General features: G+C 60.1%; 407 protein-coding genes, 6 tRNA genes, 1 other RNA gene, 3 riboswitches and 1 other annotated feature (1 of these 418 only partly in view). Of the genes, 201 read left to right on the forward strand and 213 right to left on the reverse strand.

Going from position 1 to position 418,147, the window contains the following annotated elements; translation table 11 throughout:
* The 3 genes from FAA97_RS07540 to FAA97_RS07550 all read right to left on the reverse strand — a co-directional run.
* Nucleotides 1–1,007 carry the beginning of a 3-hydroxyacyl-CoA dehydrogenase NAD-binding domain-containing protein gene (locus FAA97_RS07540; RefSeq protein WP_136597926.1) on the reverse strand. The gene continues 1,207 nt to the left of window position 1, outside the view, so 1,007 of the gene's 2,214 nt are visible here — the first part of the coding sequence; the start codon lies at nucleotides 1,005–1,007; its stop codon lies beyond the left edge, outside the window.
* 178 nt (nucleotides 1,008–1,185) lie between these two features.
* Complete coding sequence (locus tag FAA97_RS07545; RefSeq protein ID WP_136597927.1) at nucleotides 1,186–2,394, reverse strand: acetyl-CoA C-acetyltransferase; 1,209 nt, start codon at nucleotides 2,392–2,394, stop codon at nucleotides 1,186–1,188.
* Between the two features lie 196 nt (nucleotides 2,395–2,590).
* A complete protein-coding gene (locus FAA97_RS07550; protein ID WP_136597928.1) occupies nucleotides 2,591–4,384 on the reverse strand; it encodes an acyl-CoA dehydrogenase C-terminal domain-containing protein in 1,794 nt (597 codons plus the stop codon).
* A gap of 388 nt (nucleotides 4,385–4,772) precedes the next feature.
* Here FAA97_RS07550 and FAA97_RS07555 point away from each other — a divergent pair, with 388 nt between their 5' ends.
* The 3 genes from FAA97_RS07555 (at nucleotide 4,773) to FAA97_RS07565 (ending at nucleotide 10,605) form a co-directional block, all read left to right on the forward strand.
* Nucleotides 4,773–8,675, forward strand: coding sequence for a peptidoglycan-binding protein (locus tag FAA97_RS07555; RefSeq protein ID WP_136597929.1), 3,903 nt, complete (start codon nucleotides 4,773–4,775; stop codon nucleotides 8,673–8,675).
* Between the two features lie 204 nt (nucleotides 8,676–8,879).
* Entirely contained in the window at nucleotides 8,880–9,797 is a 918-nt protein-coding gene (locus tag FAA97_RS07560; RefSeq protein ID WP_136597930.1) for a sulfite exporter TauE/SafE family protein, read from the forward strand.
* Nucleotide 9,798: 1 nt separating this feature from the next.
* Entirely contained in the window at nucleotides 9,799–10,605 is an 807-nt protein-coding gene (locus tag FAA97_RS07565) for a TIGR02186 family protein (RefSeq protein ID WP_246041365.1), read from the forward strand.
* A 4-nt stretch (nucleotides 10,606–10,609) separates the two neighbouring features.
* Here FAA97_RS07565 and FAA97_RS07570 read toward each other — a convergent pair whose 3' ends face one another.
* Entirely contained in the window at nucleotides 10,610–11,113 is a 504-nt protein-coding gene (locus FAA97_RS07570; protein WP_136597931.1) for a winged helix-turn-helix transcriptional regulator, read from the reverse strand.
* A 91-nt stretch (nucleotides 11,114–11,204) separates the two neighbouring features.
* Between FAA97_RS07570 and FAA97_RS07575 the strand changes: the two genes are divergently transcribed.
* Nucleotides 11,205–11,756, forward strand: coding sequence for a dihydrofolate reductase family protein (locus tag FAA97_RS07575; RefSeq protein WP_136597932.1), 552 nt, complete (start codon nucleotides 11,205–11,207; stop codon nucleotides 11,754–11,756).
* An 8-nt stretch (nucleotides 11,757–11,764) separates the two neighbouring features.
* Here FAA97_RS07575 and pdeM read toward each other — a convergent pair whose 3' ends face one another.
* Together pdeM and FAA97_RS07585 are read right to left on the reverse strand one after the other, a co-directional pair.
* Entirely contained in the window at nucleotides 11,765–12,448 is a 684-nt protein-coding gene (gene pdeM, locus FAA97_RS07580; protein WP_246041389.1) for a ligase-associated DNA damage response endonuclease PdeM, read from the reverse strand.
* Nucleotides 12,449–12,536: 88 nt separating this feature from the next.
* Complete coding sequence (locus FAA97_RS07585; RefSeq protein ID WP_136597934.1) at nucleotides 12,537–15,044, reverse strand: ligase-associated DNA damage response DEXH box helicase; 2,508 nt, start codon at nucleotides 15,042–15,044, stop codon at nucleotides 12,537–12,539.
* Between the two features lie 116 nt (nucleotides 15,045–15,160).
* Between FAA97_RS07585 and FAA97_RS07590 the strand changes: the two genes are divergently transcribed.
* Entirely contained in the window at nucleotides 15,161–15,421 is a 261-nt protein-coding gene (locus FAA97_RS07590; protein WP_136597935.1) for a type II toxin-antitoxin system prevent-host-death family antitoxin, read from the forward strand.
* Nucleotides 15,418–15,870 (forward strand): growth inhibitor PemK, encoded by a 453-nt coding sequence (locus FAA97_RS07595; protein ID WP_136597936.1) that lies wholly within the window; start codon nucleotides 15,418–15,420, stop codon nucleotides 15,868–15,870. The genes FAA97_RS07590 and FAA97_RS07595 overlap by 4 nt, the downstream gene beginning before the upstream one ends.
* Before the next feature lie 3 nt (nucleotides 15,871–15,873).
* Here FAA97_RS07595 and FAA97_RS07600 read toward each other — a convergent pair whose 3' ends face one another.
* Nucleotides 15,874–16,512, reverse strand: coding sequence for a YitT family protein (locus FAA97_RS07600; protein WP_136597937.1), 639 nt, complete (start codon nucleotides 16,510–16,512; stop codon nucleotides 15,874–15,876).
* 112 nt (nucleotides 16,513–16,624) lie between these two features.
* Nucleotides 16,625–17,563 carry a class I SAM-dependent methyltransferase gene (locus tag FAA97_RS07605; protein ID WP_136597938.1) on the reverse strand — a complete coding sequence of 313 codons (939 nt, stop codon included), beginning with the start codon at nucleotides 17,561–17,563 and terminating at the stop codon, nucleotides 16,625–16,627.
* Nucleotides 17,564–17,716: 153 nt separating this feature from the next.
* Between FAA97_RS07605 and FAA97_RS07610 the strand changes: the two genes are divergently transcribed.
* Genes FAA97_RS07610 through FAA97_RS07620 form a run of 3 tightly spaced genes read left to right on the forward strand, consistent with a single transcriptional unit; the run spans nucleotide 17,717 to nucleotide 19,869 of the window.
* Nucleotides 17,717–17,983: a DUF6460 domain-containing protein gene (locus FAA97_RS07610; protein WP_136597939.1), complete on the forward strand. Its 267-nt coding sequence runs from the start codon at nucleotides 17,717–17,719 to the stop codon at nucleotides 17,981–17,983.
* A 2-nt stretch (nucleotides 17,984–17,985) separates the two neighbouring features.
* Nucleotides 17,986–18,483, forward strand: coding sequence for a CAP domain-containing protein (locus FAA97_RS07615; RefSeq protein ID WP_136597940.1), 498 nt, complete (start codon nucleotides 17,986–17,988; stop codon nucleotides 18,481–18,483).
* 36 nt (nucleotides 18,484–18,519) lie between these two features.
* The gene (locus FAA97_RS07620) at nucleotides 18,520–19,869 is read left to right on the forward strand and encodes an MATE family efflux transporter (protein ID WP_136597941.1); all 1,350 of its coding nucleotides are present in this window, start codon (nucleotides 18,520–18,522) and stop codon (nucleotides 19,867–19,869) included.
* Here the strand turns inward: FAA97_RS07620 and FAA97_RS07625 are convergent.
* Together FAA97_RS07625 and FAA97_RS07630 are read right to left on the reverse strand one after the other, a co-directional pair.
* The gene (locus FAA97_RS07625; protein WP_136597942.1) at nucleotides 19,845–20,933 is read right to left on the reverse strand and encodes a quinone-dependent dihydroorotate dehydrogenase; all 1,089 of its coding nucleotides are present in this window, start codon (nucleotides 20,931–20,933) and stop codon (nucleotides 19,845–19,847) included. The two genes, FAA97_RS07620 and FAA97_RS07625, sit on opposite strands and share 25 nt — an antisense overlap.
* Entirely contained in the window at nucleotides 20,933–21,358 is a 426-nt protein-coding gene (locus FAA97_RS07630) for a DUF952 domain-containing protein (protein ID WP_425467408.1), read from the reverse strand. The genes FAA97_RS07625 and FAA97_RS07630 overlap by 1 nt, the downstream gene beginning before the upstream one ends.
* A 42-nt stretch (nucleotides 21,359–21,400) precedes the next feature.
* On the opposite strand from FAA97_RS07630, the gene FAA97_RS07635 reads away from it, so the two are divergent.
* The 5 genes from FAA97_RS07635 (at nucleotide 21,401) to FAA97_RS07655 (ending at nucleotide 24,613) form a co-directional block, all read left to right on the forward strand.
* Nucleotides 21,401–21,814, forward strand: coding sequence for a hypothetical protein (locus FAA97_RS07635; protein ID WP_136598311.1), 414 nt, complete (start codon nucleotides 21,401–21,403; stop codon nucleotides 21,812–21,814).
* 127 nt (nucleotides 21,815–21,941) lie between these two features.
* On the forward strand, nucleotides 21,942–22,589 hold the full coding sequence (locus FAA97_RS07640) for a response regulator (RefSeq protein ID WP_136597944.1): 648 nt from the start codon (nucleotides 21,942–21,944) through the stop codon (nucleotides 22,587–22,589).
* 127 nt (nucleotides 22,590–22,716) lie between these two features.
* A complete protein-coding gene (locus FAA97_RS07645; protein WP_136598312.1) occupies nucleotides 22,717–23,388 on the forward strand; it encodes a S24 family peptidase in 672 nt (223 codons plus the stop codon).
* 12 nt (nucleotides 23,389–23,400) lie between these two features.
* Nucleotides 23,401–24,117, forward strand: a complete 717-nt coding sequence (locus FAA97_RS07650) for a thermonuclease family protein (RefSeq protein WP_136597945.1) — start codon at nucleotides 23,401–23,403, stop codon at nucleotides 24,115–24,117.
* An 82-nt stretch (nucleotides 24,118–24,199) separates the two neighbouring features.
* On the forward strand, nucleotides 24,200–24,613 hold the full coding sequence (locus FAA97_RS07655) for a tellurite resistance TerB family protein (RefSeq protein ID WP_136597946.1): 414 nt from the start codon (nucleotides 24,200–24,202) through the stop codon (nucleotides 24,611–24,613).
* Between the two features lie 9 nt (nucleotides 24,614–24,622).
* Here FAA97_RS07655 and FAA97_RS07660 read toward each other — a convergent pair whose 3' ends face one another.
* A complete protein-coding gene (locus FAA97_RS07660; protein ID WP_136597947.1) occupies nucleotides 24,623–25,480 on the reverse strand; it encodes a transporter substrate-binding domain-containing protein in 858 nt (285 codons plus the stop codon).
* Between the two features lie 97 nt (nucleotides 25,481–25,577).
* Between FAA97_RS07660 and FAA97_RS07665 the strand changes: the two genes are divergently transcribed.
* Complete coding sequence (locus tag FAA97_RS07665) at nucleotides 25,578–27,533, forward strand: glycosyltransferase family 2 protein (RefSeq protein WP_136597948.1); 1,956 nt, start codon at nucleotides 25,578–25,580, stop codon at nucleotides 27,531–27,533.
* 32 nt (nucleotides 27,534–27,565) lie between these two features.
* On the opposite strand, the gene FAA97_RS07670 is transcribed toward FAA97_RS07665, so the two are convergent.
* A tRNA-Gly gene (locus FAA97_RS07670) sits at nucleotides 27,566–27,639 on the reverse strand.
* A gap of 85 nt (nucleotides 27,640–27,724) precedes the next feature.
* Nucleotides 27,725–28,822: a 2'-deoxycytidine 5'-triphosphate deaminase gene (locus FAA97_RS07675; RefSeq protein ID WP_136597949.1), complete on the reverse strand. Its 1,098-nt coding sequence runs from the start codon at nucleotides 28,820–28,822 to the stop codon at nucleotides 27,725–27,727.
* Between the two features lie 75 nt (nucleotides 28,823–28,897).
* A riboswitch (SAM riboswitch) is annotated at nucleotides 28,898–28,976 on the forward strand.
* A 45-nt stretch (nucleotides 28,977–29,021) separates the two neighbouring features.
* Here FAA97_RS07675 and FAA97_RS07680 point away from each other — a divergent pair.
* The 3 genes from FAA97_RS07680 to FAA97_RS07690 all read left to right on the forward strand — a co-directional run bounded on the left by FAA97_RS07680 (nucleotide 29,022) and on the right by FAA97_RS07690 (nucleotide 31,821).
* Entirely contained in the window at nucleotides 29,022–30,200 is a 1,179-nt protein-coding gene (locus FAA97_RS07680; RefSeq protein ID WP_136597950.1) for an O-succinylhomoserine sulfhydrylase, read from the forward strand.
* Nucleotides 30,201–30,390: 190 nt separating this feature from the next.
* The gene (apaG, locus tag FAA97_RS07685) at nucleotides 30,391–30,783 is read left to right on the forward strand and encodes a Co2+/Mg2+ efflux protein ApaG (RefSeq protein WP_136597951.1); all 393 of its coding nucleotides are present in this window, start codon (nucleotides 30,391–30,393) and stop codon (nucleotides 30,781–30,783) included.
* 96 nt (nucleotides 30,784–30,879) lie between these two features.
* Nucleotides 30,880–31,821: an MYG1 family protein gene (locus FAA97_RS07690; protein WP_136597952.1), complete on the forward strand. Its 942-nt coding sequence runs from the start codon at nucleotides 30,880–30,882 to the stop codon at nucleotides 31,819–31,821.
* A 61-nt stretch (nucleotides 31,822–31,882) separates the two neighbouring features.
* On the opposite strand, the gene FAA97_RS07695 is transcribed toward FAA97_RS07690, so the two are convergent.
* The 4 genes from FAA97_RS07695 to FAA97_RS07710 form a co-directional block, all read right to left on the reverse strand.
* Nucleotides 31,883–33,349 carry a SulP family inorganic anion transporter gene (locus tag FAA97_RS07695; RefSeq protein WP_136597953.1) on the reverse strand — a complete coding sequence of 489 codons (1,467 nt, stop codon included), beginning with the start codon at nucleotides 33,347–33,349 and terminating at the stop codon, nucleotides 31,883–31,885.
* A gap of 69 nt (nucleotides 33,350–33,418) precedes the next feature.
* Nucleotides 33,419–33,474 (reverse strand) — a sequence feature (sul1 is cis-regulatory element that is thought to sense ions involved in sulfur or methionine metabolism; They are found in Alphaproteobacteria).
* 183 nt (nucleotides 33,475–33,657) lie between these two features.
* Nucleotides 33,658–34,647 (reverse strand): Hsp33 family molecular chaperone, encoded by a 990-nt coding sequence (locus FAA97_RS07700; protein ID WP_136597954.1) that lies wholly within the window; start codon nucleotides 34,645–34,647, stop codon nucleotides 33,658–33,660.
* 113 nt (nucleotides 34,648–34,760) lie between these two features.
* Nucleotides 34,761–35,678 (reverse strand): ornithine carbamoyltransferase, encoded by a 918-nt coding sequence (argF, locus tag FAA97_RS07705; protein WP_136597955.1) that lies wholly within the window; start codon nucleotides 35,676–35,678, stop codon nucleotides 34,761–34,763.
* A gap of 33 nt (nucleotides 35,679–35,711) precedes the next feature.
* On the reverse strand, nucleotides 35,712–36,908 hold the full coding sequence (locus FAA97_RS07710; protein ID WP_136597956.1) for an aspartate aminotransferase family protein: 1,197 nt from the start codon (nucleotides 36,906–36,908) through the stop codon (nucleotides 35,712–35,714).
* 413 nt (nucleotides 36,909–37,321) lie between these two features.
* On the opposite strand from FAA97_RS07710, the gene FAA97_RS07715 reads away from it, so the two are divergent.
* A complete protein-coding gene (locus tag FAA97_RS07715) occupies nucleotides 37,322–37,870 on the forward strand; it encodes a GcrA family cell cycle regulator (protein WP_136597957.1) in 549 nt (182 codons plus the stop codon).
* Nucleotides 37,871–37,990: 120 nt separating this feature from the next.
* Here FAA97_RS07715 and phoB read toward each other — a convergent pair whose 3' ends face one another.
* The 7 genes from phoB to phoR all read right to left on the reverse strand — a co-directional run bounded on the left by phoB (nucleotide 37,991) and on the right by phoR (nucleotide 45,614).
* Nucleotides 37,991–38,674, reverse strand: a complete 684-nt coding sequence (phoB, locus tag FAA97_RS07720; protein WP_136597958.1) for a phosphate regulon transcriptional regulator PhoB — start codon at nucleotides 38,672–38,674, stop codon at nucleotides 37,991–37,993.
* A 27-nt stretch (nucleotides 38,675–38,701) separates the two neighbouring features.
* A complete protein-coding gene (gene phoU / locus FAA97_RS07725) occupies nucleotides 38,702–39,415 on the reverse strand; it encodes a phosphate signaling complex protein PhoU (protein ID WP_136597959.1) in 714 nt (237 codons plus the stop codon).
* A gap of 46 nt (nucleotides 39,416–39,461) precedes the next feature.
* On the reverse strand, nucleotides 39,462–40,247 hold the full coding sequence (gene pstB, locus FAA97_RS07730; RefSeq protein WP_246041390.1) for a phosphate ABC transporter ATP-binding protein PstB: 786 nt from the start codon (nucleotides 40,245–40,247) through the stop codon (nucleotides 39,462–39,464).
* Nucleotides 40,248–40,282: 35 nt separating this feature from the next.
* Entirely contained in the window at nucleotides 40,283–41,605 is a 1,323-nt protein-coding gene (gene pstA, locus FAA97_RS07735; RefSeq protein WP_246041391.1) for a phosphate ABC transporter permease PstA, read from the reverse strand.
* A gap of 26 nt (nucleotides 41,606–41,631) precedes the next feature.
* On the reverse strand, nucleotides 41,632–43,092 hold the full coding sequence (gene pstC, locus FAA97_RS07740) for a phosphate ABC transporter permease subunit PstC (RefSeq protein ID WP_136597962.1): 1,461 nt from the start codon (nucleotides 43,090–43,092) through the stop codon (nucleotides 41,632–41,634).
* A gap of 68 nt (nucleotides 43,093–43,160) precedes the next feature.
* The gene (locus FAA97_RS07745; RefSeq protein ID WP_136597963.1) at nucleotides 43,161–44,201 is read right to left on the reverse strand and encodes a substrate-binding domain-containing protein; all 1,041 of its coding nucleotides are present in this window, start codon (nucleotides 44,199–44,201) and stop codon (nucleotides 43,161–43,163) included.
* A gap of 189 nt (nucleotides 44,202–44,390) precedes the next feature.
* Entirely contained in the window at nucleotides 44,391–45,614 is a 1,224-nt protein-coding gene (phoR, locus tag FAA97_RS07750) for a phosphate regulon sensor histidine kinase PhoR (protein ID WP_136598313.1), read from the reverse strand.
* Nucleotides 45,615–45,845: 231 nt separating this feature from the next.
* On the opposite strand from phoR, the gene ppk2 reads away from it, so the two are divergent.
* On the forward strand, nucleotides 45,846–46,727 hold the full coding sequence (gene ppk2 / locus FAA97_RS07755; RefSeq protein WP_136597964.1) for a polyphosphate kinase 2: 882 nt from the start codon (nucleotides 45,846–45,848) through the stop codon (nucleotides 46,725–46,727).
* Nucleotides 46,728–46,770: 43 nt separating this feature from the next.
* Here the strand turns inward: ppk2 and FAA97_RS07760 are convergent, their stop codons facing one another.
* Nucleotides 46,771–47,973 (reverse strand): hypothetical protein, encoded by a 1,203-nt coding sequence (locus FAA97_RS07760; RefSeq protein ID WP_136597965.1) that lies wholly within the window; start codon nucleotides 47,971–47,973, stop codon nucleotides 46,771–46,773.
* A 239-nt stretch (nucleotides 47,974–48,212) separates the two neighbouring features.
* On the opposite strand from FAA97_RS07760, the gene FAA97_RS07765 reads away from it, so the two are divergent.
* The 3 genes from FAA97_RS07765 (at nucleotide 48,213) to FAA97_RS07775 (ending at nucleotide 50,478) form a co-directional block, all read left to right on the forward strand.
* On the forward strand, nucleotides 48,213–49,172 hold the full coding sequence (locus tag FAA97_RS07765) for an NAD(P)H-dependent flavin oxidoreductase (protein ID WP_136597966.1): 960 nt from the start codon (nucleotides 48,213–48,215) through the stop codon (nucleotides 49,170–49,172).
* Between the two features lie 46 nt (nucleotides 49,173–49,218).
* Nucleotides 49,219–50,280, forward strand: coding sequence for a DUF1176 domain-containing protein (locus FAA97_RS07770; RefSeq protein WP_136597967.1), 1,062 nt, complete (start codon nucleotides 49,219–49,221; stop codon nucleotides 50,278–50,280).
* Nucleotides 50,281–50,402: 122 nt separating this feature from the next.
* Nucleotides 50,403–50,478: transfer RNA gene (locus FAA97_RS07775), tRNA-Thr, on the forward strand.
* A gap of 223 nt (nucleotides 50,479–50,701) precedes the next feature.
* Here the strand turns inward: FAA97_RS07775 and FAA97_RS07780 are convergent.
* Entirely contained in the window at nucleotides 50,702–51,094 is a 393-nt protein-coding gene (locus tag FAA97_RS07780) for a PRC-barrel domain-containing protein (RefSeq protein ID WP_136597968.1), read from the reverse strand.
* A 220-nt stretch (nucleotides 51,095–51,314) separates the two neighbouring features.
* Between FAA97_RS07780 and FAA97_RS07785 the strand changes: the two genes are divergently transcribed.
* Nucleotides 51,315–53,021, forward strand: a complete 1,707-nt coding sequence (locus FAA97_RS07785) for a long-chain fatty acid--CoA ligase (protein ID WP_136597969.1) — start codon at nucleotides 51,315–51,317, stop codon at nucleotides 53,019–53,021.
* A gap of 102 nt (nucleotides 53,022–53,123) precedes the next feature.
* Entirely contained in the window at nucleotides 53,124–54,752 is a 1,629-nt protein-coding gene (gene pgi / locus FAA97_RS07790) for a glucose-6-phosphate isomerase (protein ID WP_136597970.1), read from the forward strand.
* Nucleotides 54,753–54,872: 120 nt separating this feature from the next.
* On the opposite strand, the gene FAA97_RS07795 is transcribed toward pgi, so the two are convergent.
* From FAA97_RS07795 to FAA97_RS07810, 4 genes are all read right to left on the reverse strand, one after another.
* Nucleotides 54,873–55,427 carry a hypothetical protein gene (locus FAA97_RS07795; protein WP_136597971.1) on the reverse strand — a complete coding sequence of 185 codons (555 nt, stop codon included), beginning with the start codon at nucleotides 55,425–55,427 and terminating at the stop codon, nucleotides 54,873–54,875.
* A 197-nt stretch (nucleotides 55,428–55,624) separates the two neighbouring features.
* On the reverse strand, nucleotides 55,625–56,011 hold the full coding sequence (locus tag FAA97_RS07800) for a hypothetical protein (RefSeq protein ID WP_136597972.1): 387 nt from the start codon (nucleotides 56,009–56,011) through the stop codon (nucleotides 55,625–55,627).
* Between the two features lie 185 nt (nucleotides 56,012–56,196).
* Complete coding sequence (locus FAA97_RS07805; protein WP_136597973.1) at nucleotides 56,197–57,123, reverse strand: carbohydrate kinase family protein; 927 nt, start codon at nucleotides 57,121–57,123, stop codon at nucleotides 56,197–56,199.
* Nucleotides 57,124–57,199: 76 nt separating this feature from the next.
* A complete protein-coding gene (locus tag FAA97_RS07810; protein ID WP_136597974.1) occupies nucleotides 57,200–57,892 on the reverse strand; it encodes an orotate phosphoribosyltransferase in 693 nt (230 codons plus the stop codon).
* A 129-nt stretch (nucleotides 57,893–58,021) separates the two neighbouring features.
* On the opposite strand from FAA97_RS07810, the gene FAA97_RS07815 reads away from it, so the two are divergent.
* The gene (locus FAA97_RS07815) at nucleotides 58,022–58,177 is read left to right on the forward strand and encodes a DUF3096 domain-containing protein (RefSeq protein WP_136597975.1); all 156 of its coding nucleotides are present in this window, start codon (nucleotides 58,022–58,024) and stop codon (nucleotides 58,175–58,177) included.
* 62 nt (nucleotides 58,178–58,239) lie between these two features.
* Here FAA97_RS07815 and pyrC read toward each other — a convergent pair whose 3' ends face one another.
* From pyrC to FAA97_RS07860, 9 genes are all read right to left on the reverse strand, one after another.
* Nucleotides 58,240–59,277, reverse strand: coding sequence for a dihydroorotase (pyrC, locus tag FAA97_RS07820; protein ID WP_136597976.1), 1,038 nt, complete (start codon nucleotides 59,275–59,277; stop codon nucleotides 58,240–58,242).
* Between the two features lie 66 nt (nucleotides 59,278–59,343).
* Nucleotides 59,344–60,429 carry a response regulator gene (locus FAA97_RS07825; protein WP_136597977.1) on the reverse strand — a complete coding sequence of 362 codons (1,086 nt, stop codon included), beginning with the start codon at nucleotides 60,427–60,429 and terminating at the stop codon, nucleotides 59,344–59,346.
* Nucleotides 60,430–60,445: 16 nt separating this feature from the next.
* Nucleotides 60,446–62,674: an ATP-binding protein gene (locus tag FAA97_RS07830; RefSeq protein WP_136597978.1), complete on the reverse strand. Its 2,229-nt coding sequence runs from the start codon at nucleotides 62,672–62,674 to the stop codon at nucleotides 60,446–60,448.
* 29 nt (nucleotides 62,675–62,703) lie between these two features.
* Nucleotides 62,704–63,222, reverse strand: a complete 519-nt coding sequence (locus FAA97_RS07835) for a putative pterin-binding protein (protein ID WP_206109982.1) — start codon at nucleotides 63,220–63,222, stop codon at nucleotides 62,704–62,706.
* A 14-nt stretch (nucleotides 63,223–63,236) separates the two neighbouring features.
* Nucleotides 63,237–63,623 carry a response regulator gene (locus FAA97_RS07840; protein ID WP_136597979.1) on the reverse strand — a complete coding sequence of 129 codons (387 nt, stop codon included), beginning with the start codon at nucleotides 63,621–63,623 and terminating at the stop codon, nucleotides 63,237–63,239.
* 190 nt (nucleotides 63,624–63,813) lie between these two features.
* The gene (locus tag FAA97_RS07845; protein WP_136597980.1) at nucleotides 63,814–64,437 is read right to left on the reverse strand and encodes a nucleoside triphosphate hydrolase; all 624 of its coding nucleotides are present in this window, start codon (nucleotides 64,435–64,437) and stop codon (nucleotides 63,814–63,816) included.
* Nucleotides 64,434–65,216, reverse strand: a complete 783-nt coding sequence (locus FAA97_RS07850; protein WP_136597981.1) for an ATP-binding cassette domain-containing protein — start codon at nucleotides 65,214–65,216, stop codon at nucleotides 64,434–64,436. Before FAA97_RS07850 ends, FAA97_RS07845 begins: the two co-directional genes overlap by 4 nt.
* Nucleotides 65,216–66,298 carry an ABC transporter permease gene (locus FAA97_RS07855; protein WP_136597982.1) on the reverse strand — a complete coding sequence of 361 codons (1,083 nt, stop codon included), beginning with the start codon at nucleotides 66,296–66,298 and terminating at the stop codon, nucleotides 65,216–65,218. The genes FAA97_RS07850 and FAA97_RS07855 overlap by 1 nt, the downstream gene beginning before the upstream one ends.
* A 136-nt stretch (nucleotides 66,299–66,434) precedes the next feature.
* Nucleotides 66,435–67,460, reverse strand: coding sequence for a sugar ABC transporter substrate-binding protein (locus tag FAA97_RS07860; protein WP_136597983.1), 1,026 nt, complete (start codon nucleotides 67,458–67,460; stop codon nucleotides 66,435–66,437).
* A gap of 228 nt (nucleotides 67,461–67,688) precedes the next feature.
* Here FAA97_RS07860 and FAA97_RS07865 point away from each other — a divergent pair, with 228 nt between their 5' ends.
* Nucleotides 67,689–68,933: an ROK family transcriptional regulator gene (locus FAA97_RS07865; RefSeq protein ID WP_136597984.1), complete on the forward strand. Its 1,245-nt coding sequence runs from the start codon at nucleotides 67,689–67,691 to the stop codon at nucleotides 68,931–68,933.
* Nucleotides 68,917–69,351 (forward strand): RbsD/FucU family protein, encoded by a 435-nt coding sequence (locus FAA97_RS07870; RefSeq protein ID WP_136597985.1) that lies wholly within the window; start codon nucleotides 68,917–68,919, stop codon nucleotides 69,349–69,351. The genes FAA97_RS07865 and FAA97_RS07870 overlap by 17 nt, the downstream gene beginning before the upstream one ends.
* Nucleotides 69,352–69,374: 23 nt before the next feature.
* On the opposite strand, the gene FAA97_RS07875 is transcribed toward FAA97_RS07870, so the two are convergent.
* From FAA97_RS07875 to FAA97_RS07890, 4 genes are all read right to left on the reverse strand, one after another.
* Nucleotides 69,375–70,079 carry a Crp/Fnr family transcriptional regulator gene (locus tag FAA97_RS07875; protein WP_246041367.1) on the reverse strand — a complete coding sequence of 235 codons (705 nt, stop codon included), beginning with the start codon at nucleotides 70,077–70,079 and terminating at the stop codon, nucleotides 69,375–69,377.
* A gap of 196 nt (nucleotides 70,080–70,275) precedes the next feature.
* Entirely contained in the window at nucleotides 70,276–71,316 is a 1,041-nt protein-coding gene (locus tag FAA97_RS07880; protein ID WP_136597987.1) for a proline racemase family protein, read from the reverse strand.
* Between the two features lie 329 nt (nucleotides 71,317–71,645).
* Nucleotides 71,646–71,722 (reverse strand) — tRNA-Arg (locus tag FAA97_RS07885).
* Nucleotides 71,723–71,838: 116 nt separating this feature from the next.
* Nucleotides 71,839–73,323 carry a sensor histidine kinase gene (locus FAA97_RS07890; RefSeq protein WP_136597988.1) on the reverse strand — a complete coding sequence of 495 codons (1,485 nt, stop codon included), beginning with the start codon at nucleotides 73,321–73,323 and terminating at the stop codon, nucleotides 71,839–71,841.
* A gap of 382 nt (nucleotides 73,324–73,705) precedes the next feature.
* Here FAA97_RS07890 and rpmH point away from each other — a divergent pair, with 382 nt between their 5' ends.
* From rpmH to yihA, 5 genes are read left to right on the forward strand one after another with little or no spacing between them, the layout of a single operon-like run.
* Nucleotides 73,706–73,843, forward strand: a complete 138-nt coding sequence (gene rpmH / locus FAA97_RS07895; protein WP_136597989.1) for a 50S ribosomal protein L34 — start codon at nucleotides 73,706–73,708, stop codon at nucleotides 73,841–73,843.
* A 31-nt stretch (nucleotides 73,844–73,874) separates the two neighbouring features.
* On the forward strand, nucleotides 73,875–74,264 hold the full coding sequence (gene rnpA, locus FAA97_RS07900) for a ribonuclease P protein component (RefSeq protein ID WP_136598315.1): 390 nt from the start codon (nucleotides 73,875–73,877) through the stop codon (nucleotides 74,262–74,264).
* Nucleotides 74,264–76,054 carry a membrane protein insertase YidC gene (gene yidC / locus FAA97_RS07905; protein WP_136597990.1) on the forward strand — a complete coding sequence of 597 codons (1,791 nt, stop codon included), beginning with the start codon at nucleotides 74,264–74,266 and terminating at the stop codon, nucleotides 76,052–76,054. The genes rnpA and yidC overlap by 1 nt, the downstream gene beginning before the upstream one ends.
* A 54-nt stretch (nucleotides 76,055–76,108) precedes the next feature.
* Nucleotides 76,109–77,023 (forward strand): DMT family transporter, encoded by a 915-nt coding sequence (locus FAA97_RS07910; protein ID WP_136597991.1) that lies wholly within the window; start codon nucleotides 76,109–76,111, stop codon nucleotides 77,021–77,023.
* A 49-nt stretch (nucleotides 77,024–77,072) separates the two neighbouring features.
* Complete coding sequence (gene yihA, locus FAA97_RS07915) at nucleotides 77,073–77,732, forward strand: ribosome biogenesis GTP-binding protein YihA/YsxC (RefSeq protein ID WP_136597992.1); 660 nt, start codon at nucleotides 77,073–77,075, stop codon at nucleotides 77,730–77,732.
* 133 nt (nucleotides 77,733–77,865) lie between these two features.
* Here yihA and FAA97_RS07920 read toward each other — a convergent pair whose 3' ends face one another.
* The 3 genes from FAA97_RS07920 to FAA97_RS07930 all read right to left on the reverse strand — a co-directional run bounded on the left by FAA97_RS07920 (nucleotide 77,866) and on the right by FAA97_RS07930 (nucleotide 79,856).
* Nucleotides 77,866–78,423 (reverse strand): fasciclin domain-containing protein, encoded by a 558-nt coding sequence (locus FAA97_RS07920; protein ID WP_136597993.1) that lies wholly within the window; start codon nucleotides 78,421–78,423, stop codon nucleotides 77,866–77,868.
* Between the two features lie 184 nt (nucleotides 78,424–78,607).
* Nucleotides 78,608–79,324, reverse strand: coding sequence for an anti-sigma factor (locus FAA97_RS07925; RefSeq protein WP_136597994.1), 717 nt, complete (start codon nucleotides 79,322–79,324; stop codon nucleotides 78,608–78,610).
* Nucleotides 79,311–79,856 carry a sigma-70 family RNA polymerase sigma factor gene (locus FAA97_RS07930; RefSeq protein WP_136597995.1) on the reverse strand — a complete coding sequence of 182 codons (546 nt, stop codon included), beginning with the start codon at nucleotides 79,854–79,856 and terminating at the stop codon, nucleotides 79,311–79,313. Before FAA97_RS07930 ends, FAA97_RS07925 begins: the two co-directional genes overlap by 14 nt.
* A 159-nt stretch (nucleotides 79,857–80,015) precedes the next feature.
* On the opposite strand from FAA97_RS07930, the gene argB reads away from it, so the two are divergent.
* A complete protein-coding gene (gene argB, locus FAA97_RS07935) occupies nucleotides 80,016–80,903 on the forward strand; it encodes an acetylglutamate kinase (RefSeq protein WP_136597996.1) in 888 nt (295 codons plus the stop codon).
* A 24-nt stretch (nucleotides 80,904–80,927) separates the two neighbouring features.
* Here the strand turns inward: argB and FAA97_RS07940 are convergent, their stop codons facing one another.
* Nucleotides 80,928–82,448 (reverse strand): MFS transporter, encoded by a 1,521-nt coding sequence (locus tag FAA97_RS07940; protein ID WP_246041368.1) that lies wholly within the window; start codon nucleotides 82,446–82,448, stop codon nucleotides 80,928–80,930.
* 97 nt (nucleotides 82,449–82,545) lie between these two features.
* The gene (locus FAA97_RS07945; RefSeq protein ID WP_136597997.1) at nucleotides 82,546–83,460 is read right to left on the reverse strand and encodes an EamA family transporter; all 915 of its coding nucleotides are present in this window, start codon (nucleotides 83,458–83,460) and stop codon (nucleotides 82,546–82,548) included.
* 314 nt (nucleotides 83,461–83,774) lie between these two features.
* Between FAA97_RS07945 and FAA97_RS07950 the strand changes: the two genes are divergently transcribed.
* Both FAA97_RS07950 and FAA97_RS07955 read left to right on the forward strand, forming a co-directional pair.
* Complete coding sequence (locus FAA97_RS07950; RefSeq protein ID WP_136597998.1) at nucleotides 83,775–84,494, forward strand: pyrimidine 5'-nucleotidase; 720 nt, start codon at nucleotides 83,775–83,777, stop codon at nucleotides 84,492–84,494.
* Between the two features lie 111 nt (nucleotides 84,495–84,605).
* Nucleotides 84,606–85,295, forward strand: coding sequence for an EF-hand domain-containing protein (locus FAA97_RS07955; RefSeq protein WP_136597999.1), 690 nt, complete (start codon nucleotides 84,606–84,608; stop codon nucleotides 85,293–85,295).
* Between the two features lie 42 nt (nucleotides 85,296–85,337).
* Here the strand turns inward: FAA97_RS07955 and FAA97_RS07960 are convergent, their stop codons facing one another.
* Nucleotides 85,338–86,216: an LOG family protein gene (locus FAA97_RS07960; RefSeq protein WP_136598000.1), complete on the reverse strand. Its 879-nt coding sequence runs from the start codon at nucleotides 86,214–86,216 to the stop codon at nucleotides 85,338–85,340.
* A gap of 137 nt (nucleotides 86,217–86,353) precedes the next feature.
* On the opposite strand from FAA97_RS07960, the gene dapD reads away from it, so the two are divergent.
* The 3 genes from dapD (at nucleotide 86,354) to FAA97_RS07975 (ending at nucleotide 89,288) form a co-directional block, all read left to right on the forward strand.
* Entirely contained in the window at nucleotides 86,354–87,217 is an 864-nt protein-coding gene (dapD, locus tag FAA97_RS07965; RefSeq protein ID WP_136598001.1) for a 2,3,4,5-tetrahydropyridine-2,6-dicarboxylate N-succinyltransferase, read from the forward strand.
* A 294-nt stretch (nucleotides 87,218–87,511) separates the two neighbouring features.
* Nucleotides 87,512–88,708: a succinyl-diaminopimelate desuccinylase gene (dapE, locus tag FAA97_RS07970; protein ID WP_136598002.1), complete on the forward strand. Its 1,197-nt coding sequence runs from the start codon at nucleotides 87,512–87,514 to the stop codon at nucleotides 88,706–88,708.
* Complete coding sequence (locus FAA97_RS07975; RefSeq protein ID WP_136598003.1) at nucleotides 88,692–89,288, forward strand: hypothetical protein; 597 nt, start codon at nucleotides 88,692–88,694, stop codon at nucleotides 89,286–89,288. Before dapE ends, FAA97_RS07975 begins: the two co-directional genes overlap by 17 nt.
* 39 nt (nucleotides 89,289–89,327) lie before the next feature.
* On the opposite strand, the gene truA is transcribed toward FAA97_RS07975, so the two are convergent.
* The 4 genes from truA to FAA97_RS07995 all read right to left on the reverse strand — a co-directional run bounded on the left by truA (nucleotide 89,328) and on the right by FAA97_RS07995 (nucleotide 93,202).
* A complete protein-coding gene (gene truA / locus FAA97_RS07980) occupies nucleotides 89,328–90,095 on the reverse strand; it encodes a tRNA pseudouridine(38-40) synthase TruA (RefSeq protein ID WP_136598004.1) in 768 nt (255 codons plus the stop codon).
* Nucleotides 90,095–91,039, reverse strand: a complete 945-nt coding sequence (gene fmt, locus FAA97_RS07985; RefSeq protein ID WP_136598005.1) for a methionyl-tRNA formyltransferase — start codon at nucleotides 91,037–91,039, stop codon at nucleotides 90,095–90,097. Before fmt ends, truA begins: the two co-directional genes overlap by 1 nt.
* Nucleotides 91,040–91,108: 69 nt before the next feature.
* Complete coding sequence (def, locus tag FAA97_RS07990; protein WP_136598006.1) at nucleotides 91,109–91,621, reverse strand: peptide deformylase; 513 nt, start codon at nucleotides 91,619–91,621, stop codon at nucleotides 91,109–91,111.
* 69 nt (nucleotides 91,622–91,690) lie between these two features.
* Entirely contained in the window at nucleotides 91,691–93,202 is a 1,512-nt protein-coding gene (locus FAA97_RS07995) for a globin-coupled sensor protein (protein ID WP_136598007.1), read from the reverse strand.
* A 180-nt stretch (nucleotides 93,203–93,382) separates the two neighbouring features.
* Between FAA97_RS07995 and FAA97_RS08000 the strand changes: the two genes are divergently transcribed.
* Together FAA97_RS08000 and FAA97_RS08005 are read left to right on the forward strand one after the other, a co-directional pair.
* Nucleotides 93,383–94,591 carry a DNA recombination protein RmuC gene (locus tag FAA97_RS08000; protein WP_136598008.1) on the forward strand — a complete coding sequence of 403 codons (1,209 nt, stop codon included), beginning with the start codon at nucleotides 93,383–93,385 and terminating at the stop codon, nucleotides 94,589–94,591.
* Nucleotides 94,592–94,665: 74 nt separating this feature from the next.
* The gene (locus FAA97_RS08005) at nucleotides 94,666–95,565 is read left to right on the forward strand and encodes a ribokinase (RefSeq protein ID WP_136598009.1); all 900 of its coding nucleotides are present in this window, start codon (nucleotides 94,666–94,668) and stop codon (nucleotides 95,563–95,565) included.
* A gap of 166 nt (nucleotides 95,566–95,731) precedes the next feature.
* Here FAA97_RS08005 and FAA97_RS08010 read toward each other — a convergent pair whose 3' ends face one another.
* Nucleotides 95,732–96,676: a nucleoside hydrolase gene (locus FAA97_RS08010; protein ID WP_136598010.1), complete on the reverse strand. Its 945-nt coding sequence runs from the start codon at nucleotides 96,674–96,676 to the stop codon at nucleotides 95,732–95,734.
* 198 nt (nucleotides 96,677–96,874) lie between these two features.
* On the opposite strand from FAA97_RS08010, the gene FAA97_RS08015 reads away from it, so the two are divergent.
* Nucleotides 96,875–97,132 (forward strand): BQ00720 family protein, encoded by a 258-nt coding sequence (locus FAA97_RS08015; RefSeq protein ID WP_136598011.1) that lies wholly within the window; start codon nucleotides 96,875–96,877, stop codon nucleotides 97,130–97,132.
* Between the two features lie 67 nt (nucleotides 97,133–97,199).
* Here FAA97_RS08015 and trmB read toward each other — a convergent pair whose 3' ends face one another.
* The 15 genes from trmB to trpS all read right to left on the reverse strand — a co-directional run bounded on the left by trmB (nucleotide 97,200) and on the right by trpS (nucleotide 110,704).
* Nucleotides 97,200–97,901, reverse strand: a complete 702-nt coding sequence (gene trmB / locus FAA97_RS08020; RefSeq protein ID WP_136598012.1) for a tRNA (guanosine(46)-N7)-methyltransferase TrmB — start codon at nucleotides 97,899–97,901, stop codon at nucleotides 97,200–97,202.
* A gap of 5 nt (nucleotides 97,902–97,906) precedes the next feature.
* Nucleotides 97,907–99,145, reverse strand: a complete 1,239-nt coding sequence (gene metK, locus FAA97_RS08025) for a methionine adenosyltransferase (RefSeq protein ID WP_136598013.1) — start codon at nucleotides 99,143–99,145, stop codon at nucleotides 97,907–97,909.
* A gap of 162 nt (nucleotides 99,146–99,307) precedes the next feature.
* Complete coding sequence (locus FAA97_RS08030) at nucleotides 99,308–99,727, reverse strand: helix-turn-helix domain-containing protein (protein WP_136598014.1); 420 nt, start codon at nucleotides 99,725–99,727, stop codon at nucleotides 99,308–99,310.
* A gap of 145 nt (nucleotides 99,728–99,872) precedes the next feature.
* Nucleotides 99,873–101,468 (reverse strand): apolipoprotein N-acyltransferase, encoded by a 1,596-nt coding sequence (gene lnt, locus FAA97_RS08035; RefSeq protein WP_136598015.1) that lies wholly within the window; start codon nucleotides 101,466–101,468, stop codon nucleotides 99,873–99,875.
* A 68-nt stretch (nucleotides 101,469–101,536) separates the two neighbouring features.
* Complete coding sequence (locus FAA97_RS08040; RefSeq protein ID WP_246041369.1) at nucleotides 101,537–102,877, reverse strand: transporter associated domain-containing protein; 1,341 nt, start codon at nucleotides 102,875–102,877, stop codon at nucleotides 101,537–101,539.
* Between the two features lie 12 nt (nucleotides 102,878–102,889).
* On the reverse strand, nucleotides 102,890–103,396 hold the full coding sequence (ybeY, locus tag FAA97_RS08045) for an rRNA maturation RNase YbeY (protein ID WP_136598016.1): 507 nt from the start codon (nucleotides 103,394–103,396) through the stop codon (nucleotides 102,890–102,892).
* Nucleotides 103,397–103,413: 17 nt separating this feature from the next.
* Nucleotides 103,414–104,469: a PhoH family protein gene (locus FAA97_RS08050; protein WP_136598017.1), complete on the reverse strand. Its 1,056-nt coding sequence runs from the start codon at nucleotides 104,467–104,469 to the stop codon at nucleotides 103,414–103,416.
* 36 nt (nucleotides 104,470–104,505) lie between these two features.
* Nucleotides 104,506–105,900, reverse strand: coding sequence for a tRNA (N6-isopentenyl adenosine(37)-C2)-methylthiotransferase MiaB (miaB, locus tag FAA97_RS08055; protein WP_136598018.1), 1,395 nt, complete (start codon nucleotides 105,898–105,900; stop codon nucleotides 104,506–104,508).
* 57 nt (nucleotides 105,901–105,957) lie between these two features.
* Entirely contained in the window at nucleotides 105,958–106,755 is a 798-nt protein-coding gene (olsA, locus tag FAA97_RS08060; protein ID WP_168800956.1) for a lyso-ornithine lipid O-acyltransferase, read from the reverse strand.
* A 30-nt stretch (nucleotides 106,756–106,785) separates the two neighbouring features.
* Complete coding sequence (locus FAA97_RS08065) at nucleotides 106,786–107,214, reverse strand: Fur family transcriptional regulator (protein WP_136598019.1); 429 nt, start codon at nucleotides 107,212–107,214, stop codon at nucleotides 106,786–106,788.
* Between the two features lie 44 nt (nucleotides 107,215–107,258).
* Nucleotides 107,259–107,756, reverse strand: a complete 498-nt coding sequence (locus FAA97_RS08070) for a GNAT family N-acetyltransferase (protein WP_136598020.1) — start codon at nucleotides 107,754–107,756, stop codon at nucleotides 107,259–107,261.
* Nucleotide 107,757: 1 nt separating this feature from the next.
* A complete protein-coding gene (tsaB, locus tag FAA97_RS08075) occupies nucleotides 107,758–108,405 on the reverse strand; it encodes a tRNA (adenosine(37)-N6)-threonylcarbamoyltransferase complex dimerization subunit type 1 TsaB (RefSeq protein ID WP_136598021.1) in 648 nt (215 codons plus the stop codon).
* An 18-nt stretch (nucleotides 108,406–108,423) separates the two neighbouring features.
* Nucleotides 108,424–108,987 (reverse strand): NifU family protein, encoded by a 564-nt coding sequence (locus tag FAA97_RS08080; protein WP_136598022.1) that lies wholly within the window; start codon nucleotides 108,985–108,987, stop codon nucleotides 108,424–108,426.
* An 85-nt stretch (nucleotides 108,988–109,072) separates the two neighbouring features.
* Nucleotides 109,073–109,567 (reverse strand): universal stress protein, encoded by a 495-nt coding sequence (locus FAA97_RS08085; RefSeq protein ID WP_136598023.1) that lies wholly within the window; start codon nucleotides 109,565–109,567, stop codon nucleotides 109,073–109,075.
* 72 nt (nucleotides 109,568–109,639) lie between these two features.
* Nucleotides 109,640–110,704 carry a tryptophan--tRNA ligase gene (gene trpS, locus FAA97_RS08090; RefSeq protein WP_136598024.1) on the reverse strand — a complete coding sequence of 355 codons (1,065 nt, stop codon included), beginning with the start codon at nucleotides 110,702–110,704 and terminating at the stop codon, nucleotides 109,640–109,642.
* A gap of 380 nt (nucleotides 110,705–111,084) precedes the next feature.
* On the opposite strand from trpS, the gene FAA97_RS08095 reads away from it, so the two are divergent.
* Nucleotides 111,085–111,507 (forward strand): YcbK family protein, encoded by a 423-nt coding sequence (locus tag FAA97_RS08095; protein WP_136598025.1) that lies wholly within the window; start codon nucleotides 111,085–111,087, stop codon nucleotides 111,505–111,507.
* Here the strand turns inward: FAA97_RS08095 and murJ are convergent.
* From murJ to mutS, 3 genes are all read right to left on the reverse strand, one after another.
* Complete coding sequence (gene murJ, locus FAA97_RS08100) at nucleotides 111,498–113,072, reverse strand: murein biosynthesis integral membrane protein MurJ (RefSeq protein WP_136598026.1); 1,575 nt, start codon at nucleotides 113,070–113,072, stop codon at nucleotides 111,498–111,500. The genes FAA97_RS08095 and murJ overlap by 10 nt on opposite strands.
* Nucleotides 113,073–113,075: 3 nt before the next feature.
* The gene (locus tag FAA97_RS08105; RefSeq protein WP_136598027.1) at nucleotides 113,076–115,898 is read right to left on the reverse strand and encodes a [protein-PII] uridylyltransferase; all 2,823 of its coding nucleotides are present in this window, start codon (nucleotides 115,896–115,898) and stop codon (nucleotides 113,076–113,078) included.
* 88 nt (nucleotides 115,899–115,986) lie between these two features.
* Nucleotides 115,987–118,638 carry a DNA mismatch repair protein MutS gene (gene mutS / locus FAA97_RS08110; protein WP_246041393.1) on the reverse strand — a complete coding sequence of 884 codons (2,652 nt, stop codon included), beginning with the start codon at nucleotides 118,636–118,638 and terminating at the stop codon, nucleotides 115,987–115,989.
* A 197-nt stretch (nucleotides 118,639–118,835) separates the two neighbouring features.
* Here mutS and FAA97_RS08115 point away from each other — a divergent pair, with 197 nt between their 5' ends.
* On the forward strand, nucleotides 118,836–121,118 hold the full coding sequence (locus FAA97_RS08115) for an NADP-dependent malic enzyme (RefSeq protein WP_136598029.1): 2,283 nt from the start codon (nucleotides 118,836–118,838) through the stop codon (nucleotides 121,116–121,118).
* 52 nt (nucleotides 121,119–121,170) lie between these two features.
* On the opposite strand, the gene FAA97_RS08120 is transcribed toward FAA97_RS08115, so the two are convergent.
* The 7 genes from FAA97_RS08120 to FAA97_RS08155 all read right to left on the reverse strand — a co-directional run bounded on the left by FAA97_RS08120 (nucleotide 121,171) and on the right by FAA97_RS08155 (nucleotide 126,755).
* On the reverse strand, nucleotides 121,171–122,088 hold the full coding sequence (locus tag FAA97_RS08120; protein ID WP_136598030.1) for a LysR substrate-binding domain-containing protein: 918 nt from the start codon (nucleotides 122,086–122,088) through the stop codon (nucleotides 121,171–121,173).
* A gap of 416 nt (nucleotides 122,089–122,504) precedes the next feature.
* Nucleotides 122,505–123,386 (reverse strand): l-ornithine N(alpha)-acyltransferase, encoded by an 882-nt coding sequence (olsB, locus tag FAA97_RS08130; protein ID WP_136598032.1) that lies wholly within the window; start codon nucleotides 123,384–123,386, stop codon nucleotides 122,505–122,507.
* A gap of 75 nt (nucleotides 123,387–123,461) precedes the next feature.
* The gene (gene lspA / locus FAA97_RS08135; protein ID WP_136598033.1) at nucleotides 123,462–123,953 is read right to left on the reverse strand and encodes a signal peptidase II; all 492 of its coding nucleotides are present in this window, start codon (nucleotides 123,951–123,953) and stop codon (nucleotides 123,462–123,464) included.
* 3 nt (nucleotides 123,954–123,956) lie between these two features.
* Nucleotides 123,957–124,817, reverse strand: coding sequence for a TrmH family RNA methyltransferase (locus FAA97_RS08140; protein ID WP_136598034.1), 861 nt, complete (start codon nucleotides 124,815–124,817; stop codon nucleotides 123,957–123,959).
* Nucleotides 124,814–125,968 carry an RsmD family RNA methyltransferase gene (locus FAA97_RS08145; RefSeq protein WP_136598035.1) on the reverse strand — a complete coding sequence of 385 codons (1,155 nt, stop codon included), beginning with the start codon at nucleotides 125,966–125,968 and terminating at the stop codon, nucleotides 124,814–124,816. Before FAA97_RS08145 ends, FAA97_RS08140 begins: the two co-directional genes overlap by 4 nt.
* Before the next feature lie 54 nt (nucleotides 125,969–126,022).
* Nucleotides 126,023–126,367, reverse strand: coding sequence for a LapA family protein (locus FAA97_RS08150; RefSeq protein WP_136598036.1), 345 nt, complete (start codon nucleotides 126,365–126,367; stop codon nucleotides 126,023–126,025).
* A gap of 88 nt (nucleotides 126,368–126,455) precedes the next feature.
* A complete protein-coding gene (locus tag FAA97_RS08155) occupies nucleotides 126,456–126,755 on the reverse strand; it encodes an integration host factor subunit beta (protein WP_136598037.1) in 300 nt (99 codons plus the stop codon).
* Nucleotides 126,756–127,053: 298 nt separating this feature from the next.
* On the opposite strand from FAA97_RS08155, the gene lptC reads away from it, so the two are divergent.
* From lptC to ptsN, 6 genes are all read left to right on the forward strand, one after another.
* Nucleotides 127,054–127,737: an LPS export ABC transporter periplasmic protein LptC gene (gene lptC, locus FAA97_RS08160; protein WP_136598318.1), complete on the forward strand. Its 684-nt coding sequence runs from the start codon at nucleotides 127,054–127,056 to the stop codon at nucleotides 127,735–127,737.
* Complete coding sequence (locus FAA97_RS08165; RefSeq protein ID WP_136598038.1) at nucleotides 127,734–128,288, forward strand: LptA/OstA family protein; 555 nt, start codon at nucleotides 127,734–127,736, stop codon at nucleotides 128,286–128,288. The genes lptC and FAA97_RS08165 overlap by 4 nt, the downstream gene beginning before the upstream one ends.
* Nucleotides 128,289–128,303: 15 nt before the next feature.
* On the forward strand, nucleotides 128,304–129,101 hold the full coding sequence (lptB, locus tag FAA97_RS08170; RefSeq protein WP_136598039.1) for an LPS export ABC transporter ATP-binding protein: 798 nt from the start codon (nucleotides 128,304–128,306) through the stop codon (nucleotides 129,099–129,101).
* Nucleotides 129,102–129,232: 131 nt separating this feature from the next.
* Complete coding sequence (gene rpoN / locus FAA97_RS08175) at nucleotides 129,233–130,795, forward strand: RNA polymerase factor sigma-54 (RefSeq protein WP_136598040.1); 1,563 nt, start codon at nucleotides 129,233–129,235, stop codon at nucleotides 130,793–130,795.
* 221 nt (nucleotides 130,796–131,016) lie between these two features.
* Nucleotides 131,017–131,589, forward strand: a complete 573-nt coding sequence (hpf, locus tag FAA97_RS08180; RefSeq protein ID WP_136598041.1) for a ribosome hibernation-promoting factor, HPF/YfiA family — start codon at nucleotides 131,017–131,019, stop codon at nucleotides 131,587–131,589.
* A gap of 71 nt (nucleotides 131,590–131,660) precedes the next feature.
* Nucleotides 131,661–132,125, forward strand: a complete 465-nt coding sequence (gene ptsN / locus FAA97_RS08185) for a PTS IIA-like nitrogen regulatory protein PtsN (protein WP_136598042.1) — start codon at nucleotides 131,661–131,663, stop codon at nucleotides 132,123–132,125.
* 83 nt (nucleotides 132,126–132,208) lie between these two features.
* Here ptsN and grpE read toward each other — a convergent pair whose 3' ends face one another.
* Both grpE and hrcA read right to left on the reverse strand, forming a co-directional pair.
* Nucleotides 132,209–132,841 carry a nucleotide exchange factor GrpE gene (gene grpE / locus FAA97_RS08190; protein ID WP_136598043.1) on the reverse strand — a complete coding sequence of 211 codons (633 nt, stop codon included), beginning with the start codon at nucleotides 132,839–132,841 and terminating at the stop codon, nucleotides 132,209–132,211.
* Nucleotides 132,842–132,949: 108 nt separating this feature from the next.
* Nucleotides 132,950–134,038 carry a heat-inducible transcriptional repressor HrcA gene (hrcA, locus tag FAA97_RS08195; protein ID WP_136598319.1) on the reverse strand — a complete coding sequence of 363 codons (1,089 nt, stop codon included), beginning with the start codon at nucleotides 134,036–134,038 and terminating at the stop codon, nucleotides 132,950–132,952.
* Between the two features lie 165 nt (nucleotides 134,039–134,203).
* On the opposite strand from hrcA, the gene rph reads away from it, so the two are divergent.
* Genes rph through hemW form a run of 3 tightly spaced genes read left to right on the forward strand, consistent with a single transcriptional unit; the run spans nucleotide 134,204 to nucleotide 136,772 of the window.
* Entirely contained in the window at nucleotides 134,204–134,920 is a 717-nt protein-coding gene (gene rph, locus FAA97_RS08200; RefSeq protein WP_136598044.1) for a ribonuclease PH, read from the forward strand.
* Nucleotides 134,921–134,942: 22 nt separating this feature from the next.
* The gene (rdgB, locus tag FAA97_RS08205) at nucleotides 134,943–135,587 is read left to right on the forward strand and encodes an RdgB/HAM1 family non-canonical purine NTP pyrophosphatase (RefSeq protein WP_136598045.1); all 645 of its coding nucleotides are present in this window, start codon (nucleotides 134,943–134,945) and stop codon (nucleotides 135,585–135,587) included.
* A gap of 6 nt (nucleotides 135,588–135,593) precedes the next feature.
* Nucleotides 135,594–136,772 (forward strand): radical SAM family heme chaperone HemW, encoded by a 1,179-nt coding sequence (gene hemW, locus FAA97_RS08210; RefSeq protein WP_136598046.1) that lies wholly within the window; start codon nucleotides 135,594–135,596, stop codon nucleotides 136,770–136,772.
* Between the two features lie 161 nt (nucleotides 136,773–136,933).
* Here hemW and dnaA read toward each other — a convergent pair whose 3' ends face one another.
* The 4 genes from dnaA to mutM all read right to left on the reverse strand — a co-directional run bounded on the left by dnaA (nucleotide 136,934) and on the right by mutM (nucleotide 141,412).
* Nucleotides 136,934–138,484 carry a chromosomal replication initiator protein DnaA gene (dnaA, locus tag FAA97_RS08215; RefSeq protein WP_136598047.1) on the reverse strand — a complete coding sequence of 517 codons (1,551 nt, stop codon included), beginning with the start codon at nucleotides 138,482–138,484 and terminating at the stop codon, nucleotides 136,934–136,936.
* A 785-nt stretch (nucleotides 138,485–139,269) separates the two neighbouring features.
* Nucleotides 139,270–139,536, reverse strand: coding sequence for a 30S ribosomal protein S20 (gene rpsT, locus FAA97_RS08220; protein ID WP_136598048.1), 267 nt, complete (start codon nucleotides 139,534–139,536; stop codon nucleotides 139,270–139,272).
* A 191-nt stretch (nucleotides 139,537–139,727) separates the two neighbouring features.
* The gene (locus FAA97_RS08225; protein WP_136598049.1) at nucleotides 139,728–140,501 is read right to left on the reverse strand and encodes an enoyl-CoA hydratase; all 774 of its coding nucleotides are present in this window, start codon (nucleotides 140,499–140,501) and stop codon (nucleotides 139,728–139,730) included.
* A 23-nt stretch (nucleotides 140,502–140,524) separates the two neighbouring features.
* Nucleotides 140,525–141,412: a bifunctional DNA-formamidopyrimidine glycosylase/DNA-(apurinic or apyrimidinic site) lyase gene (gene mutM / locus FAA97_RS08230; protein WP_136598050.1), complete on the reverse strand. Its 888-nt coding sequence runs from the start codon at nucleotides 141,410–141,412 to the stop codon at nucleotides 140,525–140,527.
* A 136-nt stretch (nucleotides 141,413–141,548) separates the two neighbouring features.
* Between mutM and ubiE the strand changes: the two genes are divergently transcribed.
* From ubiE to FAA97_RS08265, 7 genes are all read left to right on the forward strand, one after another.
* The gene (gene ubiE / locus FAA97_RS08235) at nucleotides 141,549–142,325 is read left to right on the forward strand and encodes a bifunctional demethylmenaquinone methyltransferase/2-methoxy-6-polyprenyl-1,4-benzoquinol methylase UbiE (RefSeq protein ID WP_136598051.1); all 777 of its coding nucleotides are present in this window, start codon (nucleotides 141,549–141,551) and stop codon (nucleotides 142,323–142,325) included.
* Nucleotides 142,326–142,330: 5 nt separating this feature from the next.
* Nucleotides 142,331–143,905, forward strand: coding sequence for a 2-polyprenylphenol 6-hydroxylase (gene ubiB, locus FAA97_RS08240; RefSeq protein ID WP_136598052.1), 1,575 nt, complete (start codon nucleotides 142,331–142,333; stop codon nucleotides 143,903–143,905).
* Nucleotides 143,906–143,986: 81 nt separating this feature from the next.
* Complete coding sequence (locus FAA97_RS08245) at nucleotides 143,987–145,480, forward strand: sensor histidine kinase (protein WP_136598053.1); 1,494 nt, start codon at nucleotides 143,987–143,989, stop codon at nucleotides 145,478–145,480.
* Nucleotides 145,477–145,914 carry a response regulator gene (locus tag FAA97_RS08250; RefSeq protein WP_136598054.1) on the forward strand — a complete coding sequence of 146 codons (438 nt, stop codon included), beginning with the start codon at nucleotides 145,477–145,479 and terminating at the stop codon, nucleotides 145,912–145,914. Before FAA97_RS08245 ends, FAA97_RS08250 begins: the two co-directional genes overlap by 4 nt.
* Nucleotides 145,865–146,968, forward strand: coding sequence for a histidine kinase dimerization/phosphoacceptor domain -containing protein (locus FAA97_RS08255; RefSeq protein WP_136598055.1), 1,104 nt, complete (start codon nucleotides 145,865–145,867; stop codon nucleotides 146,966–146,968). The genes FAA97_RS08250 and FAA97_RS08255 overlap by 50 nt, the downstream gene beginning before the upstream one ends.
* A 95-nt stretch (nucleotides 146,969–147,063) precedes the next feature.
* On the forward strand, nucleotides 147,064–148,278 hold the full coding sequence (gene coaBC, locus FAA97_RS08260; protein WP_136598056.1) for a bifunctional phosphopantothenoylcysteine decarboxylase/phosphopantothenate--cysteine ligase CoaBC: 1,215 nt from the start codon (nucleotides 147,064–147,066) through the stop codon (nucleotides 148,276–148,278).
* Nucleotides 148,275–148,625: an MmcQ/YjbR family DNA-binding protein gene (locus FAA97_RS08265; protein WP_136598057.1), complete on the forward strand. Its 351-nt coding sequence runs from the start codon at nucleotides 148,275–148,277 to the stop codon at nucleotides 148,623–148,625. Before coaBC ends, FAA97_RS08265 begins: the two co-directional genes overlap by 4 nt.
* Before the next feature lie 18 nt (nucleotides 148,626–148,643).
* Here FAA97_RS08265 and FAA97_RS08270 read toward each other — a convergent pair whose 3' ends face one another.
* A complete protein-coding gene (locus tag FAA97_RS08270; RefSeq protein ID WP_136598058.1) occupies nucleotides 148,644–149,468 on the reverse strand; it encodes a class II glutamine amidotransferase in 825 nt (274 codons plus the stop codon).
* 240 nt (nucleotides 149,469–149,708) lie between these two features.
* Here FAA97_RS08270 and FAA97_RS08275 point away from each other — a divergent pair, with 240 nt between their 5' ends.
* Together FAA97_RS08275 and FAA97_RS08280 are read left to right on the forward strand one after the other, a co-directional pair.
* Nucleotides 149,709–150,620, forward strand: a complete 912-nt coding sequence (locus tag FAA97_RS08275) for a pirin family protein (RefSeq protein WP_136598059.1) — start codon at nucleotides 149,709–149,711, stop codon at nucleotides 150,618–150,620.
* 70 nt (nucleotides 150,621–150,690) lie between these two features.
* The gene (locus FAA97_RS08280; RefSeq protein WP_136598060.1) at nucleotides 150,691–151,089 is read left to right on the forward strand and encodes a GFA family protein; all 399 of its coding nucleotides are present in this window, start codon (nucleotides 150,691–150,693) and stop codon (nucleotides 151,087–151,089) included.
* On the opposite strand, the gene thiD is transcribed toward FAA97_RS08280, so the two are convergent.
* Nucleotides 151,086–151,904, reverse strand: a complete 819-nt coding sequence (gene thiD, locus FAA97_RS08285; RefSeq protein ID WP_136598061.1) for a bifunctional hydroxymethylpyrimidine kinase/phosphomethylpyrimidine kinase — start codon at nucleotides 151,902–151,904, stop codon at nucleotides 151,086–151,088. The genes FAA97_RS08280 and thiD overlap by 4 nt on opposite strands.
* 57 nt (nucleotides 151,905–151,961) lie before the next feature.
* Nucleotides 151,962–152,058: riboswitch (TPP riboswitch) on the reverse strand.
* A 112-nt stretch (nucleotides 152,059–152,170) separates the two neighbouring features.
* Between thiD and FAA97_RS08290 the strand changes: the two genes are divergently transcribed.
* Nucleotides 152,171–152,845: an HAD family hydrolase gene (locus FAA97_RS08290; protein WP_246041371.1), complete on the forward strand. Its 675-nt coding sequence runs from the start codon at nucleotides 152,171–152,173 to the stop codon at nucleotides 152,843–152,845.
* 83 nt (nucleotides 152,846–152,928) lie between these two features.
* Here the strand turns inward: FAA97_RS08290 and FAA97_RS08295 are convergent, their stop codons facing one another.
* Entirely contained in the window at nucleotides 152,929–154,512 is a 1,584-nt protein-coding gene (locus FAA97_RS08295; protein WP_136598062.1) for a peptide chain release factor 3, read from the reverse strand.
* 86 nt (nucleotides 154,513–154,598) lie between these two features.
* On the opposite strand from FAA97_RS08295, the gene dut reads away from it, so the two are divergent.
* Nucleotides 154,599–155,075, forward strand: coding sequence for a dUTP diphosphatase (gene dut / locus FAA97_RS08300; RefSeq protein WP_136598063.1), 477 nt, complete (start codon nucleotides 154,599–154,601; stop codon nucleotides 155,073–155,075).
* A 10-nt stretch (nucleotides 155,076–155,085) separates the two neighbouring features.
* On the opposite strand, the gene FAA97_RS08305 is transcribed toward dut, so the two are convergent.
* Nucleotides 155,086–155,670, reverse strand: coding sequence for a LysE family translocator (locus FAA97_RS08305; protein ID WP_425467415.1), 585 nt, complete (start codon nucleotides 155,668–155,670; stop codon nucleotides 155,086–155,088).
* Between the two features lie 254 nt (nucleotides 155,671–155,924).
* Here FAA97_RS08305 and FAA97_RS08310 point away from each other — a divergent pair, with 254 nt between their 5' ends.
* The 3 genes from FAA97_RS08310 to FAA97_RS08320 all read left to right on the forward strand — a co-directional run bounded on the left by FAA97_RS08310 (nucleotide 155,925) and on the right by FAA97_RS08320 (nucleotide 158,814).
* Entirely contained in the window at nucleotides 155,925–156,542 is a 618-nt protein-coding gene (locus tag FAA97_RS08310; protein WP_136598065.1) for a LysE family translocator, read from the forward strand.
* Nucleotides 156,543–156,707: 165 nt separating this feature from the next.
* Nucleotides 156,708–157,676, forward strand: coding sequence for a cysteine synthase A (gene cysK, locus FAA97_RS08315; RefSeq protein ID WP_136598066.1), 969 nt, complete (start codon nucleotides 156,708–156,710; stop codon nucleotides 157,674–157,676).
* Nucleotides 157,677–157,779: 103 nt separating this feature from the next.
* Nucleotides 157,780–158,814 (forward strand): sensor histidine kinase, encoded by a 1,035-nt coding sequence (locus FAA97_RS08320; RefSeq protein ID WP_136598067.1) that lies wholly within the window; start codon nucleotides 157,780–157,782, stop codon nucleotides 158,812–158,814.
* A 41-nt stretch (nucleotides 158,815–158,855) separates the two neighbouring features.
* Here FAA97_RS08320 and FAA97_RS08325 read toward each other — a convergent pair whose 3' ends face one another.
* The 9 genes from FAA97_RS08325 to rsmI all read right to left on the reverse strand — a co-directional run bounded on the left by FAA97_RS08325 (nucleotide 158,856) and on the right by rsmI (nucleotide 167,898).
* Nucleotides 158,856–160,385 carry a YifB family Mg chelatase-like AAA ATPase gene (locus FAA97_RS08325; protein WP_136598068.1) on the reverse strand — a complete coding sequence of 510 codons (1,530 nt, stop codon included), beginning with the start codon at nucleotides 160,383–160,385 and terminating at the stop codon, nucleotides 158,856–158,858.
* Between the two features lie 176 nt (nucleotides 160,386–160,561).
* Nucleotides 160,562–161,512 (reverse strand): glutathione synthase, encoded by a 951-nt coding sequence (gene gshB, locus FAA97_RS08330; RefSeq protein ID WP_136598069.1) that lies wholly within the window; start codon nucleotides 161,510–161,512, stop codon nucleotides 160,562–160,564.
* 95 nt (nucleotides 161,513–161,607) lie between these two features.
* Complete coding sequence (locus tag FAA97_RS08335; RefSeq protein WP_136598070.1) at nucleotides 161,608–162,099, reverse strand: cupin domain-containing protein; 492 nt, start codon at nucleotides 162,097–162,099, stop codon at nucleotides 161,608–161,610.
* 97 nt (nucleotides 162,100–162,196) lie between these two features.
* On the reverse strand, nucleotides 162,197–163,312 hold the full coding sequence (locus FAA97_RS08340; RefSeq protein WP_136598071.1) for an ABC transporter ATP-binding protein: 1,116 nt from the start codon (nucleotides 163,310–163,312) through the stop codon (nucleotides 162,197–162,199).
* Nucleotides 163,313–163,324: 12 nt separating this feature from the next.
* Complete coding sequence (gene ugpE, locus FAA97_RS08345) at nucleotides 163,325–164,167, reverse strand: sn-glycerol-3-phosphate ABC transporter permease UgpE (RefSeq protein WP_136598072.1); 843 nt, start codon at nucleotides 164,165–164,167, stop codon at nucleotides 163,325–163,327.
* A gap of 10 nt (nucleotides 164,168–164,177) precedes the next feature.
* On the reverse strand, nucleotides 164,178–165,059 hold the full coding sequence (locus FAA97_RS08350; protein WP_136598073.1) for an ABC transporter permease subunit: 882 nt from the start codon (nucleotides 165,057–165,059) through the stop codon (nucleotides 164,178–164,180).
* 66 nt (nucleotides 165,060–165,125) lie between these two features.
* Nucleotides 165,126–166,424, reverse strand: coding sequence for an extracellular solute-binding protein (locus FAA97_RS08355; protein WP_136598074.1), 1,299 nt, complete (start codon nucleotides 166,422–166,424; stop codon nucleotides 165,126–165,128).
* Nucleotides 166,425–166,558: 134 nt separating this feature from the next.
* Nucleotides 166,559–166,927, reverse strand: coding sequence for a YraN family protein (locus FAA97_RS08360; protein WP_136598075.1), 369 nt, complete (start codon nucleotides 166,925–166,927; stop codon nucleotides 166,559–166,561).
* Nucleotides 166,924–167,898: a 16S rRNA (cytidine(1402)-2'-O)-methyltransferase gene (gene rsmI, locus FAA97_RS08365; protein ID WP_425467409.1), complete on the reverse strand. Its 975-nt coding sequence runs from the start codon at nucleotides 167,896–167,898 to the stop codon at nucleotides 166,924–166,926. The genes FAA97_RS08360 and rsmI overlap by 4 nt, the downstream gene beginning before the upstream one ends.
* A gap of 159 nt (nucleotides 167,899–168,057) precedes the next feature.
* On the opposite strand from rsmI, the gene dnaN reads away from it, so the two are divergent.
* From dnaN to FAA97_RS21060, 6 genes are all read left to right on the forward strand, one after another.
* Nucleotides 168,058–169,176: a DNA polymerase III subunit beta gene (gene dnaN, locus FAA97_RS08370; protein ID WP_136598076.1), complete on the forward strand. Its 1,119-nt coding sequence runs from the start codon at nucleotides 168,058–168,060 to the stop codon at nucleotides 169,174–169,176.
* Nucleotides 169,177–169,290: 114 nt separating this feature from the next.
* A complete protein-coding gene (pmtA, locus tag FAA97_RS08375) occupies nucleotides 169,291–169,878 on the forward strand; it encodes a phospholipid N-methyltransferase PmtA (RefSeq protein ID WP_136598077.1) in 588 nt (195 codons plus the stop codon).
* 145 nt (nucleotides 169,879–170,023) lie between these two features.
* On the forward strand, nucleotides 170,024–170,728 hold the full coding sequence (gene pyrF / locus FAA97_RS08380; protein ID WP_136598078.1) for an orotidine-5'-phosphate decarboxylase: 705 nt from the start codon (nucleotides 170,024–170,026) through the stop codon (nucleotides 170,726–170,728).
* Nucleotides 170,729–170,752: 24 nt separating this feature from the next.
* Entirely contained in the window at nucleotides 170,753–171,040 is a 288-nt protein-coding gene (locus FAA97_RS08385) for a DUF1330 domain-containing protein (protein ID WP_136598079.1), read from the forward strand.
* A 135-nt stretch (nucleotides 171,041–171,175) separates the two neighbouring features.
* Nucleotides 171,176–172,156 carry a complex I NDUFA9 subunit family protein gene (locus tag FAA97_RS08390; protein ID WP_136598080.1) on the forward strand — a complete coding sequence of 327 codons (981 nt, stop codon included), beginning with the start codon at nucleotides 171,176–171,178 and terminating at the stop codon, nucleotides 172,154–172,156.
* Nucleotides 172,157–172,367: 211 nt separating this feature from the next.
* On the forward strand, nucleotides 172,368–172,526 hold the full coding sequence (locus FAA97_RS21060) for a hypothetical protein (RefSeq protein ID WP_168800957.1): 159 nt from the start codon (nucleotides 172,368–172,370) through the stop codon (nucleotides 172,524–172,526).
* A gap of 65 nt (nucleotides 172,527–172,591) precedes the next feature.
* Here FAA97_RS21060 and FAA97_RS08395 read toward each other — a convergent pair whose 3' ends face one another.
* A complete protein-coding gene (locus FAA97_RS08395; protein ID WP_136598081.1) occupies nucleotides 172,592–173,398 on the reverse strand; it encodes an undecaprenyl-diphosphate phosphatase in 807 nt (268 codons plus the stop codon).
* A gap of 145 nt (nucleotides 173,399–173,543) precedes the next feature.
* Here FAA97_RS08395 and FAA97_RS08400 point away from each other — a divergent pair, with 145 nt between their 5' ends.
* The 13 genes from FAA97_RS08400 (at nucleotide 173,544) to guaA (ending at nucleotide 186,837) form a co-directional block, all read left to right on the forward strand.
* The gene (locus tag FAA97_RS08400) at nucleotides 173,544–174,236 is read left to right on the forward strand and encodes a glutathione S-transferase family protein (protein WP_136598082.1); all 693 of its coding nucleotides are present in this window, start codon (nucleotides 173,544–173,546) and stop codon (nucleotides 174,234–174,236) included.
* A 10-nt stretch (nucleotides 174,237–174,246) separates the two neighbouring features.
* Complete coding sequence (gene queG / locus FAA97_RS08405) at nucleotides 174,247–175,401, forward strand: tRNA epoxyqueuosine(34) reductase QueG (protein ID WP_136598083.1); 1,155 nt, start codon at nucleotides 174,247–174,249, stop codon at nucleotides 175,399–175,401.
* 2 nt (nucleotides 175,402–175,403) lie between these two features.
* A complete protein-coding gene (locus FAA97_RS08410) occupies nucleotides 175,404–176,288 on the forward strand; it encodes an SDR family oxidoreductase (RefSeq protein ID WP_136598322.1) in 885 nt (294 codons plus the stop codon).
* A gap of 360 nt (nucleotides 176,289–176,648) precedes the next feature.
* Entirely contained in the window at nucleotides 176,649–177,011 is a 363-nt protein-coding gene (locus FAA97_RS08415) for a septal ring lytic transglycosylase RlpA family protein (protein WP_136598084.1), read from the forward strand.
* A 102-nt stretch (nucleotides 177,012–177,113) separates the two neighbouring features.
* Nucleotides 177,114–178,400 carry an RsmB/NOP family class I SAM-dependent RNA methyltransferase gene (locus tag FAA97_RS08420; RefSeq protein ID WP_136598085.1) on the forward strand — a complete coding sequence of 429 codons (1,287 nt, stop codon included), beginning with the start codon at nucleotides 177,114–177,116 and terminating at the stop codon, nucleotides 178,398–178,400.
* Nucleotides 178,401–178,516: 116 nt separating this feature from the next.
* Complete coding sequence (locus tag FAA97_RS08425; RefSeq protein WP_136598086.1) at nucleotides 178,517–179,797, forward strand: imelysin family protein; 1,281 nt, start codon at nucleotides 178,517–178,519, stop codon at nucleotides 179,795–179,797.
* Between the two features lie 45 nt (nucleotides 179,798–179,842).
* Entirely contained in the window at nucleotides 179,843–181,369 is a 1,527-nt protein-coding gene (locus tag FAA97_RS08430; protein ID WP_136598087.1) for a di-heme oxidoreductase family protein, read from the forward strand.
* Nucleotides 181,369–182,475 (forward strand): imelysin family protein, encoded by a 1,107-nt coding sequence (locus tag FAA97_RS08435; RefSeq protein WP_136598088.1) that lies wholly within the window; start codon nucleotides 181,369–181,371, stop codon nucleotides 182,473–182,475. The genes FAA97_RS08430 and FAA97_RS08435 overlap by 1 nt, the downstream gene beginning before the upstream one ends.
* A gap of 1 nt (nucleotide 182,476) precedes the next feature.
* Nucleotides 182,477–183,553: a DUF1513 domain-containing protein gene (locus FAA97_RS08440; RefSeq protein WP_136598089.1), complete on the forward strand. Its 1,077-nt coding sequence runs from the start codon at nucleotides 182,477–182,479 to the stop codon at nucleotides 183,551–183,553.
* Nucleotides 183,554–183,591: 38 nt separating this feature from the next.
* The gene (locus tag FAA97_RS08445) at nucleotides 183,592–184,044 is read left to right on the forward strand and encodes a TspO/MBR family protein (protein WP_425467410.1); all 453 of its coding nucleotides are present in this window, start codon (nucleotides 183,592–183,594) and stop codon (nucleotides 184,042–184,044) included.
* A 69-nt stretch (nucleotides 184,045–184,113) separates the two neighbouring features.
* Nucleotides 184,114–184,563, forward strand: coding sequence for a PaaI family thioesterase (locus FAA97_RS08450; RefSeq protein WP_136598091.1), 450 nt, complete (start codon nucleotides 184,114–184,116; stop codon nucleotides 184,561–184,563).
* A complete protein-coding gene (locus FAA97_RS08455; protein ID WP_136598092.1) occupies nucleotides 184,560–185,198 on the forward strand; it encodes a 5'-methylthioadenosine/S-adenosylhomocysteine nucleosidase in 639 nt (212 codons plus the stop codon). The genes FAA97_RS08450 and FAA97_RS08455 overlap by 4 nt, the downstream gene beginning before the upstream one ends.
* A gap of 76 nt (nucleotides 185,199–185,274) precedes the next feature.
* A complete protein-coding gene (guaA, locus tag FAA97_RS08460; protein ID WP_136598093.1) occupies nucleotides 185,275–186,837 on the forward strand; it encodes a glutamine-hydrolyzing GMP synthase in 1,563 nt (520 codons plus the stop codon).
* A gap of 72 nt (nucleotides 186,838–186,909) precedes the next feature.
* Here the strand turns inward: guaA and FAA97_RS08465 are convergent, their stop codons facing one another.
* Nucleotides 186,910–187,467, reverse strand: coding sequence for a methylated-DNA--[protein]-cysteine S-methyltransferase (locus tag FAA97_RS08465; protein ID WP_136598094.1), 558 nt, complete (start codon nucleotides 187,465–187,467; stop codon nucleotides 186,910–186,912).
* Between the two features lie 205 nt (nucleotides 187,468–187,672).
* Between FAA97_RS08465 and FAA97_RS08470 the strand changes: the two genes are divergently transcribed.
* The 3 genes from FAA97_RS08470 to FAA97_RS08480 all read left to right on the forward strand — a co-directional run bounded on the left by FAA97_RS08470 (nucleotide 187,673) and on the right by FAA97_RS08480 (nucleotide 189,824).
* Nucleotides 187,673–188,023 (forward strand): ArsC family reductase, encoded by a 351-nt coding sequence (locus FAA97_RS08470; protein WP_136598323.1) that lies wholly within the window; start codon nucleotides 187,673–187,675, stop codon nucleotides 188,021–188,023.
* Between the two features lie 3 nt (nucleotides 188,024–188,026).
* A complete protein-coding gene (ybaK, locus tag FAA97_RS08475) occupies nucleotides 188,027–188,500 on the forward strand; it encodes a Cys-tRNA(Pro) deacylase (RefSeq protein WP_136598095.1) in 474 nt (157 codons plus the stop codon).
* A 73-nt stretch (nucleotides 188,501–188,573) separates the two neighbouring features.
* Nucleotides 188,574–189,824, forward strand: a complete 1,251-nt coding sequence (locus FAA97_RS08480; RefSeq protein ID WP_136598096.1) for an aminopeptidase — start codon at nucleotides 188,574–188,576, stop codon at nucleotides 189,822–189,824.
* 13 nt (nucleotides 189,825–189,837) lie between these two features.
* On the opposite strand, the gene FAA97_RS08485 is transcribed toward FAA97_RS08480, so the two are convergent.
* The 7 genes from FAA97_RS08485 to FAA97_RS08515 form a co-directional block, all read right to left on the reverse strand.
* The gene (locus tag FAA97_RS08485) at nucleotides 189,838–190,956 is read right to left on the reverse strand and encodes an endonuclease/exonuclease/phosphatase family protein (protein WP_136598097.1); all 1,119 of its coding nucleotides are present in this window, start codon (nucleotides 190,954–190,956) and stop codon (nucleotides 189,838–189,840) included.
* A 121-nt stretch (nucleotides 190,957–191,077) separates the two neighbouring features.
* Nucleotides 191,078–191,413, reverse strand: coding sequence for a hypothetical protein (locus tag FAA97_RS08490; RefSeq protein ID WP_136598098.1), 336 nt, complete (start codon nucleotides 191,411–191,413; stop codon nucleotides 191,078–191,080).
* Nucleotides 191,414–191,544: 131 nt separating this feature from the next.
* Nucleotides 191,545–191,925, reverse strand: coding sequence for a DUF6481 family protein (locus tag FAA97_RS08495; protein ID WP_136598099.1), 381 nt, complete (start codon nucleotides 191,923–191,925; stop codon nucleotides 191,545–191,547).
* 25 nt (nucleotides 191,926–191,950) lie between these two features.
* On the reverse strand, nucleotides 191,951–192,175 hold the full coding sequence (locus FAA97_RS08500; protein WP_136598100.1) for a hypothetical protein: 225 nt from the start codon (nucleotides 192,173–192,175) through the stop codon (nucleotides 191,951–191,953).
* A gap of 123 nt (nucleotides 192,176–192,298) precedes the next feature.
* Nucleotides 192,299–192,508, reverse strand: coding sequence for a cold-shock protein (locus FAA97_RS08505; RefSeq protein WP_006726525.1), 210 nt, complete (start codon nucleotides 192,506–192,508; stop codon nucleotides 192,299–192,301).
* 385 nt (nucleotides 192,509–192,893) lie between these two features.
* Nucleotides 192,894–194,498 (reverse strand): exodeoxyribonuclease VII large subunit, encoded by a 1,605-nt coding sequence (gene xseA, locus FAA97_RS08510; protein ID WP_136598101.1) that lies wholly within the window; start codon nucleotides 194,496–194,498, stop codon nucleotides 192,894–192,896.
* Nucleotides 194,499–194,569: 71 nt separating this feature from the next.
* Complete coding sequence (locus tag FAA97_RS08515; protein WP_136598102.1) at nucleotides 194,570–196,402, reverse strand: hypothetical protein; 1,833 nt, start codon at nucleotides 196,400–196,402, stop codon at nucleotides 194,570–194,572.
* A gap of 154 nt (nucleotides 196,403–196,556) precedes the next feature.
* Between FAA97_RS08515 and FAA97_RS08520 the strand changes: the two genes are divergently transcribed.
* Nucleotides 196,557–197,579 carry a glycosyltransferase gene (locus tag FAA97_RS08520; protein ID WP_246041372.1) on the forward strand — a complete coding sequence of 341 codons (1,023 nt, stop codon included), beginning with the start codon at nucleotides 196,557–196,559 and terminating at the stop codon, nucleotides 197,577–197,579.
* Nucleotides 197,576–197,950: a GtrA family protein gene (locus FAA97_RS08525; RefSeq protein WP_136598103.1), complete on the forward strand. Its 375-nt coding sequence runs from the start codon at nucleotides 197,576–197,578 to the stop codon at nucleotides 197,948–197,950. The genes FAA97_RS08520 and FAA97_RS08525 overlap by 4 nt, the downstream gene beginning before the upstream one ends.
* Nucleotides 197,951–197,964: 14 nt before the next feature.
* Here the strand turns inward: FAA97_RS08525 and FAA97_RS08530 are convergent, their stop codons facing one another.
* Nucleotides 197,965–198,951: a Gfo/Idh/MocA family protein gene (locus FAA97_RS08530; protein WP_136598104.1), complete on the reverse strand. Its 987-nt coding sequence runs from the start codon at nucleotides 198,949–198,951 to the stop codon at nucleotides 197,965–197,967.
* 184 nt (nucleotides 198,952–199,135) lie between these two features.
* Between FAA97_RS08530 and FAA97_RS08535 the strand changes: the two genes are divergently transcribed.
* Both FAA97_RS08535 and FAA97_RS08540 read left to right on the forward strand, forming a co-directional pair.
* Nucleotides 199,136–200,086 carry an aldo/keto reductase gene (locus FAA97_RS08535; protein WP_136598105.1) on the forward strand — a complete coding sequence of 317 codons (951 nt, stop codon included), beginning with the start codon at nucleotides 199,136–199,138 and terminating at the stop codon, nucleotides 200,084–200,086.
* Between the two features lie 2 nt (nucleotides 200,087–200,088).
* Nucleotides 200,089–201,084, forward strand: a complete 996-nt coding sequence (locus FAA97_RS08540) for an aldo/keto reductase (RefSeq protein ID WP_136598106.1) — start codon at nucleotides 200,089–200,091, stop codon at nucleotides 201,082–201,084.
* Nucleotides 201,085–201,089: 5 nt separating this feature from the next.
* Here FAA97_RS08540 and FAA97_RS08545 read toward each other — a convergent pair whose 3' ends face one another.
* A complete protein-coding gene (locus FAA97_RS08545; RefSeq protein ID WP_136598107.1) occupies nucleotides 201,090–201,953 on the reverse strand; it encodes a DMT family transporter in 864 nt (287 codons plus the stop codon).
* Between the two features lie 109 nt (nucleotides 201,954–202,062).
* Here FAA97_RS08545 and FAA97_RS08550 point away from each other — a divergent pair, with 109 nt between their 5' ends.
* The 5 genes from FAA97_RS08550 (at nucleotide 202,063) to FAA97_RS08570 (ending at nucleotide 207,891) form a co-directional block, all read left to right on the forward strand.
* Nucleotides 202,063–203,484: an aminotransferase-like domain-containing protein gene (locus FAA97_RS08550; protein ID WP_246041373.1), complete on the forward strand. Its 1,422-nt coding sequence runs from the start codon at nucleotides 202,063–202,065 to the stop codon at nucleotides 203,482–203,484.
* A 105-nt stretch (nucleotides 203,485–203,589) separates the two neighbouring features.
* The gene (locus tag FAA97_RS08555) at nucleotides 203,590–204,609 is read left to right on the forward strand and encodes an ABC transporter substrate-binding protein (protein ID WP_136598108.1); all 1,020 of its coding nucleotides are present in this window, start codon (nucleotides 203,590–203,592) and stop codon (nucleotides 204,607–204,609) included.
* Nucleotides 204,610–204,632: 23 nt separating this feature from the next.
* Entirely contained in the window at nucleotides 204,633–205,643 is a 1,011-nt protein-coding gene (locus FAA97_RS08560; protein ID WP_246041374.1) for a FecCD family ABC transporter permease, read from the forward strand.
* Nucleotides 205,640–206,425, forward strand: coding sequence for an ABC transporter ATP-binding protein (locus FAA97_RS08565; RefSeq protein WP_136598110.1), 786 nt, complete (start codon nucleotides 205,640–205,642; stop codon nucleotides 206,423–206,425). The genes FAA97_RS08560 and FAA97_RS08565 overlap by 4 nt, the downstream gene beginning before the upstream one ends.
* 227 nt (nucleotides 206,426–206,652) lie before the next feature.
* Nucleotides 206,653–207,891, forward strand: coding sequence for a hypothetical protein (locus FAA97_RS08570; protein WP_136598111.1), 1,239 nt, complete (start codon nucleotides 206,653–206,655; stop codon nucleotides 207,889–207,891).
* Nucleotides 207,892–207,993: 102 nt separating this feature from the next.
* On the opposite strand, the gene pheT is transcribed toward FAA97_RS08570, so the two are convergent.
* The 10 genes from pheT to infC all read right to left on the reverse strand — a co-directional run bounded on the left by pheT (nucleotide 207,994) and on the right by infC (nucleotide 217,168).
* Nucleotides 207,994–210,417, reverse strand: a complete 2,424-nt coding sequence (gene pheT, locus FAA97_RS08575; RefSeq protein WP_136598112.1) for a phenylalanine--tRNA ligase subunit beta — start codon at nucleotides 210,415–210,417, stop codon at nucleotides 207,994–207,996.
* Between the two features lie 13 nt (nucleotides 210,418–210,430).
* A complete protein-coding gene (pheS, locus tag FAA97_RS08580; protein WP_136598113.1) occupies nucleotides 210,431–211,516 on the reverse strand; it encodes a phenylalanine--tRNA ligase subunit alpha in 1,086 nt (361 codons plus the stop codon).
* The gene (locus FAA97_RS08585; protein WP_136598114.1) at nucleotides 211,509–212,384 is read right to left on the reverse strand and encodes a BUD32 family EKC/KEOPS complex subunit; all 876 of its coding nucleotides are present in this window, start codon (nucleotides 212,382–212,384) and stop codon (nucleotides 211,509–211,511) included. The genes pheS and FAA97_RS08585 overlap by 8 nt, the downstream gene beginning before the upstream one ends.
* A gap of 95 nt (nucleotides 212,385–212,479) precedes the next feature.
* Nucleotides 212,480–212,884 carry a 50S ribosomal protein L20 gene (gene rplT / locus FAA97_RS08590; protein ID WP_136598115.1) on the reverse strand — a complete coding sequence of 135 codons (405 nt, stop codon included), beginning with the start codon at nucleotides 212,882–212,884 and terminating at the stop codon, nucleotides 212,480–212,482.
* Nucleotides 212,885–212,921: 37 nt separating this feature from the next.
* Nucleotides 212,922–213,125 (reverse strand): 50S ribosomal protein L35, encoded by a 204-nt coding sequence (gene rpmI, locus FAA97_RS08595; protein ID WP_136598116.1) that lies wholly within the window; start codon nucleotides 213,123–213,125, stop codon nucleotides 212,922–212,924.
* A 158-nt stretch (nucleotides 213,126–213,283) separates the two neighbouring features.
* Nucleotides 213,284–214,606 (reverse strand): sensor histidine kinase, encoded by a 1,323-nt coding sequence (locus FAA97_RS08600; RefSeq protein ID WP_136598117.1) that lies wholly within the window; start codon nucleotides 214,604–214,606, stop codon nucleotides 213,284–213,286.
* Nucleotides 214,603–215,268 carry a response regulator transcription factor gene (locus FAA97_RS08605; protein ID WP_136598118.1) on the reverse strand — a complete coding sequence of 222 codons (666 nt, stop codon included), beginning with the start codon at nucleotides 215,266–215,268 and terminating at the stop codon, nucleotides 214,603–214,605. The genes FAA97_RS08600 and FAA97_RS08605 overlap by 4 nt, the downstream gene beginning before the upstream one ends.
* Before the next feature lie 3 nt (nucleotides 215,269–215,271).
* On the reverse strand, nucleotides 215,272–215,751 hold the full coding sequence (locus tag FAA97_RS21175; RefSeq protein WP_206109984.1) for a PepSY domain-containing protein: 480 nt from the start codon (nucleotides 215,749–215,751) through the stop codon (nucleotides 215,272–215,274).
* Nucleotides 215,752–215,900: 149 nt separating this feature from the next.
* Complete coding sequence (locus FAA97_RS08615) at nucleotides 215,901–216,443, reverse strand: hypothetical protein (protein ID WP_136598119.1); 543 nt, start codon at nucleotides 216,441–216,443, stop codon at nucleotides 215,901–215,903.
* A 188-nt stretch (nucleotides 216,444–216,631) separates the two neighbouring features.
* Nucleotides 216,632–217,168, reverse strand: a complete 537-nt coding sequence (gene infC, locus FAA97_RS08620) for a translation initiation factor IF-3 (RefSeq protein ID WP_136598325.1) — start codon at nucleotides 217,166–217,168, stop codon at nucleotides 216,632–216,634.
* Nucleotides 217,169–217,349: 181 nt separating this feature from the next.
* Here infC and FAA97_RS08625 point away from each other — a divergent pair, with 181 nt between their 5' ends.
* Together FAA97_RS08625 and FAA97_RS08630 are read left to right on the forward strand one after the other, a co-directional pair.
* Nucleotides 217,350–218,141, forward strand: a complete 792-nt coding sequence (locus FAA97_RS08625) for an alpha/beta hydrolase (protein WP_136598120.1) — start codon at nucleotides 217,350–217,352, stop codon at nucleotides 218,139–218,141.
* 144 nt (nucleotides 218,142–218,285) lie between these two features.
* Nucleotides 218,286–218,903 carry a transglutaminase-like cysteine peptidase gene (locus FAA97_RS08630; RefSeq protein WP_136598121.1) on the forward strand — a complete coding sequence of 206 codons (618 nt, stop codon included), beginning with the start codon at nucleotides 218,286–218,288 and terminating at the stop codon, nucleotides 218,901–218,903.
* Between the two features lie 49 nt (nucleotides 218,904–218,952).
* On the opposite strand, the gene FAA97_RS08635 is transcribed toward FAA97_RS08630, so the two are convergent.
* Together FAA97_RS08635 and mbfA are read right to left on the reverse strand one after the other, a co-directional pair.
* Nucleotides 218,953–220,200: an MFS transporter gene (locus FAA97_RS08635; RefSeq protein WP_136598122.1), complete on the reverse strand. Its 1,248-nt coding sequence runs from the start codon at nucleotides 220,198–220,200 to the stop codon at nucleotides 218,953–218,955.
* An 87-nt stretch (nucleotides 220,201–220,287) separates the two neighbouring features.
* A complete protein-coding gene (gene mbfA, locus FAA97_RS08640; RefSeq protein WP_136598123.1) occupies nucleotides 220,288–221,268 on the reverse strand; it encodes an iron exporter MbfA in 981 nt (326 codons plus the stop codon).
* A 126-nt stretch (nucleotides 221,269–221,394) separates the two neighbouring features.
* On the opposite strand from mbfA, the gene FAA97_RS08645 reads away from it, so the two are divergent.
* On the forward strand, nucleotides 221,395–221,856 hold the full coding sequence (locus FAA97_RS08645; protein WP_136598124.1) for a group III truncated hemoglobin: 462 nt from the start codon (nucleotides 221,395–221,397) through the stop codon (nucleotides 221,854–221,856).
* A 169-nt stretch (nucleotides 221,857–222,025) separates the two neighbouring features.
* The gene (locus FAA97_RS08650) at nucleotides 222,026–223,123 is read left to right on the forward strand and encodes a TRAP transporter substrate-binding protein (protein WP_136598125.1); all 1,098 of its coding nucleotides are present in this window, start codon (nucleotides 222,026–222,028) and stop codon (nucleotides 223,121–223,123) included.
* Between the two features lie 75 nt (nucleotides 223,124–223,198).
* Here FAA97_RS08650 and FAA97_RS08655 read toward each other — a convergent pair whose 3' ends face one another.
* The 3 genes from FAA97_RS08655 to FAA97_RS08665 form a co-directional block, all read right to left on the reverse strand.
* Complete coding sequence (locus FAA97_RS08655) at nucleotides 223,199–224,227, reverse strand: histone deacetylase family protein (RefSeq protein WP_136598126.1); 1,029 nt, start codon at nucleotides 224,225–224,227, stop codon at nucleotides 223,199–223,201.
* Nucleotides 224,228–224,473: 246 nt separating this feature from the next.
* Complete coding sequence (locus FAA97_RS08660; protein WP_136598127.1) at nucleotides 224,474–225,013, reverse strand: GNAT family N-acetyltransferase; 540 nt, start codon at nucleotides 225,011–225,013, stop codon at nucleotides 224,474–224,476.
* Between the two features lie 3 nt (nucleotides 225,014–225,016).
* On the reverse strand, nucleotides 225,017–225,589 hold the full coding sequence (locus FAA97_RS08665) for a helix-turn-helix domain-containing protein (RefSeq protein WP_136598128.1): 573 nt from the start codon (nucleotides 225,587–225,589) through the stop codon (nucleotides 225,017–225,019).
* Nucleotides 225,590–225,699: 110 nt separating this feature from the next.
* Here FAA97_RS08665 and FAA97_RS08670 point away from each other — a divergent pair, with 110 nt between their 5' ends.
* A complete protein-coding gene (locus FAA97_RS08670; protein ID WP_168800958.1) occupies nucleotides 225,700–226,443 on the forward strand; it encodes an MOSC domain-containing protein in 744 nt (247 codons plus the stop codon).
* Here FAA97_RS08670 and FAA97_RS08675 read toward each other — a convergent pair.
* Nucleotides 226,428–228,119 (reverse strand): FAD/NAD(P)-binding protein, encoded by a 1,692-nt coding sequence (locus tag FAA97_RS08675; RefSeq protein WP_136598130.1) that lies wholly within the window; start codon nucleotides 228,117–228,119, stop codon nucleotides 226,428–226,430. The genes FAA97_RS08670 and FAA97_RS08675 overlap by 16 nt on opposite strands.
* Before the next feature lie 154 nt (nucleotides 228,120–228,273).
* On the opposite strand from FAA97_RS08675, the gene FAA97_RS08680 reads away from it, so the two are divergent.
* Nucleotides 228,274–228,504, forward strand: a complete 231-nt coding sequence (locus FAA97_RS08680) for a DUF2171 domain-containing protein (protein WP_136598131.1) — start codon at nucleotides 228,274–228,276, stop codon at nucleotides 228,502–228,504.
* 70 nt (nucleotides 228,505–228,574) lie between these two features.
* On the opposite strand, the gene FAA97_RS08685 is transcribed toward FAA97_RS08680, so the two are convergent.
* On the reverse strand, nucleotides 228,575–228,985 hold the full coding sequence (locus tag FAA97_RS08685; protein ID WP_136598132.1) for a ketosteroid isomerase-related protein: 411 nt from the start codon (nucleotides 228,983–228,985) through the stop codon (nucleotides 228,575–228,577).
* Nucleotides 228,986–229,066: 81 nt separating this feature from the next.
* Between FAA97_RS08685 and FAA97_RS08690 the strand changes: the two genes are divergently transcribed.
* The 3 genes from FAA97_RS08690 to lepA all read left to right on the forward strand — a co-directional run bounded on the left by FAA97_RS08690 (nucleotide 229,067) and on the right by lepA (nucleotide 232,431).
* Nucleotides 229,067–229,660 (forward strand): GNAT family N-acetyltransferase, encoded by a 594-nt coding sequence (locus FAA97_RS08690; protein ID WP_136598133.1) that lies wholly within the window; start codon nucleotides 229,067–229,069, stop codon nucleotides 229,658–229,660.
* Nucleotides 229,657–230,532, forward strand: coding sequence for a carbon-nitrogen hydrolase family protein (locus FAA97_RS08695; RefSeq protein WP_136598134.1), 876 nt, complete (start codon nucleotides 229,657–229,659; stop codon nucleotides 230,530–230,532). The genes FAA97_RS08690 and FAA97_RS08695 overlap by 4 nt, the downstream gene beginning before the upstream one ends.
* A 75-nt stretch (nucleotides 230,533–230,607) precedes the next feature.
* Complete coding sequence (gene lepA / locus FAA97_RS08700; protein ID WP_136598135.1) at nucleotides 230,608–232,431, forward strand: translation elongation factor 4; 1,824 nt, start codon at nucleotides 230,608–230,610, stop codon at nucleotides 232,429–232,431.
* 40 nt (nucleotides 232,432–232,471) lie between these two features.
* On the opposite strand, the gene FAA97_RS08705 is transcribed toward lepA, so the two are convergent.
* Nucleotides 232,472–233,284, reverse strand: coding sequence for an NAD(P)H-binding protein (locus tag FAA97_RS08705; RefSeq protein WP_136598136.1), 813 nt, complete (start codon nucleotides 233,282–233,284; stop codon nucleotides 232,472–232,474).
* A 71-nt stretch (nucleotides 233,285–233,355) separates the two neighbouring features.
* On the opposite strand from FAA97_RS08705, the gene FAA97_RS08710 reads away from it, so the two are divergent.
* The gene (locus FAA97_RS08710; RefSeq protein ID WP_206109986.1) at nucleotides 233,356–233,703 is read left to right on the forward strand and encodes a winged helix-turn-helix transcriptional regulator; all 348 of its coding nucleotides are present in this window, start codon (nucleotides 233,356–233,358) and stop codon (nucleotides 233,701–233,703) included.
* A 27-nt stretch (nucleotides 233,704–233,730) separates the two neighbouring features.
* Here the strand turns inward: FAA97_RS08710 and FAA97_RS08715 are convergent, their stop codons facing one another.
* A complete protein-coding gene (locus FAA97_RS08715; protein WP_136598137.1) occupies nucleotides 233,731–234,087 on the reverse strand; it encodes a winged helix-turn-helix transcriptional regulator in 357 nt (118 codons plus the stop codon).
* Nucleotides 234,088–234,185: 98 nt separating this feature from the next.
* Here FAA97_RS08715 and FAA97_RS08720 point away from each other — a divergent pair, with 98 nt between their 5' ends.
* Both FAA97_RS08720 and FAA97_RS21435 read left to right on the forward strand, forming a co-directional pair.
* A complete protein-coding gene (locus FAA97_RS08720) occupies nucleotides 234,186–234,491 on the forward strand; it encodes a putative quinol monooxygenase (RefSeq protein ID WP_136598138.1) in 306 nt (101 codons plus the stop codon).
* A gap of 229 nt (nucleotides 234,492–234,720) precedes the next feature.
* Nucleotides 234,721–235,095 (forward strand): YegP family protein, encoded by a 375-nt coding sequence (locus tag FAA97_RS21435; RefSeq protein WP_136598139.1) that lies wholly within the window; start codon nucleotides 234,721–234,723, stop codon nucleotides 235,093–235,095.
* Between the two features lie 50 nt (nucleotides 235,096–235,145).
* On the opposite strand, the gene ngg is transcribed toward FAA97_RS21435, so the two are convergent.
* The 6 genes from ngg to FAA97_RS08755 form a co-directional block, all read right to left on the reverse strand.
* A complete protein-coding gene (gene ngg, locus FAA97_RS08730; RefSeq protein WP_168800959.1) occupies nucleotides 235,146–236,942 on the reverse strand; it encodes an N-acetylglutaminylglutamine synthetase in 1,797 nt (598 codons plus the stop codon).
* Nucleotide 236,943: 1 nt separating this feature from the next.
* On the reverse strand, nucleotides 236,944–238,716 hold the full coding sequence (locus FAA97_RS08735; RefSeq protein ID WP_136598327.1) for an N-acetylglutaminylglutamine amidotransferase: 1,773 nt from the start codon (nucleotides 238,714–238,716) through the stop codon (nucleotides 236,944–236,946).
* 188 nt (nucleotides 238,717–238,904) lie between these two features.
* Entirely contained in the window at nucleotides 238,905–240,317 is a 1,413-nt protein-coding gene (locus tag FAA97_RS08740; protein WP_136598140.1) for a PepSY-associated TM helix domain-containing protein, read from the reverse strand.
* A 36-nt stretch (nucleotides 240,318–240,353) separates the two neighbouring features.
* The gene (locus FAA97_RS08745) at nucleotides 240,354–241,037 is read right to left on the reverse strand and encodes a helix-turn-helix domain-containing protein (RefSeq protein WP_168800960.1); all 684 of its coding nucleotides are present in this window, start codon (nucleotides 241,035–241,037) and stop codon (nucleotides 240,354–240,356) included.
* A gap of 91 nt (nucleotides 241,038–241,128) precedes the next feature.
* A complete protein-coding gene (locus FAA97_RS08750; RefSeq protein WP_246041375.1) occupies nucleotides 241,129–241,500 on the reverse strand; it encodes a hypothetical protein in 372 nt (123 codons plus the stop codon).
* A 118-nt stretch (nucleotides 241,501–241,618) separates the two neighbouring features.
* Nucleotides 241,619–242,524 carry a LysR substrate-binding domain-containing protein gene (locus tag FAA97_RS08755; RefSeq protein ID WP_136598143.1) on the reverse strand — a complete coding sequence of 302 codons (906 nt, stop codon included), beginning with the start codon at nucleotides 242,522–242,524 and terminating at the stop codon, nucleotides 241,619–241,621.
* Between the two features lie 131 nt (nucleotides 242,525–242,655).
* On the opposite strand from FAA97_RS08755, the gene FAA97_RS08760 reads away from it, so the two are divergent.
* Together FAA97_RS08760 and FAA97_RS08765 are read left to right on the forward strand one after the other, a co-directional pair.
* Nucleotides 242,656–243,909, forward strand: a complete 1,254-nt coding sequence (locus FAA97_RS08760) for an aromatic ring-hydroxylating oxygenase subunit alpha (RefSeq protein ID WP_136598144.1) — start codon at nucleotides 242,656–242,658, stop codon at nucleotides 243,907–243,909.
* A complete protein-coding gene (locus FAA97_RS08765) occupies nucleotides 243,899–244,978 on the forward strand; it encodes an FAD-binding oxidoreductase (protein ID WP_136598145.1) in 1,080 nt (359 codons plus the stop codon). The genes FAA97_RS08760 and FAA97_RS08765 overlap by 11 nt, the downstream gene beginning before the upstream one ends.
* A 73-nt stretch (nucleotides 244,979–245,051) precedes the next feature.
* Here the strand turns inward: FAA97_RS08765 and FAA97_RS08770 are convergent, their stop codons facing one another.
* Nucleotides 245,052–247,088: an NADH:flavin oxidoreductase gene (locus FAA97_RS08770; protein WP_136598146.1), complete on the reverse strand. Its 2,037-nt coding sequence runs from the start codon at nucleotides 247,086–247,088 to the stop codon at nucleotides 245,052–245,054.
* A gap of 132 nt (nucleotides 247,089–247,220) precedes the next feature.
* Here FAA97_RS08770 and FAA97_RS08775 point away from each other — a divergent pair, with 132 nt between their 5' ends.
* On the forward strand, nucleotides 247,221–247,844 hold the full coding sequence (locus FAA97_RS08775) for a TetR/AcrR family transcriptional regulator (protein WP_136598147.1): 624 nt from the start codon (nucleotides 247,221–247,223) through the stop codon (nucleotides 247,842–247,844).
* Between the two features lie 69 nt (nucleotides 247,845–247,913).
* Here FAA97_RS08775 and FAA97_RS08780 read toward each other — a convergent pair.
* Nucleotides 247,914–248,003: transfer RNA gene (locus tag FAA97_RS08780), tRNA-Ser, on the reverse strand.
* 177 nt (nucleotides 248,004–248,180) lie between these two features.
* Here FAA97_RS08780 and FAA97_RS08785 point away from each other — a divergent pair.
* The 10 genes from FAA97_RS08785 (at nucleotide 248,181) to deoA (ending at nucleotide 257,511) form a co-directional block, all read left to right on the forward strand.
* Entirely contained in the window at nucleotides 248,181–248,501 is a 321-nt protein-coding gene (locus FAA97_RS08785) for a hypothetical protein (protein ID WP_136598148.1), read from the forward strand.
* Between the two features lie 137 nt (nucleotides 248,502–248,638).
* Entirely contained in the window at nucleotides 248,639–249,298 is a 660-nt protein-coding gene (msrA, locus tag FAA97_RS08790) for a peptide-methionine (S)-S-oxide reductase MsrA (RefSeq protein ID WP_136598149.1), read from the forward strand.
* A 256-nt stretch (nucleotides 249,299–249,554) separates the two neighbouring features.
* On the forward strand, nucleotides 249,555–250,547 hold the full coding sequence (locus FAA97_RS08795) for a BMP family lipoprotein (RefSeq protein ID WP_136598150.1): 993 nt from the start codon (nucleotides 249,555–249,557) through the stop codon (nucleotides 250,545–250,547).
* A 67-nt stretch (nucleotides 250,548–250,614) separates the two neighbouring features.
* A complete protein-coding gene (locus tag FAA97_RS08800; protein ID WP_136598151.1) occupies nucleotides 250,615–252,135 on the forward strand; it encodes an ABC transporter ATP-binding protein in 1,521 nt (506 codons plus the stop codon).
* A 7-nt stretch (nucleotides 252,136–252,142) separates the two neighbouring features.
* Nucleotides 252,143–253,246, forward strand: coding sequence for an ABC transporter permease (locus tag FAA97_RS08805; RefSeq protein WP_136598152.1), 1,104 nt, complete (start codon nucleotides 252,143–252,145; stop codon nucleotides 253,244–253,246).
* 10 nt (nucleotides 253,247–253,256) lie between these two features.
* Complete coding sequence (locus FAA97_RS08810; protein WP_136598153.1) at nucleotides 253,257–254,228, forward strand: ABC transporter permease; 972 nt, start codon at nucleotides 253,257–253,259, stop codon at nucleotides 254,226–254,228.
* 3 nt (nucleotides 254,229–254,231) lie between these two features.
* On the forward strand, nucleotides 254,232–254,624 hold the full coding sequence (locus FAA97_RS08815) for a cytidine deaminase (protein WP_136598154.1): 393 nt from the start codon (nucleotides 254,232–254,234) through the stop codon (nucleotides 254,622–254,624).
* On the forward strand, nucleotides 254,621–255,427 hold the full coding sequence (locus FAA97_RS08820) for a purine-nucleoside phosphorylase (RefSeq protein ID WP_136598155.1): 807 nt from the start codon (nucleotides 254,621–254,623) through the stop codon (nucleotides 255,425–255,427). Before FAA97_RS08815 ends, FAA97_RS08820 begins: the two co-directional genes overlap by 4 nt.
* Nucleotides 255,420–256,190, forward strand: a complete 771-nt coding sequence (gene deoC / locus FAA97_RS08825; protein ID WP_136598156.1) for a deoxyribose-phosphate aldolase — start codon at nucleotides 255,420–255,422, stop codon at nucleotides 256,188–256,190. Before FAA97_RS08820 ends, deoC begins: the two co-directional genes overlap by 8 nt.
* A 4-nt stretch (nucleotides 256,191–256,194) precedes the next feature.
* Nucleotides 256,195–257,511 (forward strand): thymidine phosphorylase, encoded by a 1,317-nt coding sequence (gene deoA, locus FAA97_RS08830; RefSeq protein WP_136598157.1) that lies wholly within the window; start codon nucleotides 256,195–256,197, stop codon nucleotides 257,509–257,511.
* Nucleotides 257,512–257,518: 7 nt separating this feature from the next.
* Here deoA and FAA97_RS08835 read toward each other — a convergent pair whose 3' ends face one another.
* The 7 genes from FAA97_RS08835 to FAA97_RS08865 all read right to left on the reverse strand — a co-directional run bounded on the left by FAA97_RS08835 (nucleotide 257,519) and on the right by FAA97_RS08865 (nucleotide 262,884).
* Nucleotides 257,519–258,034 (reverse strand): TIGR02281 family clan AA aspartic protease, encoded by a 516-nt coding sequence (locus tag FAA97_RS08835; protein WP_136598158.1) that lies wholly within the window; start codon nucleotides 258,032–258,034, stop codon nucleotides 257,519–257,521.
* A gap of 126 nt (nucleotides 258,035–258,160) precedes the next feature.
* A complete protein-coding gene (gene upp / locus FAA97_RS08840) occupies nucleotides 258,161–258,790 on the reverse strand; it encodes a uracil phosphoribosyltransferase (RefSeq protein WP_136598159.1) in 630 nt (209 codons plus the stop codon).
* Between the two features lie 106 nt (nucleotides 258,791–258,896).
* Nucleotides 258,897–259,865 carry an adenosine deaminase gene (locus FAA97_RS08845; RefSeq protein ID WP_136598160.1) on the reverse strand — a complete coding sequence of 323 codons (969 nt, stop codon included), beginning with the start codon at nucleotides 259,863–259,865 and terminating at the stop codon, nucleotides 258,897–258,899.
* The gene (locus FAA97_RS08850; protein WP_136598161.1) at nucleotides 259,862–261,082 is read right to left on the reverse strand and encodes a phosphopentomutase; all 1,221 of its coding nucleotides are present in this window, start codon (nucleotides 261,080–261,082) and stop codon (nucleotides 259,862–259,864) included. Before FAA97_RS08850 ends, FAA97_RS08845 begins: the two co-directional genes overlap by 4 nt.
* An 82-nt stretch (nucleotides 261,083–261,164) precedes the next feature.
* Nucleotides 261,165–261,785, reverse strand: coding sequence for a TadE/TadG family type IV pilus assembly protein (locus FAA97_RS08855; RefSeq protein WP_246041376.1), 621 nt, complete (start codon nucleotides 261,783–261,785; stop codon nucleotides 261,165–261,167).
* Nucleotides 261,785–262,417, reverse strand: a complete 633-nt coding sequence (locus tag FAA97_RS08860; RefSeq protein ID WP_136598162.1) for a TadE/TadG family type IV pilus assembly protein — start codon at nucleotides 262,415–262,417, stop codon at nucleotides 261,785–261,787. Before FAA97_RS08860 ends, FAA97_RS08855 begins: the two co-directional genes overlap by 1 nt.
* A gap of 110 nt (nucleotides 262,418–262,527) precedes the next feature.
* A complete protein-coding gene (locus FAA97_RS08865; protein ID WP_246041396.1) occupies nucleotides 262,528–262,884 on the reverse strand; it encodes a pilus assembly protein N-terminal domain-containing protein in 357 nt (118 codons plus the stop codon).
* A 537-nt stretch (nucleotides 262,885–263,421) separates the two neighbouring features.
* Between FAA97_RS08865 and FAA97_RS08870 the strand changes: the two genes are divergently transcribed.
* The 9 genes from FAA97_RS08870 to FAA97_RS08910 all read left to right on the forward strand — a co-directional run bounded on the left by FAA97_RS08870 (nucleotide 263,422) and on the right by FAA97_RS08910 (nucleotide 272,353).
* Complete coding sequence (locus FAA97_RS08870; protein WP_136598164.1) at nucleotides 263,422–263,601, forward strand: Flp family type IVb pilin; 180 nt, start codon at nucleotides 263,422–263,424, stop codon at nucleotides 263,599–263,601.
* Nucleotides 263,602–263,744: 143 nt separating this feature from the next.
* A complete protein-coding gene (locus tag FAA97_RS08875) occupies nucleotides 263,745–264,257 on the forward strand; it encodes an A24 family peptidase (RefSeq protein WP_136598165.1) in 513 nt (170 codons plus the stop codon).
* 113 nt (nucleotides 264,258–264,370) lie between these two features.
* Nucleotides 264,371–265,183, forward strand: a complete 813-nt coding sequence (cpaB, locus tag FAA97_RS08880) for a Flp pilus assembly protein CpaB (protein WP_136598166.1) — start codon at nucleotides 264,371–264,373, stop codon at nucleotides 265,181–265,183.
* A 14-nt stretch (nucleotides 265,184–265,197) separates the two neighbouring features.
* The gene (locus tag FAA97_RS08885) at nucleotides 265,198–266,763 is read left to right on the forward strand and encodes a type II and III secretion system protein family protein (protein WP_136598167.1); all 1,566 of its coding nucleotides are present in this window, start codon (nucleotides 265,198–265,200) and stop codon (nucleotides 266,761–266,763) included.
* A 13-nt stretch (nucleotides 266,764–266,776) separates the two neighbouring features.
* Complete coding sequence (locus FAA97_RS08890; protein WP_136598168.1) at nucleotides 266,777–267,502, forward strand: CpaD family pilus assembly protein; 726 nt, start codon at nucleotides 266,777–266,779, stop codon at nucleotides 267,500–267,502.
* 31 nt (nucleotides 267,503–267,533) lie between these two features.
* A complete protein-coding gene (locus FAA97_RS08895) occupies nucleotides 267,534–268,823 on the forward strand; it encodes a CpaE/TadZ family protein (RefSeq protein ID WP_136598169.1) in 1,290 nt (429 codons plus the stop codon).
* A gap of 25 nt (nucleotides 268,824–268,848) precedes the next feature.
* A complete protein-coding gene (locus tag FAA97_RS08900; protein ID WP_136598170.1) occupies nucleotides 268,849–270,339 on the forward strand; it encodes a TadA family conjugal transfer-associated ATPase in 1,491 nt (496 codons plus the stop codon).
* 4 nt (nucleotides 270,340–270,343) lie between these two features.
* Nucleotides 270,344–271,357 (forward strand): type II secretion system F family protein, encoded by a 1,014-nt coding sequence (locus tag FAA97_RS08905; RefSeq protein ID WP_136598171.1) that lies wholly within the window; start codon nucleotides 270,344–270,346, stop codon nucleotides 271,355–271,357.
* 9 nt (nucleotides 271,358–271,366) lie between these two features.
* Complete coding sequence (locus tag FAA97_RS08910) at nucleotides 271,367–272,353, forward strand: type II secretion system F family protein (RefSeq protein ID WP_136598172.1); 987 nt, start codon at nucleotides 271,367–271,369, stop codon at nucleotides 272,351–272,353.
* Between the two features lie 27 nt (nucleotides 272,354–272,380).
* Here the strand turns inward: FAA97_RS08910 and FAA97_RS21065 are convergent, their stop codons facing one another.
* The 9 genes from FAA97_RS21065 to FAA97_RS08950 form a co-directional block, all read right to left on the reverse strand.
* Nucleotides 272,381–272,542 carry a hypothetical protein gene (locus FAA97_RS21065; RefSeq protein ID WP_168800947.1) on the reverse strand — a complete coding sequence of 54 codons (162 nt, stop codon included), beginning with the start codon at nucleotides 272,540–272,542 and terminating at the stop codon, nucleotides 272,381–272,383.
* A 73-nt stretch (nucleotides 272,543–272,615) separates the two neighbouring features.
* Nucleotides 272,616–273,077, reverse strand: a complete 462-nt coding sequence (locus FAA97_RS08915) for an SRPBCC family protein (protein WP_136598173.1) — start codon at nucleotides 273,075–273,077, stop codon at nucleotides 272,616–272,618.
* Nucleotides 273,078–273,174: 97 nt separating this feature from the next.
* Nucleotides 273,175–274,479, reverse strand: a complete 1,305-nt coding sequence (gene pncB, locus FAA97_RS08920) for a nicotinate phosphoribosyltransferase (RefSeq protein WP_136598174.1) — start codon at nucleotides 274,477–274,479, stop codon at nucleotides 273,175–273,177.
* A 115-nt stretch (nucleotides 274,480–274,594) separates the two neighbouring features.
* A complete protein-coding gene (locus FAA97_RS08925) occupies nucleotides 274,595–274,870 on the reverse strand; it encodes a hypothetical protein (protein WP_136598175.1) in 276 nt (91 codons plus the stop codon).
* 87 nt (nucleotides 274,871–274,957) lie between these two features.
* Nucleotides 274,958–275,920 carry a 2-hydroxyacid dehydrogenase gene (locus FAA97_RS08930; RefSeq protein WP_136598329.1) on the reverse strand — a complete coding sequence of 321 codons (963 nt, stop codon included), beginning with the start codon at nucleotides 275,918–275,920 and terminating at the stop codon, nucleotides 274,958–274,960.
* A 13-nt stretch (nucleotides 275,921–275,933) separates the two neighbouring features.
* Nucleotides 275,934–277,565, reverse strand: a complete 1,632-nt coding sequence (locus FAA97_RS08935) for an ABC transporter ATP-binding protein (RefSeq protein ID WP_136598176.1) — start codon at nucleotides 277,563–277,565, stop codon at nucleotides 275,934–275,936.
* A complete protein-coding gene (locus FAA97_RS08940; protein WP_136598177.1) occupies nucleotides 277,562–278,701 on the reverse strand; it encodes an ABC transporter permease in 1,140 nt (379 codons plus the stop codon). The genes FAA97_RS08935 and FAA97_RS08940 overlap by 4 nt, the downstream gene beginning before the upstream one ends.
* Complete coding sequence (locus FAA97_RS08945) at nucleotides 278,701–279,795, reverse strand: microcin C ABC transporter permease YejB (protein WP_136598178.1); 1,095 nt, start codon at nucleotides 279,793–279,795, stop codon at nucleotides 278,701–278,703. The genes FAA97_RS08940 and FAA97_RS08945 overlap by 1 nt, the downstream gene beginning before the upstream one ends.
* A gap of 143 nt (nucleotides 279,796–279,938) precedes the next feature.
* The gene (locus FAA97_RS08950; RefSeq protein ID WP_136598179.1) at nucleotides 279,939–281,777 is read right to left on the reverse strand and encodes an extracellular solute-binding protein; all 1,839 of its coding nucleotides are present in this window, start codon (nucleotides 281,775–281,777) and stop codon (nucleotides 279,939–279,941) included.
* A 203-nt stretch (nucleotides 281,778–281,980) separates the two neighbouring features.
* Between FAA97_RS08950 and mepA the strand changes: the two genes are divergently transcribed.
* The 6 genes from mepA (at nucleotide 281,981) to FAA97_RS08980 (ending at nucleotide 287,938) form a co-directional block, all read left to right on the forward strand.
* The gene (gene mepA, locus FAA97_RS08955; protein ID WP_425467411.1) at nucleotides 281,981–283,018 is read left to right on the forward strand and encodes a penicillin-insensitive murein endopeptidase; all 1,038 of its coding nucleotides are present in this window, start codon (nucleotides 281,981–281,983) and stop codon (nucleotides 283,016–283,018) included.
* Nucleotides 283,019–283,107: 89 nt separating this feature from the next.
* Nucleotides 283,108–283,488 carry a methylglyoxal synthase gene (locus FAA97_RS08960; RefSeq protein ID WP_136598180.1) on the forward strand — a complete coding sequence of 127 codons (381 nt, stop codon included), beginning with the start codon at nucleotides 283,108–283,110 and terminating at the stop codon, nucleotides 283,486–283,488.
* A gap of 26 nt (nucleotides 283,489–283,514) precedes the next feature.
* Nucleotides 283,515–284,555, forward strand: a complete 1,041-nt coding sequence (locus FAA97_RS08965; protein ID WP_136598181.1) for a glucokinase — start codon at nucleotides 283,515–283,517, stop codon at nucleotides 284,553–284,555.
* Nucleotides 284,556–284,590: 35 nt separating this feature from the next.
* Entirely contained in the window at nucleotides 284,591–286,444 is a 1,854-nt protein-coding gene (locus FAA97_RS08970; RefSeq protein WP_136598182.1) for an ABC transporter ATP-binding protein, read from the forward strand.
* A gap of 12 nt (nucleotides 286,445–286,456) precedes the next feature.
* Entirely contained in the window at nucleotides 286,457–287,281 is an 825-nt protein-coding gene (dapB, locus tag FAA97_RS08975; RefSeq protein WP_136598183.1) for a 4-hydroxy-tetrahydrodipicolinate reductase, read from the forward strand.
* 21 nt (nucleotides 287,282–287,302) lie between these two features.
* Nucleotides 287,303–287,938 (forward strand): 2,3-bisphosphoglycerate-dependent phosphoglycerate mutase, encoded by a 636-nt coding sequence (locus FAA97_RS08980; protein WP_069042601.1) that lies wholly within the window; start codon nucleotides 287,303–287,305, stop codon nucleotides 287,936–287,938.
* Between the two features lie 70 nt (nucleotides 287,939–288,008).
* Here the strand turns inward: FAA97_RS08980 and pcaD are convergent, their stop codons facing one another.
* Together pcaD and polA are read right to left on the reverse strand one after the other, a co-directional pair.
* Nucleotides 288,009–288,803, reverse strand: coding sequence for a 3-oxoadipate enol-lactonase (gene pcaD / locus FAA97_RS08985; RefSeq protein WP_136598184.1), 795 nt, complete (start codon nucleotides 288,801–288,803; stop codon nucleotides 288,009–288,011).
* A 63-nt stretch (nucleotides 288,804–288,866) separates the two neighbouring features.
* A complete protein-coding gene (gene polA / locus FAA97_RS08990; protein WP_136598185.1) occupies nucleotides 288,867–291,842 on the reverse strand; it encodes a DNA polymerase I in 2,976 nt (991 codons plus the stop codon).
* A gap of 416 nt (nucleotides 291,843–292,258) precedes the next feature.
* Here polA and FAA97_RS08995 point away from each other — a divergent pair, with 416 nt between their 5' ends.
* The 7 genes from FAA97_RS08995 (at nucleotide 292,259) to dnaJ (ending at nucleotide 301,215) form a co-directional block, all read left to right on the forward strand.
* Nucleotides 292,259–292,720 (forward strand): MarR family winged helix-turn-helix transcriptional regulator, encoded by a 462-nt coding sequence (locus FAA97_RS08995; protein WP_136598331.1) that lies wholly within the window; start codon nucleotides 292,259–292,261, stop codon nucleotides 292,718–292,720.
* A gap of 72 nt (nucleotides 292,721–292,792) precedes the next feature.
* A complete protein-coding gene (locus FAA97_RS09000) occupies nucleotides 292,793–294,181 on the forward strand; it encodes a dipeptidase (protein WP_136598186.1) in 1,389 nt (462 codons plus the stop codon).
* 322 nt (nucleotides 294,182–294,503) lie between these two features.
* A complete protein-coding gene (locus FAA97_RS09005; protein WP_136598187.1) occupies nucleotides 294,504–294,962 on the forward strand; it encodes a YbaK/EbsC family protein in 459 nt (152 codons plus the stop codon).
* 339 nt (nucleotides 294,963–295,301) lie between these two features.
* A complete protein-coding gene (locus tag FAA97_RS09010; RefSeq protein WP_425467412.1) occupies nucleotides 295,302–297,413 on the forward strand; it encodes a transglycosylase domain-containing protein in 2,112 nt (703 codons plus the stop codon).
* 274 nt (nucleotides 297,414–297,687) lie between these two features.
* Nucleotides 297,688–299,601, forward strand: coding sequence for a molecular chaperone DnaK (dnaK, locus tag FAA97_RS09015; protein ID WP_136598189.1), 1,914 nt, complete (start codon nucleotides 297,688–297,690; stop codon nucleotides 299,599–299,601).
* Nucleotides 299,601–300,071, forward strand: coding sequence for a hypothetical protein (locus FAA97_RS09020; protein WP_136598190.1), 471 nt, complete (start codon nucleotides 299,601–299,603; stop codon nucleotides 300,069–300,071). Before dnaK ends, FAA97_RS09020 begins: the two co-directional genes overlap by 1 nt.
* Before the next feature lie 4 nt (nucleotides 300,072–300,075).
* A complete protein-coding gene (gene dnaJ, locus FAA97_RS09025; RefSeq protein ID WP_136598191.1) occupies nucleotides 300,076–301,215 on the forward strand; it encodes a molecular chaperone DnaJ in 1,140 nt (379 codons plus the stop codon).
* Between the two features lie 87 nt (nucleotides 301,216–301,302).
* On the opposite strand, the gene FAA97_RS09030 is transcribed toward dnaJ, so the two are convergent.
* Both FAA97_RS09030 and FAA97_RS09035 read right to left on the reverse strand, forming a co-directional pair.
* Nucleotides 301,303–301,512 carry a SlyX family protein gene (locus FAA97_RS09030; protein WP_136598192.1) on the reverse strand — a complete coding sequence of 70 codons (210 nt, stop codon included), beginning with the start codon at nucleotides 301,510–301,512 and terminating at the stop codon, nucleotides 301,303–301,305.
* A gap of 77 nt (nucleotides 301,513–301,589) precedes the next feature.
* Nucleotides 301,590–301,874 (reverse strand): hypothetical protein, encoded by a 285-nt coding sequence (locus FAA97_RS09035; RefSeq protein ID WP_246041378.1) that lies wholly within the window; start codon nucleotides 301,872–301,874, stop codon nucleotides 301,590–301,592.
* Between the two features lie 143 nt (nucleotides 301,875–302,017).
* Between FAA97_RS09035 and recF the strand changes: the two genes are divergently transcribed.
* Genes recF through FAA97_RS09050 form a run of 3 tightly spaced genes read left to right on the forward strand, consistent with a single transcriptional unit; the run spans nucleotide 302,018 to nucleotide 304,429 of the window.
* Nucleotides 302,018–303,145, forward strand: coding sequence for a DNA replication/repair protein RecF (recF, locus tag FAA97_RS09040; protein WP_136598193.1), 1,128 nt, complete (start codon nucleotides 302,018–302,020; stop codon nucleotides 303,143–303,145).
* 28 nt (nucleotides 303,146–303,173) lie between these two features.
* A complete protein-coding gene (locus FAA97_RS09045; protein WP_136598194.1) occupies nucleotides 303,174–303,941 on the forward strand; it encodes a molybdopterin-synthase adenylyltransferase MoeB in 768 nt (255 codons plus the stop codon).
* Nucleotides 303,938–304,429 (forward strand): GNAT family N-acetyltransferase, encoded by a 492-nt coding sequence (locus FAA97_RS09050; protein ID WP_136598195.1) that lies wholly within the window; start codon nucleotides 303,938–303,940, stop codon nucleotides 304,427–304,429. Before FAA97_RS09045 ends, FAA97_RS09050 begins: the two co-directional genes overlap by 4 nt.
* On the opposite strand, the gene FAA97_RS09055 is transcribed toward FAA97_RS09050, so the two are convergent.
* The gene (locus tag FAA97_RS09055; protein WP_136598196.1) at nucleotides 304,426–305,430 is read right to left on the reverse strand and encodes a 2-hydroxyacid dehydrogenase; all 1,005 of its coding nucleotides are present in this window, start codon (nucleotides 305,428–305,430) and stop codon (nucleotides 304,426–304,428) included. The genes FAA97_RS09050 and FAA97_RS09055 overlap by 4 nt on opposite strands.
* Before the next feature lie 192 nt (nucleotides 305,431–305,622).
* Between FAA97_RS09055 and FAA97_RS09060 the strand changes: the two genes are divergently transcribed.
* Nucleotides 305,623–306,165: an SH3 domain-containing protein gene (locus FAA97_RS09060; RefSeq protein ID WP_136598197.1), complete on the forward strand. Its 543-nt coding sequence runs from the start codon at nucleotides 305,623–305,625 to the stop codon at nucleotides 306,163–306,165.
* Here the strand turns inward: FAA97_RS09060 and FAA97_RS09065 are convergent.
* Nucleotides 306,158–307,150 (reverse strand): adenosine kinase, encoded by a 993-nt coding sequence (locus tag FAA97_RS09065; protein WP_136598198.1) that lies wholly within the window; start codon nucleotides 307,148–307,150, stop codon nucleotides 306,158–306,160. The two genes, FAA97_RS09060 and FAA97_RS09065, sit on opposite strands and share 8 nt — an antisense overlap.
* Before the next feature lie 314 nt (nucleotides 307,151–307,464).
* Here FAA97_RS09065 and FAA97_RS09070 point away from each other — a divergent pair, with 314 nt between their 5' ends.
* Nucleotides 307,465–308,409 carry an AEC family transporter gene (locus tag FAA97_RS09070; protein ID WP_136598199.1) on the forward strand — a complete coding sequence of 315 codons (945 nt, stop codon included), beginning with the start codon at nucleotides 307,465–307,467 and terminating at the stop codon, nucleotides 308,407–308,409.
* Between the two features lie 64 nt (nucleotides 308,410–308,473).
* On the opposite strand, the gene FAA97_RS09075 is transcribed toward FAA97_RS09070, so the two are convergent.
* Entirely contained in the window at nucleotides 308,474–309,232 is a 759-nt protein-coding gene (locus FAA97_RS09075) for a c-type cytochrome (protein ID WP_136598200.1), read from the reverse strand.
* A 155-nt stretch (nucleotides 309,233–309,387) separates the two neighbouring features.
* On the opposite strand from FAA97_RS09075, the gene FAA97_RS09080 reads away from it, so the two are divergent.
* Nucleotides 309,388–310,143 (forward strand): 3-deoxy-manno-octulosonate cytidylyltransferase, encoded by a 756-nt coding sequence (locus tag FAA97_RS09080; RefSeq protein ID WP_136598201.1) that lies wholly within the window; start codon nucleotides 309,388–309,390, stop codon nucleotides 310,141–310,143.
* A 10-nt stretch (nucleotides 310,144–310,153) separates the two neighbouring features.
* On the forward strand, nucleotides 310,154–311,005 hold the full coding sequence (locus FAA97_RS09085) for a prephenate dehydratase (protein WP_136598202.1): 852 nt from the start codon (nucleotides 310,154–310,156) through the stop codon (nucleotides 311,003–311,005).
* Between the two features lie 21 nt (nucleotides 311,006–311,026).
* On the opposite strand, the gene nudC is transcribed toward FAA97_RS09085, so the two are convergent.
* Together nudC and FAA97_RS09095 are read right to left on the reverse strand one after the other, a co-directional pair.
* Nucleotides 311,027–311,986 carry an NAD(+) diphosphatase gene (gene nudC, locus FAA97_RS09090; protein WP_136598203.1) on the reverse strand — a complete coding sequence of 320 codons (960 nt, stop codon included), beginning with the start codon at nucleotides 311,984–311,986 and terminating at the stop codon, nucleotides 311,027–311,029.
* On the reverse strand, nucleotides 311,983–312,390 hold the full coding sequence (locus tag FAA97_RS09095; protein WP_136598204.1) for an HIT family protein: 408 nt from the start codon (nucleotides 312,388–312,390) through the stop codon (nucleotides 311,983–311,985). The genes nudC and FAA97_RS09095 overlap by 4 nt, the downstream gene beginning before the upstream one ends.
* Before the next feature lie 93 nt (nucleotides 312,391–312,483).
* Between FAA97_RS09095 and ffs the strand changes: the two genes are divergently transcribed.
* The 3 genes from ffs (at nucleotide 312,484) to FAA97_RS09110 (ending at nucleotide 314,907) form a co-directional block, all read left to right on the forward strand.
* An RNA gene (gene ffs / locus FAA97_RS09100) (signal recognition particle sRNA small type) lies at nucleotides 312,484–312,580 on the forward strand.
* 80 nt (nucleotides 312,581–312,660) lie between these two features.
* Nucleotides 312,661–314,538: a DNA polymerase III subunit gamma/tau gene (locus FAA97_RS09105; RefSeq protein ID WP_136598205.1), complete on the forward strand. Its 1,878-nt coding sequence runs from the start codon at nucleotides 312,661–312,663 to the stop codon at nucleotides 314,536–314,538.
* Nucleotides 314,539–314,583: 45 nt separating this feature from the next.
* Nucleotides 314,584–314,907, forward strand: a complete 324-nt coding sequence (locus FAA97_RS09110; RefSeq protein ID WP_136598206.1) for a YbaB/EbfC family nucleoid-associated protein — start codon at nucleotides 314,584–314,586, stop codon at nucleotides 314,905–314,907.
* A 20-nt stretch (nucleotides 314,908–314,927) separates the two neighbouring features.
* Here FAA97_RS09110 and FAA97_RS09115 read toward each other — a convergent pair whose 3' ends face one another.
* Both FAA97_RS09115 and FAA97_RS09120 read right to left on the reverse strand, forming a co-directional pair.
* The gene (locus tag FAA97_RS09115; RefSeq protein ID WP_136598207.1) at nucleotides 314,928–315,818 is read right to left on the reverse strand and encodes an alpha/beta hydrolase family protein; all 891 of its coding nucleotides are present in this window, start codon (nucleotides 315,816–315,818) and stop codon (nucleotides 314,928–314,930) included.
* A gap of 78 nt (nucleotides 315,819–315,896) precedes the next feature.
* Complete coding sequence (locus tag FAA97_RS09120; RefSeq protein ID WP_136598208.1) at nucleotides 315,897–316,517, reverse strand: MOSC domain-containing protein; 621 nt, start codon at nucleotides 316,515–316,517, stop codon at nucleotides 315,897–315,899.
* Between the two features lie 56 nt (nucleotides 316,518–316,573).
* Between FAA97_RS09120 and recR the strand changes: the two genes are divergently transcribed.
* Nucleotides 316,574–317,179: a recombination mediator RecR gene (gene recR, locus FAA97_RS09125; RefSeq protein WP_136598209.1), complete on the forward strand. Its 606-nt coding sequence runs from the start codon at nucleotides 316,574–316,576 to the stop codon at nucleotides 317,177–317,179.
* A gap of 69 nt (nucleotides 317,180–317,248) precedes the next feature.
* Nucleotides 317,249–318,460 carry a lytic murein transglycosylase gene (locus FAA97_RS09130; protein WP_246041399.1) on the forward strand — a complete coding sequence of 404 codons (1,212 nt, stop codon included), beginning with the start codon at nucleotides 317,249–317,251 and terminating at the stop codon, nucleotides 318,458–318,460.
* Nucleotides 318,461–318,465: 5 nt separating this feature from the next.
* Here FAA97_RS09130 and FAA97_RS09135 read toward each other — a convergent pair whose 3' ends face one another.
* Entirely contained in the window at nucleotides 318,466–320,094 is a 1,629-nt protein-coding gene (locus tag FAA97_RS09135; RefSeq protein ID WP_136598211.1) for an MFS transporter, read from the reverse strand.
* Nucleotides 320,095–320,345: 251 nt separating this feature from the next.
* Here FAA97_RS09135 and rimP point away from each other — a divergent pair, with 251 nt between their 5' ends.
* The 11 genes from rimP (at nucleotide 320,346) to FAA97_RS09190 (ending at nucleotide 333,055) form a co-directional block, all read left to right on the forward strand.
* Nucleotides 320,346–320,942 (forward strand): ribosome maturation factor RimP, encoded by a 597-nt coding sequence (gene rimP / locus FAA97_RS09140; RefSeq protein ID WP_246041400.1) that lies wholly within the window; start codon nucleotides 320,346–320,348, stop codon nucleotides 320,940–320,942.
* 58 nt (nucleotides 320,943–321,000) lie between these two features.
* On the forward strand, nucleotides 321,001–322,608 hold the full coding sequence (nusA, locus tag FAA97_RS09145; RefSeq protein WP_136598212.1) for a transcription termination factor NusA: 1,608 nt from the start codon (nucleotides 321,001–321,003) through the stop codon (nucleotides 322,606–322,608).
* A complete protein-coding gene (locus tag FAA97_RS09150; protein WP_136598213.1) occupies nucleotides 322,608–323,291 on the forward strand; it encodes an RNA-binding protein in 684 nt (227 codons plus the stop codon). The genes nusA and FAA97_RS09150 overlap by 1 nt, the downstream gene beginning before the upstream one ends.
* A 101-nt stretch (nucleotides 323,292–323,392) precedes the next feature.
* Nucleotides 323,393–326,056 carry a translation initiation factor IF-2 gene (gene infB, locus FAA97_RS09155; RefSeq protein ID WP_136598214.1) on the forward strand — a complete coding sequence of 888 codons (2,664 nt, stop codon included), beginning with the start codon at nucleotides 323,393–323,395 and terminating at the stop codon, nucleotides 326,054–326,056.
* A 158-nt stretch (nucleotides 326,057–326,214) separates the two neighbouring features.
* Nucleotides 326,215–326,619 carry a 30S ribosome-binding factor RbfA gene (rbfA, locus tag FAA97_RS09160; RefSeq protein ID WP_136598215.1) on the forward strand — a complete coding sequence of 135 codons (405 nt, stop codon included), beginning with the start codon at nucleotides 326,215–326,217 and terminating at the stop codon, nucleotides 326,617–326,619.
* A 12-nt stretch (nucleotides 326,620–326,631) separates the two neighbouring features.
* Nucleotides 326,632–327,561, forward strand: a complete 930-nt coding sequence (gene truB / locus FAA97_RS09165; protein WP_136598216.1) for a tRNA pseudouridine(55) synthase TruB — start codon at nucleotides 326,632–326,634, stop codon at nucleotides 327,559–327,561.
* 150 nt (nucleotides 327,562–327,711) lie between these two features.
* Nucleotides 327,712–327,981, forward strand: a complete 270-nt coding sequence (rpsO, locus tag FAA97_RS09170; protein ID WP_136598217.1) for a 30S ribosomal protein S15 — start codon at nucleotides 327,712–327,714, stop codon at nucleotides 327,979–327,981.
* 292 nt (nucleotides 327,982–328,273) lie between these two features.
* Nucleotides 328,274–330,415, forward strand: coding sequence for a polyribonucleotide nucleotidyltransferase (gene pnp / locus FAA97_RS09175; protein ID WP_136598218.1), 2,142 nt, complete (start codon nucleotides 328,274–328,276; stop codon nucleotides 330,413–330,415).
* A gap of 74 nt (nucleotides 330,416–330,489) precedes the next feature.
* The gene (locus FAA97_RS09180; RefSeq protein WP_136598219.1) at nucleotides 330,490–331,506 is read left to right on the forward strand and encodes a class I SAM-dependent methyltransferase; all 1,017 of its coding nucleotides are present in this window, start codon (nucleotides 330,490–330,492) and stop codon (nucleotides 331,504–331,506) included.
* Between the two features lie 104 nt (nucleotides 331,507–331,610).
* Nucleotides 331,611–332,642 carry an AraC family transcriptional regulator gene (locus tag FAA97_RS09185; protein WP_136598220.1) on the forward strand — a complete coding sequence of 344 codons (1,032 nt, stop codon included), beginning with the start codon at nucleotides 331,611–331,613 and terminating at the stop codon, nucleotides 332,640–332,642.
* Between the two features lie 149 nt (nucleotides 332,643–332,791).
* Nucleotides 332,792–333,055 (forward strand): LuxR C-terminal-related transcriptional regulator, encoded by a 264-nt coding sequence (locus tag FAA97_RS09190; RefSeq protein WP_136598221.1) that lies wholly within the window; start codon nucleotides 332,792–332,794, stop codon nucleotides 333,053–333,055.
* Between the two features lie 118 nt (nucleotides 333,056–333,173).
* Here the strand turns inward: FAA97_RS09190 and fabB are convergent, their stop codons facing one another.
* Nucleotides 333,174–334,397, reverse strand: coding sequence for a beta-ketoacyl-ACP synthase I (fabB, locus tag FAA97_RS09195; RefSeq protein ID WP_136598222.1), 1,224 nt, complete (start codon nucleotides 334,395–334,397; stop codon nucleotides 333,174–333,176).
* A 45-nt stretch (nucleotides 334,398–334,442) separates the two neighbouring features.
* Nucleotides 334,443–334,958 carry a 3-hydroxyacyl-[acyl-carrier-protein] dehydratase FabA gene (fabA, locus tag FAA97_RS09200; RefSeq protein ID WP_136598223.1) on the reverse strand — a complete coding sequence of 172 codons (516 nt, stop codon included), beginning with the start codon at nucleotides 334,956–334,958 and terminating at the stop codon, nucleotides 334,443–334,445.
* 298 nt (nucleotides 334,959–335,256) lie between these two features.
* On the opposite strand from fabA, the gene irrA reads away from it, so the two are divergent.
* A complete protein-coding gene (gene irrA / locus FAA97_RS09205; protein ID WP_136598224.1) occupies nucleotides 335,257–335,679 on the forward strand; it encodes an iron response transcriptional regulator IrrA in 423 nt (140 codons plus the stop codon).
* A gap of 3 nt (nucleotides 335,680–335,682) precedes the next feature.
* Here the strand turns inward: irrA and FAA97_RS09210 are convergent, their stop codons facing one another.
* Nucleotides 335,683–336,318 (reverse strand): trimeric intracellular cation channel family protein, encoded by a 636-nt coding sequence (locus FAA97_RS09210; protein WP_136598225.1) that lies wholly within the window; start codon nucleotides 336,316–336,318, stop codon nucleotides 335,683–335,685.
* Nucleotides 336,319–336,433: 115 nt separating this feature from the next.
* On the opposite strand from FAA97_RS09210, the gene FAA97_RS09215 reads away from it, so the two are divergent.
* Nucleotides 336,434–336,898: a hypothetical protein gene (locus FAA97_RS09215; protein WP_136598334.1), complete on the forward strand. Its 465-nt coding sequence runs from the start codon at nucleotides 336,434–336,436 to the stop codon at nucleotides 336,896–336,898.
* Nucleotides 336,899–336,901: 3 nt separating this feature from the next.
* Here the strand turns inward: FAA97_RS09215 and FAA97_RS09220 are convergent, their stop codons facing one another.
* The gene (locus FAA97_RS09220; protein WP_136598226.1) at nucleotides 336,902–337,693 is read right to left on the reverse strand and encodes a YdcF family protein; all 792 of its coding nucleotides are present in this window, start codon (nucleotides 337,691–337,693) and stop codon (nucleotides 336,902–336,904) included.
* A gap of 127 nt (nucleotides 337,694–337,820) precedes the next feature.
* Between FAA97_RS09220 and FAA97_RS09225 the strand changes: the two genes are divergently transcribed.
* A complete protein-coding gene (locus FAA97_RS09225; protein ID WP_136598227.1) occupies nucleotides 337,821–338,027 on the forward strand; it encodes a hypothetical protein in 207 nt (68 codons plus the stop codon).
* Between the two features lie 63 nt (nucleotides 338,028–338,090).
* Here FAA97_RS09225 and FAA97_RS09230 read toward each other — a convergent pair.
* Together FAA97_RS09230 and FAA97_RS09235 are read right to left on the reverse strand one after the other, a co-directional pair.
* A tRNA-Ala gene (locus tag FAA97_RS09230) sits at nucleotides 338,091–338,166 on the reverse strand.
* Nucleotides 338,167–338,319: 153 nt separating this feature from the next.
* On the reverse strand, nucleotides 338,320–338,706 hold the full coding sequence (locus tag FAA97_RS09235) for a TIGR02300 family protein (protein WP_136598228.1): 387 nt from the start codon (nucleotides 338,704–338,706) through the stop codon (nucleotides 338,320–338,322).
* A gap of 222 nt (nucleotides 338,707–338,928) precedes the next feature.
* Here FAA97_RS09235 and cmk point away from each other — a divergent pair, with 222 nt between their 5' ends.
* A complete protein-coding gene (gene cmk / locus FAA97_RS09240) occupies nucleotides 338,929–339,561 on the forward strand; it encodes a (d)CMP kinase (RefSeq protein ID WP_136598229.1) in 633 nt (210 codons plus the stop codon).
* Nucleotides 339,562–339,700: 139 nt separating this feature from the next.
* Nucleotides 339,701–341,404: a 30S ribosomal protein S1 gene (gene rpsA / locus FAA97_RS09245; protein WP_136598230.1), complete on the forward strand. Its 1,704-nt coding sequence runs from the start codon at nucleotides 339,701–339,703 to the stop codon at nucleotides 341,402–341,404.
* An 84-nt stretch (nucleotides 341,405–341,488) separates the two neighbouring features.
* Here rpsA and FAA97_RS09250 read toward each other — a convergent pair whose 3' ends face one another.
* Nucleotides 341,489–343,045 carry a hypothetical protein gene (locus FAA97_RS09250; RefSeq protein WP_136598231.1) on the reverse strand — a complete coding sequence of 519 codons (1,557 nt, stop codon included), beginning with the start codon at nucleotides 343,043–343,045 and terminating at the stop codon, nucleotides 341,489–341,491.
* 378 nt (nucleotides 343,046–343,423) lie between these two features.
* Here FAA97_RS09250 and FAA97_RS09255 point away from each other — a divergent pair, with 378 nt between their 5' ends.
* Nucleotides 343,424–344,821: a nicotinate phosphoribosyltransferase gene (locus FAA97_RS09255; RefSeq protein WP_136598232.1), complete on the forward strand. Its 1,398-nt coding sequence runs from the start codon at nucleotides 343,424–343,426 to the stop codon at nucleotides 344,819–344,821.
* Between the two features lie 2 nt (nucleotides 344,822–344,823).
* On the opposite strand, the gene FAA97_RS09260 is transcribed toward FAA97_RS09255, so the two are convergent.
* The 3 genes from FAA97_RS09260 to FAA97_RS09270 all read right to left on the reverse strand — a co-directional run bounded on the left by FAA97_RS09260 (nucleotide 344,824) and on the right by FAA97_RS09270 (nucleotide 346,930).
* Complete coding sequence (locus FAA97_RS09260; protein ID WP_136598233.1) at nucleotides 344,824–345,087, reverse strand: hypothetical protein; 264 nt, start codon at nucleotides 345,085–345,087, stop codon at nucleotides 344,824–344,826.
* 195 nt (nucleotides 345,088–345,282) lie between these two features.
* A complete protein-coding gene (locus FAA97_RS09265) occupies nucleotides 345,283–346,236 on the reverse strand; it encodes a hypothetical protein (RefSeq protein ID WP_136598234.1) in 954 nt (317 codons plus the stop codon).
* Nucleotides 346,237–346,303: 67 nt separating this feature from the next.
* Complete coding sequence (locus FAA97_RS09270) at nucleotides 346,304–346,930, reverse strand: ribonuclease D (RefSeq protein WP_136598235.1); 627 nt, start codon at nucleotides 346,928–346,930, stop codon at nucleotides 346,304–346,306.
* 553 nt (nucleotides 346,931–347,483) lie between these two features.
* On the opposite strand from FAA97_RS09270, the gene FAA97_RS09280 reads away from it, so the two are divergent.
* A complete protein-coding gene (locus tag FAA97_RS09280; RefSeq protein ID WP_136598237.1) occupies nucleotides 347,484–348,905 on the forward strand; it encodes a phosphomannomutase in 1,422 nt (473 codons plus the stop codon).
* A 51-nt stretch (nucleotides 348,906–348,956) separates the two neighbouring features.
* Nucleotides 348,957–349,700 carry an SDR family NAD(P)-dependent oxidoreductase gene (locus tag FAA97_RS09285; protein ID WP_136598238.1) on the forward strand — a complete coding sequence of 248 codons (744 nt, stop codon included), beginning with the start codon at nucleotides 348,957–348,959 and terminating at the stop codon, nucleotides 349,698–349,700.
* Nucleotides 349,701–349,710: 10 nt separating this feature from the next.
* On the opposite strand, the gene FAA97_RS09290 is transcribed toward FAA97_RS09285, so the two are convergent.
* Genes FAA97_RS09290 through FAA97_RS09300 form a run of 3 tightly spaced genes read right to left on the reverse strand, consistent with a single transcriptional unit; the run spans nucleotide 349,711 to nucleotide 353,062 of the window.
* Nucleotides 349,711–350,925 (reverse strand): SAM-dependent methyltransferase, encoded by a 1,215-nt coding sequence (locus FAA97_RS09290; protein ID WP_136598239.1) that lies wholly within the window; start codon nucleotides 350,923–350,925, stop codon nucleotides 349,711–349,713.
* Nucleotides 350,922–351,713, reverse strand: a complete 792-nt coding sequence (locus tag FAA97_RS09295; RefSeq protein WP_136598240.1) for a DUF1365 domain-containing protein — start codon at nucleotides 351,711–351,713, stop codon at nucleotides 350,922–350,924. The genes FAA97_RS09290 and FAA97_RS09295 overlap by 4 nt, the downstream gene beginning before the upstream one ends.
* Nucleotides 351,710–353,062 (reverse strand): NAD(P)/FAD-dependent oxidoreductase, encoded by a 1,353-nt coding sequence (locus FAA97_RS09300; protein ID WP_136598241.1) that lies wholly within the window; start codon nucleotides 353,060–353,062, stop codon nucleotides 351,710–351,712. The genes FAA97_RS09295 and FAA97_RS09300 overlap by 4 nt, the downstream gene beginning before the upstream one ends.
* A gap of 232 nt (nucleotides 353,063–353,294) precedes the next feature.
* Here FAA97_RS09300 and FAA97_RS09305 point away from each other — a divergent pair, with 232 nt between their 5' ends.
* Genes FAA97_RS09305 through FAA97_RS09325 form a run of 5 tightly spaced genes read left to right on the forward strand, consistent with a single transcriptional unit; the run spans nucleotide 353,295 to nucleotide 357,653 of the window.
* Nucleotides 353,295–353,867, forward strand: a complete 573-nt coding sequence (locus tag FAA97_RS09305) for a sigma-70 family RNA polymerase sigma factor (protein WP_246041379.1) — start codon at nucleotides 353,295–353,297, stop codon at nucleotides 353,865–353,867.
* A complete protein-coding gene (locus tag FAA97_RS09310) occupies nucleotides 353,864–354,544 on the forward strand; it encodes a ChrR family anti-sigma-E factor (RefSeq protein ID WP_136598243.1) in 681 nt (226 codons plus the stop codon). The genes FAA97_RS09305 and FAA97_RS09310 overlap by 4 nt, the downstream gene beginning before the upstream one ends.
* 33 nt (nucleotides 354,545–354,577) lie before the next feature.
* A complete protein-coding gene (locus FAA97_RS09315) occupies nucleotides 354,578–354,979 on the forward strand; it encodes a DUF2177 family protein (RefSeq protein WP_136598244.1) in 402 nt (133 codons plus the stop codon).
* A gap of 39 nt (nucleotides 354,980–355,018) precedes the next feature.
* Nucleotides 355,019–356,032 carry a ligase-associated DNA damage response exonuclease gene (locus FAA97_RS09320; RefSeq protein ID WP_136598245.1) on the forward strand — a complete coding sequence of 338 codons (1,014 nt, stop codon included), beginning with the start codon at nucleotides 355,019–355,021 and terminating at the stop codon, nucleotides 356,030–356,032.
* Nucleotide 356,033: 1 nt separating this feature from the next.
* Nucleotides 356,034–357,653, forward strand: a complete 1,620-nt coding sequence (locus FAA97_RS09325) for a cisplatin damage response ATP-dependent DNA ligase (RefSeq protein ID WP_136598246.1) — start codon at nucleotides 356,034–356,036, stop codon at nucleotides 357,651–357,653.
* A gap of 64 nt (nucleotides 357,654–357,717) precedes the next feature.
* On the opposite strand, the gene glpK is transcribed toward FAA97_RS09325, so the two are convergent.
* From glpK to FAA97_RS09400, 15 genes are all read right to left on the reverse strand, one after another.
* Nucleotides 357,718–359,211, reverse strand: coding sequence for a glycerol kinase GlpK (glpK, locus tag FAA97_RS09330; protein ID WP_136598247.1), 1,494 nt, complete (start codon nucleotides 359,209–359,211; stop codon nucleotides 357,718–357,720).
* 80 nt (nucleotides 359,212–359,291) lie between these two features.
* Nucleotides 359,292–361,013: an ABC transporter substrate-binding protein gene (locus FAA97_RS09335; protein ID WP_136598248.1), complete on the reverse strand. Its 1,722-nt coding sequence runs from the start codon at nucleotides 361,011–361,013 to the stop codon at nucleotides 359,292–359,294.
* Nucleotides 361,014–361,096: 83 nt separating this feature from the next.
* The gene (locus FAA97_RS09340; RefSeq protein WP_136598249.1) at nucleotides 361,097–361,378 is read right to left on the reverse strand and encodes a DUF2160 domain-containing protein; all 282 of its coding nucleotides are present in this window, start codon (nucleotides 361,376–361,378) and stop codon (nucleotides 361,097–361,099) included.
* A gap of 10 nt (nucleotides 361,379–361,388) precedes the next feature.
* Nucleotides 361,389–362,207 (reverse strand): carbohydrate ABC transporter permease, encoded by an 819-nt coding sequence (locus tag FAA97_RS09345; protein WP_136598250.1) that lies wholly within the window; start codon nucleotides 362,205–362,207, stop codon nucleotides 361,389–361,391.
* An 11-nt stretch (nucleotides 362,208–362,218) separates the two neighbouring features.
* Nucleotides 362,219–363,088, reverse strand: a complete 870-nt coding sequence (locus tag FAA97_RS09350) for a carbohydrate ABC transporter permease (RefSeq protein WP_136598251.1) — start codon at nucleotides 363,086–363,088, stop codon at nucleotides 362,219–362,221.
* Between the two features lie 3 nt (nucleotides 363,089–363,091).
* Complete coding sequence (locus FAA97_RS09355) at nucleotides 363,092–364,162, reverse strand: ABC transporter ATP-binding protein (RefSeq protein WP_136598252.1); 1,071 nt, start codon at nucleotides 364,160–364,162, stop codon at nucleotides 363,092–363,094.
* Nucleotides 364,163–364,173: 11 nt separating this feature from the next.
* Nucleotides 364,174–365,253 carry an ABC transporter ATP-binding protein gene (locus FAA97_RS09360; protein ID WP_136598253.1) on the reverse strand — a complete coding sequence of 360 codons (1,080 nt, stop codon included), beginning with the start codon at nucleotides 365,251–365,253 and terminating at the stop codon, nucleotides 364,174–364,176.
* 47 nt (nucleotides 365,254–365,300) lie between these two features.
* A complete protein-coding gene (glpD, locus tag FAA97_RS09365; protein WP_136598254.1) occupies nucleotides 365,301–366,812 on the reverse strand; it encodes a glycerol-3-phosphate dehydrogenase in 1,512 nt (503 codons plus the stop codon).
* A gap of 91 nt (nucleotides 366,813–366,903) precedes the next feature.
* Nucleotides 366,904–367,692: a DeoR/GlpR family DNA-binding transcription regulator gene (locus FAA97_RS09370; RefSeq protein ID WP_136598255.1), complete on the reverse strand. Its 789-nt coding sequence runs from the start codon at nucleotides 367,690–367,692 to the stop codon at nucleotides 366,904–366,906.
* Between the two features lie 62 nt (nucleotides 367,693–367,754).
* A complete protein-coding gene (locus FAA97_RS09375; RefSeq protein ID WP_136598256.1) occupies nucleotides 367,755–368,765 on the reverse strand; it encodes a FecCD family ABC transporter permease in 1,011 nt (336 codons plus the stop codon).
* 35 nt (nucleotides 368,766–368,800) lie between these two features.
* Nucleotides 368,801–369,754, reverse strand: a complete 954-nt coding sequence (locus FAA97_RS09380) for an ABC transporter substrate-binding protein (RefSeq protein ID WP_136598335.1) — start codon at nucleotides 369,752–369,754, stop codon at nucleotides 368,801–368,803.
* A gap of 27 nt (nucleotides 369,755–369,781) precedes the next feature.
* Nucleotides 369,782–370,567 (reverse strand): ABC transporter ATP-binding protein, encoded by a 786-nt coding sequence (locus FAA97_RS09385; RefSeq protein ID WP_136598257.1) that lies wholly within the window; start codon nucleotides 370,565–370,567, stop codon nucleotides 369,782–369,784.
* Complete coding sequence (locus FAA97_RS09390) at nucleotides 370,564–370,971, reverse strand: DUF1636 family protein (RefSeq protein WP_136598258.1); 408 nt, start codon at nucleotides 370,969–370,971, stop codon at nucleotides 370,564–370,566. Before FAA97_RS09390 ends, FAA97_RS09385 begins: the two co-directional genes overlap by 4 nt.
* Nucleotides 370,972–371,074: 103 nt before the next feature.
* Nucleotides 371,075–371,303, reverse strand: a riboswitch (cobalamin riboswitch).
* A gap of 113 nt (nucleotides 371,304–371,416) precedes the next feature.
* Nucleotides 371,417–372,964: a CRTAC1 family protein gene (locus tag FAA97_RS09395; protein WP_246041380.1), complete on the reverse strand. Its 1,548-nt coding sequence runs from the start codon at nucleotides 372,962–372,964 to the stop codon at nucleotides 371,417–371,419.
* 68 nt (nucleotides 372,965–373,032) lie between these two features.
* Nucleotides 373,033–374,295 (reverse strand): vanadium-dependent haloperoxidase, encoded by a 1,263-nt coding sequence (locus FAA97_RS09400; protein WP_136598259.1) that lies wholly within the window; start codon nucleotides 374,293–374,295, stop codon nucleotides 373,033–373,035.
* 308 nt (nucleotides 374,296–374,603) lie between these two features.
* On the opposite strand from FAA97_RS09400, the gene FAA97_RS09405 reads away from it, so the two are divergent.
* A complete protein-coding gene (locus tag FAA97_RS09405; protein ID WP_136598260.1) occupies nucleotides 374,604–374,906 on the forward strand; it encodes an Rdx family protein in 303 nt (100 codons plus the stop codon).
* A 42-nt stretch (nucleotides 374,907–374,948) separates the two neighbouring features.
* On the opposite strand, the gene FAA97_RS09410 is transcribed toward FAA97_RS09405, so the two are convergent.
* Nucleotides 374,949–375,398, reverse strand: coding sequence for a BA14K family protein (locus FAA97_RS09410; protein WP_246041381.1), 450 nt, complete (start codon nucleotides 375,396–375,398; stop codon nucleotides 374,949–374,951).
* 205 nt (nucleotides 375,399–375,603) lie between these two features.
* Here FAA97_RS09410 and FAA97_RS09415 point away from each other — a divergent pair.
* Nucleotides 375,604–375,690: transfer RNA gene (locus FAA97_RS09415), tRNA-Leu, on the forward strand.
* Between the two features lie 144 nt (nucleotides 375,691–375,834).
* Nucleotides 375,835–376,047 (forward strand): hypothetical protein, encoded by a 213-nt coding sequence (locus FAA97_RS09420; RefSeq protein WP_136598261.1) that lies wholly within the window; start codon nucleotides 375,835–375,837, stop codon nucleotides 376,045–376,047.
* Nucleotides 376,048–376,079: 32 nt separating this feature from the next.
* On the opposite strand, the gene FAA97_RS09425 is transcribed toward FAA97_RS09420, so the two are convergent.
* The 4 genes from FAA97_RS09425 to FAA97_RS09440 all read right to left on the reverse strand — a co-directional run bounded on the left by FAA97_RS09425 (nucleotide 376,080) and on the right by FAA97_RS09440 (nucleotide 379,243).
* On the reverse strand, nucleotides 376,080–376,472 hold the full coding sequence (locus tag FAA97_RS09425; protein WP_206109988.1) for a hypothetical protein: 393 nt from the start codon (nucleotides 376,470–376,472) through the stop codon (nucleotides 376,080–376,082).
* A 69-nt stretch (nucleotides 376,473–376,541) separates the two neighbouring features.
* The gene (locus FAA97_RS09430) at nucleotides 376,542–377,396 is read right to left on the reverse strand and encodes a C40 family peptidase (RefSeq protein ID WP_136598262.1); all 855 of its coding nucleotides are present in this window, start codon (nucleotides 377,394–377,396) and stop codon (nucleotides 376,542–376,544) included.
* Nucleotides 377,397–377,408: 12 nt separating this feature from the next.
* Nucleotides 377,409–377,756, reverse strand: coding sequence for a MarR family winged helix-turn-helix transcriptional regulator (locus tag FAA97_RS09435; protein WP_136598263.1), 348 nt, complete (start codon nucleotides 377,754–377,756; stop codon nucleotides 377,409–377,411).
* 101 nt (nucleotides 377,757–377,857) lie between these two features.
* Entirely contained in the window at nucleotides 377,858–379,243 is a 1,386-nt protein-coding gene (locus tag FAA97_RS09440; protein ID WP_136598264.1) for a leucyl aminopeptidase family protein, read from the reverse strand.
* Between the two features lie 188 nt (nucleotides 379,244–379,431).
* Between FAA97_RS09440 and FAA97_RS09445 the strand changes: the two genes are divergently transcribed.
* Complete coding sequence (locus FAA97_RS09445; protein WP_246041382.1) at nucleotides 379,432–380,196, forward strand: tetratricopeptide repeat protein; 765 nt, start codon at nucleotides 379,432–379,434, stop codon at nucleotides 380,194–380,196.
* A gap of 24 nt (nucleotides 380,197–380,220) precedes the next feature.
* Here FAA97_RS09445 and FAA97_RS09450 read toward each other — a convergent pair whose 3' ends face one another.
* Both FAA97_RS09450 and FAA97_RS09455 read right to left on the reverse strand, forming a co-directional pair.
* On the reverse strand, nucleotides 380,221–380,808 hold the full coding sequence (locus FAA97_RS09450; RefSeq protein WP_136598266.1) for an IMPACT family protein: 588 nt from the start codon (nucleotides 380,806–380,808) through the stop codon (nucleotides 380,221–380,223).
* 1 nt (nucleotide 380,809) lies between these two features.
* Nucleotides 380,810–381,274 (reverse strand): hypothetical protein, encoded by a 465-nt coding sequence (locus FAA97_RS09455; protein WP_136598267.1) that lies wholly within the window; start codon nucleotides 381,272–381,274, stop codon nucleotides 380,810–380,812.
* Between the two features lie 250 nt (nucleotides 381,275–381,524).
* Here FAA97_RS09455 and FAA97_RS09460 point away from each other — a divergent pair, with 250 nt between their 5' ends.
* A complete protein-coding gene (locus FAA97_RS09460) occupies nucleotides 381,525–384,719 on the forward strand; it encodes a DNA translocase FtsK (RefSeq protein ID WP_136598268.1) in 3,195 nt (1,064 codons plus the stop codon).
* 83 nt (nucleotides 384,720–384,802) lie between these two features.
* Here FAA97_RS09460 and FAA97_RS09465 read toward each other — a convergent pair whose 3' ends face one another.
* The 8 genes from FAA97_RS09465 to FAA97_RS09500 all read right to left on the reverse strand — a co-directional run bounded on the left by FAA97_RS09465 (nucleotide 384,803) and on the right by FAA97_RS09500 (nucleotide 394,372).
* On the reverse strand, nucleotides 384,803–385,804 hold the full coding sequence (locus FAA97_RS09465; RefSeq protein ID WP_136598269.1) for a GlxA family transcriptional regulator: 1,002 nt from the start codon (nucleotides 385,802–385,804) through the stop codon (nucleotides 384,803–384,805).
* Nucleotides 385,805–386,006: 202 nt separating this feature from the next.
* Entirely contained in the window at nucleotides 386,007–386,402 is a 396-nt protein-coding gene (locus tag FAA97_RS09470; RefSeq protein WP_136598270.1) for a RidA family protein, read from the reverse strand.
* A gap of 36 nt (nucleotides 386,403–386,438) precedes the next feature.
* Complete coding sequence (locus FAA97_RS09475; protein ID WP_136598271.1) at nucleotides 386,439–388,244, reverse strand: ABC transporter ATP-binding protein; 1,806 nt, start codon at nucleotides 388,242–388,244, stop codon at nucleotides 386,439–386,441.
* A 2-nt stretch (nucleotides 388,245–388,246) separates the two neighbouring features.
* Nucleotides 388,247–389,110 (reverse strand): ABC transporter permease, encoded by an 864-nt coding sequence (locus FAA97_RS09480; RefSeq protein ID WP_136598272.1) that lies wholly within the window; start codon nucleotides 389,108–389,110, stop codon nucleotides 388,247–388,249.
* A complete protein-coding gene (locus FAA97_RS09485; RefSeq protein ID WP_425467413.1) occupies nucleotides 389,107–390,057 on the reverse strand; it encodes an ABC transporter permease in 951 nt (316 codons plus the stop codon). Before FAA97_RS09485 ends, FAA97_RS09480 begins: the two co-directional genes overlap by 4 nt.
* 17 nt (nucleotides 390,058–390,074) lie before the next feature.
* Nucleotides 390,075–391,592, reverse strand: coding sequence for an ABC transporter substrate-binding protein (locus tag FAA97_RS09490; RefSeq protein ID WP_136598273.1), 1,518 nt, complete (start codon nucleotides 391,590–391,592; stop codon nucleotides 390,075–390,077).
* A 64-nt stretch (nucleotides 391,593–391,656) separates the two neighbouring features.
* Entirely contained in the window at nucleotides 391,657–393,138 is a 1,482-nt protein-coding gene (locus FAA97_RS09495; RefSeq protein ID WP_136598274.1) for a M81 family metallopeptidase, read from the reverse strand.
* Nucleotides 393,139–393,673: 535 nt separating this feature from the next.
* Nucleotides 393,674–394,372, reverse strand: a complete 699-nt coding sequence (locus tag FAA97_RS09500; protein WP_136598275.1) for a FadR/GntR family transcriptional regulator — start codon at nucleotides 394,370–394,372, stop codon at nucleotides 393,674–393,676.
* Between the two features lie 154 nt (nucleotides 394,373–394,526).
* On the opposite strand from FAA97_RS09500, the gene FAA97_RS09505 reads away from it, so the two are divergent.
* The 5 genes from FAA97_RS09505 (at nucleotide 394,527) to hydA (ending at nucleotide 399,540) form a co-directional block, all read left to right on the forward strand.
* Nucleotides 394,527–395,321, forward strand: coding sequence for an ABC transporter substrate-binding protein (locus FAA97_RS09505; RefSeq protein ID WP_136598276.1), 795 nt, complete (start codon nucleotides 394,527–394,529; stop codon nucleotides 395,319–395,321).
* Nucleotides 395,322–395,383: 62 nt separating this feature from the next.
* The gene (locus tag FAA97_RS09510) at nucleotides 395,384–396,055 is read left to right on the forward strand and encodes an amino acid ABC transporter permease (protein ID WP_136598277.1); all 672 of its coding nucleotides are present in this window, start codon (nucleotides 395,384–395,386) and stop codon (nucleotides 396,053–396,055) included.
* Nucleotides 396,055–396,804 carry an amino acid ABC transporter ATP-binding protein gene (locus tag FAA97_RS09515; protein ID WP_136598278.1) on the forward strand — a complete coding sequence of 250 codons (750 nt, stop codon included), beginning with the start codon at nucleotides 396,055–396,057 and terminating at the stop codon, nucleotides 396,802–396,804. The genes FAA97_RS09510 and FAA97_RS09515 overlap by 1 nt, the downstream gene beginning before the upstream one ends.
* Nucleotides 396,805–396,833: 29 nt before the next feature.
* Nucleotides 396,834–398,102 (forward strand): cysteine desulfurase-like protein, encoded by a 1,269-nt coding sequence (locus FAA97_RS09520; RefSeq protein ID WP_136598279.1) that lies wholly within the window; start codon nucleotides 396,834–396,836, stop codon nucleotides 398,100–398,102.
* A gap of 28 nt (nucleotides 398,103–398,130) precedes the next feature.
* Nucleotides 398,131–399,540: a dihydropyrimidinase gene (hydA, locus tag FAA97_RS09525; RefSeq protein ID WP_136598280.1), complete on the forward strand. Its 1,410-nt coding sequence runs from the start codon at nucleotides 398,131–398,133 to the stop codon at nucleotides 399,538–399,540.
* 71 nt (nucleotides 399,541–399,611) lie between these two features.
* Here the strand turns inward: hydA and FAA97_RS09530 are convergent, their stop codons facing one another.
* The 5 genes from FAA97_RS09530 to FAA97_RS09550 form a co-directional block, all read right to left on the reverse strand.
* Nucleotides 399,612–401,078, reverse strand: a complete 1,467-nt coding sequence (locus tag FAA97_RS09530) for an alanine/glycine:cation symporter family protein (RefSeq protein ID WP_136598281.1) — start codon at nucleotides 401,076–401,078, stop codon at nucleotides 399,612–399,614.
* Nucleotides 401,079–401,319: 241 nt separating this feature from the next.
* Nucleotides 401,320–402,207: a 3-hydroxyisobutyrate dehydrogenase gene (gene mmsB, locus FAA97_RS09535; RefSeq protein ID WP_136598282.1), complete on the reverse strand. Its 888-nt coding sequence runs from the start codon at nucleotides 402,205–402,207 to the stop codon at nucleotides 401,320–401,322.
* Between the two features lie 42 nt (nucleotides 402,208–402,249).
* Nucleotides 402,250–403,389: an acyl-CoA dehydrogenase family protein gene (locus FAA97_RS09540; RefSeq protein ID WP_136598283.1), complete on the reverse strand. Its 1,140-nt coding sequence runs from the start codon at nucleotides 403,387–403,389 to the stop codon at nucleotides 402,250–402,252.
* 14 nt (nucleotides 403,390–403,403) lie between these two features.
* The gene (locus tag FAA97_RS09545) at nucleotides 403,404–404,591 is read right to left on the reverse strand and encodes an acetyl-CoA C-acyltransferase (RefSeq protein WP_136598284.1); all 1,188 of its coding nucleotides are present in this window, start codon (nucleotides 404,589–404,591) and stop codon (nucleotides 403,404–403,406) included.
* Between the two features lie 20 nt (nucleotides 404,592–404,611).
* Nucleotides 404,612–405,379, reverse strand: a complete 768-nt coding sequence (locus FAA97_RS09550; protein ID WP_136598285.1) for an SDR family NAD(P)-dependent oxidoreductase — start codon at nucleotides 405,377–405,379, stop codon at nucleotides 404,612–404,614.
* Between the two features lie 137 nt (nucleotides 405,380–405,516).
* Between FAA97_RS09550 and FAA97_RS09555 the strand changes: the two genes are divergently transcribed.
* From FAA97_RS09555 to FAA97_RS09600, 10 genes are all read left to right on the forward strand, one after another.
* The gene (locus FAA97_RS09555; RefSeq protein WP_136598286.1) at nucleotides 405,517–406,527 is read left to right on the forward strand and encodes an AraC family transcriptional regulator; all 1,011 of its coding nucleotides are present in this window, start codon (nucleotides 405,517–405,519) and stop codon (nucleotides 406,525–406,527) included.
* 138 nt (nucleotides 406,528–406,665) lie between these two features.
* Entirely contained in the window at nucleotides 406,666–407,898 is a 1,233-nt protein-coding gene (locus FAA97_RS09560; RefSeq protein ID WP_136598287.1) for a 3-methyl-2-oxobutanoate dehydrogenase (2-methylpropanoyl-transferring) subunit alpha, read from the forward strand.
* Between the two features lies 1 nt (nucleotide 407,899).
* Nucleotides 407,900–408,913, forward strand: coding sequence for an alpha-ketoacid dehydrogenase subunit beta (locus FAA97_RS09565; protein ID WP_136598288.1), 1,014 nt, complete (start codon nucleotides 407,900–407,902; stop codon nucleotides 408,911–408,913).
* Nucleotides 408,914–408,916: 3 nt separating this feature from the next.
* The gene (locus FAA97_RS09570; RefSeq protein WP_136598289.1) at nucleotides 408,917–410,185 is read left to right on the forward strand and encodes a dihydrolipoamide acetyltransferase family protein; all 1,269 of its coding nucleotides are present in this window, start codon (nucleotides 408,917–408,919) and stop codon (nucleotides 410,183–410,185) included.
* A gap of 3 nt (nucleotides 410,186–410,188) precedes the next feature.
* Nucleotides 410,189–411,583 (forward strand): dihydrolipoyl dehydrogenase, encoded by a 1,395-nt coding sequence (lpdA, locus tag FAA97_RS09575; RefSeq protein WP_136598290.1) that lies wholly within the window; start codon nucleotides 410,189–410,191, stop codon nucleotides 411,581–411,583.
* A 45-nt stretch (nucleotides 411,584–411,628) separates the two neighbouring features.
* Nucleotides 411,629–412,792, forward strand: coding sequence for an isovaleryl-CoA dehydrogenase (locus tag FAA97_RS09580; protein ID WP_136598291.1), 1,164 nt, complete (start codon nucleotides 411,629–411,631; stop codon nucleotides 412,790–412,792).
* Nucleotides 412,792–414,387 carry a carboxyl transferase domain-containing protein gene (locus tag FAA97_RS09585; protein WP_136598292.1) on the forward strand — a complete coding sequence of 532 codons (1,596 nt, stop codon included), beginning with the start codon at nucleotides 412,792–412,794 and terminating at the stop codon, nucleotides 414,385–414,387. The genes FAA97_RS09580 and FAA97_RS09585 overlap by 1 nt, the downstream gene beginning before the upstream one ends.
* Before the next feature lie 7 nt (nucleotides 414,388–414,394).
* Nucleotides 414,395–416,251: an acetyl/propionyl/methylcrotonyl-CoA carboxylase subunit alpha gene (locus tag FAA97_RS09590; RefSeq protein ID WP_136598293.1), complete on the forward strand. Its 1,857-nt coding sequence runs from the start codon at nucleotides 414,395–414,397 to the stop codon at nucleotides 416,249–416,251.
* The gene (locus FAA97_RS09595; RefSeq protein ID WP_136598294.1) at nucleotides 416,251–416,703 is read left to right on the forward strand and encodes a MaoC family dehydratase; all 453 of its coding nucleotides are present in this window, start codon (nucleotides 416,251–416,253) and stop codon (nucleotides 416,701–416,703) included. Before FAA97_RS09590 ends, FAA97_RS09595 begins: the two co-directional genes overlap by 1 nt.
* Nucleotides 416,700–417,539, forward strand: a complete 840-nt coding sequence (locus FAA97_RS09600; RefSeq protein WP_136598295.1) for an HpcH/HpaI aldolase/citrate lyase family protein — start codon at nucleotides 416,700–416,702, stop codon at nucleotides 417,537–417,539. Before FAA97_RS09595 ends, FAA97_RS09600 begins: the two co-directional genes overlap by 4 nt.
* Before the next feature lie 276 nt (nucleotides 417,540–417,815).
* Here FAA97_RS09600 and FAA97_RS09605 read toward each other — a convergent pair.
* Nucleotides 417,816–418,147: transposase (locus FAA97_RS09605; protein ID WP_136598296.1), on the reverse strand; the 332-nt coding region annotated here is incomplete at its 5' end.

A 418,147-nucleotide genomic window follows, 5' to 3' on the forward strand; every position in this document is an offset into this window, starting at 1 on the left:
AAGCCGGCGCCGACGACGCCGATCTTCTTGAACTCGCTCTTTGCAACACCGGCCGGGCGGCGGGCGCCCTTGCCGAGTTCCTGCATCGAGACGAAGAGCGAGCGGATCATCGAGAAGGCCTCGGTGGTCTGCAGGATCTGGGTGAAATAGCGCTGCTCGATCTTCAGGCCCGTCTCGAACGGCACCTGCAGGCCTTCATAGACGGACTTCAGGATGGCGAGTGCGGCCGGATAGTTTCCGGCGGTTTCGCGGCGCAGGATGGCGGAGGCGGCCGGCCAGAGCTGGGCAGCAGCCGGCGTCCAGATGCCGCCGCCCGGGACCTTGAAGCCCTTCTCGTCCCAGGGGGCGACCGGCTTCAGACCGTCCTTGATCATTTGCTTGGCCGCATTGATCAACTCGCCCGGCTCGACGACCTGATGCACGAGGTTCATCGCCTTGGCACGGGCGGCCGTCAGGCTCGAGCCGGTGGTCATCATCTGCAGGGCGTCCTGCGCATTGGCGAGGCGGGCCACACGCTGGGTGCCGCCGGCGCCGGGGAAGATGCCGACCTTGACCTCGGGCAGCGCGATCTTGACCGACTTGGCATTGGAAGCAACACGGCCGTGGCAGGCGAGCGACAGCTCGAAGGCGCCGCCCATGCAGGTGCCGTTGATCGCCGAGACCCAGGGCTTGCCATTGGTCTCGATCTTGCGCCACAGCCAGGTCATGCGGCCGACGGCCTCGAAGATCTTCTGCATGGCGCCTTCCGGATCGCTGGCGCGCTCCGACGCGATGGTCTCGAACATGCCCTTGATCATGGTGAGATCCGCACCGCCGGAGAAGGTCGACTTGCCGGAAGTGAAGACAACGCCCTTGACGCCGTCATCGGAGACGGTCTGGTCGATGATCCTTTCGATCTCGTCCATGACCTCGACAGTAAAGACGTTCATCGACTTTTCCGGCATGTCCCAGGTGACGAGTGCGATGCCGTCCGCGTCGGTCTCGATGGTGAAGTTCTTGTAGGTCATGATGGGATTCCTCTTCCCTGAAATTCGATGTTGTGCAGGACAGCCCCCCTCACCCGGCCTCCGCTTCGCTCGGCCACCCTCTCCCCGAGGGGAGAGGAGGATTGGCCAGCGCTGCGGCGACATCTCTTCTCCCCAGCGGGGAGAAGGTGCCGGCAGGCGGATGAGGGGGGCTACCCCATCAAACGCGTTCGATCACTGTCGCGGTGCCCATGCCCGCGCCGATGCAGAGGGTGACCAGCGCGGTGTTCAGATCGCGTCGCTCCAGCTCGTCGAGCACCGTGCCGAGGATCATCGCGCCGGTGGCACCGAGCGGGTGGCCCATGGCGATTGCGCCGCCGGCGACGTTCATCTTGGCGTGGTCGATGTCGAAATGCTGCATGAAGCGCAGGACGACGGCGGCGAAGGCCTCGTTCAGTTCGAAGAGGTCGAAATCGGAGATCTTCATGCCGGTGCGGGCGAGAAGCTTTTCGGTGACGTCGACCGGGCCAGTCAGCATCAGGGCCGGATCGGAACCAATATTGGTGAAGGCGCGGATGCGGGCGCGGGGCTTCAGGCCCATGGCCTGACCGCCGGCCTTCGAGCCAACGAGAACGGCGGCTGCACCGTCGACGATGCCAGAAGAGTTGCCGGCATGGTGGACATAGGTGATGCGCTCGATTTCCGGATGCGCCTGGATGGCGACGGCTTCGAACCCGCCCATTTCGCCCGGCATCTGGAAGGAGGCCTGCAGGCTTGCCAGCGACTGCATGTCGGTGCCCGGGCGCATATGCTCGTCGCGGTCGAGAATGGTCAGGCCGTTGACGTCTTTTACCGGAATGACAGACTTGGCGAAGTTGCCGGCGGCCCAGGAGGCGGCGGCGCGCTTCTGGCTTTCGACGGCATAGGCGTCGACGTCGTCACGGGTGAATCCATATTTCGTGGCGATCAGGTCGGCCGAGACGCCCTGCGGCATGAAATAGCCGGGGAAGTTGACCGAGGGGTCCATGTACCAGGCGCCACCCGACATGCCCATGCCAACGCGGGACATGCTTTCGACGCCACCGGCAATGACGATGTCGTCGGAACCGGCCACGACCTTGCCGGCGGCGAGGTTGATGGCATCGAGACCCGAGGCGCAGAAGCGCGAGATCTGCATGCCCGGCGCCTTGAAATCATAACCGGCTTCGAAGGCGGCGGCCTTGGGGATCACGGCACCGGCTTCCATGACCGGATCGACGCAGCCGAAGATGATGTCGTCGACCTTGGCCGTGTCGAGGCCGTTGCGGTCGCGCAGCGCTTCCAGCGTGCGTGCAGCCAGACGCGGCGTCGGCACTTCGTGCAGCGAACCGTCCTTCTTGCCGCGACCGCGGGGGGTGCGCACGTGGTCGTAAATAAAGGCTTCCGTCATGTTTCTCTCCCTTGGGCGCCTGGGCGCCTGAATTTCAATGTCCTCCGCCTGCCATTCTTTCGGCAAGACGGGGCCGCATCCTCGGGTCAACCCTCCCCCTTGTGGGGAGGGTCGGAGCGCAGCGACGGGGAGGGGTAACCCCGGAACAAGGCCCCTCCCCAACCTTCCCCACAAGGGGGAAGAGCAGGTCGCGCGATCAAAACGCCTCGGCGGCCATTTCCATCAGGCTGTCGGCACCGGTTTCGATGCGGGCCTTGCGGAGTGATGTCTCCGGCATGACCTTTTCCATGTAGAAGCGGCCGGTCAACAGCTTGTTCTTGTAATAATCGGCGTCGCCGGAGCCGGCGGCGAGGTTTTCATTGGCGGCCTTGGCCATCTTGGCCCACATGTAGCCGAGCACGACGAGGCCGAAGAGGTGCATGTAATCGGTGGAGCCGGCGCCGGCATTGTCGGGCTTGGCCATGGCGTTCTGCATGAACCACATGGTGGACGCCTGCAGGTCGTTCAAGCCCTTCTTCAGGCTCTTGGTAAAGCCGGCCATCGCCTCGTCGTTGCGGTTTTCCTCGCAGAAATCACCGATTTCCTTGAACAGCGCCATGACGGCCCGGCCGCCATTGAGACCGAGCTTGCGGCCAACGAGATCGAGCGCCTGAATGCCGTTGGCGCCTTCGTAGATCATGGCGATACGGGCATCGCGGACATACTGGGACATGCCCCATTCCTCGATATAGCCGTGGCCGCCATAGACCTGCTGGGCCATGACCGCATGGTCGAAGCCCTTGTCGGTCAGCACGCCCTTGAGGATGGGGGTCATCAGGCCGAGAATGTCATCGGCGGCCTGACGCTCGGCAGCATCCGTCGAGCGATGGGCGATGTCCGACTTCAGCGCCGTCCAGAGCGTGAAGGCGCGACCAGCCTCGTTGAAGGACTTGATCGTGAGCAGCGCACGACGGATGTCGGGATGCACGATGATCGGATCGGCCTTCTTTTCCGGCGCCTTGACGCCAGACAGTGACCGGCCCTGGATGCGCTCGCGGGCATAATTGGCGGCGTTCTGATAGGCGATCTCGGAGATCGACAGGCCCTGCAGGCCAACGCCGAGGCGGGCTTCGTTCATCATGACGAACATGGCGGCAAGGCCCTTGTTCTCAGCCCCGATCAGGTAGCCGGTCGCCTCGTCATAGTTCATGACGCAGGTGGCGTTGCCGTGGATGCCCATCTTGTGCTCGATCGCACCGCAGGAAACCGTGTTGCGATCGCCGACCGAGCCATCATCGCCGACCATGAACTTCGGCACGATGAAGAGCGAAATGCCCTTGGTGCCTTCAGGCGCGCCCTCGATGCGGGCGAGCACCAGATGGATGATGTTATCCGACATGTCGTGTTCGCCGGCCGAGATGAAGATCTTCTGGCCGGAGATCTTGTAGGAACCATCACCATTCGGCACGGCCTTGGTGCGCAGCAGACCGAGATCGGTTCCGCAATGCGGCTCGGTGAGGTTCATGGTGCCGGTCCAGATGCCCTCGACCATCTTCGGCAGATATTTCTGCTTCTGCTCATCCGAGCCGTGGACGAGGATCGCGGCAATGGCCCCCTGGGTCAGGCCCGGATACATCATCAACGCCATATTGGCCGACGACATGTATTCGCCGACGGCAGAGTGCAGCGTGTAAGGCAGCCCCTGCCCGCCGAACTCGGCCGGAACGGCGAGACCCAGCCAGCCGCCCTGACAATAGGCATCATAGGCCTGCTTGAAGCCCTTCGGCGTTGTGACGGAACCATCGTCCGCGCGCTTGCAGCCTTCCTGATCGCCCGAAAGATTCAAGGGAAAGAGTTCTTCTTCCGCAAGCCGGGCGGCCTCACCGACAATCGCCTCGACCATGTCAGGCGTCGCATCCTCGAAGCCGGGAAGGTTGTTGTAACGCTCGAGGCCGAGAACATCGTTCAGGATGAAAAGCGTGTCGTTTACGGGAGCCTTGTAGACGGGCATCGGGCATCTTCCTCCAAAGACAAAATTCCGAGCGGATCAGATCAGGCCCGCTTATACAAAATATTGACGTGCGCGTAAACGTCAAAGTTCTGACTGCTTGCGATTTTTGCGTCCGGCGCGGCGCGCAAGGCGGAAACGCGGCGCCTCAGGCCGACCGAACCGTCGTCTTGATGCCTCAACGGCCCAAATGAAGAATTCCTCCCTGCGCTTAACTGCTTCTTTACCATGTTTCCTGAAAAGTTGACCTGACAGCCGGGTCTCCGCAATCGATTCCGACCGATGCGCCACACCTCCTAAGGGGTGGCAAAACAGAGGTTGGACTGATGGGAGACCCAGCACCCCTTACCGCGGCATCGGCGATTGCCGACAGCATCGAAGCGAGCAGAACATGAACGGATCTCGATCCCCCTCCCAGCGCCCCGGCGGCCCATCCTCGCTGGATGCCTTGAGCCGCACGATCGAAGGGCTGGAAGCGCGCATCGGCGACCTGATGGAGCAGAGCGGACGCCGCCGGCCGGACGAGCCGCCACGCGGCGAAAGCCCGTTCCGGCCTGATCCGCTCCGCGAAATCCGCGAACGCCAGCGCGCCCTTGAGGAGAGCCGTCTGCGCGCCGCAGAGGGTGCAGGTGCCATACGCCAGCCGGATGCCGCTCTCCAGCCGCGGGCGCCTCTGCGCGAGCCAGCGCCGGCCCTCAGGGAACCCTATGCGCGCGACCCGCAGCCAGGATTCGACAATCGCCCTGCCCTGCGTCCGGCGGAGCGCCAGGCGACGGACTTTGCACATGCCCTGCTTGGCCTGCGCCAGGATTTGAAGAAGGACTTTGCCGACAGCCTGAACCGGGAAGTTGTTGGCCTGCGCGAAGAGATGCGCTCGATCCGCGCGCTTGCCGAGGCAACTCGCCCGGGAGACGACCTGCGTGCCGACATTGAGCGGCTGGCGGATAGCATCCACCATCTCGACAGCGCAAGGAGCCCGGAGACCGAAGGGCTTCGGGAAGACTTCAATCAGCTTCGGTCTCTGATGGATGGCCTTGCCCGCGAGGACTCCGTGCAGCGGATGGAACGTCGCTGGAGCGATGTCGAAGTTAGGCTCGACCAGTTTGACCCTGAGGCCATCCGGGAGGAAATCCTGCGGCTTGCCGACAGGCTGGATGCGATGAAGGTGCAGCTTGGTGGCCTTGCCGACCGCAACGCCATCACCGTCCTCGAGGACAAGCTGATCTCCGTTGCGGCCGCGCTGGAGCAGATCAGCGCGCAGATCGACCCCAATGAACGGCTGGTGATGGAGCAGTTCGCCGGCCTCGACCTGAGGCTGGACGAAATCAGCCGCGCGATTGCCGCAAGCCGCAACAATGCCGCGAACGACCCGGCGAGCTTCCAGCGCCTGGAAGAACGCCTGGCATCGATGGCAACCCAGATCGACGATTTCACCACGCGGCCCGCCGCAGACGATCACGCCTCTCGCGAACTCGCCGAACGCCTGGAGATCCTTTCGCAGCGGATTGAACAGCTTTCGGCAGAACAGAGCGTGCTGCGTGTCGAGGAACGCATCGACCAGCTTTCCGCCTATCTGGAGCAGCATCACCAGCCGCAGGAACTGCCAGACCTGACCGGTTATCTTGCCGATATCTCACGCAAGATCGACGCGATGGATTATGGCTCGACCCATGACCTGCTCACCGACCGGCTTGAGGCGCTTACCCTCAGGATCGAGGAGATGGAACGGCCGGTTGCCACGCAGGCTGTCGATGACAGCGCGCTGCGCAGCCTGGAAGGCCGCCTCACCGCCGTGGTCGATCGCCTGGAGGAAAGCCAGGGCAATCAATCCGGCTTTGAAACTGCGAGCCTTCGCGGCCTTGAAGAACAGATCGCCCATCTCTCCACGCTGATCAGCCAGCCGATGGCGGCGCAGCCTGATGTGGCCGATCGCATCTCGGCGCTTGAAGACTACGTCGCGACCAGCGACGAATACATTATCGAAGCGGCGCGCCAGGCGGCGGAAACCGTCATGGCGAATTTCGCCCAGTATAGCGGCGCGACCGGCGGGGCGAGCGCGACAGACATCGGCGTTCTGACCGCGCTTGCCGATCACCTGAAGCAACTTGAAGAGTATTCGCGCCATTCGGAAGAACGGACGCACCGCACCTTCGAGGCGCTGCACGACACGCTGGTGCAGATTGCGGGTCGCCTGGACGAACTGCATGAGGGCGCGCGCCATGATGGGCCGCAGGTGGACGACGTGAGCCAGCCGGAACCGCGGCGCTGGGCCGACGAGGAAGCGGCCTATACCGTCCCTCCGACCCGCGACCACGCTGCCGAAGCTCGGCACAACGATCCTGCACCATCCGTGGCATGGGAACAGCCGGCTGCACGATACGAGGTTGCCGAGCCCGTTTCGACCGCACCCGACAGCATTCCGGCCCCGGCGCCTGAACCGGCTTATGCCTACCATCAGGAAGAAGAGGCGCAGCCTACAGCAAAGCTGGACCATGGAGCGACGATCCCTGAGGTTGTCGTTTCGACTGGTGAGCGCGAAACGGCGAGCGCCAAGCCCAGCCTGCTTGCCGGCCTTGGTCGAAAGATCATGCCGGGTCGCAAGGAGCCTGCCGCTCCCGATGCAGCCGACGCGCCCTCCACAAGTCCCGAAGGCCGCCAGGTCATCTCGCCTGCGCCGTCGATCGACCCGGTCGAGGTTCTGCGACCGGACGATACCAATGAATTGCTCGAACCCGGCTCCGGCGCGCCGGATGTCCGCAAGATCCTGGAGCGGGTTCGCGCCAGCCAGCAGCAGGCCGCAAGACAGGCAGCAACGACCGAGACGCGCGACGACCGTGCAGACTATATCGCCGCGGCGCGTCGGGCCGCCCAGGCGGCTGCGATGGAAATGAACCGGGCGCAGAAGACGGCAGCAAGCGGCGACGATGCCGCAGCCTCCGGCGCCGGCGAAGCTGGCAAGACCTCGCTACTTGGCCGCTATCGTCGACCGATCCTCATTGCCGTGGGCGCAGTCCTGCTGGCGGCGATGGCCATGCCGCTCGTCAACACCTTCCTGCAGCCGGCAAATGTCATCGCGATCGACGCGCCGACCCAGGACGCTCCAGAAGGCGCACCCGATGAGACGAGTGCGCTTGATGCCCCGGCAATCGGCGCCGCCGTTGCGGGCGATGCCATCGCGGCCGGCGACGCGGGCAATGTCGCTGCGGCAGACGCTGAAACGGCGACAGCACCTTTCGGAAGACCGGTTGAAACGCAGCCCGAACCGCTTGTTGCAAGCGCCATGGCGGGAGGCGATAGCGCAGCCCCCGTCGAAGGCACGAACATGGAGGCGGCTTCATCCACGCCTGTCACCGATGCGCCGTCTGACGCGCAGGCAGCTTCGGCGGAGATCGCAAACGCCGCATCCGCTGCGCAACCCGTTGCAGACAGCGCGATATCCATCGAGGTGCCAGCGGCCATTACGCCGGCATCGCTGGTGGAGGCTGCAAAACGCGGCGATGCCGTGGCTCTGTTCGAGATCGGCGCGCGCTTTACCGACGGTCGCGGCGTGCCGAGCGATTTTGCTGAAGCCGCCAAGTGGTATCGCCTGTCTGCCGATCGCGGCTTTGCGCTGGCGCAGTATCGTCTGGCCAATTTCCTCGAAAAGGGCACCGGCCTTCCAGCCGATCCTGCCGAAGCCAAACGCTATTATGAACTGGCCGCGAGTGCGGGCAATGCCAGCGCGATGCACAATCTTGCCGTCATGCACGCCTCCGGGCGCGATGGCACGCCGGATTATGGCAAGGCCGTGGAATGGTTCACCCAGGCCGCCGAGCACGGGGTGTCCGACAGTCAGTTCAACCTGGCGATCCTGCTGGCCCGCGGCAATGGCGCCGGCCAGGATCTTGCCGGCTCCTACAAGTGGTTTGCGATTGCGGCCAAGGGCGGCGATGCCGATGCTGCGGAAAAGCGCGACGAGGTGGGCAAGGCCCTGCAACCCGCCGACCTGGAGCGCGCAAAGGCCGAGGTCGATGCGTGGAAAGCTAGGGAACCCGACCTGGACTCCAATACAGCCAACATGCCTGATGAATGGGCGGGCAAGGGCTTGAAGACCTCAAGCGTCGACATGAAGAAGGCCGTGACCAACATCCAGGCCATTCTCAACAAGAACGGCTTCGATGCCGGCAAGCCGGATGGCGTGATGGGCGAAAAGACCGTGACCGCGATCAAGGCCTTCCAGGCGTCAAAGGGTCTCGCCCCGACCGGACAGGTGGACGACAAGCTGGTCAGCGCACTTTTGACGAACAACAAGTGAGCTTCGTCACAGAAGGCACAAAATCGCAGCTTATGGCTAGGGTGTCGGTTGACACTCCAAGCCCTGGGGGCGCAAGAATGTAATCGGCTGGGGCCAAGGACTATCAAGCACTTGGGCCAAATCTGAGATAATTCCAAACGAGCCGTTGCCGGCTCGATGTCCACCGTGCCGCAAGGTGCGGTCTGCTGCATTTGGGGCCTGAAAGTGACGATCTATTTGCCGATCGCCGAGTTGTCGGTCAACGTGTTCATCATCCTCGGCATGGGCGCGGCTGTCGGCTTTCTCTCGGGCATGTTCGGCGTCGGCGGCGGGTTTCTCATCACGCCGCTTCTGATCTTCTACAACATTCCGCCTGTCGTTGCCGTTGCCACCGGCGCAAACCAGGTCGTGGCCTCCTCCGTTTCCGGCGCGATCAGCCATTTCAGGCGCGGCACGCTCGACATGAAGCTGGGCTTCATGCTGCTCATCGGGGGTCTGGTGGGCGCGACGATCGGCGTCTGGATCTTCTCATGGCTGCGGCGGATGGGTCAGCTGGACCTGATCATCTCGCTGCTCTACGTCGTTTTTCTCGGCACGGTCGGCGCGCTGATGCTGATCGAGAGCCTCAGGGCGCTGCGCCGCGCCTCGCGCAACGAGAGCGTGCCGCTGAAACGGCCGGGCCAGCACAACTGGGTGCACCGGCTGCCGTTCAAGATGCGTTTCAAGAAGTCGAAGATCTACCTGAGCGTCATCCCGATCCTGGCTCTCGGCTTTGCCATCGGCATCCTGACTTCGGTGATGGGTGTCGGCGGCGGCTTCATCATGGTGCCGGCGATGATCTATCTTTTGCGCATCCCGACCAACGTGGTTGTCGGAACATCGCTGTTCCAGATCATCTTCACCACGGCCTACACGACCATTGTGCAGGCTTCGACCAACTATTCCGTCGACATCGTGCTTGCCTTCATCCTGATGGTCGCCGGCGTCATCGGGGCGCAATACGGTGTGCGGGTCGGGCAGAAGCTGCGCGGCGAGCAATTGCGAGCACTGCTTGGTCTCCTGGTTCTTGCCGTCGGCGTGCGTCTTGCGATCCAGCTCGTGGTGACGCCGGCAGACATCTACTCGATCGCGATCGGAGGCTGAGATGAAGATCGGCCTGCCGTTGCTTGTCATGATCGTTGCGCTTCTCGGCGCTGCCCCCGGCGTGCGGGCGCAAAATCCGCTGGAGTTGCAGATTGTCGGCGGCGAGACGCTGGATATCGGCACCTCGACCAGCGAAATCGCGATTACCTCCGATTTCACCGGCGCGGATCTGACGATCTTCGGTGCGCTTTCCAATGTCGATCAGCTGCTTCTGGCCATCGGCCAATACGATGTGGTGGTGACGCTGGAGGGCCCGCGCGACTGGACGACGGTGCGGCGCAAGGAGCGGCTGTTCGGCATCTGGGTCAACCGCGCCTCGATGACCTTCGAGCAGATGCCGATTTCCTATTCGCTGGCGAGCACGCGGCCGGTGGAGCAGATCGCGGCCGATCAGCAATTGACGTCGCTCGGCGTCGGCATCGATCACCTGGCGCTGACGCCAACCGGTTTCATCAGCACGGCAGCCAATCTCTCCGAGTTCCGCGAGGCCTTCCGGCGGCTCAAACAATCCGACGGGCTCTACCAGCGGGATACGGGCGGCGTGCGTTTCGTCTCGTCGAGCCTGTTCAAGGCGACACTGCGCTTGCCGGCCAACATTCCAGACGGCGTGCACACGGTGAAAGCCTATCTGTTCAAGTCCGGCCAGTTCGTGACCGAGAAGGAACAGCCGCTTCGCGTGATCAAAACCGGCCTTGAGGAAATGATCACGCAGGCCGCGCATGAGCGCCCGATCTTTTACGGCCTGTTTGCCGTGGCGCTTGCGCTTCTGACGGGCTGGGCGGCGAGCCTGATCTTCCGCAAGGACTGACGGGTCAGCGCGCGGGGTCGAGCCTTGCCTTGACGTCAAGATAGGCTTGCGTGAGTTCGGCCAACACATCGCGGGCGCCGGGCTTGCGCGGCTCTCCCAGATGCATGACCCGCAGCTCCTGCATGAAGGCTGCCCAGAGGTCGGGACCGGCCTCCTCCAGGATCTGGGCCCGGATCGCCAGATCCTCGCTGACCGGCATGTGCTTGCGCCCCCAAGCCGCCATCATGGCCAGCATCGGTACAAGCTCGATTGCCTCCGCCGTCAGGCTGTAGATGCCCTTCTGCTTGTGCGCGGGATCATCGGCCCGCGTCAGAAGGCCGTTCGCAGTCAGACGTTTCAACCTGTCAGCTAGAATGTTGGAGGCAATGCCCTCTTCGGAATTCTGCAGCAATTCGCGAAAATGTCGGCGATTGCCGAACATCACGTCGCGGATGACGATGAGGCTCCAGCGATCTCCCAGCACTTCCAGTGTCAGATTGATCGGGCAACCCGAGCGTTGCGTGGTCATGATGCGCACTCCAAAACTGATTGCGTCTTGCCACCAGATCCGCTAGGGATCAACTGATTTCAATATGCAACCGGTTTATGAGGGGAACAAGATGCGCAAGTTGATCGGCTGGAACCTGATGTCGCTGGACGGGTATTTCGAGGGGGAAACGCCTTGGGACCTCGCCTTTCACATGGCGGCGTGGGGAGAGGATATGCGGAACTATGCCCTCTCGCTGGGCGAGGAGACCGACTTCATCGTCTTCGGTCGCAAGACCTATGAGGGTATGGCTGCCTATTGGCCCGAGGCGACAGAAGAACCTGAGATCAAGGCCTACATGAATACCAAGCCCAAGGGCGTGGCAAGCCGCACTCTCTCCGAAGCGACCTGGAACAACACGCGCATCCTGAAGGATGCCGTATCCGAACTTACGGCGATGAAAGCGCAGGAGGGCAAGGCCATCTTCATTTTCGGCAGCGCCGAACTGCAGCAGGAGATGCTGGAAGCAGGGTTGATGGACGAGCTGCGAGTATGCGTGGCGCCCGTGCTGCTCGGCCGGGGAAATCCGCTGTTCAAGCCCGGCTCCGAAAAGCCCCTCAGCCTGATTGAGGCCCGCCCCGTCGACACGGGTGCCGTGATACTACGCTACAGCGTGGGCCGTTGAATTGAGACTCAGGCGAGCAGGTTGCCGTAGCGGACGGAGTAGATCCGGTCTCGCCCCAAGAGATGGGCGATCAGGTCGGTGCGGGCGAAGAGGCCGGTGAACGCCTTGTGGCGCAAATCCAGCCCACCTGTGGTGACACCGAAGGACGGCATGACCATGCGGCTGCCATCGGTTGCGAAACACGGCCGTCGCACGGACTTTTCCCGGCGACGGACGGTGGCCGCGGGATGCAGGTGACCGGCGACCTCGCCTCGGCCATGCGCGAGTGACGGCTCGTGCCGGAAGGTCAGCCCCGCAAGCGTGAACTCGTCGAGCGAGATGCCGGGCAGATCGCATATGCCGTCGGGATCGTGGTTGCCGTTGATCCAGATGATGTCGCGGCCAACGGCCAGGCTTCGGATCATCTCACGAAAGGCCTGTGGCATGAGGGCCGAGCCGACGCGATCGTGGAAATTATCGCCGAGGCTAATGATGGTTCGCGGCTGGTAGCGCGCGAGAACGGACTGCAGAAGCGTGAGCGTGGCGAGCGTGTCGTAAGGCGGCAGAAGCTGGCCCCGTCGCGCGAAGGCGGCGCCCTTTTCCAGATGCAGATCCGACACGACGAGCGTATCGTGATCTGGGAGATACAGGGCACCGGTCAGATCGCAGACAGCCGCGACGCCCGAGAGGGCGATCTCGGTCGTGCAGTCCATCGTTTCGATCGGCGTCAGGCGCCGTGCCGTCAAACCCGTCATCATTCCGGTCCCGCGAATTGGCCGCTTCTTATCCGCATCAAGCCGTTTACGCCATGGCTTCGGCGATAAGATCGTCCGCTGCCATGGAAAGCACATGCTCCTGCGCCTCGCCGGCCACCGGCTCCTTGCCGATTTCGAGAAGGACCGGAACGGCAAGCGGCGAAATATGGGTCAGCCGCTTGTGCAGGATATGCCCCCTGATTCGTGCCAGCATATCGGCAAGCCGGGCGATGTCCAAAAGTCCCTGCGCGGCATCCTGCCGCGTGGCCTGCAGCAGGATATGATCCGGTTCGTGGCTGCGCAGCACGTCGTAGATGAGATCGGAAGAGACCGTGACCTGACGACCGGATTTTTCCTTGCCCGGATGGCGCTGCTCGATCAGCCCGGCAATGACGGCGCAGTTGCGGAAGGTGCGCTTCAGCATGAAGCTCTCGTCGAGCCAGCTTTCGAGATCGTCTCCGAGCATATCCTGGTCGAAAAGCTCGGCAAGGCTTAAAGCCCCGCGCGCGATCAGCGAGCCCATGTCCTCAAGTCCCCAGATGGCAAGCGCGTAATCCGTTGCGACGAAGCCGAGCGGCTTCGCACGCATACGCTCGAGGCGGCGGGTGAGCAGCATGCCGAGTGTCTGATGCGCGAGCCGCCCTTCGAAGGCATAGACCACCATGTAGAAGCGTTCGCCGCGGGGAAAGGTCTCGATCAGGAGATCGCCGCGCTTTGGCAAGACCGACTTTTCCTCTTGCAGGGACAGCCAGTCGCGCACCTGATCCGGCAGGTTGGCACGGCGATGGGGATCATCGAGCATGGCGCGCACCTGATCGGCGAGATAGGTGGACAGCGGAAACTTGCCGCCGGCATAGGCCGGGATCTTCGGATCCATCGAAAAGGCGTTGGAGACCAGGCACTCATTGTCGCGGATGCCCTCGAAGCGCAGGACCTTGCCGGCAAAAAGGAAGGTATCGCCCTGGGTCAGCTGCTCGAAGAAATATTCCTCGACCTTGCCCAGCGTCATGCCGCCGCGCCCGATGGAACCGAGGTGGTTGCGTTTGACCATTCGCACATTGAGCATCGGCATCTCGACGATGGTGCCGAGGTTCAGCCGGTACTGCTGCGCCACCTGCGGATTGGACACGCGCCAGAGACCATCGGCCCGGCGGCGGATACGGGCGTATCGCTCGTAGGTCTTCAGCGCATAGCCGCCCGTTGCGACGAAATCGACGATGCGGGAAAAGGTCTCGCGCGGCAAAGCGGCGTAAGGAAGCGCGGTGCGAACCTCGCGGTAGAGGGCATCTTCGTCAAAGGCATCGGCACAGGCCATGCCGAGCACGTGCTGGGCGAGGACGTCGAGCGAGCCTTCGCCCACCGGCGGCGTATCCTGCGCGCCGATATAATTGGCGTCGAGGGCTGCCTGGCATTCCATGACCTCGAAGCGATTGGCCGGAACGAGGATGGCGCGCGAAGGCTCGTCCATGCGGTGATTGGCGCGGCCGATGCGCTGGGCGAGCCGGCTTGCCCCCTTGGGCGCCCCGACATGGATGACGAGATCGACATCGCCCCAGTCGATGCCAAGATCGAGCGTCGAGGTTGCGACGACGGCGCGCAGACGATTTTCCGCCATCGCCGCCTCGACCTTGCGGCGCTGGGACACGTCGAGCGAGCCATGGTGGAGCGCAATGGGCAGGTTGTCGTCATTGACCGTCCAAAGCTCCTGGAACAGCATTTCGGCCTGGGAGCGTGTGTTGACGAAGAGAAGCGTCGTCTGGAAGTCCTTCAGCACCCGATAGATTTCCGGAATGGCATGGACGGCGCGGTGGCCCGACCAGGGAATGCGATCCTCTGTCTGCAGGATGGTGATATGCGGACGTGCCCCGCCATCGACCGTGATGACGCCCGCGGCGTTTTCGCCCTCTTGCCGCTGTTCGACCAGCCAACGTCGAAGATCCATCGGCTCGGCGACGGTGGCGGAGAGGCCGATGGTCTTCAATCCCGGCGCAAGGTCGCGAAGCCGTGCGAGACCGAGCGACATAAGGTGACCGCGCTTGGAGGTGACCAGCGAGTGCAACTCGTCGAACACGACATAGCGCAGATCCCCAAAGAACCTTTTGGCATCGGCATGGGATATGAGGAGCGCCAGCTGTTCCGGCGTCGTCAAAAGAATGTCGGGCGGATGGGTCTTCTGTCTCTGCCGCTTGGAGGCCGGCGTGTCGCCGGTACGATTTTCGATCGAGATGGGCAGGCCCATTTCCGTGACCGGCTTCATCAGATTGCGCTCGATATCGACGGCAAGCGCCTTCAAGGGCGAAATGTAGAGCGTGTGGATGCCGGTGAAGGCTTCGCCAGGCTTCTTGCGCCCGCGCGCGGTCAGTTCCGTGAGAGACGGCAGAAAGCCGGCCAGGGTCTTGCCGGCGCCGGTCGGCGCGATCAGCAGCAGACTTTCGCCCGATCTCGACCTTGCCAGCAGTTCCAGCTGGTGATCGCGCGGCGCCCAGCCCTTTTCGCCGAACCAGCGAAGGAAGGGGGCAGGCAGGAGGGCAAGGGCGGAATCATCTGAGCTCACCGGCTGAAGGTAGTGACTGGGCAGAGAAAGAGAAGAGGGTAGCGGCTGCCTTGCAGCAGATTGAAGAGATCAGGCAAAGCTGCTATGTTCCGTAAGTTACGGAAAAGGATCAGCCCATGGTGCGCGTGCCCGCATCCGAGTTTCAGAAGAATTTTGGCGAATGGCACGAACGGATCTACCAAGGTCCTGTCGAGATCACGCGCTATGGCAGGCCGACCGCCTATCTCGTCTCGGCGGAGATGTTTCAGCAGCTGTGGGAACGGTTCAGGGTCAGCCTTCCGGTCGAAGCCCTCGGCATCGACGAGATCGACGCCGTGCTGAAGTCGGAGGTGGCGACGGATGAACCGTATGATCTCGACGACCTCCCCAACGGATGAAGATCCCGGCCGAACCACCCATCGGCCATGTTGTGGCCTACGAATATCTGTGGTCGAGCAAAGCCGGGCGACGTCAGGACGGAGAGAAGACCTATCCGACAGCACTCCTGCTGGCGAAGAAGGATGAGTTCGGCTCAACCATCGTCTATGCGCTGGGCATTTCGCACATGAAGCCGCAGGCTGGCCGACGTGCGCTGCAGGTCCCCGAGAAACTCTGCCGTCATATCGGTCTGGATGATCGCCCGCAGTGGATCTATACCGACGAACTCAATCTCTTCGTATGGCCCAGACCGGATTTGCGCCCCGCCCAGTGGATCTCGCGGAAGCGCCTGGTAGAGGATACATGCGTGCTCGGCGCTCTGCCTCGCGACTGGTTCGATCTGGTCAAGCAGCACTTCGCTGAAAGCTACCGATTGCGCCAGCTCGCCCCGACGAAACGCACGGAGTGAAAGCTATCTCAGCGCGATATAGCGGTCCGAGCGGTGGTTGATGGTGAGGAAGAGGTTCAGGACAACGGCGCCGACGATGGAGTAGAGCACCACCGAGGGGCTGACGACGGCGAAGGCGAGTGCCATGATGCAAAGATCGAAGGCAAGCTGCACAAGGCCTGCGCGGACGCCGAAGCGATCCTGGACATAGACCGCGAGGATGCCGAGACCGCCGAGGCTGGCGCGGTGGCGGTAGAGCGCGAGAAGGCCGAAGCCCAGGAGAAGCCCGCCAAGGATCGCCGCCCAGATCGGCGCGATGCTCTGGATCACGAGAAAGCGGCTCTCGATTTCGACCAGGAAGGATGTCAGGCCGACGGCAAGGAATGTCTTCAGCGTGAAATCCACGCCGACGCGCCGCAGGGACAGGATGTAGAAGGGCAGATTGAGCACGAAGAACAGGAGACCGAAGCTCCAGCCGCTCCAATAATGCAGGACAAAGGCAAGGCCCGCCATGCCGCCGGTGAGCAGCCCGACCTGAGCGAGGAAATAGAGACCGAGTGCGGCAATCAGGCTGCCGGCCACGAGGCCCTGCAGGTCTTCCGCAGGCGTATGGCGGGCGGGGTTGGAATTCCAGATGCCCAACATGCTCGTCAGATGCGCCATGACACGTCTCCAGAATGGCTTTTCGATGAGAAAATACCGTAAGAGCACTGGAAAACAAGGGTGATAGGTCAGCAAACCTGACCTATGCTGCAAATCGCAAGAAAGCTGCGTCTCAGGGGTTGTGCGTCGCAACAAACAGGATGCCCTGGAGCGGTTTTCCGCCATCCTTGCGAATGGTGGTTCTGTGCAGGGTGAGCAGACTGAAGCCATGTTCGGCCAGGCGGGCGCCAACATGGCTTTCGGTGTGCGCATAGCGCAGGCTTGGCAGCAGGTCGAAGCCCTCCCCTTCGCCTGCATCTTCAACCGAAAAGGCAAAGAGACCGGCGGGGCTTGCGAGGCGGGCAGCCAGCGCGAAGGCCGGGCCGAGATCGCCGAGATACATCAGCACATCGGCGGCGGAGACGAGATCGGCGCGATGGGGCGAGAGCTCGCCCTCGAACAGGCCGGACTGGCTTGCCTCGAGCGAGAGATCGGCCCGTGCGAGCAGATCGTACAAATCCTTTTCGGCGGCTTTGGCCAGCATGTTGGCCGAGAGGTCGAAGCCTTCGAGGCGCGTGACGCGGGTGCGGATTTCCGCTCCGAACAGGCCTGTGCCGCAGCCGAGATCGACCGCGAGCGCAAAATGCCTGTCGTCATGCGCGACAATCAGTTCGGCCAGCTTTTGCGGCACCGAATAATCGAGGCGCTCGACGAGTGACTTGTCGAACCGGTCGGCATAATCGTCGAAAAGGGCTTCGACGTAGGCAATTGGCGGGGCCTCGGGCACGTCTGCGGCGCCGAGCAGGGCCAGTTTCAGGGTCACGCCGAACATATCGATCGCTTCTGGATCCGTGATGCGACCCAGGGCTTCGATCGCCTTTTCCGGCCTCCCGGCTTTCACGGCATAATCGGCAAGCTGAACGAGGCCGGCCGGCCAGCTGGGTGCCAGCTCCAGCGCCTGCTCCATCAATTCGACGGCTGCCTCATGTTCGCCATTCTCGGCAAGCATGCGGGCATAATCGGCACGGCGATCAGCGATGACATCGCCGGAGGAGAAATGGGTGGGGTGCATCGGTCCGTATCCCTGGCGCCTTCCAGCATGGGAGGGCGCGCGGTCTTGACCGATCGGTGAAAAAAACTCAAGTCCTATTCGTTGGACGGACCGGCATGGCTTGCGGCGGGATAAGCTGCAACCCATATCCGCGGCTGGAACAGGAGACACAAGATGGCTGATGGCATGAATCGATTTCTCGGCGACACGCCGGGCAGGACGCTGGTCAAATTGATCGTCGTGTCGCTGATCGTCGGCTTCGTGATGTCGATTTTCGGGCTTGCACCGATGGATCTCGTTTACGCCATCCGCAGGTTCGTGCTCGATCTCTGGCACACCGGCTTCAACGCGCTGGGCGATATCGGGCAATATCTGTTGATCGGCGCGACCGTGGTCATTCCGGTCTTCATCATCCTGCGCCTCTTTGCCTCGCGGAACTGACGATGAACCCAGCAGCAATCAACCGGCGCCACCTACTTCTGGCAGGCGCCGGCCTGACGGTTTCCGTGCTTGCCAGCTGCCGAACCTCTGATGTGCTGAACCCGGGCGACGGGCAATCCCGCATCGAGACGGCAAAATCGCTTGAGATGGTCAATGCGCTTCGTGCCGACAAAGGCCTGTCGCGGCTGTCGCGCAATGCTAGGGCAGAAGTCGCAGCGGTTGCGCAGGCCAAGCGCATGGCGCGCGCCGGCGAAATGTCTCACCTCATCGGCTTTCGCGACAGCTTTCTGGAGCGCATGAAGGGGCATGACGTGCCTTTGCCGGCGGCGGAAAACATTGCGGCCGGTCAGGACAGCGTGGAGCGCGCCGTGCAGGCCTGGATTGATTCCAAACGCCATCTCGACAATATGCTCGGTTCCTTCAACGGGCTTGGTGTTGCCGTTGCCTGGGATAGCGCTTCCGCCAACCGCCCCTATTGGGCCATGGTGCTTTCCGCCTGAGTGATTCTCCCGCTCCGGCCCGACGCCGGAGTTTTTATGGACAGAGCATCGCCGACCGCCCCTGCCCGAGCAATCGAGGTCAGCCACTGCAGCGTTCTTGCCATCGCCGTGCCGATGACGCTCGGTTTCGTTACGACGCCGCTGCTCGGGCTGACGGATACCGCGGTGGTCGGCCGCAGCGGTGCAGCGGCGGACCTGGCGGGACTTGCCATTGCGGCGGCGCTGTTCGACCTGATGTTCGCCAGTCTCAACTTCCTGCGCGCCTCGACGACGGCGCTGGTCGCCCAGGCGCAGGGGCGCGGCGAAGCGGAAGAGCTGTTCGGCGTGTTCTGGCGTTCGATCGCACTTGCATTGGGTTTCGGCCTCCTCATCCTCCTCCTCTCGCCTGTCATTGTGGGCTTTGGCCCTGAGCTCATGGGGGCGGAGGGCGGCGTGGAAACGGCAGCGGTGACCTATATCGGCATCCGCATCCTTGCAGCGCCCGTAACGCTTGCGAATTTTACCCTGCTCGGCTTTGTGCTCGGGCGGGGCTTCGGTCGCGTTGGGCTTGGGCTGCAACTTCTCCTCAACGGCACCAATATCGTGATGTCGATCCTGCTCGGCATCACCTTCGGTTTCGGCATCGCGGGCGTTGCTTGGGGCACCGTGATCGGCGAGACCGTGGCGATGCTGGCCGGCTTTGCCTTCCTCTTCCGCCGATACGGCGACGAAGCGAAACCGAAGCTCCACCTGCTCAGCGACGGAGCGAAGCTTCGGGCGCTCCTGCGCCTCAACCGGGATATCCTGATACGCACCTTCTCGCTGATCACGGCCTTTACCGTGATGACGCGGATCGGCTCCGGTTTCGGGGCGGTGACGCTGGCGGCCAATGCCGTTTTGATGAACTTCTTCATGATCGCCAGCTTCTATCTCGACGGCATGGCGACGGCGGCCGAGCAGATCAGCGGCGAGACCATCGGCGCGCGGCAGCGGAGCGCGTTTGAGCGTGCGGTCAAGCTCACCGGGCTCTGGTCCTTCGGCTTGGCGGTCTTCAGCGTGATCTTCTTCCTCACCCTCGGCCCATCGATCATCGCCTTCATCACCACGGCAGGCGATGTGCGCGAACTCGCCGAAATCTACCTGCCCTATGCGGCACTGACGGCGCTCACCGGGGCGCTGGCCTTCCAGATGGACGGTGTCTTCATCGGCTCCACCTGGTCCACCGACATGCGCAACATGATGCTGGTTGCGCTTGCCGGCTACCTTGCGACGGTTGCGATCCTGGTGCCGGCCTTCGGCAATCACGGTTTGTGGATCGCGCTCAACGTCTTTCTCGCCCTGCGCGGGCTGCTCCTGCTTTGGCGACTGAAGCCGAAGACCGATCAGACCTTTACCGACAGCCAGTGATCAAGGCGGGTGTCGCGCAGATCGCGGATGGTATCGACCTTTTCGCGATCGAGCAGCTGCGACAGCCCCTTGACGATGCGGCCCGGCAGAGCCGGCCCCTCGTAGACCATGCAGGAATAAAGCTGCACGAGATCGGCACCGGCGCGGATCTTTTCGAGCGCCGTTTCCGCCGAGGACACGCCGCCGACGCCGATGATCGGCAGGGCCGGGCCGACGCGCTTGCGCATGCGGGCAAGGACAGCGGTCGATTTCTCAAACAGCGGGGCACCGGAGAGACCGCCCGCCTCACCAGCGATGCTTGTCTCGATCAGACCTTCGCGCGACAGCGTGGTGTTCGACACAATGAGGCCGTCGAGCGGATGGGCAGCTATGACCTCGGCGATATCGTCCATGCCCTCCTCGGTGAGATCGGGCGCGATCTTCAGGAAGACCGGCAGGCGACGGCCGGCGCGGATCGCCTCCTCGTCGCGCGCGGCAAGGACTGCTGCAAGCAGAACCTCAAGGCTTTCCTTGGCCTGCAGATCACGCAGGCCCGGCGTGTTGGGCGACGAGATGTTGGCGGTGAAATAGGTGGCGACGGGATAGAACTTGCGGATGCCTTCGACATAGTCGGCAACGCGATCCAGCGCATCCTTGTTGGCGCCGATGTTGACGCCGACGATGCCGGGACGGGTGCTGCGCGCCGCAAGCCGGGCAAGCGCTGCCTCGTGTCCCTCATTGTTGAAGCCGAGGCGGTTGATGACACCGCGATCGCGCTCAAGACGGAAGACGCGGGGCTTGGGATTGCCGGCCTGCGCCTTCGGCGTCAGCGTGCCCACTTCGGCAAAGCCGAAGCCGAGCGACAGGAGCGCGTCCGGCACCTCGGCGTTCTTGTCATAACCAGCGGCCATGCCGAGCGGATTGGCAAAGCGGATGCCGGCAACCGTCTGGGCGAGACGCGGATCGGCCGCGGGCGCGCATTGCGGAACAAGCCCGGTCTTCAGGGCTGCGATCGACAATCCATGCGCCGTTTCCGCATCGAAGAGGAACAGGCCGCGGCGACCGAGGGAGAAGAGATCGAGCATCAGTTGACGTCCTTGGCAAAGAGATCGGGAAACACATGCAGCCCATCCGGGCCGACCGGCAGGGGCCGCTCCCAGAGAACCGCATCAAGGGGCAGATCGGCGAAGAGATGGGGGAAGAGATCGCCGCCGCGCGACGGCTCCCATTTCAGACTGTCGCCGAACACCAAGGCATCGACCGCGACGAGCATGAGGCCGGTTTCACCAGCGAAATGCAGGCGGGCGGTATCGACGGCCTGGGCGGCGGTGGAAAAATGAATGTAGCCATCCTTGAGATCGATGGGTGCACCCTTGAAAACCCCGAGGCTGCGCGCCTCCTGCCACAATTCCATCGGGACAATCTTGTAGATGATCTTGTCCATGGTCCGATCTCTCCCAGATCCTAGAGGGTTGGCCGCGGTTTGCCGCAATCCGGCGCAAATGTCCACGGCGAAGGCACCATCAAAGGGCCAAAGGAGGCTTTCATGTCGATGCAAACCCTGAGCACTGCAACTGTTGTCCTGATGCTGCTTGCGCCAGTGGTCCAGGCACAGGAGGCGTCCAGCGAGCGCTACACGCTGGAAAAATCCGAGGGCGGCTTCGTGCGGCTTGACCGCCAGACGGGCGCCATGGCGCTTTGCAAGGAAGCCGATGGCAGCCTCACCTGCCGAATGGCGGCCGACGAGCGCGCCGCCTATGACGCCGATCTGGCGCGCCTGGAGAAGCGGGTCGAGGCGCTGGAGGCAAAGCTTGGATCCGACACCGCTCTCAAAAGCGATGACCTTCCCAGCGACGCGGAGATCGACCGTTCCATCGGCATCATGGAGCGCTTCATGCGCGCATTCTTCGGACTGGTTCAGGAGTTTCGCGCGGAAGAAGAACAGGAGACACCCCAGCGAACCTGATGAATATCAAGTCCTTGACGGCATTCGCCCTTCGACCATTGTCTGATGGCGCATCAAGCGCTAAAAGACGACACGGCGACCGCTTGCAGCACGCCAGATGACATCGCTCTTGGGAGGGGGCCATGACATGACAGCATCCACATTCATCATTGCAGACGATCATCCGCTGTTTCGCGGCGCGCTGCGCCAGGCCTTGGTTGGCATCGATGGCGAACAGACGATCATTGAAGCCGGTGATTTCGACACTGCACGCCAGGCCGCGGTTCAAACACCCGATGCCGATCTCATGCTTCTGGATCTGGCCATGCCCGGGGTCTCGGGTTTTTCCGGCCTGATGGCCTTGCGCGCGGAATTCGCAAGCCTTCCCCTCGTCATCGTCTCCGCCTCTGACGACAATGTGACCATTCGCCGGGCGCTCGAACTTGGCGCTTCCGGTTTCATTTCAAAATCGGCTGGTATCGAGGAGATCAGAGCGGCGATTGAGACCGTCCTCAGCGGCGAGATCTCAACACCACCGGGCTATCAGGACGGCCAGGAAACGGATCCTGACGTGGCCGACCTTATCAGTCGGTTGCGAACATTGACGCCGCAGCAGAGCCGCGTGCTGGGCATGCTGGCCGAAGGGCTGCTGAACAAGCAGATTGCCTATGAGCTTGGCGTTTCCGAGGCGACCATCAAGGCGCATGTTTCGGCGATCCTCCTGAAGCTGAAGGTCGACAGCCGCACGCAGGCCGTTATTCAGCTGGGCAAGATCAACATGGCGATGGTCGCCTGACAGAAGCCGCCATCGCAGCATCAAGGATTTTATTCCTTTTTGCTTTACTAGCGCTGCCAGGGCATTTATGATCCATGCACTGCCGGACTTCATTCCATCAGGCCCGGCGCTGGAGCAGCGCGCAATCATGCTTTCGCACGACAGCATATGGGCCGCGATTGATCGGCTGGCCGAATCCAATTCGCTGACGCCATCGGGTCTGGCGCGCCGCGCCGGGCTTGATCCCACGTCTTTCAACAAATCCAAACGCGTGGCCGCCGATGGGCGGATGCGCTGGCCATCGACGGAATCGATCGCCAAGGTGCTGGAAGCCACGGGTGCCAGCCTGGACCAGTTCATGGGATTTGTGGCACGCGACAGGATAGAGAACAGACATTTGCCGTCCGGCGCATTCCCGTCGCAGCCAAGCCCCATTCCGCTTCTCGGCATGGCACAGGCCGGTGCCGGCGGCTTTTTCGATGACGGTGGTTTTCCGGCAGGACAAGGCTGGGACATCGTGGAATTCCCCACGGCACCGGGCGCCGGCGGCGCCAGTGTCTATGCGCTTGAAGTGCAGGGCGACAGCATGAAGCCGCTCTACCGGGACGGGGACGTACTGATCGTCGAGCCGGGCGCACAGGTGCGGCGCGGCGATCGTGTGGTCGTCAAGACCCGTGAGGGCGAGGTCATGGCCAAGATCCTTGCCCGGCAGTCGACACGCAATATTGAGCTGCAATCGTTAAACCCCGAGCACCCCACGCGGCTGATCGACATGGCCGATGTGGAATGGGTGGCCCGGATTGTCTGGGCAAGCCAGTAGGAAGATTGCCGGATGCGCCGCCTGATCACAACAATTGCCGGGATCACCGGCGTCGTCCTCTGGGCCTATCTTGTTACCCTTGGCGCTGGCCAATTGGCTAATCAGCCGGTCGAATACGACATGCAGGATCTTGAGGTGCCGGATCTCGATGAATTGCGGCTGCCGGAAGCCGGAGCAATCCGGCCGGAGGCCTCCCCTGCCCTGCAATCGACAACCGCCGAGGCCGTGCGGCCAGTCCGCGCCATCGAGCCCGAGATCTTCGGCTATCCCGCTTTTGCGGCGGCCTCCGACCTTGAGCGTATCGAGGCGCGCACGCCCATGCAGGTCGCGACACGGCCGACAACAACAGTCGTTGTATTGCACCGACCGGCAAGCCCTGAGGCCGGCATCCTGGCCTTTGGTGAGCAGCAACGGATCCGGCTGCGCGATATCTCCGCAACAGACGCCGAGAGGATCTGCCGCGGTTCTGCCGGAGGAACCTGGCCTTGCGGCGAGATGGCGAAGACCCAGCAGCGCCAGTTTATTCGCAATCGATCCGTTACCTGCGAGGCCGAAGGTAGCGAATGGCAAGGAGAGATCGTCTCCCGCTGCTGGATTGGTGCCCAAGATGTTTCCGTCTGGCTCGCCAGGCACGGATGGGTCGAGGCACGGGAGGACTCCGCCCTTTCAAACTTCACCGAGATGGCAAGGGCCGAAAGGCGGGGACTGTTCGGCGACGACGCACCCTGAGCGTGGGCGCAGCCTTTGCCCCTTGAAACCCGGAGATCGCCTCCCCATTCTTGGGACAAAACAACAGGATGCTGACTGAGCCATGACCGAACACGTCTCCCCGGAAGAAGCGCTGATCTTTGTGATGGTGATGGCATCCGCCGTCGACAATGCCATGGCGGAACGAGAACTGGCCCGCATTGGCCAGCTGATCGACATTCTTCCGGTTTTCAGCGCCTACGACAAGCAGACGCTGATTGCGACCTCCCAGCGCTGCGCCGCCATCCTGTCCGGTCCGGAGGGGCTGGAGATTGCACTGGAAACCGTTCGCGACGCTCTCCCCAAGCGCCTTTACGATACGGCCTATGCATTGGCGGTCGAGATCGCCGCGGTCGATCTTGCGATCAGGCCGGAAGAGTTCCGCTTGTTGAGGCTGCTGCGCGACAGGTTGGATCTTGACGCGCTCACCTGTGCAGCCCTGGAGCGGAGCGCCTCTGCCCGCTACCGATCTCTTTAAGCCGCCGGCTTAATAAAGACCGCTTGGGAAATAGCGCAGGTAGATCTCTTCAAGCCGTCCGTCGCGCGAGACGGCGGCAAGCGCGCTTTCGAGTGCGGCAGCCATGCGGACATCCTGCCCGTTGACCATGACCGTCATGCCTTCACCGAGGAAGCGCTCCGAGAGGTAAGGTCCGCCCAGCCGCTCGCAACAGCCATCGCTCGCAGGGCTTGTCATCCAGAAAGACAATTGCAGCGCATCGGCAAACACGGCGTCCACGCGTCCAGCCTTGAGCGCCTCAAGCATGGCGCCTCGATCGGAAAAGCCGGTGACTTTCACGTTCGGGAAGAAGGCGCGCAGCATCGCTTCGTGTGCCGTTTCCTGCACGACGCCAACCGGCTTTCCGAACAGGGCGGTCGCATCCGCGCGCTCAAGCCTGGTTGCCTTGTTGCGCAGGAAGCGCGCGGGCAGCAGCATGTAAGGGCGGGTAAACTCAAATTTCTCCCGCAGTTCCGCCGTCACGGAAACACCGGCGAGAACCGCGTCCCCCTGCCCGCCTTCCAAGGCGGTGGCGAGCCCCTCATAGGGCAGCGCCTGGATCTGGCATCGGTTCTGCATTCCCAGTTCCGTGCAAAGCGCTCTCGCAAGATCGACGTGAAACCCCACGAGGCGCCCGGATTGATCGGCGAAGTTGAACGGCGGGAAATCGGCGGTCGTCAGGAACCGCAATCTCGCCATGTCGCTGACATCGGGACGGGCAATGCGCTCGCGTGCGTCGAACATCACGGGCAGTTCCGGCTCCTGAGCCAGAACGACGCCGGAGTGTGGACCGATGATGAGGAGGAGTGCAGCGAGAATTCGACGGAGTTTGCAGATCTTCCCCACCATTTCTAGGGATGAAACTTTTCCGAGTATCGTTAACATTTGCTACCAAAGTGGGGACAGGGGCGTTGGCCTAGAGGCCACGTGTATCAGTTTGACTTGGATGTGGGAAGAAGACCCGCGGACGACGCGACTGCGCCGTCCGCCAGAAGACGCGCGCGCAAAGGGAGGCGGCGAAGCTTTCCCGGCCTTGCCACAGAGCAATGCCGGAGAGATCGCCCGTCGGGCAGCGCTCATCGATGAAGCCCGATTGCTGCAACGCTTGGGGATCTCCAAGCCCCTGATCCAGACGATGGCCGACCGGGCCTTGCGCCACCATACGACGATTGAGCAGGAACTGCTGGCAAGCGGCGTCATTCGCGAGGACGCCTATTATGGTGGCATCGCGCGCATGTTCGGCTTTCAGTTTATTGAGGAGGTCCCTGCCTCGCTCGTTACAGAAGTCACAGGGATAGACAGCCAGCTTAAAACTCCCCGCCTCATTCGCCTTCACGGGCCTGGGCAGCCCCCGCTTGTCGTCGTGGTGCCGGAAATCAGAGGTGCCGAAGCTCTCGCGCGTCGGCTGCGACGCAAACTCGGCGGACAGGAAACGATTGCCATAGCGACGCCAAGCACTGTGCGATCAGCCGTCTGGACGGCGGGCCAGGCACGCCGATCGCAAGAGGTCATTGGCCGGCTTTTCGAGAAATCGCGCGACTATTCCGCACGCCTGGTGATGACTGGAGAGCAGGGTTTCTCCGGCGGAGTGTTCCTATCCTTCCTGATCTTTCTTGCCGTCCTGGCACCGATTTTGGCCTTCAGCGTCCTGCATGTTTTTCTCTCCCTCTTTCATCTCGCCGCACTTTCGCTGCGCGCCTGTCTTCTGCACGGAGAAAAGCAACGTCGAAAAGCACCACCGCCTGATCCGGAAGCTATGCCACGACGGATGACAGAACCGCTTCCGGTCTACACCGTTCTTGTGGCCATCTACCGGGAAGCAGGCGTCGTGCCGCAGCTTCTGGCGGCCCTGTCGGCACTGGATTGGCCAAGAAGCCTGCTCGATATAAAGCTGGTCTGCGAGGCGGACGATGAAGAGACGCTTTCAGCCATCGAACGCGAACGGCCGGGTCCGCAGTTCGAGATCGTTCGCGTTCCGCCCTGCCACCCGCGAACCAAACCGAAGGCGCTTTCCTATGCCTTGTGCGGCGCGCGCGGAGAATTTCTGACGATCTACGACGCCGAGGACCGGCCTGATCCGGGACAACTGCGTGAGGCATACCACGCCTTCCGCACGGGCCCGGCCGATCTTGCCTGCCTGCAGGCGCCGCTGATCATCGCGAATGCAAAAGACAGCTGGATCAGCGCGATCTTCGGGCTCGAATATGCAGCCTTGTTCCGCCGGTTGCTGCCAGCACTTGCACGGCAGCGGCTGCCTCTGCCGCTTGGCGGCACGTCCAACCATTTCAAGACCGCTATCCTTAGAGCATGCAACGGCTGGGACCCGTTCAACGTGACGGAAGACGCCGATCTCGGCATGCGGCTCTACCGGCTTGGCTATCGCGCTGCGACACTGACCTGCCCGACATTCGAGGATGCGCCCACGACCTTCAAGGTTTGGCTCGGCCAACGCACGCGATGGTACAAAGGCTGGCTGCAAACCTGGCTCGTGCACATGCGCAACCCGCGGAGGGCCGCGCGCGACATGGGACTGATGCCCTTCATCGTCTTCCAGCTGCTCGTCGGCGGCATGCTGGTCGCCGCACTGAGCCACCCGGCGCTGATCCTGTTCCTCGGCACGACGATCGCTGCCCTGCTATCCGAACCAGCGCAGGAGCCTTCTCTCTTCACCTCGATCATGTTCTCGATCGATCTTGCCAATATAGGCGGCGCCTATCTGATATTTTTTGCGATGGGCAGCACGGCGATGAGCAAGCGAGAGGTAAGATCGGTGGGGCTGCGCTGGCTGCTGCTGCCCGTCTATTGGCTGGGGGTTTCACTCGCTGCCTGGAAAGCCGTCTTCGAACTGCGCTTCCGGCCGTTCTACTGGAACAAGACCCCGCATGCACCCAGCGCTGGGTGAGGAAGCTTGAGGGAGGGAGCTGCAAGATGGGCTGGAGCGGGTGAAGGGAATCGAACCCTCGTATTCAGCTTGGGAAGCTGCTGCTCTACCATTGAGCTACACCCGCGACCTGCAGAGAAATCCAACAGTTCGTGGCCAGTGTCAAGCGTTGTAGCCGGCCCTTGGTCAGGGGCCCGGGGCTCGAGGACTGATCAGGACTGGCGGAAGTGCTTTGACAATTTCAGCCCTTGTGCCTGGTAATTGGAGCCGAGGCCTGTGCCGTAAAGGCCTTGCGGGCGCTCCTGCATATGCTCGTAGACGAGGCGGCCGATGACCTGGCCGTGTTCGAGGATGAAGGGCACCTCATGGCTGCGGACTTCCAGAACGGCGCGGCTGCCGGAGCCGCCAGCAGGGGCGTGGCCGAAGCCGGGATCGAAGAAGCCGGCGTAGTGCACGCGAAACTCGCCGACGAGCGGATCGTAAGGCGTCATTTCGGCGGCATAGAGCGGCGGCACATGCACGGCTTCGTTGGAAACGAGGATGTAGAACTCATCGGGATCGAGGATCAGCTCACCGCGACCGCGGCTGTAGAGCGGTTCCCAGAAGTCGAGCACATCATGGGCGTTCTTGCGGTCGACATCGATGACCGAGGTATGGTGCTTGCCGCGATAGCCGATCAGGCCATCCGGGCCTGAACCATTGAGATCGATCGAGAGCGCGATGCCGCCGCCGGAAATGTTGGGCATGTCGCTTGCAACCAGCGTTTCCGCCTTGTGCAGGTCGAGCAGTTCTGTTTCACCGAGCAGTGCATGGCCGACGCGGAAACGGATCTGCGATAGGCGGGACCCGCGACGAACGATGATCGGGAAGGTGCGCGGGGATATTTCGAGGTAGAGCTGACCCTTGTAGCCGGCCGGCACCTTATCGAACTCCTGGGCGTAATCGACCATGACACGCGTGAAGATATCGAGGCGGCCGGTGGAGCTCTTGGGATTGGCCGAGGCCGAAATTTCAGCCGGCAGGTCGAGGCTCTCCATCAGGGGCACGATATAGACGCAGCCGGTTTCGAGCACGGCGCCATTTTCGAGATCGATCTCGTGCAAGGTCAGGCGCTCGAGCTTTTCGGCCACCGTGCTGTTGCGCCCCGGCATGAAGCTGGCGCGAACGCGGATGGCCTTGCCGCCGAGCCGCAGATCGAGGCTTGCCGGCTGGATCTGGTCCTTATCCAGCATGGCCTCGCTTTTCAGCTGGCCCTCACCGAACAGAGCCCCGATGGCGCGGTCGGACAGAATCCCTGGTCTCGTGGTCATTTCTTCTCAATCCCGTTCGAGCACGACAAAACCAAAGCCCACCAATTGACGCAAGGCCTGCGAAGGCGTATGGCAGCCTTATCCCGTGGTGATTTGGCCGGTCGGCTTGCAGCCACGTTAAACAAGTGGCTAAATAGACCGGGTTTACAAAACCGGTCCGTTTTCGCGACCGGTTTTTTTGTGTTCGAAAGGCACCCACATGAGCAAGAACTGGCGCCCGGCAACGAAACTCGTTCATGGTGGCACGCTGCGCTCTCCCTATGGCGAGACCTCCGAAGCGATCTTTTTGACCCAGGGCTTCGTCTATGACAGCTCGGAAGCGGCGGAAGCGCGCTTCAAGGGCGAAGACGACGGCTATATCTACGCCCGCTACGGCAGCCCGACCAATGACATGTTCGAAAAGCGCATGTGCCTGCTAGAAGGTGCCGAAGACGCCCGCGCCATGGCTTCGGGTATGGCGGCCGTGGCGGCTGCCGTACTCTGCCAGGTCAAGGCCGGCGACCATATCGTGGCTGCCCGCGCGCTGTTCGGCTCCTGCCGCTATGTCGTCGAAACGCTTGCTCCGCGCTACGGCGTGGAATGCACGCTGGTCGATGGCCGCGACCTGAAGAACTGGGAAGCCGCGATCCGGCCGAACACCAAGGTGATGTTCCTCGAAAGCCCGACCAACCCGACGCTCGAAGTGATTGACATCGCCGGTGTGGCCAAGCTTGCCGATCAGGTCGGCGCAAAGCTTATCGTGGACAACGTCTTTGCGACACCGCTCTTCCAGAAGCCGCTCGAACTCGGCGCGCATGTCGTCGTCTATTCGGCGACCAAGCACATTGATGGCCAGGGCCGTTGCCTTGGTGGCGTCGTGCTCTCCTCCAAGGAGTGGATCAACGAGAACCTGCACGACTATTTCCGTCATACCGGCCCGGCCATGTCGCCGTTCAACGCCTGGACGCTGCTCAAGGGTATCGAGACCCTGCCGCTGCGCGTCAAGCAGCAGACGGCGAATGCGGCAGCAGTGGCCGACTTCCTGGCTGACCAGTCTGCCGTTGCCAAGGTGATCTATCCGGGTCGCGCCGACCATCCGCAAGCCGACATCATCGCAAAGCAGATGACCGGTGGATCGACGCTGGTGTGCTTCGAACTGAAGGGGGGCAAGGACGCCGCCTTCAAGCTGCAGAACGCACTTGAAGTCATCAAGATTTCCAACAATCTCGGCGACGCCAAGAGCCTGATCACCCATCCGGCGACGACGACGCACAAGAACCTGACAGACGAGGCGCGCGCCGAACTTGGCATGTCGGGCGGCACGGTGCGCATTTCGCTCGGAATCGAAGACACGCAGGATCTGCTCGAAGATCTCGCCAACGCCATCAAGGGCCTCTGATCTGACGCAGTTTTGCGCCGAAACCAAAAAAAGCCGGCCGTGCGAAAGAGTGCGGCCGGCGAAACGCCCTTGACGCGCGCCACGTCCTCGTTATCCCATGCCGGGACGTTCAATGTGAGGGCATGTCTTGCCACCATCCAATAAAGAAACATCTAGTGAAGATCACAGGCCTGTTTCGCAGGGTAATGGCATGTATCGCGCAATCACCCAGGACATAGAAGTCCTTGTGGAACCGTATTATCTCGAAGAGCAGTCGGACCCGGATGACAGCCGGTATGTCTGGGGATACCGGATCGTCATCTCAAATCACTCCGCACGCACCGTGCGGCTGACCCATCGCTACTGGCACATCACCGACCAGAACGGCCTCGTCGACGAAGTGACCGGTCCTGGCGTTGTCGGTGATCAGCCCACACTGGCTCCAGGCGACACCTATGAATATTCGTCCGGCTGCCCTCTCGATACCCCGTCGGGCATGATGCATGGCACCTACCGGATGGAAGCGGTGGATGGCAGCGCCTTCGACGTCGAAATCCCGGCCTTTTCCCTCGACAGCCCCGGCATGCAGCGGACGCTGAACTGAGGTTCGTCCACTCGACCGCTGATGGCTTGAGTTTACCCCTCTCTCCGGGCTATCTGGGGCGGATTTCCGCTGACCTTAACGAGGGTGCCCTCCGCCATGATCCCAGATTACCTTGTCACGCATAGCGGTGGCTTTCATGCCGACGAAGTACTCTCCACCGTTATCCTGACACGGCTTTTTCCCAAGGCCCGGATCGTGCGGAGCCGTGCGCCAGACTGGATCACGCCGTCATCCGACCGCATCATCTACGATGTGGGTGGCGCCTATGACGCGGATCGCGGCATTTTCGACCATCACCAGCGCGGCGCACCGCTCAGGACCGACGGGCATCCCTATAGCTCCTTCGGCCTGATCTGGAAGCATTTCGGCCGCGCTTACCTCCAGGCGATCGGCATTCCAGACAGCGATGTCGATGCGGTGCATGGCAGTTTCGACACGAAATTCGTGCTGCCGATCGACTTGATGGACAACGGCGCCATCGATCCCTCTTCAGCAGGGCCGATGGCGGGACTGACGCTCCCGAGCCTGCTTGAGACGCTGAAGCCGGTGTTCGACAACAAGACGCCTGGCGCCGACGACGAGGGCTTCATGGCCGCCCTTTCAATCGCCCGGACGCTCGTCGAGGCCGCAATCGGCCAGCGTGCTGCCAAGAGCCGCGCGGAAGGCATCGTTCTTGCGGCCATTGCGAATGCCGGCGACAACCGGATCCTGGAGCTGCCGATGGGCATGCCCTTCCGTCCGGCCGTCATCAAGGCCGGCGCGGAGCACCTGCTGTTCGTGGTGCATCCGCGCGACAAGGACTGGTGCATCACGGGTATCCGCCGCGCCGAAGAAGGATTCGAGCTTCGCGCCAATCTGCCCGCAGCCTGGGCCGGCCTCAGCAATGGGGAGCTGGAAGCGGTGTGCGGCGTTGCGGGCGCCAGCTTCTGTCACAACGGGCTTTTTATCGCTGCTGCCAGTTCACGCGAGGCCATTCTCGCAATGGCGGAGATTGCTGTGGCAGAGGCACTGACGCAGGGCGCCACAGCGAGTGCCTGAGCGGAGCATCGACGGCCGCATGCCTGCCGCCGTCGATACCAATCGCATCTGAGGAAAGCGCTCAGACCTCCCGCAGACGGCCTGCCGGTTCCAGGCTTTCGATCAGCGTGGAGCTCGCGGCGTTGAGGCCGAGCACTTCGACGGCGACCCCATGGCTGGCAAAGCGTTGCTGCACCCGCTCCAGCGCGGCGACCGCCGTGATATCCCAGAAGTGCGCCTGGGTGAGGTCGATGACCGTGTACTTGCCCTCGCCGTCATGATAGTCGAAGGCATCAATGAAGAGGTCGGCCGAGGCGAAGAACACCTGCCCGGACACCCGATAGGTGAGGCGCTGGCCGGCCTCATCCTCTTCTGCCATGATCTTGAGCAGACGCGACACCTTGAAGGTGAAGAAGACACCGCTCAGGAGAACGCCCACGGCAACGCCAAGAGCAAGGTTTGCAGTGAAGACCGTGACGATAACGGTGATCACCATGACCAGGCTCGACAGCCTTGGATGAACAACCAGGGCGCTTAGCGACGACCAGTCGAAGGTGTCGATCGACACCATCACCATGATCGCTACCAGGGCCGCGACCGGCACCTGCGACACCCAGGGCTTGAGCGCCACCATGAGGATCAGCAAAAGCGCGCCGGCGAACAGGGTGGAGAGACGCCCCCTGCCCCCATACTTCACGTTGGAGACGGTCTGGCCGATCATGCCGCAGCCGGCAATTCCGCCAAACAGGCTTGCGGCGACATTGGCGACGCCCAAACCGGTGCATTCCCGGTTCTTGGAGCTCGGTGTATCGGTCAGATCATCGACAACGCTTGCCGTCATCATCGATTCCAGCAGGCCAACCATGGCGATGGCAAGCGCCGGGCCGGCAATGATCGACAGGGTTTCGAGAGTAAGCGGCACCGTGGGCCAGGCGAAGCCTGGCAGTGAATCCGGCAGTTTGCCGAGATCGGCGACCGTCATCACCGGCAGATCGAGTGCCGCGGCGCCGAGCGTGAGGATCAGGATGCAGATCAGCGGAGACGGTACTGCAGTCGAAATCCGCGGCACCAGATAGATGATGGCGAGGCCCGCGGCGAGCATGGCGTAGTTGAGCCAGCCACCATGGATGATGTGCGGAACCTGTGCAGCGAAGATCAGGATGGCGAGCGCATTGACGAAGCCCGTGCGCACCGACTTTGAGACGAAGCGCATGAGGACACCGAGCCGCAGGAGCCCGAAGACGATCTGGAAGATGCCGGCCAGCAGACCGGCCGCGAGCAGATAGGCGAGGCCATGGGAGGCGACCAATGGGGCCACCACGAGGGCGACCGAGCCGGCGGCAGCGGAGATCATGGCAGGGCGACCGCCGGTGAAGGCGATGACGATGCCGATGATGAAGGAGGCGAAGAGACCAACCTGCGGATCGACACCCGCCACGAAGGAAAAGGCGATGACCTCGGGGATAAGGGCGAAGGTGGCAACTGCACCGGCGAGCATTTCGCGCAGCGGGTTGGCGGACCACTCGCGGCGATAGGTTTGGAAGGACATGAGGAAAACCCACAGAAGAGACAACGTCCGATCGCAAGATCGGCTGGGGAAAGATTGCGTTGTTGCTGAGGTTGTCTGGCGGATCGGCGGCCAGAAGAGCCACCCGGAGTTTCACCGGGTCCTTACGGATGCCCGGCTTTTATCGGCGAAATTGCGATATGGCAAGTCCGGGAGTGAAGGATGCGCCGTGTTCCGCATAGCCCCCATGGAAAAGGCCGGCAATGCCGGCCTTGTAGAGGATCAGCCAGAGATTTTTTTCACATCGTTCCACGCCGAAGCTGCCCCGCTTCGGCTGGAATTGCTCTGTATCAGGCGTCGGCCACTTCGCTCGGTTCGAACTCGTAGCTCGTGGAGCAGAATTCGCAGACGACGGTGATCTTGCCGTCTTCGGTGCTCGCCTCGATCTCTTCGGCACTGAAGCCGCTCAGAACGCCCTTGAGACGATCGCGGGAGCAACTGCACCGGTCATAGACGGCGTGCGGCTCGTAGGCCCGGACGCCACGCTCGTGGAAGAGCCGGAAAAGCAGGCGCTCGATGCCGACTTGCGGATCGGTGAGCTCGTCCGCATCGATGGTATCGACAAGCACGCGCGCCTCATCCCAGGCGTCGTCGCCATGCAGGCTGACATCGCGCTCATCGCCGTCGCCGCCATGCAGATCCGGCTGACGCATGCGCTCCGGCGCATCCGGCAGGAACTGGGCAATCAGGCCGCCGGCACGCCAGGTGCGGCGCGGCTTGCCATCCTCGTCACGATCGAAGAGTTCGGCCGCACCGAGACGGACCCGCGTCGGGATCTGCTCCGACTGGCGGAAGTAGACGCCGGCGATATCTTCGAGCGAGGCTCCGTCCAGCGGCACGATGCCCTGGTAAGGCTGCATGAATGAGCCCTGATCGATGGTGAAGGCGAGAATGCCCTGCCCCAGGAGCTCTTCCGGCGAGGCACGCCCGGCGGCCACAGCATCGGCCACGGCCTGCTCATCGAAGCGGGCATAGGCGCGCACGCTCTCCGGCGTGGTGAAATCCGCGACCAGCAGATCGACCGGGCCATCGCCCTTCGTCTGCACCGTGAACTTGCCTTCGAACTTCAGCGACGTGCCAATCAGAACCGTGAGCACGATCGCTTCCGCCAGCAGGCGGGCGACCGGCTGCGGGTAGGCATGACGATCGAGGATGGAATTGATCAGCGGCCCGAGTTGAACGGCCCGGCCACGGACATCAAGCCCCTCGACTTGAAAAGGAACCACGCGGTCATCGCCGGCGAAGCCGAATTCGCCGAGTTCTGCTTGTGTCATCGACATGAATTACTCCTGGCGCGAATGCGCCACATACAGGGCCCAAGGGCCGATCAGAAAGCGCACAGGTGGTATGCCTTGCGCAAAAGGTCAAGTCAGCAGCCCGCCTGCGCTTCGGCTCAGATCGCTCCGAGGCACCAGGCGAGAATGGACTTCTGCGCGTGCAGGCGGTTCTCCGCCTCATCGAAGACAACGGACTGGGCGCCGTCGATGACCTCATCGGTGACTTCCTCACCGCGATGCGCCGGCAGGCAGTGCAGGAAGAGGGCCTCATCCTTGGCTTTCTTCATCAGCTCGGCATTGACCTGGAAAGGCTGGAAGACGTTGTGTCCGCGCGCCTTGTGCTCCTGGTTCATCGACACCCAAGTGTCGGTGATGACGGCATCGGCGCCGGCAACGGCGCGATCCGCATCGTGACACAGCATGATCTCGCCGCCATTGTTGCGGGCCCAGTTGAGGATCTTATCGTCTGGTTCCGAGCCGAGCGGCACGGCCATGTTCATCTTATAGCCAAAGCGTGCGGAGCCTTCGACCAGCGAATGGAGAACATTGTTGCCGTCGCCCGTCCAGGCGAGCGTTTTACCGGTGACAGGGCCGCGATGTTCCTCGATCGTCAGGATATCGGCCATGATCTGGCAGGGATGGGTGAGATCGGTCAGCGCGTTGATGACCGGAACGGTCGCATGTTCGGCCATTTCCAGAAGACGTGCATGGTCGGTGGTCCGGATCATGATTGCATCGACGTAGCGCGACAGGACCTTGGCCGTATCGCCAATGGTTTCAGCGCGACCGAGCTGCATTTCCGTGCCCGACAGGAACAGGGTTTCACCGCCGAGCTGGCGCATGCCGACATCGAAGGAAACGCGGGTCCGGGTCGAGGGCTTCTCGAAGATCATCGCCAGCATCTTGCCGGCCAAAGGCTTGTCGGCAGTGCCGGCCTTTGTTGCCTGTTTGCGGACCAGCGCGTCGTCCAGCATGGTGCGCAGGTCTGTCGCGGAAACGGCAGAAAGATCGAGGAAATGCTTCGGGGATGCCATGGAAATTCCTGTTCTCGACGATGTCTGTCTTGCTCAAGCCGACTTCTGAGCGGCGGCGCGCAGATGCTCTGCGGCACGTTCGATGCGCGCAAGGCCCTCGCGTGCTTCTTCGGCCGTAACGGTCAGCGGTGGCAGCAGGCGGATGACGTTATCGCCGGCAGGCACGCCAAGGAGGTGCTCCGCGCGCATGGCCATCAGGAGGTCGGTGTTGGCGACCTTGGCCTTGATGCCGAGCATGAGGCCCTCGCCCCTGATATCCTCGATGATATCAGGATAGCGATCCTTGAGCGAGGCAAGCCCCTGGCGGAAGACGAGCGCCACATCGCGGACGTGGTCAAGGAAACCTTCCGCGAGCACGACATCCAGGACGGCATTGCCGACGGCCATGGCGAGCGGATTGCCGCCATAGGTCGAGCCATGGGTGCCGGGCTTCATGCCTTCGGCAGCTTCCGCCGTTGCAAGGCAGGCGCCGAGTGGGAAACCGCCGCCGATGCCCTTGGCGACCGCCATGATATCCGGGGCGATGCCGGCCCATTCATGGGCGAAGAACTTGCCGGTTCGGCCGACGCCGCTCTGGACCTCGTCGAGGATCAGCAGCACGCCGTTTTCATCGCAGAGTGCGCGGAGCGCCCGCAGCATTTCGACCGGGATCGGGCGGATGCCGCCCTCGCCCTGCACGGGCTCGACCAGGATCGCCGCCGTTGCCTCTGAGATTGCAGCCTTCACTGCATCCAGATCGCCAAACGGCACCTGATCGAAACCGGGCGCCTTGGGGCCGAAGCCCTCCAGATACTTCTCCTGGCCGCCGGCCGCGATGGTGGCGAGCGTGCGCCCGTGGAAAGCGCCTTCCATGGTGATGATATGGAAGCGCTCGGGATGACCCTTGGCAAAGTGGTAGCGGCGCGAGGTCTTGATCGCGCATTCCAGCGCCTCGGCACCGGAATTGGTGAAGAAAACGCGGTCGGCGAAGGTTGCTTCGGTCAGCCGACGGCCAAGCTCTTCCTGGCCCGGCACGTCATAGAGGTTCGACAGATGCCAGACCTTGTCGGCCTGATCCTTGAGGGCCTCAACGAGATGGGGATGCGCATGACCGAGGGAATTGACCGCCACACCGGCGGCAAAATCGAGATAGCGCTCGCCCTCTTCGGTAAACAGCCAGACGCCCTCACCTCGCTCGAAGCGCATCGGCGCCCGATTGTAGGTCTGGTAGAGCGGCGTCACTGCGGCCATTTCAAAGATCCTTCTCACATGCGCGGCGCAATGCAACCAGCGCCTGAAATTGAAATGCCGCCTTGCGGCGGCCGGCGCACTATCAGCAATTCCCCCTGCCCTGTCAACGAAACTCGCTGAAATCAGGGCGTTTCGCCTTGCGGCCAAGCGGAGCAGGGACGCGCTTGCAAACTTTTTGCTGTGACCAGACTTGACTTGCGAGACCAGCAAGTTGGGGAAAACCAAGAAATCGATTCACGATGATTCTCGCGACTCTTGTCACGGAGTCAGCCGGACACTAGGTTAAGATTCAATAAATTGAGTGAATGCGGCGGAATTGATCACCGATACCAACGAGGCGGGCAGGCTGCGGATTCTTCCGCGGCATAGGTGACGGATTCTGCCATCGAAACGCGAGCGGCGGAGAAAATGGCATGAACGCGAACGCACAATGGTCAGATGAGAGGGTCGAAAGGCTCAAGCGGTTGTGGGCCGACGGACTGAGCGCAAGCCAGATCGCCGCACAACTTGGCGGCGTGAGCCGCAATGCCGTCATCGGCAAGGTTCACCGCCTGAATTTGCCAGGTCGGGCCAAGGCCGGCGGCAGCACAAGCGCGCCGCGCCCGGCAAAGCGTCCGGCCGCTGCTGCTCCGCGTGCAGCAGGCGTTGCAGCGCGTCCACAGCCGACAACCGCACGCTCGGCACCGCGTGGCGCCGGTGCTGTGGCAGCCAAGGATGAAACCGCGTTTGAAGCCTACGAGGCCGTCGAGAGCCGCCAGCCGCTGAACGCGGTTCTGCCGATTTCGCGCCGCCTTGCCCTGACTGAACTCACCGAGCGCACCTGCAAGTGGCCGATCGGCGATCCGATGAAGGACGACTTCCATTTCTGCGGCTGCGAGATCAACGATGCGTCGCCTTATTGCACCTATCATGCCAAGCTCGCCTACCAGCCGGTGAGCGAACGCCGCCGCGCGGCGCGCTGAGGCTTCGATCTCTTTGCGACAGGCCCTGCGGGGCCTGTTTTCGTTTCTGCTTCCGGTTCAACGACAAAGGCCGCTCGATGTCTCGAGCGGCCTTTGTCTTTCGGATCGGTTTTGTAGGGTTCAGGCTTCCATCGAATAGCCTGCTCCGCGCACCGTGCGGATGACATCCTGCATATTGGTGAAGTTCAACGCCTTGCGAAGCCGGCCGACATGAACATCGACCGTACGCTCGTCGACATAGATGTCGTGTCCCCAGACGCCATCAAGAAGCTGAGAGCGCGAGAAAACCCTGCCAGGCGATGCCATCAGAAACTCGAGAAGGCGGAATTCGGTGGGCCCGAGCCGCACTTCGCGGCTCTTGCGATGGACGCGATGCGTTTCACGATCCAGCTCGATATCGCCGCAACGCAGGACGCTCGACAGAACCTCAGGCTTGGCGCGGCGCAGCATTGCCTTGACGCGAGCCATCAGTTCCGGCGTTGAGAACGGTTTCACGACATAGTCGTCGGCGCCGGTCGCAAGACCTCGAACGCGCTCGCTTTCCTCGCCACGTGCGGTCAGCATGATGATCGGCAGACGCTCTGTCTCCGGGCGCATGCGCAGACGCCGGCAAAGTTCGATGCCGGAGACACCGGGAAGCATCCAGTCCAACAACAGCAGATCTGGCACGCGCTCCTGAAGCCTGATTTCGGCCTCGTCGCCGCGCATGATCGTCTCGACTTGATATCCTTCCGCTTCGAGATTGTAGCGAAGGAGGACGCTAAGCGCCTCCTCATCTTCCACCACGGCAATCTTCGGCTGCATCAGCAATTCACCTCGTCTTGGGACCCGTCACTCGGCAACCGCGCCGACCGATGACGTGAGGTCTTCCTTCGGACGCTCACCTTCCGGCGCGGCACCTGTCGCCATGTAGTAGATGGTCTCGGCAATATTGGTCGCGTGGTCACCGATGCGCTCGATGTTCTTGGCGCAGAACAGGAGATGCGTGCAGCTGGTGATGTTGCGCGGATCCTCCATCATGTAGGTCAGGAGTTCGCGGAACAGCGAGGTGTAGATCGCATCGATCTCCTCGTCGCGGTCGCGGATCGACTTTGCCTTTTCCGCCGAGCGCGTGGTGTAGACATCCAGCACTTCCTTGAGCTGCGTCAGGGCGAGGTCGGAGAGATGCTCCAGACCGCGGGCCAGCTTGCGCGGCACGCCGGTTGCCTGGATGGCGACGACGCGCTTGGAATTGCTCTTGCCGAGATCGCCGACGCGCTCCAGATCGGCGGCGATGCGCAGCGCACCGATGATCTCGCGCAGGTCGGCTGCGACGGGCTGGCGGCGGGCGATGGTGATGACCGCCTTGTCGCCGATCTCCTTTTCCATCGCATCCATCAGGACGTCGTCGGAGATGACCTTCTGCGCCAGTGCGGCATCGGAATTGACCAGTGCGCGGACGCTTTCTGCGACCATCTGCTCGGCAAGACCGCCCATTTCGGAGATGCGGCGCATGAGGAATTTCAGTTCTTCGTCGAAGGCGGAGTAGATGTGGTTCGAGGCCATCACGGGGTATCCTTGCATTGGGTTTCGTCGCGGGATCGGATCAGCCTCAGCCGAAGCGGCCCATGATGTAATCCTGCGTACGCTGGTCGTCCGGATTGGTGAACATCTTGTCGGTATCGTTTTCCTCAACGAGTTCGCCGAGGTGGAACATCGCGGTCCGCTGCGACACGCGGGCCGCCTGCTGCATGGAATGCGTGACGATGACGATGGTGAAGTTCTCGCGCAGTTCGTGGATCAGCTCCTCGACCTTTGCCGTCGCGATCGGATCCAGCGCCGAGCAGGGCTCGTCCATCAGGATCACTTCCGGGCTGACGGCAACGGCGCGGGCAATGCACAAACGCTGCTGCTGGCCACCGGAAAGACCCGTGCCCGGAGCATCGAGCCGATCCCGCACCTCGTTCCAGAGGCCGGCCTTCTGCAGCGCGGTCGAGACGATCTCGTCCAGCTCCGACTTGTTGCGGGCGAGACCATGGATGCGCGGGCCGTAGGCGACGTTCTCGTAAATCGACTTCGGGAAGGGATTCGGCTTCTGGAACACCATGCCGACCTTGGCGCGCAGCTGCACCGGATCGACCTTGGTGTCGTAAATGTTCTCGCTGTCGATCTGGATCAGGCCTTCGACGCGGCAGCTGGCGATCGTGTCGTTCATGCGGTTGATGCAACGCAGGAAGGTAGACTTGCCGCAGCCCGACGGGCCGATAAAGGCAGTTACAGACCGCGGGCGGATGTCGATGTTGACGTCCTTGATTGCGTGCTTCTCACCGTAAAAGACCTGCACATTACGGGCGGTGATCTTGGCTTCATTCATGATCGGGGCTTTCGTCGTGGTCATCTTAGTCGCGAGATTGTTCATCATCTTACACCTCCTTACCAGCGACGCTCGAAGCGGCGACGAAGAATGATTGCGATCAGGTTCATCAGGATCAGGAAGACAAGCAGCACGATGATCGCGCCGGAGGCGCGCTCCACAAAGGCCGGGTCGCCGCGCTGCGTCCAGTTGTAGACCTGAACAGGAAGTGCCGAGGCCGGCTGGAAAAAGCCGTCCGGCGGGCCGGCTGGATATTCCTTGACGAAGGCGACCATGCCGATCAGCAGGAGCGGTGCCGTTTCACCGAGCGCGCGGGCGAGACCAATGATGGCGCCGGTCAGGATGCCAGGCATGGCGAGCGGCAGAACATGGTGGAAGATCGACTGCATCTTGGAGGCACCCACGCCGAGCGCCGCATCACGGATCGACGGCGGCACGGCCTTCAGCGCCGAGCGTGTTGCGATGATGATCGTCGGCAGGGTCATGAGCGTCAGCACGAGGCCACCGACAATTGGCGCAGACTGGGGCAAGCCGACGAAGTTGATCAGCACCGCAAGGCCGAGGATGCCGTAAACGATGGAGGGCACGGCCGCGAGGTTGGCGATGTTCACCTCGATCAGATCGGTGAACCAGTTCTGCGGTGCAAATTCTTCGAGATAGATCGAGGTTGCGACGCCGAGCGGCAATGACAGGACCAGCACGATCAGCATCATGTAGGCCGAGCCGATGATCGCGACCCCGAGACCTGCCGCTTCAGGACGGGTATCGGAGGCGTCCGGCGCCGTGAAGAAAGACCAGTTGAACTTCGTCACCAGAATGCCGGCCTCTTTCAGCTGGTCGGCAAGAACAAGCTGTTCGGGAGAGACATTGCGGTCGAGCGCTGCACTCTCCATGGTGACGCGACCCTTGTAGTAGCCGTCGATACGGCCGCCAGCGAGGAAGTCGAAAGGATAGGTCTGGCCGATGACCGACGGGTCAGCGATGACGAAGCGTCGAAGATCGGCGGCTGCCTCCTTGGAAATCAGGGCGCCGGCAGCCTTGGCGTTGAGGCCTTCGGCCGCAAGGCCCTTTTCCTCAATTGCCTTGGCCATGGCCTGCTCGATCAGCGGGGCGTAACCGAACGTCGTCACCTTGGCGATGTCGGCCGGGTTGCGATTGCCAGCCTTGTCGAGCTTTGCCGGGTCGAGATAGACGTTGAGGGTAACATAGGTCTGCTGGAACGATGACAGGCCGTTGGCCATGATCGACGTCAGCAGACCGATCAGCGCCACAATCCCGAAGGCAACAGCAGCCTTGCCCAACAGACGAAAGCGGTTCTCGGCCTTGTTGCGGCGGCGGGTACGATCATCGACCGTCAGGATCGATTTCTTCTCTGCGGGCATGGGAGCTCCAATGGCGGTCATATCGGTCATTCGTACTGCTCCCGGTATTTGCGGACGATATAAAGGGCCACCACGTTAAGACCGAGCGTGATGACGAAAAGGGTAAGACCCAGGGCAAAGGCGACCAGTGTCTCGGGGCTTGCGAACTCCGTATCGCCGGTCAGCTGGCTGACGATCTTGACGGTGACTGTCGTCATTGCCTCGAACGGATTGATATCCAGCTTGGCGCTGGCGCCGGCGCCCAGGACAACGATCATGGTTTCGCCGATTGCGCGGCTGGCGGCGAGAAGAATGGCACCGACGATACCCGGAAGCGCCGCCGGCAGAACCACCTGCTTGATGGTTTCGGACTGGGTGGAGCCCAGCGCGTAGGAGCCATCGCGCAGGGACTGCGGCACGGCGTTGATGATGTCATCCGACAGCGAACTGACGAATGGGATGATCATCACGCCCATGACGAGACCTGCGGTCAGAACCGACGAGGACGAATTGCCAAGGCCGAGCGGCTCAGCGAAGTAGTCGCGCAGGAAGGGGCCGACGGTGACGAGAGCGAAGAGACCGTAGACAATCGTCGGAATGCCGGCCAGGACCTCGATCGCTGGCTTGACGATGCTGCGGGTGTTGGGACCGGCATATTCCGAGAGATAGACCGCAATCATCAGACCGATCGGCACTGCCACAACCAGCGAAATGATCGAAACATAGAATGTGCCCCACAGCAGCGGCAGAATACCGAGCTCGGAACCGCCGCGGAACTGGGGATTCCACACGGTCGAGAAGAAGAACTCGCTCGCCGGGTACATGGTGAAGAAAACATAGGTCTCGAAGACAAGCGAACCGACGATGCCGACCGTGGTCAGGATCGCGACCAGCGAGGAGACGAGCAGCATCGATTTGACGAAGCTCTCGCTCATATTGCGGGCACGCAGATCCGCATTGATGCGGATATAGGCAAGCGGCAAGGCGGCGACAGCGAGGGCCAGCACGGCAATCGTCATCAGCAGATGACCGAAATCGGACTGTTCGCGATAGGACTTTGCCGCCTCGAAGACTTCCGTCGGCACATCGGCGCCGAGCGCGACACCGACTTCGGCGAGGCGGGCGCGCACATTCGCGGCATCCAGCGCCTCGACATCGACGCCTGCGCCGGCCTGGGCGGCCCGGGCCTCAACGGCCTGCAGGCCATCAGCGATGCGGCGAACGTCCGCCATGACGAGGCTGCGGGCGCCGCCTTGCGGAATGACACTATCGGAAATCATGCCGCTGACGCGGCTTTCGACGATCTGCGGCTGGACGAGCAGCCAGGCGACGAGAAGAAGGAGAGCCGGGACAGCCGTCACCAGGGCAATGACCTGGCCATAATAGCCCGGAAGCGAGTGCAGCTTCTTGCCGCTCGCGGCCGATATCGAGAGTGCCTGCCGACGCCCCAAGACGAAGCCGAGTGCAGCAAGCACAAGAATGCAAAGAATTATGATGCTCGCGTCCATTATACCGACCACACTTTAAGCAAAGGAAAACCGGCGACACTCGCGTGTCGCCGGTCGATCACGTTGGATTAGTTCAAAGCGGCCATCGGCGTGCGAGCCTTGACGGCTTCCTGTGTCTTGGCCAGTTCCGGATCGGAAACGAGGCCGTAAGCAGCAAGCGGGCCATCCGGGCCTGCCATTTCGTCGGAGACGAAGAACTCTACGTATTCCTGGAGACCAGGGATGACGTCGAGATGCGCGTTCTTGACGTAGAAGTACAGCGGACGCGAGACCGGGTATTCGCCCTTGGCAATCGTCTCAACCGAAGGAACAACGCCGCCCATGGTGGCAACGCGCAGCTTGTCGGTGTTGTTCTGGTAGAAGGACAGACCGAACACGCCGATGCCGTTCTTATTGGCGTCGACGCGAGCGAGCGTCTCGGTGTAGTCGCCGTCGATATCGACAGACACACCATCGGTGCGCAGCGCCATGCAGCCTTCTTCAGCCTTGTCTTCATCGCCACCGGCAGCCGTCTTGAGGGCTTCGAAAGCGCCGTTTTCTTCGCAGCCAGCGATGATGACCTTTTCATCGAAGACTTCGCGGGTGCCGTGCTTGGTGCCCGGGATGAAAGCGAGGATCGGCTGGGCCGGCAGGTCGGCGCGGATTTCGTTCCAGGCCTTGTAAGGATTGTCGACGAGCTGGCCGTCCTTGACAACCTTGGCAGCAAGAGCGTTGTGCCAGTCCGACGGGGTGAAGGCGTATTCCGGACCGTTGATGTCCGAAGCAAACACGATGCCGTCGTAACCGATGCGAACTTCCTGGATGTCGTTCACGCCGTTCGTCTTGCAGAGCTCGATGTCGGACTTGCTGATGCGCGACGAGGAGTTGGCGATGTCGATGGTGTTCTCGCCTACGCCCTCGCAGAGCTTCTTGCGGCCAGCGCCCGAACCGCCGGACTCAACAACCGGGGTCGCGAAGTCGGTGTTTTCGCCGAAAGCTTCAGCAACGATCGAGGCGTAAGGAAGAACGGTGGACGAGCCAGCGATCTGGATCTGGTCGCGAGCAACGGCGGCGCCCGCAAAGGCGACTGTGGTCGCCAGGGCAGCTACGGAAAGTTTCAGAGCGTTCATAATGATCTCCCGGGTAAGGGCTTGTGTGTCTTTGCGGCCGCGACGGCTTCTGTCGCGGCCCCGGCAGAGACGTCTTAGCGGCTCTTCGCCCACCGTTTTATGTCAGTTCGATGAAACATTTGTGACAGGCTAGATAATTGAAAAATATAGCCTTTTCAAAATGCGCTCACTCGGCATCAGAGTTTTATGTCAAAACCGGACAGTGAACTCACTGCCTTTGCCAATTTCGGAGCGGACAATCAGCCTGGCGCGGTGCCGCGTCAGGATATGTTTGACGATGGCAAGACCCAATCCTGTTCCCTTCTTTGACCGGCTGTCTTCGACATTGACGCGGTAGAAGCGTTCGGTGAGCCGTGGCACATGCTCCGCCGGAATGCCTGGCCCTTTATCCTTCACACTGAACTCGATGCCGTGGACGGGGTCATGGCGCAGGGACACTTCGACGATCTTGCCCTCCTGTCCATACTTGCAGGCGTTTTCCACCAGGTTCTCGAAAACCTGCACCAGTTCGTCGCGATCACCGAGTACGCGCAACGGCGCATCCGCCAGATCGAGGCGGAGCTCGACATCGAGATCATCGGCAAGAGGTGCCAGGCTGTCGCAGACATGGCCGATCAGAGGCACAAGATCCACCATCTCCGACGGCGCCATATGAGCCTTGAGTTCCAGGCGCGAAAGGGACAGCAGATCATCGACCAGCCGGCTCATGCGGTTCGCCTGATCGAGCATGATGCCGAGGAAACGCTCGCGTGATTTCGGATCGTCACGCGCAGGCCCCTGCATCGTCTCGATGAAACCGCGCAAGGAAGCAAGCGGCGTGCGCAGTTCATGGCTGGCATTGGCGACGAAATCCGAGCGCATGCGATCCAGCCGGCGTAGCTCGGAAATGTCACGGAAAACCAGGAGATAATAGGCAGTCCCGCCGCTTTGTCCTTCAAGTTGAAGGCGGGACACCTGCACGATGTAGGTCCGTTCGGAGGGAAGACGCTCGGAATGCTCGAGCTGGTTCTGAACGCCGGTATCCATGGTCTCGCGGATCATGTCGAGAATGCTCGGCGAGCGCCAACGCGCGGAGACGTGAACGCCCACCGCAACTTCATCGAAGACCTGAACGGCCGCGCGGTTCTGTGCGACGAATTCAGCTGTATCTCCGAGCACAAAGACCGGCAGATCCATAGCATCGATCGTGGCGCGGATCACAGACATCGGATCCGGCGCGGTGGCGATTGGAAGAGTGACCAGGGGCTCGCCGTGATCGCCATCCTCCGAAGGCACCTGCCGCATCAGGATCAGGCCAAAAAGCAGGACGAACAACAAGACGGCAAAGCCAGCGGCAGCCCCGGTGAAATAGGCTGCCAGCGCCAGAATTGCTGCTGCCAGGATGTAAAACCATCCGGCGACGAGATGTTTCATGTCGCTGCGCCAATCTCCACCGCCAACGTCCTTGCTCAAGCGTATGTCCTCATCTGGCCCCGAAGGCATTCATAGAGGCACTTCATGACAGAAGTTTCCCCATGCGGGAAGCAATGCCGTCTTCCTTGCCCATGCGCGCCATCCGTCCGCTTCACATCAACAAGGCCTTGAACAAGGGGGAGGATTGGCATCAACTGGCCGAGCAAAGACTGGCTCAACCTGGAGATTGACATGGATTCCGATATGCTGATGCGCCCGGCAACGGTGAAAGTTCGCGGCGAGACGCACGTGTTTGACATAGAGGAACCCGTTTTACCGGATTGGATCGAGGACAATGCCCTTCAATCCGGTGGCTTCCCACACGACAAGAAACTACGCCAGCAAACCTATGAGGAAGAGCTGACGCTTCTGCAGATGGAACTGGTGAAGGTTCAGTTCTGGATGCAGAAGACCGGGCAGCGGGTCATGGCACTTCTGGAGGGTCGCGATGCGGCGGGCAAGGGTGGCGCGATTCACGCCACACTCTCTTACATGAACCCGCGCTCCGCACGGGTCGTTGCCCTGACCAAGCCGACGGAAACCGAGCGCGGGCAATGGTACTTCCAGCGTTATGTCTCGCATTTCCCGACAGCGGGCGAGTTCGTGCTGTTCGACCGCTCGTGGTATAACAGGGCCGGCGTCGAGCCGGTGATGGGGTTCTGTACCCCAGAACAATATGAAGGTTTTCTCGATCAGGTGCCGCGTTTCGAGAAGCTGATCCAGCTCGAAGGCATCAAGTTCTTCAAGTTCTGGCTGGATATCGGCCAGGAGATGCAGTTGAAGCGCTTCCACGATCGCCGCCACGATCCGCTGAAATGCTGGAAGCTGTCGCCAATGGATATTGCCGCGTTGAACAAGTGGGATGAATACACCGAGAAACGCGATCGCATGTTGAAGGAAACCCATACCGAGCGCGCACCGTGGACCGTCCTTCACGCCAACGACAAACGTCGCGCCCGCCTCAACATGATCCGGCATATCCTCAAGTCCCTCGATTATGACGGCAAGGATGAGGACCGGATCGGCAAGCTGGACAAGAAAATCATCGGGAACGGACCCGGTTTCCTCGGCTGACCTTGAAATGGCGGTGGATCGGGCTCGGCGCCCGATCTCTCGCTTACTCCCCGGGAAGGACCCGGATGGAATAGATATTGACGCCGCGCCCGGCGCCGGAGATATCGCCATTGATGGTCAACTGACCCGGCGAAGAGGGAGACATTCCGGTCTCCGACGTCAGCCGGAACAGAACATCGATCTTTTGCGCATTGATGGTGAAACGGTGACGCGCGCATTCTCCCATGCGCGGCAGCTCGCAGCCGACCGCGATTTGCACGGGCTTGTCATCGACCGATTGCAAGGTCAGCGCGATGGTCGAAGTCTTGCCCGCCATCTGATTCAGGATTTCCGTGGGCACTTCCACGGCTAGGGAGCCGGTGTCGCCGGCCTTGCCCGACAGAAGCCTGACGGCCTCCCCGTCGCTTGCCATGACGACATCGACGCGGGCGTCCTGCCCCGGCCTCGACGCCGAGAGCCTGGAGGGATCGAAGATTTCAACCCATTCCTCGGTAAACCCGCCGCGGCTTGTAATGGCCTGAGGTCCAAGCGCCGCACCCTCGCCCTGCGCGCCGGCGAAATCTTCCGCTTCGACCTGTGGCGGCGGATTGGGAACGCTGGTATCCCGCTCTGCATCCGTCAACAGCAGGCCGGATGCAGCGACCCACCATAGGCCGATGCCAATGCTGGCCAACAGAACGACGGCAATGGTGAGGCGCGCCACAATACCACGCCGCTTCCGGGGGGCGACCGCCCTTTCGGAACGCATATCCGGCAGCGGGCCTTCGGCCTCTGGATGCCGGTCTACCGCACTCACGGCAACCGGCTGAGACCAGTCGGCAGCAAATGCCGGCTCAGCCCGGCTTGCCTGAGGCGTTGAAACCGGATGAAGATCGGAAAATCCAGGCTCCTGCCTGGCCATCCCAGCAGGAGCAACCGGCGCAGATCGCGTGCGCATGGCATCCCCCGCATCGCTGCCGGGTTGCGCGAACGCCGCCGTCGCTGGCATCGGCCTGTTTGGAGCGTCTGCAGCAGGAGTTGCAGGCTGCACGTTCAGCCTGCTGCGCTCCTCGGCTTCGATTGCGTGGATCAACGTCTCAAGCCGACGGCGCTGATAGGCGATCTGCTCTGGATCATCGACATTCTGCTTGCGCAAACCCGTTTCCAGCGCCTGGCGCGCGGATTGGTAGATACGGGCGCGCGTTTCGGAGTTTTCCCGGTCAGCGCGGTCAAGCGCACTCCTGATCGCTGTTTCCAATCCACTCATGGGTTGCCATACTCCCCGGGGAACCGATCGTGACGCCGCTTTTTCATACATGACTCGGTAAACCCTCGATATTGGCAGAGCAAGTGCGGAAAACCGCCGGGCTCGGGAATAAACACAGGGAATGCGACCGCCAAAGGGCGGAAGTCCGGCAGAAAAGGGCAAGGGGGCACTCTTTGCAGGCTGCCCCTGATCTGATATTTGACGTTTGCGTAAACGTAAACTTCATGGGAGGTGAAGCCATGGCCCTGCCGCCGATTCTGAAAGACACATTGAGGTTGCCGGTTGTTGCCTCGCCGCTGTTCATCATCTCGCATCCGAAGCTGACGCTGGCGCAATGCAAGGCCGGCATTGTCGGCTCCTTCCCTGCGCTCAACGCCCGGCCCGAAGCCCAGCTCGATGAGTGGCTGGCGGAGATCACCGAGGATCTGGCGTCCCACAACGCGAAGAACCCGGATCGGCCTGCGGCACCATTCGCGGTCAACCAGATCGTGCACATGTCGAACAAGCGGCTGGAACACGACCTGATGATGTGCGTCAAATACAAGGTGCCGATCGTCATCTCCTCACTCGGCGCAGTGCCCGAGGTCAATGCGGCGGTCCATTCCTATGGCGGCATTGTGCTGCATGACGTGATCAACAACCGCCACGCCAATTCGGCGATCCGGAAGGGTGCAGACGGGCTGATTGCCGTGGCAACAGGTGCGGGTGGTCATGCAGGCACGCTCTCCCCCTTCGCGCTTGTTCAGGAGATCCGCGAATGGTTCGACGGGCCTTTGCTGCTGGCCGGCGCGATTGCAAACGGTGGGGCGGTCCTGGCGGCACAGGCCATGGGCGCCGATATGGCCTATATCGGTTCGCCCTTCATCGCCACGCAAGAGGCGCGCGCCTCGGATGAATACAAGCAGGCAATCGTCAACGCTCATGCGAACGACATCGTGTATTCCAATTATTTCACCGGCATTCACGGCAACTATCTGAAGCCCTCGATCCTTGCTGCGGGAATAGACCCGGACAATCTGCCGGTCGCCGACCCTTCCAAGATGGACTTCGACAAGGCGACGACGGGTGCCAAGGCCTGGAAGGACATCTGGGGCTGCGGCCAGGGCATCGGAGCCGTGAAGGCGGTGGAGCCCGTAGCGGCTGTCGTCGATCGGCTCGAGCGCGAATACATAGGCGCAAAAAAGGCGATTTGCGGCTGAGATATCCGCTGCTAGCGTCCCCGCAGACATTCTTTGCGGGGATCCTATGCGCATTCTACCTCCGACCCTGATGCTTGCCGGCCTTTTGAGCCTGACATCTGCCAGCCTTGCCAATGACAGCGGCTACAAGGAATTCAAATCCTGGCAGGTGCTGTGCTCGCAGACCCTGTCCTGCAGCATGCGCCAATTCCTTGCCGACACACCCTTTTCAAGCTTTGAACTGCAGCGTTCCGCAGAGCCCGAGGCGCCCGTTGTGCTGGTAATTTCGCCGAGAGACACTAGCCTCTTTGAGGCGGCCGGCGACATCACAGCTGAGATCGCCGTGGACGGGGAAAAAGCCGCCGCGTTCAACAGCGCTGACATCAGCATTAACGCCGATGCCGGCACCTTGTCGCTGTCTGGCGAGCTGATCGACAGCGGGGTTGTGGACAGCATCAAGAACGGCAGCGCGGCAAAGCTCAAGATCACGCGCGGGACAAAAGCCATCGAAGGCGAGATCCCGCTTGCAGGAGCCGCGGCAAGCCTCCTCTTCATCGACGAATTCCAAAAGCGGGTGGGCCATACCGACGCCTTGACCGCCAAGGGGGACAAGGCCCCCAACCCGGCTCCGCCGCTCAGCGACATCCGCCGCTTCTCCGATTTTCCAGAGGCAGTGCGCGCGCGTTTCGCCGCCGGGGGCGAATGTGGTGAAACCGAAGAGAGCATGCTTGATGGCAACGCGCTCGCACACAAGCTGGCAGACGAGCAGACGCTCTATGTCACGCCCTGCGGCATGGGCGGGGCATACAACATGCCTTATGCAGTGATGGTCGATGTCTACGGGACGGTTTCCAGCCTCGCCTTCCCTGTCATGCAGGATGGCGCACCGAGTGCGGTGACGACGGCTTACAATCTCAGTTACGACCACGAAGCGAGGACGTTTTCCGCCTTTTTCAAGGGCCGCGGGGTTGGGGATTGCGGGACAACCAGCAGCTGGAAGTTCTCCGAGGGCGCCATGGGCCCGCAACTCGTGCTCGTCGAAGAAAGCTTCCGCGACTGCCCGAGCGAGATTGAAGACAACGAAAACTCCGATCCGGCAAGCTGGCCAAAGTCCTGGCCGCTAAAATAGACGAGTGGCAAAGTCGGTGGCTACTGATTTTTTCCGCAGCCACCGAAATCCGGCTTGAATTCGCCAGGCAATGGCTGTATCAGCCCCTCACCAAAACGCGACGGAAACCCCGCTTCGCAGAGGCCGCTTTAGCTCAGTTGGTAGAGCACGTCATTCGTAATGACGGGGTCACGTGTTCGAGTCACGTAAGCGGCACCAGTCTTACCGATCGCCATTTCACTTTTTTCTTCCGCACACGCCCATTCCGTGGCATGAGCGCTCCCGGACGCGAGCGCCGTAAACTTAAGTACGGGCTCGGGCGGGTTGATTGACGTCTCTCCTGCTGCAGCGCGATTACGCTGCCGTTCAAATTTCGCTCACACGCGACAAGGCCCCGCTGGTTGGCGAGGCCTTGAGGATTGGATTATCTGATCTGTATTGATCAGATCCAGTATGGCGGAACACCGTAATAGTCGTAAACGGAACGACCGTTATTACGGTACCACTCGTCGCTGTCATTGCGATAGCGCGGTGCGGCTTCCACCTGCTCCTTGGTGAGATCGATGCGATAGCCGTCGAGATTTTCATCAAAGGTCAGCTTTTCCCAGGGCAGCGGGTAATAATCGTCGCCGAGACCCCAGAAACCGCCGAAGCTGAGTACGGCATATGAGACGCGACCACCGCGCTTTTCGAGCATAATGCGCTTGACGGAACCAATGCGCTCTCCATCTCGACCGTAAACGGCCGTGCCTTCAACCTTGTCGCTGGCGATGAGAGTGTAGGTATCCTTTGCATGCGGATCCTGGCTGCGCAGGCCATTGTTTTCCTGTAGCATTTATCGTCTCCTCGTTGGTTAGCTTGTGTCAGGACAACGAAGAGGCGCGGGGTTGGTTCCTGCAAAACGAGTATACACAGGCAATTATTGACGTTTACGTCAAAGTTAGCTAGCGTGAACTAACTTGCACTGTCATGCGGAAAGCCTAAGCTTTTCAGGTCCTGGGGAGGAACCCGTGTGGCATTAGGGTGCAACAAACGATTCGGTTCGGGAGGAACACATGACGGATACCATCAACCGCCACAGCGGTCGCGCTGCTGAAAAGATTTGGCTTAACTCCTACCCCGACAAGGTTCCGGCGGACATCGCACCGCATGCACATCCCTCTTTGGGTGCATTGTTCGAGGCAAGCTGCGCCAAATATGCCGACCGCCTCGCATTCTCCAGCATGGGCCGCGGCATGACGTTTCGCGAGCTTGAGCAGGAATCGCGCAAGGTGGGGGCTTGGCTGCAATCGCTTGGGCTCGCCAAGGGCGACCGCGTCGCGGTGATGACGCCGAACATTTTGCAGAACCCGGTGACGGTCTATGGCATCCTCCGTGCCGGGATGATCGTGGTGAACGTCAACCCGCTCTACACGCCGCGCGAGCTGGAGCACCAGCTGAAGGATTCCGGCGCCAAGGCGATCGTGGTTCTCGAAAATTTTGCAAGCACGGTGCAGCAGGTCGTGGCGCGCACAGAGGTCAAGCACGTCGTGGTGTGCACCATGGGCGACATGCTGGGCCTGAAGGGCCACATCGTCAACTTCGTGGTGCGCAAGGTCAAGAAGCTCGTTCCGGCCTGGACAATCCCCGGCCATACGAGCTTCAAGGCGATGCTGGCCGCGGGCGCGCAGAAATCGCTGAAGCCGGTCGAGGTCGCCTCTTCCGACGTGGCATTCCTGCAATATACCGGCGGCACGACGGGTGTTTCAAAGGGCGCGACGCTGACGCATGCCAATCTGCTCGCCAACAAGCAGCAGATTGCGCTTTGGCTCGAAGCCGCGTTTGCCGGGCAATCGCGGCCCGACGTGCTCAACTTCGTCTGCGCGCTGCCGCTCTACCACATCTTCGCGCTGACGGTGAACTCGCTGATGGGGGTGGCTCTGGGCGGACACAACCTGCTCATCGCCAATCCGCGTGATATTCCGGGCTTCGTCAAGGAACTGCAGGGCTTCAAGGCGCATATCTTCCCGGGGCTCAACACGCTGTTCAATGCGATGATGAACAATCCCGATTTCAAGAAACTGGATTTCTCCTCGCTGATGCTGGTGCTGGGCGGCGGCATGGCGATCCAGCGGCCGGTCGCCGAACGCTGGCTGCAGATGACAGGACGGCCGATTACCGAAGGCTACGGCCTGTCGGAAACATCGCCTGTTGCCACCGTCAACCGGCTGGACACGCGCGAATTCAGCGGCATGATCGGCCTGCCCCTGCCCTCCACCGACATCGAGATCCGCGATGAGGACGGCAACACGCTGCCGCTCGGCGAAGTGGGCGAAATCTGCATTCGCGGTCCGCAGGTGATGGCCGGCTACTGGCAGCGCCCCGAAGAAACCGCCAAGGTGATGAGCGCCGACGGCTTCTTCCGCTCCGGCGACATGGGCCTGATGGACGAGCGCGGCTACACCAAGATCGTTGACCGCAAGAAGGACATGATCCTCGTCTCAGGCTTCAATGTCTACCCGAACGAGATCGAGGAAGTGGCTGTCATGCATGAGGGTGTGCTGGAATGTGCCGCCGTCGGCGTGCCGGACGAGCATTCCGGGGAAGCGGTGAAGCTCTTCGTGGTGCGCAAGGACCCGGCACTCACCGTGGAACAGGTAAAGGCGCATTGCGCCGCCAACCTCACCAACTACAAGCGCCCCCGCTTCATCGAGTTCCGCGACGAACTGCCGAAAACGAATGTCGGCAAGATCCTGCGCCGCGAACTGCGCGACGGAAAATAAATCGATTTAAATTTGGGGAGGCGGAAGCCTCCCCTCGTCTTGATCCCGTCTCAACTCGCTAATAATGTCGCCCCACACGACGGTTGAAACAGGGAAATTCCGATGCAGTCCATCATCGACACACTGACGAGCACGGTTGCGGCAACGCATGCCGAGGATCTGCGCGCCGCCTTCGCCGCCGACCCGCAGCGTTTCAGCCGCTTTTCCGCCAAGCTCGACGATCTGTTGATGGACTATTCCAAGTGTGCTGTGAATGACGCGGTGCTCGAACAGCTGGAGCAACTGGTAAAGGCGGCCGGCGTTGCCGACAAACGCGACCAGATGTTTTCGGGCGAGCCGATCAACTTCACCGAGGGACGCGCCGTTTTGCACACGGCCCTTCGCAATCGCTCCAACCGCCCGGTTCTTGTGGATGGCCGCGATGTTATGCCTGACGTCAATGCCGTTCTCGACGCTATGCGCGTATTTGCAGATGGCATCCGCTCCGGCGAGATGAAGGGCGCCACCGGCAAGGCGATCACGGATGTTGTCAATATCGGCATTGGCGGTTCCGATCTCGGTCCTGTCATGGCGACGCTGGCGCTTGCGCCCTTCCATGACGGCCCGCGCCTGCATTTCGTCTCCAATATCGATGGCGCGCATATCGCCGACACGCTGAAGACACTTCATGCCGAAACGACGCTCTTCATCGTCGCGTCGAAGACATTTACCACCATCGAAACGATGACGAATGCGCAGACCGCACGCGCCTTCATCGCCGATGCGCTGGGCGAAGACGCCGTTGGTCATCACTTCGCGGCAGTCTCGACCGCGCTCGACAAGGTGGCCGCCTTCGGCATCGACGCGGCACGCGTGTTCGGCTTCTGGGACTGGGTCGGCGGACGCTATTCGATCTGGTCGGCGATCGGGCTGCCGCTGATGATTGCCATCGGCCCTGAGCATTTTGGCGAGTTCCTCGATGGTGCTCATGCCATGGACGAGCACTTCCGCGCGGCCCCATTCCGCGAAAACCTGCCGATGCTGCTGGGCGCGCTCGGTGTCTACCATCGCAAGGTCCTAGATTACCCAACCCGTGCGATCCTGCCCTATGACCAGCGCCTGTCGCGCTTTCCGGCCTATCTGCAGCAGCTGGACATGGAATCGAACGGCAAGAGCGTCACCATCGACGGCAAGCCTGTTCATGGCGCCTCCGGTCCGGTCGTCTGGGGTGAGCCCGGCACCAACGGCCAGCACGCCTTCTACCAGTTGATACACCAGGGCACGAGCGTGATCCCGGCTGAATTCCTGATTGCCGCCAACGGCTTCGAGCCGGCGCTCCGCCACCAGCATGAGCTTTTGATCGCAAACTGCCTGGCACAGTCGGAAGCCCTGATGAAGGGCCGGACGCTCGCGGAAGCGAAGAGCCAGCTCACCGCCAAGGGCGTCTCCGACGAGGATGCCGATTTCCTCGCACCGCACCGCGTCTTTTCCGGCAACCGCCCCTCGATCACCTTCGTCTACGATCAGCTGACGCCGTTCCGTCTCGGCAGCCTTATCGCGCTCTACGAGCACCGCGTCTTCGTTGAAGGCGTCGTCTTCCGCATCAACTCCTTCGACCAGTGGGGCGTGGAGCTCGGCAAGGAACTGGCGACGGGGCTTTTGCCGGTGGTGCAGGGCAAGGTTGCGGCGACCGGGCATGACAGCTCGACGGCGGGGCTGGTCTCGGCGCTGGCGGAACGGAAGCGGGGGTGACTTATCCGGCTTTTTGCTGAAGCAGCGGCGTGGCGCTACCGGACGGAAAAAGGTGGCGATTTAAAGGTTTCATCCGAGCGGGTCGCGACAATGACGTGGCCGCTTGGGCCGACTACGGACTTATTTGCCTTCGATCTCGATCGCTTCCGAAGCATCGGCGCGGCCGAGATGTTGAGATTCTGAGAACTTGGGGGGGACGCGAACGATCTGCTCGAAGCCTGTGGCTTCGAAGCTGATCAACCCCACATCAAGTTCAATCTCATAGCCCCAGCAGACAAATTCTCCGTTCGGCGATAGCCGACTATTCTGCCGGCGCACATTCGATATGGCTGTATCGCCCTGGTTTATACCGCCGCGCAAAGACCAATCGACCGCTACCTTGAGACCTGACACATTCTGAAACGTCAACGTACAGGGAGCAACGTCCCACCCCCTGTAGTGCGTCCCCACTTCTGTCTTGTGCCATTTGAAGATGTAATCAATGTCGAAGCTGATTGTGAAAAAATGTGGCCTTGGAAAGGTCATTGAATAGACCGCGGCATCGTGCCAGCCCATTTGGGGAAAATCATCATCCGAGTAGACGGTCTGGTAGGTCATGACATTGCCGGAGAGAACGGTTTGTGCGGCGTGATACCAGAAATTCGGTGATGACGCTAGTGATCCATGGATATCCATGGGGAAGCAAATCTGACAAACAGATGTAAGTTGTCGGGCTGTCACGTTGGCAGTCGGTAGGTCGGCCAAAGCAACAGGTCGAACCTTAAGGCTCAACTTATGGCCGCCGTAAAGATCAATTTCTTCAACTCGCAATGACACCGTAGGGACTAAATGCGCTCCAGCAATGGCGGCGGAGGTGCGGGCGATGCCTGACCTCAGATTGCGGTGATCGAGACGTCCTCACCTTTGATCTGGTATGATCGCGTAAAGCTGATTTTTCTGGAAAAACAGTTCCATTCCACCACAAAAGCTACGCTGTGTTCGCACAACTCAAGTACAAGGATCTCTCCATCTGGTGCTGCCCTCAGCGCACAGTCATTCGGCTGACCATCAACCAAAATGCTTGAAACGGAAAGGACGCTCAGTTTTACCCGGGCCATGATCCTGTTGATCAAGACATCGTCAAGGCACAAATCAATGTCGGGGCCTCGTCTGACAAAGGCTGATACCGTTGCCTCGTGAAATGAAATCTCCTTCGCCGCCCCCTGGGGGACGATCTTCGCAAAGCTTCCATCCATCTCAGTCGCGCCTTCTGAACACATCGTGACCCTACCCCAAAATGCACCTCGGGGATGCCAATCACCATACCTCGAACTGTGATCATCGCCGCACCGCGGGCTTGCCAGACCCGATGCACGGTGACGGCTGCCGAATTAGCGCTAATTATTGCCGCTGCCGACACAGGCGAACGTGAGAGGGTTAGACCTTACCCCGCTCGTCCCCTACCTCAGAACCCAATCTCGGCCGCAGTCGGCGGGTTTGCCCCTGCCCGTGATACGGTCACGGCCGCAGCCTTCGCGCCAATGGTCAGCGCCTCGCGCACCGCCGCTTCCGAGAGTGTCGCGACCTTGTCCTTGGTCAGCAGATCCTGGCGCTTCAGCGATGCCAGAATGCCGGCATCAAACGTGTCGCCGGCGCCGACTGTGTCGACCACCTCGACCTTGTTGGAGGGCACGGAAACCTTGAAGTTTGCGGTATAGGCGGTCGCACCTTCCGCACCCTTGGTCAGCACCACGAGCTTGGCGCCGCGTGTCAGCCAGTGGGCGGCGCGTTCGTCCTGGGTGCCGGGAAGGTCGAACCAGTCGAGGTCCTCATCGGAGAATTTCAGGATGTCGGACATATCCGCCATGCGGGCGATACGGGCCTGGTGGGCTGCCTTGTCCTTGATGAAGCCGGGGCGGATGTTGGGGTCCAGCGAGATGACGCGGGTCTTGTGCTCGCGCGTCATCAGCGCTTCATAGGTCGAGCCGCAGGGTTCCGGGATCAGGCTGATTGCGCCGAAATGCAGAGCTTCGCAGCGCTCGACCAGGGCGGGCAGATCGGATTCCGTGATCATGCGGCCGGCGGTGTTCTCATCATAGAAGGCGTAGGATGCCTGACCATTGGTGAGCTTGACGAGGGCGATTGTGCAGGGGCGCGAGAGCGTGGCGCAGTAGCTGAAATCGACGCCGGAGGATTTCAGTGTATCGCGCAGGATATCGCCGAGCATGTCGTCCGAAAGCCCCGTGAAGAAGCCTGTGTCGATGCCCAGACGCCCCAGAGCAATCGCCGTGTTGAAGATCGCGCCGCCAGCATAGGGTGCGAAGGCGCGCTCGCCGAGCGTTGTCTCGCGTGGCAACATGTCAATCAGCGCTTCGCCGCAGCACAGGATCATCTCGACCTCCCAGTCATAACTTCAATCGATTTAATCGCATTTGCGCCGAAATTCCAGCGGAACTTTGAGCATTTGCTCAGGCGAGCGACGAAATCCCACCATTGCGACCCGACCATTCGAGCGGCGCGTCGAGGAAAGCCTCGACTTCCGACAAGGTCTTCTCGTCGAACAGTTTCTGTTCGCGGGCAACGGCCAGGACATTGCGCCAGGTGGCGATGTAGTGAAGCTTCACCTTGCCCTCGTCGAAGCGCTGCTGCGCCTCGGGAAAGATGCCATAGAAGAAGAGTGCGATGCCATGATCGACGACGCCGCCTGCGGCCCTGACGGCATCGATGAACTTAAACATGCTGCCGCCGGCTGTCGTCAGGTCCTCAATGACGAGCACGCGGGCGCCTTCCGGCATGTTGCCTTCGATCTGGGCGTTGCGGCCGTGACCCTTCGGGGCCTTGCGCACATAGATCATCGGCAAGCCCAAGCGATCGGCAAGCAGAGCGGCAAAGGGAATACCCGCCGTTTCACCACCGGCGATGCAGTCGAACTGCTCGAAGCCGGCATTGCGCATCAGCGTGGCGGCAGCAAAATCCATGACCGCCGAGCGGACACGCGGATAGGAGAGCAGCTTGCGGCAGTCGATATAGACAGGGCTCCGCATGCCGGAGGAGAGCTTGTAAGGCTCTGCCGCATTGAAGTGTACCGCCTTGACCTCCCACAGCATCTTCGCGACGAGGTCTGCCATCACGGCGGAATCGGTGAAGGGGGTCTGGATCATGGCGCGCTCCTGTCTGTCTTCATTTACCCGGCAATAGCAGCAAGCGGTGCAGCCCGCCAGATGCGGCGCGATGGAACAATCTGCTTTGCCAGATCTTTACGGCTCGCCCACCCACGAAGGACAATCCCGATGGAAAACATGCTCGTCATCCAGCCGCTCGTCGCCCTCATCGCCGGTATTCTCATCCTGATCATGCCGCGCCTGCTGAACTATGTCGTCGCGATCTATCTGATCCTCGTCGGCGTGCTCGGCCTGTGGCCGCAGCTCGGTTCGATGAATCTGTAATCGAACCGGCTTCCAGCACCGACAACCGATATGCCTCGCGGCAAGCGCGAGGCATTTTTATTTTAGGTGACGTCCCAGGACAGCGGAAACTTCGGGTCGAAAACGGTGACCGGCCCAGCGCCAGTGAAGATCTTGGCCGGAAACGCAACCGCTTCGTCACGCTTCACCAGCGTGATCCGCTCTTCATTTGCAGGCAGCCCGTACCAGGCCGGCCCGTTGAGCGAAGTGAAAGCCTCCAGCTTGTCGAGCGCGTTTTCCTCCTCGAAAACATGAGCGAGGCAGCTCATGGTGTTGATCGAGGTATAGATGCCAGCGCAACCGCAACCGCATTCCTTGAGGGGATCAACATGTGGGGCGCTGTCCGTGCCGAGGAAGAAGCGGGCATCGCCTGATGTCGCGGCCTTGCGCAGGGCCTGGCGATGATTTTCGCGCTTGGCAACCGGCAGGCAATAATAGTGCGGGTGAATGCCGCCAACCAGGATATCGTTGCGGTTGATGATCAGGTGATGGGTGGTGATGGTGCCGGCGAGGTTCTTCTCGGCGTCACGGATATATTGGACACCATCCTCTGTCGTTACATGCTCCATCGTCACCTTGAGATCCGGCAGGCGTTTGCGCAACGGGTCGAGAACTGTGTCGATAAAGACCTTTTCGCGATCGAAGATGTCGACCTCTGGCGTCGTCACCTCGCCGTGGACGCAGAGCGGCAGGCCGATTTCGGCCATACGCTCCAGCACCGGCATGGCCTTTTCAATATCGCGCACGCCGCCATGCGAATTGGTGGTGGCGCCGGCGGGATAAAGCTTGACGGCGGTGATGAGGCCGGAGCGCTTGCCCTCGGCGACATCTTCTGGATCAGTGTGCTCCGTCAGATAGAGGGTCATCAGAGGCTCGAAGCGATCGTCGGCCGGAATGGCCTTGACGATGCGTTCGCGATAGGCGCGTGCATCCGCGGTCGTCACCACCGGCGGCACGAGGTTGGGCATGATGATCGCGCGGCCAAAGTGGCGGCTCGTATCGCCGATCACGCCCTCAAGCATGGCGCCATCGCGCAGATGCAGGTGCCAGTCATCGGGGCGGCGAATTTCGAGTGTGCGCATGGGGGATGTCTCCGGCTTCGATGTCGCGACCGGCCTTAGCATGTTCCCCCAGACGTTCAAAGGCTATCAGGCGACGCGGTCGCCTGCAGCTTTCATCGCCCTTGCGGCTTCCTCCGCCTTCTCGAGCCTGTCCTGCTCCATGATCGCCTGAATGCGGGGCAGCGCGCGCTGGAAGGCGGCAACGCATTCCGGATCGAACTGCGTGCCGGCGCGTCCGACAATATGCTCTATCGTGCGCTCGAAGCTCCAGGCCGGCTTATAGGGACGCTCGGTTGTCAGGGCATCGAAATTGTCCGCCAGGCAGACGATGCGGCCTGAAATGGGGATGTCGGTCCCGGCAAGACGGTTGGGGTAGCCCTGCCCGTCCCAGCGTTCGTGATGGCTTACGGCGATTTCCGACGCGAGCTGCAGCAGCGAGGAATGCGACCGGCCGAGGATGTCGCTGCCGATCTGCGCATGCGCCTGCATCTGGCGGAATTCCGCCTCCGTAAGACGCCCCTGCTTGAGCAGGACCGTATCCGGCATGGCGACCTTGCCGACGTCGTGCATCGGCGCTGCGAGCTTGAGGTCATGGCAGAAATTCGATGGCAGGCCGAGTTCGATGGCGATCGCTTCCGAGTAGGCGGCGACGCGCAACGTGTGCCTTGCCACATCCGGATCCTTGTAGTTCGCCGCAAGGGTCAGCCGATAGATGATCTCCTGCTCCCGTTCGCGCAGTTCTCCCACCGCACGTTCGACCTCGCGGCGCAACCATTCCGCCTGATCGGCCAGCTGCCTGCGGGCACGCGACAGGCTGACGATGTTGTGCATGCGGGCGTGAAATTCCACGGGATCGACGGGCTTTGTCAGGAAATCGATCGCGCCGGCATCGAGGGCTGCCATACGGGTCGTCATATCCCGATCGCCGGTTACGAAGATCACCGGGATCTGGGCGTACTTCTCGAAGCGCACGATCTCGGTGTAAAGCTCGACACCGTTATAGACCGGCATCTGATAATCGATGACGGCGATATCGAAATCGAGGTCCGGCAGAGCGGAGAGGACCGCATCCGGGCTCGAAAACGGCAGTGCTTCGCAATGATCTAGTTTGGCCACCAGTTTCGTCAGCAGCTTGAGGTTCGTGCTGTTGTCGTCGACCAAAAGAATACGCATGGTTTTTCCTCCGTACTCAAGCAACCAGCTTGTATTTGAGGGCGCGGATTTCCTCACCCAGCGTTTCGATATCGGCAGGCCCGGGTGGCGGGCTGCGCAGTGCGTTGGCTTTGACTGCCAGGTCATTGAGACCAACATTGTAGGCAGCGCCCTTGATCGTATGCAGGGCGCGGTCGATGCCATCCGCATCGCGGCGGGCAAATGCCGAATTCAATTCATCGAGCAGTCCCGACGCATCGTCGAAGAAGGACATGACAAGCTCCTTGAACACATCCTTGCCCAGAGCGTCGACGAGTTCGCGGTAGCGTGCGGCATCGAGCCCCTGGACACCCGCCGTCAAAATGCTGTCATTCTCCAGGACGCCCGAAATTTCCGCCTGCGGCAGTTCCATTGCGGTGCTTGGCTTGAGCTTGAACTTGTCCATGTCTTCCGCCTGACCTTCCGTCGCCTGCGCAATCATTTTCTTCAATCTTTCCATCGTGACAGGCTTGGACTCAAAGCCGCGCATGCCGGCATCGAGGCAGGTCTTGCGGTCGTCATCGGACGCATTGGCCGTCATGGCGAAGATCGGCACCGCAGATGACGGGCCGCCTTCGGCAATGATCCGCCGCGTTGCCTCAATTCCATCCATGACCGGCATCTGCATATCCATGAGGATCAGATCAAACTGCTCGTCCCGCGCGATCGAGACCGCTTCCGCGCCATCATTTGCAATGACGACATCCTGGCCGAGAAGCGCGAGGAAACGGCTGGCCACGATCTGGTTCACCTTATTGTCTTCGACAAGCAGGATTCGATGGCGCTGCAGCGGTGTATCGAGGCTCTTGCGCGCGTTTTCCGCAGCCTGCTCATCGCGCTCGGCGACGGAGACGGGGAGCTCGAACCAGAAGATGCTGCCGACGCCGACGGTACTGCTCATGCCCAGCTCACCGCCAAGCTTTTCGACGATCTCTTTGCAGATCGTCAGGCCAAGGCCCGTGCCGCCATAGCGCCGGCTGATGCTGGCGTCGACCTGGGAGAACGGCTTGAACAGCTTGTCCAGGCCCGCCTGATCAATACCGATGCCGGTATCCTCGACTTCGAAGCGGACCATCAACTGACCTTCGCGGTAGAACTCGCGCAGCCTGAGGGTGACCGTGCCGTGATCGGTGAATTTGACTGCATTCGACAGCAGGTTCAACAGAACCTGGCGCAGGCGCGTCGGATCACTTTTCACATGCAGCGTCCTCAAGGATTCCGGCAGATCAAGGATGACACTGTTGCCATGCTCGTCGGCGCGGCCACGGATGATCCGGACAGTGCTTTCCGCCAGATTCTCAATCTCGAAGACCCGCTCCTCGATCTCGAGCTTGCCGTGTTCGATTTTGGAGAAATCCAGGATTTCGTTGATGATCTCGAGCAAGGCTTCGCCCGATGTGCGAATGGTCTTGACGCTTGAGAGCGCCTCTTCCGGGAGATCGCCGAGTTCGAGCAGTTCGGACATGCCAAGAATGGCGTTCAGGGGGGTGCGGATTTCGTGGCCCATGGTGGCCATGAATTGCGATTTCGCGCGGTTGCCGGCATCGGCCGCCTCATAAGCCTCGGTCAGCTTCGCTGCCATTTCCGAGAGTTCGCGACTGGCCTTGCGGACGGAGCGCAGCTGGCGATTGAGTGTGACGATCAGGAAGACGACAGAGATCATCAGCAGGCCGAGCATCACCCCCGATGTCCGCTCAAGGCTGTTGATGTTCGCCGATAGTTCCGACCGCTCCGCGCTGACGCGCATGTTGGTGTATAGCAGAAACTCGTCGGCGAGTTTGCCAAGCGCCGACATCTGCGTTTCAAAGGCGGCGAGCTCCGCGGCGGTTGGCGTCGTGCCGGCAAGATAGGCGTCAAACATAGGCTGGGCGCGGAAAATGATCTCGCTGATACGGGCGATGAAGCCCCTCACCTTCTCGTCTTCGCTAAAGAAGGCGCCGAATTTCGATTGATCGACCAGCGACACCCGCGAATAGAGAATGTCATAACGCAGCGCCAGTTCCGAGACGCCGTCGTTGGTTGGCTGACGTCCGCCGAAACTCGCCAGCGCATGATTGACCTGACGCACCTCCCGATCGAGCTGATAGACAGACCAGATGGCATTTTCACGCACGCCGTCTTCCAGGATCTGGTACTTGCGGCCAATGTCGATGACCAGGTAGATCAGCATGGCAAGCAGCAGGGCAGAAATGACCTGCAAGGTCAGGGCTATGCCACCCCGACCCATAGCCAGTTTCTGCCTAGCGCTTCCTGTGATCACGGGAGGACCTCGATTTCCTTGATCTGCCAGACTGAGCGCGAGAAGTACTTCTCATTGAACAGCGACTGATCGAGGTCGAACGGATAGACTAGCATCATGGGGCCCTTGTCGCGGATCGACATGGGCTTGCCGTCCATCTGCGTGGCCAGGATCGTTTCAAGCTTGGCATCAGCAACCGGCACGTCGGCTGCGTAATCATTCAAGGCGCGAACCTTCAGATTGGCGCCATTTGCACCTGCCGCTTCAAGGACCGCACGGAGCAACGGCCCCTTGAACGTTACGACGCCCTTGGTCCAGGGTGTTTCCATTGCACCCTCGCGACCGGGAAGCGCATCGAGCATGGCTTGATCAAACTGTGCCGTGTCCCCGACATTGGTTTCGCTGATGTCACCCTTCACAGTCAGGACAACCGGCCCGACAGGGGGATCAAGTGCGAAGGCGGGCGTTGCTGCGGCGGCAGCCAACAAAAGCGTTGCCACCAGAGATCCAAAAGGCATGCGAGCGCGGTAGGCCATGTCTCAACTCCTCATCAGGCCGATTTTTGCAGAGCAGAATTTCCAAGGTGATCGGTAAGCAGCTGGCGGAAAGCCACGGCTTCAACGGGCTTGTGGAGAAATGCCGTAACGCCGGCCGCTTTCGCCTCTTCTTGCAGCCTTGGCTCGGTTTCAGCAGTGATCATGACAATCGGAATGTGTTCGTAGCGCTCCATAAGGCGCACTGCTTTGACGAACTGCAGGCCTGACATTCCCGGCAGAAAATGATCAACGAGCAGCATGGAGAAGGTTTCGGCATGACACATGGCCAAGGCCGAAGCGCCGTCACTCGCAACATGGATCTCGGTGTCCGTAGCCTTCTTGGCAAGATGCTTAATGATCAAGGCATTGGTCGGATTGTCTTCGACGATCAGTATGGACATGGGTGACACTCTCCGCAAAAGACCTGCATCCGCCCCCCGTTCCAACGTCGGAAGGGCGTTAACTTTTGATGCAGAATTTGTATCAGGAAGAGGCTTCGATTAGCTGAAGTCGATGATTACAATTTTATTGTTTGGCCAACTTTATTAGTTTCTGCGCATTTTGCTGGCCCCTCTGCGGGCCGCACACCCGTCAAAATATAGGGAACTCGTAGTCGGCCTTGCGGCTGCGTGCGATCACCAAGCGGCCGTTTGGTAAATCATTCGTCTCTACCTTGGCCTCGATCTGTTCAGCAGACAGTCCATAGAAGCGCCAGCGCTCGATAAGGCGCCGCTCAAGCTCGTCGATAGGCGGGGCGACCATGACCGTCACGTCGAAGATATCGGCGAGGCCCGCCCAGGGGCCTTCTTCGAACAGCAGATAGTTGCCTTCGGCGATCACCACCTTGACGTCAGCCAGAATGCAGCGGGCAGCGCAGATGGCAAGTTCCCGCGAGCGATCGAAGACGGGCACGAAGAGCTCCCCTCCCGCACGGGCAGCCCGCAGGATATCCCTGAGGCCACGCACGTCGAAGGTTTCAGGCGTGCCTTTGCGCGCGAGCTGATCACGCTCGATCAGAATGGCATTGTCGAGATGGAAGCCATCCATCGGAAGAACCGCGCTTGAAATTGCGCGGCTGGAGAGTTCGTCATGCAGCCTGTCAGCCAGGGTGGACTTGCCCGCACCGGGCGGCCCGGCGACGCCCACGAGAAGCCGGGCGGATGTGGCCGCCCGGCGCTCGATATCAGATAGGAGCGTTTGAAACTGCGTCGTCATGCGGCCACTGCTTCCTGCGGTGCCTCGCGGGCACCGGTCATGAAGGCGACGGCATCCGACATGGTGTAGTCCTTCGGGTTGATGACGCAGAGACGTTTGCCGAGACGGTGAACGTGGATGCGGTCCGCGACCTCAAAGACATGCGGCATGTTGTGGCTGATCAATACGATCGGCATGCCGCGCGAGCGCACGTCGAGGATAAGCTCAAGCACCTTGCGGCTTTCCTTGACGCCAAGCGCTGCGGTCGGCTCATCCAGGATGATGACTTTCGATCCGAAGGCCGCGGCGCGTGCCACCGCCACACCCTGGCGCTGGCCGCCGGAAAGCGTTTCCACCGCCTGATTGATGTTCTGGATCGTCATCAGCCCGAGTTCGGACAGCTTGTCGCGGGCGAACCTTTCCATCGCGGGGCGATCGAGCTTGCGGAACACACTGCCCATGACGCCGGGTTTCCGCAGTTCGCGACCGAGGAACATGTTGTCGGCGATCGACAAGGCCGGAGACAGCGCCAGGTTCTGGTAGACGGTTTCGATGCCCGCCTCGCGCGCCTCGATGGGCGAACGGAAGTTGACCGGTTTGCCCTCAAGGCGGATCTCGCCCTCGTCAGGCGAAACGGCGCCGGAGATCGCCTTGATCAGTGACGACTTGCCCGCCCCGTTGTCGCCGATGACGGCGAGGATTTCACCGGGGTAGAGATCGAAGTCCGCCTGATCGAGAGCCGTTACACGGCCATAACGCTTGACCAGGCCACGAGCGGTAAGAATGGGTTCGATGGACATCAGCCTGCTACCTTTCTGATCCACTGGTCAATGGCGACGGCGGAAATGATCAAGACGCCGATCAAGAGATAGGTCCATTGCGGGTCCGTGCCGATGAGGCGCAGGCCGAGCTGGAACACACCGACGATGAGCGCGCCGAACAGCATGCCAAGGATCGAGCCACGACCACCGAAGAGCGAGATCCCGCCGATGACCACCGCCGTGATGGATTCGATGTTGGCGAACTGACCGGCAGTCGGCGAGACCGAGCCGATGCGGCCGATGAGGGCCCAGCCGGCGAGCGCGCAAATGAGGCCAGACAGGGTATAGACGGAAATCAGCATGCGCTTGACGTTGACGCCGGCAAGTTCCGCTGCATCCGGATCGTCGCCGACCGCATAGACGTGCCGGCCCCAGGCCGTGTGGTTGAGCACATACCAGAGAAGCGCGACCAGGAGCACCATGGCAATGACGCCATAGGTGAAGACTGCACCGCCAATACGCAGGTTTTCACCGAAAAACTGCAGGATCGGGGCGGAGGTTTCGATATCCTGCGCGCGGATCGTCTCGTTGGCCGAATAGAGAAAATTCGTCGCGAGCACGATCTGCCACATGCCGAGCGTGACGATGAAAGGCGGCAGTTTCATCCGGGCGACAAGGATGCCGTTGATGAAGCCGCAGAGACCGCCGACGACAAAACCACAGGCGACCGCGAGTTCCGGCGGCAGGCCGTAGCGGAAGGCGAACTGGCCCATGACCACCGAGGACAGCACCATGATGGCGCCGACCGACAGATCGATGCCGGCGGTCAGGATGACCAGGGTCTGTGCTGCGCCGACGATACCGACAATCGCAACCTGCTGCAGGATCAGCGTCAGGGTGAATGCGGAGAAGAACTTGCCACCGAGAATGATCCCGAAGGCTGCGACAGACAGCACCAGCACGATCAAGGCGACAGCTGCCGGACTGGAATGAAGAAAATGCTGAAAGCGCTCCAGAGTGGTTCGCTCATGCCGGTCGAAGGACGCGACCTGATTGGCGCTACCGGAGAGCACCTTTTCGAATTCTTGCGGGGCCCTAGTATCGGGATTGGCCGGCTGCATGGGTCATCCTCCCTGCCAGTGTCACAACAATGTTCCAGAAAACGGCGCCCGGCCTGCCGCCGCTTGGCCGGGCGCATGCGCCTTGCGACGGGTGGAGACCACCCGCCGGCATTTCAGTCAGGCGCAGGAGGTCATATCAACCCCAGCACTTCTCCGTGCCTGCCTTTGTGTCGATCGAGTCGACGCCTGCGGCCGGCTTGTCGGTGACCAGGGCGACACCGGTATCGAAGAAGTTCTTGCCTTCGGTCGCCACCGGCTTTTCACCCGTGTCAGCGAACTTCTTGATCGCCTCGATGCCGAGCGATGCCATCAGCAGCGGATACTGCTGCGAGGTGGCGCCGATGACGCCTTCGGTGACATTCTTGACACCCGGGCAGCCGCCGTCGACGGAGACAATCAGCACGTCCTTCTCCTTGCCGACCGCCTTCAGCGCCTCATAGGCACCGGCAGCAGCGGGCTCATTGATGGTGTGCACGACGTTGATCGACGGATCCTTCTGCAGGAGGTTTTCCATGGCGGTGCGGCCGCCTTCTTCGTTGCCATTGGTGATATCGTGGCCAACGATGCGCGCGTCGGTTTCATCGCCGATCTTGTTGATGTCGACGGTGTCGATGCCGAAACCCTTCATGAAGCCCTGGTTACGCAGAACGTCGACAGACGGCTGCGACGGGGTAAGGTTCAGGAAGGCGATCTTGGCGTCCTTGGCGGCATCGCCGAGCGTTGCAGCGGCCCACTTGCCGATCAGTTCGCCAGCGAGAAGGTTGTCGGTCGCAAAGGTCATGTCAGCTGCATCGATCGGCTCGAGGGGGGTATCGAGAGCGATGACGAGAAGGCCGGCATCGCGGGCCTTCTTGACGGCAGGCACGATGCCCTTGGTGTCGGAAGCCGTCAGCAGGATGCCCTTGGCGCCGTCAGCGATGCAGGTTTCGATGGCTGCAACCTGGCTTTCCGAGTCGCCATCGATCTTGCCGGCATATGACTTCAGCGTCACGCCGAGTTCAGCCGCCTTGGCTGTTGCGCCTTCCTTCATCTTGACGAAGAAGGGGTTGGTATCTGTCTTGGTGATCAAGCAGGCAGAAACCTCTGCCGCCTGGACTGGCGCAGCAAAGACAACACCCAGCGCCAAAGTCGACAGAGCAGCAGTGATCAGTGATTTCTTCATTGTGTATCCTCCCGAGATGGTTCGGCCGGCTCCTCCAGCCGCAACGTGTCGGCACGGTGGCGCCTCGCACCAGCCATGTACGGGCAGCCTCTGCCCGCTCCTCCACGCCGTCATTTAGAACATCAGAACATTTCTGCTGTCAATAAATAAATCCAGTTGAATTATTAAATCGTCATGGCATTGTGGGCCACCTGCAATTGGCAGAATTCGCCCGGGGAGGAGCGCGGTTTGGCCAGAGACGAGTTCGCACACAGCGTCGACACCTCCCCTCGCCTTAGTGTTGCCGGGGGCTCCAACCAGGTGCGCGTTCGCGCCTACAACGAACGCCTTGTCCTATCGCTCGTGCGACAGAACCCGGGCTGCTCGAAGGCCGATCTCGCCCGCCTCACGGGCCTCTCAGCCCAGACCGTTTCGGTCATCATGCGATCCCTGGAGCGGGATGAACTGCTGATGCGTGGCGAGCCGATCCGCGGCCGGGTCGGTCAGCCATCGGTGCCGATGTTCATCAACCCGGACGCCGTCTTCTCCTTCGGCGTGAAGATCGGTCGCCGCAGCGCCGATCTCGTCTTGATGGATTTTGCCGGAAACATCCGAAAGCAGCGACATCGGACCTATCGCTATCCGCATCCTGATCATCTCCTGCCCTTTATCTGCGATGGGATCTCCGAGATGGAAGTCGACATGGATGCGAAGATGCGGTCGCGGATTGCCGGGATCGGAATCGCGGCACCGTTTGAGCTGTGGAACTGGGCTGAAGAGGTCGGGGCGCCCGATGGGGCGATGGACATCTGGCGACAGTTTGACCTTCAGGTCGAGGTGCAGGGTCGGATGGCCTATCCGGTCTATCTGCGCAACGATGCCACCAGCGCCTGCGGTGCGGAACTCGTTTTTGGCGCCGGCCAGCGCTATCCCGATTTCGTCTACTTCTACATCGGCTCGTTTATCGGTGGCGGCATCGTCGTCAACTCCTCGCTCTTCGTCGGTCGCACCGGTACGGCGGGCGCGATAGGTCCACTCCCCGTCCGCGACAAACACGGTCAGACCCGGCAGCTGCTGGACATCGCCTCGATTTTCGTGCTCGAAAACCTGCTGCGGGAGCGGGGGATTGATCCGCAACCGCTGTGGTATGCCGCGGAAGAATGGATCGACTTCGGGGAGCCGCTTGAGATCTGGCTGCAGGATACGGCTGCGGCTCTCGCCCAAGCCATCATCGCCGCCGCCTCGATCATCGATTTTGCTGCCGCCATCATCGACGGCGGTTTTCCCGCCTGGGTCCGCCACCGCCTGATCAATGCGACCATTGAGGCGATGAACCGTCTCGACCTTCAGGGTGTCGTCATCCCGGACATCGTGGAGGGGGAAGTCGGCGATCAGGCGCGCGCAATAGGGGGGGCAAGCCTGCCGATCTTCGATCGCTATCTCATCGACCAAACCGTGCTGCTCAAGGATATCAAGCATGCTGAAGGGAATTGATCCGCTCCTGTCGCCCGAGCTTCTGGCCACTTTGCGCGCCATGGGGCATGGTGACGAAATCGCCATTGTCGACGGCAATTACCCCGCCCTTGAACATGCGCGACGACTGGTGCGCCTTGACGGTCACCACCTGGTGCCGGTGCTGGACGCCGTGCTCAGTGTCTTACCGATTGACGATTTCGTGCCGGAGGCGATTTTCCGGTCGACGGTCGGCGGCAGACCGGACCGGATCGATCCGATCCACCGAGACATCATCGCATGCTGCGAAAAACACGAGCCCAAAGTGGCGGTGACCCCTTTGGTGGGCCAGGATTTTTATCAGCGCGTCAAGGCCGCCCATACCGTCGTGCAAACGGGCGAACCGCAACTCTATGCCAATGTCATCCTGCGCAAGGGCGTCATCTATCCGCCGGCCTGAGACCGGCGGCACATCATTCTGGCTTAGCCTTCGAGCGCGCGAGAGATGCGGCGAGACAGCTCCAGCGGGTTCTTCAGGATGATGGCGCGGTTTGTGCGCTCGACAAGCTCTTCCCGTGCAAGGCGCGACATTTCACGCGAGACTGTTTCGCGGCTGGAGCCAATATGCTCTGCAAGCTCGGCATGGACGAGCGGTGGCGAAATGATCCGCTCGCGACCGCCATCATTGCGCACGCGCGACAGCCGTAGAAGCGTGTTGTAAAGCCTGTGCTTGGTATCGAGGAACGAAAGCTCTGACAGACGATCATTCATGGCGCGGATGCGCCGCGACAGAAGCTGCAAGAGCGATAGCGACACGTCGGGACGCTGGCGCAGGATGTCGTGGAAAACGGCATAGGGGATAACGGTGACGGTGGAGTCGTTGACCGCCATCAGACTTGCCGAACGGGCGAGATCATCGATCGCTGCCTGCTCGCCCAGAATGTCGCCGCGCTTGAATGTGCCAAGGATTGCTTCCTTGCCGACAGTGAAGCGCAAGACTGCGCGTATTTCTCCCGACTGGACCACGAACACGTCCTTGGACATGTCCTCAAAGTCGACCAGGCTCTCACCGGCGGAAAGCGTCCGCGAGTGACACCGCGTCAACCATTCCCGATCCTCTTCGGGCGACAGACTGGAAAAGATCGCACACCCCCGCAATGTCGGGGGAATGACGTGGATGGATGACATGCCGGATACTGGGAGAGGTTGTGCTTTCATCTGTACAATACTTGTTCGTGGGGCTGATCTGCCCGTTGGACACAGTTCGTCAGCTCCGCCGCCCCCTTGGCGACAAACAACCGACCATGAATTTTTTCGCTTCGACTGCAGAGTTTAACTGTTTTTACAAGAGTTTGTGCATCGTGGCACTATTAAGGCGAAAACCTCATCCAATAGATCCAGATGAAGGTCCCCACACATCTGTTAGAGAAAAACCACGCTCAAACGGATCGAATGGATCTAGAGCGACCTGATGAAGGCCGAAGGTGAAGCCGCGACCACTGATCGTCGGGATGACCGCCGGACGACCCGCCACGTCCGCGAGACCGGCCAGACCTACCTGAAATTCGGAACCGATGATCGAGCGGGACAGGAACGTATCGCCGACCTTTGCCTTGCCACGCGCATGCAAAGTGGCAAGGTTGGCGGAGTTGCCGGTTCCGCAGGGCGAACGATCAACCCGGCCCGGCCACATGGTGGTGCAGGTCCGGATCGCGCCATCCGGATCCACATCGCGGAACATCACATAGGCAACGCCGGAGATCGCGGGGATCTCTGGGTGCACGACCGCGATCGAACGGTTGATCTCTTCTTTCAGGATCATGCCTGCTTCGACGAGCGCGCGGGCATTGCCCTTTTCGATCGTCAGTCCGACCTGCCCTACATCCACAAGGGCGTAGAAAATGCCGCCATAACTGAGATCGAAGGTGACCTGACCGAAAGCCTGCGTCTGCACGGTCACATCGAGCTCGTGGACGAATGACGGCACCATGGTCAGCTCGACGCGTTCACAGCGGCCATCGCGGCAGCTGGCGCGCGCCCGAACCAAACCCGCCGCGGTCTCCAGCATCACGATGGTTTCCGGCTCGCGCATCTCGACCATGCCGCTCTCGAGCAGAGCCGTGGTGACGCAGATAGAATTGGACCCCGAACTTGCATGCGCCTGATCGGGTTGCAGGATAACGAAAGCGGCATCCGCATCGGGATGCCGGGGAGGCAGAAGGAGATTGACGGAGCCGATCGGCGCGCCGCGCGGCTCAAGCACCAGCATACGGCGAAGCTCTTCACCCTTTGGATCCGAATTGAGCCAGGCAAGCTGATCGGCGACGCTCGCTCCAGGGATTTTCGGTACACCACCGACGGCAACCTTGCCAATCTCACCCTCGGCATGCACATCCAGCAGCTGAAGCGTTCTCTTCCATCTCATGATATCAATCCGATACTTGCCAGCTTGAGGGCGACGAACGAGAGGTTCGCTCTACCGTGAAACTGGTCAGAAAGAATGGCTTGAGCATGTCCATCGACCGCCCAAAAGGCAGGGATGTCATATAACATGGGGCCACTATGTACCAACCGGTTATTCCCGGCCGGAGCACATACCTTAAGAAAGGGTTAACTTCCGAGGTGCGTATCGATTTGGCTGCGCACGCCTGCGGACGCGCAAAGCCCGCATACCGGCGACAGAAAACGCACCGATATACGCGATCGCTCCACGCGAACATGGTGCGTTTGTTCATCGATTTTCAGAAGAAGGAATGGCGCACCCGAAAGGATTCGAACCTCTGACCCCCAGATTCGTAGTCTGGTGCTCTATCCAGCTGAGCTACGGGTGCGTGCCGTGCCGACATCTCGTCGGCGTGTGGCGATCCTCTAAAGCGTGCTGATCAGGATTGCAAGCGCCTTTGGAAAAAAAGAGTCATTTTAGCGTCATGAACGCCCGGCACCGCCCTCAAGCGCGCGCACGAAAAACGTCGAGATCCACTGGCCTGTCTGGGATTTCGATGCGGAACATGGTGCCTGGACCCGGCTTTTCCACAAGTGCGATTGTGCCTCCATGCGCAAGGACCAATTCGCGGGCAATGGCCAAACCAAGCCCCGTGCCGCCCGAACGGGCAGAGCCGCGGAAGGCCATGAACAGGTTCTCCTTGGCCTTTCGCGGCATTCCAGGCCCCGTATCGTCAATCGTGATCGACACGACAGACCCGGTGCGCTGCGCCGACAACGTGATTCGCCTCTGATGGTCTGGGTCTTCAGGCGTGAAACTCATCAGCGCTTGGACCGCATTGCGGCAAAGATTATGCACGACCCGAAATATCTGCTCGCTGTCCGCGTCGATTTCGATGTCAGGCGTCGTCTGATCGATGAACTCGATCCGGCTGTCCGGTGACAGATGCAAAAGATCTCGAACCTCCCGACACACATCCACCAGCGCGAACCGCCGGCGCCGGGGCTCGGCCTCCGAGGTTTGTCCGTAGGACAGAACCTCATTGGTATAACCGACGGCCCGATCGATGGTGCGCAACAGCTTTGGGGCAAAGCTCTTCACCATTGGATCATCGACATCGACCAGCCTGTCGGACATCAATTGCGCAGACGCGAGGATGTTACGCATGTCGTGATTGATTTTTGAAACGGCAAGCCCAAGCTCAACGAGCGTCTTCTGTTGGCGCAGGGTCTTTTGCAGCTGGTCCTGCATGCGCGCGAGATGGCGACCGGCAACGGCAACCTCGTCGCGGCCCTTGCCGACGGCAAGGATACCTGCCGGGTCTTCCGGATTTTCCGCAAACGCCTGCATGCTCCGGGCAAGCCTGCGCACCGGTACGACCATGATGCGATTGATGACCAGGAAGAGAAGCAGACCCGTTATGATGGAAATCGCGAGCGAAATCACCAGAATGTTGCGCGAGTAGGTCAGCATGGCTTTGCGAAGCGGCTGCTCCTGCATCACCACCTCGATGATCATGTCGCTATCACCCACCGGGCCGAATACACGCAGCATGCGATCGCCACCGAAGAAAAGCGTATAGAAGGCATCCTGAACCGACATCATGCTGGAATAATTGGCAAGATCGAAGGCCGCATCGACTTCGGCGGGAATCTTGGCGACGGCGAGAAGGCGCGAGGTTCCGTCTTTTCTCAGAACGATGGCACGTGTGCCGGTGCTTGCCAGCGTGTCATCCTGGACCTTGCGCGGCAGTTCGACTGGTTGGAGCCCATCGATCACGGTCGCTGCCGCCGCTGCCGTGTTCAGTCGGTCTTCCAGCCAGCGCAGCCGCATGGTTGCAATGGAGGGGGCAAAAATCATCGCCTCGACGATCATGACCAAGGCAATGGTCAACCAGAGGAGACGGCCGGACAACCCCCGGATTCGGGGCGGCATCGCATAGCCGTCGGACAATCCGGACGGGCTATCGCTGTCCTGCCGTTCGAGCATGCGTTTCTTTCCTCATTGTCACGATTGAGCTGGATTGCCAGGTCGCGTTCCGGTGAGAATAGTGCAGTGCCACGACATTGGCCACGTGCAACACATGACGAAACATGAAAGTTTGGTCATGTTCGGCCTTTTGGCCGTTCTGCGAGCCTTTCAGCTGCAGGTGCTGCTTGCGGTCACAGATTGGCGCAGATCCCTTGTCTGGCAACACTTCCAATCGTCGCCGCGGGGGTGTTTCCCTCGCCTGATTGACTCTTAAGGAACTCGACACTATAAGCCGCGCACGTTCGGTTCGGGCCAAGCGCCGTAGAACCGTGCGACAAATCCAACGCTCTTGCAATTTTTTGCAAACCCAAGAAGGGCCGCACACCGCGGTATTAAATAAATGTCGAAGCGTACTTTCCAACCTTCCAAGCTTGTTCGCAAGCGCCGCCACGGCTTCCGTGCGCGCATGGCCACCAAGGGCGGCCGCCTGGTCCTCAATGCACGCCGCGCTCGCGGCCGCGCAAAGCTCTCGGCCTAACGGCCGATGCGCCCGACGAGTTGACGGGCCGATGACGTCCAAGGACAACAAGACATCTGTTGGCCGGCTGAAAAGCCGGCCCCAGTTTCTCGCAGTCAGACGCGGCGAGGCGCGCAAGGGCAGGCTTTTCCTGCTGGAAGTCCTCGACCGGCAGGACGAAGCGCAGCCCCGCGTGGGTTTTACCGTTACAAAAAAACATGGCAATGCAGTGGAGCGCAACCGCATGCGCCGGCGTCTGAAAGAAGCCGTGCGACTGAATGCGGCGTTTGCAATGAAGCCGGGACACGACTATGTCATTGTCGCCCGCCGCGACGTGCTGGACGCCCCCTTCGAACAGTTGTCCAAACAACTCGTTCACCGCATTGAAAACCGCCAGACCAACAACGGTCGGTCCCAGAAGACCGGTTCCAGGAAAGAGTGATGCAGAACAACCGCAACTATTTCATCGCGATTGCCCTTTCGGTGGTGATCGTCCTCGCCTGGCAGTTCTTCTATATGAATCCGCGCATTGAAGCGGAACGGCTGGCACAGGAAGCCCAGCTTGCCCAGCAGCAATCGCAGGAAGCAGCACAACCGACGTCTCCGGAGGCTCCGGCAGCAACCGTCGACGGTGGCCTGCCTGCCGGCGCTGGAGCCGCGGCGACGACACCGGCAAGCGCAAATGCACCGCGCATCGCTATTGAGACGCAGGATCTCGTCGGCTCCATCAATCTGGCTGGGGCCCGTTTCGACGACCTGAAGCTCAAGCAGTATCGTGAGACTGTTGACGACAACAGCCCGATTGTAAAGCTGTTTGCGCCTGCCGACACGGCGGACGGCTACTATGCGGAACTGGGCTTCATTGCCGGCGAAAATGCTGGCAGCGTTCCTGGCCCGAACACCGTCTGGACCGCGCCTGAAGGTGCAAAGCTGACGGAAACGACACCGGTCACGCTGACTTTTACCAATGAAGCAGGCCTGACCTTCAGCCGCACGATTTCGGTCGACGAGCACTACATGTTCACGATCGAGGATAGCATCGCAAATGCCGGCACCAATGCTGCAAGCGTTGCTCCCTATGGCCGCGTGACGCGCTACAACAAGCCTGCGACACCCTCCATCTTCGTTCTGCACGAAGGCTTTCTTGGTGTGATCGGCACGGAAGGCAGCCTGGCGGAGCATGACTATTCCGACATCGAGGACGCTGCGGTCACCAATGCCAAGGCGACGGGCGGATGGCTCGGGATCACCGACAAATACTGGGCGGCTTCTCTCATTCCGCAGCAGACGCTGCCATACGAGTCGCGCTTCACGTATTTCACCGACGGTCAGGCTCGCTATCAGGCCGATTACAAGAACGATGGCATCAGCATTGCCGCTGGCCAGAGCAGCTCGGTCAAGACGCTTCTGTTTGCCGGCGCCAAGCAGGTTCCGGTGATCGACAGCTATCAGGAAGAGCTTGGAATTCCGAAGTTCGATCTGATGATCGACTGGGGCTGGTTCTATTTCATCACCAAGCCGATGTTCCACATGATGGACTACTTCTTCCATCTGGTCGGCAATTTCGGTGTGGCCATCCTTCTGACCACGATCGTTGTGAAACTGATCTTCTTCCCGCTCGCTTCGAAGCAATACGCCTCCATGGCCAACATGAAACGCGTGCAGCCGAAGCTCGAAGAGCTGAAGGCGAAACACGGCGACGACCGCATGGCGCTGCAGCAGGCCATGATGGCACTCTACAAGGAAGAAAAGATCAACCCGGTCGCTGGTTGCTGGCCAATCCTCCTGCAGATCCCGGTCTTCTTTGCCCTCTACAAGGTGATCTACGTGACGATCGAAATGCGTCACGCACCGTTCTTCGGCTGGATTCAGGACCTTTCGGCGCCGGATCCGACGACCTTCATCAACCTCTTCGGTCTTCTGCCGTTTGAAGCGCCGACCTTCCTGCATCTTGGCGTCTGGCCGATCATCATGGGTGTTACCATGTGGCTGCAGATGCGCATGAACCCGACGCCGCCGGATCCGACACAGGCGATGCTGTTCAACTGGATGCCGGTGATCTTCACCTTCATGTTGGGCACCTTCCCGGCTGGCCTCGTCATCTACTGGGCGTGGAACAACACACTGTCGATCCTGCAGCAGGCGCTGATCATGAAGCGGCACGGGGTGGAGGTTGAGTTGTTCAAGAACATCGCAAACATGTTCCGGCGCAAACCAGCCCAGACAAAATGACCTCTCAAGCCCCGGCCTTCGCGCCGGGGCTTTTCATGTTCACAAGAGCGCATCATGACATCTGACGTCACCACTGCTTTCCCCGCCCGTTCGTGGCTCGGCATTGCTCTCGTTTTCGGGGCTGCCGTTGCCTGGAGCTATGGTGGCGCCATCCAAAGATTTATCGACGTCGAAGACGGCTGGACCATTGTCTTCTGGCGCTGCCTCTTTGCAGGGCTTTTTCTGATGGGTTTCATGCTGCTGCGGGACGGTGTCCGAGGCACTGCGTGGCTGTTTGGAGCCATGGGCTGGCCAGGCGCCGTGATCGCGGCAGGCTTCGCGCTCGTTTCCACCTGTTTCGTTCTCGCGGTCAGCATGACACCCGTTGCCAATGTTGTGCTGTTCATGGCCTCGATTCCGCTTTTCGCTGCCCTTTTGGCGCGGATTGTGCTGGGTGAAGCGATCACGTCTTTGACGTGGGGCGCAATCGGCGCCGTCATCGCCGGGGTCGCCGTCATGGTCTCAGCATCCATTGGAGAGGGAGGCTCAATCCTGGGGCTCGCCCTTGCCGCGACAATTGCAATCGTTTTTGCCGGCATGACCGTGCTGACGAGGCGGCATCCGGGGATCCGGATGACGCCAGCGGCCTCGCTCGGTTCCTTCATGGCTTCGATCTTTGCAGCGACACAGGCAGGCGGCTTCGTCGTCGGCGGACAGGACATGGCGCTGCTGTTTGCCTTTGGTGCGCTCAATCTCGGTTTGGGCATGGCCCTCTATGTTACGGGGGCGCGAATGATACCCTCAGCCCTGGCGGCCCTTCTTGGCACGATGGAGATGATCCTTGCGCCGATCTGGATGGTGCTCTTGCATGCAGAGGTTCCCTCCAATCGCACACTTCTCGGTGGCGGCATCGTCATGGCAGCTCTGTTCACCTATCTGATCAGCCATTTCATCGCCGAGAGACGCAGCCGTTTCGGCGCGGCGGCTTGACTTTCCGGCTTAAAACCCGGATGCCACCGGGCTTACGAGAGGCTAGGCCATGCGCGACCCAAATCAGAGAAGTGACCATCCGTTGTTCGTTCGTCCTTGGATCTTCATCCGCGGCGTGCCTTCCATGGACTTCCTGCCGCCCGAAGGGCCGCTTGAGGTCGCTTTCGCCGGCCGCTCGAATGTCGGGAAGTCGTCGCTGATCAATGCCCTGGTCGGTCAGAATGGCCTTGCTCGCACATCCAACACGCCGGGCCGCACCCAGGAACTCAACTACTTCGTGCCGGATGGCTATTCGGGCCAAGCGGGTGATCTGCCGCCGATGGCACTGGTCGACATGCCGGGTTACGGCTATGCGCAGGCGCCAAAGGAACAGGTGGATGCCTGGACCAAGCTGGTGTTCGACTACCTGCGCGGGCGCGCGACGCTAAAGCGCGTCTACGTGCTGATAGACAGCCGCCATGGCATCAAGAAGAATGATGACGAGGTGCTGTCTCTTCTCGACAAGGCGGCCGTTTCCTACCAGATCGTGCTGACAAAGACCGACAAGATCAAGGCGGCCGGCGTGCCGCGGTTGATTGCCGAGACGCTGGAGAAGATCAAAAAGCACCCGGCAGCCTTTCCGGAGGTCTTGTCGACCTCGTCCGAAAAGGGCGACGGCCTTGAGGAGTTGCGCGCTGCGATCGGCGTGGCTGTTGGACAGCCGTCCTGAAAGCGAACTGCTTCAACAAAAAACGCGCCCGGCAATGTGCTTACCGGGCGCGTCCATGATGTTACAGTCCTCGCAAAGCAGACACCCAGCGACTGTCGTCTGGATAACACTGCCCTAGGACTGAAGGCCCTTCTTACATCTTCGGCAGGATCACCGCGTCAACGACATGGATGACGCCGTTTGACTGTTTCACATCGGCAATCGTCACCGTCGACACACCACCGTTTTCGTCGGTCAGTGTCACCTTGCCATCGGCGGCCTTGGCCTTCAGCACACAGCCACCGACGGTCGTCACATCGTGCTCGCCGCCGTCATCGGAAATCATCTTTACCAGGGCCTCGGACATCACATCCGCCCCCACGACGTGGCAGGTCAGAACCTTGGTCAATTGCGCCTTGTTCTCAGGCTTCAGCAGAGTATCGACAGTCCCCGCCGGCAGCTTGGCGAAGGCGTCATTGGTCGGGGCGAAGACGGTGAACGGGCCCGTGCCGGAAAGGGTTTCAACCAGACCCGCGGCCTGAACGGCAGCGACCAGTGTGGTGTGATCCTTCGAGTTGACTGCGTTTTCGACAATGTTCTTGGTTTCAAGCATTTCACCGCCGCCGACCATAGGATTGGCGGCATAAGCTACGGCAGCGCCTGCCAGGATGGCAGCCGAAAAAGCGAGGGGGCGAAGAGCGGTCTTGAACATACTCAGTTTCCTCTGTCCTTGGTGTTCTCGATCGTGTCCCGGCGTTCAGGCCGCCGGACATCGGGCTTGGTTCCCCAGCGGGAACACAAACAAGGACGGACGCTCCGGCAAACTAGTTTCAGGCTGCTCGAATAAAATCGATCGGATCAGAACAATTGCTTGAATATGAGAGAGGAATTCCTGGCTACTGCCGAACTTCGCCAAGTGCGATGACAGGGCCGGTGGCCTGACCTGTCGGTGAGCCACCATAGGGCTCGAGACTTACGGCAAGCACGACACCGCTTGTCAGGCGGGCACGCATGTCCTGCGGAACATCAAGCTCCCCCTGCCCCGTCTGCGGCAGAACGCCGAGGGAGATTGGCGTCTGTTCCCCCTCGACAAGCCAGAGTTCGAGTGACTTCTCCTCTTGGCCGCCACTGGCAACCGGGGTGAACGACAGGCGGCCTGAAGCTCCGTCATAACGGGCGTGGAGCGCAATCGCCTGATTGTTACCGGCGAGGTCCGCTGTCAGCACCGCTTGCGGCTTCGGGCGGAGACGTTCGGCATAGTCCAGACCGACCACGAGGCCGAGAGCGGCAAGGGAGACAAGGCTCAGCCCGCGCCACAAGACGAGGGAATTCCACAGGCCGACCTTGCTCGTCGGGACGGCGGCCGGGGCGACGAAAAGTCTCTCCTCAATTCGCGAGAACAGTTGATCCGGCGGAGCAACCTCCGCGTAATCCTCATTGAAGTGTGTAAGGTTCTCTTCCCAGCGGCGAACCATGGCGGCGAACTGCCTGTCGTGCCGAAGGCGTGCGTCGACCTTGAGACGCTCGGCACCGGTCAGGACGCCGAGGACATATTCGCCCGCGAGAACTTCATCCCGCGACCGATCACCCTTGCTCTGGTCAGGTGTGCTCATCCATGCACTCTCTCAGTTTCAACAGGCTGCGGCGCAACCAGGTTCGCATCGTATTCAATGGCACGGCGAAGTGCTCTGCCAATTCCTGATAGGACACGCCTTCGACATAGGCCCGGCGGACTGCCTGTGCCCGATCAGGATCCAGCGTCTCCAGGCAGCTGTCAATTCGCCCTCCCTCCGATCGCAGGACGGCAGTCTCCTCTGGATCGGGCGCCAGATCCGCTATGTCGAAGGCGGCCTCGATATCCTCGGTCTGCGGTCGACGCGCTCGCAGGCGGTCAATGCAATGGTACCGCGCAATAGCGCAGAGCCATGGATAGGCCTGGCCACCCTCGCCCGTATAGCTGCCGGCCTTGTGCCAAATCTTGACGAAGACATCCTGAAGCGCCTCTTCGGCCTCCCCCCGGTCTTTGAGCATACGAAGGCAGATTGCGAAAAGTTTCGCTGAAATATGGCGATAGAGCAAGGAAAACGCGGCGCGGTCCTTCAGGGCGACGCGCGCCAGAAGCCCGCTGATCTCGTCACGCACCATGGAAACCCCTCATGCAGCATCGCTACTATAGCGCGGCATCATCGCGGCACAATGCGACGACACGAAGAAGCATGTCACGCGCAGCTTATATTCTGGCGCGATTATTCCATCGACGCCGCACATGCGCTAAAAGGCCCCGAACCAAAAAGAGGTTACCCGATGACGGCTTCTGAAAGCGAAATCCAGGCACGGCTGCTCGCCCAGGCGCTGCCCTTCATGCAGCGCTATGAAAACAAGACCATCGTGGTCAAATACGGCGGCCACGCCATGGGCAATCCCGAGCTGGGCAAGGCCTTTGCCGCAGACATTGCGCTTTTGAAGCAGTCCGGCGTCAATCCGATCGTCGTGCACGGCGGCGGCCCGCAGATCGGCGCCATGCTGGCCAAGATGGGCATCGAATCGCGCTTCGAGAATGGCTTGCGGGTCACCGATCAGAAGACCGTCGAAATCGTCGAGATGGTGCTTGCCGGCTCGATCAACAAGGAGATCGTCGCTCTGATCAACCAGACCGGCGAATGGGCAATCGGCCTGTGCGGCAAGGACGGCAACATGGTGTTTGCCGAGAAAGCCCAGAAGAAGGTGCGCGATCCCGACAGCAACATCGAACGCGTGCTGGATCTCGGTTTTGTCGGCGACGTGGTCGAGGTCGATCGCACCCTGCTCGACCTTCTGGCGCGCTCGGAGATGATCCCGGTTATCGCGCCCGTGGCCCCCGGCCGCGACGGCGCCACCTACAACATCAACGCGGATACCTTTGCGGGGGCGATCGCCGGCGCGCTCAATGCCTCGCGCCTGCTCTTCCTCACCGACGTGCCGGGCGTGCTCGACAGGGACGGCAAGCTGATCAAGGAACTCTCGGTCGCCGAAGCCCATGCCCTGATCAAGGACGGTACCATTTCCGGCGGCATGATCCCAAAAGTCGAGACCTGCATCGAGGCGATCCAGGCGGGGGTTCAGGGTGTGGTCATCCTTAACGGCAAAACGGCGCATTCGGTGCTGCTGGAGCTGTTCACCGAAACCGGCGCCGGCACGCTTCTCGTTCCCTGATCGAGGCCAACCAGCCCCTGTCCATCACTCGATCGGCAGGGGTTCTTCCGGTGCGGGGCTTGCCGGCCTCGTGGTGCGCATCAGGCAGACGGCCACAAGCACCACGGCATAGGCAATGAAATTGTAGATCAGCCCGAGCGCCAGCGCCTCGGCATAAACCGCCTTGCCGGTCAAACCGTCGGCTGCATTGCGCGCGAGGTCGGAGAAGAAGATCTCGCTGACGATCGCAATCCCAAGCACGCTTCCCACCTGTTGAATGGCCTGCAAGGCACCAGAACCGGCGCCTGCATCCTGCGGCGGCACGCCCGCCAGGACGAGCTGGAACATCGGTGCGATTGCGATACCCATGCCAAGGCCGCTCAACAGGAACCATGGCAAAAGGGCCATGCGGTCGATGCTTTCGCCAACGGATTGGACCTCGCCGCGCAGCAGGCCCATGCCGATGATGACCATGATCACGCCGACGACGACGCGAATGCGCGGTGCGATGGTGCCGATGCGCCCCGAGATCAGCGAGGCAAAGAACACGCCAGCGGAAAAGGGCACGGTGGTCAGGCCCGACTGCAGCGGCGTCAGGCCATAGCCTTGCTGCAGGTACATGGCGAGGATCAGGAAGAAGCCGGGCAAGGTGGAAAAATAGGTCGCGGTCATCAGTGCGCCGATGACGTAGTTGCGGTTTTTCATCAAGGGTACAGGCAGGAGTTCGGGCTTGCCCAGCCTATGCTGGCGTCGCTGCCAGAGCGCGAAGGCAAGAGCGGACGGCAGAGCGAGCGCAAACATCAGGAAACACCAGAGGGGCCAGCCGAAGGTCCGCCCCTCGATCAGCGGAAAGATGACGCAGAAAATCGTAAGCGCAGCGAGCACGATGCCAAAGACATCATTCTTCAAGCCCGGCTTCGGCGGCAATGCCGGGATCAGCCGCCAGCCGAGCAGGATCGTGCCGAGACCGACGGGGATATTGATCAGGAAGATCGGGCGCCAGCCCAGATCAAAGACGTCGAGAGCGATCAGCCAGCCGCCCAGAATAGGTCCAGAGACCGAGGCAAGACCAGCACTCAATCCGAAAAGGGAAAAGGCGGCGGCACGCTCCTTCGGCGGAAACATCATCTGGGCAATGGCCAGAACCTGTGGGGTCATGATCGCCGCGCCAGCCCCCTGCAACAGGCGAGCAACCACGAGTGAGCCGATGCCTGGCGCCAGGCCACACAGAAGCGATGCAAAGGTAAACGCGGCCACGCCGGCGAGGAAGACCTGCTTCTTGCCTCTGATATCTCCCAGCCTTCCGAAAGGGAGGAGGCCGAGGGCAAAAACCAGTACGTAACCGGCAACGACCCACTCGATTTGGCTTGATGTGGCGCCGAGTTCAGATTGCAGGCTCGGCAGAGCGACATTGACGATGGTCACGTCGAGCAGATTCATGAAATTCGCCAGCATCATCACGGCCAGGGCCGTCCAGCGCTTCGGATAGGGATGAGACCCGGATGCCTGGTGACCCTGCGGCACGATGCTGCCCTCACGCATTGCTGCAGGCGCGTCTGTCGTCATCTTGTCTCTCCCCGCCCTCAGGCGCGCTTGGCTGAATGGACCCTGCCTGCAGACGGCATGCGGAGTGCAACAGTTTGGAAATGACGCTCACGCAGCGTCAGACCAGGATAAGTATCAACACGCCGGCAACGATCAACAGGCAGCCCAAAATCTCCAGGCGATTGATCTTCTCCTTGAACACGAACACCGCAGAGGCAAACGTGAAAAGCATCTCGACCTGCGCCAGCGCCTTGACCACGGCCACCTGCTGCAGCGTCATGGCGATGAACCAGCCGAAGGATGCGGTCGCGCCGACAAAGCCCACCATCGCACTGGTTTTCCAAACAGCCCGAATCCGGGCGAACTCATGACGCTCGCGCCACAGCATCCAGACCAGCATCGTGACTGTCTGAATGACGATGACAACGCAGAGCGTATAGCCCGCCTGCACCACCGCATCTGGTTCCGGCAAACTTGGCGCAAGTGCCAGCGAGGCGGCACGATATGCGGTGCCCGATATTCCGAAGAAGAAGCCGGAGGCAAGACCAATCAGGGCCGTGGGACTGCCGACCGAGGTAATCAGGGCAAGTGGCCTGAGAGGCGTGCGCGCCACCGAGATCGCCATGACGCCGAGGATCGACACAAGGATTGCGGCAAGCGTGCCCGAGGTGATCGTCTCGCCGAACAAAAGCAGGGCGACGAGCGCGGCCTGGGCGGGTTCTGTGCGCGAATAGGCGGTTCCAACAGCAAAGTTGCGGAAGGAGAAGAGGTGGACAAGGAGGAAGGTTGCGGTGATCTGGGCGAGCGCACCAACAACCGCCCAGCCGGCAAAGACAAGGTCCGGCACCGGCATCGGACGGTCAAGGCCGAACTGCAGGATGGCGAGATAGAGGAAGGCGAATGGCAGGCCGAAACCGAAGCGCACGAAGGTCGCGCCAGTCGTTCCCATCTGGCCCTTCAGGTGTTTCTGCAGGGCGGAGCGCATGTTCTGAAGGAAGGCACTGCCGATCGTGATGATGGCCCAAAGTTCCATGAAGTCTGATCCGGATTGGCCGCGGCATTGTGCGCGAAGGCGGCTGTCTTGGGGGAAGGGTCGCGGCGTGTGGTCTTCGCCGGATCAACGGTGGGAAGAAAGCTTTGACACGACCTTGTGAAAACGCGACGGCAGGCGCTTGCGATCCTGAAGGACCACCCGCGTGCCAGATGCGCATGTCGGCATTTTCTTTCCCATTTGCCTCAAATAGCACTTCCCGTAACACCGACAAAACCTATTTTGCCCTGACGCCGACAGACCTGATCCTCAGCCGACGCATTCCCATGCAGCCCGGCCTCTGCCATAAGACAGTCATGACCCTACCTCAAAAACTCCCCTCGCCCGCCGATTTCGCCCATGTCAAAGACTGGGTGTTCGACCTCGACAACACGCTTTATCCGCATCACATCAATCTGTTCGCGCAGATCGACCGCAACATGACGGGCTTCGTGGCGGAACTGCTGCAAATGGAGCCGGACGAGGCGCGCATCCTGCAGAAGCGCTATTACCACGAACACGGAACGACGCTGGCGGGCCTGATGCTGCATCATCAGGTCGATCCGAATGCCTTCCTGGAACGGGCGCATGCAATCGACTATTCCCCGCTCCTGCCCGACGAGACCCTGGGCGCGGCAATCAAGCGTTTGCCGGGGCGCAAGTTCATCTTCACCAACGGGACCGTCGCCCATGCGGAGGCCGCTGCCCGCGCGCTCGGCATCCTCGACCATTTCGACGACATCTTCGACATCGTTGCCGCGGATTACGTGCCAAAGCCGGCGAGCGCGACTTACGACAAGTTTGCAAGCCTCAACCGTCTGGACACGAAGAATGCGGCGATGTTCGAGGATCTTCCGCGCAATCTCATGGTACCGAAGGCGCTCGGCATGAAGACGGTACTTCTGGTGCCACGTAATCTGGGAAGAGCTATCCTCGAAACCTGGGAACGCGTGGATCACATTGACGAAGACAGCGTCGATTTCGTCACCGACGATCTGAGCGGCTTTCTCGGCCGGATTCTTGATGAGGCCGCATAGGGCTGGCAAAGCTTACCAAAGTTTCATCCAGCTTACCGAACGTTAAGTAGGGATAAGGGCATCGGCGAGGTAGCTTCGGGACATCGAAACAGGTGACCGAAAGGAACCAAGATGAACGGCAAGACCCTTACTCTGACCGCTGTGGCGGCCTCTCTTCTCCTCAGCACGGCAGCTTCAGGCGCTTATGCCCAGGGTCATGGCGATCGGCGCGGCCCCGGTCGCGGCGGCCCCGAAGTTCGCTTCGTGCAGATGCTGCAGATGGCCGACACAAACAAGGACGGCAAAATCTCCAAGGAAGAAGCGACCGCTGCCGGCACGACCCTTTTCACCACGATTGACGGCGATAAGGACGGCGTTCTGACCCCCGGCGAAATGCGCCAACACCGCGAAGCGATGCGCGAAGAGCAGAAGGCCGCCCGTGAAGCCATGCGGGCCGAGCGAAAGGCTGAGCGCGAAGCAGCCCAGGCCGATGCACCAACTCCGCCGCCAGCCGATGCACCAGACCAGCAGGCGATGAATGGGAATGGTCAGGGAAGCGACGGCAAGGGGCATGACGGCAAGCGACACGGCGGAAAGCATCACGGCTGGCACGGCGACCGTGCCGACCGAGGTGAGCGTGGTGAACACGGCAAGCGCGGCGCAGCGCGCATGATGCGCATCGCCGACACCGACGAAAACGGTCAAATCAGCCAGGCAGAAGCGACAGCCATGGTGGACAAGATGTTCACCCGGATGGACCGCGACAAGGACGGCTTCATCACCGCGGACGACATGCCGAAGCGCCCGATGATGTTCCGCTAAAGTCGGGCATATCTATCATTTCCGATCCGAGTGGCGGCCCCTTTATGGGGCCGCTTCTTCGTTGAGGTCATAAAAATCGGCAATGATCTGCCAAGCCTCTTCTGCCGTCTCGGCGAAATGCAGGAGATCGAGATCCTCCGGTGCAATAGTGCCAAAGGCCGCGAGCGCCTCGAAATTGATGATGTCGTGCCAGAAAGCCCTTGAGAACAAAATCAAGGGGATCGGCGCCATACGCTTGGTCTGGATCAGCGTCACTGTCTCGAAAAACTCATCGAGCGTGCCGAAACCGCCCGGGAAGAACGTGATCGCCTTGGCGCGCATCAAAAAATGCATCTTGCGGATGGCGAAGTAATGAAAGTTGAAGCTCAGATCCGGCGTCACATAGGGGTTCGGTGCCTGCTCGTGCGGCAAGACGATGTTGAGGCCGACCGATGGGGCACCGACATCGGCCGCGCCCCGGTTGCCGGCCTCCATCACACCCGGGCCACCGCCCGTTACGACGACATATTCGTGATAGTCGCTGCGTAGTGCCTGCTTCGAGCAGAGTTGGGCGAACTTGCGGGCTTCCTCGTAATAGATCGAGGCGTTTTCCAGATTTTTTTTCTGGATGTCATTCTTGGCGGCCCAAGCGGCCTCGCCCGGCGCCGGAATGCGGGCACCGCCGAACATCACCACGGTCGACTTGATGTTCCGTTCGGTAAGGATCATTTCCGTCTTCAGGAGTTCAAGCTGCAGGCGCACCGGCCTCAGTTCTTCGCGACAGAGAAACTCGTCATCGGCATAGGCCAGGCGATAGGACGGCGAGGCCGATTGCGGGGTTTTTGGAATGACCTCTGCCGTCTGCCGGTCGGTTGAGCTGTCCTTCAGGGGATCCCAGGAACCGTCCTTGCGCCGCAGCTTGCCATTCTTCAACTTTTTCATGCCTTTTCCTTTCGCTCGCACAGATCAGCCCCAGCTGTTTTCAGACAGCTTGGAATGCGCTAGAGCTTTGCGCGATTTTTCGATCAGATGATGATCGCTTCATCCCCACGGTAGACAACGAAGTTTAAGGAATCCAGATGAGCGCCTCCGATCTCTCCCAGCTCGAACACGTCATCGAAGCGGCCTTCGAGAACCGCGACACGGTCTCGACGACCACAACGGGCGAGATCCGCGAGGCCGTCGAGGATGCGCTGAACCTTCTCGACAGCGGCAAGGCCCGGGTTGCGACTCGCGGCGAAGACGGCAACTGGACGGTTCACCAGTGGCTGAAGAAGGCCGTGCTGCTCTCCTTCCGGCTGAACGACATGGAGGTCGTCAAGGGCGGCCCGGGCGCATCCACCTGGTGGGACAAGGTGCCGTCGAAGTTCGAAGGCTGGGGCGAAAGCGAATTCCGCTCGGCCGGCTTCCGTGCCGTGCCGAATGCCGTTGTCCGCCGCTCGGCCTATGTGTCGAAGGGTGTCGTCCTGATGCCGTCCTTCGTCAATCTCGGTGCCTATGTCGGTGAAAACACGATGGTCGACACCTGGGCGACCGTTGGCTCCTGCGCCCAGATCGGCGCCAATGTGCATCTTTCTGGCGGCGTCGGCATCGGCGGCGTGCTTGAGCCGCTGCAGGCGGGACCGACGATCATCGAGGACAACTGCTTCATCGGCGCGCGTTCGGAAGTGGTCGAAGGCTGCATCATTCGTGAAGGCTCGGTGCTCGGCATGGGCGTCTATATCGGCAAGTCGACCAAAATCGTCGACCGCGCCACCGGCGAAGTCATGTATGGCGAAGTCCCCCCCTATTCTGTCGTCGTTGCCGGCTCCATGCCGTCATCGGGCAATGCCGTCATGGCCAATGGTCTTCCGGCACCGCACCTCTATTGTGCCGTGATCGTCAAGCGCGTTGACGAAAAGACCCGCTCGAAGACCGGCATCAACGAATTGCTGCGCGACTGATCGTTACCTGACCGGATCGGGCGGCGGCTTGGCCGTCGCCCGTGCGGACCACCCATCCCGACACGATCGGCCGGCAATGCGAGTGGTTTGCGAAAGCTTCACAGCTCTGCCGCGGAGGCACCGCAGAAGCGGCACAATGCTGGTTCAATCATCGCCTTCCTGTCGGATTTGCCGCGCCTGATGACGCGCTTGTGCGGATGACAGGGACGGTGCGATCCGTTACATCTCGCAGTGATCTCAAGCTTCCCTCGACTGCCACCAGCCGGCCGAGGCTCCAATCCCGCAAAGCGCCCCATGAACACGACAAATCCACTTGAAGTCCTGCAGGCCCTGGTGCGCTGCCCCTCCGTTACGCCCGCCGAAGGCGGCGCGCTCAGCCTGCTCGAATCGCTGCTTGCGCCGCTCGGCTTTACCGTCGAGCGGATGACGGCGCGGGATGACAATACGCCTGACATCGAGAACCTCTACGCACGCGCAGGGACCACTGGGCCGCATTTGATGTTTGCCGGTCACAGCGACGTCGTGCCTGTCGGCGACGAGGCCGCCTGGAGCCTGGGGGCGTTTTCCGGCGAGGTGAAGGACGGCATGATGTATGGCCGGGGCGCGGTCGACATGAAGGGTGGCATCGCCTGCTTCATTTCCGCCTATGCCCGGCTTCTAGAGGCCGGCAAGGTTCCTTCCGGCTCAGTATCCCTGCTGATCACCGGCGACGAGGAAGGTCCGGCGGTCAACGGGACCGTAAAGCTCCTGGATTGGGCAGCGTCACGCGGCGAACGCTGGGATGCCTGCCTGGTCGGCGAACCCACCAACCCGGATTTGATCGGCGACATGATCAAGATCGGCCGGCGTGGCTCTGTTTCAGCAACCGTGACCGTCAAGGGCGTGCAGGGACACGCGGCCTATCCGCATCTGGCCGACAATCCCGTGCGTGCCGCCCTCGCCATGGCGACGGCCCTGATGACGCCGCCTTTCGACGAGGGGTCGAAAGACTTTCAGCCCTCGAACCTTGAGGTGACGAGCTTCGATGTCGGCAATCCGGCAACAAATGTCATCCCGTCGTCTGCGAGCTTCAAGTTCAATATCCGGTTCAACGACCACTGGGGTGCAGACAGCGTGAAGGCCGAGATCCTCCGCCGGCTCGCGGCTTCGGCGGCCGATCCTGCCCTTCGGCCGGGTCGGGATGCCATTGGATATGACGTGGTCTGGTCGGAGCGACCAAGCCACGTATTCCTGACGCGCGACAATGCGCTGATCGCTTCGCTGACGCGCGCCGTTGAGACGGTCACTGGCCGCGTGCCGAAACTGTCGACGACCGGCGGCACGTCGGATGCCCGCTTCATCAAGGATTATTGCCCGGTGGTGGAATTCGGGCTTGTTGGCCAGACCATGCACATGGTCGATGAGCGTGTGGCCATCTCTGATCTCGAGACGCTGACTGAGATCTACCAGACCTTCATCGAGCAGTGGTTCGCCAATGCCGTCGCTGCGTGAGGTCGAGATCTACCTCAAGGGCCTCTGGCTGCTGTTCCGGCAGCAGCCGGCAGGGCTCGCTTTCCTGGACCTGTCCGACCGGGGCGCCCTGCGCTCCTTCTGGTCGGCGCTTTGGTCCCTGCCGGCCATCCTGGTTTCCTTTGCCTGGTGGCGGCTCCTCTATCTGCAGGAACTTGCCCCCTCGCAGAGCGTCGGCGGCCTGTTCTTCTTCCGCCTCGCGCTCGTCGAAGCGACCAACTGGATCGTGCCGCTCGTTCTGGTCGGGCTTGTTTGCTGGGTGATCGGCCTCGGTGACAAGTTTTCTTCAATCGTCGTCGTGGTCAATTGGCTCGCGCTGCCGATTTCCTACGCCTATGGCACATTGATCCTGATGCTGATGCTGGTGCCGTCGGCGGCCGGCTTCGTGACGCTTCTGTGGTTTGTTCTGACCATCCTGCTGATCACCACGCTTTTCCGTGTCTTGCGGATGGTGGTCGGCGACCAGGTGCTGACGCTGTCAGCATTGATCCTGGTGCTGCTCGTGCCGTCGATGATCCTATCGGAATGGCTGCAAGCCTATCTGGGCATTCTGCCGGGCTGACGATCTCCACGACCTTCAACGCCTTCTCCGCGCATTCGCCTAGGGCTGGCGCTCGGGATCGCCGGGGTAATCGACCTGCAGGAAGAACAGTCCCTCCGGCGGGGCGACGGGACCGCAGGCCGAGCGGTTGCGCGCTTCGAGGGCAGCCCGCACGTCGGCAGGTGTCATCTTGCCCTCGCCGGCGAGTTTCAAGGTGCCAGCGAAGGAGCGGATCTGATTGTGCAGAAAGCTCTGGGCAGAGGCGCGGATCTCGATGAGATCGCCGGTGCGGCTCACATCCAGCCGGTCAAGCGTCCGCACGGGATTCTTCGCCTGGCAATGGACGGAGCGAAAGGTGGTGAAGTCGTGATGGCCGACGAGCTCTTGTGCCGCTGCGTGCATGGCCTCATGATCGAGGAGCTTCGGCACCCACCATGCACGTTTCGCCTCCAGCGCCAGGCGTGCCGGACGAGTCATGATGCGGTAGAGATAGTGCCGTCGCAGCGCGGAAAACCGGGCATCGAAGGTCTCGTCCACCGCCTGCACCTCAAGGACCGATACCGCCTCGTTGGCCATTGCCAGGTGAGCGTTCAGGGCGTTGCGCAACTTGTGCGGTTCCCAGGCGCGTTCGAGGTCGGCATGAATGACCTGCCCCATCGCATGCACGCCGGAATCGGTGCGACCGGCGCCACGTATAGAGATGGTCTTGCCCGTCAGCGCCAGGATCGACTGCTCCAGCGCGGACTGGACGGAATGGCCGTTTTCCTGCCTTTGCCATCCGACATAGGCCGAGCCATCATATTCGACGGTCATCCGGAAGCGGGGCATCAGGCGATCACCATGCCCTTGGCGACCGGTGTGCCACGCAGGAAATCTTCCGCGCCGAGCGCCTTTCCACCAGCTTTCTGCAGCCGCACAAGGCGGACCGATCCGGATGCGCAGGCAATCGTCAACTGATCATCGAGGACCGTTCCGGCGGTCGCCTTTTCTCCCTCGGCCTCGTGAACATGCGAGGCAAGCAGCTTCACACGCTCCGGCTTGTCATGCAGCGAGAGTTCCATCCATGCGCCCGGAACGGGGCTAAGACCCCGGATGTGATTGTGGACCTCTATCGCGGGGCGATTGAAATCGACGCGGGTTTCGGCCTTATCGATCTTCGCAGCATAGAGAACGCCGACATCCGATTGCGCCGCAGTCTCAAGCACGCCCTGCTCAAGCTTGCCGATCGCTTCGACCATGGCGTCCGCACCGACGGCGCTCAAGGCATCGTGCAGTTCGCCGGCCGTCATGTCAGGTCCGATCGCCACGCGGCGCGTGAGGGCCACCGGCCCGGTATCGAGGCCCTTGTCCATCTTCATGACCATCATGCCCGTCTCGGCATCGCCGGCCATGATGGCGCGCTGGATCGGTGCGGCGCCGCGCCAGCGTGGCAAGAGGGAGGCGTGGCCGTTATAGGCGCCCAGTCGCGTGCCATCGAGAATGGCCTGCGGCAAGAGCAGACCGTAAGCGACGACCACTGCGACATCGGCGTTCAGGCCGACGAAGGCCTCGACATCTGCGGGATCCCGAAAGTTGAGTGGGTGGCGCACCGGAATACCGAGTGCCTCGGCTGCCTGTTGCACCGGTGACTTCTGCAGATCAAGACCACGACGCCCGCCGGGACGCGGCGGCTGGCTATAGACCGCGACAATCTCATGGCCGGCAGTGACCAGCGCCCTGAGGGTGGGAACCGAGAAATCCGGTGTGCCCATGAAGATGATGCGAAGTGCCATGATCGTCCCGCCTTTTGAAGTCAGGGAGAAGCATCGGGCCGCTGAGCAGCCCATGCCAGCGCGTGTCTGTCAGATCTTCTGGCGAGCGGCCTTGGTGAACCGCTTGATGACCATTTCCCGCTTCAGTCGAGAGATGTGATCGATGAACAGAACGCCGTTCAGATGGTCGATTTCGTGCTGCAGGCAGGTGGCCAGAATGCCATCGGCGTCTGTCACCTGTTCCTTGCCATGGCGATCGATTGACTTGACGCTGATCGACGCCGGTCGTTCGACCTCGGCATAATAGTCGGGGATCGACAGGCAGCCTTCTTCATAAACCGAGCGCTCATCCGAACTGGTGATGATTTCCGGATTGATGAAGACGAGCGGCTGACGGTCTTCGCCCTCCTTGGCCACATCGATGACCAGCAGGCGGCGGGGAACGCCGACCTGGATGGCGGCCAGGCCAATGCCCGGTGCTTCGTACATGGTTTCCAGCATGTCATCGACGAGCTGGTTCAATTCGGAATCGACACGCTCGACGGGCTGAGACACCTGTCTGAGCAGTGGATCCGGCAAAATGATAAGAGGCTTGATGGTCATGGCCTCCCTTAGCGCAAGTTGGAAACGGAGGAAATGGAAAAACGCGTCCTCCGCATCTCCAGGCCTGCGTCAGGCGGCATAAAGGCGGGAGCTGCCGGAAGCCGGGGGCATGCGCGTCTCCGGCTCCGACCGCGTCTTGATGTGTCCCAGGAGCTCGACCAGCCGCGCGACTTCGGCCCGAAGCAGGCGCGTTTCCTCCGAGGTCTGCTCAACCATCTCGCTGTTCTCATGCGTCAGCGCATCGATCTGGCGCGTCGCATGGTTGATCTCGTGAAGGCCTTGCGCCTGATCTCGGGCTGCCACCGCGATGTCTGAAACGAAGGCATTGATCTCGTCGATCCGCGCGATGATATCCGTCAGCGCTTCACCGGTTCCCGTGACAAGATTGACACCTGCCTTGACCTGATCGGAGCTCTGCGAGATCAGCTGCTTGATTTCCTTGGCGGCATCGGCGCTGCGCTGTGCAAGCTGGCGTACTTCCTGCGCCACGACGGCAAAGCCCTTGCCGGCGTCGCCGGCACGCGCCGCCTCAACACCCGCATTGAGCGCCAAAAGATTGGTCTGGAAGGCGATCTCGTCAATGACGCCGATGATCTTGAAAACCTCGCTTGACGACTTCTCGATGGCATCCATGGCCGAGACGGCCTGGGCGACGACGGATCCCGAGGAGCGTGCCCGGGTCTGCGTGTCGCGCACGGCATTCGAGGCCTGTTCCGCATTGCCCGCCGTTTGGCCGACGCTGACGGACAACTGCTGCAGCGCAGTGGAGCTTTCCTGCACGCCGCTTGCCTGGCGGGTGGTCCGCGCGGCCAGTTCGTCGGCGGCATGAGCGATCTTTTCCGTGCCCGCATGAATGCCCGCCGAGGCATGGCGCACGGCGCCGAAGGACATGTTCAGTCGATCGACGGTCTCGTTGTAGAAGTCAGCCATCTGGCGGAAATTCTCCGGCAGATCGGTCGACATGCGGGTCTCGAAATCGCCCCTTGCAAGGCATTCCAGGCCTTTCCGAAGATGGTCCATGGCAATGACTTGATCGGCTTCGACACGCGCGCGCTCGGCCTCCAGATCCTCTCGGCGCTTCTCAAGCTCATCCAGATAGACGGAAATTGCATAGTCCATGTCGAGCATGGCGGCTTTCACTATGGCGCGCTGCCTTTCGGCTATGCGGGTGACATGCTGGCGACCAAAGGGAAACGGCCAGGATTTGGCAAGCACGCCGGCGAGCAACTCCCCCACCAGCATCGAGTAGCCGCCGATATACCATCGCGGCTCAAGCCCTATGCGCGCATGCGTCTTGCCGACAGCGGTCACCCCCTTGATATAGCTCTCATCGAACTGGCCTTGCGCGACCTTGTCCCAATGACCGACCTGGGCTGACTTGGCGCCATTCATATGGGTCTTGTCGCGGAAGAAGCGTGCAAGTGCCGGGGTGCTGGAAACCTTTGCATAGAACCTATCGAGAGCGCCGCCGATCAGCGATTGGATCGTTGGACGAAGTTCGGCCAATGTCTCGCGTGTCTGATGATTGATTTCGAGAAACTCCAACCGCTCGGCGAGATCAGTGTTGTTCTTTTCGGTCATAGGGGTTGGTTTCACTTACACGTTGTGATGATTTTCGTTCAATTTCGCACTGATTTCTAAACACTGAATAAACGATGATCGCTTTGCCGAGCAGATTTTGGATCTGCGGAACGTCGACAGACCAAGGCCTTGTTCACTCTTTGATCTATTCTCGCACCGCGAATCTGGTAGAGTGTCCCGATGAACATTCAAGATATCCCATCGCTCACCATCGGCTCCGTCACATTCCCCTCAAGCATCGTGGCGAGTATCCTGGCGGCAATCATTCTCCTTCCGTTCATTCTGCTGGTGCTGAGCGCCATAGGCGGCGCACGGCGCCGCGCGGCCATGATGGAGGAAGCCTTGCGCCGGGACGAAGCTGCAGAACTTCGGCTGGCCGAGTTGTTGAAGGCACAGGCGGAAATGCAGGGGAGACTTGCGACCATGGCGGAAGTTTTTGGCAGCCGACAGGCCGAACTCAATCAGTCCATTTCGCAACGTCTCGATGGAATGACACACAGGCTCGGCACCACGATCACCGAGCAGACCAAATCGACGCATGACAATCTGAGAAGCCTGCAGGAGAGACTGGCGGTCATCGATGCGGCGCAGAACAACATCCAGTCGCTGGCGAAAGACGTGGTCGGGCTGCAGGCGATCCTATCCAACAAGCAGACGCGTGGCGCCTTCGGCCAATCGCGGATGGAAACCATCGTCGCCGATGGCCTGCCGATGGGCGCCTACGAGTTTCAATCCACCCTGTCGAACGGCTCACGACCGGACTGCACGATCCGGATGCCCAATGCCTCGCCGCCGCTGGTGGTGGACGCAAAGTTTCCGCTGGAAGCGTGGAACGCCATTCGTGATACGGAAAACCCGGACCACAAGAAGGTCGCCCAGCAGCAGTTCCGACGCGATATGGATGTGCATGTCAGGGACATCTCGGAGAAATACTTGATCACTGGCGAAACGCAGGACATGGCCTTCCTGTTTGTGCCATCCGAATCCATTTTCGCGGAGATCCATGAAAACTTCGAGGACATCGTTCAAAAGGCACACAAGCGGCGGGTCGTGATTGTCTCGCCGTCGCTGCTGATGCTGTCTATCCAGGTCATTCAAGCCGTTCTCAAGGACCAGCGCATGCGCGAACAGGCGCACCTCATCCAGGGCGAAGTGGTACGCCTCATGGAGGATCTCAGCCGGCTGGACGATAGAACCCGCAAGCTGCAGAGCCATTTTCTTGCCGCTCAAAAGGATGTGGAACAGATCCTCACCTCCTCGGACAAAATCACCAAGCGTGGACAAAAGATCGAGGCGATGGAATTTCAGCAAGCCAGTGACGATGGGTCTCACCGCCCGGTGGATCATCGAAACGGCACGCTCAAGCTGAGGGTTGTTGACGAAGACTAAAGGGCTGGTTCAATAAGCCGATCAAATCACGACCAGCGCCGGTGAAGGCGCGTCAAGCAGGGAAACAGCCGGCCATGATCATTGTCTTTGGCTCCATCAACATGGATCTCGTTGCCACGACGCCCAGGCTTCCGAAGCCGGGCGAAACGGTGCCAGGTACCGGCTTTGCCACCGCAGCGGGTGGCAAGGGTGCCAATCAGGCGCTTGCAGCGCGGCGCGCCGGCGCTTCCGTGCGGATGATCGGCGCCGTTGGCAAGGACACGTTCGCAGCCCCTGCCCTGGCACTTCTTGACGAAGCCGGCACCGATCTCTCAGGCGTTGCCCATGTCGATGGTCCGACCGGCACGGCGCTTATCATGGTTGGTGGCGACGGCGAAAACATGATTGCTGTGGTGCCCGGCGCCAATGGCAGCGTGAATGCGGCTCAGGCGGAGGCTGCGATCTCAAATCTCAGTGCTGGCGACATTCTCATGCTTCAGCTGGAAGTGCCTGCAGAGGCCGTCAAGGCAGCGCTGATGGCCGCCAAACGGAAGGGCGTGCGCAGCCTTCTCAATACAGCGCCGCTGACCGGAGAGGCTGCCGAACTCTCAAGGCTTGCCGACATCATTGTCGCCAACGAGACGGAGTTTGAACTGCTTGCCGGACGAGAGGGGTTGGATGGCCCGACCCGCGAGGCATTGTTGCTTGAGATGCACCGGGAGACCGGACAGACCTTCGTGATCACCCTTGGTGCGGAGGGTGTTATTGCAGCCGAGAGTGGCAAGCTTCACCGCACGCAGGGCCTGAAGATCGAACCCGTGGATACCGTGGGTGCGGGTGATACCTTCTGCGGATATCTCGCGGCGGGGCTCGACGCCGGTCGGTCATTCGAAACGACGCTCCGGCAGGCTGCGGTTGCCGGTTCTCTCGCCTGCCTCACCGCTGGCGCACAGCCGTCCATTCCGATGGCAGCCGAGGTCGACAAACGGACCTGAATTTTACCGGAGCAAGCCTAGGTCGTGGCTTGGGCAGTGCATTCCGCAGCGTCCCGGACGGCTGCCTCCGAGCGCTCATACGCGATTTGGCAATCGGCGCCGCTCTTGCGACCGGCCTTTGGGGCAGGGTTTCGGCTTGGACCCTGCCGCCGAGCCGCTCGTGGCATTACAGGCGCGCGAACCGCTCAGTCAGTAGCGCGAAGAAACCATCCGCATCGACATGGCGCATCACGGTCGCGTTTGCCTCGCGGCCTGACACGCGCCACCAGTCGACAACCGTCATGCCGACCGTCAACTCGGATTGAAGCTCAATCTCGACATTGCAATGGCGCCCCTGGAAAAGTTCGGGTTTCAGAAGGTAAGCAATGACTGTCGGATCATGCAGCGGGCCGCCGTCCGAACCGTATTTTTCCTCATCGAAGCGCTCGAAGAATTGCAGCCATTCAACCATAGCCTGGGCAGGCTTCGAGCCGATTGCAGCGATCTTCGCCACGCGTGCCTTGGTCGTCAGAAGCTGATGGGTCACATCAAGCGGCATCATGGTCACGGGGACGCCCGAGCCGAGCACCACTGCGGCGGCTTCCGGATCGACATAGATATTAAACTCGGCGGCCGGTGTGATGTTGCCACCCTCGAAAAAGCCCCCGCCCATCATGACGATCTCACGGATTCGCGGTGCGATGTCCGGCGCCTTTTGCAGCGCAAGCGCCACATTGGTCTGCGGGCCGAGCGTGCAAAGCGTGACCGTGCCCTCCGCTTCCCGACGGAGTGTCTCGATGATGAAGTCAACGGCATGCTGCGCCTCAACCTTCATCGTCGGCTCCGGCAGCACGGCACCATCGAGACCAGTCTTGCCGTGGATGTATTCGGCAGTCACGAGACTGCGCTTCAACGGATGGGTGGCACCTTCGAATACCCGCCGCTCACCTTGCCCGCAGAGTTCGCAGACAATACGCGCATTGCGGCTGGTGAAGCTCAGCGGCACATTGCCGGCGACCGTGGTGATACCAAGAACGTCAAGTTCATCCGGGCTGGCAAAGGCCAGCATAAGGGCTGCCGCATCGTCCTGGCCAGGGTCTGTGTCGATGATGATTTTGCGCGGGGCGTTCATGGTCATTCCCTCATAATTATGGGGGAGCGATGCCGGGCAATTCCGGTCTTGTCAAGCAACATCAAGATGCCGGCACCGGACCTGCGCTTGAAGGATCCGGCCGAATTCGGAGCGGAAGCCGCGAAAAATTAACCTTTCGGGGGCAGACTCGATTCTGCGGCATGCCTGCCGCCTCTCCCTCATTCGTGGAGGCTCGGAATGTTATTGAAAGAAGTTACTGCCCGCCTGACGCAATCCGAATTGGCCCATCTTGGGGCTGGTGAGGTGGGTTATATCCGCAAGATGAAGCTTGACGATGTTTCTCGCTGCTTCCCGGAAGCGCCAGAGATTGACCCCAAGCTGGATCTTTGGGCGCTGTTTGCCGCCGATGGCACGCCGATCCTGCTGACGGACAACCGATCCAGCACCTTTTTCAAGGCCGCTGAGGACGACCTGAAAACAGTATCCCTGCACTGAGATTTTTGACGCAATGAAAGCCTCGCCGGCGCATTTCGGCGGGCAGGCTGGCGATAGGCTATCGAGCCTACCGCGTTGTGAAGGTAAGATAGGCTGAGGAGCGACCTTCACGCCGAGCCTTTGCTTCATAGCGTGTGCCGGGCCAGCCCTCATAAGGTGTCAACCAGTCGGAAGCGTTGCGTGCTGTCCACTCAAAGCCACCGTGATTGCGGCAGTGCTGCAATGTCCAGTTCACATAAGTATCGATATCGGATGCGAAGCAGAAAGTGCCGCCTGGCTTCAACACCTTGTGGATGCGCTGCAGGTTGACCTGGGAGACGAACCGGCGCTTCCAGTGCTTTTTTTTGGGCCAGGGGTCGGCATAGAGAAGATCAATCTGATCGATCTGACCTTGCGGCAACCAGTCCAGCAGTTGTGTGGCATCATCGTCATAGACGCGAATGTTGCGGAGCCCCTCGGCTTCAACAACCGCCAGCAGCTTTGCCATGGAATTGACGAAGGGTTCGACGCCGATGAAGCCCGTGGTGGGGTTGGTGCAGGCACGATGTACCAGATGCTCGCCACCGCCAAAGCCAATTTCCAGACGCACTCGATCAACAGGAAACGGAAACAGAGACTTCAGATCCTCCGGCGTCGGCGACGCCAGATCGACCTTAAGCTCAGGCAGGACGGTTTCCATGCGCTCGACCTGCTGCTCGCGCAGAGGCTTGCCTTTGCGTCGACCGAAGAATGCCTCGGTCGACCTTGTCCTGCGTTCCTGTTTCGTCATTCAGCTCAAGCCTTGATTGCATCCTTAAGCGGCTTGACCAGGTCCAGCTTCTCCCAGGAGAAGGAACCGTCGCGGCCAGCCTTGCGGCCGAAATGGCCATAGGCGGACGTCTTAGCATAGATCGGCTTGTTCAGGTCAAGATGGCGGCGAATGCCCGAGGGGGACAAGTCCATCACCTTGCGGATCGCTGCTTCGACTTCGTCCTCGGTGACCTTGCCGGTTTCGTGCAGGTCGACATAGATCGACAGTGGCTGGGCGATACCGATCGCGTAAGAGATCTGGATCGTGCAACGGTCGGCGAGACCTGCGGCAACGACGTTCTTGGCGAGATAGCGAGCGGCATAGGCGGCCGAACGGTCGACCTTGGTCGTGTCCTTGCCGGAGAAGGCACCGCCACCATGCGGGGCAGCGCCACCATAGGTGTCGACGATGATCTTGCGTCCCGTCAATCCTGCGTCACCATCCGGGCCGCCGATGACAAATTTGCCGGTAGGGTTGATGTACCAGGCGCAATCGTCGGCGATCTTCAGATCACCCAGAGCCTCGCGGATGAAGGGCTCAACGACCTGGCGAACCTTCTTGGAATCCCAGCTCTCGTCGAAATGCTGGGTGGAAAGAACGATGGATGTTGCTTCAGCCGGCTTGCCGTCGACGTAGCGGACGGTCACCTGGCTCTTGGCGTCGGGGCCGAGCTTGCCGACATCGCCCTCGCCCTTCTTGCGGGCGGTGGACAGCGTCTGCAGGATCTTGTGGGAATAGTAGATCGGCGCCGGCATCAGGTCCGGCGTTTCCTTGCAGGCGTAGCCGAACATGATGCCCTGGTCGCCAGCGCCTTCGCTGTTGGAGCTGTCGGCGGCCTTGTCGACGCCCTGGGCGATATGGGCGGACTGGGAGTGCAGGAGCACATCGATCTTGGCGGTCTTCCAGTGGAAGCCGTCCTGCTCGTAGCCGATGTCGCGGATCGCCTTGCGAGCGGCCGACTTGAACTTGGCAGGGTTGATGACCTCATTGCCGTTCTTGTCGGTCTTCATCAGGCTCGGCGGAAGACGGACTTCGCCGGCGATGACGACGCGATTGGTGGTGGCAAGAGTTTCGCAGGCGATGCGCACGGTCCAGGGATCCACACCGGTCTTGGCTGCTTCCCGGTAGACGAGGTCGACGATTTCATCGGAAATTCGGTCACAAACCTTATCAGGGTGACCTTCAGAAACGGATTCGCTGGTGAAGAGGTAGTTGGCGCGCATCGGGATTCCCCTCAAAGTATGGATGGCGCATGGTTACCCAGTTCCCGTTTGGCTGACAAGCACACAACCACATAAATATATCTTTATGTGAGCAAAGTTTTGCGCGGGAAACAAAAAAAGCGGCCCTTGAGCCGCTCTCTTGTCCCACAGGTGCTTCTGACGTCATTCAACGTCAGCGTCGGCAGCCAGGGTCTTGACCAGATCGATAATCTTCCGACGGACTTTCGGGTCGTTGATCTTTACGAAGGCGCGGTTGAGTTGCAGGCCTTCCGAGGAAGACAGGAAGTCAACAACGTAGTTGGAGCTGGACGCTTCCGCCATGCCGCCCTGCGATGCCGCCTGTTCGCCCGGAGCGTCTTCGAAGAAGAAGGAGACGGGAACATTGAGGATGCTGGAGATGTTCTGAAGACGGCTGGCGCCAACGCGGTTGGTGCCCTTTTCGTACTTCTGGATCTGCTGGAAGGTGATACCCAGGCTCTCGCCGAGCTTCTCCTGGCTCATGCCGAGCATGGTGCGACGAAGCCGAATTCTGCTGCCGACATGGATGTCAATCGGGTTCGGCTTCTTCTTGTTTTCTATCATTAACATTGTCCTGACCAATGAGTTGGTGTTCCAACCACAATCCCAGCTCCAGAACATAACGAGACGTTGTAGTCGTCGTCGCTGATTGTTCAGCTTACTTGGAGAACCATGGCGAATACCACTATGCATTTTTAGGGGTTTTTGGTCAATTCATCTTCCTAATAAAACCCACGCGAGAAATGACCGCCGTCACAGCAAAAAGCATTTGAACCAACCAAAAGTTTAAGTTGTGATCAAAATCGCTCCGAAATGGGACAGATTTACTTCCTATGGTTGCGTCTACGGCGCCAAAACTACCGAGGGCGAGACCCGAAATGACCCGACCAAAGGGATCAACAACAGCAGAAATTCCATTATTGGCGTCTCTCAGCACGTATGTTCCGTTTTCCACGGCGCGCAAACGCGCCTGTTGAAAGTGCTGGTAAGGACCCGGCGTATGCCCGAACCAGGCATCATTTGTAATGTTCAAAATGACGTTTGCGCCTCCAAGGTCTTCTGAGATCTCGCCGGGAAAAATCACCTCGTAGCAAATCAAAGGATAGAGCCCGAAGCCCGAAGGCAAGGTGAGAACGGCACGCGTTGCAGTTGCCGAAAAACCTCCGGGCAAGCTGATCAACTCTTCCAAGCCGACTGCCCGTAGCGGGCCTTCGAATGGGAGATACTCGCCAAAAGGGGTCAGGTGAACTTTATCTGCGGCCGCGAGGATCTGGCCCTTGTCATCGATCATGTAGACCGAATTGAAATAACGCGGCTGCGATCCGGCAGATCTCGCTTCTGCACGCACAGCCCCAGCGACCAGAATCTGTCCGTCGCTAAGCACATCCGCAATGCGCACCAACGCATCCGGATTGTCGGTGAGGATGAAGGGAACCGAGGTTTCCGGCCATATCACGAGATCGGGGCGTCGCTCGCCATTTGCCGGCGCTGCCCCCGTCAGCGCCAAATGCCGCTCGAAGATCTCGATGCGGTCGACATTTTCCATTTTTTGCGCCTGATCGATAGCGGGCTGCACCAGGCGCACCGTCATTTGTTCGGCGGGCTCTGTCGCCTGCGCAGCCGTTTGCAGCCGATAGGCCCCATAGCCAAAATGCGCCACAAAAAGCATTGCCGCAACGATCAGACCGGGCGCAGCACCACGCCGGGTACCCAGCAATGCCGGGGCAGAAAAGACGAACACGGAACAGGTCGTGACAGCCAGCAGCCCAAGGACCCAGCTGGATTGCATCATGACCGGAACAGGCATGGCGGCATAGCCAATCGCATTCCATGGGAAACCTGTCGCCACGAAACTGCGGAGCCATTCTGCAAGGCCAAAGCTTGCTGCAAGTGCCGCGACCCGCCCCATGCCGTCGGTCCAAAAAATCTTCGCAAGCGCTGCCGCAAACCCGTAGAAGATCGCGAGCAAGGCTGGGAGACCGAGGACGGCGAGAGGCAGCGCCCAGGCGAAGGCATCGGCCTCGACCAGCAAGGCGGCCCCCAGCCACCAGAGACCGGCTACAAAATATCCGAATCCGAAACACCAGCCCGCAGAGAACGCTGAGCGTAGCCCAATCGAGCTGCCGCGACCCGGGTCTCCGGTTGCCCCGTCGAGCAACCACACAAGCAGCGGGAAGGAAATGAACATCGCGGCGAAGAGATTGAGCGGCGCGAGCGCCAGCGCGCCCACCGCTCCGGCCAGAATGGCCAACGCGGCGCGTTTCCATCCCCACAGCAGCACAACGCTGACCGCGATCCGTTCCATGCAAAAACCCCCGCCATGCGAATCAATGGCGGCAGTCTTTCAAATAATGACGAGAAAGTCCCCTGCCCTCAGCTTACGCTATCGATGGGGGAAGCCGACCGGGGGCCATTATCCGTCTCGGTTTGCATTGCTGTCGCTTGTGCTTCCGCACCCGTCGCTGTTGGCATCTGGCTCTCGACGCTCCCAGCTTTTGCGCGCGACCGCGGTTCGGCTTTCGCCTTGGGTGCCCGTTCCTGATCTGCGGCTTTCGCACCAGTGGCCTTCAGAGCCACCGCCTTTTGCGTTTCTCGCTTCAGCTCTGCCTCGCCTTCAACCCTATGGTCCGGATCGCCCTTTGTCGTGCGACGGCGCACAGCTGCCCGCTTGCGGACAACACGCACGCGCTTGATGCGACGCGGATCTGCATCAAGGATGTGGAACTCGAAGCCAGACAAGGCCTGCACGACTTCGCCACGCGCCGGGATGCGTCCGAGTGCAGAGAAGATCAACCCGCCCAATGTATCGACATCCTCGACGCGATGCGTGACATCGAAATCCGGACCGATCGCTTCCGCGATCTCTTCCAGTTCAACGCGGGCATCGGCTACCAGAATGTCATCGGAGACGCGGCTGAACATGACTTCTTCATCATCATGTTCGTCATCGATATCGCCGATCACCATCTCGACGATGTCTTCATGGCTCACGAGGCCATCCGTTCCGCCGTACTCGTCGATCACCAAAGCCATCTGCGTGCGAGCCGCCTGCATGCGGCTCATCAGATCGGAAGCAAGCATGGAAGGCGGGACAAAGAGAATGGACCTGATAATGCCTGCATCCGCTACCGATTTGTTAAGGTCGATCCGCGCCAGATCGAAGTCGATCTTCGGCTTTGTCGCCTTCTCCGCGGGTTTCTCAGCTTCACCGACCGCGGCAGCAGGCCCCTTGGCGGCGCGGCGTCGGCTGCGCGCCTGCTTTGTCAGGTAGGACAAGAGATCGCGGATGTGAACCATGCCGCGCGGATCATCCAAAGTCTCGGCATAGACCGGCATTCTCGATCGACCGGAAACCTCGAAGATGGTCATCAACTCGCCAATGGTCACGCTCTGGTCGACAGCTTCAATATCGACGCGCGGCACCATGATGTCCTCGACGCGGACTTCGCGGAAGCGCAGGATGTTGTGCAGCATCGCGCGCTCTTCGGGGGTGAAGGCGTCGCCAAGATGCGCATCCGCCTTCAACGCAACCGTGAGATCCTCCCGCAGGCTGCTGCCGGAGGTCGGCTTGATCAAACGGGCAAGCCGTGCCCAGAAAGAGGTTTGATTTTTGGCCGAGCCTTCCGCTCGGGCGGGACTGCCCGCTTCTTCGCCTGAAGAGCCGTCGGATTCCTCTTTGACCACCGGGGTCGATTTCGTCGCAAAGTCGTTCATGGTTCCAAACTATCAGATCGGGTCCTGGCCCGCATAGGGGTCAGATAGGCCAAGCACGGCCAAAATGCCAGTCTCCAATGCTTCCATTTCTTCAGCGTCTTCGGTTTCGATGTGGTCATAGCCGAGAAGATGTAGAAATCCGTGCACAAGAAGATGCGTCAAATGCTCGTCAAAGGTCTTCTCCAAGTCCAATGCTTCGCGCTCTACGGTCTCCCGCGCGATCACGATATCTCCGAGCATCGGGCCCGGCAGATCACCGGGCTCAATGGGATAGGCCGGGAATGACAGAACATTGGTCGGCTTGTCCTGACCGCGCCATTCGGAATTGATGTCGCGAACGGTTTCATCGTCGGCGAAGACGAGCGAAACCTCCGTCGGTTGTTCCGGGAAGGGTTGCGCTTTTTCGCTGACGAGAAACGCTTCTGCTGCTCCCAGCACACGCTGCGCCATCTGGTGCAGCGTCTCCTCGTCCGGCCAGCCATCAACGTCGACGGCGATTTGAATGTCCAGCTTGCTCATTTTGGATCAACGACACGTCAGGTGTCGGATTGCTCGCTTTCGTCCTGTACCTTGTACTTGGCATCATAGGCCTGCACGATACGACCGACCAAGGGGTGGCGGACAACATCGGTATCCTTGAAGCGCACGACGGAGATACCATCCACGCCTCTAAGCACATTCAAGGCTTCGACCAGACCGGAGGTCACGCCGCGCGGCAAATCCACCTGGCTCGGATCACCGGTGATGATCATTCGTCCATTCTCGCCGAGGCGCGTCAGAAACATCTTCATCTGCATGGATGTGGTATTCTGCGCTTCATCGAGAATGATCACTGCATTCGCCAATGTGCGGCCACGCATGAAGGCAAGCGGTGCAATTTCGATGACACCCGCTGTAATGGCACGCTCGACTTTATCGCCGGGGATCATGTCGTAGAGGGCATCGTATAGCGGACGCAGGTAAGGATCGACCTTTTCCTTCATGTCGCCAGGCAGGAAGCCCAGGCGCTCGCCAGCCTCGACAGCCGGTCGTGTCAGCACGATGCGGTCAACGACGCCGCGCTCGAGAAGCTGCGCTGCATGAGCAACGGCGAGATAGGTTTTCCCCGTGCCGGCAGGGCCGACACCGAACACCATTTCGGAACGCTCAAGCGCCCGCATATAGGCATCCTGCGTCGGCGTGCGCGCGGCGATGGTCTTCTTGCGGGTCGAGATCTGCGCCATGGTCAGCTTTGCCTTGCGCTCCAGCGTCGGCAAGGAAAGCTGGTCATCGGCGGCCACTGCCATGCGGATTGCGCCTTCGACATCCGAGGCCTCGACAGAGACACCACTTTGCAGGCGGGCATAGAGAAAATCGAGCGCGCGGCGCGCCTGGTTCGTCGCCAGAAGATCACCGGTGATGGCAACGGAATTACCGCGCGCATGTGCTTCAATCTGGAGACGCTGCTCGAGAAGCTTCAAATTCTGATCAAATTGACCGAAAAGCTCGCTGGCCAGCCGATTGTTCTCGAACGTCAAGATGAAGTGATTGGCGTCGGTCGCAGTCTTGGGAACATTGCGCGATGATGAGGAAATCACTTCTGTTGCGTTCAAGCGATCAGGCTCCTGGGTCAGGTTGAGGCCCCCACATTAACCCGGTGCCACCTCGGCAAACAAGCTGTTTGGGCCGATTGCGTTGATTCGTACGTTTATAATGTCACCGATTTGCGATGAGATTGCATCAACATTCACCGATTGCAGCCAGGGCGACCGCCCGATCAGCTGTCCGGGCATACGACCGGGCTTCTCCAGGAGGAGTTCCATGGTCTGCCCGACCTTCGAATGCATGAAGGCCTGCTGTTGTTCCAGAAGGAGAGCCTGCAGGCGTGCGAGACGCTCGCCTTTCACGTCTTCGGAAAGATGATCTGGCAGATCAGCACCGGGCGTGCCGGGTCTGGTCGAATACTTGAACGAATAGGCCTGCGCATAGTTGACCTCGCGCACCAGCTTCATCGTATCTTCGAAATCCTCATCGGTCTCACCGGGAAAGCCAACGATGAAATCGCCGGACAAGGCGATATCTGGCCGCACCGAGCGAATGCGCTCGATCAGCGCAACATATTCGCTGGCCTTGTGGCGACGGTTCATGGCCTTCAAGATGCGGTCTGATCCCGACTGCACCGGCAGATGCAGATAAGGCATCAGGATGCGGAGATCGCGATGCGCCTCGATCAGCCGGTCGTCCATGTCGCGCGGATGGCTGGTGGTGTAGCGTAGGCGGGCAAGACCTGGGATGTCGGCGAGGCGATAGAGAAGATCACCAAGGCCGATGGCCCTACCCTTCTCGTCTTCGCCATGCCAGGCATTGACGTTCTGCCCGAGAAGCGTCAGCTCCCGAACGCCAGCGTCGACCAGCTTACGCGCCTCGGCAAGAAGCTGCGCCAGCGGACGCGAAACTTCCGAACCGCGCGTATAGGGAACGACGCAGAAGGTACAGAACTTGTCACAGCCTTCCTGCACGGTCAGGAACGCGGTGACGTTGCGCGGTTTCCCCGGAATCCTCGTCGGATCGGGCAGATGCTCGAATTTGTCTTCGAGCGCGTATTCGGTATCGACCACCCGTTCGCCGGCCCGCACCTTCTGCAGCGCTTGCGGCAGGCGATGATAGGTCTGCGGTCCGAGCACCACATCGACCGCCGGCTCACGCCTTGAGATCTCTTCGCCTTCGGCCTGGGCCACGCAGCCGGCCACGCCAATCAGAAACTCCTTGCCCTCCGCCGCTCTCGCCTTCTTGTGCTCACGCAGGCGACCGAGTGCGGAATAGACTTTTTCCGCTGCCTTTTCTCGGATATGGCACGTATTGAGGAGGACGAGATCGGCATCGTCCATGGTCTCGGTCGGGACATAGCCATCCGCCGACAGGGCATCGGCCATGCGGCCGCTGTCATAGACATTCATCTGGCAACCGTAGGTCTTGATGAAGACCTTGCGCGTGCTTGCGCCGGCGGCGCCCGGATTGGTCATGCTCGTGGGATCTTGGGTCATGCCGCGCTCTTTAGTGCTTTTTGCGCTGCGATTAAACTGAAAAATCGGCAAGCCCGGTCAAGGCTGATGACGCCCACGCAGGTGCGCAGACAACATATCCCTCAACTGGCGCTCTACATTGGCGGCCAGGACCTTGCGATTGTCCCCCTTGCGGAACTCCACCGCATGCCCGAAGGTTACGTCGACATCCATGGCGCCTGCGCTGATCACGCCCTTCAGGTGCGGGAGCAAGCCGACATCGCCCGGCCATCCGGCAACAGGCCGATGATAGCGGCCAAGCGGCAAGCCCTGCACCCTTGTATAGGCGATCGCGACGGGCTGCACCAGAACGACGCCATCCCCCTCGCCTGGCAGAGCCGCGGCCGCGGCCCCGAAAAGCGTGGACTTCAGCCCTAGGATACGATTGCCGTCCGAGGTGGTACCCTCCGGAAAGAGGACAACGATCTCGCCATCGGCCATACGGGCGGCAATCTCGTTGACCTGGTCACCTGAGCGGCGTTTTTCCTCGCGAACAACGAAGATAGTTTTCTGCAAGCGCGCGAGCACACCGAAGACCGGCCAGGCGGCAACTTCCTGCTTGGCGATGAATGCCACATCAGCAATCGACCCCAGGATCAGGATATCTTTCCAAGACGCATGATTGGCCGCGATCATCAGAGGACTGCGGCTTTCGAGCGCTCCGTGACGAAGTACACGGATACCAAGCGTGTAGAGAGCAAAACGGTGCCAGAGGCGGGGCAGCCTGCGCCTGAGCTTCCAGTCGAATTTCAGTGCCAGGAGCTGAACGGGTACCAGCGCAAACGTGAGCAATGCGAGCAGAATGAGCAGGATCGTTGCACGCATCCAGATGATCACGCGAACCTCACCGTGGCTGTGGCCATCGCGTTATTTTTCATCCTTGGAGAGCGGGATGCCGTAGAGTTCCAGCCGATGCCCAACCAGACGGAAACCATGCTCGCGCGCAATGCGCTCCTGCAGCGCCTCTATTTCTGGCGAGTGAAACTCCACGACCGTACCGTTCTTCACATCGATCAGGTGATCATGATGCTCGTCGGGGACGGTTTCATAACGCGAGCGGCCATCCCGGAAATCGTGACGCTCGATGATGCCAGCGTCCTCAAAAAGCTTGACGGTGCGATAAACCGTGGAAATTGAGATCTTGGCGTCGACTGTCGATGAACGCCGATAAAGCTCTTCAACATCCGGATGATCGTCGGACTCCTCGAGGATCCGGGCGATGACGCGACGCTGCTCCGTCATCCGCATGCCGCGTTCGGCACACAGTATCTCCAGCGATTTGAGAGCGTCTTTCATGCGCCGAATTTACCCGCTTTTGCCTGCTTCGTCCAAGGCTTGGGTTAACGAAGATCGCGACGCATGACAAGCGCGGAGGAACGCTGCCCCTTTTCATCCGCGTAGTAGGCCTGGCGCTCGCCCGCCTTCTCGAACCCAAGCTTGCGATAGAGACCGAGCGCCCGGGTGTTGGTGTTGTCGACCTCGAGGAACATGGTTTCTCCGCCGCGGCTGCGCGCTTCGCGAATGGCCGCCTGCATCAGCCGCCAGCCAAGACCGTTACGGCCATAGGCCTCGCCGACCGCTATCGTCAGGATCTCAGCCTCGCCGGCAACTTCGCGGGCAAGCACGAAACCGGCGAGTGGCGCCTTGAAGATCAGCGTATTGGTTTGCCAGGCGGCAAAACCATAGGTGTTTGGCTGCAGCAGGAGGCTGAGGAACTCTCCATCTCCCCAGGCTTTCGGAAAACGCTGGGCGTGGAGTTCGGCCACGGCAGCGCAGTGCTCCGGCTCCATGGCGACAATTTCGAATTCCGGTTGGCGGTGAAAAAAGCCGTCTCGCATTTCAAGCTCTCGCTACGGCGAAGCCCGTTTGCGGCTTCGCATCTGGTCCACGCAGATAGAGCGGCTTTGCCTTGCCCTGAGCTGTCGCCTGAGCGGCGATCAGGGCAACCGTTTCGATGGGGAAGTGATCGGGAGCGGTCTGCGCTGTCGGATCGGTGACCAGCTGCTCGGCGGATCCGACAAGCATCGCGTCCTTAGCTGCGCGGGTGAGATAATCGTCAACCGTTGCCAAGGCGGGAGCCTCGCAGGCGATCTGGTCGCGGAAGGCTTGAAGATAGACTTCTTCGCGATGGGCATTCATGCCAGCGAGGACCGTCTTGCCGGGGGCCGCGACAACAGTACGGGCAAGGACTTCGAGCGTATTGACGCCGACGCAATCGACGCCAAGCGCAAGCGCCAGCCCTCGTGCCGCCGCCACGCCAACGCGGATGCCCGTAAAGGATCCCGGTCCGACTGTGACGCCGATGCGCTGAATTGCATCGAGCGGCAGAGAAGCGGCATCGAGAGCCTCGTCGACCATAGCCATCAGACGCTCGGCATGGCCGCGCCCGATCGTTTCACTGATGCGGGACAAAATGCGGCTGGAAGCCGCATCGTAAATCGCGACCGCACAATCGACGCCGGCCGTGTCGATCGCGAGAACGATCATGGGCACCCCCGAGACGCGTTAGACGGCTTCGACTTCTTCGACTTCCGGCACGAAATGGCGCAGAAGGTTCTTTACGCCGTGCTTCAACGTGGCCGTCGAAGACGGGCAGCCAGCGCAGGCACCCTTCATGTTGAGGAAGACTTTGCCATCCTTGAAACCGCGGAAGGTGATATCGCCGCCATCCTGTGCGACAGCCGGACGCACACGCGTTTCCAAAAGTTCCTTGATGGTCGCGACAATGGTCTCATCGCCGGCATCATAGAATTCCTCGTCGGAAACAGGGCTCGATGTGGCGGAAGCTGCCGCCATCAGCGGCTGGCCACTCATGAAATGCTCCATGATCGTCCCAAGGATCGCCGGCTTCAAGTGCTGCCATTCCGGGCCATCCTTGGTGACTGTCACGAAGTCGTAGCCGAAGAAGACACCCGACACGCCCGGGATCTGGAAGATGCGGGCAGCCAGCGGCGAGGCAGCGGCGCTTTCGGCATCGCGAAACTCGGCCGTTCCGCGTTCCATCACCACCTTGCCCGGCAGGAATTTCAATGTCGCCGGATTCGGCGTGGCTTCGGTCTGAATGAACATGAGGACCTCCGGGTGACCAGTGCACCACAATTTAGAATTCTTCAAAAATAGTCTTTGCCGGACAAATCTTCAAGTGCATTGCGCGTCAGCAAAGCGCGTCGATCTCTTCGTTGGTAAGGTTTTCGGGCAGCACCGTTACCGGGATCGGGAAGGCGGCCCCACGCCCCGCAATCATCGAGACGAGCGGTCCGGGACCTTCCTTGGTCGACGAGCCGGCGGCAAGAACCAGGATTGCTATATCGCGATCCTCTTCGATCAGTCCGTTGATTTCAGCAAATGCGCTGCCTTCGCGAATGACGATTTCAGGCTCTATGCCGATCGTGTCGCGCACGGTCTGAGCGGCCTTGGCCATCACGCCTTCCGCTTCTTCGCGCGCTTCAGCCCGCATGATTTCTTCGACCCCCAGCCATTGCTGGAAGTCGCCTTCCGGGATCACATAGATCAGCACCAGGCCGCCATTGGAATTCTTCGCACGGCGACCGGCATAGTGAACCGCCCGCGAGCATTCCGGCGTGTTGTCGATGACCGCCATGAACTTGCGGCGATGACCTTCAAGACGTGACAGACGCGTTGAAACCATTAAGCACCCCGCCGCCGGACAGAAACTCGGGACGCCTGCAAGTTCCGGACGGACTCACCAGGCGCCAGGAGACTATCGTACGAAACCGATGATGTCGCGGACTTCGTTCATGGTCGTTTCAGCACGTGCGCGTGCACGGGCACCGCCATCACGCAGCACGGCATCGATGTGACCTGGATCTTCCATCAGTTTGCGCATTTCGGTGTTCATCGGTGCAAGCACCTCAACCGCAAGATCGATCAGCGCTGGCTTGAACACAGAGAACTGCTGGCCGCCAAATTCTGCCAGTACGTCCGCTTTCGGCTTGTCGGCAAGGGCGGCAAAGATGCCGACAAGATTGTCGGCTTCGGGCCGGCCCTTGAGGCCATCGACCTCGCTTGGCAAGGCATCCGGATCGGTCTTGGCCTTGCGGATCTTTTTCGAGATCGCGTCCTGATCGTCCATGAGATTGATGCGCGACAGATCCGAAGGATCGGACTTCGACATCTTCTTGGTGCCGTCCTTGAGGCTCATAACGCGCGGCGCCGGGCCATCGATGAGTGGCTCGACCATCGGGAAATAGGCATCGACCGGCTCTTCGCCAACTTTGATGTCTACACCGAGGCCCGTAGGAACGATCTTGTCGTGAAAGTCCAGGTTGAACTTCATGGCGATATCCCGGGCAAGCTCAAGATGCTGCTTCTGATCCTCACCGACCGGCACGTGCGTGGCACGGTAGACGAGAATGTCGGCGGCCATCAGGCTCGGATAGGCATAAAGGCCGAGTGAGGCCTGTTCCCGATCCTTACCGGCCTTGTCCTTGAATTGCGTCATGCGGTTCATCCAGCCGATGCGCGCGACGCAATTGAAGATCCAGGCGAGTTCCGCGTGCTGCGGCACCTGGCTCTGATTGAAGACGATATGCTTTTGCGGATCGATACCGGCTGCGAGAAAGGCTGCGGTGATCGAGCGGATCTGGGTCTGCATGTCCTCATGGACAAGCTGAGCCGTCAGTGCATGCAGATCAACGACGCAGTAGATGCAATCATTGTTTTCCTGCAGGGCGACGAACTTGCGGATCGCGCCAAGATAGTTTCCGAGATGGAGATTGCCAGTTGGCTGGACGCCGGAAAAGACCAGCGGTTTGAACTCACCCATGATTGTCCTCAGCAGGCTGGTGGAGGGCCCGATCTTGCGATCGCGTGTCGGTCACGGCTTATGCACGCCGCACCGGCGACAATCAAGCGTCCGCCGTTCGGCCCGTCAAAAGTCGGGCTTGAACAGCCCGAAAATGACTTCCGTCACACAGACTGTGACAGAAGTCACGCAAAGGACACAACCCACTCCAAAACGCCTAAAATTTTAGCAGCTTAGCTGAACCTTGAGACAAGCCACAAGCGCCTGCTGACAGCTTCTTCTGAAGCGGGGACAGAGCGACCTGAGCAAAGCGCTCCACTTTCGACACATTTCAGGGAATAAAAACCCGCCGCCGCCAAGGCCACTTGGCAGCAACGAGAAAAACATTCCACAGGTTGTTCATGCGCATTTTGTACTGTGTCGCGCTGAGCTGTCTTCTGACGTTCAGTTTCCTGGCCTCAGCCGAGGCTGCCGATATCAGGAAGAAGAAGCACTTCTTCATGAAACACGACTACACGGCCGCATATACGCTTCAGCGTGTCAGCGTCCGGGCCAGCTGCTTTCCAGATCAGCTGAAGGCAATCCTTGCGCATATCGCCAAGGAGACAGGCAAAAAGCCGGTTGTTACCTCGGGCCACCGTCCGCGTTCCGGCAAGTCACAGCACACCAACTGTCTGGCGGCCGATATCCGTGTTCCCGGCGTGCCGGAAAAGCGGATTGTTGCGGCGGCACGCTCCGCACCCGGGATTGGCGGCATCGGCCGCTACTGCAACGGCATCGTGCATGTCGACATCGGTCCAAGGCGAACCTGGAACTACTGCTGAGACTTCGGCTTCCGCTTCAGGCTTCGGCGGATCATGCCAAGATCTGCCCCACCGATCAGGAAGGCGATGCCGAAATAGACAGGCATCGCAATGGCGATCAATCCAAAGAGTGCCAGAAGCTGGTTGAACAGCGAACTGGATGGCGAAAGCCAGGACGACCAGTGGTCCGAAATGTAAGCGAGCATGACGCCCATGATCGCTGCGGCAACGATCAGACGCAGCGTTCGCGTGACCAGGCTCCACTCCACCGACAGATGCCCTCTCCAGAGGAGCACGGAAAACAGGAGAATGGTATTGGTCCAACCCGCCGCCGCTTCAGCGATGGCGATGCCACTCTCTTCAAAAATCGGGAATAGCGAGATGGCAAGTCCGGTATTCAGCGCCACGGAGACAAGGGTGAACCGCATCGGCGTCTTGGTGTCTTCGCGGGCATAATAGCCTGGCTGCAAGGCCTTGATCAGGACGAAGCCTGGCAGACCGAGGCCATAGATCGCGAGGATCGAGGCCACGACAGATGTATTTTGCTCGCCGAACGCTCCGCGCTCGTACAGCACCCGAATGATCTCGTCAGAGAGTACCCATATACCGACGGCGGCCGGCAGGGTCAGGAACAGGACGAATTCGATCGACCGGTTCTGCAGACCGCCCGCCTCCTTCATGTGCCCCGCCTTCAAGGCGCGCGAGAGTTCGGGAAGCAGAACCACGGCAACAGCAACGCCGACGACACCCAGCGGCAACTGATAGATACGATCGGCATATTGGAGGGCCGAAATGGCGCCGTCCTTGCCCGAGGCAATGGCCTGGCCAATCAACTGGTTGATCTGTGTGATACCGCCGGTAATCGCAGCGGGCACGGCAAGGATCAGCAGTCGCTTGACGTCTGGCGTCAGTCGCGGGCGTTTGAAGCCGATACGCATGCCGGCATGGCGAACCCCCATATAGACGACAGCCATCTGCAGAAGACCCGCCGCGAGTACCGACCAGGACAAGGCCCAGGCTGTCGCTGCGGGATCCGCGCCCGTCCACAACGCCCAGCCTAGCGCACCAATCATCAGGACATTGAGGAAAACAGGCGCAATGGCTGCTGCAAAGAAATGGTGCAGCGAGTTGAGCATGCCGCTCAACATCGCCGTCAGCGACATGCACATCAGGTAGGGGAACATGACGATCGCGAGGCGAACCGTCAGATCGAACTTCTCCTGATCGTCGGCAAAGCCTGGCGCGATGATCCACTCAACGAGAAGCGGCATGGCAAGCTGCATGCCGATGGTCAGGATCAGCAGAACCGAGAAGAGAACTCCGAACACTTCCTCGGAAAAGCGCTTTGCGCCTTCGATACCGTTTGCCTCAATTTCCTTGGCAAACAGCGGCACGAAAGCCGCGTTGAACGCGCCTTCGGCAAAGAGCCGGCGGAAGAGGTTGGGAAAGCGGAAGGCTGCATAGAATACGTCGGCCACAGGACCCGTCCCGAGAGCCGCAGCCATCAGGGTCTCACGGGCAAAGCCAAAAACCCGACTACCGAGGGTCGCCCCGCCGACAGTCATAAACTTCTTGACCAGGCTCATGTCTCAGGCTCGCGATCTCTTAGGTACGGGTGCGCGTGGCGGCGGCGCGATGATGCCGGAGGGCATGTTGTCCCGCAATTCATCGGGTTGATCTATCATGACCGCCTTCAATCGGTTTGTGACATTTGCCTGCCTGTTGTCGCTGGTAATCTTCTGGCCCACCAGATCCGTGACATAGAAGGTGTCGATCACCTTCTCGCCGAAGGTCGTGATGCGGGCGGAATGGATATCGAGCGACAGGTCCGACAGGACAGCGGTGATCTCCGCCAGGAGACCGATGCGGTCGAGGCATTCGATTTCGATGACGGTGAACTTGTTCGACAGGACGTTCGAGAAGCGGACGTCGGGCTGAACTGGAAAGGGTCTCGCCTTCTTTTTGCCCTTGGCGCGCGTCGCGATGACCTCGGGGAGCCGCTTGCGCCCTGACAGCACATCCTCGATCATTTTCGAGATGGTCGCCCCGCGGCGCATCTCGTCATCATCAATCGGGAATTCACGGCTTATGACAATTGTATCGAGTGCCCGCCCATCCGATGTGGTGAAGATCTGGGCATCGACAATATTGGCGCCGGCCGCGGCGCAGGCGCCGGCAATGATCGACAGCAGACGCGGATGGTCCGGCGAAAGGACCGTGATCTCGGTAATCGCGTGAAACTGATGGGTCCGCACCGTGGTCGCGAGCGCTTTGCCAGCCTTGTCTGCCTCCCGGATGAAATGGGCGTGGCGGATCTGGTCTTCGAGGTCGACTGACAGCAGATACGGCTCGTAGTGCAGCTTGGTATAGGTCTGCTGGTCCTTGGCGCTCCAGCCATCGAGACCTGCGGCGAGCTGCTCTGCCGCATGCTTGGCGCGATCTTTGCGGGACACCTCGGAAAAGCCGCCGGACAGCAGGAGTTCGGTCTCGTAGTAAAGGGTGCGCAGAAGCTGTCCCTTCCAGCCGTTCCAGACGCCCGGACCCACTGCCCGGGTGTCACAGACCGTCAGGATCAGCAGCATCTTCAGCCGTTCGAGCGAATGCACCTTATCGGCGAAATCCGTGATCGTCTTGCGGTCATGCAGGTCGCGCGTTTGGGCAACCATCGACATCAGCAGATGCTGATCAATCAGCCATGCGACCAACTCGGTCTGCTTGGGGGACAATCCAAGACGCGGGCACAGCTTGCGGGCGACCTTGGCGCCAGCGACGGAGTGATCCTCCTGGCGACCCTTGGCAATGTCATGCAGGAGAACCGCGACGTAAAGGCTCTGCCGATCCTCAATACCCGGCATCAGCTTGCTCGCCAGAGGATGCATTTCCTCTCCCCGGCCAGTGTCGATCTCGGAGAGGACTTCGACAGTGCGAATGAGGTGCTCATCCACCGTATAGTGATGATACATGTTGAACTGCATCATCGAGACGATCTTGCCGAATTCGGGCATGAACCGCCCCAGTACGCCAGCCTCGTTCATGCGACGGAGAATGAAACCCGGATCCTTGCGCGAGGTGAGGATCGACAGGAAGATGCGGTTTGCTTCCTCGCTTTCACGAAAATCATTGTCGATCAGCGAGAGCGAGCGTGTAACGGCTTTCAGCGCATCCGGGTGGAATTCCAGCCCGTTGAGATCGGCGACGTGGAAGAGCCGCATTATCGACATCGGGTCCCGCTTGAAGACGCCGGGATCTGCGAGCGCGATGCGACCGCGATCATCGATGAATTCGCTCGCGCCGGAAATCTTGCGGGGGCGATTGGCGAAGCGACCTATCATGCCGCCGAAGCCCGGCACCACCTTGGCCTGCTGGTCCTCAAGAGCCGCAGAGAATATGCGTGTGAGGTCTCCGACATCCTTGGCGACAAGGAAGTAGTGCTTCATGAAGCGTTCGACGGCCGAGAGGCCGGGGCGCGGCTGATAGCCGAGGCTCTTGGCGATCTCAGGCTGAATGTCGAAGTAAAGCCGTTCTTCCGGCTTGCCGGTCAGGTAATGCATGTGGCAGCGAACGGCCCAGAGGAAATCGTCGGCCTTTAGAAAAAGCCGCCACTCGTGACGCGAGAGGACACCGAGCCGCACCAGATCGGCTGTCTCGCGGACATGATAATTGTATTTGGCGATCCAGAAGAGCGTCTGCAGATCTCTGAGGCCACCCTTGCCTTCCTTGACATTCGGCTCGACGAGATAGCGGCTGTCGCCTGCCTTGCGATGGCGCTCGTCGCGCTCTGCCAGTTTGGCGGCAATGAATTCCGGCGCAGTGCCTGTCGTGACCTCAGAATCGAAACGGCTCTGCAGTTCCTCGACGATATCCTGATTGCCGCAAACAAAGCGGCTTTCAAGAACCGCAGTACGGATGGTCATATCCGACCTGGAAAGGCGGATGCATTCCTCGACCGAACGCGTGGCATGACCAACCTTGAAGCCAATATCCCACAATAGATAGAGGATGAACTCGATCGCCTTGTGCATGATCGGCGAGGCTTTTGGCGGCAGGAGGAACAGGAGATCGATGTCCGATCCTGGTGCAAGCGTTCCGCGTCCATAGCCGCCAACGGCCGTTACCGCGAGGTCATCCATGCCGTCAGGGTAAACCTTGCTGCGCGCAAAATCGAAGATCACCGACATCAGCTGATCCTGGATCCAGGAAATGCGGTTGGCGCAGAGCAGCCCGCTTCCGTCATCAAAGAGCTTCAGCCGGGCCTGTTCCCGGGCGTCGGCACTTGCCTGTTTCAGGATCGGCAAGAGGGCCGAGCGTATCTCAGAGAGATCGGCATTTTTGGCCGAGAGGACTGCGTCACAAGCGACCCGAAGGGCATTCACATCGAGAAGCGTTTCGAAGGCGGGGTCCGCTTTGACCATGGGCGCAGCATACTCTCTAAAGCTCTGGAATCAGCCGGGGCTGACAGGCGCTATAACGCCTTTGCGAGACAAAAGACAGTTTTAGCCGTCAAGGCTTGCCAAGTTGTTTCTTCAGGTCATAGAGCGCATCCAGCGCCTGACGCGGTGTCAGATCGTCGAGATCGAGCGCCCGCAAAGCCTCCTCCACCTTGGAAGGGCCAGCCTTGGTAATTTCCTCCCGACGCACAGCAACCTGAAACAGGGGCAGATCGTCGATCAGCTGGGCTGCCGGGTTCTTGCGATCGCTGTCTTCGAGGCGCGACAGGACATCCCGCGCCCGGGCCACCACGGCCGCCGGAAGGCCGGCAAGGCGTGCAACCTGAATGCCATAGGACCGATCGGCCGCTCCGGGGCCGACCTCATGCAGGAAGATCACCTCGCCGTCCCACTCCTTGACGCGCATGGTGACATTGGACAGCCGCGCGAGCTTTTCCGACAGTGCCGTCAGCTCGTGGAAATGCGTGGCAAACAGCGACCGGCAGCGATTGGCCTCGTGCAGATGCTCGACCGCCGCCCATGCAATCGACAGGCCATCGAAGGTGGCAGTGCCCCGACCAATCTCGTCGAGGATGACCAGCGAGCGATCTGTTGCCTGATTGAGGATGGCGGCAGTCTCGACCATCTCGACCATGAAAGTGGAGCGACCGCGCGCCAGATCGTCCGATGCCCCGACGCGGGAGAACAGGCGGTCGACAACGCCGATATGGGCGGCACCGGCCGGGACGAAAGATCCCATCTGGGCAAGGATCGCAATGAGCGCGTTCTGCCGCAGGAAGGTCGACTTACCGCCCATATTGGGACCCGTCAGCAGCCAGATTGCACCTGGGCCCTTCGTATCAACCGGCGACAGATCGCAGTCATTGGCGATGAAGGGGCTTGCCGCCTGACGGCGCAAGGCCTGCTCGACCACCGGATGGCGGCCGGCAGTGATGGCAAACATTCTCGAGTCATCGACCAGCGGACGGCAATAGCCCTGCTCCTCGGCCAGCGCCGCAAGACCGGCTGCAACATCAATGGTGGCCAGCGCCCGCGCGGCCGCCTTGATCGGCTCGGCCGCGGCGATGACAGCCGACACCATGCGGTCGAAGGCCTGAAGCTCCAATGCCAGCGCCTGACCGGCGGCATTGGCGATACGGCTTTCCAGATCGGCAAGCTCGGTCGTGGTGAAACGCATGGCATTCGCCATGGTCTGGCGGTGAATGAAGCGACCCTTGGCTTCGTCACTGTCCGTCATTGGACCGGCATTGCCTGCTGTGACTTCGATAAAGTAGCCAAGCACATTATTGTGCTTGATCTTCAGGGACTTGATGCTGGTTTCCTCGGCATATTGCAGCTGCAGGCCGGCGATGACGCGGCGCGACTGGTCTCTGAGTGCGCGCAACTCGTCGAGTTCGGCAAGCGCGCCCTCCCGAAGGAAACCGCCGTCGCGCTTCAGAAGCGGCAGTTCATCCGCAAGCGTGGCGGCAAGACCCGGTCCGAGATCTGCAGGCAGCGCCGCGAGATCGGCAAGCGCCTCGGCAATTTCGGCGGGAGCGCTTTCTGCATCGAGAAGACGCGCCACCTCGCCGGAAGCGGCAAGCCCCGCAACGATGCTGCCGAGATCGCGTGGGCCGCCACGGTCGAGCGCCAGCCGCGACAGCGCGCGCGGCATGTCGGGCACACGCTTCAGGGCATCGCGCAACCGGTCGACCAGGAGACCGTCCGCCATGAGATATGCAATGGAATCCTGCCGCGCTGAAATCGTATCGGGATCCGTGAGCGGCGACATCAGGCGCTCCGCGAGCAGGCGGGCACCGCCACCGGTGACAGTGCGATCAATGGCCTTCAGCAGCGAACCGTTACGCTCGCCGGACAGCGTTTTCACAAGCTCCAGATTGGCGCGCGTTGCCGGATCGATGAACAGGGTTGAAGCGGCATTCTGCCGTTCCGGCAGACCAAGCGGCGGACGCTCGGCGATCTGCGTCTTTTCGACATAGGCGACGGCAGCGGCAGCAGCGGCGATTTCCGCTCGCGAAAACGTGCCGAAGCCTTCCAGCGTGCCGACACCGAAATAGCGGGCGATGCGCCCCTCGGCGCTGGCGCTGTCGAACAGAACCGCTGGCTGCGGCACCACCACCCGGCCGAGCACGTCAAAGGCGGGTTTCAGCTCCTCATCGTAGAAGAGGCTGTCTGGCACGATCAGTTCGCGCGGCTCGATGCGCAGGATATCAGCGAGAAGCCGCGTTTCGGTGGTTTCGGCCAGGCGGAAGATACCGGTCGAGATATCGATCCAGGCGAGAGCCAGCTGCGGGGCGGATCCGCCGCGGATCCGGGCCAGCGCCATCAGATAATTGGATTCGAACGGTGAGAGCAGCTTGTCTTCTGTCAGCGTGCCGGGGGTAACGAGACGCACGACATCGCGTCGCACGACCGATTTCGATCCGCGCTTCTTCGCTTCCGCCGGATCTTCGACCTGCTCGCAGACGGCCACACGGAAACCCAGCGTGATGAGCTTTTGGAGGTAGTCATCGGCGGCATGCACAGGCACGCCACACATCGGAATGTCCTGACCAAGATGCTGACCCCGCTTCGTCAGCGTGATGCCCAGAGCGCGCGCAGCATCAACGGCATCCTCGAAGAACAACTCGTAGAAATCGCCCATGCGGTAAAACAGGAGACTGCCCGGATTGGCAGCCTTGATTTCGATGAACTGCTCCATCATCGGGGTTGCCGAAGCGCGGCTTTCCTCGGAGGTCAGGTCTGCGACGTTCAAAACATCACTTTGGGTGGCTTGCTGTAGCGTCACGGGCTCGGTGTTTTCTTGAGAATGAAGTCGTGCAACACTAACGACCTAAGGCACAGAAAAACAACCACGATGGGCCAGCGAATGCCCGCTGCCCACAACAAGGTGAGGGATGAATGGCAGGCGAGAACAAGACCGGGCGGACGCGCGTTTCAGTGACTGAGCAGGAGGCTCTGGACTTCCACTCAAGAGGCCGGCCGGGCAAACTGGAAATCACCCCCACCAAGCCGATGGCAACGCAGCGGGATCTTTCTCTCGCCTATTCGCCTGGGGTTGCCGTTCCGGTGAAAGCGATCGCTGCCGATCCCGGTTGCGCCTACGACTACACCACGCGCGGAAACATGGTGGCCGTCATCTCGAACGGTACGGCTATCCTTGGCCTTGGCAATCTCGGGGCGCTGGCCTCAAAGCCTGTGATGGAGGGCAAGTCGGTTCTCTTCAAGCGCTTCGCCGATGTCGATTCGATCGATCTCGAGGTCGACACCGAGGATGTCGACGCCTTCATCAATTGCGTGCGTTATCTCGGCCCCTCCTTCGGCGGCATCAACCTGGAGGACATCAAGGCGCCGGAATGCTTCATCATCGAAAGCCGGCTGCGCGAACTGATGGACATTCCCGTCTTTCACGATGACCAGCACGGCACGGCGATCATTGCGGCGGCCGGCCTGATCAACGCGCTTGCGCTGACCGGTCGAGACCTGAAGACAACGAAACTGGTGTGCAATGGCGCCGGGGCTGCTGCGATCGCCTGCATCGAGCTCATCAAGGCAATGGGGTTCAACGGTGAGAACATCATCCTCTGCGATACCAAGGGGGTGATTTTTCAGGGCCGCAGCGAGGGCATGAACCAGTGGAAATCGGCGCATGCGGTGAAGACCGACCGCCGGACCCTGCGCGAGGCCATGGACGGCGCCGACGTGGTTTTCGGGCTTTCGCAGAAGGGCGCCTTTTCTGCCGAAATGATCGCCTCGATGGCGCCGAACCCGATCATCTTCGCGATGGCCAATCCGGACCCGGAAATCACGCCTGAGGAGGTGGCCGCCATCCGCGCCGATGCAATCATGGCGACGGGCCGGTCGGACTATCCGAACCAGGTCAACAACGTGCTGGGCTTCCCCTATATCTTCCGCGGAGCGCTTGATGTGCGCGCAAGTCAGATCAACGATGCGATGAAGGTTGCCGCCGCGGAGGCCTTGGCAAATCTTGCCCGCGAAGACGTGCCCGATGACGTGGCCGCGGCCTATCAGGGAGAGCGGCCACGCTTTGGGCCGCAATACATCATTCCCGTGCCCTTCGATCCCAGACTGATTTCGGCCATTCCGCTTGCCGTGGCAAAGGCTGCGATGGAGAGCGGGGTCGCACGCAGGACAATCGAGGATCTCGACGCCTATGCCCATGAGCTTTCAGCAAGGCGCAATCCGATTGTTGCAGCCACGCAGCGTATATACGAGCAGGTCCGTAAGACGCCGAAGCGGGTGGTCTTTGCAGAGGGCGAGGAAGAGCAGGTCATGCGAGCGGCCATCTCCTTCGCCAATCAGGGTCTAGGCACCGCCATCCTGCTTGGACGCGATGAACCGCTCAAGGCAACGGCCGAGCGCGCCGGCATTGACCTCGACCGCCCCGGCATCGAGGTGGTCAATGCCCGCATTTCCGATCGCGTCGAGGCCTATACGGAGTATCTTTACACACGCCTGCAAAGGAAGGGCTATCTGCATCGTGACGCGCAGCGCCTGATCAACACCGACCGCAACCACTTTGCCGCCTGCATGGTGGCGCTGGGCGATGCGGATGCCATGGTAACCGGGACGACGCGCAACTATTCCACCGCTCTTGAGGATGTCCGCCGCTGCATCGACACGGCGCCGGGGCATCGGGTGATTGGCGTTTCGCTTGCGCTCGCCCGCGGTCGCACGATCGTGGTGGCCGATACGGCAGTGCATGATATGCCGACGGCAGAAGAGCTGGCCGATATCGCCGAGGAAGCTGCAGGCGTTGCACAGCGGCTGGGACTTGAGCCACGCGTGGCGCTTCTCGCCTACTCCACCTTCGGCCATCCAACCGGCGAACGCTCGGAACGGGTGCGCGAAGCGGTCAAGATCCTTGATCGCCGTGGCGTGAGCTTCGAGTATGACGGAGAAATGGGAGCGGATGTGGCGCTCAACCATCACCGCATGGAGCAATATCCCTTCTGCCGCCTCTCTGGCACCGCAAACGTGCTGGTGATGCCGGCGATCCACTCGGCAGCGATTTCAACCAAGATGCTGCAGGAACTGGGAGGCTTGACCGTTATGGGACCACTGCTGATCGGGCTCGAAAAATCCGTCCAGATTGCCCAGATGGGCGCCAAGGACAGCGACATAGTCAACATGGCCGCCATCGCGGCCTACAACGCCGTCTGACGCACAGAGGGAGGATCGGCGACAGTCGACGTCTGATCCTCCCTGAGACGCTTCAACCGAAGACCGGAGCGGCTTTTGCGAGCCGTTCCATGTCGTCATCGATTTCACGTTTCAGCCAGCGCTTGAACTTTTCCACCTTGTCGGACCGCCGGGCATTTTCGGAGGTCACAAAGTAGTGGCCAAAGCCGGTGTTTACAGCCGGGCCGAAGGGCGCGACGAGCTGGCCGTGCTGCAGTTGGTGCGAAGCGATGGTCTGCCAGGCGAGCATCACCCCTTGGCCCGCAATCGCCGCATCGAGACAGAGTGAGGCTTCGCTGAACGTGTGGCGCGCCTTGATCTCGGCGCCTTCAAGGCCGACCGCCGATAGCCAGACATCCCAGGTGAACATCGCCCTGCCATCGATGACCTTCGGCAGGTCAAGTATATCCGCAGGCTCTTCAAGGGCGGCTGCCATGGCCGGCGTGCAGAGCGGGGCAACGCGCTGCTCGAGTATCAGCTCGGCCTTGAATCCTGGCCAATGCCCGCGCCCGACGCGAATTCTAAGATCGACATCCGTCTGGCTCGCATCCGTCAGCCGATCATTGGCATCGATACGCAGGCCAATCTCGGGGAAGTGCTCTGAGAAGGCGGGAATGCGATGTACCAGCCAGCGCGCGGCAAAGACCGGCGCGACGGAGATCGTAAGCACGCTGTCATCGCTGCGCCTTGCAAGGGCAACGGCGCCCGAGAGGTGGCGAAACCCTTCCGACAGGCGCGCGAGCACATCGACCGCCGCATCGACCGGGACCAGGCCGCGGCCGGTGCGCTCGAAAAGCGTTCTGCCCAGTTGCAACTCAGTCTTGATGACCTGCTGGCTGACGGCGCCGATCGACACTCCGAGTTCATTGGCTGCCGCCTGAAGGGACCGCAGGCGACCGACCGCCTCAACCGCGCGAAGGCCGTTCAGATGAACTTGGTTCAGCTCTTTCATATAGAAAAACTATAGTCTGTAAGGACAAAACTCAATTGAATTCACCGGCACGGAGGCAGATTATCGTCAAAACAGAGCAACAGGATTGTTCACAAACAGCCAGATGGAGCCAAACGACGTTCAAGTTTCTCTGGAGACACCGCTCAACCGTGCCCTGCATTTCAACAGACTGGCGCCATGATCCGATGGGGCATCCGGCACTCGCCGGCATGGATCTACAGTCCCTAGCCGATCTGCCGATGGTGCCCGAACTGCCGGTTCCGGCGGCTCGTGCAGCCGATCGTTGCCGCGATGTAGAGGGCCAACGGTTGGCGCGATGCGTGGCATCTCGATGAACAGGAGACGGATCGCGCAGGCTTCAATCCCGCGATCCGTCACCAGGAGGTTAGCACCCCTATTGTCGCCGCGAGCAGATATCAGCAGGCGCTGGCGAAGCGTCCGGCGTCTGCACCGTAGTAATTGACATAGCGACCGGAAATGCTTGCGATCGGTAGAATGATCAGCACATCCGTGGTGTTGAATGCCTGATCGACCACCGCACCGTTGCCGATCATCGCGCCGAGGCGGAGATAACCCTTGATCAGGGGCGGCATGGCGAACAGCGCCCGGCGCGCATTGATTGCCTCTTCCGGCATCAAGTCCATCTCGCGATAGAGATGCGGGAGCGCGCCAGCCGCCCACTCGCCCTTGGCCACGGCGTTGTGGTGGAGGAATGAAAGCGCCAGTGCGTGCTCCTCAGGGCGCACACCCGGGAACGAGCCACAACCGAACATCGCGTCAATCCGGTGTTTCAGCGCATAGGCCCAGCAGCCCTGCCAGAGCAGTTCAACCGTGCGCTTCGTGCGGTATTGCGGCAGAACGCAGGAGCGCCCGAGCTCCATGAAACGTTTGTCAGGGTGACGGGTCACGAGGGCGCCAACGTCAAATTCCGAACCGGAATAAAACCCGCCATGGGCAATCGCCACCTCATGGCGCAGCAGACGATAGGTGCCAACGATCTGGTCTTCGGTATCACCCTCGATAGAGCGATCGAGCACCAGAAGATGGTCGCAAAGCGCGTCCCAGCTATCGACATCCCGGCGGCGGCGTGCACTGTCCTGGTCGACCTGAGCCTTCATCTCTTCCACGAAGACGGTGTAGCGCACGGCCTGAGCAGCATCGATTTCGCGCTCTGTCCGTGCCAGCCTCGTTTCGAGGCTGCCGATCCGGCCGAGAATATCCGTTGTTCCCAGATGAACGATTGGTGCTGCTGCACCGGTTTCGCGAGCAAAATCTCGATCGATCAGTTCCATGCTCATTCAACTCATCCACGTTGTGTTCCCGCGCCTTTAACCACGAGACTGCTACAGGAAGGTGACAGGCCGCGCGGTCGCTCAGGCCTTCGGCGGCTTGGGACGGCGATACTGAATGATCTCGTCGATTATGATGCAGCCAGCGCCCAGGGTAATGAAACTGTCTGCGAGATTGAAGACGGCGAACGACCACGTATTCGTGTAGAACAGGATGTAATCCACCACATAGCCATAGGTGAAGCGGTCGATCAGATTGCCGAGTGCACCGGCGATGATCATGGCAAAGCCGAGATGCGCGAAATGCTGCTCTGCTGCCGTCTTGCGCCACATCCACAACACGAAGGCGACGATCACCAAACGCATACCGACGATAAACCACCCGTCGAGATGCGACAGCATGGAAAAGGCCACGCCGAGATTGTGGGTGCGGTATAGTCCCCAGAACGGGATCACCGGCACCAATTCGTGCATCGGTAGATAGATCTCGACCGCGTATTTGATGGCCTGATCCAGCACCAGGGCCAGAAGAATGAAAAGAACCGCCGGCAGTGGCCGGCTGAAGGCAGCAAGCATCGACTACTTCGCTCCGTCGAGATTAAGGAGATGTCTGCGCACCTCAAAAAGCATGACGCCGGTTGCGACAGCGAGATTGAGGGAGTCAGCTGTCCCGACCTGGGGAATTCGAGCAAGCTTGTCTGCGGCCCGGGCCAGTTCATCGGGCAGGCCTGACTGCTCGTTGCCCATCATCAAGATCACGGGCTTCGATGTGTAGTCGATTGTCCGATAATCGACGGCTCCCGCCAGATGCGTCGCGACCAGCCGCGCATCGACAGATGTCTTCCACTTCAGGAAATCGGCGCTTGTCGTTTTCACAAGCGGCAAGGCGAACATGGAGCCCATGGTGGCCCGCACAGTTTCCAGCGAAAACGGATCGGTACAATCGCCGACCAGGATGACACCAGAAGCACCGGCTGCATCCGCCGTGCGGATGATGGTGCCGAGATTGCCGGGATCTCGCACGCGGTCCAGCGCAATCCAGGTTTCACTGGCCTTGGGCGCGACATCCCGCAAGGCGGTCCAGCGCTGCTCGAAGACGGCAGCGACCATTTGCGGATTTTCGCGGCGGGTGATGGACGACATGACCTTGTCGTTGACTTCAAGCACCAGGCCACCGGCAGCAACCGTGCGCGCTGCAACCTTTTCGACCAGTGGCTTGCCCTTGCCAGCCTTGGCGTAGACCAGGGTGCGGATTGTCCATCCCCGATCAAGCGCATCGATGACGAGCTTCAGGCCTTCGGCGAGGAAGGTCTTGCTCTCGTCCCGGCTCTTCTTCTGGGATAGCGCCTTGATATCCTTGATAATCGGGTTGGCAACGCTGGTAACTTCCTTCACCTGCCCAACGCGGCGCGGTCCATCTTGACGGTATTCGGCTGTCATTTCGGCACCCAGCGGCTAAAGAGAGAGGTGGAAAGAGCGCGGCCAGGTGTTTTACCGTCCAGGCCTGCCTCGCGGATCACGAGTTCTCCGGACTCGACACGGCCGCCCTTGCCGCGCATGGTTTCACGCATCAGCTCATGAATGGAATAGAAACTCGCCCGGATCGAATAGGCGGTCAGCACGAGCCCGACTGCCTTTGGCGCCAAGAGTTCACGACAGACGTCGAGCATCAGCGGCAGGTGGTCGAACAGGTGCCAGACCTCGCCGTTTGGCCCGCGTCCGAACTTCGGCGGATCGGTCAGAATGATGTCGTAGCGGTTGCCACGACGCTCTTCGCGGAGAATGAACTTCATCGCATCTTCGCAGATCCAGCGGATCGGTGCTTTTTCCAGGCGGCTCAGCGCCTGGTTTTCACGCGCCCAGCCGATTGCCTTCTTGGAAGCATCGACATGGGTCACCTCGGCACCGGCAGCAGCCGCAACGAGAGAGGCGACACCCGTATAACCAAACAGATTGAGGACCTTCAGCGGCCGTTCTGCCTCTTCGATCCGCTGCTTCATCCATGACCAATGGGCAATCTGCTCGGGGAACACACCGACATGGCGGAATGAAGTAAAGCGACCGTGAAAATCGATATCCAACAATGACAGCGGCCAGGTCTCACCCAGGGCTTCTTTCTGGAACCGCCATCTGCCCATTCCATCTTCATCCGTATCACCGGTAAAGACAGCATCGGCATTGTCCCAGACATGGGCCGGCAGAGATCTCGGCCAGAGCGCCTGCGCTTCCGGACGGACGATCCGATAGGAGCCGTATTGCTCGAGCTTCAGACCCTCACCGCTGTCTATCAGATGAAAATCGCCGGCACCGGCAGATTCCAAAATCAACGGCACGGTTTCGACTGGAAGCTCGCCGCCCCGACGCGTCAGGGCGCGTTGCGGTTCGGCAGGCGCCTCCGTGCGAAGACCGACATCAAGGGCTTCGCGCGTACTTGCGGATCTTGCCCTGTCTCCCTGACGCAAAGATTTCGGCGGTCGCGACTGGGTTGGCTTTTCCGGCCCTCGTCCACTGGCTCTCTTTGGATCGAGAGCTTTGCCGCCCGGGCGACGCTGCTTGTCCTTCACGTGATCAATCCGTGGCTCGCGTTTCATTGGGCACTGCCAATAGCATCGCAGCTACAGTGCGGAAAGAAGTTTCGCTTCCAGTTAGCGGGAGCCGATCGCGGGCAGTGAAGCACCGGCAATCTGCTCGGCCCTTGTCTTTTGACGGTCGGCTTCCACCTGCCATTGCTGGGCAACGCGCGACTGTGTGCGAGCCTGTTTGCGATACTTGCCCTGCGCAAACCAGGTTGTGACAGCGCCCAGAAGGACGCCAAACATCACCGCAAGGATCAAGAGGACAAAGAGGGGCGCGCTCAGGGAGAGCACAGGATCAGATGGATCAAACGGATTGAGTGCCACCTGGACAAATTGCCTGTTGGCCACAGCCAGGACGACCAGGAGCAGCCCAAGCGGCAGAAAAACCAGAAGGCTCAGCAACTTGCGTATCATTGAAATCTCCTTGAACGAAGAGAGTGCCTAGTCGCAGCTCTTCAGCCCAAGGTAAAGCCGAAACGCTGGATTTCAATGCGTGACAGTGTCACTCGTCCTCGTCGCCCATGCCGGGATTCAGGCGCTCGCGCAACTCCTTGCCGGTTTTGAAGAAGGGAACCCACTTCTCCTCCACGAACACGGTATCACCTGTTCGCGGGTTCCGACCGGATCGCGATGGACGGTTCTTCACCGAAAAGGCGCCAAAGCCACGCAACTCGACGCGATTGCCCGCCGCAAGCGCATCCGTGATTTCGTCCAACACCGCGTTGACGATGTTCTCGACATCACGGTGATAGAGATGCGGATTGCGCGCCGCAACGATCTGCACCAATTCCGACTTGATCACACGGACCCCCTCAAACGGTTATTGAGACATGAGCCGCGGCAAGGTGCCAAAGCGAAAAAGCCCAGTCAAGGAACAACTTAACCACGCCGGACCGAGTTTTCCAACCCCCGAACAGAATAAGGTCTTCAAGAATCTTGTCGCAATTTTTCCGCATCTGCGATGCATGGATCACGAAATGACCAACGCGGCGCAAGCCTCTTGGCTTTCTATTGGCAAGCCACAATATACATGCAAAAGGTCCGGGGTCGGCTTAGAATGCCGAACTTCGCGAATCGCGCGACCAACAGGTATCCAGACTATGCTGCAGACGACATCGGAGAAAAGCCAGGGCGCAAGCCCGCCGGCCGCCGACCGAGCCTATCGGAAAGCGATACGGCACTCGGCGCGGGTGCGGCGACTTCGCGTTGTACTGCCGCTTGCCGCTGTCACGATCACCTTGGTGTTTGCTGCGGTTTCCTACATGCGCAGCATTCTGCCGGATGAAATCCAGATAGAATCGGCTCAGCTGGAAGACGGGAAGCTCGTGATGGCGAAGCCTGCCATTGCTGGCCGCAATTCCGAGGGCGTGCCATATTCGCTCCGCGCAGATCGTGCCTTGCAGGACATGAAGAACCCCAACATGATCACGCTGAAGACCATCTCCGCCGCTCTGCCCGTCAACGATAAGGTAATTGCGCGGGTCGAGGCGGAAAGTGGCATCTTCGACCGTGTGGCCAACCGGATGGAACTGGACAAGCCGTTTACCCTCAACATGAGCAGCGGCATCGATGCACAGTTCAAGTCGGCAAAGCTTGACATCACCGCCGGCACCATGGAGACCGATCAGGCCGTTGCCATTCAGACCAAAGGGGCCTCCATTGTTGCGAATGCCCTCAATATGAAGGATAAGGGCAAAACGATGATTTTCACGGGGAATGTGCGACTGAATGTCGACCCTGCCGCCCTGCGTTCCAACCGGTCTACGGAAACCGCCCAGCCATGACATACCGCACCTATATTCTGCGTCTCACCGCTTCACTCGTGATGGGCGCATTGGCGACCGCTGCCGTTCCCGTACTGGCGTCGGCACAGTCAACGAGCCGGGAAATGAACGGGCTCAAGCTCTCCAACGATCAGCCGATCCAGATCGAAAGCGACCAGCTTGAGATCCGGGACGCGGAACGCAAGGCCTATTTTACCGGTAACGTCAAAGTGGTTCAGGGAACCACGACACTGCAGGCTGGTACGATGACCGTTCTCTACCAGGGTCAGAGCGGCGCCGTGACCGAAGGCAATGCCGACATCGACAAGATCGATGTCGACGGCAAGGTCTTCCTGTCATCCGGCACCCAGCAGGCGACTGCCGATAAGGGTCGCTTCGACCTGGTCAGCCAGGTATTCATTCTCGAGGGCGACCGCGTCGTGCTGACGGAAGGTCAAAATGTTTTTGTTGGCTGCAAACTGACTGTGCAGATGGCATCCGGGCAAGCCAAGCTCGATAGCTGCGGCCGGCGGGTGCAAATCCAGCTCGATCCGAAATCCCAGAAGCAATAACGGACAAGCTCCAACGTGCAGATACCATTTCTCTCGCGGAGAAAGCCGGCAGATGCCGCAGCTGGCCAGATGGCCGATCGCGCGCGCTATGAAGGCACGCTCATCGCGCATGGCCTGACAAAGACCTATAACGGACGCCGCGTCGTCAATGGGGCTTCGCTCGTCGTTCGCCGGGGCGAAGCTGTCGGCCTGCTGGGTCCGAACGGCGCCGGGAAGACGACCAGCTTCTACATGATCACAGGATTGGTGCCCGTTGATAGCGGCACGATTTCGCTCAACGGTTACGACGTCACCTCAATGCCGATGTATCGGCGGGCGCGACTGGGCGTGGGCTACCTGCCACAGGAAGCCTCGATTTTCCGCGGACTGTCCGTGGAAGACAACATCATGGCCGTGCTGGAAGTTCACATCTCCAACAAGAGGCAACGCGAAGCGAAGCTGAGTGAACTCCTGCAGGAGTTTCATATCGAGCGGCTTCGCAAATCCCCGGCAGTGGCATTGTCCGGCGGCGAACGCCGACGGCTTGAAATTGCCCGCGCCCTGGCGACAGATCCGACATTCATGTTGCTCGACGAACCCTTTGCCGGCGTTGACCCTATTTCCGTTTCGGACATCCAGAATCTGGTACGCCATCTGACCGCACGCGGCATCGGCGTCCTGATCACCGATCACAACGTTCGCGAGACGCTGGGTCTGATCGATCGCGCCTATATCATCCACGCTGGTGAAGTGCTGACGCATGGGCGCGCAAACGACATCGTCAACAACGCCGATGTCCGCCGGCTTTATCTCGGCGACAAGTTCAGCCTTTAATGATTAGGCGCTTTCTCTCGCATCCGATTGACTTGACCAAATAGCAATAAAAAGCAATTTTTGGGCCAAGTGAATGAAGTGCGACCTCCTGGGGCCGCTCTGCTGGATTGAGGGGAGTTTGAGCGTCCATCATGGCCTTGTCCGCCAATCTCTTGCTGCGGCAGAACCAATCGCTGGTGATGACACCGCAACTGGTTCAATCCATCCAACTGCTGCAAATGACGCATGTGGAACTCATGCAGTTCATTGCACAGGAGGTGGAGCGCAATCCGCTGCTTGAAATCGCGGCAGATGATGGCGGTTTGGGCAGCGACGGTCTTGCTTCGCCGGAGAAGTCTGGCACCTCGGCGGATGCCGAGAGCGACCATGACATGCCGTCATTGCCTTCAGAAATGGAAAGCAACTGGTATGAGGACAAAAGCGGCGGCGATCTCCATGATCGTCTCGATACCAATTTCGATGCCGCGTTTACCGACGAGGGAAGCGAACAGCGGGCCGATGCACCGGAACTGCTTGGCCAATGGAAATCCATGCCGGGGGCGCAAGGCGCGAACGGAGAGAGTTTTGACCTCGACGATTTTGTTGCCGGTCGCGAAAGCCTGCGTGACCATATCGAGCGGCAGCTTGCCTTCATTGTCACAAGCGAAAAAGAGCGCCTGATCGCCGGCATTCTGATCGATCATCTCGACGAGACCGGATACTTCCAGGGCGATCTTCAAGAGATTGCCGACCGACTGGGAGAGCCAGTCAAAACACTTCAGACGACGCTTGCCAGACTTCAGACGGCGGAGCCGGCCGGTATCTTTGCGCGATCCCTCAGCGAATGTCTTGCCATCCAATTGCGCCAGAAGGACCGCTTCGATCCCGCCATGGCTGCGCTCGTCGCCAATCTAGAACTCTTGGCAAAGCGTGATTTTGCCTCTCTGAAGAAGATCTGTGGCGTCGATGAAGAAGACCTTCTCGACATGCTGGGTGAAATACGCAAGCTCAATCCAAAGCCTGGCCTCGGCTTTGAGCACAGCACCGCCGAGTCGGTGACGCCCGATATTCTTGTCCGCCCCGACGGAAACGCCGGCTGGCACATTGAGTTGAATCCCGACGCCCTGCCCCGAGTTCTGGTGAACCAGAGCTACATTGCGCAGGTCTCACACAAGACCATCCGACCGAACGAGGATGAAAATTTCCTGTCGGAATGCCTGCAAAGCGCCAACTGGCTGACACGCAGTCTGGACCAGCGGGCGAAGACCATCATGAAGGTCGCAACCGAGATCGTTCGCCAACAAAGTGCCTTCCTGACCCATGGCGTAGTCCAGTTACGACCGCTGAACCTGAAAACGGTGGCCGATGCCATCAAGATGCACGAATCCACCGTCAGCCGCGTTACGACCAACAAATTCATGCTGACGCCGCGTGGCCTCTTTGAATTGAAGTACTTCTTCACCGTCTCGATTGCCTCAGCCGCCGGTGGCGACGATCATTCCGCTGAAGCGGTAAGGCACAAGATCAAGGCACTCATTTCCGAGGAAAGTGCCGAGGCGGTGCTCTCCGATGACGATATCGTCATCAAGCTGAAATCAGGCGGCATCGATCTCGCGCGTCGTACCGTTGCGAAATATCGCGAGGCGATGAACATCGCCTCTTCCGTGCAGAGACGACGGGAGAAGCGCGCAGCTGCCAAGGTCAGCAACCCCTGAAAGCAGGGGAACTTGCCAGGAGTTAACGGGTCATTGACATTTTAGCTGGCTGTGGTTAGAAGCGCGCCGCAATCGACAGCGCGTACAGCTGCCAGAAGGAATTTCCTAACAGGACGCCAGAGAACCTGCCACAAACGCCGTCCTCTTGCTCGAAAAGCTTGGACGCAGACCGAGCATGGCGTAAAATGGTCTGGCAAACCAACCATAAGAAGGGAAACTCCATGAGTGTGCGTGTATCCGGCAAACAGATGGAAATCGGTGAATCGTTCCGCCAGCGGATCGAGGAGCGTGTCCAGGACGCCGTGACGAAGTACTTCGACGGAGGGTATTCAGGTCAGGTCGTCGTTTCGAAGTCGCAGTCGCGCTTCTCGGCAGACTGCCTTGTGCATCTCGACACCGGTGCCAACCTGCATGCAGCAGGAGAAGCCAATGATCCGCAGGTTGCCTTCGATACGGCGTTCGAGCGTGTTGAAAAGCGCCTGCGCCGTTACAAGCGCAAGCTGAAGGATCATCATGCCAATGCGGCGGCTGCACCGATCGAAGTCGCATACACAGTGATGGATTCCCTTGCGGAAGAGCATGAGGAAGTGCCAGAGGATTATGCACCGGCCATTGTCGCAGAGAGCACGAAGAAGCTCCAGACGATGTCTGTTGCAACTGCCGTGATGGCACTCGATATGACTGACGAGCCCGTTCTCCTGTTCAGAAGCCCGGGCAGTGAACAATTGAATATCGTTTATCGTCGCAATGACGGTAATATTGGGTGGATCGATTCCGCCAACATCAAAGGCTGACAGGTCGATTTGCGGGCGAGAGGCGGATCCGCCGTCGCCCGCATAGACCTCGACGCATGAAGGAAATTGATATGGCCTTGGCAGATTTGCTGCAACAGGATGCTGTCGTACCCGCTCTCAGAGTGAATTCAAAGAAGCAGCTGCTTCAGGAACTTGCGGCCAAGGCCTCCAAGCTCACCGACATTCCCGAGCGCGAAATCTTCGATGTGATCCTGCAGCGCGAGCGTCTTGGCTCAACAGGCGTCGGCAACGGCATCGCGATTCCGCATGGCAAGCTGAACAAGATCAGCCAGATCACGGGCGTCTTTGCGCGCCTGGAAACGCCCATCGACTTTGAGGCATTGGACGACCAACCGGTCGATCTCGTCTTTCTGCTGCTTGCGCCGGAAGGTGCCGGTGCCGATCATCTCAAGGCCTTGTCGCGCATTGCCCGCGTCCTGCGTGATCAGGATCTGGTGGCAAAACTGCGTGCGACGGATTCCGCAACCGCGATCTACACCTTTCTAAACGAAGAACAGGCGTCGAACGCTGCCTGACTTCAGCCTGATGCAGTCAAAAAGAAGCGCCGGATCTTCCGATCCGGCGCTTTCTCTATTCTAGGGTCAATTCGGTTGCGCGTTCATGCCTTCGACGCGTCGTCTGCCGCAGTATCGCCCTTCGGGCCACCCTTGGCGACGCCCACCATCGCTGGGCGCAGAACCCGCTCGCCAATGGCATAACCGGCCTGTACGACCTGCACGACCGTGTTGTTCGGAACCTCAGAATTCGGGACTTCGAACATGGCCTGATGAAAATTCGGATCGAACTTCTGGCCCTCGGCATCGATCTTGCGCACACCGTGACGCTCCAGGGTCGCCAGCATGCCACGCTCGGTCATCTCGACACCTTCGATCAGGACGGTCATGCCCGCATCTGCAGCAGCGCGCACGTCGTCCGGGATCGATTCGATCGCGCGGCGCAGATTGTCCGACACCGACAGCATGTCGCGCGCGAAGCCTGTCACCGCATAGGACTTGGCATCCTTGATCTCCCGCTCGGTGCGGCGGCGAAGATTGTCCATATCGGCTGCCAATCGCAGGAAACGATCACGTAGATCGTTGTTCTCAGCCCTCAAGGCCTCGATGGCATCGACTTCGGTCTGGCCGTCCTGCACGGCATCAGCGTCGGTTTGTGCCTCGGCATTGTCCACTGCCTGTGCATGCGCCTCTGCGGCAGCCGCGTCAGGTCCGTTCTTGGTGGTATCTTCGGTCATGACGTTCTCCGGATAGGTTTTGCCTGTCGAAACATCTGGGGTTTCGAAGTTGAGCCCGATATCAGGGTTTCATCGGAAAAAATCAAGGCTTTGCGGTGGAAAGCGCGATCAGCGACCGGCCCGCGACAGCCTCGCCATAAGCTGTGCGGTATAATCGACCATCGGCACAACACGGGCGTAATTCAGCCGCGTCGGCCCGATCACCCCCACAGCACCGACGATCCTGCTATCGCCATCCCGATAAGGCGCGACGATTAGTGACGAACCGGACAACGAAAAGAGCTTGTTTTCCGAGCCGATGAAGATGCGGACGCCAGAGCCCGTCTCTGCCAGATTAAGGATCTCGATCAGGCTTTCCTTGCGTTCAAGATCATCAAACAGCAAGCGAAGCCTATCGAGGTCATCGGCTCCGGCCACCCCTTCCAGCAGATTGGCATGACCACGGACGATAAGACGTGTTGATGTTTCCTCCGCCCCGCCGCCTGACCAGACGGCCAGGCCTCGCTGTACAAGGTCCTGGGAAAGAGCATCAAGCTCGGTCGAGACTTGCGTTTTAAGCCTTTCCAACTGCCCCCGCAGCTCGACCAGAGTTTGCCCGGCGAGATTGGCATTCAGGAAATTGGCGGCTTCGGTCAGCTGTGAAGCGGTAACGCCGGCTGGCAGCTCGATGATGCGATTTTCGACCTGGTTGTGCTCTCCCACCAAGATCGCCAGCGCCTTTGTCGGCTCGAGCCGGATGAATTCGACATGCTTGAGCACCGGATCGCTCTTTGCCGATATCACCAGCCCGGCGCCGCGCGAGACGCCGGACAGGAGCCGGCTCGCCTCCGACAGCATGGCGTCCATCGACTGGTCGGGGGCTGCGGGACGCAACTGCCGTTCTATATTGTCGCGTTCTTCTGCGGAGAGATCACCAACCTGCATGAACCCGTCGACGAAGAAGCGAAGACCTGCCTGTGTGGGAAGACGGCCGGCGCTGACATGCGGCGCATAGATGAGACCAAGTCCTTCGAGGTCGCTCATCACGTTGCGCACGGAAGCCGGAGAAAGCGACATCGGAAGCAACCGTGACAGATTGCGCGAGCCCAGCGGATCGCCGGACTCAAGATAGGTTTCGACGATGCGTCTGAAGACCTCACGGGAGCGGTCGTCCAACGACGCGAAGACATCCGCGGGGGTCATGTCGGCCGAAGTCATCATTCTGCCATGCAGGAAGGGCGTCTGGTCATGAAGAAACTATAATATCTCCCCAGCCGCGATGAAAAGCCCTTTAGGGGCGATGTGATAGACAGCGAGCCCGGTTTTCCTTTGCAAATGCCGCAGGTGATCCGTAGAAAGCCTCAAACACACGAGGAGTTCGTCATGCGGCCATCCGGCAGAAAAACAGATCAAATGCGCGCGGTCTCATTCGAACGCAATGTTTCCAAACATGCCGAGGGTTCCTGCCTCGTGAAATTTGGCGATACGCATGTTCTGTGCACCGCAAGCCTTGAAGACAAGACACCGCCATGGCTGCGCAACTCCGGCAAGGGCTGGGTCACGGCCGAATACGGGATGCTGCCACGGGCGACGGGTGAGCGGATGAAGCGCGAGGCGGCATCCGGGAAACAGAGCGGGCGGACGCAGGAAATCCAGCGCCTGATCGGTCGTTCGCTACGCGCCGTCGTCGATTTGGGCGCCCTCGGTGAACGCCAGATCTCGATCGACTGCGACGTCATCCAGGCCGATGGCGGCACGCGTACGGCGGCGATCACCGGCGCCTGGATTGCGCTGCACGACTGCCTGAAGTGGATGGAAGCCCGCAGCATGGTGAAGGTCGAGAAGGTTCTGAAGGACCATATCGCTGCCGTCTCCTGCGGTATCTTTGCCAACCAGCCGGTTATCGATCTCGACTATCTGGAGGATTCCGCCGCCGAAACGGATGCAAATTTCGTCATGACCGGCGCTGGCGGCATCGTCGAGATTCAAGGCACCGCGGAAGGCAAGCCGTTTAGCCAGGATGAGTTCCTCACCTTGCTTGGCCTCGCCCGCAACGGCATCGATGAACTGGTGTCGATGCAGAAAACTGCGATCGGCTGATCACCGATCAGGAGACAGAACCATGCGCAAGCTTGACACCCGTACCATCGTTGTCGCCAGCCACAATGCTGGCAAGATCGCCGAGATCGCCGATCTGATCGGCCCCTTCGGCTTTACGGCCAAGTCCGCCAAAGAGCTTTCGCTTGCCGAACCCGATGAGACCGGCACGACCTTCGAGGAAAACGCTGCGATCAAAGCGCTCGCCTCGTCAAAGGCGTCGGGCCTGCCAGCCCTTTCGGACGATTCAGGCCTCGTCATCGATGCTCTTGATGGGGCGCCCGGGGTCTACACCGCCAACTGGGCGGAGCGCGAAGACGGTAGCCGCGACTTCGCGATGGCGATGCACAAGGTGGAGGCAGCGCTTGCGGAGCGTTCCGCCACTGAGGAAGCGCAGCGCACTGCCAGGTTTGTCAGCGTACTTTGTCTTGCCTGGCCAGACGGCCATACCGAGTTCTTCCGAGGCGAGGTCGAAGGCTTCATTGCGCCCGCCCCTCGCGGCACGGCTGGCTTCGGCTACGACCCGATCTTCCAGCCACTTGGTCATGACCGGACCTTTGGCGAGATGTCCAGCGACGAGAAACATGGCTGGGAGCGCGGCGATGCGCAGGCCCTTTCGCATCGGGCCCGCGCCTTCAAGCTTTTCGTCGAAACCTGCCTGGAGGCCTGAGCAGTCATGCTGACGGACGGCCCGCTTCTGCCTGATACCGGGGAGCCGGGCTTTGGCATCTATGTGCATTGGCCGTTCTGCGCGGCCAAGTGTCCGTACTGCGACTTCAACAGCCACGTGCGGCATCAACCGGTGGATCAGGCGCGGTTCACAGCAGCCTTCCTCCGTGAAATGGATACCATGCGGGAGCTGAGCGGACCAAAGACCGTCACCAGCATCTTCATGGGTGGGGGAACGCCTTCGCTGATGGAGCCGGCAACAGTTGAGGCCATCCTCGACGGTCTTGCAGCCCGCTGGCATGTGCCCTCGGGCATTGAAGTCACCATGGAGGCCAATCCGTCCAGCGTCGAGGCCACCCGCTTTCGTGGCTATCGTGCCGCTGGCGTCAATCGCGTATCGCTTGGCGTGCAGGCGCTGAACGATCCGGATCTGCGTTTCCTTGGTCGCCTGCACGACGTGGCCGACGCTCTGAAAGCGATCCGCCTGGCGCGTGACATCTTTCCGCGCATGAGTTTCGACCTCATCTATGCCCGCCCCAAGCAGAGCATAGACGCCTGGGCCGAAGAACTGAAGGAGGCGATATCCTATGCGGTCGATCACCTGTCGCTTTATCAGCTGACAATCGAAGAGGGTACGGCCTTTTACGGCCTGCACAAGGCCGGCAAGCTCATCGTCCCCGATGAGGAGCATGCAGCAACCCTCTACGAGGCGACGCAGGACATCATGGCGGGCTTTGGCATGCCGGCCTATGAGGTCTCCAACCACGCGACGCCTGGCGCTGAAAGCCGGCACAACCTTACCTATTGGCGCTACGGCGACTATGTCGGCATCGGTCCGGGCGCACATGGGCGTTTGAGCCCACGCGGCGGCAAGGTTGCAACGGCCACTGAGCGACACCCTGAAACCTGGCTGACTGCCGTCGAGGCACAGGGCCATGGCATGATCGATCAAGAGGATCTTGACGACGAAGCCCAGGCCGATGAAGTCTTGCTGATGGGTTTGCGTCTGCGCGAAGGCGTCGACCTCGCCCGCTGGCAGCAACTGGCCGGGCGCGATCCTCACCCTGACCGCGAGCAGTTCCTGATCGATCAGGGCTTTATCGAGCGAATTGGCAATGCGCGGCTGCGCTGCACGCCAAAGGGTATGCTAGTGCTGAATGCCGTGGTGGCCGATCTCGCCAGTTGAACTGGGGAGCATCCCATGCCTGTCGATGGCGGGATCGCACACCCTTTTCCGAGACAAGTCCGGAAATCATCGCCGTCGCTCGCGTCTGATACAGAGCGGATACAAAAAAGCCATCGCATCCTCTTCAGGGACCGCGATGGCTTTTTGGCGATGCTTGCAGCTTATTCGTTGATCAGGCGGCGCAGGAGTTCGATTTCCTGCGACAGCTTCTGGTCAGCGGAGATCAGTTCCTCGATCTTGCGAACAGCGTGCAGCACGGTGGTATGGTCACGACCACCGAAGCGGCGACCGATCTCCGGAAAGGAGCGCGGCGTGAGCGTCTTCGACAGATACATGGCGATCTGGCGCGGCTTGACGATGACGCGGGTGCGACGGTTCGACACCAGTTCCTGGCGCGACACATTGTAGTGGCGGGCGACGACGCGCTGGATGTCTTCGATGCGGACGCGCTTCTGGTCGCCGGCACCGACAAGGTGGGCGAGCAGTTCGTCAACGCGCTCGATCGACAGATTTGGCTCGAAAGAGCGGCGGAAGAGCAGCTGGTTGAAGGCGCCTTCCAGGTCACGACCGCTGCTGGTGATGTTGCTGGCGACGTGTTCCAGAATCTCGGCGGGGATATCGAGCGACGGATCTTCCGTCCGGGCCGCGGCAAGACGGCTCTTCATCATATCCAGGCGCATGTCGAAATCCGGGGCTTCCATCTCGATGGCCACGCCACCCTGCAGGCGCGAACGCACGCGTGGGTCGAGGGATTCCAGTTCCCAAGGCGCGCGGTCGGCGGCGACGACGACCTGCTTGGCGCTGTCGAGCAGCATGTTCAGGAGATGACAGAATTCGTGCTGGATCATCTTTCCCTGCAGGAACTGCATGTCGTCGATGATCAGGAGGTCGATATTGCGCAGGGAGTCCTTCAGCGTCAGGGCGTCGTTGTCGCGGATCGCGGTGGCAAAGCGCCACATAAAATATTCCGCAGTCAGATAGACAACGCGCGGCGCACGAGGGCTCTGGATTGCGGCATTGGCAATGGCCTGCAGCAGGTGCGTCTTGCCGAGGCCGACCGAGGAATGAATGAACAGCGGATTGAAGCGGACAGCCCCGGCGCCAGCTTCGGCAATCGTGCGGGCTGCCGCAAGCGCGACGCGGTTCGATGCGCCTTCAACGAAGGAGTCAAACGTGTAGCGGCTATCGAGCGGCGAACCGAACAACGGACCCGCGACGACCGGGCGGGCGGATGCTGTGGGCGTCGGAACATTCGAGAGTTGCGCAATCGATTGCGGCCCCGCGCGACGAGCCGCAGGTGTGGTCGCCGTCGGCTCGGCCGCGGATGCACGCTCCTCAATGGAGGGTGTGCGTGTGCTGCGGCTTGCGCTGCGCACCAGGATCTCGACCTTCAGGATGCTCGCATCTTCCGCCTGGAAAATGCTGGTGATCAGATCGAGGTAACGATTGTTGATCCACGACTTCAAAAATGCAGTCGGCACCGTCAGCCGAACCACGCTCTTCGACGCCGAATGCAACTTCAGCCGACCGAACCAGCTCTGATAGACGTCCTGGCCGACCTGTGCCTTCAGACGAAGGCTGAAGCGCTCGAAGAGCGCGTTGTGGTTCATATCGGCATCTTCCCCTGCTCCATTGGAGCACACGGCGCCATGCGCCGACCGTGCATTGTCCTCGTTAGCCAATGCACCGGCCATCATCGATTTCATATGCATTCTGCCGCCTTCCAATCATTCGAGGCGTCTGGTGTTCTTGGGTCACCAGACAGCCACTTCATCACGCACCGGTTCCTAACAGAACCGGCAGTCCCCTGACCGGGCGCGCCAGAAACGACGCCGCCATCGGTTTTGCCGGCCCCCGCCAGCTTCAATCGCACCCGTGGATCCTACCCTCGATACCAAGGATCCACGCGCTTCGGTCTTCCCGAAAAAATTACAGCCGTGACCACGCAGAAGCGCTACACTTCCGATGCAAGATCGACGGTTTTTGAAAAAACGAAGTCTGCCACTCCGCCTCAGCAAAGATCGAGGTTCTGCGGATGATCGCTCATCCCGACCGGCTCTTTAAGCCCGTCCCGCGGCCCTTGCTGAGGAGCATTTACGCAGGATCAAAAGGCAAGATCAACCGCGTTTTTTAAGGAAATCTGCCCGTGAGCCATTGACTCTCGGTACTTCGTTTTTGTGTCACATTCAGACCAAAAATAATCCCTGTCGAATCAATGAGTTTCTCAATTCAGGGCAATTCAGGGGGATCTCGTGGTAAAAAAATAAAAATTCGCTTGACTCGAATGCGACCGAGTCTTTTCCCGCAGAAATAGGCCTCTACGCGAAGCACCATCTATAAGATCCTGAAAAACAAGACCTTTTCTTGTCATCACTTTGACATGGGTTGAGCATTTTTGCGAATAAATGCAACCGACTGGCGTATCCAGATAGGCTGAACGCAAAAAGCCCAGCACGAAGCCGGGCTCTTCTCAAATTTGGCAGAAAAGTGTCTAAAATTAGACGGCGAGCGCCTTAACGCGGGCTGCCAGGCGCGAGATCTTGCGCGATGCGGTGTTGGCGTGAACCACACCCTTGGTGGCTGCGCGCTGGATCTCAGGCTGAGCTGCCTGGAGCGCGTTCTTAGCGACCGCTGCATCGCCGGAAGCAATAGCTTCCTCGACCTTACGGATGAAACCACGGACCCGCGAGCGGCGAGCCTTGTTGACTGCAGTGCGGCGAGCGATCTTGCGGGTCGCCTTCTTCGCCGAAGTTGTGTTGGCCATGGATGCCTCTCTTCGAATTCAAACCAAAGCCCACCATCGCCGCATCGGGTCTCTGCGACCTGCCATTTCAGCACTTGGGGAGCTGTTTCATGAGAAAACCCGTGGGGTGATCTCAACCGTGGGCGGGCATATAGCTGGAAAGCGCGATTGCGTCAACGCGGATTCTGCACGAAACATGCCCGCCAATCGCCTTATCTGTTGCGGAATGCCGGCTTTCGCTTCTCAACGAAGGCGGCCATCCCTTCCTTCTGGTCTTCGGTGGCAAACAGCGCGTGAAACTGTCGACGCTCGAAACGCAGACCTTCCGCCAGCGTCTGCTCGAAAGCACGGTTGACCGCCTCCTTCGCCATCATGACGGCCGGAAGCGAGAAGGAGCCAATCTTCGCCGCCGCTGCCACGGCCTCATCCAGCAGCCTCTCGGCCGGAACCACGCGCGCCACGAGGCCTGACCGCTCCGCCTCGGCCGCGTCCATCATCCGGCCGGTCAGGCAGAGATCCATCGCCTTCGCCTTGCCGACGGCGCGGGTCAGCCGCTGCGAACCGCCCATGCCCGGAATGACGCCGAGCGTAATTTCCGGCTGGCCGAATTTTGCCGTTTCCGAGGCGATGATGAAATCGCACATCATTGCTAGTTCACAGCCGCCGCCCAGCGCAAAGCCGGAAACCGCGGCGATCAATGGCTTGCGAAAACCTGCAATCTCATCCCAGCCGGAAATGAAGTCGCCGGTATAGACATCGACGAAGTCGAGCGATTGCATTTCCTTGATGTCGGCGCCGGCGGCAAAGGCCTTTTCCGAGCCTGTCAGAACAACTGCCGAGATCCCCGGATCTGCCTGCAGGGCGCGCAGCGCAGCGGTGAGATCGTGCAGGACCGTCGAGTTCAGCGCGTTCAGCGCCTGCGGACGGTTCAACGTGATGATGGCGACGCGGTCGCGATGCTCGATCAGCAGGGTTTCGTAGGACATGGCTCTCTCCCTTGGGCCGGCTTTCATTTTTGGCAGCGCCGACAATAGAATGTCGATCGGCCGGATTGAACTATCCTTTCGACGATACCGCCGCAACCTTCCGTCTGGCACGCCTCCCCTTCACGATCGTAAACCTTGAACGTGTGCTGGAAGTAGCCAAGCGTCCCGTCGGTCCGGATGTGATCGCGCAGAGACGAGCCGCCGGCTTCGATCGCATCGGCGATTACAGCACGCACCGCGTCCGTCAGGAGGTGCAATTCCTGCTTCGGTTTTCCGGTCTTGGTCACCAGCGTCGCCACTTTGCGTGTTGGAGAAAGATGCGAGCGCCAAAGCGCTTCGCAGACATAGATATTGCCAAGACCTGCGATGACCTTTTGATCGAGAAGAGCGGATTTCAGAGGTTGTGCCCGGCCGGCGAAGCGCGATGCAAGATAATCTGCAGAGAGGCGATTGCCGACCGGCTCGGGGCCGAGTTCCTGGAACGCCGGATAGGCATCGAGCTCTGTGCGCGCGACGATGTGCATGAAGCCGAAGCGACGCGGATCATTGTAGATGACCCTCGACACCGCGCCCTGGCGCTCCAGGTGGAACACGACATGGTCGTGCTTTTCATCCTTGCTTCTCTCGTGATGAAAGACGCCCGGCGTCGTGCTGTCCGCCGCCTCGACGCGGAAAGATCCGGACATGCCGAGATGCGCAATGACGGTGTCGCCATTGTCGAGATCGATCAGCAGATACTTGGCGCGGCGCGAGAGGGACACGATCCGGCGCCCGGCGGTGCGTAGTGCAAGGTCCACCGGAAGCGGAAATCGCAGATCCTGGCGACGCAACTCGAGCCGTGTGACGACGGCACCTTCCATCGCCGGGCTCAATCCGCGACGAACCGTCTCAACCTCTGGCAATTCCGGCATTTTGGCCCATCTTTCTGTTTGAACAGCCTGTTTAAAGGTCTATAGACCAGCCTCTGAACGTTCCTTGTGCTCAGATAGCGCGCCAAGAATGTTTTCGCTATGGTCCGCCAACCTGTCCGTTCCGTGGAGTGAAACAATGACTGCAAGCCGCATTTCCGCCGATGGCGGCATGGAAACCTCCTACGGCTTCCGTCAGGTCGACGAACAGGAAAAGCAGGGCCTGGTCAACGAGGTCTTTCACAAGGTGGCCAAGCGCTACGACATCATGAACGATGTGATGTCGGCCGGCTTGCACCGGGTCTGGAAAGACGCGATGGTCTCGTCGCTTAATCCGCGCAAGGACGAAAACTACAAGGTTCTCGACGTGGCAGGCGGCACCGGTGACATCGCCTTCCGCATCGTCGAGGCATCCGGACGCAAGGCCCATGCGACGGTTCTCGACATCAACGGCTCCATGCTCGGCGTTGGTGCCGAACGCGCCGAGAAGAAGGGCCTGACGCCCAACCTCACCTTCGTTGAAGCCAATGCCGAAAGCCTGCCTTTCGACGATAAGACCTTCGACGCCTATACGATCGCCTTTGGCATTCGCAACGTTCCGCATATCGATGTGGCGCTTAAGGAAGCATTTCGTGTGCTGAAGCCCGGCGGACGCCTGCTCGTGCTGGAATTTTCCGAGGTGGAAATGCCGCTTCTCGACAAAGTTTACGATGCCTGGTCGTTCAATGCCATCCCACGCTTCGGCAAGATGATCACCGGAGATGCAGAGCCCTATCAGTATCTGGTGGAATCGATCCGCAAATTTCCCAATCAGGCGGATTTCGCCAGGATGATCGAGCGCGCCGGCTTCTCCAGCGTTCGCTTCACCAACTTCACCGGCGGCATCGCGGCGCTGCATTCCGGCTGGAAGATCTAAGCTGAATGAGCACGATAGGCGCATATTTCCGCCTGGCGCAGGTGGGTTGGGTGCTGGTTCGCGAAGGCGTGATCGCAGCCCTTCCCTCCGAAGGCCTGCCGCCGCTTGTGGGAATGGCCAAGGCAGCGGTTTCGCCGCTGGCGCGCAACCGCGCCAAGTCGAGTGAGCGCTCCGACCGGCTGTCGCGGGCTGTTGCCCGGCTGGGTCCGTCCTATGTGAAGATCGGACAGTTTCTCGCGACGCGGCCTGACGTGGTCGGCGCCGAGTTTGCCGAGGATCTCGCCGGGCTTCAGGACCGAATGGATTTCTTCCCGACGGACGCCGCAAGGCAGACGATCGAGGACTCTCTCGGGCGTTCCGTCGACAACCTCTATGCGCAATTCGGGCAACCGATCGCTGCTGCTTCGATTGCCCAAGTCCACCCCGCCGAGATCGAAGGCCCGCAGGGGCGCCGCAAAGTTGCCGTCAAGGTCATCCGGCCCGGCGTGCGCAAGCGTTTCGCCGCCGATCTTGAGGCGATGTATCTCGTTTCGCATCTGCAAGAACGCTTCCTCGCCCATACGCGCCGTTTGCGACCGGTCGAGGTGACGCGCACGCTGGAGCAGACGACGAAGGTCGAAATGGACCTGCGCCTTGAGGCGGCGGCACTTTCGGAGATTGCCGAAAACACCAAAGACGATCCTGGTTTCCGCGTGCCTACGGTGGACTGGGAGCGGACCGGCCGTGATGTCGTGACCATGGAGTGGATCGACGGCATCAAGATGTCGGATGTCGAGGCTCTCAAGGCCGCCGGCCATGACCTGAACGCGCTGGCCGACACTCTCATCCAGTCCTTCCTCCGCCATACCTTGCGGGACGGGTTTTTCCATGCCGACATGCATCCGGGGAACCTCTTCGTCGATCCCGAGGGCATGATCGTTGCCGTCGACATGGGCATTGCCGGCCGATTGGGCAAAAAGGAACGGCGGTTCCTGGCCGAGATCCTCTACGGCTTCATCACGCGGGACTACCTGCGCGTTGCGGAGGTGCATTTCGAGGCTGGCTATGTTCCCTCGCACCATAATGTTGCGAGCTTCGCGCAGGCGATCCGTGCCATCGGCGAGCCGATCCACGGCCAGCCGGCCGAGACCATCTCCATGGGCAAGCTGCTCACGCTGCTGTTCGAGGTGACCGAAATCTTCGACATGGAAACGCGCCCGGAACTGGTAATGCTGCAAAAGACCATGGTCGTGGTGGAAGGTGTGTCGCGGATACTCAATCCGCGTTTTAACATGTGGAAGGCCGCAGAGCCCGTCGTTTCGCACTGGATCCGGGACAATCTTGGGCCGAAACGCATCGCGACAGATCTCAAAGACGGTGCGAAAGCCGCGCTTCGTTTGGCCGAAGCCCTGCCCGAAATCGCGGCGAAGACGGAAAAACTGCATGGCGAAATCATGCGGATGAGTGAAGACGGGCTGCGTTTCGATGCTCAGACGGCCGAGCGGATCGGCAAGGCGGAAGCACGGCATACCCGATCGGGCAGGCTCGCGCTTTGGATCATCGCCGCGACGCTCGTCATCATCGCATGGAATATCCTCTGAAAATTTTCTAAGTCTACCCCGGAACAATCCGAGGCTCGATGCGTTAAACGAGCGTCCTCGCGTCTTGTTCCCGGGAGTTTTATGTCCTCCATCAGCTCCGGTTTTGTCCGATCCACGCTCCTGTTCCTGTTGATCGGCACCGGCATCCTGGTTGGCATCATCATCGCCAGCTTCAATCTCGTCGCACAGACGCAGGAGACGTTCGAATACATTCTCGACGAACGCGCGATCCGTCGCACGGCAGCTGATCTCATGCAGACGTTGACGGATGCAGAGACTGGACAGCGCGGTTTCGTGGTGACCGAGGAGGAGCGCTTTCTCGCCCCTTATCAGAGGGCGGTTGGCGATGTTCGCCAGCAGCTGTCCCAACTCGAGCTGGCAGTTGCGAACCGACCGGCGATGGCCGAAAGATTCGGGGAGCTTCGTCGGACCGTCGAGCAGAAGGTGTCAGAAATGGCAAATTCGGTAAATGTGGTCCGCCTTGGACAACGCGAAGAGGCAACGCGGCTGATGCAGGCGGAAGTGGGGCGCGAGCTGATGGACAGCATCCGCGACACACTCGGCATGTTCATGCAGCGCTCCGACACCAACGTCGAGAATGGCACGGCATCCCAGATCGAGGCGACGAAACGGCTCCAATGGATCACGATCGGCGGCGGCATCGCGATCGTCGCCGTCATGGGTGGCGCGCTTCTCCTCGTTGCCCAGCATATCCGGGCATTGGCGGCGTCGCGACGCGAGGTCGAGTTCCTCAATGAGGGGCTGGAGGCGCGGGTGGCCGAACGCACCGAGGACCTGATGCGGGCGAACCAGGAGATCCAGCGTTTCGCCTATATCGTCACGCATGATCTGCGCGCGCCGCTTGTCAACATCATGGGCTTCACCGCAGAGCTCGACACGTCGCTGAAAGCCTTGCAGGCCTATGTGCTGAATGACGGCACGCCGCTCAGCGAACGCGATATCGAGGATGCCCGTCTCGCAGCCTCCGAGGACCTGCCGGAAGCCATCGGTTTCATTCGCTCGTCGACGAAAAAGATGGACGGCCTGATCAATGCGATCCTGAAGATTTCGCGTGACGGCAAACGCCAGCTCAAGCCGGAACCGATCGAACTGAAGCCGATGCTGGAAACGATCGGCAACAGCGTCCATCACCAGGTCAGCGAAGGCGACGGCAATCTGGACTTCAACGTCAGCGTTCCAAGGATCACCACCGACCGTCTGTCGCTTGAGCAAATCCTTGGTAACCTTTTCGATAACGCCATCAAATACAAGCAACCCGACCGACCATTGGCGATCTCCGTGCGAGCAGCACCCGAGGGTCGCCACATGGTGCGGATCGAAGTGGAAGACAACGGACGCGGCATCGCAGACCAGGACCACGAACGCATCTTCGAACTCTTTCGACGTTCCGGCCAGCAGGACCAGACGGGCGAAGGCATCGGCCTTGCCCATGTACGTTCGCTGGCCCGCAATCTCGGGGGTGAGATCACCGTCCGGTCCCGTTTGGGCGAAGGGTCAACCTTCGTCCTGCGCCTGCCTGCGGATCTGTCTCGATTAGTACGGAGTGGACAATGAAGGCCGTTGGCAAAGAAGTGACTATCGTGATGATCGAGGATGACGAAGGTCATGCCCGCCTTATCGAGAAGAATGTGCGCCGTGCCGGCGTGCACAATGAAATCATCCCCTTTACCGACGGAACCTCCGCGCTCGACTTCGTTCTCGGCAAGGACCGTTCCGGCGAGGTGTCGCAGGACAAATACCTCCTGGTGCTCCTCGACCTCAATCTGCCGGACATGTCCGGAACCGACATTCTCGAGCAGATCAAATCAAATCCACACACACGCCGACTGCCAGTCGTCATTCTCACAACCACGGATGATGAACGTGAAATCCAGCGTTGCTACGACCTTGGGGCCAATGTCTACATCACCAAACCTGTCGATTACGACAATTTCGCCAATGCCATCCGCCAGCTCGGACTCTTCTTCTCGGTCATGCAGATCCCCTGAAGAGACCGAAACCGGCAGCTTTCGCGTCCTCTATCTGGATGACGACGCTGCACTCGTGCGGCTGGTTCAAAAACATCTCGGCCGGTTGGGTCATGACGTCGTTCATGCCGAGTCCGCCGAAGACATGCTCAAGCATCTCGATGCCCACACATTCGATGTCGTGGTGCTTGACCATTATCTGCGCCAGACGACAGGTCACGAGGTCCTGGCGCAGATGCGTAGCGCTGGGCTGGAAGTTCCGGTCGTCTATGTCACGGGCTCCAACGAGGCGCGTATTGCCATTGAGGCAATCAAGTCTGGAGCAGCGGACTACGTGATCAAGACGGTGAGCGACGACTTCTTGTCGTTGCTCACCAGCGCCATCGAACAATCGATTTCCAACGCCCAGCTGCGCGCCGAAAAGGCCCGTGCGGAAGAGGAGATCAGACGCGGCAAGGAACGCGCGGAAGCGCTGCTCGCCGAGGTCAACCACCGCGTCGCCAACTCGCTGGCGCTCGTTGCCAGCTTGCTCAGGCTGCAGATCTCGAGCGCGCCCAGCGAAGAGGTAAAGGCGGAGCTTGCGGAAACGCAGGCGCGCATCAACGCGATCGCCGGCATGCACCGCAGTCTCTACACGTCGGACGACGTCAGACGCGTCGAGCTGGACCGCTACCTCAATCGCCTGACCGCCGAGCTCGACAATTCCCTGCACAGTCCCGAACGGCCCATTCGCCTTCTGCTGGACGCGGACGACATCTCGATCAGCGCCGACAAGGCGGTTTCGGTCGGGATGATCGTCACCGAGCTTGTCACGAACGGGTTCAAATATGCCTATCCGCCGGGGACGGCGGGCGACATTCGCGTTTCGCTGAAGCGCATCTCCGAGGACGAAGCCCTTCTCAGGGTCGAGGATGACGGGATCGGCATTGACCCCAACAGTGCGCCGAAGGGCACCGGGCTTGGCAGTCGCATCGTCAAATCCATGGCCGCGACGCTTGGGGCGGGCCTGCAGTATCTGGAAGACACAAAGGGTGCCGTGGCGGAAGTTCCGCTGAACCTCAAGACGGGTGATTGATCGGCAAGCGGGCTCGAATGCCTCAACCGGTCGTCGTGTGATTTGCCTCCAGCCGGTTTTGCGCTAGGGTCGCGGCGAACGAAAGGGGCCTATCCATGTCCTTGGCCGGAAAGCGTATTCTGCTGATCATCGCGGGCGGCATCGCCGCCTACAAGAGCCTCGACCTCATTCGCCGATTGCGGGAACAGGGGGCGGGCGTGCGCCCGATCATGACAAGTGCAGCGCAGGAATTCATCACGCCGCTTGCCGTGGGTGCCCTGACGGCGAGCCATGTCTACACCGATCTCTTCTCGCGGGAGGACGAGCAGGACGTGGGCCATATCCGGCTGGCGCGCGATTGCGATCTGGTGGTGGTGGCACCGGCAACCGCAGACCTGATGGCGAAGATAGCGAGCGGGCTTGCCAATGATCTTGCGTCAACGGTTCTTCTTGCCAGCGACAAACCAATCCTGCTGATACCGGCAATGAACCCCGTCATGTGGGCCAATGCCGCCACGCAGCGCAATGTGACGACGCTTCGAGAGGACGGCATTCATTTTCTCGGCCCCATGCAGGGCGAGATGGCCGAAAGCGGCGAGAAGGGTGTTGGCCGGATGGCCGAACCGCTGGAGATCCTGGCCCGTATCGACGCGCTGCTTTCTGCCGACAAGCCGCTTGCCGGACGTCGCGCCATCGTAACCTCTGGGCCAACGCATGAGCCGATCGACCCCGTCCGCTACATCGCCAACCGCTCTTCGGGCAAGCAGGGGCATGCGATCGCTGCGGCCCTTGCACGCCTCGGTGCGGATGTGACGCTTGTTTCCGGACCGGTGACGATCCCTGACCCCCAGGGTGTCCGAACCATTCATGTGGAGCGCGCAGACGAGATGCGCGACGCGGTGCTGGGGACACTGCCCGCCGACATCGCCGTCATGGTGGCGGCCGTTGCGGACTGGCGCGTGGCGGCCTCCGCCGAGCAGAAGATCAAGAAGCAGCCGGGCGAGCCGCCCGCTCCCCTGCAGCTGACCGAAAATCCTGACATTCTGAAAACTGTGGGGCATCATGAAAAACGTCCGCGCCTCGTGATCGGCTTTGCCGCTGAAACCGAGAACGTCGAACTGAACGGCAAGGCCAAGCTTGAGCGCAAGGGCGCTGACCTGATCCTGGCCAATGATGTCTCGCCGGAGACAGGCATCATGGGCGGAGACCGCAACAGCGTCAGGCTGATCGAAGCCGCGCACACCGAAAGCTGGCCGGACCTTTCCAAAGAGGAGGTTGCCGAACGCCTCGCCCTCTGGATCGCCGCACGTCTTTCCGGAGAACGGTCATGACCCTCTTCACGCGAGAAGGCTTTGCTGCCTTCGTATCCACCTATCCGGGGACCAGCCTCAGCGATCAATGGGACAGCGCAGTTGCCAAGGTCGGCGACAAGGTTTTCGCGCTTCTCTCGGACAGCAATAAGCACATTGCTTTCAAGGTAAGCGAGGAAACGTTCGAAATCCTGACCGCGCTTAAGGGTGTCGGACAGGCGCCCTATTTTGCCAAGCGCAAATGGGTGAGCGTCAGCGCAAATGCCGAGCTCGCCGAAGCGGAGTTGCGGGAATATCTCGAACGGTCTTACAAAACGGTCAGCGCCAGCCTGACACGCAAGCTGCGCCAAGAGCTCGGGATCGCCTGACGGGCCCTACTTCCCTCGTCAGCCGGCCATCGCCTCCAGCCTGGCTTCCGGCTGCAAGCTCCGTTCGCGCACAGGATTGAACTCGGCGGCATCCAGACCGTTTTCGCTCAGGATCACGGCGCTGCCTGCAGGGATCTCGACCCAGGTGTCCTTCTCGTCGTCAAGCGGTTCAGAGACCAGGCAGTAGCTGCCTTTGGGGCCCATGGGGGCGGCAAACAGGGTGGGCGCGTGTTCATCCGTCGAATAGCGGACGGCATACAAGGTTACCCCATCCGAGAAGGCCGCCGTCATGCGGATACGGGCGGCACCCGTCAGATGCAGGCTGAGTTGCTCAACAAAGCCAACCGCCTCCGCCATAGCGGCGATGGGTCGCTCGCGCAGCCCGAACTGGAGGGCAAGGAGGAAGAGCAGTTCGCTATCGGTGGTGCCGACGCGAGCGTTGAAATGGTCATCGTCCAGCATCGATTCCATCGGCCGGCGGATGCGATCGAAATGATCGATCTGGCCATTGTGCATGAAGGACCAGATGCCGTGCACGAAAGGGTGGCAATTGTCGCGCCGGGTAGAGCCGTGCGTGGCAGCACGGACATGGGCGAGAAACAATGGCGAACGGATCTGCCGGGCGAGGCTTTTCAGATTGCAGTCGGACCATGCGGGCAGAACATCCCGGAAGCGCCCGGGCTCCGGACGATCTCCATACCAGGCAAGTCCGAAACCGTCGGCGTTGGTCGCGGTCTTCGCCTTGGTGGCGCAGTGGGATTGTTCAATCAGCGAATGCGCCGGCGATGTGACCAGTTCTTCAAGGTAAAGCGGTTCCCCGCGATAGGCTGCCCAGCGACACATGTGAGATCTGAAACTCCAGCTCCGCATCCAGACGGCGGACCAATGACAGTCTTTGCGCGAATGACTAATGATTCCTTAACGTGACGAAAGTCATGACAGAAAAATGGCGGGTGCAGCAATGGCATCGGCGCTGCCAATGCCTTGCGGAGTGAACACTGCGTTGCGGATGACAAGGCTGCAGAAAGCGTCGGAGTTCTTTACATTCCGCTCAATTCGGAAAAGGCGACCCAGGAGGTTCAGATGTCCATCCGTCCCGTGAAGCATGAGAGCCAGGCCACGCCCACCATGGAGGGTGCAGGCGTCAAACTACACCGCGTCTTCGGTTTCGGCGATACATCGCTCACCGACCCCTTCCTGATGATGGACGATTTCCGCAACGACAATCCCGCCGATTATCAGCGCGGCTTCCCCTGGCATCCGCATCGGGGGATCGAGACCATTACCTATGTGCTGGCGGGCACTGTCGACCATGGTGACAGTCTTGGCAACCAGGGCACACTGGGTGCCGGTGACCTGCAGTGGATGACTGCCGGTCGCGGCATTCTGCATCAGGAAATGCCGAAAGGCGATTTTGCCGGGCGCATGCACGGCTTCCAGCTCTGGGCCAATCTGCCTTCGTCGCTGAAAATGACGGCACCGCGCTATCAGGACATCAAGTCGGCAGACATCCCCGTCGTGGTCGACGATGACGGTACGTCGGTGCGGGTGATTTCAGGCGACTTCTGGGGCAAGAGCGGGCCTGTTGACGGCATTGCGGCCGAACCGGTCTATCTCGACATTTCCATACCACCAGGCAAACGCAAGCGTATTCCGGTCGATACCTACCGCTCTGCGTTTGCCTATATCTTCGCGGGATCCGGTACGTTTCGCGATGCATCCAAACCCTTCGGCGTCAAAGTCGAGAAGGAATTCATGGGCGAGGAGATCAATATCCGAGACCTCTCCGGCAATCGTACGCTTGTGGTCTTCGATACCGGCGACGAGATTACCGTACAGGCTGGAGAGAAGGGCGTCCGCTTTCTGCTGGTGACCGGAAAGCCAATCAAGGAACCTGTCGCGTGGCATGGACCGATCGTCATGAACACACGCGAAGAACTGATGCAGGCAATGCGCGAGCTCAACAATGGAACCTTTATCAAGGCCGATCATTAATAGAGCACAGTCAAGTTCAACTTGCCCGGCGGCCCTCCACCGCCGGGCATTTTTTTGGGAGGCGCGACTGATGCTCATCTCAGGATCCTGCCAGTGCGGCGAAATACACTATGAAGCTGAGGTCGATCCGTCCGCTGTCGGCATTTGCCACTGCACCGATTGTCAGAAACTCACCGGCTCCGTCTACCGAGTCACTGTCAGGGCAACAGATGATCGCTTCCGGATTGTGTCGGGTGATCCCAAACGCTATCGCAAGATCGGCGACAGCGGTCGAGCTAGTGACCAGTTCTTTTGCGGCAGCTGCGGCTCGCCGCTGTACCGCGCCGATGCGGATGGAAAGGCGATCGGCATCAGGCTCGGCACCATCGACCAGCGACAGTCATTCACGCCCAACCACCAATCCTATCTCTCTTCCGCTCTCCCCTTCTCGTTCGACATTCGGCATATTCCGAAGGGAGCAGACGACTAGCCCTGCCATAGGCCGTGAAAATGATGCACCGGTCCGTGACCCTCGCCGACCGTCAAACGGTCCGACATCGCGACCGCGTCTGCCAACCAAGCTTTCGCCTTCTCCACGGCTTCCCTCGGGCTTCGACCTTTCGCCAGTTCGGCGGCAAGCGCGCTTGACAGGGAGCAGCCTGTGCCATGCGTGTTGGCTGTCTTGACGCGCAGTCCCTCGAACCACGTCACTTCATGGTCCGACACCAGGACATCCGGGCTTTGCGGGCCCGGCAGGTGGCCGCCTTTGACGAGTACGGCCAGTGGTCCATGCGCGACTAGCTCCACGGCTTGTGCTTCCATCTCGCCGCGATCCGTCGCTTCCGTCACGCCAAGGAGCGCTGCCGCCTCCGGCAGGTTGGGGGTAAGCACGGTTGCAAGCGGCAGAAGATCACGCCTGAGAACATCGACGGCTTCTGGATCGAGCAATGACGCGCCGCCTTTGGCGATCATGACCGGGTCCAGCACGATGGGCAGGCCTCGGTACGGCCTGAGGGCCTCCGCCACGGCCCTTGCGATCTCGGCATTGGCAATCATGCCGATCTTCACGGCGTCGACGCGAATATCGGCCGAGATCATCCGGATCTGCTCGGCAACAAAACCGGGATCGACCGCCTGTACCGCAGAGACGCCTTGCGTGTTCTGCGCTGTCAAGGCCGTGATGACCGCCATTCCGTAGCAGCCACGGGCGGAAAATGCTTTGAGGTCCGCCTGGATGCCGGCACCGCCGGAAGGGTCCGATCCGGCGATCGATAGGATGTTGCGGATGGCTGGGTGGTTCGACATGTCTTGCACTCCGGGACGCGGCGGAGAGCTCATGGGGAGCCGGCAGTGCCGTCGGCAATTCGGCATCCCGTGACTCCCTCCGCCAGCATGATCTGGTTCAGGTTCAAAGGGTGCTTCTCAGCCCGGCTTACGCCGGACGCCCCTGTCTCGGAGTCGATGCTAGACCAGCGCCCCGCGCTTGTCATCTACCATCAAACCATTGCGGTTCCCCAGCCACTGGTTTAGGTCCGCCGGGTGACGAGCCCGCTGCAGCAAGGACGATAGATTTGACCTCTTCCCCCGATCGCCTGACCGACACGTATTACGATGGCTTCCTGTTCGACATGGACGGCACGCTTCTGAATTCCATCGCAGCAGCCGAACGCGTCTGGAGCCGCTGGGCCCTGCGTCATGGCCTCGACCTTGAGACCTTTCTTCCCAGCATGCACGGCAAACGCGGCGTCGACACGATCGCTGCTCTCAATCTGCCGGGGGTGGACGTGACTGCCGAGGCGCTCGAAGTGGAGCGCGGCGAGATCGAAGATCTTGAGGGCATCGTTCCGCTGCCCGGCGCCATCGCCTTCCTCAACGCCTTGCCGGCCGACCGCTGGGCCATTGTCACATCGGCGCCGGCGGCCCTTGCCCGCGCGCGCATCGGCGCAGCGGGTCTGCCGCAGCCGCAGACGATCGTGACTGCAGAAGATGTGAAGATCGGTAAGCCCGATCCTGCCGGCTATCGGCTGGGTGCCGAGAAACTGGGCTTCGATGCTACGCGCTGCCTCGTCTTCGAAGATGTTCTAGCGGGCGTGAAGGCGGGCGAAGCTGCGGGGGCGGACGTCGTGGTCGTGACGGGCACCCACCAGCATCCGCTGGAGACAGAGTATCCGTCGATTGCCGGATACGAGGATCTGACCGTGGATGTCTCGGGTGAGCTGGGTCTGCGGATTCGCCGTATTGCCTGACATGTCCGCCACGCAATCAAAAAGGACGGGAAGCGATCAACACGCTTCCCGCCCTTTGTATGTCTGTCATGACGGCAAGCAGATCATGCCGCCTTGGCGACGTGATACTCCTTGATCGCAACCATCTTGATTGCGGGATAGCGTTCGGACTCGTAACGCAGCGAAAACTGGTCCTGCGCCATGAACACCGGATCGCCGTCGAGATCGCGGCAGATATCGCCGCGACGCTGGGTCATGAACTTTTCCAGATCGTCCTTGTTCTCGGCCGAAATCCAGCGGCAAACGGAGAAGCGCGACATTTCGAACGAGACCGGCAGGCCATACTCGCCTTGAAGGCGCTCCTTCAAGACGTCGAGCTGCAGCGCACCGACCACCCCGACGATGGCCGGCGAGCCGTCTTCCGGCGAAAAGAGCTGCACGACACCCTCTTCCGCCATCTGTTGAAGCGCTTCCTTGAGCTTCTTGGCCTTCATCGCATCTTCGAGCCGTACGCGGCGCAGGATTTCCGGCGAAAAGTTCGGCACGCCCTGGAAGACGAGGTTTTCGCCCTCGGTCAGTGTGTCGCCAATGCGCAGTGTTCCGTGGTTCGGGATACCGACGACGTCGCCGGCAAAGGCGGTATCGGCCAGCTGGCGCTGCGAGGCGAAGAAGAACTGCGGCGCTGTGAGGCCCATCTGCTTGCCCGTGCGGGCAAGGCGGGCCTTCATGCCGCGTTCCAGCTTGCCCGAGCAAATGCGGGCAAAGGCGATGCGGTCACGGTGGTTCGGGTCCATGTTGGCCTGGATTTTGAAGACGAAGGCCGTCATCTTGTCTTCCGCGGCATGCACGGTGCGTGTGTCAGCCACCTGGTCGCGCGGCGGCGGTGCGAAATCGCCGAGCGCATTGATCAGGTCGCGCACCCCGAAGTTCCGAAGCGCAGAACCGAAGAAAACCGGCGTCATGTGGCCTTCGAGGAAGCTCTGACGATCGAAGGGACGGCAAGCATCGCGCGCAAGCTCCAGCTCTTCGATGAAGGCCTGGCGCTCATTCTCCGGCAGGTTTTCCGCAACGCTCTGCGGTCCGTTGACCTTCAGCGGCTCAACCTGGGCATCGCCACCCCGATAGGTGTTGTTGGCGAGATGATAAGAACCGCAGAAGGTCTTGGAGCGACCGACCGGCCAGGTGATCGGGGCCGTATCGAGCGCCAGCTTCTCTTCGACCTCATCGAGGATTTCAAACGGGTCGCGGCTTTCACGGTCCATCTTGTTGACGAAGGTGATGATTGGAATGTCGCGCATGCGGCAGACTTCGAAGAGCTTCAGCGTCCGCGGCTCGATACCCTTGGCGGCATCGATGACCATCACGGCGGCATCGACGGCGGTCAGCGTGCGATAGGTGTCGTCGGCGAAGTCCTCGTGACCGGGCGTATCGAGGATGTTGAAGACCTTGTCGTCATATTCGAAGGTCATCACCGAGGTCACGACCGAAATGCCGCGCTCGCGCTCGATCTTCATCCAGTCCGACCGTGTCTGGATGCGATCCTTCTTCGCCTTGACTTCGCCGGCGAGCTGGATGGCGCCGCCGAACAGCAGAAGCTTTTCTGTGAGCGTCGTCTTACCCGCATCCGGGTGCGCGATAATAGCAAAGGTGCGGCGGCGGGAGACCGCCTCGGCGAGCGTTTCGGCCATGGTCTGGAAATCCTTCTGGTCGGGCGGTTATCTAGCGTTTCAGCAGCCAATATGCAATTGAGCGCGGGCAACAAAGGAATCCACCCATGTCAGCCATCCGCTCCGACGTCATCGGCCCCGTGCTCAACCTCAAGCGCCTGCCGCATGGACAGGGACTGGACCTTCCAGCCTATGAAACGGCAGGCGCGGCCGGAATGGATCTGCGCGCGGCCTTGACCGAGGATGAACTGCTGACGCTCGCCCCCGGGACCCGGGCTCTGGTTCCGACAGGTTTCATCATGGAAATCCCGCTGGGCTTTGAAGCGCAGATCCGCCCGCGCTCCGGTCTTGCCTTCAAGAACGGCGTGACCTGCCTTAACACACCAGGCACGATCGACAGCGATTATCGCGGTGAAGTGAAGGTGCTGCTGATCAATCTCGGCGAAGAGGCCTTCGTCATCAGCCGCGGCATGCGCATTGCGCAGATGGTGATCGCTCCGGTCACGCAAGCGCGGATAACGGAGGTGTCGGAGACAAGCGAAACGTCAAGGGGTGCCGGCGGGTTCGGATCGACAGGCGTTTGAGGCGTTCGCCTCATCGGTGCGCTTCGGCCACCATCCGGACGGCAAGTGCGGCAAGCACCGTTCCCATTAGCCACCGCTGAACGACCATCCAGAATGGCCGCCCTGCGAGGAAAAGCGCAATCGACCCGGCAGAGAGAGCAATGAGCGCATTGACGGCGACGCTGACAACGATCTGGGTAAAGCCAAGCGCCAGGGACTGAAGAAAGACGTCGCCGCCGGACGGAACGATGAACTGCGGCAGCAAGGACAGGTAAAGCACCGCCACCTTCGGATTGAGGAGGCTGGTCGCGAACCCCATGAGGAAGAGCTTGGACCGGCTGTCCCTTGGCAGATCCCGCACCTGGAAAGCGGAGCGACCGCCGGGTTTCAGCGCCTGCCAGGCAAGAAAGCCCAGGTAGAGCGCGCCAGCGAACCTCAAGACGTCATAGGCAAAGGGCACCGCAAACAGCAGTACGGTAATGCCGAACGCGGTCAAGAGCACATAGACCACGAAGCCCAGCGCCACGCCGCCCAGCGAAATGAGCCCAGCCATTGGCCCCTGACAGATGGAACGCGACACGAGGTAAATCATGTTCGGACCCGGGGTCAGCACCATGCCCAGGCATATCAGGGCGAAGGGAAGAAGCGAGCTGAAGCTTGGCACTGGCAGATCTCCGATTGCGCTCTCTTGCCTAGCCAGCAAAAGCACCCTCGGCAAACGAGAACCTGTCACCACGACATGTTTGAGACACCGCCTAGACTTGCGATGAACGACATTTCCGGCCTGACGATATGCATCGGCATCTTGTGAGACGCAGGCTTCTCATCGGGCCTGCAAGACATTAAAAAGGCCGGATATGGAGGCGCCCCATGACACTGACAACCATTATCGCCTATTGCGGCGCCCTGTTCATTGCAGCGGCAATCCCGGGTCCGGGCATGACGGCCATCGTTGCGCGGGCATTGGGGTCCGGCTTCCGGCCAACATTCTTCATGGGGCTGGGGCTGATTTTGGGCGACCTTATCTATCTCACGGCGGTCATCCTGGGGCTTTCCGTGCTTGCCAAGACCTTCGTGACACCCTTCCTGATCCTCAAATTCCTGGGCGCCGCCTATCTCATCTATATCGCCTGGAAGCTCTGGACCGCCGGTCTGCTGCCGCAGGACATCCAGGCAGAGCGCGCGATGCGACCGTCGCTTTCTTTCCTTTCCGGCCTTTTCGTCACGCTCGGCAATCCAAAAACCATGCTGTTCTACGTGGCGTTGGTGCCCACGCTTATCCCGCTGGAGGCGATCGGGATTGCGGATTACCTTCTTTTGGTCGGCCTCACCTTCGTTGTCCTGATGGCCGTGCTGCTGCCGTATATCCTGCTTGCCGCCCAGGCGCGCGGCTTGCTCAAACGCCCGCAGGCATTGAAAGTTCTCAATCGCAGTGCCGCCGCGGTTCTCGCGGGGACCGCTGCCTATATCGCGACCCGTGCTGCCTGAAGGTTTGGTGATTTCGCGATTATGTTTCCGTGAGGGCAAATCATTGCGTCATTGCTGTTGATGCAGCAGCATTTTCCATCTCCTGACGGTAGCTTGATATGGCGATACTGGCGTCTGCCCGAAGCGCAGCTTAGACTGGGTTTGAAAATCAGTAGGGAGACTGTCATGGCAGATCAGAAGAAACCCGGTCGTGGACGCATCTATAACTCGATCACAGAGACAATCGGCGACACCCCGATCGTGCGGCTGGACAAACTCGCCAAGGAGAAGGGCGTCAAGGCGCATCTGCTCGCCAAGCTTGAATTCTTCAACCCCATCGCCTCAGTCAAGGACCGCATCGGCGTGGCAATGATCGAGAGCCTGGAAGCGCAGGGCAAGATCACCCCCGGCAAGACCGTTCTCATCGAGCCAACGTCAGGCAATACTGGCATTGCGCTGGCCTTCGCCGCAGCGGCCAAGGGCTATCGCCTGATCCTCACCATGCCAGAGACCATGTCGATCGAACGTCGCAAGATGCTCGCCCTGCTCGGCGCGGAACTGGTTTTGACCGAAGGTGCCAAGGGGATGAAGGGCGCGATCGCCAAGGCGCAGGAACTGGCAGAAACCACGCCAGATTCCATCATTCCGCAGCAGTTCGAAAACCCGGCCAACCCGGAAATCCATCGCAAGACGACGGCTGAGGAGATCTGGAACGACACCCATGGCGATGTCGACATTTTCGTTTCCGGCATCGGGACCGGTGGGACGATTACCGGCACCGGCCAGGTGCTGAAGGGCAAGAAGCCCGAAATCAAGGTCATCGCAGTAGAGCCTGCGGACAGCCCGGTCCTTTCCGGCGGCAATCCCGGCCCTCACAAGATTCAAGGCATCGGGGCGGGCTTCGCACCGGCGATTCTCGATACCGGCGTCTATGACGAGATCGTCACGGTTTCCAATGACGAAGCTTTCGAAACCGCGCGTCATGTGGCGAGGCTTGAAGGCGTCCCGGTCGGCATCTCTTCAGGCGCGGCACTTGCCGCGGCGATCAAGGTGGGCCAACGGGCCGAGAATGAAGGAAAGACGATCGTTGTGATCATCCCATCCTTTGCAGAGCGCTATCTATCGACAGCTCTCTTTGCAGGATTGGCTGACTAAAGCCAAGCGGCAGCCGGCCCCAAGATCCGGCTGCCGCTCCCTATCGCTTGCAGAATCGCTTTGCTATAAGCGGTAGGTTCACCGAAAGCTTCTCAACGTTCCCATGCGCTCCCTTATCGGCTCCCTTCCCGCTTTCGCGTCCATTCAGAACCGGCTCTCTCCGTTCGGCCATGTGGCTACCTATGTCGGAAGCCTGCTCGTTTTTGTGATCGCTTATGCAGTCCGCGCCTGGTTCGATCCCGTACTGCCACAGGGCTTCCCCTTTCTGACGTTTTTTCCAGCAGTGATCCTGTGTGGCTTCGCCTTCGGGACACGACAAGGCCTGCTCGTTGCAGCCTTGTCTGGCGTAACCGCCTGGTACTGTTTCATCAGCCCCGGTCGCTTCGACCTTTCCGCTGGCACGCTGCTGGCGATGGGTCTTTATATATTCGTTGTCACCACCGATCTTTTGCTCATTCACTTGGTCATTCGCGCCTACCGCACCGAAACGTCGGCGCGCCGTGAGATCGAACGACTGGCAGACCAGCAGGAGGTGATGGCCAAAGAGCTCGACCACCGCCTGAAGAACACGTTCGCCACAATCAATGCCATCATTAGCCTTTCTCTGAAGAATGCATCGAGTGCCCCGGAACTTGCGGATCGGCTGAGAGACCGACTGGGTGCGCTTGGCCGCTCGAACCTCCTGCTACGCGGGGCGGGTGATGGCGCCCGGGCGTCCCTTGAAGAAATTGCCGGACAGGCGCTGGAGCCATTCTCAATCGTCGGGACGCAAAGGCTTAACATGGAGGGGCCGAGGGTTCCGATCGATGGACAGACACTGGTGGTCCTCTCGCTCATCCTGCACGAGCTTGGTATGAATGCTGCGAAATATGGCGCCTTGAGTGTCGCGGGCGGCCACATCTCGCTGACATGGCGCGTGGCGACAACGGGGCCGGATAAACAGAAGCGCTTGGAAATTACCTGGCGTGAAACGGGAGGCCCCGCCCCCGCCGTAACAACACCCGCTTCCGGCGGCTTTGGCTCCATCCTCGTTCAAAGGGTCGTGACCAGCATTCAGGGTGAAGCGGAACTCTCCTTCCCGGAAACGGGTGCTCTTGCCACCTTGACGCTACCGCTCGCCGAGCAGCCCCTCTCCTGATAGCCCTCGGCGATCAACGAAGAACGGCCTGCAGACTGGCCTCAAGCTGCCGCCGCCAGCCGCTCAGATGCAATGCGATATGAGATTGCCTCGGCCAGATGGATGCGACCCAAGGTCTCGACGCCATCGAGATCTGCGAGCGTTCGCGCCACCTTCAGCACACGATGATAGCCTCGGGCGGAGAAGCGAAATTTCTCAGCCGCGTCGCGCAAAAGCTGAAGACCGCCCGCATCTGGTTCCGCCAACCTCTCAATAACCGCGGTGGAACAACGCGCATTCGTGGAGAAAGCAAGACCGAGGCGGGCAAAGCGCTCCTGCTGCCGCTCGCGAGCGAGAGCAACGCGGGCAGCCACCTTTGCACTTGGCTCAGCCGCTTGCGGCCGGATAAGGTCCGACGCAGAGACGGCGGGAACATCGATGCGGATATCGATGCGGTCCATCAATGGCCCCGAAATGCGCCCCTGATATTCGGTCTGGCACCGAATGCCGCGGGCACAGACATGGCCCGGTTCTCCGGCCATGCCGCACCGACAAGGGTTCATCGCGGCAATCAGCTGGAAATCTGCCGGATAGGACACGCGGTGATTGGCGCGTGCAATGATGCATTCCCCGGTTTCCAAAGGTTGCCGCAGAGCATCGAGCACGGGTGGCGAAAACTCGGGAAACTCATCGAGAAAGAGGATGCCGTGATGCGCCAGCGATGCCTCGCCCGGCCTTGCCTTCAACCCGCCACCGATCAGCGCGGCCATGGTTGCGGAATGATGCGGTGTGCGAAAGGGACGCCGATCGGAGAGCTTGCCGCCGGAGAGCTGGCCGGCGATTGAATGGATCATTGATACATCGAGCAATTCTGCCGGAGCAAGCGGCGGCAGAATGGACGGCAAACGCGCTGCCAGCATCGACTTTCCAGAGCCCGGTGGTCCAACCATCAGGAGATTGTGCCCTCCGGCTGCAGCGACTTCCAGTGCGCGTTTGGCGCTCTCCTGGCCCTTGATATCGGCAAGATCCGGCAAGGTTGACGACAGGGTTCTGACTGCGGGCTCGGGCCGGGACAAAACCTGCGTACCGCGAAAATGGTTCGCCAACGCGATGAGACTGCGGGGCGCAAGGATTGCGATGTCGGGTCCTGCCCAGGCGGATTCGGCACCGTTGTCGGCGGGGCAGATCAATCCCTTGTCGAGACCGTTTGCGCTGATGGCTGCGGGAAGCGCGCCGGCAACGGAGGCAATCGTGCCATCGAGATTGAGCTCGCCGATCACCAAATAGTCCGCCAGCGCATCCGCCGGGATGGCGCCGAGCGCCGCCATCAGGCCAAGCGCAATCGGCAGATCGAAATGCGACCCCTCTTTCGGCAGATCAGCCGGGGCGAGGTTGACCGTCACCTTTTTCGGCGGCAGTGCGAGCCCCGACGCGTGCAATGCGGCCTGGACACGTTCACGGCTTTCCGCGACCGCCTTATCCGGCAGGCCGACGATCTGGATGCCGGCCCTGCCCGGCGCGACCATGACTTGCACCTCGACCGAGACGCCTTCGATACCCTGGAATGCAACCGTACTGACACGCGCCACCATTGCCCGCCCTCGCCGATCTTCTGGCCCGGGGAACCACATTCATTGTGCTCGCACCGGTTGAGCAGAGTGTTTCACAGGCTGACAGGATTGGCAAGAACATTTGCGGAACAAATACACCCTATGATAATCATGTGGTTGCGCCAGGTTGCACGATGAAAACGAAGAGCGAACAGAATTCAGCCGCGGCGCTTCCGCTCAATGGCATCCCACAGCAAAGCCGCGATATCGGCACCGCCAAATTTCTTCACCTCGCGAATGCCGGTGGGTGACGTCACGTTGATCTCGGTCATGTAGTCGCCAATGACGTCAATGCCGACCAGCAGGAAGCCGCGCTCGCGCAGCGCCGGTCCAATGCGGGCGCAGATCTCGCGTTCGCGCGCGGTCAGTTCGGTCGGCTCGGGCCGGCCGCCGGCATGCATGTTGGAGCGGGCATCGTGTTCGGCCGGCACGCGGTTGATCGCGCCGACAGGCTCGCCATCCACCAAAATGATGCGCTTGTCACCCTTGCGCACCGCCGGCAGGTAGCCCTGGGCGATGAAGGGTTCGCGGAACATCTGGTTGAACATCTCCATCAGCGAGGAGAAGTTGCGATCATCGCGGGTGGAGTGGAAGACGCCGGCCCCGCCATTGCCATAGAGCGGCTTCAGGATGATATCGCCCTGCTCTTCGCGGAAACGGGCAATTTCGGCGGGATCCCTCGTGATCAGCGTCGGCGGCATCAGATCGGCGAATTCGGTGACGAAGATCTTCTCCGGCGAATTGCGCACCCAGGCCGGATCATTGACCACGAGCGTCTTCGGATGGATGCGCTCCAGCAGATGCGTCGCCGTGATGTAAGCCATGTCGAAGGGCGGGTCCTGGCGCAGCAGAACGACATCCATGGTCGATAGATCGACCCGCTCCGGCTCACCGAGGGTAAAATGATCCCCCTTGACGTCGCGCAGCTGCATGGGCTCGACGGTCGCATAGATCTTGCCGTCGCGCATCGACAGGCGATCCGGCGTATAGTGGAAGAGCTTGTAGCCGCGCGCCTCAGCCTCCAGGCTCATGGCGAAGGTGCTGTCGCCCGCAATGTTGATCGTCGATACGTGGTCCATCTGAACCGCGACGTTCCTGATCTCAGCCATGTCGTCATCCCCGTTGAAAGCACGGCAGATTTAGGCCCTGGCCAGACCGAAGGCAACGGCGCGGCTCGTGAATTTTGCTGAAGGGAGGTTTGGTCTCAGAGGGCCTTGCTCGCTCCGCCGCGCATGGCATTGCGCAGCCGGTAGAGGCTGGCAAGCGGCCCCGGAAACGGCTTTCGCAGGAAGGCAACCTTGCGGACATAGTCATCGACACGCCAGGTGGACCAGGTGCCGGCACGGAAGTAGGCGATGTCACCGGCGCGCAGCAGACGCTGGTTGCCGTCCTCATCGGTCACGGCGACCTCGCCCTCCTGGATGACGACCGTTTCGTCCCAGCCGAAAAACCAGCGAAACTCACCCGCCGTGCAGTCCCAGACCGCGGTAGAACTCGCCTCGTCACCGCTTGTCGAGTGCTCGCCAATCCGGGCCAGCGGCGTGCCGCGAATGATCCAGTCCGGATTGATGGGGGCAGCGCGGAACGCCAGGTTGTTGCCATTGGCAGCGATCATGGCGGGTTTGACGTCTGCCTGCCGCCTGGGCTGCGCCAAGAACACAGCAGCCATTCCGGCCACAAGAAGTTTAAGCGGCATTTCTCTCTCCGACCTTAAAGTCCTCGGAGAATAGCGCGAAGCCGCTAAGGGGCCGTTTGACCGTTCAATAGGATTTTAGCGAAATTGGCGGGTTGCATCATGCAATAGCCAGTTGCCCATCAACCGAAGCCCGCCCCTCAGCCATGGTTCGTTCATCGAGTTCCGACATACGGCGGCCATTCTCTTTCGCAAAGAAATGCAGCCGCGACGTTGCGATGGACAGGAACAGGCGACCTTCAACCTGGGCAGTGGACGACACCACCGCCGTCAGCCTCCGATCGCCCAGCAGTCCATGCACCAATCTCTGCGAGCCTAGCTCTTCAACGTAGTCAATCTCAAGCTCAAACATGGCGTCGCCAGGCTGAGCGACGACAAGATCCTCAGCCCGGATGCCGACGTGGACTGGCCCCTGCGGATAGCGTGCTTCGAGCGGCAAGACCGAATCTGCAATGACGAGACGATCGCCGATGATTTCGCCATCGATCAGGTTCATAGCCGGCGAGCCGATGAAACTTGCGACAAAGGTGGAGGCCGGGCGGTTGTAGACCTCAAGCGGAGTGCCGATCTGCTCGATGCGACCGCCGTTCAGCACCACCAGGCGATCGGCGAGCGTCATGGCTTCCAGCTGATCATGGGTCACGTACAGCGCCGTCGTCTTCAGCCGCTTCTGCAGCTTGCGGATCTCGCCGCGCATGGTCACACGCAGCTTGGCGTCGAGGTTCGACAGCGGCTCATCGAAGAGGAAGACAGCCGGCTTGCGGACAATGGCGCGGCCCATGGCGACGCGCTGCCGCTGGCCGCCGGACAGAGCCCGCGGCTTGCGGTCGAGATATTTCTCGATCTCCAGCATCTTGGCGGCTTCGGCCACCCGGGCGGCGATCTCCGCCTTCGGCGTACCGCGGTTTTTCAAACCATACGCCAGATTGTCGTAGACCGTCATATGCGGGTAGAGCGCGTAATTCTGGAACACCATCGCGATGTCACGGTCCGCCGGCTCTACCTCGTTGACCACGCGGTCGCCGATCGAGATCGTACCTTGCGAGATCTCCTCCAACCCTGCGACCATGCGCAGGAGCGTTGACTTGCCGCAGCCCGACGGGCCGACGAGGACGATGAACTCACCGTCTTCGATCTGGATATCGACTGTATCGACGGCCTTGGCGCCGCCCTTGTCGTAGATCTTGGAGACTTCGTTGATGTCGATGGACGCCATGGCCGGCTCCTCTTACTTGTCGGTTTCGGTGAGGCCTTTGATGAACCAACTCTGGAACACCACCACCACGATGACGGGGGGCAGGAGTGCGAGCACGGCCATGGCAAAGGCTTCGTTGTAATCGGGGATCTGCGATCCTACCCAGACCTGCAGGATCTGCTTGATGCCGCGCATCAGCGTGTAGAAGCCCTCGTCGGTGGTCATCAGCATGGGCCAGAGATACTGGTTCCAGCCATAAACGAACATGATGATGAAGACGGCGGCAATCATGGTGCGCGACAGCGGCAACAGGATATCCTTGAAGAACTTGAAGGGGCCGGCGCCGTCGATGCGGGCAGCTTCAAGCAGTTCGTCCGGCACCGACTTGAAGAACTGTCGGAAGAAGAAGGTGCCGGTGGCGGAGGCGAGTAGTGGCAGGATCAGGCCTTGATAGCTATTGAGCAGCGAGAGGTCGCTCATCACCTTGTAGGTCGGCATGATGCGCACTTCGAGCGGAAGGAGCAGCGTGGTGAAGATCAGCCAGAAGGCGAGCGTTGCAAAGCGGAAGCGGAAGTAGACGATGGCGTAGGCAGCCAGCATCGAGAGCACGATCTTGCCGATGGCAAAGCCTAAGCCCAGGATCAGCGAGTTCATTGCCATGGTCAGGCCCGTGACCTGCCCGGTGAAGCCGCCGGACTTGAATAGGACCTCATTGTAAGTCTCGGTGAAATCGTCGCCGACCGACAGCATCAGACCGTTTGAGTGGATCTCAGCAGCCGAATGCGTCGACGTCGTGAAGGCGACGACCAGCGGTCCCAGCATGAAGATCACGCCCGCGATCAGGATCAGATGGTCGAAGAATTTGGTGCGGTACATGGCGCTCTCCTCAACCGTAATGGACGCGGCGTTCGATGAAGCGGAACTGGATCATGGTCAGCGCCAGCACGACCAGCATCAGAATGACCGACTGGGCCGAAGACGACCCGAGGTCATTGCCGCGGAAGCCGTCGAGATAGACCTTGTAGACCAGCGTGATCGGGTTGTTCGCCGGCTTGTCCTTCACGATGACGTCGATGACGCCGAAGGTGTCGAAGAGCGAATAGGTCATGTTGATGACCAGGAGGAAGAAAGCTGTCGGCGTGAGCAGCGGCAGGATCACGGTCCAGAAGCGGCGGGTGCCGGACTTGCAGTCAATCGCAGCGGCCTCGCGGATCGAGGCCGGAATGCCCTGGAGGCCTGAGAGAAAGAAGATGAAGTTGTAAGGGATCTGGTTCCAGACGGCGATCATCACCATGGCGAAGGCCGTGTCGAAGTAGTTGAGACCGATCTTCATGTCCCAGCCGAACAGGGCAACGAACTTCACGAAGGGGCCGATATGCTGATCGAAGAGCATCATGCCGATCAGGCCTGCCACCGGCGGCGCGATGGCATAGACGACGATCAGCAGCGTCTTGTAGGCAGACTGCCCCCGGATCACGGCGTCAGCCTTTACGGCGAGCAACATGCCGATCGACAAAGCAAGGAAGGTGACGATCAGGCTGTAGCCGATCGTGAAGCGGGCGATCTTCTGGTATTCCGGCGAGGTGAGCGCATCCGTATAATTGTCGGCACCGACGAAGCTCGAACCGAAGCCGAATGGATCCTCGATATAGAAGGACGAGGTGATCGCCTGCATCGAGGGCCAGTAGAAGAATATCGAAATGATCGCGAACTGCGGCAGCAGGAACAGATATGGCAGGTATCGCGAGTTGAACTGGACGCGCTTCATGGAGCCCTCTCAATGCAAGTTCCGGGGGCGTTTCGCCCCCGGGTCTCAATCAAGTTTCAGAAATGATCAGCCTGCCGTCTTGGCGAAGCGGGCGAGAAGCTCGTCGGCTTCCTTCTTGATCGTTTCCATGGCGTCCTTAGCCGTTGTTTCACCGGCAAAGAGACGGTTGTACTCGCGCTCCATGATGACGCGGATCTGCGGGTAGAAACCGAGGCGATAGCCCTTGTTCCAGTCGGCAGACGGCAGCTGCAGCTGCTGGATACCGACCTCGGCCGCCGGCTTCTCGTTGTAGTAGCCTTCCGACTTCGACAGCTCGTAAGCGGCGTTGGTGATGGCGACGTAGCCGGTGGCCTGGTGGTAGAACTTCTGGATCTCGGTCGAGGTCAGGAAGTTGAAGAAGGAGGCCGAGCACTTGTTCTCTTCAGCCGACTTGCCGGCCATTGCGAAGAGGGCAGCGCCACCGATGAAGGAGTGAACGCCAGCGCCCTCGATCGAATTCCAGTAAGGCAGGAAGGTTGCCGAGAAGGGCATGGTGGCGGTCTTCTGCAGGCCACCGAAGGAGCCCGAGGAACCGATCCAGAGAGCGGCCTTGCCTTCTTCGAAGACCTTCTGGTTGTCATTCCAGGCAGCGCCGTAATAGCCGAACAGGCCCTGATCGTACCAAGCCTTCAGCTTGTCATACATCATGACGTGACGCTCGTCGGTGACGTTGATCGTCGTGTCGACGATGCTGTCGTAACCGTTATTGTTGGAGGCGAACTGGATGTTGTTGCGCGAGAAGAAGTTCTCGGTGAACTGCCAGGTCAGCTGCGACTGCACGAGCGGAATGAAGCCAGCCTCCTTCAGCTTCGGCGCGATGGCTTCGAACTCTTCCCAGGTCTTCGGCGCTTCGACGCCGGCCTTCTTCAGCGCTTCGTCGTTGATGTACATGATCGGCGCCGAGGAGTTGAACGGCATGCCGACGAACTTGCCGTCGCTATCGGCGTAGAAGTAGCGAACGCCTTCGATGAAGGATTCGCGGTTGAACTCGAAGCGGTTCTCCTTGAGGAGATCCTCGGCCGGAACGGTCGCGCCCTTGGCGTTGATGATGGTGGCGGCGCCGGCGTCGAAGACCTGCAGGATGTTTGGCTGCTCGCCGGAACGGAAAGCTGCAATGCCAGCCGACAGAGCCTCCTCATACGAACCCTTGGAGACGGGCGTCAGGACGCATTCCGCCTGGGCAGCGTTGAACTTCTGGGCGAGCTCGTTGATCACCTCGCCGTTGCGACCGCCCATGCCGTGCCACCAGGTGATGTTGGTTGCGGCAAGCGTTGTCGATGCGGTCATGGTCAGGGCCAATGCGGCCAGGGAAATCTTCTTGATCATGGGACAGATCCTCTCCACCGGTTGTTGCGGTTAGGCTCACTTAGGATCGGTCCATGACAGCGCGTTTACTGTTTTATGACAGCGCAGTCACAATTGCAGGGTTTCGATATTTTTCGACCGAAAGCCAAACGAAGCTAAAAGGCTGATTTGAGATGCGTCGGCAAACGCCAGGGCCGCACCACGATAATATCATACCGCCATGACAGCTTTGCGGCGTCGGGCTGCCTGGAAATCCAGTGATCACCGGCCTGCGCGATGCGACGCTGGGCGGAAAACGTAACCGCGTCAACGCCGGAAAGGATCTCGCGCCGCGCTTTCACTTCGACGAATGCGACGAGATTGCCACGTCGCGCGATGATATCGACTTCCCCCACCCTCGTGCGATAGCGCATGGCGACAATCCGGTAGCCCTTGAGGAGAAGAAGAAGCGCCGCGCGATACTCCGACCATCGACCTCGACGTTCGGCCCGGATTCGTCTGTCATCCGCGCCGCGCCGCTTCATGATGTCTGCTTTAGCTCCAATAGCCGCTGATAAAGTTCCTTGCGCGGCAGGCCGGTCAGGCGAGCCGCCTCGGTCGCGGCCTTGGCTGTCGGCAATGTTGCCGAGAGCTCAGAAAGCAGGCTGTCGACGTCTGCTGCATCGGGTTGCGCCTCTGCTGCCGGCGGGCCGACGACGAGCACGATCTCGCCTTTGACGGTCCGGTCGGCGTAATCAGCGGCCAGGTCTCCGAGGGTGCCACGACGGAACTCCTCAAAGGTCTTGGTCAGCTCTCGACAGACGGAGGCCTGGCGTTGGCCGCCGAGCTCCTCGGCTGCGGCAAGCAGTGTGTCGCCGATGCGGTGAGGCGATTCAAAGAAGATCAACGTTGCCGGCACCCGCGCGAGCTCCCGCAAGCGATCGCGCCGGGCCTTGTCTTTCGTCGGCAAGAACCCGGCAAAGAGAAAGGCGTCGTTGGGAAGACCAGACCCGACCAGGGCTGCGAGCGGGGCGGAAGCGCCAGGAATGGGCACGACGCGATAGCCGGCCTCGATCGCAAGCTGGCCCAGCCGATATCCAGGATCGGAGACGAGCGGGGTGCCTGCATCGGAGACCAGCGCAACCGATTTTCCGGCTTCGAGCGCGGCCAGCAATCGCGCGCCGGCCTCCTCCGCATTATGCTCGTGATAGGCATAAGGTCGGTTCTCGATCCCGTAGCGGTCAAGCAGCACGCGGGTGACCCTTGTGTCTTCGCAGGCGAGCACGTCCGCGCCCGCAAGGGTTTCAAGCGCCCTCAGCGTGATATCGCCGAGATTGCCGATCGGCGTGGCGACAAGATAGAGCGCAGGCTCCAGGGGGCGGGCCGCAACGAGGGTATCGTTGACGCGGTAGCGCTTTATGGCAGACGGGGCGGCTGGGGAATTCTGCTGGTGGTTCATCGCGTCTTTATCCCCCAGCCCCGGCTTCACGGCAAGGGCGGCGGCGGCATAAACCATTCTGGCAGGCTCTGCGGTGGACCAAGGTGGAAAACCATTGGGCCTCTTGCATTTCTGGTTCTTTTCCTGCCATTTTGCCCGTCCACATTGTCCGGCCCAGGGCTGACACCTCCTTCATCCGGACATCCGGAAGACGACATATCGAAAGCGGTAGCGTCCATGCGCATAACTCTTGAACGGTCCAATCTCCTAAAGTCGCTGAACCACGTTCATCGCGTGGTCGAGCGTCGCAACACCATCCCGATCCTGTCCAACGTGCTTTTGAAGGCCGAAGGTGCGGCTTTGGACATGAAGGCGACGGACCTTGACCTCGAAATCACGGAAAGCACGCCCGCGATGGTGGAGCAGGCCGGCTCGACCACCGTTCCGGCGCATCTTCTCTATGAAATTGTGCGAAAGCTGCCGGATGGTTCGGAAGTGATGCTGGCGACGACGCCAGATGGCGCTTCCATGACGGTGGCATCGGGCCGCTCGAAATTCTCGCTGCAGTGCCTGCCGGAATCGGATTTCCCGGATCTCACGGCTGGCACCTTTACGCACAGCTTCAAGATCAAGGCATCGGAATTCAAGATGCTGATCGAGCGCACCCAGTTCGCGATCTCGACCGAAGAAACCCGCTATTATCTGAACGGCATCTTCCTGCACACGATCGAAGCGGGTGGCGCCCTGAAGCTGCGGGCCGTTGCGACCGACGGCCACCGTCTGGCGCGGGCCGATGTCGATGCTCCCTCCGGCTCCGAAGGCATGCCCGGCATCATTATTCCGCGGAAGACGGTTGGTGAACTGCAGAAGCTCATCGACAATCCGGAATTGATCATCAGCGCCGAGATTTCCGACTCCAAGATCCGCCTGACCATCGGCTCGATCGTACTGACCTCCAAGCTGATCGACGGCACCTTCCCTGACTACCAGCGCGTCATTCCGCAGGCGAACGACAAGGAAATGCGTGTCGATTGCCAGACATTCGCGCGCGCTGTCGATCGTGTCTCGACCATCTCGTCGGAGCGTGGCCGCGCCGTGAAGCTTGCCCTTTCCGACGGCCAGCTCCTGCTCACGGTCAACAATCCGGATTCCGGCAGCGCGACGGAAGAAGTTGCCGTCGGCTATGAAAACGACGCGATGGAAATCGGCTTCAACGCCAAATACCTGCTCGACATCACCGCGCAATTGTCTGGCGACGACGCGATCTTCCTGCTGGCGGATGCAGGGTCGCCGACCCTGATCCGCGACACCGCAGGGGCCGACGCGCTTTACGTTCTGATGCCGATGCGCGTGTAAAAAGTCACGCCTCTTTTCCGACAGCGCCATTTGACCTTGTTTTTGCGACAATTCCGACCAAGGATGACGCAAAGCATCGCAAAAAGCGGGCGCTGTCAGGAAGAGGGTGAATACATGCGACTGAAACAACGGTTCGAGCAGAAATTCGATGAGGAAATCCGCTTCTTCAAAGGGATGATGCAAGGGCCGAAGACTGTCGGCGCGATCGTGCCGACGTCCTCGGTCACTGCCCGGAAGATGGCGAGCGTCATCAATCCGCAGTCCGGCCTGCCGGTGCTTGAACTCGGCCCTGGCACCGGTGTCATCACCAAGCAGATTCTGGCGCGCGGCATTCCCGCCGAAAAAATCTATTCGATTGAGTATTCCGAAGACTTCTATCAGCGGCTGACGCAGGACTATCCGGGCGTCAATTTCATTCATGGCGACGCCTTTGACATCGAAGCGACGCTTGGCAGCATGGCGAACCAGACGTTCGATTGCGTCATTTCGGCGGTGCCGATGCTAAGCTTTCCCATGTCGTCGCGCATCACGCTGTTGGAGAAGCTGCTCGACCGCCTGCCCGCTGGTCGTCCCGTCGTGCAAATCACCTATGGACCTGTATCGCCGATCGTCGCCAATCCAGAGCGCTATCACATTCAGCACTTCGACTTCGTCGTGCGCAACATTCCACCGGCGCAGCTTTGGATTTATCGTCGCGGCTGAGGCCCAGACAGGAGCAAGGCACCCCTCCAGGGCCGCAAACCTGCATTTCAAAGGGGATGACGGGCAAAGCCTGTCGTCCCACCCTTGCAGATTGCCGCGTCTCATGCGACGTCACGGCCATGGGGATCAGGCAGGAGTCATCGTCTTGAGTGCACGTCACCGTCTCATCGTCGGGCTGGATGTCCCGACCGTTTCCGAAGCGGAAACCGTCGTCAAGACGCTCGGAGACAGTATCTCCTTCTACAAGATAGGCTACCAGCTCGCCTTTGTCGGCGGCCTGGAATTCGCCCGCGACCTGGCACGCGACGGCAAGCAGGTCTTTCTCGACATGAAGCTCCTCGACATCGACAACACGGTGGCCTCCGCCGTCGAGAACATCGCCCGCATGGGCATGACCATGCTGACGCTTCATGCCTATCCAAAAGCGATGGCGGCTGCAGTGAAGGCGGCGGAAGGGTCCGGCCTGTGCCTGCTTGGCGTGACCGTGCTCACCTCGATGGATGAGCAGGATCTCAAGGATGCCGGCTACGAATACGACCCGCACACCCTTGTGCTGAAGCGCGCCGAACAAGCGCGCATCGCCGGCATGGGCGGCGTGGTCTGCTCGGCAGAAGAGGCATCCGCCGTGCGCCAGATCGTCGGTCCAAAAATGGCGATCGTGACGCCGGGCATTCGACCCGCTGGCGCCGACCATGGCGACCAGAAGCGGGTCATGACACCCGCAGACGCGATTGCGACCGGATCAAGCCATCTCGTAGTGGGCCGCCCGATCGTCAAAGTCGACGACCCCAAGGCCTCGGCGCTCGCGATCCTCGCTGAAATGGACGCAGCGCTGAAGACGTCGAACTGAAATCAGTCAAGGGAGGAAGAAACCGTGGCCAAGGGATACTGGATTGCCCGCGTCGATATTCGCGATGCCGAGCGCTACAAGGACTATGTTGCTGCGGCAAAACCCGCGTTCGAGAAATACGGCGCCCGGTTTCTGGCTCGCGGCGGAGAGTATACGCAACTCGAGGGTCAGGCGCGGGCACGCAATGTGGTGATTGAGTTTCCGTCGCATCAGGCAGCCGTCGATTGCTACAACTCGCCGGAATACCAGATCGCTGCAGCCATCCGCCAGGAAGTGGCCGATGCGGAAATGGTGGTCGTTGAGGGCGTCTGAACAAGGGAGCATTCCTGGGGCTTTCGGCGCTGCCGTGACGCAGCCTGAAGCCCTTCCCCCGGGCAAAGTTTCCGGTTAAGAGAAGCCAAGATCGCGCATATAGTATGCGCCCATGCAGTTCAGGGGAGCCCGTCCATGACCTTGTCCAACCTTCCGCCGCTCGTCACCGTCTTCGGGGGCTCGGGCTTTGTTGGTCGGCATGTGGTCCGGGCCCTCGCCCGTCGTGGCTACCGTATCCGGGTTGCCGTGCGTCGTCCTGATCTCGCCGGTTTCCTGCAGCCGCTCGGCAATGTGGGACAGATCTCTTTTGTGCAGGCCAATCTGCGCTACCGCTCGTCGATCGACGCAGCTGTGCAGGGTGCCGACCATGTCGTGAACTGTGTTGGCCTGCTGCTCGAAAGCGGTCGCAACAGCTTTGACGCCGTCCAGGAGTTTGGCGCCCGCGCTGTCGCCGAAGCCGCCCGATCTGTTGGCGCGAGCCTGACCCATGTGTCTGCCATCGGTGCTGACGCCTCCGCCGCTTCGGCCTATGCCAGAACCAAGGGACGCGCCGAAGCTTCCATCCGTTCGATCGTCCCTGACGCGACCATTGTGCGCCCGTCGATCGTGTTTGGTCCCGAAGATGATTTCTTCAACAAGTTCGCTGCTATGGCCCGGCTTGCGCCAGCGCTACCGCTGATCGGCGGCGGCAAGACCAAGTTCCAGCCGGTCTATGTCGGCGATGTTGCCGAAGTCGTTGCCCGCGCTGTGGATGGCAACATCTCTCGCGGCAAGATCTACGAACTTGGTGGGCGCGACGTTGCAACCTTCAAGCAGTGTCTGGAAATCATGCTCGATGTGGTGGGCCGCAAACGCCCACTGGTTTCCCTGCCCTTCGGAATTGCGTCCATGATCGGCAGCGTCGCCTCGGTCATTCCGTTGATCACCCCGCCAATCACCAGCGATCAGGTTACCCTTCTCAAAAAGGACAACGTCGTGTCCGCAGAGGCGAAAGCAGAAGGCCGCACGCTGGAAGGGCTGGGTATCGAGCCTGCGTCCATGGCCTCCATCCTGCCAACCTATCTGGTCCAGTATCGCCCACATGGGCAATATACCGGTTCGGGCAAGGCAGCCTGACGCAAGCTTCCTGGATAAGAATGCGTCATCTGTGACACGTGGCACTCCACGTTGCACAAATGACGCAGCTTAACCAAGACCGACGTTAACCCTTCGGAAAGCATGCATCTGGTATTGCTGATCGCGGAATGCCCGCGTAAACACGACCCCGCAAGACGATCGGGCGAGACGGTCGCCAGTCCCAACATACGATAGTTCTAAGAGGCTTTTCATGGGCAAACCCATCGCACTGTTTTTTGCGTGTGCGGCATTGGTGATCATCGCCGGTTCTTTTGTGGCTCCGACCACAGTAGCGGCAAACAAGGGCAACTGCACGCCGGCCTACGGCATTGATCCGTGCAGCACCGCTTCGATCCCGACGAACAGGTAATCGTCTATTCTCTTCATGCAAAAGGCCGCCCAAGAGGCGGCCTTTTCCGTTTCGCCCCTCAATCGTCAGCCAAACAAAAGCAATCCGATGAGACCAATCGCTCCGACCGCGATCCGCCAATATGCAAAGGGCGCATAGCCACGCCGCGAGACAAAGGCGAGCAGGGAGCGCACCACGAACAGCGCCGAAACGAAGGCCGCGACAAAGCCGACACCAATGATCAGGGCGTCATCCACATTCAACGCATCCCGGTTCTTGTAGAGATCCAGCGTGAAGGCGCCAACCATAGTGGGCATGGCAAGGAAGAAGGAATATTCCGCCGCTGAACGCTTGTCTGCGCCGAGCAGCAGTGCGCCGACAATGGTCGCTCCCGAGCGCGATGTCCCCGGCACCATGGCCAGGCACTGGAAGAACCCGATCTTCAGCGCCAGCGACAGTGGATAGTCATTGACGTCATGATAGCGCGGCGTGAGCGGCTTGCGATCGATCCACAGAAGCACGAAGCCGCCGAGGATGAGAACAATGCAGATCAGCAGAGGCGTCTCAAACAGCACTGTCTTGATGAAATCATGCGCGATAACCCCGATGACAGCCGCTGGCAGGAAACCTAGGAGAACGATGCCGACGAAGCGACGGCTCTTTTCACTCGTGGGCAGCGTCACCGCAATTTGCCAGAGACGCGTGAAATAGACACTGAGAATCGCCAGAATGGCCCCGAGCTGAATGAGCACCGCAAAGGTATTGCCAGGTGATTTGAAGCCGAGAAACTGGCCCGCCAGGAGCACGTGGGCTGTCGAAGATACCGGAATGAATTCCGTCAGTCCTTCGATGACGCCGAGTACCAGCGCACTGACAATTGATTGATCTTCCATTGGGTCTCCTTGGGGAGGAAGGCTTGGGAGGGGTGTTTGATAAGCTTGTGTTGACGGATCCGAGCACCTATAGCTTGGAAGCCGAAATCATGACCAGCCCTCGTTCGAGCGCTGCGGCAATCCAACATCAAAGAATTCGAGTCCCATGCCGACCCTGTATCATCACTCGATGTCCACCGCGTCACGTTTCATTCGCCTTGTTCTCAACGAATATGGCTTTCAGGTGGATTTGGTCGAAGAACAGACCTGGGAGAAGCGGCGTGACTTCCTGGCGCTCAATCCGGCCGGTACACTGCCCGTCTATGTCGATGACAACATGCGTGCCCTGTGCGGCGCCATGGTCATATCCGAATTCATCGATGAGACCCACGGGGTCTTGAAGCGTGACAGACGCCTGTTTGCCGAAGACCCGTTCCAACGTGCGGAAATTCGCCGGCTGACGGAATGGTTTCTCGAGAAGATGGAACAGGATGTGACGCGTCCGCTGGTGCGCGAGCGGGTGCAGAAGTTGCTCATTCCCAATGGTCTCGGCGGTGGCGCGCCGGACTCCAAGGTCTTGCGCACCGCACGGACCAATATCCGCCATCACATGAAGTATTTGAGCTGGCTTGCCGGATCCCGGCAATGGCTGGCTGGCGAGCGGCTGAGCTATGCCGATCTTTCAGCAGCGGCAGCGATTTCCGTTCTCGATTACCTGGGCGAAGTGGACTGGAACGAGTTCCCCGTTGCAAAGGAATGGTATCAGCGGCTGAAATCGCGCCCCTCCTTCCGCTCCTTCCTCACTGAGCGCGTGCGCGGTATCACCCCCGTCTCGCACTACGCCGACCTCGACTTCTAACGGATATCCCATGCGCGAGCCGCAGTCCGATCCGAAGATCCGGAAGCGGCGGGAAGAGTTGACACGCTTCCTGCGGCAGGAAGCTGCGGCGCAAGGCTTCGACCTCTGTCGCGTCACTTTGCCGGATTCAATCCCCCAAGCGCCAGAGCGGCTACAACACTTTCTTGACGCCGAGCGGCACGGCACGATGGCATGGATGGAAGAGACGAAGGAGCGGCGCGCCGACCCGCGTGTCCTCTGGTCGGATGTGCGCTCTGTCGTCATGTTCGGCATGAATTACGGCCCGGACGACGATCCTCGCCTGCTTCAGGAACAGCCGGACAAGGCCGCCATCTCCGTCTACGCGCGCAATCGCGACTATCACGATGTCATCAAGGGTCGCCTGAAAGAGATCGCGACCCGCTTTGCAGCCCGCGCCGGGGAAGACGTGAAGGTTTTTGTCGACACGGCTCCAGTGATGGAAAAACCGCTGGCAGCGGCAGCCGGTCTCGGCTGGCAAGGCAAGCACACCAATCTCGTGAGCCGCGAATACGGTTCCTGGTTGTTTCTCGGCAGCCTGTTCACCACCGCCGAGCTTGATATCGACACAGGCGAAGTGGATCATTGTGGCTCCTGTCGCGCGTGCCTTGCGGCCTGCCCGACCGATGCGTTTCCCGCCCCCTATCAGATCGACGCTCGGCGATGCATTTCCTATCTGACGATCGAGCACAAGGGGACCATCCATCCTGACTTGCGTCCGGCCTTCGGCAACCGGATCTATGGCTGCGATGACTGCCTTGCGGCCTGTCCTTGGAACAAATTTGCCGAAGAAGCCCGCGAGATGAAGCTGCAAGCGCGTGACGATCTGAAAGCGCCAGACATTGCTTCCCTGCTGACACTTGATGATGCGGCCTTTCGCAGTCTTTTCAGCGGTTCACCCGTCAAGCGCATCGGCCGGAACCGTTTCGTCCGCAACGTTCTGATTGCTGCTGGCAATTCCGGCCTGCCCCATCTCATACCCCTCTGCTCCAGCCTGCTCGACGATGCCTCTCCGGACGTCAGAGGCATGGCCGTCTGGGCACTGTCGCGGTTGATGCCGGCAGCGGATTTTGATGCGCTGCGACAAACGCGACAGGCGGGTGAAACGGACGATGAAGTGCAGAGCGAATGGATGAGGGAGAGATGACGATGCATATGGTGATCTTCGGGGCAGGCTATTCCGGCCAGGCGATCGGTCAGCTTGCCGCAGAGAACGGCTTTGAAGTGACCGGCACCACCAGAAGCGAGGACAAGCTCGCACCCCTTGCGGCAGCGGGCATCGCGCCGCAGATCTTCGACGGTGAGGCGATCTCAACGGCACTTGCTGCCAGGCTTTCGACCGTCACACATCTCATCCAGTCGATCGCGCCTGGCGTCGCGGGCGATCCGTTGATCCGCCTCACGGATGCAGAGGGCCTAAAGCGGCACATGCCGCAGCTGCAATGGGTTTGCTACCTCTCGACCGTCGGCGTCTATGGCGATCACCAGGGCGACTGGGTTGACGAGACCTCGGAGTTGCGTCCCGTCTCGCGCCGCTCGATGGAGCGCGTAGAGGCCGAACAAGCCTGGACCCTGGCCTGCGCGAGAGAGGATCTCTCGCTCGCCATTCTACGCCTATCCGGCATCTACGGACCGGGCCGCAACACGTTCATGAACTTCGCGAAGGGGACGGCGCGAAGACTGGTGAAGAAGGATCAGGTCTTCAATCGCATCAGGGTAGAAGACATTGCCGGCGCCACCCTGTTTCTGGCGCAGGCTCACACGTCGGGCATCTTCAATGTCACAGATGACGAGCCCTGTCCGCCACAAGATGTCGTGACAGCAGCAGCCCGGATCATGGGGGTGGAGCCCCCGCCCGAGCAGCCGTTCGAGACGGCCGAACTGACACCGATGGCGCGCTCCTTCTATGGTGAGAACAAGCGCGTTTCGAACGCCAAAATCCGCTCCCTCGGCTACACTTTTCGCTACCCGGAATACAGGACTTCCCTGTCGGACTTGTGGAACACCGCATCCGGCAAGATCACTCTCAAGTGACGTTGGCCTATACTTTGTCACGCAAGAATCTCGCTTGACAAACTGCATCTCCTGTTTGGCCCTCGCTGCATCTCCGGCGAGGGCCATTTTTGTTCCGACAGGATCAATTTTTCTTCGGCTCAAATGTGAACGCGCTGCTTGTCGGCGTCGTCGAAATTTCATTCCGCTTTGACGACTGATTCAAAAGAATTTTCTCAACCCATTCATATTTCATTAACCATTAATTTTCACTAACCTGAATCACGAATGTTACAGTGCGTAACGTTACGTGATTGGAATATGGCACGTTTTTGCCATTTTTGCCGCGCTCTACGCTTCCAAACGGAAAAATAAGCTAGCGACAACGACTAGGACAAGAACTTGACCAACAACCGACTGACCGTACTTGCGGCAGCTACTATTGCTGCCTTCTGTGCTTTCACCCCGGCAAATGCTGCTGCCAAATCTTCGTGCGGCGGCGCCTCCTGGTATGCTCTCACATCCAAGACTGCATCTGGTGAGCGCATGAACCCGCGCCTGATGACGGCAGCTCACAAGACGCTGCCCTTTGGCACCAAGGTGAAGGTGACGAATGCACGCAGCGGCAAGAGCGTCGTTGTCCGCATCAATGATCGCGGCCCTTTCATTCGTGGCCGTGTTCTGGACCTCTCCAAGGCCGCAGCCCAGGACATTGGCATGATCCGTTCCGGCCATGCCAAAGTTTGCTACGAGATCATTCGCTGAGAATGATCAAGGCAGGGTGACGGCGTCGCCACGAGCCGAGGCTTGCTCTTGCGCTCATTCGCCGTTACCACGCATTCTTCTTGCAAAAAGGGAGAATGAACCATGCGCCTGGGCGGACGCCTCTCTGGTGCGATCGAGGTTTTGAACGATATCGAAACTCGTCGCCGTCCTGTCGCCGACGCCCTGAAGGATTGGGGCCTGGCGCATCGCTTTGCCGGCTCGGGTGACCGGGCAGCCATCGGCAACATTGTCTATGACGCGCTGCGCATGAAGCTCTCCCATGCATATTTGATGGATGACGACAGTGCATCCGCCCTCGGCTGGTCCGTCCTGCTGCGCCAATGGGGGATGAGCCTCGATCAGCTGACAAGCGAGCTCGATGGCGACAACTTCGCCCCCGCCCCGCTTACAGCGGATCAGACAGCTGCCTTCACCTCGCGTGACATTTCTCAGGCGCCACTTCATGTGCAGGGTGACATTCCCGATTGGATTCAGCCTTCGTTTGAGGAGGCCTTTGGCAGCGACTGGCTGATGGAAGCCAGGGCACTTGCGACACGGCCAACGCTCGACCTTCGCGTCAACACGCTGAAGGCGCATCGGGAGAAGGTCTTGAAGGCGCTCGACAGATCAGGCGCCCAGGCCTCTCCGATTGCGCGCTTCGGCATGCGTGTCCCCGCCGGCGAAGGTCCATCGCGCCTTCCGAACGTGACCGCGGAACTGAGCTTCCAGAAGGGGTGGTTTGAGGTGCAGGATGAAGGGTCGCAGATCGTCGCAGATCTCGTTGATCCGCGTGAGGGCGAGCAGGTTCTCGATTTCTGCGCAGGCGGAGGCGGCAAGACGCTGGCCATGGCGGCAGCCATGAACAACAAGGGGCAGGTCCATGCCTATGACGCGGACCGCAAGAGGCTTGCTCCGATCATCGAGCGACTGAAACGCGCCGGCACCCACAATGTTCAGGTTCACGATAGCGCCAAAGGCCTTGCCAATCTCAAGGAGCGCTTCGACCGCGTGCTGGTCGACGCCCCCTGCACGGGCACAGGCACCTGGCGCAGGCGCCCGGATACCAAATGGCGCCTTACAGACCGAAACGTTGCCGAGCGAACTGAGCAGCAACAGCTCGCCCTCAAGGACGCGGCAGAATATGTCCGCCCAGGTGGCTCTCTCTACTATGTAACCTGTTCGGTATTGCCTGAGGAGAACGATCGGCAGGTCCAGGCCTTCTGTGCAGAGAACACGGGCTTTGAAATTGTTCCCGTCGTTTCCGATTGGAAGAGACTGTTTGGTGCGGACAAGCCCATGCCGCGTTCTCTTGACGGCAAGACTGTCACGTTGAGCCCCGCCAGCATGGATACGGACGGCTTTTTCTTCTGCCGCATGATGCGCACCTGACAAACGTCAATATACCGGCCATTTGACTATAGTCGACAATTTGACACCAGTTTTCATTTCGGCCAAGTAAGGGCGTCCAATTCAATGGGGCGCTTCGGGCGCCGAAGGGAGACACCATGATCCGGAAATCCATTATCCGCGCGTCGGCGGCCTTGCTCATTTCGTCGGCAGCGTTTTTCGCAGGCCCGGCCGTCGCTGCGCCCGCGCCCAAGAGCGTGCTGACGCACTATGCAGACCTTGCCCACGCGAAGTTCGAAGATTCGCTATCCACCGCGAAAACTCTGGATGCAGCCATCGACGCGTTGATTGCCAAGCCAAGCGAGGAAACGCTGAAGGCTGCCCGGGCTGCCTGGGTTGCGGCTCGCGTGCCCTATCAGCAGACGGAAGTCTATCGCTTCGGCAATCCGATTGTGGATGATTGGGAAGGCAAGGTAAACGCCTGGCCGCTGGATGAGGGCCTGATCGACTATGTCGACGCCGGATACGGCAGCGAGAGCGACGGCAACGCGCTTTATGTTGCGAATGTCATCGCCAGCCCGAAGGTCAAGATAAACGGTGAAGAGGTTGATGCCTCGGCGATCACGCCGGAGTTTCTCGCCGAGACTTTGCATGAGGCCGGTGAAGTCGAAGCCAATGTCGCGACCGGCTATCACGCCATCGAATTTCTGCTCTGGGGTCAGGATCTGAACGGCACCGGTCCCGGCGCTGGCAACCGACCCTACACTGACTACGACACAGCGAATTGCACCAATGGAAATTGCGACCGCCGCGCCGCCTACCTCAAGGCCGCCTCCACCCTGCTGGTGAAGGATCTCGAAGAGATGGTAGCCGCCTGGTCGCCAGAGGGCGAAGCGACGAAAGCTGTTCTGGCCGACGAGAACAAGGGGATCTCGGCAATTCTGACCGGTATGGGCTCTCTCTCCTACGGCGAACTCGCCGGCGAGCGCATGAAGCTGGGCGTGCTGCTGCACGACCCGGAAGAGGAGCATGATTGCTTCTCCGACAACACGCATGCCTCGCATCTGAACGATGCCGTCGGCATCGCATCCGCCTATACCGGCGAATACACACGTGTCGATGGCACCAGAATGACTGGTCCGTCGCTGTCCGAACTCGTTGCTGCCAAGGATGCGGCGCTCGATACCGAAATGAAGGACAAGCTCGACAAGACGCTCGCCGCCATGAACACCATGGCGGAGCGCGCCCAAGCGACCGAAGCCTATGATCAGATGATCGGCGAAGGCAATGCAGAGGGCAATGCCACCGTTCAAGCCGCCATCGACGGCCTCGTCGACCAGACCCAGACCATCCAGCGCATCATCGCGTCGCTGGATCTCGGCACGATCGAGCTTGAAGGCTCCGACAGCCTTGATAATCCTGGCGCAGTCTTCCAGTAAGCAGAAAAGGCGGGTCGCCCAGAACACGGGCGACCCTATCCTCCGATGAGATCGTTTCACCGCCTCAGCTCAAGCCTTGCGACCGTGCTTACCATCGCCGTAGCGACCGGAGCGGCGGCCGCTGACGAACAACTGAGGCGGAGCGACCTTACGCCGAAGGACCGTGCCCGCGTTGAGGCCGTCACCCGTCCCACGGAGGATTTTTTCAGGGCCGAGACCTTCGAGCTTATGCAGGGCGGTGCCGGCACCTCCAGGCGCGGTGTCAGCGCCGATTCCTTCTCCGACTTCTCTGCAAACATCACCTTCGCCGAAGAGGAAAAGTTCAAGCTCGGCAACGCGCTGTTCCGCAAACTCTGGGTCTCCTCCCCCTCCTCGACCCAGGCATCCGACGGCCTCGGCCCACTGTTCAACGCGCGGGCCTGCCAGAGCTGCCATCTGAAGGATGGCCGTGGCCATCCGCCGGAGGGCGACCGCGATCATACCTCGATGTTCTTTCGGCTGGCGCGCGCTGCAGCGACGGCGGATGAGCAGGCGAAGCTCGATCGTCTGGACGTCCCTTTCCTGCCGGACCCCGTCTATGGCGGCCAGTTGCAGGACCAGGCGGTCCCTGGCTTGGCCGCTGAAGGGCGCATGACCATCAGCTATGTCGAGCGTGCCATGACGCTTGCAGGTGGCGAGACGGTCATGCTGCGAACACCGCGCTATTCCGTCAGCGATCTTAATTACGGCCCGCTCGATCCGACCACGACGCTCTCCCCACGCATTGCCAATCCGATGATCGGGCTTGGCCTGATCGAAGCCATCCCGGAGGAGGACATCCTCGCCCTTGCTGATCCGGAGGATCACGATGGAGATGGCATTTCCGGCAAGGCCCAGCGTGCCCGTGACCACCGCACCGGAGAGATCAAGCTCGGCCGCTTTGGCTGGAAGGCGCAGAACGCCTCTGTCCGGGACCAGAGCTCCAGCGCCTTTGCTGGCGATATCGGACTATCGACACCGGACGATCCGCGCCATTTTGGCGACTGCACCGAACAGCAGGCCGACTGCTTCGAAACGGCGACCGGAGTCCAGCTACGGCTGGGCGATACCGAAGCACCGGATCCCGTGCTCGATCTCGTGACATTCTATGCCCAAAACCTCGCTGTGCCGAAGCGGCGGGACGTGGACGACGCCCGGGTGCTGCGCGGCAAGGAAGTCTTTTATGCCAGCGGCTGCATCGCCTGCCACCGACCGAAATTCGTCACAAGCCGCCGGGCGGGCAACAAGGCACAAGCCTTTCAACTCATCTGGCCGTATTCGGATTTTCTGCTTCATGACATGGGTGAGGACCTCGCCGATGGCCAGCCGGTCGCCGATGCGACCGGACGGGAGTGGCGCACGCCGCCGCTCTGGGGTATCGGTCTGACGCAGGTGGTGAGCCGCCATAGCTTCTTTCTGCATGACGGGCGCGCACGGAACCTGACGGAAGCTATTCTCTGGCACGGCGGCGAAGCTGAGGCCGCCCGCAATGCGTTTGCCGCCGCCACGCCGGAGGACCGCAAGGCCCTGATCACATTCCTGGAGTCACTCTGATGCGCACTTTCACGCACCTTGCCCTTGTCGCTGCCGTCCTTATGCCCCTGCCCGCGCTGGCGCAGGAAACGGCATCCACAGTCGGCGTGCTCGACACCGCCAAGGTGCCATCCGTCATGGCGCGCGCCGTCGATGATTTCATTCGACCCGGATACCGCCAATTCACCGAAGAAGCCGAGACCATGGAGGAATCCATGGTCAGGCTCTGCGGCGCACCATCTCGCGATCACCTCCTGAATGCGCAGGCGACATTCGGCAATCTCGTCGCAGCCTGGTCGCGGATTGAAATCGTGCGGGTCGGTCCGGTTCTCGATAACAACCGTTTCGAGCGCATCCTGTTTTTCCCAGACCGCAAGGGTACCGGCCTGAAACAGGTGCAGGCAGCGCTCGCGAAGCCCGATCCGAGCGTCACCTCGGTCGAGACGCTGAAAGGCAAGAGTGTCGCCATGCAGGGGCTGGGGGCGCTTGAATTCGTCCTGTTCGGAACAGGCTCGGAAAGCCTCGAGATGGAGGGCAATGCCTATCGCTGCCAGTATGGCACGGCGATCGCGGCCAATCTCAAGCGTCTCGGCGGGGAATTGGTCGCTGCCTGGGACATGCCTGAGGGTGTCGCCGCTGCCTGGAAGACACCCGGACCTCACAACCCGATCTATCGGGACGAAGCGGAGGCCGCCAAGGAATTGCTCGGCATACTCGTGCATGCAGCCGAGACAATCCGCGACCAGCGCATCGAACAATTCTACAAGGGTGTTCCGAAGAAGGCGCAGCCGCGCCAGGCAATCTACTGGCGTTCGGGCAACACCTTCCGGTCCATCAACGCGAACATCGAAGGCCTTCGTGATCTGCTCGACACATCGGGCATGGTAGAACTCCTCGCCGAAGGCAATCGCTCCGTCGTTTCCTCGACCGATTTCGTCGCGCGGTCCCTGTCGCGGGTATCGGCCGACATCAAGCCAGACGTGGCCGCGATCTTTGAAGACCCGACCCAGATCGCCAAGCTCGACTTCCTGCTGCTGAACAGCCGCGACCTGATTCTCCGGCTCAACAACGATCTCGGCGGCGGCATCGGGCTTGCCGCCGGCTTCTCCTTCTCCGACGGCGACTGAGATGATCGACACACCGCTCATCGATCGTCGCGCCTTTCTGCGGGCCGCCGGTCTCTCCTTCGTCGCAGGCCTGGCGCCGCGCGCAGCCTTTGCCCTGGAGCGTGCAGATGCGGTTTATGCCAGTGGCCTCAAGCGCCCCGATGGCAGCTTTGCCATTGGCCTCGTGAGCGAACAGGGGGGCCTGATCGACGAGATCGCCTTGCCGGGGCGTGTCCATGGACTCTGCCATAGCGCTACGAATGGACTTTCGGTCGCTTTTGCCCGGCGACCCGGTACATTTGCTGTGATCTTCGACGCCAGGAAGCATGTCGAACCGCGCATCATCGCGGCGGCCGAAGGGCGACACTATTTCGGCCATGGCGCCTTTTCGCCTGACGGCAAGCTCTTTTATGCCAGCGAAAACGACTTTGACGCCAATGCCGGCGTCATCGGCATCTATGACTGTCTCTCCGGCTTCGAGCGCCTGGGCGAGGTGCCGGCCCATGGCATCGGCACGCATGACATCACCGTCACCGATGACGGCCTGCTGGTCATTGCCAATGGCGGGATCGAGACGCATCCGGATTTCGGCCGCACCAAGCTCAACCTCGACCATATGGAGCCATCGCTTGTTCTGGCCGACGCGAAGAGCGGCGCGCTGATCGAGAAGCACGCGCTGCCACCTGAACTCAGACAGCTTTCCACACGCCATCTCGACGTGGGCTCAGACGGGCGGATCTGGTTCGCCTGCCAGTATGAAGGAGCGCGCACTGATCGACCGCCGCTCGTTGGGCATTTTGCCAGAGGCGAGGCCGTCACTTACGTTCACTTTCCCGACGAGACGACGGACCGGCTCGGCAATTATGTCGGCGCCATCGCCGTCAACCGGACGCAGGGCCTCGTCGGCATCGTTTCGCCGAAAAACGGGCTTTGGGCGGTGCTGGATGGCAGGGATGGTCGACTCCTGTCAGAAACAATTCTGCCGGATGCGGCGGGCATTGCCCCCTCGCCTGACAGTTTTGCCGTCTCCTCCTATCGTGGCAATTTCCTCGACCGACAAAGCCCTGTCGCCTGGGACCAGCACATCATACGCCTCTGACACTGGCCGAACCGGGAGGGACGCCCTAGATGCCTGCCATGTCCAAGTTCCTGAGCTACATTCTCTTTATCGGTTTCGTCGTCGGCGCGGGCCTCATTGCAGGCATCACAAACATGCCGGGCGATTGGTACCAGTCCCTGCAGAAGCCGTTCTTCAATCCGCCCTCCTGGCTGTTTGGTCCGGTCTGGACGACGCTCTACGTGATGATCGGTGTGGCCGGTGCGCGGATCTGGCAGCGCTCACCGAAATCGGCTGCCATGCAGCTCTGGTTCGCGCAGATGGCCTTCAACCTGATGTGGTCGCCTGCCTTCTTCGGCCTGCAGAATCCGGAATTGGCGCTTGCCGTCATTGCTGGCATGCTGATCACGATCGTCGCCTTCATGGTCAAGGCACGGCCTATTGACCGGATCTCCACCCTGCTTTTTGTGCCCTATCTCGCTTGGGTCGCCTTCGCGAGCGTGCTCAATCTCTCAATCGCCTGGCTGAATTGAATTTGCCGACAGCTGGCTTGCCTGCCATCGATGGCCATGCCACTTTCGCCCGCGACAAGGACGGGTGGCATGGTAGACATTGATCAGGACGCGGTTGAGGCGCGCATACGGGGCAGTTTCGCGCGGCAGGGAGCAATGGCGACGCTTGGCGCAACGCTGTCGAGCATCAGCCCGGGCGTGGTCGAAATCGAACTCGGCTTCGACGAGAAGCTGACGCAACAGCACGGTTTCCTGCATGCCGGCGTGATTTCCGCCGCCCTCGACACGGCCTGCAGCTATGCGGCCTATACCGTGACTGATCAGGAAGCTTCGCTGCTCACAATCGAGTTCAAGGTCAATCTGATGTCGCCCGGCCGCGGCGAACGTTTCCTGTTTCGCGGCGAAATCACAAAGCCCGGCTCCAACATCATCGTTGCCGACGGGCGCGGCTATGCACTGACCGATGGACCGGCCAAGCTGATCGCGTCCATGACCAGCACGCTGATGGTGATCCGCGGACGCGAAGGAATTTCCGGATGATCCACGAAATGAAGCCGATTGCCGGCAAACAAGTGCTTTTCGTCATGGCCGCCGATCCTGAATACGGCGCCTTCCTGCGCACCCGCATTGCACCCCTGATGACCGGCATCGGACCGGTCGAGGCGGCGATCGTCCTCACCCGCGAGCTGACACGGCTCGCGCATCGGGACGACCTGCCGGATCTCGTCGTCTCCCTTGGCTCGGCCGGATCGGCGAAGCTGGAGCAGACGGAAATCTATCAGGTCTCGACCGTCTCCTATCGTGATATGGACGCGTCTGCCTTCGGCTTCGAAAAGGGGCGCACCCCGCTTCTCGACCTACCGGCCACGGTCGAGCTTCCATTGCGGATCCCGGGTCTGGCCACAGCCAGCCTGTCGACCGGCGCCAATGTCGTCTCCGGCGCCGCCTATCAGTCGATCGAGGCCGATATGGTCGACATGGAGACCTTTGCAATCCTGCGGGCCTGCCATGCCTTTGACATTCCGCTGATCGGTCTGCGCGGCATTTCCGACGGGCGCCACGACGTCAACCACATCGATGACTGGACGCAGTATCTGCATGTCATCGACAAGAAGCTAGCGCTCGCTGTCGACAGCCTGCAGACCGCACTGGAAGACGGTGTCTTCTGGTTCTGAGCAGGCGCACAAAAAATCGAGATTCTCTCGGGATTCTGCCATTGAAAGATGGCCCCGATTTCTTTAAAGGCTCGCCATGACCCAGACAGCACATCCCGACAGTGTTCTCATCGTCGATTTCGGCAGCCAGGTAACGCAGCTGATCGCACGCCGCGTCCGTGAATCCGGCGTCTATTGCGAAATCGTCCCCTTCCAATCCGCTGAAGAAGGCTTCAATCGTCTGAAGCCGAAGGCAATCATCCTGTCGGGAAGCCCCGCTTCCACGCTGGACGAAGGCAGCCCTCGGGCGCCGCAGGTGCTGTTCGACAGCGGCCTGCCGATCTTCGGCATCTGCTACGGCCAGCAGACCATGTGCGCCCAGCTCGGCGGCAAGGTCGAAGGCGGCCATCACCGCGAATTCGGTCGCGCCTTCCTCGACGTCGAGCAGGATTGCGAGCTCTTCGCCGGCCTGTGGTCGACCGGCTCGCGTCATCAGGTCTGGATGTCCCACGGCGACCGCGTCACCGCGATCCCGCCGGGCTTCAAGGTGCTTGCCACCTCGGCCAATGCGCCATTCGCCTTCATCGCCGACGAGTCGCGCAAGTACTATGCCGTCCAGTTCCATCCGGAAGTGGTGCACACGCCTGATGGTGCCAAGCTCATCCAGAACTTCGTGCACAATGTTGCAGGCCTGAAGGGCGACTGGACGATGCATGCCTATCGACAGAAGGCGGTCGAGCAGATCAGGGCCCAGGTCGGGAACAAGCGCGTCATCTGCGCGCTCTCGGGCGGCGTGGACTCCTCCGTCGCAGCCCTGCTGATCCATGAGGCCGTCGGCGACCAGCTGACCTGCATCCTCGTCGACCACGGCCTGATGCGCAAGAACGAGGCCGCCGACGTGGTTGCCATGTTCAAGGAGCATTATAACCTGCACCTCATCCATGTGGATGCCGTAGACAGGTTCGTCGGCGAACTGGAAGGTGTCAGCGACCCGGAAACCAAGCGCAAGATCATCGGCCGGCTGTTCATCGAGACCTTCGAGGACGAGGCGAAGAAGCTTGGTGGCGCGGATTTCCTGGGCCAGGGCACGCTCTATCCCGATGTCATCGAAAGCGTATCCTTCACCGGCGGTCCGTCGGTGACGATCAAGAGCCACCACAATGTCGGCGGCCTTCCCGAACGCATGAACATGCAGCTCGTTGAGCCCCTGCGCGAACTGTTCAAGGACGAAGTCCGCGTGCTTGGCCGCGAACTCGGCCTGCCCGACAGCTTCATCGGCCGTCACCCCTTCCCGGGTCCGGGTCTCGCCATCCGTTGCCCGGGCGGCATCACCCGCGAGAAGCTCGACATCCTGCGCGAAGCCGATGCCATCTATCTCGACGAGATCCGCAAGGCGGGCCTCTATGATGCGATCTGGCAGGCCTTTGCCGTGCTGCTGCCGGTGCAGACCGTCGGCGTCATGGGTGACGGACGTACCTATGAATTCGTCTGCGCGCTGCGCGCGGTCACCTCGGTCGACGGCATGACCGCCGACTTCTACCACTATGACATGGAATTCCTCGGCCGTGCGGCGACCCGCATCATCAACGAGGTCCGTGGCATCAACCGCGTGGTCTACGACGTGACCTCGAAGCCGCCGGGCACGATCGAGTGGGAATAAGCCGACTGCCTGAAGGCTGATCGGAGCGATGCAACGGAGGGCCAACGCCCTCCGTTTTTTTGTGCGCGTTGCTCAGTAGCTGAAAGACTGCTGCGCCGGCGTCGTGTCCGGCAATTGAACGCCTTCCAGTTCCAGCATCCGGAGCTTGGAGACCGCGCCGCCCGGCGCCGAAAAGCCTCCGATCTTGCGACCCGCGGCCAGAACGCGGTGGCACGGTATGATCAGCGGGATCGGGTTCTTCGCCATGGCCTGCCCGATCGTCCACGCGCCTGCCGCTCCAAGCTCCAGCTCTGCGGCCAGCGCGCCATAGGTCGTGGTCTTGCCCCAAGCGAGACGACGGGTGGCCGCATAGATCCTCTGGAAGACCTCCCCCTGTCCGGAGAGGTCGAGGTCAAGCCCGGTGAAATCCATGACTCTGCCTGCGAAATAGGCCTGCGCCTGCACTATCGCCTCCATGATCCCTGCCGGTGGCTCGACCATGGTCGCCTCCGGCATCCGGCGATGCATCAGCCGTTCCGTCTCTGCAAAGGTATCGCTCGGCAACTGGAAGCGAGAGATACCGCCGACACCCCAGCCTATGCCGCAAAAGCCGTTTGCGCTCTCGAAGATCTGGAAGTGCTGAAAGGTCATCTTCGTTCTCGCTCCGACCGCGTCACGCGCCCTTGAGGCCGCACGTCAGACGATGGCCCCGCGGCTGAGTTCGATCAACCCGATTTCTGCACGCTCGCTGCTGCCGGGCCACCTCATCCCACGTTCCATACACCAGGTGCCTGCCGAGCTTGCCATGCGCACCTGCCAGTTGCTATCCGTCGATCAGGAACAGGAGTTTTGCGGCATGGCCACGACGATCTACGGCATCAAGAACTGCGACACGATGAAGAAGGCAAGGACTTGGCTCGACGAGCACGGCGTGGCGCATGACTTCCATGACTACAAGGCCAAGGGCGTGGATGCTGCGACCCTCGACAACTGGATCGGCAAGGTCGGTTGGGAAGTGTTGCTCAACAAGGCCGGCACAACCTTCAAGAAGCTGTCCGACGACCAGAAGAACGGCATTGATGCGGCGAAGGCCAAGGCGTTGATGATCGAGCAACCCTCGATGATCAAGCGGCCCGTGCTTGATATCGACGGCAAGCTTCTTGTCGGCTTCAAGCCGGAGATCTACCAGCAGACACTGAAGGCCTGAACCATGGCGAGGACCACCCGCGCCACGCAGTTTCTCGACAAGGCCGGCATTGCCTATACCACCGCCACCTATGATTATGATCCCAATGCCGAGCGCATCGGGTTGCAGGCGGCCGAAGCGATCGGCGAGCATCCCTCGCGTGTCTTGAAGACGCTGATGGTCGAGCTCGATGGCAAGCCAGCCTGCGTGGTCGTGCCTTCCGACAGGGAGGTCTCGATGAAGAAGCTTGCAAGCGCCTTCGGGGCCAAATCGGCTGCCATGATGAAGCCGGCCAATGCCGAGAAGCTCACCGGCTTCGTCGTCGGCGGCATCAGCCCCTTCGGCCAGAAGAAACAGGTGCCGACGGCGATCGAGATCTCCGCCATGGAAGAGGCGCTTGTTTACATGAATGGCGGGCAGCGGGGACTTCAGGTCCGGCTGTCGCCGAAGGATGCACTTGCGGCGTTGAACGCCATCGCCGCACCCCTCACGGCGTGATCGACCGCCTTGGTCTGGACTTCGCCATCTTTGCCCTTAAGTCTGACCTGACCGTCAAAACAGGAATGCCTCCATGACCCTTCCCGATTTCTCCGCCGCCATCGATCCCGTCAAGCTCGACAAGCTCGCCGAGGTGGCGATCAGGGTCGGCCTGCAGCTGCAGAAAGGCCAGGATCTCGTCCTGACGGCGCCGCTTGTCGCTGTCCCGCTTGTCCGCCTGATCACGGCGCATGCCTACAAGGCTGGCGCCTCAACCGTCACGACCTTCTATGCCGACGAGGAAACGACTCTCGCTCGCTATCGTCACGGGCATGACGAGAGCTTCGACCGCGCACCGGGCTGGCTTTATGACGGCATGGCCAAGGCTTACGAGAATGGTGCAGCCCGCCTTGCGATCGCGGGTGACAATCCGATGCTGCTTGCCGAAGAGGATTCGGCCAAGGTGGGTCGGGCCAACAAGGCGAATTCCATCGCCTACAAGCCGGCGCTGGAGCACATCTCGAATTTCGACATCAACTGGAACATCTGCTCCTATCCCAACCCGTCCTGGGCAAAGCTCGTCTTCCCAGACCTGCCTATCGAAGAGGCCGTGCGCAAGCTGGCCGACGCCATCTTCGCGGCGTCCCGCGTCGACCGTGCGGATCCGATTGCGGCCTGGGCCGAGCACAATGCGGAACTGAAGAAGCGCTCGACCTGGCTGAACGGCGAACGCTTTGCAGCGCTCCATTTCACCGGACCGGGCACCGACCTGACGGTGGGCCTCGCGGATGGCCACGAGTGGCATGGCGGCGCCTCGACGGCAAAGAATGGCGTGACCTGCAATCCGAACATCCCGACCGAAGAAGTCTTCACCACGCCGCATGCTCTGAAGGTGGAGGGACACGTCTCTTCGACCAAGCCGCTCAGCCATCAGGGCACGCTGATCGACAATATCCAGGTGCGGTTCGAGGGCGGTCGGATCGTGGAAGCCAAGGCCTCCAGGGGCGAGGCCGTGCTCAACAAGGTGCTGGACACCGACGAGGGTGCGCGGCGTCTGGGCGAAGTGGCGCTGGTGCCGCATTCCTCGCCGATCTCGGCCTCCGGCGTGCTGTTCTACAACACGCTGTTCGACGAAAACGCGTCCTGCCACATCGCGCTCGGCCAGTGCTATTCCAAGTGCTTCCTCGATGGTGCCTCGCTCAGCCAGGACCAGATCAAGGCACAGGGCGGCAATTCTTCGCTGATCCACATCGACTGGATGATCGGATCGGACAAGGTCGATATCGACGGCATCAGCGCCGATGGCTCGAAGGTGCCTGTCATGCGCAAGGGCGAATGGGCCTGACCGGACCCACCGCTCAGATGTCGAGATCGACGAAAAGCGCCGCATGATCGGAGGCCGCATCCTGCGGCCTCTTCAATTCCTCATAGGTGTCCCAGCGTTTCGGCCGGGAGCCCGGCCACATGCCGGTGCGGATCACGCCGCCAGCCTTCACGCGGCTGAACAGTGCGGGCGATAGAAGAATGTAGTCAATCTTGTTGCCAGCGTTACAAAGGCCATAGGTGCCGGGATAACCACCGTCATCGAACTTTGCGTGTTGGAAAACATCTTTCATCGCTCCGGCCTGCAGCAATGGCTGAAGGGGATCGCTGTCCGGCGTGTCGTTGAAGTCACCGATCACTGCGATATGCTGAAACCCCTCGGAGAGCCGCTCGGCACAGATCTCGGCGACCCGAACAGCCTGCGCCCGGCGGCGGCGATTGGCGGCAGCCGTACTGCCATAGCCCTTGCTCTTCAGATGATTGATCAGCACCAGGATCTGTTCTCCATCTGGCAAGGCCACCTCGAACTCGGGGCAGTCTCGCGAGAAGACCAAGCCGTCGCTGCCATCAGGCAAGCGGTCATCGACGTGGCTGCGCATTCTCCCGATGGGATAGGCGGCGCCGGAAAGCAGCCCGACATCAATGCCGCGCTCGTCATTGCCATCAATCAACATGACGTGGCGAAAGGGGCTGCCTGCCACCGCCGGCAGGATTTCATCATTGAAGGCCCTCAGCACTGGGCGGCTTTCAGCCTCAACCACGCCCAGAACATCAGCCTTCAGGTCGCGGATCACACGGGCCGTGTTGTGCATCGCATGTTCATTGATGGGCTCATCACGCAATTCGAGCGAGCCGACCCAATCGGCGCGGCCGGTGGCCGTAATCTCGATCCCGCCGGTTTTGGGTCTTTTGAGGAGGCCACCCCGGTTGCGGCGCAAGATAACAAAAGGCCCGGTGTCGCTCTTTTCCATGCCGAGGGTGATGATCAACTCGGCCATGCGTTTCCGGACGGCGTCGGAATAGACCTGCTCGCCCAGAAGCGAATTCAACTCGGCAAACTGCTCAAGAACCGGGCGACCCTCCGCCCAGGTCTCGAGATTCATTGCCTTCGCGCGATCAAAGAGGTTTTCGACATTATAGACGGCAAGGCGCATGGTACGTCCCCCAAGCTATTCCCGCATCATACCAGGCTTGATTATACGCCTATGACGGGAAAAGCGAAAGAACACCATGAGAGGCTGCAGCGACCCAGGTCAGGTCGCGCAACCGATTTGTCTATCGAAAGTAGACGATTTTGCCGCCGTTCATTGCCGTCTGCACCCAGAGAACGTTTTGCGGCGCGATGCCACGGATGTCGAGAGCGGCACTCAGGCTCGGATCTTCAGCAACCTCACCTTGCGCCCGGGCAAGCGAATTGCCGGTCGGATAACGGGCCTGCAAGGGGTAAGAATGGCGATCATATCCACCGCGGTCGACCTTGATGGCCATGACATTGCCGCCATACTGCTTCCCGAAGAGAATTTCTTTCGGCGTCCAGTTGCCAGCCACGGCTACGCTTGCACTGAAAGTCATCGCAGCCACTGCGGCGGCCAAAGCGATCTTGATGGTCATAGCGTACTCCATTCTAAAACGGGATCTCAACAGCCTCTCCCAGAGATGGATATGGTGTTCGCTACACCATTTTTCGACCGCCATCACGCGTGGTTGATCAGGACAGCGTCTCTTACGCCACCTATCGCTGCTCAGCGTTGGCGCGCCTTACGTGCGGCGTAACGGCGATCACGTTCCGCCTTGCGGGCAGCCTCATCTTCAACGACGCGCGAGATACGGCTATTCTCTGCCAACGCCCTTGCATCGGCTTCGGCACGCGCCGCAAGCTCTGCTGCGGCTTCACGCTCGTCAGCAGCGGCCTTGATAGCCGCCTGTTCGGCCGCCTTCAGGTCTTCACGCTCCGCACGGCGCTGATTGCGCGTTTCAACGATCGCAAGGCGCTCGGCCTGTCGATCCGCGAGTTTAGGCAGGGCTGCTTCCCGCGCAGCCTTGAAGGCTGCAAGCTGGGCCGCCTTGGCGTCGGTGGCGGTATTGCGACGCTCAGATAGTCCATTGTCTCTGCTGAATTTCAAAAGTTGCTCCAGTACTCTTCGTATATCAGGATGTCTTCGCGCGCTTGGCGACGAGAGCGGCCTTGGCGTTTTCGCGATCCTGGCGTTCTTTCGCCAGGCGCGCTTCTCTGAGGCGATTGGTTTTCTCGTCGCGTGACGACGCGATCAGATCGTGCTCTTCAAGTGCACGGCTGCGCGCCAGTGATTGCGACTGGGCCTTGGCAAAAGCAACTTCTGCGACCTGTCGGGACTTACTGATGATATCGTTCATCTCGTCCTCCTTAAACGGTGTATTAAATGAAAAAGGCCAGGCGTTATGCCTGACCTTCCAAGGGATCTTGCTCTCAGCAGTGCCAGTACATCCGTGGTCAAGGGAAAGCGGATCCCAAACGGGTTAGGCAGCCTGAAGGTTGCAGGCAGACATTTTGCCCGACTTGTTGTCGCGCTCCATGTCGTAGGAAAGCTTCTGGCCTTCAACGATTTCGCGCATACCTGCGCGTTCAACCGCCGAAATATGAACGAATGCGTCCGGGCCGCCGTTGTCAGGCTGAATGAAGCCGAAGCCCTTGGTGGAATTGAACCATTTAACTGTGCCAGTGGTCATGATGAACCCTTTCATAGCGCATAGATTTACCCCAGCGCGGCTGCGCTGCGGATCGAATAACGATTTTTGAAAGGAAGGTCCGCTCAATGTGCTGATGCACAAGCCAAATCTAGGCAAACAAATATCGACAACCACTACATAGAATTTAAATTCACTAAAGTCAACCATTGCACAGATTTATTGTGAACGGTGCCAAATTACCTATTTTTCCGACCCTGAAAACTTCGCATAACCTCCACAAATCAGGGGGATTTTCTGCGCACTGAAATCGCAGGCCTGATGGCACAGACAGCAGGCCGGTCGACGCGTTCTAATGAAGCGTCCCTCCCGCGGGTGTTTCGGATCGTGAGGCTATAGGTATCCTGAACTCCGGCGCAATCCGGCCTCAGAAAAGGCTACCCTGACCGGCCGGGGGCTCCGGCTTCCTGAGGGGCTTCATTGCCGCTGACTTCGGCGGCTGGACGACCGGCTCCGGCGGCAGACCTCCCTCGCCCGCGACAGCCCCGACGCGACCATCTGAAAACTCGATCGCAATTGCCTGACCATGAGCAAGCCCCGTTGCGCGCGATACCGGTCGATCGTTCTCATCCCGAATGACTGCATACCCGCGAGCAAGCACATTCTTGTAGGACAGCGACTGCAAGACCCGATCCTGCGCGGTGATTGCCTGGCGGGCGCGACGCAGATCATTGGCAACAGCCGCGTCAACTCGGCGGCCCAGGCTTTCCAAACGGTCTTTCGAGCGATCGGTCATTCCTTTCAGCCGTCCGGGCACGGCCGTCAATGCTGCGTCAAACCGGCCGAGCCTTGTCTTGTTGCGCTCAATCAGACGTTCCACGATGCGTTCGGACAAGGCAGCACGTTCACGCACCCTTTGGCGATGCTCACCGAGACGACGTGCAAGCATGTCGGGCGAAAGCTTGGCGGCCACCCGTTCAAAGCTGCGCCTCTTGTTCAGGGTGTTCAGCTCAAGGCTACGACCGAGATTCGTCGCGACTTCGTCAAAGCGCCGGCGCGGCAGCGCCAGCAATTGATCAAGCGAGGGCAGTGCGCGCACAAGCGCCCGCAGGTTCTGGCGGCGCAAATCCATCTGTCGGGACATTGCACCGGAGTGGCGCGCCCCCAGGGCTGCCAGTTGCGCCTCAAGCTCCGCCCGGACAGGCACCGCCATTTCAGCGGCACCGGTCGGCGTTGGCGCGCGAACATCGGCTGCGTAGTCGATCAAGGTCCAGTCGGTCTCGTGGCCAACCGCCGAAATCAGCGGAATGTCACTCGCCGCTGCTGCGCGGACGACAGCCTCGTCGTTGAAGCTCCAGAGATCCTCGAGGCTGCCGCCACCGCGTGCGACAATCAGCACGTCGGGTCGCGGAATGGGCCCGTCATGCTCCATTGCATTGAAACCATGGATCGCACTCGCCACTTCGTCGCCCGACCCTTCCCCTTGAACCTTGACCGGCCAGACCAGAACATGAACCGGGAAACGATCAGAGATACGATGCAGGATGTCGCGAATGACAGCACCGGTGGGCGAGGTAACCACGCCGATCACCTTTGGCAGGAAAGGCAGCATCTGCTTTCGCGCCGGATCGAAGAGACCTTCTGCCGTGAAGCGGCGCTTGCGCTCCTCGATCAATGCCATCAATGCGCCTGCACCCGCGGGCTCCAGCTGCTCGATAACGATCTGGTACTTCGAGGAACCGGGGAAGGTCGTGATCTTGCCGGTGGCGATCACCTCCATGCCCTCTTCAGGCCGGTATTTAAGCTTGGAGAATGCGCCCTTCCAAACGACCGCATCGATGCGTGCCTTGTCATCCTTCAGGCTGAAATAGGCATGCCCTGAGGAATGCGGGCCGCGATAGCCGGAAATTTCCCCGCGAACCCGGACATGGTCAAAGGCGGTCTCAATGGTACGCTTGATCGAACCCGAGAGTTCCGAAACGGAGAATTCGGTGAGGTTGGTCGGCGAATCGCTGTCGAAGAAATTGCTCATGGCTGATGACTTAGCGCAAAGGCGCACAGGTTTCAGCCCGCTCCGCCGGCACTCAAGTCATTTTCATTGGTTTACGGGAGGACGACGCGGAAAAGCCTCATGGCTGACGGACCGTCGAAGGGCACCGGTACCAGGTACGGAGGCACAGTGCCGGCACCCAGCGCGGCATAGAGTCCATCCGGCTTGCTCATTGCAATGCGCTCTGTCTGACCTTCAGGGCAAAAGACAAGCAGGCTGACATCGCCACCTCGCAGAAAGGCCGCCGCTTCCTTTGGCGTTGAGAGGCCGATATGCAGCTCCGTCAGCATACCCGCCTGGTTACGGTGATAAGGCCCGGTCAAAACCCGGTGATGCGTGTAACGCAGAATGTCCGCTCCCAGGTCCGAAGGCGCCGAGACCGTTCCTGCAGGTTGATTTGCCAGCGCCGCAAAGGCGGCAGAGGTCGCGCAGGCCGCACCGCCTGTCGAAGGCGGAGTCGATACGAACATCTCCTTCAGCCGCGTCGACACACCGGCCGTGCCTTCCACGAAGAGCACTCCGCCCAATGCCCAGACACTCGGCACAGCCAGCAAGGCCGAAAGAGCAAAGAGCAGGCCGGCGCCGAGATTTTCCGGCTCATCATTGTTCTTCTGTCGCAACTGACCGATCAGCGACGACAAGGGGATAATCGCCAGAAGGTTTGAAAAGAAGCTACCACGCACCTGAATGACGGCCACCAGCAGGCTGATGCACAGCATCGCCAAGAGGATCGCATGCTGCGACACGCGATCCCTGTCCATGATCCGAAACACACAGACCGCGACGGCGAACGCGCCGGCTGCGTAGAAGCCTCCAACAGTCGCGACCTCCTCTTGCAGTTGTTGCCACAAGGAACGGGCTTCCACCACACCGCTGAGCCAAAACTCATGAAGCAGAGGATCGAGATCGTTTAGCGGGTTCTGCAGGCATTGCGGTGCCACGACAACGGCCGAACCGGCAACCAGGACACCGATCACCGCAAGGGCGAGCCACCGGCCAATGAACCCGAGACCAGTGGGCAGGAAGGACGCAACAAAAAGGCCTGCGGCACCGGTTGCGAGGATGGCATAGTACCCCACGGACAAGCTATCGCAAGTGACCAATCCGTATTGAGAAGGCGGTATTGTTGCCACGAAAAGCAGCGTCAGACTGACCAGCAGGGCCAGCGAAAAGGCGCGCACCGCAGCATTGAAGCGGGCGCCACGCAACGCCCAGAGGCAGGCAATAATTGCACAGACCACGGCAATCAGCGGCGCTGTTTCGGCACCGATTGCCATGGCGAATGCGCAGGCTACGCCGACCGTCGCGTAGCTACCGATGCGCCAACGCGTGTCGAGCAGGCCGGCTACAATTGCAGCGACGATCACCGCTTGCAGATTGTGGTGATCGATCGATCCGGGCAGAAAGCGGCTGCCCGTAATGATGAAGACGGCGGTCAACATCAGTGAAACATGCATCGCAATCCGGTCATCCAGCCGAAGGGCTGCGATTGCCATGCAGGCCATGAGAGGCAGCGAGAGCAGCAGGGGCCATAAAGCAAGAGCGAAAGCTTCCGCCTGAAGGGCCGGCAGGAATAGGGAAAAGAACGCAATCAGCAGCGCAATCGGTAGATCGACCAGTCGTGACCAGTGCATCAAGGTGCCACCCTCAAGGCCCAAACGATACTGGTTGAGGTCGAACCAGGATTGGCCGGCAAGGAGATCCCTCACCTGCACAAGCCTCATGGTGTCGTCGTTGTCAGAGCCGACATAGTCTCTGAAACCCGGCATATTCAGAAGCAGGACGATGGCAACGGTAATGATCCAGTAGAGGACGACGACCCGGAGGTGCCGTTCCGGCACCCGTGCCCCCGATGAAGAATTGCCAGGTCGGATCTTGTCGGCCACGGCGAATTTCCTCCATGCTCTCTCGATGCCGACGCCGTGTCTTGCAATATTACGCGGCGCCTCCTGCGGCGAAACCTAGCCTTAACCTTCTCAAGAAATAGTAAAGCCGCGCGTGGCCAAAGGGGCCCTCGCACAAGTGATGGGTTTTGCGTTCATGAGTGCATCGGTACACCAAAAGCCGGATATTGCAGTCCTTCTTCCCTGCTACAATGAAGCGGCAACCATTGGCCAGGTCGTACGCGACTTCAAAGAAGCGCTGCCGGACGCGCGCATCTATGTCTATGACAACAATTCAACCGATGGCACGGCTTTGACGGCGATGCTGGCCGGAGCCACCGTTGTGCGTGAGCGCCGCCAGGGCAAAGGCCACGTCGTTCGCCGGATGTTCTGCGATATCGATGCAGACATCTACATCATGGCAGACGGCGATGGCACCTATGGTCCGGCCGACGCCGAAGAACTGATCCGCACGCTGATCACCGAACGCGCCGATATGGTGGTGGGCACCCGCCGTGGCGTCCATGACGATGCCGGTCGCAACGGCCACGCTTTTGGAAACCGTCTGTTCAACGCACTCTACCGCCTGATGTTCGGCAACGACTTCACCGACATCCTGTCAGGCTACCGCGCCTTCTCACGCCGCTATGTGAAAAGCTTCCCCGCCGTATCAGCCGGCTTTGAGATCGAAACGGAAATGTCGGTTCATGCCTCGCGGCTGAAGCTGCCGGTGTGCGAGATCGAACTCGACTACGGTCGCCGGCCTGAAGGCTCGCATTCCAAGCTGTCGACCTTCAAGGATGGCTTCAAGATCCTCTGGATGTTTGCCATGCTGATGAAGGAAACACGGCCCTTTGCCTTTTTCGGGCTTATTTCAGCCGGCCTGATGGGCCTCAGCCTCGGCTTCATGATGCCGGTTCTGTTCGAGTTCTTCACCACGGGCTTCGTTGCCCGCGTGCCCACCTGGATCCTCGCCGTGACACTGATGCTGATGTCCTTCCTGTCATTCACGGCAGCGCTGATCCTCGATTCCGTCGCACGATCACGCGCCGAGCAGTTGCGCATCCACTATCTGACGCTGCCCGCGCTAAGCCCACTCGTTGCGCCGCAACGGAAAACCGAAGCGGCAAAATCCGCTAGATCTTCAAAGTCGAAGACCACCGCTTCGAAGGCTGCATGAAGAAATTCCTGCGTTTTATCGTGGTCGGCGCCACAGGATTTCTGGTCGACATGGGGGTCTTGTGGCTGTTGCTCACGTTCACTCCCCTGGGCCCCTTGGCGGGCCGGGTCATCGCGATTGCACTTGCCCTGCTCTCGACTTGGCAGCTCAACCGCCATTTCACCTTCGGTGCTTCGAAACGAGCGGTTGTCGTTGAGGGCTTCCGCTATGGCTTCATTGGCGCCATCACATCGCTCGTCAATTATGGTGTCTATGCGGGGCTGCTCCTCGCCGCCCCGCTTCTCAGCCCCTATGTCGCCCTGGTCGCCGCCTCGGTGGCGGCGATGCTATTCAGCTTCTTTGGGTATTCCCGCTACGTCTTTCGCCGCTGACGGCAAGCCGCAGCTTACACCGCTTCCCAGCCATCCTTCTCCGATGCGCGGTAGATGGCATCGATCAGCTTCTGGTTTGCTTTTGAGTTTTCGAGCGTGACAATCTCGCCCATCGTGCCGGACACGGCACGGGCAAAGGCTTCTGCCTCCAGCTTGTACTGGCGGCTGTCGGGGAAACGGAAGATCTGTGAAACATTATGTCCGCGATTGGTGAGCTCGACCTCCTCGGCGCCCCAGCGGTCGGCGTTAAACGGCGACTTCACCTCGATGAACCCATCCGTGCCATGGAAAACCATCAATTGGCGATTGGCCATCTGGGTCGAGACATAGAAGTTCAGCTCGAAACCGCCGAAATCTGCCTTTACGCTCGAATAGATGTCCGTGCCGAAGTCCGGATCGCGCTCGATGGTCGACTGGACGCGGACCGGCTCCTTGCCGGTCACAAAACGCGTGGTGATCGTCGGATAGACGCCGATATCGGGGAGCGCGCCGCCGCCAAGCTCCGGAATGTTGCGCATATTGCCGGGGTCGCGGTTGAAGTATGTGAAGGAGCCCTGCACCATCTTCAAAGTGCCGATGGCGCCCTCGGCCAGCAGCTCGCGGACCTTCAGCCAGACTGGTGCATAGGTCACCATGTAGGCTTCTGTGACGAGAACCTTGTTGCGGTCGCGGGCTTCGATGATGGCGTCGATCTCTTCGGCCTTCAGGGCGATCGGCTTTTCGCAGAGCACGTGCTTTCCGGCATTTGCGGCTTTGATCGACCATTCTACATGCTGGGAAGTTGGCAGCGGAATATAGACGGCGTCGATCACATCTGACGCCAGCATCTCCTCGTAGGACCCAAAGGCATGCGGCACGGAGAAGCGGTCGGCCATTTCGCGCGCTCTTTCGAGATCACGGCTTGCAACTGCCGTGACAACGGCATTTTCCGCATCCTGGATGGCGGGAACGACGAGTTCGCGACCGATTTTGGCCGTCGACAGAATTCCGAAACGCAGCATTTGGTGACCTCCCTGAAATGTTAAGGCGGACCTTAGGCGAAGGGGTTCTGCCGTGCAATTGCACCGCGCCGCAATCCCCGTTCAACCGCAGAACACCTGAATGACCCATCTATGAAATTGAATGGTGCATTGAAGGCAGCCGCACTAGTCTTCTCCTGATCAAGTGCAATGAAAGGACATGCCCATGCAAAAACGCGCGCTTGGCCGCACCGGCCTCACCATTGCTCCCGTGGTCTTTGGTGGAAATGTCTTTGGCTGGACAGCCAATGAGAAGACTTCCTTCGACCTGCTGGATCGCTTTTTCGGCGCTGGCTTCGACACGATCGACACGGCGGATGTCTATTCAGCCTGGGTCGACGGGCATCAGGGTGGCGAGAGCGAGACGATCATCGGGAAATGGCTGAAGCGGGGCTATGTCGCGCGTGACAAGGTCACCATCGTGACCAAGGTCGGTTTCGACAACAATGGCGCTAAGACCGGGCTTTCTGCGAGATGGATTGCGGAAGCCGTCGAGGGCTCGCTGAAACGGCTTGGAACCGACTATATCGACCTTTACCTCGCGCATAAACCGGATAACGACGTCCCCATCGAGGAGACTCTCACGGCGTTTTCGCGCCTGAAGGACGAGGGTAAGATCCGCGCGATTGGCTGCTCCAACTATGATGCCACACAGCTTCAGGCCTCGCTCGATGCCGCCGCGCGCAACGGACTGCCACGCTTTGACGTTCTGCAGCCCGAATACAATCTCTACACGCGCGACCGGTTCGAAGGCCCGATCCGGGATCTCTGCCTCGCCGAAGACATCGGCGTGATCAGCTATTATGCGCTGGCGGCAGGTTTCCTCACCGGCAAATATCGCGTGAAGGCCGACACCGAAGGAGCTGCCCGCTCCTACCGGGTCGGCGACTATCTGGACGCGCGCGGTCTCTCCATCCTTGCCGCGCTGGATCAGGTTGCAGCGGAAACCGGCACCACTCAGGCGACCGTCGCCATCGCCTGGGTCGCGGCACGGCCGGGCATCACCGCACCGATCGCGTCTGCCACCAGCCTCAGACAGCTCGACAGCATGATTGCTGCTGCCACGCTTAAGCTGACGCCAGTTCAAATGGACTTGCTCAACAAGGCGGGAGAGTGACCATGCAATATCGAAAACTCGGGTCTTTGACCACATCCAGCCTTGGCCTCGGCTGCATGGGCATGAGCCATGCCTATGGCACCAATCTCGATGACGCTTCCGCGCAGGCGCTGTTTGACAGAGCCATCGACCTCGGCGTGACCTTCTTTGACACCGCCGAGGTCTACGGCCCCTTTACCAACGAGGAACTGGTGGGCAGAGGCCTGAGGAAGCACCAGGACAAGGCGGTCATCGCCACGAAGTTCGGCTTCACCATTGGCGACGCAGAAAAGGCGGCGCGCCCGTCCGGTCTCGACAGTCGGCCGGAAAGGGTGCGCGCAGTCGCTGAAGCCTCGTTGAAGCGGCTCGGCATAGAGACGATCGACCTCTTGTACCAGCACCGGGTCGACCCCGAGGTCCCGATCGAAGAGACGGTCGGCGCGATGGCGGATCTGGTGAAGGAGGGCAAGGTCAAGGCGCTGGGCCTATCCGAGGCAAGCGCAACCACCTTGCGCCGGGCCCATGCGACCCATCCCATCGCCGCCATCCAGAGCGAATATTCTCTCTGGACACGCGATCCCGAAACGAATGGTGTGCTGGACACGTGCCGCGACCTTGGTATCGGCTTCGTACCCTTTTCGCCGCTCGGCCGCGGCATGCTGACGGGCGCCTTGAAAGATCTCTCCAAGCTGAGCGAGAGCGATTTCCGCCGCGGCCTTCCGCGTTTCGACCAGGAGAATTTCGACGCCAATCTCGCGCTGGTCAGTGCTCTCGAAAACATGGCCGCGGAAAAGGGTGTGGCTCCGGGTCAATTGGCACTTGCCTGGGTTATTGCCCAAGGCGATTTCATCGTACCGATCCCGGGAACGACCAAAATCGCCAATCTGGAAAGCAATGTTGCCGCCACCGAGATCATGCTGAGCCCTGCCGATATCGCCGCCCTTGGTTCAATCGTTGCACCTGAAAAAGTCGCTGGCGCGCGCTACAACGAAGCGATGTCAAAAATGGCGGGGCGCTAAAGGCCTCAAGATGCAAAACGCCGGCTGGCGGCGACGCACAAGACGACAAGCAGGGCCGTGACCAGCATGGAAGGGCTGACCTTCTCCTGCAGCAGCCCGGCCGCCAGCACAAAGCCGAGGAAGGGTTGGAGCAGCTGCAGCTGCCCGACAGAGGCGATGCCGCCGAGGGCGAGGCCGCGATACCAGAAGATGAAGCCGATCATCATGCTGAACAGTGAGACGTAGGCCAGCGCCAGCCATCCAGATGTCGAAACATCAGCCAGGGTCTCCGGCATGGTCCAGAGTGCCAGCGGCAGCATGACCGGCATTGAAACCACCAGCGCCCAGCTGATCACCTGCCAGCCGCCGAGGCGACGCGACAGGCGCGCACCCTCGGCATACCCGAGGCCGCAGGCGAGGATCGCCGCGATCATCATTCCGGCACCGGACAAGGCCATATCAGCCGTCGTCGAGAGCGCAAAACCCGCGACCAGCGCCGCGCCCATGACGGAGAACATCCAGAAGGCCAGAGAGGGCCGCTCACCAGCGCGCAACACACCGAACAACGCCGTGCAGAGCGGCAAGAGGCCGATGAAAACGATCGACTGGGCGGAGTTGATGCTCTGTAGCGCGATCGCGGTCAAAAGAGGGAAACCCACCACCACCCCGAGCGCGATAGTTACCAGTGATGGCAGATCGCTGCGCAGCGGTCGCTTCTGCCGTAAAACCACAAGCACTGCGGCGCCGAGAACAGCCGCGATGACGGCCCGGGCGGAGGTTAAAAACAGAGGAGCAAAATCGGCGAGGCCCACTCGTGTTGCCGGCAGAGATCCGCTGAAGATCAACACACCGACAAAGCCACTGGCCCATGCCTTCCACGAGGTCGTCATCTGTATCTCCGTTTTCCAATGCTCCCGTATTGCCCCGTTTGGGCCTGGCATCTCCAGAGACAATGCAATACAATTTTGACAAACTGTATTGATAACGAAAGCCATACAGATGAACGAGTACGTACGGCCATCGGAGCCACCAGCATCACGCACCGAACTTGTCATGGGCGATATTCGCGGACGCATTGGCGGGGGAAAGCTTGCCCCCAATGATCGGCTACCCTCGATCCGGCAACTCGCGGCAAGCCTTTCTGTCTCGCCCTCCACAGTCGTCGAGGCCTATGACAGGCTAGCAGCCGAAGGCCTCATCCGGGCCCGCCCCGGTTCCGGCTTCTTCGTTACCGAGGCCGGCCGCACGTCCGCACCGCTCGTTCGCCTGGAGCCGCCCCGCGCTGCGGAGGTCGACCCCTTCTGGGTGGCACGCCAAGCGCTCGATGCCGATCCCGGAACGTCGAAGCCCGGTTGCGGCTGGCTGCCGCCGGACTGGATGCCGACGGCGCTCCTGCATGCCGGCATGCGCACCGTGCTGCGCCAGGCGACGAGCTTGACGACCGACTACGGACCCTCCCGCGGCAGTGCGGCGCTACGACGTTTCGTGGAAACGCGGCTACGTCAGCAGTCGATTGCGCTCGCCGACGATCAGATCCTGCTTGCCGGCTCCGCGACCCAGGCGCTCGATCTCGTCTGCCGGCTGCTCTTGCGCCCCGGCGACAGGGTGATCGTCGATGATCCCTGCTACTTCAATTTCCAAACGCTGCTGCGCGCACACCAGGCGATCGCAGTGCCTGTAGCCTATACGCAAAACGGGCCTGATATTTCCGCCTTTGAGGCGGCGGTCCTGCGTGAAGCGCCGCGACTTTATCTGACCAATTCCGGCCTGCACAATCCGACGGGTGCGACGCTCTCGCCGCAAGTCGCCCACCAGCTGCTCGGTATTGTCTCCCGCGCAGACATGCTGGTCGTTGAAGACGATATCTTCGCCGATTTCGAACCCGAACCGGCCATCACGCTCGCGACCCTGGACGGGCTTTCCCGTGTCATCCGCATCGGTAGCTTCTCAAAAACCATCTCCGCCTCATTGCGGGCAGGTTTCATCGCAGCCGATGCCGAGCGGATCCGCCTACTGACCGACCTGCAGGTCGCCATTCAGTTCGGCGGGCCGAGCCAAGTCGCGACCGAGACGATCCATAGCGTGCTTGCAAGCGGCGGCTATCGAAAATACCTCGACCACTTACATCGACGGCTCGACACAGAACGACGCGCGACCGCAAGACGCCTTGGCGAACTCGGCGTTGAACCCGTGCTCATGCCGCGTGGCGGGCCCTATCTCTGGTGTCGGATGCCGCAAGGTGTCAGTTCCACCGCTCTCGCGCAGGCCGCACTGCCACAAGGTGTGGTGTTGGCACCCGGCAACGTTTTCAGTCCATCGCTGTCATCGGATAACTTCATGCGATTCAACGTCGCACATATGGGCGATGCGCGTCCGTTTCGTGTGCTGGAGCGGGCACTGAAGACCTTGGCGCATGGGTGAAAACGGAGGCTTGACGCCAGCGACGCATTAACATGACTTTTTCTATCTTGTTTGAAAGGGCATTTGGCAGTACGTGGCTGCCATCGAATTTTCCAGGATGCTCCCATGATCAAATTTCCTTCCGCACTTCTCGCCGTGGGCGTCGCTGCCTGCAGCTTCGTGGCGACATCCGCCGCAGCGGCGACGCAGTACCCTCTGACGATCAAGAATTGCGGCATCGACGTCACCTTCGCAAAGGCACCGGAGCGTGCGATCGGCCTTGGCCAGAACAGCGCGGAAATCCTCCTCATGCTCGGCCTCGAAGGCAAGATGGCCGGTACGGCCTTCTGGCCGAGCAAGGTCCTGCCGGAATTGGCTGAGGCGAACGAGAAGGTGAAGCTCCTTACCGTCGAATTCCCGACCTTCGAATCCATGCTCGCGGAAAACCCCGATTTTGTTGCCGCCGCCCTGCCGAGCCTGATTGGACCGGACAGCAAGGTCGCCAAGCGCGAAGACTTCACCAAGCTCGATATCCCGACCTATCTCTCGCCCAGCACCTGCCTTGCGAAGAAGGACGATACCGATCTCTACGGCGCCCGTGACAAGCTCTGGAGCATGGACATCCTCTACCAGGAGATCGACGAACTCGCGCAGATCTTTGACGTCGCCGATCGCGGCCAGACGCTGATCGCTGACTTGAAGGCACGCGAGGCGGCGCTTCGCGCTTCCGTACCGGCGTCGGGTGAGAAGCTTTCCTATGTTTTCTGGTTCTCCAGCCCGTCACCTTCCGCAGATGCCTATCTCGGTGGCAAGAACGGTGCGTCCGGCTATATCGCCGACGTGCTCGGTGGCGTGAACGCAATCGATACGGAAGCCGAATGGCCGGCGCTGGGCTGGGAGAGCATCATCGCCTCCAATCCCTCCGTCATCGTCGTCGCCAGCCTCGACCGTAACCGCTGGGAACTCGACAAGCCGGAAGCCAAGATTGCCTTCCTCACGTCTGATCCGGCGACCAGCCAGATGCCGGCCGTCAAGAACAATGCCATCGTTGTCATGGACGGCCAGGCGATGAACCCGACGATCCGCACCATATTCGGCGCCGAGCAGGTTGCCGAGCAGCTGAAGGCACGTGGTCTGATCAAGTGAGGCAGTCGGCAGGTGCAGCGCAGGTGTTTCGCGTTTTAGCGCTCGTCGCGCTGTCGCTGACTGCCGTCATTTTCGTGGTGGCATTGAGTGTCGGGATTGGCGATCTGCCGATCCCGATCATTACCACATTCCTTGCGATTTCCAACAAGCTCGGCTGGACGACAGCCGAGCTCAATCGCATCCATGAAGCGGTCATCTGGGATTACCGGCTGAGCCGCGCGCTGGTCGCTGCCTTCTGCGGTGCGGGTCTGGCAATCTCGGGCGCAATCATGCAGTCGCTGCTGCGCAATCCTCTGGCCGAACCCTATGTGCTCGGCATTTCTGCCGGCGCATCCACCGGTGCTGTCAGCATCGTCATTCTCGGCTTCGGCTCCGGAGCGGTCTCCCTGTCTGCCGGTGCCTTTGCCGGCGCCTTTGCCGCCTTCCTGTTCGTGGCCCTACTCTCCAACGGCACGCGCGGCGGCGCAGACAGGACCATTCTTGCAGGCGTTGCCGCCTCGCAGCTCTTCAATGCCGCCACCTCCTACATCGTGACGACCGCAGGCAATGCCCAGCAAGCGCGCGATGTCATGTTCTGGCTGCTCGGCAGCTTCGGTGGCGTTCGCTGGCCGGAATTCGCTCTAGTCTCCCTCGTCGTCGGGCTCGGGCTTGTCGCCTGTCTCGCCTATTCGCGCATTCTTGACGCGTTTGCCTTCGGTGACGAGGCCGCCGCAGCACTCGGCGTCAATGTCGGTCGCGCCCGGCTTGCCCTGTTCTGTCTGACCGCCATGTTGACCGCGACGATCGTCAGCATGGTCGGCTCGATCGGCTTTGTCGGGCTCGTCATTCCGCATGCCGCGCGTTTCGTTGTAGGTCCGCTGCATATCCGGCTCCTGCCGGCCTGCGCGATCGGCGGGGCCATTTTCATGGTGCTCGCCGACATCGCCTCGCGGATCCTGGTGCCGCAGCAGGTACTGCCAATCGGTGTCGTGACCGCGCTCGTGGGCGTACCGGTCTTTTCCATCATCCTCTATCGTTTCCAGCGTCCAACATGAGCATCACGGCTGACACCATCACCTGGAAGATCGGATCGAAGACCATTCTCGAAAAGGTAAGTTTTGCCGCACGCCCGGGCGAAATGCTTGGCCTGCTCGGCCCGAACGGCTCGGGCAAGACCTCGCTGCTGCGGCTGCTCGCCGGCTTGAAGCGCCCCCATTCCGGCACGGTCAGTCTGGACGGGCGCGACATACAGTCGATTTCCCGCAAAACGATCGCCCAGCGCGTCGCCTTTGTCGAACAACACGCGACGACCAACGCCAATCTGAGGGTGGTGGACGTTGTCAAGCTTGGGCGCTTTCCACATCGTTCGATGTTCTCCGCCTGGACACATGAGGACGAGATGGCCGTCGAACAGGCCCTCGAGCGCGCCGGCATGGCGTCCAAACGCGATCACACGTGGCAGAGCCTGTCCGGCGGGGAGCGACAACGCGCGCATATCGCACGGGCCCTGGCACAGACGCCCAGAGAAATCATTCTCGACGAGCCAACCAACCATCTCGACGTGCAGCACCAGATCGCGCTTCTGTCGCTGATCTCCGATCTGCCGCTCACCAGCGTGATCGCCTTGCACGATCTCAATCACGCGGCGATGTTCTGCGACCGGTTGATGGTGCTCAAGGAAGGGTCCGTCGTCGCCTGCGGCACACCGGAGGAGGTGTTGACGACCGAACTTCTGCGTGATGTTTTCTCGATCGATGCTCATGTCGAACTATCGGCGCATCACGGCCGTCCGCTGATCCAGTTCAAACGCTCGGACCGACGCAAACGAGGTGCTTGAACGCATCTCCGCTCAATCCCGGGTGAAGTGATCTGGCTGGAATTCCGACACAGGTGCGCCCGGCCTTAAACCGCCCTTAAGCTTGCATAACACATCCCTAAAGCACCCCTAAATTGCACTGGTTGTTCCTGATTTTGGCCAGACGTAGTGTGGCCACGGCTGCAGGGAGGCATCCAACACAGCGCAGCCAAAAATCCCAATCCACCTTTCATCTGAGGAGATATGGCATGGACACGCTCACGCAATCCGTCATCGCCCAGACTTACTGGGATAAGGGCCTTAAGTATTTCAAGGCCGGGGATGATGCCACGACCGCCATTCAGAATCTCTACTTCGATTGGAGGCCGCCTTTCGACCTTAACTCCCTGGCTGCAATCATCGGCGCCCTTTATGCGAACAACTATTGGGCAGCGAACCAAAGCGAAGGTCAGCGCATGTCGGTCACCACACTGGCCTATGACATCAGCGCCGCCATCGGCATCAACATCAGCGACGCCACCAGGGCCGCACAATTCGCCTTCTCGCGCTGGTACGGGCTCTTTGTCCGCGCCAACACCAACAACAGTGGCGAGATCCCGAAGGCGGGCACGCTGACCGCAAGCCCCGACGTGCTGGTCAATGGCAATTCGCCGCTGTCACCGCGCCTGATCATCACCAACTGGAACCAGGCGACCTGGGGACCGCAGCCCAATCTGAAGAATTATGCCTATGGCCGGGCACAGAGCCTGAACATCGGCGTCAGCATCACGGCGCCGACCTGCAGCATGTACTATACCGATGCCGGCTTCCTGCCGCCGCCAAGCAGCTGGAACAAGGTCTTCACCTTCGACGACCAGAACCCGACATCGCCCTTCGTCGATATCAGCGGTGCAACGACGCTGACGCCGCAGACCCGGGCCGCAACGAAAGACGCGTTCGGCGTCAATTTCCCCGGCAGCGGCCACTATTGCATGATCACCGCCGCCTCAAGCGAGTTCTTTACCAATGCGCCGGATGCGGGCCAGGGCAACTGGAACTCAACAACCTGGTTGCAATATAACGGTGCGGCCGGCTGGCACAACATCGACGTTTCCCAGACCGGCAAGGCGACACTGAAGTTCTACAATCAGGACAGCACGGCGGAACGGTTCGTCTTCGAGGCGCATTGCGTCAACATGGATGAAGGTGGAAGGGTTTCGATGGCGGTATCCGGCCTGATGCCCACGACCGAAGCGAAGATACATCAGAAGTATCAGGTGGTTAGAGCTGAGGTCGAAATCCCTGCCAACTTTACCGGCGAACTTGAAGTCGATTTTGGCAAGCTCCCGCCGAATGCCGCGATTACCTTCTACAAATACTGGGTGGTCACCAAGGGGCATGAACACCACCGGGCCGCCGCCGTCATGCGTCAAGACCTCCGTGCGGCCGTCAACATGGAGCCGGTTCTCCTGCCGATGGGCGACTTCACCTTCGTCGGATCGATGTAACCCACCCCTATTGCCATAAGGCCAGCGATGGCCGCGCTAGGCTAAAAACAAAAGCGCCCCTTGGGAAAGGGGCGCTTCGTGTCTTTCGCGAGATCAGGTCACCTAGCGCCGCAGGCTGCCGCCAGTCGACTTCTCGACATTTGCGACGATCTTCTTCGTCAGCGCATCGAAATCCTCATCCGTCAGGGTCTTATCGGATGGCTGGATCAACACTTCGATCGCCACGGACTTCTTGCCTTCACCCACCGATGCGCCTTCGAAGATGTCGAAAACATTGACACCCGTCACCAGCTTACGGTCGGCGCTCGTGGCGGCCTTGATTATGGCGCCGGCTTCTACCGATTTCTCGACGACAAAGGCGAAATCTCGCTTCACCACCTGGAATGGCGACAGTTCCAGTGCTGGCTTGGTGCGGGTTGCCTTCTTTTTGGGGTCAGGCAGGGCATCGACATAGATTTCGAAGCCGCACAGCGCACCGGAAACGTCGAGTGCTTCCAGCGTCTTCGGGTGGAACTCGCCGAAGCTGCCGAGGATGACCTTGGGACCGGCCTTGATCGTGCCGGAACGACCCGGATGATACCATTCCGGCCCACCCTGCTCGATCTGGACATTGCTCATCGGAATGCCGCAGGCTTCAAGCACGGCGAGTGCATCGGCCTTGGCATCGAAGACGTCGACGGACTTGCCGCCGCCCTTCGCGTGGTTCGACCACATGCGACCAGCGCCGGCGATCGAGGCCGTGCCGCGGCGCGCACCGCCGGCAACGCGGCGCTGCGTATCCGGCGTATCGCCCTCATAGGTACCGGAGACTTCGAAGATCGCCACGTCACCAAAGCCGCGGTCGGCATTGCGCTGGGCCGCCGTCAGCAGGCCGGGCAGCAGCGAGGGACGCATATCCGACATGTCGGCCGCGATCGGATTGACCAGCTTCAACGCGTCGCTGCCACCGCCAAAGAGCTTGGCATGATCTGCGGGGATGAAGGACCAGGTAACCGCCTCCAGCATGCCACGCGAGGCGAGCGCCCGGCGGGCGGAACGGGTGCGGATCTGCAGCGTGGTCAGGATCTTGCCGTTGACCGAACCGGTCGGCGGCAGCGGCTCGGGCTTGATGTTGTCAACGCCATGCATGCGCATGACCTCTTCCACCAGATCGGCCTTGCCATCAACATCAGGACGCCAGGACGGCACGGAGACCTTGGCTGAGGTCTCGTCGCCCGAGAGGATCTCGAAGCCGAGGGAGGTCAGGATCTGGCGTGACTCATCGTTGGAAACGGTAAGGCCCGTCAAACGCTTCACTTCCGAATAGGGGAAGTCGACCACCTTCTTCTGGTGACCCTTGTAGCCTTCCACTTTCCTTTCTGCCGCTGTACCCCCGCACATCTCGATCACGAGTTCGGTGGTGCGTTCCAGACCCGGAACCATATATTCCGGGTCAACGCCGCGCTCGAAACGATAACGTGCATCGGTGATGATGCCATGGGCGCGGCCGGTCTTGGCGATGTTGATCGGGTCCCAGAGTGCGGACTCGATCAGCACATTGACGGTGTTCTCATCGCAGCCCGAATGCTCGCCGCCCATGATGCCGCCGATGGACTCGGGGCCGATATCGTCAGCGATGACGACATTGTTCGGGTTCAGCTTGTAGGTACGGGTGTCGAGCGCGAGGATCTCCTCGCCTTCCTTCGCCCGGCGCACGACAAGCGCGCCCTTGACCTTGTCCGCGTCGAAGACATGCATCGGCCGACCCTGGTCGAAGGTCATGTAGTTGGTGACGTCGACGAGTGCCGAGATCGGACGAAGGCCGATCGACAGCAGGCGCTGCTGCATCCATTTCGGGCTCGGGCCATTCTTCACACCGCGCACGAGGCGGTAGGCGAAGCCGGGGCAGAGATGGTCTTCCAGCTCGAGCTTCACCTCATGCGGCGTCTCGCCCTCGATCTTGAAGCCAGGCGCCTTCGGGGCCTTGAGCGTGCCAAGGCCGGAGGCTGCGAGATCGCGGGCGATGCCGAAGACGCTGGTGCAGTCCGGACGGTTCGGCGTCAGGTTGATCTCGATGACCGGATCGTCGAGGCCGGCATAGGAGGCAAACGAGGTGCCAACAGGCGCATCCTCGGGCAGGTCGATGATGCCGTTGTGATCCTCGGAAATGTTGAGCTCCTTTTCGGAGCACATCATGCCGTGGCTTTCGACACCGCGGATCTTGCCGACCGAGAGCGTCACGTCGATGCCAGGCACGTAGGTGCCTGGGCGGGCGAGCGCACCGACCATGCCGGCGCGGGCGTTCGGCGCACCGCAGACGATCTGCACCGGCTTGCCGTCACCGGCATCGACAGTGAGGACCTTGAGCCGGTCCGCTTCCGGATGCTTTTCCGCTGTCAGGATCTTGGCGATGACGAAGGGCTTGTAGGCCGCCTTGTCGTCGACGTCCTCGACCTCAAGGCCGATCGCGGTCAGGCGCTCGCAAATTTCCTTGAGCGTGGCGTCGGTTTCCAGGTGATCCTTCAGCCAGGAGAGTGTGAATTTCATTGTCTTTATCTCCTTAGACGCTCAGGCCGCCGAACAGCGTCGGCACGTCGAGCGGGCGGAAACCGTAGTGGCTCATCCAGCGCACATCGGCGTTGAAGAAGTCGCGCAGGTCCGGCATGCCGTATTTCAGCATCGCGATGCGGTCGAGGCCCATGCCCCAGGCAAAGCCCTGGTACTCGTCCGGGTCGAGGCCGCCGGCACGCAGCACGTTCGGATGAACCATGCCGCAGCCCAGGATTTCCATCCAGTCCTTGCCTTCGCCGAACTTGACGATCGGGCCCGAGGACCGGTCGCACTGGATGTCGACCTCGAAGCTCGGCTCGGTGAAGGGGAAGAAGGACGGGCGGAAGCGCATGGTGACGCTGTCGACTTCAAAGAAGGCCTTGCAGAATTCTTCCAGAATCCAGCGCATGTGGCCGACATTCGCCGTCTTGTCGATGACCAGGCCTTCGACCTGGTGGAACATCGGCGAATGGGTGGCGTCGGAATCCTGCCGATAGGTCTTGCCCGGGATGACGATGCGGATCGGCGGCTTCTGGCTCTCCATTGTGCGGACCTGCACCGGTGAGGTGTGCGTGCGCAGAACCTTGCGCTCACCGGCCTCGTTCGGCTGGAGGAAGAAGGTGTCGTGCATCTCGCGGGCCGGATGGCCTTCCGGGAAGTTCAGTGCCGTGAAGTTGTAGTAGTCGGTCTCGATGTCCGGACCTTCGGCAATCGAGAAGCCCATGTCGGCGAAGATCGCGGTGATCTCATCGACGATCTGGCTGATCGGATGGATGCGGCCACGTTCTGCCGGCGACGAACGGACCGGCAGGGAAACGTCGAGGGTCTCCGCCTTCAGGCGCGCGTTGATTGCGGCGTCCTTGAGCGTGTTCTTCCGCGTGGTGATCTCTTCGGTGATCTCGTTCTTCAAGGCGTTGATGGCCGCGCCGCGGGTCTGGCGCTCTTCCGGGGTCATCGAGCCCAGTGTCTTCAGAAGTTCGGAAACCGAGCCCTTTTTGCCGAGTGCTGCGACACGCACGCTTTCGATCGCCTGTTCGTCGCCGGCGGCGGCGATCTCCGCCAGGAGCTGTGCCTTCAATGCGTCTAGTTCAACCATCTTGTCCTGCCTTGGCGGTGTTCCAGCCCTCCGCTGCCGTGAGCGGGGCCTTTGTCAAAAATTCGGTTGCCATGATGAAGCGTCGCAGATCACTACCCATGTGAACGCGGCCGATCAACCGGGCGAGCGGCAAAATTCGGCCAATCACGCGCGTCAGGCTGCGCAATTGATGCCGTGCCGCCTCAGGCGCGCCGGCCGACCATGCTTCAAGCGCTGCCGGGCATGTTGCTTGCGGCTCCGCGGCTGTTGAAGTGACGATCAGAAAATAGAGAAGGACGTCGCGGGCCTGCGCCATGCCAAGGGGCATCACGGCCGCCGGATCCTCTTCGAAATCCATGAATCCAACCTCACCATCGCGCAGGAAGAAGTCTCGCACGTGGGGGCGACCATGGCTCAAGCCTGCGGCGTGGACCCGCCCGAGCTGCCGCGCCGCCTTGATCAGCAGCGCGTCGTGGCGTGCGGGATCATCACCGCGCATCTCCTTCAGTGTCTGCTGCAGCGTCGGCCCGACATCGGCCATCACCATCGCGGTCTTCGAAGCATAGAGGATGCGCGGCACCGCAAAGCCTGCTTTTGCGAATGCGGCCATGCGGGCAACTTCCCTGGCCTGCATCGCTTCCGGCGCCAGTTGCGGCGACGGCGTCAGGAAGGGGATGCGCAGCAGGGCAGCCAGACCGCCCTGGATCGAGACCAGTGGCGGCAGCACCTTCACCCCCTGGCGCTTGATCCAGAGCCGGCGGTGCGGCAGGTCCAGACACTGGACGCGACCGTCACTGCCGACAAGCACCTTTAGCACTTCGGCGATCTCGTGATCTGCGAGCTCCGCACCATTGATTATCGGTCCGAAGCCTTCTCCTAGATAAGCCATGGCAACCTTCTGCCGCTGGGGCAATACAAGGAAAAACCCGCGCTGGCGATCCAGCGCGGGTTTCCCAGATAGTCACAAATTTGGGAAGCGCTGGCTTACTTGACCGCGCTTTCAAACTCGTTGGCCGAACCGGCATCCTTGAGGTACTCGAGAGCCTTCTTGGAGGCTTCGACCAGCGCACCGAATGCTGCCGGCTCATGGATGGCCATGTCGGAGAGAACCTTGCGGTCGACTTCGATGCCAGCCTTGTTGAGGCCGTCAATGAAGCGGCCGTAGGTCAGGCCGAATTCGCGGACAGCAGCGTTGATACGCTGGATCCACAGAGCGCGGAAGTTGCGCTTGTTGTTCTTGCGGTCGCGGTAAGCAAACTGCTTGGAACGATCAACAGCAGCCTTTGCTGCGCGGATCGTGTTCTTGCGGCGGCCGTAGAAACCCTTGGCCTGCTTGAATACCTTGTTGTGCTTGGCGCGGGAAGTTACGCCACGTTTTACGCGTGCCATGTCATGATCTCCTTAATGGTCCAATAGCGATCGGGTCTCAGAGACCGTTCGGCAGGTAGTTCTTTACGACCTTCTTGCCGTCTGGTTCAGCCAGAACCATCGTGCCGCGGGCGTCGCGAATGAACTTGTTGGACCGCTTGATCATGCCGTGGCGCTTGCCGGCGGCAGCCGCCTTGACCTTGCCAGTGGCGGTAATCTTGAACCGCTTCTTGGCAGCAGACTTCGTCTTCATCTTGGGCATTTTGCTACTCCATTTTTCTTGTATCGAAGCCTGCTGACGAGGCTGGCTTCAAGCATCAAAAACGGCCACGGCATGCCCTGCCGGACCGTTCGGACGGGGGCTTATAACCGCGACGCCCCAAAAGCGCAACGGGGTGAGCGCTGAATCTTCGCCCGAAACTATCGTGAGGCCGGCAATTGCAGGCTGACATGCAAACCTCCCAGCTCCGATCCAGCAAAGGAGATCGAACCGCCATAGGCTGCCAGGACGTCCGCGGTGATTGCAAGGCCAAGCCCTGTGCCATTATCCGGCTCCAGATGAACGCCTCTGCTGACGATCTGTTTGAGGTCACCCTCGGCTACGCCGGGGCCGTCATCCTCGACATCCACGCGAATGAGCTGCTCATGCCGCCGGGCAGAGACCGCAATCGTGGCGCTGGCAAAACGGCTTGCATTGTCGAGCACATTTCCCAGAGCCTCGGCCAAATCGGCAGGGTCCATGTCAACCGTCAGATGCTCGTCGATGTTGACGTTCCAAACGACATGTCTTGCTGCGGTGACGGGCGAAAGAACGGTAACGAGCTTGCCCGTCAGCGAAGCGAGGCCTGCATGGGCCATCTGCTCGACTCCGAGACGCGCCGATTGCAGCTGTCGATCCGCCCGCTGGCGGATAAGATCGACCTGCTGGCGCACCAGATCCCGCTCCTGCTGCGGCAGGTTGTCGGAGAGTTGAAGTAGGACAGTGAGTGGCGTCTTCAGACCATGGGCGAGATCGCTCGCCCGCGCTCGCGCTCGCTCGATGGCCGTTTCACGCTCTTTGAGCAACTGATTGAGTTCGCTGACCAGCGGCTTCAATTCAGTTGGCCCATCGCCGCGCACCTCGTCACTTAGCCCGGCTCGAACCAGCGCAACATCCGACTGGAGACGTGACAAGGGGGCGAGACCAATGCCGATCTGCATGAAGGCCGCTGCAAACAATACGCCCGCCGTCATCAGCAGCATGACGGTCAGTGCCCCGTGATAGTCCGAAATCGCATCGTCAATGACCTGGCGATCGAATGCCGCCAGGATGGTGAAGGGTCTTGCGCCCTCCGGCATTTCAATTTCTACTTGTCGCTCTTCGACAAAAATGATCGCGCCATTTGGCCCTTCAGCCTCCCGAAAGCCGTAGAGGCCTCGCCTCAAGGTTTTGACATCCAGTTCCACATCCCAGAGCGATCGGGAACGAATGATGAGCTGCCCCTCTCCGATCACCTGCCAATAGAGGCCTCCAGCCGGCAGATTAAAGCGCGGATCACTCGGCTCGGCGGCAATTCTTGGCTCCTTGCCGGACAGATCTATATTGGCCGCCAGCTGATCGATGATCGCGGAGAGGTCCGAACGATGGCGATCCGATGCATAGCTGGAGAAGAGACGGCTCAGGCCCAAACCAACAAGCACGAGAACGAAGGCTATCGCCAGAACGGCCCCGAGCAGCAGACGCAGGCGCAGAGACTGGATCATGGGGCCCCGCCGTCGAGCGTGTATCCGAAGCCTCGGCGCGTGGCGATTGCCGAGGGATGCGTCTTGCGCCGTATGCGGGCAATCATCGCTTCTACCGCATTTTTCGCGGCATCGTCGTCACGGCCCTGAACCTGGCGTGCGATATCGATTGGGTCGAATACCCGCTGGGGTTCGGCGACGAGAATGGAGAGAAGCCGGTATTCCAGCACGGTCAACTCGATCAGGCGCCCTTCGAACGTCACGCGCCGCGACGCTTCGTCCATGACGAAGCCGCCAGCCGCGACCGACTGCTTCTGCCGTCCGCCTGCTCGACGCAACAGCGCCTTCAAGCGTGCGATCAACTCCTCACTGCGGAAAGGTTTGGGCAGATAATCGTCTGCCCCGGCATCGAACCCGTCCACGCGTTCCATCCAGGATGCTCGCGCAGTCAGAACGAGAATTGGCGTGTCGAGGCCAGCAGCTCTCCAGCGCTTGAGGATCGAAAGACCGTCCATGCCGGGCAAACCAAGATCAAGGATAATTGCGCTGTAGTCACCGGTTTCGCCTTCCGCCCATACATCCGGGCCGGAAGCGAGATGCTCGACAGTAAAGCCCTCCGCCTCCAGCTTGGCGCGGGTGTGATCGGCAATCGTCTGATCGTCTTCGGCCAGAAGGATTCGCATCGATTACCACCCGAACAGGTTCAGTCTGCGGCCGCTCTCGGCGTCAAACTTGACGGTCCTCACGTTCGATCCGCTCTGAACCTTCAGTGTATAGTACGGCCTGGAGGCCTTCAGATTGAGATCAACCGCAATGACCCGGCCGCCGCCCGACGTCTCCACCCGCTTCAGGATTTCGCGCAAGGGTAAAATCTCGCCGCGACCAACAGCATCACGGGCACGCTGATGATCGCGACCTGAGCCGGACCGGTCAGGTTCGGAACCACTTCCGCTGTGGCCATCATCATCGTCATCATCATCGTGGTCGTCGTCCTTGTCGTCATCTCCCTTGTCGTCACGGCCATCATTGTCGTCATCGTTGTCGTCATCACTGCTGTCGCGATCGTTGTCACGACCATCCTTGCCCAGCGCCGCGGGTGCAGCACCGAGCACTCCCGCACCCGCCGTGCCGGCCATGAGAGCGAAAAGAAAGAAGCGACGATCCATGAGGTTTAAACCATTGTTCCTCAGCCAGAGTAGCGCGGCCACGGGTTTATACCAACAGACGAAATTACACCCGCCCGGCGGGGGACCGGGCGGGGCGAAACGGCGCATCTATCCCCGCGGCGGCTGAGGGTTTCGCCGTTTCGAGCAGATCAGGGAGCGGGTATGATCGTGACGCCGGTCAAGGTACCCCGCGGCGCTCGCACCTTAATCTCGGTATTGCCGTGCTCTTGCTCGAACTCATAAGACAATCGCTTGCCGTTTTGATCGACCGGGATCATCGAGCCGGCCCGCAAACCGCTGAGCTGCCTCTCATTGACGATGACACGAATTTCGTCGCGATCACCACCACGGCCCCGACGATCATCATCACGGCCATCGTCGTCGCGGTCGTCATCCTCGTCGTCGTCATCGCGATCGTCGTCGTCATCGCCATCTGATCGATCACGATCACGATCACGATCACGATCGCGGTCGCGGTCGCGGTCGCGACCCGAGCTGTCATCATCGTCGTTGCTGCTGCTGTCATCACTGGTGTCGTCATCACCATCGTCATCGCCGCCACGCGCTTCGGCATGCTGCTGGACAAGGGCGGAAATCGAGGTCGGCGCAAAGGCGCTCGCCAGTGGCAGGATGACGAGGGCCGCAAGGGCGGTGCTCGAAACAAGCAGGGTACGTCTAACCAATTGGGTCATGAGGAATCCTCTGTGTCGTGATCAAGGAAATCTGCTCTACGGACAGATACTATCGCACCCTGCCTGACAGCCGGACCGCATCGTTTATCAGCAACTTGTCAGAAACAGTAGGGCCCAGAAATGAGGAGACAAAGCCAATAAAAAAGCCGCCTTGCGGGCGGCTTTTGGATCGTCACGATGATTTGCGCTTACCTTGGTGCAAGAACCATCATCATCTGACGACCTTCGAGCTTCGGCTCGGCTTCAACCTTGGCAATCGTCAGTGTATCTTCCTTGACCTGAAGCAGAAGCTTCATCCCGAGTTCCTGGTGCGCCATTTCACGGCCGCGGAACTTCAGGGTTACCTTGACCTTATCGCCTTCTTCAAAGAAGCGGTTCATCGCCTTCATCTTCACCTCATAATCATGGGTGTCGATGTTCGGGCGCATTTTGATTTCTTTGACTTCGACGATCTTCTGCTTCTTGCGCGCTTCAGCCGCCTTCTTCTGGTTGGCGTATTTCAGCTTGCCGAGATCCAGAATCTTACAAACCGGAGGCTCGGCATTCGGAGAAATCTCAACCAAATCCAGGCCGGCCTCTTCCGCCATGCGCAACGCCTGATCCGTCGGCACAACACCGAGGTTCGCGCCCTCTTCGTTGATCAACTGAACTTTCGGAATGCGGATTTCTCGGTTGGAGCGCGGCCCATCCTTAACGGGGGCATCGGTCTTGAACGGTCTGCGAATGGTCGTGGTCTCCTCAAAAATTAGCACTTTGCCGCAGGCTAAACCCGCGCTCGCGCACGTTTCATGGCTATGTGATATCTACGGCGACAGTGTCAATAGCACGCTCGCGAAAGAAAATCACCTGTTGTCCGCATCATTCGGGTTGTGATCTACAGGCCAAGACATGAAAAGGAGCGCCTCCATGACGTTAGAGCAAGGCAATGTTACCGAGACATCGATCACGGTCGGTATCGGCGACGATGCGAGAACCATAGCCTCGGTGATCCGCGGCGGCACCTCTGACAAGGCAGCACTCGTCTGGCTCGGCGGATACCGATCCGACATGTCGGGAACGAAAGCCCTGGAAATGGACGAATTGGCGAAGGCACAGGGGCTTGCGTCTCTTCGCTTCGATTACTCCGGCCACGGGGTTTCCGGTGGCGATTTTGCGCGCGGCACCATCTCCCGCTGGACCGAGGAAGCCATCGCGGCCATTCGCCATACCGGCCTTCAGAAAATTCTGCTTGTCGGATCGTCGATGGGGGGCTGGATTGCGCTCCGCCTTATCCAGGAAGCCAGGCGTCAGAGCCTTGAATTCAAGATCGAAGGTCTCGTCCTGATTGCGCCTGCGCCAGACTTCACCAGCGATCTGATCGAGCCGAACCTCACGGACGAAGAGAGGAAGTCCTTGGTCGAGCGCGGCTTCTTTGAAGAAATCTCGGAGTACAGCCCGGAGCCGAACATCTTTACCCGGGCGCTGCTGGAAGACGGACGACAGAACCGCGTGCTGACGGGTTTGATAGAGACAGGATGCCCGGTGCATATCCTCCAGGGCATGAATGACCCGGATGTGCCCTATGCTCACGCGCTCAAGTTGATGGAATTCCTACCGCTTGACGACGTCGTTCTGACGCTGATCCGCGACGGTGATCACCGATTGTCGCGACCTGAAGACATCGAGCGGATGAAAGCAGCAATCCTCGGCATGCTCTAGGCGCCGTCGCGGTGTGACATGACGGAGAAAAGTGTCGCTTTTTAACCATAGTTTAGGAATTGCGTGAGGTGCCCTCCTCCATGCCGTTGACTTGGCTCACCACTCCACCTTAACGTTTTGTTAAGGATACGAGGGGACGAGTTCATGAAGAACGGTTCACGCGCCATTATGGCGCTCGTGACTGCTGCTGCGGTATTTGCTCCGGCGAGTGCTGGCTTTTCTGCATCGACGGCACCGCTGTCGATGATCACCGGACACGTGACCTCTCAGCCGATCGGGCACTACGAATTCTGTCAGACCTATCCTTACGAATGCAGCATTCGGACGCGCTCGACCGTGGCCCCGAAAGTTACCGACCATGGTTGGGAGACGATCCGGAAGATCAACGACGAGGTAAACCGATCCATCATTCCCATGACGGACCTCGAGATCCACGGCAAGGAAGAACTTTGGGTCTATCCGGTACTTGCCGGAGACTGTGAAGACTTCGCCCTTCTGAAGCGCAAGAAGCTTCAGAAAGCCGGCTTTTCGCTGGCCGACCTCTTGATTACCGTGGTTCGCAAACCCGATGGCGAGGGGCATGCCGTACTGACCGTGCGCACGCAGTCGGGGGATTTCGTACTCGACAACCTGCACGAAGAGGTGAAGCTGTGGAGCGAAACGCGCTACACCTTCCTCAAGCGTCAATCGAGCACCGATACCGGCCGCTGGGTAACGATTGAGAACGGCAGTTCCGAGGTTCTGGTCGGCGCACTGCGTTGAGATTGGCCAACTGAAGTGCCGCCGGTTCAAACGGGCTCACCGCAATAGACTAACTTTTTGATTTAGCCGGATTGTCCAGCACCGAAGCGATCCCGCTTGGGCTGGATATGCTCGGCCTTTTGGCAGGCCGCTCGGTCATCACAAGCGCCAGAATTGCGGCAACTGAAACGAGGGCGACTGCGAGAATTGCAGCAATCGCAGCACCTGCACCCCAGGCCTCATTCAGCCAGATAATGGTGAACGGCGCGAGGGCCGACACGATGATCCGGACCGAGGCGAGGCTGCCAGTTCGGCGCCCATAACCAGCCGCACCGAAATAATGCAACGGAAGTACGCCGCGGGCGATCGAGGTTAGCCCCTGGCCGGCGCCGTAAAGCAGGGCAAAAGACAGCACAAAAATCGCCATCGGGCCGGCGAGGACACCGCCGAACAGCAGCATCAAGCCAAGCGTCATCGAAACTGCAGCAATCACGGCCGTCACCGGCGGCGAGAAGAGGTTGCGCCTGAGATAGCCGATCAGCCGTGCAGCAACTTGGCTCGGGCCGATAAGGCTGCCGGCGAGCGTTGCCACAGTGGCACCGTAGCCGAGGCTGGCCAGGAGAACGAGCAGCGTTGCACCGACCGCAGAGAGCACAAATCCGCCTGCAGCAAAGGCAATAGCCATCAGCACAATTGCCCGGCGACCATTGATCGGCGTGCCGCCTTCAACGTCCTCCGCCTCAACCGCTTCGTTTTGGACATGCCTTACGCGCGGCAGCAAGAGGTGGATAGGCAGCGCGATTGCCAGATTCATTGCCGCCAGAAGGAAGTAGATCTCGCGCCAGGTGATCAACGTCAACAGCCATTGGAGCAGCGGCCAATAGATGGTCGAGGCAAAGCCGGCGATCAAGGTCACGAGAGTGATATGAGAGCGGGCTTCCCGACCGTGGATCTGGGCCAGCGCCGCAAAGCCCGCTTCATACTGGGCGGCAAGCGCGATGCATTCGCCGGCAAGCGCCAGCAAGATGAAATGGCCCGCGTTCTGCATCAACCCGAGAAGAGCAAGAACCGCTGCCGCCGCCAGCGAACCAAGGCTGAGCACGAGTCTGGCACCGAACCGATCCGCAAGCCGACCCAGCGGCGCGGCAACAGACGCACCGGCCAGCAGTCCGACCGAAAAGATGCCAAATACGAAGCTCTCTCCCCACCCGAACTCCTGCGCAATTTCGGGTGCGAGCACAGAGAACGAGTAGTAGAGCGTTCCGTAACCAATGGTCATGGTCACGCCAAGACCGATCGTCAGGGGTGAAAATCGCATCCGCCCGCTCTATGCGCTTCCTGTTGCAGATTGATGAAGGCGGGAACTCGGATCAGGCCGCCTCCTCGATCTTGATGGTTCACAGTGCTAACCCTGACCGATCAGCACCCCCGCGGCCAGGACCAGCGACCCACCGAGCACCACCTGCATGGCTGCACGCCAGAACGGCGTTGCCATGTAGCGGTTCTGGATGAAGGCGATGGCCCAGAGCTCGAAAAAGACAATCACGATCGCGGTAATTGTCGCTGTCCAGAAATGCGGGATCAAGTATGGCAGCGCATGACCGAGGCCGCCGAGCGTCGTCATAATACCCGACGCCAGTCCGCGCTTCACAGGCGAGCCACGACCCGAAAGCTTTCCATCGTCATGGGCTGCTTCCGTGAAGCCCATGGAAATGCCGGCACCAACCGAGGCAGAAAGCCCGATCAGGAAAGTCGACCAGGTGTCGCCGGTCGCAAAGGCGGCTGCAAAGATCGGGGCAAGGGTCGAGACCGAGCCATCCATCAAACCCGCAAGACCCGGTTGGACGTAGGTCAGAATGAACTGGCGCTTGCTGGTGTCGTCCTCCGCGGCCCGCGCATCCTCCGACAAATGCTGCTCACCAAGCATGGTGGCGATTTCTTCATGGCCCTGTTCAGCCATGGCGAGATCGCCAAGAAGTTTGCGGATGGAGGCATCTGAGGTTCTCTGGGCTGCCTCGTGGTAAAAGCGATAGGCCCCCTCTTCCATGCGCATTGCCTCGATGCGGATCTGCTCAAGCGTCAGGTTCTTGCGCAGCCAGTCGGGCTTGCGGTCGTAAAACCCACGAACATGCTCACGCCGGATCAACGGTATGCGCTCGCCGAAATGCTGACGATGCATGTCGATCAGCATGTTACGATGTGTATGTTCAACCTCGGCCATGTCTTCAAAGACCTTGGCTGAGTGCGGCGATGCCGCGCGGAGTTGATCCGCATAGGCCAGATAAATGCGGGCATCATCCTCTTCGGAGGAGATGGCAAGAGCCAGGATCTCCTGCTCGGATAGGCTGTCGAAGCTGCGCTTGGCGCTAGAGGAGAGACTGAACATCGGAGGCTTCCAGTTTAGAATTATTCTAATGATAGGGGTGATTGCGGCTTGTATCAAGTCGCCATATGGACCATTTCAGACAGACTTGGCGTGAGGACCAGGCCCCGCAATGAAAAGGCGAATGAGATGACGACGGAACTGACAGGCCGCGCTGCCCATCGTGCAGATATTACCGCGTGTGCAGAGGCGGAGATGGCTGGCATGGGTGTGGATCCAGCCTTTATCGACCGTCTTGTCGAGACCTTCTACGGCCATATTCGTCGCCATCCCGATTTGGGGCCGGTCTTCGACGGCCGGCTGTCCGGACGCTGGCCGGAGCATATGGTGAAGATGAAAGCTTTTTGGGGCTCGGTCGCGTTCAAGACCGGCGCCTATGGCGGCAAGCCGGTTCAGGCGCACCAAGGCGTGGATGGCATGGCCGAAGGGCTTTTCCTCAAATGGCTGCAACTCTTCTCCGACACGCTGGTCGAAATCGGCGCCTCGGATGCGGCGCATGCCTGGTTCATGGCCAGCGCCGAACGGATCGCGAAAAGCCTTGTGCTTTCCCTGTTCTACAATCCAGCCCTCGACGATCCGCGTCGCCGCTGATTGTCCTGTTCCTTGCGCGGAAGGACCCGAGTGCGAAATAAAATGCAAACGAAACCGCTTTTAAGGACAACAAAATAAGCGATCATACTTGCGCTCGGCTCTGGCTGCATCTACACCGCCCGCGCAAGCGGGCATGCGCGTCCGCCATGACAGACCGAGGAAATTCACCATGAACCGCCGTCACTTCTTCAAGCAGGCCGGGATCGCCGGCGTAGGTGCCGCGGCACTCGCCGCACCGGCCCTGGCCCAGGAAAACCCGAAGATCACCTGGCGCCTCGCCTCTTCGTTCCCGAAGAGCCTCGACATCATCTTCGGCGCTGCGACCGATATTGCCGAGAGCGTTTCGAAAGCGACGGGCGGTCAGTTCGAGATCCAGGTCTTTTCCGCCGGCGAAATCGTGCCGCCGCTGCAGGTTGCAGATGCAGTGTCCGAACAGACGATCGAAATGGGACATACCTGCGCCTATTACTATATTGGCAAGGACCCGGCCTTTGCGCTCGGCACGGCCGTACCCTTCGGCCTTAACGCCCGCATGACCAATTCCTGGCTCACAGCCGGCGGAGGCAACGAATTGCTCAACGAATTCCTCGCGGGCCACAAGCTCTACGCCCTGCCGGCCGGCAACACTGGTGCCCAGATGGGCGGCTGGTATCGCAAGGAAATCAAGACAATTGACGACCTGAAGGGCCTGAAGATGCGGATTGCCGGTCTTGCCGGCGAAATCATGTCGAAGGTTGGCGTGACGCCGCAGCAGATTGCGGGATCCGACGTCTATCCGGCACTCGAGAAGGGTACGATCGATGCTACCGAATTCGTCGGCCCCTATGACGATCTGAAGCTCGGCTTCTACAAGGTTGCGCCCTACTACTACTATCCAGCCTGGTGGGAAGGCGGCCCGGTTGTGCATGCCTTCTTCAACCTGGAAAAGTTCAACTCCCTGCCGGAAAACTACAAGCGCATCCTGACCGACGCCTGCGCTGCAGCCAACGCCCGCATGCTTGCCCGCTACGACGCGTCGAATGCAGCGGCACTTCGCGAACTCGTCGCCGGCGGCGCGCAGCTTCGCGCCTTTTCCTCCGACATTCTTGACGTCTGCCACAAGGCGGCGAAAGAGACCTATGCAGAGCTGTCGGGCAAGAACGAGTGGTTTAAGAAGCTGTATGACAGCCAGCAGGCTTTCAAGCAGGATGCTTACCTCTGGTCCCAGGTCGCAGAATACAGCTTCGACACCTACCAGATGATCCAGCAGCGGCAGGGTACGCTCTAAGCGCTCATCACTCACATCAAACAAGAAGAGCCCGGGCATCTCTACCCGGGCTCTTTCATTGTGGAGCGAGGAAAACTATCCCTCCAGCCCCTTCAGCACATTGGCCACATTCAGCCCGATTTCCGGTACGCCGTAGCCGCCTTCCATCAGGGTCAGAACGGGAATGCCGGCGCCGGCGATCATGTCGCCCATACGGATATAGTCAGGCGATTTTAGCTTGAAGAAGCTGATGGGGTCCTGCTCGAAGGTATCGACGCCCAGCGACACCACGATGGCTTCTGCGCCGTAAGATTTGATCCGCTCCAAGCTATCCGCGAGCGCCGCTGACCACACGTCCCAGGGCGTGCCGCGCGGCATGGGGTAATTGGCGTTCAGCCCTTCGCCCTCGCCTTCACCAGTTTCGTCCGGGTAGCCGAGGAAATACGGGAAGGCATCCTGCGGCTCGCCATGCAGGGAAGCGAAAAAGATGTCGCCGCGTCGATAGGTGATATCCTGGGTGCCGTTGCCGTGGTGAAAATCGACGTCGAGAATTGCGACCTTCTTCATGCCCTGATCGAGAAGACGCTGTGCGGCAACAGCCGCATTGTTGATAAAGCAATAGCCGCCAAAGAGATCGATACCGGCGTGATGGCCGGGCGGGCGGCAGAGCGAGAAGGCAAAGCGATTGCCCTCGGAGAGCCAATCTGCACCTGAGAGGGCGACGTCCATTGAGGCAAGCGCTGCCTCATAGGTTCCCTTGGTAATCGCCGTTTCCGCCGAGTTGGTGTAATAGCCCACTGCGCCGTCGATATTCTTGGGCACACGTCCCGTCTGGCTGCGCCGGCAGGGGAAGGAGGTCGCAATCGCCTCTCCCTCGAAACCATGCGCTTCCCAGCGGTCCCAGCAGGTGCGGAGGAATTCCAGATAACCGGCATCATGGACCTTCAAGGCCGTTTCCAGACCATGTTCATCAGGCGCATGCACATCGGTGAAGCCCGCCTCTCGCACACCGGCGAGAATCCATTCCGCGCGAAACGGACCTTCGAATGGCTTAACCAACAGGCCACCATGCAGCTCGGTCAAAGCGTCCCGCAATTTGTGCTTTTCAGAGTAGAATACGCGCATATGGAGTTTTCCTCGGTTTTCCCGAAGCAAACCTAGCCCTGCAGCATGGGCTCTCACAAGACACAAGAGGCGGCTTTCCAGGTCAGATGACCAAGAAAACCGCCCCTACCCCGGCCCCCGCCGAAAATTGTCCGGCTCGGCGACGATGCTCTCCGTACGGATGCGTGAACGCCAAGCGTTCCTCTGACATAGCAGATCTCTGCCTTATAGCCAGCGGTTGGCTCAGACGTTTTTTGGGTGCCTTCCTTAGAGTGACGCGCGCAGGGATTTGTAGAAGACAACGGTGTCGCAGTAGCGCCCATCGGGGAACAGCGCATAGTCGGGAATGATGCCGGAGCGCTGCCAGCCGAGCCGATCGTATAGCTGCTCGGCAAGCTCTCCCCTCGCCGTGTCGAGCACGAGCAACCAGCGTCCGGAAGAAGCGGCCCCTTCCTCGGCAGCGGCCATCAGGCGACGGGCGAGACCAAGATTGCGCGCACTGCGATGCACCAGAAGCTTCATCAGATCCGCCCGATGGGGCTGATTGGGCTTCAACGCAAAACCGACCTGTACCGTGCCGACGAGAGCGCCGGAGAGAAAAGCGCCGTAAAGTAGAATTTCGCGGCGCCCGACGCTGGTTGCCACGTCACGCCAATAGGCATGCCCTTCAGACACCGCAAATGATCGCATAAACCCCACGGAGGCATTGTCGTCGATGCAATCGGCGAGGATTGCCGTCAAATCGGCCAGCCGCTCATGCGCTTCCTGTTCTGAGAGCAGACGCACCTCAATTATAGGTTGGTTCATCGTTCAAGGCTCCACGGAAATGATGACGGCATAACGAGCGGGCTTTTCCGAGCGATTGCGATAGCCATGAACATCGGCAACGTTCATGAACAGGCAATCGCCCGCGCCCAGGTGATAAGTGATGTCCCCCACCGCCATCTCGATTTCGCCTTCAAAGACCCAGACATATTGCGTCTGGTTTCGCGCCGAAAGGCTTCCCGGCAAGCGCACCTCTGCACCCGGCGGAAACTCCACCTCTACAATGTCCGTCAAGCTTCCCAAGCCCTGTGGCGAGACAGAGCGCCGAACATAACCGCTCTCCGGGTCACGCCAGAGCGGCTGTTCCCCGGCGCGGCAGAGTGGCCTGGCGACTACGCGCTCATCGGCGAAAAATGTCGAGAGCGTCGTTCCAAGGGCTGCACAAAGGCGCGCGAGCAGCGCTGCCGTAGGGCTTGCCTCACCGCGTTCGACACGCGAAATCATCGCGCGGCTGACGCCGGAAGCCTTGGCCAACTGCTCCAGTGTAAGCCCGCGCTTGATGCGAAGATCTCTGACCCTGTTCGCGACGTCGATGTCAAAATTCTCAGCTCTTTCCATTATAAGAGATTTCCATCTTGCATAGTGGATGTCAATCGGTTTCCTGGCCTTGAATGGAACAGTTCGAGCGGCCGCGGCTTAAATCATCCGCAGCAGCAGAAGGAGCGACCATGCAGGCAGTGGGCCGCATCAAGGAAGTTTGGACCTATCCGGTAAGCTCCGTTGGCGGGCAGAAACAGGAACGCCTCGTCGTCGCTCCGGGAGGCATTGCCGAAGATCGGCGCTTTGCGCTGTTTGACGCCGAGACCGGCCTTGCCGCAGCACCTGAACGCGAGCCGCGCTGGCGCCCGGCTCTTTTCATGGAGGCCAACAGCAGTTCGGCAACCGCCATGCCCCAGCTGCATTTTCCAGGGGGCGAGCGCTTCTGGCTGGACGATCCCACATTGAACGCAAAGCTGGAGGCTTACTTCGGATTTAGCGTTCGCGTGGGCTACTACGCCAGCAAGGCGGTGCACGCCGATATCAGGTTTCCCATTACTTCAAATCGTTATGAGCCTGCGGCACTGCATGTGGTGACCACCAGCTCACTTGCAGCCCTCGGCGCAATCCTTGGCAGTTCGGAGCTTGACGCCCGGAGGTTCCGGCCATCCATCCTCATCGACACAGACGGCATGGAGGGCTTCATTGAAAACGATTGGGTCGGCAATCTGCTCTTCGTCGGAAATAATCCCATATCCGTGACCGAGCCTGCCAGACGCTGCGGCATGACGATGATCGCCCAGCCGGGGCTTGAGGAAAATCCCGATATCCTGCGAAGCATCATGCGCCACAATAAACGTCATCTTGGCGTTTACGCCGAAGTTGGGCAGGAGATTACCCTTCGACCGGGCGATCTCGTTTACGCCGAAACCTGAAGCAATGGCCTGTCATCTTCTGCGAGATCCTGCAGGATAGCATTTGCCACTGCTTCGCCGATCTCATGGGCACTGGTGATCCCTTGAACGAAAGGCTCCTTGTGCAACAGGAAGGCGATTGCCGCACAATGTAGCTGTCGATGGGTTCTACCATCAACGCGCGGGCGATAGGCCTCGTCCACCTCAATCCCGCCGGTCCTGACCAACTCAGGCGATGTAGACTGGAGCGGGCCCCCATTGTCCGTCGGCGTCTGCGCAGCCTTGACCGCACCCTGTTGCACAAGCGTTGGAAACGGCAGATCCGTTGCTGAGAGCGCTTCCTGGCCTGTCGCATCGATGAAGGCATCGAACACATGGTCATTGTTGCCAACAGAAACCACAGCGCCCCGCGCCAAGCCGTCATCTGCCGTCTTGATTGAATAATCCTCGCCGAGCTTCAGGATCTCGAGCCTTCCAGCCCGTGACAAGGCGAGTAGCCGGCGGATCGAGGTCAAGGGAACTGTGGCGTAGTCATCGACGAAAATGCTCTTGAAGAACTTGTGAAACCGCTGGAGGTCTTCCTGGTTGAGGTGCGGGATGACCTTTGCGATGATTTCATGCGTGATCAGGATCGCATAGCGCCACGGCACCGTGTACCGCTTCTTCCTGTTGTCCTCGACTTCGGCCAGGTTCTTCGCTGCCCAGACAAAAGGATCGGAGTTGACCCGATCCGCATAATAGGCGGCCGGGAATGTTTCGACGCTGAGCTGAGAAAGGCCGATTTTCGCCGCGTATGCCGGATCCGCCACAGCAATCTCCTGGCGAAACAGCTCGAAGACATCATCGAGAAGATCATGTCGGCCGGTCTCGATCAACGCATCGATCGCCTCTTCGGTGCAAATCCTTGGCTTCAGATACGGCAACGGACAATAGAAATCCGCTTCTGGGAGAAGCCCCTTGCGAGACATCATCACTGCGGAAAAATGCGCCGCGTCAGCTCTCGGCTGGTACTGCAAAATGCCCGAGGCGTCCTCATAGAAAAGGCCATGAGCGGTCGCGACAGTCATCAAGGCATCGATCCCGCTCAGGGACGTGCCAAGAATGCCGACGCGCATGTTTCGGATAGTCTGCAGCGATTTTGCCGGCCAGGGCGAGACGAAGTAACCGGGGCGGGTTTCAGTCGTCTCCGGCCAATTGTGGCCTGTCGCCATGACGACGTGATCGAAGAAGGAATCCTGCTCCCCGTCGGCACTGGCGATTCGCAATCTCGCTTGCTCTCCAACAAGCTCGATATCGATCACCTTGTGCCGGCTCAGGACTGTGACATCGTGACCCTGGTCTCCCGCCTGTTGGCAGAGGGTCAGAAACTGTTCGCGCATATACCGTCCGAGGACGACACGCGGATAAAACTCTCGCTCGTCGATCAAGTCTCGCACAATGCCCATCTCGGCGAGCGTTTCATCACTCTGACGTCCGAGCCAGGCGACCAGCGTTTCGGTCATGGCAGGAATCTCGATGCTCGGAATGTTCGACAGCATCGCGGGGTCGTTCATGTCCGGATGGTAGGGCGTCCCCATGCCGGGCTCGCCTTCCGCCTCATAGAGCGTAATCGCCAGAGGAAGGCTTGAGGTGATCAGACGTTTAAAGGTGTAGAGCCCCGTGGGGCCAGTGCCGATAATAGCAATTCTCGGTAACATGATGGGTCTTTCAATGCACGCCTGGAGCGTGATGCGCGGCTGCGATAAAATGACTTCGGCGCGCAAAAGTTCCCGGCGGCGGCTTTGCGACGCATCGGAACAAAGCCTTCCTGACGTCGTTTTCCTGCCAGTCCAACCAGAAGGGAGAAAATCGATGATTTCTGCAGATCAGATCCGTGAGCACATGGAAGTTCGCAGCGCCGACGGCGCGCATGTCGGCACCGTCGACCACATGGACGGCTCGAGCCGCATCAAGCTGACCAAGAACGATTCCACCGACGGTCAGCACCACTACATTCCGCTCGACTGGGTCGACCACGTCGACCAGCATGTTCACCTCTCGAAGGACGGCGACGCCGTCAAGCGCGACTGGTCGGTGAACTGACCTCAAGCGTCGACGATTGGACGCTTGCAAAGCCCTTACGTGTCAACGTGAGGGCTTTTTGCGTTGCGCCTCAGTTCGAACCGCCGACCTGGGAGATCCAGTCCGGCAGGCTGTAGTAGTTCGAAATCCGAGCGACCTTGCCGTCACGGATCTCGAAGAAGGCGCCAGCGGGCAGCCGATACGTCTGACCCTTGGCTTCCGGCAGGCCTTCATCGGTTGCAAGATAGGCACCGTTCACGATGAATTCGGCCGCCCCGCGCGTGCCATCAGGACCTTCCATGATCACGAGATCGGTCAACTCCTCCCGGTAGCAGCGGTTCATATGGTCCATGAATTTCGCAAAGGCCTGCTTGCCAACCTGACGTTCGCCCTGGTTGATGTCATGGGCGACGTCTTCGGTTAGCAATTCCAGGAAACGATCCATATCGCCGGCATTAAAGGCGTCGTAATAGGCGCGGATGGTGTTGGAGGCAGATGCCATTATGTGCTCCTTGGCGTGCAATTGCTTTCTTTGAAGGTCAGCCACGGATATAACGACTCGGTAACGGACTGAAAACACTCTATGACGCTTAGCATTCAATCCTATTCCGGCAGCGACGCGACGCCTTTCTTCGGCGACCTCGCGCGATTGCGGGCGACTGTATTCCGCGACTTTCCCTATCTCTACGAAGCCAACCCGGCCTATGAGCAGACCTATCTGTCCACCTATGCCAGATCCGAAGGCTCGGTCTTCGTGATTGCGAGAGACGGCGATACGGTCGTCGGTGTGGCGACGGGAACGCCGATGTCCGGCGAAACGGATGAGGTGAAGGCGCCCTTCCTTGCCTCTGACCGTGACCCCGCCGCCTATTTCTACTTCGGCGAAAGCGTGCTGCTTTCCGCCTATCGCGGACAGGGCATTGGCGTTCAATTCTTTGAAGAGCGCGAGAGGCAAGCGGCACAACTCGGATTGCGCTACGCCACCTTCTGCGCCGTGGAGCGCCCCGCGGATCACCCGCGCCGGCCTGCCGGCTATCAGCCGCTCGATGCCTTCTGGGGCAAGCGTGGCTACACCCACCACCCAGAGCTCAAGACGACCTTCACCTGGCGGGACCTGGACGACGCAGTGGAAACGCCAAAGCCCCTCTCCTTCTGGATCCGGGATCTGAAATCATGACCGCACTGACCCTTGCCGCCTGCCAGTACAAGATCGACCTCATCGAGACCTGGGAAGACTATGTTCTTCACCTCACCCAACTCGTGCATGAAGCCGTCAATCAGGGCACAAAGCTTGTGCTTCTGCCGGAATATGCGGGCCTGGTGCTCGCCGGCCAACTCGATGCGGACAGCCGCTCCGATCTCCACGCTTCGATTGCCGGCATCCAGCCCCTGATGCCGGCCTGGGTCGAGCTTTGCGAGGAACTCGCACGCACGCACGGGATCGTCTTGCAGCCAGGTTCTGCCCCCGTGCTTGACCCGGATGGCCAATACCGAAACCGCGCCTTTCTCTTCGGTCCCGAGGGCCTGATCGGGTATCAGGACAAGATCATCATGACCCGCTTCGAGCGTGAGCAATGGGGTATTGCCGCTGCGGTCGATGGATTGAAGGTATTCGATACTCCGCTCGGCAAAGTCGGCATTCTGATCTGCTACGACAACGAATTCCCGATGCTCGCGAGAATGATTGCAGAACAAGGCGCCGACCTCATCCTCGCCCCCTCCTGCACCGATACGCTGGCAGGTGCCTACCGGGTGCGCATCGGCGCCCAGGCACGGGCGCTTGAAAACCAGATCGCCGTGCTCGCATCGCCCACTGCCGGCACCGCCCCATGGTCGCCGGCGATGGACGAAAACCGCGGCCGCGCGGCCCTCTACGTCCCGCCAGACTATGGCATGCCTGCCTCTGGCATCTACGCGGAAAGCGGCAGCGATAGCGTTGAGCAAAGCCATTGGCTGATCACCGAGATCGATCTCGACATGGTCCGGCGGCTTAGAACAGAAGGCCAGGTTGCCACTCGCCGCGACTGGCCGGAGCAGTTTCTTCGCTAAAAAGCCCGTATTTGCAGCGGCTCGCAACAATTTCCCGCTAGGCGTCTGGTTTGGTCGCTGCTATATGCGCGTGCCATGAGCACATCGTCCCGCACCCCTCTCGACCATATTCGTAACTTCTCCATCGTCGCCCATATCGACCATGGCAAATCGACGCTGGCCGACCGCCTGATCCAGTCGACCGGCGGTCTCGCTGACCGCGAGATGTCGGAGCAGGTTCTCGACAACATGGAGATCGAGAAGGAACGCGGCATCACCATCAAGGCCCAGACGGTGCGCCTGCACTACAAGGCCAACAATGGCGAGACCTATGTGCTGAACCTGATCGACACGCCCGGACACGTCGACTTCGCCTATGAAGTCTCGCGCTCGCTCTCGGCCTGCGAAGGTTCGCTGCTCGTCGTCGATGCCTCCCAGGGCGTCGAAGCCCAGACGCTCGCAAACGTCTATCAGGCGATCGACAACAATCACGAACTGGTCACCGTGCTCAACAAGGTGGACCTGCCGGCCGCAGAGCCTGAGCGCATCAAGGAACAGATCGAGGAAGTCATCGGCATCGACGCCTCGGAGGCCGTGCTGATCTCGGCGAAGACGGGCCTCGGCATTCCCGACGTGCTGGAAGCCATCGTGCACAAGCTGCCGGCGCCGAAGAGCGAAGGCGGCGAGAAGGCCCCGCTCAAGGCGCTGCTCGTGGACAGCTGGTACGACACCTATCTCGGCGTCATGGTTCTCGTGCGCGTGCTCGACGGCGTGCTCGCCAAGGGCCAGACGATCCGCATGATGGGCACGGACGCGAAATACGCGGTCGAGCGCGTGGGCGTGCTCACCCCGAAGATGGTCACCGTTGATAGCCTCGGTCCGGGCGAAATCGGCTTCTTCACCGGCTCGATCAAGGAAGTGGCTGACACCCGCGTCGGCGATACCATCACGGAAGACAAGCGCCCGACCGACAAGATGCTGCCGGGTTTCAAGCCAGCGCAGCCGGTCGTCTTCTGCGGTCTCTTCCCGGTCGACGCTGCCGATTTCGAAGATCTGCGCGCTGCCATGGGCAAGCTGCGCCTGAACGACGCTTCCTTCTCCTTCGAAATGGAATCCTCGGCCGCGCTCGGCTTCGGCTTCCGCTGCGGCTTCCTCGGCCTGCTGCATCTCGAAATCATCCAGGAGCGTCTCGAGCGCGAATTCGATCTCGACCTGATCGCAACAGCCCCTTCGGTTGTCTACAAGCTGTTCATGACCGACGGCACGGAGCGCGAACTGCACAACCCGGCCGACATGCCCGACGTCGTCAAGATCTCTGAAATCCACGAGCCGTGGATCAAGGCGACGATCCTCACCCCCGACGACTATCTCGGCGGCATTCTCAAGCTTTGCCAGGATCGCCGCGGCATCCAGACCGAACTGACCTATGTCGGCAAGCGCGCGATGATCACCTATGAGCTGCCGCTCAACGAAGTGGTCTTCGATTTCTATGACCGCCTGAAGTCGATCTCCAAAGGCTACGCCTCCTTCGACTACCATCTCGACGGCCATCGCGAAGGCAACCTCGTCAAGATGTCGATCCTCGTCAACGGCGAGCCGGTCGATGCGCTCTCGATGATGGTACACCGCATGGCAGCTGAGAAGCGCGGCCGCGACATGTGCGAAAAGCTCAAGGACCTGATCCCGAAGCACATGTTCAAGATCCCGATCCAGGCCGCGATCGGCGGCAATGTCATCGCCCGCGAAACCATCTCGGCGCTGCGCAAGGACGTGACCGCCAAGTGCTACGGCGGCGACGCGAGCCGCAAGCGCAAGCTGCTCGACAAGCAGAAGGCCGGCAAGAAGCGCATGCGCCAGTTCGGCAAGGTCGAGATCCCGCAGGAAGCGTTTATTGCAGCGCTGAAGATGAGCGACGAGTAAGGGCAAGGAGCCTTCTAAAAAGGCTCCCGCCTGCACATTGTCACCCGGACGCGCCCGCAGCCGCGGCAGCGATTGCCAAGGTCTCCCGCGGCGGCGCAAGGAGGAGTGCTGGCAGGTCCGTGCTCGGCGTCTGCAGAAAGCCCGCTGCCGCGCTGGAATAGATCGACATCAGCATGGGCGGCTGGAAAGGCTTGAGCGGTGCGTTTGCCAGCGACGCACGCGCGGCTTCGAGGCTGGATGGTCGATATGACGCGCCCAGCGCCTCCGCCAGATCGGCAACACTCCAGGCTTTGACGCCCGACAACTCGTAGGTTCTGCCGGCATGGGCAGCTGGCGCCTTCAGCACTTCCATGGCGGCATCGGCCAGATCTTCTCGTGCCACCGGTGAAATAGGGGCCGTGCCAAAGGGTGCGCGGATTTCACCATCCACCGGTGCTGCCAAGGCCCCGATCAGCTCGGCATAGAGGCCGTTGCGCAAGATGGTCCAGTGAAGGACACTGCCCTTCAGACGCTTCTCCGTCCATCGGTGGGCGAGCGCAAACGCGAGATGGTCGCCTGATCCGCTCAGGCTCGTATAGACAACATGACGAACGCCGGACTGGATCGCGGCTGCAATCACTGCGTCATGTCGGCGAATGACGACGTCGTCTTCGGCGTAACCGGCAGAGATCATCATGAGCGTGTCGATGCCCCTGAAGTCCAGCGTATGCGGATCATCGAAATCGACGCGGCGTCGGCTCTCATCCGTCTCGTCTGCCCTACGGCTGCCAATGCGGATATCGAGTGCGGCCGCGCGGGCTCGTTGTGCAATGAGAGAGGAGAGTTGGCCGGAGCCGCCGGTGAGCAGTATCATGGGTTGCGTCCTTTTCGTTGAGGGCGCATCTATTTATTGCGACCACCGGAACGACGTAAGGAGGCACATTGATGTTCGCCGCACCGCAGCCCGATATCGAGACGCTCGAACCTTGCGGCGCCCCTCACCATGAGGATTGCGGTCTTCGTCTCACGCTTGATCGTCTCGGTGAGAAATGGACCGTCATGGCGATTGCCGAGCTGTCGGCCGGCCCGCGCCGCTACCGCGAAATCGAACGCGCGCTCGCAGGCGTTACACAGCGCATGCTGACGCTGACATTGCGCCGGCTTGAGAGAGACGGGCTGGTTCACCGGCATGTTGAACCAACAAACCCGCCCTCCGTCACATATTCGTTGAGCAGGACAGGCGTGGATTTTGCGCGACTGACCGCTGGTCTCGTCAACTGGTCGCGACAATAAGGCCGTTATCCTTGCCGCGCGGGATGCTTATGACGCGCGGCCACGCGATTGAATGGCCACCCCTTGCGCCTGGCCGGTGTGCGCCAGCCCCCAATTGCCCATGGCATTCAGCACCGGCAGCAGTGATCGGCCATAGTCCGTGTAACCGTATTCGACATAGACCATGTCGCCATGCCTGAGCGGGGTGCGGGACACGATGTTGTCACGCGCCAAGGCCAGTAGGTTTTCGGTGAGAACCTTTTCCGAGACGCCGACCACACGCCGGAGATCACCGAAGGTGGCAGGGCCTTCCCGCAGATGCCAGAGAATGCGCGGCTTCCACTTGCCGCCCATCACTTTGATCGTCTCCATGACGGGACACTCCAGGATCTTGTCGATGGCCATCACACCCCCTTCTGCGCATAGCACTTACGTTACGGTAAGCTCTTGCCCCTTCTCGGCATTCTGCCACCATGCCTAGCAGACCCGAACAGGAGCACCCTATGATCGTTGAATATATCCGATACGAACTCAAGCAACATCAGCCGGACGAACTGGTCACCGCCTATCGCCAGGCGAGCCATCAGCTTCAGCAAGCACCACAGTGCCTCGGCTATGAGCTATCGCATTGCGTGGAAGAGCCCAGGAGCTTGACGCTTCGCATTCTCTGGACCTCGACGGAAGACCACCTGCAAGGATTTCGCAAAGGTCCGCATTTTCCGCCATTCCTCGCGGCCATCCGACCTTTCATCGGAGAAATCGCGGAGATGCGGCATTATCAGTCTACCGATGTTGTCTGGCACCGATAAGTGCGTGCCGCCAGTTGAGCCAGAAAGTGCGATTAAAATATCGCGGCTCGAGGAGCGCAATCGACGGCATCGCGTGCCCGGAACCCAATCGGCATAGGATCATCGTGTCCGACGAACTGCCAAAGCTTTCAACTTGCAAGGCGCTTCAAACCCGCCTTGCTCGTGCCCCGGGCTCACGTTAGCATCACAACGCGACCGCATTTCAAACGATGCTTGAAGGGAGACGGGCATGCACAAGTTCAAAATCGTCAAGACCGAAAAGAGCGAGTTTCGGGTTCAGTTCGTCTACAATTCCGAAGTCATGGTATGGTCGGAAAACTATGCTTCCAAGGCGAGTGCGAAGAATTGTGTCGAGTCGCTGAAGAAGAATGCGCCGGGAGCTGCCGTCGTCGACCTGACCAAACAGGAAACCGGCAGCGGCTATCGCTTCGAGATCGATGAAGCCAAGAATGGCGAGAGCTTTGTGCGGTTTCGCGCGGCGAACGGCGAGATCATGGTGCGCTCTGAAACCTACAAGTCGAAATCGAGCGCCAAGAGCTGCATTGCATCCATTCAACAGCGCGTCGCAGAGGCGCCGCTTGATGAAGCAGCTGACGCCTCCTGACCAAAGGATGGGAAAGGCTCTAAGTCGGTTGGACCTTTCTTTCGCGGCACTTACCGCACAACGGGATAGCGGCTCCCCGGAAAGAGCAGGTCGACAAAGGCCTCGGCGGTAGGCTGTGGCTCGTGATTGGCGAGACCCGGTCGTTCATTGGCTTCGATGAAGACATAGTCGGGCTCCGCCGGATCCCGAACCATGAAATCGATACCGACGACCGGGATCTTGATGGCCTTCGCCACCCGGCATGCTGCGTCGACGAGATCGGGATGGACCGTTGCGGTTACATCGTGGATCGTGCCGCCCGTATGAAGATTGGCGGCCTTGCGGACAGTGATCTCCCGCCCCTCCTCCAGGATCATCTCAAGGTCCAGCTGCTGCTCTGCGAGGCAGCGCTTTGTTTCGGCATCAACCGGGATGCGACTTTCCCCGCCTGTGGCAGCGGCGCGACGGCGTGATTGCTGTTCGATCAATTTGCGGATCGGCGAGCGTCCGTCGCCAACCACCCGGGGTGGGCGACGGACGGCGGCAGCGACGAGCTTGTAGTCGATGACGACGAGACGGAGATCCTCGCCTTCAAAACATGCCTCCAGCAGCACACGATCGGATACCTGGCGGGCCTGGCGGATGGCGGCATCCAGGGCGTCCATCGTCGATATGCCAACCGATATGCCCCGGCCCTGCTCACCACGGGCCGGCTTCACGACCAGCTTGCCATGGGCTTCCAGGAATGCACGCTTCTCGTCAGCGGACGCGTCTGCAGACAGCTGCTGCGGAACACTCAGACCAGTTGCTTCGGCGAAACGGCGGGTTACCGCCTTGTCGTCGCAAATCGACATGGCCACCGATGATGTGAGATCGGACAGGCTTTCGCGGCAGTGAATGGTCCGGCCACCATGAATGAGGCGGAAGAAGCCGCCTTCAGCATCGGTCACCTCGACATGAATACCCCGGCGAAGCGCTTCATCAACGATCAGGCGGGCATACGGGTTGAGACTTTGATAGCCTTCGACGGGTTGGGCGAAGAATTTTTCGTTGATGGCGTTCTTGCGCTTGACGGCAAAGAGCGGAACCCGGCGAAAGCCGAGCTTTTCGTAAAGACCAATCGCCTTTTCGTTATCGTGCAGCACCGAAAGATCGACGTAAGCAATGCCACGCGCCTGGTAATGTTCGGCCAGTGTGCGCACCAATCCTTCACCGATGCCGGGTTGCCTCGCCTGCGGGTGGACCGCGAGACACCAAAGCGAGGCACCGCGCTCGGGATCATCGAACAGCCGCTGGTGATCTATGCCTGTGACCGTGCCGATGATCTGCCCGGTTGCGTCGTCCTGGGCGACAAAATAGGTGACGGGACGATTGTCCCGCTCGCCAGCGAAAAAATCCTCGCGCACCTGGATCATGCCGCAGGAAGCGTAAACGGCGTTGATACCAGCAGCATCTGTCTCGGATGCGAGCCTGCGGATGGTCACGCCGCGCGGGCGACGACCGCCTGCGCGATATGTGGATAGATCGAGACGAAATGTATGCGAGGGGTCGAGAAAGATTTCCAGCGGCGCTTGGGCGAGGAGCACATGCGGATCGCGCACATGAAAGGCGATATCGCGCGCATCGAGCGCCTCTTCCCTCAGTGCCTCAAGAAGATCAGCGTAGCGATCAAAAGTCTGGGTGAAAAGAAGACGTCCCCAGCCGCAATCAAGCGCAATGTTTCGCGCCGGTGCTTCGGCTTCTTCCCTAACGCCCTGGCCATAACCACTATCGCCCGGCGACCGGAGCCGTGTCAGGCGATGGGAGAGCGCGCTGCCGCGCCGCGGCTTGCGTGTCAAGCTTGTGGCCTTCTTCTGCGGGTTGCTCAAGTCAAACCTCCTGGGCCTGCAGCCACATTTCGATCAGGCCCGCCTGCCACAATTCGGATCCCTGCAGCGGCGTGATATGCGACGCCGGGTCGGCGATGAGGCGATCGATATAGTCTTTTTGAAACAGGCCCCGCTCCTGGGCGGCGCGCGATGACAACGCATCGCGCAGCATATCGAGATAAGGTCCAGCGATATATTTCAGCTGGGGTACAGGGAAATACCCCTTCTTGCGGTCGATCACCTCCGATGGAATAACCTTTCGGGCAACGTCCTTCAGGATACCCTTTCCACCGTCCCGCAGCTTTTCTTCAGGCGGAATACGAGCGGCAAGCTCGACCAGTTCGTGATCGAGGAACGGCACACGCGCCTCCAGGCCCCAGACCATGGTCATGTTGTCGACACGCTTGACCGGATCATCGACGAGCATGACGGAACTGTCGAGACGAAGTGCTGCGTCCACCGGCGTATCGGCGCCTTCGCGCAACAGATGTTCACGCAGCAGATCGCCACTGAAGTCCTCACCAATCCAGCGTGCCTGGAGTTGAGTTTTCAAAGTTTCGTGTGACCTGTCACGGAACGCGCGACCATAGTCTGCCACGACGTCCGTAGAACCCACCAGTGGTGGATACCAGTGATAGCCGCCAAAAACTTCGTCGGCGCCCTGACCTGACTGTACGACCTTGATGTGTTTCGACACTTCCTTGGACAGCAGGTAGAAGCCAACATTGTCGTAAGAGACCATTGGCTCCGACATGGCGGCAATCGTACCCGGCAGGGCGTCCATTAGATCAGCGGAGGGCACGAAGATCTTGTGGTGGTCGGTGCCGAAACGCTGCGCGATCAGGTCGGAATAAACGAACTCGTCGCCCTTCTCACCATTGGCTTCCTCGAAACCGACGGAGAAGCTCATCAGCCCTGTCTGGCCGGCTTCCGCCAGAAGACCGACGATAAGGCTCGAATCGACACCGCCCGAGAGCAGAACGCCGACAGGCACATCGGCAATCATCCGGCGCTTGACAGCGAGGCTGAGGGCTTCAAGGAGGCGCTCCTGCCACTCCTCGCGGGTGACGGAGCGATCTTCAGGCCGGCGCGTGTATGGCGTATCCCAATAGCGGGAATCCTTGAAACTGCCGTCCCGCTCGTAAACTCGGATTGTCGCTGGCGGCAGCTTGCGCACGCCTGCATAAATCGTGCGTGGCGGCGGGACCACCGCGTGGAAACTCATGTAATTGTGAAGTGCTGCCACATCGATCGACGTGTCGACGCCGCCCGCCTTGACGATGGCCGGAAGCGAGGAGGCAAATCGAAGTCCGCCCGACACTTCGGCGAGATAGAGAGGCTTGATGCCAAACCGATCGCGCGCCATCACGACGCGGCCGGTTTCACGCTCATGAATGACGAACGCAAACATGCCGTGAAAGCGTGAAACGCAGGCTGTGCCCCAGGCGTGCCAGGCCTTGAGAATGACTTCTGTATCGCCATCGGAGAAGAAGCGATAACCCTTGGTCTCAAGCTCGGCGCGCAGTTCACGAAAATTGTAGATGCAACCATTAAAGACCAGCGACAGGCCAAGATCCGGGTCGATCATCGGCTGCTGTGACTTCTCGGAGAGGTCGAGAATGCGCAATCTCCGATGACCGAGGCCCACATTTCCGCGGACCACGACGCCAGCCGAATCCGGTCCGCGCGGAGCAAGGACATCCGCCATAGTCGAAACCGCGCTCACCGACGGGGATGTCCCGTCAAACTTCACTTCTCCACAAATGCCACACATGAACTGGGCTGAAACCTCCGTTAGACGACCAAACGAAAACGGGCCGGCAAGCCGATGATTGATCGTCGGCCAACCGGTCACATGTTTTGCAAATGGCCGAACGGTTCCATTGTTCCAAAATAATTCCAGCCGTTGAGAAGAACGGCGGCGGCCTCCCCCGCCCAGAGAGGCCGCCCCGATGTGATAGATCAGCTCAGGATTTTCTTAATCCGGGTCACGTGACGCAACAGGATGAAGTCGAGAGCCAGAACGGTCACAAGGACGGCGCCGCTTAACGGGAACAGCAGTGATACGATGAGCATGACGATGGCGCCTGTCTTCCACATTGGGCCAGGCTCAGTGGCAGAAGGCGCAACCAGGCGGGTGGCCCCCTTGGGTCGGCGCTTCCACCACATCACGAAGCCACTCACTGACAGGAAGATGATCGACAGGCAGAACACCGTGACCAGGATCAGGTTCCAGAGGCCCATATCCCCTTCATGAAAGGCGATACCAGCAGCCATCGCCTTGCCGGCGATGCCGTAGTCGGCAAAGCCGACATCAGCGAGGATGCGGCCAGTGTACTGGTCGATGTGGACGGTGCGGTCCATCAACGGATTGGCGCTGTCATTGCTCATCGTGTCGCGGGCGATAGTCCAGACAGCCGTCTCATCACCCGGGAAAGCGAGCTGGAAGCGTTGATCGAAACCGAGGGTCCGGGCGAGTACCACGATTGCATCGAGCGTAACAGGCTGGCCTTCCGGTGTACCGCTCACGCCCGCGTCAGAACCGGAGGCAGGCATCGGCGTCTGTTCGAGAGTCCACGGCACCTCCTTGATGCCATTGTGGTTCATGCTGGCATGGGTCTTGTCCGAGAGGGGCACGTTGTCCCACTTTTCTGCCGGAAAAGTGCTCCAGGCCTGGGTGAATTTTTCACCCCAGATTCCGGCCCAGGTGAGACCCGACAACAGAAAGACGACGAGCAGCAGGGAGACATAAAAACCGATCGAAAGATGCAACGACTTCCACAGTTGGCGGCCCTTTGCGGTGAATTGCGGGGCAAGCACGGAGCCGAAGCCACGACCGTCGCGCGGCCACCAGAGGTAGAGACCTGTGACGACGAGCATAATTGCGAAGCCGGCGGCGATTTCGATCAGGTAGTCGCCGAGCGTACCGATGAGCAAGGTACCGTGAATGGTGCTGGCAAGGTCATAGAGACCGTTGCGTCGATCCCAATGGCCAAGCACCTCCGCGGCGTACGGATCGATCGCCACCATGAAGGAACGATCCCCCTGATTGATCCGGAAGAGTGATGCCTGTTCGGCGTTACGAGGTGCAATATACTGGATGATCTGGCCAGGGATCTCGCGCACGGCGGCTTCGGCCTGAACCGAAACGGCCGCAACGTTTGCCTGCGGCGTCACCGTGTAGGTCTTCTCCCCGTCTCGGCCATAAAGGGTGACCGTCCAAAGCATGATCAATCCGGTGACCGCCAGCATGATGAGAAAGGGCGCGACATAGAGACCGGCATAAAAATGCCAACGCCATGCGGTGATGTAGAAGCGACGCGAAAGGCCTGCGGCTTTTGCCGAAGGAGCGGAATGGTCGAGAGCGACAGACATGTCTGGGATACCTCAAATTGGGGGTAGATGAAAAAATCAGGACAGCGCGCAATCGCCGGCTGCGACCAGAGCCAGTCTGGCAGGCTCGAGAAGCGTGACGAGATCGTTGTGCTGGATGTCGATGAGGCCCGCCTTTTTGAGGCGGGTGAAGCAGCGGCTTACCGTCTCGACGGTAAGGCCGAGCCAATCGGCGAGATCGGTCCGGGTCGGGTAAAGATGGAATGTCACGGTGCCGCGCCTTTTGTGCCGCGCCGGTCGACCGAATTGGCCCGCGAGATCAAGAATTGCCGAGGCCACACGCTCTGGCGCGGTCTTCCGACCAAGCAGCATGGCAAGGGCCTGCGAGCGAGCGAGGGTTTCGGTAAGCGCGACCTCCAGATCGCGCGCGGCCAGCGGCTCAACGACGACCTCAAGCCTTGAAAAGCCGAGGGTCTCCGCCGAGTGACGATTGCGATCGCCCGCACCAAGACCAACGATACGTCCAGGTCCAGCCAGATCGATCACCTGGCGGCGACCGTCCGAGAGGGTCTGATATGTCGCGACGCAGCCATCCACCACTCGGTAGCAGGGCGAGCGGGCGAAACCCTCGAGAAAGACAACAGTGCGGGACGGCAGGAGTTGGCTCACCGTGTCTTTTTGCGATTGTCGGTCGAGAGTGCGAGAGAGCGAAGGCGGCGGCACGATTGGCGCCTCACCGGCATGGGCGAGAATTTGCAGCATGGGTAACATCCGATGTCGACCGGACATGCCCAATGTGCACGTGCCCCGGCCTGATTGACGAATGACCGCGCAAGGCACGGTCGGTTGTCGGTCAGGCTGAAACGGGCGGGGCGCGAGGAGCGCTGCTGGGTGGGAAGAGCTGGCGGTAATGCGCCTCGACGGGCTTTGGCAGAACCGTTTCGCTGGCTGCGGCAAGCCTTATGCCAACAGTGTCGGCACGATCGAGCAACAGAGCCGTGGCGCTGATCTGGCAGGCTTCGCAGTCGGACTTGGCGGCATGCGGCTTGACCTTCCCGTCTGCATCCGCGCCGGGGAGGCAGAGTTCAGGAAGCGTTCCATCGGGAAGCACCAGAGCGGCAATTTCTGCGGGGGAAAGCATGGTCGCGGATGCTGCCGGAGGCCTGTGCGCAAGTCCAAGGAACAGGAGCGCGATCACGCAGACGATGCGTGTCACCCTATCCATCCTGATTCGGCCCGCCAAGCCCATAAATTTCCCCCTAAGCGGCCGACCGATAGCATCGCGCCTGATCACTCACAAGTGTGCGATCTGTCGCAAGAGTGATGACTTTCAGATTGAGCGATCACTGTGTGTCGATGGTCATGCGCAGCCAGCCCAGGAAAACCTCGAGCGATCGCTTTTGCTTCTTTCGGGGCACGACGACGTAGTATGCGCCTTTCGGCGTAACCGACGCATCGGTCAGGCGGATCAGTCGCTTCTGCGCAAGAAGATCCTCGACTAGCTGCTTCCAACCGAGCGCTATGCCCTGACCATTCAAGGCCGCATAGATCGCCTCCGTGTAGAAACTGCAGCGGAACCCTTGGATCTTGCGCGGCGTAACCACGGCGAATGCTGCGAGCCAGTCCTGCCAGCCCATCCAGAGCGGATCCTCCGTGTGGTTGGAAATCAGCGGAAACTCGAGGAGGTCGGCGGGGCTATTGACCTGATCGGGAGCGGCAAGGAAATCCGGACTGCAGACCGGAAACACCTCGTCGCGGAAAAGAAGTTCGGTATCCGCGTGGGGCCAATCGCCCGCGCCAAACCGGATGGCGACATCGACGTCGTCCTCATCTAGCGCCGGCATGACGTCCTGCGAGACAATGCGCAGACGGATCTCGGGATGGGCGCGAGCAAAACGCGAGATGCGCGGCAACAGCCAGAATTGCGAGAACGCCACTGTCGCCGAGATGGTAAGCTCGTCTTCCGCCTCTTCCCTGCGCAGTTCCGACGCAGCGTCCGCAAGCAGCGCAAATGCCTGGCTTGCGGCCGTCGCCAGAATGCGTCCCTTGTCTGTCAACACAACCTTTCGGTGGTGGCGCAGGAAAAGGGCCGCACCGAACTCGCCCTCAAGCGCATGGATCTGCCGACTGACGGCCGCCTGCGTGACGCCGAGCTCATCGGCCGCACGGGTGAAGCTTCCAAGGCGGGCCGCGGCCTCGAAAACGGTCAGCGACGTCAGCGATGGCAGCGTCCTGCGCAAACTCTTCATCAGACCTCACACGACACGGGCGATGGTCGAGCTTCGCATTCCTTCAGGTAATGTCAACGCAGCTTTTTTGTAGAGTTGAAAAGGCAAGCAAGACTGCGATCATCAATGATCTTCCATGATCGGGGTTATGCATGCTGAACAGTTTTTCCTCCCCCATTTCAAGCCTCCTCGACCAGCGCGCGGCGGGCCATTCCCTGCCGGCCGGCCTTTACACCCGTGAAGATGTGTTCAAGGCCGATCTTGATGTCTTCTTTCACCATCACTGGATTTATGTCGGGCTTGAGTGCGAAGTGCCGGAGCCGGGCGATGTGATGGCAATCGACATAGGCGCGACCAGCATCATCCTGCTGCGCGATGACGACCAACAGATCCGCGTGGTGCGCAATGTCTGCCGACACCGGGGTGCGCGGCTTCTGGAAGCGGGTCCCAGCATCGTGTCGAAACTCGTGTGCCCCTATCACCAGTGGACCTACGAGCTATCAGGGGAACTTGCCCACGCGCCACACATGGGCCAGGACTTCGACAAGAGCTGTCGTAGCCTGAAGCCGGTCCAGTTTCGCTCCATCGGCGGGATGATCTATGTCTGCCTCTCCGATGAAGCCCCAGCCGATATCGACCGGTTGGCGGAGGTCATGGAGCCGCGCCTTCAGCCCTACGATCTGCGCAACACGCGGATTGCGCATCAGGTCGACGTGATCGAAGAGGGCAACTGGAAGCTTGCGATGGAGAACAATCGCGAGTGCTACCACTGTTCCGCCAACCATCCGGAGCTGTGTGTCTCATTCATCGATCTCGATTTCGGATTTGATCCCGACAGCCTGACTGCGGAAGACAGAGCGATCGCCGAGGAACATTTCGCAATGTACGCCGAGCGAACGCGCCAGTGGGAGGAAGAGGGCTTTCCCTCTCAGACCGTAGAACAGACGCGGGACTGCGCAACGAACTTCAGAACGCAACGGCTGATCATCGCCGGTGCTGGCGAATCTCAAACGGAAGATGCGACGGCTGCCTCCTCGAAATTGCTCGGGTCGATGACACGCAAGGACCTGGGCGATGTCCATCTTTGGGGCCACAACGCATGGAACCACTTTATGGGAGACCATGCCGTAACCGTCATGGTTATTCCGCTATCTGCCGATCGGACGCTGGTTCGGACAAAATGGCTGGTTCACAAGGATGCCGTCGAAGGCGTCGACTATGACCTGCACAAGCTGACTCATGTCTGGATCGAGACGACCAACCAGGATTCCGATCTGGTCCGCATTTCCCACAAAGGGGTGTCTGATCCCGCCTATGAGCCGGGACCTTACTCGCCATTTAGCGAGAAGGCACTGGATGACTTCGCAACCTGGTATGTCGACCGGATGCGTGCCCATGGCTATTGAACTCGCCGACCGAGAAGGCCAGAGGCCATCGAGCTGTTGGGATCCGGATGTGGATTCGATTTTGACATGCATTGATGTCCATGCCGAAACGCATGACGTCAAAAGCTTCACCTTCCGGGCACCAGAGGGCAAGTCGATCCACTTTACAGCCGGACAGTATTTCCTTTTCGAGCCGGACATCGATGGCGAAGAAAACGGCCGCTGCTACAGCATCTCCTCCTCGCCGCTGAGAGCGGGTGCGATTACCGTGACTGTGAAGCGCGTGGCCGGAGGCAAAGTCTCCAACTGGATGCATGACAGCATGCAAGTCGGCATGGAGATCAAGGCGAGCGGCCCGTTGGGACGCTTCGTCAGACCCCCGGCCCCATCCTATCTCTTTCTTTCGGGTGGATCAGGCATCACGCCAGTCATGTCGATGCTGCGAGAGCTGGCCGATCGGCTTGACCCCGTTGATGTCGTGTTCCTCCATGCCGGCCGCAGCCCGCAGGATCTCGTCTTTCGCGAGGAGCTGTCACTCCTTGCACGGCGAATGAAAGGCTTGCGGCTGTTTTTTCTGCCGGAGGACATCTCGACGGAACGCTCGTGGCACGGTGTGTCCGGGCGGATCTCGGCCGAACTTCTGGCCCTTGCGGTTCCCGACATATCCAGACGGGTTGTGATGTGCTGTGGCCCCGCACCCTTCATGGCTGCAGCCCGGTCGATCTGCGGCAGCATGGGCGTTCCTGAAACATGCTACATCGAGGAGAGCTTCGATGCTGCAGCCATCGAGGACGTTCTCTTCGAAGCGCACAATGGCGAAACCGTTGCGACGTTCGAAGTCTCGTTCAGCAAGCAGGGCCGTTCGATCAGCGTGCCTGCCGACCAGACCGTGCTCTCGCAATCAAAGAAGGCCGGCATTCGTATACCCTCGTCCTGCGCCAACGGCATTTGCGGCACCTGCAAGTCGAAACTGACAAGCGGTCGGGTCGACATGCAGCATGGCGGCGGCATCCGGCAGCGCGAGATCGACGCCGGGCTTTTCCTGCCTTGCTGCTCGAAACCGTTGAGTGACCTTGTGATCGAGCGTTAGGCCAAAAAAGAGCGAACAGTGCAATGAAGGGCGCCGCAAGTTGGCGCCCTTCATTATTGCTGGCCTCCTCGCCTCAGAGATCCTTCATCAGCCGCAAGGCGTCATAGATCGCGGCATGGGTGTTGCGAGCGGCAACGGCATCGCCAATACGAAACAGTTGGAAGCGGCCCTCGCTGTTTCTCGAAACCTTCTGAGGCTGTCCGCTGATAAGCGCGTCGTAGTCGACCTCTCCCAGATTGGATGATTGCGGTTTCAGTTCGAAATAGAGGTCATCGAGGGGAATGGTGCCGTGGTTGATCACCACCTGATCGACGATCTGTTCCCGGTCGATATCGCCGTAGTCACTGCCAATGCGCGCCACCAATGTGTTGCCGCGCCGCTCGACGCTTTGCAGGCGATAGGTCACGGTAAACGTGACGTCCCTCTTCTGCAGCGATCGCATGTAGGGCACGAGGTTCATTGCCATGACCTCCGGTGCGAAGCTGCGATCCGGCGTCATGATCTCGACCCGTGCACCGGCAGCAGCCAGGATGTCAGCAGCCTGCAAGCCGGCATGGTCGCCTGCGTCATCGAAGACGAGCACGCTGTTGCCGGGTTTCACGTCGCCGGAAAGGATATCCCAGGAGGATACGGTGAGGTCATTGCCGGCCGAGAGAATGTCGGTATGGGGAAACCCGCCGGTGGCGACGATCACGACATCGGGTTCCTCCGCGCTGATCGTCTCGGCATCTGCCCAAGTGTTGTAGCGGATGATGACGCCGTGCTTTTCGCATTGCGCCAGGCGCCAGTCGATGATGCTGATCATTTCCCGTCGGCGCGGACTTTGTGCCGTCAGCCTGATCTGGCCGCCGGCATGGCTTGCGGCTTCGAAAACCACGACATCGTGGCCGCGCTCTCCGGCAACCCTGGCCGCCTCAAGGCCCGCCGGCCCGGCACCGACGATCACCACCTTGCGCCTGACTGGAGCGCGCGGGATGACGTGCGGCATGGTCTCTTCGCGACCGGTTGCGGCATTGTGGATGCAAAAGGCTGCCCCGCCCTGATAGATGCGGTCAAGACAATAGTTGGCGCCAACACATGGGCGGATATCCTCCTCCCGCTTTTCAATGATCTTGCGGACGATATGGGGATCGGTCATGTGGGCGCGGGTCATGCCGACCATGTCCACCTTGCCGGATGCGATGGCATGACGGGCGGTGGCAACATCCGGTATCTTGGCGGCGTGAAAGGTCGGAAAATTCGTCGCAGCGCGGATTTCGCCGGCAAAATCCAGATGCGGTGCATTCGCCATGCCTTGAATCGGGATGAGATCGGTCAGCCCTGGGTCCGTATCGATGTGACCGCGCACGACGTTCAGGTAGTCAATCAGGCCGCTTTCCTTGAGGCGCCTCGAGATCTCAAGGCCATCCGCCTTGTGCGTTCCGCCCGGCAAAGTCTCATCCGCCGTGTAGCGCACGCCGAGGATGAAATCTTCGCCGACCCGTTTGCGCATGGCTGCAAAGACGTCGAGACAGAAACGCATCCGGCTCTCAAGCTCGCCGCCATAGGGACCGTCGAGTTCGTTGGTGAGCGGTGACACGAACTGATCGATCAGATGGCCATAGGCCTCCAGTTCAACCCCATCCATGCCACCGGCTTTCATGCGTTCGGCGGCATCCGCAAAATCGCGGATGATCCTTTCAATATCCCAGTCTTCGATTTTTTTCGGGAAAGCGCGATGCGCCGCTTCGCGGTGGTGTGACGGCGCCAGGACCGGCAACCAGTCACCTTTGTCCCATCGCGTCCGCCGCCCGAGATGGGTCAACTGGATCATAATCGCCGAGCCCTGATCATGAACCGCATCGGTCATTTCCCGGATCCACGGTACGATCTCGTCCTTGTAGGCAAGCAGATTGTTGAAGACGGGCGGGCTATCCCTGGAGACCGCTGCCGAGCCTGCCGTCATCGTCAGCGCCACGCCTCCCTTGGCGCGCTCGACCGTATACGCGCGATAACGCTCTTTTGGCATTCCGTCTTCCGGATAGGCCGGTTCATGCGAGGTGACGATGATACGATTTCGCAGCGTGAGATGCTTCAGCTTGAAGGGTTGCAGGAGTGGATCACCGGACATCACATCGCTCCATTGTTCGAGGGCATGCGCGACTATGGCAAAATGTACAGTAATGTCAATTTCACAGACACTGACGTACATTTCACCATGGAGCGCATTGCACGGATCGGGGCGCTGACCTACAGGTGGTGCATGGAACGGACTTCAAACGACAGCGGCTGGCGGGGCTCAGCCGAAGGCTGGCTGGACGCCGCCTATGAGGCATTGCTCGAAGGCGGGGTCGATGCGGTAAAAATACAGCCGCTCGCTGCCAGGCTAAGGCTATCGCGCACGAGCTTCTACTGGTTTTTCAAGGATCGTGAGGCGCTGCTCTCAGCCCTTGTCGACAGATGGCGGCTCAAGAACACTGGCAACCTCATCAGCCAGGCGCGCGCCTATGCCGAGACGGCCTGTGAAGCCACGCTCAATGTCTTCGACTGCTGGCTCGATACAGGCCTGTTCGATTCCCGATTCGAATTCGCAATGCGCAGCTGGGCCCTCCAATCTCCGGAAATACTGGCCGAAGTGCAGGCCGCCGATCAACTGCGTCTGGCTGCACTGAAATCCATGTTCCAGCGTTTTGGAAACTCGGCCGACGATGCCGATGTCAGATCGAGAACGCTGTACCTTGTGCAGATCGGCTATATCTCGATGCAGACCCAGGAAGACATCGATCTCCGCCTGCAGCGGATTCCCAACTACATCAACGTTTTTACCGGCGAGTATCCGACGAAATCCGAAATGGACCGCTTCATCGCACGCCATAGAAGCGATTGACGCAACGCGCAAACCTCAAGCGGACTGTTGAGGTCCAGAAGCAGATTGCAGCATTCGCATCATGGGAAGTGGCGGACAGGGTGGGATTCGAACCCACGGTACGCTTTCACGCACACACGCGTTCCAGGCGTGCGCCTTAAACCACTCGGCCACCTGTCCAGGGGAGCATCACGGAGGAAAGCCACCGTGTCGGTCGGGCGGGATATATACCGAGGATTTCCGAGCGATCAACCTAAATCTATCATAATTTTGACATTGAAGAACAATTCTCTACATCGCATTGAAATGAGCACACGACCTGAGGCGGCGACGGGCGTGTGACAAATGGAGTTCATCATGGTTCGACTCTTGTTCAGGGTCTCGAGTTTCGCAGCACTTTGCATGGGTGTCGTGGCAGCCACAGTCGATTCAATCGCCTCGGTTTCCGCGTCGCGCGTCGTTCTCACCCCGCTTGCAGCCGCATGGCAGGATGTGTCGCCGCAATCGCTTCCCGCTTTTCAGAGCATCGTTGAGACCCAGCTTGGGGCCGCATCCTGGATTGCCTTTCAAAACAGCATCCTGCCACAGCCGGCATTCGTGATCTTTCTGGCCCTTTCACTTCTCTTGTGGGCCATCGGCTATAAGCGCCCCTCACCCGCCGGGCGATTTGCGGCTTGAGGCCAATGCGGCTTCGGATCGAATACTTCCTGTCGACCTGACAATGGCGAGGTCAAGGGCAGCATCTTGCCTGAACGCCTCCGGGTCACCACATTGTAGTCTACGCAAGCACGCCATTGGTGGCCGGGAGATCGCATATGTATCTGATCGACATGTTCAACAAGAAGACTGTGATGCCAACTGCAGAGACGGCTCTGCCGGGTCGACCGGAGCCGCTCCCGACCGCCTATAGCCATTTCGTTTCCGATCGCCCGCTCAAAGGCCCCTACCCCGCGGGGTTCAAGACAGTCTATCTCGGGATGGGCTGCTTCTGGGGGGCGGAGCGCCTGCTCTGGCAGACACCCGGCGTTTACGTGACGGCCGCAGGATACCAAGGTGGCTTCACGCTCAACCCTACCTACCAGGAAACGGTCACCGGCCTCACCGGACACACGGAAGTTGTGAAGGTGGTCTATGACCCATCAATCACATCGCTTGAAGCACTCCTGAAGATCTTTTTCGAAGCCCATGATCCGACGCAGGGCATGCGACAGGGAAATGACATCGGCACCACCTATCGCTCGGCGATCTATGTGGAAGATGACGAGGATCTGTTGATCGCACAGGCAATCAGGGACCGGTTCCAGGCGGCGCTGGCCGAGGCCGGGCGTGGGGGACGTGTGACCACGGAAATCGCACCTGCAGGCCCTTTCTACTTTGCCGAGGACTATCACCAGCAATATCTGGCCAAGAACCCGAATGGATATTGCGGCCTGAGGGGCACGGGCGTCTCCTGCCCGATCGAGCCCGCAGCTTAAGAGCATATGCCCAAAGCGCGGGCATAAAAGCCCGTTGATCTGATTAGATTTTCGGCGTCTGGCGCCGAAGGATCCGGCTTGCTGTGAATCTTTACCAGATGAAAAAAATCTGGTGAATTTTTGTACCAGCCATGCAAGGATGCAAGCCAGCCAGGACCTCCGGAAAGGAGGCGGCGGTTCCGCAGACATGTCTTCTCGTTTCGAGGAGGCTTGCGGGAGGACCCAGCAAGATCAATAGCAACAACAGGGCTGCATCATGAAGAAATCCCTCCTCAGTCTCTTTGCCTTGGCCGCGATGTCGGCGACCGCGCTTGCGGCCGACGTGAAGCCGGCGCTGGTTTATGGCACAGGCGGCAAGTTCGACAAGTCGTTCAACGAGGCGGCCTATGGTGGCGCCGAACAGTTCAAGGCGGAGACCGGTATCGAATACCGTGACTTCGAGCCCACCAGCGACACTCAGGGTGAACAGGCAATCCGTAACTTCGCCTCGCGCGGCTTCAACCCCGTTGTTGCAATCTCGTTTGCCTGGTCGTCGGCTGTCGAAAAGGTTGCGGAAGAATTTCCGGACACCCAGTTCGTCATCGTCGATTCCGTTGTCGAGAAGCCGAATGTTCGCTCCGTGGTTTATAAGGAGCATGAAGGCTCCTATCTGGTCGGCATGCTTGCCGGTCTCGCCTCCAAGAGCGGCAAGGTTGGCTTCGTCGGCGGCATGGACATTCCGCTGATCCGCAAGTTCGCCTGCGGCTACGAGCAGGGTGCCCGCGCAGCCAAGGCTGATATCGAAGTGTTCCAGAACATGACCGGCACGACGGGTGCAGCCTGGAACGACCCTGTCCGGGGTGGCGAACTCACCAAGAACCAGATCGACCAGGGTGCGGATGTTGTTTACGCGGCAGCGGGTGCAACCGGCCTCGGCGTACTGCAAACGGCAGCCGACAACGGCAAGTTCTCCATCGGCGTCGACTCCAACCAGAACCACCTGCATCCGGGTTCGGTTCTCACCTCGATGGTGAAGCGCGTTGATCTTGCAGTCTACAACGCTTTTGCAGACTCCAAGAACGACAAGTTCACACCTGGCCTACAGACGCTTGGCGTTGCCGAAGATGGCGTGGCATATGCGCTGGACGACAATAATGCCAAGCTGATCAACGACGACATGAAGGCCGCTGTTGAAAAGGCAAAAGCTGACATTATCGCCGGCACCGTCAAGGTGCACGACTATATGTCGGACAACTCCTGCCCGAAGTGATTTGAAATCCGGGCGCAGGATGGCAGTCTTGTCGTCCTGCGCCTTTTTTATGTCTTGAGGGACCGGAATGAACCCAGCGAGCCAGGCACCCGCGATCGAACTGATCGGCATCGACAAGAAGTTCGGTGCAGTGCACGCCAACAAGAATATCAACCTGACGGTCGCCAAAGGCTCGATCCATGGCATCATCGGGGAAAACGGCGCCGGCAAATCGACGCTGATGTCGATCCTCTACGGCTTCTATCAGGCCGACCAGGGATCCATTGAGATTGGCGGCCAGCCGATTGCTATCAAGGATAGCCAGACTGCCATCAATGCCGGCATCGGCATGGTGCACCAGCACTTCATGCTGGTTGAGAACTTCTCCGTGCTGGAAAACCTGATGCTCGGCGCCGAAGGCGGCACCCTGCTCGGCAAGGGAACGGATGCCGCACGCACGGCGCTGAAGAAACTCGAAGACGACTACGAACTGGACATCGATCCCGATGCGATCATCGAGGAACTGCCCGTCGGACTGCAACAGCGCGTCGAAATCCTGAAAGCTCTCTATCGCGGCGCCGAGATACTTATCCTCGATGAGCCAACCGGCGTGCTGACGCCGGCGGAAGCCGATCACCTTTTCAAGATCCTCGGCGTGCTGCGCGATGAAGGCAAAACGGTTATCCTGATTACTCACAAGCTGCGCGAAATCATGGCCATCACCGACACAGTCTCGGTCATGCGTCGCGGCGAAATCGTTGCAACCCGCAAGACAGCCGAGACCACGGTGGAAGAACTCGCCGAACTGATGGTCGGGCGCCGTGTTCTCCTGCACGTGGAAAAGAAGCCCGCCAATCCGGGCGAGGTATTTTTGTCCGTCCGCAATCTGACCGTCAAGGACAACAGAGGCGTCGTCATGGTCGATAACGTCTCGTTCGACGTTCGCGCTGGCGAGATCGTCGGGATAGCCGGGGTCGCCGGAAACGGCCAGAGCGAGCTGCTTGAGGCGATTACCGGAATTCGAAAACCCGCGTCAGGCGAAATCTGGATTGGGGGCAGGAATGTCGCCGGTCTCGACCCGGCGGAACTGCGTGGCATCGGCGTTGCCCATATTCCCGAGGACCGACACCACATGGGTCTTGTTCTGCCCTTTGAGGAGAGCCAGAACGCAATTCTGGGCTATCACCGCGACGAGCGCTACGGTCGCAGCCCATTTCTCGATCCCGAACTCATCCGCAAGGGGGCGGAGGCACAGATTGAGAAGTATGATATCCGGCCGCCGAACCCGCGGCTCAAGACGGCCAATTTTTCCGGCGGCAACCAACAGAAGATCGTCGTTGCGCGCGAAATCGAACGCGACCCGAAGCTCCTGGTCGTTGGGCAGCCGACACGCGGTGTGGACATCGGGGCGATCGAATTCATTCACAAGCGGATCGTAGAAACGCGCGATGCCGGCAAGGCCGTGCTGCTCGTCTCCGTCGAACTCGACGAGATCCGTTCGCTCTCCGACCGCATTCTGGTGATGTTCGCCGGCAAGGTCGTCGGCGAAAAGACGCCTGATACGGGCGAACAGACACTCGGCCTGATGATGGCCGGCATTGCTGCTTGAGGATTTGATGAGCACCGCATCCGTACCCCTGCCCAATTGGATCAATTACGCGCTGCTGCCGCTGATTAACCTCACGCTTGCCTTTCTCGTTTCCGGCCTCGTTATCTGGATCATCGGCGAAAGCCCCTGGGATGCGCTGAAGCTGATGCTTGAGGGCGCTCTGGGGAGCGGCGAGGGCATTGGCTTCACCCTGTTTTATGCCACCAACTTCATTTTCACCGGCCTTTCTGTCGCTGTCGCGTACCATGCCGGCCTGTTCAACATCGGCTCGGAAGGTCAGGCCTATGTTGGCGGGCTGGGGGCCGCACTCGCAGCCCTGGCATTGGACCACTACCTGCCCTGGTATTTAACCATGCCCTTTGCGATCTTGGCTGCGGCTATTTTCGGCGCGGCATGGGCTTTCATTCCCGCCTGGCTGCAGGCCAAGCGTGGCAGCCACATCGTTATCACCACCATCATGTTCAATTTCATCGGCGCAGCGCTGATGGTCTATCTGCTGGTCAACGTGTTGATCGTGCCTGGCAAGATGGCGCCTGAAACCCGCACCTTTCTCGAGGGTGGGCAATTGCCCAAGCTCGACTGGCTCATTGCGCTGTTTGGCGGCAAGCTTGGTCCCGCCCCCTTCAACGTCTCCTTCATCATCGCACTCGTCATGTGTGTGCTTGTCTGGGTGCTGATCTGGCGGACCAGGCTCGGTTATGAAATGCGCACGCTCGGCATCAGCCGCTCGGCTGCCGCTTATGCCGGGATTCCCTATGTAAAAATCGTAATGATCACCATGCTGATCTCCGGTGGACTCGCCGGCATGATGGCTCTCAATCCGGTCCTTGGTGCCTCGGCCCGCCTGCAGGTGGAATTTGTGGCGGGCGCCGGCTTCGTCGGCATCGCGGTCTCGCTGATGGGGCGCAATCATCCGCTTGGCATCGTACTGGCCGCCATCCTCTTCGGGATTCTCTACCAGGGCGGCGCCTGGCTATCCTTCGACATGCCGAACATAACCCGCGAAATGATCGTCGTGATCCAGGGTCTGGTGATCCTGTTTGCGGGCGCACTCGAATTCATGTGCCGGCCGATGGTCGTGCGCATCTACCAGACACTGACGAAGGCCTGAGGACGAGATCATGGATTCATTCGACATGCTGATCAGCATCCTGGGCTCGACCATCCGTCTGTCGATCCCGCTGATTCTGGCGGCCCTTGCCGGCCTCTATTCCGAACGCGCCGGCGTGTTCGATATCGGCCTTGAGGGTAAGATGCTGGCAGCCGCCTTTGCTTCCGCTTGCGTCGCCTATTTGACGGGCTCTGCCTGGCTCGGGCTTTTCTCCGGCATCGGCGTCTCTCTGGTGTTTTCGTTGATCCATGGCTTTGCCTCGATCACCAATCGCGGCAACCAGATCATCTCGGGCGTGGCGCTCAACTTCGTCGCGGCAGGCCTGACCGTGGTGCTGGGCCAGGCCTGGTTCGGTCAGGGCGGGCGAACGCCGCAGGTATCGGGCGATGGGCGTTTTGCACCGATCATACTGCCAGGCGTCGATGCGATCCGCGACGTTCCCTTCATTGGGCCGCTCTATGCGAATGTCATCTCAGGCAACAACTTGCTGACCTACATGGCCTTCCTCGCCGTGCCGATCTCCTGGTGGGTGCTTTACCGCACGCGTTTCGGCCTGAGATTGCGCGCCGTGGGCGAGAACCCAGGTGCGGTCGATACCGCCGGCATTTCAGTGACATTCCTGCGCTACCGCGCCGTGCTTGTTGCAGGGCTGCTCTGCGGCATCGCCGGCACCTATCTTGCGATCGCGCAATCTGCGGCCTTTATCAAGGACATGTCGGCCGGCAAAGGCTTTATCGCGCTTGCTGCCCTCATCTTCGCAAAGTGGAAGCCCGTGCCTGTCATGTTCGCCTGCCTGCTGTTCGGCTTCCTCGATGCGCTTGCCAACTTCATGCAGGGCAAGGCCATCCCCGGCATCGGCGAGATCCCGGTGCAGATCTTCCAGGCTTTGCCCTATATCCTGACCTGCATCCTGCTTGCAGGCTTCATCGGTGCCGCCAACCCGCCCAAGGCCGGTGGTGTCGCCTATACCAAGGAGCGTTGATCTATGGCGCATGATCTCTTCGAGGCAGCGCGCGGCGCTATGGCCTTTGCGCATGCCCCCTACTCCAAGTTCCCGGTCGGTGCCGCCATCCGCGCCGACGACGGGCGGATCTATACCGGCGCGAACATCGAGAACCTGTCCTTTCCCCAGGGGTGGTGTGCAGAGCCGACAGCCATCGGCTGCATGATCATGGGCGGCGGCAAAAGGATTGTCGAAATGGCGGTGATCGCTGAAAAGCTGGCACTCTGCCCGCCCTGTGGCGGCTGCCGTCAGAAGATCTCGGAATTCGCTTCGGCCGACACGAAGATCTATCTCTGCGACGAAGTGGGCGTGCAAAAGACCATGACCATGGACGAACTCCTGCCGCTCAGCTTCAAAACGGATGTCATCGGATGAAGGCCGCGGTTGACCTTCTTGTTGAACGGCTGAACGGATTGATGCCGCGCTATGGCATCGTTCTCGGCTCGGGTCTCGGATCTTTGGTCGAGGAGGTGCGAGATGCAATCCGCATTCCTTATTCTGAGTTGCCCGGCTTTCCGGTCAGCGGCGTTTCGGGCCACGCAGGGGAATTGGTCGCCGGTTATCTTGGCCGGACGGCGGTGATCATGCTGGCGGGTCGTATGCACTATTATGAGCACGGCGACCCCAATGCGATGCGCAAGCCTATCGAGGTCCTGATGGGCCTTGGCGTCAAGTCCCTCATCCTGACCAATGCTGCGGGCTCCTTGCGCGAGGATATGCCACCCGGCAGCGTCATGCAGATCACCGACCACATCAACTTTTCCGGTAAAAACCCTCTCATCGGCGAGGACAGCGACGGACGATTTGTCGGGATGACATCTGCCTATGATGCCGGCCTGTCTGCCGCGATGCAGGGTGCCGCGCTTGCAGAAGGCGTTCCGCTGGCAAGCGGCGTCTATATGTGGTTTTCGGGGCCGAGTTTCGAGACGCCGGCGGAAATCCGCATGGCCCGCATCCTTGGCGCGGACGCTGTTGGCATGTCCACGGTACCGGAGGTCATTCTCGCCCGCTTCTTTGGCCTAAGGGTTGCCGCAGCGTCGGTAATCACCAATTATGGGGCCGGAATGACAAGCGGCGAACTCAGCCATCAGGAAACAAAGGACATGGCGCCTATTGGCGGCGAACGTCTTGCGGCCATCCTCAAGCGGATGATCGGCGGAGGAGATACCATTGGATAATCAAGAAGCCCGGACGATTGCGACAAAGGCTCTTTCACTTCTCGATCTGACAAACCTCAAGGACGACTGCACTCCGGAGCAGATCGTTACCCTTTGCCAAAGGGCGCAGACGCCGTTTGGCCCTACCGCTGCGGTTTGTATTTGGCCACGCTTTGTCATGCAGGCGCGTGACCTTCTTGTGCATGCAAGCCCGATCCGGATCGCGACTGTGGTCAATTTCCCGTCCGGCGAGATGACGATTGAGGATGTGCTCGCGGAAACGCGTGATGCAGTTGCCGACGGTGCGGATGATATCGATCTGGTCATCCCCTACCGCGCGCTGGCTGCAGGTGACGAACAGGCTGTGACGGACATGGTCACAGCGGTCAAGGCGGCCTGCGGTCCGGCAATCCTGAAGACCATTCTCGAAACGGGCGAGCTCAAGGACAAGGCACTCATCCGCCGGGCCGCCGATCTATCGATCGCCGCCGGTGCCGATTTTATCAAGACGTCCACCGGCAAAGTCTCGTTGAATGCGACGCTTGAGGCTGCCGACATCATGCTGCAGTCGATCCGGGACAGCCGGAAGAAGGTTGGCTTCAAGCCAGCCGGCGGTATATCTTCCGTTGCAGATGCCGGTCTTTATTTGAGACTTGCCGATACCATCATGGGCGAAGACTGGGTCATGCCACCCACTTTCCGTTTCGGCGCGTCGGGCCTTCTGGACGACATTCTCGCCGTGCTTTCAGGCGAGGATCCGGTCGCTACCGCATCAGGATATTGAGGAAATGCTGCCACAGGAGATCATCCGGCGGAAACGCGACGGCGGCCACTTAGCCGAGACAGAAATCCGCGCCTTCATCGAAGGCCTTTCGGCGGAAACGATCTCCGAGGGCCAGGTTGCAGCCTTTGCCATGGCGGTGTTTTTTCAGGGCATGTCTGCGGATGAGATCGTGGCCCTGACCCTTGCCATGCGCGATTCTGGCGATGTGCTCTCCTGGCATGGGGTTGGAAAGCCGATTGCTGACAAACATTCGACCGGTGGCGTGGGTGACAATGTCTCGCTGATGCTGGCTCCGATTGTCGCAGCTTGCGGCCTTGCCGTCCCCATGATTTCAGGTCGTGGGCTCGGGCATACCGGCGGCACGCTCGACAAGCTGCAGTCCATCCCCGGATACAACGTCATGCCCGACAATGCGACATTCCGGCAGACGGTCGACAGTTCAGGCTGCGCTATCATCGGTCAGACCGGCGACCTCGCCCCTGCCGACAAACGGCTTTACGCAATCCGTGATGTGACCGCGACTGTCGAATCCATTCCACTGATTACGGCCTCCATCCTGTCGAAAAAGCTCGCGGCGGGTCTTCAAAGTCTGGTTCTGGACGTGAAGGTCGGCAATGGCGCGTTTATGGCGCGGGCAGAGGACGCAGAGTCTCTTGCGCGCTCTCTGGTTCGAGTTGCTAATGGCGCCGGGGTCAAGACCACAGCTCTCTTGACCGACATGAACCAACCGCTGGCCGACTGTGCTGGAAACTCCATCGAAGTGCAGAACGCCGTCGACTTCCTGAAAGGCGAGAAGACAGGCACACGCCTTGAGGAGGTGACGCTGGCACTGGCGGCCGAGATGCTGGTTAGTGCAGGTGTCGAGAGCGAGCTTTCCATGGCGATGGAAGCCGCGACACAGGTGCTTGCAGCCGGTCGTGCAGCCGAAATCTTCGGGCGCATGGTAAAAGACCTGGGCGGGCCAGCCGACTTTGTAGAGAAGTCAAAAACCTACCTGCCGCAGGCCTCGTGGACCATTCCCATTCTGGCGGAAGCAGACGGCTATCTCAGCGGCTGCGACACACGTGGCCTTGGCCTTTGCGTGGTAGGACTCGGTGGCGGGCGGACAAAGCCGAGTGACGCAATCGACCACAGCGTTGGCCTTTCGGGCTTTGTGCCTCTTGGAACGAAGCTTGGGCGTGGTGATCCGATTGCCTTCGTGCATGCAAATGACGAGACAAGTGCGAAGGCGGCGGCAAAAACGGTGCAAGCCTGCTACACGATCGCGCCTGATGCGCCATCGCTCCCGGCAACGATCGGGCTGCGCATTGGGGCTGACTGACTTCCGCTTACTGAACAAGCCGGAGAGAGCGCTTGTCGGCGGTATATGACTTAAGCTTGCTCAGAAAGCTCATCCCCACAAGGGTCGAGGATAGTGCTGCGTCCTCAAGGACGAAGGCATCGACATCCCGCACGCGAACGCTACCGATTTCCACCCGCTCGAGCACGACATGAGCCGCCTTGATGCGGCCATTTGCGGTTTCAGCGCTGTGCTTGAAGTCCAGGCTGGAGGGTGGGAAGCCGAGACGCCGGGCTGTTGAGACATTTATGGCGATGAGCGAGGCTCCGGTGTCGACCATGGCGTCCACCGCCTTGCCATTCATTCGGAAGGTTCCGTTGTAATGGCCGTTCTTACCCATGGCGAGCACTGTCTGCCCACCCGCCGACGCTGACGCCAGCTGGCCCCTTTCATCCACGCCGACATCGCCTTTGTCCAGCATGTCGTGGACACGCGTCGCCAGGGTCGGCCACTGGGTGGCTGACAGTGTCAGCAAGAGAACAGTGAACAGGGTCCGTGCGAACATCGGCGCTCCGCTAGCTAAGGTCTCGCTCACGCTTTCATCTGAGCATCACCAATTGACTAACGCGCGCAGCAATAAGGCTCGAAACCTGAGTTTCGAGCCTCCAAAGCTTGCGATCTGGTTAAGGAATCACTTCGTGCCGTACATGCGGTCGCCCGCGTCGCCGAGACCGGGCATGATATAGCCCTTCTCGTTGAGATGGCTGTCAATCGAAGCCGTGAAAATCGGCACGTCAGGATGAGCTTCCTGAAAATTCCTGATACCTTCGGGGGCTGCCAGAAGGCAAAGGAAGCGAATGTTCTTTGCGCCGCGTTCCTTCAGTTTTTCGATCGCAGCGATCGATGAATTGCCGGTGGCAAGCATGGGATCAACGACGATGATCAGCCGCTCGGCAAGCGCTTCAGGTGCCTTGAAATAGTATTCGACTGCCTGCAGTGTTTCATGATCTCGGTAGACGCCGACATGTGCGACGCGGGCAGCCGGCACCAGTTCCAGCATGCCTTCCAGCAGACCGTTGCCGGCGCGCAGGATCGACGCGAACACCAGCTTCTTTCCCTCCAGGATTGGAGACTGCATCTCCGTCAGGGGCGTTTCGATGGTTTCCATCGTCAGTTCAAGATCGCGCGTAACCTCATAGCAGAGCAGCGTCGAGATCTCTCGGAGAAGACGACGGAAACTCGAAGTCGACGTCTCCTTCCGGCGCATGATCGTGAGCTTGTGCTGCACGAGGGGATGATCGATGACTGTTACGCCGTCCATGGGCACACCTTCTTTTCTTCTTGTCTTCGGGTTCCGCTATTTTCACGTTCTCTAAGTCGCTCGCAAGGGTGATGGTGACTTTGAGCGATATCTTCAACAGGCCCCGTCAAAGTTGCGCCAAGAGCCCGGCTCGAGTTTCCTCATCAACGAAAGCCGCCTCCAGAGCGGTTCTCGTCATTGCGTCGACCTCGGCATCCGAAAAGCCGAACACCGTGGAGGCAAGGTGATACTCGCGCTCCAGCGAGGTATCGAAGAAAGGTGGGTCATCGGAGTTGATGCAGACGCGAACGCCAGCATCAAAAAGCTGGCGCAGTGGATGGCTTTCGAAGTCGGGATAGACGGACAGCGCGATGTTTGAGCCAGGGCAGACTTCCAGCACAGTCCCGAGGTCGACGAGTCGACGAACGAGATCCGCATCCTCAATCGCGCGCACTCCATGTCCGATACGGCTGGGGCGCACGAGATCAAGCGCATCCGCGACCGAAAAAGCGCCGCAGACTTCGCCGGCATGGATGGTGAGCCCGAGGCCCGCTTCCCGGGCAATATCGAAGGCGCGTGCGTAGTCGGCAACGCGGCCCATACGCTCTTCGCCAGCCATGTTGAAGCCGGTGACCAAAGGATTGCCACTGCGCGCGGCATATTCAGCTGCGGCAATGACGCTATCGGCACCGAAATGCCGCTCACCGGTGACGATGATCCGCGCTTCGATCCCGGTTTTTTCCTTTGCAGAGCGGATGCCGTCCGAGATGCCGGCAATGTAGCCATCTGCCCCAAGGCCAATCCGGTCACCGTGATCGGGCGAAACGATGAGCTCGCTATAGATCGTGCCGACGCTGGCCAGTTCCAACAAATAGCTCTCGGTCAAAAGCGCATAGTCCTCCTCCGTCCGGAAGAGGGCGGCAACCTTGTCGTAGACGGCGATAAATTCGGCGAAATCGCGCCAGGCATATCGGCCGTCAGCCATGAAGCTTGCAGGGTCGACCCCGTACCGTGCCGCTTGCGCCAGAGCGAGCGCCGGTGGCGCGGCCCCCTCGATATGGCAATGCAATTCGACCTTCTTGAAATCCGTCTTCACAGAAAGCTCCGTCCGTGACGGCCCGGCGCAATGCCGAGATGGGCCGCTATTGTTTCGCCGATATCGGCATAGGTGTTGCGAACCCCGATATTCCGAGACCGAATTCCGGGGCCAAAGCACATGATGGGCACTCTCTCACGGGTGTGGTCGGTACCCCGCCAGGTTGGATCACAGCCGTGGTCTGCCGTCATCAACACCAGATCTCCTGGCCGCATCTTGCGATGAACCTCTGGCAGCCTGCGGTCAAAGGCCTCCAGGGCCGCGGCATAGCCCGCCACATCGCGGCGGTGACCGTAGAGCATGTCGAAATCGACAAAATTGGTAAAGACGAGATCTCCATCTTCCGCTTCATCGATGGCTTTCAAGGTCGCATCCATAAGCGCCATGTTGCCGTTGGCCTTAACGATACGGCTGATGCCTTGATGTGCGAAGATATCTGCGATCTTTCCCACCGCATGAACCTTGCTGCCTGCGTCAACCAGGCGATCAAGAAGTGTCGGCTCCGGCGGCAGGACCGAATAGTCGCGGCGATTGCCCGTGCGCTCGAAGGTCTGGGCTGTCTCGCCTACAAAGGGCCTGGCGATGACACGACCGATATTTAGCGGATCGAGCAGTTTGCGGACTGTCTCGCAAAGCGCCAGCAAACGCTCCAGGCCGAAGTGCCTCTCATGCGCAGCGATCTGAAAGACAGAATCGGTGGAGGTGTAGCAGATAGGCTTGCCAGTCTGGATGTGCTCCTCGCCAAAGCGGAGGAGGACGTCGGTGCCGGAAGCGTGGCAATTGCCGAGGATGCCGGGCAGGTCCGCCTCGCGGCAGATTGCCTCGACAAGATCAGCTGGAAACGCCTCATCACCTTGAGCGAAGTGTCCCCAGTCGAACATGACGGGCGTTGCAGCGATCTCCCAGTGGCCGGACGGGGTATCCTTGCCCTTGGAAACCTCGCTTGCGGCACCATGCAGCCCGAAGACCCGCTCGGGCACTGGCATCCCGGGAGGCCGCGATCCCGTTGCAAGCTGGGCTGCCTCCAGCAGACCAAGTGCAGACATGTTGGGAAGAAAGAGGGGGCCGCGTCGAAGGCCTTTGCGGTCGCCAGCGCCAGCGGCGCAAAACTCGGCAATGTGGCCAAGCGTGTTGGAGCCGTCATCACCATAGGAGGAGGCATCGGGTGCCCCTCCTATGCCAAAGGAGTCAAGAACAAACAGAAATGCGCGTGCCATCTACCCTGGACCCCAAGCCACCGAGATAGTGGCGAAAGTCCTGATCTTTAGCGCCTGGAGATGGGCTTTGCAAACCTAAGGGTCAGCAGTCCGTACAAACAATATCCCTGCTGAGACGCTGCCGGAAGAAGAACTCACGCCCCATCGTGAGGGTTTTGGTCGAACTTCCGGATAGGCCAGGCAGCCACATAAGCAGCTCGTGCGTTACACTCAGTTCGGTACGCACGAGGAAGACATCCGGAGTACGGAACTCAGACGGCACAATCGGCGTGGTGCCTGCTGTGTAAGGCACGCCTCCGACAGATGACCAAGACCAGACAACGGTTGCCTCTTTTTTGTCATTTACCTTGATGCCCGTAACCTTGATGGCAAGGTTCTTGGACGGGTAAGGGACAAACATTGCCTTGGAAACGTCCGTCGACGTGGCGAGGAACTCCTTGTTCAGTTTTTCTTCGCGGGAAATGAGATCCCCGATCGTACTGCCAGCCATCGACACTTTTTTGGAAATGCTCAGACCGACAGTCAACTCGAACGCCATCAGATAGACAACAAGCAGCATCGGCGCGATCAGCGCAAATTCCACCGCCCCAACGCCGTCGGTATTTGTGTAGATTTTACCGAGCAGACGACGGGCCGACCGTTTTGCTGACGGTCCGTGTCGACGCTCCGAGGACTCCTTGAAATACTTGAGAACCCAGGTCACTAATATTTCTCGCTCTTAAATGTGGTCGTCGCAACAATCAGGAAATCTGTCGGCATTGAGCCATTTGGCCGTATGTTTGTGATATAGGGCCGGACTAGATCTGTTATGACTTGCCATCGGTAATATGCGCGCAGAACATTGATGGATTCAGGGCCACCGGGAGCGTATTTCATACTGCCCGTGTCAATGTCCGCAAAAGCGTCCGACGACGTCCTTGGAATACTGGTAGGCACCTGCCCAAACGACGCAAAACTGCGGGCATCAATGATCAACTTGCTATTCTTGGAAGTAAGCTCGGCGGACGAGCATTTTATTATGATGCTTATTTCATCGCAGAAAAGCTGGCGGAACTGGGCCTCGGTCTTGTAGTTGGGGTGCCCCAATGTGCCGCTGATTTGCCCGGTGCGGAGTTGCCGCCCAAGCGTATTGACGGCATTGGTTACGAGTTGCTCTGCGGCAAAGGCAACAAATGTCTCTAAAATTGCAAAGATAATAATAAAATAGGGAACCGAGAGGATCGCGAATTCTATCGCCGCCGCACCATCTGTCGATCGAGAGAAACGGCGCCAAGAACGTTTTAAATTACGCTCTGGCAAACGCGTGCTCTTCGGTCCATTCGCCACGCTGCTCATACTTAAAACCCTAAACGACACTGTCCGTGAGGTTAGGCGTCAAGTATTGATTTTCCGTTTCTCTGATATTTACATTTTTCTATGTGTCCGAAACTGAGGCTGTGATCGTTTCAGGGATTTGCACCGCCCTGGGTATGCTGTTCGCAATTGGGCGTACAGGAGAGCACGGTCCGCGCTGTCGATTTGAACATCCTGACGGTGCTGGATTCGTCAATGGATACGATGATCCGCTCATCCAGAAGGGCATTACCATCTGCATCGAGAAGCACGATATTCGTCGAGCCATAGGAGCGCCCGGTCAGTACAATCGTCTTGGCGTCAGCAACCGTGGCATCGGCCACTTCGGAATTGCCGATGATAACCTTGCTCACAGGACGGTCCAGTTTCAAGATACGGGCGCTGTTCATATAGACACGCAGGATATCACTGTCCTGAGCACGCACTGCATTTGCAAGCAAAGCGAACATGGTGGCCAAGGCAGTCACAGCAGACACGACCATTGTACGACGATAATTTACAGACATCTTGGAATCCGCGCGTATGAGAGGCTTTGCAGCCAAGATGGCGGGTTTAGGTGAATGAAGACTTAATTGGCGCACGGTGAGAATTTTGATCCCTGAGACACCAGATCCGCCGGCAAAGATATTTTGAAGCTTCCGGACCGGCACAGCTCCCCGCATTTGTATCGTTTCGCTCCACAGTCAGGAGTGAGGGCTTCCCTTCGGAGAGTTGGCGGGTACATATGGGCAACCCGTTCAGGCCAGGAAGCGAACCTGCAGCCCGGAAGGTTGATCGGAATCTCCCTTTCTTTTCAACGGAAAAGTCTTGGATTCCATGCTTTTTCGCAAAGCTTCGTTTACCAACTCAACGCGGAATCTGGCTTCAGATATCGGTAACCGTTTTTCTTAAGTCGATAGCAATAGGCTGGCGGTTAGCTTGCAGTCATCCGAGCAACGGGAACAGTTGCCGGCAGTGCTGAACAACCACGCGAGTAGGAGAATACCATGACCAAGATTTTTGCACGTTTCGTTAAGGACGAGTCTGGCGCAACCGCTATCGAATACGGCCTGATCGCCGCCCTCATCTCTGTTGCCCTGATCGCTGGCGCAACGACCCTCGGCGGCGCTCTGAACAACCAGTTCAAAAACGTGTCCACACACCTCAACGCAGCTGCCAAGAGCTGATGTGACCGGCTTGTGTCGCCGAGTGGACACCATGCGTCAATAAAACCGCCCGAAAGGGCGGTTTTTTTTGGCAAAGCAGACAATCGTTCGTATTTTCGAAATGACTGCATGCCACTTTGATTGATCAATTCGAGGGTCACTTCATGTCCACAGCAGTTTTACTGGTATTACCAATAGCGTTGGTTTTGGCTGCGCTTACCGACTTCCTGGAGATGAAGATCCCAAACGCGATTCCGGTTTTGATGATCGTCAGTTTCCTCTTTGCTGCCCCCTTCACTGGATTGTCCCTCGCAGAATTCGGCTGGAATCTCGCCGCGGCGGCAATAGTCTTCTTCGCCTGTTTCGCCCTCTTCGCCATCAATGTTATGGGCGGCGGCGATGCCAAACTCCTGACTGCCACTGCGCTATGGTTCGGTTTCAATCATGCACTTTTTGAGTTTCTTGTAGTTACGGCTTTCTTTGGCGGCATTCTGACAATCTTCATCATTTTGCTGCGCGCCAACTGGGAGAAGTTTGCTATCATCGGGGTTCCATTGCCCAGGGCCCTGATGTCTGCAAACAAAGTGCCCTATGGCATCGCCATCGGAGCGGCAGGCCTTATGACATATCCGCAAGCACCAATCGTTGTTGCCGCAATCAAGGGCCTTGGCGCCTGAGCGCCCAATAAACCCTCCATTAACCACAATTGTAAGCAGTGCATTAACTATAAGTATACCAATTCCTGATCAATCTGGGCGACAGAATTCACTGCGTCGCCCGAGGATTGATCATGCAACCCGCCCGCCTCATTATACTTGCAGTCGCCATTGTGGCCGCCGGAACGGCTGGTTTCCTTGCAATGCGTCTCAGCGGCAGTTCTGCAGTCGTCCAGGAAGCGACGGTTGAACACGAACCCACTGTCGATGTTCTGGTAACGGCGAAGAACCTGCCGGTTGGATCACGGCTTGATGAAAGTTCGATGCGGTGGATGGCGTGGCCGCAATCGAGTATTGTTGACGGCTTCATCACCGCCTCTGTCCGACCCGATGCCGTGACCGAACTCTCGGGCTCGGTCGTGCGCTTGCCGCTCTTCGAGGGCGAGCCGCTTCGCCGCGAAAAGATTGCAGACTCCTCTTCACGCATTCTCTCCGCGCTATTGCCATCGGGCAAGCGGGCTGTCGCAACGGAGATTTCCGTCGCCACGGGTGCCGGCGGCTTTATCTTGCCGAATGACCGTGTCGACGTGATCATGGTCCGCAAGGGTGATACGGACGCTTTCCTCACGGAAACGGTATTGTCGAACGTCCGTGTTCTCGCCATTGACCAGCAGATCGAGGAAGCGCCTGATGGCTCCCGTGCGGTGGTTGGCACCACGGCGACGCTGGAACTCACGCCGGATCAGACCAAGGTGATCAGTGTTGCCCAGCAGATGGCCGACAGGCTGTCCCTTGCCCTGCGTTCGATCGCCGACGCCCAGGAAGAAGATACAACGGCGGCGGACTACCTTCTGAGTGGTGGCGACGGCCAACCGACTATTCAAGTGATTAAATCAGGCTCGGTGGTCAATTCTTCGGCCACCAGCAGCAGCAGCAGCGCGCAGTGAGTGGGGACGCAACCGTGACCAAGTCGATCACCAGAATTCGCAGATCCCTCACCGGCGGACTTGCATTTGCCGTTGCCTTTAGCGGCGTTGCCAATCCCGTGACGCAGACCTTTTTCGATCTGCCAAACGTCGAGGCCGCGCAGCAAAGCGTGCTGCGGATCAACAATTTCGGACCCGGCGCAAGACGGACCGTAAAACTTGGATTGAACAAGGCGCTGGTGGTCGATCTTCCGAAGGATGCGCATGACATCCTCGTGGCAGATCCAGTGATGGCGGATGCAGTGACCCGCTCGTCACGCCGCATCTATCTCTTCGGAAAGATGGTGGGCCAGACCAATATCTTCATCTTTGGCGCCAACGGTGAGGAGATCGTCAGTCTCGACATTGAAATCGAACGGGATATCGCCGGGCTTGAGACCAATCTCAAGCGCTTCATCCCTGAATCCGACATCAAGGTAGAGATCGTATCCGACAACATCGTGCTGACCGGCACCGTGCGTACACCTCAGGATGCGGCCCGTGCTGCCAGCCTTGCCGAAGCATTTTTGAAAGGCGGTGAAGCGACCACCCGAAATACTACCGCGACAAGCGAGAGCAGCGGTGATGGGGCGGTTGCGATTTATGCCGAACAACGCCAAACATCGCAAATCGTCAACCTTTTGACCATCGAAGGCGAAGACCAGGTGACCTTGAAGGTGACCGTGGCTGAAGTCAGCCGTCAGGTTCTCAAGCAGCTTGGTTTTTCCGGCAGTGTCTCGGATGGCTCGACGGGCATCAGCTACGCGAACCCTTCAAACCTTGGCAACGCCATCGATCCGACCGGAACGGCGACCATTAGCGCAGGCCTGGGTGGCGTCGGGGTTAACGCTTACATCAACGCCATGGAACAGGCAGGCGTCATGCGGACGCTTGCAGAACCGAGCCTCACCGCCATCTCCGGCGAAGCGGCGAAATTCTATGTCGGTGGCGAATTTCGGCTGGCCGGCCAGCAGGAGGTTACCGAAGAAGGAATCGAGCGCACGATCAACAGCGTTGATTACGGGATCGAACTCAACTTCCGTCCGGTCGTGCTCGCTCCTGGCCGCATCAGCCTGAAGATCGAAACCAATGTTTCCGAGCCGACCTGGGAAGGGTCGCAGGTTACCGGCAACACCTTCCTCGGAACACGGACGACGAATTACAGCCTGCCCGGTTCGACCTTCCTCTCGATCCGCAAACGTGAGGCTTCCACAACTGTAGAACTGCCATCGGGTGGTTCGATCGTGATCGCGGGTCTTGTCCAGGACAATATCCGCCAGGCCATGTCGGGCCTTCCAGGTCTCTCCAAGGTACCCGTGCTCGGCACATTGTTCCGCAGCAAGGACTTCCAGCGCAATGAAACCGAACTTGTGATCATTGCCACCCCCTACCTCGTTCGGCCAGTGGCACGCGATGCTTTGTCCCGCCCGGATGACAATTTCAGCCCGGAAAACGATGGCGCCACTTTCTTCCTCAACAAGGTGAACAAGGTCTACGGCCGCCGCGAAGCTGAAGCTCCGGTGGGCCAATACCACGGCGCCGTCGGCTTCATCTACAAGTGATCGGGGATCGGCAATGACGTTTCAGACCAGACATATCAAGACAGAAAGCCAACCGACCATGGCATCCGCACGTCGCCCTCTCAATGCCCTGCTCCTTGGCGCACTTGCCCTTGGCGCGCCGCTGATCGTTACCGGTTGCGGCAATCTCAACAAGGACAAGATGTCGACCTCGGCAGTCTCGGATGACTATCGCAGCCGGCATCCGATCATGCTGAGCGAGGTTGAGCATACCCTGGACGTTCCCGTGGCATCTGGCGATCGCGCGCTAACGGTCGGAGTGCAGGATTCGATCGCGGGCTTTGCCGCGGACTATCTGGCAGCTTCGAAGGGAACCATTCAGGTCCAGCTGCCGCATGGTTCGCCAAACTCGGGCGCAGCCAACGCCGTTCGCAAGCAGATCCGCACGGTCCTCACGACACGCGGGGTCGCGCCAAACCAGATTATCGAAACCTCCTACAACGCGGGGAATACAGGCGCCACAGCACCAGTTCGCCTGAGCTATGTTGCGATCACCGCCATGACAAATCCCTGCGGCGAATGGCCTGAAGACCTCCAGGACAACACCTACAGCAACCGCAACTACCACAATTTCGGCTGCGCAACCCAGAGCAACCTTGCAGCGCAAATTGCCAACCCGATGGACCTCGTGACGCCACGCGCGGCAGCGCCGATCGATGCGGCTCGCCGTTCCACCGTCATCGGACTGTACCGCAAGGGCAGCGACACGGCGACAGATTGATGCATGCCTTGCCGGGGACAGGAGTAAGATCATGAGTGCGATCGATTACGAATTTGACACAGGGTCTAGGTCGAACCGAGACCAGCATGACGGCGCCCATACGGGTGATGTCGAGGCCTTGCGTCCGCTGCCGCGAATCTCGGTGCATGCGTTTTGCATCAGCGATGGTTTCCACCGGATCATGGACCAATGCGCCGTCGACCGGCGCATGGGCCGGGTAAGCCTCAAGATTACCCATGGCAATATCGCCGCCGCCGCCAGCATGTTCAGCTCAACGCCAACGCCCAACCTGGTGATCATCGAAACTGATGCAGGCCCCCGGGAGCTCCTTAACGAACTCGCGCCGCTGGCGGAGGTTTGCGATCCGAGCACACGGGTGATTATCGTTGGCCGCTATAATGACATTGCACTCTATCGCGAGCTGATGCGCAACGGCATATCCGAATACATCGTGGCGCCGTTTACGATGGCCGATGTCATGGCGGCAATTGCCTCCATTTTCGTCGATCCGGATTCAGAGCCGCTTGGCCGGACGATTGCCTTTATCGGGGCCAAGGGTGGCGTGGGTTCTTCCACGATCGCGCATAACTGCGCATTTGGCATTTCCTCTCTGTTTTCGACTGAAACAGTGCTGGCCGATCTCGATCTGCCGTTCGGAACCGCGAATATCGACTTTGACCAGGATCCGGCCCAGGGCATCGCCGAAGCGGTTTTCACGCCAGAGCGTCTGGACGAAGTCTTCCTCGATCGGCTCTTGACGACATGCGGTCAGAACCTTTCGCTGCTTGCCGCTCCGTCGATGCTCGATCGGGGCTATGACTACGAGCGCGGTGCGTTCCAGCCGATCATGGATCTGCTGCAACGAACGGCTCCGGTCACTGTGCTTGATCTTCCTCACACCTGGGCTGACTGGACGCGTGCCGTTCTCGCGGATGTCGACGAAATCGTCATCACCTGCGCTCCGGATCTCGCCAATCTGCGCAACATGAAAAACATGCTGGACGCGCTGAAGAAGATGCGGCCCAACGACAAGGCTCCGCATCTGATCCTCAACCAGGTCGGCATGCCGAAACGGCCCGAGATTGCGCCCAATGATTTCTTCGAGCCGCTGGAAATGCAGCCGGTCGCAATCATTCCATTCGACGCACAGCTGTTCGGGACAGCCTCCAATAGCGGCCGCATGATTTCGGAAATGGATGCGAAATCACCGACCGCCGAGACCTTTTCGCAGATTGCGCATCTGGTGACGGGGCGCGCGACCATCAAGAAGCCGAAGAAGGCGGGCCTAGGCTCTCTGATCGAAAAGCTTCGCAAGAAATAACAGTTGGTAGAAACGGGTAAAGCTCATGTTTGGCAAACGCGGAAACGAGGGTTTCGGCAAAGGCGGATCAGGCGTCGGCACGATGCCGCCGCAGGCTGCGCCCGCAGCACCCGCACCTCGCCCCAGCAGCAGTGCGCCGCTTGAACCCGGCAGCCCGGAGGCAAGCGCACGCCAGCAGGTTGCATCTCCGCCAATGCAGACGCCGCAGCGCAAAAAGCCGCAGCGCACGGACGAATATTACGACACCAAGAGCCAGGTCTTTTCCGCGCTGATCGACACGATCGATCTTTCGCAGCTCGCGAAACTGGACGGTGAGAGCGCACGCGAAGAAATCCGTGATATCGTCAACGACATTATCACGATCAAGAACTTCGCGATGTCGATCTCCGAGCAGGAAGAGCTGCTCGAAGATATCTGCAACGACGTTCTCGGTTACGGTCCGCTGGAGCCGTTGCTTGCCCGCGACGACATCGCCGACATCATGGTCAACGGCGCTGGTCAGACCTTTATCGAAGTCTCCGGCAAGACGATCGAATCGGAAATCCGCTTTCGCGACAACGCCCAGCTTCTTTCGATCTGCCAGCGCATCGTCAGCCAGGTCGGCCGACGAGTCGATGAATCCTCCCCGATCTGCGACGCACGCTTGCCCGACGGTTCGCGTGTCAACGTCATTGCGCCTCCCCTTGCCATCGATGGACCGGCACTCACGATCCGTAAGTTCAAGAAGGACAAGCTCAAACTTGACCAGTTGGTGAAGTTCGGTGCGATCACGCCGGAAGGCGCCGAGGTTCTTCAGATCATCGGACGCGTCCGATGCAACGTCGTCATTTCTGGCGGTACAGGTTCCGGTAAGACAACGCTGCTCAACTGCCTAACCGGCTATATCGATGCAGACGAACGCGTCATCACCTGCGAAGACACGGCCGAACTGCAGCTGCAGCAGCCGCATGTGGTTCGCCTCGAAACCCGCCCTCCCAACATTGAAGGCGAAGGCGAGATCACCATGCGTGACCTCGTCAAGAACTGCCTTCGTATGCGTCCTGAACGCATCATCGTCGGTGAAGTGCGCGGACCGGAGGTCTTCGACCTCTTGCAGGCGATGAACACGGGCCACGACGGCTCGATGGGCACGATCCACGCCAACACACCGCGCGAATGCCTGAACCGTATGGAATCGATGATTGCCATGGGCGGCTTCTCGCTGCCGGCCAAAACGGTGCGCGAAATCATCTCGGGTTCGATCGACGTCATTATTCAGGCCGCACGCCTGCGCGACGGTTCGCGTCGCATCACTCACATCACCGAGGTGCTCGGCATGGAGGGTGACGTGATCATCACCCAAGACCTTGTCCGCTACGAAATGGAAGGCGAAGACGCGAGCGGCCGTATTATCGGACGCCATGTGTCGACCGGGATCGGCAAACCGCATTTCTGGGATCGCGCGCGCTACTACAACGAGGAACGCCGCCTCGCCGCGGCCCTCGATTCAATGGAACAGAAGTCCAAGGGAGTTTGACGTCATGTTCGGCTTCGATCCCACCGTTATCGCGATCGTTGCGCTTGTTGCGGTATCCACGGGCGCCATCGCCTATGGCCTGCTGTTTTCCCGTATCGAAACCGAGAAAAAAACCAACAGCCGCATCAACAAGGTCCGGGCCGCGGAAACTGACCGAGCCAACATGAAGGCGGCGCGCGACCGCGTGCAGGAGATATCCAAACGACGCAAATCGGTACAGGACTCCCTGAAAGAACTGGAAAAGAAGCAGGCTGAGCGTACGAAAAAGCAAAACGAACTCAGCCTTAAAGCCCGGCTGGGTCAGGCGAACCTGTCAATCACCCCAGTGCAATTCTATCTCTTCAGCGGCGCCTTCGGGCTCTTTGCCCTGCTCTTCAGTTTTCTCGCGGGCTTTCAGCCCCTGGTGCTGCTCGGGATCTTCGTGATCGCGACACTGGGATTGCCCCGCTGGATACTGGGCTTCCTGGTCAAGCGCCGTCAAAAGCAGTTTCTAGAGGAGTTTCCCAACGCGCTTGATGTCATGGTGCGGTCAATCCGATCGGGCCTGCCCCTCAACGATGCGATCCGCATGATCGCGTCAGATGGTCAGGAGCCGGTCAAGAGCGAGTTCCGCCGCGTGGTTGAATCACAGCAATTGGGGCTTGGTGTGCCGGATGCGGTGGCTCGCATGCACCAGTCCATGCCGCTGAATGAGGTGAGTTTCTTTTCCATCGTCATTGCCATTCAAGGGCAGGCAGGTGGCAACCTCTCTGAGGCGCTTGGCAATCTGTCGCGCGTTCTGCGCGACCGCAAAAAGATGAAGGCGAAGGTGCAGGCACTCTCGATGGAGGCGAAAGCCTCGGCTGCCATTATCGGCGCCCTCCCCTTCATCGTGACCCTGCTCGTGTATCTAACCTCTCCGGACTACATCATGGTCCTGTTTACCGATGCCCGTGGTCATATGATCCTTGGCGTATCAGGGGTCTGGATGAGTATCGGCCTGCTCGTCATGCGCAACATGATCAACTTCGACATCTGAGGACGGACCATGGGCGACCAGTGGGCAACACAATATACCGACCCGGCGCTGATCATAGCCGTTCTGGTCTCTCTGGCTGTCTTTGCCACGCTCTACACGCTCGTCGTGCCCTATTTCGAACGGGGCGATCTCAACAAGCGAATGCGAGCAGTCTCGACCGAACGGGATATCATCCGCTCGCGGGAACGCGCCAAGATGAACGCCGAATCCGCCCAGGGGCGCGCTTCACTGCGCGCCACGGACAACCAGTCCGTCAAGAACATTGTCGAGCGCTTCAACCTGCGCAAGGCACTGGTCGATGACAAGACGGTCGACAAACTGAAGTCGGCTGGCCTGCGCTCTCAAAATGCACTGAACACCTACCTCGCCGCGCGCTTTCTTCTGCCCTTCGCCACCCTGACGCTGACCGGCATATGGGTTTTTGTCATGGGCGGGCTTGCCGAGAAAGGCATGCCGATCCGCATCCTCGCGGTTATCGTTGGCGGTTACATCGGGTTCTATCTGCCGAATATCTACGTCTCGAACAAGGTGACCAAACGGCAGCAATCGATCAAGCGGGCCTGGCCGGATGCTCTCGATCTGATGCTGATATGCGTTGAGTCGGGCATTTCGCTCGAGGCTGCCATGCGGCGCGTGGCTGACGAAATCGCGGAACAATCCGCAGAGCTCGCGGAAGAAATGGTGCTGACCACTGCCGAGCTGTCCTTTCTTCCCGATCGCCGCCAGGCGCTTGAAAACCTCGGCATCCGTACACAGCTCGACGGCGTCAAGAACGTGGTTCAGGCGCTGATACAGGCTGATCGTTACGGCACTCCCATTGCGCAAGCGCTGCGCGTTCTCGCCCAGGAGGGGCGCGATGAGCGCATGAACGAAGCGGAAAAGAAGGCAGCCGCCTTGCCACCAAAACTGACCGTACCAATGATCCTGTTTTTCCTGCCGGTTCTGGTTGCCGTCATTCTGGGCCCAGCCGGCATTCAGGTCTCAGACCGGTTCTAGGCGACAAGGCCTTGGAGCCGAGGATGATCAGTGCAGCGTGCCCTGCTCGTCACGCAGGAGTTCCAGCGCATCCTGCAAAGCTTCGACCAGAATGTCGGTCAATTCATCGGACTTGTTCTCAAGGATCATGAGCTGCAAAGCCATGTCCTGTTGCTCAAAATAGTGGTCCGGTCCTTCGGTCATCATCATGTCCCCTTACCCACCGAATCATTTCGGGTAAGGTCGAGCATCTGACAGCAGGCTTGTGCAAGGCTTTCTGGGTTCAACCCGTGACCTGAGGCTTCCCTTCGACCACAGTTCGAAAGGTGGAAAAGAATTCGGCGGCGAGCTTTTTGGATGTGGATTCAATCAGCCGGCTGCCAAGCTGGGCAATCTTGCCGCCAACTTCGGCCTTGACTTCATAGGTGAGGAGCGTCGCATCGGGACCGTCTTCGACAAGCGCGACGTCCGCCCCGCCCTTCGCAAATCCGGCCAGTCCTCCCTTGCCCTCTCCGGCGATGGTGTAGGAATGGGGAGGATTGAGGTTCTGAAGCTCGACGGCACCGTCAAATTTCGCTTTTATCGGCCCAATCTTCAGCACCACCCGCGCGCTCATGCTGGTCTCTCCAGTTTTCTCAAGCGCCTCGCATCCAGGTATTGCCTGCCGAAGGACTTCCACATCGTTTAACGCTCGCCACACGGTCTCGATTGGCGCCTCGATGCGTTCACTGCCCTGCATGTCCATGAGTTTTTCCTCCGTCAAACGGCTCCCTTCCGTTCATTTAGAGGAAGTGCATGCTTGGCAGCGATATGCAAGCGCTGGAGCGCGCGGATGGTCAGGATCAAACGAGGACAGCCTGCTCAACCCGGTCCTCAGTGCCGAAGAAACGCAGATATCGCTCGACTTCACTCGGCTCGCCCGTCGCCTTTCGCGGATTGTCAGACAGCTTGACTGCCGGACGGCCATTGGCCTCCGACACCTTACAAACAATCGAGATGGGCTTCAGTCCGGCAATCTCGCTCGGCGCACAGCCGGCAAAGTCATTGGTAAGGTTGGTGCCCCAGCCAAAACTCATCCTGACCCGGCCAGCAAAATGCCTGTAGGTATCGATGATGGCATCGACATCGAGACCATCAGAGAAGATCAAAAGCTTCTTGCGCGGATCGCGCCCCATCTTCTGCCACCACTCGATGATTTTCTCCCCGCCCTCGATCGGCGGCGCACTGTCGGGCCGAAAACCTGTCCAGTCGGCAACCCATTCGGGTGCATGCCGCAAAAAAGAAGCGGTGCCATAGGCGTCGGGCAGCACGATCAGCAGATTGCCACCGTACAACGTGTTCCAATCCTTCAGGACTCGATAGGGTGCAGCCGCCAGCTCCTCGTCATTGCGGGCCAGCGCCGCGACAACCATGGGCAATTCGTGGGCATTGGTACCGACCGCTTCGAGGTCTGAATCCATAGCCAGCAATACATTGCTGGTGCCGGTGAAGGCTGGACCGATCCCCTCCTTCAAGGCTTCGACACACCAGCGCTGCCAAAGAAAACTGTGCCGGCGTCGGGTGCCGAAATCCGAAATGCGAAGGCCCGGCAATTCCCTGAGCCTTTCGACCTTGGACCACATCTTCGCTTTGGCCCGGGCATAGAGAACATCAAGTGTGAAGTATCCAAGCGACTTCATCGCGGCGCGCGAGCGAAGTTCGTTGATGATGGCAAGCGCGGGGATTTCCCAAAGCGTTGTCTCCATCCACGAACCGTGGAAGGTAAGTTCATATTGTCCATCCTTGGTCTTCAGCTCGTATTCCGGCAATTGCAGGGTACTGAGCCAAGCCAGAAACTCCGGCTCGAAGATTTGGGACCGACCGTAGAAGCTGTTGCCGGCGAGCCAGATGAGTTCCTTCTTGGTGAGCCGGAGCGATCGGACATGGTCCAGTTGATCGCGCAATTCCTGCTCGTTAATCTCGTCCGCGAGACGAACGGTCTTTGTCCTGTTGATCAAAGTGAAGGTGGCATCGACATCTGGATAAAGTTTCCAGATCATCTGCAACATCAAAAGCTTGTAAAAGTCGGTGTCGATCAGACTGCGAATTATCGGATCGAGTTTCCAGGCGTGGTTGAACACCCGGGTCGCGATGTCAGTCTTCGTCATTGCTCAGCCTTCCCTCCGAGGCTGAACCACGGCAAGACGGCCGAAGCGGTTCGGCCGTCTTCCTTGGAAGTTATCGACAATCAGTTTGCGCTTGTCCAGCCGTGAAGCCCGCCGCTTACGGCGTGGTCGTGGTTGGCTGAGCGCTATTCTCGGCTGGTGAGGGTGCTGTCTCGGTTTGCGGCTGGTTTGCGGGCTCATCCGGAGCAATGGAATTGCCCCACCATTCCGCCGGAATCCAGACCAGCAACGCAAGAATCAAGCCCACCAGCAAAACGATCAGGACAGGTTTGCCACGAAAGCCCTGACGGGCCTCTGTGGCGGGCATCGGCTCAGGGCTCAGACCGCGTGTGCGTCGATCTGTCGTACCCGGCAGGTCGGTTCGGCTATTCATCCAAGTCTCCCTTCATATGTGGGTCAGGCCTCTCACAAGGACTGTTCCCACGTTTAACGGGAGAAATTGGGCTTTGTTCCGGTTGGGTCAGTAACCGACCGAACGGTCGACAATGTTCTCCAGCGGCTTCCCCGCCTCAATCCGCGATATCTGTTCCTGGACATGGCGGAAAAGTGCGCGCACTTCAGACGCTGCTGCGGCGTGCGGCGTGACCACGACGTTCTCCATCGCCCAAAGAGGGCTGTCGACCGCCAGGGGCTCACGTTCAAAGACATCGAGCGACGCAGCCTTAAGAGTTCCATCCGACAGGCAGGCGATCAGATCTGACTCGACCTGGCTTCCGCCGCGCCCGGCATTGAGAAAGATCGGTCCGCCGAGTGCGCCATGGCGATTCAGCTTTTCAAATATGGCCCGGTCAAACATGCCCCGCGTCTCCGGGGTCAATGGCAGAAGCCCCACAAGGATGTCGGTGCGTGCCAGAAATTCTTCAAGGTCGGAAGCGTCGTAGGTTTCAATGCCGTCCAGTTGCTTCTTGCGCCGAGACCAACCGAGGACACTGAATCCCATCGTCTTCAGCTTCTGCGCGGCATCGGCACCAAGAACGCCCAAGCCCATGACACCGACGGTGACATCCCGCGCCTCCGGCTGTCGCTTAACTTCGGCCCAGGTGCGGCGCTCCTGCTGGCGGGCATAGACGAAACCGTGACGCAGATGATGGAGACACTGCCAGACGACCCACTCGCTCATCCGATCGGTGAGGCTACGGTCGACGAAACGAACCACCGGCACATCCGGCAGATCGGGGGTCGTCATCACATGATCCACGCCAGCGCCACCGGAGAAAACCGCCTTCAGCCCTGTTGCGCGCTTGAACAGCAAGGGGTCTGGTTTCCAGACCACCGCATAGGCAGCCTTCGAGAGATCCTGCCATGCCGAGCTAGGATTTCCCATATCTATGACCGTTCTGCCCGGAAAGGCATTTTCCAGCGCAGATACCACTTCGTCTCGACTGAACTTCAAATCTATGATGATGGAATTGGCATCGGCCATTGTCATGCTCACGTTATTGACGGATCCCGCCGGCTTCGACGGCCTCAAGACTGAAAGCGGCAGCCATCAGGGCCCGGGTGTATTCCTGCTTCGGTGCATTAAAAATCGTCGCTGCTGGGCCCTGTTCAACAACTTTGCCGGCACGCATGACGATCAGATCATTGGCAAGAGCCTTCACAACCTTCAGATCGTGACTGATGAAGAGATAGGCGAGGTCGTGGCGGGCCTGGAGCTCGCGCAACAGATCGACGACCTGCGCCTGCACCGTCATATCGAGGGCCGAGGTCGGCTCGTCGAGCATGACAAAGCGCGGCTTCAGCACCATGGCCCGGGCAATTGCGATGCGTTGCCGCTGCCCGCCGGAAAATTCGTGTGGGTAGCGCCAGCGAGTTTGCGGATCGAGGCCGACTTCCTCCAAGGCCCAGCAAACGCGCTTGTCACGTTCATCGGCGGAAAGGCTTTTCTCGTGAACCTTCAATCCCTCGGCGATAATTTCACCAACGGACATGCGGGGGCTGAGCGAGCCAAACGGATCCTGAAAGACAATCTGCAGCCTGTCGCGCAGTGGCCGCATGTCGCCATAGGAGTAACTGTTGATATCCTTGCCGATAAAGCTGATGCGGCCGCGCGAGGAGATGAGACGGGCCAAGGCCAGACCAAGCGTCGTTTTGCCCGATCCGGATTCCCCCACGACGCCCAGCGTCTGCCCTGCCCGGAGCGTCAGGTCCACACCATCCACGGCTTTCACGTGATCGACGGTCTTGCGCAGAAAGCCTGCCTTGATCGGGAACCAGACCCTGATGCCCTCGCCCTCCATGACGACCGGCTTTGTCTGATCGGCGACCGGCGGCTCGCCGCGCGGCTCCGACCCGAGAAGCTTCTTGGTGTAGTCATGTTGCGGTCGCTCGAAGATCTCCTCGACAAGGCCTGCCTCGACAATCCGGCCCTTGGTCATGACACAAACGCGATCAGCAAACTTGCGGACGATGCCAAGATCATGGGTGATGAACAGCATGGACATGCCATGCTCCGTCTTAAGCTTGGCCAGAAGCTCAAGGATCTGCGCCTGAACAGTCACATCGAGCGCCGTCGTCGGCTCGTCGGCGATCAAAAGCTTCGGCCGGTTGGCAAGCGCCATGGCAATCATAACGCGTTGGCGCTGACCACCGGAGAGTTCATGCGGGTAAGCGGTGAGACGCTTTTCCGGCTGACGGATACCGACCTGGTTCAACAGTTCCAGAATGCGTGATCGTGCCGCGGCTCCCGTCAGCCCCTGGTGCAGCCCAAGGATCTCCCCGATCTGTCGCTCGATCGTATGGAGCGGATTGAGCGATGTCATCGGCTCCTGAAAGATCATCGTGATGTCGTTGCCGCGCACCTTACGGAGTTCAGCCTCGCTCGACGTCATCAGATCCCGCCCATCGAACAGGATCTCGCCGGACGGATGGCTGGCCGAGGGATAGGGGAGAAGTTTCAGGACCGAAGCGGCAGAAACCGATTTGCCCGAGCCGGATTCGCCCACCAGTGCCACGATCTCACCCTTGCCGATATCGAAGGACACTCGATCGACGGCAAGACTTTCTCGTCCACCCTGGTGAAAGGCAACAGAAAGATCGCGCACGGAGAGAAGTGGTTTTTCTGTCATCGGAAAGTCTTTCGCGGATCAAAGGCATCCCGCACGGCTTCGCCGATGAAGATCAGGAGCGACAGCATGATCGACATGGTGAAGAAGGCAGTGAGGCCGAGCCATGGCGCCTGCAGGTTTCGCTTGCCCTGGGCGATCAGTTCTCCGAGCGAAGGGGAGCCGGGCGGCATGCCGAAGCCGAGGAAGTCGAGCGAAGTCAATGTCGTGATCGATCCTGACAGGATGAACGGCAGGAAGGTCAGCGTGGCCACCATGGCATTGGGAAGGAGGTGGCGATACATGATCGTCCAGTTGCCAACGCCCAAGGCCCGCGCAGCGTTCACATACTCGAAATTCCGCGCACGCAAAAATTCCGCGCGGACGATGCCGACGAAGCCGACCCACGAGAAGAGCAGCATGATGCCAAGCAGCACGAAGAAGCCCGGCGGCAGAATTGCTGCTATGATCAACAGGATGTAGAGGACCGGCAGCGACGACCAGATCTCGATGAAACGCTGCATGAGGAGATCCGTCCAGCCACCGAAATAGCCCTGAACCGCCCCTGCGGACACGCCGATGACAGCTGACGCCAGCGTCAGCGCCAGACCGAACAGGATCGAAATCCGGAAGCCGTAGATCATCCGGGCTGTCACATCTCTGGCCTGATCATCGGTGCCCAACCAGTTCATGTTGCCAAGCACGCAGTTGGGATCCGCAGCTTTCAGCGGATAGGCCGAGCAGCGTGTTTCCTTGTCCATAAGCCAGAAAGGCGGCGTCGGTGCCGATTGCGGTATTTCGGAATTGACCGTGCGGTAGGAATAGCGGATTGGCGGCCAGATCATCCAGCCATTGGCATTGATTTCATCGGCGATGAAGGACGAGCGATAATCGGTGAGTGCCAGAAAGCCGCCGAATTTTTCCTCCGGATAGTCGACAAGCACAGGGAAGAGGATTTCCCCCTTGTAGGAGGCCACAATCGGCTTGTCATTGGCGATGAACTCAGCCCCAAGGCTGAGAAGGAAGAGCGCCAAGAAGATCCATAGCGACCAGAAGCCGCGGCGGTTCGCCTTGAAATTCTCGAGACGTCGGCGGTTTGTTGGCGAAAGGAATGGACGCTTCTCTGGAGCGGGGACGACCGCAGTGTCTGTCGCAGACATCACACGTCCCTCCGTTCGAAGTCGATGCGTGGATCGATCCACGTGTAGATCAGGTCGGAAACCAGACTGATCACGAGACCCATCAGCGAGAAAATATAAAGCGTGGCGAAAACGATCGGATAGTCCCTGTTGACGATGGCGAGATAGCCGAGGCGGCCGAGGCCATCGAGCGAGAAGATATTCTCGATCAACAGCGAGCCCGTGAAGAATGCCGAAATGAAGGCGCCCGGCATGCCGGCGATCACGATCAGCATCGCATTGCGGAACACGTGGCCGTAAAGCACCTGCCGTTCGCCCAGCCCCTTGGCGCGGGCGGTCACGACATATTGCTTCTTGATCTCATCAATGAACGAGTTCTTGGTCAGCAACGTCGTGGTGGCGAAGGCCGACAACAGAAGCGCGGTCAGTGGCAAGGCAAGATGCCAGAAATAATCCAGGATCTTCTGCCACCAGGAGAGCTCTGCAAAATTGTCAGACGTCAGCCCGCGCAGCGGGAACCAGTCGAAGAAGGACCCGCCGGCAAAAAGCACGATCAGCAGGATGCCAAACAGGAAGCTCGGGACAGCATAGCCGATGACGATGACACCTGAGGTCCAGACATCGAAACTCGATCCATCCTTGACCGCCTTGCGGATACCAAGGGGTATCGAGATGGCGTAGGAAATCAGAAGCACCCAGATGCCGAGCGAAATGGAAACCGGCATCTTCTCGATGATCAGGTCAATAACGGACGTATTGCGGAAAAAGCTCTCGCCGAAATCGAAGCGACTGTAATTCCACAGCATTTCACCGAAGCGCTGAAGCGGCGGCTTATCGAAGCCGAACTGCTGTTCGAGCTTGGCAATGAGATCAGGGTCCAGGCCTTGCGCGCCGCGATAGCGGGAACCGCTTTCTTCGATGCCTGATTGCTGGCCGAACATGTCGCCACCGCCCGACAGGCGGGCATCGGCACTGTCGCCCTGGCCGCTGAGCTGGGCAATCACCTGCTCCACGGGACCACCGGGGGCGAACTGCACCACGATGAAGGAAATCGCCATGATGCCGACGATGGTCGGGATCATCAAAAGCAGGCGGCGCAGAATGTATGCTGTCATGCCAGGCGCTCCGTCACGGCAGTCCGTTTTGTATCCGGGCGCAGCCCCATTCCATCAGCCAAGCAGAATGCCTCCATCGTTGAGCGATTCGTGATCTTCATTCCTAGACCGTCCATTCGGTTGCGCAAAGCCCGTGGCGAAGCTCAGGGGGATTTGGCCCACCATATGTCCGGGAAACCGATCGAATACTCCGGCAGTTCGGGACGCGCAAACTTGTCCCAATAAGCGATCCGTGAGGCACGCAAAGTGTAGGTCGGCAACGTGTAGTGGCCTGCGAGAAGCAGGCGATCCAGAGCCTTCACCGTCGGGATCAGCGTTTCCCGGTCCTTGGCGAAAATGATCTGATCGATCAGTTTGTCGATTGCCGGATCGGAGATGCCGGCATAGTTTTGAGCTCCCTCACGCGACACTGACTGAGAGGCCCAGTAGTTTCGTTGCTCATTGCCGGGGTTAAGGCTTTGGGCCCAGCCATTGTAGACCATGTCATAATCGAAGGTGCGTACCCGGTTGGCAAATTGCGCAGCGTCGACGGTTCGAACAGAGGCGGTAATTCCGATTTTCTTCAGGTTGTCAGCAAACGGCAATGCCACGCGCTCGATGGTGGGTCCATTCAAAAGGATTTCAAACTGCAGCGGCTTTCCGCTGGAGGCCTGAACCATTTTGCCGCCTTGAATCTCGTAGCCCGCTTCCTTCAGCAGCGCCAAAGCCTTGCGAAGGTTGTCACGCAGTTTGGCGCCGTCGCCGGCCACAGGATTCTGGTAGGGGGCGGTGAGCACCTCCTGCGGGACCGCGTCGCCAAGCGATTTCAGGATCTCCAGCTCTTTTCCGCTTGGCGCGCCCGACGAGGCGAGTTCGGAGCCGTAAAAATAGCTGTCTATCCGCTGGTACTGGTCAAAGAATATGGTCCGGTTCAACTCTTCGAAGTCAAAGGCGTAATTCAGCGCCTTGCGAACGCGCAGATCCTTGAAAATCTCCCGGCGGGTATTGGCGATGAAGCCGACGAGAACACCTGATGTCTTGTAGCTGTTATCCAGCACCTCCCGCTTGACCCTGCCGTCTGTGACGGCCGGGAAATCATAGGACCTCGCCCACCGCATGGCCGAATTCTCGGCCCAGAAATCGATGCTCCCTGATCGGAACGCCTCGAACTCGACATCAAGGTCCGCAAAATAGGTGTAGGTCTGCGTGGCAAAGTTGTTGTAGCCGATATTGACGTTCAGATCCTTGCCCCAATAGTCGTCGCGAAGTTCGTACTGGATCGTTGCTCCTGGCCGGAAGGATTTGATCTTGTAGGGCCCAGAGCCCAGGATAGGCTCGAGCGTTGTCCGGGAGATATCACGTGGCTTGCCGTCAGGGCCGTTGGCTGTCCACCAGTGTTTGGGAACGATATCGAGTTGCCCGACAATCATGGGCAGTTCCCGGTTATTCTTTTCGTCAAAGGTGAAGGTGACCTCACGGTCGCCGGTCTTCTTCGCCTCGACCACATGGGCGTAGTAGATAGAATATTGCGGGTTGAGATCCTTGAACTTCTCGAAACTGAAGATCACGTCTTCAGGGGTGACGGGCATACCATCCGCCCATTTTGCCTCGGTGCGCAGGCGAAACTTGGCATAGGAGACATCGTCGGGATAGGCGACGGCTTCCGCTAGTAGGCCATATTCCGCGTCGACCTCATCCATCGACGGCTTCATCAGCGTTTCCGTGACCCGGGATGCCCGCGGCGCTAGACCTGCCGCCAACTCACCTTTGTCGAGGACCGGATTGAAGCTGTCGAAAGTACCCGTCGCAGACAAATTCAACGTCCCACCTTTTGGCGCCGCCGAGTTCACGTATTTGAACTTTTCAAAACCCTGCTCATACTTTGGCGCCTCAATAACCGACAGAGCATGCCGCCATATCGGCTGCTCTGCCAAGACAGCGCCGGCCATGCCGCAAGCCAGAATCCCCACGGCTGCGAAGACGAAACGTTTGGCCAAGGTCATGAGTACCCCCATATTTCAACTAGGTTCAGGATAGGGGAAATCGCGGCAAAATACAGACTGTTGACACAGAAGTGAGCCTATTGCCTTTCCTCGATTCACCACGATCACCATTCAGGATAGGATGGTCGCGTGATTCCACTGGCGCGCATTGCCGGTCACCGAGGACAGCTTTGACGATGATTGCAATCAACTGGATGCGGGGGATGTCTCGCATCGTCCTTCTTTCGGCAGCGATTTCTGCCGTGCTCGTGGAGAGCGTGGTCGCAGAGGCCCCGCCGGCCAAAGAACTTTTTGGCGGAATGAAGCTGCCGAGCCGGGCTGCCCCCTCTCCCTTCGGCTCCTATGCCAAGGGGTGCATTTCCGGTGCGGTTGCCATTCCAACGGATGGGCCGACCTGGCAAGCCATGCGCCTCTCACGCAACCGGCGCTGGGGCCATCCGCAAATGATTGCGCTTCTGGAGCGCTTTTCCAGGGATGCCGTCGCTTTGGGGTGGGGGTCCGGAATCCTGATTGGCGACATCTCGCAGCCGCGTGGCGGCCCAATGCTCTCCGGTCACGCCTCGCACCAGATCGGACTTGATGCCGATATCTGGTTCACCCCGAAACCCGCTCAGCCGCTCAGCCCGCAGCAGCGGGAAGATATGCCCTTCACGTCCATGCTCGATGAGAGCAAGTTTCTGACGGTCGACAGACGGCGCTGGACCGCGACCCATGCCCAGGTGGTCGTGCAGGCGGCCAGCTATCCGCAGGTGGAGCGCGTTTTCGTCAATCCGGCCATCAAGAAGAAACTCTGCGACACGTGGACGGGCAACAGAGCGGTCCTCGGCAAGATCCGCCCGATCTATGGTCACGACGCGCACTTTCATATCCGCATCAAATGTCCGGACGGTGCCGCCGGTTGCCAGCCACAGGCCGCAGTTGCGCCGGGCGATGGCTGCGACAAGTCGCTTGCCTGGTGGTTCACTAAGGAACCCTGGGCGGCCCCCAAAAAGGATCCGAACAAAAAGCCACCGCCACCGCCAAAACCCATGGGGCTTTCCGCATTGCCCAAGGCGTGCTCGACCGTGCTTTCTCTTGATGCCCGCAACGAGATGGAAGCAACCTTCCGGACTTCCGGTGGTGAAGGCGCCTTGCCAACGACCAACGCCTACGCGGCACCGCCTGCCCCAGCCACAGCCGGTGGCGCGTTCGAGTTGCCTGCCTGGGTTCCGGTTCCGCCACCCAGACCGACCGGCTTGTGAGAGCAGGACTACAATGCTGCGTCTTTCCAACAGCGTCCAGCTGGTCTAAACGAAAGATCAAATCGATTTAAAGAGGCCAGTCGCCTGCCATGACCCGTGTCCCCTGCATCGCCCTCATCGCACACGACCAGATGAAGGATGAGATGGCGAGTTTTGCAACGCGCCACGTTGCAAAGCTTCTTCAATGGCGGATCGTCGCCACAGGCACAACCGGCGGGCGGATCAAGGATGCCTGCCCGGAACTCGACGTGACGCGGCTGAAAAGCGGTCCTCTTGGCGGCGACCAACAGATCGGCGCCTTGATATCGACAGGCGAGGTCGACATGCTGATCTTCTTCGTCGATCCCTTGACCCCCATGCCGCATGATGTTGATGTCAAGGCACTGATGAGGCTTGCGACTGTCTACGACATACCGATGGCACTCAATCTGGCGACAGCCGAAATCGTGATGCAGACCCTGACTGCCTGAGGCAGCGGCCAACGACCGGACAGACAATGGCAGAGACACGCCCCAACCAGAAGCTCCCATTCCCCATCCTGATCGGCGATATCGGCGGCACCAATGCCCGCTTCTCGATCATTGTCGACGAGAGTGGCGAGACCGTTCGCTTTCCCGATGTGGTCAACAGGAACTTCTCAACGATTGACGAAGCAATCCGGCTCTCGGTGCTGTCGACGTCCAGCCACAAGCCGAAATCGCTGATTCTCGCTCTGGCCGGCCCGATCAAAGGTGATGAGGTCCCCCTCACCAATTGCCCCTGGGTGGTTCGGCCAAAGGTATTGATGGCTGACCTTGGCTTCAGCGAAGTGCTGCTTCTGAATGATTTCGAGGCGCAGGCGCTTGCCGCTGCCACCCTGCAGCCGAAGGATTGCCAGCCCCTTGGCCCGATCGGAGAAGCGCCTTCGGCTTCGCGTGTTGTTCTCGGTCCCGGCACCGGGCTGGGAGTGGCCGGTCTCGTCAGGGCGCGGGATATGTGGTTTCCCGTACCCGGTGAAGGCGGCCATGTGGATGTCGGGCCACGGACGGCGCGAGACTATCAGATCTGGCCGCATCTCACGCCGGTGCACGACATCAACGCCACGCTTGGCCGCATTTCTGCCGAGGAGCTCCTGTCCGGTCGCGGTCTGATGAACATCTATCGCGCCTTGTGCAAGGCGGAAGGCAACCGCACGCCTGCGTTCGATGAACCCGCACAAGTCTCGGCTGCCGGACTTGCGGGAAGCGATGGCCTGGCTTCTGAAGCGCTTGAGCTGTTTGCCACCTATCTCGGCCGCGTTGCAGGCGACCTTGCCCTGATCTTCATGGCCAAGGGTGGTGTCTTCCTCGCCGGCGGCATTTCGCCGAAAATCCTGCCGGCCCTGCAAAGCGGCGCGTTCCGCAAGGCGTTTGAAGACAAAGCGCCGCATCAGGCCGTGCTGCAAGGCATAGCGACGTTTGTCGTCACGCATCCGCAGGCCGCCCTGCATGGCCTTGCAGCCTTTGCGCTCGATCCCGACGCCTTCGGCCTTTCCACGGACGGTCGTCACTGGGCTTAGGCGCCCTTGACCCTGCTGCTATGGCCAAACAGGCCATGACTGGCTATAGAGCGGCGGCGCCGGGTTCGGCGCCGCGACAGCAACGGGCAGGGATAACTTTCTTGACAGCGACCAACGCCTCCAAACCCGAAACCGACAGGATCAGTGATATCCTGCGCAGGGTCATCGCTGAAAACGGACGCGAACATGTGCGCGGCTATGCCTTTGCGATCCTGTGTCTGCTGACGGTGGCGGCAACGACGGCCTTTACGGCATGGATCATGGAAGCCGTCATCAACGAGGCCTTTGCCAATCGCCGTGCCGATCTGGTCTGGCTCATCTGCGGATCAATCTTTGTCGCCTTCGTGATCCGCGGACTTGCGGGCTACGGACAGGCTGTCACCCTTGCCAAGATCGGCAACAATATCGTTGCGCGCTACCAGACCCGGCTTTTCAACCATCTCATGAGCCTGTCGGTCGGCTATTTCAGTGAGGCCCGCTCGGGTCGGCTCGCGGCCCAGATCAACCAGAACATCAACGGCATCCGCGACGTGTTGAACCTCACCGTCACCTCGCTTGCCCGCGATCTCGTGACGCTCATCGCCTTGCTTGGGGTGATGTTTTATCAAGACATCGTCCTATCGATGATCGTCTTTACTGTCGCTCCACCTCTCTTGCTGGGTCTGCGGTACATTTCCAAACGCCTGCGTACAGTCACAAAGGACGCCGTCATCCTCAACGCGCATGTGCTCGGTGCGATGCAGGAAACCGTCCAGGGTATCGCCATCGTCAAGGCCTTCACCATGGAGCCCGTCTTGGCAGGCAAGATCCAGGCGACCATCGAAGCTGCGGAGAAACGTTCCAACCGGATCGCACGGCTGAGCGAACGCAATGGTCCGTTGACCGAGTCGCTGGCGGGCTTCTCAATTGCCGGGGTGATGGCCTATGCCGCCTATCAGGCGATTTACGGCGGGGTATTGCCGGGCTCCTTCTTCTCCTTCGTCACCGCGCTTCTGCTTGCCTATGAACCGGCCAAACGTTTGGCAAAGCTTCAGGTCCAGATGGAGCGCGCGGCCGTCAATGCGCAGATGATTTACGAAATCCTCGACACGCAGCCGCATCAGCGCGACAAGCAGGGTGCCGGGTCGTTCGAGGCAAGCAACGCGCGCATCGAGTTCCGCAATGTCACCTTTGGCTACGGCGATAACCCGCCTGTGCTGCGCAATGTCAGCTTCGTGGCAGAGGGCGGCAAGACGACCGCGCTTGTCGGGCCTTCGGGGGCCGGCAAGTCGACGGTGATCACGCTTGTTCCGCGCTTCTATGATCCGATGGAAGGCGAGATCGTCATTGACGGACAGAATATCGCCGACGTCACCAAAACCTCCCTTCGCCAGCATATCGCCTATGTATCGCAACAACCCTATCTCTTCGAGGGAACCATTCGCGACAACATCCGCTACGGCCGGCCTGAGGCGACGGACGGCGAGGTCGAGGAGGCGGCGCGCCTCGCCAATGCCCACGATTTCATCCTTGCTCAGCCGCTGGGCTACGACACGCCTGTCGGCGAAAACGGCGTGACACTGTCCGGCGGCCAGAGACAGCGCCTCTCGATCGCCCGCGCGCTGGTGCGCAATGCGCCGATCCTCCTGCTGGACGAAGCGACCTCCGCGCTCGATACGGAATCGGAGGCCCTGGTACAGCAAGCGCTCGACGCTGCCATGGCGGGACGCACCGTGATTGTGATCGCGCATCGCCTTTCGACCGTCGTCAACGCCGACAAGATCATTGTCATGCAAGCGGGCCAGGTCGTGGAACAAGGCACGCATGAAAGTCTTGCGCAGCAATCAGGCGGTCTTTACGCTCGCCTCAACAATCTGCAGGCCGCCCCGAACGGCCCAATCTCCATCTAGGGACGATCAAGCATGAATACGCCGATGAAGCTCGTTGTGGTTGGGGCCGGTGGCCGGATGGGTAAGACCCTGATCCGCCTAATCAGCGAAACACCGGGCCTGGCACTGCATGCTGCTGTCGAGCGGGCGGGGTCTCCGGCTCTCGGTCGCGATGCCGGAGAGCTTGCCGGTGTGCCGGCGCTTGGCGTTCCCGTAACCGACGATCCGCTGCAGGCCTTCCTGGAGGCCGAAGGGGTGATTGACTTCACGTCACCCGCGGCAACAGTCGAATTCGCAGCACTCGCAGCGCAGGCCCGCATCGTTCACATCATCGGAACCACCGGATGCCTGGCGGAGCACGAAGAAAAGATCGACGCGGCAGCGCGCCATGCGCGCGTGGTTAAGTCCGGCAATATGAGCCTTGGTGTCAACCTGCTCTCCGTTCTCGTTAAACAGGCGGCCCAGGCGCTGGAAGCTTCGGGATGGGATATCGAGGTGCTTGAAATGCACCACAGACACAAGGTCGACGCGCCCTCGGGCACGGCACTGCTTCTCGGGGAAGCTGCCGCCGAAGGCCGTGGCGTTTCGCTTGCCGAGCATTCCGTGCGGGTGCGTGACGGACACACCGGCGCGCGCGAAGAGGGCAGCATTGGTTTCGCCACCCTGAGGGGCGGCTCTGTGATTGGCGAGCATTCCGTGCTGTTTGCCAGCGAAGGTGAGATCGTCACCCTCTCGCACAGCGCCGCCGACCGTTCGCTTTTCGCCCGCGGCGCGCTGAAGGCTGCCGTCTGGGCTCGGGACAAAAAGCCCGGCCGCTATACCATGCTCGATGTACTCGGGCTCAACTCCACCCCCTGATCGTCAAGAGAGGAATTGTCGATGACCGGTACACTCGTGCTCGTGCGCCATGGCCAGAGCGACTGGAACCTGAAGAACCTGTTTACCGGCTGGCGTGATCCGGACCTGACGGAGCTTGGCGTGCAGGAAGCCAATGCCGGCGGCAAGGCGCTGGCCGACTACGGCATCAAGTTCGACATCGCTTTCACGTCCGTCCTCACCCGTGCACAAAAGACCTGCAACATCATCCTCGAAAATGTCGGTCAGACCGGTCTTGAGACAATCAAGGACGAGGCTCTAAATGAGCGCGACTACGGCGACCTTTCCGGCCTCAACAAGGACGATGCCCGCGCCAAGTGGGGCGAAGAACAGGTGCATATCTGGCGCCGTTCCTACGACATTCCGCCGCCGGGCGGCGAAAGCCTGCGCGATACCGGCGCGCGCGTCTGGCCTTACTACATGACCGAGATTCTGCCCCGTGTTCTGCGCGGCGAGAAGGTGCTGGTTGCGGCGCATGGGAATTCGCTGCGTTCGCTCGTCATGGTGCTGGATAAGCTGACCAAGGAGCAGATCCTTGGGGTCAATCTCGCGACCGGCGTTCCCATGGTCTACAAGCTCAACGCCGATTCGACCGTTGCTTCGAAGGAAGTGCTAGGCGACATGTCCGCCGCCCACTGACCGCAGAGATTGCCCCGGAAATGAAGGAAGCCGCCCACGGGGCGGCTTCTGCATTTTCAGTGACTATTCTTTAGTTTACTTGCTTGCGCATGAAACCCTGGATCAGATCGGCAAGCGCTTCCGGCTGCTCGACCGAAGGGATATGGGCGCAGTCATCGATCACCTCGAAACGGGCACCGGGGACGAGCTTCGAGCCGGCCTCGACGGTGGCGGGCGGCGTCGAGCCGTCCTGATCGCCGACAACGAAGAGCGTGGGAACCGTGATGGTCGGCAAGACATCGGAGAAATCCGTGTCGCGGAGCGCAGCGCATGTCGAGAGATAGCCAGACAGGGACTGGCGCATCATCATCACGCGGTAGCCTGCCAGTTCATCGGCGCGGTCTTCGTGGAAGGCCGGTGTGAACCAGCGTGCCATCGAGCTGTCTGCGGCGCTTTCCAATCCATTTTTCTCAATGCCGGCGATGCGCTCTGCCCAGATCTCGGCCGTGCCGATGCGGGGAGCGGTGTCGCACAGAATGAGCTTGCGGAACAGATCCGGCCGTTCCTGCCAGAGGCCCTGGCAGACGAGGCCACCGACGGAGAGACCGCAGAAGGTCGCCTTGCGGATGCCGAGTTCGTCGCAGAGACCGGCGAGATCCGAGACCAGATCGGCCATGCCGAAAGGTTTGTCGGCGCCGCCGGAAAGGCCGTGGCCGCGGCTGTCATAAAGCAGCACAGACACATCATCGCCAAGCTCGTCGAAGAGCGGCAGCCAGATGCGAAAGTCGGTGCCGAGCCCATTGGAAAAGACGATCAGATTCTTGGCTTTCGCCTCGCCGATCAGCTCATAGTGGACGACATTGCCGTTGATGGTCTTGAAGGCCAAATCTCATACTCCTTTGGGCCGAAGCAGCCCCTTGTTCTCTCAACCGGCCGAAGCCGGAAATTCTCAGTGCGCCTCATCCCAGTTATGCGCGGCGCGGGCGTCGACCTTCAGTGGGACGCGCATCGAAACGGCTGGCATGGCTGCATTTTCCATGATGTCGACGATAACCGGCATCGCGGTCTCGACAGCATCGTCTTCCACTTCGAAGATCAGTTCGTCATGCACCTGCAGAAGCATGCGGACACGCTCGGACAGACCGGCAGCGGCGAGAGCCGGCTCGATCTGGATCATGGCGCGCCGAATGATGTCGGCGGCCGAGCCCTGGATGGGCGCGTTGATTGCTGCCCGCTCGTTGAAGGCGCGCATCGACGGGTTGGACGACTTGATGTCGGGATAATGCGCTCGACGTCCGAAAATGGTTTCTACATAGCCATGCTCACGGGCGAAGGCCTTGGTGCTCTCCATGTAGTCCTTGATGCCGGGGAAGCGCTCGAAATACCTCTTGATGTAGTCGCCAGCTTCCGAGCGCTCGATGCTCAGCTGGTTGGCGAGGCCGAATGCGGAGATGCCGTAGATGATGCCGAAGTTGATCGCCTTTGCACGGCGCCGGACATCCGACGGCATGCCTTCTACCGGCACGCCGAACATTTCCGACGCCGTCATCGCATGAATGTCGACGCCGTCGGCAAAGGCTTGGCGCAACTGCGCGATCTCGGCAACGTGCGCCAGCACGCGCAGTTCAATCTGGCTGTAGTCGGCCGAGAGCAGCTTGTGGCCGGGCGTCGAAATGAAGGCCGTGCGGATCTTTCGGCCTTCGGCGGTGCGGACCGGAATGTTCTGCAGGTTCGGCTCGGAGGACGACAGGCGACCGGTGGTTGTCGAAGCCAGCGAATAGCCGGTGTGGACGCGCTTGGTCTGCGGATGAATGTAGCCGGGCAGCGCATCGGTGTAGGTGGACTTCAGCTTGGTGAGCTGGCGCCAGTCGACGATCTTGCGCGGCAGCGGCGCGCCCTCTGCGGCAAGATCTTCGAGCACCTGCGCGGAGGTGGACCATTGGCCTGTCTTGGTCTTCGAGCCGCCGGGAAGCCCCATCCTGCCGAACAGGATGTCGCCAAGCTGCTTCGGCGAGCCGACGTTGAAGCGTTCCCCGGCAAGTTCGTAGATCTCGTCTTCGGCAGCGGCGGCCTTCTGGGCGAGTTCGCCTGATAGCCGCGAGAGGATCTGACGGTCGACGGTGATGCCACGCTCTTCCATATGGGCGAGCACGGGAACCAACGGGCGTTCCAAACGCTCGTAAATTCGGGTCAGGCCTTCCGCCGCAAGCCTCGGCTTCAGTACCAGCCAGAGCCGGAGCGTGACATCCGCATCTTCGGCCGCGTAGGCGGTTGCGCGATCGATATCGACCAGATCAAAGGTGACAGAGGATTTGCCCGAGCCGGCGACGTCCTTGTACGGGATCGGCGTGTGCCCGAGCCACTTCTCCGAGAGGCCGTCCATACCGTGGTTGCCCTTGCCGGCATCCAGCACATAGGACAGCAGCATCGTATCATCGAAGGACTGCATGACGATGCCGTGGCGCTTCATTACCAGATAGTCGTATTTCAGGTTCTGCGCGACTTTCAGGACCGACGCATCCTCCAGCAGGTCCTTGAGGGCAGCGAGCGCCTCCTTCATCGGGATCTGTCCCTCGGCGGGGCCTCCACCCAGGAGATCGCCAACACCCGTCTTGTGCGCGAGCGGGATGTAGGCGGCGCGGATATCGCTCGAGCCGGGCGACAGCACATTGTCCTGGATGGCGATCGACACGCCGACGAGTTCGGCTTGCATCGGGTCAAGCGAGGTGGTTTCGGTGTCGAAGGCGACAAGACCGGTTTCGCGGGCTGCCTTGATCCAGAGTTCCAGCGTCTCGAAATCGCGGATGGTCACGTAGGCGCTGGTGTCTATCGGCTTACCGGCAAAAGCATTGGCGCGGTTCGCTGCGAGATCGGCGGGCGTTGTGCCGTCGGGCCCGGCGGCCGAGGCGGCAACGGTTGTCGCCGAATTCGGTGAAGTGGATGCCGCTGGCGTTTCGCCGGCATCGAGATCGGGACCGCGGGCAGCATCGCCCCATTCGACCGGCACGACTGCCGGATCGATCGCACCCGCATCGCAGTCGCAAACTTCGGCGACACGGCGGGTCAGCGTGGTGAATTCCATGGCCTTCAGGAAGGCGATCAGCTTCGGGCCGTTCTGCGGCTCCAGCACGAGTGCTTCGAGATCCATGTCCAGCGGCACGTCGGTGCGCAGTTCGACGAGCTGTCGCGAGACGCGGGCAAGCTCGGCATTGGCGACGATGTTTTCGCGGCGCTTGACCTGCTTGATTTCGCCGGCGCGGGTAAGCAGGGTTTCTAGGTCACCGAACTCTTCAAGCAGCTGGGCCGCCGTCTTCGGGCCGATACCGGGAATGCCCGGAACGTTGTCCGTCGAATCGCCCGTCAGTGCCTGCAGATCGATCATCTTCTCCGGCGGAACACCCCACTTCTCTATGACGTCAGGAATACCGATCTGCTTGTCCTTCATCGCATCGTACATATGCACGTTCGACGTGACGAGCTGCATCAGGTCCTTGTCGGACGAGACGATGGTAACATCGGCGCCCACCGCTTCGGCTTTGCGGGCATAGGTCGCGATGATATCGTCGGCCTCGAAGCCTTCCGTCTCGATACAGGGGAGATTGAAGGCGCGGGTAGCATGGCGGATCAGGCCGAATTGCGGGATCAGATCTTCCGGCGGGGCCGAGCGATTGGCCTTGTAAAGCGGATAGATTTCCTTGCGGAAGGTCGTCGACGAATAATCGAAGATGACCGCCAGATGCGTCGGCGTCACCCCGACATCGGTGTTGCGCGCATCGCGCAACAGCTTCCACAACATGTTGCAGAAGCCCGAAACCGCGTTGACGGGCAGACCGTCCGATTTGCGGTTGAGCGCCGGAATGGCGTGGAAGGCGCGGAAGATGAAACCCGAGCCGTCAACGAGAAAGAGATGATCGCCTTTTTTCATGTCGGCATGGATAGCGCGGAGCGCTGCAAACGTCCATGAGCGTTCTCGGTGCCGCCTCGAAATCCTACCGCCGGCTACGCCTAAAACGTGAAACAGCAACCGCTCACGAAAAGCTTACCGAATTGTAATCTGGGTTTCCCTTGAAAAACCGCATTCGGCTCCACAATTCCTAGTCATCGGCGACTGATCACGCCGAAGTCTGAAAGAGGCTCGTCCCCCGCCGCTTCAGACTGGACAAGGGCCTTATCCCCCTCTCCGGGCCTTTGTCCCAATTTTCCGGAGCCGTCGCAGCAGCCCCCGCCTTTTGCTGCGGCGGCTTCGGCAAAATCATTCAGGACAGCCTGTCCATGGTCAGCTTGGCGAAACCCATCGCCTGCTATGTTCTTGCCAAGATCACCGGCATCGAAGTTTTTCTCATGACGATGAAACATGAAGACACGGGTCTGACACTGGCGATGCAATTCGCGCGCAGCTTTAGTCGTGCCCTCCAGGAAACAGCTTCTGGCCTCGGTTTTTCTTCCGGCCAGTTTCCAATCCTGACAGAACTCTGGAAAGAAGAGGGCCTGACACAGCGCCAGCTTCTGGACCGCGTAGAAGTCGAGCAGGCGACGATTGCCAACACACTGGCGCGCATGGAGCGCGATGGCTTGATCGAGCGCAGACCGCATCCTCGGGATCGCAGAGCACAGCAGATTTTCCTGACGCCCAAGTCTCGGGATTTTCGCGAGGGAGCCACCGCTGCCATCGACGAGGCGGAAGACATCGTCTTCGCCGGCTTTCGGCGGTTCGAGCGCGAACTGCTCAAAGAATATATTCGCTGCGCCATTAAGAACACACGGCGCTTGCGACCGCTTAATCACTCTTCAGAAAAATTGTGAGGTCTGCAGCCTCGAAACGACGGACCGATTGCACTATCGTCCGCAGCGATTTCAATTCTGCAGGATAATGACATGACGGATCTCTCCCCCATTTTGGCAAAAGCCGACGAGGCGCTGCCGCAATGTCTTGAGCGACTTTTCGACCTGGTACGCATTCCCTCGATCTCGACGGATCCAGCCTATAAAGCGGATTGCCGCAAGGCGGGTGAATGGCTGGTGAAGGAGCTGGCAGATCTTGGTTTTGATGCCTCGCTGCGCGACACGCCCGGCCATCCCATGGTTGTCGCCCATCATGCAGCGGAGCGCGAAGATGCCCCGCATGCTCTGTTTTACGGACACTACGACGTGCAGCCGGTCGATCCTCTCAATCTTTGGGAAGACGATCCGTTTGCGCCCGCCATCAAGACCAAGGAGGGGCATGAGGTCATCACCGGTCGCGGCACGTCTGATGACAAGGGCCAGCTTCTGACATTCGTGGAAGCCTGCCGCGCTTATAAAGCCGTCAAGGGTTCGCTGCCGGTGAAGATCACCATTCTTTTCGAAGGCGAAGAAGAATCTGGCTCCCCCTCCCTGAAGCCTTTCCTGGAAGCCAATGCGGCTGAACTCAAGGCCGATTTCGCGCTCGTCTGCGACACGAGCATGTGGGATCGAGAGACACCGGCCATCGCTGCAGCGCTACGCGGATTGGTGGGAGAAGAAGTCACGATCACCGCCGCCGATCGCGACCTGCATTCCGGCCTGTTTGGCGGCGCTGCTGCCAATCCGGTCCACATCCTGACCAAAATCCTGGCCGATCTGCACGACGAGACCGGCAAAGTGACCTTGCCCGGTTTCTACGACGGCGTTGAAGAGACCCCGGCCAACATCAAGGCGTCCTGGGAGAGCCTCGGCCGCACTGCAGAAAGCTTCCTCGGTGAAGTCGGCCTTTCCATACCGTCGGGCGAACAAGGTCGCTCGGTCCTAGAACTGACCTGGGCGCGACCGACGGCAGAGGTTAACGGCATAATCGGCGGTTATACTGGTGAAGGCTTCAAGACTGTCATCGCCGCCAAGGCATCGGCCAAGATTTCCTTCCGCCTCGTCGGTACACAGGATCCAGCGAAGGTGCGCGAAAGCTTCCGGGCATTCGTCCGCAGCCGGATCCCGGCCGATTGCTCGGTGGACTTCCACGAACACGGCGGATCACCAGCCATTCAGCTGTCTTACGACTCGCCGGTCCTGACCAAGGCGAAAAACGCGCTATCGGACGAATGGCCGAAGCCAGCCGTCATCATCGGCATGGGCGGCTCAATCCCGATCGTCGGCGACTTCCAGAAAATGCTCGGCATGGATTCGCTGCTGGTCGGGTTCGGCCTGACGGACGATCGCATTCACTCGCCGAACGAGAAGTACGATCTGAATTCCTATCACAAGGGTATTCGCTCGTGGATCCGCATCCTTGATGCGCTCGCCAACAGTTAAGGCAAAAAAGCAAAAAGGCCGGTCAAAAACCGGCCTTTCCTTTACGCTTCAACGCGATCCTGCCAGTACATCCGTGGTCAGGGGCGAAAGCGTGCCATGCGATTATCGGGATGCCGGTCTACCGAAGCAGTCATCATCCGTGAGACACATGATCTCCTCGGATGATTAACAACCGGTTAACCGGATTGGGTTTCTACTGATTTAGCGAAACCGCACTCCCTCGCCTGGTGATCCCTAGGTGGGGAGCCGCGAAGAACATTTCAACTCCTTGTCGCAGGATTTGAGGTTGAAGGCGATCATTGTCATGGTCTAGCCTTGCGCCATGAGCCTCGAATCCGTCCGGACTTACTTCCAAGCACACGCCCCCGACATCTCGGTTCTTGTGACCGAGACGAGTTCGGCGACCGTTGCCCTTGCGGCAGAGGCGCATGACGTCGAACCAAACCAGATCGCCAAAACCATTTGCGTGCGCATCGGGGAAGAGCTCGCGCTCGTCGTGACCGCGGGCACGCGCCGGCTGGACAATCGCAAGTTCAAGGATCGCTTCGGCGTGAAACCGCGCATGGTGGACGCCGACCTCGTCGTCGCCATGACCGGCCACCCGGTCGGCGGCGTCTGCCCCTTCGGTTTGCCGCAGCCGATCAAAACCTATTGTGACCTGTCCCTTCGCGCCTTCGACGAAGTGCTTCCGGCCGCCGGAGCGACCAACGCGGCGGTACGCATTGCTCCTTTGCGACTAGCGGATCTGGTGGATGCGGAATGGGTCGATCTCTGCCAGTAATCCGGGCACGCAACAGCTTCGCTTCTGCTTAACGCCCCCTTAAATCGCCGCATTTATTCTGCATTTGCGTCACATCCGCCCGAACAAGGGTGTTTCGCTGATCTGAAACAGCCTCGCTAACGTCGTGGCGACGTCAACCCTGTCCTGAAGACAAGCATCCGGAGCAAAAGTCCCTTGGTCAGCCGAGGCAAAAATCGCGATCGAATCGAGCCCACTTTCGAGGATGACCTGGAAGACGAAGAGCTGCGCGCGGATCAGGATGATCGCATCAGTTCAAAGCGCAAAGGCAAGCCAGGACGAAAAACAGCGGTGAAAGGTGCTCGCGGCAGGCGCGGCACGATGAAGTCATCTGGCGGCGGGTTCAGCTTCGGGAAGCTGGTTTACTGGTGTTTCGTTCTCGCAATCTGGTGCGGTATCGGTCTTGCAGGCCTGATCGGCTATTATGCCGCTCAAATGCCAAGCGCCAGCAGCTGGTCCATCCCTGAACGCCCGCCAAACATGAAGATCGTCTCGGTGGAGGGGACGGTGATTGCCAATCGCGGTGCGACGGGCGGGGAGGCTTTGCCTCTCGAAGAAATCTCACCCTACATTCCGCAGGCTGTGATGGCGATCGAGGACCGCCGCTTCTACTCCCATTTCGGGGTTGATCCCTATGGCCTTGGCCGCGCGATCTTCACCAACATCACCAGCGGACGCGCGGTACAGGGTGGCTCGACGCTGACGCAGCAGTTGGCAAAGAACCTGTTTCTCTCGCCGGAACGCACCGTAGAGCGAAAAGTCCAGGAAGTCCTGCTCGCCTTCTGGCTCGAGCAGAAATACACCAAGGACCAGATCCTCGCGATGTATCTCAATCGCGTCTATTTCGGTTCGAACGCTTACGGTGTTGAAGCTGCAGCACGGCGCTACTTCAACAAGTCGGCACGCGACGTCAATCTCGGAGAGGCCGCCCTTCTCGCTGGCCTTCTCAAGGCACCGTCGCGCCTTTCGCCCGCCCGCGACCCGGAGGCCGCGGAAGCGCGCGCCCAGGTCGTTCTGCAGGCGATGCGTGAAGAGGGTTATGTTACCGAAGACGAAATCAAGACCGCCATGACCCAGTCGCCGACCAAGGCGAAACGCTATTGGAGTGGTGCTGGCCAATATGTGGCCGATATGGTGCGTGACGAGGTCACGGGCCTCATCGGCAAGGTGACGGAAGATATCGTGGTTGAAACCACAATCGACCTGTCTCTGGAGGAAAAGGCTGAGGCTGTCATCACCGAGGCGCTTGAGGCGCAAGGGACCAAGTTGAAGGTATCTCAAGCGGCACTTGTTTCGCTTGATGGCACGGGTGCGATCCGTGCGCTGATCGGCGGACGCGACTATGCCGAAAGCCAGTTCAATCGTGCCGTCAAGGCCAAGCGCCAGCCAGGCTCAGCATTCAAGCCCTTCGTCTATGCTGCCGCCCTGGAGCTGGGTGTACGCCCGAATTCCGTTCGCAACGACTCGCCGATCCGGATTGGCAACTGGACCCCGCAGAACTACGACCAGAAGTATCGCGGCCCTGTGCGTGTGTCCGCCGCCCTCGCAAGCTCCTTGAACACGATCGCAGCGCAACTCGTCATGGAGGCGGGGCCGGAACAGGTGGTCAAGGTCGCCCATCGCATGGGTATAGCCTCAGAGCTGCAGGCCAATGCCTCGATCGCGCTTGGCACGTCGGAAGTGTCTCTGGTTGAACTCACATCCGCCTATGCGCCCTTCATGAACGGCGGATACAAGGCGACACCCTATATCGTGCAGCGCATTCTCAAAGCAGACGGCACGCTGCTTTACGAGAACAACTATCTCGAGCCACCTCGGGTGCTCAACGAAAACATTGTGGCTGCAATGAACGGGATGATGAAGGACGTCATCGATCGCGGCACGGGTAAGAGCGCCAAGCTGAAAGGCTGGGAAGCAGCCGGCAAAACCGGTACGACACAGTCTTTCCGTGACGCGCTCTTTGTCGGTTACACCAGCAACCTGACCACCGGCGTCTGGTTCGGCAATGACAATGGCGAGTCGATGAAGAAAGTCACCGGTGGTGGACTGCCGGCGAAGGCCTGGCATGATTTCATGACGGCGGCGCATCAGGGACTCGATCCGGCCCCACTTCCGGGCGCAAGCTACCATGAACTGGCACCGGTTGACGACCCGGCGGTGATCGGCTCGGTTGCCTCGGATGCAGTGCAAGGTGGATCGGGCCAAATCGATCCACGTGACGTGCCGCGGGATATGCGAGAACCCTACCCTCAAGATGACTATTACGCCTCCGAGTATCCGATCGAAGAAGGATACCCACCCGAGGAGTTCTATCCAGGCGAGGAAGACCGCATTCTGGAGGGCCCTGTACCACCAGGCGAAGTAGGCGGAGGCTATGGAGGGGGCGAGGGCAGGCGACGGACTACGCTCATGGATTTCCTGCTGGGTCAATGACTTGGGCATGCCGCGGCGGGCATGAAAAGCCAGGGCCTTAGCTTGGCTGGAAAGGCGCATTGCCGGCGAGCAAACAATGGGTCAGAAAGTTTCCGCAATCTGTTCTTTTTACTGAATTCCAGCCGATTTCGAGCCTTGCAGTCTAAAATTCCGCTTCTTATATACGCGACATAACCGCAGCGGTGCTGCAACAGATCCAAGACCATCCACGTCGAGGGGCTATCAGGAAATGCCTGCATAGGGTTCCGACAGCCTGCTTCAAGGAGAGAATAGAATGGCAAAAGTAATCGGTATCGACCTTGGCACGACCAATTCTTGCGTTGCCGTCATGGACGGCAAGGACGCAAAGGTCATCGAAAATTCCGAAGGCGCACGCACCACGCCCTCCATGGTGGCTTTTTCCGACGACGGCGAGCGCCTTGTCGGTCAGCCGGCCAAGCGCCAGGCGGTCACCAACCCGACCAATACCCTCTTCGCCGTCAAGCGCCTGATCGGTCGTCGCCACGAAGATCCGACCGTTGAGAAGGACAAGGCCCTCGTTCCGTTCCCGATCATCAAGGGCGACAACGGCGACGCATGGGTCGAGGCTCAGGGCAAGGGCTATTCGCCTTCGCAGATCTCCGCGATGATCCTGCAGAAGATGAAGGAAACGGCGGAAGCTTATCTCGGCGAAAAGGTCGAAAAGGCCGTCATCACTGTTCCTGCCTACTTCAACGACGCGCAGCGCCAGGCAACCAAAGATGCCGGCCGCATCGCAGGTCTTGAGGTTCTGCGCATCATCAACGAGCCGACCGCTGCCGCCCTCGCCTACGGTCTCGACAAGAAGGACGGCAAGACGATCGCCGTCTACGACCTTGGTGGCGGTACCTTCGATATCTCGGTTCTGGAAATCGGCGACGGCGTCTTCGAAGTGAAGTCGACCAACGGCGACACCTTCCTCGGCGGTGAAGACTTCGACATGCGTCTCGTCGAATATCTCGCAGGCGAGTTCAAGAAGGACCAGGGCATCGACCTCAAGGGCGACAAGCTCGCGCTGCAGCGTCTGAAGGAAGCCGCCGAAAAAGCCAAGATCGAGCTGTCCTCCTCGCAGCAGACAGAAATCAACCTTCCCTTCATCACGGCAGACGCATCCGGTCCGAAGCACCTGACCATGAAGCTGACCCGCGCGAAGTTCGAAAGCCTGGTCGATGACCTCGTCCAGCGCACGATCGCGCCTTGCAAGGCAGCGCTCAAGGATGCTGGCGTGACGGCAGCCGAGATCGACGAAGTCGTTCTCGTCGGCGGAATGAGCCGCATGCCGAAGGTCCAGGAAGTCGTCAAGCAGCTGTTCGGCAAGGAGCCGCACAAGGGCGTAAACCCGGATGAAGTCGTGGCGCTCGGCGCAGCGATCCAGGCCGGCGTTCTGCAGGGTGACGTCAAGGACGTTCTTCTGCTCGACGTAACCCCGCTGTCGCTTGGCATCGAAACGCTTGGTGGCGTCTTCACACGTCTGATCGATCGCAACACGACAATCCCGACCAAGAAGAGCCAGACCTTCTCGACCGCCGAAGACAACCAGCAGGCAGTCACCATCCGCGTATCGCAGGGCGAGCGCGAAATGGCGGCCGACAACAAGCTGCTTGGTCAGTTCGACCTCGTAGGCCTGCCGCCGTCGCCGCGTGGCGTTCCGCAGATCGAAGTCACCTTCGACATCGACGCGAACGGCATCGTTCAGGTTTCGGCCAAGGACAAGGGTACCGGCAAGGAACAGCAGATCCGCATCCAGGCCTCCGGCGGTCTGTCCGACGCCGACATCGAAAAGATGGTGAAGGACGCCGAGGCTCATGCCGAGGATGACAAGAAGCGTCGTGCCGTCGTCGAGGCCAAGAACCAGGCCGAAAGCCTTGTTCACTCGACCGAAAAGTCGCTCAAGGACTACGGCGACAAGGTTTCCGAAGCCGACCGCAAGTCGATCGAGGATGCCATTGCCGAACTGAAGTCCTCGCTCGAATCCTCCGATCCGTCGCCGGAAGATATCCAGGCCAAGACACAGACGCTGATGGAAGTGTCCATGAAGCTCGGCCAGGCTATCTACGAAGCCCAGCAGGCGGAAGCCGGCGAAGGTGGTTCGACTGACGCTGCCGACGACAACATCGTTGACGCCGACTATGAAGAAGTGAAGGACGAAGACGCGAAGAAGTCGGCCTGATGCAGGTCAGCTTCGGGCGTCGGAACACGTCATGGCTGGCGCTTGCGCCAGCCATAGCTTCATTGGTGCTTGCGACGTCAGTCGAGGCGCAGGACAGGGGCCAGATCGCCTCCGCACATCGCCAGGTGAGCGCAGCGGAAGCGCGCGTCGCAAAGGCGATCTCGGCTAAGGACAGCACGGCTCTCTCCCGAATCGGCAAGGATCTCGGTGGCATCATCGAAGCAGCACTTGTGCGGCGTGAGAACGGCGGAGACGTCTCCTCCTGCGAGATGGCGGCACATTCGCTCGCGTTTGTGGCGGTCACCGTCGCCGACGGCATGATCAGCAAGGGAAAAGCGCGCAAGCTTCTCCTTGCCGATGCCGCCTCGGCTTCGACAGATTTCCAGAAGGACATGCAGGCTTGTGACAAGCAGGCTGGCGAATCGTCAGGTTCCCACACGAGTGTTGGGAAAGCTTTGAGAGCTTTGTAAGACCATGGCAAAGGCAGATTTTTACGAGACCCTTGGGGTCGGTCGAACGGCGGATGAGAAGGAGCTGAAAAGCGCCTTCCGCAAGCTCGCCATGAAATATCATCCGGACAAGAACCCGGATGACGCAGAAGCCGAAAAGAAGTTCAAAGAGATCAACGAGGCCTACGAGACCTTGAAGGATCCGCAGAAGCGGGCAGCCTACGACCGCTTCGGTCATGCAGCCTTTGAACAGGGCGGCATGGGCGGGGGTGGCGGCGGGTTCTCCAGCGGCGGCTTCTCCGACATCTTCGAAGATATTTTCGGCGAAATGATGGGCGGTGGACGCGGCGGACGTGCACGCTCGACGGGCGGACGCGAGCGTGGCGCGGACCTCCGTTACAACATGGAAATCTCGCTGGAAGAGGCCTTCACCGGCAAGACGGCGCAGATTCGTGTGCCGACCTCGATCACCTGCGATGTCTGCACCGGCTCAGGCGCCAAGCCCGGGACCAAACCGACGACCTGCGCCACCTGCCAGGGATCGGGACGCATACGGGCCGCGCAAGGGTTCTTCTCCATCGAACGCACCTGCCCGACCTGTCATGGTCGCGGACAGACGATCTCGGACCCGTGCGACAAGTGCCACGGCCAGGGTCGCGTCACGGAAGAGCGTTCGCTGTCGGTGAATATTCCATCGGGCATCGAGGACGGCACCCGCATTCGCCTGCAGGGCGAAGGCGAAGCTGGATTGCGCGGTGGCCCTGCTGGCGACCTTTACATCTTCCTCTCCGTCAAGCCGCATGAATTCTTCCAGCGGGACGGTGCGGATCTCTACTGTTCCGTGCCGATTTCGATGACGACTGCTGCGCTTGGCGGGACCTTCGATGTCGTGACAATGGATGGCGGAAAATCCCGCGTGACCGTGCCGGAAGGCACACAGGCCGGCAAGCAGTTTCGCCTTAAGGGCAAGGGCATGCCGGTGCTGCGCTCGTCGCAGACGGGTGATCTTTATATCCAGATCGTCATCGAGACCCCGCAAAAATTGACCAAGCGCCAGCGCGAACTGCTGCAGGAGTTTGACCAGCTCTCCTCAAAGGAGAACAACCCCGAATCCACGGGCTTTTTTGCCCGAATGAAGGATTTTTTCGATACGCTGAGCGACTGATTTCAGTCCGTGGAAACGAACGAAGGGCGGCCTGCAGAGCCGCCCTTTTTCGTCTCCAACCTGTCCTCGTTGGCAGCTTCGAGCGGATTAATAGTGCGGAGGTTTCGTGATTGCTGGCGCTTCGAGGGCCTGCTCCTCAAGATTGACAAAACGCTCAACCAGTCGATCGAGCTTGAAGCGCATCTGCTCAACGATCTTCCACTGTTCGGCCAGCTGATCCGACAGTTCCTCAATCACGCGTGATTGATGGGCTACTGTTTCCTCGAGCTTCAGCAGGCGATCCTGATCGGTTGTCATGCGCACTCCCTTGTTTGAAATTACCCTGATGGCGCACCAGAAGCCTAAGGTCAAATATGAGGAAGGCGGCCTCCGCGTCAGCGCTGTTTTTTCTTCCTATAGGGCATGAGCATAACGGCCGATGCCGTAACCGTTGCAGCAAAGAGTAAAGCGAGCGGCAAGAACATCATCAGTCCGGTCAGGACCGGTTGGTGCGATCGCAGGAGCGCTCCCCCGACACCGCCAATATCGAGCCAGACCAGAGCACCGGCAACCCCCAGTCCGAGCAAGGCGCCAAAGCCTGCATTGACCGCCAGAAACCGAAGCATATCCCAATGATCGCGACGCGCCTCCTCGGGCGTCATATCGTCCGAAGATTTCATGTGCGCCTCCCTGCTCTCAGGCATACTAACAGAAATCCATGGCGGCCATGCATGCTACAGAGCGTCACAGGTGAAAACCTCAAGGCTTTGCCTTGCCATGGCCCGGCAGAAGGCCTAGCTCAGGGCGACAACGATTTCCGACGATGACCGAAAAGACACAAATCACTCGGCTGAAGCTTACCGACTTCCGCAACTATGATCAGGCTGGGCTTTCCCTGTCGGGGCGGCATGTCGTTCTGGTGGGCGAGAACGGTGCCGGCAAGACGAACTTCATGGAGGCCATCTCGCTGCTGTCCCCCGGTCGTGGCTTGCGTCGCGCAGTGCTCTCCGATGTGCCGCGAATTGGCGCTCCGGGTGGGTTTGCGATCTTTGCAGCGGTGGACGGCATGGCTGGCGATGTTGAAATCGGCACAGGCACGGAAACCGCGGATGATGGAAACCCTGTTCGTCGCCTTCGGATCAACGGGACAACGGCACGGTCCGTCGACGAACTGACGGATCATCTGCGCGTTCTTTGGCTGACACCTGCCATGGACGGATTGTTTACCGGAGCATCTGCCGATCGACGCCGCTTTCTGGACCGGCTTGTCTTGTCGCTGGATCCCGCCCATGGCCGTCGGGCGAATGACTTCGAACGCGCAATGCGCAGCCGTAACAAGCTTCTGTCCGAAGGGCGCTTTGATCCGACCTGGCTTTCCGGCATTGAGCAGCAAATGGCGTCACTCGGCATTGCCATGGCTGCTGCCCGACGAGAGATGATCGGGCTGCTTGCCGGCCTGATCGAGAGCGATCGCCAGACTTCGGCTTTTCCGTCGGCATCACTCGCGCTGACCGGCTTTCTTGATGACCATGCCGATGCACCAGCCTTCGAGCTTGAAGAGCTATACCTGAGCCAGCTGTCTCAAACCCGCTATCGCGATGCTGCAGCAGGGCGGACACTCGATGGCCCCCATCGAGCCGATCTCGTTGTGCGTCATCTGGAGAAGGACATGGAAGCGGGGCGCTGTTCGACTGGCGAACAGAAGGCTCTGCTGATTGGTCTGGTGCTGGCCCATGCGCGGCTGGTTGCGACGATGACCGGATTTGCGCCGATTCTTCTTCTCGACGAGATTGCGGCCCATCTTGATGAGAACCGTAGAGCTGCCCTGTTCGACCGAATCGACGCACTTGGTGGACAAGCCTTCATGACCGGAACGGATCGTGGCATGTTCGAAGCCCTAGGTGACCGCGCGCAGATCGTGTTGGTTGAAGACGGACATTTGGCGACCTGATTTGACCGCACCTGAACAAGGGGTTCTGATGACGAACGAGACGCTCTCGCCCGAGGAAATTGCCCGCTATCAGCGACATCTGCTTCTGCCGGAGGTCGGTGGCCATGGCCAACAGCTGCTCAAGGCCGCGCGTGTCATGGTAATTGGCGCCGGCGGGCTCGGCGCTCCGGTGCTGCAGTATCTTGCTGCCGCCGGTGTGGGCACGCTTGGTATCGTTGATGACGACGGTGTCTCTCTCTCGAACCTGCAGCGGCAAGTCATCCATGACACCGGCACAATTGGCGAATTGAAGACGATCAGTGCTGAACGTGCCATCATCAGGCTGAACCCACACTGCCGCATCCGCCGCTATGAGGAGCGGTTCAACGCTGGTTTCGCCGACACACATCTCAAATCCTTCGACCTTCTGATCGATGGATCGGATAATTTTGCCACGCGCTACGCGGCGGCTGACGCTGCCGAACGTGCGAAACGTCCGCTGGTGACCGGTGCAGTAGGGCGTTTTGACGGTACGCTGACTGTTTTGAAGCCCTATGAGCAAGACGTGGACGGGCAATTGCTGCCGCGGTATCGCGATCTTTTTCCCGAGCCTCCGCCGGAAGGGCTTGTACCGAGTTGTGCAGAGGCGGGCATTGTGGGAGCCTTGACCGGTGTCGTCGGCACGCTGATGGCCATGGAGGCCATCAAGCTCATCACCGGCATCGGAGAACCACTGGTGGGCCGTCTACTCATCTACGACGGACTATCGGCACGATTTGACACCGTTCGCTACAGGCGCAAGGGCTCGGCAGCATGACGTTCGCAATTTCCCGCATCGGCGATGACAGCTACTGTGACTATACAGCGCTGCTGGCAATGATCCTCCGCGCCTTTGCCTATATGGACCCCTTGATCAACCCTGCCTCATCTGCCCATCGACTGACTGCGGCAAGCCTTCAGCAGAAGGCAAAGGATGAAATCGGATTTGCCGTCACAGAGCACGATCAATTGATCGCCTGCACCTTTGTCCGCCCCGAGCCTCCGTGCCTTTACATCGGCAAGCTCGCGGTCGATCCGCGGGCGCAATCACGCGGGCTGGGAAAACTTCTCCTTCAGGAAGCTGAGACGTTGGCTCGGGAGCAAGGGCTGAACATTCTTCGGTTGGAAACACGGATCGAATTGACCGGCAATCACCAGGTTTTCGAATCCTGGGGCTTCCGCAAGACGGCGGAGGGACGTCACAAGGGGTTTGATCGTGCCACCTTCATCGAGATGCAAAAGACACTCGCCTGCCTGCCGGGCTAGTTCCGTCCGGGCAGGACCCTGTTGGGCGGCCGGTGGCCGTCGAAATAAGTCCTGATATTGATGATCACCTTGTCGCCCATGTCGATTCGCCCCTCAATCGTGGCTGATCCGGTATGGGGCAGGAGCACCACCTTGCCATCATTGGCAAGCTTGACGAGCTTCGGGTTTACCGCCGGCTCCTTCTCGAACACATCAAGCCCGGCACCGGCGATCTTGTTGGCACGCAGGCACTCGACCAGCGCATCTTCATCGATGATGTCGCCTCTCGCTGTGTTGACGATGTAGCTTGTTGGCTGCAACAGGGCGAGCCGGCGCGCGGAGAGCAGGTGGAAGGTTGCTGGGGTCGAAGGGCAATTGACCGAGACGATATCCACCCGCGCCAGCATCTGGTCGAGGCTGTCCCAGTAGGTCGCCTCAAGCTCTGCCTCCGTATCCGGATGAACACGCTTGCGATTGTGATAATGGATCGAAAGCCCAAAAGCCTTGGCACGGCGCGCCACCGCCGTACCGATCCGGCCCATGCCGATAATGCCGATACGCTTCCCCCAGATCCGCCGCCCAAGCATCCAGGTTGGCGACCAGCCTTCCCACTCGCCGGGTCGATCCATCAGGACACGCGCACCCTCAACCAATCGCCGAGGCACAGCCAGGATCAAAGCCATGGTCATGTCCGCCGTGTCTTCCGTCAGCGCGTTGGGGGTATTGGTTACGGTGATCCCCTTCCTGGCTGCCGCATCGATATCGATATGGTCCGTCCCGTTCGAGAAGCTCGCGATCAATTTCAGTTGCGGCCCTGCTTCAGCAATGAGGTCAGCATCGATGCGGTCGGTCACCGTGGGCACGAGCACGTCGCAGGTTCTCACTGCTGCCAGGAGCTCTTCCCGGCTCCTTGGCCGATCATCGATATTGAGTTCGGCCTCGAACAATTCGCGCATGCGCGTTTCCACGGCATCGGGCAGTTTCCGCGTGATATAAACCGTGGGTCGTTTGCGTTGCGTCATCGATGGTTCGGTGCCTCGTAAAGAACTCGTTAACCAAGACGGAGGATACTGGATCCTCACAGGGCAATTTCTATCAAACCCGTCGGCGAAGACAACAAAACTCGTCAGTTCGTTTCAATGAAGTGCCCGACTGCCATGTGCTCCCGAGCCCACGGGACATCACCTTATCAACACGGCTGTTTTGGATCGATCATGTTTGAGACCTTGCGCCGCATCGGCCTCTCCCTGTCTGTATTGCTGGTTTCCGTATTCGCCCAACCGCAGAGTACGGTCGCACAATCTGCAAGCAAGGGGCCAAGCGGGTTGCCACTCCCGCGGTTCGTCAGTCTGAAAGCAGAACGTGTCAATCTGCGGATCGGCCCGAGCACCGACTATGCGGTTTCCTGGCGCTACATGAAGTCGGGGCTGCCGGTCGAGATCATTCGCGAATATGAGAACTGGCGGCAGATCCGCGATGCGGACGGTACAGAAGGATGGGTGAACCAGACGCTGCTGACCGGTGAGCGCACGGCGGTTGCCGCGCCCTGGATGCGCGGAAACGGCGATAACATCTATGTCATGCTGCGGCGCGATTCGACGTCATCAGCAGCGATCGTCGCCAAACTGGAACCCGGCGTCATTCTGCAGTTGAAGCAGTGCACCGGGAACTGGTGCCTTACAGAAATCCAGGGCGTCAGCGGCTGGGTTTCACAGAATGAAATCTGGGGTGCCTATCCTGGTGAAGCCTTCAAGTAAGACCGAGCGCGGCGGCACCTTTTGCCAGTGAGGTCATCGGACGCGGCCCAATCTGCTGGATAACGACGCCAGCAGCATAGCAGCCGAGACGACCGCAATTTTCCAGCGAGCGTCCTGATGTGTAGCCGTAGAGAAAACCGGAGGCAAAAAGATCTCCGGCCCCGGTGGTATCGAGCAGGTTTGTGACGTTCGACGCGGGAACGCGGATGCGTTCGGCGTCCTTCACCACGATGGCCCCCTGCTCGCCCAGGGTTACCGCTGCAAGCTTGCAATCACGGGAGAGATTGTTGAGGGCCTGTTCAAAGTCCTCAGTCTCATAAAGCGCCAGCGCTTCCTGCTCATTGGCAAAAACAATGTCGACGGTTCCAGAGCGCATGAGCTCAAGGAACTCTGCACGGTAGCGCTGGACGCAGAAACTGTCGGAAAGCGTCATGGAAACTTCCCGGCCGTGCTTGTGCGCAATCGCAGCGCAATCGAGGATTGCCTGTTTGGCACGCGGTGGATCCCACAGGTAACCTTCGAAATAGGTGACCTTTGACTGGGCCACAACATCCGCTTCGACATCCTCGGGTCCGAACTCAACGCATGCGCCGAGATAGGTGTTCATCGAACGCTCGCTGTCTTCGGTGACGAAAATCATGCTGCGCGCCGTAGGAGGGCGCTTGTCGCCAGGCCTTGTCTGGAAATGCACTCCCTGGGCTCTGATATCGTGAATAAAGATCTCGCCCAACTGGTCATCGGCGACTTTGCCGAAATAGGCAGCACGACCTCCGAAATTTGCGACGCCTGCTGCGGTATTGCCGGCACTTCCACCCGAGGCTTCGACTGCCGGCCCCATCAGCGCATAAAGATGTTCGGCGCGGTCTGCATCAATCAGATTCATCGCGCCCTTGGTGATGGCGTTTTCCGACAGAAAGCGATCATCGCAACGCGAAATGATGTCAACGATCGCGTTGCCAACTGTCAGCACGTCGAACTGGCTCATGAGGTGTACAGTCTCCATTGGTCCTCAGCCGTCTAAGGGGTTTTGCCTGGTATGGGAAGAAAAACCTTGGAGGTTCGACGGCAGTCATCCCACTGTCACTGCGGCGAGGCAAAAGGGAGTTGCCTGATATTGCCAGGCATCGGCCATGATGGCCGCGCTGTCTGGGCTGGACGACCACGGATGTACTGGCGTCCGGCCCACAGCCCTTATGCTCAATAACTTTGTGTTGCTGCGGAGCATGTGTCGCTTGGATCACGGGTGACGCAGGCCTAAGAAGAGGAACCGACCCTCTCAAGAAGTTGCAATCCTCCCCCATGTCCTCAGTTGCTCAAGATGTCCTTCCCATATTTATCCTTATTTTCTTCGGCTGGTCCCTCGTCCGCTTTGGCGTTCTGAAAGAAGGAATTGGCGAAGGGCTCGGCGATTTCGTCTTCCGCGTCGCCGTGCCAATGCTGATGTTTCGCACGATCGCCCAGGCAGATTTCCATGGAACCTCCCCGTTTGCGCTCTGGATCGCCTATTTTGCCGGCGTGACTGTCGCCTGGACACTTGGTCACCTGCTGGCGACACGCGTCTTTGGCCAGGAAAAACGCATAGGCGTCCTCGCGGGTGTTTCAGCGGGCTTTGCCAACAATGTCTTTATCGGCCTGCCTCTCGTGGAGCGTACCGTTGGGCCTGATGGCATCGTTGCGATGTCGATCCTGCTTGCGGTGCATCTGCCGCTGATGATGATCGCCGGTACATTGCTGATGGAGCGCGCCGAGCAGAAGGTCAGCGGACGTCCATCACAGGGATTGGCGACTGTCAGCAAGCAGGTTGGCATCAATCTTCTGCGCAATCCTTTGATCATCGGCCTTTTCGCCGGTCTCCTCCTGCAATTGACCGGACTGCAGCTGCCACGCGTGCTGGACAACGTCGTCGGCCAAATTGCCGGGATGGCCGCACCTGCTGCGCTGATCTCTCTCGGGATGACGCTGAACCGTTATGGAATGGTTGGCAATATCCGTATTGCCGCAATCATTTCGGCCATCAAGCTTGTCCTGATGCCGGCCGTTGTCTGGGGCGTCTCTACCCTGCTCGGGCTTTCTCCGCAGTGGACGGCGGCTCTGGTGCTGACCTCGTCCGTGCCGACGGGCATCAATGCGTGGTTGATCGCAAACCGGTTCGGCATCGGACAAAGCCTTTCGGCAGGTGTCATAACGCAATCGACAGCCGTGGGTGTCGTGAGCGTTTCGCTCTGGGCCTATCTGCTTCTGTAACAGCAAACGAAAACGCCCGACCACAAGGCCGGGCGTTTGCAGAACATGCATTATTTGCGACTGATCAGTTTGCCGGTGCTGCGGCCGGCGCCTCAGGAGCAGGTGCCTCAGGAGCGGCAGCTGGTGCCTCCGTGGCAGGCGTTTCAGTCGCAGGCGCCTCGGTCGGCGCAGGCTGGTCTGCGGCCGGTGCTGGCTCAACAGGCGTTGCTTCAGCCGGTGCGGCCTGCTCTGCAGCAGGCTGGGCAGGTTCAGCTTCGGCAGGAGCTGAGGCTGCTTCCGGCGTTGGCAGAGCAACCGGCGCATCCGCCATGGTGTGCAGATACATGATCAGGTTGGCGCGCTCGTCGTCCTTCTTGAGACCGGCAAAGCCCATGGCGGTGCCCGGAATGTGCTTCTTCGGTGCCAGCAAGAATTCGTTGAGATGATCCCAGGTCCAGAGGACGCTGCCGCCCTGTGAAAACTCCGTCATCGCGGCAGAGTAGCTGAAGCCTTCATGCGATGCGATCGGTCGGTCGACAAGGCCATAGAGGTTCGGGCCAACCTTGTTGGCGCCGCCCTTGTCGACGGTGTGACAGCTTGCGCATTTCTTGAAGGCGGCTTCGCCAGCCGTTGCATCCGCACTGGCCAACAGCACGGCGATCGGCGTTGCGGCAGCTGCCTCCGGGGCGGCCCCAGCATCGGCGGTTTCTTCCGCCACAATCGCAAAGCCTTCCTGCTCGGGGGCTTCCGCATGGAAAATGCCTTCCGATGCGATCGACACGGACATGAGGACGAAAACGGTACCCAGAAGTGCACCCACGCCCATGTTGGTATAAGAATTCATCTGCAAAGCTCCCCATGCAGTCGGCTGATCAGCAACCGGACGATCTTGAAATCGCGCGGAACCTATGTCTTTTGCATAACACTTGCAACACGATTATGGTCCGTCAACTGGGACTTTTTGACACTTCCTGACGGTGAAATGAAGGGGTTAGGCAGATGAGTATAGCGTATGGCGCCAAAACCCTTGTGCTGATCCCGGCCCGGATGGCATCGACGCGATTGCCGGGCAAGCCGCTGGCGGATATCGCTGGCCTTCCCATGATCGTCCAGGTCGCCAAGCGCGCAGCAGAGGCTGATGTTGGAAGGGTGGTCGTCGCTGTTGATGATCAACAGGTCTTCGATACGGTGCAATCCGCGGGCTTCGAGGTCGTCATGACGGGCCAACAGCATCAATCCGGATCCGACCGCATCTTCGAAGCCTTGAACAAGGTGGATCCGAAGGGAGAGATCGAGATCGTCATCAATGTCCAGGGCGACCTTCCGACCATCGACCCGCAGACAATTTGCGCAGCATTGGCGCCGCTTGCCGATCCCGATGTCGATATCGCCACCCTGACGGTCGAAATCGAAGACGAGCAGGAAAAGACCAATCCCAATGTGGTCAAGGTGGTCGGCGCGCCGCTCGCCGATGACCGGCTGCGTGCGCTCTATTTCACGCGCGCAACGGCGCCGCACGGTGCCGGCCCGCTCTATCACCACATCGGCCTGTACGCCTATCGCCGTGCGGCGCTGGAGCGCTTCGTTTCATTGCCGCCCTCGACGCTGGAAAAGCGCGAATCGCTGGAGCAGTTGCGCGCACTGGAAGCGGGCATGCGGATCGATGTTCAGGTGGTGAGAACGGTGCCGCTTGGCGTCGATACACCGGCCGATCTGGAAAAGGCGCGCAGCCTGCTTTCCACCTCCTCCAACTAAGGAACAGACCTTGGCACCGACGAACAAGATTTCCTTCCAGGGCGACTTTGGCGCCAATTCGGATATGGCCTGCCGCGACATGTTTCCGGCCATGGAGCCGCTGCCCTGCCCCACCTTCGAAGACGCCTTTGTGGCGCTGGAGAATGGCGACGCGGACCTCGCGATGATCCCGATCGAAAACACGCTCGCGGGCCGGGTTGCCGACATTCACTACCTGCTCCCCTTGTCGCGCCTGCATATTGTTGGCGAATATTTCATGCCGATTCGCTTTCAGCTGATGGTGCTTCCCGGCGTCAAGCTGGATGAGATCAGGACCGTGCACAGCCATATTCACGCGCTCGGCCAATGCCGAAAAATCATCCGTAGCCATGGTTGGAAGGCGGTCGTCGCGGGCGACACGGCGGGTGCCGCAAAACTCGTTTCCGAGCAGAGCGATCGCTCGATGGCGGCCCTTGCGCCGCGCCTCGCCAGTTCGCTCTATGGTCTGGAAATCCTGGCGGAAAATGTCGAGGACGCTGAAAACAATGTGACTCGCTTCGTCGTCCTGTCGCGCGACGAGGCTGAACCCAAGCGGACAAACGCAGACGAGCGTTTCATCACCACCTTTGTCTTCAATGTTCGGAACATTCCGGCCGCGCTTTACAAGGCCATGGGCGGCTTTGCGACCAACGGCGTCAACATGACAAAGCTCGAGAGCTATCAGATCGGCGGCAAGTTCATTGCGACGCAGTTCTACGCGGATATCGAGGGCCATCCGGACGATGCGCCGGTCAAGCGGGCGCTTGAAGAACTGCGCTTCTTCTCAGAGAAGGTCCGCATTCTTGGCGTCTACAAGGCGCATCAGATGCGCGGCAAGCTCTGAGAAGAATGCGCGACCGGCGGCTCAATGCTGCCAGTCGAACCAATCCTCGATGAGACGGCGTGCGATTGTCCCTTCGATGGGCAGCGTGCGCCCATCAACTGGGCCGGTCGTCAACATGCGACCGATCTCATCACGGTTAAACCAGCGGCAGTCGGCCAGCTCGGTCTGATCGAATTCAATATCAAAGCTGGTGGCTTCGGCATAACAGCCGATCATCAGCTGATGCGGCATCGGCCAGGGCTGCGAGGCATGATAGCGGACGCGGCCAATGGCGATCCCGGATTCCTCCAGCGTTTCGCGGCGGACGGCGTTCTCGATCGTCTCACCAGGTTCGACGAAGCCTGCAAGCGATGAATACATGCCATCGGGAAAGCGTGGGCTCCTGCCAAGCAGGCAAAGGTCGCGCACCTCATCGACAACCAACATGATGGCAACAGGGTCGGTCCGCGGGAAAATCTCGTGGCCACAGGCGCAGCAAATCCGCTTATAGCCGCCGATCCGCCCTTCCATCACGCCGCCGCAGCGGCCGCAGAACTTGTTGTCGGCATTCCAGCGCAGCAGGCTCAGGGCCTGCGCCACTTCGCCCAGCACGTCCTCTCCAACCAGCGCATCGCGAAACAGGGCGCGCGGATCGGCCGGCTTGAACTCTGCAGCCAGTGCATCCGGCGCCACAGAGACCGGGACAGCCAGGCGCGGCTCACCGTTCGCCTGATGGCCCAGCAATATCGCGTGGTCGAAGTCTGCACCGAGTTCGGCCAGTTCATAAGGCGCGAACAAGGGATCGAGAACCGATCCGTCATGTTTCAAGACAAGCTGTGTGCCTGAAAACGCCAGGCAGTGGGTACCCTCAACCTTCAGCGCCGTCTCGAGCGAGGTTTCGTCGCGGTGTTCGCTGTCGCGGGCAAGCACATTGCGGGAGAAGGCCGTCAGCTCGCTGGGTTCAAGATGCGGCGCGCGGCGGAAGAAGATCGAATTTTTCATGTGAAGGCTTCAAGAATCCTGTTTTTCGTCGCGTCGAAGTCGGCCTTCGCGTAGGGGATGCTCTCCCCATGGCCCCAGATGGGCTTTGGCCAGTTCGGATCGTTTTCGCTACGCGCGACGATATGTACATGAAGCTGCCGGACAATGTTTCCAATGGCAGCAATATTGATTTTGTCGGCACCGGTTGCCTTCTTCAAGGCAGCGCCGACAGTCACCTGCTCAAATGTCAGGACGGCCTGATCCAATGGCGCGAGCTCAAACAATTCCGAAACATTCGGACGCTGCGGAACCAGGATCAACCACGGCCAGCGACTATCCTTCGCGAGCCTCAGGTCGCATAGACCGAGCTTCAGGATCGACTCACTGTCACGAGCCAAGCGTTCATCGAGAACGAAAGGGGTCAAGGTGCATCACTCCGCTACGATTTTTTTGAAGCCTAGCAGATTTTTTTGCGCTTGGCTTGCATTCGGCGGTGGAATTGCCGATATGTCTCCTCGGGAGGTTGGTGGTGGACGAGCCACTCGCCAACCGGGTCAGGTCCGGAAGGAAGCAGCCCTAACGAGCGCGGCACGGGTCATCGTGCCAGCCTCCCACCTCATCTTCATTTCCGGCCCTTGTTTCCAACACGGTCCGTGCCATGCCCGCAGCCGGGCAACTGGGAAGCTGGCAACGCGATGAGCGATCTCGAGCCCACTGCAGACGCCAAAACCGCACCCGGCGGCTATCGCGTTCTTGCCCGAAAATATCGTCCCAAGGATTTCACGGATCTGATGGTCGGCCAAGAGCCGATGGTGAGAACGCTGACCAATGCGTTCGAGACCGGACGCATTGCGCAGGCCTACATGCTGACCGGTGTTCGCGGAGTCGGCAAGACCACGACAGCGCGTATTCTGGCGCGCGGGTTGAACTACCGAACCCCGGAAATCGACCGACCGACAATCGACCTTCGCATTCCAGGCGAGCACTGTCAGGCGATCATGGAAGGGCGTCATGTCGACGTGATCGAGATGGACGCCGCGTCTCATACCGGCATCGATGACATCCGCGAGATCATCGAGCAGGTGCGCTATCGGCCCGTGTCGGCGCGCTACAAGGTCTACATCATCGACGAAGTGCACATGCTTTCGACGGCGGCCTTCAACGGCTTGTTGAAGACGCTCGAGGAGCCGCCAGAACATGTGAAGTTCATCTTTGCCACGACGGAAATCCGCAAGGTTCCAATCACCGTTCTTTCCCGTTGCCAGCGGTTCGATCTGCGCCGCATCAGCGCGGGCGATCTCGTCGGGCTGTTCTCGACCATCGCATCGAAGGAAGGCATTACTGCCGACGAAGATGCGCTCGCCATGATTGCCCGTGCCGCCGAAGGCTCCGCGCGTGACGGCCTGTCGCTTCTCGATCAGGCGATAGCCCATGGCAGTGGCGTTGTGCATGCCGATGCGGTCCGATCCATGCTGGGTCTCGCGGACCGCGCGCGCATCGTTGATCTATTCGAACATATCGTCCGCGGTGATGTCTCTGCCGCCCTTTCGGAATTCGGCAGCCAGTATGAGTCCGGCGCCAATCCGACGGTCGTGCTGACCGATTTGGCCGACTTCACCCATCTGGTGACGCGGCTGAAATATATCCCGTCTGCTGCTCAGGACCCTTCGCTTTCAGAAGTGGAACGCGTGCGCGGCGCAGAGCTGGCTGACAACGTATCCGTCACGACCCTGTCGCGGATGTGGCAGATGCTGTTGAAGGGCATTCCGGAAGCGGAGGGATCCTCGCGTCCGGCAGGCGCCGCCGAGATGGTGCTGATCCGCCTGGCCCATGCTGCCCACCTCCCCTCGCCCGAAGATGCCGCCCGACGGCTGCTGGAGATGAATGACGGCGCAGGCAATGGCGACCGTGGCCCCGCTTCGCCGCGCCCCAATGGCGGTGGCGGCGCCTCCATGGCGATGCGTGTCCAGGCCGTTGCACAAGGATCTGCCGATCCGGCAGCGCGCATGCCGTCCGGTCAACCCGTGGCTCATCTCACCAGCGTGCCTGCCGGCAGCGCGCTCCCGCAAGGGATCGAGCGTATGGAGCCGAAGGCGCAGGAGACACCGCTTCCCACGGTCAACATCAACTCGCTCGACGACATCGCCGATCTATGCACGAAAAACCGCAGCCCTGTGCTGCGCGCGCAGCTTCGTCAGTTCGTCCATCTGGTCAAGCTTGAACCGGGCCGCCTCGAGATTCGCCTGGAAGCCCAGTGCCCGCCAGCCATTGTCAACGAGTTGAAAACGCGCCTGACAGAATGGACCGGCATCACCTGGTGGGTGACGCTTTCAAATGAGATGGGTAGCCCGACGCTGGTCGAGGTGGAACATTCCAACCGGGAAGCGCGTCTTCTCGACGCGCGCCAGGACCCGGACGTCGCTGCCATTCTGGCCCGTTTTCCAGGCGCCAAAATTACCGACGTCCGGATCAAGGCCGCTGCAGTCGAAGAAGACGACAAACCCGCACCGCCACCGGCTGCTGTGGAATCGGACGACGGTGATATTCTTCCGGGCGACGACATAGAATTCTAGGACGTCTCTTCGTCCCCCACACGACAATAATTGAAGGAGATGACGATGCGCGACATCATGGGCATGATGGGCAAGGTCAAGGAAATGCAGTCCAAGATGGAAAAGATGCAGGCGGAAATCGCCTCGCTCGAAATCGAGGGCAAGTCCGGTGGCGGTCTCGTGACCGTGGTCCTGACCGGCAAGGGCGAAATGCGCAGCATCAAGATCGATCCCTCGCTGTTCAAGGAAGACGAAGTCGAGATCCTCGAAGATCTGATAGTGGCCGCCCACAAGGACGCCAAGGACAAGGGTGAGGCCCAGGCGCAGGAAAAGATGGCGGCGTTGACTGCCGGAATCCCCCTGCCGCCGGGTATGAAGTTCCCGTTCTGAGCCAAATCCGATCGGGTCTGTCACAGATAGACCCGATCACCCCACGGATTGTGCCCGCTGTGCAGGAAGTCGAGGCTCTCTCGCCAAAAGACGCTCTCGTGGCGTGCGTGGAATAGATCGAAATGACCGACTCGGTCGAAGCCGAGGTCGTCCGGACGAAGAAGAACCTTCGTTACCGGTGCACGCCGATAATAGCGCATGGCCCGGCTGACTGCCTTGGGTGTCGCGATTTCATCATCCGACATGGTGACACTGAGGATCGGGCATGCTGCGGCCGCGAACCGATCCTGCATCGCCTCTGCCCCTGCGCGTGAAAGTCCCTGCTCCGCCCGGCCTTGCTGCAGGCCCCAGCCATAGGCGACGCCCTTGGGCAGGTCTTCAAGCCAGCCCAGGCGTTTTCCAGGAAAATGACCGAGCATCATGGCAATAGCCGGCATGGCGACGTGCCATTTGAGGAAGAGCGGCAGGCGCCGTGTCGGACGATAGTCGCCCCAATAACCGTATTGTCCACCGACCGAGAGCATCGCCGAGATCCGGCCGGCCGCCGCGGAATAGCCGGCCAAGAAGCCGCCGATGCTATGGCCCACGACGAGCAGCCGGCCAGTTTCATCCTCTTGGAGGGCCCGCTTCAGGACCGCATCAAAATCGAGGAAACCCCAGTCACGCCAGGTGAAGGTTGAGCCCTTTAAGGACGACGGACGGGAGAGGCCGATCCCGCGATAGTCATAGGTGATGACACGAAAACCGTTTGCCGCGAGAAACGCGGCATAACGGTGGTAGTAACGGGCCCGAACCCCTGTCGCGGCGTTGATGATCACCGTTGCCGACGGCTGTGTCCTCGCCGCCTGCCACCAATGAGCGGCGAGCGCTATACCGTCGGCGGCAATGACCTCCACTCTGTTTGGCTCCATCACCCTCCCCTTCTGCCGGCATGATGGCCGGACACGGCTGATGGGTAAAGGCCGCAACTTTGAGACTTTCGGTGACGCTCAGAGCATGCTCGCCCGGATCGCATCCTTGATCTTGTAGTGGACCGGTGCTGCAAGATAGCGGGCCTGATCGGCATCACCCAGCCTGCGGCCGACCGTTGCCATCATCTCGCGCATTGTCACGCGGTCCCCTTGCCAGGCAAGGAAGGATACGGATTGGCCGGCTTCGACCATACCACCCTGCAGCACCCGCGCATAGGCACCGGGACGAGCAGCGTGGGTGTAACGCCTTACGAAGGTCGGCTCGTCCATTTTCGCGGCGAAGGTGGCGCAGGGGATGCGCGGCGAGGTGATTTCCAACAAGACCTCGCCGATCGCCAGCCTGTCGCCGGCTGCCAGCATGGCGCTTTCCAGCCCCTCGACCACCAGGTTTTCACCGAAGGTGCCGTAGGGCAGTTCGCGGCCGAGTTCGGCCTGCCACCAATCGAGATCGATGGAGCCCTCGATGTAGACCGCCTGATCGACGCCGCCGTGATGCTTGCGTTTGAGGATGGCGTCACCGACAAGCCCCTCGGCATCGACCATGACCGGCCCCTGGATCGCCATCTTGTTGATGCCGGTCTTGTATTTCTTGCCCGGCAGGATCTCCGGACGACCGAGGCAGACGGCAAGGATTTTCATGGCAGGGCAACCTTCGATGATTCCGTTTGCCGTTCATATGGGTTAGAAACGCCGCCATGGCAAAACGAGTCACCGGTCCTGAAATCGAAAAACTCATCCAGCTTCTGGCCAAGGTGCCGGGGCTTGGTCCCCGTTCGGCGCGGCGCGCGGCGCTGCATCTGATCAAGAAGAAAGATCAGCTTCTCGGACCGCTTGGTCATGCCATGGGCGAAGCCTATGACAAGGTGAAGATCTGCTCCTGCTGCGGCAATGTCGACACCAGCGACCCCTGCACCGTCTGCACGGATGTGCAACGCGACCAGACCGTGATCATCGTCGTCGAGGATGTCTCGGATCTCTGGGCGCTGGAGCGAGCCGGCGCCATGAATGCCGCCTACCATGTGCTTGGCGGCACGCTATCGCCGCTCGACGGCATCGGTCCTGATGATCTCAACATCAAGGGACTGATCGACAGGGTGGCCAAGGGCGGGATCCGCGAGATCATCATCGCCGTGAATGCGACGGTCGAGGGCCAGACCACGGCCCACTACATCACCGATCATCTGGCTGGGCTGGAGGTCAAGATCACGCGTCTGGCGCATGGTGTTCCTGTCGGGGGAGAGCTCGACTATCTGGACGAGGGCACGCTTTCGGCAGCCTTGCGCGCACGCACAGCGATCTGACGGCAAACGACGGGAGACACGATGACGATCAGGTTCACGCAGCTCGCCCTTCTGGCTTTGACGGCGGCGATGCTGACCGCGCCACTGGCGACGGCAAAGGCCGCTCCTTCGCGCGACGAGATTGATGCCCAGTTTCGCCAATGGATCACGCGCGATCTCTGGCCTGCCGCACAGGCCGGTGGCATTAACCGCACGGCGTTCGACAAGGCCCTGCAGGGCGTTCGGCTGAATTTCGATCTGCCGGACCTTGTGCCGCCGGGCACCGCGCCGCCGAAAGAGCAGAACCAGAGCCAGGCGGAGTTTTCCTCCCCGGCCGCCTATTTCAACGAAAAGCGCTTACAAGGGCTGGCCGCCACAGGCAGGACACTCGCCTCGCAGCACGCCGCGACCTTGCGCCGGATCGAAAAGACTTATGGCGTGCCCGGCTCCGTGCTGATCGCCATCTGGGGTCGCGAATCCGGCTTCGGTCGGGCGAAATTGCCCTACCGCGCGATCGATGTCCTCGCCACCAAAGCCTTCATGTCCACCCGCAAGCCGCTTTTCCAGCAGGAGCTGATTTCGGCGCTGCACATGGTGGAAAGCGGGGACGTTTCGGCCGAGAAGATGATGGGGTCCTGGGCTGGCGCGTTGGGGCAACCGCAGTTCATGCCTTCGAGCTACCTGAAATACGCGGTCGATTTTGACGGTGACGGCACCCGTGATATCTGGAACTCGGTTCCCGACAGCCTGGCATCGATTGCCAATTACCTCGTCAAGAGCGGCTGGCAGAAAGGCCGTGACTGGGGCTTCGAGATCTCGATCCCGCAGGGCGTTTCCTGCGCCCAAGAGGGGCCGGACCGGGCGAAGCCGGTGGCCCAGTGGACAAAGGACGGTCTCGAGCGCATTACAGGAAAGCCCTTTCCGGAGGCGGAGGCCGCATTGCCCGCGATGATGCTGGTTCCGGCCGGCACGCATGGACCTGAGTTCCTTGTCACGCCGAATTTCTACGTGTTCAAGGAATATAACAATTCCGATCTCTACGCGCTGTTCATAGGCAATCTTGCCGACCGCATTGCCTTTGGCGGCAGCGCTTTTCGGGCACCGTGGGAGCCACTTGGCAAGATGCTGCGCTCGGATGTGCTTGCAATGCAGAAAGCGCTGGTCGCTCAGGGCTACGACGTCGGAAAAGTCGATGGCTTGCCGGGCTTCAAAACCCGTCGTTCAATCGGCGAATGGCAGGCGAAGAACGGACTTGCGCCAACCTGCTATCCGAGCGCCGATTTGAAGGCCATGCTGCGTTAAGCCGGTCAATGATGATCGATGTGGGGTTGATGAAACACGTCATCTGATCTCGGGATCGTCTGTCGCTCGATCATGCGGTGCACACGCGGCGATGAAGCCCCGCGATGCAAGTCGCGCAGTCGGTCAGTGATCTCCGCATCCGCTTTGGTTCGCCGCTGATTGTGGCGGACATAGTCCAACCAGGTTGGAACGTGGTAGATTTCGGTCCAGAAGTCCGGGTTTTCCAGATCGCGCATCAAAGCCCAGTTGCGCGCACCGTCGCGAATACGGATACGTCGGCGCTCGATCATGATGCGAAGAAACTCTGACACATCCGCATCGTCGATCTCGAAGTCGATCTGGACGACGATCGGACCGCTGCGGGGTCGGATATCGAGGTGCAGTTCCGGCTCGGCGAAGCGGTTGAGGGGATCGAGATCCAATGTCTTGAATGCCGGCATCGCCATGAAAAAACCGATGAGAACACCAGCTAGCATCAAGCCGCTTGAGAAGAGGAGAGCCTGGCCTGTGCCAAAGCTTTCTGCCGTGCTGCCCCAGAGCCAGCTGCCGAGTGCCATTCCGCCGAAGGTCGCGGTTTGATAGAGCGACAGTGCGCGGCCCACCACCCAGCGCGGCGTCGATAGCTGCACCACCGTGTTGAACAACGACAGCGCCAGCACCCAGCAAGCTCCCGCAAGAACCAGCGCGGCAGCGGTCACCCAAACGGTGCTGCTGACACCGATGACGGCCGATGCGACGGCAAAGCCTGCAAAGGATACCCGCACGATATCCTCGCTGCTGAGCAAGTCACGCATGCGCTGATTGTTGAGAGCGCCGACAATGGCACCAATGCCGAAAGCGCCCAGAAGTGCTCCGAAAACCAGTGGGCCTCCGTTCAGCTGATCTCTTGCGACGATCGGGAGCAGGGACATCACGGCGGTCGCGGTCAAGCCGAAGATGAAACCGCGAAACAGCACCTTGCCCAGATTGGGCGACATCGAGACATAACGGATGCCAGCGAAGATCGCAGGACCCAGCTGCTCCCGCGGCAGCGTGTTTTTCGGGAAATCCGGTCGCCAGCGCAGGAGCGCGTAGATCAAGGCGAGATAGGACAGGGCATTCGCCCAAAAGGCGGCTGCAGCGCCCGCGACAGCCACGATCATGCCGCCGATCGCGGGACCGACACTTCGGGTGATGTTAAACCCCATGCTGTTGAGCGACACGGCAGCAGGGAGGTCAGACCGCGGCACGATATCGCCGACCGACGCCTGCCACGCGGGGTTATTCAGAGCCGTCCCGCAGCCAATCAGGAAGGTAAATGTGAGCAGGCTCCATGGCCCTAGCAGCTCCAGATAGGCGAAGGTCGCAAGCAAAGCCGACATGATCAGCATGAAAAACTGCGATGCGATCATGACCCGTCGCCTGTCGAAACTGTCTGCGACAGCGCCCGCGACCAGCGAGAGCAGCATGATAGGAGCCGTGTTGGACGCCTGAACCAGAGCCACCATGTTTTCCGACGAGGAGATCGACGCCATCATCCAAGCTGCGCCGACACCCTGGATAAGCCCCCCGAGGTTGGAGGAAATGCTGGCAATCCAAATGCGACGATAGGCTTCATTGCGCAGCGGCAGGAGGGGGGAGCGACTGGAGACCACGGATATTGCTCGATTCTTTCACATGGATAGGCGCGCGACGCGTAGCCCTGACACCATCAACCAACTTGTACGCCTCAACGCCTGTCGGACAAGATTGTTTTTGCCATTTTGCGAAAAGCTTGCATTCCGGCCCGCATTGGCGTATATCGGCTTCAAATTCTTGATCGACAGATGAAGAGTGGGGCCGCAAGGACCCGCTCTTTTTTATTGGCGATCGCATCCAATCGGGAGTATGACGATTGTCCGAAGATATGCCGATGCCGGAAACCGGCGAAGCACGGATCATCACCGAGACGGGCCTTGACCGTCGTATCGCCGACATCATCGAGCCAGTCCTCGTGGCGATGGACTACAAGCTTGTTCGGGTTCGGATGATGAACCAGAACGGGCTGACCCTGCAGGTTATGGCCGAACGCAACGACGGCACCATGGATGTCGATGGCTGCGAAGCCGTATCGGAGGCCATTTCGCCGGTTCTCGATGTCGAGGACCCCGTTGACCGGGAATATCATCTGGAAGTGTCGTCGCCCGGCATCGACCGCCCGATGGTTCGCAAGTCCGATTTCACGCGCTGGCTTGGCCACATCGTAAAGTGCGAGACATCGGTGCTGGTGGATAACCGCAAGCGCTTTCGCGGCAAGATCATTTCTGTCACGCAGGAAGGCTTCGTGTTGGAGCGCGATCAGGCCGCATATGGCGAAGAGCCGCAGGTGACGATCCCGTTCACCACGCTTGCCGAAGCCAAACTCATTCTGACGGACGATCTGATCCGTGACGCGCTTAGGGCCGACAAGCTGGCCAAGGCGCAGGCCGCGAACCAGAACGACGAAGACGACAGCGAAGAATAACGTTTTGACCCATGGTCCGAGGCGGAATGCCCGGGCGTGAAGACGGAGACACAAGACAATGGCAGTCAGCGCTAACCGGCTCGAGCTCTTGCAGATTGCAGATGCTGTTGCCCGCGAAAAGGTGATCGACCGCGAAATCGTGCTCGCTGCTATGGCAGACGCGATCCAGAAGGCCGCACGTTCGCGTTACGGCTCCGAGACGAACATCCGTGCCGACATCAACTCGAAGACCGGCGAAATCCGCCTGCAACGTCTTCTCGAAGTGGTCGAAAAGGTCGATGACTACGCAACCCAGATCGCGCTGGAACTTGCTCGCGACCGCAATGTCGACGCCAAGCTCGGCGACTTCATCGCCGACCCGCTGCCGCCGATGGATTTTGGTCGTATCGCTGCCCAGTCGGCCAAGCAGGTCATCGTGCAGAAGGTGCGCGAAGCCGAGCGTGACCGTCAGTTCGATGAGTTCAAGGACCGCGTCGGCGAAATCGTCAACGGCACCGTCAAGCGCGTCGAATACGGCAACGTCATCGTCGACCTCGGCCGTGGCGAAGGCATCATTCGCCGCGACGAAATGATCCCGCGGGAAGCCTTCCGCTATGGCGATCGCGTCCGTGCATACGTATATGATGTTCGTCGCGAGCAGCGCGGCCCACAGATCTTCCTGTCGCGTACCCATCCGCAATTCATGGTGAAGCTCTTCACCATGGAAGTGCCGGAAATCTACGACGGCATCATCCAGATCAAGTCGGTTGCCCGCGACCCGGGTTCGCGCGCCAAGATCGCCGTCATCTCGAACGACTCGTCGATCGATCCGGTCGGCGCCTGCGTCGGTATGCGCGGTTCCCGCGTTCAGGCCGTTGTCGGCGAGCTTCAGGGCGAAAAGATCGACATCATTCCGTGGTCGAACGAACCGGCCTCGTTCATCGTCAACGCCCTTCAGCCGGCTGAAGTCGCCAAGGTCGTTCTCGATGAAGATGCAGAGCGGATCGAAGTGGTCGTGCCGGACGAGCAGCTGTCGCTGGCCATCGGCCGCCGCGGTCAGAACGTTCGCCTCGCATCGCAGCTGACTGGCTGGGATATCGATATCATGACGGAAGCCGAAGAATCGGAACGCCGTCAGAAGGAATTCAACGAGCGCACAAATCTGTTCATGGATGCGCTCGACGTCGACGAGATGGTCGGTCAGGTTCTGGCTTCCGAAGGCTTCGCCGCCGTTGAAGAAGTTGCCTATGTCGAACTTGACGAAATCGCCTCAATCGACGGCTTTGACGAAGATACCGCACAGGAGATCCAGACCCGTGCGCGCGAATACCTCGAGAAGATCGAGGCCGAGATGGATGCCAAGCGCCAGCAGCTCGGCGTATCCGACGACCTGCGCCAGATCGACGGAATGACCTCCGCCATGATGGTCGCGCTCGGCGAAGACGGCATCAAGACGGTAGAAGACTTTGCCGGTTGCGCCGCCGACGATCTCGTCGGCTGGAGCGAGCGCAAGGATGGCGAGACCAAAAAGTTCGAGGGCCTGTTCTCGAAGTTCGAAGTTTCGCGTGCCGAAGCCGAAGCCATGATCGTTCAGGCGCGTCTGGCCGCTGGCTGGATCACCGAGGAAGATCTGGCCGCAGAGGCAGAGGTTGAAGAAGGTGAGGCTGACGCCGAGCAGGACGCGTGATGAGCGCTGAAGCGCCCGAAACCCCGGAGGTCGAAGATGACTTCGACCTTTCCGAGGTGAACGGCAGGATGTGCATCGTTACCCGCGAGAGCGGATCGCCAGACACGCTCTTGCGTTTCGTGGCCGCTCCCGATGGAACGATCGTTCTCGATCTGAAGCGTAATCTGCCCGGTCGGGGATGCTGGGTTGGCCTGAGCCGCGCGCTGGTGGAGAAGGCTGTGGCGAAGAAGCTCTTCGCTCGCGCTCTGAAGCGGGACGTGAAGGCCGATCCTGAGCTGGGTGCTGCTGTGGACCGACTTCTGGTTCAGCAGCTCGGCGGCATGATGAACCTGGCACGCAAGGCCGGTCAGTTCATCAGCGGCTCGGCGAAGGTGGAGGCGGCTGTGCGCAGCGGGGAAGCCATTGCGGTTTTCCATTCGCGCGACGCTGCCGCCGACGGCGTACGAAAGATCGACCAGGCCCGAAAGGCCTGGCACCTCGGAACAGGTGCGGATGCGGAGGTTCCCGCGTTCCATCTGCTCACCGGGGCGGAATTGGACGAACTGATGGGCGAGAATGCGTTTATCCATGCTTGCGCGCTTGCAGGGCAGGCAGGTGAGGGTGTAGTGAAACGCGCAACTCTGCTCGAAACCTATCGCGGCCCAGCGCCTGAAGGATCGGGCGCTGGCCCGAAATCACAATGACGCGGTCACCGGCAATGGTCGGCCTCCGTGGTTTAGGACAGTATGTGAACGGCGAGGTCTGATGCACGGCATCCGGTCTCGCTCGAAGGAACGGGAACGGAATGACCGACAACAAAGACGACAAGACTATCGGCGTGAAGAAGACGCTCACCCTGAAGCCCTCGGGAATGAGCCAAGGTACCGTGCGCCAGGACATGGGGCGCGGCCGTACGAAGTCGGTCGTTGTCGAGACGGTAAAGCGCCGTCCGACCCGCCCGCAGGACGAAAAGCCGATTACACCAATCCGCAACGAGCCCGTAGCACCGGCGCCTGCCGCAGCAGCGGCTCCCACGCCTCAGGCGCCGCGGCCAGTTCAGAGCCAGACGCGCGTGCACCAGCCGGCACCGGCCCAGCAGCGTCCGCCGCAGCCACAGCGTCAGCCGGAGCGCCCGCGCGGCGCGGTGCTGCACGACCTGTCCGCCAGCGAAATGGACGCCCGCCGTCGTGCGCTGGTTGAAGCACAGGCCCGCGAGGTGGAAGAAGCCAAGCAACGCGCCATCGACGAGGCACGCCGCAAGGCTGAAGCCGAGGAAGCCGCACGTCTTGCCGCCGAAGAGGCCGCACGCCGCGCAGCCGAACCTGTGGTGGAAGCTGCACCCGAGCCCGAACCAGAGCAGGCCCCTGCCCCGGCCGCACGAACGGCTGCAGCACCGGCACGTCCGGCCACGTCAGCTGCACCGGCAGCGCCTGCAGCGCCAGGCTTTGTCCGTGGACGCAAGGCCAGCGATGAGGACGACGATCGCGGCCCGCCGCGCGGCCTTCCGGGCCGTGGCAAGGTTGCCGCTCCCGCTCCCGCCAAGGTACCGGCACGCCCGAAGGCAGAAGAAGATCGCCGTCGCGGCAAGCTGACCGTTACCAGCGCCAATGTCGACGAGGACGGAAACGCTCGTGGTCGTTCGCTCGCTTCCATGCGCCGCCGGCAGGAGAAGTTCCGCCGCAGCCAGATGCAGGAAACGCGCGAGAAGGTCATGCGCGAAGTCATCCTGCCGGAAACCATCACCATTCAGGAACTGTCGCAGCGCATGTCTGAACGCGCCGTCGATGTCATCAAGTACCTGATGAAGGAAGGCCAGATGATGAAGCCGGGCGACGTCATCGACGCCGACCTCGCAGAACTCATCGCCTCGGAATTCGGCCACACCGTCAAGCGCGTTTCGGAATCCGACGTTGAAGAGGGCATCTTCGACAAGGCCGACATCGCGGGCGAAATGGTCTCGCGTCCTCCTGTTGTCACGATCATGGGTCACGTCGACCACGGCAAGACCTCGCTGCTCGACGCCATCCGTCAGGCGAACGTCGTGTCTGGCGAAGCCGGTGGGATTACCCAGCATATCGGTGCCTACCAGGTCGAGCAGAACGGTCAGAAGATCACCTTCATCGACACCCCCGGTCACGCCGCCTTTACGGCCATGCGTGCCCGCGGTGCGCAGGCTACGGATATCGCAATCCTCGTGGTTGCGGCCGACGACAGCGTGATGCCGCAGACGATCGAATCCATCAACCACGCCAAGGCGGCCAACGTGCCGATCATCGTGGCGATCAACAAGATCGACAAGCATGAAGCCAAGCCGGACAAGGTCCGCCAGCAGCTTCTGCAGCACGAAGTCTTCGTGGAATCGCTCGGCGGTGAAGTGCTCGACGTCGAAGTTTCGGCGAAGAACAAGACGAACCTCGACAAGCTGCTCGAAGCCGTGCTGCTGCAGGCCGAAATCCTCGACCTGAAGGCCGACCCGACCCGGACGGCCGAAGGTACGGTCATCGAAGCCCAGCTCGACCGTGGTCGTGGCGCGGTTGCGACCGTGCTCGTCCAGAAGGGTACACTGAAGCCCGGCCAGATCATCGTGGCCGGCGATCAGTGGGGCCGCGTTCGCGCGCTAGTCACCGACAAGGGCGATCACGTCAAGGAAGCAGGGCCCGCCATGCCGGTCGAAATCCTCGGCCTGTCCGGCACCCCAGCTGCCGGCGACCGCTTTGCCGTTGTCGAAAACGAAGCTCGCGCCCGCGAGATCTCGGAATATCGCCAGCGCCTGGCACGCGACAAGGCTGCCGCTCGCCAGTCGGGCCAGCGTGGCTCGCTTGAGCAGATGATGAGCAAGCTTCAGGATACCGGCTTCAAGGAATTCCCGCTGGTCATCAAGGGCGACGTGCAGGGTTCGGTCGAAGCCATCATCGCTTCGCTCGACAAGCTCGGAACCGACGAAGTGCGGGCCCGCATCGTTCACTCGGGTGCCGGCGCCATCACGGAATCGGATATCTCGCTTGCCGAGGCCTCCAATGCCGCGATCATCGGCTTCAACGTTCGTGCCAACGCCCAGGCGCGCACGATCGCTGACCGGAACGGCATCGACATCCGCTACTACAACATCATCTACGATCTGGTGGATGACGTGAAGGCGGCGATGTCGGGCCTGCTGTCGCCGGAGCGTCGCGAAACCTTCCTCGGCAATGCCGAGATCCTCGAAGTCTTCAACATCACGAAGGTCGGCAAGGTGGCCGGTTGCCGTGTCATCGAAGGCAAGGTGGAGCGTGGTGCAGGCGTACGTCTCATTCGCGACAACGTCGTCATCCACGAAGGCAAGCTCAAGACGCTCAAGCGCTTCAAGGACGAAGTCTCTGATGTGCCGATGGGCCAGGAATGCGGCATGGCCTTCGAAAACTACGAAGATATCCGCGCCGGCGACACGATCGAATGCTTCCGCGTGGAACACATCACGCGTACGCTCTGATCTCAGGCGTTTCGAACCAAAACCTCTTCGGGCGCCGGATCTTCCGGCGCTCGCTGTTTATGGAGTTCGCGGCTTCGGCCTGGCTGGACAAATCTAATTCCAAGGCATGATGCTTGCGACCGGTTCTCTGGTTTCCTCATGCGAAAGGCGATTGAACCATGACCAAAGCAACCTCTTCGGCACCTTCGCAGCGCATGCTGCGCGTCGGCGAGCAGGTGCGTGCTGCAATTACCCAGGTTCTGCAGCGCGGCGAAGTCAGTGATGACCTGATCGAGAAGACTGTCATCTCCATCTCGGAGGTCCGGATGTCTCCAGATCTGAAGATCGCTACCGCCTATGTCACGCCGCTCGGCGTCAAGGACCACGATACGGTTATCGCGGCGCTCAACAAGCACGCCAAGTTCATTCGCGGCCGGCTGGGCAACCAGCTGCGGCAAATGAAATACATGCCCGAAGTGCGCTTCCGCGACGATACCAGCTTCGACAACTATCAGAAGATCGATGCGCTCCTGCGCTCGCCGGAGGTCCAGCGCGACCTCGGTGCCGATGAAGATCAAGACTAAGAAAAGACTTAGATGTCCAAACCCAGAAAGCCCAAAGGCCGCTCGATTTCGGGCTGGCTCATCCTCGACAAGCCGGTGGATTTCGGCTCGACCGAAGCGGTCGGCAAGATCAAGTGGCTGTTCAATGCCCAGAAGGCCGGCCATGCCGGCACGCTCGATCCGCTGGCATCCGGCATGCTGCCGATTGCACTCGGCGATGCGACCAAGACCGTACCTTACGTCATGGACGGCCGCAAGATCTACGAATTTACCGTGACCTGGGGTGAAGAACGCTCGACAGATGATCTTGAGGGTGAGGTGACGGAACGCTCCGACCAGCGTCCGACGCAGGCGCAAATCGAGGCTTTGTTGCCGAGCTATACGGGCACTATCAACCAGATCCCCCCGCAATTTTCGGCGATCAAAATCGCCGGTGAGCGAGCCTATGATCTTGCCCGCGATGGCGAAACCGTCGAGATCCCCTCGCGCGAGGTCGAAGTGCATCGCCTGACGCTGTTGAAATGCGAGGCGGACAAGGCTTATTTCGAAGTCGAATGCGGCAAGGGCACTTATGTGCGGTCGCTTGCCCGCGATTTCGGCCGGGAACTCGGCTGCTTTGGCCATATTTCCACGCTGCGTCGCAGCTATGTCGCGCCCTTTGCCGAAGACATGATGGTGCCACTGGCAGATCTTGTCGCACTTGAAGCGATCGAGGATCGGGATGAGCGGCTGGCCGCACTTGATGCGTTCCTGCTTGATACGGCCGAGGCGCTGTCCTCGCTCCCTCAGCTGCGCATCACCGACGACCAGGCGCATCGTCTGCGCATGGGCAACCCGATCATCGTGCGCGGACGCGACGCGCCCATCGCAGAGCCCGAGGCTGTTGCGCTGTCCGGCGGCAAGCTTGTCGCGATCGGCGAAATTGCTGCTGGAGAGTTTCATCCCCGCCGCGTGTTCAACTGACAGCTTTGCCGCCTGCTCTTTTCTTTCTTGAGGGAATGGAGTATAGGCGGCACCAGCTGGCACCTTGGGTGCCATGCATTCACGGCCAATGCTGGACGACATCCCGGCCTTTGGCGTCCCTATCCTCAAGTAATCCAGAAAGGATTCCCGATGTCGATCACTGCAGAGCGCAAGGCTGAGCTCATCAAGGAATACGCAATCAAGGAAGGCGACACTGGTTCGCCGGAAGTGCAGATTGCGATCCTGACCGAGCGCATCACCAACCTGACCGAACACTTCAAGGGTCACAAGAAGGACAACCACTCGCGTCGTGGCCTTCTGACCATGGTATCGACCCGCCGTTCGCTTCTCGACTACGTCAAGAAGCAGGATGAGGCCCGCTACACGACCCTGATCACGCGCCTCGGCATCCGCCGCTAATAGACTTCCCGGCGGACCTTTTTCAAAGGTCCGCCGGTTGCCTTTCCGGGATAGGCTAAATCAACCCGAGACCGGTTCCGCAACGATTGCGGGACGAATGACAGCCCGGATGGGCCGGCGCTGTCGACGCCAACCGATGACCTGTCATGGGGCAGGATTGTTGGATGCTTCTTCGCCATGGCGAATTTCATCGGAAGCTTCCCACTGTCTTGCCCGTGATGCGTCAACACAATGCAATACGCTTATGCCCACGAGCACGTGAGGCCGGCATTTTGCATATGAAGGACAAACTATGTTTGATACCCATACCGTCGAAATCGAATGGGCTGGCCGCCCACTGAAGCTCGAGACCGGCAAGATCGCCCGCCAGGCTGACGGTGCCGTTCTCGCCACCTACGGCGAAACCGTCGTTCTCGCCACCGTCGTTTCGGCCAAGGCGCCGAAGCCGGGCCAGGACTTCTTCCCGCTCACCGTCAACTACCAGGAAAAGACCTATGCCGCCGGCAAGATCCCGGGTGGCTACTTCAAGCGCGAAGGTCGTCCGTCGGAAAAGGAAACGCTTGTTTCCCGCCTGATCGACCGTCCGATCCGCCCGCTCTTCCCGGAAGGCTACAAGAACGACACGCAGGTCGTCGTCACCGTTGTCCAGCACGACCTTGAAAACGATCCGGACATCCTGTCGATGGTCGCCGCTTCCGCAGCACTGACGCTCTCCGGCGTGCCCTTCATGGGCCCGGTCGGCGGCGCGCGCGTCGGCTATATCAACGGCGAATACGTTCTGAACCCACATCTCGACGAGATGGACGAGTCGATCCTTGACCTCGTCGTCGCCGGCACGTCTGACGCCGTTCTCATGGTCGAGTCGGAAGCCAAGGAGCTGAACGAAGAGATCATGCTCGGCGCCGTCATGTTCGGCCACAAGGGCTTCCAGCCCGTCATCGACGCTATCATCAAGCTCGCTGAAGTCGCTGCCAAGGAGCCGCGCGAATTCGAACCGGAAGACCATTCCGCGCTCGAAGCCGAAATGCTCTCGATTGCCGAAACCGAACTGCGCGCTGCCTACAAGATCACCCAGAAGGCCGATCGCTATGCCGCAGTCGACGCCGTGAAGGCCAAGGTGAAGGCACACTTCTTCCCGGAAGGCGAAGAGCCTAAGTACACCAACGAAGTTGTGGGTGCCGTCTTCAAGCACCTGCAGGCGAAGATCGTTCGCTGGAACATCCTCGACACCAAGAGCCGCATCGACGGCCGCGATCTCGAGACCGTTCGTCCGATCGTTTCTGAAGTCGGCATCCTGCCGCGCACGCATGGTTCTGCCCTCTTTACCCGCGGCGAGACGCAGGCGATCGTCGTTGCCACGCTCGGCACCGGCGAAGACGAACAGTACGTCGACTCGCTCACGGGCATGTACAAGGAACGCTTCCTGCTGCACTACAACTTCCCGCCCTACTCCGTCGGTGAAACCGGTCGCATGGGTTCGCCGGGTCGTCGCGAAATCGGTCACGGCAAGCTTGCATGGCGCGCCATCCGTCCGATGCTGCCGGCAGCCGAGCAGTTCCCGTACACGCTCCGCGTCGTTTCCGAGATCACCGAGTCGAACGGTTCGTCCTCGATGGCAACCGTTTGCGGCACCTCGCTGGCGCTCATGGATGCCGGCGTGCCGATCGCCAAGCCGGTTGCGGGTATCGCCATGGGCCTGATCCTCGAAGGCGAACGCTTTGCCGTTCTCTCCGACATCCTCGGTGACGAAGACCACCTCGGCGACATGGACTTCAAGGTTGCAGGTACTGCCGACGGCATCACCTCGCTGCAGATGGACATCAAGATCGCCGGTATCACCGAAGAGATCATGAAGGTCGCGCTTGCCCAGGCCCAGGGCGGTCGCAAGCACATCCTCGGCGAAATGGCCAATGCCCTTTCGGAAAGCCGTGGCCAGCTCGGCGAATTCGCTCCGCGTATCGAAGTGATGAACATCCCGGTCGACAAGATCCGCGAAGTCATCGGCTCGGGCGGCAAGGTCATCCGCGAAATCGTTGAAAAGACCGGCGCAAAGATCAACATCGAAGACGACGGCACCGTGAAGATCGCCTCCTCGTCCGGCAAGGAAATCGAAGCGGCCCGCAAGTGGATCCACTCGATCGTTGCCGAGCCGGAAGTCGGCGTGATCTACGAAGGCACCGTTGTGAAGACCGCCGATTTCGGCGCCTTCGTCAACTTCTTCGGTTCGCGTGACGGCCTCGTGCACATCTCGCAGCTTGCCTCCGAGCGCGTTGCCAAGACCTCGGACGTCGTCAAGGAAGGCGACAAGGTCTGGGTCAAGCTGATGGGCTTCGACGAGCGTGGCAAGGTCCGCCTTTCCATGAAGGTTGTCGACCAGGCGACCGGCAAGGAAATCGCTGCTGAGAAGAAGGATGGCGGCGAAGCCGCCGAATAAGCTCCCCTTCGTATCTCGATCGAGGCGCGGGCTTGTTCCCGCGCCTTTTTTGTACTCCCAGGAAAGACTGTCTCATGAGCCGCGAAACACTGAAGACGCTGTTTCATCCTTTCGCTACCGATACCATCGCCGTGCCGAGTAGCGGGCAACGCATCCTTTTCCTGGGTGCCGAAGCAGGTTTTGCCAAGCCCGACGGCTTTGAAGCGAGCCTGACCCTGGTTCAGGACTTCCGGCCGGAGTACCTGCGGCTCGCAGCCGCCCATCTCGAACCTGTTGCGTCTACCGAAGAGGAAACGTTCGACGGTGCGCTCATTCTCTGCAGCAAGCACAAGGGCCTTTCTGAAGACCGAGTAGCTGAGGCCCTTCGGCGCGTGAAGGCCGGCGGAACAATTGTCGTTGCGGGCGCCAAGGAGGACGGCATCCTTCCGTTGCGAAAGCATTTGGATCGGCTCGGCCTCGCGCCTCAGTCCATGCCGAAATACCACGGCGTGGCTGTCTGGTTCACCGTTCCCACCGACGCCTCCGCTGCTATTGAAACCCTTTCAGCAAAGCCCTTCAAAATTGACGGTCGTTTCGAGACGCGTGCCGGCCTCTTTTCGCATGCTCATGTCGATGACGGCTCAGAACTGTTGGCAAGCCGCCTTCCGACCGACTTCGACGGTAACGCCGCCGACTTCGGCGCCGGCTGGGGTTATCTCTCGGTGATGCTGGCGGAGAAGTCTCCGCGCACGAACCGGATTGATCTTTTCGAGGCGAGCCATCAAGCACTAGACCATGCCCGCCGCAATCTGGCGCGCAATTGCCCCAACCTCTCAGCCCGTTTCTTCTGGCAGGACCTCGGCGTCGAGCCACCAAAGGAGAAGTATGACCTGATCATCATGAACCCTCCATTCCACGAAGGCCATGCTGCGGAGCCATCTATCGGCGCTGCGATGATCAAGGCGGCTGCAGACTCCCTGCGAAGCGGCGGAAGCCTATTGATGGTGGCCAACAGAGGCCTACCCTACGAGGCTGCGCTTGCGGGCTTGTTCAAACATCACGGCGAGACGTGCCGAAACGCGCGCTTCAAGGTGCTTTGGGCCAAGCGCTGAGCGCTCAACGAAATGTAAAGTCCTTGGTTTAAAAGTTCCTCGACTTGGGCATTGGCATGTCTTAACTTGGGGCGTCACGACTTTATCTTGGGGCGCCGCCGGCAATGACTGTCCGGACAGTTACAGATGAACTGACGACAGTTGCCGGTCTTGGCTTGGCAATCTCTGCGCATGCGCGACGGAGTGGCTTTTCCATAGAACCGCTCTGCAGAACACTTGGTGTTGATCCCCGATCATTCAGCGATCTGACAGCGCGCGTCAGTCTTGACCGGATCTGCCGGCTGTTGGAGGCATGTGCTGCGCTCGCACACGACGAGGCCTTCGGAGTAACCATCGCCAGGGAATACGAAGCGGGTTCGAGCGGTCCGTTTGGCTATGGTTTGATTTCCGCGCCAACCGGCCTGGATTTTGTCCAGTTCATCGACGCGCATATGCAATATGCCACCCATACGAGCTATTGCCGCCTATCGTTTGAAAACGACGGGGCCGCCCGTCTTGACTGGACGTTTGCTCCCGTCATCGTGCGAAGAGATCAGTATGTCGACATGTCGGTTGCACTTGTGCTGAAGCGGGCGCGCGAGCTTGCGCCCCACGCCGCTGCTTTGATTGGAGTGGAACTCGAACGGCCAAGGCCTGCCAACACTCAGCCATTTCGTGAATGCCTGTCGCGCAAAATCGTGTTTGGCGCAGCGATGAACTCGGTTCGTTTTCCAAACGCCTTTCTGAATGCGGTCAATCCGCTTGGAGACAGGCGATTGTTTGAACTCATGAGCCTGCAATGCCGCAATCTGCGTCCGAACGTGGACAATGCCAATGCCGATTTCGTTGAGCAGGTGCGTCGTTATCTACTGCTGCATGTGGCCGAGGAAGACAGCCCACTAGCACAGGTGGCCGGGTATTTCGGCTTATCCGAGCGGACCTTTCAGCGTCGGCTGTCAGAACACAATACCAGTCTCAACGATCTCAAAGACGATGTCAGGCGCGATGTCAGCTACAATCTCCTGACCGGGAGCGATCTCCCCTTCTCGGAAATTTGCTACCGACTGGGGTACTCGGCACCAAGTGCCTTCACCCGTTCGGTGACGCGCTGGTTTGGTAGCACCCCCACAGAGGTGCGGGAGGGACGCAGAGCCTAAGCGTCGGGCAATCGCCAACGCATTTAGCACTTGCTGATAAAGAATTGGCGGCCAAAAGCAATCACAGTGCTTTGGAACTCGCTATAAGGCCGCGAGCCGTGCTTCACAGAGGCAGCGCGGCCCAATCCTCCCATCAGTACGAGTTAGCAATGACGACGAAACGCTTACCGGTGCCTTGCTCCGAGCAGGTGCTGCCTGAACTTACGGAAACGGAAAAGTCATGCCTGACGATGATAGCGGAAGGTATGGGAGCGGACGCAACTGCGCAAGTCTTGGATCTACCGCGAGCAAGGGTTGATCTGGTTCTGAACGCTGCACAGGAAAAGCTTGGAGCGCAGAATGTTCTGCATGCGGTCAGTAAAGCGTTGCTGACGGGAACAATTGCAAAAGACGATATCCCCATGACGGAGTAAGCCCATCGAGAGGGCTTGCGGACCACTCCGCCCTCTTTGCCTGGCGCGCCAAACGCGCCAGGTTTTTTTATGGAACAAGTGGACCGGAGCGTTCCCGCCGCGGTCCCAATTCGCAGTTTCAGCCGTTGAAGCGCTGGAAGACCAGCGTTGCGTTCGTGCCACCAAAGCCGAAGGAGTTCGAGAGGATCGTGTCGATCTTGGCATTGTCGATGCGCTTGCGCACAACCGGCATGCCTTCGAATTCCGGATCGAGCTCGGTGATGTGCGCGCTTTCTCCGATGAAGCCCTCTTGCATCATCAGCAATCCGTAGATCGATTCCTGCACGCCGGCGGCGCCGAGCGAGTGGCCGGTCAACGACTTGGTCGACTGGATATGCGGGATCTTGTCGCCAAAGACTTCACGGATCGCGCCCATTTCCTTGGCATCGCCAACCGGCGTGGATGTGCCATGCGTATTGATGTAGTCCACCTCGCCGGTAACCGTTGAGAGTGCCTGACGCATGCAGCGAACAGCGCCCTCACCCGATGGCGCAACCATGTCGTAACCGTCGGAGGTCGCGCCGTAACCGACGATCTCCGCATAGATCTTGGCGCCGCGCGCCTTAGCATGCTCAAGCTCTTCAAGGACCAGGACGCCAGCGCCACCGGCAATAACGAAGCCATCACGCGACACGTCATAGGCACGCGAGGCGGTCGATGGCGTATCGTTGTATTTCGAGGACATGGCACCCATGGCGTCGAAGAGACTGGACATCGACCAATCGAGATCCTCGTGGCCGCCAGCGAAGACCATGTCCTGCTTGCCCCATTGGATCATCTCATAGGCATTTCCGATGCAGTGTGCCGAGGTCGAGCAGGCGGAAGAGATCGAATAGTTCACGCCATGAAGCTTGAACCAGGTGGCAAGCGTTGCGGAGGCTGTCGAGGACATTGCCTTCGGCACGGCGAATGGGCCAATGCGCTTTGGGCTGTTATTCTGACGCACGATATCAGCGGCTTCGACGATCTGGCGGGTCGAAGGACCGCCGGAACCCATGATGATGCCGACCCGCTCATTCTGGGCGTAGTCAGCCTCTTCCAGGCTCGCATCGGCAATAGCCTGCTTCATAGCAACATGATTCCAGGCGCCGCCTTGAGACAGGAAACGCATGGCGCGACGGTCCACCAGTTCGGTCGGGTCAAGGTTCGGCTTTCCCCAGACCTGGCACTTGAAGCCATGCTCGGCAAAGTCGGGGGAAAAACTGATGCCCGACTTGGCGTCGCGCAGCGATGCCGTGACTTCAGCAGCATCGGCCCCAATCGAGGACACGATGCCAAGACCCGTTACTACAACCCGTCTCATCTCTCAGACCTTCTCATTGAATTTAAGGATAGGGACAGGCCTCACTCAGGCCGTCTTGTCCTTGGACAGACCGACACGCAGGTCGGTTGCCTGATAAATAGTTTCGCCATCGGCCTTTAGCCAGCCGTCAGCAGTGCCAAGGACAAGGCGACCGCGCATGACGCGCTTGAAGTCGATGCCGTATTCAAGCAGCTTTGTGTCCGGACGGATCATGCCCTTGAACTTGACCTCGCCAGTCGACAGGGCCATGCCGCGACCGGGCTCACCGAGCCAGCCGAGGAAGAAACCGGTCAATTGCCACATACCGTCAAGCCCGAGGCAGCCTGGCATGATGGGGTTGCCCTGGAAGTGGCACGGAAAATACCAATCGTCAGGACGAACATCGTATTCCGCGCGAATGAAGCCCTTGTCGAATGCGCCACCGGTTTCGGAAATCTCCGTGATCCGGTGAACCATGAGCATCGGCGGCAGGGGGAGCTGCGCATTGCCGGGGCCAAAGAGCTCGCCGCGTGCGCAGGAGAGAATTTCCTCGTAATTGTAGCTGGATTGTTTCGTCGCCATATCTCTTCTTCTTCCCCCTCCCAACACAATTTAATTTTGGTGCCGGTCCCAATAGAGCAAGACCGAGGCAATTTGAAGCCCCGCCGTCCGGAGTTCAGTTTTTCAAGCACGCGCGCGCAATAAAACGCATATTTCATGTCGAATACAGGAAGGGCCTGAGGATCACCAGTCCCGGCGATCAAAAACCGCCTCCTAGGCTTCGGCGATAGCCAACACCGGTGCATCTATTGAAACAGCCTGATTTTGCAGCTATATCGATCAAGACTATAATGCCTTAACCACCATTTGGAGCCCGTCATTGACGTCCCCCGCCTGCGAAACAGGAATTGAGCTGAAGTTGCGTCGCTCTGGTTTGCGTCCGACGCGGCAGCGCATTGCGCTGGCAGGACTTCTTTTCGCCAAGGGTGACCGCCATCTGACGGTTGAAGAACTGCACGAAGAGGCAATTGCCGCCGATGTGCCGGTATCGCTGGCGACAGTCTACAACACGCTGCACCAGTTCACCGAAGCAGGACTGATCCGTGTTCTCGCGGTGGAAAGCGCCAAAACCTATTTCGACACCAATGTCTCGGACCATCACCACTTTTTCGTCGAAGGCGAAAACAGGGTTCTGGATATTCCGGTCAACAACATCACCATCGACAATCTCCCACTTGCCCCTGAAGGCATGGAGATTGCCCATGTCGACGTGGTGATCCGCCTGCGCCCCAAGCAGGACTAAGGTTCACATCACTTCATCCGGATGACGGCCCGGCTTGTGCTTGTAGGTCGGAAACGTCCAGCCGAAATGCAGCGCGCCACCCCGGATGCCAAAGGCCGCCAGGGCACCGACGACAGACGAAACATAAAGCGGCATCCCCAAAGCTTCCGCACCGGTAAAGACTGCGGACCCGATCAGCGCTGCAGTGATGTAAATTTCCGGTCGCAACAGGACGGATGGCTCGTTTGCCAGCAGATCGCGCAGCACCCCGCCAAAACTGGCAGTCAGAGCTCCCGTTACAATGGCAATCGTTGGCGAGCCTGTTGCCGCGAGACCCTTCGCCGCCCCCATGACGCAGTAGGCTGACAGACCGATCGCATCGAGCCAGATCAACAGACGATACCGTGATTCCACGAGATGTGCCGTGAAGAAGACGAGTGCGCCGACGGCACAACAAATCAGAATATAATCGGGATTAAGCACCCAGAAGACTGGCACGCGTCCCAGTACGACATCGCGAACGGTGCCACCGCCCAACCCCGTGACAGTGGCCAAAAACAGGAAACCAATCATATCCAGCTGCTTGCGGGATGCGGCCAGCGCACCCGTCGCCGCAAACAGGGCGATTCCGGCATAATCCAGGTAGGACAGCAGCGACACGATCTCTCCTTGGTCCGTGTTTTTGCCTACAAACCACGGCGTTAAGGGTGAAGCAAGTCGATCGCGTTATTCTCCGGCCTGCGCCCCAAGTCCGGAGACTGAAACCGTGAAGCCGATGCTGAGAATCCTGCTGTGCCTTCTGATTGCGTTCACTGCCTTTCCCGCCCGCGCCCAGCAAGAGCTTCTGCAGGACCCGCAATCCTACGAAAAAGCGTACTATGCAAAGCGCTGTACGGAGGTGCGCTACGGCAGCGCCTTCATCGCGCGCATTGATGTCAATAATGACGGCATCGAAGATGCGGTGACCAACAGCAGCGAAGTGATGTGTGATGGTGTTCGGGGGCCGGACTGCACCGCCGAGGGCTGCCCCTACAATTTCTATCTGCAGGTGAAGGAGGGCGGCTACCTTATGGTCGCCACAGCACAGATCTATGCCTACGACTTCATCAAGCGCTTCGGCAACATGGTGTTCGTGCTGAAAATGCATCCCAAATACTGCGAGCGCAAAGAGGGGGAGGCACCGTGCCAAATGACAGTGCGGGTTCGTGGCACGCGATTCCTGACCATCTCGAAGAAGTAAGCGTCAGGGGGACGGATAAAGTTCGTCGATCCGACCAAGCAGCCAATAGCTGAACAGGCCGACCCACTCGCGAACGGCAGTGGCCGTCTGCTGCGCATTCAAGGTCGGCTGCGTGAAGTCCAGCGTCAGGGCAACATCGCCGCTGGTGCGATAATCGGCAGGCCATGGCGTCACGATCAGCCCCTGCTTTCGAAAAAGTCCGACCGATCGCGGCATGTGAAATGCAGAAGTGACGAGTAGGCAATCGGTAAGCCCCTCCGCGGAGAGAAGCCCCTTGGTATTTGCAGCGTTCTCATCCGTGTTGCGGGAAGTTCTGTCTTCGATCAGCCGCGAACCGGAAATTCCGAAGGTCTCGAAGAAGCGTCGTGATACAACCGCATCCCCTTCAAAGCGACCACTGAGCGAACCATCGCCGCCTGAGACCAGAAGCCGGGCGGCAGGATAGGCTTTCGCCAAGCGGAGGGCCTCGACAAAGCGATCGGCGGACTGATTGAGTTCGATCCCGCCGCGTGTCGTTGTCACCTCCGTCTCGAAGGCTCCGCCCAGCACGATCATGCAGGACATCTCAGATGGATCTGCCGACGGCTTGGGAAAGCGTGCCTCAAGGCCCTGAAGCAGAACCGATCCGGTGGTGGTGTAGAGCGTCACGAAGAGAATGGTCAGCGACAGCGAGAGAGACAAAAGTGCAGCGCGGCGCCGATTGAAGGCAATCAGCAGTACGGACAGCAGAACGGTTGCAAAGGCAAGGGATAGCGGCTGAACCGCCAGCCAAAACAGTTTTGAGACGACGAACATATAATACCCCTGCAGCCTCAATCGTTTGAGCAATCACCGCCGGTGACCAGCTTCACTCAAGCAGGGCGTACTAAAAGGCCTGTCCATTGTCACCCATTTCGATCAAGCATTTCAGCCAGGAGCCATCATGCGCTTCGCCATTGATACTGTAGACGACGCAGGCGCAGACCGAATCTACATCGGAACTCCCATCCGTCTTCGCGACCACCGACTCACCCTTCGCCTTCGAGACGGCGAGGTAAGCATCGACACCTCCAAGATCATCGACTGGTTCCAGATCGATCGCAGCACCACACGCGAACGGGCAGACCTTTTCGACTGCGTGTCAGGTTGAAGACATCTGCTTCCGACGCGCCTCAAGGGCCGCATTTCTCAAAATAGACAATTGGGGAAAATTTGGTGGAGCTAAGCGGGATCGAACCGCTGACCTCTTGCATGCCATGCAAGCGCTCTCCCAGCTGAGCTATAGCCCCATCAGGGTACCGGTTGTTCCGGCTCCGGGAACCCGTTTGAAAGCGTCGCTTCCGTCGGGGTGGCGGCTTGATACTTCCGGTAATCGGAGATGGCAAGCCGAAAAATGAAAGCCCGGGCATTTTTTTAGGCCCGGGCTCGAAATCATTGAAATATCAGACTTCGTCGTCGTCGCCGGTGACGCCGATCAGGCCGGTCATGTCATCGTCGTCGTCGTCTTCGTCGGCCTCCAGGAAGGTATCGTCGTCGTCGCCGTCGATCTCCACGTCGTCATCGCCCATATCGGGGATGTCGTCGCCGCCTGCTGCGTCGTCACCGTCTTCGAGCGAGACGAGTTCAACGTCGGTGTTTTCGGTATCGACTTCCGCGACATCCTCTTCCTCAGCCTTTTCCATGATCGCGGCAACCGAAGTTTCCTCGAAATAGGAGAGCGGCCAGGACTTGCCCGTGTACGGCGACACGATCGGATCCTTGTTCAGGTCGTAGAATTTCTTGCCGGTGTCGGGGCAAGTCCGTTTCGTTCCAAGTTCTGCCTTCGCCACTGTCAAAGCCTCATGAAGTCGTGAAGAAATAAAGGGGCATGCGCCAAGCGCCCGGCTCAAGGCCGGCCAAATCGTAGTCGGTCCCCTTAATCGTTGATTTTCGTCCTGTCAAAGGCAATCTGCGGGCGCAGTCCGCCAGCCGCGTGCCGCCGCTCTTGCTTGGCAAGCTGACGCAAGCTTTGTATCAGACAGTTTCCATAACCGGGAAAGACAGGGGACGAGATGATTATTGCCATTGATGGGCCGGCAGCGGCTGGAAAGGGCACCTTGTCGCGGCGCATTGCCGAGACCTACGGTTTTCATCACCTCGATACCGGCCTGACCTATCGGGCAACGGCCAAGGCGCTTCTCGATGCGGGGCTGCCTCTTGATGACGAAGCGATCGCGGAACGGATTGCGTTGTCGCTCGACCTTGCCGGCCTCGACCGCGATATCCTCTCCGCAAACGGGATCGGCGAGGCCGCCTCGAAGATCGCCGTGATGCCGGCCGTTCGCAGGGCGCTCGTCGAAGCGCAGCGCCGGTTCTCACGCCGGGCACCGGGCACCGTGCTTGATGGGCGTGACATCGGAACGGTGGTCTGCCCGGACTCCCCGGTCAAGCTTTATGTCACGGCGTCGCCCGAGGTAAGGGCGAGGCGTCGCTATGACGAGATCATCGGCAAGGGCCAGCCCGCCGATTTCGCCCAGATTTTCGCCGACGTGAAGAAGCGCGACGAGCGCGACATGGGACGCGCCGACAGCCCTTTGAAACCAGCTGAAGACGCACACTTGCTAGATACTTCCGAAATGAGTATAGAGGCCGCATTCTTGGCGGCGAAGTCTCTGATCGATGCTGCCCTGACGCAATGCCGATAACGGGAGGATCAATCCTCTCGATTTGCCGATTTCTCATCCTCGCGCCGGATTGCTCTCTCAAGAGGGCGGATGCGGGATCGGCCGTGACCAACACGAACCCCCGGCGCATGCGCATCTTCTGATGCGATTAGGAGTTTCCATGTCTGTATCTACCCCGTCGCGTGAGGACTTTGCTGCCCTCCTCGAGGAATCCTTTGCCAAGACCGACCTGGCCGAAGGCTATGTCGCCAAGGGCATCGTCACGGCCATCGAGAAGGACGTCGCCATCGTTGACGTCGGCCTCAAGGTCGAAGGCCGCATCGCTCTCAAGGAATTCGGCGCCCGTTCGAAGGACGGCTCGCTGAAGGTTGGCGACGAAGTCGAAGTTTATGTCGAGCGCATCGAAAACGCTCTCGGCGAAGCTGTTCTGTCGCGCGAAAAGGCTCGCCGCGAAGAAAGCTGGATCAAGCTTGAAGCCAAGTTCGAAGCTGGCGAACGCGTTGAAGGCGTCATCTTCAACCAGGTCAAGGGTGGCTTCACGGTCGACCTCGACGGCGCCGTTGCCTTCCTTCCGCGCAGCCAAGTCGACATCCGTCCGATCCGCGACGTGACCCCGCTGATGCACAACCCGCAGCCCTTCGAAATCCTCAAGATGGACAAGCGTCGCGGCAACATCGTGGTATCGCGTCGTACGGTTCTCGAAGAGAGCCGCGCCGAGCAGCGTTCGGAAATCGTGCAGAACCTCGAAGAAGGTCAGGTTGTTGACGGCGTCGTCAAGAACATCACCGATTACGGTGCGTTCGTTGACCTCGGCGGCATCGACGGCCTGCTGCACGTTACCGACATGGCATGGCGCCGCGTCAACCATCCTTCGGAAATCCTGTCCATCGGCCAGTCGGTCAAAGTTCAGATCATCCGTATCAACCAGGAAACCCACCGCATCTCGCTCGGCATGAAGCAGCTCGAGTCGGATCCGTGGGATGGCATCGCTGCCAAGTACCCGGTTGGCAAGAAGATCTCCGGTACCGTCACGAACATCACCGACTACGGTGCATTCGTCGAGCTGGAGCCGGGCATCGAAGGCCTGATCCACATCTCGGAAATGTCCTGGACGAAGAAGAACGTTCATCCCGGCAAGATCCTTTCGACCACGCAGGACGTCGACGTTGTCGTCCTCGAAGTCGATCCGTCCAAGCGCCGTATCTCGCTCGGTCTCAAGCAGACCCTCGAGAACCCGTGGCAGGCATTTGCCTTCAGCCATCCGGCCGGCACTGAAGTCGAAGGCGAAGTCAAGAACAAGACCGAATTCGGCCTGTTCATCGGCCTCGAAGGCGACGTCGACGGCATGGTTCACCTCTCCGACCTCGACTGGAACCGTCCGGGCGAACAGGTCATCGAAGAGTACAACAAGGGTGACGTGGTCAAGGCCGTCGTTCTCGACGTCGACGTCGAGAAGGAACGCATCTCGCTCGGCATCAAGCAGCTCGGCAAGGATTCGGTTGGCGATGCCGCCGCTTCCGGCGACCTGCGAAAGAACGCCGTCGTTTCGTGCGAAGTCATCGGCGTGAACGATGGTGGCGTCGAAGTGAAGCTCGTCGCTCACGAAGACATCACTTCGTTCATCCGTCGTGCCGACCTCGCACGCGACCGCGACGACCAGCGTCCTGAGCGATTCGCCGTTGGCCAGGTTTTTGATGCTCGCGTCACGAACTTCTCCAAGAAGGACCGCAAGGTTATGCTGTCGATCAAGGCTCTCGAGATCGCAGAAGAGAAGGAAGCTGTTGCTCAGTTCGGTTCGTCCGACTCGGGCGCGTCGCTCGGCGACATCCTGGGTGCCGCCCTCAAGAACCGCAGCAACGACTAATCCTCGCTGTTTGTGAATTAAAGAACCCGCCGGACGCTGTTCGTCCGGCGGGTTTTTTTTGTGACCGCGATCGCTTGGGTTCAATCAGATGCCGCCAGACATGCGCAAATACATCTGATGCATCGGATCGGCGGCAGAGAGTTCGCGGTGAGAGGGGCCAACTTGCTGCGCCTCTTGTAACCGCTGAGCGCGCGGCTTCGGATATTTCTCCGTGGGCTCCGAGGGCTGCTCCAGCAGATCGCTTTCGCCTTGTTCGCCATGTTCTGGCGAGAGCAGTTCGTCATTTTGCGATGTCTGCTCGTCGGTCGCATCACCTTCGGCTTCCTCGCCGGACAGGTCATCTTCCCCTTCGTCCTCACGCTCGTCATGCCCCTCCTCATCCTCATGCAGTCCGTTCTGATCCTCGGGCTCGTCATGAGCGAGATAATGAAACATCGCAAAAGGGACCGCTTCACGTGCGATTGGCACGGTGGCGGGCGCATCGCCAGTCAGCGTGCTCAAGAGAGGAGATGCATTGGCGTCCTGTCCTTTCGCATCAGCAAGCTCCAGGCGGGCGACACCCGGCCGGGGGGTGTCTGTTTCCTTGGCGTCCTGCCCCCGATTGGTAGCGGGCTCAGGGTTCTGGGGCATTTTCGTCTCGGCCTCGCGCCCCGTGGTCGCATCGGCCTCACGTGTTTGCGCGTCGGTTTGTTGCGCCAGCCTGAAGAGGCTTGAAATCAGGTCAGACTGGTTCTGATCCGGAGTTGCAAAAGGAGGCGCGAGTGCGGGTGGTAATGGCGCTACCGAGTAGACACCATTTCCCGCCCGCTCCGACTGCGCCTTTGGAGTATTTTCCCGAGACGCAGCAGCAGCGTCTCTCTCCAACCCGATTCCACTGCCTTTGATCTGGGCATCCTGGGGCTCGATGGCCTGCCGGGCACCCAAGAATGCAGCAAGCCGATCTTTCCAGTTCGGGCTCGAAGCACTATCGCGGATCGCCGGAGGCGAAATCCGGCCCTCCATTGAGGTTTGTTCGGAATCGCCTCGAGACGCGGGTTGGGTTGCTCGCTCGGTGGAGATCGTGACCAGTCGGCTGGGGGCTTTTGTTTGCGAGCCGGACGGCTCAATGTCGACGTCGCCGACAACGCTGATAGCCGTCGAAGCGGTTGTTTTTTCTGCGCCCGCTGCGCGCGTGCGGTCTTCAGGCGACCGCGGCGGAAGTGCACTCCCTGCTGTGCCGGGGAGCTGATTGGTGCTCGCCGACACCGAAGCGGGTGGCGACGATGCCGTTGTGACGGGCAAAACGGGTGGGCGATACGCACTTTGTTCGCGAGCGGGATCGCCACCCGCCTGACGATAGGATGAAATGATCGTTTGGGTCTGCCGATCTCCTTGAGCTTCCTGGGAAATCTCGAGGGCAATTGCGACCGTGATGGCTTCCTTTCCGGAAGAATTGCTCATCGCAGCGATGAGCACATTCAGTTGCAGCTTGGCATATGTCCGCGCCACGAAAGCCTGCAATTTCAATCGTTCGGCCTCAGGCAAAGCATTGATTGCGACTGCGAGACGCGTGACGTAGGCATCGGCCGGCTCCAGATCGCCCCTCGCTATTCCGAGAAACTGGCCGACGACCTCCGCGACTCGCGCGATACTCTTTTCCATCGTTCCCTGCCCACTCAACATTGCAAGACTGAGTTTGGAAACTGAAGTATCGGATGGAGTAGATGGTATGGTGGGATTGGCGACGGCCGGCGCAGGCGTCCGGTCGCCTGGCTCTACGGGTTTGGCGACCGAGATCACAGAATTCGTCGCAGATCTTGCTCCAACTGGCAGAAGCATGACACCCTCAGCCGATCTGAACCGCTTAGGCGGCCCCTTGAGCTTGTTGCAATCTTTCGGATACTCGCCGCGAATCTGCGCGCCGACTGCTAGCAGAACAAGAATCTTCGGTGGCTGCGGTTAACAAAATCTGAAAATCAGCTTCGCACAGTGAAAAGCGTTCACGATAGCGAGGCCGCATCCTCATTTGAAAGTCAGCCCATGCGATACAATCCGATCCTCGACACAGACAGCTACAAGCTTAGCCAACCGGTGCAATACGCTCCGGGGACACGGCATGTCAGTGCGCTAGCGACGACGCGCGGACAATCGCTACGGCCTGAACTGATGTTCTTCGGCCTTCAGATGTATCTTAAAGCCTATCTGGGCGAACCGGTGCGAGCAGCTGACATTGCCGAGGCTGAAGACGTGGCACAGGCGCATGGGCAACCCTTCTTCAAGGCTGGCTGGCAGCATATCCTCACCAAGCACGGTGGCTACCTGCCGCTTCGCATCGAGGCATTGCCGGAAGGCATTGCGCTTCGCCGCGGTGTTCCCATGGTGCAGGTGGTCAACACCGATCCCGAGCTGCCCTGGCTGACGTCACACGTGGAAACGGCGCTTCTCCGAGCGATCTGGTATCCCTCCACAGTGGCGACCACCGCCTGGCGGACACGTCTCGCGCTACAGCCTTATCTGGACAGGTCTGCGGACGATCTTGATAGACTGATGCCTAGCCGCATCAGCGACTTCGGTGCGCGCAGCACAAGCAGCCTTGAACAGGCTGCTATCGGAGGAGTTGCCCACCTCGTGCATTTCGACAGCTCCGATTCACTTCCTGCCGTGATGCATGCAAGGCGCTACTACCAGCACTCGATGCCCGCATTCTCCATTCCCTCAGCCGAGCATGCCAGCATAACCAGCTGGGGTCAGGGCGGAGAAATCAACGCCTATCGCAATATGATCTACATGTTTGCGGCAAAAGGGTCCTACTCCGTCGTTTCAGACAGCTATGATCTGCACACCGCGGTCACCGAGATCTGGGGCAAGACGCTGCAGGAAGAGGTCCGCAAGGGTGGCGGAGTTCTGGTCATTCGCCCCGATAGCGGCGATCCGATCGACACGCCCGTGCAGGTTGTTGCCCAGCTGGCTTATGCTTTCGGAACCCGTTTGAACACCAAGGGGTTCAAAGTCATCGACGCGAATGTCCGGGTTCTCCAGTCTGATGGCGTTTCGCTGCAGGATATTCAGATGATCCTTGGCCGCCTGGAAAGCATGGGCTTTTCTGCTGAAAACATCTCCTTCGGCATGGGTTCAGGACTGCTGCAGAAGGTCAATCGGGGCACTGTCTCTTTCACGATGCGCGCCACCGCCGCCATGGGCGAAGATGGACAGTGGCGCGAACTCGGCAGGCGACGCGCGCATGCTCAAGTGAATTCGACCGGTACGGGCCGCGTGGCCGCAATCGCCGACGGCATCGATGTTGTCTCCGTGCCGTATGCGGAACTTGATGGCCGTGAGAACTTCTTCCAGCCTGTGTGGGAAAATGGCGAACTTCTTGTCGACTGGTCGTTCGATGAGGTCCGCGCACGCGCGACCACCGCCAGCCGCAATGCCTGATTTCAGTCGTCCAGGCGCAGAAATCGCGGATAAAGCCCGGCTTCATCGCAGGGTGCGGGCCCGCGGATGGGCAGCGCCTTCTCCGCGCGGCACCGCTCGTCGACGCTGACAGCATCAAGCCATGTGGCTGGCGCGTGTGAACGCAAACTTTGCTCTTCCACTATCGCGTGCTCGCCAAAGGACGGCGGGTAATCATCAAAGGGCAGATCGGCCCAGCTTGAGGCGCTGATCATTGCCGTCACTAGAGCATTGCTCGCTACCGTCATCGTGCCCGTTTCTTTTCGTCCATCAGGACGCACCTTGATCCAAATACATGATGATGATCGGAGGTTGGCCTTAATGAAGTCTTGCCGGGACGGGCCTCACCCCTCTACAAATTTTAATCAAGGAAATTTCACAGTGGAATCCAACTGCCCGGGGACAGCGACTGGACACCCGCCGCTTACGACCGTTTAGATCCTCTATGACTCGTAGAGGCGGTGAAGATATCTTTCGATAAGCGTGGACACGCGGTCGACACCAGTGTCTCCGTCTTTCCCGTCCACCTGATCCTTCGGTCTTGTCGAGCCGATGCTCACACTTTCCTTGGCGTTGTCCTCGACCGTCGCGTCTGCCGGGATACTTTCAGTGTCCGCGTCGGAGAGTCCCGCAAGCAGCAAAAGCAGATCACCGTCTTCAACTGTCACCTCGCCACTTCCGGTTTCCTTGGATTGCTCCGCGAGCTTTTCGCGAATGAGCTTTACATCCTCCAGGTTCTCGATCGCCTTGGCTGACTGTAGAGCATGCAACTGCTCTTCCCGGCCGCTTGCATCCTTGGGTCGGACCGGATCGTCGATCCCTTCACGCGCCTTGATCTCCTCAAGAGATTGCGGATCTGCAGCATCTTGCAGCCTTGCAACGATCCGTGACGTCGCTTCCGTCACGCCGCCGCGACCCGCTGTCCTGAGCAACGCCTCGTCTAGCCGCTGTCGGGCCGCGCCCGTGGGGTCGCTCAAGGCGGATGCAAAGGTTGATATGGATATGCCCAACGTGTCGAGGCCAACCGCCTCTTCGAGCGCTTTGCGCGTTCCGGCATCCATCTTTTCGACCAGATCACCAATGATCTTGCCGAGCATCAGATAAGAACGTTCCTTCGATGTATCGATGCCGAGCTTTTCCGCGACCTTGTCGGCAAGTGCCATGACCATTTCGTTGGTGCTGACATGCTGATGACTGAGCATCGCGGAGATGATTTTTCCGCGACTTTCCTGCGCCTCCTTGCTGACCGAGATCCGGGCTTCCGTCACAGGGTCTGGTTTGGGGGCGATGCTATGCTTTTCACGCTCTTCCTTGGCTTGTTCCTCCAGTTGAACGGAGATTGAACGAAGCGTGTCCGTTGCAACGGCGCCATAGGCTAGGTCGAGAGGAGACAGCATCAAAAACATCCCGCAGAAACCGAATCGGTTGCGTCAGGATAGGCTGATACAATTAATGATATGCAAATCAGGTATGCGCGAAGATGTCGGTATCTTCCCAGCCAAGAAGATCGAGTTTTGCCCGCGTCGGCAAAAAGGTGAAGCAGGCTTCGGCGAGATCAAGACGCTTGTCACGGATCAGGCGCATCGTCAGCTTGTCCCGCAGCGCGTGCAGATGAAGCACATCAGAGGCAGCATATTCCAGCTGAGCCTGCGACAAAACCTCTGCGGCCCAGTCCGACGATTGCTGGGCCTTTGAGATATCGACCTCCAGCATCTCGCGGAGATTATCCTTCAGACCATGACGATCCGTGTAGGTTCTTGTCAGCCGGGACGCGATCTTTGTGCAAAATACCGGAGCGGAGGTAACCCCGAAGGTGTGAAACAGAACGGCAATGTCGAAACGGCCGTAGTGAAAAATCTTCTGCCGCGTGTCGTCGCCGAGCATCGCCACCAGATTCGGCGCCGCCGTTTGTCCAGGAGCAATCCGGACAACATCTGCAGTTCCATCGCCAGGAGACAGTTGGACGACACACAGACGGTCCCGACGCGGCACCAGACCTAGCGTTTCGGTATCAACAGCTATGGCTCCAGTGTACCGCGCCGCATCCTGCTCTGAGATATCGTTCTCGTGATAGCGGATCGTCGTCGCCATGAAATTCTCCCATCCGTCCATGTATTCTGATCGCTATACCCCAAGGACGATCGATCCACCACCCGCCCCGCGCCAGGCCTCCTGCATTGCGGAGGCGTGTACGCCATGCATGGAGAGTGGTGGATATATCCGTCCGGCTACCTGATCTTGACCATGTGGCAAGGCCGCAGACGGCGCATTTGCTTGAAACGGAAGGAAAAGCACATCACGCGAGTGATTTCTCTTGATAAGAACCCATGAACATACAGGGGGAGCTATGCGCTGTGCGCACTGGTGCGTTGCAACAACTATTGTTGGCACATCAAACGACTCGGTCTATAAACAAATCATCGAAGCGACGCACTCCTCCTCCCAGCGTCGCTCGGTAGGATCGGCAATACTCCTCCTCCTCCCAATTGCCGATCAAGTTTAAGAGCCTGGCGCATCCTCCTCCCGCGCCAGGCTCTTTTCGTTTCTGCCTTGCGGAAACAATCCTCATCTCCATTCGTTCGTCCATCGACCTTGAGCTGGCCTGAACCGCAGGCTAATGCATACGACGAACATGGAGGATCCGATGTCAGTGAAATTCGGCACGAGTGGCTTGCGCGGCCTATCCGACGATCTCGTAGGGTCGGTGTCCGCCCTTTATGCAACAGCCTTTTGCAAGCATATGAACGCCCTTGGTCTTGCTGCCGGCTCGCCCATCGCGATTGCCAGAGACTTCCGCCCGTCCAGTCCTGAGATTGCCGCAACCGTGATGGCGGCCATCCAGCGGGCCGGCTATGAGCCAGTTGACTGCGGTACGATACCCACACCGGCTTTGGCCCTTTACGCAAGCTCCATAGGCGCAGCTGCTCTGATGGTAACGGGATCGCACATCCCCGCAGACAGAAACGGCATCAAGTTCTACCGTCCCGATGGTGAAATCGACAAACGGGACGAAGAGGCCATCACACTGCTGGCCAAATCGCTAGAAGACGATGCTACCGCAACCGCAGTTGCCAGGGGCACGGGAAAATCCGCAGAGGCCGAAGCGGCAGACCTGTTCCTGCGGCGGAACAAAGATTTGCTGCCGCCAGACGCTTTGAAAGGTAAACGCATCGGGGTCTATCAGCACAGTTCGGTTGCGCGCGACCTTCAGATGGCCGTTCTCGAACACTTCGGCGCAACCGCGTTTGCGCTCGGCAGATCAGATCGGTTCATTCCCGTCGATACGGAAGCTGTTTCAGCGGAGACGATCTCGCTCCTCGCACAATGGTCCGATGACTTGTCGCTCGACGCGATCATCTCAACCGATGGCGACGGCGACCGCCCGCTGGTAACGGACGAACATGGCTTGCCACTTCGCGGCGATTTTCTCGGCCTTCTCTCTGCGCGGTTTCTCGGCGCGGCCTTTGTTGCGACACCTGTGACCTCAAACTCCGGCATTGAGAGCAATGGCGACTTCGCGGTGCGCCGCACCCAGGTCGGCTCGCCTTATGTGATCGCCGCGATGAATGAAGACATCGCTGCTGGTCACGCCAAGGTTCTTGGCTTCGAGGCCAATGGCGGCCTGATGCTCGGCACGGATTTCGAGCTCTCCGGCAAAACCATCGCAGCCCTCCCCACCCGCGACAGTTTTCTTCCGGCGCTCGCCGTGCTTGGGATTGCCGCCGCGCGACAGGTTCCTTTGTCGGCGCTTGTGAGCGAGTTCAAGCTGCCCGTCGCACTCAGCGACCGGCTGGAGAATTTCCCGACTGAACGAAGCCAGGCGTTGATGCAAACTTTGAGAAACGCCCCCGCAGCACTTTCGGACTTTCTCTCCCCGCTCGGTTCGGTTGTCAAAACAAGCGACATTGACGGCCTTCGCATGACGCTTGAGGACGGCAGCATTCTTCATTTGCGGCCCTCTGGAAATGCTCCGGAGATGCGCTGCTATGTCGAAGCAATCGATTTGCCGACAGCCCAGACGCTGCTGAAGAATGGCCTTCAGCGTATAGCATCCTGGAAGGCTTGAACCGCCGAGCGACTGGCCACGTACTGGGTTGTGAATCAGGAGAAAGATTTCATGACCAAGATTGCGTGGGTTACCGGTGCCAGTTCGGGGATCGGGCTGGCTTTGGCAGAGCGGCTGCTTGAGGATGGTTACACGGTGGCGGCGAGCGCCCGAGGCGTGGAAGCGCTCGAAAGCCTGGCGGCACGACGGTCTGGTCACATCGTGCCATTCCCTCTCGATGTCACCGATCATGATGCCGTGCGTGCGGTTCATGCCGATATTGAGCAAAGGCTCGGTCCGGTCGATCTCGCTGTTTTCGCCGCCGGCTCCTACAAGCGCGATTATGCAAAGGATTTTAAGGCATCAACGACCAAGGCGATGTTCGATCTGAACGTGATCGCGACTGCTGCCTGTCTGGAGACCGTGATGACACCCATGATGGAGCGTCGGCGGGGTCACATCGCTGTTGTCGCCTCTGTCTCAGGCTATGTCGGGCTACCTGGTGCCGCGAGCTATGGCGCAACGAAGGCTGCGCTGAACGTGATGTGCGAGGCGCTTTATCCGGACCTCGCCCGAAGCGGTGTGCAGATTTCGATCGTCAATCCCGGCTTTGTCGATACGGCGCTCACACGGAAAAACGACTTTCCAATGCCGTTTCTGATCAGTGCGGAAGAGGCCGCTGATCTCATTGCCAAGGGGCTCCGTGCCGGGAGATTTGAAATCATCTTCCCTTGGAAGATGGCGGTCGCAATTCGCTTCCTGCATGCCCTGCCCCACCGCCTTCGCTTTGCCCTGACAAAACGAATGCTCCGTTAGCCGCAGTCTGTTACTGCGGCCTCGCCAGGCGGAACTGTACGACATCAATACGATGGTGGCGGAAACCGACCGCACAGTAGTGCAGGTAGAGATGCCACATGCGGTAGAACCGCTTGTCAAAGCCTTGCGGCTGGATCGCAGTCCAGTTCGCCGTGAAGGCCTGATCCCAGGCCAGCAAGGTTCGGTCATAGTCTTTGCCAAACCGAAAACAGTCCTTGATCGCCAACGCGGATTTTTCAGCGGCAATCTGGAAGGCATCGATAGAAGGCAGCATACCGCCTGGAAAGATGTAGGTCTGGATGAAGTCTGCCCCACGCCGGTAGCGCTCAAATCGGGTTTCATCGATGGTGATCGTCTGAACCAAGGCCTGCCCGCCCGGCGCCAAAAGGTCATGGACCGCGGAGAAATATGTTGACCAGTTCTCTTCTCCAACTGCTTCGAACATTTCGATGGAGACGATCTTGTCGAAGCGACCTTTGCAGTCGCGGTAGTCCTCGAGCCGGATGTCGGCTCTATCGGCGAGGCCGGCCCGCGTCAGGCGCGCCCTTGCATAAGCTGCCTGCTCGGTGGAAAGCGTCAGGCCGGTTACGCGGCAGCCGGTCCGCTTCATTGCATACTCGGCAAAACCACCCCAGCCACAGCCGATCTCGAGCACGTGGTCGCCCGGCCCTATCTGGAGTTCCCGCAGGATTCGTTCATATTTTGCCTCTTGCGCCTCCGCGAGGCCCATGCCGGGCGCCTCGTACAGGGCAGATGAATAGGTCATCGTCCGATCGAGCCAGAGCCGGTAGAAATCGTTGCCGAGATCATAGTGGAAAGCGATGTTTCGCCGGCTACCTTTTTTCGAGTTTCGACGGAACAAGTGACGCAAGCGCGCCAATGTTCCAACCAAGGTCGAGGATTGCAGCACCTTGTGAAGGGCCGTTTCATTGACCACTGCCAGTTCAAGCAGAGCGCCGAGGTCAGGGGTATCGAGTTCTTCGTCCATATAGGCCTGCGCGAAACCGAGTGTGCCGCCCGTCATGATCCGGAAGACCGCCCGGGCACGCTGGATATGCAGCACCGCCTGTGGACCCGCCATAGAACCACTGACCACATGATCTGGAAAGCCATCAAACCGAAGCGTCAGGCGTCCGGCCGCAATCCTATTGGCCCAGCCGCAGACAATGCGCTGCCACAACGGGCGCAGGGTTGGCATCTGCAAATCGCGTTCAGCGTGACTCATGATTGATTGATTCCGTTCTGAAGGATGACCGATGACGTGTTGACAGCGTCGGCGGGCTTATGCCGATGGATGGGAACACCCTTCCACCAAAGCTTCAACGCTTCCCAGTGGATGCCGACTGTGATTTTCGCCGTCATCAGCGGATAGGTGAAGAACATCCGAAGAAGTGCGCCATCACTCAGCGCCTTCCGCCTGCCCGAAAACCTGGCAAACAGCAGCGAACCCTCTTCATCGGACTCGCCGATATGAATATCGACCGTTTCGGCAGGAGGCTTGATCTTGAAATCATAGCGGCAATTCATTGGCACGAAGGGCGACACATACATCTCTTTCGCACAGCTGTGGCGCAGGATTGGCTCATTTTTCGAGACCGGAATGATGTAGGTATGACGCTCATTGAACGTATTGCAGACCTCGTAGAGGATGGCAGCAAGACGGCCGTCGGCATGGGCACAGAAGTAGACCGTGAGAGGATTGAAGACGTAACCGAGGATCCGTGGGTAGCATAACATCGTCACCCTAGGAGCTTCGACGTTTAGCCCTGCATCCTGAAGCCTTTGCTCTACCCATTCTCGGAGTTCACCCTCCTTGCCGTTGCCGTGGTCCTTATCGTGAACCGAAAACAGCGCGCGGCGATTGTGTCCGAACAGCTTTAGCGACCGATCGAGAGCAGGCAATTCGTCGAGGTCGATGAGGATCGAGAAGACACGATAGCTTAGCCGGTGCTTCTTTGGGCGGCTTCTGACATGGACGACATCACCAGGGTACAACGCAGAGGAGAACGTCATTCGGCCGCCTCGAGAGTGGCCGCGATGTAGATGCGCCCGGATTCATCCTCGACGGTCCAAGGACGCTTGATGCCACCGAGCGCTTCCGCAACCGCCAAGCCGGATTGAAGGCCGTCCTCATGGAAGCCGCTACCGAAATAGGCCCCGCAGAACCAGGTCCTGCGCGTGCCCTGCAACGCCCAGATTTTCTTCTGCGCTGCCATTGCCGACGCATTAAACAGCGGATGCTCGTACCGAAAGGTGGCATAGTGCTTGTCAGGATCGACATCTCGGCACGGATTGAGCGTGACAAAAATCTGCCTGTCGGACTTCAGGGACTGAAGCTGGTTCATCCAGTAGGTCACGCACAATGTGCGTGCTGGATCGGCATTGGCAACATAGTTCCAGCTTGACCAAACTGCACGCCTTCGTGGCATCAGCGCCTCATCGCAGTGTAGAACGGCAGAATTCTGTGTGTATTGAAAGGCGCCAAGCAGCGCCTCCTCCTGCCGATCGGCGTCCTTCAGGATGTCAAGCGATTGAGGCGCGTGCGTGCCCAGCACCACGTGATCGAATCTCTCCGAATGACCGGTTGCGTCCAGGATTTCCACGCCGGCTGGATCGCGCCTGATGCTGGTTACGGGCGTCTGCAGGCGCACTTGGCCTGAAAAATCAGCCAGAATTCTCGAGACGTACTCGCGGCTTCCACCAGCAACCGTGCGCCATTGCGGACGATCCTTCAATGACAGAAGACCGTGATTTACAAAAAACCGGACGAAGGCTTGGATCGGGTAGAGGCGCATTTCCTGAGCAGTGGTCGACCAAATTGCAGCGCCCATCGGCAACAGATGGTCTTCCACGAAAGATCGACCATAGCCCTCGCGCTCCAGATATGTGCCCAGTGACATCCTCTCGTATTCGGGACGGGCCAAAAGTCCTGGTGCTTCCTTGTAGAACCTCAAGATATCGCGCAACATTCTCCAGAATCGCGGGCGCAAAACATTGCTCTTCTGTCCGAGCAGGCCCGAAATCCCCGAGCCCGAATATTCGAACCTGCCTGCATCCAGCGAGGCCGCGAAGGACATGTTGGAAGCTAAAGTCGGGACGCCCAGATGCTCGAACAGCTTAACGAGATTGGGGTAGTTGCGGTCATTATAGACGATGAAGCCGGTATCGACGGGAACAGGGCCCGCCCCGTCATTGACGACTACAGTGTTCGAATGCCCGCCGGGGCGCCCCTCTGCTTCATAGAGCACGACATCGGCATTTTTCGACAAAAGCCAAGCGGCTGACAGACCAGAAATGCCCGCACCCACAACGGCAATCTTCTGCCGCGGGCCAAAGGATGTCTTCGTCAGTCCGGTGTCCATGTTGCTTCCTCGTATTGCGATAAGACGCTTTTCACTCTGCACTACGAGGACAGGACGAAGATGGATTGAGGGTTGCGGTTTTTTTCCGACGCGTGATCCACCTTTTATCGGTGCGCGTAGAGGAAGCATGTTAGACGCGATTTCCACATCGGCCGATGCGTGCCACAATGACGTTCGGCGCAACACGACGCCGGCGCCGAGCGTAATGCGGCCCAAAAGAAAGAAAAGCGTCTTGAGAACCGACAGGTCCGACGAAGCTGTGCAGGTAGATTTTGCGAGGCTTCTGGCCTCCGTTGGCAGGCACAAGGACGTAGAAGCGTTTGAGCAACTGTTCAAGTTCTACAGTCCAAAAGTGCGTGCTTACATGGCAAAGCTTGCAAGGGACGGACAGGCTGCAGACGAGCTCATGCAGGAAACGATGCTCGCCGTCTGGAACAAGGCAGATCAGTTTGACCCTGCCCGCGGCAACGTATCGAGCTGGATTTTCACCATCGCAAGAAACTTGCGCATTGACGCCTTCAGGCGCGCCAAGCGTCCGAATTTCGATCCCACCGATCCGGCCTTCGTACCAGACGACGTACAGGCCGCGGATGTAGAATATGAACAGCAGCAGGAGGCAGAGCGCTTGCGCCGCGCCATGGAAACACTGCCACCGGAACAGTATGAACTCTTGAAGATGTCTTTCTACCGCGAAGTCTCCCACAGCTCCATCGCCGCCGAACTCGGCTTGCCGATGGGAACCGTCAAGTCCCGCATTCGTCTTGCGTTTGCCAAGCTTCGCTCCGCATTGGAGGAACGGACATGAGTGCAATGATCAATCACCATGTAAGCGATGAACTTCTGCTTGATTACGCCGCCGGCACACTTGGCGAAGGCTGGAGCATAGCAGTTGCCACGCATCTTGCCTTGTCACCCGAGGGTCGGGCGCGTCTGGCCTTGATGGAAAACGCTGGTGGGCAATTGTTGGAAGATATCGACTTTGACGCATCCGCCGAAGTCGATCAGAACGACAGCTGGCAGCGTATGAAGGCCAAGCTCTCGACGGAGAGCGCCCAGGCACAACGCATTAGTGCACCCGCGACACGGGCGGCAGGCAGCGCCACAATCCCGGAGCCGCTGCGGTCGTATCTCGGCGGAGACTTGGACCAGCTGAAATGGCGTGCGCTTGGTCGCGGCGCCTATCAGATCCGCATTCCTACGGGGGATGAGGAAAGCGAAGTGCGCCTTCTGAAAATTCCGGCCGGAAAGCCGGTCCCGGAGCACTCGCATGGCGGGCGTGAGCTAACGGTCGTTCTGAAAGGTGCATTCAGTGATGGCGAGCAGGTTTTCCGTCGCGGCGATATCGAGGAAGCCGATGAGAGCCTTACGCATCAGCCCATCGCAACGCCCGATGAAGATTGCATCTGTCTTGCTGTGACGGATGCTCCCTTGAAGTTCAAGAGTTTTATTGTGCGCCTTGTCCAGCCTGCGCTGGGTATATGACGGGGGCGGTCGGCATCATTCTGGAGAGACGACATGCCTTATGTGATAGCCTATGCTGCAACAGCGGTTGTGTTTTTCGCGCTTGATTTTCTCTGGTTAAGCCGGATTGCAATCGGCTTTTATCGACAGCATATCGGCGCCCTTCTTCTGGCGTCGCCCAATTTTGCGGCCGCCGGTGCCTTCTATCTCTTCTATGTGATCGGGCTGGTCTATTTCGCCGTGATGCCTGCAGTTTCCGCCGGTACCATTCTGACCGCCGTCTTTAATGGCGCGTTGTTAGGTCTGCTGGCTTACGGCACCTATGACATGACCAATCTGGCGACGCTCAAGGGTTGGTCTTTACAGGTCAGTCTTGTCGACATGGCCTGGGGAGCGTTTCTTTCTGCGACTGCATCCGCAGCTGGTTATTGGGCAGTGTCACGCTTTGCTTCATGAGCGCTGGCAGGAAGGCAGGCTACGCCCTATCTCAATGGTATGATCAAGCCTGACCTTCTTCTTCATCCAACGCCCGGCGGGCTTTATTGCCCGCTGGGCGATTTTTATGTCGACCCGGTCCGCCCCGTCGACCGCGCGCTGATCACCCATGGTCATTCCGACCACGCTCGCTCTGGACATAGCCATGTGCTCGCCACGCGCCAGACGCTCGACATCATGGCGATCCGCTATGGAGAGGATTTCTGTGGTACCTCGCAAAGCGCTAATTTTGGCGAGAGGACCTCAATCAATGGCGTAACAGTCCGCTTTCATCCAGCCGGCCATGTGCTGGGCTCGGCACAGATCGAGATCGAGGCACAAGGGACACGCATCGTCGTGTCAGGCGATTACAAGCGCGGTGCCGATCCCACATGTGCAAGCTTCGAGCCTGTGCCCTGTGATGTCTTCATCACCGAAGCGACGTTCGGCCTGCCGGTGTTCCACCACCCGGAACCACGCAAGGAAATCCAGAAGCTCCTGACGTCGCTCCAGCAGTTCCCCGAGCGCAGCCATCTCATCGGAGCCTATGCACTGGGCAAAGCGCAGCGGGTCATCTCACTGATCCGCCGCAGCGGCTATGAAAAGCCGATCTATATTCACGGTTCGATGGCAAGGCTTTGCGATTATTACACTGCGCAGGGTGTGCCACTCGGTGACCTCAGGCCAGCCACGACAGAGGACAAGAAGTCGGGCAATTTCAAGGGCGCTGTCGTCATCGGCCCGCCTTCGGCCTTCAACGATCGCTGGGCGCGCCGCTTCGAAGATCCGCTCGCGATCTTCGCCTCGGGCTGGATGATGGTGCGGCAGCGGGCGAAACAGCGCGGGGTCGAGCTGCCCCTCGTCATCTCAGACCACTGCGACTGGCCAGAGCTCCTCGACACGATCCGTGAGGTCGGGCCGCAGGAAGTTTGGGTGACCCATGGCCGGGAGGAAGCGTTGGTGCGCTGGTGTGAGCTCTCGGGTATCAAGGCGAGACCACTGCATCTCGTCGGCTACGAAGACGAAGGGGATTGAGATGAAGGCCTTTGCCAGTCTCCTTGATCGTCTCGTCCTTACGCCCAGCCGCAATGGAAAGTTGACGCTGCTTACAAACTATTTCCGGGTAACCCCCGATCCGGATCGGGGCTATGCGCTGGCGGCGCTGACCGACGGACTGGACATCAAAGGCGTCAAGCCGGCACTTCTGAAGGAACTGGTGCTGGAGCGGATGGATCCAATTCTATTTCAGTATTCCTATGACTATGTGGGCGACCTTGCTGAGACCATCTCGCTGGTCTGGGAGCCGCAATCTGCGGCCACGGAGACGACAGATGATGGGGACAGCCTCTCTGCGATCGTGGAGCGCCTGCAGCGTCTCGCCCGAAACGAAACGCGCTCGGTCATGCGCGACCTCTTAGACCGGCTGGACACATCCGAACGGTTCGCGCTGATCAAGCTCGTCACCGGTGGCCTTCGGATCGGCGTGTCTGCGCGGCTGGCGAAACAGGCGCTGGCACTGTTCGGCAACAAGGACGTCGTCGAAATAGAGAGCCTCTGGCACGGTTTGAAGCCGCCCTATACGGAGCTGTATGCCTGGCTGGAAAACCGCAGCGAAAAGCCTGTTCTGTCAACGCCGGCGATTTTCCATTCCGTGATGCTCTCCACACCGATCGAGGACAAGGACCTTCCCAATCTCGATCCAGACGATTTTGCCGCCGAATGGAAATGGGATGGCATCCGCGTTCAGCTTTCCTGTTCCGGCGGACGCAATCGGCTCTACTCCCGCTCAGGTGACGACATATCCGAGGCATTTCCCGATGTTGTTGAGGCGGCGCGGTTCGACGGGGTAATCGACGGGGAATTGCTCGTGGGCGGCACCTCGCGCACCAATGCGCCAACGCGTACCTTTTCCGATCTCCAGCAGCGGCTCAATCGAAAGACGGTCACGGCGAAGATGCTTGACGACTACCCGGTCTTTATCCGCGCCTATGACATTCTGTTCGATGGTGAGACGGATGTCCGACCGGAGACTTTTCTCGCGCGGCGCGAGCGCCTTGGAGCGCTCATCGACAGTCAGGAGCCACGTCGTTTTGATCTCTCCCCGCTTGTCCCCTTCTCAACCTGGGAAGAGCTGGAGCGCTTGCGCGCCGCGCCGCCCGATCCCGTTATTGAAGGGGTGATGCTGAAGCGGCTGGATAGCAGCTACCAAGCAGGGCGCGCAAAGGGTCCGTGGTTCAAATGGAAACGCGACCCTATGAATGCCGATGCCGTGCTGATGTATGCACAGCGCGGGCACGGCAAACGATCCAGCTACTATTCGGATTTCACCTTTGGGGTCTGGACGGCGATCCCCGGCGAAGGCGACGTTCTGGTGCCCGTCGGCAAGGCCTATTTCGGCTTTACCGACGAAGAACTCGAAGTGCTCGACCGCTTTGTGCGCAACAACACGGTCGATCGCTTCGGACCCGTCAGGGCTGTGCGTGCTGAACCGGAGCATGGCTTCGTTGTCGAAGTTGCCTTCGAGGGGCTCGCTCGCTCGACCCGGCACAAATCGGGGGTGGCGATGCGGTTTCCCCGCATCGCGCGCCTGCGTCAGGACAAGCTGCCGAAAGATGCGGACCGACTCGAGACACTTGTCGCACTGATCGACAAATGACCTGGAGCATTTCCAGCCGAAGCGGGATCGCTTCGGCTGGAAATGCGGCAAAATCAAAAATACTCTAGCGATTGGTCAGGCAGCGGGAGACGCTGTCCTGCCATCCGACAATTGCCGCTTCACGTTCGCCAGCTTCCATCTCAGGCTCGAAACGACGATCCCGTTTCCAGGTTGCTGCGAAGCCTTTCTGGTCGGGCCACAGACCGGCGCGCGATCCTGCAAGCCAGGCGGCACCCAAGACGGTGGTTTCAAGAACCACGGGACGATCGACAGGGGCTGCCAGAATGTCGGCGAGGCGCTGCATCGTCCAGTCGGAGGCAACCATGCCGCCATCGACACGCAACACAGTCCTGGACGCGCTGCCGTTCCAATCCTTTTTCATCGCCTCCAAGAGATCGTGGGTCTGATAGGCGACGCTTTCGAGCACGGCGCGGGCGAATTCGGCCGGGCCTGTGCCACGCGTGAGACCGAAAATGGCGCCGCGGGCATCGGCATCCCAATGCGGCGCGCCGAGACCGGTAAATGCCGGGACGAGATAGACGCGTTGGTGCGGATCGGCCTTGCCGGCGAGCGCATCGGTTTCCGAAGCGACCTTCACGAAGCCCATCTGGTCGCGGAGCCACTGGACGGCGGCGCCCGCGATGAAGATCGAGCCTTCGAGCGCGTAGGTGGTCTCACCATTCATGCGGTAGGCGATGGTGGTCAGCAGGCGGTTCGACGAGGCAACACGATCCGGGCCCGTGTTCAGAAGCGCGAAACATCCGGTGCCATAGGTCGACTTCATCATGCCCGGCTCGAAGCAGGCATTGCCGATGACCGCGGCCTGCTGGTCACCGGCAACGCCGAGGATCGGAATGGCCGCACCAAGAATAGCGGGATCGGTGATCCCGAAATCATCGGCGCAATCCTTGACTTCCGGCAGCATCGCGCGCGGGATTTCGAGGATGGACAGGAGTTCGTCGTCAAAACGGTTTTCGCCGATGTCGTAGATCAGCGTACGCGACGCGTTCGTCGCGTCGGTCGCATGGACCTTGCCGCCGGTGAGCTTGTAGATGAGCCAGCTATCGACTGTGCCGAAGCAGATCTCGCCCTTTTCGGCGCGCGCTTTCAGGGCGTCGACATTCTTCAGCAGCCACGAAAGCTTGGTGCCGGAGAAATAGGGGTCGAGCAGCAGGCCGGTCTTTTGCGTGAAGAGCGGCTCCAGGCCTTTCTGCTTGAGTTCGTCGCAGAAACGAGCGGTGCGGCGATCCTGCCAGACGATGGCACGATGGGCGGGCTTGCCTGTGGCGCGGTCCCAGACGACGACAGTCTCGCGCTGGTTGGTGATGCCGATGGCCGTGACGTCGGACATTCTGATCTTGGCGGCAGCGATCGCCTTTTCGATCGTCGAGACCACAGATTGCCAGATCTCGTCCGCATCATGCTCTACCCAGCCGGAATCGGGAAAATGCTGGGTGAACTCCTGCTGGGCGACGCCGACGATATGCATCTCGTGATCGAAAATCATCGAGCGGGTCGACGTCGTTCCTTGGTCGATGGCCAGAATGTAACCGCTCATCAGGTTGAAACTCCTTATGTGAAGAAGCCGGGGCGTAGGTTTCGCCCCGGCGGTTGTCAATGATCAGATGGCGAACCGGATCACTTCTGCCAGCTCTTGACCAGTTCGTCATAGTTGACGGTGATCGGCTGTTCCTTTTCGTTCTCGATCTTCAGCTGCGGCGCGATATTGCCCTTGGCAACAGCATCGGCGTTCCACTCTTCGAGGGTCTTTTCCTCGGCAAGCTTCGGACCGATATCGCCTTGGACGCCAGCGCGTTCGAGACGCTCGAGCACCTTTTCCTGCTCGGCGCAGAGCGAGTCCATGGCTTCCTGGGCGGTCTTGGCGCCGGAAGAAGCGTCACCGATCGCCTGCCACCACAGCTGAGCGAGCTTCGGATAGTCCGGAACGTTTGTGCCGGTGGGCGACCACTGCAGGCGAGCCGGCGAGCGGTAGAATTCAACCAGACCGCCGAGCTTCGGAGCGCGCTCGGTGAAGGACTGGTGGTCGAGGGTCGACTGGCGGATGAAGGTCAAGCCGACATGGCTCTTCTTCACGTCGATGGTCTTGGACGTGACGAACTGCGCATAGAGCCAGGCAGCTTTTGCTCGGTCGTCCGGCGTCGACTTCATCAGCGTCCAGGATCCAGCATCCTGATAGCCGAGCTTCATGCCGTCCTTCCAGTAGACACCATGCGGGCTCGGCGCAAAACGCCACTTTGGCGTGCCGTCTTCGTTGACGACCGGCAGGCCTTCCTTGACGAAGTCAGCGGTGAAGGCCGTATAGGTGAACATCTGCTGGGCAACTTCCCCCTGCGACGGCACCGGACCGGATTCGGAGAAGGTCATGCCTTGGGCAGCCGGTGGAGCATACTTCTTCATCCATTCGAGATATTTCTCGATGGCGTAGACGGATGCCGGTCCGTTGGTATCACCACCACGGGCAACGCAGGAACCGACCGGACGCGAGTTTTCGTCGACCTTGATGCCCCATTCGTCGACCGGAAGACCGTTCGGGATGCCCTTGTCGCCGTTGCCGGCCATGGACAGCCAGGCATCCGTGAAGCGCCAGCCGAGCGACGGGTCCTTCTTGCCGTAGTCCATGTGGCCGAAGACCTTCTTACCGTCGATTTCGCGACCAGTGAAGAATTCGGCAATGTCTTCATATGCCGACCAGTTGACGGGAACGCCAAGGTCGTAGCCGTATTTCGCCTTGAAGTCGGCCTTGTTCTTCTCGTCGTTGAACCAGTCATAGCGGAAGAAATAGAGGTTTGCGAACTGTTGGGTCGGAAGCTGATAGAGCTTGCCATCCGGCGCAGTCGTGAATGACTTGCCGATGAAATCTTCGATGTCGAGGCCCGGATTGGTGACGTCCTTGCCTTCGTTCGCCATCCAGTCGGTCAGGTTGCGGACCTGCTGGTAGCGCCAATGGGTGCCGATGAGGTCGCTATCGTTGATATAGGCGTCATAGATGTTCTCGCCCGACTGCATCTGAGTCTGCAGCTTTTCGACGACGTCGCCTTCACCGATCAGGTCATGCGTGATCTTGATGCCGGTGATGGCGGTAAAGGCCGGAGCCAGGACCTTGGATTCGTACTCGTGTGTGGTGATGGTTTCAGAGACGACCTTGATCTCCATGCCGGCGAAGGGCTTGGCCGCATCAATGAACCACTGCATTTCCGCTTCCTGGCCGGCACGATCGAGTGCCGACATATCGCCGACTTCGGCATCCAGGAACTTCTTGGCGGCTTCCATGTCAGCGAAGGCGACGCCTGTCATGGCCAGGAGCATGGCAGCCGTCGTCGTCAAAAGGTGCTTTCGCATTATGTCCTCCCTAAGGTTGCGATTGCATTCACTTTGCAGTCTCGAGAATGGCGACCTCCCGCCGCCACCCCGTCTTGTCTGCTCTAGACGTAGCGGAAGACGCCGATGGCGTAGACCACGGATAGAGCGAGAGCCCACCACAGGTTCGGTCCAACAAGGCCGAGCCAAGCGAGATTTATGAAAGCCGCGCCCAGCAGCGAGACGAAGAGCCTGTCGCCACGGGTTGTCTCGAAGCGCAAAATGCCGGTCCGAGGATTGCCGCCGGAGGAGACATACTCCCAGACCGCCATTGCCAGGATCAGGCTGAAGATCACGAGGAAAAAGACCGCGGTCGGCGTGGTCCATGCCATCCATGAAAAATCCATCACACCCTCCTCAGACGCGGCCCAGGGCAAAGCCCTTGGCGATGTAGTTACGGACGAAATAGATGACGAGCGCTCCGGGGATGATGGTCAGCACGCCGGCTGCCGCGAGCACGCCCCAGTCCATGCCAGATGCAGACACCGTGCGCGTCATGATGGCCGCGATCGGCTTTGCATCCGTGGTCGTGAGCGTACGAGCGATCAGCAGCTCCACCCAGGAGAACATGAAACAGAAGAAAGCGGCGACACCGATGCCGGAGGCGATCAGCGGCATGAAGATCTTCACGAAAAATCGCGGGAAGGAATAGCCGTCGATGTAGGCCGTCTCATCGATCTCCTTCGGTACACCCGACATGAAGCCTTCGAGGATCCAGACGGCAAGCGGCACATTGAACAGGCAGTGTGCAATCGCGACAGCGATATGCGTGTCGATGAGGCCGAAGGCCGAGTAAAGCTGGAAGAAAGGCAGTGCGAAGACGGCAGGTGGTGCCATTCGGTTTGTCAGCAGCCAGAAAAACAGATGCTTGTCGCCGAGGAACCGGTAGCGCGAGAAGGCGTATGCGGCAGGAAGGGCGACGGCAACGGAAATGACCGTGTTGAGGCATACATAAAGGATCGAGTTGATGTAGCCACGATACCACGACGGATCTGAGAAGATCACGGCGTAGTTGGCGAATGTCGGGTTGACCGGCCAGAGTGTGAGAGCCCCGGTGATCTCTGCATTCGTTTTGAAGCTCATGTTGACGAGCCAGTAGATCGGCAGGATCAGAAAGAGAATGTAGATCGTCGGGATCAGGAAGCCGAAGCGGGAACGGGCATCGGAAGCGCTCATCGGGGTCCTCCTCACTGGCTCTTGGCGTCGCTGACGGTCATGACGGTGTAAAAGACCCATGACATCAGAAGGATGATCAGGAAGTAGATAATGGACATGGCAGCCGCGGGTCCAAGATCGAACTGCCCGACCGCCATCTTGACGAGATCGATCGACAGGAATGTCGTCGAGTTGCCCGGGCCACCGCCGGTGACGACGAACGGCTCGGTGTAGATCATGAACGAGTCCATGAAGCGCAGCAGGACGGCGATCAGCAGCACACGCTTCATCTTGGGCAGTTGAATGAAGCGAAAGACTGACCAACGCGAGGCCCCATCGATCTTGGCCGCCTGATAATAGGCATCCGGGATCGATACCAGACCCGCGTAGCAGAGCAGGACGACCAGGCTGGTCCAATGCCAGACATCCATGACAATAACAGTTGCCCAGGCATCGATGGGATCACGGGTGTAGTTGTAGTCAATCCCCATGCCATTCAGCGTGTAGCCAAGGAGGCCGATATCGACGCGGCCGAAGACCTGCCAGATCGTGCCGACGACGTTCCACGGAATGAGAAGCGGCAATGCCATGAGGATCAGGCAAACGGGTACACCCAGCCCCTTCTTCGGCATGTTGAGTGCGATGAAGATACCGAGCGGTATCTCAATGGCCAGGATGATCATCGAGAATGCGAGGTTGCGGAAAAGCGCGTCCCAGAAGCGGTCGGAGGACAGAATGTCGGCAAACCAGTCGGTGCCCGCCCAGAAAAACTGGTTGTTTCCGAAGGTGTCCTGAACCGAATAGTTGACCACGGTCATCAGTGGAATGACGGCCGAGAAGGCCACAAGCAGCAACACCGGGATGACCATGAACCAGGCTTTGTTGTTCCAGGTCTTTTCCATGGCTCAGCCCTCCATGTCTATGCGCCAGGAATCGGCATAGATACCGACGCCTTCCGGAACGAATGTGATGCGGGGATCGGCGGGTATCTCGGCATCTTCCGAGATGACGATAGACAGGGGTTGACCGGCAAAGCGCGCACGCACGATCTTCTGCCGACCGATGTCTTCGACCTTGGCGACAGAGACCGACATGCCCTCCCGCCCGAGACGGACAAATTCTGGGCGCACGCCGAGTTCGATCTTGCTTTGGCCCGAAAGCTTTGGCGCCCCGGGTAGATCAATTGTCTGGTCTCCGACCAGGGCGGTTGCGCCGCTGACTTTTGCCGGCATGACATTCATGCCCGGCGAGCCGATGAAATAACCGACAAAGGTGTGGCTCGGTCGCTCGAAGAGTTCGGCGGGCGTGCCGATCTGGACGATCTGGCCATCATACATGACGACCACCTTGTCGGCGAAGGTGAGCGCCTCGGTCTGGTCATGGGTGACATAGACCATGGTGAAACCCGACTGGCGGTGCAGGCGTTTGAGCTGCGAGCGCAGGACCCACTTCATGTGCGGATCGATGACGGTCAGCGGTTCGTCAAAGAGGATCGCATTGACATCGGAGCGGACGAGGCCGCGGCCGAGCGAGATCTTCTGCTTCTGATCGGCCGTGAGCCCCTGGGCGCGCCTTTTCGCCATAGGCTGCAGGTCGATCATGTCGAGGATCTCGTTGACCCGAGTGTTAACCTGATCTTCCGGGACATGGCGGTTGCGCAGAGGGAAGGCCAGATTGTCGTAGACCGTCATCGTGTCGTAGACCACCGGGAACTGGAAGACCTGCGCGATGTTGCGGGCTGCCGTCGGCAGGTTCGTAACGTCAACGCCATCGAACTCGATGCGGCCATCCGACGGATGGATCAGGCCCGAGATGATGTTCAGCAGCGTGGTCTTGCCGCAGCCTGAGGGCCCGAGCAGTGCATAGGCGCCACCGTCATCCCATTCGTGATGAACTTCCTTGAGTGCGTAGTCGCCAGCCGCACGAGCAGCGGGGGAGTAAGCGTGACGGATATGATCGAGGTTGATGCGTGCCATGACGTTGCTCCTCACGCGGCCATTTCGGCCGGCGCGCCGAGCGCCTTGCCATCGGCGCCGAACGCCATCAGGTGACGGGTGTCGATATAGACGTCGATCTCGCGATCGGGATCGATGTCGTGAATGCCATGCGCCAAACTGACCCAACGGGCATTTTCGTATTCGACGTGAATGAAGCTTTCGGAGCCTGCGATTTCCGAGACCAGCGTGCGCGCACGCATCGGCAGGGCAGACGGCAGAGCGGCGAGCGACAGATGATGCGGATGGAAGGCTATCGTCACGGGGCCGTCGGGGATCGTCGCCAGATGGGCCGGGACGGCCAGAACTTGGCGACCGTTCAGCTCGAAGTTTTCGCCGCGCTTGACCAGGTCGATCGTGTTCAGCGGCGGATCGGCAAAGGTGCGGGCGGCTAGCAGATCGAGCGGGCGGCGATAGACATTGATCGTTTCGCCGAACTGGGTGATCCGGCCTTCGGAGAGGGTTGCGGTATTGCCGCCGAGCAGCAGCGCTTCGGAGGGTTCGGTGGTCGCGTAGACAAAGATCGCGCCGGATTCGGCAAAGATCTTCGGCAGCTCTTCGCGCAGTTCTTCGCGCAGCTTGTAGTCGAGGTTGGCGAGCGGCTCGTCGAGGAGGACCAGCGTTGCGTTTTTGACGATGGCGCGGGCGAGGGCCGTCCGCTGTTGCTGTCCACCGGACAGATTAAGCGGCGTACGATCAAGATAGGGTGTGAGACGCAGGAGATCGGCAGCCTTGCGGACCTCGCGATCGATTGTCGCTGCATCCTTGCCGGCAACCCGCATCGGCGAAGCGATGTTTTCGTAAACCGTCAACGCCGGATAATTGATGAACTGCTGGTAGACCATGGCAACATTGCGCTTCTGAACCGGCATGCCGGTGACGTCTCGTCCGTCGAAATGGACAGTGCCCGAAGTCGGTTTGTCGAGCCCTGCCATAAGGCGCATCAAGGATGTCTTGCCCGAAAGGGTCGGACCGAGCAGCACGTTCAGCGTACCCCGCTGCAACGTCAGGTCGGTCGGGTGAATGTGAAATCCACCTCCCACCAGTTTCGCGACTTTACGCAGTTCCAACATATGTCCTCGGGCCTCCTCCAAACCGTCGGTCTTAATCAGATAGCAGGCTATGTAAGGGCGATTGCCTCCAGATGCGCGTCCAATTCCTTCGCCTCTTCAGGCGTGAAGAACAGACCCTGCTTCGTGCGGCGCCACAACACATCCTCTGCGGTGACCGCCCATTCCTTCTGGACAAGCCAGCGCAACTCTACTTCGTAAAGTGTACCACCAAAGTGCCGCCCGAGATCCTCAAAGGTGTGCACCTCAGCCAGCATGATCTTTGCATCGGTTCCGTAACTCCGGACCAGACGCTCGGCATGATCCCGTGTCAAAAAAGGCCACGATTTCATGATGTCAGCGACAAGAACCGAGGCTTCGGCAACGGCAAACCTACCCCCCGGGAGATGGCTTCCCGCAGTCCAGGCTGAACCTTTTGGACCAAGGACGCCAGCGATCTTTTCCAGCGCGTGTTCGGCCAGGCGGCGATAGGTTGTCAGTTTGCCGCCGAACACGTTCAAGAGCTGCGCTTCACCCGCCTGCCCCTCCAGCTTCAGCACATAATCGCGCGTGGCTTCCTGCGCCTTGGAGGCACCGTCATCATAGAGCGGCCGAACGGCGGAATAGCTCCAGACGATGTCTTCAGGTCGAACCGGCTCCTTGAAGTACTCACTGGCCGCACCGCAGAGATAATCGATTTCGCCCGCACTGATGCGAACATCCTTGGGGTCGCCGTGATAATCCTGGTCCGTCGTGCCGATGAGCGTAAATTCACCCTCGTAGGGGATCGCAAAGATGATGCGGTTGTCAGGATTCTGGAAAAAATAGGCACGCGGATCAGAGAATTTCTTGCGAACGACAATATGGCTGCCCTGCACCAGGCGGACATTGTGCACATTGTTGCGACCCATGGCGCCGGCAAGCACCTGATCGACCCATGGACCAGCAGCATTGACCACCATGCGGGCGCGATGAACCTCTTTCTCCCCGCTGCGCTGCGACTCCGTGGTGATGAGCCACTCACCACCATCGCGCCGGGCGGAGACGACACGGGCGCGACTGAGAATGCGCGCGCCCTTTGCCTGGGCATCACGCGCATTCAAGACAACCATGCGGGCGTCATCGACCCAACCATCGGAATACTCGAATGCCTTGGAGAAATTGGGCTTCAGCGGCTTGCCCGCCGGATCCCGGCGAAGGTCCAGCGTCCTGGTTGCCGGCAATAGTTTGCGACCGCCGAGATGATCGTAAAGAAAAAGTCCCAGCCGGATGAGCCAGGCGGGACGGACGCCACCTTTCTGGTATGGGAGCACAAAGCGCAGCGGCCAGATGACATGCGGCGCCATCTGCCAGAGCACTTCCCGTTCCATCAAGGCTTCCCGAACCAGTCGAAACTCATAGTGCTCGAGATAGCGGAGACCCCCATGGATCAGTTTCGTCGCGCCAGATGATGTGCCCGAGGCGAAATCGTTCATTTCGGCCAAGGCAACACTATAGTCGCGGCCGGCAGCATCCCGGGCGATCCCACATCCATTGATCCCGCCACCAATGACGAAAACATCGAATACCGGCTGCTCCGACATGCCCCCTCCTGCAATTCGCATTGCAGCAAAATTGCGCAACAGCGAAAGTCAGAGCATCTAAATCGAAATAAAAACGCGTGTCAAACGAAACTTAAATCAATTCGGCCTGTACGTTTGCAACGGAGGTTTCGATCAATCGGATATCCCGCTCTGCACAGATCTCCCGCAACACCGCCGAGGGACAGTGATCCGTGATGAAAGTGTGAATTTGGGAGATGTGGCCAATGCGAACGGGCGCCGTGCGCTCCAACTTCGATGCATCGGAGACAAGAATGACATGGCGGGCATTGGCAATGATCGCCTGAGCAACCTTCACTTCGCGAAAATCGAAATCAAGAAGGGCGCCGTCTTCATCGATCGCAGACACGCCGATCACGGCGTAGTCCACCTTGAACTGACGAATGAAATCGACCGCTGCCTCGCCGACTATACCGCCGTCTGAACCACGCACCACGCCACCCGCAATCACCACCTCGATTGAGGGGTAGACTCGCAAACGATTGGCAACGTTGATATTATTCGTGATAACCATCAGTTCTTTATGGTCGACAAGCGCCTCCCCGACGGCTTCCGTCGTGGTGCCGATGTTGATGAACAGTGAGGCATTGTCAGGGATGATGGCGGCTGCGGCCCGACCGATCGCCTGCTTTTCGGCCGCGGCCATCGAGCGGCGTGCGTCATATTTGACGTTCTCGTTGCCGCTCGGGAATACAGCGCCGCCGTGAATGCGATTGAGCACACGGGCATCGCAAAGGTCGTTCAGGTCCTTCCGGATTGTCTGAGGGGTGACCGCAAAGCGCGAAGCAAGCTCCTCCACCAGCACGCGCCCATGCTCTTTGGCCAAGGCGACGATTTCCGTCTGGCGTGTCGACAAGAGCATCAAAGCCTCCCGCTTCGTTTTTATTCAGTTTAGGTGAAAACGAACCTTGGGCAATAGCGCTGTTATCGTTTGCGCAGCAAGAGGATGAAGGCAATGCCGCCAACAAGGCCTGTAACCACGCCAATCGGCATGTCTTCCGGGGCCATGATGGTTCGCGCGACGATATCTGCAAGAACGAGTGTCACCGCCCCCACCAGGGCCGATAGCGGAATGACACGCACATTATCGCTGCCAAAAACCAAACGCACCAGATGTGGAACAAGCAGGCCGACAAAGCCGATGGCACCGGAAAAGGCGACCATCACCCCCGTCAGAAGCGCCGTTACGACGAAGAGTGTCGCCTTGAAACGTGCGACAGGTATGCCGAAGGTCGCGGCAGTCTCGTCGCCCATGGCGAGCGCGTTGATCTCGCGTGCCCTGAGCACCAGAAATGTAAGGGAAAGAGCAAGCGCAACTCCCGGATACAAAAGGTGTTGCCATTGCGCCAGACCCAAGCCACCGAGCATCCAGAACACCACGGTATGAGCCGCGCGGGGATCTGCGAGAAAGATGGCGAGATTGCCGAGCGCTGCCGCGACGAACGCGATTGCGACCCCTGAGAGGACCAGCCTCTCAGCCGACCCTCCCGTAAACCGGGAGACGGCCATAACGGCAAACGTTGCCGCCAATGAGCCCAGAAAGGCAAAGAGGGGTACGGTCAGCAGCCCAAAGATCAGACCGGTATGCAGAAGCGCGACAATCGCACCGAGCGCGGCGCCGGAGGAGACTCCGAGCAGATGCGGATCGGCAAGCGGATTGCGGGTCACGGCCTGAAGCACCGCTCCGACGACGGCAAGTCCTGCGCCAACCAGAGCCGCCAGGATTGCGCGGGGAAAACGCACATCCCAGACGATGCTTTCGCGTCCCAACGACCAGTCCACCTCGAACCAGTCAGGAGAAAGCTTGTTTCCGACGATTTGCCAGACGGTCTTGACCGGGATGGGGGTGGACCCAAACGAGACCCCTGCCGTGATGCAGAAAATCAGGATGAGACTGGCCAAAGCCACGCTGAGAAGAAGTTTACTCTTGGTCATTTCGGGGAGTGAGGGGCAATCCGCCCCTCTCCGATTCACATGCTGCGGGGATGAAAGGCATCGGCCAGTCGAGCGATCGCATCGATATTGCGTGGCCCGGGTGTTGCCTCGACATATTCCAGCACCACGAAGCGGTCCTGCTTCACGGCTTCGATATCCTTGAATGCCGGATTTTCCTTCATGAAGGCGATCTTCTGTTCTGCGGTAACGTCACCATAATTGACGATCACAACGACTTCGGGATTGCGCTCAATAACCGGCTCCCAGGAAACCTCGGTCCAGCTTTTTTCGACGTCATCCATGATGTTGACGCCACCGGCTGCCTCGATCATCGCCGTTGGAATCCCAAAACGACCTGACGTGAACGGCTTTTCGGTCCCGGAATCGTAGACGAACACCCGCACCGGTGCCTTGACGTCAGAGAGGCGCGAGGAGATCTCGCTGAGGCCTTTTTTGTAACCCTCAACCAAGACCTCTGCCCGCTCTTCGACCCGAAAAATCTTGCCGAGGTTAATCAGATCGATGAACATGTCATTCATGGTCGGCTTTGCCTTTGCCATGATATGTATGCAGGACTCGGTCAATTCGTAGACCTTGATGCCAAAGGAATCGAGCGTTTCGGGCGTCACCTCGCCGCCGACCTTCATGCCATAGTTCCAGCCTGCGAAGTAGAAATCCGCGTCGGCATTCAACAACACCTCCTTCGATGGATATTTCGGAGAAAGCTCCGGCAGTTCCTTGATGCCCTCGCGCAGGCTCTCATCCAGTGTCTTCCAGCCCGAGACACCCGTGTATCCAACCATGTGATCCTGAAGCTTCAGGGCAAGCATCATCTCGGTCAGGTTAACGTCGTTCGAGATGGCGCGTTTTGGCGGCGCATCGAATGTCACCTCCCGGTCACAGCTCTTTACCGTGACAGGTTCAGCAACGGCAGCGGTCGCAGCGATCATGACGCCAACGCAAAAGACGGCGGAGTTCAGAAGTTTCATAGTCACAAACGTGATCCTCTTAAAAAATCAGGAGGCGGCTAGGGAAAAGGTGAAACCGGAGGTGACCTCCGGACGCTTCCGAACCTTGACGCCAAAGGTGCCGGACAGCCGATCTTCGGTGAAAACGGTCCGAGCGGGGCCAAAGGCCGACATGCGGCCGTCCTGCATCAGCGCCGCCTTGGTGGCAAAGTCGGCGGCAAGGTTGATATCGTGCAGCGTTGCGATGACCGTCAGCTTGAGGCTGCTCAGCAGGTCCACGATCTCTAATTGATGTCGAATATCGAGATGGTTCGTGGGCTCATCGAGAATGATGATCTGCGGCTGCTGGGCCAGCGCACGAGCGATCAGGACACGCTGCTTCTCACCGCCGGAAAGCGTTGAGAAGGTGCGGCTGCTCAGATGCTGAAGATTGAGATGTTCCAGCGCGTGATCCGCCTGCTGTCTGTCAGCATCGGTCCAGCCCGCGAGCCCGACGCGCCAGGGGATGCGGCCCATCAGCACCACGTCCTTGACGGTGAACGGGAAGTCCGCCGGCATCTCCTGAAGGACGACCCCAATCTTCTGGGCGACCTTTCGCGCCGGCAGCGCATGGATATCTTCGTCGTCGACGTAAACGCTACCGGTCGTTGGGACAAGGCCTCGATAGAGGCAGCGCAACAGCGTCGTCTTGCCCGCCCCATTCGGACCGACAATTGCCAGGCGATCGCCTGCATCAAGGCTGAAACTGACCTTTTCGATCAGTGTGTGCGCGGCATTCGGACCCCAGCCGATGTCGCGTGCGGTGAGACGGCTGCCGATTGCATCACAACTCATTGCCGTACCCCTGCTACCGGCTCTGAGATGAGTAGAGCGGCGGGGACCCGCGCAAGCACTTTGCCGGCCAAGGAACGCGGGCGCTCAGCCTCACGTGTCATACCGTCCTCTCGCTGCGCATAAAGACGTGCGAAGTCGACGAGGGCATCGACATCCGCGTCCGGTTCGATGCCACCAAACAGATAGGTGGCCTTTCCAGAGGCCTGAAATGCGATCGTGCAAGGGCGCCGGCAACCCGCCATGCAGGCCGTTCCCTGGATCGAGAAATCGACGTCTGTGCCTACGCCGAGACGGTCCAGGCTCTCACCCAGACGCACAAGCAGAGCGAGCCCCGGCTTGCAGGCCGACCCCGTGACCCGGCAATCGGTACAGACCGTTACCGCGTGATGTTGAAGCTGGGCCATGACTGTCCTCCCCAGGTATGACCGGGAGGCGCAATGGCAAAATCGAGATGCGCTTGCTGGCGCAAATTTTCATTCGTATCCATCGGAACACCCCGTCCGCTGCGTGCATTTTCATTTGACGGCAGGTCTCCTGGCTCACGGATGTCTGCCGTCATCAGCCTTCCCGCGATTTCGCAGTGGCCTGGCGCTTGCGCGCCACAGGGATGAACGACAATCCGCTTACAGTTGCGGGGGCAGCCACGGTCTCGGTCCCGATTGGGTCGTCCTCACCGTGTTCCCTATTAATCCCCTCGAAGTCTTTCGATGAGGGAACCGTCACTCTCTGAATAGAGCCGCTGGCCTGCGATGGTCAAGCTCAAATACTTGAAGCGTTCTGTAATATCATTACATCAGCGTTGCAAGCAGCATTTTGTGCTCCATGTTTCCACGGCCCCTCCAAATTGCGTCAGCGCGCGGCCATATCGAGCGGCTCACCGGGCACCCAGGCCTCAGCGTCCTTGCCACGCCGGAGGATGTAGAAGTGATCAGACGACACGCTTTGCCAGGGGCTCGCCTCTCCATCCGGCCAGATTACGCGGAGCTCGGTTTCCGACAGATCGCCAAGGCCGAAATGGTGCCACCCCGCTTTTCCGCTGGCGTGGCCGCCGCCAACGGTGACTTCTCGACGCTGAACATGATCCCCGGTCTTCACTTCGATCCAGGCACCGACGGCATCGCTATTGGTGCCCTGCTGCCGGAGCGCCAACTGAAGGAAGCGACCCGGCTTGACGGTTGTGTTTCGCCAGACTTCTGCTGGCGATCCCTGATTGACGACAAGGAGATCCAATTTCCCATCGAGATTGAAGTCGGCGACCGCACCGCCGCGACCGGTTGCGACGCTCGCAACACCAGCGTCTTCCCCCAATTCAACGAAATTTCCATCCTGCTTCTGAACAAGGAGGTTGTTGGGGTCCTTTTCGGCAAAGTCAGGCATTTTGGCTACATTGCCCTTGGCAATGAAGAGATCGACCCGCCCGTCATTGTTCATGTCTTCAAAATCGGTATGCCACGCCGTGGATGGGCGGATCTCGCCGCCCATATAAGGTCGGTGCGCTGTTACCCCTTTGGCAAAGGCGATATCGGCATAGGAAGGCTTCGCACCGCCCTGCCCGGTGTTGCCTACAAGCTTCTGCAGTTTGTTGTCGGCCATGCTGGTCAGGAAATATTCCGGGTATCCGTCAAAATCGAGATCGCGAGAGGCGATGCCCATGCCCCAGATGCGCAGATATTTCCAGCCTTCCTGCTCCGTGTAGAGCGAAGGCGCTTCACCGGGCTTGACCCGCCAGAGCTGTTCCTGGCCGCCCTTGTAATATTCTCGGTCGTTGGAGACCCTGAGGGAGGGCGTGCCGGAGCGGTTCCAGTCGGTGAACAGGATAGATAGCGGGCAGAACGATGGCGTGAGAGCAAGAGGCGGGGCGAAACGCTGCTGATCAGGCGCCGCCGGCCGATGCAGCCAGTTGTCTGTACAGGATCCCCACGGTTCAAAATCCTCAAACCTGTCGATATAATTTCCAACAGCGAGAGTGGGCCACGTATTCGTGCCCTCCCAGATCGCTGAAAACGCCGTGGACCACGCATCTCCGCCATCCAGTCCCCAGCTCTCATTGGCCCGCTCGAAGCGGCATTCCCCTTGGCCGCGCAGCAATACGTTTTCACCGGAGCGGAGAAGGAAGACATCCATGATACCGTCACTGTCGACATCGATCGGATAGGCACCGATGACCTTGTCGAGCTCAAGGCCTGACGGCTTTTCTTCAAATTTCAGGGCGCCGGCAGCCTGGCTGCGATTGACGTAGAATTTTGCCTTGTCCTCACCACCGGCCAGCACGAGATCGGGAAAGCCATCATTGTTGCAATCGAATGCGCCCGCGCCACCGCCGACCATGAACTCCCAGTCACCGCGATAGAGGCTGGCGAGGCCACTCGTTGCCGTTTCCGGCTGGAAGCGTGGCACTACAGGTCTGTCATCCGCCCCCGCACTGCTGGCGCATATCAAGCCAAGGGCTACAAAAACCGCGCGCCTCACGAACGCGTCCTCAAGGAGACGGTACGCTCACCGATGCAGCGCCCCTGATCCAGACCACGATCGATCGCGGCGCGGAAATGGATACCCCCATAGAGACGCGAAATCCCAGCCTCCTCAGCGGCCGCCCAGAAGCTGTCGAAGGACCGGTTCGGGAGCTTGTCCTTTTCGTGCGTTGCGTCCGTGAATGCATAGTTCTCTCCGAAGAAGGCGGTGAGAACGGTGGCAGCCGCCCCCGACTGGGTCGAATGGCCGCTCGGATACTCGGGAAATGGCGGGGTAATGAGGAGCGGCTCCCACTTGGGGTCAATCACGCGGCGGACATATGTCACCGGGCGGACGAGATCGTAAGCGAATTTCTGGTTCCAGCATCCGATAAACGCATCGGCAAGTGTGATCCCGAGGCGCGCCAGCAGGTCGGCATGGTCTACCGCACTTGCATTCTGTCGTTCCAGTTGCTCCAGCGCGATCACGATCCAATGACCGGGTGGCGTTGGTGACAGCATGGGATCGTCGGACCAGAAGCGTGCGATGGCACGATGCTCCGGGGTCAGATTTTTGACCGCGTCATAGACCTCATAAGCTTCTTTGTAGAACTGAGAGTTCTTTTCCTCGCTATAGGCTGGTGGTGATGGCAAACCGCATTCAGCACCGGAGTTGAGCACGAAGGGTCGGTTTTCACCCCATTTCGGCAGAAGGGGTGTCTGCTGCTGGTTGATCAAGCTGGTCGGAACCCAGTGAGCCGGCCCCTCGTGCAGGGCATACTCAATGGGAAAGCCCATATTTTCGATCTGATCTCCGCCATCTCTTGCCGCCCAAGCGAGAATATGTGCGGCTACATCCCGACCATAGGCCTCACTTCGCGCGACCACCTCTGCTGACGTGTCTTCGCTGACCTGCGCCTTAAGCTTTTCCGTCATTCGCTTCAGCGCTCTTTGCCCTGTCGGCCCGGTATTACCGAAGAGTTTTGCTGCTGCCGACGAAAGCGCTGCCTGCATCACCACCGCTTCATCATAGGTCTCGCCAGCGACGCGCGGCGGGACAGGCTCCAGATCGTTAACCTGGCCGGCGAGCGTGGTGAGCGACCGATCGCCAGATGCCAATGCCTCGAAGGCGGTAATGCCGAGATACGCGAAAGCACGACTGGCCACTGGCGGGGAATAGGTAGGCGTATGTCGCGTGAGCTCGATCACCAGCCGATACCAATCGCGCAGGACCGTCTGCGCACCGGTCGGCGCAGCAGCCGAGGCTGACGATAGCATCCAGGACACCAATATGAAGGTTAACACGAGGGAACGCGCCACCACTGCCTTCATCATCCCCCTCCCAAGGTATTCGAAGCCATCTCAATCGATTGAAGACGGATTAAGCACGGGGTTGAAGCGCGGACAAGAGGGAGGAGTTCAACAACAGGTGCGCAAATTCCGCCTTCAGACATCCAACAAACAGAGATCGAAGGGGAAAACACTACTCAGGCAATGGATTTGAATCGCTGGCTGATGCCACAGTTACGGACAACCGCTGTGAGAACGCACGTCGATAGGTTTCAGCGAAAGCCAAGGATAATCAGATGGAAAAGCCCAAGGTGTCTATTGCCTACTGCACACAATGCAACTGGCTGCTCCGGTCGGCGTGGATGGCGCAGGAGTTGCTACAGACTTTTTCAACCGATCTGGGCGAGGTCTCGCTCATACCCGGTACGGGCGGCATGTTCGAAATCCGGGTCAATGGGGACCTGATTTGGGAGCGGAAACGTGACGGCGGATTTCCGGGACCAAAAGACCTGAAGCAGCGCATCCGGGACGTTATCGATCCGAATCGGGATCTCGGTCATGTAGACCGTTCCAGCAAAAACGAGGAGCTTGACACCTGACGCCGGAGGAGAGGCGGCTGATCGGCCGCCTCAAAGGTCCGCTCAATAGTAGGGTGAGCGGCACTTCTTGTAATAACCGCGACTTGCCAGGAAGGTATTGGTGCGCGGGTTGTAGGACCGATAGCGATCGAGGCACCAATCGACATGCCGTCGCCAGTTGGAACCGCGCGGTCTCGCTGGCTCATCGTAAACAGATGGCGGTGGCGGGCGACGATAGTGGCGCGGCGGCGGTGGATGGTACCCTGGCTCGTCGTCATAATACGGCGGAGGGTCATAGCGGGGTGGCGGCGGTGGCGGGCGACGATACCGCGGCGGCGGCTCGTCCCAGACTTCAAAGCAGCCATTAAAATCACAGACCAGATCGACATTTTCGACCAAGGCATTGTTGCTCATTTGCGGTCGCGCCGGAGCCGGCATCGCCGCCTCCGCCATGGATACGCACGACTGGGCACCGATCAGCGCCAAAGCCATGACGACACGCTTGTTTAACATTGTCTCTTTCCCTGCTTTCGAGCGAACACAATCGGATGTTCGCCTTAACGCGAATAGTGGGGGCGTCGATCACGGCTTTTTGACGACTGGGGTCATAGGCAGGGGTGGACAATGACAAAGCCGAGACCGGATTTTGCGACATGACATGAATTCTTCAAAAAGCCGGTTGACACCGCCGGGCAGCCCCAGTACATGGCTCCTCGTCGCCCAGATGGCGGAATTGGTAGACGCGCCAGCTTCAGGTGCTGGTACTCGAAAGGGTGTGGAGGTTCGAGTCCTCTTCTGGGCACCAAATTCCTTTCAGATCAAGGCCTTGTCCTGATTTGAAAACGTCGCAAGAAGCCCGGTTCGCCGGGCTTTTTTGTTGTCTGCGGAAGCCTTTGACCACAAGGGCTGCGCCTCCTTAGTTTTCCTCAACAGATTGCCGGAGAGTTCCTTGGAAGAGACCGTCGCCATCGAGACGCGCAGCGATTTTGCGCTTTGGGCCATCGAGCGCGCCAAGGAGATTGTCGCGCAGGAGGGAACGTCACTGGCGCTGGCTGCGCGCGATATGGACGAGGAAGCACTGCGCGAGGCAGGGCAAAAGCTCGGAACCGCGATCAGCGAAGCAATGCTGGAAGTCTTCGACGGTCTGCTCGGCCAAGAGTGATTCGTGACCGATGTCTGCAGAGTGCAGATCCTTCAGTCTATGATGCGCGGATTGACGCCGGGATACCACATGCGTCCGCTCGCCGGCGGCTGGGTTCCCTGATAGACCACACCGTTCTTCTCGCAGCGATAGACCGTATAGGGTAACGTGTCGCGCAGGTCACGGCGGTTGATCCGGTTCGGGATCACCGTCCGGGTCTCGCAATTCATCTCTTCGCCAAACTGCTGCGCCGGATCCTGTGGCTTGACGCCTGGCAGGTCATGGAACTGCACCTCGCCCGCTTTTCCCCAGGCAATCGCCGGATCCTGTGCTGCGGCTGGAACGACAGCGGCCAACAGGGCAATCGGCACGGCGACAAGGTGCGCACGCCCAAAGCGGGCGACCCAGGCCAAGGTCGACGATACCTTCAAAAAATAATCCGACATGCCGCGAGTTCCGGTTCTACTGCTGCCTGGATATAAGCGCTCAGCCAACCAGCGCCAAGGTTTGGCGGTTCACGTTTCGGCGATGGGACGGCGGTAGCCAGTGGGCTGACCATAGAGCCAACCGATGCGCTCGATGGCACCCTCCAGCGTCTCCCGCGCAACGGACATGGTATGGCCATTGGCGTGCAGCAGAGTTCTCTCATCTTCCATGATCGCCACATGGCCTTTCCAGAAGACGAGATCGCCGCGACGAAGCGCGTCACGTTCAATCACAATACCAAGCTTCTCTGCCTGCATGTCGCTGTCACGAGGGGCAGCCTCTCCGACCATGGCCATCGACAACTGCACCAGACCCGAACAATCGATCCCAAAGGCAGACTTGCCACCCCAGAGATAGGGCGTCTCGATAAAGCGGGCTGCGACATGGACATAGTCCCCGAGAGGGGCATCGCTCAATGCCCGCAGGTGTCTAGCGATCACAGCGTCGCCATTGGACAGCAGCAGATAAAGCATCCCGCGCGTTTCGATTTCGCCGACAATCGACAGCCGGCTACCCATTGACAGCGCCCGTCGCATTGGAAATTTCAGATCTGCGCCAGAGTAGACAAAAGTTCTGGGAACACAGACGACATGGGTCGGCTGTTGCGAGGGAGCCAAGGCGGATTCGGGCAGATAACCAACATAACCGTCAGAAGCGGCCTTGACCCAGGCAAAGCCATCCTTGCGCTCCAGAACGCCGACGGCCTCTCCGATCAATAGCTCTGTATCGATACCTGCGGTCAGATCGGGCCGAGGGCGCAACGGAACGACCGGGGCAGCGATCATTGCCGGTTGTGGTACAACGAAACGCTCTGCCTCGACCTGTCCCTGGAGCACCTGATCGGCAAGGTCGGGGCGATAGGCATTGAGGCGCCGATCGAGCATGTCCACTCTCCTTCAGCCGAGCTTGCGGCCATTGGCGATCACGCGGTCGCCGAGTTTTTCCAGATAAAGGGCACCGTCGACGGTGCGCCTGACGATGACACTGCGGCGATCAAATTCGTCACGCACACGGTCCACCAAACCCAACTGACCGAGGGTGTCGAGGGCGCGGGTGACAACCGGCTTTGCGACGTTCAGCGTTGCCGCAAGACCGCGAACCGTGTGCGGCGGTGGCACCAGATAGACTTCAAGCAGGATGGCAAGCTGGCGCAGAGTGAGATCGCGCGCATCACCGCGAACCTGTTCCGCAGTCACGCTATGCCAAAGGCCCAGGGCCTGGCTTGGCGTCATCTCGAGGCCCATGCCGCATCCCAACCATCGCGGCGCACCCTGCCCCGCTTCGCATGCCTATAATTCCGGCAAGCCTGGGCCGAAGCAAGAGCCAGGCGCGCAGAAATCAGCGCTCAGCCAAGGCTGAGATGACGATAGAGGGCTCGGATTGCCTGGGCTTCACCGCCGACGGGCGAATGGGCGCGCTCGCTCGGCGACCATCCGAAGATGTCGAAATGCGCCCAGGAACGACCTGGCGACACAAACCGCTTGAGGAAAAGAGCAGCCGTGACCGCGCCGGCCATGCCGCCCGAAGGGGCGTTGGTCAGGTCAGCAATCTGTGCTTTCAGCATCCGCTCGTAACCCTTGTAGAGCGGCAGGCGCCACAGCGGATCATCGACGGCAAGGCTTGCATCGGCGATGCCATGGGCAAGATCCTCGTCATCGGTAAAGAAAGGTGGCAGGTCAGGGCCCAGCGCCACGCGGGCAGCGCCCGTCAATGTGGCCATATCGATCAAAAGATCCGGCTCGCTTGCATCGGCATAAGCCAGCGCATCGGCAAGTATCAATCGCCCTTCCGCGTCGGTATTGTCGATCTGGACAGTCAGCCCCTTGCGGCTACGGTAGACGTCGCCGGGGCGGAAGGCGTTGCCAGCAATCGCATTCTCGACCGCGGGGATGACCACCGTGAGATCGATCTTGAGTTTGGCGTCCATGATCATCAGGGCGAGACCCAGGACATTGGCAGCACCGCCCATGTCTTTCTTCATCAGCAGCATGGACGAAGCCGGCTTGATATCAAGGCCACCAGTATCGAAGCTCACGCCCTTGCCAACGAGGGTTACCTTTCGGTGACCCTTCTTGCCCCAGCGCATCTCGATGAGACGCGGGGCGACCGTTGAGGCGCGGCCGACAGCATGAATGAGCGGAAAATTCTGGGCAAGCAGGTCATCGCCTGCGATGACGGAAACCTCCGCCTTGTAGTGCTCTGCGAGGCGTCGGACAGCACCTTCGATGTCCGCTGGGCTCATGTCATTGGCAGGTGTGTTGATCAGGTCGCGGGCAAGATAGACACCGGCGATCTGGCGCTTGATATCGGCTGCATCGGCATCCTGAGGGATCAGAAGACGCGGTTCGGTGACACGCTCTGAACGGTACTTGTCAAAGCTGTAGGCGCCGAGACCATAACCGAGCAGCAAGCGGTTGGCCGTCAATGGTGCTGTCTCGATATGCCAATCACCGGCGGGAAGCATTCGGGCAAGCTTGCCCGTCAGATAAGGGTTTTCCGAGGGGTTGCTCCCGAGGCCCAAAAGAGCGCCGCCCAGATGACCTTCCGCCGTTGGGACAAGGAGAAGGCTACCAGTTTCAGCCTTGAAGCCGGCCTTGCGCGCCCAGTCCAGGGCCACCGGATCAAGGGTCCCCGTCTCAACATGCGCTGGCGTGACCGCAAACACGGGAAGGGTTTTGCCACCCTTCGTGCTGAAGGGAGACGGACGTTCAATCAACTGGAAGGGAGCCATGGTTTTAATACTTTCAAGGGCGAATCGCAGAGCCTCGATTAACACTCCATTAGGGTTAACGGATTATTGCTTGGGTGGAGATTGCGGTCGATTCGCCAGACGAGACTGCAGATAAGTTTCGGGGCATGAACATGGTCGGTCGGGATAAAAGCGCGCAGCACAAAAGAATTGCAGTGGCAGTTGCCTTGATGGCAGGCCTATTGCTGGGCGTGACCGGCTGCGCCAGCAGCAAGAAACCTCTCACCACCGGTTCCATCCCCAAGCTGTCAAAACCCGTTGACTCCATGACGGAACCGGAACTGGCGCGCGCGGCAGAGGCCATCGGTCAATCCTACGAGCGCAATCCAATGGACCGGAATATCGGCCTTTCCTACGCCAATGTGCTGATGATGTCTGGTCGAAATGCCCAGGCACTCGCGGTCATGCAGCAGGTGGCGATAGCGCATCCGAGCGACCGCGAGACGCTGGCCGCCCTCGGCAAGGCACAAGCCGCCGCCGGGCAGCTTGAAAAGGCACTTGGAACGATCGGGCGTGCACAGACACCAGACCGCCCCGACTGGCGGCTCTATTCCGCTGAAGGCGCCGTCCTCGACCAGCTCGGTCGGTCCAGCGAAGCCCGATCCCGTTATCGTATGGCACTGCAGATGCAGCCCAACGATCCGAGCGTTCTGTCGAACCTCGGCATGTCCTATGTTCTCTCCGGGGACCTCAAATCGGCGGAAACTCAGCTTCGCCAGGCGTCGCAGCAGCCGGGCGCCGACAGCCGCGTGCGCCAGAACCTGGCGCTGGTCATCGGCCTGCAGGGACGCTTCCAGGAGGCTGAACAGATCGCGTCCCAGGAACTGAACCCGCAGCAGGCGGCAGCAAACCTGCAGTACCTGCGTGGTATGCTGAGCCAGCAAAATTCTTGGAAGCAGCTTGCCAAGGAAGACAAGGCGAAAAAGGCAAGCTGACAAGGGAAATACCGGAAACAGCGTTCAATCCGGCAGGACGAGTCGACTCCGGCCACTGGTTAGATCCCGCAGCAACTCTGCTACCCGTGCCTCATCGCCTTGGCGGAGGCTCACGGTCAGCGTGACACCCTCGGCCTCAAACGTCTCCGACAGAGTCAGGTGATCAACCGCCTGCAGCCGGGCCTTGACCAATGCCAGATCCGAAAAACTGCAGAAGGCCTCGGCGCTCGTCATTGGGATGACCTCCCTCTTCTCCGCCAGGCGCAACATTTCGGCAGCGGTGCCGCCGTAGGCTCGCATAAGACCACCGCTGCCCAAAAGGATTCCGCCGAAAAAGCGGGTGACCAAGACAACGATCGCATCAAGAGCCTGACCGTCGATCGCCTGCAGGATCGGCTTTCCTGCGGTGCCTGATGGCTCCCCGTCATCGGAGAAGCGATACGTCTGGCCAAGCCGCCAGGCCCAGCAATTGTGATTGGCCGTCGGGTTCGAGCGGGCTGCGAGAAAGCTCCTTGCCTCCTCTTCGGAGCCGATGGGGGTTGCCATCGCTATAAATCGGCTCTTCTTGATCTCTCGAACCTGTTCCACCTCATGTGCAAGGGTGAAGGCCATGTCACTTCCCGTCCGCAGCGACCCGGCCGAGAGGCGCAGCGAATTGGGCCTCATTGTCGCAAAGCCAACCTTCCAACGCCTTGACGACGGATAGCCGGAGCGCGGCTTTCATCGCAAGCGCACGGGCGAGCGATGGGTCACGGGCGGAGAAACCAAGCTCGCCCATGATGGCCGAAGGCGTCATTCGCCGCTTGCGCATGACCATCTCGATCCGCGCAATGGTGGAGGGCAAGAGGTAGCGACCATTGGCAATGAGCAGCTCCGTCTCGCGGCCCATGTCTGCTGCAGCTTCGCTTGCAAGCACCGTCTCCTGATCCTCTAACGACGCCGTCATGGAGGTCTGATGTCCTGATGCACGCGACTCAGCGGCCACGAGATCAAGGAAGGCGCGACGTTCCTCGGGAGTGGTGACGCTCCAGGTTTTCAGCAGCTTCTTCAGATGATTGGGTTTGATTTTCTTCGACATCGGGCTTTCCGTTGGTACTCCCTGCCTAGCCCGCCCCCGGCGCGAAGGCGAGAAAAAAAGTTAAGGAGGAGCACATTCTGTTCAGAGCAAATTTTGCCTTTTGGTGCAGCGGGATCCGAGCCTTTGAAAGGGAATTTTGGCTGTCGCTCATTAGCAAAACACGGAGCAAGGCAAGCAGTCATTAACCTTTATTTTCTACTGAAAGAGGCTGTCACAGTGTTTTCGTATCTCGTCAGCGTTCAGGTTTTCGATGCACCCTCCCCGTTACAATTCCGCTTTTCAGAACAATCAGTTGGGTGAGGACCAGGGACAGTCTCGGGCCGGAATGGGCACTGCTGCCGCCAATGGCGCAGCATCTCAGCCCAGCCGCGCTGCCGCAACCGACCAGATGGCCGCCAACCAGATTGAGGGGCATGACGACATGCCAGCCTGGCAATCAGCTTTTGTGCTTGGGCCAAATGTGCGGTTTACCCGTACGCCAGACCGCGTGGCTCAACCACGCAACGAACCCGAAACAATTGAGCCGGTTAACGTCCAGCGCGCGCAGGCAGTCCAACCTGCCGGCCAGTTTGCACAGGCCCAACAACGGCCAGCGACCGAAGCACCGCCAGTTTTGCCTGCGGGCCGACCTGCTGTCCCGGCACAGAACGCACCGGTAGCAAGCTCGGCATTTGAAGCGATGCGGAAAGCGGCACCGGCGGCCACGCAACCTATGGGCCAGAATCGTGTGCCCGCCTCGGTGGTACTGCCGCAGCCTCCGGACGCTGTCGGCGCTCGCGCTCTCACCTATAAACTTCGCCGGGAACTGGCACGCCAGCAGGCCGAGCAAGCCGCCTGGGAGTCCTCTGTCGCGACAGAGACAGCGCACGGTTTCGTGCCGCAGTCATTGACGGTAAATCCCGCCCCCTTGGTCCAAGGCATGCGAAGTGCCATTGCCACGACTCAATCCGCAAGAGTTGGCGGCACTCAGACAACCGGCTCCGCAATTACCCCAGCTTCCGTATCGCAATCGACTGCGATGCCGACTGTGAGCCAGCCCCCTGCAACGCCGATCACCCACGTGCCGCAGGTCAACGCTCAAACCGCTCATCAGCCGATGCAGCAGTCTGCACAGGGTGTTTCAGATCAGACAGGGGTGGTCCGTCCCGCCCATGCGCGCAACGTGTTCTTCCGCCCTGCAGCGCCAGCGACGCAACCGATCGCGAGCGGTCAGCCGTCTGCGATGTTGTCGATGGGGAAGGCTAGCCCTCCTAGCGAAGCGGTATCGCCCGCTTATGGTCCACATATGACTGTGGGGCGTCCAGCAGGTGCTGTGTTGGCGTCTACACGCGGTCAGGCCCCTGCCACAGACCTTGCCACCGCACCGGCAATGGCAGCAGATCGGCCTGCATCCCAGCCGGAGACCGCCGCCATCGAAGCCCAGTCGCGCCTGCCGATCAGCGCCCTATTGTCGGACCACATCTTCTTCGAGGCCATGTTCGAGCCGGCAGAGCCCGCTGCCAGCGTGGCTGTCCACAGCACGCCCGTGGCAATGATTGCTGAACCAGCCGTTGAGCCGATGCAGCAGCAGACCTTGCCGCCCCGTATTGCCAACCGGACTGTCCGCTCCATCGAAGTTGCACTTCCGACAACACCGATATCGGTAACAGCGAAGCCTGGGATCCGGGTCGCCTGGCCGGCGTTCGATGCACCTGTTGGCTCTGTTGTCGCGCTTTATCGTGAAGTCGCACGGCGCGAAGTGTCTGGTATCGCTTTGGCCGTCGGCATGACGACATTGCCCATCGAACAGGTCGTGGCTGCACAAGTGGCCGCTCACTCGATCATACCGGTGTCGCATCCGGTGACCTCCGCACGCCAGCCGCTCTTCCGTGCTCAACAGGCGCTTGGCGAAGGCGAGTACGAACTGCCGCCGATCAAACTTCTGCAGCAGCCACCAGTCCGCACCACCACGACCATGACGGCCGAAGCGCTGGAACAGAGCGCCGGCCTTCTGGAAAGCGTGCTGGAGGATTTTGGCGTCAAGGGTGAAGTCATTGACGTGCGACCCGGCCCGGTCGTCACGCTTTACGAATTCGAGCCGGCACCCGGCGTCAAATCCTCCCGCGTGATCGGGATTTCCGACGACATCGCCCGCTCCATGTCGGCGCTTTCTGCCCGCGTCGCGGTCGTGCCCGGCCGCAACGTCATCGGCATCGAACTGCCGAACCCCGTGCGCGAGACCGTCTATCTGCGCGAACTGATTGAGACGCCTGAATATTCCGAGAGCCGCTACAAGCTGCCGGTTTGCCTCGGCAAGACCATCGGCGGTGAGTCCGTCATCGCGGAACTCGCCAAGATGCCGCATCTTCTGGTCGCCGGCACCACCGGTTCGGGCAAGTCGGTGGCGATCAACACGATGATCCTGTCGCTGCTCTACCGGTTCCGGCCGGACGAATGCCGCCTGATCATGGTCGATCCGAAGATGCTGGAACTCTCCGTCTATGACGGCATCCCGCATCTGCTGACCCCCGTCGTGACGGATCCCAAGAAGGCCGTGATGGCGCTGAAATGGGCGGTGCGCGAGATGGAGGATCGCTATCGCAAGATGAGCCGCCTCAGCGTGCGCAATATCGATGGCTACAATGCCCGCGCCGCACAGGCCCGCGAAAAGGGCGAGACGATCACCGTCAGCGTACAGACCGGCTTCGACCGCCAGAGCGGCGAGATCGTCTACGAGGAACAGGAACTCGATCTGTCGCCGATGCCGTACATCGTCGTCGTGGTCGACGAGATGGCCGACCTGATGATGGTGGCCGGCAAGGAGATTGAAGGCGCGATCCAGCGACTGGCGCAGATGGCGCGTGCCGCTGGCATCCACCTGATCATGGCGACCCAGCGCCCGTCCGTCGACGTCATCACCGGCACGATCAAGGCCAACTTCCCGACCCGCGTCTCCTTCCAGGTGACCTCGAAGATCGACAGCCGCACCATTCTGGGTGAACCGGGTGCTGAACACCTGCTCGGTCAGGGCGACATGCTGCACATGGTTGGCGGCGGCCGCATTGCCCGCGTGCATGGTCCCTTCGTTTCCGACGAGGAAGTCGAAAAGGTTGTGGCGCATCTAAAGCTGCAGGGACGGCCGGAATATCTCGGCACGGTGACCGAGGATGCGGACGAAGCCGAAGAGGAGCCCGAGGAAGATACCGCCGTGTTCGACAAGGGCGCCATGGCGGAAGAGGACGGCAACGACCTGTTCGACAAGGCGGTCAAGGTGGTTCTGCGCGACAAGAAATGCTCGACCTCCTACATCCAGCGCCGCCTTTCGATCGGCTATAACAAGGCTGCTTCGCTGGTGGAGCGCATGGAGCAGGAAGGCATCGTCGGCCCGGCGAACCATGTGGGCAAGCGGTCCATCATCGTCGGCGGCCGCGAGGCAAGTCCGGTGGCCGAAGACTTCGACAATTGACACGTTAAGGCCGCGTTTGCTGTTTGCGATCGCGGCCTTCCATCTGTTTGGCGGTAGACATCTGACGTGGCCGAAGCCGCCAGTCAGGCGGCGGCCGGGTTTCCGATGCTGCTGCGCCACTCCGCCGCTGACTGACCGTAAGTGCTGCGAAAGACGCGCGAGAAATGCGAGGCGTTGACGAAGCCGACGGAGACAGCAATCTCGATCAGGGGCGCCTTCGTGCGGGCCAGAAGATGGCGCGCACGCTCCAGCCGGATGCGCCGATAGATCGCCGAAGGTGAGCTTTTTGCCTTTTCGACGAACAGCCTTTCCAGCTGCCGGCGAGACAGGCCGACCGATGCGGCCATCTCCGCGATCGGCAGCATTTCCTCGACATTCTGCTCCATCATCAAGATGACCGCACGCAGTCGGCTGTCGTCGTAGTCCGTCGACAGTGGCCGGCGCGGCTGGATATCGAGATGACTGCGGGCCTTGTCGATCTGCAGCACCTCAAGGGCGTTGCGCTCCGCAGAAGGTCCGATATGGCGTCGGACGATATTTGCAGCCATATCGGCTGCGCTGCTGCCACCGGCGCAGGATCCCCGCCAGCGGTCCAGCTGGTAGATCCGATCCGCCCGCACGGCAAGGTCCGGGAAGCGTTCGCGAAATGCGTCGAAATGCAGCCAGCTGACACAGGTTTCGTGGCTGTCCATCAAGCCCGCTTCAGCAAGAATGAAGGTGCCAGTACAGACACCGATCAGGCGGACCTTCTTCGCTGCCGCCCGTTTGAGATAGGCGATCGTATCCTCGTCAACCGGATTTTCGCAGTTGAGCAGCCCTCCGACGACGACGATATAGTCGAACTGCGTGGGATCGATCAGACCAGCCGTGGGGGCCACCTGGATGCCGCAGCTCGCGCTGATCAGATTGCCGCGACTGCTGAGAACCTGCCAGTCGGCAAAGCGGCGTCCCGATTTGTCAGTGTCGTCACTGGCCAGCCTTAGGGTATCGACGAAGAGCGAAAAGGCGGACAGGGTGAACGACCTGGCGAGGATAAAGCCGATCTTCAATCGTCCGCTGATCGTCGCGACCGTTGTTGCCTTCATTCCCTGCTCCCGAACTCAACGCGAACTGCGCGCAGTTTGTCAGAGAATTTTCGGTTTGCACACTGTTTCACCCTCAAGAATACGTTGGGATCCGGTTGCAAACCTCTCGGAAGGTGGGGCGTGACAGGCTGGTCAGGCTATTGGCAGCAAAATGCCCGCGTCCGGGAAGGACACGGGCATTCGTCAACATAGGCACCGGAGCTCAGTCGATCGGCTTGTAGGCGATGACGTCCATCTCGACTTTCACGTCGACCATCATCGGCGATTCGACGGTGGAGCGGGCCGGTGGGTGATCGATGAAATGCTTTTGAAATACGGCGTTGAAGCTGGAGAAATCACGGGCATCGTCAAGCCAGACATTTACCTTAACGACATGCTCGAGCGTGCAATCCGCAAGCGCGAGCACAGACTTGATGTTCTCGATGACCTGCTCGGTCTGGGCAACGATATTGCCGACGATCACCTCGCCGTCGACCGTCGGGACCTGGCCCGAGACATAGACGAAATCTCCGGCGCGCACGGCCTTGGCGAAGGGGCGGCGCTGGCCGCCGGCCTGCGCATCGGCGACATCGTAACGGACTAAGGTTTTCTTGCTCATTTCAAGCTCTCTCATTGCTCTTGGGCGATGGTCAACTCAGGCATCATTCTGAACGAAATGCCCGGGCGAGACTTCCCGATAAGTTCGTTTCGGCGGGACATAGTCGAAGGACTTGACCGGGCTCTTTATCTCTTCCGTCAGCGGCGGAGGGGTCTGGCCCCGACGTTCTGGATCCGGAATTGGAACAGCCGAAATCAGGCGGCGCGTGTAAGGGTGCTGCGGATTGTCGAAAATCGATGCCCTCGGGCCGATCTCGACGATCTCGCCCAGGAACATGACGGCCACGCGGTGGCTCATCCGCTCGACGACGGCCATGTCGTGACTGATGAAGAGATAGGCCAGGCCATGCTTCTCCTGCAGGTCCAGCATCAGGTTCGAGACCTGCGCCTTTACCGACACATCGAGAGCAGACACCGCCTCGTCGGCCACGATCAGTTTCGGGTCGAGAGCGAGCGCTCTGGCGATCGAGATGCGCTGCCGCTGACCGCCGGAAAACTCGTTCGGATGACGGCTCGCCATATCCGGCGCCAGCCCGACCTTTTGCAGCAGTTCGGCGACGCGATCCTTGGCGTCCCGCCGCCCCATGAGGCCATGGGCGAGGATCGGCTCGGCAATCGCGGAGCCGACGGTGATGCGCGGGTTGAGCGACGCGAACGGATCCTGGAAGATCATCTGCGCCTTGCGGCGCATCGCCCGAAGCTCACGCATGCCGGCCTTGGTGATGTCCTCGCCGGCAATCTCAATCCGCCCGGCCGACGGCGTGAGCAACCGGATGATGGCGCGACCGGTTGTCGACTTGCCGCAACCGCTCTCGCCGACAAGCGACAGGGTCTCGCCGGGGCGGAGATCGAAGGAGACGTGCTCCACCGCATGCACCCGGCCATGCGGCAGGTCGAAGCGCACGGCGAGATCGTCGACCTTGAGGATGGGCGGAACTGAGGCGGCAACCGTATTCATTTCCCGGCCATCGATCGCTTCTCCAGTCGCGCTATCGACTTCGGGGAAGCGCTTGGGTGCCTGCGTATCGCCCATCGTGCCGAGGCGCGGGATCGAGGCGAGCAGCGACTTCGTGTAGACCGCCTTCGGTGCTGCGAAGATCTCGTTCGTTTTGCCCGTCTCGACCATGTCGCCGCGGAACATCACCACAGTGCGGTCAGCGATCTCGGCCACCACACCCATGTCGTGCGTGATGAAGAGGACGCCCATGTTCTCTTCCTGCTGCAGGTCACGCAGCAAATGCAGAATCTCGGCCTGAATGGTGACGTCGAGCGCCGTCGTCGGCTCGTCCGCGATCAGCAACTTGGGACGGCAGGCGAGAGCCATCGCGATCATCACACGCTGACGCATGCCGCCGGAGAATTTGTGCGGATACTCATGCAGCCGCGTCTTTGCCGCGGGAATGCGCACGCGCTCCATCAGGCGCAGGGTTTCGGCTTCCGCCGCCTTCCACGACAGACCGCGGTGGAGAACCAGCGCTTCGGCAATCTGGTTGCCAATCGTGTAGACCGGATTGAGTGACGTCATCGGCTCCTGGAAGATCATGCCGATGGACCCGCCGCGCACTTTGCGCATCTCGGCTTCGCTGACCTTCACGAGATCCGTGCCGTTCAACAGAATTCGCCCCTCGGTGCGCGACCGTCCGGGCGGCAGGAGACGCATGGTCGAGAGCGCGGTCACGCTCTTGCCCGAGCCGGATTCTCCCACGATGGCCACAGTCTCGCCAGCGTCAACATGCAGGTTGATATCGCGGATGACGGTCTTCCAGCCCTCCTGCGTCTTGAAGGACGTCGTCAGGTTTTCGACGGATAGGACCGGCTGAACACGGGTCGAGTCATCGGTCATGATCAGCTCTCCTTCGCAAGACGCGGATCGACGAGATCGCGCAGGCCGTCGCCCAGCAGCTGCAGCGACAGAACCGAGAAGACGATGGCAAGGCCTGGGAAGATCATCAGCCAGGGCGCGTTGTTCATGTACTCACGACCCGAGGCAAGCATGGTGCCCCAGGTCGGCATGTCGGTGGATACACCAACACCGAGGAAGGACAGGCTGGCCTCCGCCAGCATCGCCGATGCGAAGACGAAGGTGGATTGCACGAGGATCGGCGACGCAAGGTTGAGCAGCACGTGGCGGACGAGGATCTGCCAGGTGGGCAGGCCCATGGCCACCGCGGCTTCGATATACGGGAGTTCGCGCAGAACCAGGGTCTGACCACGGATGATGCGGGCAAGACGCGGCGCATATGTGATGCCGAGTGCCAGGATCACCGTCGATAGCGAGGGGCCGAGGGCTGCGACCAGCGCGATGGCGAGCAAGATGTCTGGAAACGACATCATGGCATCGAGCAGGCGCGAGATCGGCGCATCCAGACTGCGGAAGAAGCCGGCGGCCACGCCGAGGATGATACCGAGCACCGTCGAGATGGCGACGACGCCGAGGCTGACGAGGAGCGAGATGCGTCCGGCATAGATGGCGCGCGAGAAGATGTCGCGACCGAATTCGTCCGTGCCGAAGAGATGCGCGAGAGACGGCTCCTTCAACTTGTTGACGATCGACAGCTTGTTGGGGGCGTAAGGCGCAATCGCGGGTGCGAGGAGCGCGGCCAGAACGACAACCGTCAGGATAACGGCACCGGCGAGCATGGCGCGATTGCCGAACAGGCGACGCAGTCGGGCTGCCAAAGGCATGGTAGCGGAGGCCAGCGTGGTCATAGGCGCACCCGCGGATCAACGAGAATATAGAGCATATCGACGATAAAGTTGATGAGAACGTAGATCGCAGCGACCACAAGAAGCGCTCCCTGAATGACCGGGTAATCGCGGCGCAGGACGGCTGACACGACGAGGTTACCGACGCCCGGCAGGCCGAAAACAGTTTCGGTGACAACGGCGCCAGCGACAAGCATGGCAATCGACAGGCCGATGACCGTGATGATCGGGATCATCGCGTTCTTCAGTGCGTGTTTGAGGATGACGCGTCCCTCGCAAGCGCCCTTGGCGCGGGCTGTGCGGACATAGTCGTCACCCAACACATCGAGCATGGCGGCCCGGGTGAAGCGTGTGATGAGCGCGGAGTTGACCACACCGAGTGCCACGGCAGGGAGCACGAGATGGTGCAGGCGATCGAGGAACGGCGTCTCGGGGCCGCCATAGCCGGATGCCGGGAACCAGCCCTGCCCGACCGCGAAGATCTGGATCAGCATCAGGCCGAGCCAGAAGCTCGGCACGCTTGCGGCAATCATGGTCAGCGTGACGACGATCTGGTCGAACAAGGTACCGCGCTTGACCGCCGAGAGAATACCGACGGGAAGCGCGATTGCGACTGCGATCAGGATGGAGAACAGGGTCAGGAAGAAGGTCGGCTCGGCCCTGGCGGCCAGGGCTGTTGTGACCGGCTGCCCGAGGAAGATCGACTGGCCGAGATCACCTTGCAATATGCCCAGCACGAACTGGCCATATTGCATGAGGAGAGGCGCATCGAGACCCATCCGACTGCGCAATTGCGCGATGTCTTCCGGGGTCGCATCCGACCCCAGCATGACGGCGGCAGGATCGCCAGGCGTGACGCGAACGATGATGAAGACCACCGTCACGACGAGAGCAAGCACGACGAGCATGCCCCCCAGCCGTTTCAGCAGCGCCAGTGCAATCCTTGCCATGGTCGGTTCTCAGTTCCTTACTGCTTCGGGGTCACGTTCCAGAAATGCGGCCAGTAGGTGGGCTCATAGCCGGTCACTCCATTGGCCACACCGGAAACGGCGTTGAAGTTGCCGACCTTGTAGAGCGGCGCATCGTCGTAGATTACGGTCTGGATCGCGTCCCAGGCCGCCTTCTTGGCCTCGTCGGTCGTTGCCTCCATGTAAGTCGCAACGGCCTTTGCCTTCTGCTCGGAGACATACCAGCCCGGATAGGTGTCGGTGATCGTGTTGATCGTCGTCGGGTCACCCGGGAAGTTGGAATGGGTAATGAAGATGTCCCATTCCTTCGGATCGGCGCGGCGGGTGGTCAGCGTTGCCCAGTCCACGACCTGCAGATCGACCTTGAAGCCGGCGGCTTCGAGATAGGCCTTGGCGACCTCGCCGATCTTGTAGTGGAATTCATACTGGCGACTGGTCATCAGGCGGATCGGGGTGCCGTCGTAGCCCGCAGCTTCCAGCAGCTTGGCCGCGGCCTCCGGATCGCCTTCGCCGTAACGAGCAACGCCGGCTTCGGTGTGCCAGAAGGATTCCTCGGGGAAAATCGAAGCATCAACGCTGAAGAAGCGGTCATCCGAGAAGGCGGCGAGCATCATGTCGTTCGGGTTAAGCGCAACCTGGACGGCCTGCCGCAACTCCTTCTTCGTCAGAAGGCCTTGCTGCATGTTCATGTTCATCGACGCCCAGCCGGCGTTCTTGAAGATGACAGGCTTGGCGCTGTCGCTTGCCTCGACGCGCTCGTAAGCGCTGACCGGGAGCGAATCGGCATAATCAAACTGGCCGGAGATCAGGCCCTCGACGCGCGTGTTGGCGTCAGGCACGGGAACGAAACGGATCTCCTTGGCGATTGCTTCGCGCTTGCCGGCATAATTACTGATTTCGCCTTCCGGGGACTTGTAGTCCTCGAAGCGGACGAGCTGGGTATATTGATCGGGCTTGCGTTCCTTCAGGGCATAGGGACCAGTGCCGACAAACTCGGTGAGCGTGTCCGCAATCTTCTCCGAGGGCATGATGACAGAGGCCTGGGACAGCGTTGCAAGCAGCGGTGCGTAGCGCGACTTCAACTTGATGACGACAGCGTTGCCACCGTCTTCGGTCAGGGATTCGACGAGTGCTGCAACCTGCTTGCCCTTGGAGTTGATCGCCATCCAGCGATTGAGGGACGCTGTAACGTCCTTCGCATCCAGATCACTGCCATCGTGGAACTTCACGCCTTCCCGAAGCGCGATCTTGTAGGTGAGGCCGTCTTCCGAGACTTCCGGCATGCCGGCGGCCAGAAGCGGAACCGACTTCCACTGGGCATCGTAGGTGTAGAGCGTCTCGAAAATGTGCTGGTCAATGGTCAGCACGATGTCGGTCGGCGTCTGCATGACATCCAGCGTTGGCGGCTCGCCGATGGTGGCGATGGTCAGGACACCTTCGCTCGCCTGCGCCAGTGCCAGGCTGCTGGTGCCGGCCATAGCGGCCAATGTGAATAGAACGAGTGCACTCTTTTTCATGGAATTCCCCTTGTTGCCTTCAGTTCAGTGGTCTTGCGGTTTGTCCGTTTGGACCCTCCGGATATCAGCCATCGAGCCCCAACGGATCCTGGACGCGCGGCCAGAGCTCGAGGCTTGCCTTGCGATAGGGCGTGGTTGCGGGATCGGTGGGATAGGATGTCGGCGCGGCGATGTAGACGATCTCCGACGAGATCGGCGCGAAGCCGGCATAGAAATGGTTCGTCGACTTGATCAGGAGAAACGACTTGGTGCCAAAGTCGATGCCCTGATTGGCGAAGATGTCCGGCTCATAGGTCTGCGTCCGACTGGTGATGAGAACGATGTCGATTTCGGTGCCGAGTGGCCTGATCACGGCGGCATTGCCGAGGGTGACTCGCGAGTTGCGGAAACTCTGCCAGCCTGCATGGAAAACCTTGACGACTGTGACGCGCAGATCGATCGGCTCTCCGCCATCCGGGCCGGACTTTCCGCCAATGCGCAATGAAAGCTCGGCACCCTCGCCGGCCGCGTGACAAAAGCTCACGGCGACGGGATCCCAGATCGTCGCGACCGCGAAATTGTCGAAGCCGCGCTCGATCATGCGCCGCAGAATATGGGTGGCATCACCGGCGACGCCGCCGCCCGGATTGTCCCAGACGTCTGCGATCGTGACCGGCAGCCCAGGCTGGGCAGATCGAATGGAGAGCGCCCTGTCCAGGCCGTTTTCCGTATCGAACATCGGCATCGCGGTCGACTTGCGCAGCCTGTAGAGCTCATGCCCGAGCGCCTCCGCCAGCGCATCGCCCTTTGACTTGTCGGCATCGGAAACGACGACGATCCGCGTGCCCATATCCGGTACATCGCCCGCCATGAAGCCGTGAATGACCGAGATCGACAGGATGCCGTTGGTGCCTTCGAGCACCTTCAGGCGATCGACATAGGAGCGCATGGGTTCGCGGCTCGTCGGGTAGATCGTGATCATCCGGCAGTCGAAGGTGGAGATGAGCGGCTTGATCTGCCCACGAAGTGCCTGCATTGCAAGGTCAACGACATGCTCGCCACGCTGCTCGAAATCCGTATGTGGAAATTCAAGGAAGGCCGCGAGTATGTCGAGATTGGCGACACGCAGATCGGTCAGGTGGCTGTGGGGATCGAACTCGGCTGCGATGAGCACGGTCGGACCGACGATGCCGCGCACTCTCGAAAGCAAGTCGCCCTCCGGATCGTCATAGCCTTGCGCAACCATGGCACCATGGAGACCCAGGACCACTGCATCGACAGGCAGTGCCGCGCGCAGTTCGTCCAGGATCTGATCGCGCAGGGTCTCATAGGTTCGCTGTTGGATCAGGCCTGCGGGCTCCGCCCAACAGGAGGTCCCTTCGATCGTGGTGAAACCCTCTTCCCTCGCACGACGTCGCAGGATCGGCACAACGGACGAGCACAAGGTTGGCGTGTCGGGATGCTCGCCGGGCGCAGCATAGAAGGCCGCCCGAAAGGCGTTCATGTCCGTCGGCACGGGAGAGAATGTGTTTGTTTCAGTCGCCAACGAGGCGGTGAAGATGCGCATGCCCATTTTCCAAATGCAGGTCCGCGATGACGCAATCCCGCTATGGATGCGACTTGCGCCCGCTTATTGTTGCCGCTGGAGTGCTTAAGACCATCCAATTAGCCGCTTCAGAACGCGGCGAGTTTGGCACCAAGCCTTTCAAGCTCCCACTGAATTTCGTTCACCCTGTCACCGTTCGGTGTAATTTATTTTCTTATTAACGCGGCTAGAGGCTACAAAGTCAACCGCGCACCGGCTTGATTTCCAATATTTGTGTAATTCGTTTTCTTGAGTGGAGGCTTCAGCGACAAACTGGACAGCAATGCGAAGCCGCCGAGCGGTCTTTGAACAGGTCTAAATTCGTTTGGATACAGGTGAGTATGGTTCCGCGGCGTCGCCATCGGACACCCTGATGGCACCGACTATCGGCATCACATGAAGGATCGGTGCAGAACCTATCCCTCGATTATCGAGTTGCCTTCCATCTCGGCAGCAAGGATAGGACGTCGAGAAGCCGCCGTGCGGATCTCTCTGATGTCGCGAGGAATCGCCGCCACTACGGCTCGAGGCCGGCGCAGCGCGCGGTGTTGCGGATATGGTTTTCCATCTCCAGCTTGGCGCGAGCTGCATCGTTTGCCCTCAGCGCTGCGATGATGCTGCGATGTTCGCCGATCGATTGCCGCATACGCTCGGGATCGGTGATCGGTATCGGCTGTCGTTGTGTTTCCGTGACCTGGTCCCGCACCGTCTGATAGAGTGCCTTCAGCATCACGTTGGCGCAGGCGGAAACGATCATGCCGTGAAAATCGAGGTCCGCCTCGACATTGGCAAGCAGATCCTGGTTGGCCCAGCATTCCTCCATGGTCCGTGTTGCTTTTTCCATTCCGTCGAGTTGCAACTGTGTGAGCCTGCCGGCTGCCAGCCTAGCGATCTCGCCTTCAAGCAATATACGCGTCTGGAAGACATCAAAAACGGAATAGCTGTCAGAGTACCGCCATGGCGCCATGTGTGCGGATGCATCGGAGCGAGAGGAAGCCTGCTTTGCGACGAAGGTGCCGCGTCCCGCTTCCGTCTTCAGGAGACCGAGCGTCTCCAGCGTCAGAAGAGCTTCACGCAGCGAGGCGCGGCTGATGCCGAACTTCTGTGAAAACTCCCGTTGCGACGGGATTTTTTCGCCAGCCTTCAACTGTCCGGACTGGATCATGCCCTGGATCTCGCGCGCGACGGACTGTGGGACAAGCGTCTTGTTGAGCATTCGGTACATTTCCTCCCGCCGGTGCTGCCGAGCCAATCTATTTTTTCCGGCCTCCTCTTGCCAAGGGCAAAGCCGCGTGCTTGTTTGGCCTGACTGGTCTGACCAGTTGGACCAATGTAGATTGAGTCATGTTCAAAAAACAAGGGGAACTCTCATGACACGTTCAACCATTTCGATAGCAACACTTGTCGCAGGTCTCGTCGCCTCACTCGGCTCAACGGCCCATGCGGCCGACCTGACCGTTGGCGCCAACATCGGCAACGTGCCGTGGGAATTCGAGGACGCCAGCGGCAAAGTGACCGGCTTCGAAGTCGATCTCGTCAACGAGATCGCCAAGCGCCTCGGCAAGAGCGTCGAATTCGTCAACACGCCCTTCAACGGTCTCTTCCCGGCCGTTCAGTCCGGCCGCATCAACATGGCGATCTCCTCGATCACCATCACCGAGAAGCGCCTGGAATCGGTGACGTTCGCCCAGCCCTACTACGATAGCGACCAGTCGCTGACCGTCACGGCGGCTTCAGGCATCGAAAACCTGAAGGGCATGGAAGGCAAGGTCGTCGGTGTCGATACCGGTTCGACCGGCGACATGTGGGCCGAAGCCAACAAGGGCGAATACAAGCTCGGCGAAATCCGTCGATTTGAAGGCCTGCAGCCAGCCATGCTCGACCTCGTGGCAGGACGCGTCGACGGCTATATCTCCGACATTCCGGCCCTGCTCTACTACGTCAAGGACAAGCCCGAGCTTAAAGTCGTCGAGCGCATCCCGACCGGGGAAAAATACTCGATCATGTTCAACAAGAACGATCCTCTGGCGACCGAAGTCAACGCGGTCATCACCACGCTCAAGCAGGAAGGCTTCATCGCGAAGCTGCATGAAACCTGGTTCGGCGCAAAGGCAGAGGACACCACCTCGACCGTTACCGTTCTCGACATGCCCAAGGGCAAGTAAGCCTGTGATGCATCCGGCGGGACACACAAGTCCCGCCGGTTCACCAAAGGAGCCGACGCGGCATGACACTCCTGAATACCTTCTTCAATCTGCAGGTCCTGGCGGACAGCTTGCCGGCACTGCTCTGGGGCCTCATCGTGACGCTGCAGATCGGCGTGACGAGCATCCTGATCGGCCTTGCCGGCGGCCTCTTTCTCGCGGTGGCGCGGCTCTACGCGCCCGGCTTCGTCAAGCTTCTCATTCGCGTCTACGTCGACATTTTCCGCTCGATCCCGCTTTTGGTGCTTCTGATCGTCGTCTACTACGCGCTGCCCTTCGTCGGCATACGCCTGTCGCCCTTCCTGTCCGCGGTTACGGCGCTGTCGCTGGTGTCTGCCGCGTATACGGCGGAAATCTTCCGGGCAGGCATCGAGGCGATCCCGCATGGCCAGTTCGAGGCTTCGGCAGCGCTTGGCCTTTCCAACCGTCACACCATGATCGACGTGATCCTGCCCCAGGCGATCCGCATCGTCATCCCGCCGCTGACCAACAACTGCATCAACGTGATGAAGGATACAGCCCTGGCATCGGTTGTCGCGATGCCTGACCTCCTTAAACAGGCCACCCAGGCACAAGCGATTGCGGCCAATCCGACGCCGCTGATCGGCGCGGCCCTCATCTACATAGCCCTGCTCTGGCCGATGGTTGCCGTCGTCTCGCGCCTCGAGAAACATTTCAGCCGGGGGAAACGCTGATGTCTAAGAGCAATCCACCGCTGATCTCCATCAGGGGACTGACCAAGGCCTATGGCACCTTTACCGTGCTGCATGGTATCGACCTTGATATCGCCGAGGGCGAAGTCGTCTGCGTGATCGGCCCATCGGGATCCGGCAAGTCGACCCTGATCCGCTGCATCAACCATCTCGAAGACTTCGCCGCCGAAAGCCGGATCACCGTCGACGGCATTCGCGTCGAGCCTGGTCCGGCACTCGCCAAGGTGCGCGCCGAAGTGGGCATGGTCTTCCAGTCATTCAACCTCTTTCCGCATATGACGGTCCTGAAGAATGTCATGCTGGCGCCGATGCGCGTTCGTGGCACGCCGGAAGCGGAGGCGGAGAGGAAAGCCAGAGATCTGCTTGCCCGCGTCGGCATCTCCGAACAGGCGGAGAAGTTTCCGGGCCAGCTTTCCGGCGGTCAGCAGCAGCGCGTGGCAATCGCCCGTGCGCTCGCCATGGAGCCGCGCGTACTCCTCTTCGACGAGCCCACCTCCGCCCTCGACCCGGAAATGGTCGGCGAAGTGCTCGATGTCATGCGCAAGCTCGCCGGTTCAGGCGTCACCATGATCGTCGTCACCCACGAGATGGGATTTGCCCGACAGGTCGCAGACCGGGTGATCTTCATGGATGGCGGGCGCCTGGTGGAGAGCGGTGCTCCAACCGACATCTTCGACGCTCCGAAACACGAACGGACGCGCGGCTTTCTTCGCGCCGTCCTCAATCACTGAACAAGAAAAGACATTGGAGGACACCCGCCATGGCCACTTCTGACCCGAAGGCGCTTGATCTTGATTACGTCCGCAGCCAATTTCCGGGGCTCGCCAACGGATGGACCTTCTTTGACAATGCCGGCGGCTCGCAGATCCTGAAGGGTGCGGTCGAGCGCATCAACACGTTCCTCTTTGACAAGAACGTTCAGATCGGCGGCTCGTATGCCGTCTCGCAGGCGGCAGCTGAAGCGCTGTACGAAGCGCGCACCGCCGCGATGCACCTCGTCAATGCGCGACGCCCGGAAGAAATCGTCTTCGGCAATTCGACGACAGCATTGCTTCAGAATCTCGCCCGCTCGATGCATAGCCAGCTATCGGCAGGCGATGAAATCATCATTACGGTGTCTGACCATGAGTCCAATATCGGCCCCTGGGACCGGCTCCAGGAACGCGGCGTGATCTTGAAAATCTGGCCGCTGAACAAGAAGACGCTATCGCTTGATCTTGCCGATCTCGCTCCGCTGATGAGCGATCGTACGACACTCGTTTGCGTGACGCATTGCTCCAACATTCTCGGCTCGATCAACCCAATACGAGAAATTGCCGACTTCGTGCATGCGCGCGGCGCGCAAATCTGCGTCGATGCGGTTGCCTACGCTCCGCATCGGGCCGTCGATGTGCAGGCTTTCGACGTCGATTACTACGTCTTCAGCCTCTACAAGACCTATGGGCCGCACTACGCGCTGATATATGGCAAATATGACCTGCTGCTCGAACTCGACACGCTTTATCACTACTTTTACGGGAGGGATAAGGTGCCTGGCAAACTCGAACCGGGCAACCCCAATTACGAGCTCGCCTATTCCACCTGTGGCATCGTCGATTACCTCGTGAACCTTGGCGAACAGGCCGGAGAAACAGGGGGCCCTCGTCGCAAGATCGAGGCGGCCTATGCAGCGATTGCGGCACAGGAGGACGCCTTGACGGAGCGTCTGCTGACCTATCTGCGCTCGCGCAACGACTGCATGATCGTCGGCCAGTCTGCCACCACGGACAACCGCGTGCCCACTATCGCCTTCCGTTTCGACGGGCGGGACGCTGGCGAGCTCTGCAAGGCTATGGATGCGGAGAAGATTGCCATGCGATTCGGTGATTTTCACTCCCGACGCCTCGCCGAATATCTCGGTTTGACCGATCATGGCGGCATGCTGCGCGTTTCGATGGTGCACTACAACACGCTCGAGGAGGTGGATCGCTTTACGGCTGCACTCGACAGGATCCTTGCCGGCCAGGCGGGCCTCGCCAAGGCGGGATGAAACAGACAGGTTCAAGAGGGACAGGCTGATGCGATTCGATACGGTAATCCGCAATGGGACGGTGGTGACGGCAAGCGACACGTTTGTCAGCGACGTCGGCATCAAGGATGGGCGGATCGCCGCGCTCGCGCTGGGCCTGACCGAGGCCGACGAGGTTATCGACGCCACCCGCCTCTTCGTCCTGCCGGGCGGGATCGACAGCCACGTGCATCTGGACCAGCCGTCCGGCGATGGCATCGTCATGGCAGATGACTTTGACAGCGGCACCCGCTCGGCTGCGATCGGCGGCAACAGCACGGTGCTTGCCTTCTGCATGCAGGAAAAGGGTCAGTCGCTGAGGGAGGCGCTGAAAGTCTATCACGCGAAGGCGGAGGGAAAGTGCCATGTCGACGTTTCCTTTCACCTCGTCATCACGGATCCCACAACCGAAGTCCTTGGCCAGGAGCTGCCAGCGCTGGTCGAGGATGGCTATACCTCACTCAAGGTCTTCATGACCTATGAGGGGCTGCGACTACGCGACGACGAGATCCTGGCAACACTCGATACGGCCCGTCGCACGGGCGCTCTTGTGATGGTCCATTGCGAAAATGAAGACGTAATCCGGTATCTGATCGGCCGTCATGAGGAGGAAGGCAAGTTTTCGCCTAAGTATCACGCGACGACGCGGCCGATGGCGGCCGAACGCGAGGCAACACACCGGGCCCTATCGCTGGCCGAGATCGTCGATGTGCCGATCGTCATCGTGCATGTCTCGAATCGTGAGGCGATGGAAGAGATCCGCCGCGCCCGTCAGCGAGGCCAAAAGATCGCGGGCGAAACCTGCCCGCAATATCTCATGCTCACCGCCGATGATCTCGATCTGGATGGGCTGGATGGGGCAAAATACGTCTGCTCGCCACCGCCCCGCGACAAGGCCAGTCAAGACGCGTGTTGGGAGGGGCTCGAACAGGGCGTCTTCGATCTCTTTTCTTCCGACCACTGCCCCTTCCGCTTCGATGATCCGGAAGGCAAGCTGAACGAGAAGGGTAAGCGCCATTTTCGCTGGATTCCGAACGGCATTCCCGGTGTTGCAACCCGCTTGCCGATCCTTTTTTCCGAGGGCGTCATGAAAGGCCGGATCGACATCAATCGCTTTGTGGCTTTGACATCGACCAACCACGCGAAGCTTTACGGCATGTATCCTCAAAAGGGCACGATCGCGATTGGCGCTGACGCCGATATCGCTCTGTGGGACCCGAGGGCAGAGGTCATGCTCACCAACGAAGTCCTGCAACATGGCGCCGATTACACGCCTTACGAGGGCATACAGGTAAATGGCTGGCCTGTGCGGTTGCTTGTTCGAGGCAAGACGATCACCGATGACAAATCCCTTACCCACTCCGGGTTCGGTCAATATATCCAGCGAAAGCGATCAAGCCTCGTCGCCTCTGCAACGTAAAGTCCTTGCAGGACTGATATCTCTCAGATCTGCCCCGCCGGGTTGGTGCGCGGGGCAGGTACCGGGATGGTTCAGCCGGAGCTTGGGAGGGTCGCATCCTTTTGAACCGGCAGTCTTCGCGCATGCGGCCAGGCAGAGTGATCCAGATCGAGATCTGGGAAGGCCGTGGGCTGAAACACTGGGCGTTCCACGCCTGATTTCAATTGCGCGCGAAAGTCATCAAGCACGCGCAGTGCTACCGGAAACAGCATGATGATTGCCATCAGATTGACGACCGCCAGCAGTCCCATCAGGGGATCAGAGAAGAAGAAAACCGCAGTTGCGCCCGGAGCGGTCGCTCCAAGGAAGACGACGACCACGATGGCAATCCGTAAGGCGTGCAACGCTCCCGCCTGCGATGTCATGACCTTGAGCGCGGTTTCGCCGAGATAATAGTTGTAGATGATCGAACTGAACGCAAAGAGCAGGATCGCGAAGGTGAGGAAATACTGAGACCAGCTGCCTACCTGGCTGACCAGCGACTGCTGCGTCAGCACGACACCATCAATGCCTTCCACACCCGGCTGATAGACGGGGCTGAGCAGAATGACAAAGGCCGTGCAGGTGCAGATGATCATCGTATCGATGAAAACCGAAAATGACTGCGTTATGCCCTGACTGACCGGATGACGGACATCGGCGGTTGCGGCAACATTCGGCGCTGAGCCGAGGCCCGCCTCGTTTGAGAAAAGGCCGCGCCGAAGACCCTGAGCGAGCGCGGCGCCAAAGCCGCCGCTTACCGCTTCTTCCAGTCCAAATGCGTTCGCAATGATGGACCAGATGACGCCGGGAAGTTCGGTGACATTCAGCGCAATCACCAGGAGCGCCAGCCCGATATAGATGAATGCCATGATCGGAATGATGACATCTGCGACCTTGGCAATCCTGCGAATGCCGCCATAGACGATGAAGCCTGTCATGATCGCAAGACCAAGCCCACTCCAAAGGCGGTCGACACCAAGGCTGTCATTGACGGCCCCGGCAAAGGTGTTGCCCTGAAACGCATTGAAACCAAATGCGAAGGCCAGCATCAGGCAAACTGCATAGACGACGGCAAGCCACCTGTATTTCGCGCCTAGACCATAGATGATGTAACTGGCCGGCCCACCGCGGTAGGTGCCATCGCCGTCGGAACGTTTGTAAAGCTGCGCCAGTGTCGACTCCACAAGGCTGGTCGCCATGCCAATCAGCGCAACCGCCCACATCCAGAAGACGGCACCCGGCCCCCCAAGGGTGATCGCCACGGCAACGCCTGCAATATTGCCGCCACCGACGCGACCGCCCACAGAAACCAGCAGCGCCTCGCGTGCACTTATCGTATTCGGGTCTCCGCTCTGGTTCTTTGAGGACAGAACCCGGAACATCCGCGTGAAGTACTCGATCTGAACGAAGCCGCTCATCACCGTGATGAAGACACCGAAGACGATCAGAAGCGGGATCAACGCCCATCCCCAGGTCAGGTCCTCGATCAGGCCGAAAAAGCCGGTGATGACATCCATGGTCTACCCCTTTCAGAAGCACCGAGGCTCCTGTCGCTGCTGAAATTCAATCCCCTACCATCCGATCCTCCCCCATCAGCCGTCCATTTCGACTTAGAGAAATCAGAGGCAACCCGGCGTAGACATCCGACGAGCTATGGAACTGGCAGAAAGTTTGGCTCGAAGAATTGTTCCATACCTCCTGATGTTTTCAGATCGACGTTTGGGGCCACACGTTCGCTTGCTCCATACAGCGCATGTTTCAGCTTGTGCGATTCCTGACGAAATTGATGATCGACGAGAAGTCTTCACCGCCATGCCCAAGCTGGTCGAAGCGTTCGTAAAGCTCTGTCGCATGCGCCCCGAGCGCCGTCGCTGCACCTGTCGACTTCGCCGCCTCCTGCGACAGCCGCATGTCCTTCAGCATCAGGGCCGCGGCAAAGCCGGGCTTGTAGTCGCGGTTGGCAGGCGATGTCGGGACGGGCCCCGGAACCGGGCAATTGGTGCTGATCGCCCAGCACTGGCCGGACGACGTCGAGGCGACGTCGAACAGGGCCTGATGCGAAAGCCCGAGCTTCTCGCCGAGCACGAAGGCCTCGCAGACCCCGGCCATAGTGATGCCGAGGATCATATTGTTGCAGATCTTGGCAGCCTGGCCGGCACCCGCCGAACCGCAATGCACGACCCGTCGGCCCATGGCCTCCAGCACCGGACGACCGCGGGACAGCGCGTCAGCCTCTCCGCCAACCATGAAGGTCAGGGTGGCAGCACTCGCGCCAGTCGTTCCGCCGGAGACCGGCGCATCGAGTGACAGGCAGCCCGCCGCACCGGCAAGCACATGGGATTTGCGGGCGCTGTCGACGTCGATCGTCGAGCAGTCGATCATCAGCGTCCCGGAACCGACGGTCTCGGCCAGTTCGCCCCAGACAGACAGAACATGATGCCCGGCGGGCAGCATGGTGATCACGACAGAGACGCCGCCCACGGCTTGAGCGGTGGTATCGCAGAGCGTGATGCCGTTCGCCTTCGCGGCAAACCGCGCCGGTTCTGCCAGATCGAAGCCTTTGACTGCGAACCCCGCCTTGACGAGGTTGGCGGCCATCGGCCCTCCCATATTGCCAAGGCCAATGAAGGCGACCGTTTCAAGCATTGCATTTCCTCCCAACTGTGAACGCCGATCCTCAGAGGCTCATCACCGCGTATCCTGAAGGGTCCGCGCGATGACCATTCGCTGCACGTCGCTCGTGCCCTCGTAGATCTGGCAGATACGGGCGTCGCGGTAGATGCGTTCGACCGGATAATCCCGCATGTATCCATAGCCACCATGGATCTGGATCGCGTCCGAGCAGACCCGTTCGGCGATTTCGGAGGCAAAAAGCTTCGCCATCGAGGCTTCCGAAACGCAGGGGTGGCCGGCCTCGCGCAGCGTTGCGGCGTGCCGGACGAGTTGCCGCGCGGCCTCGATCTGTGTGGCCATGTCGGCGAGACGGAAGGCGACCGCCTGATGGTCGGCAATCGGCCTGCCAAAGGCCTTTCGCTCACCGGCATAATCGCGCGCCGCCTCAAAGGCCGCCTGCGCCATGCCGACCGATTGTGCGGCGATGCCGATACGTCCACCTTCGAGATTGGCGAGCGCGATCCGGTAGCCTTGTCCCTCCTCCCCGAGCCTGTTCTCGGCGGGAATTTTCATGGCGTTGAAGGCGATCTGGCACGTGTCGGATGCGTTGAGACCGAGTTTCTCCTCGACGCGCAGGACTTCGTAGCCCGGCGTATCCGTTGGCACGATGAAAGCCGTGATGCCGTTCTTGCCCGCATCCGGATCGGTGACGGCGAAAACGATGATGACCTGGCCATTCTTGCCCGAGGTGATGAACTGTTTGGCACCGTCGATGACGTAGTGATCGCCATCGCGCCGCGCTCGCGTCTTGAGGTTCGAGGCATCCGAACCCGCCTGCGGTTCCGTCAGGGCAAAACCACCGATCCACTCCCCCGAGGCAAGCCTCGGCAGAAAACGTTGCCGCTGCTCTTCAGTCCCGAATTTCAGGATCGGCACGCAGCCCACCGAACTATGGACGCTCATGATGGTCGAGCAGGCGCCATCACCGGTGGCGATCTCCTCGACCGCAAGCGCATAGGCAACCATTCCGGTATCGGAACCACCGTGCTCCTCGGGCACCAGCATGCCGAGAAGGCCAAGCTCCCCCATGTCCCGCAATTCCTCGCGCGGGAAACGGTGATGCCGGTCGCGGTCGGCCGCCCCGGGGGCAAGACGCTCGCGGGCGAAGCTGCGCGTCATGTCGAGGATCTGTTGCTGAAGCTCCGAAAGCATCATCCGACTTCCTCCGATCAGGTCCGCTCGATGGCGATGGCAGTTGCCTCGCCGCCACCGATGCAAAGCGCTGCCATGCCGTGTTTGCGATCATGGCGTTCGAGCGCGGCGATCAGCGTGACCAGGATCCGCGCGCCCGATGCGCCGATCGGATGGCCGAGCGCACAGGCGCCCCCGTGAACATTCACCTTGTCATGCGGCAGGTCGAGATCGCGCATGGCCGCCATGGCGACAACGGCAAAGGCCTCGTTGATCTCGAAGAGGTCGACATCCGAAAGCGGCAGGCCGGTGAGATCCGACAGCTTCCGCAGGGCGCCGATCGGCGCCGTGGCGAAGAGACCGGGCGCCTGCGAATGCGTGGCATGCCCGAGGATGGTGGCAACAGGGCTGAGGCCGCGGCGTTCGGCCTGAGAGCGCCGCATCAGCACCAGTGCCGCAGCGCCATCGGAAATCGAGCTGGAATTGGCAGCCGTCACCGTGCCGCCATCGCGGAAAGCGGGCTTCAGCCTCGGGATCTTGTCGAGCTTCGCCTTGCCCGGCTGCTCGTCACGGCTCGCGACCAGTTCTGCCTTGCCCGACCGGACCGTGACCGGCACGATCTCCCGATCGAAAGCGCCATCGGCCATCGCTTTCGTTGCCCGCGTCAGCGATGCGACGGCATAGGCGTCCTGCGCTTCGCGGGTAAACTGGTAGGCCTCAGCGCAGTCCTCCGCGAAGGTGCCCATCAACCGGCCTTTGTCATAGGCATCCTCGAGCCCATCGAGAAACATGTGATCGAGCGTCCGGCCATGGCCGAGCCGGTAGCCGGCACGGGCACGATCCAGCAGATAAGGCGCGTTGGTCATGCTCTCCATGCCTCCGGCCACAACGACAGAAGCGCTTCCCGCGGCGATCAGGTCATGGGCCAGAATCGCGGCCTTCATGCCGGAACCGCACATCTTGTTGATCGTCGTCGCACCCGCCGAGAATGGCAGACCGGCCCCGATCGCGGCCTGTCTCGCGGGTGCCTGCCCCTGGCCGGCGGCGAGGACGCAGCCGAACAACACCTCGTCCACCGCTTCGGCATTCAGGCCGGCACGCCCAAGGGCGGCACGGATCGAGGCAGCCCCCAACTCCGGAGCCGTCATGTCCTTCAGTTCGCCCTGAAAGCCGCCGATCGGGGTTCTGGCGGAACCAACGATGACAATCGGATCTTGCATATTGATATGTCCTCCTGCGGCAACCGTTACCGCGCACCCATACGGATGGCCCCGTCGAGGCGGATGACCTCGCCGTTCAGCATGGTGTTTTCAACGATATGGCGGGCGAGCGCCGCGAACTCGGCAGGCCTGCCGAGGCGGGGTGGGAAGGGCACGCTCGAAGCCAGCGCATCACGCACCTCTGACGGCATTGCGGCCATCATCGGCGTTTCGAAGACACCCGGCGCGATCGAGACGACGCGGATGCCGCTGCGCGCGAGTTCGCGGGCGATCGGCAGGGTCATGGCAGCGATCCCCCCCTTCGAGGCCGCATAGGCCGCCTGACCGACCTGCCCGTCGAAGGCAGCAACCGAGGCCGTGTTGACGATTACCCCCCGCTCCCCTTCCGCATCGGTCGCGTTCGCCTGCATCGCGGCGGCGGCAAGGCGGATCATGTTGAACGTGCCGACAAGGTTGATACCGACCGTACGCGCGAAGCTCTCCAACCCATGCGGGCCCTCGCGTCCGACGACCTTCTCCGCCGGTGCCACGCCAGCGCAATTGATCAAGCCCCGCAGACCGCCGAAGGTTCTGGTCGCCTCGTTGACGGCGCTTGCTGCATCATCGGCACGGGTGACATCGGTCCTGACGAAGCGCGCGTTCTGACCGAGTTCAAGCGCCAGCGAGGGACCACGATCCTGATCGAGATCGGCGATCACGACATGCCCGCCAGCCTCGGTGATCATCCGCACGGTAGCCGCCCCGAGACCGGAGCAGCCGCCTGTCACGATGAAACAAGCGTCTTCGATGCGCATGAAACCTCCTCTGCGAGGTCGTCTGAAGTTGCGATTGAGGCCAAATCCTAGCCTGTTTCGGTGTTGCAACCGATGACGAAATCGATCCATTGTTGCGGCCACTTTTGCCACTTGGAACGCAAAGCTGGAATAAAAGCATGGCCGACATGGAACGACACATGATCTCGACAGGCTTCGTCGAGGAGGCGCTCGACAGCCTTCGGCGTGCCGGTCGGTCGACGGAAACGCTTCTGACCCGGCTGGGTTTGCCGCCTGTTGTCGATCAACCGGTGTCAGCCAAGACCTTCGGTCGTTTGTGGCTGGCAATCGCCGAAGAGCTGAACGACGAGTGCTTCGGCCTCGGCGAGCGTCCAATGCCACGCGGCAGTTTCACGCTTCTATGCCATTGCGTCATGCATGCACCGACACTCGACCGCGCGCTGCGACGGGCATTGCGGTTTCTCAACATCATCATGGGTGAACCCACGGCAGAGCTCGACGTGCGCGACGGCACGGCAGTGATCGAACTCAAGGAAACTGGCGATCCCCGATCCGCCTTCGCCTATCGCAGTTACTGGATCATCCTGCATGGATTGACCTGCTGGCTGGTGGGCCGGCGCATCCCCATTCGGCTCGTCGATTTTCGCTGCAGCGAACCGACCTTGAGCGCCGAGCATCGGCTTTTCTTCGGCGCCCCGATCCGCTTCTCGCAGCCCGTGAGCCGCCTCGGCTTCGACGCGTCGATGCTGGATCTGCCGATCGCACGCAACGAGCAGGCCCTGCGGCAATTCCTGCGGGGGGCTCCAGCCAACATCCTGATCCGCTACCGATATGACGCCGGAACGGCAGCGGCCATCCGGCGTCGCATGAGCCAGAAAGGTCCGGCTGAGTGGGGCAGTTTCGCAGACCTCGCCCGCGATATGCGCATGTCGTCATCGACACTGCGCCATCGGCTGCATGACGAGGGACAAAGCTATGCCGCCATCAAGGACGACATTCGGCGTGACCTTGCCCGCGACATGCTGATGAACACGGCGCAGTCCGTCAGCGATATAGCCGCGCGCCTCGGCTATTCGGAGCCAAGCGCCTTTTACCGTGCCTTCAAGAAATGGATGAGCGAAAGCCCCGAGACATTCCGCAAGAATGCCAGATCGATTCAGAAGCCCTGAGCGAGGCCGAAGCCTATGGCAAAACTGGCCAAAAAATTCGAGGCGATTTTGTCATGGCTTGCCACTCGCAAGGCGCGTACCATCCCTGGTGATTGACCGGCTTCTGAGGAGAGGAGCCGTCTTCACGGGAGGAAATCGATGGTGGAACCCGCTCATCTGAGCCTGCACGTCCCCGAACCTGCTGTTCGGCCGGGCGGTCAGCCCGACTTTTCCAACGTCAAGATCGCCAAGGCCGGTGCAGTTTCACGGCCGCCGGTCGATGCGGCTGCCGAAGACATGCGGGATCTCGCCTACTCGATCATCCGCGTTCTCAATCGTGACGGCGAGGCCGTCGGCCCCTGGGCCGGCATGCTTGGCGACGACGAATTGCGGGACGGCCTCCGCCACATGATGACGCTCAGGGCCTTCGACGCCCGCATGCTGATGGCGCAGCGGCAAGGCAAGACCTCCTTCTACATGCAGCATCTCGGCGAGGAAGCCGTCAGCTGCGCCTTTCGCAAGGCACTGCAAAAGGGCGATATGAACTTCCCGACCTACCGGCAGGCAGGCCTCCTCATCGCCGATGACTATCCGATGGTCGAGATGATGAACCAGATCTATTCCAACGAGGCGGATCCCCTGCGCGGACGGCAATTGCCGATCATGTATTCCTCCAAGGACCATGGCTTTTTCACCATTTCCGGCAATCTCGCCACGCAATATGTCCAGGCCGTCGGCTGGGCCATGGCGTCTGCGATCAAGAACGACAGCCGCATCGCCGCCGCCTGGATCGGCGACGGCTCGACGGCCGAGTCGGACTTTCACTCGGCACTGGTCTTTGCCTCGACCTATCGGGCGCCCGTGGTTCTCAACGTCGTGAACAACCAGTGGGCAATTTCCACCTTTCAAGGCATAGCGCGGGGCGGCTCGGGCACCTTTGCCGCACGCGGTCTCGGCTTCGGCATCCCCGCACTTCGGGTCGACGGAAACGACTATCTCGCGGTCTATGCGGTCGCATGCTGGGCCGCTGAACGGGCGCGGCGCAATCTGGGGCCGACACTCGTCGAATACGTGACTTACCGGGTCGGAGCGCATTCCACATCCGATGACCCGAGCGCTTACCGGCCCAAGACGGAATCCGAAGCCTGGCCGCTCGGTGATCCCGTGCTCAGATTGAAGAAGCATCTGATCGTCAGGGGGGCCTGGTCGGAGGAACGGCATGTGCAGGCCGAGGCGGAGATCATGGACGAGGTGATCACGGCCCAGCGCAAGGCGGAAGAACACGGAACGCTGCATGCGGGCGGCAGACCTTCGGTGCGTGACATCTTCGAAGGTGTCTATGCCGAGATGCCGCCGCATCTGCGTCGCCAGCGACAGAAGGCAGGCTACTGACATGGCCAGAATGACAATGATCGAAGCGGTCCGCAGCGCGATGGACGTGTCCATGGAGCGCGACGACGACGTGGTCGTGTTCGGCGAAGACGTCGGTTACTTCGGCGGCGTGTTCCGCTGCACCCAAGGCCTTCAGACGAAATATGGAAAGACCCGCTGCTTCGACACACCGATCAACGAATCCGGCATCGTGGGCGCCGCAATCGGCATGGCCGCCTATGGCTTGAAACCCTGCGTGGAGATCCAGTTCGCCGACTACATGTACCCGGCCTATGACCAACTGACGCAAGAGGCGGCCCGCATCCGCTACCGGTCGAACGGCGATTTCACCTGCCCCATCGTGGTGCGCATGCCGACCGGCGGCGGCATCTTCGGCGGCCAGACCCACAGTCAGAGCCCGGAGGCGCTGTTTACCCATGTCTGCGGCCTGAAGGTGATCGTGCCCTCCAATCCCCATGACGCCAAAGGTCTGCTGACAGCCGCAATTGCGGATCCTGACCCGGTCATTTTCCTGGAGCCGAAGCGCCTCTACAACGGCCCCTTCGACGGTCATCACGACCGGCCTGTCACGCCTTGGTCGAAGCACGAGCTGGGCGAAGTCCCCGAAGGTTTCTACACGATCCCGATCGGCAAGGCCGATATCCGCCGCGAGGGTTCCGCGGTGACCGTGATCGCCTATGGCACCATGGTGCATGTAGCGCTGGCGGCCGTCGAAGATACCGGCATCGACGCCGAGGTGATCGATCTCAGAAGCCTGATGCCACTCGATCTCGACACGATCGTCAAGTCGGTCGCCAAGACCGGCCGCTGCGTCGTCGTTCACGAGGCAACGCTGACCTCCGGCTTTGGCGGAGAGATCGTGGCGCTCGTGCAGGAACATTGCTTCTACCACCTGGAAGCACCGGTCATGCGCGTCGCGGGCTGGGACACACCCTATCCGCATGCACAGGAATGGGACTACTTCCCTGGCCCCACCAGGGTCGGCCGCGCGCTTGTCGACGTGATGGAGGCCTGAGCCATGGGTGAGTTCACGATCAAGATGCCCGACGTCGGCGAAGGCGTGGCCGAGGCGGAACTCGTCGAATGGATGGTGAAGATCGGCGACCCCGTTCGCGAGGACATGATGGTCGCCGCTGTCATGACCGACAAGGCGACGGTGGAGATCCCCACGCCCGTCAGCGGCACGGTGGTCTGGCTTGCCGGCGAGATCGGTGACACGATCGCGGTCAAGGCACCTCTCATCCGGATCGCGACGGATGGGTCCGCCGCGGAGCCTGCAGGACCTGTTGCGGATGAAGATACGGCGCCCGCACTTGATCAGCCGACGGCGGAGGAACTGCCGCACGGACAGCCCAAACCTGCCCCCTCAGTCGCTCCCGCGACACCTCCGGCCCGTCAGCCCTCGCCGGAATTCGACCGGCCGCTGGCGGCACCCTCGGTTCGCTTGCTGGCCCGCGATAACGGCATAGACCTGCGCCTGCTGCGCGGAAGCGGACCGGCCGGACGCATCCTGCGCGAGGATGTGGAGCACTATCTCGCCCGCGGACCGGAGCCGGCGCCGACAGTGCCCGGCCCCGTCAGAAACACCGCGCGCGAGGAAATCAAGCTGACCGGCCTTCGGCGCCGGATTGCCGAGAAAATGGTCGTCTCCACCTCGCGCATTCCTCACATCACCTATGTGGAGGAGGTCGACGTCACGGCGCTCGAAGAGCTGCGGGCCAAGATGAATGCCGAGCGTCGGTCCGACCAGCCGAAGCTCACCCTCCTGCCCTTCCTGATGCGGGCCATGGTCAAGGCGGTTGTCGAAGAGCCGGATGTCAACGCCACCTTTGACGACGATGCCGGCGTGCTCACCCGTTTCGGTGCCGTGCATATCGGCATCGCCACCCAGACCGCGAGCGGCCTTGCGGTTCCAGTGGTCAAACATGCCGAAGCACGCGGCATCTGGGATTGCGCGAGCGAGATGAACCGGCTGGCCGAAGCCACCCGCGCCGGCACGGCCACCCGCGACGAGCTCACCGGTTCGACCATCACCATTTCCTCGCTCGGCGCGCTTGGCGGCATCGTCTCGACCCCGGTCATCAACCATCCGGAAGTCGCCATCGTCGGCGTCAACAAGATCGCCACCCGCCCCGTCTGGGACGGTGCGCAATTCATCCCGCGCAAGATGATGAACCTGTCTTCCAGCTTCGATCATCGGATCGTCGACGGCTGGAACGCCGCCACCTTCGTCCAGCGCCTGCGGGTGCTGATGGAGACTCCGGCACTGATCTTTATCGAAGGCTGAGACATGAAAGAGATTTCCTGCAAACTTCTCGTCATCGGCGCTGGTCCCGGCGGCTATGTCTGCGCCATCAAGGCCGGTCAGCTCGGCATCGATACCGTGATCGTCGAACAGGGCCGTCCCGGCGGGACTTGCCTGACGATTGGCTGCATTCCGTCCAAGGCGCTCATCCATGCCGCAGAGACCTTCGACAAGGCCCGCGCGCTGTCCACCGGCGGGAACGCGCTCGGCATTCACGTCGAGCACGCTTCGATCGATCTGTCGAAGACCATCGCCTGGAAGGACGCCATCGTCGGTCGCCTGACAGGTGGTGTCTCAGGCCTTTTGCAGAAGGCGCGGGTGAAGATCGTTCACGGCCACGCGCAGTTTCGCGATGGCAAGACGGTCGAGGTGGAAACCGAAACCGGCCTGCAGGTCATCCGCGCCGAGACCGTTGTCATCGCGACCGGCTCCGATCCTGTCGAGCTTCCAGCCCTTCCCTTCGGCGGACGGGTCATCTCGTCCACCGAGGCCCTGTCGCTCACGGAACTGCCGAAAAAGCTCGTCGTGGTGGGCGGAGGGTACATCGGCCTGGAGCTTGGTACCGCCTTCGCCCGCATGGGGTCTCACGTCACCGTGGTCGAGGCGACGTCGCAGATCCTGCCGCTCTACGACGCCGATCTGGTGAAGCCGGTGCTGCGCAGGCTCGGTGAGCGCGGAATTTCTGTCTTGACCGGTGCCAGGGCACTCGGGCTTTCCGAGGGCGGCGAGGCTTTGGTCGTCGAGAGCGCCGGGGGACGGCGCGAATTTCCGGCAGACCGCATTCTCGTCGCCGTCGGGCGGCGCCCCCGCACCACAGGCTCCGGCCTGGAGGAACTCGATCTCGACCGCATCGGATCGTTCCTGCAGGTCGACGACCACTGCCGGACCTCCATGCGCGGCGTCTATGCGATCGGCGACGTCACGGGTGAGCCAATGCTGGCACACCGCGCCATGGCTCAGGGCGAGATGGTTGCCGAGATCGTTGCCGGGCGCAAGCGCGCCTGGGACAAACGCTGCATCCCCGCCATCTGCTTCACCGATACTGAAATCGTCAGCGCCGGCCTTCTGCCCGAGGAAGCGCGCAGCCACGGCTTTGATGTGAAAATCGGCCAGTTCCCCTTCACCGCCAATGGAAGGGCTATGACCGTGGAAGATGAAGACGGCTTCGTGCGGGTCGTGGCGCGCGCCGATACCCATGCCGTCCTCGGGCTGCAGGCGGTCGGCGCGGGCGTCTCCGAATTCGCTTCGACATTTGCGATCGCCATCGAAATGGGCGCGCGGCTGGAGGATATCGCCGCCACAATCCACGCCCATCCCACACGCGGCGAAGCCCTGCAGGAAGCCGCACTCAAAGCGCTTGGCCACGCGCTGCACATCTGACCGGCCTGCCGGTTTCGAAAGACAGGATATCCGAGAGGAAGCCACATGACGGAGTTGGACTTCAGGCTTGGTGAGACAGCGGACATGATCCGCGAGACGACGGAGCGTTTCGCGCGTGAGCGCATCGCCCCGATCGCGGCAGATGTCGATCGACAGGATCGCTTTCCGGTCGAACTCTGGCCAGCCATGGGTGCGCTGGGACTGCATGGAATAACGGTGGCGGAAGCGGATGGCGGCCTTGGTCTCGGCTACCTCGAACATGTGATCGCCTGCGAGGAAATCAGTCGCGCTTCGGCCTCGGTCGGCCTGTCCTATGGTGCCCATTCCAATCTGTGCATCAACCAGATCGCACGCTGGGGTTCCAACGAGCAGAAGGCGAAATACCTGCCCCGACTGATCTCCGGCGCTGATGTCGGCAGTCTCGCCATGTCGGAGGCGGGGGCCGGATCGGATGTGGTCTCCATGCGGCTGCGCGCCGACAGGGTGGATGGCGGCTTTCGCCTCAACGGCACCAAGTTCTGGATCACCAACGCACCGTATGCTGAGACACTCGTGGTCTATGCCAAGACGGAACCGGAAGCCGGATCGAAGGGCATCACTGCCTTTCTGGTCGAAAAGGACTTCTCCGGTTTTGCCATCGGCCAGAAGATCGACAAGGTTGGGATGCGCGGCTCGCCAACGGCCGAACTCGTTTTCCAGGACTGTTTCGTGCCGGAGGAAAACGTCATGGGGCCGCTGAACGGCGGGGTCAGTGTGCTTATGTCCGGCCTCGACTATGAACGTGTGGTGCTGTCCGGCATCCAGCTCGGCATCATGCAGGCCTGTCTCGACGTCGTCCTGCCCTATCTGCGGGACCGTCGGCAGTTCGGCCAGCCGATCGGCAGCTTTCAGCTGATGCAGGCCAAGATCGCCGACATGGTGGTGGCCCTGAATTCCGCCCGTGCCTATGTCTACGCGGTCGCTCGCGCCTGCGATGCCGGCCAGACCACGCGGCAGGATGCTGCCGGTGCCATTCTCTACGCCTCCGAAAACGCGGTGAAGGTCGCCGAGCAGGCGATCCAGGCCTTGGGCGGCGCAGGCTATACGAAGGACTGGCCGGTCGAGCGCTACTGGCGCGACGCAAAGCTCCTCGATATCGGCGCCGGCACCAACGAAGTGCGCCGCATGCTGATCGGCCGCGAGGTCATCGGCACGGGAGGGACGCGCTGATGCCGGTTCTTCCCACTCTGCTCGACCGCGACAGTGAAGCCTTCAAGGCCAATGCTGCGCGCAATGCAGCCCTTGCAGAGGAACTGCGCTCGAAGGTGGCGACGACAGCGCTGGGCGGGCCGGAAAACCACCGGCAGCGCCATGTGGCACGCGGAAAGCTTTTGCCCCGCGACCGCGTTCTGCGACTTTTCGATCCCGGCTCTCCCTTCCTCGAAATCGGTCAGCTCGCTGCGGGCGGCATGTATGGTGGCGAGGCGCCGGGTGCCGGCATGATCACGGGTATCGGCCGTGTCTCCGGCCGCGAATGCATGATCATCGCCCATGATCCGACGGTAAAAGGCGGCGCCTATTTTCCGATGACGGTGAAGAAGCATCTGAGAGCCCAGGAAATTGCCGCTGAAAACCGCCTGCCATGCATCTATCTCGTCGATTCCGGCGGCGCGAACCTGCCGCACCAGGCGGAAGTCTTCCCCGACCGCGATCACTTCGGCCGGATTTTCTACAATCAGGCACAGATGTCGGCGGCCGGGATTCCCCAGATCGCCTGCGTGATGGGAAGCTGCACGGCGGGTGGCGCCTATGTGCCGGCCATGTCCGACGAAACGGTGATCGTCCGCAATCAGGGCACCATCTTCCTTGCCGGTCCGCCGCTGGTGAAGGCCGCAATCGGCGAGGTGATCTCGGCGGAAGATCTGGGGGGCGCGGATATCCATGGTCGAAGATCCGGCGTTGTCGACCATGTCGCCGAAGATGACGAACACGCTCTTCTGATCATCCGCGACATCATAGCCACGCTGAACCGGCCCAAAACGGTCGATATCGAGCGCGCCGAACCGCGCCCGCCGCTTTTCGACCCGCGCGAACTCTATGGCGTGCTGCCGCAGGATCTGCGCACGCCCTATGATGTGCGCGAGGTGATCGCCCGTATGGTCGATGGCTCCGAACTGCAGGAGTTCAAGCCGCTATACGGGGCAAGCCTCGTCTGCGGCTTCGCCCATATCTGGGGCATGCCGGTTGCAATCATTGCCAATAACGGGGTCCTGTTTTCCGAAAGCGCGCTGAAGGGCGCCCACTTCATCGAACTCGCCTGTCAACGACGTATTCCCCTGCTCTTTCTGCAGAACATTTCCGGCTTCATGGTGGGCGGAAAGTACGAGGCGGAGGGCATCGCCAAACACGGCGCCAAGCTGGTTACGGCCGTATCCTGCGCGCAGGTGCCGAAGATCACGCTGCTGATTGGCGGCAGTTTCGGTGCCGGCAATTACGGCATGTGCGGGCGTGCCTTCCAGCCTCGCTTCCTGTTCAGCTGGCCAAACGCACGTATTTCCGTGATGGGCGGCGAGCAGGCAGCGTCTGTGCTCGCGACCGTGCACCGGGATGCCGAAAGCTGGACGCCGGGGGAGGCCGAAGCCTTCAAGGCGCCGATCCGGCAGAAATACGAGGACGAGGGCAATCCCTATTACGCCACGGCCCGCATGTGGGATGACGGCGTCATCGACCCGGCTCAGACCCGCGATGTCCTCGGCCTCGCATTTTCCGCAGCGCTGAACGCCCCGATCCCCGATCGGGCGCAGTTCGGCATTTTCAGGATGTGAGGCGAGCATGATCGAAAGTCTCCTGATCGCCAACCGTGGTGAAATCGCCCGCCGGATCATACGCACGGCAAGACGGCTTGGAATACGCACGATTGCCGTTCATTCCGATGTCGACGAGACCATGGCCTTCGTCCGGGAAGCCGATGAGGCATTCCTGATCGGCCCGGCGCCGGCCCGCGACAGTTATCTTCGCCAGGACCGCATCCTGGATGCCGCGAGAAAGAGCGGCGCCGAGGCGATCCATCCGGGTTACGGCTTCCTGTCGGAGAACGCCGAATTCGCCGAAGCCGTTCTTGCCGAAGGCCTCGTCTGGGTCGGTGCACCGCCCGCTGCCATCCGCGCCATGGGCCTCAAGGATGCCGCCAAACAACGGATGATCGCGGCCGGCGTGCCCGTTACACCGGGTTATCTCGGCGCAGATCAGGATCCGGAACGGCTGCAGCACGAAGCCGACCTCATCGGCTACCCGGTGCTCATAAAAGCGGTCGCCGGCGGCGGCGGCAAGGGCATGCGCCGCGTCGACCGGGCAGATGAATTCGCGGCCGCCCTGACTGCCTGCCAACGCGAGGCTGCATCGTCCTTCGGCGACGCGCGCGTGCTGATCGAGAAATACATTCTCTCGCCGCGCCATATCGAAGTGCAGGTCTTCGGCGACACCCTTGGCAATGTCGTGCATCTCTTCGAACGGGACTGCTCGCTGCAGCGCCGGCACCAGAAGGTGATCGAGGAAGCGCCGGCGCCCGGCATGGATGCCGCAACGCGGGAAGCGGTGTGTCAGGCGGCGGTCAAGGCGGCGCGGGCGGTCGATTATGTCGGGGCCGGCACGATCGAATTTATCGCCGACGCCTCGGAAGGGCTGCGCGCCGACCGCATCTGGTTCATGGAAATGAACACCCGGCTGCAGGTCGAGCATCCCGTCACCGAAGCGATCACCGGGCAGGACCTGGTGGAGTGGCAATTGCGCATCGCCTCTGGCGAGGCTCTGCCGATGCGGCAGGATCAACTGTCCATCCACGGCTGGGCCATGGAAGCGCGGCTTTATGCGGAAAATCCCGCAAACGTTTTTCTGCCGTCAATCGGTCGGCTCGATCATCTGCGCCTGCCGGGTGCGCTGCGCATCGACAGTGGCGTCGAACAGGGCGACGAGGTGAGCCCGTATTACGACCCGATGCTGGCCAAGCTGATCAGCCACGGCAGCAGCCGGCGAGAGGCGGCGCGAAAGCTCGGTGAAGCCGCAGGCAAGGTCGAGGTCTGGCCGGTGCGCAGCAATGCAGGTTTTCTCGCCCGAATGCTTGGCCATCCCGACTTCCTGGCAGGCGCGGTCGATACAGGCTTCATCGAGCGGCATGCCGACGCGCTGGTGGGATCGGGGGAGCCAGGCGAGCAGGTCTTGCAGGCCGCCGCTGCCACCCTTCTGCCGCGTAAATCGCCCGATGTCTGGACGGCCCTGCCCGGCTTCCGCCTCAATGCCGAGCGCGACCATGACGTGTTTATCGAGGTGGGAAACAAGCCGTATCGCGTCAGGATGCAAGACAGGCAGCCTGACGTTCGCGCCGAAAACGGCGTGCTGTTCCTCGATGGTGACGCCTGGGCGATTGGCGTGCCACGGGCGGGACAGGGCGGCCATGGCCAAGGTGCCGGGGATGGCGCGATCATGGCGCCGATGCCCGGGATGGTGATTGCCGTCTCCGTGGCCGAGGGAGATCTGATCCGCCGCGGCCAGCCGCTGATCGTCATCGAAGCCATGAAAATGGAGCAGGTCCTGCACGCGCCGTTCGATGGCAAGGTAACAGAGTTGAAGGTTGCCAAGGGAAGTCAGGTGGTCGAGGGCAGTCTGCTGGTCAGGATCGAGGGAGAGAGCTGATGGCCGGACGCCATTTCGACGATTGGACGATAGGCGACAGGATCGTCCATGAAATCCGGCGCACGGTCACCGAGACGGACAACCTGATGTTCACGCTGATGACCCACAATCCGCAGCCGCTGCATCTCGACGTCGAAGCTGCGAAGGCGAGCGAATTCGGCCAGATTCTCGTCAACGGCACCTTCACCTTCTCGTTGATGGTCGGCCTTTCGGTCGGCGATACGACACTTGGCACGCTCATCGCCAATCTCGGCTACGACAAGATCGTCATGCCGAAGCCGGTCTTCCTCGGCGACACGATGCGGGCCGAAACGGAGATTGCCGATCTCCGGGAAAGCCGTTCTCGCCCGACCGCCGGCATCGTCACCTTCCGGCATGAACTCTTCAACCAGCGCCAGGAACTGGTCTGCCAGTGCCTCCGCTCCGCACTCGTCTCGCGGAGGCCGCAATGAGGTTGCGCTCCCTGCTCTTCGTGCCGGGCGACAGGCCGGATCGCATGGAGAAGGCGCTTGGCTGCGGCGCCGATGCCCTGATCTTCGACCTCGAGGATTCGGTGACGCACGACGCCAAGCAGACGGCCCGACAGGCAACGGCCGATTTCCTGCGCCATGCCAAAGGCAGGATCAAGCTTCTCGTCCGCGTCAATCCGCTCGACAGTGGCCTTCTGGACGGCGATCTCTCGGCAATCCTCGACGCTGAGCCGGATGGGCTTGTCCTCCCGAAGGCAGAGGGACCGTCAAGCGTCGAAGCCTTGGGCCTCAAGGCATCCGGCATACCGATCCTGCCGATCGCGACCGAAACCCCGGCGGCAATCTTCCAACTGGGCACCTACGCATCCGTCAGCGCAGAGCTTCTCGGCCTGACATGGGGTGCGGAAGACCTGCCCGCCGCCATCGGCGCGCTCGGCGCACGCGACGAAACGGGCCGCTATACCCCGCCTTACGAACTTGCCCGCTCTTTGACCCTGTTCGGTGCGCATGCGGCAGGCGTCGCCGCTATCGAGACCGTCTACCCCTCGCTATCCGATCCGGACGGACTGGCAGCCTATGCGCGCCGCGCCCGCTTCGACGGGTTCAATGGCATGATGGCAGTCCATCCTGCGCAGGTTCCCGTCATCAACCAGGCGTTTACGCCAACCGCTGAGCAAGTGGCAGAAGCACAGGCGATCGTGGACGCCTTTTCCGCTGTTCCGGAAAGGGGAACCATCCGCTTCGGCGGTCGGATGCTAGATGCGCCGCATCTGAAACAGGCAAAACGCCTGATTGCCGTCGCGCAGAGTTTGCTCTGAAGAACACTGAATCGGCCAAATTTTCAGCGCTCTCCCTCGAGCATGGCCGATGCATTTCCTGCCAAAGAGTCGTCCGCGCAGGGTCCCAGGCGGGCCGGAACTGGACATGGAGGTCAAGCGCGCTGCCAAGGCCTTTTCCCTCCAAGACGGCACGCCTCACCCCATCCGTGGATGTCACTATCCGTCTCGGCCTTGGTGAGGAAGATTGATGAAGCTTTCAGCCACCGAACCCGGAGGAAAATTGGGCTTAAGGCCACTGTTTATGTCTAGAGCGTTTCACCTTTTGACGGAACCATATCCTGCATTTGCGAGATAGTTGGCACATTCGGCGGGCTGGATGGTGTCGACCAGACTGCCGATGTGGCGCCAGGCGTCATCGATGGTCTGCTTCTGTGCATCGCGCATCCAGTGTTTTATCTTCGAGAAGGCCTGTTCGATCGGATTGAGGTCCGGTGAGTATGGCGGCAGGAACCAGAGGCGTGCACCGGCGGCTTTGATCGCCTGACGGATTGGCGTCGACTTGTGGCTGCCGAGATTATCCATGATGACGATGTCGCCCGGTTTGAGCACTGGCACCAACTGCTGCTCGACATAGGCGCGAAAGCACG

The organism is Peteryoungia ipomoeae, assembly GCF_004912165.1.
Lineage (GTDB): Bacteria > Pseudomonadota > Alphaproteobacteria > Rhizobiales > Rhizobiaceae > Allorhizobium > Allorhizobium ipomoeae.

What these genes read in the sequence shown, in the direction of transcription:
- FAA97_RS08665 (WP_136598128.1), bottom strand. Translation starts at nt 225,589, where the DNA reads ATGGAAAGAGCTGAGAATTTTGACATCGACGTCGCGAACAGGGTCAGA.
- FAA97_RS08835 (WP_136598158.1), bottom strand. Translation starts at nt 258,034, where the DNA reads ATGTTCGCACGGACCCTGTTCACTGTTCTCTTGCTGACACTGTCAGCC.
- FAA97_RS08925 (WP_136598175.1), bottom strand. Translation starts at nt 274,870, where the DNA reads ATGAATAGCCGAACCGACCTGCCGGGTACGACAGATCGACGCACACGC.
- argB (WP_136597996.1), top strand. Translation starts at nt 80,016, where the DNA reads ATGACGGCTTCTGAAAGCGAAATCCAGGCACGGCTGCTCGCCCAGGCG.
- FAA97_RS07850 (WP_136597981.1), bottom strand. Translation starts at nt 65,216, where the DNA reads ATGTCCATCGAACCCATTCTTACCGCTCGTGGCCTGGTCAAGCGTTAT.
- FAA97_RS08095 (WP_136598025.1), top strand. Translation starts at nt 111,085, where the DNA reads ATGCGCATTTTGTACTGTGTCGCGCTGAGCTGTCTTCTGACGTTCAGT.
- upp (WP_136598159.1), bottom strand. Translation starts at nt 258,790, where the DNA reads ATGGACGGCGTAACAGTCATCGATCATCCCCTCGTGCAGCACAAGCTC.
- FAA97_RS09130 (WP_246041399.1), top strand. Translation starts at nt 317,249, where the DNA reads ATGCTGACCGCGCCACTGGCGACGGCAAAGGCCGCTCCTTCGCGCGAC.
- FAA97_RS08420 (WP_136598085.1), top strand. Translation starts at nt 177,114, where the DNA reads ATGCGCCTGGGCGGACGCCTCTCTGGTGCGATCGAGGTTTTGAACGAT.
- FAA97_RS08860 (WP_136598162.1), bottom strand. Translation starts at nt 262,417, where the DNA reads ATGAGCAGCGTGGCGAATGGACCGAAGAGCACGCGTTTGCCAGAGCGT.
- ybaK (WP_136598095.1), top strand. Translation starts at nt 188,027, where the DNA reads ATGGCGAGGACCACCCGCGCCACGCAGTTTCTCGACAAGGCCGGCATT.
- rpsA (WP_136598230.1), top strand. Translation starts at nt 339,701, where the DNA reads ATGTCTGTATCTACCCCGTCGCGTGAGGACTTTGCTGCCCTCCTCGAG.
- FAA97_RS07590 (WP_136597935.1), top strand. Translation starts at nt 15,161, where the DNA reads ATGGTGCGCGTGCCCGCATCCGAGTTTCAGAAGAATTTTGGCGAATGG.
- FAA97_RS09150 (WP_136598213.1), top strand. Translation starts at nt 322,608, where the DNA reads ATGAGCGCTGAAGCGCCCGAAACCCCGGAGGTCGAAGATGACTTCGAC.
- FAA97_RS09045 (WP_136598194.1), top strand. Translation starts at nt 303,174, where the DNA reads ATGACGAACGAGACGCTCTCGCCCGAGGAAATTGCCCGCTATCAGCGA.
- FAA97_RS08140 (WP_136598034.1), bottom strand. Translation starts at nt 124,817, where the DNA reads ATGACAGCCGAATACCGTCAAGATGGACCGCGCCGCGTTGGGCAGGTG.
- FAA97_RS08670 (WP_168800958.1), top strand. Translation starts at nt 225,700, where the DNA reads ATGCAGGCAGTGGGCCGCATCAAGGAAGTTTGGACCTATCCGGTAAGC.
- FAA97_RS08250 (WP_136598054.1), top strand. Translation starts at nt 145,477, where the DNA reads ATGAAGGCCGTTGGCAAAGAAGTGACTATCGTGATGATCGAGGATGAC.
- glpD (WP_136598254.1), bottom strand. Translation starts at nt 366,812, where the DNA reads ATGTCGGAGCAGCCGGTATTCGATGTTTTCGTCATTGGTGGCGGGATC.
- ubiE (WP_136598051.1), top strand. Translation starts at nt 141,549, where the DNA reads ATGACTGCAAGCCGCATTTCCGCCGATGGCGGCATGGAAACCTCCTAC.
- FAA97_RS09585 (WP_136598292.1), top strand. Translation starts at nt 412,792, where the DNA reads ATGCCGGTTCTTCCCACTCTGCTCGACCGCGACAGTGAAGCCTTCAAG.
- FAA97_RS08850 (WP_136598161.1), bottom strand. Translation starts at nt 261,082, where the DNA reads ATGGCACGCGCATTTCTGTTTGTTCTTGACTCCTTTGGCATAGGAGGG.
- gshB (WP_136598069.1), bottom strand. Translation starts at nt 161,512, where the DNA reads ATGGCTGAGATCAGGAACGTCGCGGTTCAGATGGACCACGTATCGACG.
- FAA97_RS07920 (WP_136597993.1), bottom strand. Translation starts at nt 78,423, where the DNA reads ATGTTCAAGACCGCTCTTCGCCCCCTCGCTTTTTCGGCTGCCATCCTG.
- FAA97_RS09510 (WP_136598277.1), top strand. Translation starts at nt 395,384, where the DNA reads ATGACACTCCTGAATACCTTCTTCAATCTGCAGGTCCTGGCGGACAGC.
- FAA97_RS09530 (WP_136598281.1), bottom strand. Translation starts at nt 401,078, where the DNA reads ATGGATGTCATCACCGGCTTTTTCGGCCTGATCGAGGACCTGACCTGG.
- pmtA (WP_136598077.1), top strand. Translation starts at nt 169,291, where the DNA reads ATGCGACTGAAACAACGGTTCGAGCAGAAATTCGATGAGGAAATCCGC.
- FAA97_RS08490 (WP_136598098.1), bottom strand. Translation starts at nt 191,413, where the DNA reads ATGACCATCAAGATCGCTTTGGCCGCCGCAGTGGCTGCGATGACTTTC.
- FAA97_RS07765 (WP_136597966.1), top strand. Translation starts at nt 48,213, where the DNA reads ATGGCCCTGCCGCCGATTCTGAAAGACACATTGAGGTTGCCGGTTGTT.
- FAA97_RS08080 (WP_136598022.1), bottom strand. Translation starts at nt 108,987, where the DNA reads ATGTTCATTCAGACCGAAGCCACGCCGAATCCGGCGACATTGAAATTC.
- FAA97_RS07840 (WP_136597979.1), bottom strand. Translation starts at nt 63,623, where the DNA reads ATGTCCATACTGATCGTCGAAGACAATCCGACCAATGCCTTGATCATT.
- deoA (WP_136598157.1), top strand. Translation starts at nt 256,195, where the DNA reads ATGCTGCCACAGGAGATCATCCGGCGGAAACGCGACGGCGGCCACTTA.
- FAA97_RS08500 (WP_136598100.1), bottom strand. Translation starts at nt 192,175, where the DNA reads ATGAACGATATCATCAGTAAGTCCCGACAGGTCGCAGAAGTTGCTTTT.
- FAA97_RS08340 (WP_136598071.1), bottom strand. Translation starts at nt 163,312, where the DNA reads ATGGCGTCCATCGACATCAACGAAGTCTCCAAGATCTACGACAAGGGC.
- mutS (WP_246041393.1), bottom strand. Translation starts at nt 118,638, where the DNA reads ATGATGGAGCAGTTCATCGAAATCAAGGCTGCCAATCCGGGCAGTCTC.
- FAA97_RS08650 (WP_136598125.1), top strand. Translation starts at nt 222,026, where the DNA reads ATGAACCGCCGTCACTTCTTCAAGCAGGCCGGGATCGCCGGCGTAGGT.
- nusA (WP_136598212.1), top strand. Translation starts at nt 321,001, where the DNA reads ATGGCAGTCAGCGCTAACCGGCTCGAGCTCTTGCAGATTGCAGATGCT.
- FAA97_RS09600 (WP_136598295.1), top strand. Translation starts at nt 416,700, where the DNA reads ATGAGGTTGCGCTCCCTGCTCTTCGTGCCGGGCGACAGGCCGGATCGC.
- FAA97_RS08555 (WP_136598108.1), top strand. Translation starts at nt 203,590, where the DNA reads ATGATCAAATTTCCTTCCGCACTTCTCGCCGTGGGCGTCGCTGCCTGC.
- FAA97_RS07910 (WP_136597991.1), top strand. Translation starts at nt 76,109, where the DNA reads ATGACATCTGACGTCACCACTGCTTTCCCCGCCCGTTCGTGGCTCGGC.
- FAA97_RS07575 (WP_136597932.1), top strand. Translation starts at nt 11,205, where the DNA reads ATGCGCAAGTTGATCGGCTGGAACCTGATGTCGCTGGACGGGTATTTC.
- trpS (WP_136598024.1), bottom strand. Translation starts at nt 110,704, where the DNA reads ATGGGTGAGTTCAAACCGCTGGTCTTTTCCGGCGTCCAGCCAACTGGC.
- FAA97_RS08900 (WP_136598170.1), top strand. Translation starts at nt 268,849, where the DNA reads ATGTTTGGCAAACGCGGAAACGAGGGTTTCGGCAAAGGCGGATCAGGC.
- FAA97_RS08660 (WP_136598127.1), bottom strand. Translation starts at nt 225,013, where the DNA reads ATGAACCAACCTATAATTGAGGTGCGTCTGCTCTCAGAACAGGAAGCG.
- FAA97_RS07925 (WP_136597994.1), bottom strand. Translation starts at nt 79,324, where the DNA reads ATGAGCACACCTGACCAGAGCAAGGGTGATCGGTCGCGGGATGAAGTT.
- ptsN (WP_136598042.1), top strand. Translation starts at nt 131,661, where the DNA reads ATGGCCTTGGCAGATTTGCTGCAACAGGATGCTGTCGTACCCGCTCTC.
- FAA97_RS09280 (WP_136598237.1), top strand. Translation starts at nt 347,484, where the DNA reads ATGTCAGTGAAATTCGGCACGAGTGGCTTGCGCGGCCTATCCGACGAT.
- FAA97_RS08710 (WP_206109986.1), top strand. Translation starts at nt 233,356, where the DNA reads ATGTTCGCCGCACCGCAGCCCGATATCGAGACGCTCGAACCTTGCGGC.
- FAA97_RS08970 (WP_136598182.1), top strand. Translation starts at nt 284,591, where the DNA reads ATGACTGGCTATAGAGCGGCGGCGCCGGGTTCGGCGCCGCGACAGCAA.
- FAA97_RS08530 (WP_136598104.1), bottom strand. Translation starts at nt 198,951, where the DNA reads ATGCTGCGTTTCGGAATTCTGTCGACGGCCAAAATCGGTCGCGAACTC.
- FAA97_RS07690 (WP_136597952.1), top strand. Translation starts at nt 30,880, where the DNA reads ATGATCCCAGATTACCTTGTCACGCATAGCGGTGGCTTTCATGCCGAC.
- yihA (WP_136597992.1), top strand. Translation starts at nt 77,073, where the DNA reads ATGCGCGACCCAAATCAGAGAAGTGACCATCCGTTGTTCGTTCGTCCT.
- FAA97_RS08165 (WP_136598038.1), top strand. Translation starts at nt 127,734, where the DNA reads ATGACATACCGCACCTATATTCTGCGTCTCACCGCTTCACTCGTGATG.
- argF (WP_136597955.1), bottom strand. Translation starts at nt 35,678, where the DNA reads ATGGCATCCCCGAAGCATTTCCTCGATCTTTCTGCCGTTTCCGCGACA.
- FAA97_RS08805 (WP_136598152.1), top strand. Translation starts at nt 252,143, where the DNA reads ATGAGCACCGCATCCGTACCCCTGCCCAATTGGATCAATTACGCGCTG.
- FAA97_RS08445 (WP_425467410.1), top strand. Translation starts at nt 183,592, where the DNA reads ATGTCCAAGTTCCTGAGCTACATTCTCTTTATCGGTTTCGTCGTCGGC.
- FAA97_RS09455 (WP_136598267.1), bottom strand. Translation starts at nt 381,274, where the DNA reads ATGTCGAAGAAAATCAAACCCAATCATCTGAAGAAGCTGCTGAAAACC.
- truA (WP_136598004.1), bottom strand. Translation starts at nt 90,095, where the DNA reads ATGCCCCGCTTCCGGATGACCGTCGAATATGATGGCTCGGCCTATGTC.
- FAA97_RS07800 (WP_136597972.1), bottom strand. Translation starts at nt 56,011, where the DNA reads ATGTGTTCAGAAGGCGCGACTGAGATGGATGGAAGCTTTGCGAAGATC.
- FAA97_RS21065 (WP_168800947.1), bottom strand. Translation starts at nt 272,542, where the DNA reads ATGATGATGACCGAAGGACCGGACCACTATTTTGAGCAACAGGACATG.
- FAA97_RS08615 (WP_136598119.1), bottom strand. Translation starts at nt 216,443, where the DNA reads ATGACCCAATTGGTTAGACGTACCCTGCTTGTTTCGAGCACCGCCCTT.
- mepA (WP_425467411.1), top strand. Translation starts at nt 281,981, where the DNA reads ATGTCTCGCATCGTCCTTCTTTCGGCAGCGATTTCTGCCGTGCTCGTG.
- FAA97_RS09580 (WP_136598291.1), top strand. Translation starts at nt 411,629, where the DNA reads ATGACGGAGTTGGACTTCAGGCTTGGTGAGACAGCGGACATGATCCGC.
- FAA97_RS08895 (WP_136598169.1), top strand. Translation starts at nt 267,534, where the DNA reads ATGAGTGCGATCGATTACGAATTTGACACAGGGTCTAGGTCGAACCGA.
- FAA97_RS09475 (WP_136598271.1), bottom strand. Translation starts at nt 388,244, where the DNA reads ATGACCGATGACTCGACCCGTGTTCAGCCGGTCCTATCCGTCGAAAAC.
- FAA97_RS08715 (WP_136598137.1), bottom strand. Translation starts at nt 234,087, where the DNA reads ATGGCCATCGACAAGATCCTGGAGTGTCCCGTCATGGAGACGATCAAA.
- FAA97_RS09300 (WP_136598241.1), bottom strand. Translation starts at nt 353,062, where the DNA reads ATGGACACCGGACTGACGAAGACATCCTTTGGCCCGCGGCAGAAGATT.
- FAA97_RS08865 (WP_246041396.1), bottom strand. Translation starts at nt 262,884, where the DNA reads ATGTTCGCTTTGCTTGCAAATGCAGTGCGTGCTCAGGACAGTGATATC.
- FAA97_RS07835 (WP_206109982.1), bottom strand. Translation starts at nt 63,222, where the DNA reads ATGGCCTACCGCGCTCGCATGCCTTTTGGATCTCTGGTGGCAACGCTT.
- FAA97_RS08350 (WP_136598073.1), bottom strand. Translation starts at nt 165,059, where the DNA reads ATGAAGCGCGTCCAGTTCAACTCGCGATACCTGCCATATCTGTTCCTG.
- FAA97_RS09180 (WP_136598219.1), top strand. Translation starts at nt 330,490, where the DNA reads ATGAGCCGCGAAACACTGAAGACGCTGTTTCATCCTTTCGCTACCGAT.
- infB (WP_136598214.1), top strand. Translation starts at nt 323,393, where the DNA reads ATGACCGACAACAAAGACGACAAGACTATCGGCGTGAAGAAGACGCTC.
- FAA97_RS07855 (WP_136597982.1), bottom strand. Translation starts at nt 66,298, where the DNA reads ATGCAGCCGGCCAATCCCGATACTAGGGCCCCGCAAGAATTCGAAAAG.
- FAA97_RS08605 (WP_136598118.1), bottom strand. Translation starts at nt 215,268, where the DNA reads ATGCGAATCCTTCTGGCCGAAGACGATCAGACGATTGCCGATCACACC.
- FAA97_RS08255 (WP_136598055.1), top strand. Translation starts at nt 145,865, where the DNA reads ATGCCATCCGCCAGCTCGGACTCTTCTTCTCGGTCATGCAGATCCCCT.
- FAA97_RS09565 (WP_136598288.1), top strand. Translation starts at nt 407,900, where the DNA reads ATGGCCAGAATGACAATGATCGAAGCGGTCCGCAGCGCGATGGACGTG.
- nudC (WP_136598203.1), bottom strand. Translation starts at nt 311,986, where the DNA reads ATGAAAAATTCGATCTTCTTCCGCCGCGCGCCGCATCTTGAACCCAGC.
- FAA97_RS08525 (WP_136598103.1), top strand. Translation starts at nt 197,576, where the DNA reads ATGAAGAAATTCCTGCGTTTTATCGTGGTCGGCGCCACAGGATTTCTG.
- FAA97_RS09370 (WP_136598255.1), bottom strand. Translation starts at nt 367,692, where the DNA reads ATGCTCTTGTCGACACGCCAGACGGAAATCGTCGCCTTGGCCAAAGAG.
- FAA97_RS08115 (WP_136598029.1), top strand. Translation starts at nt 118,836, where the DNA reads ATGGCAGGCGAGAACAAGACCGGGCGGACGCGCGTTTCAGTGACTGAG.
- FAA97_RS09320 (WP_136598245.1), top strand. Translation starts at nt 355,019, where the DNA reads ATGATCAAGCCTGACCTTCTTCTTCATCCAACGCCCGGCGGGCTTTAT.
- cpaB (WP_136598166.1), top strand. Translation starts at nt 264,371, where the DNA reads ATGCAACCCGCCCGCCTCATTATACTTGCAGTCGCCATTGTGGCCGCC.
- truB (WP_136598216.1), top strand. Translation starts at nt 326,632, where the DNA reads ATGTCCAAACCCAGAAAGCCCAAAGGCCGCTCGATTTCGGGCTGGCTC.
- FAA97_RS07680 (WP_136597950.1), top strand. Translation starts at nt 29,022, where the DNA reads ATGAGCAAGAACTGGCGCCCGGCAACGAAACTCGTTCATGGTGGCACG.
- FAA97_RS08905 (WP_136598171.1), top strand. Translation starts at nt 270,344, where the DNA reads ATGTTCGGCTTCGATCCCACCGTTATCGCGATCGTTGCGCTTGTTGCG.
- FAA97_RS09440 (WP_136598264.1), bottom strand. Translation starts at nt 379,243, where the DNA reads ATGGCTCCCTTCCAGTTGATTGAACGTCCGTCTCCCTTCAGCACGAAG.
- FAA97_RS07675 (WP_136597949.1), bottom strand. Translation starts at nt 28,822, where the DNA reads ATGACCACGAGACCAGGGATTCTGTCCGACCGCGCCATCGGGGCTCTG.
- dapD (WP_136598001.1), top strand. Translation starts at nt 86,354, where the DNA reads ATGAGCGCCTCCGATCTCTCCCAGCTCGAACACGTCATCGAAGCGGCC.
- pheS (WP_136598113.1), bottom strand. Translation starts at nt 211,516, where the DNA reads ATGGTTGAACTAGACGCATTGAAGGCACAGCTCCTGGCGGAGATCGCC.
- trmB (WP_136598012.1), bottom strand. Translation starts at nt 97,901, where the DNA reads ATGACGAAACAGGAACGCAGGACAAGGTCGACCGAGGCATTCTTCGGT.
- FAA97_RS09265 (WP_136598234.1), bottom strand. Translation starts at nt 346,236, where the DNA reads ATGCTGTCTCCTCTCGACCTAGCCTATGGCGCCGTTGCAACGGACACG.
- FAA97_RS08795 (WP_136598150.1), top strand. Translation starts at nt 249,555, where the DNA reads ATGAAGAAATCCCTCCTCAGTCTCTTTGCCTTGGCCGCGATGTCGGCG.
- FAA97_RS09435 (WP_136598263.1), bottom strand. Translation starts at nt 377,756, where the DNA reads ATGGGCCTCGAGATGACGCCAAGCCAGGCCCTGGGCCTTTGGCATAGC.
- FAA97_RS09335 (WP_136598248.1), bottom strand. Translation starts at nt 361,013, where the DNA reads ATGCGAAAGCACCTTTTGACGACGACGGCTGCCATGCTCCTGGCCATG.
- FAA97_RS09215 (WP_136598334.1), top strand. Translation starts at nt 336,434, where the DNA reads ATGCTGAGAATCCTGCTGTGCCTTCTGATTGCGTTCACTGCCTTTCCC.
- FAA97_RS08245 (WP_136598053.1), top strand. Translation starts at nt 143,987, where the DNA reads ATGTCCTCCATCAGCTCCGGTTTTGTCCGATCCACGCTCCTGTTCCTG.
- rsmI (WP_425467409.1), bottom strand. Translation starts at nt 167,898, where the DNA reads ATGGTTTATGCCGCCGCCGCCCTTGCCGTGAAGCCGGGGCTGGGGGAT.
- FAA97_RS08565 (WP_136598110.1), top strand. Translation starts at nt 205,640, where the DNA reads ATGAGCATCACGGCTGACACCATCACCTGGAAGATCGGATCGAAGACC.
- tsaB (WP_136598021.1), bottom strand. Translation starts at nt 108,405, where the DNA reads ATGATCGTTCTCGCGATCGACACGGCCGGCGTCGATTGTGCGGTCGCG.
- FAA97_RS08150 (WP_136598036.1), bottom strand. Translation starts at nt 126,367, where the DNA reads ATGATACGCAAGTTGCTGAGCCTTCTGGTTTTTCTGCCGCTTGGGCTG.
- FAA97_RS07700 (WP_136597954.1), bottom strand. Translation starts at nt 34,647, where the DNA reads ATGTCGATGACACAAGCAGAACTCGGCGAATTCGGCTTCGCCGGCGAT.
- FAA97_RS09590 (WP_136598293.1), top strand. Translation starts at nt 414,395, where the DNA reads ATGATCGAAAGTCTCCTGATCGCCAACCGTGGTGAAATCGCCCGCCGG.
- FAA97_RS09185 (WP_136598220.1), top strand. Translation starts at nt 331,611, where the DNA reads ATGACTGTCCGGACAGTTACAGATGAACTGACGACAGTTGCCGGTCTT.
- FAA97_RS08145 (WP_136598035.1), bottom strand. Translation starts at nt 125,968, where the DNA reads ATGAAACGCGAGCCACGGATTGATCACGTGAAGGACAAGCAGCGTCGC.
- FAA97_RS08995 (WP_136598331.1), top strand. Translation starts at nt 292,259, where the DNA reads ATGACGATGAAACATGAAGACACGGGTCTGACACTGGCGATGCAATTC.
- FAA97_RS09445 (WP_246041382.1), top strand. Translation starts at nt 379,432, where the DNA reads ATGGCAGGCCTATTGCTGGGCGTGACCGGCTGCGCCAGCAGCAAGAAA.
- miaB (WP_136598018.1), bottom strand. Translation starts at nt 105,900, where the DNA reads ATGACCCAAGATCCCACGAGCATGACCAATCCGGGCGCCGCCGGCGCA.
- rbfA (WP_136598215.1), top strand. Translation starts at nt 326,215, where the DNA reads ATGACCAAAGCAACCTCTTCGGCACCTTCGCAGCGCATGCTGCGCGTC.
- FAA97_RS08040 (WP_246041369.1), bottom strand. Translation starts at nt 102,877, where the DNA reads ATGAACGACTTTGCGACGAAATCGACCCCGGTGGTCAAAGAGGAATCC.
- FAA97_RS08450 (WP_136598091.1), top strand. Translation starts at nt 184,114, where the DNA reads ATGGTAGACATTGATCAGGACGCGGTTGAGGCGCGCATACGGGGCAGT.
- FAA97_RS09485 (WP_425467413.1), bottom strand. Translation starts at nt 390,057, where the DNA reads ATGGCAAGGATTGCACTGGCGCTGCTGAAACGGCTGGGGGGCATGCTC.
- FAA97_RS09065 (WP_136598198.1), bottom strand. Translation starts at nt 307,150, where the DNA reads ATGAGCCAGTTCGACGTGCTGACAGTTGGCAACGCGATCGTTGACATC.
- cysK (WP_136598066.1), top strand. Translation starts at nt 156,708, where the DNA reads ATGGCAGATCAGAAGAAACCCGGTCGTGGACGCATCTATAACTCGATC.
- dapE (WP_136598002.1), top strand. Translation starts at nt 87,512, where the DNA reads ATGAACACGACAAATCCACTTGAAGTCCTGCAGGCCCTGGTGCGCTGC.
- FAA97_RS08770 (WP_136598146.1), bottom strand. Translation starts at nt 247,088, where the DNA reads ATGTCCGGTGATCCACTCCTGCAACCCTTCAAGCTGAAGCATCTCACG.
- coaBC (WP_136598056.1), top strand. Translation starts at nt 147,064, where the DNA reads ATGTCCTTGGCCGGAAAGCGTATTCTGCTGATCATCGCGGGCGGCATC.
- FAA97_RS08980 (WP_069042601.1), top strand. Translation starts at nt 287,303, where the DNA reads ATGACCGGTACACTCGTGCTCGTGCGCCATGGCCAGAGCGACTGGAAC.
- FAA97_RS09190 (WP_136598221.1), top strand. Translation starts at nt 332,792, where the DNA reads ATGACGACGAAACGCTTACCGGTGCCTTGCTCCGAGCAGGTGCTGCCT.
- FAA97_RS09595 (WP_136598294.1), top strand. Translation starts at nt 416,251, where the DNA reads ATGGCCGGACGCCATTTCGACGATTGGACGATAGGCGACAGGATCGTC.
- rimP (WP_246041400.1), top strand. Translation starts at nt 320,346, where the DNA reads ATGCCGATGCCGGAAACCGGCGAAGCACGGATCATCACCGAGACGGGC.
- FAA97_RS07940 (WP_246041368.1), bottom strand. Translation starts at nt 82,448, where the DNA reads ATGACGACAGACGCGCCTGCAGCAATGCGTGAGGGCAGCATCGTGCCG.
- FAA97_RS08950 (WP_136598179.1), bottom strand. Translation starts at nt 281,777, where the DNA reads ATGACCTTGGCCAAACGTTTCGTCTTCGCAGCCGTGGGGATTCTGGCT.
- recF (WP_136598193.1), top strand. Translation starts at nt 302,018, where the DNA reads ATGACCGAAAAGACACAAATCACTCGGCTGAAGCTTACCGACTTCCGC.
- FAA97_RS08755 (WP_136598143.1), bottom strand. Translation starts at nt 242,524, where the DNA reads ATGAAGAGTTTGCGCAGGACGCTGCCATCGCTGACGTCGCTGACCGTT.
- FAA97_RS08550 (WP_246041373.1), top strand. Translation starts at nt 202,063, where the DNA reads ATGAACGAGTACGTACGGCCATCGGAGCCACCAGCATCACGCACCGAA.
- FAA97_RS09060 (WP_136598197.1), top strand. Translation starts at nt 305,623, where the DNA reads ATGTTTGAGACCTTGCGCCGCATCGGCCTCTCCCTGTCTGTATTGCTG.
- FAA97_RS09500 (WP_136598275.1), bottom strand. Translation starts at nt 394,372, where the DNA reads ATGCTCAACAAGACGCTTGTCCCACAGTCCGTCGCGCGCGAGATCCAG.
- fabA (WP_136598223.1), bottom strand. Translation starts at nt 334,958, where the DNA reads ATGGCGACGAAACAATCCAGCTACAATTACGAGGAAATTCTCTCCTGC.
- FAA97_RS09255 (WP_136598232.1), top strand. Translation starts at nt 343,424, where the DNA reads ATGCGATACAATCCGATCCTCGACACAGACAGCTACAAGCTTAGCCAA.
- FAA97_RS08295 (WP_136598062.1), bottom strand. Translation starts at nt 154,512, where the DNA reads ATGGCCGAAACGCTCGCCGAGGCGGTCTCCCGCCGCCGCACCTTTGCT.
- dapB (WP_136598183.1), top strand. Translation starts at nt 286,457, where the DNA reads ATGAATACGCCGATGAAGCTCGTTGTGGTTGGGGCCGGTGGCCGGATG.
- FAA97_RS07620 (WP_136597941.1), top strand. Translation starts at nt 18,520, where the DNA reads ATGGACAGAGCATCGCCGACCGCCCCTGCCCGAGCAATCGAGGTCAGC.
- FAA97_RS08890 (WP_136598168.1), top strand. Translation starts at nt 266,777, where the DNA reads ATGACGTTTCAGACCAGACATATCAAGACAGAAAGCCAACCGACCATG.
- FAA97_RS07650 (WP_136597945.1), top strand. Translation starts at nt 23,401, where the DNA reads ATGCGCCGCCTGATCACAACAATTGCCGGGATCACCGGCGTCGTCCTC.
- FAA97_RS08910 (WP_136598172.1), top strand. Translation starts at nt 271,367, where the DNA reads ATGGGCGACCAGTGGGCAACACAATATACCGACCCGGCGCTGATCATA.
- FAA97_RS08435 (WP_136598088.1), top strand. Translation starts at nt 181,369, where the DNA reads ATGCGCACTTTCACGCACCTTGCCCTTGTCGCTGCCGTCCTTATGCCC.
- FAA97_RS07640 (WP_136597944.1), top strand. Translation starts at nt 21,942, where the DNA reads ATGACAGCATCCACATTCATCATTGCAGACGATCATCCGCTGTTTCGC.
- FAA97_RS09470 (WP_136598270.1), bottom strand. Translation starts at nt 386,402, where the DNA reads ATGAGCAAGAAAACCTTAGTCCGTTACGATGTCGCCGATGCGCAGGCC.
- FAA97_RS08935 (WP_136598176.1), bottom strand. Translation starts at nt 277,565, where the DNA reads ATGACAGAAAAACCACTTCTCTCCGTGCGCGATCTTTCTGTTGCCTTT.
- FAA97_RS08625 (WP_136598120.1), top strand. Translation starts at nt 217,350, where the DNA reads ATGACGTTAGAGCAAGGCAATGTTACCGAGACATCGATCACGGTCGGT.
- queG (WP_136598083.1), top strand. Translation starts at nt 174,247, where the DNA reads ATGCGCGAGCCGCAGTCCGATCCGAAGATCCGGAAGCGGCGGGAAGAG.
- FAA97_RS09220 (WP_136598226.1), bottom strand. Translation starts at nt 337,693, where the DNA reads ATGTTCGTCGTCTCAAAACTGTTTTGGCTGGCGGTTCAGCCGCTATCC.
- FAA97_RS08225 (WP_136598049.1), bottom strand. Translation starts at nt 140,501, where the DNA reads ATGTCCTACGAAACCCTGCTGATCGAGCATCGCGACCGCGTCGCCATC.
- FAA97_RS09315 (WP_136598244.1), top strand. Translation starts at nt 354,578, where the DNA reads ATGCCTTATGTGATAGCCTATGCTGCAACAGCGGTTGTGTTTTTCGCG.
- rpoN (WP_136598040.1), top strand. Translation starts at nt 129,233, where the DNA reads ATGGCCTTGTCCGCCAATCTCTTGCTGCGGCAGAACCAATCGCTGGTG.
- FAA97_RS08965 (WP_136598181.1), top strand. Translation starts at nt 283,515, where the DNA reads ATGGCAGAGACACGCCCCAACCAGAAGCTCCCATTCCCCATCCTGATC.
- FAA97_RS09350 (WP_136598251.1), bottom strand. Translation starts at nt 363,088, where the DNA reads ATGGAAAAGACCTGGAACAACAAAGCCTGGTTCATGGTCATCCCGGTG.
- FAA97_RS07545 (WP_136597927.1), bottom strand. Translation starts at nt 2,394, where the DNA reads ATGACGGAAGCCTTTATTTACGACCACGTGCGCACCCCCCGCGGTCGC.
- FAA97_RS09490 (WP_136598273.1), bottom strand. Translation starts at nt 391,592, where the DNA reads ATGAAAAAGAGTGCACTCGTTCTATTCACATTGGCCGCTATGGCCGGC.
- FAA97_RS09570 (WP_136598289.1), top strand. Translation starts at nt 408,917, where the DNA reads ATGGGTGAGTTCACGATCAAGATGCCCGACGTCGGCGAAGGCGTGGCC.
- FAA97_RS07760 (WP_136597965.1), bottom strand. Translation starts at nt 47,973, where the DNA reads ATGAGTGGATTGGAAACAGCGATCAGGAGTGCGCTTGACCGCGCTGAC.
- FAA97_RS08105 (WP_136598027.1), bottom strand. Translation starts at nt 115,898, where the DNA reads ATGGTCAAAGCGGACCCCGCCTTCGAAACGCTTCTCGATGTGAATGCC.
- FAA97_RS08120 (WP_136598030.1), bottom strand. Translation starts at nt 122,088, where the DNA reads ATGAAAGAGCTGAACCAAGTTCATCTGAACGGCCTTCGCGCGGTTGAG.
- FAA97_RS08455 (WP_136598092.1), top strand. Translation starts at nt 184,560, where the DNA reads ATGATCCACGAAATGAAGCCGATTGCCGGCAAACAAGTGCTTTTCGTC.
- FAA97_RS07770 (WP_136597967.1), top strand. Translation starts at nt 49,219, where the DNA reads ATGCGCATTCTACCTCCGACCCTGATGCTTGCCGGCCTTTTGAGCCTG.
- FAA97_RS07745 (WP_136597963.1), bottom strand. Translation starts at nt 44,201, where the DNA reads ATGAACGCTCTGAAACTTTCCGTAGCTGCCCTGGCGACCACAGTCGCC.
- FAA97_RS09425 (WP_206109988.1), bottom strand. Translation starts at nt 376,472, where the DNA reads ATGTCGGATTATTTTTTGAAGGTATCGTCGACCTTGGCCTGGGTCGCC.
- pstB (WP_246041390.1), bottom strand. Translation starts at nt 40,247, where the DNA reads ATGACCACGACGAAAGCCCCGATCATGAATGAAGCCAAGATCACCGCC.
- FAA97_RS08535 (WP_136598105.1), top strand. Translation starts at nt 199,136, where the DNA reads ATGCAAAAACGCGCGCTTGGCCGCACCGGCCTCACCATTGCTCCCGTG.
- FAA97_RS08275 (WP_136598059.1), top strand. Translation starts at nt 149,709, where the DNA reads ATGTCCATCCGTCCCGTGAAGCATGAGAGCCAGGCCACGCCCACCATG.
- dnaA (WP_136598047.1), bottom strand. Translation starts at nt 138,484, where the DNA reads ATGCATATGAAATCGATGATGGCCGGTGCATTGGCTAACGAGGACAAT.
- dnaJ (WP_136598191.1), top strand. Translation starts at nt 300,076, where the DNA reads ATGGCAAAGGCAGATTTTTACGAGACCCTTGGGGTCGGTCGAACGGCG.
- FAA97_RS08085 (WP_136598023.1), bottom strand. Translation starts at nt 109,567, where the DNA reads ATGGTTTCAACGCGTCTGTCACGTCTTGAAGGTCATCGCCGCAAGTTC.
- FAA97_RS09070 (WP_136598199.1), top strand. Translation starts at nt 307,465, where the DNA reads ATGTCCTCAGTTGCTCAAGATGTCCTTCCCATATTTATCCTTATTTTC.
- FAA97_RS09380 (WP_136598335.1), bottom strand. Translation starts at nt 369,754, where the DNA reads ATGAAACTTCTGAACTCCGCCGTCTTTTGCGTTGGCGTCATGATCGCT.
- pstC (WP_136597962.1), bottom strand. Translation starts at nt 43,092, where the DNA reads ATGGACGCGAGCATCATAATTCTTTGCATTCTTGTGCTTGCTGCACTC.
- pnp (WP_136598218.1), top strand. Translation starts at nt 328,274, where the DNA reads ATGTTTGATACCCATACCGTCGAAATCGAATGGGCTGGCCGCCCACTG.
- apaG (WP_136597951.1), top strand. Translation starts at nt 30,391, where the DNA reads ATGTATCGCGCAATCACCCAGGACATAGAAGTCCTTGTGGAACCGTAT.
- FAA97_RS08645 (WP_136598124.1), top strand. Translation starts at nt 221,395, where the DNA reads ATGACGACGGAACTGACAGGCCGCGCTGCCCATCGTGCAGATATTACC.
- FAA97_RS09120 (WP_136598208.1), bottom strand. Translation starts at nt 316,517, where the DNA reads ATGAAAATCCTTGCCGTCTGCCTCGGTCGTCCGGAGATCCTGCCGGGC.
- pstA (WP_246041391.1), bottom strand. Translation starts at nt 41,605, where the DNA reads ATGCCCGCAGAGAAGAAATCGATCCTGACGGTCGATGATCGTACCCGC.
- FAA97_RS08310 (WP_136598065.1), top strand. Translation starts at nt 155,925, where the DNA reads ATGACACTGACAACCATTATCGCCTATTGCGGCGCCCTGTTCATTGCA.
- phoR (WP_136598313.1), bottom strand. Translation starts at nt 45,614, where the DNA reads ATGAAACATCTCGTCGCCGGATGGTTTTACATCCTGGCAGCAGCAATT.
- FAA97_RS07610 (WP_136597939.1), top strand. Translation starts at nt 17,717, where the DNA reads ATGGCTGATGGCATGAATCGATTTCTCGGCGACACGCCGGGCAGGACG.
- lepA (WP_136598135.1), top strand. Translation starts at nt 230,608, where the DNA reads ATGAGCACATCGTCCCGCACCCCTCTCGACCATATTCGTAACTTCTCC.
- glpK (WP_136598247.1), bottom strand. Translation starts at nt 359,211, where the DNA reads ATGAGCGGTTACATTCTGGCCATCGACCAAGGAACGACGTCGACCCGC.
- FAA97_RS07665 (WP_136597948.1), top strand. Translation starts at nt 25,578, where the DNA reads ATGTGGGAAGAAGACCCGCGGACGACGCGACTGCGCCGTCCGCCAGAA.
- FAA97_RS09340 (WP_136598249.1), bottom strand. Translation starts at nt 361,378, where the DNA reads ATGGATTTTTCATGGATGGCATGGACCACGCCGACCGCGGTCTTTTTC.
- rpmH (WP_136597989.1), top strand. Translation starts at nt 73,706, where the DNA reads ATGTCGAAGCGTACTTTCCAACCTTCCAAGCTTGTTCGCAAGCGCCGC.
- phoU (WP_136597959.1), bottom strand. Translation starts at nt 39,415, where the DNA reads ATGGCCTCGAACCACATCTACTCCGCCTTCGACGAAGAACTGAAATTC.
- FAA97_RS07635 (WP_136598311.1), top strand. Translation starts at nt 21,401, where the DNA reads ATGCAAACCCTGAGCACTGCAACTGTTGTCCTGATGCTGCTTGCGCCA.
- FAA97_RS07870 (WP_136597985.1), top strand. Translation starts at nt 68,917, where the DNA reads ATGCTGAAGGGAATTGATCCGCTCCTGTCGCCCGAGCTTCTGGCCACT.
- FAA97_RS09050 (WP_136598195.1), top strand. Translation starts at nt 303,938, where the DNA reads ATGACGTTCGCAATTTCCCGCATCGGCGATGACAGCTACTGTGACTAT.
- FAA97_RS08395 (WP_136598081.1), bottom strand. Translation starts at nt 173,398, where the DNA reads ATGGAAGATCAATCAATTGTCAGTGCGCTGGTACTCGGCGTCATCGAA.
- FAA97_RS07860 (WP_136597983.1), bottom strand. Translation starts at nt 67,460, where the DNA reads ATGAAGAAATCACTGATCACTGCTGCTCTGTCGACTTTGGCGCTGGGT.
- FAA97_RS07995 (WP_136598007.1), bottom strand. Translation starts at nt 93,202, where the DNA reads ATGACCGAAAAGAACAACACTGATCTCGCCGAGCGGTTGGAGTTTCTC.
- FAA97_RS09225 (WP_136598227.1), top strand. Translation starts at nt 337,821, where the DNA reads ATGCGCTTCGCCATTGATACTGTAGACGACGCAGGCGCAGACCGAATC.
- phoB (WP_136597958.1), bottom strand. Translation starts at nt 38,674, where the DNA reads ATGCAGCCGAAGATTGCCGTGGTGGAAGATGAGGAGGCGCTTAGCGTC.
- lspA (WP_136598033.1), bottom strand. Translation starts at nt 123,953, where the DNA reads ATGCTTGCTGCCTTCAGCCGGCCACTGCCGGCGGTTCTTTTCATTCTT.
- def (WP_136598006.1), bottom strand. Translation starts at nt 91,621, where the DNA reads ATGACCATCAAGCCTCTTATCATTTTGCCGGATCCACTGCTCAGACAG.
- FAA97_RS07715 (WP_136597957.1), top strand. Translation starts at nt 37,322, where the DNA reads ATGAACGCGAACGCACAATGGTCAGATGAGAGGGTCGAAAGGCTCAAG.
- FAA97_RS07655 (WP_136597946.1), top strand. Translation starts at nt 24,200, where the DNA reads ATGACCGAACACGTCTCCCCGGAAGAAGCGCTGATCTTTGTGATGGTG.
- pyrC (WP_136597976.1), bottom strand. Translation starts at nt 59,277, where the DNA reads ATGCGCACACTCGAAATTCGCCGCCCCGATGACTGGCACCTGCATCTG.
- pheT (WP_136598112.1), bottom strand. Translation starts at nt 210,417, where the DNA reads ATGAAATTCACACTCTCCTGGCTGAAGGATCACCTGGAAACCGACGCC.
- FAA97_RS08270 (WP_136598058.1), bottom strand. Translation starts at nt 149,468, where the DNA reads ATGTGTCGCTGGGCAGCCTATCGCGGGGAACCGCTTTACCTTGAAGAA.
- ppk2 (WP_136597964.1), top strand. Translation starts at nt 45,846, where the DNA reads ATGGATTCCGATATGCTGATGCGCCCGGCAACGGTGAAAGTTCGCGGC.
- FAA97_RS08745 (WP_168800960.1), bottom strand. Translation starts at nt 241,037, where the DNA reads ATGCTGCAAATTCTCGCCCATGCCGGTGAGGCGCCAATCGTGCCGCCG.
- FAA97_RS09055 (WP_136598196.1), bottom strand. Translation starts at nt 305,430, where the DNA reads ATGACGCAACGCAAACGACCCACGGTTTATATCACGCGGAAACTGCCC.
- polA (WP_136598185.1), bottom strand. Translation starts at nt 291,842, where the DNA reads ATGAAAAAAGGCGATCATCTCTTTCTCGTTGACGGCTCGGGTTTCATC.
- FAA97_RS08915 (WP_136598173.1), bottom strand. Translation starts at nt 273,077, where the DNA reads ATGGACATGCAGGGCAGTGAACGCATCGAGGCGCCAATCGAGACCGTG.
- FAA97_RS08680 (WP_136598131.1), top strand. Translation starts at nt 228,274, where the DNA reads ATGATTTCTGCAGATCAGATCCGTGAGCACATGGAAGTTCGCAGCGCC.
- FAA97_RS09020 (WP_136598190.1), top strand. Translation starts at nt 299,601, where the DNA reads ATGCAGGTCAGCTTCGGGCGTCGGAACACGTCATGGCTGGCGCTTGCG.
- FAA97_RS07645 (WP_136598312.1), top strand. Translation starts at nt 22,717, where the DNA reads ATGCTTTCGCACGACAGCATATGGGCCGCGATTGATCGGCTGGCCGAA.
- FAA97_RS09375 (WP_136598256.1), bottom strand. Translation starts at nt 368,765, where the DNA reads ATGACCAAGAGTAAACTTCTTCTCAGCGTGGCTTTGGCCAGTCTCATC.
- FAA97_RS08720 (WP_136598138.1), top strand. Translation starts at nt 234,186, where the DNA reads ATGATCGTTGAATATATCCGATACGAACTCAAGCAACATCAGCCGGAC.
- FAA97_RS08305 (WP_425467415.1), bottom strand. Translation starts at nt 155,670, where the DNA reads ATGGTGCTGACCCCGGGTCCGAACATGATTTACCTCGTGTCGCGTTCC.
- yidC (WP_136597990.1), top strand. Translation starts at nt 74,264, where the DNA reads ATGCAGAACAACCGCAACTATTTCATCGCGATTGCCCTTTCGGTGGTG.
- FAA97_RS09560 (WP_136598287.1), top strand. Translation starts at nt 406,666, where the DNA reads ATGGTGGAACCCGCTCATCTGAGCCTGCACGTCCCCGAACCTGCTGTT.
- FAA97_RS08030 (WP_136598014.1), bottom strand. Translation starts at nt 99,727, where the DNA reads ATGATAGAAAACAAGAAGAAGCCGAACCCGATTGACATCCATGTCGGC.
- FAA97_RS08465 (WP_136598094.1), bottom strand. Translation starts at nt 187,467, where the DNA reads ATGACCTTTCAGCACTTCCAGATCTTCGAGAGCGCAAACGGCTTTTGC.
- FAA97_RS07600 (WP_136597937.1), bottom strand. Translation starts at nt 16,512, where the DNA reads ATGGCGCATCTGACGAGCATGTTGGGCATCTGGAATTCCAACCCCGCC.
- FAA97_RS07565 (WP_246041365.1), top strand. Translation starts at nt 9,799, where the DNA reads ATGAAGATCGGCCTGCCGTTGCTTGTCATGATCGTTGCGCTTCTCGGC.
- FAA97_RS08815 (WP_136598154.1), top strand. Translation starts at nt 254,232, where the DNA reads ATGGCGCATGATCTCTTCGAGGCAGCGCGCGGCGCTATGGCCTTTGCG.
- FAA97_RS09345 (WP_136598250.1), bottom strand. Translation starts at nt 362,207, where the DNA reads ATGAGCGCTTCCGATGCCCGTTCCCGCTTCGGCTTCCTGATCCCGACG.
- FAA97_RS08335 (WP_136598070.1), bottom strand. Translation starts at nt 162,099, where the DNA reads ATGCCGCTTAAACTTCTTGTGGCCGGAATGGCTGCTGTGTTCTTGGCG.
- ugpE (WP_136598072.1), bottom strand. Translation starts at nt 164,167, where the DNA reads ATGTACCGCACCAAATTCTTCGACCATCTGATCCTGATCGCGGGCGTG.
- FAA97_RS07695 (WP_136597953.1), bottom strand. Translation starts at nt 33,349, where the DNA reads ATGTCCTTCCAAACCTATCGCCGCGAGTGGTCCGCCAACCCGCTGCGC.
- FAA97_RS08320 (WP_136598067.1), top strand. Translation starts at nt 157,780, where the DNA reads ATGCGCTCCCTTATCGGCTCCCTTCCCGCTTTCGCGTCCATTCAGAAC.
- FAA97_RS07595 (WP_136597936.1), top strand. Translation starts at nt 15,418, where the DNA reads ATGAAGATCCCGGCCGAACCACCCATCGGCCATGTTGTGGCCTACGAA.
- FAA97_RS09450 (WP_136598266.1), bottom strand. Translation starts at nt 380,808, where the DNA reads ATGGCCTTCACCCTTGCACATGAGGTGGAACAGGTTCGAGAGATCAAG.
- FAA97_RS08440 (WP_136598089.1), top strand. Translation starts at nt 182,477, where the DNA reads ATGATCGACACACCGCTCATCGATCGTCGCGCCTTTCTGCGGGCCGCC.
- FAA97_RS09465 (WP_136598269.1), bottom strand. Translation starts at nt 385,804, where the DNA reads ATGAAGGCAACAACGGTCGCGACGATCAGCGGACGATTGAAGATCGGC.
- FAA97_RS08070 (WP_136598020.1), bottom strand. Translation starts at nt 107,756, where the DNA reads ATGCGAGACGGCTTTTTTCACCGCCAACCGGAATTCGAAATTGTCGCC.
- FAA97_RS09260 (WP_136598233.1), bottom strand. Translation starts at nt 345,087, where the DNA reads ATGACGGTAGCGAGCAATGCTCTAGTGACGGCAATGATCAGCGCCTCA.
- FAA97_RS07960 (WP_136598000.1), bottom strand. Translation starts at nt 86,216, where the DNA reads ATGAAAAAGTTGAAGAATGGCAAGCTGCGGCGCAAGGACGGTTCCTGG.
- FAA97_RS08520 (WP_246041372.1), top strand. Translation starts at nt 196,557, where the DNA reads ATGAGTGCATCGGTACACCAAAAGCCGGATATTGCAGTCCTTCTTCCC.
- FAA97_RS09005 (WP_136598187.1), top strand. Translation starts at nt 294,504, where the DNA reads ATGAGCCTCGAATCCGTCCGGACTTACTTCCAAGCACACGCCCCCGAC.
- dnaN (WP_136598076.1), top strand. Translation starts at nt 168,058, where the DNA reads ATGCGCATAACTCTTGAACGGTCCAATCTCCTAAAGTCGCTGAACCAC.
- FAA97_RS09105 (WP_136598205.1), top strand. Translation starts at nt 312,661, where the DNA reads ATGAGCGATCTCGAGCCCACTGCAGACGCCAAAACCGCACCCGGCGGC.
- FAA97_RS08735 (WP_136598327.1), bottom strand. Translation starts at nt 238,716, where the DNA reads ATGTGTGGCATTTGTGGAGAAGTGAAGTTTGACGGGACATCCCCGTCG.
- FAA97_RS07785 (WP_136597969.1), top strand. Translation starts at nt 51,315, where the DNA reads ATGACGGATACCATCAACCGCCACAGCGGTCGCGCTGCTGAAAAGATT.
- FAA97_RS07815 (WP_136597975.1), top strand. Translation starts at nt 58,022, where the DNA reads ATGGAAAACATGCTCGTCATCCAGCCGCTCGTCGCCCTCATCGCCGGT.
- lnt (WP_136598015.1), bottom strand. Translation starts at nt 101,468, where the DNA reads ATGGAACGGATCGCGGTCAGCGTTGTGCTGCTGTGGGGATGGAAACGC.
- FAA97_RS08355 (WP_136598074.1), bottom strand. Translation starts at nt 166,424, where the DNA reads ATGATCAAGAAGATTTCCCTGGCCGCATTGGCCCTGACCATGACCGCA.
- FAA97_RS09290 (WP_136598239.1), bottom strand. Translation starts at nt 350,925, where the DNA reads ATGAGTCACGCTGAACGCGATTTGCAGATGCCAACCCTGCGCCCGTTG.
- rpsO (WP_136598217.1), top strand. Translation starts at nt 327,712, where the DNA reads ATGTCGATCACTGCAGAGCGCAAGGCTGAGCTCATCAAGGAATACGCA.
- FAA97_RS21060 (WP_168800957.1), top strand. Translation starts at nt 172,368, where the DNA reads ATGGGCAAACCCATCGCACTGTTTTTTGCGTGTGCGGCATTGGTGATC.
- hydA (WP_136598280.1), top strand. Translation starts at nt 398,131, where the DNA reads ATGCGATTCGATACGGTAATCCGCAATGGGACGGTGGTGACGGCAAGC.
- olsB (WP_136598032.1), bottom strand. Translation starts at nt 123,386, where the DNA reads ATGAGCATGGAACTGATCGATCGAGATTTTGCTCGCGAAACCGGTGCA.
- FAA97_RS08585 (WP_136598114.1), bottom strand. Translation starts at nt 212,384, where the DNA reads ATGGCTTATCTAGGAGAAGGCTTCGGACCGATAATCAATGGTGCGGAG.
- FAA97_RS07570 (WP_136597931.1), bottom strand. Translation starts at nt 11,113, where the DNA reads ATGACCACGCAACGCTCGGGTTGCCCGATCAATCTGACACTGGAAGTG.
- FAA97_RS09405 (WP_136598260.1), top strand. Translation starts at nt 374,604, where the DNA reads ATGGAAAAGCCCAAGGTGTCTATTGCCTACTGCACACAATGCAACTGG.
- mutM (WP_136598050.1), bottom strand. Translation starts at nt 141,412, where the DNA reads ATGCCGGAATTGCCAGAGGTTGAGACGGTTCGTCGCGGATTGAGCCCG.
- FAA97_RS09310 (WP_136598243.1), top strand. Translation starts at nt 353,864, where the DNA reads ATGAGTGCAATGATCAATCACCATGTAAGCGATGAACTTCTGCTTGAT.
- FAA97_RS09460 (WP_136598268.1), top strand. Translation starts at nt 381,525, where the DNA reads ATGCACCCTCCCCGTTACAATTCCGCTTTTCAGAACAATCAGTTGGGT.
- FAA97_RS09520 (WP_136598279.1), top strand. Translation starts at nt 396,834, where the DNA reads ATGGCCACTTCTGACCCGAAGGCGCTTGATCTTGATTACGTCCGCAGC.
- FAA97_RS08470 (WP_136598323.1), top strand. Translation starts at nt 187,673, where the DNA reads ATGGCCACGACGATCTACGGCATCAAGAACTGCGACACGATGAAGAAG.
- FAA97_RS07615 (WP_136597940.1), top strand. Translation starts at nt 17,986, where the DNA reads ATGAACCCAGCAGCAATCAACCGGCGCCACCTACTTCTGGCAGGCGCC.
- FAA97_RS08265 (WP_136598057.1), top strand. Translation starts at nt 148,275, where the DNA reads ATGACCCTCTTCACGCGAGAAGGCTTTGCTGCCTTCGTATCCACCTAT.
- FAA97_RS09385 (WP_136598257.1), bottom strand. Translation starts at nt 370,567, where the DNA reads ATGAGTTGTGATGCAATCGGCAGCCGTCTCACCGCACGCGACATCGGC.
- FAA97_RS08675 (WP_136598130.1), bottom strand. Translation starts at nt 228,119, where the DNA reads ATGTTACCGAGAATTGCTATTATCGGCACTGGCCCCACGGGGCTCTAC.
- FAA97_RS08400 (WP_136598082.1), top strand. Translation starts at nt 173,544, where the DNA reads ATGCCGACCCTGTATCATCACTCGATGTCCACCGCGTCACGTTTCATT.
- rph (WP_136598044.1), top strand. Translation starts at nt 134,204, where the DNA reads ATGCGGCCATCCGGCAGAAAAACAGATCAAATGCGCGCGGTCTCATTC.
- FAA97_RS08870 (WP_136598164.1), top strand. Translation starts at nt 263,422, where the DNA reads ATGACCAAGATTTTTGCACGTTTCGTTAAGGACGAGTCTGGCGCAACC.
- FAA97_RS08360 (WP_136598075.1), bottom strand. Translation starts at nt 166,927, where the DNA reads ATGAAGCGGCGCGGCGCGGATGACAGACGAATCCGGGCCGAACGTCGA.
- msrA (WP_136598149.1), top strand. Translation starts at nt 248,639, where the DNA reads ATGTATCTGATCGACATGTTCAACAAGAAGACTGTGATGCCAACTGCA.
- FAA97_RS08635 (WP_136598122.1), bottom strand. Translation starts at nt 220,200, where the DNA reads ATGCGATTTTCACCCCTGACGATCGGTCTTGGCGTGACCATGACCATT.
- ybeY (WP_136598016.1), bottom strand. Translation starts at nt 103,396, where the DNA reads ATGAGCAAGCTGGACATTCAAATCGCCGTCGACGTTGATGGCTGGCCG.
- FAA97_RS09400 (WP_136598259.1), bottom strand. Translation starts at nt 374,295, where the DNA reads ATGCTATCGTCAGCCTCGGCTGCTGCGCCGACCGGTGCGCAGACGGTC.
- FAA97_RS08630 (WP_136598121.1), top strand. Translation starts at nt 218,286, where the DNA reads ATGAAGAACGGTTCACGCGCCATTATGGCGCTCGTGACTGCTGCTGCG.
- FAA97_RS08010 (WP_136598010.1), bottom strand. Translation starts at nt 96,676, where the DNA reads ATGAACGCCCCGCGCAAAATCATCATCGACACAGACCCTGGCCAGGAC.
- guaA (WP_136598093.1), top strand. Translation starts at nt 185,275, where the DNA reads ATGACCCAGACAGCACATCCCGACAGTGTTCTCATCGTCGATTTCGGC.
- dnaK (WP_136598189.1), top strand. Translation starts at nt 297,688, where the DNA reads ATGGCAAAAGTAATCGGTATCGACCTTGGCACGACCAATTCTTGCGTT.
- FAA97_RS07605 (WP_136597938.1), bottom strand. Translation starts at nt 17,563, where the DNA reads ATGCACCCCACCCATTTCTCCTCCGGCGATGTCATCGCTGATCGCCGT.
- fabB (WP_136598222.1), bottom strand. Translation starts at nt 334,397, where the DNA reads ATGAGACGGGTTGTAGTAACGGGTCTTGGCATCGTGTCCTCGATTGGG.
- FAA97_RS08875 (WP_136598165.1), top strand. Translation starts at nt 263,745, where the DNA reads ATGTCCACAGCAGTTTTACTGGTATTACCAATAGCGTTGGTTTTGGCT.
- FAA97_RS09355 (WP_136598252.1), bottom strand. Translation starts at nt 364,162, where the DNA reads ATGGCACGCATCAACCTCGATCATATCCGTCACGCTTACTCCCCCGCT.
- FAA97_RS08005 (WP_136598009.1), top strand. Translation starts at nt 94,666, where the DNA reads ATGATCATTGTCTTTGGCTCCATCAACATGGATCTCGTTGCCACGACG.
- FAA97_RS09410 (WP_246041381.1), bottom strand. Translation starts at nt 375,398, where the DNA reads ATGTTAAACAAGCGTGTCGTCATGGCTTTGGCGCTGATCGGTGCCCAG.
- FAA97_RS08940 (WP_136598177.1), bottom strand. Translation starts at nt 278,701, where the DNA reads ATGTCTGCGACAGACACTGCGGTCGTCCCCGCTCCAGAGAAGCGTCCA.
- FAA97_RS07945 (WP_136597997.1), bottom strand. Translation starts at nt 83,460, where the DNA reads ATGGAACTTTGGGCCATCATCACGATCGGCAGTGCCTTCCTTCAGAAC.
- rplT (WP_136598115.1), bottom strand. Translation starts at nt 212,884, where the DNA reads ATGGCACGCGTAAAACGTGGCGTAACTTCCCGCGCCAAGCACAACAAG.
- FAA97_RS09495 (WP_136598274.1), bottom strand. Translation starts at nt 393,138, where the DNA reads ATGCGCATCTTCACCGCCTCGTTGGCGACTGAAACAAACACATTCTCT.
- FAA97_RS09000 (WP_136598186.1), top strand. Translation starts at nt 292,793, where the DNA reads ATGACGGATCTCTCCCCCATTTTGGCAAAAGCCGACGAGGCGCTGCCG.
- FAA97_RS07955 (WP_136597999.1), top strand. Translation starts at nt 84,606, where the DNA reads ATGAACGGCAAGACCCTTACTCTGACCGCTGTGGCGGCCTCTCTTCTC.
- FAA97_RS07780 (WP_136597968.1), bottom strand. Translation starts at nt 51,094, where the DNA reads ATGCTACAGGAAAACAATGGCCTGCGCAGCCAGGATCCGCATGCAAAG.
- cmk (WP_136598229.1), top strand. Translation starts at nt 338,929, where the DNA reads ATGATTATTGCCATTGATGGGCCGGCAGCGGCTGGAAAGGGCACCTTG.
- FAA97_RS09285 (WP_136598238.1), top strand. Translation starts at nt 348,957, where the DNA reads ATGACCAAGATTGCGTGGGTTACCGGTGCCAGTTCGGGGATCGGGCTG.
- FAA97_RS08810 (WP_136598153.1), top strand. Translation starts at nt 253,257, where the DNA reads ATGGATTCATTCGACATGCTGATCAGCATCCTGGGCTCGACCATCCGT.
- mbfA (WP_136598123.1), bottom strand. Translation starts at nt 221,268, where the DNA reads ATGTTCAGTCTCTCCTCTAGCGCCAAGCGCAGCTTCGACAGCCTATCC.
- FAA97_RS21435 (WP_136598139.1), top strand. Translation starts at nt 234,721, where the DNA reads ATGCACAAGTTCAAAATCGTCAAGACCGAAAAGAGCGAGTTTCGGGTT.
- rpmI (WP_136598116.1), bottom strand. Translation starts at nt 213,125, where the DNA reads ATGCCCAAGATGAAGACGAAGTCTGCTGCCAAGAAGCGGTTCAAGATT.
- FAA97_RS09390 (WP_136598258.1), bottom strand. Translation starts at nt 370,971, where the DNA reads ATGGCCCAGCTTCAACATCACGCGGTAACGGTCTGTACCGATTGCCGG.
- FAA97_RS08695 (WP_136598134.1), top strand. Translation starts at nt 229,657, where the DNA reads ATGACCGCACTGACCCTTGCCGCCTGCCAGTACAAGATCGACCTCATC.
- FAA97_RS08765 (WP_136598145.1), top strand. Translation starts at nt 243,899, where the DNA reads ATGGCTATTGAACTCGCCGACCGAGAAGGCCAGAGGCCATCGAGCTGT.
- FAA97_RS08280 (WP_136598060.1), top strand. Translation starts at nt 150,691, where the DNA reads ATGCTCATCTCAGGATCCTGCCAGTGCGGCGAAATACACTATGAAGCT.
- FAA97_RS07795 (WP_136597971.1), bottom strand. Translation starts at nt 55,427, where the DNA reads ATGGATATCCATGGATCACTAGCGTCATCACCGAATTTCTGGTATCAC.
- FAA97_RS08750 (WP_246041375.1), bottom strand. Translation starts at nt 241,500, where the DNA reads ATGGATAGGGTGACACGCATCGTCTGCGTGATCGCGCTCCTGTTCCTT.
- rnpA (WP_136598315.1), top strand. Translation starts at nt 73,875, where the DNA reads ATGACGTCCAAGGACAACAAGACATCTGTTGGCCGGCTGAAAAGCCGG.
- FAA97_RS08545 (WP_136598107.1), bottom strand. Translation starts at nt 201,953, where the DNA reads ATGACGACCTCGTGGAAGGCATGGGCCAGTGGCTTTGTCGGTGTGTTG.
- FAA97_RS08775 (WP_136598147.1), top strand. Translation starts at nt 247,221, where the DNA reads ATGGAACGGACTTCAAACGACAGCGGCTGGCGGGGCTCAGCCGAAGGC.
- FAA97_RS07975 (WP_136598003.1), top strand. Translation starts at nt 88,692, where the DNA reads ATGCCGTCGCTGCGTGAGGTCGAGATCTACCTCAAGGGCCTCTGGCTG.
- FAA97_RS09430 (WP_136598262.1), bottom strand. Translation starts at nt 377,396, where the DNA reads ATGCTCGATCGGCGCCTCAATGCCTATCGCCCCGACCTTGCCGATCAG.
- pdeM (WP_246041389.1), bottom strand. Translation starts at nt 12,448, where the DNA reads ATGGACTGCACGACCGAGATCGCCCTCTCGGGCGTCGCGGCTGTCTGC.
- dut (WP_136598063.1), top strand. Translation starts at nt 154,599, where the DNA reads ATGTCAGCCATCCGCTCCGACGTCATCGGCCCCGTGCTCAACCTCAAG.
- hemW (WP_136598046.1), top strand. Translation starts at nt 135,594, where the DNA reads ATGCTGACGGACGGCCCGCTTCTGCCTGATACCGGGGAGCCGGGCTTT.
- FAA97_RS07875 (WP_246041367.1), bottom strand. Translation starts at nt 70,079, where the DNA reads ATGTCATCCATCCACGTCATTCCCCCGACATTGCGGGGGTGTGCGATC.
- FAA97_RS08390 (WP_136598080.1), top strand. Translation starts at nt 171,176, where the DNA reads ATGACCTTGTCCAACCTTCCGCCGCTCGTCACCGTCTTCGGGGGCTCG.
- FAA97_RS07880 (WP_136597987.1), bottom strand. Translation starts at nt 71,316, where the DNA reads ATGAGATGGAAGAGAACGCTTCAGCTGCTGGATGTGCATGCCGAGGGT.
- FAA97_RS08505 (WP_006726525.1), bottom strand. Translation starts at nt 192,508, where the DNA reads ATGACCACTGGCACAGTTAAATGGTTCAATTCCACCAAGGGCTTCGGC.
- FAA97_RS08485 (WP_136598097.1), bottom strand. Translation starts at nt 190,956, where the DNA reads ATGCGCCTTGCCGTCTATAATGTCGAAAACCTCTTTGATCGCGCGAAG.
- FAA97_RS08930 (WP_136598329.1), bottom strand. Translation starts at nt 275,920, where the DNA reads ATGGCCGATGCCAATTCCATCATCATAGATTTGAAGTTCAGTCGAGAC.
- thiD (WP_136598061.1), bottom strand. Translation starts at nt 151,904, where the DNA reads ATGTCGAACCACCCAGCCATCCGCAACATCCTATCGATCGCCGGATCG.
- FAA97_RS08065 (WP_136598019.1), bottom strand. Translation starts at nt 107,214, where the DNA reads ATGAAAGACGCTCTCAAATCGCTGGAGATACTGTGTGCCGAACGCGGC.
- recR (WP_136598209.1), top strand. Translation starts at nt 316,574, where the DNA reads ATGGCAAAACGAGTCACCGGTCCTGAAATCGAAAAACTCATCCAGCTT.
- mmsB (WP_136598282.1), bottom strand. Translation starts at nt 402,207, where the DNA reads ATGCTTGAAACGGTCGCCTTCATTGGCCTTGGCAATATGGGAGGGCCG.
- FAA97_RS09550 (WP_136598285.1), bottom strand. Translation starts at nt 405,379, where the DNA reads ATGCGCATCGAAGACGCTTGTTTCATCGTGACAGGCGGCTGCTCCGGT.
- FAA97_RS09075 (WP_136598200.1), bottom strand. Translation starts at nt 309,232, where the DNA reads ATGAATTCTTATACCAACATGGGCGTGGGTGCACTTCTGGGTACCGTT.
- FAA97_RS07805 (WP_136597973.1), bottom strand. Translation starts at nt 57,123, where the DNA reads ATGATCCTGTGCTGCGGCGAAGCGCTGATTGACATGTTGCCACGCGAG.
- FAA97_RS21175 (WP_206109984.1), bottom strand. Translation starts at nt 215,751, where the DNA reads ATGGATCGTCGCTTCTTTCTTTTCGCTCTCATGGCCGGCACGGCGGGT.
- FAA97_RS09505 (WP_136598276.1), top strand. Translation starts at nt 394,527, where the DNA reads ATGACACGTTCAACCATTTCGATAGCAACACTTGTCGCAGGTCTCGTC.
- FAA97_RS08685 (WP_136598132.1), bottom strand. Translation starts at nt 228,985, where the DNA reads ATGGCATCTGCCTCCAACACCATCCGCGCCTATTACGACGCCTTTAAT.
- FAA97_RS08800 (WP_136598151.1), top strand. Translation starts at nt 250,615, where the DNA reads ATGAACCCAGCGAGCCAGGCACCCGCGATCGAACTGATCGGCATCGAC.
- FAA97_RS08760 (WP_136598144.1), top strand. Translation starts at nt 242,656, where the DNA reads ATGCTGAACAGTTTTTCCTCCCCCATTTCAAGCCTCCTCGACCAGCGC.
- FAA97_RS07825 (WP_136597977.1), bottom strand. Translation starts at nt 60,429, where the DNA reads ATGCGTATTCTTTTGGTCGACGACAACAGCACGAACCTCAAGCTGCTG.
- FAA97_RS08540 (WP_136598106.1), top strand. Translation starts at nt 200,089, where the DNA reads ATGCAATATCGAAAACTCGGGTCTTTGACCACATCCAGCCTTGGCCTC.
- FAA97_RS07660 (WP_136597947.1), bottom strand. Translation starts at nt 25,480, where the DNA reads ATGGTGGGGAAGATCTGCAAACTCCGTCGAATTCTCGCTGCACTCCTC.
- FAA97_RS08655 (WP_136598126.1), bottom strand. Translation starts at nt 224,227, where the DNA reads ATGCGCGTATTCTACTCTGAAAAGCACAAATTGCGGGACGCTTTGACC.
- FAA97_RS08705 (WP_136598136.1), bottom strand. Translation starts at nt 233,284, where the DNA reads ATGATACTGCTCACCGGCGGCTCCGGCCAACTCTCCTCTCTCATTGCA.
- FAA97_RS09540 (WP_136598283.1), bottom strand. Translation starts at nt 403,389, where the DNA reads ATGATGCTTTCGGAGCTTCAGCAACAGATCCTCGACATGACGCGCAGC.
- FAA97_RS08410 (WP_136598322.1), top strand. Translation starts at nt 175,404, where the DNA reads ATGCATATGGTGATCTTCGGGGCAGGCTATTCCGGCCAGGCGATCGGT.
- FAA97_RS07625 (WP_136597942.1), bottom strand. Translation starts at nt 20,933, where the DNA reads ATGCTCGATCTCTTCTCCCTCGGTCGCCGCGGCCTGTTCCTCTTCGAT.
- FAA97_RS08960 (WP_136598180.1), top strand. Translation starts at nt 283,108, where the DNA reads ATGACCCGTGTCCCCTGCATCGCCCTCATCGCACACGACCAGATGAAG.
- FAA97_RS09250 (WP_136598231.1), bottom strand. Translation starts at nt 343,045, where the DNA reads ATGGAAAAGAGTATCGCGCGAGTCGCGGAGGTCGTCGGCCAGTTTCTC.
- FAA97_RS08820 (WP_136598155.1), top strand. Translation starts at nt 254,621, where the DNA reads ATGAAGGCCGCGGTTGACCTTCTTGTTGAACGGCTGAACGGATTGATG.
- FAA97_RS07550 (WP_136597928.1), bottom strand. Translation starts at nt 4,384, where the DNA reads ATGCCCGTCTACAAGGCTCCCGTAAACGACACGCTTTTCATCCTGAAC.
- xseA (WP_136598101.1), bottom strand. Translation starts at nt 194,498, where the DNA reads ATGAGCAATTTCTTCGACAGCGATTCGCCGACCAACCTCACCGAATTC.
- FAA97_RS07890 (WP_136597988.1), bottom strand. Translation starts at nt 73,323, where the DNA reads ATGCTCGAACGGCAGGACAGCGATAGCCCGTCCGGATTGTCCGACGGC.
- FAA97_RS07930 (WP_136597995.1), bottom strand. Translation starts at nt 79,856, where the DNA reads ATGGTGCGTGACGAGATCAGCGGGCTTCTGGCGCGCGTCGCCCTGAAG.
- FAA97_RS08945 (WP_136598178.1), bottom strand. Translation starts at nt 279,795, where the DNA reads ATGACAGCATACATTCTGCGCCGCCTGCTTTTGATGATCCCGACCATC.
- FAA97_RS09035 (WP_246041378.1), bottom strand. Translation starts at nt 301,874, where the DNA reads ATGAAATCTTCGGACGATATGACGCCCGAGGAGGCGCGTCGCGATCAT.
- FAA97_RS09110 (WP_136598206.1), top strand. Translation starts at nt 314,584, where the DNA reads ATGCGCGACATCATGGGCATGATGGGCAAGGTCAAGGAAATGCAGTCC.
- FAA97_RS09295 (WP_136598240.1), bottom strand. Translation starts at nt 351,713, where the DNA reads ATGACGTTCTCCTCTGCGTTGTACCCTGGTGATGTCGTCCATGTCAGA.
- metK (WP_136598013.1), bottom strand. Translation starts at nt 99,145, where the DNA reads ATGCGCGCCAACTACCTCTTCACCAGCGAATCCGTTTCTGAAGGTCAC.
- FAA97_RS09480 (WP_136598272.1), bottom strand. Translation starts at nt 389,110, where the DNA reads ATGACCACGCTGGCCTCCGCTACCATGCCTTTGGCAGCCCGACTGCGT.
- grpE (WP_136598043.1), bottom strand. Translation starts at nt 132,841, where the DNA reads ATGACCGAAGATACCACCAAGAACGGACCTGACGCGGCTGCCGCAGAG.
- murJ (WP_136598026.1), bottom strand. Translation starts at nt 113,072, where the DNA reads ATGAGCCTGGTCAAGAAGTTTATGACTGTCGGCGGGGCGACCCTCGGT.
- FAA97_RS08740 (WP_136598140.1), bottom strand. Translation starts at nt 240,317, where the DNA reads ATGTCTGTCGCTCTCGACCATTCCGCTCCTTCGGCAAAAGCCGCAGGC.
- hpf (WP_136598041.1), top strand. Translation starts at nt 131,017, where the DNA reads ATGAGTGTGCGTGTATCCGGCAAACAGATGGAAATCGGTGAATCGTTC.
- FAA97_RS08430 (WP_136598087.1), top strand. Translation starts at nt 179,843, where the DNA reads ATGAGATCGTTTCACCGCCTCAGCTCAAGCCTTGCGACCGTGCTTACC.
- FAA97_RS08000 (WP_136598008.1), top strand. Translation starts at nt 93,383, where the DNA reads ATGAACATTCAAGATATCCCATCGCTCACCATCGGCTCCGTCACATTC.
- FAA97_RS07950 (WP_136597998.1), top strand. Translation starts at nt 83,775, where the DNA reads ATGACCCTACCTCAAAAACTCCCCTCGCCCGCCGATTTCGCCCATGTC.
- FAA97_RS09515 (WP_136598278.1), top strand. Translation starts at nt 396,055, where the DNA reads ATGTCTAAGAGCAATCCACCGCTGATCTCCATCAGGGGACTGACCAAG.
- FAA97_RS09555 (WP_136598286.1), top strand. Translation starts at nt 405,517, where the DNA reads ATGGCCGACATGGAACGACACATGATCTCGACAGGCTTCGTCGAGGAG.
- FAA97_RS08570 (WP_136598111.1), top strand. Translation starts at nt 206,653, where the DNA reads ATGGACACGCTCACGCAATCCGTCATCGCCCAGACTTACTGGGATAAG.
- rdgB (WP_136598045.1), top strand. Translation starts at nt 134,943, where the DNA reads ATGCGCAAGCTTGACACCCGTACCATCGTTGTCGCCAGCCACAATGCT.
- FAA97_RS07810 (WP_136597974.1), bottom strand. Translation starts at nt 57,892, where the DNA reads ATGATCCAGACCCCCTTCACCGATTCCGCCGTGATGGCAGACCTCGTC.
- rpsT (WP_136598048.1), bottom strand. Translation starts at nt 139,536, where the DNA reads ATGGCCAACACAACTTCGGCGAAGAAGGCGACCCGCAAGATCGCTCGC.
- FAA97_RS08600 (WP_136598117.1), bottom strand. Translation starts at nt 214,606, where the DNA reads ATGATCCAGTCTCTGCGCCTGCGTCTGCTGCTCGGGGCCGTTCTGGCG.
- FAA97_RS08425 (WP_136598086.1), top strand. Translation starts at nt 178,517, where the DNA reads ATGATCCGGAAATCCATTATCCGCGCGTCGGCGGCCTTGCTCATTTCG.
- FAA97_RS09010 (WP_425467412.1), top strand. Translation starts at nt 295,302, where the DNA reads ATGAAGTCATCTGGCGGCGGGTTCAGCTTCGGGAAGCTGGTTTACTGG.
- pncB (WP_136598174.1), bottom strand. Translation starts at nt 274,479, where the DNA reads ATGACGAAGACTGACATCGCGACCCGGGTGTTCAACCACGCCTGGAAA.
- FAA97_RS09080 (WP_136598201.1), top strand. Translation starts at nt 309,388, where the DNA reads ATGAGTATAGCGTATGGCGCCAAAACCCTTGTGCTGATCCCGGCCCGG.
- FAA97_RS08785 (WP_136598148.1), top strand. Translation starts at nt 248,181, where the DNA reads ATGGTTCGACTCTTGTTCAGGGTCTCGAGTTTCGCAGCACTTTGCATG.
- FAA97_RS07555 (WP_136597929.1), top strand. Translation starts at nt 4,773, where the DNA reads ATGAACGGATCTCGATCCCCCTCCCAGCGCCCCGGCGGCCCATCCTCG.
- FAA97_RS09325 (WP_136598246.1), top strand. Translation starts at nt 356,034, where the DNA reads ATGAAGGCCTTTGCCAGTCTCCTTGATCGTCTCGTCCTTACGCCCAGC.
- fmt (WP_136598005.1), bottom strand. Translation starts at nt 91,039, where the DNA reads ATGGCACTTCGCATCATCTTCATGGGCACACCGGATTTCTCGGTTCCC.
- FAA97_RS09360 (WP_136598253.1), bottom strand. Translation starts at nt 365,253, where the DNA reads ATGTTGGAACTGCGTAAAGTCGCGAAACTGGTGGGAGGTGGATTTCAC.
- FAA97_RS09030 (WP_136598192.1), bottom strand. Translation starts at nt 301,512, where the DNA reads ATGACAACCGATCAGGATCGCCTGCTGAAGCTCGAGGAAACAGTAGCC.
- hrcA (WP_136598319.1), bottom strand. Translation starts at nt 134,038, where the DNA reads ATGACTTCGGCCGACATGACCCCCGCGGATGTCTTCGCGTCGTTGGAC.
- FAA97_RS08690 (WP_136598133.1), top strand. Translation starts at nt 229,067, where the DNA reads ATGACGCTTAGCATTCAATCCTATTCCGGCAGCGACGCGACGCCTTTC.
- FAA97_RS08015 (WP_136598011.1), top strand. Translation starts at nt 96,875, where the DNA reads ATGTTATTGAAAGAAGTTACTGCCCGCCTGACGCAATCCGAATTGGCC.
- lpdA (WP_136598290.1), top strand. Translation starts at nt 410,189, where the DNA reads ATGAAAGAGATTTCCTGCAAACTTCTCGTCATCGGCGCTGGTCCCGGC.
- FAA97_RS09115 (WP_136598207.1), bottom strand. Translation starts at nt 315,818, where the DNA reads ATGGAGCCAAACAGAGTGGAGGTCATTGCCGCCGACGGTATAGCGCTC.
- FAA97_RS08480 (WP_136598096.1), top strand. Translation starts at nt 188,574, where the DNA reads ATGACCCTTCCCGATTTCTCCGCCGCCATCGATCCCGTCAAGCTCGAC.
- FAA97_RS08325 (WP_136598068.1), bottom strand. Translation starts at nt 160,385, where the DNA reads ATGGTGGCGCGTGTCAGTACGGTTGCATTCCAGGGTATCGAAGGCGTC.
- lptC (WP_136598318.1), top strand. Translation starts at nt 127,054, where the DNA reads ATGCTGCAGACGACATCGGAGAAAAGCCAGGGCGCAAGCCCGCCGGCC.
- FAA97_RS07845 (WP_136597980.1), bottom strand. Translation starts at nt 64,437, where the DNA reads ATGACGACGCAGTTTCAAACGCTCCTATCTGATATCGAGCGCCGGGCG.
- pgi (WP_136597970.1), top strand. Translation starts at nt 53,124, where the DNA reads ATGCAGTCCATCATCGACACACTGACGAGCACGGTTGCGGCAACGCAT.
- FAA97_RS07830 (WP_136597978.1), bottom strand. Translation starts at nt 62,674, where the DNA reads ATGGGTCGGGGTGGCATAGCCCTGACCTTGCAGGTCATTTCTGCCCTG.
- FAA97_RS09270 (WP_136598235.1), bottom strand. Translation starts at nt 346,930, where the DNA reads ATGGCGACGACGATCCGCTATCACGAGAACGATATCTCAGAGCAGGAT.
- ubiB (WP_136598052.1), top strand. Translation starts at nt 142,331, where the DNA reads ATGAGCACGATAGGCGCATATTTCCGCCTGGCGCAGGTGGGTTGGGTG.
- FAA97_RS07710 (WP_136597956.1), bottom strand. Translation starts at nt 36,908, where the DNA reads ATGGCCGCAGTGACGCCGCTCTACCAGACCTACAATCGGGCGCCGATG.